The 461,373-nt window shown below is 63.7% G+C and carries 395 protein-coding genes, 4 pseudogenes and 3 riboswitches (2 of these 402 only partly in view); of the genes and pseudogenes, 229 read left to right on the top strand and 170 right to left on the bottom strand.

Going from position 1 to position 461,373, the window contains the following annotated elements:
- On the bottom strand, window positions 1-299 hold the 5' portion of the coding sequence (locus ACNJYA_RS25045) for an ABC transporter substrate-binding protein (protein ID WP_439400891.1). Its footprint begins 745 nt before the window's first position; only the first 299 of its 1,044 coding nucleotides appear in the window; it begins with the start codon at window positions 297-299; the stop codon falls past the left edge of the window.
- 288 nt (window positions 300-587) lie between these two features.
- Between ACNJYA_RS25045 and ACNJYA_RS25040 the strand changes: the two genes are divergently transcribed.
- The 3 genes from ACNJYA_RS25040 to ACNJYA_RS25030 all read left to right on the top strand — a co-directional run bounded on the left by ACNJYA_RS25040 (window position 588) and on the right by ACNJYA_RS25030 (window position 19,798).
- Window positions 588-1,325, top strand: coding sequence for a hypothetical protein (locus tag ACNJYA_RS25040; RefSeq protein WP_271511377.1), 738 nt, complete (start codon window positions 588-590; stop codon window positions 1,323-1,325).
- A gap of 69 nt (window positions 1,326-1,394) precedes the next feature.
- Window positions 1,395-18,098: a leukotoxin LktA family filamentous adhesin gene (locus ACNJYA_RS25035; protein WP_439400890.1), complete on the top strand. Its 16,704-nt coding sequence runs from the start codon at window positions 1,395-1,397 to the stop codon at window positions 18,096-18,098.
- Window positions 18,099-18,109: 11 nt separating this feature from the next.
- Window positions 18,110-19,798: a ShlB/FhaC/HecB family hemolysin secretion/activation protein gene (locus ACNJYA_RS25030; RefSeq protein ID WP_439403470.1), complete on the top strand. Its 1,689-nt coding sequence runs from the start codon at window positions 18,110-18,112 to the stop codon at window positions 19,796-19,798.
- Window positions 19,799-19,979: 181 nt separating this feature from the next.
- Here the strand turns inward: ACNJYA_RS25030 and bluB are convergent, their stop codons facing one another.
- From bluB to cobU, 3 genes are read right to left on the bottom strand one after another with little or no spacing between them, the layout of a single operon-like run.
- Window positions 19,980-20,612, bottom strand: a complete 633-nt coding sequence (gene bluB, locus ACNJYA_RS25025) for a 5,6-dimethylbenzimidazole synthase (protein ID WP_439400889.1) — start codon at window positions 20,610-20,612, stop codon at window positions 19,980-19,982.
- Between the two features lie 4 nt (window positions 20,613-20,616).
- Window positions 20,617-21,399 carry an adenosylcobinamide-GDP ribazoletransferase gene (gene cobS, locus ACNJYA_RS25020; protein WP_439400888.1) on the bottom strand — a complete coding sequence of 261 codons (783 nt, stop codon included), beginning with the start codon at window positions 21,397-21,399 and terminating at the stop codon, window positions 20,617-20,619.
- Entirely contained in the window at window positions 21,396-21,899 is a 504-nt protein-coding gene (cobU, locus tag ACNJYA_RS25015; protein WP_439363661.1) for a bifunctional adenosylcobinamide kinase/adenosylcobinamide-phosphate guanylyltransferase, read from the bottom strand. Before cobU ends, cobS begins: the two co-directional genes overlap by 4 nt.
- A gap of 121 nt (window positions 21,900-22,020) precedes the next feature.
- Between cobU and cbiB the strand changes: the two genes are divergently transcribed.
- Window positions 22,021-22,962: an adenosylcobinamide-phosphate synthase CbiB gene (gene cbiB / locus ACNJYA_RS25010; protein ID WP_349628400.1), complete on the top strand. Its 942-nt coding sequence runs from the start codon at window positions 22,021-22,023 to the stop codon at window positions 22,960-22,962.
- Window positions 22,963-22,973: 11 nt separating this feature from the next.
- Entirely contained in the window at window positions 22,974-23,939 is a 966-nt protein-coding gene (cobD, locus tag ACNJYA_RS25005; protein ID WP_439363660.1) for a threonine-phosphate decarboxylase CobD, read from the top strand.
- Here cobD and ACNJYA_RS25000 read toward each other — a convergent pair.
- Together ACNJYA_RS25000 and cobO are read right to left on the bottom strand one after the other, a co-directional pair.
- Complete coding sequence (locus tag ACNJYA_RS25000; protein WP_439363659.1) at window positions 23,928-25,376, bottom strand: cobyric acid synthase; 1,449 nt, start codon at window positions 25,374-25,376, stop codon at window positions 23,928-23,930. The genes cobD and ACNJYA_RS25000 overlap by 12 nt on opposite strands.
- 7 nt (window positions 25,377-25,383) lie before the next feature.
- Complete coding sequence (gene cobO / locus ACNJYA_RS24995) at window positions 25,384-26,019, bottom strand: cob(I)yrinic acid a,c-diamide adenosyltransferase (RefSeq protein WP_439363658.1); 636 nt, start codon at window positions 26,017-26,019, stop codon at window positions 25,384-25,386.
- A gap of 40 nt (window positions 26,020-26,059) precedes the next feature.
- A riboswitch (cobalamin riboswitch) is annotated at window positions 26,060-26,280 on the top strand.
- A gap of 94 nt (window positions 26,281-26,374) precedes the next feature.
- Here cobO and ACNJYA_RS24990 point away from each other — a divergent pair.
- Genes ACNJYA_RS24990 through cobJ form a run of 7 tightly spaced genes read left to right on the top strand, consistent with a single transcriptional unit; the run spans window position 26,375 to window position 34,297 of the window.
- On the top strand, window positions 26,375-26,749 hold the full coding sequence (locus ACNJYA_RS24990) for a DUF1636 family protein (RefSeq protein WP_025035271.1): 375 nt from the start codon (window positions 26,375-26,377) through the stop codon (window positions 26,747-26,749).
- The gene (gene cobW / locus ACNJYA_RS24985; protein ID WP_439363657.1) at window positions 26,746-27,795 is read left to right on the top strand and encodes a cobalamin biosynthesis protein CobW; all 1,050 of its coding nucleotides are present in this window, start codon (window positions 26,746-26,748) and stop codon (window positions 27,793-27,795) included. Before ACNJYA_RS24990 ends, cobW begins: the two co-directional genes overlap by 4 nt.
- The gene (cobN, locus tag ACNJYA_RS24980) at window positions 27,795-31,043 is read left to right on the top strand and encodes a cobaltochelatase subunit CobN (RefSeq protein WP_439363656.1); all 3,249 of its coding nucleotides are present in this window, start codon (window positions 27,795-27,797) and stop codon (window positions 31,041-31,043) included. Before cobW ends, cobN begins: the two co-directional genes overlap by 1 nt.
- Window positions 31,040-32,203: a precorrin-3B synthase gene (gene cobG, locus ACNJYA_RS24975; RefSeq protein ID WP_439363655.1), complete on the top strand. Its 1,164-nt coding sequence runs from the start codon at window positions 31,040-31,042 to the stop codon at window positions 32,201-32,203. Before cobN ends, cobG begins: the two co-directional genes overlap by 4 nt.
- Window positions 32,203-32,832 carry a precorrin-8X methylmutase gene (locus ACNJYA_RS24970; RefSeq protein ID WP_439363654.1) on the top strand — a complete coding sequence of 210 codons (630 nt, stop codon included), beginning with the start codon at window positions 32,203-32,205 and terminating at the stop codon, window positions 32,830-32,832. The genes cobG and ACNJYA_RS24970 overlap by 1 nt, the downstream gene beginning before the upstream one ends.
- A 2-nt stretch (window positions 32,833-32,834) precedes the next feature.
- A complete protein-coding gene (locus tag ACNJYA_RS24965; protein WP_439363653.1) occupies window positions 32,835-33,566 on the top strand; it encodes a precorrin-2 C(20)-methyltransferase in 732 nt (243 codons plus the stop codon).
- Entirely contained in the window at window positions 33,563-34,297 is a 735-nt protein-coding gene (gene cobJ / locus ACNJYA_RS24960) for a precorrin-3B C(17)-methyltransferase (RefSeq protein WP_260383030.1), read from the top strand. Before ACNJYA_RS24965 ends, cobJ begins: the two co-directional genes overlap by 4 nt.
- Here the strand turns inward: cobJ and ACNJYA_RS24955 are convergent.
- Window positions 34,273-35,019 carry a cobalt-precorrin-6A reductase gene (locus tag ACNJYA_RS24955; RefSeq protein ID WP_439400887.1) on the bottom strand — a complete coding sequence of 249 codons (747 nt, stop codon included), beginning with the start codon at window positions 35,017-35,019 and terminating at the stop codon, window positions 34,273-34,275. The genes cobJ and ACNJYA_RS24955 overlap by 25 nt on opposite strands.
- On the opposite strand from ACNJYA_RS24955, the gene cbiE reads away from it, so the two are divergent.
- The 8 genes from cbiE (at window position 35,018) to cobT (ending at window position 42,212) form a co-directional block, all read left to right on the top strand.
- Window positions 35,018-36,199: a precorrin-6y C5,15-methyltransferase (decarboxylating) subunit CbiE gene (gene cbiE / locus ACNJYA_RS24950; RefSeq protein WP_439363652.1), complete on the top strand. Its 1,182-nt coding sequence runs from the start codon at window positions 35,018-35,020 to the stop codon at window positions 36,197-36,199. The two genes, ACNJYA_RS24955 and cbiE, sit on opposite strands and share 2 nt — an antisense overlap.
- Window positions 36,196-36,564: a cobalamin biosynthesis protein gene (locus ACNJYA_RS24945; protein ID WP_439363651.1), complete on the top strand. Its 369-nt coding sequence runs from the start codon at window positions 36,196-36,198 to the stop codon at window positions 36,562-36,564. Before cbiE ends, ACNJYA_RS24945 begins: the two co-directional genes overlap by 4 nt.
- Entirely contained in the window at window positions 36,561-37,343 is a 783-nt protein-coding gene (cobM, locus tag ACNJYA_RS24940; protein ID WP_439400886.1) for a precorrin-4 C(11)-methyltransferase, read from the top strand. Before ACNJYA_RS24945 ends, cobM begins: the two co-directional genes overlap by 4 nt.
- A complete protein-coding gene (locus tag ACNJYA_RS24935) occupies window positions 37,343-38,653 on the top strand; it encodes a cobyrinate a,c-diamide synthase (protein ID WP_439363649.1) in 1,311 nt (436 codons plus the stop codon). The genes cobM and ACNJYA_RS24935 overlap by 1 nt, the downstream gene beginning before the upstream one ends.
- A complete protein-coding gene (gene cobA / locus ACNJYA_RS24930; protein ID WP_172784384.1) occupies window positions 38,650-39,381 on the top strand; it encodes a uroporphyrinogen-III C-methyltransferase in 732 nt (243 codons plus the stop codon). The genes ACNJYA_RS24935 and cobA overlap by 4 nt, the downstream gene beginning before the upstream one ends.
- Window positions 39,382-39,426: 45 nt before the next feature.
- A riboswitch (cobalamin riboswitch) is annotated at window positions 39,427-39,645 on the top strand.
- Window positions 39,646-39,682: 37 nt separating this feature from the next.
- Window positions 39,683-40,360, top strand: a complete 678-nt coding sequence (locus ACNJYA_RS24925) for an energy-coupling factor ABC transporter permease (RefSeq protein ID WP_439363648.1) — start codon at window positions 39,683-39,685, stop codon at window positions 40,358-40,360.
- 39 nt (window positions 40,361-40,399) lie between these two features.
- Window positions 40,400-41,149, top strand: coding sequence for a precorrin-6A synthase (deacetylating) (cobF, locus tag ACNJYA_RS24920; protein ID WP_439363647.1), 750 nt, complete (start codon window positions 40,400-40,402; stop codon window positions 41,147-41,149).
- Window positions 41,150-41,159: 10 nt separating this feature from the next.
- A complete protein-coding gene (gene cobT / locus ACNJYA_RS24915; protein ID WP_439363646.1) occupies window positions 41,160-42,212 on the top strand; it encodes a nicotinate-nucleotide--dimethylbenzimidazole phosphoribosyltransferase in 1,053 nt (350 codons plus the stop codon).
- Here cobT and ACNJYA_RS24910 read toward each other — a convergent pair.
- A complete protein-coding gene (locus ACNJYA_RS24910; RefSeq protein WP_439400885.1) occupies window positions 42,205-42,777 on the bottom strand; it encodes a histidine phosphatase family protein in 573 nt (190 codons plus the stop codon). The genes cobT and ACNJYA_RS24910 overlap by 8 nt on opposite strands.
- 71 nt (window positions 42,778-42,848) lie before the next feature.
- Window positions 42,849-43,051: riboswitch (cobalamin riboswitch) on the top strand.
- 115 nt (window positions 43,052-43,166) lie between these two features.
- Here ACNJYA_RS24910 and ACNJYA_RS24905 point away from each other — a divergent pair.
- The 8 genes from ACNJYA_RS24905 (at window position 43,167) to ACNJYA_RS24870 (ending at window position 55,702) form a co-directional block, all read left to right on the top strand.
- Entirely contained in the window at window positions 43,167-45,524 is a 2,358-nt protein-coding gene (locus tag ACNJYA_RS24905; protein ID WP_439363644.1) for a TonB-dependent receptor, read from the top strand.
- A 12-nt stretch (window positions 45,525-45,536) separates the two neighbouring features.
- Complete coding sequence (locus ACNJYA_RS24900; protein ID WP_439400884.1) at window positions 45,537-46,970, top strand: PepSY domain-containing protein; 1,434 nt, start codon at window positions 45,537-45,539, stop codon at window positions 46,968-46,970.
- Window positions 46,971-47,435: 465 nt separating this feature from the next.
- Window positions 47,436-49,445 (top strand): hydantoinase/oxoprolinase family protein, encoded by a 2,010-nt coding sequence (locus ACNJYA_RS24895; RefSeq protein WP_439363642.1) that lies wholly within the window; start codon window positions 47,436-47,438, stop codon window positions 49,443-49,445.
- Window positions 49,442-51,022 carry a hydantoinase B/oxoprolinase family protein gene (locus tag ACNJYA_RS24890; protein ID WP_212256777.1) on the top strand — a complete coding sequence of 527 codons (1,581 nt, stop codon included), beginning with the start codon at window positions 49,442-49,444 and terminating at the stop codon, window positions 51,020-51,022. The genes ACNJYA_RS24895 and ACNJYA_RS24890 overlap by 4 nt, the downstream gene beginning before the upstream one ends.
- A gap of 10 nt (window positions 51,023-51,032) precedes the next feature.
- Window positions 51,033-52,328 (top strand): aminotransferase class III-fold pyridoxal phosphate-dependent enzyme, encoded by a 1,296-nt coding sequence (locus tag ACNJYA_RS24885; RefSeq protein ID WP_212256776.1) that lies wholly within the window; start codon window positions 51,033-51,035, stop codon window positions 52,326-52,328.
- Window positions 52,325-54,001: a long-chain-fatty-acid--CoA ligase gene (locus ACNJYA_RS24880; protein WP_439363641.1), complete on the top strand. Its 1,677-nt coding sequence runs from the start codon at window positions 52,325-52,327 to the stop codon at window positions 53,999-54,001. Before ACNJYA_RS24885 ends, ACNJYA_RS24880 begins: the two co-directional genes overlap by 4 nt.
- A 103-nt stretch (window positions 54,002-54,104) precedes the next feature.
- A complete protein-coding gene (locus ACNJYA_RS24875; protein ID WP_439363640.1) occupies window positions 54,105-55,037 on the top strand; it encodes an N-carbamoyl-D-amino-acid hydrolase in 933 nt (310 codons plus the stop codon).
- Window positions 55,038-55,042: 5 nt separating this feature from the next.
- Window positions 55,043-55,702: a flavin reductase family protein gene (locus ACNJYA_RS24870; RefSeq protein ID WP_439363639.1), complete on the top strand. Its 660-nt coding sequence runs from the start codon at window positions 55,043-55,045 to the stop codon at window positions 55,700-55,702.
- On the opposite strand, the gene ACNJYA_RS24865 is transcribed toward ACNJYA_RS24870, so the two are convergent.
- Window positions 55,699-56,361 (bottom strand): aspartate/glutamate racemase family protein, encoded by a 663-nt coding sequence (locus ACNJYA_RS24865; RefSeq protein WP_439363638.1) that lies wholly within the window; start codon window positions 56,359-56,361, stop codon window positions 55,699-55,701. The genes ACNJYA_RS24870 and ACNJYA_RS24865 overlap by 4 nt on opposite strands.
- 56 nt (window positions 56,362-56,417) lie before the next feature.
- On the opposite strand from ACNJYA_RS24865, the gene hydA (ACNJYA_RS24860) reads away from it, so the two are divergent.
- The 13 genes from hydA (ACNJYA_RS24860) (at window position 56,418) to ACNJYA_RS24800 (ending at window position 71,996) form a co-directional block, all read left to right on the top strand.
- Entirely contained in the window at window positions 56,418-57,887 is a 1,470-nt protein-coding gene (hydA, locus tag ACNJYA_RS24860) for a dihydropyrimidinase (protein ID WP_439400883.1), read from the top strand.
- A 16-nt stretch (window positions 57,888-57,903) separates the two neighbouring features.
- Window positions 57,904-58,878, top strand: coding sequence for an NAD-dependent epimerase/dehydratase family protein (locus ACNJYA_RS24855; protein WP_439400882.1), 975 nt, complete (start codon window positions 57,904-57,906; stop codon window positions 58,876-58,878).
- Between the two features lies 1 nt (window position 58,879).
- On the top strand, window positions 58,880-59,629 hold the full coding sequence (locus tag ACNJYA_RS24850) for an SDR family oxidoreductase (protein WP_439363635.1): 750 nt from the start codon (window positions 58,880-58,882) through the stop codon (window positions 59,627-59,629).
- Complete coding sequence (locus ACNJYA_RS24845; RefSeq protein WP_439363634.1) at window positions 59,626-61,062, top strand: NAD(P)-binding domain-containing protein; 1,437 nt, start codon at window positions 59,626-59,628, stop codon at window positions 61,060-61,062. Before ACNJYA_RS24850 ends, ACNJYA_RS24845 begins: the two co-directional genes overlap by 4 nt.
- Before the next feature lie 119 nt (window positions 61,063-61,181).
- The gene (locus ACNJYA_RS24840; RefSeq protein WP_260383053.1) at window positions 61,182-62,801 is read left to right on the top strand and encodes an ABC transporter substrate-binding protein; all 1,620 of its coding nucleotides are present in this window, start codon (window positions 61,182-61,184) and stop codon (window positions 62,799-62,801) included.
- Between the two features lie 28 nt (window positions 62,802-62,829).
- On the top strand, window positions 62,830-63,864 hold the full coding sequence (locus tag ACNJYA_RS24835) for an ABC transporter permease (protein WP_212256988.1): 1,035 nt from the start codon (window positions 62,830-62,832) through the stop codon (window positions 63,862-63,864).
- Window positions 63,861-64,709, top strand: a complete 849-nt coding sequence (locus tag ACNJYA_RS24830) for an ABC transporter permease (RefSeq protein WP_439400881.1) — start codon at window positions 63,861-63,863, stop codon at window positions 64,707-64,709. Before ACNJYA_RS24835 ends, ACNJYA_RS24830 begins: the two co-directional genes overlap by 4 nt.
- Window positions 64,706-66,376 carry a nickel ABC transporter ATP-binding protein NikE gene (nikE, locus tag ACNJYA_RS24825; RefSeq protein WP_439400880.1) on the top strand — a complete coding sequence of 557 codons (1,671 nt, stop codon included), beginning with the start codon at window positions 64,706-64,708 and terminating at the stop codon, window positions 66,374-66,376. The genes ACNJYA_RS24830 and nikE overlap by 4 nt, the downstream gene beginning before the upstream one ends.
- Before the next feature lie 141 nt (window positions 66,377-66,517).
- A complete protein-coding gene (locus ACNJYA_RS24820) occupies window positions 66,518-68,122 on the top strand; it encodes an ABC transporter substrate-binding protein (RefSeq protein WP_439400879.1) in 1,605 nt (534 codons plus the stop codon).
- 17 nt (window positions 68,123-68,139) lie between these two features.
- The gene (locus ACNJYA_RS24815) at window positions 68,140-69,081 is read left to right on the top strand and encodes an ABC transporter permease (protein ID WP_172784406.1); all 942 of its coding nucleotides are present in this window, start codon (window positions 68,140-68,142) and stop codon (window positions 69,079-69,081) included.
- Window positions 69,078-70,001: an ABC transporter permease gene (locus ACNJYA_RS24810; RefSeq protein WP_172784407.1), complete on the top strand. Its 924-nt coding sequence runs from the start codon at window positions 69,078-69,080 to the stop codon at window positions 69,999-70,001. Before ACNJYA_RS24815 ends, ACNJYA_RS24810 begins: the two co-directional genes overlap by 4 nt.
- Before the next feature lie 31 nt (window positions 70,002-70,032).
- Window positions 70,033-71,022, top strand: a complete 990-nt coding sequence (locus tag ACNJYA_RS24805; protein ID WP_439400878.1) for an ABC transporter ATP-binding protein — start codon at window positions 70,033-70,035, stop codon at window positions 71,020-71,022.
- Complete coding sequence (locus ACNJYA_RS24800) at window positions 71,019-71,996, top strand: ABC transporter ATP-binding protein (protein WP_439363631.1); 978 nt, start codon at window positions 71,019-71,021, stop codon at window positions 71,994-71,996. Before ACNJYA_RS24805 ends, ACNJYA_RS24800 begins: the two co-directional genes overlap by 4 nt.
- Before the next feature lie 4 nt (window positions 71,997-72,000).
- Here the strand turns inward: ACNJYA_RS24800 and ACNJYA_RS24795 are convergent, their stop codons facing one another.
- The 11 genes and pseudogenes from ACNJYA_RS24795 to ACNJYA_RS24745 all read right to left on the bottom strand — a co-directional run bounded on the left by ACNJYA_RS24795 (window position 72,001) and on the right by ACNJYA_RS24745 (window position 82,854).
- Entirely contained in the window at window positions 72,001-72,288 is a 288-nt protein-coding gene (locus ACNJYA_RS24795; RefSeq protein ID WP_439400877.1) for a YciI family protein, read from the bottom strand.
- A gap of 76 nt (window positions 72,289-72,364) precedes the next feature.
- Window positions 72,365-73,339 (bottom strand): sugar ABC transporter substrate-binding protein, encoded by a 975-nt coding sequence (locus tag ACNJYA_RS24790; protein WP_172784411.1) that lies wholly within the window; start codon window positions 73,337-73,339, stop codon window positions 72,365-72,367.
- A 41-nt stretch (window positions 73,340-73,380) separates the two neighbouring features.
- A complete protein-coding gene (locus ACNJYA_RS24785; protein ID WP_172784412.1) occupies window positions 73,381-74,358 on the bottom strand; it encodes an ABC transporter permease in 978 nt (325 codons plus the stop codon).
- Window positions 74,355-75,305 carry an ABC transporter permease gene (locus tag ACNJYA_RS24780; protein WP_172784413.1) on the bottom strand — a complete coding sequence of 317 codons (951 nt, stop codon included), beginning with the start codon at window positions 75,303-75,305 and terminating at the stop codon, window positions 74,355-74,357. Before ACNJYA_RS24780 ends, ACNJYA_RS24785 begins: the two co-directional genes overlap by 4 nt.
- The gene (locus tag ACNJYA_RS24775; RefSeq protein ID WP_439400876.1) at window positions 75,298-76,821 is read right to left on the bottom strand and encodes a sugar ABC transporter ATP-binding protein; all 1,524 of its coding nucleotides are present in this window, start codon (window positions 76,819-76,821) and stop codon (window positions 75,298-75,300) included. The genes ACNJYA_RS24780 and ACNJYA_RS24775 overlap by 8 nt, the downstream gene beginning before the upstream one ends.
- Window positions 76,818-78,211: pseudogene (locus ACNJYA_RS24770) on the bottom strand (FAD-linked oxidase C-terminal domain-containing protein). The gene ACNJYA_RS24775 and the pseudogene ACNJYA_RS24770 overlap by 4 nt, the downstream one beginning before the upstream one ends.
- A gap of 50 nt (window positions 78,212-78,261) precedes the next feature.
- Complete coding sequence (locus ACNJYA_RS24765) at window positions 78,262-79,146, bottom strand: intradiol ring-cleavage dioxygenase (RefSeq protein ID WP_439400875.1); 885 nt, start codon at window positions 79,144-79,146, stop codon at window positions 78,262-78,264.
- Window positions 79,147-79,161: 15 nt separating this feature from the next.
- Window positions 79,162-80,064 (bottom strand): NAD(P)-dependent oxidoreductase, encoded by a 903-nt coding sequence (locus tag ACNJYA_RS24760; protein WP_439400874.1) that lies wholly within the window; start codon window positions 80,062-80,064, stop codon window positions 79,162-79,164.
- A gap of 21 nt (window positions 80,065-80,085) precedes the next feature.
- Window positions 80,086-81,450 carry an amidohydrolase family protein gene (locus tag ACNJYA_RS24755; protein ID WP_439400873.1) on the bottom strand — a complete coding sequence of 455 codons (1,365 nt, stop codon included), beginning with the start codon at window positions 81,448-81,450 and terminating at the stop codon, window positions 80,086-80,088.
- A 4-nt stretch (window positions 81,451-81,454) separates the two neighbouring features.
- Window positions 81,455-82,534: a maleylacetate reductase gene (locus ACNJYA_RS24750; protein WP_439400872.1), complete on the bottom strand. Its 1,080-nt coding sequence runs from the start codon at window positions 82,532-82,534 to the stop codon at window positions 81,455-81,457.
- On the bottom strand, window positions 82,531-82,854 hold the full coding sequence (locus ACNJYA_RS24745; protein WP_036005173.1) for a Dabb family protein: 324 nt from the start codon (window positions 82,852-82,854) through the stop codon (window positions 82,531-82,533). The genes ACNJYA_RS24750 and ACNJYA_RS24745 overlap by 4 nt, the downstream gene beginning before the upstream one ends.
- Window positions 82,855-82,961: 107 nt before the next feature.
- Between ACNJYA_RS24745 and ACNJYA_RS24740 the strand changes: the two genes are divergently transcribed.
- From ACNJYA_RS24740 to ACNJYA_RS24710, 7 genes are all read left to right on the top strand, one after another.
- A complete protein-coding gene (locus ACNJYA_RS24740) occupies window positions 82,962-83,885 on the top strand; it encodes a LysR family transcriptional regulator (RefSeq protein WP_439400871.1) in 924 nt (307 codons plus the stop codon).
- A 13-nt stretch (window positions 83,886-83,898) separates the two neighbouring features.
- On the top strand, window positions 83,899-85,344 hold the full coding sequence (gene xylB / locus ACNJYA_RS24735) for a xylulokinase (RefSeq protein WP_439400870.1): 1,446 nt from the start codon (window positions 83,899-83,901) through the stop codon (window positions 85,342-85,344).
- A gap of 137 nt (window positions 85,345-85,481) precedes the next feature.
- Window positions 85,482-87,005, top strand: coding sequence for a sugar ABC transporter ATP-binding protein (locus ACNJYA_RS24730; RefSeq protein WP_439400869.1), 1,524 nt, complete (start codon window positions 85,482-85,484; stop codon window positions 87,003-87,005).
- A complete protein-coding gene (locus ACNJYA_RS24725) occupies window positions 86,998-88,038 on the top strand; it encodes an ABC transporter permease subunit (protein WP_172784423.1) in 1,041 nt (346 codons plus the stop codon). The genes ACNJYA_RS24730 and ACNJYA_RS24725 overlap by 8 nt, the downstream gene beginning before the upstream one ends.
- Window positions 88,039-88,139: 101 nt before the next feature.
- Window positions 88,140-89,087 carry an ABC transporter substrate-binding protein gene (locus tag ACNJYA_RS24720; RefSeq protein WP_260383066.1) on the top strand — a complete coding sequence of 316 codons (948 nt, stop codon included), beginning with the start codon at window positions 88,140-88,142 and terminating at the stop codon, window positions 89,085-89,087.
- A 161-nt stretch (window positions 89,088-89,248) separates the two neighbouring features.
- Window positions 89,249-89,716: a MarR family winged helix-turn-helix transcriptional regulator gene (locus tag ACNJYA_RS24715; RefSeq protein WP_439400868.1), complete on the top strand. Its 468-nt coding sequence runs from the start codon at window positions 89,249-89,251 to the stop codon at window positions 89,714-89,716.
- A 46-nt stretch (window positions 89,717-89,762) separates the two neighbouring features.
- Window positions 89,763-91,478, top strand: a complete 1,716-nt coding sequence (locus tag ACNJYA_RS24710; RefSeq protein ID WP_439403469.1) for an FAD-dependent oxidoreductase — start codon at window positions 89,763-89,765, stop codon at window positions 91,476-91,478.
- Here the strand turns inward: ACNJYA_RS24710 and ACNJYA_RS24705 are convergent.
- The 3 genes from ACNJYA_RS24705 to ACNJYA_RS24695 form a co-directional block, all read right to left on the bottom strand.
- Window positions 91,475-93,010, bottom strand: coding sequence for a glucosamine inositolphosphorylceramide transferase family protein (locus tag ACNJYA_RS24705; RefSeq protein ID WP_439400867.1), 1,536 nt, complete (start codon window positions 93,008-93,010; stop codon window positions 91,475-91,477). The two genes, ACNJYA_RS24710 and ACNJYA_RS24705, sit on opposite strands and share 4 nt — an antisense overlap.
- Before the next feature lie 29 nt (window positions 93,011-93,039).
- Window positions 93,040-94,215 carry a glycosyltransferase family 4 protein gene (locus ACNJYA_RS24700; RefSeq protein WP_439400866.1) on the bottom strand — a complete coding sequence of 392 codons (1,176 nt, stop codon included), beginning with the start codon at window positions 94,213-94,215 and terminating at the stop codon, window positions 93,040-93,042.
- Between the two features lie 215 nt (window positions 94,216-94,430).
- A complete protein-coding gene (locus ACNJYA_RS24695; protein WP_439363617.1) occupies window positions 94,431-95,777 on the bottom strand; it encodes a lipopolysaccharide biosynthesis protein in 1,347 nt (448 codons plus the stop codon).
- A gap of 419 nt (window positions 95,778-96,196) precedes the next feature.
- Here ACNJYA_RS24695 and ACNJYA_RS24690 point away from each other — a divergent pair, with 419 nt between their 5' ends.
- Entirely contained in the window at window positions 96,197-97,414 is a 1,218-nt protein-coding gene (locus ACNJYA_RS24690) for an FAD-dependent oxidoreductase (protein WP_439363616.1), read from the top strand.
- A gap of 19 nt (window positions 97,415-97,433) precedes the next feature.
- Here the strand turns inward: ACNJYA_RS24690 and ACNJYA_RS24685 are convergent, their stop codons facing one another.
- Window positions 97,434-98,570 (bottom strand): GNAT family N-acetyltransferase, encoded by a 1,137-nt coding sequence (locus tag ACNJYA_RS24685; protein WP_439363615.1) that lies wholly within the window; start codon window positions 98,568-98,570, stop codon window positions 97,434-97,436.
- Between the two features lie 293 nt (window positions 98,571-98,863).
- Window positions 98,864-98,986, bottom strand: a complete 123-nt coding sequence (locus ACNJYA_RS24680) for a hypothetical protein (protein ID WP_283813617.1) — start codon at window positions 98,984-98,986, stop codon at window positions 98,864-98,866.
- Between the two features lie 182 nt (window positions 98,987-99,168).
- Here ACNJYA_RS24680 and ACNJYA_RS24675 point away from each other — a divergent pair, with 182 nt between their 5' ends.
- On the top strand, window positions 99,169-99,429 hold the full coding sequence (locus ACNJYA_RS24675; protein WP_212256734.1) for a hypothetical protein: 261 nt from the start codon (window positions 99,169-99,171) through the stop codon (window positions 99,427-99,429).
- A gap of 74 nt (window positions 99,430-99,503) precedes the next feature.
- Entirely contained in the window at window positions 99,504-100,793 is a 1,290-nt protein-coding gene (locus ACNJYA_RS24670) for a c-type cytochrome (RefSeq protein ID WP_212256986.1), read from the top strand.
- Between the two features lie 7 nt (window positions 100,794-100,800).
- Here ACNJYA_RS24670 and ACNJYA_RS24665 read toward each other — a convergent pair whose 3' ends face one another.
- Together ACNJYA_RS24665 and ACNJYA_RS24660 are read right to left on the bottom strand one after the other, a co-directional pair.
- The gene (locus tag ACNJYA_RS24665; RefSeq protein ID WP_246571057.1) at window positions 100,801-101,100 is read right to left on the bottom strand and encodes a hypothetical protein; all 300 of its coding nucleotides are present in this window, start codon (window positions 101,098-101,100) and stop codon (window positions 100,801-100,803) included.
- Window positions 101,101-101,149: 49 nt separating this feature from the next.
- Window positions 101,150-103,120 (bottom strand): 4Fe-4S binding protein, encoded by a 1,971-nt coding sequence (locus tag ACNJYA_RS24660; RefSeq protein WP_439400865.1) that lies wholly within the window; start codon window positions 103,118-103,120, stop codon window positions 101,150-101,152.
- 158 nt (window positions 103,121-103,278) lie between these two features.
- Between ACNJYA_RS24660 and ACNJYA_RS24655 the strand changes: the two genes are divergently transcribed.
- The 10 genes from ACNJYA_RS24655 (at window position 103,279) to ACNJYA_RS24610 (ending at window position 112,443) form a co-directional block, all read left to right on the top strand.
- Window positions 103,279-104,025, top strand: coding sequence for a biotin/lipoate--protein ligase family protein (locus ACNJYA_RS24655; RefSeq protein WP_439403468.1), 747 nt, complete (start codon window positions 103,279-103,281; stop codon window positions 104,023-104,025).
- A complete protein-coding gene (locus ACNJYA_RS24650; RefSeq protein WP_212256730.1) occupies window positions 104,022-104,561 on the top strand; it encodes a DUF6505 family protein in 540 nt (179 codons plus the stop codon). Before ACNJYA_RS24655 ends, ACNJYA_RS24650 begins: the two co-directional genes overlap by 4 nt.
- Window positions 104,558-105,565, top strand: a complete 1,008-nt coding sequence (locus ACNJYA_RS24645; protein ID WP_439400864.1) for a DUF6352 family protein — start codon at window positions 104,558-104,560, stop codon at window positions 105,563-105,565. Before ACNJYA_RS24650 ends, ACNJYA_RS24645 begins: the two co-directional genes overlap by 4 nt.
- Window positions 105,562-106,077 (top strand): DUF3305 domain-containing protein, encoded by a 516-nt coding sequence (locus ACNJYA_RS24640; protein ID WP_260383076.1) that lies wholly within the window; start codon window positions 105,562-105,564, stop codon window positions 106,075-106,077. The genes ACNJYA_RS24645 and ACNJYA_RS24640 overlap by 4 nt, the downstream gene beginning before the upstream one ends.
- On the top strand, window positions 106,074-106,685 hold the full coding sequence (locus tag ACNJYA_RS24635; protein WP_439400863.1) for a DUF3306 domain-containing protein: 612 nt from the start codon (window positions 106,074-106,076) through the stop codon (window positions 106,683-106,685). Before ACNJYA_RS24640 ends, ACNJYA_RS24635 begins: the two co-directional genes overlap by 4 nt.
- A gap of 129 nt (window positions 106,686-106,814) precedes the next feature.
- Window positions 106,815-107,594 (top strand): molecular chaperone TorD family protein, encoded by a 780-nt coding sequence (locus ACNJYA_RS24630; protein WP_439400862.1) that lies wholly within the window; start codon window positions 106,815-106,817, stop codon window positions 107,592-107,594.
- Between the two features lie 29 nt (window positions 107,595-107,623).
- Window positions 107,624-107,833 carry a twin-arginine translocation signal domain-containing protein gene (locus ACNJYA_RS24625; protein WP_260383078.1) on the top strand — a complete coding sequence of 70 codons (210 nt, stop codon included), beginning with the start codon at window positions 107,624-107,626 and terminating at the stop codon, window positions 107,831-107,833.
- A 15-nt stretch (window positions 107,834-107,848) separates the two neighbouring features.
- Entirely contained in the window at window positions 107,849-110,791 is a 2,943-nt protein-coding gene (locus tag ACNJYA_RS24620; protein WP_439400861.1) for a formate dehydrogenase subunit alpha, read from the top strand.
- Between the two features lie 13 nt (window positions 110,792-110,804).
- Window positions 110,805-111,401 (top strand): formate dehydrogenase FDH3 subunit beta, encoded by a 597-nt coding sequence (gene fdh3B, locus ACNJYA_RS24615; protein ID WP_027571966.1) that lies wholly within the window; start codon window positions 110,805-110,807, stop codon window positions 111,399-111,401.
- Between the two features lie 40 nt (window positions 111,402-111,441).
- Window positions 111,442-112,443 carry a formate dehydrogenase subunit gamma gene (locus tag ACNJYA_RS24610; protein WP_212256719.1) on the top strand — a complete coding sequence of 334 codons (1,002 nt, stop codon included), beginning with the start codon at window positions 111,442-111,444 and terminating at the stop codon, window positions 112,441-112,443.
- Between the two features lie 27 nt (window positions 112,444-112,470).
- Here the strand turns inward: ACNJYA_RS24610 and ACNJYA_RS24605 are convergent, their stop codons facing one another.
- Window positions 112,471-112,674: a hypothetical protein gene (locus tag ACNJYA_RS24605; RefSeq protein WP_439400860.1), complete on the bottom strand. Its 204-nt coding sequence runs from the start codon at window positions 112,672-112,674 to the stop codon at window positions 112,471-112,473.
- A gap of 299 nt (window positions 112,675-112,973) precedes the next feature.
- Between ACNJYA_RS24605 and ACNJYA_RS24600 the strand changes: the two genes are divergently transcribed.
- Window positions 112,974-114,008: a HoxN/HupN/NixA family nickel/cobalt transporter gene (locus tag ACNJYA_RS24600; protein ID WP_439403467.1), complete on the top strand. Its 1,035-nt coding sequence runs from the start codon at window positions 112,974-112,976 to the stop codon at window positions 114,006-114,008.
- 34 nt (window positions 114,009-114,042) lie between these two features.
- Here the strand turns inward: ACNJYA_RS24600 and ACNJYA_RS24595 are convergent, their stop codons facing one another.
- The 15 genes from ACNJYA_RS24595 to ACNJYA_RS24525 form a co-directional block, all read right to left on the bottom strand.
- Window positions 114,043-115,107, bottom strand: a complete 1,065-nt coding sequence (locus ACNJYA_RS24595) for a UDP-glucuronic acid decarboxylase family protein (RefSeq protein WP_439400859.1) — start codon at window positions 115,105-115,107, stop codon at window positions 114,043-114,045.
- Between the two features lie 11 nt (window positions 115,108-115,118).
- Window positions 115,119-116,243 carry a CgeB family protein gene (locus ACNJYA_RS24590; RefSeq protein ID WP_439400858.1) on the bottom strand — a complete coding sequence of 375 codons (1,125 nt, stop codon included), beginning with the start codon at window positions 116,241-116,243 and terminating at the stop codon, window positions 115,119-115,121.
- The gene (locus tag ACNJYA_RS24585; protein ID WP_439400857.1) at window positions 116,240-117,328 is read right to left on the bottom strand and encodes a CgeB family protein; all 1,089 of its coding nucleotides are present in this window, start codon (window positions 117,326-117,328) and stop codon (window positions 116,240-116,242) included. Before ACNJYA_RS24585 ends, ACNJYA_RS24590 begins: the two co-directional genes overlap by 4 nt.
- Window positions 117,325-118,455, bottom strand: a complete 1,131-nt coding sequence (locus ACNJYA_RS24580) for a CgeB family protein (protein WP_439400856.1) — start codon at window positions 118,453-118,455, stop codon at window positions 117,325-117,327. Before ACNJYA_RS24580 ends, ACNJYA_RS24585 begins: the two co-directional genes overlap by 4 nt.
- Entirely contained in the window at window positions 118,452-119,564 is a 1,113-nt protein-coding gene (locus tag ACNJYA_RS24575) for a glycosyltransferase family 4 protein (RefSeq protein ID WP_439363602.1), read from the bottom strand. The genes ACNJYA_RS24580 and ACNJYA_RS24575 overlap by 4 nt, the downstream gene beginning before the upstream one ends.
- Window positions 119,561-120,847, bottom strand: a complete 1,287-nt coding sequence (locus tag ACNJYA_RS24570) for a TIGR04295 family B12-binding domain-containing radical SAM protein (protein WP_439363601.1) — start codon at window positions 120,845-120,847, stop codon at window positions 119,561-119,563. Before ACNJYA_RS24570 ends, ACNJYA_RS24575 begins: the two co-directional genes overlap by 4 nt.
- Window positions 120,844-121,905 carry an NAD-dependent epimerase/dehydratase family protein gene (locus ACNJYA_RS24565; RefSeq protein ID WP_439363600.1) on the bottom strand — a complete coding sequence of 354 codons (1,062 nt, stop codon included), beginning with the start codon at window positions 121,903-121,905 and terminating at the stop codon, window positions 120,844-120,846. The genes ACNJYA_RS24570 and ACNJYA_RS24565 overlap by 4 nt, the downstream gene beginning before the upstream one ends.
- The gene (locus ACNJYA_RS24560) at window positions 121,905-123,017 is read right to left on the bottom strand and encodes an NAD-dependent epimerase/dehydratase family protein (RefSeq protein ID WP_439363599.1); all 1,113 of its coding nucleotides are present in this window, start codon (window positions 123,015-123,017) and stop codon (window positions 121,905-121,907) included. Before ACNJYA_RS24560 ends, ACNJYA_RS24565 begins: the two co-directional genes overlap by 1 nt.
- A 195-nt stretch (window positions 123,018-123,212) precedes the next feature.
- Window positions 123,213-124,418: a phosphopentomutase gene (locus ACNJYA_RS24555; protein WP_439363598.1), complete on the bottom strand. Its 1,206-nt coding sequence runs from the start codon at window positions 124,416-124,418 to the stop codon at window positions 123,213-123,215.
- Window positions 124,406-125,356 carry a beta-xylosidase gene (locus ACNJYA_RS24550; protein WP_439400855.1) on the bottom strand — a complete coding sequence of 317 codons (951 nt, stop codon included), beginning with the start codon at window positions 125,354-125,356 and terminating at the stop codon, window positions 124,406-124,408. Before ACNJYA_RS24550 ends, ACNJYA_RS24555 begins: the two co-directional genes overlap by 13 nt.
- Window positions 125,353-126,120 (bottom strand): TIGR04290 family methyltransferase, encoded by a 768-nt coding sequence (locus ACNJYA_RS24545; protein ID WP_439363597.1) that lies wholly within the window; start codon window positions 126,118-126,120, stop codon window positions 125,353-125,355. Before ACNJYA_RS24545 ends, ACNJYA_RS24550 begins: the two co-directional genes overlap by 4 nt.
- Window positions 126,117-126,917 carry a nucleotidyltransferase family protein gene (locus tag ACNJYA_RS24540; RefSeq protein ID WP_439363596.1) on the bottom strand — a complete coding sequence of 267 codons (801 nt, stop codon included), beginning with the start codon at window positions 126,915-126,917 and terminating at the stop codon, window positions 126,117-126,119. The genes ACNJYA_RS24545 and ACNJYA_RS24540 overlap by 4 nt, the downstream gene beginning before the upstream one ends.
- Before the next feature lie 2 nt (window positions 126,918-126,919).
- Entirely contained in the window at window positions 126,920-128,023 is a 1,104-nt protein-coding gene (locus ACNJYA_RS24535) for a CgeB family protein (RefSeq protein WP_439400854.1), read from the bottom strand.
- Entirely contained in the window at window positions 128,020-128,616 is a 597-nt protein-coding gene (locus ACNJYA_RS24530; protein WP_439400853.1) for a histidine phosphatase family protein, read from the bottom strand. The genes ACNJYA_RS24535 and ACNJYA_RS24530 overlap by 4 nt, the downstream gene beginning before the upstream one ends.
- Window positions 128,616-129,716, bottom strand: a complete 1,101-nt coding sequence (locus ACNJYA_RS24525; RefSeq protein WP_439400852.1) for an inositol-3-phosphate synthase — start codon at window positions 129,714-129,716, stop codon at window positions 128,616-128,618. Before ACNJYA_RS24525 ends, ACNJYA_RS24530 begins: the two co-directional genes overlap by 1 nt.
- Window positions 129,717-129,922: 206 nt before the next feature.
- Between ACNJYA_RS24525 and ACNJYA_RS24520 the strand changes: the two genes are divergently transcribed.
- The 5 genes from ACNJYA_RS24520 to ACNJYA_RS24500 all read left to right on the top strand — a co-directional run bounded on the left by ACNJYA_RS24520 (window position 129,923) and on the right by ACNJYA_RS24500 (window position 133,726).
- Window positions 129,923-130,069, top strand: a complete 147-nt coding sequence (locus tag ACNJYA_RS24520) for a hypothetical protein (protein ID WP_439400851.1) — start codon at window positions 129,923-129,925, stop codon at window positions 130,067-130,069.
- Window positions 130,066-130,998, top strand: a complete 933-nt coding sequence (locus tag ACNJYA_RS24515) for a hypothetical protein (protein WP_172784460.1) — start codon at window positions 130,066-130,068, stop codon at window positions 130,996-130,998. The genes ACNJYA_RS24520 and ACNJYA_RS24515 overlap by 4 nt, the downstream gene beginning before the upstream one ends.
- A gap of 88 nt (window positions 130,999-131,086) precedes the next feature.
- Complete coding sequence (locus ACNJYA_RS24510; RefSeq protein WP_439400850.1) at window positions 131,087-132,832, top strand: SDR family oxidoreductase; 1,746 nt, start codon at window positions 131,087-131,089, stop codon at window positions 132,830-132,832.
- 190 nt (window positions 132,833-133,022) lie between these two features.
- A complete protein-coding gene (locus tag ACNJYA_RS24505; protein WP_172784462.1) occupies window positions 133,023-133,241 on the top strand; it encodes a DUF6894 family protein in 219 nt (72 codons plus the stop codon).
- 14 nt (window positions 133,242-133,255) lie between these two features.
- Window positions 133,256-133,726 (top strand): metallophosphoesterase family protein, encoded by a 471-nt coding sequence (locus ACNJYA_RS24500; protein ID WP_439400849.1) that lies wholly within the window; start codon window positions 133,256-133,258, stop codon window positions 133,724-133,726.
- Window positions 133,727-133,753: 27 nt separating this feature from the next.
- Here ACNJYA_RS24500 and ACNJYA_RS24495 read toward each other — a convergent pair whose 3' ends face one another.
- Window positions 133,754-133,936, bottom strand: a complete 183-nt coding sequence (locus ACNJYA_RS24495) for a hypothetical protein (RefSeq protein WP_212256679.1) — start codon at window positions 133,934-133,936, stop codon at window positions 133,754-133,756.
- Between the two features lie 149 nt (window positions 133,937-134,085).
- Here ACNJYA_RS24495 and ACNJYA_RS24490 point away from each other — a divergent pair, with 149 nt between their 5' ends.
- Window positions 134,086-134,523 (top strand): NUDIX hydrolase, encoded by a 438-nt coding sequence (locus tag ACNJYA_RS24490; RefSeq protein ID WP_439400848.1) that lies wholly within the window; start codon window positions 134,086-134,088, stop codon window positions 134,521-134,523.
- A 416-nt stretch (window positions 134,524-134,939) separates the two neighbouring features.
- Here ACNJYA_RS24490 and ACNJYA_RS24485 read toward each other — a convergent pair whose 3' ends face one another.
- The 3 genes from ACNJYA_RS24485 to ACNJYA_RS24475 form a co-directional block, all read right to left on the bottom strand.
- Window positions 134,940-135,950 (bottom strand): patatin-like phospholipase family protein, encoded by a 1,011-nt coding sequence (locus ACNJYA_RS24485; protein ID WP_439400847.1) that lies wholly within the window; start codon window positions 135,948-135,950, stop codon window positions 134,940-134,942.
- A gap of 290 nt (window positions 135,951-136,240) precedes the next feature.
- Window positions 136,241-138,478: a glycogen debranching protein GlgX gene (glgX, locus tag ACNJYA_RS24480; protein ID WP_439400846.1), complete on the bottom strand. Its 2,238-nt coding sequence runs from the start codon at window positions 138,476-138,478 to the stop codon at window positions 136,241-136,243.
- 34 nt (window positions 138,479-138,512) lie between these two features.
- On the bottom strand, window positions 138,513-138,746 hold the full coding sequence (locus tag ACNJYA_RS24475; RefSeq protein ID WP_439400845.1) for a hypothetical protein: 234 nt from the start codon (window positions 138,744-138,746) through the stop codon (window positions 138,513-138,515).
- A 256-nt stretch (window positions 138,747-139,002) separates the two neighbouring features.
- On the opposite strand from ACNJYA_RS24475, the gene treZ reads away from it, so the two are divergent.
- On the top strand, window positions 139,003-140,727 hold the full coding sequence (treZ, locus tag ACNJYA_RS24470) for a malto-oligosyltrehalose trehalohydrolase (protein ID WP_439400844.1): 1,725 nt from the start codon (window positions 139,003-139,005) through the stop codon (window positions 140,725-140,727).
- Window positions 140,728-140,773: 46 nt separating this feature from the next.
- Here treZ and ACNJYA_RS24465 read toward each other — a convergent pair whose 3' ends face one another.
- Together ACNJYA_RS24465 and ACNJYA_RS24460 are read right to left on the bottom strand one after the other, a co-directional pair.
- Complete coding sequence (locus tag ACNJYA_RS24465) at window positions 140,774-142,192, bottom strand: cytosine permease (protein ID WP_439363586.1); 1,419 nt, start codon at window positions 142,190-142,192, stop codon at window positions 140,774-140,776.
- A gap of 266 nt (window positions 142,193-142,458) precedes the next feature.
- Window positions 142,459-142,902: a MarR family winged helix-turn-helix transcriptional regulator gene (locus ACNJYA_RS24460; RefSeq protein WP_172784470.1), complete on the bottom strand. Its 444-nt coding sequence runs from the start codon at window positions 142,900-142,902 to the stop codon at window positions 142,459-142,461.
- 210 nt (window positions 142,903-143,112) lie between these two features.
- On the opposite strand from ACNJYA_RS24460, the gene ACNJYA_RS24455 reads away from it, so the two are divergent.
- The 10 genes from ACNJYA_RS24455 to ACNJYA_RS24410 all read left to right on the top strand — a co-directional run bounded on the left by ACNJYA_RS24455 (window position 143,113) and on the right by ACNJYA_RS24410 (window position 153,885).
- Window positions 143,113-144,390 carry an amidohydrolase/deacetylase family metallohydrolase gene (locus tag ACNJYA_RS24455; protein WP_212256665.1) on the top strand — a complete coding sequence of 426 codons (1,278 nt, stop codon included), beginning with the start codon at window positions 143,113-143,115 and terminating at the stop codon, window positions 144,388-144,390.
- A 9-nt stretch (window positions 144,391-144,399) separates the two neighbouring features.
- Entirely contained in the window at window positions 144,400-146,793 is a 2,394-nt protein-coding gene (locus ACNJYA_RS24450; protein WP_439363584.1) for a xanthine dehydrogenase family protein molybdopterin-binding subunit, read from the top strand.
- Complete coding sequence (locus ACNJYA_RS24445; protein ID WP_439363583.1) at window positions 146,790-147,626, top strand: FAD binding domain-containing protein; 837 nt, start codon at window positions 146,790-146,792, stop codon at window positions 147,624-147,626. The genes ACNJYA_RS24450 and ACNJYA_RS24445 overlap by 4 nt, the downstream gene beginning before the upstream one ends.
- Entirely contained in the window at window positions 147,623-148,822 is a 1,200-nt protein-coding gene (locus tag ACNJYA_RS24440) for a xanthine dehydrogenase family Fe-S subunit (protein WP_439363582.1), read from the top strand. The genes ACNJYA_RS24445 and ACNJYA_RS24440 overlap by 4 nt, the downstream gene beginning before the upstream one ends.
- Before the next feature lie 72 nt (window positions 148,823-148,894).
- Complete coding sequence (locus ACNJYA_RS24435) at window positions 148,895-150,049, top strand: ABC transporter substrate-binding protein (protein ID WP_260383108.1); 1,155 nt, start codon at window positions 148,895-148,897, stop codon at window positions 150,047-150,049.
- Between the two features lie 116 nt (window positions 150,050-150,165).
- Window positions 150,166-151,038 carry a branched-chain amino acid ABC transporter permease gene (locus tag ACNJYA_RS24430; protein ID WP_439363581.1) on the top strand — a complete coding sequence of 291 codons (873 nt, stop codon included), beginning with the start codon at window positions 150,166-150,168 and terminating at the stop codon, window positions 151,036-151,038.
- Window positions 151,035-152,081, top strand: a complete 1,047-nt coding sequence (locus tag ACNJYA_RS24425; RefSeq protein WP_439363580.1) for a branched-chain amino acid ABC transporter permease — start codon at window positions 151,035-151,037, stop codon at window positions 152,079-152,081. The genes ACNJYA_RS24430 and ACNJYA_RS24425 overlap by 4 nt, the downstream gene beginning before the upstream one ends.
- Window positions 152,081-152,863 carry an ABC transporter ATP-binding protein gene (locus ACNJYA_RS24420; RefSeq protein WP_439363579.1) on the top strand — a complete coding sequence of 261 codons (783 nt, stop codon included), beginning with the start codon at window positions 152,081-152,083 and terminating at the stop codon, window positions 152,861-152,863. Before ACNJYA_RS24425 ends, ACNJYA_RS24420 begins: the two co-directional genes overlap by 1 nt.
- Entirely contained in the window at window positions 152,856-153,560 is a 705-nt protein-coding gene (locus ACNJYA_RS24415; protein WP_439363578.1) for an ABC transporter ATP-binding protein, read from the top strand. The genes ACNJYA_RS24420 and ACNJYA_RS24415 overlap by 8 nt, the downstream gene beginning before the upstream one ends.
- Window positions 153,553-153,885 (top strand): Rieske (2Fe-2S) protein, encoded by a 333-nt coding sequence (locus ACNJYA_RS24410; RefSeq protein WP_439363577.1) that lies wholly within the window; start codon window positions 153,553-153,555, stop codon window positions 153,883-153,885. Before ACNJYA_RS24415 ends, ACNJYA_RS24410 begins: the two co-directional genes overlap by 8 nt.
- Before the next feature lie 124 nt (window positions 153,886-154,009).
- Here the strand turns inward: ACNJYA_RS24410 and ACNJYA_RS24405 are convergent, their stop codons facing one another.
- From ACNJYA_RS24405 to ACNJYA_RS24395, 3 genes are read right to left on the bottom strand one after another with little or no spacing between them, the layout of a single operon-like run.
- Complete coding sequence (locus ACNJYA_RS24405; protein ID WP_439363576.1) at window positions 154,010-154,870, bottom strand: alpha/beta fold hydrolase; 861 nt, start codon at window positions 154,868-154,870, stop codon at window positions 154,010-154,012.
- A 24-nt stretch (window positions 154,871-154,894) separates the two neighbouring features.
- Window positions 154,895-156,262 (bottom strand): amidase, encoded by a 1,368-nt coding sequence (locus ACNJYA_RS24400; RefSeq protein ID WP_439363575.1) that lies wholly within the window; start codon window positions 156,260-156,262, stop codon window positions 154,895-154,897.
- Window positions 156,243-157,451, bottom strand: a complete 1,209-nt coding sequence (locus tag ACNJYA_RS24395; protein WP_439400843.1) for an MFS transporter — start codon at window positions 157,449-157,451, stop codon at window positions 156,243-156,245. The genes ACNJYA_RS24400 and ACNJYA_RS24395 overlap by 20 nt, the downstream gene beginning before the upstream one ends.
- A gap of 26 nt (window positions 157,452-157,477) precedes the next feature.
- On the opposite strand from ACNJYA_RS24395, the gene ACNJYA_RS24390 reads away from it, so the two are divergent.
- Window positions 157,478-157,813 carry a hydroxyisourate hydrolase gene (locus tag ACNJYA_RS24390; protein ID WP_439363573.1) on the top strand — a complete coding sequence of 112 codons (336 nt, stop codon included), beginning with the start codon at window positions 157,478-157,480 and terminating at the stop codon, window positions 157,811-157,813.
- On the opposite strand, the gene ACNJYA_RS24385 is transcribed toward ACNJYA_RS24390, so the two are convergent.
- Genes ACNJYA_RS24385 through ACNJYA_RS24370 form a run of 4 tightly spaced genes read right to left on the bottom strand, consistent with a single transcriptional unit; the run spans window position 157,814 to window position 161,682 of the window.
- Window positions 157,814-158,629: an ABC transporter permease gene (locus ACNJYA_RS24385; protein WP_439400842.1), complete on the bottom strand. Its 816-nt coding sequence runs from the start codon at window positions 158,627-158,629 to the stop codon at window positions 157,814-157,816.
- Complete coding sequence (locus ACNJYA_RS24380; protein WP_439400841.1) at window positions 158,629-159,492, bottom strand: ABC transporter permease; 864 nt, start codon at window positions 159,490-159,492, stop codon at window positions 158,629-158,631. Before ACNJYA_RS24380 ends, ACNJYA_RS24385 begins: the two co-directional genes overlap by 1 nt.
- A gap of 3 nt (window positions 159,493-159,495) precedes the next feature.
- Window positions 159,496-160,542, bottom strand: coding sequence for an ABC transporter substrate-binding protein (locus ACNJYA_RS24375; protein ID WP_260383117.1), 1,047 nt, complete (start codon window positions 160,540-160,542; stop codon window positions 159,496-159,498).
- A gap of 45 nt (window positions 160,543-160,587) precedes the next feature.
- Window positions 160,588-161,682 carry an ABC transporter ATP-binding protein gene (locus ACNJYA_RS24370; RefSeq protein ID WP_439400840.1) on the bottom strand — a complete coding sequence of 365 codons (1,095 nt, stop codon included), beginning with the start codon at window positions 161,680-161,682 and terminating at the stop codon, window positions 160,588-160,590.
- Between the two features lie 88 nt (window positions 161,683-161,770).
- Here ACNJYA_RS24370 and ACNJYA_RS24365 point away from each other — a divergent pair, with 88 nt between their 5' ends.
- Window positions 161,771-163,159 (top strand): amidase, encoded by a 1,389-nt coding sequence (locus ACNJYA_RS24365; RefSeq protein WP_439400839.1) that lies wholly within the window; start codon window positions 161,771-161,773, stop codon window positions 163,157-163,159.
- Here ACNJYA_RS24365 and ACNJYA_RS24360 read toward each other — a convergent pair whose 3' ends face one another.
- Window positions 163,160-163,909, bottom strand: coding sequence for an aspartate/glutamate racemase family protein (locus ACNJYA_RS24360; RefSeq protein ID WP_439400838.1), 750 nt, complete (start codon window positions 163,907-163,909; stop codon window positions 163,160-163,162).
- The gene (locus ACNJYA_RS24355) at window positions 163,906-164,622 is read right to left on the bottom strand and encodes a GntR family transcriptional regulator (protein WP_439400837.1); all 717 of its coding nucleotides are present in this window, start codon (window positions 164,620-164,622) and stop codon (window positions 163,906-163,908) included. The genes ACNJYA_RS24360 and ACNJYA_RS24355 overlap by 4 nt, the downstream gene beginning before the upstream one ends.
- A gap of 231 nt (window positions 164,623-164,853) precedes the next feature.
- Between ACNJYA_RS24355 and ACNJYA_RS24350 the strand changes: the two genes are divergently transcribed.
- Window positions 164,854-165,567, top strand: a complete 714-nt coding sequence (locus tag ACNJYA_RS24350; RefSeq protein WP_439403466.1) for a maleate cis-trans isomerase family protein — start codon at window positions 164,854-164,856, stop codon at window positions 165,565-165,567.
- The gene (hydA, locus tag ACNJYA_RS24345; protein WP_439400836.1) at window positions 165,528-166,985 is read left to right on the top strand and encodes a dihydropyrimidinase; all 1,458 of its coding nucleotides are present in this window, start codon (window positions 165,528-165,530) and stop codon (window positions 166,983-166,985) included. Before ACNJYA_RS24350 ends, hydA (ACNJYA_RS24345) begins: the two co-directional genes overlap by 40 nt.
- A 239-nt stretch (window positions 166,986-167,224) precedes the next feature.
- Here hydA (ACNJYA_RS24345) and ACNJYA_RS24340 read toward each other — a convergent pair whose 3' ends face one another.
- The 22 genes from ACNJYA_RS24340 to ACNJYA_RS24235 all read right to left on the bottom strand — a co-directional run bounded on the left by ACNJYA_RS24340 (window position 167,225) and on the right by ACNJYA_RS24235 (window position 191,721).
- Window positions 167,225-167,851, bottom strand: coding sequence for an FMN-dependent NADH-azoreductase (locus ACNJYA_RS24340; RefSeq protein WP_439400835.1), 627 nt, complete (start codon window positions 167,849-167,851; stop codon window positions 167,225-167,227).
- A gap of 3 nt (window positions 167,852-167,854) precedes the next feature.
- Window positions 167,855-169,429: an isochorismatase family protein gene (locus tag ACNJYA_RS24335; RefSeq protein ID WP_439400834.1), complete on the bottom strand. Its 1,575-nt coding sequence runs from the start codon at window positions 169,427-169,429 to the stop codon at window positions 167,855-167,857.
- A gap of 18 nt (window positions 169,430-169,447) precedes the next feature.
- Complete coding sequence (locus ACNJYA_RS24330) at window positions 169,448-170,296, bottom strand: MBL fold metallo-hydrolase (RefSeq protein WP_260383124.1); 849 nt, start codon at window positions 170,294-170,296, stop codon at window positions 169,448-169,450.
- Between the two features lie 30 nt (window positions 170,297-170,326).
- On the bottom strand, window positions 170,327-171,211 hold the full coding sequence (locus ACNJYA_RS24325) for an amidohydrolase family protein (RefSeq protein WP_439400833.1): 885 nt from the start codon (window positions 171,209-171,211) through the stop codon (window positions 170,327-170,329).
- Window positions 171,208-172,326, bottom strand: coding sequence for a vWA domain-containing protein (locus ACNJYA_RS24320; protein ID WP_439400832.1), 1,119 nt, complete (start codon window positions 172,324-172,326; stop codon window positions 171,208-171,210). Before ACNJYA_RS24320 ends, ACNJYA_RS24325 begins: the two co-directional genes overlap by 4 nt.
- On the bottom strand, window positions 172,323-173,204 hold the full coding sequence (locus tag ACNJYA_RS24315) for an AAA family ATPase (RefSeq protein WP_439400831.1): 882 nt from the start codon (window positions 173,202-173,204) through the stop codon (window positions 172,323-172,325). Before ACNJYA_RS24315 ends, ACNJYA_RS24320 begins: the two co-directional genes overlap by 4 nt.
- A 10-nt stretch (window positions 173,205-173,214) precedes the next feature.
- On the bottom strand, window positions 173,215-174,237 hold the full coding sequence (locus ACNJYA_RS24310) for a xanthine dehydrogenase family protein molybdopterin-binding subunit (RefSeq protein WP_172784498.1): 1,023 nt from the start codon (window positions 174,235-174,237) through the stop codon (window positions 173,215-173,217).
- Entirely contained in the window at window positions 174,238-175,830 is a 1,593-nt protein-coding gene (locus ACNJYA_RS24305; RefSeq protein WP_439400830.1) for a xanthine dehydrogenase family protein molybdopterin-binding subunit, read from the bottom strand.
- Window positions 175,831-175,839: 9 nt separating this feature from the next.
- A complete protein-coding gene (locus ACNJYA_RS24300; protein WP_439400829.1) occupies window positions 175,840-176,316 on the bottom strand; it encodes a (2Fe-2S)-binding protein in 477 nt (158 codons plus the stop codon).
- A gap of 6 nt (window positions 176,317-176,322) precedes the next feature.
- Window positions 176,323-177,141: an FAD binding domain-containing protein gene (locus tag ACNJYA_RS24295; RefSeq protein ID WP_439400828.1), complete on the bottom strand. Its 819-nt coding sequence runs from the start codon at window positions 177,139-177,141 to the stop codon at window positions 176,323-176,325.
- A gap of 3 nt (window positions 177,142-177,144) precedes the next feature.
- Window positions 177,145-177,588, bottom strand: coding sequence for an SRPBCC family protein (locus ACNJYA_RS24290; RefSeq protein WP_057029889.1), 444 nt, complete (start codon window positions 177,586-177,588; stop codon window positions 177,145-177,147).
- 2 nt (window positions 177,589-177,590) lie between these two features.
- Window positions 177,591-178,028: an SRPBCC family protein gene (locus ACNJYA_RS24285; protein ID WP_018318067.1), complete on the bottom strand. Its 438-nt coding sequence runs from the start codon at window positions 178,026-178,028 to the stop codon at window positions 177,591-177,593.
- An 11-nt stretch (window positions 178,029-178,039) separates the two neighbouring features.
- The gene (locus ACNJYA_RS24280) at window positions 178,040-180,958 is read right to left on the bottom strand and encodes a flotillin domain-containing protein (protein ID WP_439400827.1); all 2,919 of its coding nucleotides are present in this window, start codon (window positions 180,956-180,958) and stop codon (window positions 178,040-178,042) included.
- Between the two features lie 25 nt (window positions 180,959-180,983).
- Window positions 180,984-181,817 carry a phosphoenolpyruvate hydrolase family protein gene (locus ACNJYA_RS24275; protein ID WP_439400826.1) on the bottom strand — a complete coding sequence of 278 codons (834 nt, stop codon included), beginning with the start codon at window positions 181,815-181,817 and terminating at the stop codon, window positions 180,984-180,986.
- Window positions 181,818-181,820: 3 nt separating this feature from the next.
- Window positions 181,821-184,031 carry an ABC transporter permease gene (locus ACNJYA_RS24270; RefSeq protein WP_439400825.1) on the bottom strand — a complete coding sequence of 737 codons (2,211 nt, stop codon included), beginning with the start codon at window positions 184,029-184,031 and terminating at the stop codon, window positions 181,821-181,823.
- On the bottom strand, window positions 184,024-184,806 hold the full coding sequence (locus ACNJYA_RS24265) for an ABC transporter ATP-binding protein (RefSeq protein WP_172784505.1): 783 nt from the start codon (window positions 184,804-184,806) through the stop codon (window positions 184,024-184,026). The genes ACNJYA_RS24270 and ACNJYA_RS24265 overlap by 8 nt, the downstream gene beginning before the upstream one ends.
- Window positions 184,799-185,881 (bottom strand): branched-chain amino acid ABC transporter permease, encoded by a 1,083-nt coding sequence (locus tag ACNJYA_RS24260; protein ID WP_439400824.1) that lies wholly within the window; start codon window positions 185,879-185,881, stop codon window positions 184,799-184,801. The genes ACNJYA_RS24265 and ACNJYA_RS24260 overlap by 8 nt, the downstream gene beginning before the upstream one ends.
- Window position 185,882: 1 nt before the next feature.
- Window positions 185,883-186,893, bottom strand: a complete 1,011-nt coding sequence (locus ACNJYA_RS24255; RefSeq protein WP_172784507.1) for a branched-chain amino acid ABC transporter permease — start codon at window positions 186,891-186,893, stop codon at window positions 185,883-185,885.
- Window positions 186,894-187,348: 455 nt separating this feature from the next.
- Window positions 187,349-188,173, bottom strand: coding sequence for a helix-turn-helix domain-containing protein (locus ACNJYA_RS24250; RefSeq protein WP_172784508.1), 825 nt, complete (start codon window positions 188,171-188,173; stop codon window positions 187,349-187,351).
- A 122-nt stretch (window positions 188,174-188,295) separates the two neighbouring features.
- On the bottom strand, window positions 188,296-189,546 hold the full coding sequence (locus ACNJYA_RS24245; protein ID WP_212256612.1) for an ABC transporter substrate-binding protein: 1,251 nt from the start codon (window positions 189,544-189,546) through the stop codon (window positions 188,296-188,298).
- A 230-nt stretch (window positions 189,547-189,776) separates the two neighbouring features.
- The gene (locus tag ACNJYA_RS24240; protein ID WP_439400823.1) at window positions 189,777-190,772 is read right to left on the bottom strand and encodes an alpha/beta hydrolase; all 996 of its coding nucleotides are present in this window, start codon (window positions 190,770-190,772) and stop codon (window positions 189,777-189,779) included.
- Window positions 190,773-190,785: 13 nt separating this feature from the next.
- Window positions 190,786-191,721, bottom strand: coding sequence for an MBL fold metallo-hydrolase (locus ACNJYA_RS24235; protein ID WP_439400822.1), 936 nt, complete (start codon window positions 191,719-191,721; stop codon window positions 190,786-190,788).
- Window positions 191,722-191,952: 231 nt separating this feature from the next.
- Here ACNJYA_RS24235 and ACNJYA_RS24230 point away from each other — a divergent pair, with 231 nt between their 5' ends.
- From ACNJYA_RS24230 to ACNJYA_RS24190, 9 genes are all read left to right on the top strand, one after another.
- Window positions 191,953-192,897, top strand: a complete 945-nt coding sequence (locus ACNJYA_RS24230) for a LysR family transcriptional regulator (RefSeq protein WP_439400821.1) — start codon at window positions 191,953-191,955, stop codon at window positions 192,895-192,897.
- 955 nt (window positions 192,898-193,852) lie between these two features.
- Window positions 193,853-195,202: an ABC transporter substrate-binding protein gene (locus ACNJYA_RS24225; RefSeq protein WP_439400820.1), complete on the top strand. Its 1,350-nt coding sequence runs from the start codon at window positions 193,853-193,855 to the stop codon at window positions 195,200-195,202.
- Window positions 195,203-195,279: 77 nt separating this feature from the next.
- Window positions 195,280-196,179 carry an ABC transporter permease gene (locus tag ACNJYA_RS24220; protein ID WP_439400819.1) on the top strand — a complete coding sequence of 300 codons (900 nt, stop codon included), beginning with the start codon at window positions 195,280-195,282 and terminating at the stop codon, window positions 196,177-196,179.
- The gene (locus ACNJYA_RS24215; RefSeq protein WP_439400818.1) at window positions 196,179-197,069 is read left to right on the top strand and encodes an ABC transporter permease; all 891 of its coding nucleotides are present in this window, start codon (window positions 196,179-196,181) and stop codon (window positions 197,067-197,069) included. Before ACNJYA_RS24220 ends, ACNJYA_RS24215 begins: the two co-directional genes overlap by 1 nt.
- 7 nt (window positions 197,070-197,076) lie before the next feature.
- Window positions 197,077-198,183 (top strand): ABC transporter ATP-binding protein, encoded by a 1,107-nt coding sequence (locus ACNJYA_RS24210; protein WP_439400817.1) that lies wholly within the window; start codon window positions 197,077-197,079, stop codon window positions 198,181-198,183.
- 21 nt (window positions 198,184-198,204) lie between these two features.
- Window positions 198,205-198,696, top strand: coding sequence for a (2Fe-2S)-binding protein (locus tag ACNJYA_RS24205; protein WP_172784516.1), 492 nt, complete (start codon window positions 198,205-198,207; stop codon window positions 198,694-198,696).
- Between the two features lie 2 nt (window positions 198,697-198,698).
- On the top strand, window positions 198,699-201,086 hold the full coding sequence (locus tag ACNJYA_RS24200; protein WP_439400816.1) for a xanthine dehydrogenase family protein molybdopterin-binding subunit: 2,388 nt from the start codon (window positions 198,699-198,701) through the stop codon (window positions 201,084-201,086).
- 11 nt (window positions 201,087-201,097) lie between these two features.
- Complete coding sequence (locus ACNJYA_RS24195; protein ID WP_439400815.1) at window positions 201,098-201,895, top strand: FAD binding domain-containing protein; 798 nt, start codon at window positions 201,098-201,100, stop codon at window positions 201,893-201,895.
- A gap of 17 nt (window positions 201,896-201,912) precedes the next feature.
- The gene (locus ACNJYA_RS24190) at window positions 201,913-203,379 is read left to right on the top strand and encodes an amidase (RefSeq protein ID WP_439400814.1); all 1,467 of its coding nucleotides are present in this window, start codon (window positions 201,913-201,915) and stop codon (window positions 203,377-203,379) included.
- Here the strand turns inward: ACNJYA_RS24190 and ACNJYA_RS24185 are convergent.
- From ACNJYA_RS24185 to ACNJYA_RS24155, 7 genes are all read right to left on the bottom strand, one after another.
- Complete coding sequence (locus tag ACNJYA_RS24185; protein ID WP_025035437.1) at window positions 203,376-204,275, bottom strand: LysR substrate-binding domain-containing protein; 900 nt, start codon at window positions 204,273-204,275, stop codon at window positions 203,376-203,378. The two genes, ACNJYA_RS24190 and ACNJYA_RS24185, sit on opposite strands and share 4 nt — an antisense overlap.
- A gap of 233 nt (window positions 204,276-204,508) precedes the next feature.
- Window positions 204,509-205,345, bottom strand: a complete 837-nt coding sequence (locus ACNJYA_RS24180) for an ABC transporter substrate-binding protein (RefSeq protein WP_439363553.1) — start codon at window positions 205,343-205,345, stop codon at window positions 204,509-204,511.
- A 71-nt stretch (window positions 205,346-205,416) separates the two neighbouring features.
- On the bottom strand, window positions 205,417-205,899 hold the full coding sequence (locus ACNJYA_RS24175; protein WP_271511798.1) for a MaoC family dehydratase: 483 nt from the start codon (window positions 205,897-205,899) through the stop codon (window positions 205,417-205,419).
- 9 nt (window positions 205,900-205,908) lie between these two features.
- Entirely contained in the window at window positions 205,909-207,492 is a 1,584-nt protein-coding gene (locus ACNJYA_RS24170) for an acyl CoA:acetate/3-ketoacid CoA transferase (protein ID WP_439363552.1), read from the bottom strand.
- A 4-nt stretch (window positions 207,493-207,496) separates the two neighbouring features.
- Window positions 207,497-208,639, bottom strand: coding sequence for an acyl-CoA dehydrogenase family protein (locus tag ACNJYA_RS24165; protein WP_439363551.1), 1,143 nt, complete (start codon window positions 208,637-208,639; stop codon window positions 207,497-207,499).
- A 13-nt stretch (window positions 208,640-208,652) separates the two neighbouring features.
- Entirely contained in the window at window positions 208,653-209,021 is a 369-nt protein-coding gene (locus ACNJYA_RS24160; protein WP_172784524.1) for a tautomerase family protein, read from the bottom strand.
- Window positions 209,022-209,024: 3 nt separating this feature from the next.
- Window positions 209,025-210,122, bottom strand: coding sequence for a LacI family DNA-binding transcriptional regulator (locus ACNJYA_RS24155; RefSeq protein ID WP_212256584.1), 1,098 nt, complete (start codon window positions 210,120-210,122; stop codon window positions 209,025-209,027).
- Between the two features lie 187 nt (window positions 210,123-210,309).
- Here ACNJYA_RS24155 and dapA point away from each other — a divergent pair, with 187 nt between their 5' ends.
- The 23 genes from dapA (at window position 210,310) to dhaK (ending at window position 229,735) form a co-directional block, all read left to right on the top strand.
- Window positions 210,310-211,215, top strand: coding sequence for a 4-hydroxy-tetrahydrodipicolinate synthase (gene dapA, locus ACNJYA_RS24150; protein WP_260383143.1), 906 nt, complete (start codon window positions 210,310-210,312; stop codon window positions 211,213-211,215).
- Between the two features lie 11 nt (window positions 211,216-211,226).
- A complete protein-coding gene (locus ACNJYA_RS24145; protein ID WP_212256580.1) occupies window positions 211,227-212,417 on the top strand; it encodes a CaiB/BaiF CoA transferase family protein in 1,191 nt (396 codons plus the stop codon).
- Window positions 212,414-213,577, top strand: coding sequence for an acyl-CoA dehydrogenase family protein (locus ACNJYA_RS24140; RefSeq protein ID WP_439400813.1), 1,164 nt, complete (start codon window positions 212,414-212,416; stop codon window positions 213,575-213,577). Before ACNJYA_RS24145 ends, ACNJYA_RS24140 begins: the two co-directional genes overlap by 4 nt.
- Before the next feature lie 11 nt (window positions 213,578-213,588).
- Window positions 213,589-213,996 carry a MaoC/PaaZ C-terminal domain-containing protein gene (locus ACNJYA_RS24135; RefSeq protein ID WP_439400812.1) on the top strand — a complete coding sequence of 136 codons (408 nt, stop codon included), beginning with the start codon at window positions 213,589-213,591 and terminating at the stop codon, window positions 213,994-213,996.
- Between the two features lie 3 nt (window positions 213,997-213,999).
- Complete coding sequence (locus ACNJYA_RS24130; protein WP_172784530.1) at window positions 214,000-214,431, top strand: MaoC family dehydratase; 432 nt, start codon at window positions 214,000-214,002, stop codon at window positions 214,429-214,431.
- A complete protein-coding gene (locus ACNJYA_RS24125) occupies window positions 214,428-215,378 on the top strand; it encodes a dihydrodipicolinate synthase family protein (RefSeq protein ID WP_439400811.1) in 951 nt (316 codons plus the stop codon). The genes ACNJYA_RS24130 and ACNJYA_RS24125 overlap by 4 nt, the downstream gene beginning before the upstream one ends.
- A 16-nt stretch (window positions 215,379-215,394) precedes the next feature.
- Window positions 215,395-215,697 carry a hypothetical protein gene (locus tag ACNJYA_RS24120; protein WP_439400810.1) on the top strand — a complete coding sequence of 101 codons (303 nt, stop codon included), beginning with the start codon at window positions 215,395-215,397 and terminating at the stop codon, window positions 215,695-215,697.
- Window positions 215,698-215,818: 121 nt separating this feature from the next.
- Entirely contained in the window at window positions 215,819-216,655 is an 837-nt protein-coding gene (locus tag ACNJYA_RS24115) for an ABC transporter substrate-binding protein (RefSeq protein WP_260383149.1), read from the top strand.
- A gap of 19 nt (window positions 216,656-216,674) precedes the next feature.
- Window positions 216,675-217,406: an amino acid ABC transporter permease gene (locus tag ACNJYA_RS24110; protein WP_172784534.1), complete on the top strand. Its 732-nt coding sequence runs from the start codon at window positions 216,675-216,677 to the stop codon at window positions 217,404-217,406.
- The gene (locus ACNJYA_RS24105; protein WP_439400809.1) at window positions 217,403-218,194 is read left to right on the top strand and encodes an amino acid ABC transporter ATP-binding protein; all 792 of its coding nucleotides are present in this window, start codon (window positions 217,403-217,405) and stop codon (window positions 218,192-218,194) included. The genes ACNJYA_RS24110 and ACNJYA_RS24105 overlap by 4 nt, the downstream gene beginning before the upstream one ends.
- 9 nt (window positions 218,195-218,203) lie before the next feature.
- Window positions 218,204-219,133, top strand: a complete 930-nt coding sequence (locus ACNJYA_RS24100) for a dihydrodipicolinate synthase family protein (protein WP_439400808.1) — start codon at window positions 218,204-218,206, stop codon at window positions 219,131-219,133.
- A 497-nt stretch (window positions 219,134-219,630) separates the two neighbouring features.
- Window positions 219,631-220,989 carry an ABC transporter substrate-binding protein gene (locus ACNJYA_RS24095; protein ID WP_172784536.1) on the top strand — a complete coding sequence of 453 codons (1,359 nt, stop codon included), beginning with the start codon at window positions 219,631-219,633 and terminating at the stop codon, window positions 220,987-220,989.
- Between the two features lie 73 nt (window positions 220,990-221,062).
- Window positions 221,063-222,037 (top strand): carbohydrate ABC transporter permease, encoded by a 975-nt coding sequence (locus tag ACNJYA_RS24090; RefSeq protein ID WP_172784537.1) that lies wholly within the window; start codon window positions 221,063-221,065, stop codon window positions 222,035-222,037.
- Window positions 222,034-222,996: a carbohydrate ABC transporter permease gene (locus tag ACNJYA_RS24085; RefSeq protein ID WP_172784538.1), complete on the top strand. Its 963-nt coding sequence runs from the start codon at window positions 222,034-222,036 to the stop codon at window positions 222,994-222,996. Before ACNJYA_RS24090 ends, ACNJYA_RS24085 begins: the two co-directional genes overlap by 4 nt.
- Entirely contained in the window at window positions 222,993-223,196 is a 204-nt protein-coding gene (locus ACNJYA_RS24080; protein WP_172784539.1) for a hypothetical protein, read from the top strand. The genes ACNJYA_RS24085 and ACNJYA_RS24080 overlap by 4 nt, the downstream gene beginning before the upstream one ends.
- Window positions 223,197-223,206: 10 nt before the next feature.
- Entirely contained in the window at window positions 223,207-224,304 is a 1,098-nt protein-coding gene (locus tag ACNJYA_RS24075; RefSeq protein ID WP_212256557.1) for an ABC transporter ATP-binding protein, read from the top strand.
- Window positions 224,297-225,319 carry an ABC transporter ATP-binding protein gene (locus ACNJYA_RS24070; RefSeq protein WP_439400807.1) on the top strand — a complete coding sequence of 341 codons (1,023 nt, stop codon included), beginning with the start codon at window positions 224,297-224,299 and terminating at the stop codon, window positions 225,317-225,319. The genes ACNJYA_RS24075 and ACNJYA_RS24070 overlap by 8 nt, the downstream gene beginning before the upstream one ends.
- Window positions 225,320-225,332: 13 nt before the next feature.
- Complete coding sequence (gene dhaL, locus ACNJYA_RS24065) at window positions 225,333-225,956, top strand: dihydroxyacetone kinase subunit DhaL (protein ID WP_439400806.1); 624 nt, start codon at window positions 225,333-225,335, stop codon at window positions 225,954-225,956.
- Window positions 225,953-226,345, top strand: coding sequence for a dihydroxyacetone kinase phosphoryl donor subunit DhaM (gene dhaM, locus ACNJYA_RS24060; RefSeq protein WP_036041954.1), 393 nt, complete (start codon window positions 225,953-225,955; stop codon window positions 226,343-226,345). Before dhaL ends, dhaM begins: the two co-directional genes overlap by 4 nt.
- A 31-nt stretch (window positions 226,346-226,376) precedes the next feature.
- Window positions 226,377-226,679, top strand: a complete 303-nt coding sequence (locus ACNJYA_RS24055) for an HPr family phosphocarrier protein (RefSeq protein WP_172784543.1) — start codon at window positions 226,377-226,379, stop codon at window positions 226,677-226,679.
- Between the two features lies 1 nt (window position 226,680).
- Complete coding sequence (gene ptsP / locus ACNJYA_RS24050) at window positions 226,681-228,300, top strand: phosphoenolpyruvate--protein phosphotransferase (RefSeq protein ID WP_439400805.1); 1,620 nt, start codon at window positions 226,681-226,683, stop codon at window positions 228,298-228,300.
- 1 nt (window position 228,301) lies between these two features.
- On the top strand, window positions 228,302-228,715 hold the full coding sequence (locus tag ACNJYA_RS24045; protein WP_439403465.1) for a hypothetical protein: 414 nt from the start codon (window positions 228,302-228,304) through the stop codon (window positions 228,713-228,715).
- A 36-nt stretch (window positions 228,716-228,751) separates the two neighbouring features.
- The gene (gene dhaK / locus ACNJYA_RS24040) at window positions 228,752-229,735 is read left to right on the top strand and encodes a dihydroxyacetone kinase subunit DhaK (protein WP_439400804.1); all 984 of its coding nucleotides are present in this window, start codon (window positions 228,752-228,754) and stop codon (window positions 229,733-229,735) included.
- A gap of 289 nt (window positions 229,736-230,024) precedes the next feature.
- On the opposite strand, the gene ACNJYA_RS24035 is transcribed toward dhaK, so the two are convergent.
- Both ACNJYA_RS24035 and ACNJYA_RS24030 read right to left on the bottom strand, forming a co-directional pair.
- The gene (locus ACNJYA_RS24035) at window positions 230,025-230,435 is read right to left on the bottom strand and encodes a hypothetical protein (RefSeq protein WP_439400803.1); all 411 of its coding nucleotides are present in this window, start codon (window positions 230,433-230,435) and stop codon (window positions 230,025-230,027) included.
- A gap of 210 nt (window positions 230,436-230,645) precedes the next feature.
- On the bottom strand, window positions 230,646-231,284 hold the full coding sequence (locus ACNJYA_RS24030) for a TetR/AcrR family transcriptional regulator (protein ID WP_439400802.1): 639 nt from the start codon (window positions 231,282-231,284) through the stop codon (window positions 230,646-230,648).
- A 219-nt stretch (window positions 231,285-231,503) separates the two neighbouring features.
- On the opposite strand from ACNJYA_RS24030, the gene ACNJYA_RS24025 reads away from it, so the two are divergent.
- Both ACNJYA_RS24025 and ACNJYA_RS24020 read left to right on the top strand, forming a co-directional pair.
- Window positions 231,504-232,241, top strand: a complete 738-nt coding sequence (locus ACNJYA_RS24025) for a molybdopterin-dependent oxidoreductase (RefSeq protein ID WP_439400801.1) — start codon at window positions 231,504-231,506, stop codon at window positions 232,239-232,241.
- 52 nt (window positions 232,242-232,293) lie between these two features.
- Window positions 232,294-233,538 (top strand): glycosyltransferase, encoded by a 1,245-nt coding sequence (locus ACNJYA_RS24020; RefSeq protein WP_439400800.1) that lies wholly within the window; start codon window positions 232,294-232,296, stop codon window positions 233,536-233,538.
- Window positions 233,539-233,692: 154 nt separating this feature from the next.
- Here the strand turns inward: ACNJYA_RS24020 and ACNJYA_RS24015 are convergent, their stop codons facing one another.
- A complete protein-coding gene (locus ACNJYA_RS24015) occupies window positions 233,693-234,190 on the bottom strand; it encodes a DinB family protein (protein ID WP_439400799.1) in 498 nt (165 codons plus the stop codon).
- Window positions 234,191-234,275: 85 nt separating this feature from the next.
- Here ACNJYA_RS24015 and ACNJYA_RS24010 point away from each other — a divergent pair, with 85 nt between their 5' ends.
- The 3 genes from ACNJYA_RS24010 to ACNJYA_RS24000 all read left to right on the top strand — a co-directional run bounded on the left by ACNJYA_RS24010 (window position 234,276) and on the right by ACNJYA_RS24000 (window position 236,909).
- Window positions 234,276-235,184: a LysR family transcriptional regulator gene (locus tag ACNJYA_RS24010; protein ID WP_439363540.1), complete on the top strand. Its 909-nt coding sequence runs from the start codon at window positions 234,276-234,278 to the stop codon at window positions 235,182-235,184.
- A gap of 121 nt (window positions 235,185-235,305) precedes the next feature.
- The gene (locus tag ACNJYA_RS24005; protein ID WP_439400798.1) at window positions 235,306-236,430 is read left to right on the top strand and encodes an AI-2E family transporter; all 1,125 of its coding nucleotides are present in this window, start codon (window positions 235,306-235,308) and stop codon (window positions 236,428-236,430) included.
- A 23-nt stretch (window positions 236,431-236,453) separates the two neighbouring features.
- Window positions 236,454-236,909: a potassium channel family protein gene (locus ACNJYA_RS24000; protein ID WP_172784553.1), complete on the top strand. Its 456-nt coding sequence runs from the start codon at window positions 236,454-236,456 to the stop codon at window positions 236,907-236,909.
- Window positions 236,910-236,964: 55 nt separating this feature from the next.
- Here ACNJYA_RS24000 and ACNJYA_RS23995 read toward each other — a convergent pair whose 3' ends face one another.
- The gene (locus ACNJYA_RS23995; RefSeq protein WP_172784554.1) at window positions 236,965-237,648 is read right to left on the bottom strand and encodes a helix-turn-helix domain-containing protein; all 684 of its coding nucleotides are present in this window, start codon (window positions 237,646-237,648) and stop codon (window positions 236,965-236,967) included.
- A 302-nt stretch (window positions 237,649-237,950) separates the two neighbouring features.
- Here ACNJYA_RS23995 and ACNJYA_RS23990 point away from each other — a divergent pair, with 302 nt between their 5' ends.
- Entirely contained in the window at window positions 237,951-238,574 is a 624-nt protein-coding gene (locus ACNJYA_RS23990; protein ID WP_439400797.1) for a response regulator transcription factor, read from the top strand.
- A gap of 226 nt (window positions 238,575-238,800) precedes the next feature.
- Window positions 238,801-239,112: a response regulator gene (locus ACNJYA_RS23985; protein ID WP_439400796.1), complete on the top strand. Its 312-nt coding sequence runs from the start codon at window positions 238,801-238,803 to the stop codon at window positions 239,110-239,112.
- Window positions 239,113-239,126: 14 nt separating this feature from the next.
- Here ACNJYA_RS23985 and ACNJYA_RS23980 read toward each other — a convergent pair whose 3' ends face one another.
- The 3 genes from ACNJYA_RS23980 to ACNJYA_RS23970 all read right to left on the bottom strand — a co-directional run bounded on the left by ACNJYA_RS23980 (window position 239,127) and on the right by ACNJYA_RS23970 (window position 242,319).
- Entirely contained in the window at window positions 239,127-239,711 is a 585-nt protein-coding gene (locus ACNJYA_RS23980) for an invasion associated locus B family protein (RefSeq protein ID WP_439400795.1), read from the bottom strand.
- A gap of 23 nt (window positions 239,712-239,734) precedes the next feature.
- Window positions 239,735-240,562: an alpha/beta hydrolase family protein gene (locus ACNJYA_RS23975; RefSeq protein ID WP_439403464.1), complete on the bottom strand. Its 828-nt coding sequence runs from the start codon at window positions 240,560-240,562 to the stop codon at window positions 239,735-239,737.
- A gap of 68 nt (window positions 240,563-240,630) precedes the next feature.
- Window positions 240,631-242,319, bottom strand: a complete 1,689-nt coding sequence (locus ACNJYA_RS23970) for an aspartate:alanine exchanger family transporter (RefSeq protein ID WP_439400794.1) — start codon at window positions 242,317-242,319, stop codon at window positions 240,631-240,633.
- A 132-nt stretch (window positions 242,320-242,451) separates the two neighbouring features.
- On the opposite strand from ACNJYA_RS23970, the gene ACNJYA_RS23965 reads away from it, so the two are divergent.
- The 6 genes and pseudogenes from ACNJYA_RS23965 to ACNJYA_RS23940 all read left to right on the top strand — a co-directional run bounded on the left by ACNJYA_RS23965 (window position 242,452) and on the right by ACNJYA_RS23940 (window position 249,025).
- The gene (locus ACNJYA_RS23965) at window positions 242,452-243,132 is read left to right on the top strand and encodes a YoaK family protein (RefSeq protein WP_172784561.1); all 681 of its coding nucleotides are present in this window, start codon (window positions 242,452-242,454) and stop codon (window positions 243,130-243,132) included.
- 4 nt (window positions 243,133-243,136) lie between these two features.
- A pseudogene (locus tag ACNJYA_RS23960) lies at window positions 243,137-243,251 on the top strand (SulP family inorganic anion transporter); the annotation flags it as partial.
- A 206-nt stretch (window positions 243,252-243,457) separates the two neighbouring features.
- Entirely contained in the window at window positions 243,458-246,211 is a 2,754-nt protein-coding gene (locus ACNJYA_RS23955; protein ID WP_439400793.1) for a decarboxylase, read from the top strand.
- A 17-nt stretch (window positions 246,212-246,228) separates the two neighbouring features.
- Entirely contained in the window at window positions 246,229-247,929 is a 1,701-nt protein-coding gene (locus ACNJYA_RS23950; RefSeq protein ID WP_439400792.1) for an aspartate:alanine exchanger family transporter, read from the top strand.
- A gap of 14 nt (window positions 247,930-247,943) precedes the next feature.
- A complete protein-coding gene (locus tag ACNJYA_RS23945) occupies window positions 247,944-248,384 on the top strand; it encodes a hypothetical protein (protein ID WP_172784564.1) in 441 nt (146 codons plus the stop codon).
- A 188-nt stretch (window positions 248,385-248,572) separates the two neighbouring features.
- The gene (locus ACNJYA_RS23940) at window positions 248,573-249,025 is read left to right on the top strand and encodes a hypothetical protein (RefSeq protein WP_271511850.1); all 453 of its coding nucleotides are present in this window, start codon (window positions 248,573-248,575) and stop codon (window positions 249,023-249,025) included.
- Between the two features lie 67 nt (window positions 249,026-249,092).
- Here ACNJYA_RS23940 and ppk2 read toward each other — a convergent pair whose 3' ends face one another.
- Window positions 249,093-249,893 carry a polyphosphate kinase 2 gene (gene ppk2 / locus ACNJYA_RS23935; protein ID WP_439400791.1) on the bottom strand — a complete coding sequence of 267 codons (801 nt, stop codon included), beginning with the start codon at window positions 249,891-249,893 and terminating at the stop codon, window positions 249,093-249,095.
- 11 nt (window positions 249,894-249,904) lie between these two features.
- Complete coding sequence (locus tag ACNJYA_RS23930; protein ID WP_439363528.1) at window positions 249,905-250,357, bottom strand: hypothetical protein; 453 nt, start codon at window positions 250,355-250,357, stop codon at window positions 249,905-249,907.
- 164 nt (window positions 250,358-250,521) lie between these two features.
- On the opposite strand from ACNJYA_RS23930, the gene ACNJYA_RS23925 reads away from it, so the two are divergent.
- From ACNJYA_RS23925 to ACNJYA_RS23900, 6 genes are all read left to right on the top strand, one after another.
- On the top strand, window positions 250,522-250,947 hold the full coding sequence (locus ACNJYA_RS23925) for a hypothetical protein (protein WP_439367506.1): 426 nt from the start codon (window positions 250,522-250,524) through the stop codon (window positions 250,945-250,947).
- Window positions 250,940-252,175, top strand: coding sequence for an HlyD family secretion protein (locus ACNJYA_RS23920; RefSeq protein WP_260383165.1), 1,236 nt, complete (start codon window positions 250,940-250,942; stop codon window positions 252,173-252,175). Before ACNJYA_RS23925 ends, ACNJYA_RS23920 begins: the two co-directional genes overlap by 8 nt.
- A 147-nt stretch (window positions 252,176-252,322) precedes the next feature.
- Entirely contained in the window at window positions 252,323-254,203 is a 1,881-nt protein-coding gene (locus ACNJYA_RS23915) for a sensor histidine kinase (protein ID WP_439363527.1), read from the top strand.
- Between the two features lie 171 nt (window positions 254,204-254,374).
- Window positions 254,375-256,012 (top strand): DUF3300 domain-containing protein, encoded by a 1,638-nt coding sequence (locus tag ACNJYA_RS23910; RefSeq protein WP_439400790.1) that lies wholly within the window; start codon window positions 254,375-254,377, stop codon window positions 256,010-256,012.
- Window positions 256,009-256,926 (top strand): DUF2950 domain-containing protein, encoded by a 918-nt coding sequence (locus ACNJYA_RS23905; protein WP_439400789.1) that lies wholly within the window; start codon window positions 256,009-256,011, stop codon window positions 256,924-256,926. Before ACNJYA_RS23910 ends, ACNJYA_RS23905 begins: the two co-directional genes overlap by 4 nt.
- Window positions 256,910-257,374, top strand: a complete 465-nt coding sequence (locus tag ACNJYA_RS23900; RefSeq protein WP_439400788.1) for a hypothetical protein — start codon at window positions 256,910-256,912, stop codon at window positions 257,372-257,374. The genes ACNJYA_RS23905 and ACNJYA_RS23900 overlap by 17 nt, the downstream gene beginning before the upstream one ends.
- Before the next feature lie 4 nt (window positions 257,375-257,378).
- On the opposite strand, the gene ACNJYA_RS23895 is transcribed toward ACNJYA_RS23900, so the two are convergent.
- Entirely contained in the window at window positions 257,379-257,915 is a 537-nt protein-coding gene (locus ACNJYA_RS23895; RefSeq protein WP_172784573.1) for a GNAT family N-acetyltransferase, read from the bottom strand.
- A 152-nt stretch (window positions 257,916-258,067) separates the two neighbouring features.
- Between ACNJYA_RS23895 and ACNJYA_RS23890 the strand changes: the two genes are divergently transcribed.
- The 4 genes from ACNJYA_RS23890 to fabI are packed head-to-tail and all read left to right on the top strand — an operon-like array spanning window position 258,068 to window position 263,293.
- Window positions 258,068-260,296 carry a DUF3141 domain-containing protein gene (locus ACNJYA_RS23890; protein WP_439400787.1) on the top strand — a complete coding sequence of 743 codons (2,229 nt, stop codon included), beginning with the start codon at window positions 258,068-258,070 and terminating at the stop codon, window positions 260,294-260,296.
- Window positions 260,297-260,325: 29 nt separating this feature from the next.
- Window positions 260,326-261,288, top strand: a complete 963-nt coding sequence (locus ACNJYA_RS23885; RefSeq protein WP_172784575.1) for a phosphate acetyltransferase — start codon at window positions 260,326-260,328, stop codon at window positions 261,286-261,288.
- A 5-nt stretch (window positions 261,289-261,293) separates the two neighbouring features.
- On the top strand, window positions 261,294-262,508 hold the full coding sequence (locus ACNJYA_RS23880) for an acetate/propionate family kinase (protein ID WP_439400786.1): 1,215 nt from the start codon (window positions 261,294-261,296) through the stop codon (window positions 262,506-262,508).
- Entirely contained in the window at window positions 262,505-263,293 is a 789-nt protein-coding gene (fabI, locus tag ACNJYA_RS23875; RefSeq protein WP_025035483.1) for an enoyl-ACP reductase FabI, read from the top strand. The genes ACNJYA_RS23880 and fabI overlap by 4 nt, the downstream gene beginning before the upstream one ends.
- A 177-nt stretch (window positions 263,294-263,470) precedes the next feature.
- Here the strand turns inward: fabI and ACNJYA_RS23870 are convergent, their stop codons facing one another.
- The 4 genes from ACNJYA_RS23870 to ACNJYA_RS23855 form a co-directional block, all read right to left on the bottom strand.
- Window positions 263,471-263,929: a MaoC family dehydratase gene (locus ACNJYA_RS23870; RefSeq protein WP_172784577.1), complete on the bottom strand. Its 459-nt coding sequence runs from the start codon at window positions 263,927-263,929 to the stop codon at window positions 263,471-263,473.
- Window positions 263,930-263,941: 12 nt separating this feature from the next.
- A complete protein-coding gene (locus ACNJYA_RS23865; protein WP_439400785.1) occupies window positions 263,942-264,592 on the bottom strand; it encodes a 3-oxoacid CoA-transferase subunit B in 651 nt (216 codons plus the stop codon).
- A 4-nt stretch (window positions 264,593-264,596) separates the two neighbouring features.
- Entirely contained in the window at window positions 264,597-265,244 is a 648-nt protein-coding gene (locus ACNJYA_RS23860; RefSeq protein ID WP_439400784.1) for a CoA transferase subunit A, read from the bottom strand.
- Between the two features lie 817 nt (window positions 265,245-266,061).
- On the bottom strand, window positions 266,062-266,277 hold the full coding sequence (locus ACNJYA_RS23855; RefSeq protein ID WP_172784579.1) for a hypothetical protein: 216 nt from the start codon (window positions 266,275-266,277) through the stop codon (window positions 266,062-266,064).
- Window positions 266,278-266,967: 690 nt separating this feature from the next.
- Here ACNJYA_RS23855 and ACNJYA_RS23850 point away from each other — a divergent pair.
- The 3 genes from ACNJYA_RS23850 (at window position 266,968) to ACNJYA_RS23840 (ending at window position 269,607) form a co-directional block, all read left to right on the top strand.
- Complete coding sequence (locus ACNJYA_RS23850; RefSeq protein WP_172784580.1) at window positions 266,968-267,213, top strand: hypothetical protein; 246 nt, start codon at window positions 266,968-266,970, stop codon at window positions 267,211-267,213.
- A 290-nt stretch (window positions 267,214-267,503) separates the two neighbouring features.
- Complete coding sequence (locus ACNJYA_RS23845) at window positions 267,504-268,544, top strand: serine/threonine protein kinase (RefSeq protein WP_439400783.1); 1,041 nt, start codon at window positions 267,504-267,506, stop codon at window positions 268,542-268,544.
- Window positions 268,531-269,607, top strand: a complete 1,077-nt coding sequence (locus ACNJYA_RS23840; protein WP_439400782.1) for a nucleotidyltransferase family protein — start codon at window positions 268,531-268,533, stop codon at window positions 269,605-269,607. Before ACNJYA_RS23845 ends, ACNJYA_RS23840 begins: the two co-directional genes overlap by 14 nt.
- 33 nt (window positions 269,608-269,640) lie before the next feature.
- On the opposite strand, the gene ACNJYA_RS23835 is transcribed toward ACNJYA_RS23840, so the two are convergent.
- Window positions 269,641-270,024 carry an H-NS histone family protein gene (locus ACNJYA_RS23835; RefSeq protein WP_172784582.1) on the bottom strand — a complete coding sequence of 128 codons (384 nt, stop codon included), beginning with the start codon at window positions 270,022-270,024 and terminating at the stop codon, window positions 269,641-269,643.
- A gap of 611 nt (window positions 270,025-270,635) precedes the next feature.
- On the opposite strand from ACNJYA_RS23835, the gene ACNJYA_RS23830 reads away from it, so the two are divergent.
- Complete coding sequence (locus ACNJYA_RS23830; RefSeq protein WP_172784583.1) at window positions 270,636-271,004, top strand: H-NS histone family protein; 369 nt, start codon at window positions 270,636-270,638, stop codon at window positions 271,002-271,004.
- Window positions 271,005-271,058: 54 nt separating this feature from the next.
- Here the strand turns inward: ACNJYA_RS23830 and ACNJYA_RS23825 are convergent, their stop codons facing one another.
- The 3 genes from ACNJYA_RS23825 to ACNJYA_RS23815 all read right to left on the bottom strand — a co-directional run bounded on the left by ACNJYA_RS23825 (window position 271,059) and on the right by ACNJYA_RS23815 (window position 277,100).
- Window positions 271,059-272,528 carry an exopolysaccharide biosynthesis polyprenyl glycosylphosphotransferase gene (locus ACNJYA_RS23825; RefSeq protein ID WP_172784584.1) on the bottom strand — a complete coding sequence of 490 codons (1,470 nt, stop codon included), beginning with the start codon at window positions 272,526-272,528 and terminating at the stop codon, window positions 271,059-271,061.
- A 146-nt stretch (window positions 272,529-272,674) separates the two neighbouring features.
- Entirely contained in the window at window positions 272,675-274,687 is a 2,013-nt protein-coding gene (locus ACNJYA_RS23820; RefSeq protein WP_439400781.1) for a hypothetical protein, read from the bottom strand.
- Between the two features lie 76 nt (window positions 274,688-274,763).
- Complete coding sequence (locus ACNJYA_RS23815) at window positions 274,764-277,100, bottom strand: AAA family ATPase (RefSeq protein ID WP_439363516.1); 2,337 nt, start codon at window positions 277,098-277,100, stop codon at window positions 274,764-274,766.
- A 351-nt stretch (window positions 277,101-277,451) separates the two neighbouring features.
- Between ACNJYA_RS23815 and rfbC the strand changes: the two genes are divergently transcribed.
- The 9 genes from rfbC to ACNJYA_RS23770 all read left to right on the top strand — a co-directional run bounded on the left by rfbC (window position 277,452) and on the right by ACNJYA_RS23770 (window position 293,026).
- Entirely contained in the window at window positions 277,452-278,009 is a 558-nt protein-coding gene (gene rfbC / locus ACNJYA_RS23810; RefSeq protein ID WP_172784586.1) for a dTDP-4-dehydrorhamnose 3,5-epimerase, read from the top strand.
- A gap of 13 nt (window positions 278,010-278,022) precedes the next feature.
- Complete coding sequence (gene rfbB / locus ACNJYA_RS23805; RefSeq protein WP_172784587.1) at window positions 278,023-279,081, top strand: dTDP-glucose 4,6-dehydratase; 1,059 nt, start codon at window positions 278,023-278,025, stop codon at window positions 279,079-279,081.
- A 7-nt stretch (window positions 279,082-279,088) separates the two neighbouring features.
- Window positions 279,089-280,078 (top strand): dTDP-4-dehydrorhamnose reductase, encoded by a 990-nt coding sequence (rfbD, locus tag ACNJYA_RS23800; RefSeq protein ID WP_172784588.1) that lies wholly within the window; start codon window positions 279,089-279,091, stop codon window positions 280,076-280,078.
- Entirely contained in the window at window positions 279,987-280,874 is an 888-nt protein-coding gene (rfbA, locus tag ACNJYA_RS23795; RefSeq protein ID WP_212256479.1) for a glucose-1-phosphate thymidylyltransferase RfbA, read from the top strand. Before rfbD ends, rfbA begins: the two co-directional genes overlap by 92 nt.
- Window positions 280,875-281,747: 873 nt before the next feature.
- The gene (locus ACNJYA_RS23790) at window positions 281,748-287,879 is read left to right on the top strand and encodes a DUF4082 domain-containing protein (protein ID WP_439367505.1); all 6,132 of its coding nucleotides are present in this window, start codon (window positions 281,748-281,750) and stop codon (window positions 287,877-287,879) included.
- An 11-nt stretch (window positions 287,880-287,890) separates the two neighbouring features.
- The gene (locus tag ACNJYA_RS23785) at window positions 287,891-288,211 is read left to right on the top strand and encodes a hypothetical protein (RefSeq protein ID WP_172784590.1); all 321 of its coding nucleotides are present in this window, start codon (window positions 287,891-287,893) and stop codon (window positions 288,209-288,211) included.
- On the top strand, window positions 288,189-290,408 hold the full coding sequence (locus tag ACNJYA_RS23780; RefSeq protein WP_439363515.1) for a peptidase domain-containing ABC transporter: 2,220 nt from the start codon (window positions 288,189-288,191) through the stop codon (window positions 290,406-290,408). Before ACNJYA_RS23785 ends, ACNJYA_RS23780 begins: the two co-directional genes overlap by 23 nt.
- A 23-nt stretch (window positions 290,409-290,431) precedes the next feature.
- On the top strand, window positions 290,432-291,829 hold the full coding sequence (locus tag ACNJYA_RS23775; protein ID WP_439363514.1) for an HlyD family type I secretion periplasmic adaptor subunit: 1,398 nt from the start codon (window positions 290,432-290,434) through the stop codon (window positions 291,827-291,829).
- Between the two features lie 24 nt (window positions 291,830-291,853).
- Window positions 291,854-293,026 (top strand): hypothetical protein, encoded by a 1,173-nt coding sequence (locus ACNJYA_RS23770; protein ID WP_439363513.1) that lies wholly within the window; start codon window positions 291,854-291,856, stop codon window positions 293,024-293,026.
- Between the two features lie 16 nt (window positions 293,027-293,042).
- Here the strand turns inward: ACNJYA_RS23770 and ACNJYA_RS23765 are convergent, their stop codons facing one another.
- Window positions 293,043-293,930 (bottom strand): glycosyltransferase, encoded by an 888-nt coding sequence (locus tag ACNJYA_RS23765; protein ID WP_172784591.1) that lies wholly within the window; start codon window positions 293,928-293,930, stop codon window positions 293,043-293,045.
- A gap of 191 nt (window positions 293,931-294,121) precedes the next feature.
- Here ACNJYA_RS23765 and ACNJYA_RS23760 point away from each other — a divergent pair, with 191 nt between their 5' ends.
- The 11 genes from ACNJYA_RS23760 to ACNJYA_RS23710 all read left to right on the top strand — a co-directional run bounded on the left by ACNJYA_RS23760 (window position 294,122) and on the right by ACNJYA_RS23710 (window position 306,131).
- Entirely contained in the window at window positions 294,122-294,916 is a 795-nt protein-coding gene (locus ACNJYA_RS23760) for a WecB/TagA/CpsF family glycosyltransferase (protein WP_172784592.1), read from the top strand.
- A 3-nt stretch (window positions 294,917-294,919) separates the two neighbouring features.
- Window positions 294,920-296,044 carry a non-hydrolyzing UDP-N-acetylglucosamine 2-epimerase gene (gene wecB, locus ACNJYA_RS23755; RefSeq protein ID WP_172784593.1) on the top strand — a complete coding sequence of 375 codons (1,125 nt, stop codon included), beginning with the start codon at window positions 294,920-294,922 and terminating at the stop codon, window positions 296,042-296,044.
- A complete protein-coding gene (gene wecC / locus ACNJYA_RS23750; RefSeq protein ID WP_212256476.1) occupies window positions 296,037-297,299 on the top strand; it encodes a UDP-N-acetyl-D-mannosamine dehydrogenase in 1,263 nt (420 codons plus the stop codon). The genes wecB and wecC overlap by 8 nt, the downstream gene beginning before the upstream one ends.
- Window positions 297,300-297,338: 39 nt before the next feature.
- On the top strand, window positions 297,339-298,403 hold the full coding sequence (locus tag ACNJYA_RS23745) for a Gfo/Idh/MocA family protein (RefSeq protein ID WP_172784595.1): 1,065 nt from the start codon (window positions 297,339-297,341) through the stop codon (window positions 298,401-298,403).
- 52 nt (window positions 298,404-298,455) lie between these two features.
- Window positions 298,456-299,931, top strand: a complete 1,476-nt coding sequence (locus ACNJYA_RS23740; RefSeq protein WP_439363512.1) for an oligosaccharide flippase family protein — start codon at window positions 298,456-298,458, stop codon at window positions 299,929-299,931.
- A gap of 35 nt (window positions 299,932-299,966) precedes the next feature.
- The gene (locus tag ACNJYA_RS23735) at window positions 299,967-300,488 is read left to right on the top strand and encodes an acyltransferase (protein WP_439363511.1); all 522 of its coding nucleotides are present in this window, start codon (window positions 299,967-299,969) and stop codon (window positions 300,486-300,488) included.
- Window positions 300,489-300,579: 91 nt separating this feature from the next.
- Window positions 300,580-301,758 carry a DegT/DnrJ/EryC1/StrS family aminotransferase gene (locus ACNJYA_RS23730; RefSeq protein ID WP_439363510.1) on the top strand — a complete coding sequence of 393 codons (1,179 nt, stop codon included), beginning with the start codon at window positions 300,580-300,582 and terminating at the stop codon, window positions 301,756-301,758.
- Window positions 301,755-302,756 carry an NAD-dependent epimerase/dehydratase family protein gene (locus ACNJYA_RS23725; protein ID WP_439363509.1) on the top strand — a complete coding sequence of 334 codons (1,002 nt, stop codon included), beginning with the start codon at window positions 301,755-301,757 and terminating at the stop codon, window positions 302,754-302,756. The genes ACNJYA_RS23730 and ACNJYA_RS23725 overlap by 4 nt, the downstream gene beginning before the upstream one ends.
- Entirely contained in the window at window positions 302,696-303,892 is a 1,197-nt protein-coding gene (locus ACNJYA_RS23720; RefSeq protein ID WP_210268173.1) for a DegT/DnrJ/EryC1/StrS family aminotransferase, read from the top strand. The genes ACNJYA_RS23725 and ACNJYA_RS23720 overlap by 61 nt, the downstream gene beginning before the upstream one ends.
- Window positions 303,889-305,379, top strand: a complete 1,491-nt coding sequence (locus tag ACNJYA_RS23715) for a class I SAM-dependent methyltransferase (protein WP_439363508.1) — start codon at window positions 303,889-303,891, stop codon at window positions 305,377-305,379. The genes ACNJYA_RS23720 and ACNJYA_RS23715 overlap by 4 nt, the downstream gene beginning before the upstream one ends.
- On the top strand, window positions 305,376-306,131 hold the full coding sequence (locus tag ACNJYA_RS23710; protein ID WP_246708754.1) for a class I SAM-dependent methyltransferase: 756 nt from the start codon (window positions 305,376-305,378) through the stop codon (window positions 306,129-306,131). Before ACNJYA_RS23715 ends, ACNJYA_RS23710 begins: the two co-directional genes overlap by 4 nt.
- A 67-nt stretch (window positions 306,132-306,198) precedes the next feature.
- Here ACNJYA_RS23710 and ACNJYA_RS23705 read toward each other — a convergent pair whose 3' ends face one another.
- Window positions 306,199-307,578 (bottom strand): glycosyltransferase family 4 protein, encoded by a 1,380-nt coding sequence (locus ACNJYA_RS23705; RefSeq protein WP_439400780.1) that lies wholly within the window; start codon window positions 307,576-307,578, stop codon window positions 306,199-306,201.
- A 326-nt stretch (window positions 307,579-307,904) separates the two neighbouring features.
- Here ACNJYA_RS23705 and ACNJYA_RS23700 point away from each other — a divergent pair, with 326 nt between their 5' ends.
- On the top strand, window positions 307,905-308,882 hold the full coding sequence (locus tag ACNJYA_RS23700; RefSeq protein ID WP_212256465.1) for a glycosyltransferase family 2 protein: 978 nt from the start codon (window positions 307,905-307,907) through the stop codon (window positions 308,880-308,882).
- Window positions 308,883-308,984: 102 nt separating this feature from the next.
- Here the strand turns inward: ACNJYA_RS23700 and ACNJYA_RS23695 are convergent, their stop codons facing one another.
- Window positions 308,985-310,256: a hypothetical protein gene (locus ACNJYA_RS23695; RefSeq protein WP_260383187.1), complete on the bottom strand. Its 1,272-nt coding sequence runs from the start codon at window positions 310,254-310,256 to the stop codon at window positions 308,985-308,987.
- Window positions 310,253-311,044: an FkbM family methyltransferase gene (locus ACNJYA_RS23690; protein WP_260383188.1), complete on the bottom strand. Its 792-nt coding sequence runs from the start codon at window positions 311,042-311,044 to the stop codon at window positions 310,253-310,255. The genes ACNJYA_RS23695 and ACNJYA_RS23690 overlap by 4 nt, the downstream gene beginning before the upstream one ends.
- 131 nt (window positions 311,045-311,175) lie before the next feature.
- Between ACNJYA_RS23690 and ACNJYA_RS23685 the strand changes: the two genes are divergently transcribed.
- The gene (locus ACNJYA_RS23685; protein WP_439363507.1) at window positions 311,176-312,261 is read left to right on the top strand and encodes a glycosyltransferase family 2 protein; all 1,086 of its coding nucleotides are present in this window, start codon (window positions 311,176-311,178) and stop codon (window positions 312,259-312,261) included.
- A 21-nt stretch (window positions 312,262-312,282) separates the two neighbouring features.
- Window positions 312,283-313,119 (top strand): right-handed parallel beta-helix repeat-containing protein, encoded by an 837-nt coding sequence (locus tag ACNJYA_RS23680; RefSeq protein WP_172784607.1) that lies wholly within the window; start codon window positions 312,283-312,285, stop codon window positions 313,117-313,119.
- A gap of 22 nt (window positions 313,120-313,141) precedes the next feature.
- Here the strand turns inward: ACNJYA_RS23680 and ACNJYA_RS23675 are convergent, their stop codons facing one another.
- Complete coding sequence (locus tag ACNJYA_RS23675) at window positions 313,142-314,107, bottom strand: class I SAM-dependent methyltransferase (protein ID WP_439363506.1); 966 nt, start codon at window positions 314,105-314,107, stop codon at window positions 313,142-313,144.
- Window positions 314,108-314,844: 737 nt separating this feature from the next.
- Between ACNJYA_RS23675 and ACNJYA_RS23670 the strand changes: the two genes are divergently transcribed.
- From ACNJYA_RS23670 to ACNJYA_RS23655, 4 genes are all read left to right on the top strand, one after another.
- Window positions 314,845-317,472, top strand: coding sequence for an Ig-like domain-containing protein (locus ACNJYA_RS23670; protein ID WP_439363505.1), 2,628 nt, complete (start codon window positions 314,845-314,847; stop codon window positions 317,470-317,472).
- Between the two features lie 92 nt (window positions 317,473-317,564).
- A complete protein-coding gene (locus tag ACNJYA_RS23665; protein ID WP_271500833.1) occupies window positions 317,565-319,499 on the top strand; it encodes a type I secretion system permease/ATPase in 1,935 nt (644 codons plus the stop codon).
- The gene (locus tag ACNJYA_RS23660) at window positions 319,496-320,809 is read left to right on the top strand and encodes an HlyD family type I secretion periplasmic adaptor subunit (RefSeq protein ID WP_172784609.1); all 1,314 of its coding nucleotides are present in this window, start codon (window positions 319,496-319,498) and stop codon (window positions 320,807-320,809) included. Before ACNJYA_RS23665 ends, ACNJYA_RS23660 begins: the two co-directional genes overlap by 4 nt.
- An 824-nt stretch (window positions 320,810-321,633) precedes the next feature.
- Window positions 321,634-322,248: a transglutaminase-like cysteine peptidase gene (locus ACNJYA_RS23655; protein ID WP_439363504.1), complete on the top strand. Its 615-nt coding sequence runs from the start codon at window positions 321,634-321,636 to the stop codon at window positions 322,246-322,248.
- Between the two features lie 153 nt (window positions 322,249-322,401).
- Here the strand turns inward: ACNJYA_RS23655 and ACNJYA_RS23650 are convergent, their stop codons facing one another.
- From ACNJYA_RS23650 to ACNJYA_RS23640, 3 genes are all read right to left on the bottom strand, one after another.
- Window positions 322,402-327,039: a DUF4082 domain-containing protein gene (locus ACNJYA_RS23650; protein ID WP_439363503.1), complete on the bottom strand. Its 4,638-nt coding sequence runs from the start codon at window positions 327,037-327,039 to the stop codon at window positions 322,402-322,404.
- 338 nt (window positions 327,040-327,377) lie between these two features.
- Window positions 327,378-327,620, bottom strand: a complete 243-nt coding sequence (locus ACNJYA_RS23645) for an acyl carrier protein (RefSeq protein WP_172789646.1) — start codon at window positions 327,618-327,620, stop codon at window positions 327,378-327,380.
- The gene (locus tag ACNJYA_RS23640; protein WP_439363502.1) at window positions 327,607-329,481 is read right to left on the bottom strand and encodes an HAD-IIIC family phosphatase; all 1,875 of its coding nucleotides are present in this window, start codon (window positions 329,479-329,481) and stop codon (window positions 327,607-327,609) included. The genes ACNJYA_RS23645 and ACNJYA_RS23640 overlap by 14 nt, the downstream gene beginning before the upstream one ends.
- A 132-nt stretch (window positions 329,482-329,613) precedes the next feature.
- Between ACNJYA_RS23640 and ACNJYA_RS23635 the strand changes: the two genes are divergently transcribed.
- Complete coding sequence (locus ACNJYA_RS23635) at window positions 329,614-330,237, top strand: GNAT family N-acetyltransferase (RefSeq protein WP_439363501.1); 624 nt, start codon at window positions 329,614-329,616, stop codon at window positions 330,235-330,237.
- Window positions 330,238-330,312: 75 nt separating this feature from the next.
- Entirely contained in the window at window positions 330,313-330,711 is a 399-nt protein-coding gene (locus ACNJYA_RS23630; RefSeq protein WP_172789649.1) for a VOC family protein, read from the top strand.
- Here ACNJYA_RS23630 and ACNJYA_RS23625 read toward each other — a convergent pair.
- Window positions 330,708-331,790, bottom strand: coding sequence for a hypothetical protein (locus ACNJYA_RS23625; protein ID WP_439363500.1), 1,083 nt, complete (start codon window positions 331,788-331,790; stop codon window positions 330,708-330,710). The genes ACNJYA_RS23630 and ACNJYA_RS23625 overlap by 4 nt on opposite strands.
- Window positions 331,791-332,152: 362 nt before the next feature.
- Here ACNJYA_RS23625 and ACNJYA_RS23620 point away from each other — a divergent pair, with 362 nt between their 5' ends.
- Complete coding sequence (locus ACNJYA_RS23620; protein ID WP_172789650.1) at window positions 332,153-332,374, top strand: hypothetical protein; 222 nt, start codon at window positions 332,153-332,155, stop codon at window positions 332,372-332,374.
- A gap of 55 nt (window positions 332,375-332,429) precedes the next feature.
- Here the strand turns inward: ACNJYA_RS23620 and ACNJYA_RS23615 are convergent, their stop codons facing one another.
- Window positions 332,430-332,774, bottom strand: a complete 345-nt coding sequence (locus tag ACNJYA_RS23615; RefSeq protein ID WP_172789651.1) for an H-NS histone family protein — start codon at window positions 332,772-332,774, stop codon at window positions 332,430-332,432.
- A gap of 923 nt (window positions 332,775-333,697) precedes the next feature.
- On the opposite strand from ACNJYA_RS23615, the gene ACNJYA_RS23610 reads away from it, so the two are divergent.
- Window positions 333,698-334,387, top strand: coding sequence for a LuxR C-terminal-related transcriptional regulator (locus ACNJYA_RS23610; RefSeq protein ID WP_439363499.1), 690 nt, complete (start codon window positions 333,698-333,700; stop codon window positions 334,385-334,387).
- Here the strand turns inward: ACNJYA_RS23610 and ACNJYA_RS23605 are convergent.
- On the bottom strand, window positions 334,363-334,800 hold the full coding sequence (locus ACNJYA_RS23605) for a hypothetical protein (protein WP_439363498.1): 438 nt from the start codon (window positions 334,798-334,800) through the stop codon (window positions 334,363-334,365). The genes ACNJYA_RS23610 and ACNJYA_RS23605 overlap by 25 nt on opposite strands.
- A 1,313-nt stretch (window positions 334,801-336,113) precedes the next feature.
- Entirely contained in the window at window positions 336,114-336,905 is a 792-nt protein-coding gene (locus tag ACNJYA_RS23600; protein WP_439363497.1) for a Crp/Fnr family transcriptional regulator, read from the bottom strand.
- A gap of 635 nt (window positions 336,906-337,540) precedes the next feature.
- On the opposite strand from ACNJYA_RS23600, the gene ACNJYA_RS23595 reads away from it, so the two are divergent.
- The gene (locus ACNJYA_RS23595) at window positions 337,541-341,770 is read left to right on the top strand and encodes a LuxR C-terminal-related transcriptional regulator (RefSeq protein ID WP_439400779.1); all 4,230 of its coding nucleotides are present in this window, start codon (window positions 337,541-337,543) and stop codon (window positions 341,768-341,770) included.
- Window positions 341,771-341,923: 153 nt separating this feature from the next.
- On the opposite strand, the gene ACNJYA_RS23590 is transcribed toward ACNJYA_RS23595, so the two are convergent.
- From ACNJYA_RS23590 to ACNJYA_RS23580, 3 genes are read right to left on the bottom strand one after another with little or no spacing between them, the layout of a single operon-like run.
- The gene (locus ACNJYA_RS23590) at window positions 341,924-342,064 is read right to left on the bottom strand and encodes a hypothetical protein (protein WP_439363495.1); all 141 of its coding nucleotides are present in this window, start codon (window positions 342,062-342,064) and stop codon (window positions 341,924-341,926) included.
- Between the two features lie 10 nt (window positions 342,065-342,074).
- Window positions 342,075-342,677, bottom strand: a complete 603-nt coding sequence (locus ACNJYA_RS23585) for a hypothetical protein (protein WP_439363494.1) — start codon at window positions 342,675-342,677, stop codon at window positions 342,075-342,077.
- The gene (locus tag ACNJYA_RS23580; RefSeq protein ID WP_439363493.1) at window positions 342,674-343,600 is read right to left on the bottom strand and encodes an alpha/beta fold hydrolase; all 927 of its coding nucleotides are present in this window, start codon (window positions 343,598-343,600) and stop codon (window positions 342,674-342,676) included. The genes ACNJYA_RS23585 and ACNJYA_RS23580 overlap by 4 nt, the downstream gene beginning before the upstream one ends.
- A 132-nt stretch (window positions 343,601-343,732) precedes the next feature.
- On the opposite strand from ACNJYA_RS23580, the gene ACNJYA_RS23575 reads away from it, so the two are divergent.
- Together ACNJYA_RS23575 and ACNJYA_RS23570 are read left to right on the top strand one after the other, a co-directional pair.
- A complete protein-coding gene (locus ACNJYA_RS23575) occupies window positions 343,733-346,240 on the top strand; it encodes an alpha/beta hydrolase (RefSeq protein WP_439363491.1) in 2,508 nt (835 codons plus the stop codon).
- 9 nt (window positions 346,241-346,249) lie between these two features.
- A complete protein-coding gene (locus ACNJYA_RS23570) occupies window positions 346,250-347,113 on the top strand; it encodes an alpha/beta fold hydrolase (RefSeq protein ID WP_212256436.1) in 864 nt (287 codons plus the stop codon).
- 1,471 nt (window positions 347,114-348,584) lie between these two features.
- Here ACNJYA_RS23570 and ACNJYA_RS23565 read toward each other — a convergent pair.
- From ACNJYA_RS23565 to ACNJYA_RS23525, 9 genes are all read right to left on the bottom strand, one after another.
- Window positions 348,585-349,100, bottom strand: coding sequence for an MgtC/SapB family protein (locus tag ACNJYA_RS23565; protein ID WP_439367504.1), 516 nt, complete (start codon window positions 349,098-349,100; stop codon window positions 348,585-348,587).
- A 920-nt stretch (window positions 349,101-350,020) separates the two neighbouring features.
- Complete coding sequence (locus ACNJYA_RS23560; RefSeq protein ID WP_212256434.1) at window positions 350,021-350,470, bottom strand: GNAT family N-acetyltransferase; 450 nt, start codon at window positions 350,468-350,470, stop codon at window positions 350,021-350,023.
- Window positions 350,471-350,515: 45 nt separating this feature from the next.
- Window positions 350,516-351,316, bottom strand: coding sequence for a histidinol-phosphatase (gene hisN, locus ACNJYA_RS23555; protein WP_172789452.1), 801 nt, complete (start codon window positions 351,314-351,316; stop codon window positions 350,516-350,518).
- Window positions 351,317-351,514: 198 nt separating this feature from the next.
- Window positions 351,515-352,621: a HupE/UreJ family protein gene (locus tag ACNJYA_RS23550; RefSeq protein WP_439363488.1), complete on the bottom strand. Its 1,107-nt coding sequence runs from the start codon at window positions 352,619-352,621 to the stop codon at window positions 351,515-351,517.
- Complete coding sequence (locus ACNJYA_RS23545) at window positions 352,618-353,160, bottom strand: hypothetical protein (RefSeq protein WP_172789454.1); 543 nt, start codon at window positions 353,158-353,160, stop codon at window positions 352,618-352,620. Before ACNJYA_RS23545 ends, ACNJYA_RS23550 begins: the two co-directional genes overlap by 4 nt.
- The gene (locus ACNJYA_RS23540; protein WP_439363486.1) at window positions 353,157-354,692 is read right to left on the bottom strand and encodes a GldG family protein; all 1,536 of its coding nucleotides are present in this window, start codon (window positions 354,690-354,692) and stop codon (window positions 353,157-353,159) included. The genes ACNJYA_RS23545 and ACNJYA_RS23540 overlap by 4 nt, the downstream gene beginning before the upstream one ends.
- A gap of 4 nt (window positions 354,693-354,696) precedes the next feature.
- Complete coding sequence (locus tag ACNJYA_RS23535; protein ID WP_439363484.1) at window positions 354,697-355,398, bottom strand: ABC transporter permease; 702 nt, start codon at window positions 355,396-355,398, stop codon at window positions 354,697-354,699.
- The gene (locus tag ACNJYA_RS23530) at window positions 355,395-356,432 is read right to left on the bottom strand and encodes an ABC transporter ATP-binding protein (protein WP_439400778.1); all 1,038 of its coding nucleotides are present in this window, start codon (window positions 356,430-356,432) and stop codon (window positions 355,395-355,397) included. The genes ACNJYA_RS23535 and ACNJYA_RS23530 overlap by 4 nt, the downstream gene beginning before the upstream one ends.
- Entirely contained in the window at window positions 356,429-357,307 is an 879-nt protein-coding gene (locus tag ACNJYA_RS23525) for an N-acyl homoserine lactonase family protein (RefSeq protein ID WP_172789458.1), read from the bottom strand. The genes ACNJYA_RS23530 and ACNJYA_RS23525 overlap by 4 nt, the downstream gene beginning before the upstream one ends.
- Window positions 357,308-358,063: 756 nt before the next feature.
- Here ACNJYA_RS23525 and ACNJYA_RS23520 point away from each other — a divergent pair.
- From ACNJYA_RS23520 to ACNJYA_RS23425, 20 genes are all read left to right on the top strand, one after another.
- Complete coding sequence (locus ACNJYA_RS23520) at window positions 358,064-359,368, top strand: ABC transporter substrate-binding protein (RefSeq protein WP_212256427.1); 1,305 nt, start codon at window positions 358,064-358,066, stop codon at window positions 359,366-359,368.
- Between the two features lie 70 nt (window positions 359,369-359,438).
- The gene (locus ACNJYA_RS23515; RefSeq protein ID WP_172789460.1) at window positions 359,439-360,338 is read left to right on the top strand and encodes a branched-chain amino acid ABC transporter permease; all 900 of its coding nucleotides are present in this window, start codon (window positions 359,439-359,441) and stop codon (window positions 360,336-360,338) included.
- Window positions 360,338-361,294, top strand: a complete 957-nt coding sequence (locus ACNJYA_RS23510; protein WP_246571009.1) for a branched-chain amino acid ABC transporter permease — start codon at window positions 360,338-360,340, stop codon at window positions 361,292-361,294. Before ACNJYA_RS23515 ends, ACNJYA_RS23510 begins: the two co-directional genes overlap by 1 nt.
- Window positions 361,294-362,037 (top strand): ABC transporter ATP-binding protein, encoded by a 744-nt coding sequence (locus ACNJYA_RS23505; RefSeq protein ID WP_212256425.1) that lies wholly within the window; start codon window positions 361,294-361,296, stop codon window positions 362,035-362,037. The genes ACNJYA_RS23510 and ACNJYA_RS23505 overlap by 1 nt, the downstream gene beginning before the upstream one ends.
- Window positions 362,034-362,705, top strand: coding sequence for an ABC transporter ATP-binding protein (locus tag ACNJYA_RS23500; RefSeq protein ID WP_210268574.1), 672 nt, complete (start codon window positions 362,034-362,036; stop codon window positions 362,703-362,705). The genes ACNJYA_RS23505 and ACNJYA_RS23500 overlap by 4 nt, the downstream gene beginning before the upstream one ends.
- Window positions 362,706-363,483: 778 nt before the next feature.
- A complete protein-coding gene (locus ACNJYA_RS23495) occupies window positions 363,484-364,368 on the top strand; it encodes a helix-turn-helix domain-containing protein (protein WP_172789463.1) in 885 nt (294 codons plus the stop codon).
- A gap of 214 nt (window positions 364,369-364,582) precedes the next feature.
- On the top strand, window positions 364,583-365,653 hold the full coding sequence (locus ACNJYA_RS23490; RefSeq protein WP_212256424.1) for an ABC transporter substrate-binding protein: 1,071 nt from the start codon (window positions 364,583-364,585) through the stop codon (window positions 365,651-365,653).
- 60 nt (window positions 365,654-365,713) lie between these two features.
- Window positions 365,714-366,538, top strand: coding sequence for an ATP-binding cassette domain-containing protein (locus ACNJYA_RS23485; RefSeq protein WP_172789465.1), 825 nt, complete (start codon window positions 365,714-365,716; stop codon window positions 366,536-366,538).
- Entirely contained in the window at window positions 366,535-367,791 is a 1,257-nt protein-coding gene (locus ACNJYA_RS23480; protein WP_212256423.1) for a sugar ABC transporter permease, read from the top strand. Before ACNJYA_RS23485 ends, ACNJYA_RS23480 begins: the two co-directional genes overlap by 4 nt.
- 25 nt (window positions 367,792-367,816) lie before the next feature.
- Complete coding sequence (locus tag ACNJYA_RS23475; RefSeq protein WP_212256421.1) at window positions 367,817-368,545, top strand: SDR family oxidoreductase; 729 nt, start codon at window positions 367,817-367,819, stop codon at window positions 368,543-368,545.
- Window positions 368,546-368,566: 21 nt separating this feature from the next.
- Window positions 368,567-370,192: an FGGY-family carbohydrate kinase gene (locus ACNJYA_RS23470; protein ID WP_212256418.1), complete on the top strand. Its 1,626-nt coding sequence runs from the start codon at window positions 368,567-368,569 to the stop codon at window positions 370,190-370,192.
- Window positions 370,193-370,399: 207 nt separating this feature from the next.
- On the top strand, window positions 370,400-371,731 hold the full coding sequence (locus tag ACNJYA_RS23465; RefSeq protein WP_439363475.1) for an extracellular solute-binding protein: 1,332 nt from the start codon (window positions 370,400-370,402) through the stop codon (window positions 371,729-371,731).
- Window positions 371,732-371,841: 110 nt separating this feature from the next.
- Window positions 371,842-372,765, top strand: a complete 924-nt coding sequence (locus tag ACNJYA_RS23460) for an ABC transporter permease subunit (protein ID WP_257187345.1) — start codon at window positions 371,842-371,844, stop codon at window positions 372,763-372,765.
- A gap of 4 nt (window positions 372,766-372,769) precedes the next feature.
- The gene (locus ACNJYA_RS23455; protein WP_439363473.1) at window positions 372,770-373,690 is read left to right on the top strand and encodes an ABC transporter permease subunit; all 921 of its coding nucleotides are present in this window, start codon (window positions 372,770-372,772) and stop codon (window positions 373,688-373,690) included.
- Between the two features lie 9 nt (window positions 373,691-373,699).
- Window positions 373,700-374,461: a glycerophosphodiester phosphodiesterase family protein gene (locus ACNJYA_RS23450; protein WP_439363471.1), complete on the top strand. Its 762-nt coding sequence runs from the start codon at window positions 373,700-373,702 to the stop codon at window positions 374,459-374,461.
- Complete coding sequence (locus ACNJYA_RS23445) at window positions 374,458-375,987, top strand: alkaline phosphatase D family protein (protein ID WP_439363469.1); 1,530 nt, start codon at window positions 374,458-374,460, stop codon at window positions 375,985-375,987. Before ACNJYA_RS23450 ends, ACNJYA_RS23445 begins: the two co-directional genes overlap by 4 nt.
- A 97-nt stretch (window positions 375,988-376,084) precedes the next feature.
- Window positions 376,085-377,032, top strand: coding sequence for a sugar-binding transcriptional regulator (locus tag ACNJYA_RS23440; protein WP_439363467.1), 948 nt, complete (start codon window positions 376,085-376,087; stop codon window positions 377,030-377,032).
- Between the two features lie 152 nt (window positions 377,033-377,184).
- On the top strand, window positions 377,185-378,204 hold the full coding sequence (locus ACNJYA_RS23435) for a zinc-dependent alcohol dehydrogenase (protein WP_172788019.1): 1,020 nt from the start codon (window positions 377,185-377,187) through the stop codon (window positions 378,202-378,204).
- A gap of 65 nt (window positions 378,205-378,269) precedes the next feature.
- Window positions 378,270-378,659, top strand: coding sequence for an NUDIX hydrolase (locus tag ACNJYA_RS23430; RefSeq protein ID WP_172788020.1), 390 nt, complete (start codon window positions 378,270-378,272; stop codon window positions 378,657-378,659).
- Window positions 378,660-378,727: 68 nt separating this feature from the next.
- A complete protein-coding gene (locus tag ACNJYA_RS23425) occupies window positions 378,728-379,039 on the top strand; it encodes a hypothetical protein (RefSeq protein ID WP_246571007.1) in 312 nt (103 codons plus the stop codon).
- 108 nt (window positions 379,040-379,147) lie between these two features.
- Here ACNJYA_RS23425 and ACNJYA_RS23420 read toward each other — a convergent pair whose 3' ends face one another.
- The 10 genes from ACNJYA_RS23420 to ACNJYA_RS23375 form a co-directional block, all read right to left on the bottom strand.
- A complete protein-coding gene (locus ACNJYA_RS23420; RefSeq protein WP_212256408.1) occupies window positions 379,148-379,894 on the bottom strand; it encodes a poly-gamma-glutamate hydrolase family protein in 747 nt (248 codons plus the stop codon).
- A gap of 151 nt (window positions 379,895-380,045) precedes the next feature.
- Window positions 380,046-384,842, bottom strand: a complete 4,797-nt coding sequence (locus ACNJYA_RS23415; RefSeq protein ID WP_439363464.1) for a peptidoglycan-binding protein — start codon at window positions 384,840-384,842, stop codon at window positions 380,046-380,048.
- A 21-nt stretch (window positions 384,843-384,863) separates the two neighbouring features.
- Window positions 384,864-386,030 (bottom strand): hypothetical protein, encoded by a 1,167-nt coding sequence (locus tag ACNJYA_RS23410; protein WP_212256404.1) that lies wholly within the window; start codon window positions 386,028-386,030, stop codon window positions 384,864-384,866.
- A gap of 2 nt (window positions 386,031-386,032) precedes the next feature.
- Complete coding sequence (locus ACNJYA_RS23405; RefSeq protein WP_439363462.1) at window positions 386,033-386,473, bottom strand: hypothetical protein; 441 nt, start codon at window positions 386,471-386,473, stop codon at window positions 386,033-386,035.
- A gap of 19 nt (window positions 386,474-386,492) precedes the next feature.
- Window positions 386,493-387,752: a hypothetical protein gene (locus ACNJYA_RS23400; RefSeq protein ID WP_212256401.1), complete on the bottom strand. Its 1,260-nt coding sequence runs from the start codon at window positions 387,750-387,752 to the stop codon at window positions 386,493-386,495.
- Window positions 387,749-390,139 carry a hypothetical protein gene (locus tag ACNJYA_RS23395; RefSeq protein ID WP_439400777.1) on the bottom strand — a complete coding sequence of 797 codons (2,391 nt, stop codon included), beginning with the start codon at window positions 390,137-390,139 and terminating at the stop codon, window positions 387,749-387,751. The genes ACNJYA_RS23400 and ACNJYA_RS23395 overlap by 4 nt, the downstream gene beginning before the upstream one ends.
- Window positions 390,140-390,369: 230 nt before the next feature.
- Window positions 390,370-391,077, bottom strand: coding sequence for an AfsR/SARP family transcriptional regulator (locus tag ACNJYA_RS23390; RefSeq protein WP_210268450.1), 708 nt, complete (start codon window positions 391,075-391,077; stop codon window positions 390,370-390,372).
- 1,185 nt (window positions 391,078-392,262) lie between these two features.
- Window positions 392,263-393,132, bottom strand: a complete 870-nt coding sequence (locus ACNJYA_RS23385; RefSeq protein WP_212256397.1) for an ABC transporter permease — start codon at window positions 393,130-393,132, stop codon at window positions 392,263-392,265.
- On the bottom strand, window positions 393,129-394,070 hold the full coding sequence (locus ACNJYA_RS23380) for an ABC transporter permease (protein WP_212256395.1): 942 nt from the start codon (window positions 394,068-394,070) through the stop codon (window positions 393,129-393,131). The genes ACNJYA_RS23385 and ACNJYA_RS23380 overlap by 4 nt, the downstream gene beginning before the upstream one ends.
- A 48-nt stretch (window positions 394,071-394,118) precedes the next feature.
- Window positions 394,119-395,630 (bottom strand): ABC transporter substrate-binding protein, encoded by a 1,512-nt coding sequence (locus ACNJYA_RS23375; protein ID WP_212256393.1) that lies wholly within the window; start codon window positions 395,628-395,630, stop codon window positions 394,119-394,121.
- Window positions 395,631-395,840: 210 nt separating this feature from the next.
- On the opposite strand from ACNJYA_RS23375, the gene ACNJYA_RS23370 reads away from it, so the two are divergent.
- From ACNJYA_RS23370 to ACNJYA_RS23350, 5 genes are read left to right on the top strand one after another with little or no spacing between them, the layout of a single operon-like run.
- Window positions 395,841-397,049 carry an ROK family transcriptional regulator gene (locus tag ACNJYA_RS23370; RefSeq protein ID WP_210268451.1) on the top strand — a complete coding sequence of 403 codons (1,209 nt, stop codon included), beginning with the start codon at window positions 395,841-395,843 and terminating at the stop codon, window positions 397,047-397,049.
- Window positions 397,046-397,828 (top strand): glucosamine-6-phosphate deaminase, encoded by a 783-nt coding sequence (gene nagB / locus ACNJYA_RS23365; protein WP_212256391.1) that lies wholly within the window; start codon window positions 397,046-397,048, stop codon window positions 397,826-397,828. The genes ACNJYA_RS23370 and nagB overlap by 4 nt, the downstream gene beginning before the upstream one ends.
- 20 nt (window positions 397,829-397,848) lie before the next feature.
- Complete coding sequence (gene ggt / locus ACNJYA_RS23360; protein WP_212256970.1) at window positions 397,849-399,420, top strand: gamma-glutamyltransferase; 1,572 nt, start codon at window positions 397,849-397,851, stop codon at window positions 399,418-399,420.
- 44 nt (window positions 399,421-399,464) lie between these two features.
- Window positions 399,465-401,075, top strand: coding sequence for an ABC transporter ATP-binding protein (locus ACNJYA_RS23355; RefSeq protein ID WP_212256969.1), 1,611 nt, complete (start codon window positions 399,465-399,467; stop codon window positions 401,073-401,075).
- A 37-nt stretch (window positions 401,076-401,112) separates the two neighbouring features.
- Window positions 401,113-402,342: a Gfo/Idh/MocA family protein gene (locus tag ACNJYA_RS23350; RefSeq protein ID WP_212256389.1), complete on the top strand. Its 1,230-nt coding sequence runs from the start codon at window positions 401,113-401,115 to the stop codon at window positions 402,340-402,342.
- A 543-nt stretch (window positions 402,343-402,885) separates the two neighbouring features.
- Here ACNJYA_RS23350 and ACNJYA_RS23345 read toward each other — a convergent pair.
- Both ACNJYA_RS23345 and ACNJYA_RS23340 read right to left on the bottom strand, forming a co-directional pair.
- The gene (locus ACNJYA_RS23345) at window positions 402,886-403,020 is read right to left on the bottom strand and encodes an ANTAR domain-containing protein (RefSeq protein ID WP_246571084.1); all 135 of its coding nucleotides are present in this window, start codon (window positions 403,018-403,020) and stop codon (window positions 402,886-402,888) included.
- Window positions 403,020-403,199 carry a hypothetical protein gene (locus ACNJYA_RS23340; RefSeq protein ID WP_337993356.1) on the bottom strand — a complete coding sequence of 60 codons (180 nt, stop codon included), beginning with the start codon at window positions 403,197-403,199 and terminating at the stop codon, window positions 403,020-403,022. Before ACNJYA_RS23340 ends, ACNJYA_RS23345 begins: the two co-directional genes overlap by 1 nt.
- A gap of 604 nt (window positions 403,200-403,803) precedes the next feature.
- Between ACNJYA_RS23340 and clpB the strand changes: the two genes are divergently transcribed.
- The 7 genes from clpB (at window position 403,804) to ACNJYA_RS23305 (ending at window position 411,864) form a co-directional block, all read left to right on the top strand.
- Window positions 403,804-406,443 carry an ATP-dependent chaperone ClpB gene (clpB, locus tag ACNJYA_RS23335; RefSeq protein ID WP_439363458.1) on the top strand — a complete coding sequence of 880 codons (2,640 nt, stop codon included), beginning with the start codon at window positions 403,804-403,806 and terminating at the stop codon, window positions 406,441-406,443.
- Between the two features lie 133 nt (window positions 406,444-406,576).
- Window positions 406,577-406,885, top strand: coding sequence for a UBP-type zinc finger domain-containing protein (locus tag ACNJYA_RS23330; RefSeq protein WP_439363456.1), 309 nt, complete (start codon window positions 406,577-406,579; stop codon window positions 406,883-406,885).
- A gap of 165 nt (window positions 406,886-407,050) precedes the next feature.
- Window positions 407,051-408,625 (top strand): aldehyde dehydrogenase family protein, encoded by a 1,575-nt coding sequence (locus tag ACNJYA_RS23325; RefSeq protein ID WP_212257304.1) that lies wholly within the window; start codon window positions 407,051-407,053, stop codon window positions 408,623-408,625.
- A 12-nt stretch (window positions 408,626-408,637) separates the two neighbouring features.
- On the top strand, window positions 408,638-410,386 hold the full coding sequence (locus ACNJYA_RS23320; RefSeq protein ID WP_246571299.1) for an FAD-dependent oxidoreductase: 1,749 nt from the start codon (window positions 408,638-408,640) through the stop codon (window positions 410,384-410,386).
- A gap of 39 nt (window positions 410,387-410,425) precedes the next feature.
- Entirely contained in the window at window positions 410,426-410,959 is a 534-nt protein-coding gene (locus ACNJYA_RS23315) for a DUF1931 family protein (protein WP_246571300.1), read from the top strand.
- Window positions 410,960-411,069: 110 nt separating this feature from the next.
- Window positions 411,070-411,531 (top strand): thioredoxin TrxC, encoded by a 462-nt coding sequence (gene trxC, locus ACNJYA_RS23310; protein WP_212257305.1) that lies wholly within the window; start codon window positions 411,070-411,072, stop codon window positions 411,529-411,531.
- A 114-nt stretch (window positions 411,532-411,645) separates the two neighbouring features.
- Complete coding sequence (locus ACNJYA_RS23305) at window positions 411,646-411,864, top strand: hypothetical protein (RefSeq protein WP_212257306.1); 219 nt, start codon at window positions 411,646-411,648, stop codon at window positions 411,862-411,864.
- Window position 411,865: 1 nt separating this feature from the next.
- On the opposite strand, the gene ACNJYA_RS23300 is transcribed toward ACNJYA_RS23305, so the two are convergent.
- Complete coding sequence (locus tag ACNJYA_RS23300) at window positions 411,866-412,324, bottom strand: hypothetical protein (RefSeq protein ID WP_212257307.1); 459 nt, start codon at window positions 412,322-412,324, stop codon at window positions 411,866-411,868.
- 324 nt (window positions 412,325-412,648) lie between these two features.
- Window positions 412,649-413,896, bottom strand: coding sequence for an MEDS domain-containing protein (locus tag ACNJYA_RS23295; protein WP_212257308.1), 1,248 nt, complete (start codon window positions 413,894-413,896; stop codon window positions 412,649-412,651).
- Window positions 413,897-414,251: 355 nt separating this feature from the next.
- Between ACNJYA_RS23295 and ACNJYA_RS23290 the strand changes: the two genes are divergently transcribed.
- Together ACNJYA_RS23290 and ACNJYA_RS23285 are read left to right on the top strand one after the other, a co-directional pair.
- Window positions 414,252-415,817: an ATP-binding protein gene (locus ACNJYA_RS23290; RefSeq protein WP_439400776.1), complete on the top strand. Its 1,566-nt coding sequence runs from the start codon at window positions 414,252-414,254 to the stop codon at window positions 415,815-415,817.
- Window positions 415,818-415,821: 4 nt separating this feature from the next.
- Window positions 415,822-416,454 carry a response regulator transcription factor gene (locus tag ACNJYA_RS23285; protein ID WP_212257310.1) on the top strand — a complete coding sequence of 211 codons (633 nt, stop codon included), beginning with the start codon at window positions 415,822-415,824 and terminating at the stop codon, window positions 416,452-416,454.
- A 65-nt stretch (window positions 416,455-416,519) separates the two neighbouring features.
- Here the strand turns inward: ACNJYA_RS23285 and ACNJYA_RS23280 are convergent, their stop codons facing one another.
- The 11 genes and pseudogenes from ACNJYA_RS23280 to ACNJYA_RS23230 form a co-directional block, all read right to left on the bottom strand.
- Window positions 416,520-417,617 carry an alkene reductase gene (locus tag ACNJYA_RS23280; RefSeq protein WP_246571302.1) on the bottom strand — a complete coding sequence of 366 codons (1,098 nt, stop codon included), beginning with the start codon at window positions 417,615-417,617 and terminating at the stop codon, window positions 416,520-416,522.
- A 310-nt stretch (window positions 417,618-417,927) separates the two neighbouring features.
- Entirely contained in the window at window positions 417,928-418,689 is a 762-nt protein-coding gene (locus ACNJYA_RS23275; RefSeq protein WP_212257312.1) for a TMEM175 family protein, read from the bottom strand.
- A 99-nt stretch (window positions 418,690-418,788) separates the two neighbouring features.
- On the bottom strand, window positions 418,789-418,971 hold the full coding sequence (locus ACNJYA_RS23270) for a DUF6894 family protein (protein ID WP_439403463.1): 183 nt from the start codon (window positions 418,969-418,971) through the stop codon (window positions 418,789-418,791).
- A 621-nt stretch (window positions 418,972-419,592) separates the two neighbouring features.
- Window positions 419,593-419,871 carry a chaperone modulator CbpM gene (locus ACNJYA_RS23265; protein WP_439363443.1) on the bottom strand — a complete coding sequence of 93 codons (279 nt, stop codon included), beginning with the start codon at window positions 419,869-419,871 and terminating at the stop codon, window positions 419,593-419,595.
- Window positions 419,872-419,873: 2 nt separating this feature from the next.
- Window positions 419,874-420,784, bottom strand: a pseudogene (locus ACNJYA_RS23260) (DnaJ C-terminal domain-containing protein).
- Window positions 420,785-420,829: 45 nt separating this feature from the next.
- Window positions 420,830-421,372, bottom strand: a complete 543-nt coding sequence (locus tag ACNJYA_RS23255; RefSeq protein WP_212257316.1) for a nucleotide exchange factor GrpE — start codon at window positions 421,370-421,372, stop codon at window positions 420,830-420,832.
- A 40-nt stretch (window positions 421,373-421,412) separates the two neighbouring features.
- A complete protein-coding gene (dnaK, locus tag ACNJYA_RS23250) occupies window positions 421,413-423,326 on the bottom strand; it encodes a molecular chaperone DnaK (protein WP_212257317.1) in 1,914 nt (637 codons plus the stop codon).
- Between the two features lie 131 nt (window positions 423,327-423,457).
- A complete protein-coding gene (locus ACNJYA_RS23245) occupies window positions 423,458-423,904 on the bottom strand; it encodes an Hsp20/alpha crystallin family protein (RefSeq protein WP_212257318.1) in 447 nt (148 codons plus the stop codon).
- Between the two features lie 75 nt (window positions 423,905-423,979).
- Window positions 423,980-424,633 (bottom strand): BON domain-containing protein, encoded by a 654-nt coding sequence (locus ACNJYA_RS23240; protein ID WP_439400775.1) that lies wholly within the window; start codon window positions 424,631-424,633, stop codon window positions 423,980-423,982.
- Window positions 424,634-424,865: 232 nt separating this feature from the next.
- On the bottom strand, window positions 424,866-425,471 hold the full coding sequence (locus tag ACNJYA_RS23235; protein ID WP_439400774.1) for a hypothetical protein: 606 nt from the start codon (window positions 425,469-425,471) through the stop codon (window positions 424,866-424,868).
- 66 nt (window positions 425,472-425,537) lie between these two features.
- Window positions 425,538-425,990, bottom strand: coding sequence for a PRC-barrel domain-containing protein (locus ACNJYA_RS23230; protein ID WP_212257321.1), 453 nt, complete (start codon window positions 425,988-425,990; stop codon window positions 425,538-425,540).
- Window positions 425,991-426,425: 435 nt separating this feature from the next.
- Here ACNJYA_RS23230 and ACNJYA_RS23225 point away from each other — a divergent pair, with 435 nt between their 5' ends.
- From ACNJYA_RS23225 to ACNJYA_RS23215, 3 genes are all read left to right on the top strand, one after another.
- Complete coding sequence (locus ACNJYA_RS23225; RefSeq protein WP_212257322.1) at window positions 426,426-427,133, top strand: helix-turn-helix domain-containing protein; 708 nt, start codon at window positions 426,426-426,428, stop codon at window positions 427,131-427,133.
- A gap of 97 nt (window positions 427,134-427,230) precedes the next feature.
- Window positions 427,231-428,850: an alpha-amylase family protein gene (locus tag ACNJYA_RS23220; RefSeq protein ID WP_212257323.1), complete on the top strand. Its 1,620-nt coding sequence runs from the start codon at window positions 427,231-427,233 to the stop codon at window positions 428,848-428,850.
- 92 nt (window positions 428,851-428,942) lie between these two features.
- Window positions 428,943-429,968, top strand: coding sequence for a glycosyltransferase family 4 protein (locus tag ACNJYA_RS23215; RefSeq protein ID WP_212257324.1), 1,026 nt, complete (start codon window positions 428,943-428,945; stop codon window positions 429,966-429,968).
- Between the two features lie 490 nt (window positions 429,969-430,458).
- Here the strand turns inward: ACNJYA_RS23215 and ACNJYA_RS23210 are convergent, their stop codons facing one another.
- Complete coding sequence (locus ACNJYA_RS23210; RefSeq protein ID WP_439363435.1) at window positions 430,459-431,523, bottom strand: YihY/virulence factor BrkB family protein; 1,065 nt, start codon at window positions 431,521-431,523, stop codon at window positions 430,459-430,461.
- Between the two features lie 303 nt (window positions 431,524-431,826).
- On the opposite strand from ACNJYA_RS23210, the gene ACNJYA_RS23205 reads away from it, so the two are divergent.
- Window positions 431,827-432,018, top strand: coding sequence for a hypothetical protein (locus ACNJYA_RS23205; protein WP_212257326.1), 192 nt, complete (start codon window positions 431,827-431,829; stop codon window positions 432,016-432,018).
- 245 nt (window positions 432,019-432,263) lie between these two features.
- On the opposite strand, the gene ACNJYA_RS23200 is transcribed toward ACNJYA_RS23205, so the two are convergent.
- Together ACNJYA_RS23200 and ACNJYA_RS23195 are read right to left on the bottom strand one after the other, a co-directional pair.
- On the bottom strand, window positions 432,264-432,581 hold the full coding sequence (locus ACNJYA_RS23200; RefSeq protein WP_212257327.1) for a putative quinol monooxygenase: 318 nt from the start codon (window positions 432,579-432,581) through the stop codon (window positions 432,264-432,266).
- A 136-nt stretch (window positions 432,582-432,717) separates the two neighbouring features.
- Entirely contained in the window at window positions 432,718-433,329 is a 612-nt protein-coding gene (locus ACNJYA_RS23195) for an HdeD family acid-resistance protein (RefSeq protein ID WP_212257328.1), read from the bottom strand.
- 232 nt (window positions 433,330-433,561) lie between these two features.
- Here ACNJYA_RS23195 and ACNJYA_RS23190 point away from each other — a divergent pair, with 232 nt between their 5' ends.
- The 5 genes from ACNJYA_RS23190 (at window position 433,562) to dusA (ending at window position 438,283) form a co-directional block, all read left to right on the top strand.
- On the top strand, window positions 433,562-433,717 hold the full coding sequence (locus ACNJYA_RS23190) for a hypothetical protein (RefSeq protein ID WP_439363433.1): 156 nt from the start codon (window positions 433,562-433,564) through the stop codon (window positions 433,715-433,717).
- Between the two features lie 395 nt (window positions 433,718-434,112).
- The gene (locus tag ACNJYA_RS23185) at window positions 434,113-434,586 is read left to right on the top strand and encodes a phosphate-starvation-inducible PsiE family protein (protein WP_212257329.1); all 474 of its coding nucleotides are present in this window, start codon (window positions 434,113-434,115) and stop codon (window positions 434,584-434,586) included.
- Window positions 434,587-434,732: 146 nt separating this feature from the next.
- Entirely contained in the window at window positions 434,733-435,989 is a 1,257-nt protein-coding gene (locus tag ACNJYA_RS23180) for a glutathione-independent formaldehyde dehydrogenase (protein WP_439363431.1), read from the top strand.
- Window positions 435,990-436,014: 25 nt separating this feature from the next.
- Window positions 436,015-436,575, top strand: coding sequence for a type 1 glutamine amidotransferase domain-containing protein (locus ACNJYA_RS23175; protein WP_212257330.1), 561 nt, complete (start codon window positions 436,015-436,017; stop codon window positions 436,573-436,575).
- Window positions 436,576-437,326: 751 nt separating this feature from the next.
- On the top strand, window positions 437,327-438,283 hold the full coding sequence (gene dusA / locus ACNJYA_RS23170; protein WP_246708948.1) for a tRNA dihydrouridine(20/20a) synthase DusA: 957 nt from the start codon (window positions 437,327-437,329) through the stop codon (window positions 438,281-438,283).
- Window positions 438,284-438,288: 5 nt separating this feature from the next.
- Here the strand turns inward: dusA and ACNJYA_RS23165 are convergent, their stop codons facing one another.
- The 5 genes from ACNJYA_RS23165 to ACNJYA_RS23145 form a co-directional block, all read right to left on the bottom strand.
- Entirely contained in the window at window positions 438,289-438,843 is a 555-nt protein-coding gene (locus ACNJYA_RS23165) for a TIGR02281 family clan AA aspartic protease (protein WP_439363429.1), read from the bottom strand.
- Between the two features lie 28 nt (window positions 438,844-438,871).
- Window positions 438,872-439,075 (bottom strand): DUF1289 domain-containing protein, encoded by a 204-nt coding sequence (locus tag ACNJYA_RS23160; RefSeq protein WP_172788048.1) that lies wholly within the window; start codon window positions 439,073-439,075, stop codon window positions 438,872-438,874.
- A 44-nt stretch (window positions 439,076-439,119) separates the two neighbouring features.
- The gene (locus tag ACNJYA_RS23155; protein ID WP_260383241.1) at window positions 439,120-440,715 is read right to left on the bottom strand and encodes a sensor histidine kinase; all 1,596 of its coding nucleotides are present in this window, start codon (window positions 440,713-440,715) and stop codon (window positions 439,120-439,122) included.
- A 138-nt stretch (window positions 440,716-440,853) separates the two neighbouring features.
- Window positions 440,854-442,131: a sodium:proton antiporter NhaD gene (gene nhaD, locus ACNJYA_RS23150; protein ID WP_439363426.1), complete on the bottom strand. Its 1,278-nt coding sequence runs from the start codon at window positions 442,129-442,131 to the stop codon at window positions 440,854-440,856.
- A gap of 22 nt (window positions 442,132-442,153) precedes the next feature.
- Window positions 442,154-443,026: an NAD(P)-dependent oxidoreductase gene (locus ACNJYA_RS23145; protein WP_172788051.1), complete on the bottom strand. Its 873-nt coding sequence runs from the start codon at window positions 443,024-443,026 to the stop codon at window positions 442,154-442,156.
- 182 nt (window positions 443,027-443,208) lie between these two features.
- On the opposite strand from ACNJYA_RS23145, the gene ACNJYA_RS23140 reads away from it, so the two are divergent.
- The 4 genes from ACNJYA_RS23140 (at window position 443,209) to ACNJYA_RS23125 (ending at window position 447,384) form a co-directional block, all read left to right on the top strand.
- On the top strand, window positions 443,209-443,646 hold the full coding sequence (locus tag ACNJYA_RS23140; RefSeq protein WP_439363424.1) for a VOC family protein: 438 nt from the start codon (window positions 443,209-443,211) through the stop codon (window positions 443,644-443,646).
- 53 nt (window positions 443,647-443,699) lie between these two features.
- Entirely contained in the window at window positions 443,700-444,836 is a 1,137-nt protein-coding gene (locus tag ACNJYA_RS23135; protein WP_172788053.1) for an Mrp/NBP35 family ATP-binding protein, read from the top strand.
- Between the two features lie 204 nt (window positions 444,837-445,040).
- Window positions 445,041-446,129 carry a TRAP transporter substrate-binding protein gene (locus ACNJYA_RS23130; protein WP_172788054.1) on the top strand — a complete coding sequence of 363 codons (1,089 nt, stop codon included), beginning with the start codon at window positions 445,041-445,043 and terminating at the stop codon, window positions 446,127-446,129.
- A 166-nt stretch (window positions 446,130-446,295) separates the two neighbouring features.
- Entirely contained in the window at window positions 446,296-447,384 is a 1,089-nt protein-coding gene (locus ACNJYA_RS23125) for a TRAP transporter substrate-binding protein (protein WP_172788055.1), read from the top strand.
- A gap of 436 nt (window positions 447,385-447,820) precedes the next feature.
- Here the strand turns inward: ACNJYA_RS23125 and ACNJYA_RS23120 are convergent, their stop codons facing one another.
- The gene (locus ACNJYA_RS23120) at window positions 447,821-448,057 is read right to left on the bottom strand and encodes a hypothetical protein (protein ID WP_172788056.1); all 237 of its coding nucleotides are present in this window, start codon (window positions 448,055-448,057) and stop codon (window positions 447,821-447,823) included.
- A gap of 438 nt (window positions 448,058-448,495) precedes the next feature.
- Here ACNJYA_RS23120 and ACNJYA_RS23115 point away from each other — a divergent pair, with 438 nt between their 5' ends.
- From ACNJYA_RS23115 to ACNJYA_RS23105, 3 genes are all read left to right on the top strand, one after another.
- Window positions 448,496-449,059 carry a MarR family winged helix-turn-helix transcriptional regulator gene (locus ACNJYA_RS23115; RefSeq protein ID WP_212257339.1) on the top strand — a complete coding sequence of 188 codons (564 nt, stop codon included), beginning with the start codon at window positions 448,496-448,498 and terminating at the stop codon, window positions 449,057-449,059.
- 178 nt (window positions 449,060-449,237) lie between these two features.
- Window positions 449,238-449,912: a response regulator gene (locus tag ACNJYA_RS23110; protein ID WP_439400773.1), complete on the top strand. Its 675-nt coding sequence runs from the start codon at window positions 449,238-449,240 to the stop codon at window positions 449,910-449,912.
- A 1-nt stretch (window position 449,913) separates the two neighbouring features.
- The gene (locus ACNJYA_RS23105; protein WP_172788059.1) at window positions 449,914-451,335 is read left to right on the top strand and encodes a sensor histidine kinase; all 1,422 of its coding nucleotides are present in this window, start codon (window positions 449,914-449,916) and stop codon (window positions 451,333-451,335) included.
- Window positions 451,336-451,469: 134 nt separating this feature from the next.
- Here the strand turns inward: ACNJYA_RS23105 and ACNJYA_RS23100 are convergent, their stop codons facing one another.
- The 6 genes and pseudogenes from ACNJYA_RS23100 to ACNJYA_RS23075 all read right to left on the bottom strand — a co-directional run bounded on the left by ACNJYA_RS23100 (window position 451,470) and on the right by ACNJYA_RS23075 (window position 457,452).
- Window positions 451,470-452,759, bottom strand: a complete 1,290-nt coding sequence (locus ACNJYA_RS23100; RefSeq protein ID WP_439400772.1) for a M20/M25/M40 family metallo-hydrolase — start codon at window positions 452,757-452,759, stop codon at window positions 451,470-451,472.
- A gap of 118 nt (window positions 452,760-452,877) precedes the next feature.
- A complete protein-coding gene (locus ACNJYA_RS23095; RefSeq protein WP_172788061.1) occupies window positions 452,878-454,479 on the bottom strand; it encodes a TRAP transporter large permease in 1,602 nt (533 codons plus the stop codon).
- Window positions 454,476-455,015, bottom strand: coding sequence for a TRAP transporter small permease subunit (locus ACNJYA_RS23090; RefSeq protein ID WP_172788062.1), 540 nt, complete (start codon window positions 455,013-455,015; stop codon window positions 454,476-454,478). Before ACNJYA_RS23090 ends, ACNJYA_RS23095 begins: the two co-directional genes overlap by 4 nt.
- Before the next feature lie 296 nt (window positions 455,016-455,311).
- On the bottom strand, window positions 455,312-456,346 hold the full coding sequence (gene moaA / locus ACNJYA_RS23085) for a GTP 3',8-cyclase MoaA (RefSeq protein WP_172788063.1): 1,035 nt from the start codon (window positions 456,344-456,346) through the stop codon (window positions 455,312-455,314).
- 108 nt (window positions 456,347-456,454) lie between these two features.
- Window positions 456,455-456,720 (bottom strand): annotated as a pseudogene (locus ACNJYA_RS23080) (hypothetical protein); the annotation flags it as partial.
- 42 nt (window positions 456,721-456,762) lie between these two features.
- Window positions 456,763-457,452, bottom strand: a complete 690-nt coding sequence (locus ACNJYA_RS23075; RefSeq protein WP_212257343.1) for an HAD family hydrolase — start codon at window positions 457,450-457,452, stop codon at window positions 456,763-456,765.
- 171 nt (window positions 457,453-457,623) lie between these two features.
- Here ACNJYA_RS23075 and rpiA point away from each other — a divergent pair, with 171 nt between their 5' ends.
- Genes rpiA through gor form a run of 3 tightly spaced genes read left to right on the top strand, consistent with a single transcriptional unit; the run spans window position 457,624 to window position 460,317 of the window.
- Window positions 457,624-458,343, top strand: a complete 720-nt coding sequence (rpiA, locus tag ACNJYA_RS23070) for a ribose-5-phosphate isomerase RpiA (protein ID WP_439400771.1) — start codon at window positions 457,624-457,626, stop codon at window positions 458,341-458,343.
- Window positions 458,340-458,882: a DUF2059 domain-containing protein gene (locus ACNJYA_RS23065; protein ID WP_172788067.1), complete on the top strand. Its 543-nt coding sequence runs from the start codon at window positions 458,340-458,342 to the stop codon at window positions 458,880-458,882. The genes rpiA and ACNJYA_RS23065 overlap by 4 nt, the downstream gene beginning before the upstream one ends.
- A gap of 46 nt (window positions 458,883-458,928) precedes the next feature.
- Window positions 458,929-460,317, top strand: a complete 1,389-nt coding sequence (gor, locus tag ACNJYA_RS23060) for a glutathione-disulfide reductase (RefSeq protein ID WP_212257345.1) — start codon at window positions 458,929-458,931, stop codon at window positions 460,315-460,317.
- 2 nt (window positions 460,318-460,319) lie between these two features.
- On the opposite strand, the gene ACNJYA_RS23055 is transcribed toward gor, so the two are convergent.
- On the bottom strand, window positions 460,320-461,373 hold the 3' portion of the coding sequence (locus tag ACNJYA_RS23055) for a hypothetical protein (RefSeq protein ID WP_439400770.1). It continues 86 nt past the right edge of the window; only the last 1,054 of its 1,140 coding nucleotides appear in the window; the start codon falls outside the window, past its right edge — the gene reads right to left on this strand; the stop codon is at window positions 460,320-460,322.

Here is a 461,373-nt window from a genome sequence, read left to right as displayed (position 1 = left end):
AGCCTGTCCGGTGCGCCGAAGGTCGAACGAAGCTTGAGGCGGAAGTTGACGCCTTCAACCCAGCCGCGCTGGCGCAAGCCGGCGACGAGGTTGCCCAGGCGAGAGCTCGCGCTGTCGATCATGCCGCGTCTGGTCAGCTCGTCGTCGAGCGGCAATGCGGTGAGCGAGGCGACGATCCGCATGCGATCGGTCGTTGCGCCGAGCGCGATCCAGCCCGCGACCGATGCACCTGCAAGGCGAAGGACATCGCGGCGGGCAACCGCCGGCACAGTGTGGGCAGGAGCGCGCCGCTCGATCATGAAATGCTTCGCAAGATTTTCCCCAGGCGGTTGCATAACGCGAAAGGCTGGTGACCACAATTGATCAAAAAATGCGCTTGTGAATGTTCATTCGCAGCGTTTGGCAGCCCGATACCGTATGCCTTTGCTGCCAAGGAGTCGCTGTTTCGAATCTCGTCTTCTCCGTGACGCTTGTAACGCCTTGCGGCGCTGCAACAATTTCCGTCCGGCTGCGACGACGGCTCGGGGAAGCCGGTTTCGCTGCTGCTGATTTTTGAAGCGTTGTTTCAGGTTTTTCGAAGGTTTTCGATGCGCAGAATCTATCTCATTCCGGCCCTCGTCGGCCTGCTCACCTCCGTTGCAGTCGGGCCGGTCGCGGCCCAGGGCGCCGTGCCGAAGCAGAAGGCGGCGCCGGCGCCCAAGGCCAGTGCTGCCGGAACGCCGGTTGCTGCCGGTGCGACATCTGCGGTTGCAGCCGAGACGCCAGTCGCCGACGACAAGATCAAGGCGATCGATGGCTTCCGCTCGGCCAAGTTCGGCATGAACGAGGCCGACGTGCGCGCGGCGATGACCAAGGATTTCAACGCCAAGCCCGACGCCATCAGGTCACAGGACAACGCGTCCGAGCTGACGCACAGCATTCTGCTGTCCGTTCCGGAGCTGCTGCCGAACGGCGGCACCGCCGAGCTCTCCTACGTGCTCGGCTACAAGTCGAAGTCGCTGATCCAGGTCGGCGCGGTCTGGTCGAAGGGGACCGACACCGCGATGACGCCGGAGAAGCTGTTCTCCAACGCCAACATCCTGCGCGCCCATTTCATGGGCGAGGGCTTCAAGCCCGACTCCATCGCGGTCAACATGCCCGTCGCCGGCGGCATCGTCATGTTCCGCGGCAGCGACGCCAAGGATCGCTCGGTGATCCTGCTGCTCCAGGGCACGTTCGAGACCAAGGAGAACAACCGCGTGCTGACGCCGACCAGCCTGCTGCTGTTCTACGTCGCCGACGCCAAGAGCCCCGACATCTTCAAGCTTCCGCCCGGCCAGTTCTGATGGCGGACCATCGCGACATTCTCCCACCCGGTCGTGGATCGGCGCCAATGCCGATGAAGAGGATCTGAAATGCGCGGGCTATCTGCGAGGCGAGACACTGACGAACGGGGCCTGCGCGGACTTGCGCAGTTCCGCTCGATGTCGCTGCTCTGCGCGATGCAGATGGTCTTCCTGCCGGTGTACAGCGTCCGCGTTCAGGCGCAGACCGCGAACGTCATCGTTCCCGACGGACGGACTGGAACCAGCCTTCAGACCTCCGGCAGCGTCACCAATGTCACGACGTCGACGGTCTCGGGCAACAATGCCTTCAACTCGTTCTCGCAGTTCAGCGTCGGGCAGGGCAACACCGTCAATCTGCAACTGCCGACCGGCACGCAAAACCTCGTCAACATCGTTCGCGACGCGCCAGTCTACATCAACGGCACGCTGAATTCCTACATGAACGGCGCGATCGGCGGTAACGTCTACTTCGCCGATCCCAAGGGGTTCGTGGTCGGCCGCAGCGGCGTGGTCAATGTCGGCAGCCTCAACGTCTCGACGCCGACGCGCGAGTTCACCGACAGCCTGATCGGTCCCGGAGGCGCGATCAACGGCACGGCCGTCGGTAATCTGATGGCTGGCTCGTTCCCGGTCTCGCCGGATGGCAACATCCGCATCTACGGCCGGATCAACGCTCAGGACGGCGTGCGCCTGACCGGGCAGAACGTCTATGTTGGCGGCGCCAGCCAGCGCGACATCGCCAATCTCGACCATGCCGCCAAGTTCGCGGCCTCGGTCAACTCCAAGGGCCTGCGCAGCGCCAGCGCCATCACGGTGAGCAACGGCTCGATCCATATCGGTGCCGTCAACAACGCCAGGGTCAACGGCCGGCTGACCGCGCGCAGCAAGACCACGATGCCGAGCAACATCACGGTGCAGGCCGGCAACAACATCGATATCGGCAGGAACGCCAGGCTGAATATCGCGAGCAAGTCCGGCGATGCCGGCGAGATCCGCCTGAAGGCGGCGCAGAACCTGACCGTGGCGGGCGGGGCCAGGTTCAACGCCAGCGCGAAGACGGGCAATGCGGGCCTGGTCGATTTCAGCGCGAACGGCATCATCGATGTCGGCCGCGGCGTTTCCGTCAACCTTACCGCGCCGAACGGCAAGGCCGGCACGCTGCTGTTCGACCCGATCGACCTGGTGGTCGGCGACGCCAGCCAGGGCGACACCGGCGTGACCCTGTCGAACAGCTCGATCGCGAACGCGCTGGCCGGGCTCAGTGCCGGCGCCGACTACCTCATCCAGGCGGACAATTCGATCACGCTTGCCGCGCATGCGGTGATCGACGCCCGCCGGCTCGATAGCTCCGGCCATTCGACCGGGAACGCCAACAACGTCATCATCGACGCGCCGAACATAGAGATCAGGAATGGCGCGCAGATCCTGGCCCAGTCGGTCAATTTCGGCGGGACCACCTATACCGACGGCAATGTGACGCTGAGAGCAACGGCGAGCGATATCAAGCTGTCCGGCCAGGCCACCGCGGCGACCGCGATCATTGTCGACGGCAAGATCACCGGGGGCACCGTCTCGATCACCGCGACCTCGACCGCCGTATCGAGTTTCCTCGACGGTTCGCCAGTCGGGGCCCTGGCGCTCGTCGGCTCGACGCTTGCCGGCTCGCTGCTGGGCCTCAATGGCGGCTATGTCGCCGCAAGCGCCACCGCGACCATCAACATCAACAGCCATGCCGACATCAACGGCCGTGGCGATGTCACCATTTCAGCGCATGCATCGGAAACCGCCTCGGACCCGGCGATCGCGTCCACCTTGCTCGGCAGCCTCACGCCGGTTGCGGCCGGCGTGGTCGTCGGCAAGATCGACGGCATCGCCACGACCAACGTCGCCTCGGGTGCGACGATCAATGCCGGCGGCAACCTCGAGATCAAGGCGCTGAACGACGCCACCATCGCCGTCTCTGCCCTCGCGGCATCGACGAGCGCGCAGATCGTCCCGACGGTGGCCTATTCCAAGGGATCGGTGACGACGGTCGCGAACGTCGAGAGCGGCGCGCATATCGCAGCCGGCACGGTGAACACGAGCGGCAGCACGCTGAAGGTGCGCGCGATCAACAACAATTCCTTCTCGACCAGCGCAACGTCGGTTGCGGCACCCGGATTAGGGGCGAGCGGCGCCGTCGGCGGTGCGTTCGCCATCAGCGACATCACGACGTCAGTGACCGCGACGCTCGGCGCATCGCTCGGAACCGATACCGCCAACCGGATGAACGGTTCCGTTCTGGTCGAGGCGACGTCCGACACGACCAGCAATTCCACGATGGCGTCGTCCATCGCCGGCCTGCCGGCGCTGATCGCGGCGATCGAGAGAGGATTGCGCGCCGTCACCGCGCCGACGTCGATCATCCAGGACCACATGTCCTCGCTGGTGCCGCTGAACTTCAATTTCAAGGCCGCAGGTGCGCTCTCGCTGGCCAACAGCACCCAGAGCGCGACCGCTGCGATCGCGCAGAATCCGAGCGGCGGCGCGCCGAGCATCTATGCCAGCGGCAACGTCGCCGTCGCCAGCAACGTCATCGATCGCGGCGTTCGCAGCAATGCGACGGCCAGCGCGATCACCAAGGACGTGGTGTCCGGCGAGAGCACGGCCATCAGCGCGGCGGTCGCCTGGGGCAATTTCACCCACAATTCGAACGCCTATGTCGGCAGCGGTACGCTGATCAACGCGGCGAACATCGCCGTCGATGCCACCACTGAACAGCCCATCACCAACACCTGGCTGAAATGGGATGGGTTAGGTGCGACTCTGAGCCACCTCAACGGCAGTCTAGGCGTCGGCGGCAACATTCTGACCAGCTACGCCAATGCGACGGCGGACGCCGGCGACACGATCGGCATCGCCGGTTCGCTGAACCATTTCGTCGTGAACAACAACACGACGGCGTGGGTCGCAGGTAGCGCCAGTTTGACGGCGACCTGCACGAGCGCGACCTGCGGCAGCAGCTGGGCGGCCGGGATGGACAATGGTGACGTCCACACCTACAACGCCAGCATCCAGGTGGCGGCAACCACGACCACGGCGTCGATCGACGCTGCCGGCAATGTCGGCACGCTCGGCTTCCTGACCGGCAACACCTCGGGCGGCTCCTCTGTCGGCGGTGCGCTCAATCTCGTCCAGTTCAACACCAACACCATTGCCGGCGTTTCGGACCGCGCGACGCTCCGGGCGGCGGACGATATCGCCGTCAACGCGATCACCTCTGACCAGTTCGTCGCCGTTGCGCCGTCGTCCGGCAAGGCCGCGGGCGCGCTGGCGCTGAACGGCATTACCTCGCTCGGCTTCCTGAACAACACGACGCATGCGTCGATCTCGAGCCAGGCCACCGTCTATGCTCCGACCGTGGGCATCCTGGCGCAGCAGGATCTGTCGGTGGTGACACTGTCCGGGGCGATGAGCCGGAATGGAGGCGGCGGCTCCGCAGTCGGATTGTCGGTGGCTTATCTCGGAGCCAATACCGACACCGCCGCCTATATCGGCGACAACCATTCCGACATCCGCCCAGGCGTGTTCAGCTTCAACGATCCGTTCGCCGGCACGAGCGGCGGGAGCGGCGCGGTCAATGTCGACAATCTCACGATCAGCGCCACCACCTCGGGGCGCATCACCGCGGCTGCCGTCGCGGCATCGATCTCCGAGCCGGCCGCATCCAGCTTCTCCGACAAGGCGGGCGCCGCCGGAGCCGGGGCGACCGGAGGGGCCGCCGGCGTTACGACGGCCGCGAGCAAGATCGGCTCGACGTCGGGATCGAGCACCGACGGCTTCAGCATCGATCTCGCCGGAAGCTCCTCGGTGAGCGACGTCTCGCTCGGCACCAGCGCCTATATTAGGAACACGACGGTCAACAAGTACACCACGGCCACCGCTGTCACGACCAATACGATCGTCCAGGCGCTCAACGACACCATTCTCAGCAACGGTTCGGGCTCTGCGGCGCTCAACCTGGCCGGAGCGTCCGCTCAGGGCGCTGCGATCGGCGGCGCCATCGCGGCGGCGATGTCCAACAATACGACGCTCGCCTATATCTACGGCACCACCGTGAACAACCAGAGTTCGGTGACGGTGCAGGCGCTCAACGGCGGCTCGGAAACCGTCGTCGCCATCGGCGTTGCGGGATCGAAATCCAACGCGGCCTCGCTGTCGGCTTCCGTCGGCATCATCACCGACAGTGCCAACGCCTATATCGAGAGCTCGACGATCACGGGGCAGTCCTCCGGCGTCAACCGCGCGCTCGAGGTCGATGCTTACCAGACCACGAACGTCGCGATCGGTGGCGGCTCGCTCTATATATCGGGCGGCCAGGCCGGCGTGGGCATCGGGCTGACCTATGCTTCGATCGGCGATCCCACCGGCGGAAACGCGTCCGACGCGCATATCCGCAGCAGCTCGATCTCGAACTACGACACCCTGCTGGTGATGGCCGACAGCGCCAGCGTGATTGCGGCCGGTGCGGCGTCGGGCGGGGCGGGATCCAACGGGCTTGCCGGCGCGGTCGTGGTCAGCGAGATCACGCCGACCACGACGGCCTATATCAGTAGCGGCGCGACGGTGAACATCAACGTCGGCCGCGTGACGGTGCTGGCGGACAGCGGCGCCGTGTCGGCGCTGGATACGGCGCTCGGCAACCTCGTCAAGAAGTCGAACAACAATCTTCTCGCCTCGGATACCTGCACGGTCGCCGGCGGCACGGGCGGGCAGAATTGCATCGACTTCAGCGCGGCTGCGCTCAACGACGGCACGGGCAACGGTCCGGGCGCCAGCATCGTTTCCGTTGCGGGCCTGATCCAGGCCGGCAAGAACAATGTCGGCGCCTCGATCGTCTACAACACGATCGCAACGACGCATTCGGCCTCCATCGCCAACGTCCTGATGACGGCCGGCAGCAACGGCACTGTCAGCGTGAGCGCGGTCGATTCCTCGAAGATCCAGGCGGTCACGATCGGCTTTGGTCTTGCGACCGGTCAGTTCGCGGGCGTCGGCGGCACCACGATCAGCAGCATCTCCAACACTGTTTCGGCGGCCATCGGCAACAGCCAGTCGAGCACGACGCAATCGAGCGTCACGGCCAGGAACGTGTCCGTCACCGCGACGGATAACTCCAGCATCACCGGAACCGCCGCGGTCGCGGGCGCCTCGACGCAAGGCAGCGCCGCGGGCCTGGCGCTCGTCAACAGCAGCATCGCCAACACTGTCAGCGCCGGCGTCACCGGCTCCAAGCTGACCGCCTCGGGCAACGTCGCGATCGGTGCGAACTCGAACGCCAGCATCTCGACGGTTGCCGTCGGCGTCGCGATGTCCTCGCAGGTGGGGTTGGCAGGCTCGGTCGCCACCAATCTGATGGGCACCAACGTCACCGCCAGCATCACCGCGGCCGGCACCAACGGCATCAACGGCGCCGACGTCACCGCTACCAACAATGTCGGCGTGATCGCCGGCAACAACGACAAGGCGGCCGTGTTCGCCGGCGCCTTGTCGATCAGCAAGGGTGCGGCTGGCATTGCCGGCTCGCTGGTGACCAACCAGATCACCGGGACCACGGCGGCCTATATCAGCGGGGTGAACACCAAGGTCGATGCGCTCGGAACCAGCTCGACCGACACGCTGGCGGTCAACAACGGCACGCTGGTCCATGCTTTCGATCTCGGCGCCGCCCATGCCCCGACGGACACGACACCTGATCTCTCGGAGAACCAGGACACCGCGCGCGGCCTTGCCGTCGTCGCGAGCTCGCACCAAGCCGTGGTGACCAACGTCGCCTCGCTTGCCGCGAGCAGCGGCATCGCCATCATGATCAACCCGATCACAAACGTGATGAGCGGGGCGACGAGAGCGTATATCGACAGCGCCGCCATCGACACGCGCCTGACCTCGTCGACATTGGCGCCGAAGATCGTGGTCGCCGCGTCGAGCTTCTCCTACTCCGGCGCGTTCGGCGCCGGCATCGTGCCGCCCACCGGCAATGGCGGTGGCGGCGCCACCGTCATCAGCACGACGATGTCGCGCAGCACCTTCGCCACCATCACCAATGCCACGGTCGGAGGAGTGCAGTCGTCGAGCCCGACCGTCGGTGCGGTCACGGTGAAAGCCAATGCCGAGCAGGATGCGTCCTCGATCGCGGTCGGGTTCAACACCGGCTCGGTTGGGTTGAACGTGTTCCAGGCAACGACGGAAGCCTATGTCGACGGCGGCGCGCTGACGGCGGCATCGCTGACGGTGAACGCCAACAACAACACCGGCATCTTCTCCGCGAACGGCTCGGGCGCCTATGGCAGCCAGGCCGCGATCGGCGCGGCCTTCCTGGTGCAGGTCTCCTCGAACCGGACCGAGGCCTATGTCGGCGACGAATTCGCCTATCATGGCGGCACGACACCGCACACGACCGCGCTCAACCTGAGCGGCGCGCTCGACGTCCAGGCCAAGACCAAGAACCGCTTCGAGGCCTATGCGATCGGCGGCGCGCTCTCGACGGGAACGGCCGCGATCGCTGGCATGGCGAATATCGAGATCGCCAACAACACCACCATCGCCGGCGTCTACGACACCACGCTGCAATCGGTGACCGGCGGTGCGGCCGGTGCGGTCACCATCAACGCCAACGAGGACGTGGCGATCAAGGAGATCGCCGGCGCGCTCGCGGTCGGCGCCAGCGGGGCAGGGGTCGGCGTCGGAGCCGCGGCCAACGTCATCGTCTTCAAGAGCCAGACCATCGCGGAAAGCCGCAACAGCAATCTGAATTCGTCCGGCGCGATCAACGTCAATGCGCTCAGCACCAAGGAAGTGCTGTCCTACGCCGTGACGGCCGGCATCGGCGGCAGCGTCGGCATCGGTGCGACCGTCGGTGTCATCATCATCGGCACCAATACCGCCGACCCCGATACGCAGGGGCAGCAGACCGGCCAGCTCAACCAGAATGGCAACGGCACGATCGCCGCGGTGAACGCGAGGACGAACACCGCGCAGGGCAGCAACGCCGTCGCGAGCGGGACGGCCGGCAATCCCAACAGCGCCAACGTGACGTCGACCTACAACGTCAGCAGCGTGCTCACCGGCGGCAATGACGGCGTCACCGCGCAGATCGCCGGCGGCAACGTCACGGGCACGCAGATCAATGTGGGCGCCACCAGCGCCAATGCGGCCAAGATGTACCTGCTCGGCGCCGGCTTTGCGAAAAACGTCGGCATCGGTGCCGGCATCGGCTACACCAGCGTCAACAGCAGCGTGCTCGCCAATCTGAGCGCGATCGTGTCCGCGCCGTCCGTGACGGTTGCAGCGGTCGTCAGGGATGCCAACACCGGACCTTATGCCGGCAAGACCATCGACACCGAGGCGATCGCGGGCGGCGCGGCGCTTTACTTCGGCGCCCAGGCGGCGGTGGCGTTCGGCAACGTCGCCAACACCGTGACGGCCCAGCTCGGCGGCCAGGTCACCGGCACGGGCGGCACCGGCGTCGCCGTCATGGCGCAGGACTCCACGACCCAGGTCGTCTTCACGGGCGGCGTCACTGCCGGAGCCGCGGCGGTCGGCGCCTCGGTGGCGACGGCCGGACGGTCGAGCTCGGTCGCGGCGAAGGTCCTGGACAACGCCACGGTCAATGCCTCGACGCTGGCGGTGGGCGCGGCTGGAGCCGGCACGTTGTCGACGACCGCAACGGCGCTCGGCGGCGGCATCCTCGCCGGCGTCGGCGCGGACGCTGAGGCGCACGAAAATTCGAGCGTGACCGCCGAGATCGGCACTGGTTCCTCGATCACCACGTCCGCGACGGGTGTCGGCACCCTGGTGACGGCATCGATCACGCCCAATCTGTCGAGCGAGGCAATCGGCGTCTCGGTGGGTGGCGGTGCGGTCGGCGTCGCGATCGCCCAGTCGACGGTCGGAGCCACCGTAACGGCCGATGTCGGCGACAACACCGTCTTCTCGGGCGGCGCGCTGGGCGTGACCGCGATGGCGCTCGTCCCAATCATCGGTACGCAGACCAACACCGACGGAACCACGACGACGATCTATGGCACGACGACCTACGCCAAGGCGCTCGCCGGTGGCGGCGGCTCGCTGATTGGCGCGCAGGGCAGCTTGGCGAGGGCGTCGGAAAACGCGACGGTCAGCGCCTATGGCGGAGTCGGGATCCGGCTTCCCAATGCCGACGTGGTCATCGCCGCCGAGAACGACAGCGCCCAATATGCGGAAGCGACCGGCCTTTCGACCGGGTTCCTGGCGCTGGGTGCGACCGTCGCGCAGACGTCCTCGAACGCGCACACCTACGCCTATCTCGGCGCGCCCGCGGACATGGATACCCTGAACCATGCCAACTACACCGGCATCCTTCAGATCACCGCCACGGGCAAGGATACCAACGTCTCCAACGCGACGGTCGGTGCGGGCGGCACCTACGCCGGCGCCGCGGCGGTCGCCACGACCAGCTCGACCGCGGTCACCAATGCGCGGTTCGACGGCGGTACGACCGACGACACGCTCTATTTCGGCGGCCTCAGCGTCAAGGCCACGCACACCACCAACTATGCGGCCAACGGCGACGCCTACCAGGCGTCCACGGCCGGCGTCTCCGCCGGCAAGGCGCAGAATGACGTCACCTCGACCACCACCGCCGAGATCGGAACGCATCTGATCATCAACACGGATGGCGGCGATATCGTCGTCATCTCCAACGACATCGTGAACCAGGCCGGCGGCGGCGCGCGTTCGGGCTCCGGCGGCTCGTTCTCGGGGGCGGCTGCGCTGAGCGATTCCCATGTCACCCAGACCGTCACCACCAATATCGGCGCCGGGACGATCCTGAGCCTCAACGGTGACCCGCGCACGTCGACGGGCGTGATCGACATCGAGGCCTACAACACGCTGAACACCAGGGACACGGCGAGCCTCGCCACGGCCAGCTTCTTCGCCGGCGGCGGCGCCGTGTCCAACATGACGGCGAACGCCACGCTCGCCGTCAACATCCATGCCCGGGAGCTGTTCAGCGTCGGCAAGATCTTCATCGGCACGGCTGCGAAGATGGCCGCGTCCAACAACGCCAACGCCAGTCTCTACGGCGCGATCGCCGGCGTCGGTGCCAGCACCAACACCTGGGTCCACGCCGACCAGGACGTCACCGTCGACGGCGGTACGACGATCCAGGCCTGGCGCGACATCAACATCTTCGCCGGCATGTCGGGCGACACCATCACCTTCAGCAGCATCCAGGCGACGGCGACGACGGTCGTCTACAACAACACCGCCATTCCGATCTCGACCCTCTACCGCGGCACGGCCAATGCGGGCGGCGACAGCAGCCTGACGCTGGCCGACGGCTCGCGCGTGCTCGGCGTGCGCGACATCTATCTGGGCGCGACGCAGGGGCAGGTCACCGCGTCCGGCAACGGCAGCAACTACAATCCGTACCTCGACATCTTCAGCGCCAAGAACAGCGACAACCACAGCCACACCAGCGGAACCGGCGACGTCGCGCTCAACGGCCTTGTGGTGGCGGGCATCAACAGCGACGTGCTCATCACGATCGATCTCGGTGCAAGCGCGCCGACCCTGAGCACGACGAGCCCGTACTCGTCGCTGTCATCCACGCTTGAATACGTCGCCGACGTCGATCATTTCAGCCCGGTAAAGAGCTGGAACCACCAGACGGTCCAGTACACGATCGTCGGCGGCTTCAATCCCTACCAGAACATCGTCAACCAGCTCGGCACGCTGACCGGCCTGACCGATACGCAAATCCGGACCGCGCTGGCGGCGTCGACGTCCACACATCCCGCCACAATGACGCCGTCCGGGGCCGATCCGACCGGCGACATCCAGCGTCAGATCAACGCGTTGATCCAGCAGGCGCCATATACCTCCGATGCCGGCGGCAACGCCTTTGCCTTCGGCGACATGCTGGCGTCAGCAGGCAATGTCTCGATCCTGGCGCAGAAGCTGACCGGAAACAGCCTCGCCGGTCATTCGGCGCCAGCGGTCATCGCGCGAGGCTCGCCCATGATCAAGGTCGAGAACCGCGGCCTCGATTTCATGGACTTTGCGAACCTCACGGTTACCACTGTGACCGGCGGCAACATCACCTACCGACAGATCGACCATGTCGACCCGGATTCGCACTCCAACGTGACCTTCACCGCCACGCCGAGCGCAACGCCGATCATCGACATCTCAGCGACCTACAACCGGGTCGATCCCAGCACCGGGCTTGGCGTCGACGACAACGGCAACCAGTTGACCCGCAAGCCCGACATCTACTTCGATGGCATCGTCAGCAACGAGAACGGTCTGCTCAAGATTACCAGCCAACTCGGCAGCGTCGTGGCGTCGCAGTCGCTCAATGCCGCGACCATCCAGATGGTGGCGCCAAACGGCTCGTTCATCTTCCTCGGCGGCATCGGCAGCTTCTACAATTCCAACCACGACGTCACCGCGCAATGGGCCGGCGTCCAGTACAAGCCGGCGAGCAACGACACGCTGACGGCCGTGATGGCAGCGGCGACCTTCCTCGGGGCCTATGGCGATTACGCCTACAGCCCGCATATCGGCGCGGGCGGCAATCACCCGTATTTCTACTACTGCTGCGTCGACGGCAACACGGGCGTTCAGCAAACGGCCGCCAACAGCACGGTCTTCACCGCGCGCATGCTGATGACCTATTACGACGGCCTGTCGCTCTATTCGGCGATTTTCCTGCCGACGGGTAACGGCACGCCCAACGGAGGCGGCGGCAGCGTGGGCAGCACCGCCACGCTCGCGGCGATGGAAGGGCCGACGGTCCAACCGATCGTCACCGCGCCGTGGGAGCGCAACACCTATGCCGGCCAGGGCGTCTTCAGCAACACAACCCGCGACGTGACTATTACTAACCCCGACGGTTCGACCTCGACCCGCACCTACACGTATTACTCACCGTTCAATTGTGATGGTTGCGGAACCTATTTCCAGGTCGTCAATATCCAGAATGATGTGATCACGCCGAGGACCGCGAACACCAACGCCATCACGAACTGGGCCTCAACCACGCCCTCGGGATACCAGAATCCCGCGAACGCGCCCTTCATCCTCGGACAGGCGATCATCATCTCGGCGGGTGTCATCAACGTCAACGGCCTGATCCAGAGCGGCACGAGCAGCAATTACTCGATCGACATCGGCAGCGGCGCGTTGTCCGCCATCAACGACCTCAAGGGCAACAGCGCGGCCTTCGCCCAGGCGCAGGCCAACGCGCGGAACGGCAGCTATTACGACATCACGGCCGCCGCCGCGCCGCTGGTGAGCAGCGATATCAAAATCGGAGTGCGGTACAACGCGCTGACCGACCAGATCCTCGTCAATGGCGTGGTGCAGGGCTCGGGCGGCTACGTTTATCTGAACGGCAAGATCATCTCGACCTCGACCGACGGCACGCCTCAGGGCACGATCGCAGTCAAGGGCGGTGCCGGCTCGATCACGGTCAACAATACGACCGGGCTCCAGCTCGTCACCAACACCATCAACACGGGCGTCAGCGCGCCCAGCGTGATCCAGATCGTCGATCAGCTCCAGCAGCAGACGACCTGGTACGTCTACAATCCCTCCGCTGCGGGCAGTCAGCAGGTGTCGATGTACCGGACGGCCGGCGTCAACGCGAGCGCGTACACCGGCTCGATGCTGGCCGGCATGAGCGGCACAGCGGGCATCCAGTACACCGTGAAGCCCAACATGTACTACCAGTGGGTCGACACGGCGACGCTCGATCGTCCGGTGACCAGCACGCAGTTCGACTATGGCTGGCACTACACGCCGAATCCGGCGACCGGAGAGAATTGGACGCGCACCATCAACCTGGTCGAGAACGTGATGCAGGCCACGGGCGGGGGCGGCAACACCGGCCAATTGCAGACTGCGAACTTCCAGGAAGTGGTCACGGCGACCGGCAGCTATCATAACGCTGGCTACAACACCGGGGCTGGCAAGTGCTGTGGCGCGGACGCTCATTTCGACTGGTTTCAGCAGATCTACGATCACCTGACGTTGACGCTGACCAACACGGTCAAGGCGTCGAACCCGATCAACATCCAGTTCAGCGGCGGCGGTGCGAGCACGGTCAATGTCAGCTCGAACTCCGGCATCGTCATCAACGGGCCGATCAACAATCTTTCGGGGTCGACGACGGTGATCGCCACCGGCGCCAATTCGGCCATCACGTCCGGGGCGAATGCGAACAACCCGATGATCTCGGGCAAGAACGTGACGCTGCGGGCCGATGGCGGCATTGGTTCGATCGGCGCAAACGGTGTTCCCGTCCAGGTGCAGGTCTACGGCGGCAACCTGACCGCCACCTCGATCGATCGCGACATCGCGATCGCGGCGGTCGGCTCGCTCTCGATCAACCAAGTCGCCGTCAATTCGGGCGTCTCCGGCCGCGCGCCGCAGGGCAGCGTCTTCATCTCCGCGACCGGCGACATCAACTCGGCGGCCGCTTACAACGTCGCCACCCCGGTCGTGATCGGCAAGAATGTCGAGATCAACTCCAGTGCCGGCGCGATCGGCGCGACCAGCGCCGTCGTCAACGGCGCGTCCACGCTGACCAACATCAACCCCCTGGTGATCCAGGCGACGGGCACCACGCAGACCGACGGCACCGTCGATGGCGGTGTTCTCGACAGCGCTTCGGCCACCGGCACCTACATCGTCCAGTCCAAGGGCGATCTGCGCCTCGGCACGGTGCAGTCGACCGGCGGCCCGGTCTTCCTCGAAGCCGCCGGCTCGGACGGCAACCAGGCCAGCATCCTCAACGGCCGGGCGGCGGTCGGTCTCACCCCGGCGCAGAGCCAGCATCTGCAGGGCGTCTGGGCCAGCCTTGACCTGCTCAGCGGCAACGCCGCCACCAACGCCGTCAACAGCTACCAGTCCATGGTGACCTCGGCCTACAACGACTACTTCCAGCTCAAGAACATCGCATTCCCGAACGGCAGCACCTACGCTCCGACCTCGGTGGGGCAGACGGTGCTGCGGGCGCAGGTGGCGGCCAAGCTCGGCATCGATCCCGCCAGCGTCACGGCGACGCAGATGAAGACCGAGGCCACGACGCGGTTCCTGCGGGATCAGTTCCTGCTCGGCCAGATCACGACCGACCAGCTCAGGAGCTCGCTGACGACCTTGCTCGGCAGCGCGCCCACGGATCCGCTGGGGACGCTGTTCGGCAGCTCGCTGTCGTCGACCCTGTTCACCAAGCTGTTCGAGGGCGTCTCGACGGCCGATCAGCGCATGCCGAGCAATACGGCGCTGCAGACGGCGCTGAACGCCTACAATGCGAGCTACACCTATACGCTCGCGTCGACCGAACGGGTCTACGGCATCATCACCGCCGGCTCGCAGTGGACCCAGAGCCAGCTCGCTTACACCGTGTCGTCGTCGGCCGTCGGTGCCGCGCCGCCGCCGATCGACGACAACGTCATCGCCAATGTCAGCGCCAACCAGATCATGCTCTACGCGCCGCGCGGCTCGGTCGGCAATTCGGCCGCGCCCCAGACCTTCACCTTCACCAGCGTCGATTCCTCGTCGCTGACGCCGGAGCAGAGGGGCTTGCTCGCGACGGCCGGTCCCGGCCAGCTCACCGTCGGCGCGGTCACGAATCCGACGACCCACGTCACGACCTATACGGTCAGCCTGTCGCAGCAGAACCTCGTCGTGGTCGACAATCCGATCGCGATCTCGGCCAAGGCGCTGACCAACATCTATCTCGGCAGCAAGAACAGCCTCGCGCTCGGCGGCGTCACCGCGAGCTACGGCCCGATCACGGCCGCGCAGGCCAACGGCATCGAGGTGACCGGCCGCGGCGACGTCAAGCTCGACGCCGTGAACAGCATTTCCGCCAATGCGGGCGGGGCCGTGATCTCGGGCGATATCGCCAACCTGACCCTGATCGCCGAGCGCGGCAATGTCGGCGCCCCCGGGGCCGCCGGAAGCAATCCCGCGGCCAACGCCAACGCGCTCCAGATCGCGTTTGCCGACCCTGGCAACGATCAGCTCGATCAGGTCTCGTCGGCACAGGGCATCTATGTGAGGCAGACCACCGGCGATCTCATCCTCGGCAACATCGCTGCCGGCAATGCGATCCAGCTCGCCGCGACCGGCAGCATCTACGCCGAGGCGGGCTTCACGGACCGCTCTGCGATCCACATCCTTGGCACCGACCTCGATCTGCGCGCCGGCGGCAGCATTGGCTTCAACGGGTCAACCTTCCAGCCGCTGCAGGTGAACGTCTCCGGCGCGGTGACCGGCTCGTCGGTCGGCGATCTCAGCATCCTCGCCGTGACCGGCGATCTCGCGGTCGGCACGAGCGGCCCCTATGGGGCGCTGACGGCCGGCGGTGCGCTGACGCTGAACGTGGCGCGCGGTGCGCTCACCATCAACACCAGCATCACCAGCGGCGGTCTGATGCAGCTGCTCGCCAACCGCGGCATGACCTTTGCGGCCGGCACCAGCGCGGCGCCGGTGGTTGCGACCAGCAGCTCCGATGGTGTTACGCTCGTCGCGGCGACGCTGTCGATGGGCGCCTATTCGGCCATCTACGCGGCCGGACTGATCTCGGTGACCACCACGGGCGATGCGACGATCGGCCAGCTGAACTCGTCGCTGTCCTACGCGGCAGCATCGAACGCGCCCTCGATCATCGTCACCGCCGGCGGCGTCGCCTCGCTCGGCGCGATCGTCGACAATGGCGACGGCCGGACCAAGTTCGTCGCCTCCGGCGCGGGCGCCGAGGTGTCGCTGAGCGCATCGAACGGCATCGGCAACGCGACCAGCCGGTTCATTCTCAGTGCCGCGCGGCTGTCGGCGCGTACGAGCGCCGGCGACATCTACGTCAAGGTTCTCACCGACACCGAGGCGAGCCTGTTGTCGGCAGTGAAGGGCAGCGTGGACATCATCGGCACCGGTGGCCTGACGCTCGATCAGGTGCTGGCGGGCACGGCAACCGGTGCGAGCGGCAGGTTCAGCGCGGTCGCGAACAACGGTAGCATCGTCATCGGCACCGCCTATAGCAGCGGCTCGCAGACGATCCACGCGACCCAGAATGTGACGTTCAAATCGCTCGCGGCAACCGGCAACAGCGGCGACGTCGGCAACATCAACGTCACCGCCGACAGCGGCTTCATCCTGGCGCAGACGGTGATCTCGGGCGGCGCGACCACGCTGGGCTCGGTTTCGGCCCATGGCTCGGCGACGCTGCTGGCCGCCACGACCATCACCGGCAACACGCTCGCGGCCTCGACCGGCTCGGGGCTGCTGACGGCCAACGGCGGCCCGATCGATTGGAACGCGCTCAGTGTCGGAACGACGCTGGCTGCGACGGCGAGCCAGGGCAGCATCATCTTCCAGACCGCGCAGAGCGGCGGCACGCAGACCACTCATGCCCGCGACAATGTCACCTTCAACGCACTGACGGCGACCGGCATCGCCGGCGACGTCGGCAACATCAACGTCACCGCCGACAACGGCTTCATCCTCGCGCAGACGGTGATCTCGGGCGGCGTGCCGACACAGGGTTCGGTTTCGGCCCATGGCTCGGCGCGGCTGATCGCGGCGGGCACCAATACCGGCCATAACCTCACGGCCTCGACCGGCAATGCAGTCCTCAGCGGCACGGTCGTTCACTGGGACAATCTCAATGTCGGCGGCACGCTCGACGTCACCGCGACGGCCGGAGCGATCACCGTCGGCACCGCTGTCAGCGGCCGCACGCAGACCCTGCACGCCGTGAACGACATCGTCTTCAGCCAGCTTACCACGACCGGTATCCCGGGCGATTTCGGCGACATCGACCTGCGCTCCGATACGGGTGCGATCCGCGGCGGATCGATCTCCGCCAACGGCGACACGCATTTCGTCTCGGCGGGCCCGGTCTCGCTCGACAGGATCAGCGGCAAGACCATCAAGATGACCTCGCCGGGTGACCTGACCATCGGCTGGGTCAGCGTCGTGAAGGAGCTCGACCTCGCGGCGGATACGATCAACGTCAAGGGCGAGCAGATCCGCTCGACGCCGGCAATCCCGCTGGTCATGAACATCACCGGCTATAACGGCGGCGTCGCGAAGTCCGCCGACGTCTCGATCGACCCAGACCACATCATCATCAACCAGTTCAGGGTGGTGGATGCGACCTTCTGGACCGATGCGCCGGCTGTCTCGATCCTGAACGGCTACGTGCCGGGCCAGCTCATGCTCACCACGGCCACCCAGCAGATACTCCTGAACAACCGCACGCCGGCGCCGTCCAATTGGCCGACGCTCCAGCTCTACCAGCCGGGCGGCGTGTTCACGATGAGCCAGGTCGGCAATGCCAATGTCAGCAATGCCTATGTGGTGTTCTATACCGGCGACGTCTCGGCGACGGTGACCAATTACGGGCCGAGTCACGCCTGCTGCAACGTCTTCACCGGCGCCAGCATGGTGCGCAACATCTCGGTCGACGGCGAGGGCAACCAGAACATTGAGACCTGGCTCGCCAAGAAGGACGGGGGCACATTCTACCTGCTCGGCCTCTCCGGCCAGGCGCGGCTCGACGCGCTGATGACGCCCCGGCCGGTCGAGGCGGTCGGGTCCGGCCCCGCCGTCAACATCGAAGGGCTCAGCGACATGCGCAAGCTGCGCCAGAAGGGACAGCGCGCGGGACGTCCGGGCTGGAAGGATGCGGCGATCGAAACAGTGAAGCCGGCAATCGGTCGCCTGGCGGAGGCATGGTGACGGGCTTGGGCATGCGGATTCTGCGGGCAGCATTGGCGGTCGTGCTGATAGCATCGTGCATCGCCTCCGCGCGTGCCCAGTCGATCAATCCCGGCGCGATCCAGCAGGACATTGACCGGCAGCGCCGGCAGCTCGAGCAGCAGAGCGCGCCGCCCAAGCTCACCGGGCCCGCAGTGATCGGCGGCGAGCGGGAGAAGTCCCAGCTCCTGAAGTCGGGTGGGCCGAAGTTCCGGCTGCGCAAGGTCACGTTCGACGAGTCCAAGTTCATCACGCCGGCGGAGCTCGACGAGATCGCGAAGAAATATGTCGGCAAGGACGTCGACATCGCCGCGCTGCTGCAGCTCGTCGCCGACATCAATGCCATCTATGTCGCGCGCGGCATCGTCACGGGCATCGCGACGCTGCCGGAGCAGGACGCCAAGGGCGGCATCGTCCGCGTCAAGCTGACCGAGGGCCGGCTCCAGAAGACGACCGTCGAGGGTAACAAGCAGACCCGCACCGATTACATCCTCGATCGCGTGAAGGAGCCCGAAGGGGAGGTGCTCGACGTTCCCAAGCTCAACCGCGACGTGATCTGGTTCAACCGGACCAACGACGTGCAGATCAAGGCGCTGCTGCAGCCCGGCTCGAGCTTCGGCTTGACCGACCTCCAGTTCGCGGTGATCGAGCCGCCGGTCGACACCTGGCAGCTCTTCGTCGACAATCAGGGCGTGGAGAACACCGGGCGCTGGGAAGGCGGCACCTTTTACAAGCGCCACGGCCTGTTCGGTGTCGACGACCGCCTGACCTTCTACGGCGTCCGCTCCGACGGCAATCTCAACGGCAATGTCGCCTACAGCATTCCCTTCAATCCCTGGGGCGGGCGTGTCGGCGTCAGCTACACCGAAGGCAAGATCAAGATCATCCAGGGGCCGTTCGTCGCGCTCGACGTCACCGGACGCTCGAGCCAGGCGTCGGTCAATCTCAGCCAGCCGGTCTGGGTGACCCAGGACTGGCTGGTGCTGCTCAACGCCGCCTTGACCGAGGGCAAGACCGTCAGCCGCTTTGCCACCGTCGCCGTCACCGACGATCATTACGACAAGACCACGGCGGGCGTCTCGGTGACCAAGTCCGGCAACACCTATTCGATCACGGTCTCGCCGGCGGTGAACTACATCGCGTGGCATGACTATGTGCTCGGCAACAACCGCGCGTTCAACACCTATACCGGCTCGCTGATCGCGACCAGCGCCGCGGGGCCCGCGAACTTCAGCGCCAACGTGCTGGCGAGCTGGCAGTACACGCAGGAGAAGCTGCTGCCGGGCGATCAGATTTTTTCGATCGGCGGTCCGACCACCGTGCGTGGCTATCCCTCCAGCGCGGCGTCCGGCGACAGCGGCTATTATTTCAACGCCGAGCTGCACTACAACTGGTCGCAATGGTTGAGGGGTTTCGACACCTACGTCTTCACCGACTGGGGGGCGGTGTATTCGACCTTCCCCGGCGTCACCGAAATGGCCTCGGTCGGCGTTGGCTTCTCCTGGACCTACGCGCCGTTCATGACCTTCGAGGCCAATTACGCGACGCCGCTGAAGATGGCGGTCTCGACCCAGAACCATTACGAGGCCTATGGCCGCGTCATCTTCCGGCCGCTGCTGATGTTCCAGAAGCCGGAAAGCCCCGCGCCGGTGGCGGCGGTGGCCGGCAGGAGCAAGTCGTAGCGGCGGCCTGACGCTTTTTCCCCGTCATTGCGAGCCCCACTCTCTCACCACCGTCATTGCGAGGAGCCCTTGCGACGAAGCAATCCAGCCCCTTTCTGCGGAGAGATTCTGGATTGCTTCGCTTCGCTCGCAATGACGGAGGATGGATCGACTGCTGGTCTCTGCCCGGGGCGCGATCCGCTTAGCGCAGCAGCGTAAACTCCTCCGCGCCGCGCCGGTGCTCCCATTTCGCCTGCTCCAGCTCGGGCTGGTCACATTCGGCTTCCGGATAGCCGACACAGAGATAGGCGATGAATTTCCAGGTTTGAGGCACATCGAGGATGGCGTGAATGCGATTCGGATTGAGGATCGAGACCCAGCCGATGCCGATGCTCTCGGCGCGGGCGGCGAGCCACATCGCGGTGATGGCGGCGACCACGGAATATTCGGTCGTCTCCGGCATGGTCGCGCGCCCGAGGCCGTGGCCGATGTCGCTGGCCTTGTCGGCAAACACGGCGAGGTGGCCGGGGGCGTGTTCGAGGCCCGACAGTTTCAGCGTGGCGTAGCGGGCCGCGCGTTCGCCGGAATAGCAATTCAGCGCGTCGGTGTTGCACGCCTTGAAATCGTCGGCGACCGCCCGGCGCCGCGTGGCATCGTTGACGACGACGAAGCGCCAGGGCTGGCTGAGGCCGACCGACGGTGAGAGGCAGGCTGTCTCGATCAGGCGATCGATCGCCCCCTCCGGCAATGGATCGCTGCGGAAGCGGCGCACGTCGCGGCGCCACACGAACAGCTCGCGCAAGTGCTGGCGGAAGGTATCGTCGAACTCGACCATGAGGTCATCGCCCCATCTGGAAGGACGCGGCCACCAGCAGGATCAGGATCTCGCCCGTCTGCTCGAACGCGCCGAGAATGTCGCCGGTCTGCCCGCCGATCTGGCGGATGGCAAGCCGCGCCAGCATCAGGCCGGCCAGCGACAGCAGGATCAGGCCGACCAGCGCCTTGCCCGGCCCCAACGCCAGGGCAAGCGCGAGCGTTCCAAGCGCGAAGGCGATCGCCACGCTGCGGCCGGGCGGTGCTCCGGCGCTGGCCGATAAACCGTCAGGCCGCGCCGGCGGTACCAGCGACATGAAGGCGGGCACGCCGGCGCGGGCAGCCACGTGCGCCGCGCACAACGCGAGCATGACGGCCCATGGATTTGCGATCGTGGCAAGCGCGCTCCAGCGCAGACCGAACGACAGGATCAGTGCGCAGACACCATAGGTCCCGATCCGGCTGTCGCGCATGATCTCGAGCTTGCGCTCGCGCGTGCGGCCGCCGCCAAGTCCGTCCGCGGTGTCGGCAAGTCCGTCCTCGTGCAGCGCGCCGGTGATGAGGGCTGTCGTGGCCAGCACAAGCAAAGCGGCAAGGCTCGGCGTCAGTCCGAGGCGAATGGCGATCTTGTAAGTGAGGGCGCCGGCGAGGCCGACCAGCAGTCCCGCGACCGGCAGCGCCCAGGTCGCGCGCGCGATCGCGCCGTCACCGGCGGGCTTCGAAGATGCCACCGGGAGGATCGTCACGAACGATGTCGCCATCCTGAGATCGGCAAAGATGTCTTTGAGCAGCTCGGCGCGCGGGATCATTTCAGCTTCATCGGCAGGCCGGCGACGACGAACTCGACCTCGTCGGCGACACCGGCAATGATCTGGTTCATGATCCCGGCGGCATCGCGGAAGCTGCGCGCCAGCGCATTGTCGGGCACGATGCCGAGGCCGACCTCGTTGGTGACGAGGACGACCGGGCTCTTGAGATTGAAGAGGGTCGCGGCAAGCGCGTTCACCTCGTGCTCCCAGTTGCGCCCGGCATGCATCAGGTTGGAAAGCCAGAGTGTCAGGCAATCCACCAGCCTTGCGCCGCCGCCATCGGTTGCGAGCAGCGCGGGCACGAGATCGAGCGGCACCTCGCGCTCGATCCAATCGGTTCCGCGGCGCGCGCGGTGTCTTGCAATGCGTTCCTGCATTTCGCCGTCGAGCGCCTCGGCCGTCGCGATGTAGACGGGCTGGCCGGCAAAGCTGCGCGCGCGCGCTTCCGCCCGGGTGCTCTTGCCCGATCGCGCCCCGCCGGTGATCAGAATGACGGCCATGAAGGTCTCCTGCGATGAGCACTAATCATCAAACGCGGCCAAAGACAAAGCCGAAATCAGGGGGCGAGGGGCTTGCGCTCGGCCGCCGTCTTGCGCAACAGGGGCGGGACAGGAGACCGATGTGGACTTTGCGGGCGCGATGGTGGTGGCGATGGCGGTGGATGCCCTTCTGGGCTGGCCGGCATGGCTGTTCGCGCGGATCGGCCATCCCGTCACCTGGCTCGGCCGGCTGATTGCTGCCATCGACACCGCCTGGAATCGCGCGTCCGATCCGCCGGCATTGCGTCGAGCCGCCGGCGTCGCCGGCGCGCTTGCGGTGATCGCGCTCTCCGCTGCGCTCGGTTGGGCGCTTCAATCGCTGTTGCCTTCGGGCTGGATCCAGATCGTGCTGATTGGCATCCTCGCCTGGCCATTGGTCGCGCTGCGCTCGCTGCATGATCATGTGGCTGCCGTCGCCACGCCTTTGCTGGCCGGCGATGTCGCCGCCGCGCGCGATGCCGTCTCACGCATCGTCGGCCGTGATCCCGCAGCGCTCGATGAAGCCGGCATCGCGCGCGCGGCGATCGAGAGCCTTGCCGAAAACGCCTCCGACGGCATCGTCGCGCCGGTTTTCTGGGGCGCGCTATTCGGCTTGCCCGGGATCCTCGGCTACAAGGCCATCAACACGCTGGACTCCATGATCGGTCACCGCAGTGAACGGCATGAAGCCTTCGGCTGGGCGGCGGCGTGCATCGACGATGTCGCCAATTTCATTCCAGCGCGGCTGACCGGATTCCTGTTCGTGCTGCTGGCGCCGCAGCGGTCGGAGGCGCTGGCGTGCATGACGCGCGATGCGCGCCGTCATCGCTCGCCGAATGCCGGCTGGCCGGAAGCGGCGATGGCGGGCGGACTCGGTGTGCGGCTCAGCGGTCCCCGCATCTATCACGGCAGTCCGACCGACGAGCCCTGGCTGAACGAAGGTGCGCGCGATCCGCGCGCCGCCGACATCGCGGAGGCGCTGACCGTCTACCGTCGTGCCATGTCGCTGGTCGCAGGCCTGCTTGCGATCCTGGCCTTCGCGTGAAAGAACGGGGCATGCGTGAGCACGGCGGAAATCTGGACCTGGCCCAGCAGCGTTTTGGCGGACGCGCGGAGGATTGGATCGACCTGTCGACGGGCATCAACCGCTTGCCGTATCCCGTCGGCGAGGTGAGCGCGCGCGCGTGGAGCGCGCTGCCGTCGCGTGCCGAGATCGAGGCTCTGCATCGCGCCGCGCAGCAGGCCTATCGCACGAGCGCCCCGGTCGTTGCGATGGGCGGTGCGCAGGCCGCCATCCAATTGCTGCCGCAGCTTGCGGTGCCAGGGCGCGCGCGCATCCTCGCACCGACCTACAACGAATATGCCGGGGTGCTATCGGCCGCGGGCTGGGATGTCCAGGAGGCTGCGGAGCTCGATGCGCTCGCGGGTGCGGACCTCGGCATCGTGGTCAATCCCAACAATCCCGACGGTCGACGTCATGCGCCGAAGGACTTGCTGGCATTGCTCCGGCGCGTCGGCCGTCTCGTCATCGACGAGAGCTTTGCCGATGCCGATCCGCAATTGTCGCTTGCGCCCGACGCGGATCGGCCGGGACTATTGGTGCTGCGGTCCTTTGGAAAGTTTTATGGGTTGGCCGGCCTGCGGCTCGGCTTCGCAATCGGTGATGCCGCCGATATCGACAGGCTTGCCGCGATGTCGGGCCCATGGCCTGTTTCAGGCGCGGCGATCGAAATCGGCTGCCGAGCCTTGCGCGATAAGGCCTGGGCCGAGGCGACGTCGGCGCGGCTCGCGCGCGACTGTCGTCGTCTCGACGCGATGGCGCATTCGCAAGGCTGGCGGCTGATCGGCGGCACACCGCTGTTCCGCTTGTACGAAACGCCTGACGCGCAGACCGCGCAAGAGAGGCTCGCGCGCGCCCACATTTGGTCCCGTGTCTTCGCGCAACAGCCCACATGGCTGCGCCTCGGGCTTCCCGGCAGGGAAGCCGAATGGACGCGCCTGGCCGAGGCCCTAGCGCGCTAGTGCGAGCAGGCCTTCGACGTCGAGATGGACTTCGATGTGATCGGCCAGTGCCTCGAGCGCGCTTTCGACCCGGTCGTGATAGGGCTCGTCGCCCGCGGGAATGTCGAGCTTAGCGAGGTATGCCTTGCGGAAATCATCCGACGTGAACAGGCCGTGCAGATAGCTGCCCTGCACGCGTCCGTCGTGCGAGATGGCGCCTTCGGGCTCGCCGCCCAGCTTCGCGAAGGGGCGGGCGCGATCCGGGCCGTCGGTGTGGCCGATGTGAATCTCGTAGGCCTGGATCGGCTGATCCGTCGCGGCGTGCACGGCCGCAACGCGCGTGAGGGTTTTTTGCGGGCTCATCACCGTCTCGACATCGAGAAGCCCGAGGCCCGGCGTGTCGCCCGCAGGTCCCTCGATGCCCTCGGGATCGGCGACGCTGCGGCCCAGCATCTGATAGCCACCGCAGAGGCCGAGCACATGGCCGCCCCTGCGGTGGTGCGCGAGGAGATCGATGTCCCAGCCTTGCGCGCGCAGGAAGGCGAGGTCGCCGCGGGTGGATTTGGAACCGGGGACGATAACGAGGCGCACGTCGCCCGGGATTGCTTCGCCTGGGCGCACCAATACGAGATCGACGCCCGGTTCGAGCTTGAGAGGATCGAGATCGTCAAAATTGGCGATCCGCGACAGTGCGAGACAGGCGATCTTGCATTGACCGGGCTTGCGTGCGTCGCGCAGGCCGAGCGCATCCTCGGCCGGCAGCTCGCCGGCACGCGCGAACCAGGGCAGCACGCCAAGGCCGCGCCATGCGGTCTTTTGCTCGATCAGCCTGTAACCGTCGTCGAACAGCGTGGGGTCGCCGCGGAACTTGTTGATGACGAAGCCGGAGATCATCGCGGCGTCGTCGGGATCGATCACCGACTTGATGCCCACCAGTTGGGCAATGACCCCGCCGCGATCGATGTCGCCCACCAGCACGACCTGCACATCCGCCTTGCGGGCAAAGCCCATATTGGCGATGTCGGACTTGCGCAAATTCACCTCGGCCGGACTGCCGGCGCCCTCGACCAGCACCAGATCGGCCCGCGCCTTCAAGCGTTCGAAACTCTCGAGCACCGCGCCCATCAGCGACGGCTTCATCGCCGCGTATTCGCGCGCGCGTGCGGTCGCGATGCGCTTGCCATGGACCACGACTTGCGCGCCGACATCGGTCTCGGGCTTGAGCAGCACCGGGTTCATGTCGGTGTGCGGCTCGACACCTGCGGCGAGCGCCTGCAATGCCTGGGCGCGGCCAATCTCGCCGCCATCGACGGTGACGGCGGCGTTGTTCGACATGTTCTGCGGCTTGAACGGCAGCACCCGCAGACCACGGCGCGTGAAGGCGCGCGCGAGGCCGGCGACGATGAGCGACTTGCCCACGTCCGAGCCGGCCCCCTGGATCATCAAAGCGCGTGCCATCGTGCCTTCAGAACTCGACGCCGGCCTGGGCCTTGATGCCGGAGCGGAACGGATGCTTGACCAGCGTCATCTCGGTGACGAGGTCGGCGATCTCGATCAGCTCGTCCTTGGCGTTGCGCCCGGTGAGCACGACATGCGTCATCGCAGGCTTCTGCGTCGTCAGGAACTCCACCACCTCGGCGATGTCGAGATAGTCGTAGCGGAGCGCGATGTTGATTTCGTCGAGCACGACCATGCGCAAGTTCGCGTCAAGGATCAGCTCCTTGGCTTTCTCCCAGCCGGCGCGTGCGGCGGCGATGTCGCGGGCACGGTCCTGCGTCTCCCAGGTGAAGCCTTCGCCCATCGCGTGGAACTGGCAGAGATCGCCGAAATGGCCGGTGAGCAGGCGCCGTTCGCCGGTATCCCAGGCGCCCTTGATGAATTGCACCACCGCGCAAGGGAAGCCATGCGCGACGCAGCGGACGATCATGCCGAAGGCCGAGGAGGATTTTCCTTTGCCCGCGCCGGTATGGACGATGATCAGGCCCTTTTCGCCGCTCTTGGTCGCCATGATCTTGTCGCGGGCGGCCTTCTTCTTCGCCATTTTCTGGGCGTGCCTGATGTCGGTATCCTCGGCTAATTGGGTATCCGGTTCAGATGTCATGGGACCCGGTCCTTCGGCTTGACAAGTGGCGGCCACCGGCAAATGGTGGCCCGGCGTTGGTTCCTGTCCTATGACAGGCGAAGAGGGAATGCGATAGGGTCCGAATCGGCAAGATTTGGATCCAAACTGCAGCCGCCCCCGCGACCGTGACCGGAGAGATGCCCGAAGCCACTGATTCCTTTTGGAATCGGGAAGGCGGGGATCGAAGGGCCAAAACCCTGCTCCGCAAGCCGGGAGACCTGCCAGCGCGGACGAGTTTTGGACCGGCGGACGGGGTGTTCCGCGACGGGGAAGCGGGCCTTCAGGAGAATGGTCCGTGCGCCTCATCGCCTCCCGCTGTTATCTGGAAGAGGCGATGACCGTCACACTTCATGTCTGCATCACCTGCCGCGCCGGCCAGACGCTGGGCGAGGGCGAGACGACGCCCGGCAAGCGCCTGCACGGCGCGATCCTCGAGGCCGGCGTGCCGGAGGGCGTCAGCGTGGTTCCCGTCGAATGCCTGTCGGCCTGCAGCCAGGGCTGCTCGGTCGCGCTCAGCGCGCCCGGCCGCTGGTCCTATGTCTATGGTCGCCTGTCCGATGCGAACGCACAGGACGTGGTCGCAGGCGCCGCTGCCTACGCTGCCGCGCCCGATGGCATCGTGCCCTGGCGCAGCCGTCCCGAAATCTTCCGCAAGCAGTCGCTTGCCCGCATTCCCCCCATTGCCGTCGTGCCGGAGGCCGCTGAATGAACTCGCTCGCAAAAGTCCCGGTTACGGTGGTCACCGGTTTCCTCGGTTCCGGCAAGACGACGCTGATCCAGCATCTGCTCAGCAATGCCGGCGGCAAGAAGCTCGCGGTGCTCGTCAACGAGTTCGGCAGCGAGGGCGTCGATGGCGAGATCCTGAAGTCTTGCGCCGATGCGAACTGCCCGGAGGAGAACATCGTCGAGCTCGCCAATGGCTGCATCTGCTGCACGGTGGCCGATGATTTCATTCCGACGATGGAGCAATTGCTGGCGCGGCCGGTGCGGCCCGATCACATCCTGATCGAGACCTCCGGCCTGGCATTGCCGAAGCCGCTCTTGAAGGCGTTCGACTGGCCGGAGATCCGCTCGCGCATCACGGTCGACGGCGTGATTGCGCTGGCCGACGCCGAGGCTGTCGCGGCCGGCCGCTTCGCGCCGGATCCGGCTGCGGTCGAAGCGCAGCGCGCGGCGGACGAAAATCTCGATCACGAGACGCCGCTGTCGGAGGTGTTCGAAGACCAGATCGCCTGCGCCGACATCGTGCTGCTGACCAAGGCCGACCTTGCGGGCGCGGCGGGAATCGAAGCCGCAAAGGCGGCGATCACCGCCGAGATGCCGCGCCGCGTGCCGATGCTGCCGGTGACCGACGGTGCGATCGATGCGCGCGTCATCCTCGGTCTCGGCGCTGCCGCCGAGAATGATCTCGCCGCGCGCCCCTCGCATCATGACGGCGAGGAAGAGCACGAGCATGATGATTTCGCCTCCGTCGTGATCGACCTTCCGGAGGTGGCGGATATCGAGGCGCTGGTCGCATCGGTGCAGAAGCTGGCGCGCGAGCAGAACGTGCTGCGGGCCAAGGGCTACATCGCGGTCGCTGGCAAGCCGATGCGGCTGTTGCTGCAGGCGGTCGGTGAGCGCGTGCGCCACCAGTTCGACAAGCCATGGGGCGCGGGTCACAGGCAGTCCAAGCTCGTCGTGATCGGCGAGCACGGCGATATCGACGAGGCCGCCATCAAGGCAGGACTTGGTCTTTCAGGATCTGGCATCTGATGCACGTCGTCTTCCGCGAGAGCCGCGGTCTCGAGGAGATCGCGACGCCAAGAGACATCGGCCAGGACCCGGCCGATCTCGTGGTGCTCTCGTATTCGGATTCCGACCTTGCCGCGTTTGCGGCGGGCTGGCGGCGTGGCCGGGGCAGCCTGCCGTCGCTGCGGCTCGCCAATCTCGCGGAGCTGCGTCATCCGCTGTCGGTTGACACCTATATCGAGCGCACGCTGTCCCAGGCGCGCGGCATATTGGTGCGCCTGATCGGCGGGGAGTCCTATTGGGCGTACGGGCTTGCGGCGCTCCAGCAACTCGCGAAGGAGCATAACATCGTGCTCGCCGTGCTGCCGGCGGACAGCCGCGACGACACGCGGTTGGATGCGTACTCGACCCTGCCGGTCTCGACGCTGCGTCGGCTCAAGGTGCTCTGCGACACTGGCGGCCCAGTCGCAGCGCAAGCCGCGATCGCGCAGCTCGCGCTCGCCTCCGGCCTTTATGCCGGCCCGGTCATCGGAGAGATGACCGTGCCCGAGATGGGATTCTATGATCCCGTACGCGGTGTCATCGCTGCGCCTGCGGGCGGCGAGGGGAAGCCGCGCGCATTCGTGACGTTCTATCGCTCCTATCTCACGGCCGCCGATACCGGGCCGGTTGACGCGTTGATTGCCGCGCTGCGCGAGAAGGGATTTGACGCCTACGGCGTGTTCGTCACCTCGCTGAAGGCGCCAGGCGTTGCCGACTGGCTGCGCGCGCATCTGGCGCAACATCCTGCGGCGGCGATCGTCAATGCGACGGCGTTTTCGGCCCTTGGCGATGACGGCACGACGCCATTCGATGCCGCGTCCTGTCCGGTATTCCAGGTCGCGCTCTCGACGGCGCGGCGCGAGGATTGGGCGGAATCGCTGCGCGGCCTGTCGCCCGGCGATCTGGCAATGCATGTGGTCCTGCCCGAAGTCGACGGCCGCCTGTTCGCGGGCGTGGTGAGCTTCAAATCGGCGGCAGAGCACGATCCCGATCTGCAGTTCGCGCACCTGGCGCACAGGCCCGACGAGGAGCGCGTCAACGCCGTTGCCGCGCGCGTCGCGGCCTGGCGGCGCCTCGCGGAGAAGCCGATCAGTGAGAAGCGGCTGGCGATCGTGCTCTCGAACTATCCGGGCCGTCCGCACCAGATCGCGCACGCCGTTGGTCTCGATGCGCTGGCGTCGGTCGAGGCGTTGATCTCCGATATCGCGGAGCTCGGCTTCGACGTTGCGTCGGTCGATGCGCTCGGCGAGAAACTGTTGAAGCAGAGTTTGACCTGGAGCGTCGCCGATTATCGCGCAGAACTCTCGCGTCTTCCGCAATCTCTTCAGGACGATCTCGGGCAAGCCTGGGGCGCGGTGGAGGATGATCCGAGCTGCTGCGACGGCGCGTTCCACTTCGCCGCGATTCAGTGTGGCAAGTCAATCATCGCGGTCCAGCCCGAGCGCGGCGATGCGGCCTCGCGCGATGCCGACTATCACGATCTCGCCCGCACGCCGCGCCACGCCTATGTCGCGTTCTATCTCTGGCTCAGGCAGCAGGGCTGCGATGCCGTCGTGCATGTGGGCGCACATGGCACGCTGGAATGGCTGCCCGGGAAATCCGTGGCGCTGTCGCGAGCGTGCTGGCCGGAAGCGCTGATCGGCGATCTCCCCGTCGTCTGTCCCTTCATCGTCAACGATCCCGGCGAGGCCGCGCAGGCCAAGCGGCGCATCGGCGCGGTCACGATCGGCCATCTGCCGCCGCCACTTGAGACATCCGCGGTGCCGGGAGCTTTGCGCCGGCTCGAACGGCTGCTCGATGAATATTCGACCGCTGACGGTCTCGATCCCGCCCGTCGTCAGCGCCTGATCGCGGCGATCCGCGACGAGGCGCGGGCAGCCGGCCTCGAAGAGGATCTCGGTCTCGAAGCATCGGCCGCGCCGGCCGAAGCGATCCCGCGGATCGATCGCTTCGTTTGCGACCTCAAGGAGAGCCAGTTCGGCGACGGCCTGCACGTGTTCGGCCGCGGCGCCTGCGGCGAAGCGGAGCGGGATGCGTTGCGTGCCGCGCTCGCCGGACAGCGCGTTGCACCGGGACCATCGGGCTCGCCCTATCGGGGTCGACAGGACGTGCTGCCGACGGGGCGCAATCTCTTCGCCGTCGACCCGCGCGCGGTGCCGACGCCGTCGGCGCATGCGCAAGGCATCAAGCTTGCTGAAGAGCTGCTGCGTCGTCACTTGCAGGATCACGGCGACTGGCCGAAAGGGCTCGTGGTCGACCTCTGGGGCTCGGCGACGATGCGTACCGCCGGTGAGGAGTTTGCGATGGCGCTGCATCTGGCCGGCCTTGCGCCGCGCTGGGATCATGCGTCCGGCCGCGTCACCGGCTACGACATCATCGCGCCGGCCGAGCTCGGCCGTCCGCGCATCGACGTCACGCTGCGCGTATCCGGCCTGTTCCGCGATGTCTTCGCGGGTCTGGCGCAATTGTTCGAAGCCGCCTCCGAAGCGCTTGCGTCGCGAGAAGAAGAGGGTGAGGAGAATCCGTATCGCCACCGCGCGTCCCGCGTGTTCGCGCCGCGGCCCGGACAATACGGCGTCGGGCTCTCGGCTATCCCGGATGCGTTCACGCCGGAGACGCGCGAGGCCGCCGGCGAAGCCTGGCTGTCGGCGTCGTCCTGGGCGTTCTCTGCCGATGGCGCGATGCAGCCGGATCGCGCAGGTATTGAACAGCGTCTCACGTCCGCCGACGCTTTTGTCCATGTCCAGGACGTGCCCGAAACCGATCTGCTGCTCGCCGCCGATTATGCCGCGCATGAGGCAGGTGTCGCTGCGGCAGCCGCGCATCTCGGCGCGGGCGCGCCGTCGCTCTATCACCTCGATGCGACACGGCCCGGCGAGCCGCATGCGCGCACGCTGACGGAGGAGATCTCACGGGTCGTCCGGGCACGCGCGGCCAATCCGGCCTGGATCGCCGGCATGGTGCGCCATGGCTTTCGTGGCGCCGCCGAGATCACCGCGACGCTGGAGCACATGGCGGCGTTCGCGCATCTCGCTGGCGCCGTGCCGCCGCATCTGTTCGACCTCTATTACTACGCGACACTCGGCAACGACGACGTCCGCGCCTTCATGGCGCACGAAAATCCGGCGGCGCTCGCCGCAATGGAAAACTGCTTCACGCACCTGCACGAAGCCTCGCTCTGGCGAACCCGCCGCAATTCGATTGCAGCGGCGCTAAAGGAGGCGTCATGAGCGCGGCCACAGTCAAGGGCTGGTGTCCCGGCGCGCTGCGCCCGATGCAATCGGGCGACGGGCTCGTGGTGCGCGTGCGTCCGTTCGGCGGGCGCCTTGAAGCGCCGCAAATCTCCGGGCTTGCGGAACTCGCCGAGCGCTTCGGCAATGGTCTGGTCGACGTCACGAGCCGGGCCAATCTGCAGATCAGGGGTGTCAAAGAGGACGGCCATCGGCCGTTGCTCGACGGTCTTGCGCGACTGGCACTGCTAGATCCCGACGCCGACATCGAAGCCAGGCGCAACATCCTGGTGACGCCGTTCTGGAGCAGCGGTGACGAAACACAGTCGCTTGCGGCGGAGCTCGAGGAGGCGCTTGTCCATTCCGGCCTTGCGCTTCCCACCAAGTTCGGCTTCGCCATCGATGACGGACGGTCGCGCGTTCTCGCCGCCGATTCCGCCGACATCCGCATCGAGCGCGACCGCTCGGGCGGTCTCCTCGTGCGGGCCGACGGCGCCAAGCTCGGCCGCTCCGTCGATCGCGGCCAGGCTGTGAGCGCGGCGCTGGCGCTCGCAAGCTGGTTCATCATCTCCGGCGGTGCGAAGGACGGGCGCGGGCGCATGGCAGCCCACGTCGCATCCGGTGCCGTGTTGCCTCAATCGTTGCGCGGCGAGACCGAGCCGGCCCCCGTGATGGCCGCGGTGCGGCCCGGGCCCTATCCGCAAGGCGCGATGGTCGGTGTCGCGTTCGGGCAGATGCTGCACGCGACACTTCATCAATTCTCTGCCTGCGGCCATGCGCTGCGCATGACCCCCTGGCGGATGGTGCTCAGTGAGGGCAAGCGCGAGATGCCGAGCGGGGCGGGGCTCATCACCGAGCCCTATGACCCGGCGCTGCGCGTCATTGCCTGCAGCGGCGCGCCGCGCTGCCGCGAAGCCCATGCCGATACGCGCGCGCTGGCAGCAGCGCTGGCGCCGCGCATCGCCGCCGATGCGCGGCTGCACGTCTCCGGCTGCGGCAAGGGCTGCGCCCATTCCGGCGCGGCTGCGGTCACGCTGATTGCGACGCGTGCCGGGTTCGATCTCGTCCGCGACGGCTCGGCCCGCGACGCGCCGATCCTGCGCGGGCTGAACGGCGCCGACATCGTCAGGGATCCCTCCATCCTGGTCGGAGGGAACTGATGCCGCACACCTACGAGACCGATGGCGCGGCGATCTACCGGCAATCTTTTGCGACCATCCGGGCCGAGGCCGATCTTGCGCGCTTCACGCCGGACGAGGAGCAGGTGGTGGTGCGGATGATCCATGCCGCCGGCATGGTCGGTCTGGAAGCGTATATCCGCTTCACGCCCGGTATGGCGACTGCCGCGCGCGCGGCCTTGCAGAAGGGTGCGCCGATCCTGTGCGACGCGCGCATGGTGTCCGAAGGCATTACGCGCGCGAGATTGCCCGCGGACAATGCCGTGATCTGCACGCTCGGCGATCCCGCCGTGCCCGGGCTCGCGCAGTCCATGCGCAACACGCGCTCGGCCGCGGCGCTGGAACTATGGCGACCGTATCTTAACGGCGCGATCGTCGCGATCGGCAATGCGCCGACCGCGCTGTTTCATCTGCTCAACATGCTGGAGGATCGCGACTGTCCGCGGCCGGCAGCGATCATCGGCTGTCCTGTCGGCTTCGTCGGCGCGGCCGAGTCCAAGGCCGCGCTGATGGCCGATCCGCCGGCGCCGGCGCTGACCGTCGACGGCCGCCTCGGCGGCTCCGCCATCACGGTTGCTGCCGTGAACGCGCTGGCGAGCCGGAGCGAATAGAGATGGGACGCATCATCTGCTGCGGTCTCGGCCCCGGTGATCCCGACTTGATGAGCGTGCGTGCCGATCGCACGGTGCGCGGCGCCAGCCACGTCGCCTATTTCCGCAAGAAGGGCAGGCCGGGACAGGCGCGCCGCATCGTCGAGGGCATGCTGGCAGGCGGCGTCACCGAATATCCCATGGAATATCCTGTGACGACGGAGATCGCTTTCGACAGCCCCGAATACGTGCAGCTGCTCGCAGGCTTCTACGACGAATGGGCGGAGCGCCTTGCGCGGCTGTCGCGCGCGGTCGACGTCGTCGTGCTCTGCGAGGGCGATCCCTATTTCTATGGATCGTTCATGCATCTGCACACGCGCCTGCAGGGCCGCGTCGAGATCGAGGTGATCGCCGGCATTCCCGGCATGGTCGGTTGCTGGAACGGGGTCGGCCAGCCGATCGCGCTCGGTGACGACGTCACGACGGTGCTGATGGGGACGCTACCCCAAGACGAGCTCGAACGGCGCATGCGCGATTCCGATGCGCTGGTCATCATGAAGACCGGCCGCAATCTCGCAAAGGTGCGCCGTGCGCTCGCAGCTGCCGGGCGGCTGGACGATGCCTGGCTGGTCGAGCGCGGCACCATGCCGGACGAGCGGGTGGAGCGGCTCGCCGAGATCGATGCGGCCGATTGTCCCTATTTCGCGATCGTGCTCGTGCACGGCAAGGGCCGGCATCTGGGCGCCGCCGAATGACAGGCACGCTCACCATCGCGGGCCTCGGGCCGGGCAGCGACGCGTTGGTGACGCCCGAGGTCACGGCCGCGCTCGCGACGGCGACCGATATTCTGGGTTATGCGCCCTATGTTTCGCGCGTGCCGCCGCGGCCTGGGCTCACCCTGCATCCCTCCGACAATCGCGAAGAGCTGCAACGTGCGAGCGAAGCCCTGCGGCTTGCCGCTGAAGGCGGGCAGGTCGTGGTCGTCTCCTCCGGCGATCCCGGCGTGTTCGCGATGGCCTCGGCCGTGTTCGAGGCGCTCGAACGGGCGCCGCAATGGCGGGATCTGCCGATCCGCGTGCTGCCGGGCGTCACCGCGATGCTGGCGGCGGCGGCACGCGCCGGCGCGCCGCTCGGCCATGATTTCTGCGCGATCAACCTTTCCGACAACCTCAAGCCCTGGGCGGTGATCGAGAAACGGCTGCGCCTTGCGGCGGAAGCCGATTTTGCCATCGCGATGTACAATCCGCGCTCGGCAAGCCGGCCGGAAGGATTCGGCCGGGCGCTGGCAGTGCTTCGCGAGGCGGGCTGCGGCGAGCGTCTCGTGATCTTCGCGCGCGCGATCAGTGCGGCTGACGAGAAGATCGTGACCGTTACGCTGAAAGAGGCGCGGCCCGAGATGGCCGACATGCGCACGCTGGTGATCGTCGGCAATTCGCAGACACGCCGTGTCGGCCGCTGGGTCTATGCGCCGAGGCGGGCAGAATGACCGAGCCATTGCATCACGTCACTGACGCGCTCGGCCCGTCGGCGCTCGGGCAGCTCTGGTCGCGAGATCATGATTACGGGAAGGCCGAGCCCGCGGGCCGCATCGATCTTGGCGCGCGCGCCGTCGCCGCCGGAATTGCGGGCGACGATCCAGCCGATGCCGCGTGTGCGCAGCATGTTCAGCTCGCCGTGGAAGGTGAACGGGCCGCGCGACACGATCACATCGGCCGCGAAGGGCAGGGGCGCGTCGGGCGGATCGACGAAGCGCAGCGTGTAGGCGTGCTGCGGCTTCGTCGCGAATGGCGCAATGTGCTGGCGGCCGATGGCGAGGAACACGTTTGCAGCGGCGTCAGGCAGCGCGGCGACGGCAGCGTTGACATCCGCCACCTCGATCCAGGTGTCGGCGGGTGCCTTGATCCAGGGCGCGCGCTCCAGCGCAAGCAACGGCGTGCCGGTTTCCGCGCACGCCTCGACGGCGTTGCGACTCATTTCTGCGGCGAAGGGATGCGTCGCATCGATCACATGGGTGATGCCTTCGCGGCGGATGTAGTCGGCCAGCCCGCTCACGCCACCAAAACCGCCGATGCGGGTCGGCAGCGGTTGATCGGCCGGCGCGCGGGTGCGGCCGCCATAGGAATAGACGGCGTCGATGCCGGCGCGCGCGATCTCCGCGGCGAGCAGGCTCGCATCGGCCGTTCCGCCCAGAACGAGGGCGCGAATCATGAGTGAACCCTGGCTGACCATCATCGGTATCGGCGAAGATGGCCTTGCCGGGCTGTCGGAGGCAAGCCGAAAGGCGCTTGCCAAGGCCGAAACCGTGTTCGGCGGCGAGCGCCATCTCGCGCTTGCCGAGGTTGGCAGCCGCGGCCGGCCGTGGCCGGTGCCGTTCGATGCGAATGTCGTGCTGAGCTGCCGCGGCCGACCGACGGTGGTGCTCGCCTCCGGCGATCCGTTCTGGCACGGCGCCGGCGCTACTCTCGCCGAGAAGCTCAATGCCAATGAGTGGATCGCGCACCCCGCGCCATCGACCTTCTCCCTCGCCGCGGCGCGGTTGGGCTGGCGGCTCGAATCCGCCGTTTGCCTCGGCCTTCATGCCGCGCCGTTCGAACGGCTTGTACCCCATCTGGCGGATGGCGCGCGGATCATCTGTCTCGTGCGAGACGGCAAGGCCGCCGTTGATCTCGCGAGGTGGCTGACGGAGCGCGGATGGGGTGTTTCGCTATTCTGGACCCTCGCCGCGCTTGGCGGACCCCATGAAAAGGTGCGCAAGTTTCACGCGGAGACCTATACGCGCGTTTCCGCCGGAAGCCTCGTTGCTGTCGCGCTGGAGGCAAGAGGGGCGAACGGTCTCTCTCGCAGTTCGGGACTACCGGATGTTCTCTTTGCTCACGACGGTCAGATCACCAAGCGGCCGATGCGCGCCTTGGCGCTCTCGGCACTCGGTCCATGCCCTGGCAGGAGGTTGTGGGACATCGGTGCGGGCTCGGGGTCGATCTCGGTAGAATGGGCATTGGGGGGCGGGTCAGCGATTGCCGTCGAAGCGCGCGAGGATCGCGCCGCCAACATCCGCAGCAATGCGGAGGCGTTCGGGGTGGAACACAAGATCACGGTTGTTGCGGGCACCGCGCCCGACGCGCTCGCTGCGCTGGACCGGCCGGATGCTGTGTTCGTCGGGGGCGGCTTCGATATCGCGATGTTCGAAGCTGTCTGGTCGCGGATTACGCCCGGCACGCGGTTCGTGGCCCATGCCGTGACGTTGGAGACGGAAGCGCTGCTCGGCCAGCTGCATCAACAGCATGGCGGCGAGTTGATGCGGGTCGAGATCGCGCATTCCGCTCCGCTCGGTCGTTACCGCGCGTGGGAGGCGACGCGGCCGGTGGTGCAATGGAGTACGGTCCGATGAAGGTCGCCGGGCTCGGATTCAAGAAAAATGTGACGCTGGCCTCGTTACGGGAGGCGCTTGTGGCGGCCGGCGGTCCCGACGGTCTTGCGGCCGTGGCAACCGTCGGCGACAAGGCCGATGCAGAGGCGCTGCAGCAGCTCGCGCGGGAGTGTGGCGTTCCGATCAAGGCTGTCCCGGCCGACGCGTTGGCCGGTATTGATACGCCGACGCAGTCGCAGCGGATCACCGAAGGGTTCGGCACGGGATCGGTCGCCGAGGCCGCAGCACTCGCTGCGGCTGGCCCTCGGGCGCGGCTCATTGTGACACGCGTTGTCTCGCAGGATCGCACCGCGACCGCCGCGATTGCCGAAGGAGACGGCCCATGACGGTGCATTTCATCGGCGCCGGCCCGGGCGCGCCTGACTTGCTGACCTTGCGCGGCCGCGATCTGATCGCGGCCTGTCCGGTCTGCCTCTATGCCGGCTCGCTGGTGCCGGAGGGCGTGCTGGCGCATTGCCCGCCGGGAGCGCGGATCGTCAACACCGCCCCAATGTCGCTCGACGAGATCATCGCCGAGATCGCAGCCGCACATGCGGCAGGCCAGGACGTCGCGCGGCTGCATTCCGGCGATCTCTCGATCTGGTCCGCGATGGGCGAGCAGCTCCGCCGTTTGCGCGCGCTTGGGATTCCCTACACGGTGACACCCGGCGTTCCCTCATTCTCGGCTGCCGCAGCGGCACTGGAAACCGAGCTGACGCTGCCCGGTCTTGCTCAGACGGTCGTGCTGACGCGCACGCCGGGCCGCGCCAGCGCGATGCCCGAGGGCGAGAAGCTCGCCGCGTTCGCCGCGACCGGCGCGGTGCTCGCGATTCACCTGTCGATCCACCTGCTCGACCAGGTCGTCGCCGAGCTGACGCCGCATTACGCCGCGGATTGCCCGGTCGCGATCGTCTGGCGCGCGAGCTGGCCGGAGCAGCGCATTGTGCGCGCGACGCTGGCAACGCTCGATGCGGCCGTGGGTGCCGAAATGGAGCGCACGGCGTTGATCCTGGTCGGCAAGACGCTTGGCGCGGCCGATTTCGACGAGAGCCGCCTCTACGCCGCCGATTACGACCGCCGCTACCGGCCCGTCGGTGCCGAGCCGCGCTTTCCGGAGGCGTCGTGATGCCTGCGAGCCTCGTCATCTCCGCGCCGGCCTCCGGCGTCGGCAAGACCACGCTGACGCTGGCGCTCGCCCGCGCCTGGCGCCATCGCGGCTTGAACGTGCAGTGCTTCAAGAGCGGGCCCGACTACATCGATCCCGCCTTCCACGCCGCGGCCACGGGGCGTGCCTCGGTCAACGTCGACAGCTGGGCGATGGATCGCGGCACCATCGCGCATCTCGTCAGCCGTGCCGCCGATGCCGATGTCGTGCTCGCCGAGGGATCGATGGGCCTGTTCGACGGTGTCGCTGCGCGCGGTGTTTCCGGCACGGGAGCGACTGCTGATGTCGCGGAGATGCTGGGCTGGCCGGTGGTTCTGGTGATCGACCCTTCCGGCCAGGCGCAGACTGCGGCAGCGATCGCCGCGGGCCTTCGCGATTACCGCGCCGGTGTGCGCCTCGCCGGCGTCGTACTCAATCGCGTCGCCAGCCCGCGCCATGAGGATCTGGTGCGGCGCGCGCTGAACGAGGCCGGCATCAAAGTGTTCGGGGCGCTGCCGCGTCACGCCGAGATCAGCCTGCCGAAGCGGCATCTCGGCCTCGTGCAGGCCGAGGAGCAGGCCGAGATCGGCAAGCTGATCGACGAGGCTGCGCGCTTCGTAGCGGAGCACGTCGACCTCGATGCGGTGTTGCAATCGGCAGGCAAATGGTCGCCGCAAGCTGCGGCGAACGACATGAACGTAACGCCGCCCGGGCAGCGCATCGCGCTGGCCCGCGATGCGGCATTCTCCTTCGTCTATCCGCATATGCTGGAAGCCTGGCGCGCGGCGGGCGCGGAGATCGTGCCGTTCTCGCCGCTGGCCGACGAAGCGCCCGATGCGAGCGCCGACGTGTGCTGGCTGCCGGGCGGCTATCCCGAGCTGCATGCCGGAACGATCGCGGCCAATGCGCGCTTTCGCAGCTCCTTGCGCGCTTTCGCCGAGACACGGCCCGTGCATGGCGAATGCGGAGGCTATATGGTGCTGGGCGCAGGCCTCACCGACGCTGACGGTATCAGCCATGAGATGGCGGGACTGCTCGGCCTGGAGACCAGCTTTGCCAAGCGCCGCATGCATCTCGGCTATCGTCTTGCCGAACTCGCCGCGCCGATGCCGGGGCATCGGCCGGGCGCGCGCTTGCGCGGCCACGAATTCCACTATTCGACCATCCTCGCCCAACCCGATACGCCACTGGCCGTCGTGCACGACGCCACCGGCGCGGTCATCGCCGAGACCGGCTCGCGCCGTGGCCATGCCACGGGCACGTTCTTCCATCTGATCGCGGAGGACCGGTGAGCGGTTTTGTCTCTTTCGTCTCCGCCGGCCCCGGCGACCCCGAGCTCCTCACGGTGAAGGGCGCCGCGCGGCTGCGCGAGGCCGATGTCGTGCTCTATGACGACCTTGCCTCCGGCGCGATCCTCGATCTCGCCCGGCCCGGTGCCAATCTCGTCGCGGTGGGGAAGCGGGCCGGGCGTCCTTCGACCAAGCAGCACCACGTCAACCGTCTCCTGGTCGACTACGCCGCAACCGGCGCGCGCGTGGTGCGCCTCAAGTCCGGCGATGCCGGCATTTTCGGTCGGCTCGAGGAGGAGCTGGAAACACTGCGCGAAGCCGGCATCGGCTACGAGATCGTTCCCGGCGTCACATCCGCCTGTGTCGCCGCCGCCGAGGCCGGCATTCCCTTGACCCGGCGGCATACCTCCCGCCGGGTGCAGTTCATCACCGGTGCTGATGTCACCGGCGAGTTGCCGCCCAATTTGAATTGGGCCGCGCTGGCCGATCCCGAGGCCACGACCGTGGTCTATATGGGCCGGCGCACTTTTCCGGCGCTTGCCGCAAAATTGATCGCGCACGGTCTCGCCCCCAGCACCCCGGCGCTGTTCGCCGAATCTCTCGGGCGTCCCGACGAACGGCTGGTCCGTACCACGATTGCCGAGCTTGCCGAGCAGCTTGGCCGCGGCGGCGCCGCTTCCACCGCCGCCGTGATCCTGTTCGGCGCGCTGGCGGGAGAATATCCGGCATGACGGCTCCGGCAGCGGTTCGCCCCTTGACGCCCGCAATGCGAAAGGGGCACACAAGAGCGGCATGGTGCTCGACGCGGCGCAAAGCGCCGGAGCATAATCGGGAATGGGGATGGGCGGACCAAGTTGCGGCGCCCAAAACCCCAGCCGCCCCCGCGACTGTAAGCGGTGAGGGGCTCCGAACCGCCACTGGACTGCAAGGTCCGGGAAGGCCGGAGAACCCAGTGAACCGCGAGCCAGGAGACCGGCCGTGCACGTGTTGAGGCCAAGGCCGTCGGGTGTGACGGCAGGAAGGAATTGAGCCATGCATATCGAACCCGGCGTCGTGACGGGCGCCAAGCTCGTGTTGAGTTACGCAACCGGAATCGCCGCAGGCGGCGTTGCCTTGAAGCTTGCGGTCGAGACCGTGCGCGAGCAGGGCGTCGTGTCGTTCGCGGCGCGGACGCTCGCCACCACCGCTCTCGTCTTCACCTTCTTCGAGATCCTGCCGCACTTCCCGGTCGGCGTCTCCGAGGTGCACTTCATTCTCGGCTCGACACTGTTCCTGCTGTTCGGCGCGGCTCCCGCGGCCTTCGGCCTTGCGCTCGGCCTGCTGCTCCAGGGCGTTTTCTTCGAGCCCGCTGACATCCCGCAATATGGCATGAACGTCACCACGCTGCTGGTGCCGCTGTTCGCGATCCAGGCAATCGCTGCCCGGATCATTTCGCGCAACAGCGCCTATGTTGATTTGAAGTATCGGCAGGCGCTGGCGCTTTCGACGACCTACCAGGCCGGCGTGATCGCCTGGGTGGCGTTCTGGGCGCTCTATGGTTCCGGTTTCGCCATGAGCAACCTCGCCAGCATCGCGACGTTCGCGGCGTCCTACGCACTGGTCATCGTGATCGAGCCGCTGGCCGATCTTGCCGTGCTGGCGCTGGCGAAGTCTCTGCGTGGTGTCACCGCGCCTGGCCTCGTCACGCCTCGCCTGCACAACGCGGCTTAAGAGACAAGGGGCGGCCGTCATGGTCGCCCCGTACGCCCGATGCTCACGCTCTCTCTGATAGGCATCGGTTGCGGCGATCCCGAGCAGCTCACGCGCGCCGCGACCCGCGCCATCAACGCGGCCGATCTCGTCCTGATCCCGCGCAAGGGGAGCGCGAAGTCTGATCTCGCCGATCTCAGGCGGACGATCTGCACTGACGTGCTCACCAACAAGGCGACGCGCATCGCCGAATTCGATCTTCCCGTGCGCGACGCGACCGAGGCCGACTATCGCAAGGGCGTCGACGATTGGCACGATGCCGTTGCCGCCACGTGGTCGCGGACCATTGCAAGCCATCTCGGCGGTGACGGCAAGGTCGCGCTGCTGATCTGGGGCGACCCGTCGCTCTACGATTCCTCGCTGCGCATTGCGCGGCGATTGAATCCGTTGCCGACAATCGAAGTCGTGCCCGGCATCACCTCGATCCAGGCGCTGTGTGCGGCGCATGCGCTGCCGCTCAACGACATCGGCGAGCCCTTTCTGGTCACGACGGGGCGGCGCTTGCGCGAAGGCGGCTGGCCGCAGGGCGTCGACACAGTCGTGGTGATGCTCGACGGCGGCACGGCGTTCCAGTCGCTCGATCCGGCTGGGCTTCACATCTGGTGGGGGGCCTATCTCGGCATGGCCGATCAGATCCTCATGTCCGGTGCGCTCACCGAAGTGGGTTCGCGCATTGCCGCCGCGAGGCAGGACGCACGTGAGCGGCACGGCTGGATCATGGACAGCTACATTCTCAAACGCAGGCGTTGAGCGAGGCAGCATGCTTCCCGAATGGGTCACCCAGAACTGCCCCGAAATCTCCGCGGTCCATCGCGAGGCGGCCATTGCGCGGCAGGCGCAACTGACGAAGCCGACGGGCGCGCTCGGCCGGCTGGAGCAGCTCGCGATCGAGCTCGCAGGCCTGCAGGCCACCGAGCAGCCGCGCGCCGCGCGCGTCCCGATCATCATCTTCGCGGGCGACCACGGCATCGTCGCACAGGGGGTGTCGGCCTATCCGCAAGCCGTCACCATCGCGATGATGGCGAATTTTGCCTCTGGAGGCGCCGCGATCTCGGTGCTGGCGCGCGAGCTGGGTTCGAGCCTCGAGGTCGTCGACGCCGGCACGCTGTCCGAGGTGCAGATGGCCGGGATCGTCACCGACAAGCCGCGCAGCGGCACGCGCGATTTCAGCGTCGAGGCCGCGCTCACCCCGGCGGAATTGGTCTTCGCCTTTGAGGCCGGCCAGCGCGCGGTGGCGCGCGCTGAGGCCGGCCGGCCTGATCTCTTGATCTTTGGCGAGATGGGGATCGGCAACACCACGACGTCAGCTGCGATTGCTGCGAGCCTGCTCGGTGTGAGCGCCGAAGAGATCGCCGGCAGCGGCACCGGCGTCGATGCGGCCGGCCGCGTACACAAGGCGCGGGTGATCGATGCGGCGATCGCACGCCATCGCGTCGCCGGAGCCTCGGTCGAGACAATCCTGTGCGCGGTCGGCGGCCTCGAAATCGCGGCGATCTCGGGCGCCATCATCGCGGCCGCGCAACGCCGCATTCCCGTATTGATCGACGGCTTTATCGTCTCGGTGGCGGCGCTGGCGGCGGCGCGGCTCAATCCCTCCTGCCAGCCGTTCCTGTTGCCCTCGCATCAATCGGCGGAGCAAGGACATCGGCTGGTGTTGCGCGCGCTGAACGTGCAGCCGCTGATCAGCCTCGATCTCAGGCTCGGCGAGGGATCGGGCGCCGCCATTGCGCTGCCGCTGGTGCGCTCGGCCTGCGCACTTCACAACGGCATGGCGACCTTTGCGCAGGCCAACGTACCGGATCGGCCTAGCTGATCCGCTGATTGACCGAGACGACGCGCCAGCCGCTGGCGAGCCGGTCGATCCGGGTCAGCGACAACGGATCGATCACGAAGCGCAACGCCGCTTCCGGTGCGAGATCGAGCGCGATGCAGAGCGCGGCGCGGATGGTGCCGGAATGGACGACCAGCGCCGCGGAGCCTGCGCCGATCCGCGACAGGCCGAGGCGGACGCGGGCGACCTGATCCGCAAAGCTTTCGCCGTTCGGCGGCCGTCCGCGCGCCAGATCGCGCCAGAACTGCGCGTAGATCTCGCCGCCGGTCGCGGCGAGCTCGTCATGCCGATGGCCGGTCCAATCGCCGAAATCCTGCTCGCGGAATTCGCTGACCAGCTCCGGTTCCAGCCCCAGCGCGCGCGCCGTCTCCACCGTGCGCCGCGACGGGCTGGCATAGCCGGCGACATCCGCGGGCAAGCGCTGCTTGAGAGCCGCCAATGCCGCGCGATCGCCGAGATCGGCCGGCGCATCGGCTGCATGGATCGTCCCGGCTACGCCCGCGACAACCGCGTGCCGTATCAACCAGAGGAAGGTCTCGCCTTCCATGCTCATCTCCAAGGAAGCTTGTGCGGTCGCCACGACGCCGCAACTGGGACATTGACTCTGTCTTGGTGGTAATCCTAGATGCTCGCGACGGTTTTCCCGAGAGGGAATGAAAAGGGAATGCGGTGCGGGGAAAATTGTCCCCAATGCCGCGGCTGCCCCCGCAACTGTGAGCGGTGAATCCTTCGTCACGAGCCACTGGGTCCTCGGTCCCGGGAAGGCGACGAAGAGGTCACGACCCGCGAGCCAGGAGACCTGCCGTCAGCCGTGGTCACACGCGAAGATGTCGGTCGGGGAGTACAGACATTCGGCTTCATCGGACGGCTGCAAGGCCAAAAGGTGAGACCTCGTTCGCTGTGACGTGCCACTGACGTCATACCGAGGTTTGTACCGTGTCTTCCATCCGTATCGCACGACCGCGCCGCGTCCTGCTGGTTTCCGCCGCGTTCACGTCCTTCGCCGTTCTCGATCCGCCTGCCGCTCTGGCGCAGCAGGTCCGAGAGCCGCTGCCACCCGTCGAGGTCTCGCCCGCCCAGGCGCGCAAGCCGGCCAGACCGGCAGCACGAGAGGTGGCGAGCGCGCGCCGCGCGGCAGCGCGCAGGCCGGCGGCGGTATCGGCAGCGCCAAAACCCGTCATGCCGGATCTGACGGCGCAAACGCCGCTCAACACCAATGCCGTTGCCGAAAGCGCTTCGCGGCTCGGCCTGACGGTGCGGCAGACGCCCGCGACCGTCGAGGTGATCTCGGCCGAAACCATGCGCGAGCAGGGCTATCGCACCGTGTCCGAGGTGGCGCAGGGCGCCGTCGGCGTCACCTCCGGCGACAACCCGGCCGAACCTTCCGCCTTCTCGATGCGCGGCTTCACCAATAGCCAGATCAACACACTCTACAACGGCATCAAGATCGGTCCGCAGAACATGACCTCGCGGATCGTCGACACCGCCAATCTGGAGGCCGTGGAATTCCTCAAAGGACCGGCCTCGCTGATCTCGGGCGAGGGTGCCGCGGGAGGCGCCATCAACTTCGTCACCAAGCAACCGCACACGGGAGCGATCCGCAACGAGGCAAATTTCTCCTGGGATTCGCTGAATTCGTTCCGGGCCCATTACGGCTCAGGCGGCAGCACCAATGTGCAAGGGCTGGACTATCGCTTCGACATCAGCCGTTCCACGCTCAACGGCTTTGCCGACGACACCAACGTCAAGACGTTCGGCACGTCCGGCCAGCTCAATTACCGGGTCTCCGACAGCCTCAAGATCTGGGGTGCGGTCGAGTATCGCGAAGACCGCTCGAAGGCCTATTGGGGCGCGCCGCTGGTGCCGGTCGCCTTCAGCGGTTCGCATGCGACGACGGGGATCGTCTCCGGCAATTACGTCTCGAATTACAACGGTACCAATCTCGGTGCCGTCACCATCGACGACCGCACCTTCAACACCAATTACAACGTTCTCGATAACCGCAACGTGGCGCAGGAAGTGTGGCTGCGCGGCGGCTTCGAGCTGAAGCTCGCGCCTGACCTCACGCTGAAAAGTCAGGCCTATGGCTATGGCGCCGAACGGACCTGGTTCAACAACGAGATCGAGGCATTCAACTCCACCACGAACCTGGTCGATCGCGAACGCTTCTATGTCGCCCATAGCCAGCGGCTGGTCGGCAACATCACCGACCTGATCTGGGATACCAACATCGCAGGATTCGACAACCGGTTGGTCACGACGCTCTCGTCGAGCTATCTCGATTTCGTCAGGCCCGGCGCGGCAAACTTTCCCGGAGATTCCGTTTCGCTGGTCGATCCCAACCGCGGCTTCTACGGCCTGCTCACGACACAGCAGCAGACCGCGCGCATCGACAACGAGGCGTTGTCGTTCGAGGACCGGTTGAAGCTGACGCGCAGCTTCGCGTTGATCGGGGGCCTGCGTGTCGAGCACATCGGACTCGACCGTAACTCGACCGACAAGGCCGGGCTGGAGAAGGCAGGCTTTCCGTACACCAAAGACTGGGCGCCGGTGACGGGCCGCATTGGCTACACCTGGGAGGCCGTGCCCGGCCTGACCTTCTTCAGCCAGTACGCCACCGGGGCCGACGTCGCAGCCAACAACATCTTCCTGCTGTTGCCGACCCAGCCACTGGACCTGACGACGTCGCGAACCTACGAGACCGGCGTCAAGCATCTGTTCTGGGACAATAGGGCGGAGTGGTCGTTCTCGGCCTACGACATCCTGCGCAAGAACGTCTATGCGGCGGCCGGCGGGCAGGCGCTCAATATCGCCGGGCGGCAGGAGTCCAAGGGCGTCGAGCTTGCCGCCTCGGTGCGGCCGATCGAGCCGCTTCGGTTGTGGGGCAACATCGCCTATGTCGATGCGCGCTATGCCGACTACAATTTCGTCGGTGGCTCGTTCTCCGGCAATACGCCGCCGAACGTACCGCGTATCGTGGCCAATGCCGGCGCATCGTACCGGTTCTTCACGCCCTGGCCTGTGGAGCTCGGCATCACCGGCCGTCATGTCGGCGACCGCTACAACACCGACGCGAACGTCGTGACGATGAAGGCCTACACCGTGGCCGACGTCTACGCCTTCGTCGATATCCCCAAGGCCGTGTTCAATGCGGTCGACCAGGCCCGCATGACTTTCCGCGTCCGCAACATCACCGACAAGCGCTATGCGATCTGGGGCGATCCGTTCTATCCCGACCAGATCCTCCTGGGCGCGCCGCGCACCTACGAGGTCTCGGCCGCGTTCAAATGGTGAGGCCTTGAGCGCATGATGGGCGCGATCGTCCTCTCGCATCGCTGGCTCGGGATCGCGTTCTGCCTGCTGTTCGCGATGTGGTTCGCGAGCGGGATCGTGATGCACTTCGTCCCGTTTCCGTCGCTGACGGAAGCGGAGCGATTTGCCGGGCTCGCGCCGCTGGACCGTGGCGGGACAACGATCTCGGTCGCGGACGCCGTTGCTGCGAGCGGAATCACCGACGGGACGCGTGTTCGGCTGATCCAGCGCAGTGATGGACCGGTCTACGTCGTCTCGGGCCCCGCAGGTTCGCGAGCGGTCCGCGCCTCCGATAGAGGAGACGCATCGGTGACGTCCGCCGATGTCGCGCTCACCATCGTGCAGGGCTATTCCCGTCAGCGCGGGCTCGACGCGCCACGCGCCGCGATCGTCGCGCGGTCGGACCACGATCAATGGAGCGTGCCGAACGGTTTTGATCGCCATCGCCCCTTGTTTCGCGCCGCTCTCGGCGATGCCCCTGGAACGGAGGTCTACGTTTCGTCGCTGACCGGGGAGGTCGTCCTAGATACGACGCGCAGTGAGCGCGCGTGGAACTGGGCCGGCAGCGTGCTGCACTGGATCTATCCGACGGTTCTGCGCAGCAGCTGGGCGGTGTGGGATCGCGTGGTCTGGACGCTGTCGCTGCTGGCCCTGATTGCGGCATTGCTTGGCGCGGTGCTCGGAATCGTGCGGATCAGGTTTCGCAAGGGCCAAATCTCCTCGCCTTACCGTGGCTGGCATGCGCTGCATCACCTGATCGGCCTCGCGGCGACGCTGTTCGTACTGAGCTGGATCTTCAGCGGCTGGCTCTCGATGGATCACGGCCGCCTGTTCTCGCGCGGGCAATTGACGCCGACAGAGGCGGGCGTGGTCGATGCCGCCCCGGATTGGCGAGACGCTTCACCGCTCGATCTGCCGCCAATATCGCCGTCGGCGCGCGAGGTCGAATGGTTCGCCTTCGGCGGCAGGGTCTATCGGCGCGATCGGCTCGCCCTTGGCCATCAGACGTTGATCAGGGCCGGGGACGCGCCGCGAGATGGGCAGGCGGCATACCTGGATACGCAGGAGATCGGGGATCTGACGGCGCGCCTTGGCGCCGGCTGTGCCGCACCGTTCCTGCTCGCCGGCAACGACGACTATCCGGCGCAGTCCGCTATTCCGGGAGCTCCGGTCTACCGCACGACCTGCGGCGATCTCTGGTTCGATGTCGATGCTGCCGATGGCAAGGTGCTGCAAAGACTGGACCCGTCGCGGCGCGTCTATCGCTGGCTCTACAGTGCGCTGCACACGCTTGATTTCCCGATTCTGCTGGCTCACGCGCGGCTGCGTGACGCTCTCATTGTCAGCCTCTGTACGCTCGGACTGATGTTCTCCATCACCGGCGTCGTCATCGGATGGCGACGCTTGCGGGCGTCGCTGGCATCCTGAGGCCGGTGACGTCCTCGCTTACTGACCGTACAATAAAGAGAGGCTGAGCCGACCTGCGTGCATAGCTCCTGGTCAGCCCTCTCTCCTGCACCGCAGATTGATCGCCTGCAAATTAGACAAACGGACTTGCGCGATTCCGATTGCAGTGCAACGGGCGCTCCCATTTGTGTCGAAGAATCCAAGGGTGCGCTGCACATTTCTGGCTTCGTATGCTTCTGCTCTCTGGGCGAGCAGCGCTGCACCAAAACGTGCAGCCGATGGTGCGCCGCGCAATGCCGGCGGCTCGCTGGCTCGGTGGTTTGCGACAACTCCGACCCTATCCCGCGGCCATCGCTCTGTCGCACGCTCGCCCGTGATGGCATGACAGGGAATGACGATGAGCGTGCTCGCTTTGGCATTGGATGCGGCAATGGCCGGAAAGGACCTGGCGTCCGGTCCGGACGTCACGCGTAGCTGACTGTGCAGATGAGCTACTCCGACAATCACTGGGAGGTCGGCACCGATATCGGTGGCACCTTCACCGACATCATCGCCATCCGGCGCGATTCCGCGGAAGCGCGGATTGCAAAGGTGCCGTCGCGCCCCGACGCACCGGTTCGGGCGATGCTGGAGGCGATCGAGGCGGTGGGTCTGCGCAAGAGCGAGGTCAGGCGCTTCGTCCACGGCACCACGCGCGTGACCAACGCGATCGTCGAGAATCGGCTGCCGAAGGTGGCGCTGGTCGCGACCGAAGGCTTCGCCGACGTGCTCGAGATCGCCCGCTATCGCCGGCGCGACCTCTACCGGCTCGACATTCCGCCGAAATCGCCGCCTTTGGTGCCGCCTGAAAGATGCTTCGGGCTCGCCGAGCGCCTCGATCATGAGGGGCGAGTGTTGAAGGCGCTCGAGGAAGCCGAGATCGAGCGCCTGGTGGCGTGGCTGAAAGGGACCGGCGTTCAGAGCGTCGCGGTCGCACTCCTTCACGCCTATGCCAATCCGGTGCATGAAAAGATGCTGGGCGAGCGGCTCAAGGGCCTCGTCGCCCATGTCTCGCTCTCGCACGAGGTCAATCCCGAGGCACGCGAATATGAGCGGACCTCGGCGACCGTGTTCAACGCGGCCGCGATGCCGATCGCGGTGGAATATCTCAGCGAGCTGGAGCAGCGGCTGCCGATCGGGGCCGGCCTGCAGGTGTTTCACTCCGCCGGCGCCATGGTCCCGATTTCGGCGGTGAAGCGGCGTCCGCTGGTGATGGCGATGTCGGGGCCGGCGGCGGGCGTCTCGGCGTCGGTCAGCATCGCGCGCCAGCTCGGCTGCTCGCGCATGTTGACCTTCGACATGGGCGGCACCACGACGGACGTGTGCCTGATCGTCGACGGCCAGGCCGAAATGACCGACGGCCGCATGCTCGGTGACAAGCCGCTGCGCCAGCCGATGCTGGCGGTGCACTCGATCGGTGCGGGCGGCGGATCGATCGTGCGCAACGGTCCCGGCGGGCTGACGGTCGGGCCCGAGAGCGCCGGCTCCGAGCCGGGCCCGGCCTGCTATGGCCGTGGCGGCACGGAGCCCACCATCACCGATGCCAATGCCGTGCTCGGCTATCTCAATCCCGAGACCAAGCTTGGCGATCGCATCGGCATCGACATCGAGAGCGCCAAGCGTGTCATCGCGCCAATTGCGCACGCACTCGGACTGAGCCTGACCGAAACGGCGCTCGGCATCATCAAGGTCGCGAACGCGACCATGGCCCGCGCGCTCCGCCGCGTCACGGTCGAGCGCGGCATCGACGGGCGCGACTGCACGCTGCTGGCCTTCGGCGGCGGCGGCCCGATGCATGCCGCGGGCCTCGCCGATCTCTACGGGATTGCGGAGGTCGTCGTGCCCAGTGCCTCGAGTGCGTTCTCGGCCCTGGGCTGCCTCACCGCCGATTTCAGCTTCCTGCAGCAGCAGACCCTTCGCGCTGCCCTCGACGGCATCGATCTCGCCGGCGTCTCGGAGCGGATCGAAACCCTGATTGCCGATGCCTCGGCGCCGCTTCTCGCCAACAATGTTGCAAGAGCGGAGATCCAGGTCGAGCTGGTGGCCTTGATGCGCTATGCGGCGCAGAATGACGCCATTCCGGTATCGTTCACGCTGCCGCTCGACGTTGTCAGGCTGAAGCAGGACTTTCTGACGCGGCATCACGAGCTGTTCGGCTATGCGACCGGTGAGCCCTGCGTCATCGAATCCGTGCGGGTGCAGGCCCGGCGCCCGTCGACAACCGTTGTCAGCCGGCCGGCGACAGCGGCGAGGGCGGTGTCTACGGGCACGCGCACCTGCTCGTTCGACGGCTTCCATGACATCGCAACCGCGATCGTCGACCGCGCCTCGCTCACCGAGACCATCAATGGTCCCGCCATCATCGAAGACGCCTGGTCGACCGTGGTGGTGCCGCCGGGCTGGCAGGCGAGGCCCGATCCATCAGGCAATCTGTTCCTGAGGCGGAGGGCGGCATGAAGCTCGATCCCTTCGTCGTCGAGGTCATCAGGCACGGGCTCTCGGCCGCGGCCGAGGAGATGAGCCTCGTCATGACGCGCTCGGCGCGCTCGCCGCTGTTGCGCGAAGCCGGCGACCTGTCGTCGGCGATCACCGACGGCTACGGCGGCCTGGTCGGACAGGGCCGCGACATTCCGATCCATCTCGGCGCGATGGCCTACACCATCCCCGAACTCCTGAAGGTGATGCCGCGCGATGGCCTGAACGACGGCGACGTCGTCATCTACAATATCGGCGCGCTCGGCGGCAATCATCTCAATGACGTCAAGGTCGTGCGGCCCGTCTTCTTCGACGGCGAGATCGTGGCTTTCGCGGTCAGCCTCGCCCATTGGCCTGATATCGGCGGCACCTGGCCCGGCAGTTATTTCGCCAAGGCGGTCGACACGTTCCAGGAGGCGATGCGGATTCCGCCGGTGCTGATCGCGACTGCTGCCGGCCTCAACACGCCGATCGTGCAGCTGCTCAAAGCCAACGTTCGCGATGCCGAATCCTGCGAGGGCGACTTGCTCGCCCAGATCGCGGCGACCAAGGCTGGCGAGAAGCGCATCGTCGAGCTCTGCCGCGAGCATGGCAAGGCGGTCTTCATGGCGGCGCAGTCGCGCCTGCACGATCTCTCCGAAATCGAGATGCGGGAAGCGCTGCGCGACTTGCCGGATGGCGTCTACGAGGGTGAGGATTATCTCGACGACGGCAGCGCAAACAATGCGCCGGCGCGGATCCATGTGAAGATCACCATTCGCGGGAATGAAGCGACCTTCGATCTCTCCGGAAGCTGCGATCGGGTCTCCAATTTCTGCAACACGACGCCGTTCATGGCGCGCTCGGCGGTGGCCTATGCCGCGCGCATCATGAGCGGACGCGACATGCAGCAGAACGCCGGCGCGCTGCGGCCGCTGACCATCATCACGCGCCCGGGCTCGATCCTCGAGCCCGGCTGGACCGCTTCGGTTGCCGCCGGCAATCACGAGACCTCCATGCGCATCGTCGATGCGATTTTCCGCGCCATGCAGGACACCATTCCCGAGCGCCTGTCGGCGGGCGGGGCGACCACCGCCGGCGTGCTATTCTTCGCCGAGCCGCGGCCGAACGGGTCGTGGAAGATGCTGTACGAGGTCCATGGCGGCGGCGAAGGCGCGCGGCACGATCGAGCCGGTACCTCCGCCACCCGGGTGCATCTGTCCAACACCTCGAACACGCCGGTGGAGGTGATCGAGGCGAATTACGCGATCCGGCTGGAGCAGCAGGCCATCCGCCGGAATTCCGGCGGCGCGGGCGCGCATCGCGGTGGGGACGGCTCCGTCCGCACCTACCGCATCCTGGCGCCATCGATGCACCTGACCACCTGCATCGAACGCATGGTGATGGCGCCTTGGGGCATGCAGGGCGGCTATCCCGGCAAGGCCTGCCGCATCTCGCTGGTCCGGCAGGGCCGAAACGTCACGATCGACGGCAAGTCGAACCTCGTATTGCAGCAAGGCGATCTCGTCACGATCGAGATGTGCGGTGGCGGCGGCTACGGCGCCGCGACAGCGAAGTGAGGCAGTGGCCATGAGCAGGTTGTTGCGAACCGGGCTGAACGCGGGCGAGGCCGCACCGATGGCCGTGGTCGGCGGCGAGGGCGTCTACTTTCACCTTGCGGACGGCCGCAAGCTGATCGACGGCAGCAACACCGGCGGCGGTCTCGGCCACCGCCATCCCGCAATGGTGGAGGCGATCCGCCGCGCGGCGGATACGCCTGTCGTCAATGAAGGCTGGACCTGGATCGGTCGCGAGCAGGCTGCCGACGATCTGATGGCGACCGCCTTCAAGGGCGAAGAGGATTGGGTCGGCGCGGTGCGCTTCTGCATCAGCGGCAGCGAGGCCAACGACATGGCGCTGTCGCTGTGCCAGGCGCTGACGCAGCGCTCCGCGCTGGCAACGCGCGAGCGCGCCTATCACGGCATCACCGGCCTGTCGCGCAGCATGACGGTGCAGCCGCAATGGCACGGCGGCCTAGCGGTGCACGCCGGCGGCTCAAAATTGCCGGCACCGATGGCACCGGTGCGGATTCTCCCGGCGCCGAATGGCGCGATCTATGGCGCGCCGGCCAACAACGCGCCGCCCAGCGAATATCTGGCAGACGCGCCGCGCCTCTTGTCGGACACCGCGGCGACGATCATCGACTACACCCAGGGCGGCATCTATTACGACGGCGCCTATCAGGACGAGGTCGCGCGCTGCGCGCGAGAGGCCGGTTCGTACTGGATCGCGGACGAGGTCGTCACTGGCGCAGGCCGCGCGGGCCGCTGGTTCGCATTCCAGGGCGCGCAGAGCCGCCCCGATATCGTGACGCTCGGCAAGTCGCTCGGCGGTGGCGCGGCGGCGGTGGCTGCGGTGGTGGTGTCGAAGGACATCGTCGAGCGGCTCAAGGGCACGAGCTGGCAGAATTACGGCACGTTGCGCGGCCATCCGATCAGCATGGCAGCGGTGAGCGCCTATTTGAAGGTCGTCAGCGACGACAAGATTTTGGAGCACGTCGCGGGCCTCGAAAGGCTGTTTGCGCGGCGCCTGCTGGCGATCGCGCAAAGGCATCCGAGCGTGCAGCGCGTGGCGGGGCAGGGGGTGCACTGGACGGTCGAGCTGCATGGCCCGGATTGGCGCACCTGGCATGCCGACACCACGGAGGTGCCGATCGCCTCGCGCGTCGCGGAGCGCGCGCTGGAGGCCGGCGCGGTGATCGGCACCAGCGGCGAGCAGACCTCGCTGTTCCTGGCACCGCCTCTGATCATCTCCGAGCGCGAGGCTAACCAGCTTCTGGACGCGCTCGACCACGGTCTCGATGTCGCTGACGAGGAGCACGGGTGAGCCACACAACGTCCCTGAGGTCACCGGCCTGGCCGGCGGACGAGCCCTGGCATCTCGCGATGCCGGAGGGGACGCTCTACGACGCGCTGGCGCGTGCTGCACGTGAACGTCCCTCGCATCCGGCGACGGTGTTCTACGGCGCTAGCCTGAGCTACGCCGAGCTGCGCGACCGGGTCGATGCCATGGCCGGCTTCCTGCAAGGCGTTTGCGGCATCAAGCGCGGCGACCGCGTCATGATCGCGCTGCAGAACTCGCCGCAATATATCGTCGCCTATTACGCGACGATGCGGGCGGACGCCGTGATCGTGCCGGTCAATCCCATGAACAAGACCGCCGAGATCGCGTATCTCGCTGCGGACAGCGGCGCCAGGGTCGCGATCATCGGCAGCGAGCTGAGCGATGTGTTTGCGCCGCTGATCGGCGAGGCCATCACGCATGCAATCGTCGCGCAATATCGCGACGAGGTTCCAGCCGCCACGCCCTACACGCTGCCGCGCTGCGTGACCGACGCGCCGTCGGAAGTGCCGTCGTCGCCGGGCTGGCATTCGTGGTCGCCCGCGATCGCGCAAGGCCTGCAGCCGGGTGCGATGGAGGCGGGGCCGGACGATCTCATGATCCTGCCCTACACGTCCGGGACGACGGGCAAGCCCAAGGCGTGCATGCATACAAATCGCAGCGCGCTGTTCACCGCCGTGTTGCAGGCGCGCTGGTATGGGCTCGATGGCGGTGACGTCATGACCGGCTTCATGCCGCTGTTCCATGTCGCGGGCATGCAGGGCTCGATGAATGCCGCCATCGTCGCCGGCGCCACGCTGCTGCTGATGGCGCGTTGGGACAAGGATCTGCTCCCCGACCTGTTCGAGACCTATGGCGTCACGTTCTGGAACGCCGCGCCGACCATGATCGTGGATGTGCTCGCCAGCGCCAGTTTCCGCGAAAAATGCTTTGCCAAGCTCAAGGTGCTGACTGGCGGCGGCGCGGCGATGCCGACCGCGGTCGCCGAACGGCTCAAGGGGCGGTTCGGCCTGGATTTCGTCGAGGGTTACGGCATGACCGAGACGATGTCCCCGACGCACCTCAATCCGATGGCCGCACCCAAGCGGCAATGCCTCGGCATCGCCGTGCACGAGACCGACGCCAGGGTGATCGATCCCGAAAGCCTGATCGAGCTCGACGACCACGTGGTCGGCGAGATCATCGTGCATGGGCCGCAGGTGCTGCAGGGTTACTGGAACAGGGCGCAGGCGGATACTGAGGCCTTCATCGAACGCGACGGCAAGCGGTTCCTGCGCACCGGCGATCTCGGCTACCGCGATGCCGACGGTTATTTCTTCGCCGTCGACCGCCTGAAGCGGATGATCAATGTCAGCGGTTTCAAGGTGTGGCCGGCCGAGGTCGAGGCGGCGATGTACCAGAACCGCGCCATCCGGGAATGCTGCATCATTTCAGCGCCGGACGGCTATCGCGGTGAGACCGTAAAGGCGCTGGTGGTGCTCGATGACGCCGCGCGCGCGACGACTTCGGCCGATGATATCGTCGGCTGGGCACGCGGCGCGATGGCAAGCTACAAGGCGCCGCGCGCCGTCGTTTTCGTCGAGTCCCTGCCGCGCACCGCCAGCAACAAAATCAACTGGCGGCTGTTGCAGGATGCCGAATGGGGGCGGACGGCATGAAAGCTGCTTGGCTGGAATATCGGCACGGAGCCGCGTTATGCTCGGCGCGGCGGAAGATCCCACGAGCCGACCCTTCCCCCCAGACATCACCAGGAACTCGCTGATGCGCATCGTCAATGTCGCCGCCGCCCAGATGGGCCCGATCCAGAAAGCCGACAGCCGCGAGGCCGTGGTCAAGCGCATGGTCGCGCTGATGGACGAGGCGAAAGCGAAGGGCGCCGACCTGATCGTCTATCCCGAGCTGGCGCTGACGACGTTTTTCCCGCGCTGGTACGTCGAGGACCGCGCCGAGTTCGACATCTGGTTCGAACGCGAGATGCCGAACGCGGCAACCAGGCCGCTGTTCGAGCGCGCGGCGCAGCACGGAATGGCGATGAATTTCGGCTATGCCGAGCTGACGCCGGACGGTCATCATTTCAACACCGCGATCCTCACGGATAAATCCGGCAAGATCGTCGGCAAATACCGCAAGGTGCATCTGCCGGGCCATGTGGAATACGACACCAAGCGCTCGCATCAGCACCTGGAGAAGCGCTATTTCGAGCCGGGCGATCTCGGCTTCAAGGTCTGGCGCGAGCTCGGCGGCATCATCGGCATGGCGATCTGCAACGACCGCCGCTGGCCCGAGACCTATCGCGTCATGGGCCTGCAGGGCGTCGAGATGGTTCTGATCGGCTACAACACGCCGTCGGTAAATGCGGAGAAGAGTGAGGAGGGCGTCGAGAAGCGCCTGTTCCACAATCGCCTCTCGGTGCAGGCCGGCGCCTATCAGAACGCGACCTGGGTGGTCGCGGTCGCCAAGGCCGGCAATGAGGACGGTCACCCGCTGTTCGGCGGCAGCCTGATCGTCGATCCCAATGGCGAGATCGTGGCCGAGGCGAAGACAGACGACGACGAGGTTCTGGTTCACGCCTGCGACCTCGACGCCACCACCTTCGGCAAGACCACGATCTTCGATTTCGCCCGGCATCGCCGCATCGAGCATTACGGCCTGATCACCAGCCAGACCGGCGCGGTGCCGCCGCCGGAGAACTGACCCCGATGGCTGACAAGGGCATCTCCTTGCGTGAGCTCGATCCGCGCGATCGCTACAAGCTGCTTTGCGGCGTGGTGGTGCCGCGGCCGATCGCGCTGGTGACCACGCTGGACGAGAACGGGGCGGTGAATGCCGCGCCGTTCAGCTTCTTCAACGTGTTCTCCGAAAGCCCGGCCTTGATCGTGCTCGGGCTCCAGCACAAGCCGGACCACTCGCCGAAGGACACCACCCGCAACATCCATCGCGACGGCGAATTCGTGGTGCATATGGTGGACGAGGCGCTGTCGGTCGCGATGAACGACTGCGCGGTCGATTTCCCCTCAGGCGACAGCGAGGTCGCCGCGACGGGGCTGGCGACGCTTCCCTCCGTGGACGTGAAGGTGCCGCGCCTCGCTGCGGCGCCGTTCGCGCTGGAATGCCGGCGCCATGTCGTGCTGACCTTCTCGCCCGATCGCGAGCTCCTGGTCGGCGAGGTCTTGCGGGTTCACGCCCGCGAGGGCCTCGTCGACACCGCCAACATGTATGTCGATCTCGACGCCTACCGGCCGATCGGCCGCATGTTCGGCAACCTCTACACCACCCAGCGGGACACGTTTGCCCTGGTCCGCGAGAGCCATGCGCAATGGCTCGCGCGCCAGGAAATCAAAGAGCTGAAGGACGCCTAGTGGGCCGAGAACCGCACCGTACCCAGCGCCATGGTGACGGCCGCCTGTGTCGGATCGATCACGGGAATGCGCAGCTCGTCTTCCAGCGCACGGCGGTGGCGGGCCATGCCGGCGCAGCCCATCACGATGGCGCGGGCACCGTCCTCGTCGCGCAGCGCGCGGCCGACCTCGATCATCTTGGCGAGCGTGCCTTCGCCGGAGGCGGTTTCGGCGACGCTCATGTTCAGCGGCCGCTCGCCGGAAAAGCGGTCGGTCAGGCCCATCTGCCTGAGATAGCGCATGTGCCGCGGGATCGAGCGCTGCGCGATGGCGATGACGCCGAAGGTCTCGGCGCGGGAAAGCGCCGTCAGCACGCCGCACTCGGCTATGCCGAACACCGGCCGGTCGGTGCCTTCACGGCAGACCTGGAGCCCGGGATCGCTGTAGCAGGCGATGACGAAGGCGGCCGAGCTGTTGTCGCTTTCGACCAGCTTCCGCAAAGGTATCGCAACGCTATCGGCGTCCGCCTGGCTTTCGATGCCGAACGGACCCTCGGCCAGCGTCTGGCAGACCACTTCGGGCCCGCCCTCGAAATCGAGCGGCCTCAACGCATCCTCCAACCCCTGCGTGACCTTGTGGTTGGAGTTCGGGTTGATGACGAGAATGCGCGGCCGGGACATGATGATCTTCCTGCGAAAATTAGCGAACGTGCCTTGAGCCTATCACGGAGTGCCTCATGACTGAACCCGCTTACGACCTGATCATCCGCGGCGGCCGCGTCGCCACCACGACCGACGTCTTCGAGGCCGACGTCGCCATCTCCGGCGAGACCATCGCGGCGATCGGCCGCGGGCTTCCGCCCGCAAAGCGCGAAATCGACGCCCGTGGCAAGCTGGTGCTGCCCGGCGGTGTCGACAGCCACGCCCATATCGAGCAGCTGTCGGCCGCCGGCATCATGAACGCCGATACGTTCGAGAGCGCGACCGTCTCCGCCGCCTTCGGCGGCACCACCACGGTGATCCCGTTCGCGGCTCAGCATGTCGGCATGAAGCTGCCGCAGGTCGTCGAGGACTATCACGCCCTGGCGAAGAAGGGTGCGGTGATCGACTACGCCTTTCACATGATCATTGCGGACGCGACCAAGGAGACGGTCGAGGAGCACATTCCCGCGCTGGTGAAGCAGGGCCATGCCTCGATCAAGATCTTCATGACCTACGACCGCCTCAAGGTCGACGACGAGCCGCTGCTCGACATCCTGCTCGCTGCGCGCCAGTCCGGCGCGATGCTGTGCGCGCATGCCGAAAACCACGGCATCATCGCCTGGATGGTGAAGCGGCTGCTGTCGCGCGGCTACACGATGCCGAAATACCACGCCGTCAGCCACGCCCGCGTCTCGGAGGCGGAAGCCTTCACCCGGCTGATCGGCATGGCGGCGCTGATCGACCAGCCGATCATGATCTTCCATGTCTCGACAGCCGAGGGTGCCAAGGTGATCCGCGACTCGCGCGGGCAGGGGCTCAAGGTCTTCGCCGAGACCTGCCCGCAATATCTGTTCCTGACCGCTGCGGATCTCGACAAGCCGGGTGCTGAGGGCGCGAAGTGGATGTGCAGCCCGCCGCCGCGGACGCATGCCGACCAGGAGGCGCTGTGGCAGGCGCTCTCGCTCGGCGATCTCCAGACCATCTCGTCGGATCACGCGCCGTATCGCTATGACGAGACCGGCAAGTTGCGCGCCGGTCCCAATCCCAACTTCAAGCAGGTCGCCAACGGCCTCCCGGGCCTGGAGCTGCGGCTGCCGCTGTTGTTCGACGCGATGGTGTCGAAGGGACGGCTCGGCCTGGAAAAATTCGTCGAGCTGACCGCGACGGCGCCGGCAAAGATCTACAATCTGCATCCGCGCAAGGGCTCGATCGCCGTCGGCGCCGATGCCGATATCGCGATCTGGGATCCCACCCGCGAGGTCACCATCGCCGACGAGATGATGCACGATCTCGCCGGCTACACGCCGTTCGCGGGCCGCCAGCTGAAGGGCTGGCCGGTCTCGGTGCTCTCGCGCGGCCGCGTGATCATCGAGGGCGACAAGTGTCTTGCGCGCGCCGGCAGCGGAAAATTCCTGGCGCGCAGCGGCGGCGAGGCGGCCAGGCCGACCGGCCGGCTCGTTGCCGACATGGATCCGGAGCGGAATTTTGGAGCCAAGCTGCTGTGATGGTGGATCGCGCGCGATGAAGATCATCATCTTCGGCGGCACCGGTTTTGTCGGCCTCAATCTGGCCGAGGTGCTGCTCGCGCGTGGGCACGAGGTGACGCTGTATGATCGTGCACCGTTGCCGCCATCCGCGCAGCGATCTCTTGCCGACTACGGCGCACGGCTCAAAGCGGTGCAGGGCGATGTCACCGACGCAGACACCATCGATGCCCTTATCGCAAAGGGCTGCGATGCGATCGTGCTGGGCGCCGCGGTGACCGCCGGGGATGACCTCGAAAGGGCATCGACCGCGCGCGTTCTCGAGATCAACGTCATGGCCCAGATCCCGATCCTGCAAGCCGCGATCCGCCATGGCGTTCGCCGCGTCGTCAATCTGTCGTCGGCCTCGGCCTATGGCGCGGCGGGTGCGCGGGTCGACATTCTGGACGAGGAAACGCCCTGCGATCCCGTCTCGTTCTACGCCATCAGCAAGTTCACCTCGGAACGATCGGTGGCACGGCACGCCGAACTTTTTGGCGGTGATTTCCTGAGTGTGCGGTTGACTGCGGTCTTCGGGCCGTGGGAGCGCCCCGGTTCCGTGCGCGATACGCCGAGCCTCCAATATCAGATATTGGCCGCATTCGCTCGCGGCGAGCCGGCCATCATGCCGGAGCCGGGTCTGCGAGACTGGACTTACGCGCCGGACGCTGCCGAAGCTGTCGCGATTCTGGTCGAAGCCGAGCGCCCTCGTCACCGGCTGTACAACATTTCGAACGGCGGGGCGTGGCCCGCATTGCAATGGGGCGAGGCGTTCGCAGCGTTGCATCCCGGCCTGGAGTGCCGGCTGGCGGCGCCCGGAGAGAAGACGGCCATCAAGCTGCACGGGCCCTATCGCGCGCCGCTGTCGGTGACGCGAATGGCCGACGAATTCGGTTGGCGCGCGCGGTTCGGCTGCGCCGAGTCCGCTGCCGCGATGAGCGCCTGGCTGGAGCAGCACAAGGAGTGGATCTGAGATGCGGCTGAATGGGCGCACCGCCATCATCACCGGCGCGGGCTCGGGCATCGGCCGCGCCAGCGCAAAACTGTTCGCGGAGGAGGGCGCGCGCCTTGCCCTGGTCGATCGTGATGCCGCTGGCCTCGAGGACACGCTGAGGCTGGTGAGCGAGGCAACGATGCATGTCGGCGACGTCGGCGATGCCGCATTCGCCGAGACGGTCGTCGGCGACGTCGTGGCCCGGCACGGCCGGCTCGACATCCTGATGACGGCAGCCGGCTTCTCCTGTGGCGGCACGGTGCTGACGACGAACCTGGATGACTGGGATGCGGTGTTCCGCGCCAATGTCGGCGGCACCTGGCTGTGGGCGCGGGCCGCGGTGCCGCAGATGCAGCGGCAGAACAGCGGCTCGATCATCACGCTGGCCTCGCAGCTCGCCATTGCCGGCGGCAAGGGCAACAGCGCCTATATCGCGGCCAAGGGCGCGATCATCAGCCTGACCCGGACCATGGCGGTGGACTTCGCCACCGACGGCATCCGTGTCAACGCGATCGCGCCTGGCGCGATCGACACGCCGATGCTTCGCCGCAGCTTTGCCCGCCACGCCAATCCGGACGAAGTGCGCGAAGCCTCGCGCAACCGGCACGCCATGAAGCGGTTCGGCCAGGCCGAGGAGATCGCGCAGACCGCGCTGCATCTCGCCAGCGACGCCTCTTCGTTCACGACCGGCACCGTGATGGTGGTCGACGGAGGCTGGCTCGCGGCATGAGTGAGGCGCTCACCCAGCTCGAAGCCGATATTCGCGCCGATCTCTCCAGGATCGCGCATCCCGGCGCTGCCTGGCTCGATCCCAAAACGGGACCCGATGGCAAGCCGGCGCTGGATGTCCTCATCATCGGCGCCGGCCAGTCCGGCATCGCCATCGGCTTTGGCCTGCTGCGCTCGCGCGTCAGCAACATTCTGCTGATCGACAAGGCCGAGGAGGGGAAGGAGGGCCCGTGGCTCACCTACGCCCGGATGCCGACATTGCGCAGCCCGAAGGACTATACCGGGCCCGATCTCGATATCCCCAGCCTGACGTACCAATCCTGGCACGAGGCCCGCTTCGGCAAGGCGAGCTGGCAGGAGTTCGGCCTGATCGCGCGGGAGCATTGGGCAGAGTACCTGCTCTGGCTGCGGCGCACGGTCGGCCTGCCGGTGCGCAATGCTTGTGAGCTGCTGGAGATCGCGCCGGCGGCTGGCGGCCTTCTTGCTGCGCGCGTGAAACGGGCAGGAGGGGACGAAACGCTCTATGCCCGCAAGATCGTGCTCGCGACGGGGCAGGAGGGCATGGGCGATTGGATGATCCCGGAGCAGCTAGCGCATCTGCCGGCGAGCTCCGTTGCAACCGTTGCCGACGACATCGATTTCGAAAGCCTGCGCGGCAAGCGCGTCGCCGTCATCGGTGCCGGCGCCTCCGCTTTCGATAATGCGGCGACTGCGCTGGAAGCCGGAGCCGCCGAGGTGCACCTGCTGTGCCGCCGTGCGCAGATCCAGGTCATCCAGCCCTATCGTTGGCTGACCTTTCGCGGCTTCCTGCGTCATCTTAGCGATCTCGACGATGCCTGGCGCTGGCGCTTCATGCGCAAGATCCTCGAAATGCGCGAGGGATTTCCGCAACCGACCTATGACCGCTGCGCGCGTCACGCCAATTTCATCTTGCACGAGGGCGCGCCGGTCGAAGCCGCGCGCAAGACCGGCAAAGGCGTTGAACTCCAGACGCCACGCGGAGCCATCACGGCCGATTTCGTCATCTGCGGTACCGGCATCGACATGGACTTTGCCGGTCGCGGCGAGCTCGCCAATTTCGCCGGCAACATCGCCATCTGGACCGACCGCTACCAGCCGCCGGAAGACGAACGCAACGAACGGCTCGGCCGCTTTCCCTATCTTGCCGACGACTATTCCTTCACCGAGCGCGTGCCGGGAACGACGCCGTGGATCTCCGACGTCCATCTCTTCGCCATCGCCTCCACCATGAGCTTCGGTCCGTCGGGATCGTCGATCAACGCGATGACGACCGCTGTTCCAAAGCTGGTCCACGGCCTGACGCGCGGCCTGTTCCGCGCCGATATCGCGCGTCACTGGGCCTCGCTCAGCGCCTATGACGTGCCGCAGGCCGTGGTTGCGCGGCCGGCGCGAAAAATGGGGGAATCGCTGTGATCATCCATGCGCCGCCGCGACGATGCGTCCTCAAAAACGCCCGATGAGACTGGCGCGCAACTTGCTTCTTTTTGAACCTGCCTTGCTGGCGTTCTCGTTCGAAATTCAGGGAAAAACCAATGCGTTTTGTGTCTTTCAGGTTGGCGTCGTCCGTCCTCGCCACCACCGCGCTGTTGCTCATCGCCGCCGCGCCTTCGCAGGCGCAAACCCGGGCCGAGACCTTGCGCTACGTCACCGGCGCCTCCGTCAACACGCTCGATCCCAACATTCCCGGTTCGACGCGCGAATCCTTCGCGCTGAGCATGAGCACCTATGACCGGCTGGTGGCATTCGGCCGCAAGCAGCTCAACGGCAAATGGGTGTTCGACCTCGACACGATCACCGGCGAGCTCGCCGAATCCTATGACGTCAGTCCCGACGGCCTGAAGATCACTTTCCGCCTGCGCAAGGATGCAAAATTCCAGGACGGCTCGCCCGTGACCGCCGAGGACGTGAAGTGGTCGCTCGACCGCTGCGTCACCGCGCCGATCCTCGGCAAGGCGCAGCTGCTGACGGGCTCGCTGACGTCAGCCGATCAGTTCAAGGTGATCGATCCCCTCACCATCGAGGTGACGCTGCCAAAACCGGACAAGCTTGCGCTGCCTAATCTTGCCACCGTCTATCCGATGATCATCAACTCGAAAGTGGCAAAAGAGCACGCGACGGCTGACGATCCCTGGGCCACGGCCTGGCTGAAGGAGCACACTGCCGGTAGCGGCGCCTATGCGGTCGAGAGTTTCAAGCCCGGCGAGCAGGTGATTCTCAAGCGCGACGAGAGCTGGAATCGCGGCTCGGCCAACAAGCCCGCGTTCTTCAAGCGCATCATCGTGCAGTCGGTGCCGGAGCCGGCGACCCGCGCCAACCTCGTCGAACGCGGCGATGCCGATCTCGTGCTCGACCTGCAGGCGAGCGACGTGCAGTCGCTGGAGGCCAAGGGCAAGCTCAAGGTGATCTCGACGCCGCAATACAACGCGGTCACCTTCGTCTCGATGAACAACCAGATCCCGCCCTTCGACAACGTCAATGTTCGCCGCGCCATCGCTTCCGCGCTGCCCTATGACGACATGTTCAAGGCCGCTCTGTTCGGCCGGGGGGCGCCGCTGTTTGGCGCGACCTGGGCGGACGGCAAGCCGGCGAACGGCATTTATCCGTTCCAGCAGCCGCTGAAGCTCGATCTCGACAAGGCCAGGGAGTACCTCAAAGCCGCTGGTCTTCCCGAGGGCTTCTCGACCACCTTCAGCTTCAACGTCGGCCAGGCTTCGACCGCCGAGCCGATGGCCGCCCTCGTCAAGGAGTCGCTTGGCAAGATCGGTATCAAGGTCGACATCCAGAAGCTGCCGGACGCGCAGATGTCGACGCAGATCAACGAGAAGAAGCTGCCGTTCTTCACCGAAGGGATCGTCGCCTGGCTGCCGTCGACCGACTATTTCTACCGCAACTTCTACACCGGCAGTCAGCGCTGGAATTACAGCTCGATCAACAACCCCGACCTTGCGGCGATTGCGCAGGAGGCGCGCTTTGAGCCGGATAAGGCAAAGTACGAGGAAGCCGGCCGCAAGCTCAACGCGATGCATTTCGACCTGATGCCGCAAATCATGCTGTGGCAACCCAATCAGGACGCGGTGATGGCGCCGTCGATCGAAGGCTACACTTACGAGTTCCATCGCCAGGTGGATTATCGCGATGTCAGCCGCAAGTGACATCAGCGGCCAGCAGGGACACTGAATGGTGACGACCGGTCTTGGTGCAACGATGGTGCGGGCGGGCAGGCGGCTCTTGTCGTCGCTGCCGGCGCTGTTCGGTGTGCTGGTCTTCACCTTCCTCTTGATGCGCGTCCTGCCCGGCGACCCCGCGGTGTTCTTCGCCTCGGGGCCCAATGCCGGCAAGGAGGAGATCGAGCAGATCCGCAAGCAGATGGGGCTCGACAAATCCGTGCCGGAGCAGCTCGTGTTCTATCTCTCCGACATCGGCCACGGCAATCTCGGCCGCTCGATGATGACCGGCCAGCCGGTGCTGAAGGACCTCCGCGAGCGGCTGCCGGCCTCCCTGGAGCTCACCTTCACCGCACTCCTGATCGCGCTGATCGCGGCGGTGCCGCTCGGCGTCATCGCGGCGCTGCGGCCGGGATCGATCATCGATCACGGCGTGCGGCTGTTCTGCGCGCTCGGTGTCTGCGTGCCGACCTTCGTCTCGGGCCTGCTGTTGATCTACGTCTTCTATTATCTGCTCGGGCTGGCGCCTGATCCGACCGGGCGGATCGACGTCTTCACCTCGCTGCCGCCGCAACGCACCGGCTTCCTCTCGATCGATTTCCTGCTCGCCGGTGACGTTGAGGGCTGGTGGGCGGCCTGCAGGCAATTGATCCTGCCGGCGGTGAGCATGGCGCTGTTCGTGATCGCGCCGCTGGCGCGGATCACGCGCGCCTCGATGCTGGTCTCGCTCGGCAGCGATTTCGTGCGCACCGCGCGCTCGGTCGGATTGTCCTGGCGCAAGGTCGTCGTCACCTATGCGCTCCGCAACGCGATCCTGCCCGTCATCACCATCGCCGGCATCGTGTTCTCGACCATGCTGGGCGCCAATGTGCTGGTGGAGAAAGTGTTCTCCTGGCCGGGCGTGGCCTCCTATGCGCTCGACGCGTTGCTGTCGTCCGACTATGCGCCGGTGCAGGGCTTCGTGCTGCTGATGGCCAGCCTGTTCGTGCTGGTCAATCTCGTCGTGGACATCTGCTACGGCATCGCCGATCCCAGGGTGTCGATCGAATGACCAGCGCCACACTTCGCCATTCGGTCTGGATTTTGCGCGGCAACCCGCTGACGGCGGTGGCCGCGGCCGGGGTGACGCTGTTCGTCCTGGTTGCGATCTTTGGTCCCTGGATCGTGCCTTATGATCCCGTGGTCTCTAATGTCTCGGAAGCCCTGCAGCCGCCGAGCGCCACGCATCTCGCCGGCACTGACCAGCTCGGCCGCGACGTGTTCAGCCGTCTCATCATCGCTGCACGGCTCGACCTTGCCATCGCAATCTCCGCGGTCGGCATCTCCTTCGTGATCGGGGCCGTCGTCGGCGCGTTCTGTGGCTATGCCGGCGGACGGCTCGATCGCGCCGTCGGCCGCTTCGTCGACGTGATGATGGCGTTTCCGCTGTTCGTGCTGGCGATGGCGATGGTCGCCGCTCTCGGCAACCGGATCGAGAACATCGTGATCGCGACTGCGATCATCAATCTTCCCTTCTACATCCGCTTCGCGCGCGCCGAGGTCAACGTCCGGCGCAATGTCGGCTGGGTTGAGGCCGCGCGTGCCTGCGGCGAGAGCCATTTCTCGGTGGTGCTGCGCTTCCTGCTGCCGAACATCCTGCCGGCGATGGCGGTGCAGATCTCGCTCAATCTGGGCTGGGCCATTCTCAATGCCGCCGGCCTGTCCTTCATCGGCCTCGGCGTCAAGCCGCCCACGCCGGAATGGGGCATCATGGTCGCAGAGGGAGCACGCTTCATCTCGACCGGACGCTGGTGGCTGGTGGCGTTTCCGGGCCTTGCGCTGATGCTGGCGGTGCTGTGCTTCAACCTCCTCGGCGACGGGATGCGGGACATTCTCGATCCCCGGATGCGCACATGAGTGAGGACCTGCTCAGGATCGACGACCTCCACGTCGCGTTCTCGACGCGGCGGGGCATGGTCGAGGCCGTGCGCGGCGTGACGCTCACCGTCAAGGCCGGTGAAATGCTCGGCCTCGTCGGCGAGAGCGGCTCGGGCAAGTCGGTCACCGGCTTTGCGACGACGCGGCTGCTCGATGCCGCCGGCCGCGTCACCGGCGGCAAGATCCTGTTTCGCGGGCAGAACGTCACCAAGCTCCGCGGCGATGATCTGCGACAGTTGCAGGGCGCCGCAATGTCGATGATCTTCCAGAACCCGCGGGCGGCGCTCAATCCGATCCGTGCGATCGGCCTGCAGATCGCGGACGCGATCCTCACCCACAAGCGTATCTCGAAAGAGGCCGCGCGCGCCGAGGCGCTGGAGTTGCTGCGCGCGGTCCAGATCCGCGATCCCGAGGCGCGGATGACCGCTTATCCGCACGAGCTCTCCGGCGGCATGTGCCAGCGCGTCATGATCGCGATCGCGATCTCCTGCAATCCTGCGCTGTTGATCGCGGACGAGCCGACCACCGGCCTCGACGTCACCACGCAGAAGGTGGTGATGGATCTCCTGGCAGACATTGCCGCCGCGCGTGGCATGGCGACGATCCTGATCACGCACGACCTCGGCCTCGCGGCGCGCTATTGCCGCCGCATCGCCGTGATGGAGCGCGGCCGCATCGTCGAGGAGGCGAGCCCCAGCACGCTCTTCGGCGCGCCGCAGCACGCCTATACGCGGCGCCTGGTTGCGGCATCGCCGACGGCGACGTCACGGATCGAAGATCTCGTGACGGAGGAGGAGCGCGAGCGTTATACGGCCGTTCTCGGCAAGCCACGGCCTGCGCTGGCGCACGGCACGCCGCCGCTCTTGGAAGTACGGAAGCTCGCCAAGCGCTTCGATCAGGGCTCTGCCGCGGTGGCCGACTTCTCGATGACGATGGCCGGCGGCGAGAGCGTCGGTCTCGTCGGCGAATCCGGCTCCGGCAAGAGCACGACCTCGCGGATGATCTGCCGCCTGATCGATCCCAGCGAAGGCGACATCGTGTTCGGCGGGCAGTCGATCGGGCACGTGGCGGCGCGCGATTTCCACCGCTCGCCCCTGCGCAAAGACATCCAGATGGTCTTTCAGGACCCGAACGAGAGCCTCAACCCACGCTTCACGGCGTTCGATTGCATTGCCCATCCCTTGATGCGTCTGGACGGCATGCGCGCCGGCGAGGGGCTGCGCAAACGGGTGGAGGAATGCGCCGAGCGGGTGGGCTTGCCGCTCGATCTGTTGCCGCGGTTTCCGCATCAGCTCTCGGGCGGTCAGAAAGCCCGCGTCGGCATTGCCCGCGCCATCGCCTGCCGGCCGCGGCTTCTGGTGCTGGACGAGCCGACCGCCGCGCTCGACGTCTCGGTGCAGGCGGTTGTGCTGCAGCTGCTCGATCGCCTCAGGCGTGAAAACGACATTGCCCTGCTGTTCGTCAGCCACGATCTCAACGTCGTGCGCATGCTGTGTGACCGCACCATCGTGCTGCGCAACGGCGGCATCGTGGAGCAGGGCGAGAGCCGGGCCCTGTTCGATAATCCGAAGACCGACTACACGCGCAAGCTGGTCGAGGCGATTCCGCATTTCGAGGCCGGGCCGGCCCTGGCGGCCGCTCTTTGAGGCCGGGATCAGCCCAAATGGCGGTGAGATCCCACTGGCGATGGCGCATTTAGTGGCATACCATTTGCTTGCAAATGGGCTCGGTTTCACTTGCCCTTTGCCAATGAACAGCTGGCATCACGGCATTACTGGGAGGACTTCATGGATCGCAGGACGGTATTGAAGGGGTTGGCGGGCGCGGGCGGTCTGGCATTGACGGGCGGCCTGTCGGCCCCGGCGATCGCTCAGGGCGCCGCGGCCCGCACCCTGCGTTTCGTGCCGCAGGCCAATCTCGCCAATTTCGACCCGATCTGGGGCACGCAATATGTCGTGCGCAATGCCGCCGCGATGGTCTGGGACACGCTCTACGGCATCGATTCCTCGCTGAAGCCGCAACGCCAGATGGTCGAGTCCGAGGAGGTGACCGACGACGGCACGACCTGGACGTTCAAGCTGCGCTCCGGGCTCAAGTTCCACGATGGCGAGCCGGTGCTCAGCAAGGACGTCGTGGCAAGCCTGACGCGCTGGTCGGCGCGCGATCCGATGGGGCTGATGATCAAGGCCCTGCAGCAGGAGCTGACCGCGGTCGACGATCGCACCTTCAAATGGGTGCTCAAGCAGCCCTTCCCGAAGATGCTCTACGCGCTGGCCAAGAACAACTCGCCTTGCGGCTTCATCATGCCGGAGCGCATCGCGCAGACCGATCCGTTCAAGCAGATCACCGACTATGTCGGCTCCGGGCCGATGAAGTTCGTCAAGGGCGAATGGGTGCCGGGCGCGAAGGCGGTGTTCGAGAAATTTGCGGACTACGTGCCGCGGCAGGACAAGGCGTCCTGGCTCGCGGGCGGCAAGCAGATGCAGCTTGATCGCATCGAATGGATCGTGATGCCGGATCCGGCCACGGCCGCCGCTGCCTTGCAGAACGGCGAGGTCGATTGGTGGGAAAACCCGATTGCCGACCTCGTGCCTGTCCTAAAGAAGAACAAGAACATCAGCGTCGACATCGGCGATCCGCTGGGCAATATCGGCTCGTTCCGGATGAATCATCTGTTCGCGCCGTTCAACGACGTGCGGGCGCGGCGTGCCGTGCTGATGGCGCTCAGCCAGGAAGACTATATGCGCGCGATAGTCGGCGACGACACCGCGCTCTGGAAGCCGCTGCCCGGCTTCTTCACGCCGGAGACGCCGCTCTACAGCGAAGTCGGCGGCGAGATCCTGAAGGGCAAGCGTGATTTCGATGCGGCCAAGAAGCTGCTCGCCGAGAGCGGCTATTCCGGCCAGCCGGTGACCTGCATCGTGGCGCAGGATCAGCCGATCACCAAGGCAATGGGTGACGTCACCGCGGACCTGCTCAAGAAGCTCGGCATGAATGTCGATTTCGTCGCCACCGATTGGGGCACGGTCGGCTCCCGTCGCGCGCAGAAGACGCCGCCGGGACAGGGCGGCTGGAACATGTTCCACACCTGGCATGCCGGCGCGGACTGCATCAATCCGGCTCCCTACACCGCCATCCGCGCCAACGGCGACAAGGCCTGGTTCGGCTGGCCGAACAGCCCCGGCACCGAGAAGGAGGTCGCGTCCTGGTTCGAGGCCAAGAGCCTCGACGAGGAGAAGGCTGCCATCGGTCGCCTCAACAAGGCGGCGCTCGACGACGTGGTCTACGCGCCCACGGGCTTCTTCCTGAGCTACACCGCCTGGCGCAAGAACGTCTCCGGCGTCACCAAGGGGCCGCTGCCGTTCTTCTGGGGCGTGTCGAAATCTGCATGATCGTGCGCTGAAGCAAGATGCTCTCCTACATCCTCCGTCGCATCGTCGCGACCTTGCCGGTCATGGCAATCGTCGCGCTGTTCGTGTTCAGCCTGCTTTACATCGCGCCCGGCGATCCGGCCGTGGTGATCGCGGGCGATCAGGCAAGCCCGGAGGATGTGGAGCGCATCCGCCAGAGCCTCGGGCTGGACCGGCCCTTCCTGGTCCAGTTCGGAAGCTGGGTCTGGCGCATCCTGCACGGCGATCTCGGCACCTCGATCTTCACCAACCTGCCGGTCTCGGCGATGATCGGGCAGCGTCTCGGCCCGACGCTGTCGCTGATGATCGTCACGCTGCTGCTGACGGTCGTGGTGGCGGTGCCCCTCGGGGTAGTGGCGGCATGGAAGGCCGGCAGCTTGATCGATCGCGTCATCATGGGCTTTGCCGTGTTCGGATTCTCGCTGCCCGTCTTCGTGGTCGGCTACATGCTCGCCTACATCTTCGCGCTGGAGCTGGAATGGCTGCCGGTGCAGGGCTACACGCCGCTCAGCTCCGGCTTCTGGCCGTGGCTCGAGAACCTGATCCTGCCGGCGGTCGCGCTCGGCTGCGTCTATATCGCGCTGGTCGCCCGCATCACGCGGGCAGCCATGCTCGAAGTGCTGCAACAGGACTATATCCGCACCGCCAAGGCCAAGGGCCTCGGGCAGGGCGGCATCCTGTTCATTCACGCCCTGAAGAACGCGGCGGTGCCGATCGTCACCGTGATCGGGATCGGCATCGCGCTCCTGATCGGCGGCGCGGTCGTCACCGAGAGCGTGTTCGCGATCCCCGGCCTCGGCCGCCTCACCATCGATGCCATCCTGCGCCGCGACTATCCGGTGATCCAGGGCATCGTGCTGCTGTTCAGCTTCGTCTACGTCCTCGTCAATCTGATGATCGACGTCGTCTACACGCTCGTTGACCCGAGGATCCGCTATTGACCGACACCACCGTCAATCCGCAATCGCTTCCGGCCGGCCTCGTCCTTGCGCCGCAACTGCCCGAGATCCTGCGGCCGGTCAGGATACGGCGCGGCTTCGTCGGCCTGCTGCGCGGCCATCCGACGGTCGCGATCGGCGGCGCATTGCTGCTGACCCTGGTGCTGATCGCGGTCTTTGCGCCTTACCTCGGCACGGTCGACCCGACCGCGCTTGCGCCCGCCAAGCGCACCCGCGCGCCGTCGGCCGATTTCTGGTTCGGCACCGACGTGCTCGGCCGCGACATCTATTCGCGCGTGCTGTTCGGCGCACGCGTCTCGCTCACGGTCGGCCTGTCGGTCGCGATCTTCGCGTCGGCGATTGGCCTTGCCATCGGCATGGTCTCCGGCTTCATCCGCTGGGCCGACGGCATCCTGATGCGGTTCATGGACGGGCTAATGTCGATCCCGCCGATCCTGCTGGCGATCGCGCTGATGGCGCTGACGCGCGGCAGCGTCGGCAACGTCATCCTGGCCATCACCGTGGCCGAGATCCCGCGCGTCTCGCGCCTCGTCCGCAGCGTCGTGCTGTCCTTGCGCGAACAGCCCTATGTGGACGCGGCGGTGGCCTGCGGCACCCGCACGCCGATGATCATCCTGCGCCATATCCTGCCCAACACCGTTGCGCCGATGCTGGTGCAGGCGACCTATATCTGCGCCAGCGCCATGATCACGGAGGCGATCCTGTCCTTCATCGGCGCCGGCACGCCGCCGACCATCCCGTCCTGGGGCAACATCATGGCCGAGGGCCGCGCGCTCTGGCAGGTGAAGCCCTACATCGTGTTCTTCCCGGCGGCGTTCCTGTCCGTCACCGTGCTCGCCGTGAATCTGCTCGGCGACGGCCTTCGCGATGCGCTCGATCCGCGCATGGCCAAGAGCCTGTGATGTTGCCTCTGATGGATCGAGGCTGATCGCGATGGCTTTGCTCGAAGTCGAGAACCTCCAGACCCATTTCCGCACGCCCGGCGGCATCAACCGCGCGGTCGACGGGGTGTCCTTCCATGTCAACGAGGGCGAGACGCTCGCCATCGTCGGCGAGTCCGGCTGCGGCAAGTCGGTGACGTCGATGTCCCTGATGCGGCTGATCCCGGAGCCGCCGGGCCGGATCGCAGGCAGCATCCGCTTCGCGGGCAGGGATCTCCTGAAGCTGTCCGACCGCGAGATGCGCGCGATCCGCGGCAACGACATCTCGATGATCTTTCAGGAACCGATGACGAGCCTCAACCCGGTGCTCACCGTCGGCCGCCAGATCCGCGAGACCTTGATGATCCATCAGGGCCTCGACAAGCAGGCGGCGGAGGCGCACGCGGTCGAGATGCTGACCCTGGTCGGCATTCCCGAGCCGAAACGGCGCGTCGGCGAATATCCGCACCAGCTGTCCGGCGGCATGCGCCAGCGCGTGATGATCGCGGTGGCGCTGGCCTGCAATCCGAAGCTTCTGATTGCGGACGAGCCGACCACCGCGCTCGACGTGACGATTCAGGCGCAGATCCTCAAGCTGATGCTGGATCTGAAGCGTCGGGTCGGTGCCGCCATCATCCTGATCACCCACGATCTCGGCGTCGTCGCCGAGATCGCCGAGCGCGTCATGGTGATGTATGCCGGCCGCAAGGTCGAGGAGGCGCCGGTGGCGGAGCTGTTCCGTTCCCCGCGCCATCCTTATACGCAAGGCCTGCTTGGCGCGGTACCGAAGCTCGGCTCCTCGCTCGCGGGCACCGCGACCCGCCTCGCCGAGATTCCCGGGCAGGTGCCTGACCTCCGCAAACCGATCACGGGCTGCGTCTTCGCCGGCCGCTGCGCGCTCGCGACCGACCTCTGCCGGCAATATGCGCCGGGACTGGAAGAGAAAGGCCCGCGCCACATCGCGGCCTGTCACTACGCTGCCAAGGGAGCCGTCGCGGCATGAGTCCTCCGCTGCTCCAGGTCAACGACCTCAAGAAGCATTTTCCGATCAACAAGGGCCTCTTCGGGCGGCAAACCGAATTCGTCTATGCGGTCGACGGCGTGTCGTTCGAGATCGCGCGCGGCGAGACCTTGTCGCTGGTCGGCGAGTCCGGCTGCGGCAAGTCGACGGTCGGCCGCGCCATCCTGCGGTTGTTCGAGATCACCTCGGGGCAGGTCATCCTCGACGGCCAGCGGATCGACGACGCCGCACCGAGCACGATGCGCCAGATGCGCCGCCGCGTGCAGGTCGTGTTCCAGGATCCGTTCTCGAGCCTCAATCCGCGCATGCGCGTGCGCGACATTCTCGCCGAGCCGATCCGCAATTTCGGCCTCGCGAAGTCCGCGGAGGACCTCGAGGTCCGTGTCACGTCGCTGATGGACACGGTGCGCCTGCCGCGCGAGGCGCTGAACCGCAGGCCGCACGAATTCTCCGGCGGCCAGCGTCAGCGCATCGGCATTGCGCGGGCGCTCGCGGCCGAGCCGGAGCTGATCGTCTGCGACGAGGCGGTCTCCGCGCTCGACGTTTCAGTCAAGGCGCAGATCGTCAATCTGCTGCAGGATCTCCAGCGCGAGTTCGGCCTCGCGCTGCTGTTCATCAGCCACGATCTCGCCATCGTCGAGCACATGACCCACCGCGTGGCGGTGATGTATCTCGGCAAGATCGTCGAGGTGGCACCTCGGCGCGAGATCTTTGCCGCGCCGAGGCACCCCTATACCAAGGCGCTGCTCTCGGCCGTGCCGCTGCCGGAGCCCGGAGCCCAGCGCAATCCCATCATCCTCAAGGGCGACGTGCCGAGCCCGATCAACCCGCCGAAGGGCTGTCGCTTTCATACCCGGTGTCCCTTCGTCTTCGATCGTTGCCGGACCGAGGAGCCGGTACTTCGCGCCACAGGACCGGAGCAGTGGGTGGCCTGTCACCTCGAAGAGCCGCCGTAGGGGCTCATCCCTGCCGGCGCAGGAAGCCCGTGATCGTCACCTTTTCCCAGATGCCGGCCGCGGCAAAGGGATCTGCACGGTTGAAGGCTTCGACCTCGGCGCGGCCAGGAGCCTCGATCAGGAACAGGCTGCCGATCATGGTCTGGCCATCGTCGGAGACCAGCGGTCCCGACATCACGATCTTGACGCCCCAGCGTGAGGTGTCGCTGAGGAAGGCCTTGTGGGCATCGTAGTTGGCGAGCCGGGTCGGCAACGCGTCGGCGCGATCGACGGCGTGAATGGCGAACAGCATCGTGTCTCCGTTTCTTGCGTCAGTTCTTGGGACGGCCGCGGGCTGCGGCCGTCCGGGCTTGTTGTGATCGGGTCGTCTACTTCGCGCTGAGCTTGCCGGCGTCCTCGAAGGTCGGACAGGTCCGCTGCTCCAGCGGCACGTCGAACGGCCCAAAATTGTCCTTGGTGATCACGGTCGGCTTCAGCACGATCTCACTGATGACCGGCTGGTTCCGCAGCGACCGGATCGCCATCATGGTGCCGAGGCAGCCTTGCGCAAATCCGTTGTAGTCGCCGCTCGCCAGCAGCTTGCCGGACTTGATCGCGTCGATCGCCTCCTTGGTGCCGTTGATGCCGATCACCTGCGCCTTGCGGTTGGCGCCGTCGAGCGCCTCGATCGCGCCGACTGCCATGGCGTCGTTGGCGGCGAGCACGCCGTCGATCTGCGAATTCGACTGCATCAAATTCTCCATGACCTGGAGCGCCTGGAGCCGCTGATAGTTGCCGGGCTGCGAGGCCAAGAGCTTGGCGCCGGGCGCTTCCTTCAGCGCATCGTTGAAGCCGCGCACGCGGTCGACATTGGTCAGCGAGCCCTTGACGCCCTCGATGATGACGATGTTGCCCTTGCCGCCGAGCGTCTTGAGCAGGAAGCGCGCGGTCTCCAGTCCAAGGCTGTAATCGTCGGCGCCGACGAAGGACAGGAACTTGCCGCCGGCAGAGCGGTCGGTGATGTTGACGACTGGGATCTTCGCTTCGTTGATCTTCTCAACCCCCGGCACCATCGCCTTGTAGTCGACCGGCGTGAACACGATCGCGCTCGGCTTCTTCACGACGACGTCCTCGATCTGGCTGAGCTGCTCGGGAATCGAGTCCGGCTTGGTCGGGATGTATTGCAGCGTCTTCGCGTTCAGCGTCTTCGCCATGTTGTCGGCGCCGACCCGCACCGTCTGGAAGAACGGATTGGTCTGGTTCTTGGTGAAGACGGCGATGGTCTCGCCGTCGGCACGTGCCCCAGTCGTGAACGCGGCCGCCATCAGCAGCGGCAGTGCCAGATAGCCCAGTCCTTGTTTCATGTTGCCTCCATCCCTCATTTTGCTTGTTGGATTGCTAGAACTCATTGCGCGCGGCGGCGGGTCTTCATGTCGAGCCAGACGGCGAGAATGACGATGATGCCGGTGACGAGCGGCTGCCAATTGGCGCTGACCGACAGCAGGTTCATGCCATTCAGCACCAGGGTCAGGATCAGCGCGCCGATGAACGTGCCGAAGACGGTGCCGACGCCGCCGAACAGCGAGGTGCCGCCGATCAGCACGGCCGCGATCGCCGGCAGCGTCAGGCTCTCGCCGATGTCGGCCTCGGCCGAATTGAGCCGCGACAGGAAGATGATCGAGGCAAGTCCCGCCATGGTGCCCGATACCGCGTAGACCAGCAGCAGGCGCCGCGCGACCGGAATGCCGGAGAGCCTCGCCGCGACCGGATTGGCGCCGATCGCATAGATCTCCTGACCCCAGATCGTGCGCTGAGCGAAGAACGTCCCGATCCCGAGGAACACCAGCAGCAGGTAGACCGGGATCGGCAGGCCGAACAGATAGCCACTGCCGATCTGGCGGAAGCCGGTCGGGAAGCCGTGCAGGGTCTCGCCCGCCATGTACCAATAGGTGAGGCCATTCAGCACCCAGAGCATGCCATAGGTGGCGATGAAGGATGGGATGCGCAGCGCCGTGACCATGATGCCGTTGAGCAGGCCAACGATGCCGCCGCAGGCAAGGCCGGTGAGGATGCCGAGCGCCGGCGAGCCGGTCTTGTGGATCACGGTTCCCGCGATACAGGCCGACAGCGCGACATTGGCGCCGACGGAGAGGTCGAGGCCCGCGGTCAGCACCACCAGCGTCAGCCCGGAGGCGATGAAGAAGGTCAGGCTCGCCTGCCTCAGCACGTTGAGGATGTTGCCGAGGCTGAGGAAGGAATCGCTGAGCACGGCGAGCACCGCGCAGATCAGGAAAGCCGCGAGCAGGCGATAGAACAGCTGGACCGCGTCCTGCGACAGGAAGGAGCGGGGCGGCGCGATAGCGGCCTTGGTGATATCGGTCATGTGCGGCTCCTGAGGCCGTCGAGGAACAGGGCAACGATGACGAGCACGCCGACGCTGGCGACCTGCACCGAGGACGGCAGCGAGATCAGGTTCAGCCCGTTGCGCAACACGCCGACGGAGAGGACCCCGAGCAGGGTACCAAGCAGCCAGCCATTGCCGCGCTCGAACGAGGTGCCGCCGACAGCGACGGCCGCGATGGCATCGAACTCCAGCCCGAGACCGGCGGTGGGGTGGCCGGAATTCATGCGTGCGGTCATCAAGAGGCCGGCGATGCCGGCCATGGCGCCGCCGATCGCGTAGACCGCGATCAGCAGCTTGTTGGGCGAGAGGCCGGCATAGCGCAGCGCCTCGCGGTTGCCGCCGAGGGCGAAGATATAGGTGCCGAAGCGGGTGTGATAGAGCAGGCCGTGAAAGGCAGCGTAGGTCACCAGCGCCATCACGATCGGCACGGGAATGCCGAGCAGCGTCGCCGAATAGATGTCGCGCACGCTGTGGGGAATGCCGACCACGCTCTGGCCGTCGCTGACGATCAGCGACAGGCCTTGCGCCATGCCGAGCGTGCCGAGCGTCGCGACGAAGGGCGGAATGCCGAGGATAGCGACCAGCCACCCGTTGGCAACGCCAAAGGCCGCGCCGACCAGAAGGCCGGCGCCAAGGCCCAGCAGCATCGATTTGGTCGCCAGCGACACGATCGCGACGCAGAGCGAGGTCAGCGTCAGCACCGCGCCCATCGACAGGTCCAGCCCCTCCGTCATGATGATCAGCGTCATCGGCAGCGCGAGCATGGTCAGGATGGTCGACTGCACCAGCACGTTGGAGAGGTTGGCGACCGACAGGAAGCCGGGCGCGATCGCGCTGAACAGCGCGATCAGCAGCACCAGCACGATGGCAACGCCGGGAATGCGTTGCAGCGGATTGGGTTGGGCGACGACCGCGGCTTCACGCATGATGCATCCCCAGTCGCACGATATTCTCCTCGGTCAATTCGTTGCGTGTCAGGTGCCCGGCGATGCGCCCCTCGCGCATCACATAGGCGCGGTCGCAGACATGGCAGATCTCGACCTGCTCGGACGAGATCATCAACGCCGCCGCGCCTTCCGCGACGAGGCGGTCGATCAGCGCGAAGATTTCCGACTTGGCGCCGATGTCGATGCCGCGCGTCGGCTCATCGAAGATGAAGAGTTTCGAGCCGGCGGCGAGCCATTTTCCGATCACGACCTTCTGCTGGTTGCCGCCCGAGAGCAGGCCGACGGTCTGGCGTGCGCTCGGTGTCGCGACGCGGAGCTGTCGGATCAGGCCGTCGGCGGTACGCTGGGCCGAGCGTTGGTCGAACAGCCCGCTCGGGAACAGCTTCCTCAGCGCCGACACCACCAGATTGTCGCTGACGGATCGCAGCAGCGCGAGGCCTTCGCTCTTGCGGCTCTCCGGGATCAGCGCGATGCCGCGGCGGGCGGCGAGATCCGGCTCGCCGGAAATGTTCTTGCCGTCGAAGATGATCTCGCCCGATGTCACGGGATCGGCGCCGAAGATCGCGCGCGCGACCTCGCTGCGGCCGGAGCCGACCAGCCCGCACAGGCCGACGATCTCGCCGCGGCGCACCTCGATGTTGATGTCGGAAATGCCGGTCGGCGCGCTCAGGCCCTTGACCTGCAGCAACACCTCGCCGGGTTTATCGGCAAAATGGCGCGGGTAGGTCATGTCGACGTTGCGGCCGACCATCATGCGGACCAGCTGATCCGGCGTGACGTCGGCGGGCCGGACACCGTCGATGCGGCGGCCGTCGCGCAGCACGGTGATGCGATCGCCGAGCGCGAACACCTCGGCCATACGGTGCGAGATGTAGACGATGGAGACGCCGTCCGCCTTCAGCCGCGCGATCAGTGCGAACAAGAGCTCGGTCTCGCGGTCGGACAGCGCTGCGGTCGGCTCGTCCATGACCAGGATGCGGGCGTTCTGGCTGATCGCCTTGGCGATCTCGACCATCTGCTGCTGCGCGACGCCGAGCTTGTCGACGGTGGTGGAGGGATCGATGTCGAAGCCGATCGTGTCGAGCACGCGCTTGGCATCGGCGAGGATCTGGCGGCGGTCGATGGTGCCGGGGATGCGGCCCTTCGGCTCACGGCCGAGGAAGATGTTCTGGGCGATGTCGAGATGGGGGACCAGCGAGAATTCCTGGAAGATCACGGCAATCCCGAGCTTTTGCGCATCGGCGGTCGAGGAGATCGCGACCCGTTTGCCGTTGTAATAGAACTCGCCGGCGTCGGCGCGATAGGCGCCGCACAGCACCTTCATCAGGCTCGATTTGCCGGCGCCGTTCTCGCCCAGCAGCATGTGGACCTCGCCGGGGTAGACGGCAAAGGACACGTCGTCCAGCGCCTTGACGCCGGGAAATTCCTTGCTGATGCCGCGCAGCTCCAGCAGCGGCGTGGGTGAGGTGACCTCGATCGGGAGCGCGTCGCTCATGCTTTGGCTCCGCCAGCAAAGATCTTTCCGGGGTTCATCAATCCGGCGGGATCGAGCGCCGTCTTGATCGATCGCATCACGTCCACGGCCTCGCCGAGCTCATCGGAGAGATAATCGATCTTGCCGAGCCCGATGCCGTGCTCGCCGGTGCAGGTGCCGTCCATGGCGATGGCGCGCGCGACCATGCGGGCCTGCAGCGCCTTGGCGCCTTCGGTCTCCTCCGGCTTTGTCGGGTCGATCAGGATCAGCATGTGAAAATTGCCGTCACCGACATGGCCGACGATCGGTGCGGTGAAACCGTGCGCGTCCGCATCGCGCCGCGTCTCGGTCAGGCATTCCGCCAGCCGTGAGATCGGCACACAGACGTCGGTGATCACCGCGCGTGCGCCGGGCCGCAGGCCGAGGCCGGCATAGAGCGTGTTGTCGCGGGCGTGCCAGAGCCGGCTGCGGTCTTCCTGCGCCTTGGCCCAGGCAAAGCCATGGCCGCCGTGGTCGGCCGCGATCGCCTGCGCGGCCTCGGCCTGTTCGGCGACCGATGTCTCCGAGCCATGGAATTCGAAGAACAGGGTGGGCGCCTCGCGATAGCCGAGCTTGGCGTAGGCGTTGATACCGCGCATCATGACGTCGTCGAGCAGCTCGATGCGCGCCACGGGGATCGCGGACTGGATCACGGAGATCGCGGTGTCGACGGCGTCGTGCAGGGTGTCGAAGCTGCAGACTGCCGCCGAGATCGCCTGCGGCACCGGATGGACCTTCAGCGTGATCTCCGTGATGATGCCGAGCGTGCCTTCCGCGCCGACGAACATGCGCGTCAAATCATAGCCCGCGGCCGACTTCCGCGCGCGCTTTGCAGTGCGGATGATGCGCCCGTCGGCCAGCACGACCTCGAGCGCCATGACGTTGTCCTTCATGGTGCCATAGCGCACCGCCATCGTGCCCGAGGCGCGCGTCGAGGTCATGCCGCCGATCGAAGCGTCGGCGCCCGGATCGATCGGGAAGAACAGGCCGGTGTTGCGCAGCTCCGCATTGAGCTGCTTGCGCGTGATGCCGGGCTGCACCACGACGTCCATGTCGCTGTCGTGCAGGCTGAGCACCTTGTTCATGCGCGCGAAGTCGAAGCAGACGCCGCCGGCGACCGCGGCCGCATTGCCTTCGAGCGAGGTTCCGGCGCCGAACGGGACAATCGGCATGCCCGCGCTCGCGCAGAGCTTGACGATTTCGGCGACCTCCTGCGTGGTCTCGGGGAAGACCACGATGTCGGGCGGCAGTTCTGATAATGCGACTCGCTCTGCCCGTGCTGATCGAGCACGCCGCGCGCGACGCTCACGCGCGGGCCGATCATGCCGGTGAGGCGATCGGCCAATGTGCCCGTGCTGACCCGCGGTCCCATCCTCAGCTCCCGTCCCTGTTTTACGGACTCTTGTTGGTCCGTCGTTGAGCTTAAGCGGCTCTTGCGTTGCTTGCGACCTGCTTCAGGCCGAAATCATAGTTGAGATGAAAATAGTCGCGCTCCACCATGCGACCATCCGGCGCACGGCCCGCGGGATGCCGGACGAATTCGCGGATCAGACTGTCCTTGACGCCGAACACCACGTCGCTGTCGAGATATTGGTCGCCGGCAACGAAGACGTGCGTCACCAGTTGCTCGAAACCGGGCGCTGAGATCATGAAGTGCACGTGCGCCGGGCGCCAGGGATGGCGTCCCTGCACCTCCAGCATCTCGCCGACCGGTCCGTCATGCGGAATGGGGTAGGCGGCCGGCTTGATCGACCAAAAATGGAAGCGGCCGTTGGCGTCGGTGTGGAAGCGGGCTCGCATCGCGAGATCGCCGATCTTGTCGAGCTGCTGCACGTCGTAATAGCCGTCGTCGTCGGAATGCCAGACGTCCACGATGGCGCCGGCCAGCAGCTGTCCGTCCACGGTCGAGACCGAGCCGGTGACCAGCATCGGATCGCCTTCCATCGACCCGGAGATGTCAGCGCCGCTGTCCTTCTCCGGCGCGGCCTGGACGAAAAACGGGCCGAGCACCGTGGTCTCGGTCGCGCCTTCCGGCACCGGATGGTTGATGGCGTCGACCAGCATGGAGACGCCGAGCGTGTCCGACAGCAGGATGAATTCCTGACGCTTGTCGGTGCACATGTGCCCGGTGCGGGTTAGGAAGTCGATGCCGTATTCCCATTCCTTCTGGGTCGGCCGCACCTCGCGGACGAACGCGTGAAGGTGACGCACCAGCGCCTCGCTGACCTGCTTGATGCGTGGATCGGTCGCGCCCGCGATCCGCTCCAGCACCGCGTCCGTGATCGTGTTCTCGTTGAAGTTACGCATGTCGGTCTCCGTTGATCACAGCTTCGGCTCGCCGAGGCCGGACAGCCGCTCGAGATGCTTGACGGTCGCAATGAAGTCGGTGTCGCCGTCGCCTTGGGCGACCAGCGAGCCATAGGTCTCGCGCACTTGCGCGGCGAGCTGCAGCGGCACGCCGACGGCGTGGCCGGCGCCCAGGATCAGATCGAGATCCTTGGCCATCTGCTTGCAGGAGAAGGTGGACTCGAAGTCGCGGGTCCGCAGCGGCGCAGTCTTGTACTTGACCATGGGTGAGGCCACCGCGCTGTCGTCGAGCACCTTCAAAATGTCCTGCCAGGCGATGCCGCCCTTGCGCGCCAGCGCCAGGCTCTCCGCCATCATCGCCGCCGACACCGCGATCATCAGATTGACCGAGAGTTTTGCGTAGCGCGCTTCCTCGGCGGGGCCGAGATAGGTCTGGGCGCGGGTGAAAGCTGCGAACAGCGGCGTTGCGCGCTCGAACGCGTCCGTCGGTCCCGACACGAAACAGGTCAGCGCGCCGGTGTGAACGATGCTGGCATTGCCGGACACCGGCGAGCGCAGATAGGCAATGCCGTGCGCCTCTGCGACGGCCGCAACCTCAGCCGAGGCTGCGACGCTCACGGTGCTGGTTTCGATCAAGACGGCACCGGGGGCCATCGCGGCGATCAGGCCGGCGGGGCCGAGCAAGGCGCCGCGCAAAGCGGCGTCGTCGGGCAGGGAGGTGATCACGGCGGCCTTGCCGCTCACGGCCTCGGCCGGCGAGGCGGCGATCGCAATGCCCTGCGCGCGTGCCTCGTCGATGCGCGCCGGGCTCTGGTCGAACCCGGTGACGGTGTAGCCGGCTTTGGCGACGAGCACCGACATCGGCAGGCCCATCTTGCCGATCCCGATGAAAGCAACTGTTTTCAGAGCGTCAGTCATTGTTCTTGTCCATTGGCGCCTTCAGGCGGCGCGTCCCTGTCGTTCGATGTCTTGCACCAGCCGCCGGCCGGATTGCGCCAGCAGCTCCTTCTTCGTCTCGAGTCCCTCGACCAGCAGCCGGCCGCTCCGCTTCTTCCAGGCGCCGCCGATCATGACGGCCTCGATGTTGGCGAGGCTCGTCTGCATCACGACGGTTGCGACGGGATCGTGCACCGGATGGAGATTGAGATCGGAGGCGTTGATGATCACGAGGTCGGCGAGCTTGCCCGGCGTCAGCGAGCCGATCTGGTGCTCGAGCCCGAGCATGCGGGCGCCTTCCGTCGTGATCCAGCGCAGCGCTTCGCGCAGCGGAATCGTGGTCGTCGCCGGGATCGTGTCACTGGTCTTGCGCGACTCCGCATTGTCGAGCGCCCGCTGCATCGACAGCGCAACGCGCGCGGCGGAGAGCAGATCGCCCGCCAGCACGGATTCCAGATCAATGCCGATGGTCGGCCGCACGCCGCGCTTCAGAAGGCGTCCGGTGATCGGAAAGCCATGGCCCTGGATCATCTCGTTCTCGGGTGTGACCGAGAAGGACACACCGAGATCGACGAGACGATCGAGCAGATCATCCGGCAGATCATTGCCATGGACGATATTGACGCCGGGGCCGACGAGGCCGGCCTCGAGCAGCTTCTCCCAGCCGCCAGGCGTCTTGGCCGGACCGCCGCCCTGATGCATCGAGGCGGTCAAGTTCAGCTCCCGCGCCAGGTGGAAATCGTGCATGGCGACGTCGAGCGTCGAATAGTGGGGACCGAGAATGGCGAGCCCGAGCGTGACGAGGCCGTCGCGGTCGGCGAGGGGGCCCGCCAGCAGCCGCTCGACCTCGCGGCGCGGATGCGGCACTTCCGAGAAATGCGGCTCGCCCGGCTTCGGCTCCGGTTTCGGCGAGCCATGGAAGAACGCGGCGCGGATGCCGCTTTCGATCAGGCCGCGCACGGCGGCGTCAGTGTGATCGGGCGTCGGGTTGTTGTGGCACCAGTCGACCAGCGTGGTGACGCCGTGGTTGATCTGGTTCAGCGCGCCGACGAGGGTTGCGATGTAGATGTCGTCGGGCCGGAACACGGTCGCGAGGCCCGCATGCATGCGGCGGAAATATTCCAGCAGCGTCCAGTTGGCGGCAAAGCCGCGCAAGCCCGTCTGCCAGGTGTGCATATGCGCGTTGATCAGGCCTGGAATGACGATGCGGCCCGCGCCGTCGACGACCTCGGTGTCGGCTCCAACGTCGATCGACGGGCGCACATCGGCAATCCGATTGCCCTCGACCAGCACATCGCCGGTCAGGAGATCGCCGATCGCGTCATCCATGCTGATGACAATGGCCGATCTGATCAGCGTGCGCCGCATTGCCTTACGCCGCCGCTTTGACGGCGCTTGGCGGCTCGCCGGCGAAGGCGCGCGCAATCAAGTCGCGAATGGCGCCACGCTCGAGCGGGCGCGGGTTCCAATAGGCGTTGGTGACGGCGAGATCGGCGGCCCTGTCGATTCCGCTCTCGGGCATGCCGACATCGCGTAGCGCCAGCTTCGCACCAAGCCCCTTGGCGAGATCGTAAAGTCCCTGCGATGCATCGGCCGCACCGATCGCCCGCGAGATGCGCGCCATCGCATCGGGCACGGCCGGGGCGTTGTAGGCCAGCGCGTGCGGGAGCACGATGGTATGCGTTTCGGCGTGCGGCAGGTCGAACGTGCCGCCGAGCGTGTGGCAGAGCTTGTGATGCAGTGCCATGCCGACCGTGCCGAGACAGACACCGCACAGCCAGGCGCCATAAAGGGCTTCGGTGCGGGCCTCGCGGTCGTCGCTTTTGGCGGCGATGGCGGGCAGGGCATGCGCCAACGCGCGAATGCCTTCTTCCGCCATCAGCGACGTCACGGGATTGGCATCGCGCGCGTAGAGCGCCTCGACCGCATGCGCGATCGCATTGATGCCGGATGTTGCGGCGAGAGCCGCCGGCAGCGTCAGCGTCAAGTCGACGTCGTAGATCACGGTCTCCGGCAGCACGGCCGCATCGCGCACCGTGGTCTTCAGCCCGTTCTCGGTCTGGCCGACGATCGGCGTCATCTCCGAGCCGGCATAGGTGGTGGGGATGCAGAGCTGGTTCACACCGGTGCGCAAGGCCAGCGCCTTGCCTAGTCCGGTGGTCGAGCCGCCGCCGAGCGAGACGACGCAATCGGCCTCGCATGCCTTCATCGCCGCGAGCGCGCGTTCCGTGACCTCGACCGGCGTGTGCATGGTGGCGCCGGGAAAGATGCCGGCATAGAGCGGACCGAGCGCGGCCCCCAAGCTCTTGCCCTGCGCCTCCTGCTGCGGCGTCGTCAGCACCAGCGCACGCTCGCCGCCGAGCCGCTCGACCTCGGCCTTGGCGTTAGCCAACGTTCCGCTGCCGAACACAACGCGGCAAGGCAGGTTTTCGAAGGTGAACGAACCGATCATGCGCCGGTCTCTTTGATGGGATAATCGACCTGGAAGCGCCCGATCCGCAAGTCGCCCAGCGCCTCGCGCACCCGCAGATGTTCCGGGTGGTTGGCGTAGGCGGCCAGCGCCGCCTGGTCGGTGAATTCGGAGAACAGCACGACGTCGCAGGCGTAATCGACCGCGCTGACGTCCATGCCGACTTCGATATGGGTGAGGCCGTCGATCCGGCCCTTGAGGCCCTCGAACAGGGTCTTGACCTTGAGCCGGGCGGCGGAGCGCTCCTCGGGGCTCTCCCCGCGCAGCCGCCACATCACGATGTGCCTGATCGGGCCCGACATTTCCTGATTTCCTCGCCTGCAATGGTGCTTTGTTGGCGCCATTTTGCCTTGCAGAAAACGGAAATAAAGGTCAAAATTTGTAAGTCTCTTTTCCTATTTTCGCAAAAATGGACCGGCTCCTCCAACTCGAGGTCTTCTCCAAAACCGCTGAGCTCGGCAGCCTTTCCAAGGCCGCCGAAATCCTGCGGATGTCGAACGCGGCCGCGAGCCGCCATCTCAGTGCGCTGGAGGAGCGGCTGGCGGTCCGGCTGATCGAGCGCAACACGCGCCGGCAATGGTTGACCGAAGCCGGGCAGGAGCTCTTGCAGCGTTGCAGCACGCTCCTGAACGAGCTCGCCGAAGCCGAGGACGCCGTCTCCGACCGCGCGTTGTCGCCGAAGGGCATGCTGCGCGTGACGTCTTCGCTGTCCTTCGCGATGATCTATCTCGCGCCGATGCTGCCCGCCTTCCGCGCGCTCTATCCTGATCTCAGCGTGCAGATCATCAGCGCAAACCGCTATCTGGACTTCATCGAGGCCGGCATCGACGTTGCGATCCGGACCCGGGAGCACGAGCCGGATTCCAACATCATCGTCCGCCGCATCGGCCAGATGCACCGCGTGCTTGCGGCGGCTCCGTCCTATCTGGAGAAGCACGGCCGGCCCGAGCATCCCGCTGATCTCGCCCGTCACAACATGCTGATCTACAACCTCGCCAATGATCCCTACTCGCTGCGGCTGAGCCAGGGCAGCACGACGCAGACGATCCGGATCGCGCCGACGCTCGACAGCAATGACGGCCAGATCATCTGCGGTGCAGCGCGCGCCGGGCTCGGCATCCTGATCCAGCCGCTCTATATCGTGCAGGGCGATATTGCGGCCGGCCGGCTGGTGCCTGTCCTGAGGGATTGGCAGCTGCCGTTGCTCACCATGAACATCGCCTATCAAAATCGGGTCAGGCTGCCCGCCAAGATCAGGGTGTTCTCCGATTTCCTCGTGAGCTACATCCGGGAGCATTCGGAGCCGGGGATCTGGATCGACGCGGCGAAGTGAACGGGAAGCATCCATGTATCTCGGCATCGATCTCGGCACGTCGGCGGTCAAGACGGTTCTCGTCGACGATGCCCAGCGCGTGATCGCAAGCGAGAGCCGGCCGCTCGCGACCGTCTCGCCGCAATCGGGCTATTCCGAGCAGGATCCGGCGCAGTGGATCGATGCGACCTTTGCCACGCTGGATGCCCTCAAGGCGTCGCACGCCGATGCGTTGGCGGCGGTCGAAGGCATCGGACTGTCCGGCCAGATGCATGGCGCCACGCTGCTCGATAAGAGCTTGAGGCCGCTGCGGCCCTGCATCCTCTGGAACGACGGACGATCGGCCAGTGAGTGCCGTATCCTGGAGCAACGCTGGCCCGCCTTGCGCGCGGTGACGGGCAACAAGGCGATGCCGGGCTTCACCGCGCCAAAACTGCTCTGGATCGCCGCGCACGAGCCCGAGATCTTCGCGGCGACGAAGCTCGTTCTGCTGCCAAAGGCCTATCTGCGCCTGGTGCTATCGGGCGAGTCCGTCGAGGATGTCTCGGATGCTTCGGGATCGCTGTGGCTCGACGCGGCGCGCCGCGATTGGTCGGACGCAGCACTCGAAGCGACCGGCTTGTCACGCGCGCACATGCCGCGCCTGGTCGAGGGATGCGCGCCCGCAACCACGCTGCGCAGCGAGCTCGCGCGGCGCTGGGGCATGGTCAGGCAGCCGGTGATCGCGGGCGGTGCTGGCGACAATCCGGCGGGCGCCGTCGGTATCGGCGCAGTCCGGCCGGGAGCCGCATTCGTGTCGCTGGGAACCTCGGGGGCCCTCATGGCCCCGACCGACAGGATCGCCGCCAATCCCGATCGCGTCGTGCACACGTTCTGCCACGCCATTCCCGGCATGTGGATTCAGGCCGGCGCGATCCTCTCGGCCGCCTCCTGCCTTGCCTGGCTCGCGCGCCTGTTCGGCGCCACCGAGGCGGAACTGCTGGCGCCGCTTGGAGCGCGACCGCGGGCACCGTCGCCCGTGAGCTTCCTGCCTTATCTCGCCGGCGAGCGGACGCCGCACGACGATCCCGTCGTGCGCGGCATGCTGGATGGTCTGAGCCATGGCACCGATCGCGCGGCGATCGTGCAGGCGGTGCTCGAAGGCGTTGCCTTCGCGCTTGCCGATTGCTGCGATGCGCTCGCGGATGCCGGCCTTGAGATCGCGGAAGCAGATGTGATTGGCGGTGGTTCGCGCTCGGCCTTCTGGCTCTCGGTGCTGGCGAATGTGCTCAATGTTCCGGTCCATCGCTTTGCCGGAGGTGAGACCGGCGCCGCGTTCGGTGCGGCGAGATTGGGGCGGCTTGCTGTCACGGGTGAGGCAATCGGTGACGTATGCGTGCGGCCGCAGCGCATCGAAACATTCGAGCCCGACGCTGCACTGGTTGATGCCTACGTCGAACGGCTTCCCGCCTGGCGCGAACTGTATCGGCCGCGCAACTAGCTGGCCCAATCTGGTTTGCATACTTCGGTATACTCGCCTTCGGTATTGCCCTGCGTCACCGCTTTTGTTTAATGACCAAACCGCGTTGCCGAGAAACGAGACGCGGGTGGGAAACGCATTGTGCGCCGGGAGGCACGATGAACGATCCGATCCTCGAGATGCGCGGGGTCTCAAAGACCTTCTTCGGCATCAAGGCGCTGCGGGCGGTCGATCTCACCGTCCATCCCGGTGAAATTCACGCCCTGATGGGTGAGAACGGCGCCGGCAAGTCGACGCTGATGAAGATCCTGTCCGGCGCCTACCGGCCCGATCCGGGCGGCGAGATCCGCATCGAGGGCAGGGTGGTGCGGATCGAAGGCCCGCTCGGCGGCCGCGCGGCGGGCATCTCCATCATCTACCAGGAGCTGTCGCTCGCTCCCAATCTCAGCGTTGCCGAGAACATCTATCTGGGCCGGGAGATGTCGCGCTCGGGCTTGCTGGCGCGCGGCGCCATGCGCGAGGGCGTCGGCCCGATCCTGAAACGACTGGGCGCCGACTTCCTGCCCTCGACGCTGGTGGCGCATCTGTCCATGGGCCAGCGGCAGCTGGTCGAGATCGCGCGGGCGCTGCATGTCAGATCAAAGATTCTCATCATGGACGAGCCGACCACCTCCTTGTCGGCCGCCGAAAGCGAGCGGCTGTTCGCGCTGATCCGCCAGCTTCGCGCCGAGGGGCTTGCCATCATCTACATCTCGCATCGCATGGACGAGGTTTACGCGCTCGGCGACCGCGTCACCGTGCTGCGCGACGGCCGCTTGGTCGGCTCGCTCGACAAGCCCGAAATTCGCGCCGACACCATCGTGCGACTGATGGTCGGTCGCGACGTCTCCTCGTTCTACAAGAAGGACCATGATCCGGAGGCGGGGCGGGGGCATCCCGTGCTCGCGGCGATCGACATGGCCGATGGCCAGCGCGTCAAGGGCTGCTCGCTCACCGTGCATGCGGGTGAGGTGGTCGGCCTCGCCGGCCTGATCGGCGCCGGCCGCACAGAGCTTGCCCATCTCATCATCGGTGCGTCGCCGAAAACCTCGGGCCGGCTCGAGCTGGAGGGGCGTCCGGTCGATATCCGCACGCCGGGCGAGGCGCTCGAGGCCGGTATCGCCTATCTCACGGAAGACAGGAAGGCGCTCGGCCTGTTTCTCGACATGTCGTGTCTGGACAACATCAACCTCGCCGTGCTCGGCCGCGATGCGAAGCTCGGCTGGTTTCTTGATCGCGACAAGGCACGCGAGCGCGCCGACCGCGCCTTTGCGGGCCTCAGCATTCGCGCCACCAATGCCGGCGTTCCCGCCGGCGGCCTGTCAGGCGGCAACCAGCAGAAGGTGCTGCTGTCGCGGCTACTCGCCATCGCACCGAAGGTCCTGATTCTCGACGAGCCGACGCGCGGCGTCGATGTCGGTGCCAAGTCTGAAATCTATTCGATCATCGACAATCTCGCCAAGGCCGGCACCGCGATCCTCGTCATCTCATCCGATCTGCCCGAGATCATCGGCATCTGCGACCGCGTCGTCGTGATGCGTGCGGGGCACATCGCCGGCGAGGTCACCCGCGGCCCGAATTCGCCGCTGGCGCAGGAAGACATCATGGGGCTAGCCACGGGGATGGAGCATCTCGATGCCTGACAATGGTGGTGTGGGGGCGAAGCCGGCATCGACCACGACCAACGGCGCTGCCGCAGAAACAAGGCGCCAGCGGATGCGGATGCTGATCAGCGCGCTGGGCATGTTGCCGGTGCTGCTGATCCTCTGCATCGGCTTCAATGTGCTGTCCGAAGGCCGCTTCTTCACCGGACAAAATCTTGGCATCGTATTGCAGCAGGCCGCTGTGAACACCGTGCTCGCCGCCGGCATGACCTTTGTCATCCTCACCGGCGGCATCGACCTATCGGTCGGCTCGATCCTGGCAGCTTCCGCGATGGCGGGATTGACGCTCTCCAAGCTGCCGGAGCTCGGGATGCTGTGGCTGCCGGCCGCGCTGCTCACCGGCCTCGGCTTCGGAATCGTCAACGGCGCGCTGATTGCGCTGCTTCGCCTGCCGCCGTTCATCGTCACGCTCGGCTCGCTCACCGCGGTGCGCGGCCTGGCGCGGCTGCTCGGGGCCGACACCACCGTGTTCAATCCCTCCATTCCCTATGCCTTCATCGGCAACGGCTCGCTGACGCTCATTCCCGGCGTCGCGTCGATCCCCTGGCTCTCGGTGATCGCCTTGCTCGTCATTCTCGTCTCCTGGCTGGTGCTGCGCCGGACCGTGCTCGGAGTGCATATCTATGCAGTGGGCGGAAACGAGAGCGCGGCGCGGCTGGCCGGCATCAAGGTCTGGGCCGTCCTGATCTTCGTCTACGGCATCTCCGGACTTTTCGCCGGGCTCGGCGGTGGCATGCAGGCGGCGCGCCTCTATGCGGCCAACGGCCTCCAGCTCGGCCAGTCCTATGAGCTCGATGCGATCACCGCCGTGATCCTCGGCGGCACCTCGTTCGTCGGCGGCATCGGCTCGATCTGGGGCACGCTGGTCGGCGCGCTGATCATCGCCGTGCTGTCCAACGGCCTCATCCTCATCGGAGTCTCCGACATCTGGCAATATGTGATCAAGGGCCTGGTGATCATCGGCGCCGTGGCGCTCGACCGCTACCGGCTGCAAGGCTCCGCGAGAACGTGAGACGCCGGGCGCGCAACGATGTGCGCATGGCGTGATACGAAATTCCGTTGCGGCAACTGGTCTGCCGCGCCGGGGACGAAGACAGACCAGGGAGGAAGTCCATGTTGAAGACGATCATGCTCGCCGGCGCCGCCATCGCGCTTGCCCTGACCACCACACCATCCTTCGCCAAGGAGCTCAAGTCGATCGGCGTCTCGCTGGGATCGATGGGCAACCCGTTCTTCGTCGCGCTGTCGAAGGGCGCCGAGTTCGAGGCCAAGAAGACCAATCCCAACGTGAAGATCACGGCCGTCGGTTTCGAATACGACCTCGGCAAGCAGGTCACCCAGATCGACAATTTCATCGCCGCCGGCGTCGACCTGATCCTGCTCAATCCCGGCGATCCCAAGGCGATCGGGCCGGCCATCAAGAAGGCGCAAGCCGCGGGCATCGTCGTTGTCGCGGTCGACACCGCGGCTGAGGGTGCCGATGCCACCGTGACCACGAACAACGTGCAGGCCGGCGAGATCTCCTGCCAGTACATCGTCGACAAATTGGGCGGCAAGGGTGACGTCATCATCGAGAACGGGCCACAGGTCTCCGCCGTCATCGACCGTGTCGTCGGCTGCAAGAATGTCTTCTCGAAAAATCCCGGCATCAAGGTGTTGTCCAGCGACCAGGACGGCAAGGGCTCGCGCGAGGGCGGTCTCACCGTCGCGCAGGGCTATCTGACCCGCTTCCCCAAGATCGATGCCATCTTCGCCATCAACGATCCGCAGGCGATCGGCACCGACCTTGCGGCGCGCCAGCAGAACCGCAGCGGCATGATCATCACGGCCGTCGACGGCGCGCCCGATATCGAGGCCGCGCTGAAAGATCCGCAGTCGCCGCAGATCCAGGCTTCCGCTTCGCAGGACCCGTTCTTCATGGCGCGGCGCGCGGTGCAGGTCGGCGTCGGCATTCTCAACGGCCAGAAGCCGGCCTCGACCGTCGAGCTGCTGCCGTCAAAGCTCGTGACCAGGGACAACGTCGCCGAGTACAAGGGCTGGACCTCGGATCGCTCCCAGTAAGGCATCGTCCGCTGCTGGAGACGTTCGAAGCATGAGAGATGACGGGCGGCGGTTTAATCGCGCCGCCCGCCGCCGATACCCTGCGTGCTCACCGGTAGTACGCAGCGATGCCTGTGCTAGCTTTCCACGATCTCGATCGGTTGATTCGGAAAGCAGATGCGGTGAAATCCAGGACGTCGGGCACGGCGTGGCGGCACGCCAATATCGGGCGCCTGCTCAATAACGCGGTGCGGCGCTTCGAAGGCCGTGTGCTCGAATTGATGAGCGAGCGGGGCCACGACGAGACGCGCATCGCCCATGTCAGCCTCACGCGCAATCTCGACGTGGAGGGGACGCGGCTCACCGAGCTCGCCCGCCGCGCCTCCATGAGCAAGCAGGCGATGGGCGAGCTGGTCGATCAATGCGCCGAGCTCGGCCTCGTCGATCGCATCGCCGATCCGACCGACCGGCGCGCGCGCATCGTCATGTTCACGCCCACGGGGCGCAAATGGCTCGATGCGTTCCGCGATGCCGTCGACGTCGCCGAGCGGGAGATGCGCGCCGAGCTCGGCAAGGGCACGATGGACTCGATCCTGAAGGGGCTCGCGGCGTATGGCACGGAGTTCGATACGCTCGACGATCCCGATTAGTCAGGCAACTTGACGAAATAGTCAGGTGACCTTACCATGCTGGATGATGCTGGTAGGGAGAAGCGTCTTGGAGACTCGTCTGACGGCCGCGGTGCTCATCGTGGGCGGGGGCCCTTTTGGGCTGATGCTGGCGAACGAGCTCGGCCGCCGCGGGGTGTCCGCGATCCTGGTCGATGAAAAGCCGGGCACGGCCTTCAATCCGCAAGCCAATGCGACGCAGGCGCGCTCGATGGAGCACTATCGACGGCTGGGCTTTGCCGACGAGATCAGACGCGAAGGTCTGCCCGCGGACTACCCGACCGATGTTGCCTACTTTACGCGCTATACCGGCTACGAGCTGGCGCGGCTCGCGCTGCCGTCGGCGTCGCGGGCGGGCGAGCTGATCAAGGGCCTCTCGGGGTCCTGGAGCGCGGCGGAGCTGCCGCATCGGGTCTCGCAGAAATATGTCGAGGCGGTGCTGCGCCGCCACGCCGAACGGCTCCCCGGCATCAAGCTCAACTACGGTCACCGGCTGATCGGCTACACCGAAAGCGCGAACGGTATCGTCGGCGAGGTCGAATGTCTCGACGATGGCAGCCGCTTCCGGATCGGCGCCGACTTCCTGGTCGGGGCGGACGGGCCGCGCTCCATGGTTCGCCAATCGCTCGGGATCGTCTATGGCGGCGAGACCGGGACGCAGCGCGATTTCATGGGCGGCCGCATGCTGGCGGTCTATCTCCGCTCGCCCGACTTCTACGCACGCGTCCCCCACGCGAAAGCGTGGATGTACAATTGCTTCAACGGCGACCGCCGCGCCTTCATGGCCTCGGTGAACGGCCGCGACGAGTTTGCGTTCCACACCCAGTTGCGGCTGGGCGAGGACGAAAGTGCGATCACGATCAACGAGGCCAAAGCCGCGTTCCAGCGCGCCTGCGGTGCGCCGATCGATTGCGAAGTTCTGTCCTTCCTGACCTGGACCGCCGGTCACGCACTGGTCGCGAACGGGATGCAGCGGGGCAGAATCTTCCTCGGCGGCGACGCGGCGCATCTGTTCACGCCGACCGGCGGGCTCGGCTACAACACCGCGATCGAGGATGCGGTCAATCTCGGCTGGAAGCTCGCAAGCGTCGTCAAGGGCGTGAGCCCGGCGGCACTGCTCGGCAGCTACGAGGTCGAGCGGCGTCCGGTGGCGCTCCGCAACACCGATTATGCGCGGCGCTTCGCCGATTCGCTCGGCCTCTTCGCGCCGGCGCCGGAGATCGAGGATGCGACGGACGCCGGCCACGAAGCGCGGCGGATCGCGGGCGCCTATCTCGATCAGCACGCCCGCGCCGAGTTCAACATCCCCGGCGTCACCTTCGGCGGGCGCTACGACGGCTCGCCGATCATCGTCCCCGACGGCAGCGAGCCGCCGCCGGATGCCGCCAACGTCTACATTCCCACCGCCTGTCCCGGCGGCCGCGCACCGCATGCGTGGCTGGAGGACGGCATGTCGCTGTACGACCTGTTCGGTTTCGAATGGACGTTGCTTCAGTTTGGGGACGTGATGTCGGCCCATGCGTCATTCGCTGAGACCGTCCGCGGGATCGGGGCCGATGTAAGGCTGGTCACGCTGCCCAGATCGTTTCGCGATCTCTACGAGGCGGATCTCGCCCTGATACGTCCCGACCAGATCGTGGCTTGGCGCGGCAGCGCATCGCAGGCCGGGACGATCGCCCGCGTGCTTGGCCGCGCACTCGGGCGCGGTGCACGCGAAGACGCCGGGCTAGCAAGCGGCAGCTAGCGCGCGGTGGAGGGATTGGTTCGCGCAGGCGAGGCGGCCGACGGAATTGCGCTCGCGAAGAGACTGGTCTTGGGTTGGACGCGCGATCCGTCGATCAGCTCGAGGCGACCGCAGCGGTTCAGGGTATGCAGCTTCCTGCCGGGCCATGCCGGTCCGGGCTTCAGAGCATGGCGGACGATCTGCTTGAATGCCGTCGGCGACAGTTCGACCACTTCCGCCAGGGCAAGCGCTGCGCCGTATCCGTCGGTACAGTCCTGGACCGGTCGCCACAGCTTGTTATCGAGTGTGACGAAGTTTCCTGCCGGCCGCGTGCTTGCACGGTCGATCAGGACGGGATTGCTGGCGTGGGGCAACCAGGGCCCCAAGAGTCGATCGGCGTGGTAGATCGCCAGCGAATCCGAATAGCCAGCCGTTCCGTCGCGCCAGGCGCCAAACAGATAATACAGGCCGTTGTGGCGCGTGATCGTGACGTCGGCCAGCTCGAGGCCGGAAAGGAGCGTTGCGTATCGCTCCCATTTGTCCGGAAACCGAACACATTTGTAGAGAGCGACGTCCCCGCGGGTCGAGCTCTCCGGGATCATCCAGAGCTCGCCATCGTCCTCGATCACGAACGGATAGGAGAGGTGACAGGGCTCCTCGAGCACCGGCATCACCTCGCCGACTGGCCCCGCGTCGGCGAACTCGATCGCTGAGATGATGCCTTTTCCGACGCGGTGATCGAGATCCTCGAAGAAGACGAAGGTCCGGCCCTGCCAGGTGACGGGAAAGGGATCGGCATAGAAGTGGTTTCCAGGATCTCTCAGAACGTTCCAGCCTGGACCCGACAGGTCTCCGGTCTGCCAGACGCCCGCGCCGTCGTTGAAGCGCCATCCGATATGCCAATGCGGGGCATAGCAGCAGAGCCGATAGATCTCCTTGGCGATCGATACGGCAAGGCCGCGCGCGACGTAGCCAACCGCGCCGCGTCGCGAGCCAATTCCAGCGGGGTGCGGCAGCTGCGGCACGATGCGCGGCCTTCCCGACAGGATCGCCGCCAGCATGGTCAGAGTCCGCGCCATGATCGTTTCGAGCCCACCGCTGAGGCCTGCGGCAATCTCTCCGGACGGATGGCCGCGGTCGAGGACTGAGCCGTCGATCTCGTTGACGATCTCGATCACCGGCAGGTCGCCGGCGAGGATGGCGGCGAGCGCGGCATTTTCACCGGCGACGCCATTGAACAGCGGCCGGAGATACAGTCGGGCAGGGCTGGCCGGATCGCGCGGGGCACTTGTGAAATCGACGATCACGTCAGCCGTGCCGACGCTGGCGCGTGCTGGTTCGGAGCCGATCGTCAGCCTGTCGGCGCTGCTGTGCTTGCCCTTGTGCAACACCAGGCGCTCGAGCTTGAACAGGGCATCGAGACCCGCCGGCCGTGACTCCGCCGTTGCCGTCCATGCAACTTGCACCGGCACGTCCCGGCCGTCGACCGACAGCGTCCTGCGGTCCATCCAGCGTCGCGCGTACTCACGTTCACAGCGAAACTCGATGATCATGTCGAGCCAATCTGTTCCAGCGAATCAGGTCAAACGACCTGGTCGAGAATTCGGACGTATTCTTCGACCATGGCATCTACCGAATAGCGCAGCCGCAGGCCTTTGGCGTTTTGTCGCAGGTCGTCGCGCAATTGCGTGTCGGTCAGCAGCCTCGAGACGGACGCGGAGAGCTGCGCATGATCGGAGGCATCGACGAAGAGTGCAGTCGGTCTGCCTTCGTAGGACAACACTTCGCGCAGGACGGGAAGATCGGTCACAACGGAGGGAACGCCGGCGTTGGCGGCCTCGACGGCAGCCAGACCGAAGGTCTCGGCCTGGGTCGGAAAGACGAACACATCGAGACAGGCGAGGAAGTCCGCCATCCGGCCGGGAGGAATCTCCCCGAGCAAATGCAGACGGTCCGAGACGTTCAAGTCGTTCGCCAGTTGCCTCAGCCGGGCCTCGTCGGCTCCCTGGCCGGCGAGCGCAAGATGCCAGGACCGTTGATCCGGCAGCAGACGTATCGCCAGATCGAGCCGCTTGTGCGGATGCAGCCGTGCGGCGCAGCCAAGCAGGACGCGATCCGGCGGCAGATTGAATCGCTGCCGCGCCGCCTCCTTCGACAGGGTGAGGGCCTTGTCGTCGAAGCCGTGCGGCACATGCACCATGCGCGACCGGTAGGCCGCGGGGTAGCGCGAATATTCGCGCTCCATGTCCCGCGAATTGAGCGTGATGCAATCGAAGAAGCCGAGGCTGCCCATGGCGATGTCGGCGGTGCGGACCGGCCGGCTCATCGCCAGCGCGGATGAAACCTGATTGGCGACGACCGGTGCACGGCTGACGAGGCGCGTGACGCCGGCGCCGATGACGTTGCCGAAATGCTGGAACGTCAGGACGGCGTCGGGCCTGGTGGATCTGATGTGGCGGCCGAGCGTCCACAGCATCCGCAGCAGCGCCAGCGGATTGCCCGGCCGGCTTGGCGCGCAGTAGAGCGTATCGGGCGGCTCGTCGAAGGAGTCCGATTTGCGGAAGAAGAACAGGTTGGTGACCCGGTAACCGCGCGCGGTCAGGCCGGCGCCGAGCAGCCGGGAGATCTCCTGTGCACCGGCGTTCTCGGCCTGGGTTTGTGCGAGAAGCACGTGAAGTTTTCGCCCATCGCCGTCCGGCCGCGCAGGTGCCGTCGCGCTCGTCTCGCCCAAGTCCTTGTTCGGCTGATAGTGGAGCACGGATCCCGACCCGCTAAAGAAAGGAAATCTTCACCTTCTTAACTCCGTACCTATCATGCGGGCGTCTCGCGGACACCGACTTGCAACAAACGGAGTTAATGCGAGGCTATGGCGACGACGTCGTTCGCGCAGCATTTCAGCTGGTTCCCGGCTGGCGCACAGCGGGCGCGTTAACCAATCGGTCCTGCGCGGATGATCCGAGCGGCACGTGACACCTAATCACGTGATTCCGCGCTGCGAACTGCGTAGTTGCCGCGCCTCGATGCAGGGAAGCACAACAGCACGAGAACGGAAGGATCGACCCCGCTTCGCCGGCGACAGAGGACGTTCAGCGCAATGGTCGCGAGCGCGAGCGACACGGTCGTCGAAATCGCCGCGCCAAGCACGCCGAGGAAGGGAATGAGAACGAGAAATCCGACGAGCCGCAGCGCGACGCTGGCGGCGACAACCGGCACATAGATTCGTTCATGGCCGGTCAGCTGCAGGATCGCAGCCGACGGGCCGCCCGCTGCCTGGATGGCGGTTCCGATTGCGAGCACGATCAGGACCGAATGCTGCTCGGCGAAATGAGGTCCGAACAGGTTGAGGAGATAGGGGCCGCCGATCCAGATCGTGGCGAGACCGGCGACGACGCAGAGCGCAGTCACTTCCGCCATCAAGCGCGAGGTCCGCTCGAACTCCCTGTGGTTCTTGCTGAAATACAGCGACGGGAGCCGGCGCGCACCGAACGTGTAAAGTGCCGCGGAAACCATGGCGAAAATGTTGGCGAGGCGCGAGGCGGCAAAGTAGATTCCTGCGGTCGTCGGATCCAGCATCCAGTAGACCAGAATGACGTCGAGATATTGGTTGGCGACTTCGAGGATCGATGCGATCCAGAAGTGCAGGGCACTCGATCGCCAGCGTGACGTCTCGGAGCGCGCCGGCGTACTGCGCAGATCCGGCAGCACGCGGGCGACGGATACGATCTGCGCAACAAGGCCGGCCGACATGGCGACCGTCATCGCCGCGAACATCTCGGCCGGATCGAGTTGGCGATGGGCGAGCAGCATGACGAGCAGGAACAGGACGACGATGGCCCGCCAAAGGAACTCGCGGTTTCCTTCACCCATGAGAATGCTGACCAGCGAGCGGGCGATCTGGCTGCCGAGCATCAATCCGGCATTGACGGCCGTGTAGGCCGACACCGCGAGGATCAGCACCCACCAGTCGCCTCTCACGCTCGCGGCGATCGCGATGCCGCCGATCACGATCAGCATTGCGAGTGAGGTGATCTTCAAGCTCGATTGGAGGACGCCTTTGGTAAGGTCCGGCCGTTCGCCGACCTGATATTCGTTCAGGAATCGCACCAGCAAGGATTCCTGGCCGACCAGTCCCACGACGGCCGCGATCTGCGCCACCGAAAGCCAGGTCGCAAAGATGCCGAAGCCGTCAGGCGACATCGTCCGCGCCGCCAGCGAGAACAATGCGAACGCGAGCACGCCGCTGCCGACCTTGAGCAGGATGGTCCCGACGACACCGCGCGTGACGTCGCGCCGCATGAACTGGAGGATGGATGCGATCATGGAAGGGTTAAGGGGCTGCGCTCCCCTGACGGGACATGTTCCGATACCGGCGGCAACCTAGCATGTCGAGAAATCGCGAGTGTTAATGGACGAGCTGCGGGATTTCGGCGGTCGCGGCGATATCGCGGTGATGCCATTGCTTCGTTCTGGAACATCGCCGTCTCCATTGTCCTGGTTCTGCAAGTTCAGGCCCGCGCGACTGCCGGCATTTGTAGCGCATCGACGACCGAGAAGACGAGATCTGGCGCTCGCGCGCGGAATGGATTCGACGCAGCAAGACGCGTGCCGCGGCGAGGCAGCGAACTCGGCGCGTCCGGTCGTTAACCTCAATCTCAGGAAATGTTCGCACTCGGCCCTGCGATGCGACATCAGGCGAGAGAATTGCACTGCAGACGTCGTTAATCGTGGGAGCCGGAGCCATGACGAGACCCGTGACCGAGCCAGTCGATGGAGGCGAGAGCGCAACCATCGATTCGGACGTCGCCATCGTCGGTGGCGGCCTTGCGGGATCGCTTGCGGCGGCCGTGCTGGCGCGGGCAGGGCATCGCGTCGCGCTCGTCGACAAGCGGGCGGTCTATCCGGACGAGTTCCGGGTCGAGAAGATCGGCGGCCATCAGCTGGAATTGCTCCGCAAGCTCGGCTTCCTCGACGCACTCGGAGATGTCGCGTGCCGATATGATCAAGTGCTCAACATCCGCGAGGGCAAGGTGGTCGATGTCAGCGTCGGCCAGGCCTACGGATTTCCCTATGCCGATCTCGTCGCCATGGCGCGTCGCCAGATTCCCGATCCCGCCAGTCTGATCGTCGACGAGGTCACGGCGATCGGTCCTAGCGACGACGTCCAGCATGTCGAGCTGGCCTCCGGACGGCGCATGAGGGCGCGCCTCGTCGTTCTGGCCACGGGCATGGCGGGAGTCCTGGGCTACAAGCTCGGCATCAGGCGGCGCGTGCTGGCCGAGCGCCATTCGGTGTCGTTCGGCTTCACGATCGCTCGCAAGGATGGCACCCCGTTCGATTTCGAGGCGCTGACCTGTTACGGCGAACGCACGGCGGATGGCATCGACTATCTCAGCCTATTTCCCGTCCGCGCCGGAATGCGAGCCAATCTCTTCATGTTCCGCGATCCGACCGATCCGATCATGCGCGAGTTGCGCCGCGAGCCGGAAGCGACAGTCTTGCGTCTGCTGCCGGGGTTGCGGAGCTACCTCGGCGATTTCCGTGTGACCGATCGGGTCCAGAACTGGGTGATGGACCTGACCGTCGTCGAGGGGCATCTCCAGCCCGGAATCGTGCTCATCGGCGATGCGTTCCAGACCAATTGTCCCGCGGCCGGAACGGGTGTCGCCCGCCTGCTGGTGGACGTCGATCGTCTTTGCACCGAATATGTGCCGCAATGGCTCATGACCGCAGGCATGGGCCTGGACAAGATCTCGCAATTCTATGCCGATCGCGACAAGATCGCGGCGGATCAGCAGTCGCTGAAGATGGCACGCTTCCGCCAGGCGCTGACCTCGCGCAACGATATCGGCTGGGACGTGCGGCGACGGTTGCACTTCCTCCGGCGCAGTCTTGCACACCGCGTCGATCAGATGCACCCGGGCTGGCTTGGGCGTGTCCGCGGCGCGTTGCGCGCCTGAGCTCTAGGGCCCCCGTCCGTCAGCGCGTCGGCCTCGGAGTGTGGGCAGGCTGAACCTTCAGATCCGAGAGCCGCTTGGCCGCCAGCTTGAGCCAGGGCGCCTGCTTCAGCCCGAAGAGCGCGATGGCGCCTACGGCGCTGCCAGCCTGCGTGACCTCCCACACCGGCGAAGGCTGTGCGCCGAACGATTTCTTGTATGGCTCGTCGCCGATGGTGAAGTCGAGCATCTGATCTCCGCGCTCGATACAATCCCGCGCCACCTGTTCGAACATCAGCGCGCCGATGGACTGGCTCTTGTAACCGGCAATGTCGAAGGCGCTCATGATGACGAGGAAGCTGCCGCGGTGGCACAATCCGAGCACGGCGGCGATCACTTCGCCGTCCATCTTCATGGCATAGAGGCGGACGAAGGAGCCGAGGCCGCGAAGGGCGACGTCGGAATAGAAGCCGTAATATTCGGGACGCTGCAGCAGGTCTCCGTCGCCTTGTGCGTGAAAGCGCGGGCCGCGAAACTTCCTCATCACGTCCATCGCCTCGAGCACGGCGGCGCTGTCGCCGCAGCATGCGAAGCTCAGCGCCCCCTTCTTCTGCAGCTGACGAGACTTCTTTGCGAGCTCCTTCTGGTAGGAGCGATCCATCGCGCTGGCCCGCCATTGCTCGTACGGCGCGACCAGAACCGTGGCGTAGGCATTGGTGTTCATCGAGACGCGGCGGGACGTGGCAAGGAGGTCTTCGATCGGAAGCCGTCCGTCGGGCAGCTTGGCCATTCGGAGCAGATCGAAGGGGCGGACAAGGCGGCGAATCTGCGCGCATGCAGCCGCATCCTGGAGCAATCGTGAGAACACGTCCGGGCTGCAAACCGGTGCCAGATAGTCGGAAACGCGGAGGTCGGCGAACTCGACGGTTCGTATCGGACCGCGTCGGATCCGAAGCAGGGGCAGCACCATGGCAAGGGCGCCGGTGTCGCGGTGGCGCACCACGACGACCAGAGCTGTTGCGCCCGCTTCCGGCGCGAGCCTGGCGTAGAGGCTATGCAACCAGACCGGATGCTGGAACGCTGTGGCAGCCGAGCGATCGAATAGCTCGGCGTAGTCCGGAGACAGAAAGTCGAACGACGGCTCGATGGCGATGTCGAAGGTGTTGCTGAGCTTGTTCATGAGCAATCAAGAAAACCGGGTCGTTCGCGAGCGTTGCTCGAACCGTAGCTGCGCTTATAGCAAGGGCGTTACAGGTCAGACACCGGTATCGTGCGATTTGCGCCAATGCGTTCAACCATGCTGGTATGGTTAACAAATGCTTAAGGCGCGTGGAGGCCGCCTCGCACGACGCTATCGTCCGCATAGCGTAGGGATCTCTGATCCTCAGCTGCAGGCTATGCTTCGCTAGGTCGAACTCGTGCCCTTCGCTCCCATCCTCAACTAGATCGGGTTCAAGCGCGAGTGAGGACCTATCAGAGGCGCACCCCGGTGGTCGCAAACGCCTGCGCGGCGGGCTCCTGCATGCGATCGAGGATCATCATCCCGGCAAGCGCGATCACGACGGCCGCGACGCAGCCAAGCAAAAAAGCCTTCATCCTCAGCCTCCCTCGGTTGGACCAGGCCATCTATACGACAGGGCTTGCGGCGAGCAAGCCGGTCGCGGCGATCGCCGTTCGAGCGGAGGATTCCGCGAGCTCGCTGTTGCGCTGCACGATTCGGAACGGATGCAGGTCTTGCAAGTTCTCTGCAAGCCTGGTGAGCGCATCGGAGGCCTTGCGTGAAGTTACCGAGAACGATCCTGTGCTTCGCAGCACTTTGCTTTGTCGAGGGTGCGCTGGCCCAGCCCGCCCAACCCAACTCGTCGGCGCCGCAAACGCCTCCCGAAGACAAGGGCCAGCTCCAGCCGCAAGGTTGGACAGGCCCGATCAATACCGGCTCGGGTGGTGCGCCGCCCGAAAGTCCCCAGGGCCAGAGTCCCCCTGGAATGCAGGCCGCGCCGGAGGGCTCGTCCAAGACCACGACGGCACCGGCCAAGTAGCCCGTTTCAGGATATTCATTTCCGGTGCCTCTTCTGGCAATCTCGAAAGGGTGAATGTCAGCAGGCGGCCAGGAATGAACAGATCAGCTCTGTGCACGAAGGTGGCCGCAGTGCTGTGGGCCCTCTTTGCCGCATCGTCGGTGCAGGCCGACATGGTCGGGCACGGCGGCCCGATACGGTCTCTCGCCATTTCACCCGATGGCGACAGCCTTCTGTCCGGCAGCTTCGACACGGCCGTGATCCGCTGGTCGCTCAAGACGGATACTGCCGAGCAAGTGCTGCGGTATCATGCCGACGGCGTCAATGCCGTCGCGTTTCTCAAAGACAGCCGCATGATCACGGCCGGTGCCGATGCGCGCATTGCGGTATGGACGGCGGGGCGGCCGGAGCCGGACCGGGTGCTGGAGGGACATGTCGCACCCCTCGCGGCGCTCGCGGTATCGCCCGATGGGACGCTTCTCGCATCGGCGTCATGGGACCGGACAGTGCGGCTCTGGTCGCTGTCGGACGGCACATCCCGCGTGCTCGAAGGGCATACGCAGAACGTCAACGGCGTCGCTTTCCTGCCCGACGGCAGGCCCGTCAGCGTCGGCTACGATCTTGCGCTGCGCATCTGGCGTTTGCCGGATGGCCAGCCTGACATCGTGACGTTGCCGGCGCCACTGAACGCGGTGGCTGTCGCGCCGGATGGTGAAATCGTCACAGGCGCCGTCGATGGCAAGCTGCGCATGCTGACTGCGGACGGCAAGGTCAGCGGCGAGGTCGTGGCCGGTCCGACACCGGTGGTGGCCTTGGCCATGTCGACGGACGGCGCGCTGATCGCTGCGGCCGGCATCGGCGGCACAGTGGCGATCATCGATCGCAAGTCGCGCAAGCTGCTGCGCACGCTGGTTGGGCCCGGGCTGCCGGTGTGGGCGGTCGCCTTCCTTCCCGATCGCGAGACACTGATGACGGGTGGTGCGGACGGCAGGATCAGGCGCTGGAATGCGCGCACCGGCGATCCCATCGGTTCAAGTCTGATCGGCACACCGGCCGACCCGCTCGCAGCCTACGCCGGCGATCATGGCGCCGATGTGTTTCGGGCGTGTGTTGCCTGCCACACGCTCTCGGACAAGGAGGTCCAGCGTGCGGGTCCCACGCTTGCGGGACTCTACGGCCGCAAGATTGCTTCGCTGCCGGGATATCGCTTCTCCGATGCGCTGAAGACGATGGACATCGTCTGGACGCCGGAAACCGTGGCGAAATTGTTCGAAATCGGGCCGAATGCCTACACCCCCGGCACGAAGATGCCGGAGCAGCGCATCGGCTCGGCCGAGGACCGACGCGCGCTGACCGAGTTTCTGGGCCGCGCGACCTCGCGCTAACATCCGCTCAGATCGAGTCCCAATTGTCCATCGGGAAATCCCTCATTTCCGGATGCGCCTTGAGGATCTGAATGACGTCGATCGTGGGGTGTTCCCTGAGCGCTTCCGCCACGCAATGGTTGACGTATTTGCGGCGCGACAGCCACGCGATCTTCTTGCCCTTGGCTTCGGCCTTGCATGCGACGATTGCCTGCTTCACGGCCACTTTCTGCGCCTTGGTCAGCGGAGGCGCGGCAGCTTCGGCCGCTCCGCCGGCGATGGCGATGAAGATCATGGACGTCGACAGAGCTGTGATCAAACGAGACATGGTGATGCTTCCTGGTTTCCGACCTTGCGAAGATGTCTGTTCGTCTTGTTTAGTCCTTGCCGTTGCGTTCGCGGAGATAATCATCCGTCGTTCGCGGCGGCGTTCGTTCCGGAACGCCCTTGAACGGATCGAATTGCTGTTCGCTCATGACCACGACGCGGCAATCTGCGCACATCCTGAGCGCCTCGATCCGCTTGTCGCCGGCCGGGTACATCCAGTGCCGGCCTTCGAGCTTGGCCGCGATGCGGTCGATCGTGCTCTTGACGCCGAAGGGCGTGCCGCAGCGGACACAGAGCGCGGGCTCCTCTTCCTTGATGACAGCGGCGGCCGCGCGCGCCGCGCGGAAATCGATCTGCGGCTTGAGGCTGATGACCTTTTCCGGACAGGTGCTCTGGCACAGGCCGCACTGCACGCAGGCGTCCTCGACGAATTTCAGCACCGGCCGCTCGGGATCGTCGCGCAGTGCGCCGGTCGGGCAGGCCGAGACGCAGGAGAGGCACAGCGTGCAGCCATCGGTGTCGACGGCAATTGCGCCAACCGGCGCACCTTGCGGCAGCGCGATGACGTCGACCGGCTGCGGCGCCAGCCGATGCAGCTCGCTCAGGGCGAACCGCAAGAGATCGCGCCGCTTGCCGACGGTCTTGAAGGTTGCCGGCGTCGCGACCGCAGTGAGCGCGCCGATATCGGTCAAATGCTGGCCGAGCGCGTCGGGATCATCGGTTTCGACGGTCGCGATGCGAACGCCCGCAAATCCAAGGCCGCCGAGGATCGCATCCGCCATCGCGATCGTCTGCGTTAATCCGGTCACGTCGTGGCGCGGCTTGCCACGGAGCAGGAAGCGCACGGCGGAGACGCCATAGGCGAAGGCGCCGACGATCGCCTCCAGCCCCACCTGCGTGAGCTCGTTGACGGCAAAGGGAAGCACGTTTGCCGGCAGGCCGTCGCCATGCCGCGCGAGTGCGTCGATCAGCGGCGTGCCGTGCGGGCTGTCATGAAAGAGTAGCACCGCATCCGCGCCACCGGCCTCGCGATAGGCGAGCAGCATGGCGCGAAGTCTCTGGAGCTGCGTATCGGCGGGCGGCAGCGCGTAGGAGACCGCGCTGGTGGGGCAGGCCGCCGCGCATTGGCCGCAGCCCGCGCAGATGTTCGGATCGATGGCGACATGATCGCCGACCGGCGTGATCGCCCCGGTTGGGCAAAGATCGAGACAGCGATGGCAGCCCGTGCGCTTCGAGCGCGAATGGGCGCAAAGCGCAGGCGCAACCTCGACATATCTGGGCTTGTCGAAGCTGCCGACGAGATCGCGCGCGGTCAGCACGGCGCGCAGCACCGCGGCGGGATCTTTCGCGTCGGCGCGGAGATAGCCGTCACGCAGGTCGTGGGCGGGAAACAGTGGCGGACCGCCGGAAAGATCGAGCACGATATCGCAGCGCGAGGTGACGCCGCTTCGCGGCGGTTCGAATACGAAGCGATCGCGCGAGGAGGGGCGGGGACGCGCATAGTCGTCGATTGCAAGCTCGAACGCGCCGAAATGTCCCTTCGCGGAGCGGATCGTGCCCTTCACGATCGGGAACACCGTTGCCGCCGGCGGAACTGTGTCATCGAGCTGCTTCAGCATCACCGTGACGTCGAGGTGATCGGCAAGCAGGCGGCCGGCCTCGATCGCGGCCTCATCGCGCCCGTAGATCAGGATGACGCCCTCGCTCGACAAGGTGACAAGCGGATAGTCCGGAGCGGGGATGGCGGCGGATGCGAGCAGGGCAGCCATTTTTGGCCCGGCGCGCGCGCCGCCGCGCGACCAGCCGGCGGTTTCGCGGATATTGACGAAGCTGATCGCGTCAGGCCGCTCGCCGGCCTCCTCCGAAAACTGCGCTGCCTGCTGCGTGCAGGCGACCGTCAACACGCCTTCTGTCGCGGCCATCTTGCGGAATGATTCGAGCTCCGCTCCGCAGAGGTGGCGAAAGCTCTTGACCTCACAATTCGGGCATCCGCGCCGGATCGCAGCCACGTCGAGGGGCATCGTGTCTTCGCACGAACAGATCAGGACGGTCTTCGACGGCTGCTCCAGGTTAAACCCTCCGCCATTCGGACGCCGACGACGGACTCGCGCCGGCCCTTCGCCTCGTATAGACATTATCCATCGGGAAGAAAAGGAAAGCGGAGGACGGCCTGCCGTCGATCCCAGTGAGCCATGTTTCCGCGGCGGAACCGATCCACCTGCCGCCGCCTTTCACATTGGTGCGGTTGCGCGAGAGCGGCGACGCTTTTGCCCATGCATGCCGCATCGCACCGGAGAGCGGCGCCGGAACGCTCGTCTATGTCGGCCGCTTTGACCTCGCCGAGTTCGCCGTGGTGCTCGAGCCGGCCGAGCCGTTGCGCAGCGCGCGGCGCGCGCTCTACGCCGGCATGGTCGCGCTCACGGATGCGCTTCGCGCCTACGCGCCGCCGAGCAAGCCGATCACGATCGGCTGGCCGGATGCGGTCAGGATCGACGGGGGGCTGGTCGGCGGCGGACGGTTGGGTTGGCTTTCCGGAGCTGACGAGGACGCGCCGCCGCCCTGGCTGGTGTTCGGCGCCATGATACGAACGGTTGCCATGAACGATGATGATCCAGGCGTCCACCCGCTGGCCTCGGCGCTCGACCAGGAAGGCTTTGGCGAGGCGGGCGCAGCGCAGATCACCGAGAGCTTCGCCCGGCACCTGATGCTGGCGCTGGACGGCTGGCGGGTCGACGGCTTTGACAGTGTCGCACGCGACTACCTCACCCGGATGCCGCGTGAAAGGCAGACGGTGCAGCGCATCGATGATCGCGGCGACCTCCTGACGCGCCGCGTCGGGACGGAGAGGATCGAACGGAGCGACCTCGTCCGGGCGCTCGCGGGCCCGTCCTGGCTCGATCCGGCCCTCGGAGGACCGCGCCTGTGAAGCTCCTGCGTACCATCGCGCTCGATCCCTCCGACACCTTCGTGTTCGACGTGGCGGCAGAGCCGGGCGAATGGGCCGTCTCCGGCGCTTTCCGCTTCTGGGATTGCGATGGCGCGACGCTCGAGGGCAAGGCACGCGCGGCGTTTCGCGGCGGTTTCCTCGGGGTGCAATCCTGGGGCTGGTCGACGTTGGCGCAGATCGTTCCGGCGACGGCAGACGATTACCACGGCCTCGTCGATCTCCTGGCGAGGCAACTCGTCGATCGTTTCGGCGCGCCGGACATGGCGGCGGCGAAAACGGCCGCGGAAGAGGAGGTCGCTTTCGCGCAGTCGCTCTGCAGCCATCCCATCAGCTCGCTTATTGCAGTGCACCGCACGTCAAGCGACGGTGAGGTCCGCGAGTCGTTCCGCCGGCTGCAGCTCCGGGAGGGGCAGGGGCATAGCAAGGCGTTCTCGTTCATGGAGATGGAGGACGACGTCCAGCCGGACGGCGATCTCAAGCTTGCGGATCTGGGCCGGGAGCCGACCGACAGATGAATGATTTCTGGATCGCCTGTGGTCATCACCTGCTCGATCGAGACGAGGGCGGCGGGCTGCGTGTCACGGACGAATTTCTCAAAGCCTATTTTGCCCGTCCCGAGCTGATGCCGCCGGACGAGGCGTGCCCGGTCGAACGCCGGCTGCATCGCGAATTGCTCGCCGACCCGCGCCAGGCGGTCAGCGCCGCCGAGATCGCCGCGATCCTCGATGCGGATGCCCTGGAGAATTGGCAGTTCGTACTGGCGTTCCGCGATCTTCTGCTGCGGCATCCGACGCTCGAAGCCGCCTATCTTGCCTGGGTGCGCTCAGGGGCGAACGATCTGCCGCCGCTGTTCGTCAACCAGCTCGTCCACGTCATCCTGCGCAACGCGCTCGATGGCTGCGACGACCCGTTCGTGCTGCGCGCGGCCGAATTGTTCTTCCGGACCCAGCGCGTCCTGCCGCATGAGCACGCTTTGTTGCTGGGCGACGAGGAGGTCGTCGGCGGCCGGAGCCCGACCCCGGTGCTCTCGCTGATGTCGATGCTGGGCGCCACCACCGATGCGGTGGTGGAGGTGTTGGGCGAGGAGAATTCGGAGGAATACTGGCACCGTAGCGATCAGTTCGACATGGCTCTCGACCTGACCGCGGACGGCCGCGGACCTGTAGCGCTGGCGCAGGCGATGACGCGCTGGGTCTCCCATCTGCTCGGCATCGACGTCGTGATCGAGCCGCTACGGGCGCTGCACGAGGCAAAGCTGGCGTGGTATGTCGGGCTCGATGCCGATGCCACGAGGCTCGGCGACCGTCTGTGGCACGGCGAAGAGCTCGGCGAGCGCGAGGCCGATCGTGTGCTCGCGCTGTTCCGGCTGACGTTTGCGGATTCCGGCCGTGCCCTCGACGAGGTCGGGGATGAACCGGTCTACCTGATCCTGTCGATGACGGCGGATCAGAAGCTCCGGATGAAGCCACAGAATCTGCTGACCGGGCTGCCGGTGAAGCGCCGGGAGATGGCGACATGAGCCCTGCGGCATTGCCGTCCCTCTCGATTGCCGTCGGCGTCGTGGTCGAGCGGCGCAAGGCCGACTCGCCTTGGGTCGATTTCATCTGGCGCGGAATTGCCGTCCTGCCGGACGAGCCGTCGACGCAACCCTGGACCGTGCTTCGCGAGCAGGACGGCACGACCCTGTTCTATGCCGGAAGCGCGACGATCGATCTCTATCCGTCGGAAACGGCGCGCTATCGCGACAATCTCGCCTCCGGCCGTCCGAGCATTTGGATCGTGCTGTCACCCTCGGAGGGCGCCTGGCCCTATGCCGTCACCGCAGTGACCGCCGATCCCGCCGAGGGCGAAGGCTATACCGAAGCCGCCGACAATCTCGTCGAGGCCGCGCCGATGCCGGAGGTGCTGCGCGAAGCGATTGAAAGCTTCGTGGCCGAGCACCATGTCGAGCGGGAATTCGTCAAGCGCAAGCGGCGCCGCGCCGACCCGGAGGCGCTGGCGCGGCGCGAACATGAAGGCGGACAGGAATGAGTGAGGAGGACTTCCTTGCGCGTTGGTCCCGCCGCAAACAGCAATCGCGAGCGGAGCCGGCGAAGCCTGCCGCGGCGCAGCCCGCGTCGCCATCGGAAACCAAAGGGGACGAGACGGAACTCGATCTGTCGAGTCTGCCGTCGATCGACGAAATCAATGCCGCCACCGACATCACGGCCTTCCTCGCCAAGGGGATTCCTCGCGACTTGAGCCGTGCGGCTCTTCGCCGCGCTTGGGCGACCGATCCCGCGATTCGCGACTTCGTCGGGCTTGCGGAGAATGCATGGGACTTCAACGACCCAACGGCGATGCCGGGCTTTGGCCCGCTGGATTGCTCCTCGGAGGAGCTGGCAGCACTGGTCGATCGCATTGTCGGCGGCGTCCGGGAGGCGGCCCAGTCTCTCGCCGAGGGATCGATCGAAACGGGAAATTCTCCGGCGGAATCGCATCAGGCCGATGCGGGACTTCCTGCCAATGTCGTTGAGCCGCCGGATGAGACGGAGCAGCAGGCAATCGCTGCTGCAGTGCAACCGCCAGTGGGTGAAACATCTGCGATTTCTGCGGAACCCGTCAGGTCCCGCACGCATGGCGGTGCACTGCCGCGCTGAACCACGACCAAAGGCTATAGGTACAGGCTATGGCAGGCGATTGACCGTTGCTGGAACCGAGATTACGCTGCCTACTGCTTTGTAACAAAAGCGATAATCAAGCAGACGGGACTTGGATGGGAGGTCCACGTGCGTGATGACGGACTTGATCGCGCGATCGATGCTGCGGGCGGCATCGCTCAGCTTGCACGCAAAATAGGCATCAGTCAGCCGTCCGTGTCGAATTGGACCCGTGTGCCCGCACAACGGGTGGTTGCGGTCGAGATGGCGACCGGCGTTTCCCGAAACGATCTGCGGCCCGATCTTTACGGCGAGCAAGCCGGCTCCGCCGAGTTCGTCGATCCCATCGACGCGGCGCGCGCGCGCGAATACGCGCTGCTGGCGGTGCTGCTGTCTGCGCCTCCGTCGAAGCGTCTGCTCGATCAACTCGCCGCGTTGAGCGGTGACGCGACGCCGCTCGGGCGCGCGCATGCGGCGCTCGCCGACGTCGCCTCGAGCGCCGTCCCGGCCAAAGTCGAGCGGGAATATTTCGACCTGTTCGTCGGGCTCGGCCGTGGCGAATTGCTGCCCTATGCCTCCTATTATCTCACGGGCTTTCTCAACGAACGGCCCTTGTCGCGCTTGCGCGGCGACCTGTTGACGCTCGGCATCGAGCGTATCGCCAACAATTCCGAACCCGAAGATCACGCCGCCATCCTGTGCGAGATCATGTCGGGTCTTGCCGATGGCCGCTTCGATGCCGCGCCCGAGGCGCAGCGTGCCTTCTTCGAAAAGCATGTTTCGCCCTGGATGGGGCGGCTGTTCGCCGACATGGAGAACGCGGGAGATGCCCGTTTCTATCGCGCAGTCGGTGCGCTCGGCCGCACCTTCATCGAAATCGAGACGGAAGCATTCACATTCGCCAGCTGACCGAGGCGCTTCGGTCCGGGAGAGATGCGATGAGTGACGAGACGAAAGCAAAGGTCGGACGCCGCGATTTCCTTCGCAAGGTCGGCTTGGGCACGGCCGGTGTCGGCGCGACGCTTGCGACGCCCTTGGTCGGGCCTGCCCAGGCCGACAGCGAAACCAACGATGACAAGCGCAAGGCGCGCTACAAGGAATCCGATCACGTCAAGACGTTCTACCGCGTCAACCGTTATCCGGCTTGAGAGGGGAGGCTGCCCGTGCTTATCAAGCGAACACACCAGCGTTCCGATCGCCGAGGTTCCGTGGCCGAATCCCTTGCGGGCCAAGGCGGGGGACTTGATCGCCGCACATTCCTGCGAAAGTCGGGCCTTGCCGGCGGCGCGCTCGCCGCGCTCGGGGCCATGCCGGTCGGCAACGTGCGCAAGGCGGAGGCGGCCGCAGCCGGCCCGCTCGCGGCCGGCGCCACCGTCAAGAAGAGCATCTGTACCCATTGCGCCGTGGGCTGCACGGTGACGGCGGAAGTGCTCAACGGCGTCTGGATTGGGCAGGAGCCGAGCTGGGATTCGCCGATCAACCGCGGCTCGCATTGCGCCAAGGGCGCGTCAGTGCGCGAGCTCGTGCACAGCGATCGCCGCCTGCGCTATCCGATGAAGCTGGTGAACGGGCAGTGGACGCGCGTGTCGTGGGACACGGCGGTGAACGAGATCGGCGACAAGCTGCTGCAGGTTCGCGAGAAGTCGGGCAGCGATTCCGTCTATTGGCTGGGCTCGGCCAAGATGACCAACGAAGGGGCCTACCTGTTCCGCAAGTTCGGCGCGTTCTGGGGCACCAACAACACCGATCACCAGGCGCGGATTTGCCACTCCACCACCGTCACCGGCGTCGCCAATACCTGGGGCTATGGCGCGATGACGAACAGCATCAACGACATGCGCAACTCCAAGACGATGCTGTTCATCGGCAGCAACGCGGCGGAAGCGCATCCCGTCAGCATGCAGCACCTGCTCGAATCCAAAGAGATCAACAAGGCGAATTTCATCGTCTTCGATCCGCGTCTGACGCGCACCGCGGCACATGCCACCGAATATGTCCGGATCCGTCCCGGCACCGACATTCCCGTGCTCTACGGCATGATGTGGCACATCCTGAAGAACGGCTGGGAGGACAAGGAATTCATCGCCCAGCGCGTCTACGGTTTCGACGACCTGCGCAAGGAGGTCGAGAAATGGAATCCGCAGGAGGTCGAGCGCGTCACCGGCGTGCCCGCCGCGCAGCTCGAGCGCGTCGCCAAGACGTTCGCCACGGTCAAGCCCGCGACCATCATCTGGTGCATGGGCCAGACCCAGCACACGGTCGGCACCGCCAACGTGCGGGCGAGCTGCATCGCGCTGCTGATGACGGGCAACGTCGGCAAGGCCGGGGCCGGCGCCAACATTCTGCGCGGCCATGACAACGTGCAGGGCGCGACCGACGTCGGCCTCGATATCGTGACGTTGCCGTTCTACTACGGCCTCGCGGAAGGCGCCTGGAAGCACTGGTCCCGGGTCTGGGAGGTCGATTACGACTATCTCGTCTCCCGCTTCGACGAGAAGAAGCAGATGGAGACGCCAGGCATCCCGCTCACGCGGTGGTTCGATGCCGCGCTGTTGCCCAAGGCCGACGTCGCGCAGAAGGACAACGTCAAGGCCGTGTTCGTGCAAGGCCACGCCAGCAACAGCATCACGCGCATTCCCGAATCGCTGAAGGGCCTGAAGGCGCTGGAACTGCTGGTGATCGCGGATCCGCACCCGACCACCTGGGCGGCCCTGGTGGTCGAGGCCGGGCGCAAGGACGGCGTCTATATCCTGCCCGTGGCCACGCAGTTCGAATGCACTGGATCGCGCGTCGCCTCCAACCGCTCGATGCAATGGGGCGAGCAGATCGTCAAGCCGATCTTCGAATCCAAGGACGACCTCGAGATCATCTATTTGATGGCGAAGAAGTTCGGCTTCGCCGACAAGATGTTCAAGAACATCAAGGTCGAGAACAATCTCCCGGTCGCCGAGGACGTGCTGCGCGAGATCAACCGTGGAAGCTGGTCGACCGGTTATTGCGGCCAGTCGCCGGAGCGCATCAAGGCGCACATGAAGAACCAGCACAAGTTCGACCTGGTGACGATGCGAGCGCCCAAGGACGATCCGGAAGTCGGCGGCGATTATTACGGCCTGCCTTGGCCGTGCTGGGGCGCGCCCGAGGTGAAGCATCCCGGCTCGCCGCTGCTCTACAACAACGATCTGCACGTCATGGACGGCGGCGGCGCATTCCGCCCGCGCTTCGGCATCGAACGCGAGGAGAAGCTGCCGGACGGCACGACGCGCAAGGTGAGCCTGCTCGCCGACAAGTCCTTCTCCAAGGGCTCGGAGATCGAGGACGGCTATCCCGAGTTCACGCTGGCAAGCCTGAAGAAGCTCGGTTGGGACAAGGATCTCACCGAGGCTGAAATGGCGACGATCCAGCGGGTCAACTCGGCCAATCCGGATGCGGTGTCCTGGGCGCTCGACCTCTCCGGCGGCATCCAGCGCGTCGCGCTGAAGCATGGCTGCGTGCCGTTCGGCAACGGCAAGGCGCGCATGAATGCGTTCGGTCTGCCGGACCCGATCCCGGTGCATCGCGAGCCGATCTACACGCCGCGCGTCGACCTCGTCGAGAAATATCCGACCTTGCCCGACGCCAAGCAGTTCCGCCTGCCCAACATCGGCTTCTCGGTGCAGAAGGCGGCGGTGGAGAAGGGGATCGCCAAGCAGTTTCCGCTGATCCTGTCCTCCGGGCGTCTCGTCGAATACGAAGGCGGCGGCGAGGAAACCCGCACCAATCCGTGGCTCGCCGAATTGCAGCAGGACATGTTCATCGAGATCAGCCCGGCCGATGCCGCCGATCGCGGCATCAAGGACGGCGGCTGGGTCTGGGTGAGCGGCGCCGAGAACAATTCCCGTGCCCGGATGAAGGCGCTGGTGACCGAACGCGTCGGCAAGGGCGTCGCCTGGATGCCGTTCCATTTCGGCGGCTGGCTCGGCGGCAACGACCTGCGCAAGAACTATCCCGCCGGCACCGATCCGATCGTGCTGGGCGAGAGCGCCAACACGATCACGAGCTACGGCTACGATCCTGCAACGGGCATGCAGGAGCCGAAGGTCACGCTTTGTCAGATCGTCGCAGCCTGAGAGGAGCACGCACATGGCTCGGATGAAATTTCTCTGCGACGCTGATCGCTGCATCGAGTGCAACGCCTGCGTCACCGCCTGCAAGAACGAGCACGAGGTGCCCTGGGGCATCAACCGGCGGCGCGTCGTCACCATCAACGACGGCAAGCCGGGCGAGCGCTCGATCTCGATGGCCTGCATGCACTGCACGGACGCGCCCTGCGCGGCGGTGTGTCCGGTGAACTGCTTCTACACCACGGCAGATGCGGTGGTGCTGCACTCCAAGGACCTCTGCATCGGTTGCGGCTATTGCTTCTACGCCTGTCCGTTCGGCGCGCCGCAATATCCGAAGGTCGGAAACTTCGGCTCGCGCGGCAAGATGGACAAATGCACCTATTGCGCCGGCGGCCCGGAGGCCGACGGCAGCAAGGAGGAATACGAGAAATACGGTGCGAACCGGCTGGCCGAAGGCAAGCTGCCGCTGTGTGCCGAGATGTGCTCGACCAAGTCCTTGCTTGCCGGCGACGGCGAGATCATCGCGCAGATTTACAAGGAGCGCGTCATGAAGCGCGGCTACGGCTCGGGTGCGTGGGGCTGGAAGACCGCATATCGCGAGACAATCGAGTCCTGACGTGGGCAGCTGACGGGCGCGCAAGACCGGGGAGGACGTGATGGCGTCGTTTGGAAGGTTCGTTCGTCTGGCGCTGGGCGCCTGGGCGCTGCTTTTGTTGGTGAACATGGCGCCCGCGAGCGCTCAGCAGGTCAACCCGACCGCGAGCTCGGTCAAGGAGCAGCAGCTCCTGCAGGAGCTCAACCGGATCCAGGGCCGCGTCAGTATTCCCGATCAGCGCTCCGGCGTGCTCGAGCAGCCGCAGGGACGGGAATGGCGGGAATTCCGCAATGTGACGCTGCGCTGGATCGGCGGCATCGCCATCCTCGGCGCGATCGCGGCCGTCGTGATCTTCTATCTCACCGTCGGGATGGTGCGTCTCGAAGCCGGACGGTCCGGCCGCACCATCGTGCGCTTCAACGCCTTCGAGCGGTTCGTGCACTGGCTGACGGCGACCTGCTTCATCGTGCTGGCCATTTCCGGGCTGAACATCACGTTCGGCCGGCCGCTCTTGCTGCCGCTGATCGGTTTCGAAGCGTTCTCGGAATGGTCGCAATGGGCCAAGTACGCGCACAATTATCTGAGCTTCCCGTTCACTCTCGGCGTCGTCCTGATCTTCCTGATGTGGATCGGCGGCAATATCCCGAACAAGGTGGATATCGAATGGGCCAAGCGCGGCGGCGGGCTGATCGGACATGACCATCCGCCGGCTTACCGCTTCAACGGCGGCCAGAAGATGATCTACTGGATCGTCGTGATCGGCGGCGCACTGGTCGCAGCGTCGGGCTACGCCCTGATGTTCCCGTTCTACGGCACGGGGATCGAGGGCATGCAAATGGCCCAGATCGTTCACTCCATCGTGGCGGTCCTGTTCGTCGCGGCGATGATCGGGCACATCTATATCGGCACGATCGGCATGGAAGGCGCGTTCGAGGCCATGGGCTCGGGCGAAGTCGACGTCAACTGGGCGCGCGAGCACCATAGCCTCTGGCTCGACGAGCAGAAGGCGCGAACGGGACCGAACGACGGGCAGCCGCAACCCGCGACCGCAGCGGCCGAATAGGGCGATCCTCGACGCAGACGCGCCGGCCTACCGCGCCGGCTCTTTCGCAAACAAGACGGAGCGATCCTGCAGCTCCTGCTCGGGAAGCTGGTCGGCCTTTCCTGTCTGCATGTCTTGAATGGACTCCATGCCGTGCTGACCGAAATGAGGCACGGCATGCGGCCTGAACACGCTGTTGGCCGCACCGGCGAGAAGCATGGCTGCAATAAGCGAGAGCATGAGGAGTTTCATGCGCGTCTCCGTCTGCCATCTCCACCCGGCACGATGAATACATCCGGATCGTCAAACCCGATGTGAGCCGCTTCACAACGATCGGTTCCACTTGTGTGGAGACAGAGCCTGTTCTGGAAGCCGAATTCTTCCATCAGGCCAGCCATTTGGCTCCCATTCCGTCGGTTCGTCAGGCGTCAGCGCGCAACTGGTCCGGCTCTTGCTCTTGCCAGTATGAGAGATTTTGATAAACCTCATACCGTAAAGGCGGGCGAATGGAACGAGCAGCGATGCGGACTTTGCGGGCGGTCGAGCCCGGAATGGTGGCGCTGCTCGGCGGGCTCGTCGCCGCCAATCTCGCCGCGTGGGCCTGGGCCTTCACGCTGTTCGGCGAGCGGCCGACGGTGATGGCGACCGCGTTGCTGGCCTGGGTGTTCGGCCTGCGCCACGCCGTCGATGCCGACCACATTGCCGCGATCGACAACGTCGTGCGCAAGCTGATGCATGCCGGTGAGACGCCGCGCAGCGTCGGCCTCTATTTCGCGCTCGGCCATTCCACCGTGGTTGTGGTGGCGACCATGCTGCTGGCACTGGGCGTCGTGAGCCTTGGCGGCGACAGCCTGCTCAAGGAGGTCGGCGGCCTCATCGGCACCTCGGTCTCGGCGCTGTTCCTGCTCGCGGTTGCCGCGATCAATCTCGTCATTTTCGCCGGCCTGTGGCGGACGTTTCGCGCGGCGCGGGAGCAGGGCGTTCACGACGCTGCGCAGCTCGATGCGCTGCTTGCCGGCCGCGGCGTGCTGGCGCGGCTGCTCGGCCCGATGTTCCGCCTGGTGACGAAGCCGTGGCACATGTACCCGCTCGGCTTCCTGTTCGGCCTCGGCTTCGACACCGCCACCGAGATCAGCCTGCTCAGCATCTCCGCCAGCGAAGCCGCGCGCGGCGCCTCGCTCGCCGACGTGCTGGTTTTCCCCGCGCTGTTCGCTGCAGGCATGGCGCTGGTCGACGCTGCGGATTCCGCGCTGATGGTGAGCGCCTATCGCTGGGCCTTCGTCGATCCCCTGCGCAAGCTCTGGTACAATCTCACGATCACCGGCGCCTCCGTCGCGGTCGCGCTGTTCATCGGCGGCATCGAGGCGCTCGGCCTGATCAGCGATCGGCTCGGCCTCTCCGGCGGCGCATGGGCGCTGGTCGAGGACCTCAACGAGTCGCTTGCCAATGTCGGCTTTGTCGTGATCGCGCTGTTCGCGGCCGCATGGCTCGTCTCGGTCGTGCTCTATCGCCGCATGTTCGCGAACGGCCGTCGCCGCGCCGGCACCAAGGTTCTGGAATGCACTGATGCGACCGAGGCGGCCTAGGCTGCCCGACCTACGCGACCGTTCGAGCGACGTCTTACGACTGCTCGGACATCGTCAGCCGGGCGCGTGCGGGTTGGCGCGTCCTGCGCGCGGCAATGGCCGGCACGAGCGTGGGCGGTTCCCCGGCGAGGCGGAGCGCAAAATAGGCAATGGTCGCCTGAAGCCCGTCCTTCAGCGCCACCTTCGGACGCCATCCCAGGATCTTCTCGGCGGCATCGATCACAGGCTTGCGTCGCCTGGGATCGTCCTTCGGCAGGGGCTCGAAGCGCAGCGGGGAGGCCGATTCGGTGCATGCCAGCACTTCACGGGCGATCGCCTCGATCGTGACCTCGTGCGGATTGCCGAGATTGCACGGACCGCTGACCGAGGCGGGGCTCTCCATCAGGAGTTGTAGCCCCCGCACCAGATCGTCGACGAAGCAGAAGCTGCGGGTTTGCGTGCCCTGGCCGTAGATCGTGATCGGCTCTCCGCGCAGCGCCTGCACGATGAAGTTGGAGACGACGCGGCCGTCATTCTCGAGCATGCGCGGCCCGTAGGTGTTGAAGATGCGCGCGACCTTGATCTCCGTCCCGTGCATACGCCGGTAGTCGAACATCAGCGTCTCCGCAGCGCGCTTGCCCTCGTCGTAGCAGGCCCGCGGCCCGATCGGATTGACGTTGCCGAGATAGGATTCCGGCTGCGGATGCACCTCCGGGTCGCCGTAGACCTCGCTGGTTGAGGCCTGAAGGATCCGGGAGCCCTTCTGCCGCGCCAGTTCGAGCAGGTTGATCGAGCCGAGCACACAGGTCTTCATCGTCGCGACCGGATCGACTTGATAGTGGCGGGGCGAAGCCGGGCAGGCGAGGCTGTAGATCCGGTCGATCTCGCCCTCGATCTTGATGGGATCGCGCACGTCATGCTCGATGAAGCGGAAGTTCGGATGATTGAGCAGGGGCCGGATGTTGTCGGTGGTTCCCGTGAACAAATTGTCCAGGCAGATCACCATGCTGCCGCGTTGCAGGAGCGCGTCGCAGAGATGCGATCCGATGAAGCCGGCGCCGCCGGCGACCAGAACCGTCGGCGAGCGGAGGGACGCGTGGATGCGGGTCTGGAGCGTCATGATGTGGCCTTTCAGAGTTGGGCGACCTGCATGGGGCGAACGACGGGGAGTGGCGCCGCCTTGCGGCGGCGCCGCGCGGCTGCCTCGGCGTAATAGGTCTCCAGCTGCCGCGCGCGATGGTCGGGGGTGTGATCGGCGAGGACTCGCTGCCGCGCGTTGTGGGCGATCGTGCGCCGTTGCTCGTCCGGCATGTCGCGCAGGATCTCGACGACCTCGCGTGGGCTGGTTGCCAGCAAAATTTCCTTCGACGGCGCGAAGATCGTCTCGATCCCGGGCCAGCGGTCCGAGATCACGGGCGTGCCGCAGGCAGCGGCTTCGAACAGCCGGACGCTCGGGGAGAAGCCCAGCGCCTTCATGTCGGCGCGGGTGGCGTTCAGCGTGAAACGCTGCGCCGCGTAGAACTCCGGATGCTGCTTCGGCGAGAGGTGCTCGATCCGGGCGACGTTGGCGGGCCAGGCGATGTCTTCCGGATATTGCGCGCCGGCGACGACGAATTGATCCGACGGCAGCGTGCGCGCCGGTGCAAGCAGCAGCTCGTCGAGAACGGGCTGCCGGTCCTCGCTGTAGGTCCCGAGATAGCCGAGCGCCCATTTCGGCTGCGCCTGCTTCGGTGCGTAGGTCTCCGCATCCGCGCTGCAATAAAGCACGCGCGCGAGCGGACTGCCGTAGCTCTGCTCGATCATGCCGGGCACCGGTCCGCCGGTGAAGGAGAGATAGAGATCGAAGCGTGGGATCATTGCCGCCGAGAGATAGTCGAGTCCCTGCTCCAGCCGCGCCAGGGTAACAGGCGTGTCGATGTCGTAGAACGCCGTGACGCCCCTCGCGTGGGTCGTGGTCCATTCGGCGATCGCGATGCCGTCAGGAACGTATGAGCCGATGATCACCAGATCGGCATCGCGGATCAGCTTGCCGAACTGGCGCGGAACATCCTTTAAGGATTGGTACAACTCGACCGTCCAGGCAGAGGGCTTGGTCAGGTCGCGGTGATCCCGATACCAGTGCACGTCCCGCTCCAGGAACGTGACTCGGTGACCTCGTCGCGCCAGCGCTTCGATCAGGGCGCGGTAGGTCGTCGCATGACCGTTGCCCCAGGACGAAGTGACCGAAAGACCGATGACGACGATGGAGAGATTCATTCTGCTGCCTCGATTCGGGAGCTGTTGGCGACGAAGAGATCGTTGAACTGGCGGGCGCGCTGCCGATAGGTGTGCTGGCTGAGGATGCGTGCGCGGGCGCGGCGGGTGATCGACCGGGCTCGCTCCGGATTGAGCGTGGCGAGGTGCTCTGCCACCTCGGCCCCGTCAGCGGCGACCAGCACCTCGCGGCCGGGATCGAGGAAATGATCGATGCCGGCCCATTGGTCGGTGATCAGGCAGGCGCCGGCGCCGATCGCTTCGAACACACGCGTTGGCGGGGAGAAACCGTAGCGCGCCATGCTGTCGCGATTGACGTTGAGCGTGGCGAGCCCGGAGCCGAAGAACGCGTTGTGATCGGCGGTGCCGACATGGCCGACCTTGCGCAGATTGGCGGAGGCGTCCTTGTCGTCCCAGCCGGAGCCGCCGAGCACGAAGGACTTTTCAGGCAGGCGGCGCGCGACGTCGAGGAAGAAATGCTCGACGCGCGTCTCGCGGTCGGGCAGGCGGTTCGCCAGCAGGCTGAGATCGCAGGCGAAGCGTGGATTGGACGGCGAGGGAAAATGCGTGGCCGGATCGAGCGCGTTGTAGATCGGCACGCAGTCCCGCGCGCCCACAGATCGATACGCGGATACGACGGGCTCGCCGCCGCCATAGGTCAGGACCATGTCGTAGCACGGGATCGCGCGGCGCAGATGATGCTGCGGATCGCTTTCCATCGCCTCGAGCGTGGCGGGAGCATCGACGTCCCAATAGATCCGCGTCAGCCGCGAGGGCAGCTCGGCGACGGCGTTCTCCAGCTCGAGATCAAAGACGCCGACGCCGCTGGCCTTGACCAGCATGTCGGCCGATTGTGCGGCGGTGTCGAGCGAGCGGCGCCAGCCGTCCGCGGTCGCGGGATAGACGACCACCCTAGCCCAATCCGGCTCGTCGATGTCGCGATGCGACTGGCGCTCGAAGGCGTCCGGTTCGTAGAAGGTGACCTCGTGGCCGAGCGCTGCGATCTCCTTCAGCATGCCGCGATAGTAGGTGGCGGCGCCATTCCAATAGGACGAGACGAGGCTGGATCCGAAGAAGCAGATCTTCATGCAACGGCTCCGATGTCGTGCTGAGGCCGTGCCGAGCGGCCCGAATCCCTGAGGTCGGTGACGATGTCGATGAGCTGCTCGGCGCGGTGGCGGCAGGTATGACGATCCCTGATGACCTTCAGGCCGGTCGCCACCATCGCGGCAGAGAATTGGGGATCGTCGATGACGGTCCGAAGCGCATGCTTCATCTGCGCGCCATCGGCAACGCTGAGATAGGCGCCCTCGGGGAACAGGCCTTCCGCATCCGACCAGGGTGCTGAAACCAGGGGAATGCCGCAGGCCAGCGCCTCGAACACGCGGATGGTCGGGATGCCCGGAAGCAGGGCGACGTAAGGCCCGCGCGGCACATGGATGGTCGCGCGCGCACCGGCGAAGGCGACGGGGGCCCAGTGCGCCGGCAGCCAGCCGCCATAACGAATGCCTGCGCTCCGGATGGTGTGGAGCGCGTCATCGGAGTAACGGACGCCATGAACGCTGGCGCGGAGCTTCAGCTCCGCCACGGGCTTGACCAGGAACTCGTTCAGCTCGGCGCTGCGCTCGCCGTCGCCCCAATTGCCGATCCAGACCAGATCGTCGGTCCGCTCGACCTGCGGCAGCGGATGATACAGCGCGACATCGGCGGCCTCGTGCCAGGTGAAGACCCGGTCGGCCCAGCCGAGCTTCAGATAGATCTGCCGAAGCACCTCGCCGAAAGCGAGCACGCCATCGAATCCGTCGAGATCGAATTGCGCAAGCTCCTCGGGTGCGCTGACCGCGCGGTGATGGGTGTCGTGAAACAGCAGGGTGAAGGACGCGCCTTGCGCCCGCCTGCGCCCGATCTGCGCGATGAGGTCGGGCGAATTCCATTCGTGCACGATGACGAGATCGGCGCCGTCAAGCGCCCGCGCGAGATCGAGGCCGGTATCGTAGCGGCGGATGTCGATGCCGGAAAAGAGCACGGGAATGTCGTCCATGGCATGACTGCCGCCTTCGCGGATCGCGTTCAGCCGGCTCCAGCCGTCGATGGGTTCGAACACGACGACCTCGTGTCCGAGCGCATGGAGCTCGCGCGCATAGCCACGGAGGAAATGCGCGTTGCCGTTGTTCCAGCAGGAGGTGAAGGCATGGTAGAACAGGACGCATTTCATGCGCGCACCTCGATCTGGCTAGCCGCCGCGCTCGTCCGGCTGGATGCGATCAGGTCCTGGTAGAGCCCGAGATAAGCGCTCGTCATGCGCGTCAAGGAATAGGTCAGGGATTGCTCGTAGGCAGCGCGCTGCAGCTTTGCTCGACCCCTATCGTCAGCGCAAAGCTCTGCCAGTGTCCGATGCAGCGCGACGCTGTCGGCGGGATCGACGAACAAGGCGGCGCCGCGCCACAATTCCCGGAACGTCGGGATGTCGGAGAGGACCAGCGCGCAGCCCGCGGCAGCGGCTTCCAGCACCGAAAGGCCGAACGGTTCATAGAGTGCGGGGCTGACGAAGATCGCTGCATGCTGCAAGCGCGCCTCCAGCGCACCGTGCGGCAGCTCTCCGAGCCAGGTGACGTCAGCTGGCAGACGTGCGTCGATAGGACCGGCCACCTCGACCGGCCAATCCAGCCCGGGCGCGGCGGTGGCGAGCGCTTCGATGTTCTTGGCACGATCCCACAGCCGTCCCGCCGCGAAAATCACGCCCTGCTTTCGTCCAGAAGGGGCGCGTGGCGCAATTCCGTTCCAGATCACCGCGCCGCGCGATCGCGGCTGGTAGATCGCGGTGATGTCGTCGTGGAAGGCCCGGCTCGGACAGACCCAGGCCTGCGTGATGTCGAGCGCCGCGGCGACCCGCTCGCTGTAGCGGCGCCATCTGGGTTCGCCGAGCCAGGCCGTATCGTGGCAGGCGAGCGCCCAGGAGTTCACGCAGGAATGCGCCACCAGTACGGTCGGGGCGTGCCAGGCAAAGGTCGCCTCGCGAAAGCTGTTCAGATGCACGACATCAGGCACCAATCTGGCTTCGAGGTTCGCAAGCACGCGCCTTGCGTCGGAGACGTTCCGCCCCTCCGGGTCCTGCCATTCGAGTGCGAGGTCCGTCTCGATCAGGTGCACACTGGTCTCACGCAGCATCTGACGCTGATCGACACGCGCCCGCGGGCCCAGCGTCACGAGCGTGACGTCGGCCCCGGACGCAGCGAGACTGGCGGCGAGGGCGCAGGAATAGGTCCAGACGCCGCCGACCGTGTCGGTCGTGATCATGACCCTGATGTCGGCGCCACGGCTCATGAGGCCACCTGGAGTTCGAGGGTGTCGAGCGGGACCGGGCGATCGTTCTGCACGTCGCTGAACTGGTCGAACATCGCGAGATAGTGCCGGTGCGCGCGCTCCCAGGCGACATCGTCGGGCTCGCCCCAGAGCTTCCGGTAGTCGGGCGAGCCGGGATAGGGATAGAGCGGCACCGGATCGTTGGCCCAGACGCCGGCATCCTGCATGGTGCGGCGCCAGCGCTGCACGACGGGATCGTCGTCCTCGGGCACCTCGATCAGATTGGCCTGCACGAAGGGGACGTGGCGGCGGGCTTCGACCAGCCGGCCCGCGAGCTGATCCGTCGTCATCTTGCAGTTCTTGGCCAGGGCCGCGCGCCCTTCCACGGTGAGGCTCTCGATGCCGGCTTCGATCGAGACGCAGCCGGCGCGCCCGAGTAGGGCGAGCATGTCGGGCTTCCACAAATCGATCCGCGTCTGCACGCCGAACTTCAGCCCGCGCGTCGTCAGGCCCTCCAGGAGCTCGCGATTGGGAAGAAAGATCTCGTCGATGAAGTAGACGTACTCGATGCCGTGACGGCGCAGACGATCGATCTCGTCGAGAATGATCGCGGGCGGCCGCTTCCGATAGGCGTTGCGGAAATTCTCCTTGGCGCAGAATGTGCAATTGTAGGGGCAGCCGCGCGAGGCCTCCACCTCGGCGCCCGGCGCCATCGGCTCGGCCTCGAAGCGGTGATGATGGTGATGGTGACGCCGGATCATCTCGCCCGGCCATTCGAGCACGGGCTGATCGTTGAACGCGACCACCTGTGGGCCGTCATTGACCCGGAGCGAAGCACCGTCGGCGAAGCACAGGCCGGGAAAGTCCCGTTCGCCATTGGCGAGCCGCAGCAGCGACGACTCGCACTCGCCCATCACCACGATGTCGACGCCGAGCTTCTTCAGGGCGGTCTTCGGCGTGGTCGAGCCATGCGGGCCGACCGCGATCAGGGTCGGCGCGAGGTCCCGCACCGCGATTGCGAGCTGCTGGGGCACGCGCAGCTCGGGTGGCGCGCAGCGCCAGAACAGATAGGTCGGTGCGGTGGTGAAGACGATCTGGTCGGGACCAAAGGCGCGCAGCTCGGCCTCGATCTCAGGGAGGGAGAGATCGAACATATGCGCATCGAGCAGCAGCGTGTTGTGGCCCGCCACCTTCAGATAATGCTCGGAGATGCCGAGCTCGAGTGGCAGGTGAGGCGAGCGGCAGCCAAAATAGATGCTGCCCGAAAAATCCCAGTTGGGATTGATGAGGGCGACCCGCGTCATGCCAGGGCCTCGCTTCTGTCCTGTGATCCGAAGCGGCTGTCGAGCCAGGTGTGGAGTGAGCGCAGGCCGTCGGCGAGGGGCATTTGCGGCGCCCAGCCGAGCGCGGCGGCGAGCGCGCGCGTGTCGGTCACGTACCAGGGCTGATCGCCCGGTCGCCAGTCCGCAAAGCGATAGCTGATCTTGCGGCCCGTCAGCTCGGTGATGTGGTCGATCAACTCCAGCAGGCTGACCGCATTCGCCGGACCGCCGCCGAGATTGAAGACGCGCCCGCGGGCCAGCGCGATGTGGTCGAGCGCCTTAAGCCAGGCGCTCACCGCGTCCGACACGTGCAGCGCGTCGCGGACCTGCTTGCCGTCGCCGTAGATCGTCAGCGGATTGCCGCTGATGGCGCTGAGCAGGAAGTGCGCGATCCAGCCCTGATCCTCGGTGCCGAATTGCCGCGGCCCGTAGATGCAGCTCATGCGCATCACCACGGTCTGCAGCCCGAACACCCGGGCATAGTCGTGCACGTATTGATCGGCGGTCCCCTTGGAGCAGCCATAGGGGCTGTAGAAATCCAGCGGCGCGTTCTCCGAAATGCCCCCCGCGAGCAGATCATTGACCGGCGTGTAGCGTCGGTCGGTGAGTGCGATCTCGCTGTCCTCGATCAGGCGCCCATAGACCTTGTTGGTCGAGGCAAAGATCACCGGGGCCGAAGCGTTGTGCAGGCGAACGGCTTCCAGCACGTTCAGCGTGCCGCGCGCATTGACCTCGAAGTCGGCCGAGGGATCGCTGACGCTGTCGGTCACCGCGACCTGGGCTGCGAGGTGCAGCACGGCCCGCGCTTCGCGCACGGCGTCGATCACCGGAATGGGGTCGCGGATATCGGCCAAAGTGATCGTGACGCGGTCGCCATGCCGGGATTTCAGCCATTGCGCGTTCTCGCGCACGCCGGCGCGGGCGAGATTGTCCAGCACCAGCACGCGATCGCCCCGCTCGGCGAGACGGTCGGCGAGATTGCAGCCGATGAAGCCGCAGCCGCCGGTGACCAGGACGGGCCTGTTGTCTTGCTCACTCATCACGCGACCAACCCTCGTTGCAGCAGCTCACGGGTCGCCCGTTCTGCCTGATCGTCGGCGATCTGGTCGGCGAGGTACCCGGCGAGCTCTTCAAGGCCGTCCTTGAACGCGACATGCGGCTCGAAGCCGAGCAGGTCGCGTGATTTGCCGATATCGGCGAAGCAGTGTCGGATGTCGCCGGCACGGTATTTTCGCGTGATCTCGGGATCGATCTCGCGCCGTCCCATCACCTGCGCCAGATCCTCGGCCACCGACAGAATGGTGCGGCTCTGACCCGAGCCGACGTTGAAGACGTCCTGGGCATGGTCGGATTCGAGCGCCATGCGGCAGGCGCGCGCGACGTCATGCACGTGGACGAAATCGCGCCGCTGCAGGCCGTCTTCGAAGACGAGCGGCGGCCGGCCGTTGAGCAGCCGCGCGGCGAAGATGGCCAGCACGCCGGTATACGGATTCGACAGCGCTTGCCGCGGACCGAACACGTTGAAGAAGCGCATGCCGACGGTCGGAATGCCGTAGGCCTTGCCTGTGATCAGGCACATGCGCTCCTGCGCATATTTGTTCAGGGCGTAGATCGAGCTCAGCGACGGCTGCTTGGTCTCAGGGGTGGGCACGGGATCGAGCGCATGGCCTGCATGATCCCGCAATTCCCACTCGCCCTTGCGAAGCTGCTCGATCGGTCGTTCGTCGCCGGCGACGACGCTTCCAACGGCATCACGATACAGGCCTTCGCCGTAGATGCTCATCGAGGATGCCACCACCAGCCGTGCGACCGGTCGCCTGGCGAGCGCCTGCAGCAGCACGGCGGTGCCAAGCTCGTTCGTCCTGACATAGGGCTCGATGTCGTACATGCTCTGGCCGACGCCGACGGCGGAGGCGAGATGCAGGACCATGTCGGCGCCGCGCAAGGCCTGTTCGACCGTGGCGGCATCGGTGACGTCGCCGACCACGAGCTCGGCGTCGTCGGCGAGATAGGCGGGACGCTGACGGTTGCCGCCATGCACCTGTGGAGAGAGATTGTCGAGAAGGCGGACCTCGTAGCCGGCCGCAAGCAGCACGTCCGCCGTATGCGAACCGATGAATCCCGCGCCCCCAGTGATCAATACTCGCGTCATTCACCGCTCCGTGCCGCATGGGACCGATCCGTTCGGACCGGCCGATGATGAGAGTTGAAGCGCGCTTTGCTCGGTCGGGCGACCTGCGCGCCAGTCACGTCTGGGAATTAGAAGCGGTGCTAGGAATGTTCGTTCCTGCGAAACCTACAAACGAAAAGTTCTCTAACCTGGATCAATAACCCAGGTGAATCCCGGCTAGAAATGCGCGCCATGAAGCGGCGCCGGCAGGTCGAGATGTCTTGCAACGGTCGCGCCGATGTCGGCAAAGCCGGCGCGCCGACCGATCGGAGACGTCGATTGTGCGGCCCACGTCAGGATCGGGACCTGCTCACGCGTGTGATCGGTGCCGTTCCAGGTCGGATCGCAGCCATGATCGGCGGTGATGATCAGGAGATCGTCGCTTCGCAGCCGGCTCAGCAGCTCGGGTAGGCGGGCGTCGAAGGCTTCAAGCGCCGCGGCGTAGCCCGCGACGTCGCGACGGTGGCCGTAGAGCGTGTCGAAATCGATGAAGTTCGCGAACAACAGCCCGCCTTCTGCAAGGCCTGCCAGCCCATCGAGCGTGGCATCGAAAAGCGCCGCATTGCCGTCGCCGCGCAGGTTTCGCCCGGTGCCGCGATGAGCGAAGATGTCGTCGATCTTGCCGATCGTCACGATATCGCGGCCGGCAGTTTCTGCAAGGTCGAGGATGGTCCGCTCGGGCGGCGGGACCGAGAAATCGCGCCGGTGCGAGCTGCGCTTGAAGTTGTCAGCGCTCGTTCCGACGAACGGACGCGCGATGACGCGGCCGATGTTGAGGGGATCGACCAGCCGCCTCGCGACCGCGCAGACGTCGTAGAGCCGCTCGAGCCCGAACGTCTCCTCGTGCGCCGCGATCTGGAACACGCTGTCGGCCGAGGTGTAGCAGATCGGCTCGCCACTGCGCATGTGGCGTTCGCCGAATTCGGCGATGATGTCGGTGCCGGAAGCATGGCAGTTGCCGAGGATGCCGGGCAGTCCGCCTTGTTCGCAAAGCTTCGATACGAGATCGCGCGGAAAGCAGGGTTGGATCTTAGGAAAATAGCCCCAATCGAACGCGACAGGCACGCCGGCGATCTCCCAATGGCCTGATGGCGTGTCCTTGCCCCTCGAGATCTCGCTGGCGCAGCCATAGCGCGCATGTTGTGTCCGGCCGTCGAGCCCGGGCGGGATCCGGCCCGTGGAGAGGCGGCAGGCCTCGCCGAGGCCCAGCGCCACGAGATTGGGCAGGCGCAGCGGGCCCTCCCGTTGCGGACCATTGGCACGGCCGGCCATGCACGCATCCGCGATGTGGCCGACGGTGTCGGCACCCTCGTCGCCGTAATTGACAGCGTCGGGGGCCGCGCCGATTCCGACGGAATCCATCACCAGGATCAGGGCACGCATGTCGGCTCCCTCATCGGTGGAGAGGCGCCAATGGAGGCGGCGAGACCGGTCTTGGTGCAATAGCGCTCGATCATCTGCGCGCAGAAGTCGGCGAACTCGTTGACGTCGAGCGGCGGGCTGGTGTGATGCGGTTCGAGACCGCGGTGTTCCGGCGTGAAGCAGAACGTCACGGTGACCTCGAACTCGGCCAGCGCATCCATCTGGCGGTCGAACCAGTCCAGCGCGTTGGGACGGAAGCTGTCGGCCCATGACAGCCCGGTCCGCAAGTGCCTCACGCCGAAGCGGCGCATCCAGCGCACGGCGTCATCGAGGCGATGGTCCTCGAAATGAAACCACTGGCACAGGCCCATGTCGGCGGCATATTGCCCGAACAGCTCCGCTGCGGCTTTCGGCGTTCCATCCTCGCGCAGCAGGCCCATGTGGAAATGCCGGTAGTAGGAGGACCCCTCCGCCTCCTTGTGCCGGGTGGTCGCCTCCCAGGCCGAAGGCAGGTCATAGAGGCTGTACCAATGGATGCGCGGCGCGCGGCCGATCAGAAGCTCGGCGGTGCGCGACAGGCCCCACGCCTGCACCTCCTCGGCGCCGAACGAGGAGACGCCGACCTCGGTCACCCAGACCGGGAGCGAGGTGACGGCCCTGATCTCCTCGATCTTGGCCGGCCATTCTCCGATCTGCCATAAATTCCAGTCGAGCGGAAAGCCGTGCACGGCGACGGCGTCGACGTGATCGAGCACGCCGCGCGCCTGCATGTTGCGCATGAAGGACGGGTCGATCGGCGAGATGCCACCGAGCACGCGCGGCAAGGTCGGATGTGCACTGCGGATGGCCTTTCCGGCCGCGAGCGCCAGGTTGGCGAACATCGCCCAGTCCGGGTCGATCAGGATGTCCCAATGCGACTTGTTGTTGGGCTCGTTCCAGATCTTGGCCGCCTCGATCATCGGCCCGCCTCCCGTGACGGATAGACCGGCCCGTCAGCCTGCGGCCGCGCCGTGCGCTTGCACAGATAGACTTCCTCCTCGGGATGGGCCGCGATGGCAAAGCCGGCGCTGCGCAGCATGGCCTCGACGCAGGCGCGATTGGGCACCCACCAATTGGTGGGGTCGTCGGCATAGCTGTGCTCGATGAAGTGCAGCTTCGGGTAGCCGGAGGAACCGAACTGGTCGGTGGTCCAGAAGTCGTAGTTCTTCTCGATCGCATCGACGTGGCTGTCGCCGCGCTGCATCGACTGGAACAGCAGGAGATCGCCGGCGACGTGCTCATGGATCAGGTCCAGCGCCAGCAGCGGGTGTCGCAGATGATAGAGCACGCCCATGAAGATCACGAGGTCGAATTGTTCACGGAGCTGCCCGACATCATAGGCCGACATCTTGCGAAATTCGATCCTGAGCCCGTTGACCTCGGCCGCGAAGCGGGCCTGGGCCAGATATTCCTCGTCGGTGTCGAGGCCGAGCACGCGCTCGGCGCCGCGCCGTTTCATCTCCATGGCGTAGAAGCCGGCATTGCAGCCGATATCGAGCACGGTCTTGCCTTCGAGCCGGTCCGGGATGATGCCGGAGAAGCGCTGCCACTTCACGTTCGGATAGTCGCCGAGAAAGTGCGACGGCGCGGTCGGCACGCCCTTGAGGTCGAGATTGTGAAACCATGGCCCCAGCGCATCGACACGCTGGCGGATTTCCTCACGGGAGAGGGCGCCTATGGTCATGCAATCGCTCCGTTGTTGACTATGACAGGTCGGGCCCCGTCCGATGAGGCGTGGGCCCGCGACTTGGAGCGGCCCTCGGCGCTCTCGGCAAGCAGGGCCATCGCCGTGCGATAGCCGTCGATGGTGCCGACATCGACGTAGGATTCGCCGGCCTTGACGCCGATGCCGTTGCCGCCGGCCGCAAGATAGGCGTTGACCAGCGTCCCGAAATATTCGTCGCCGCGTTCGCGTGCGTGCCACAGCGACTGCAGCTGGCGGAAGCCGTGTGCCGACATCTTGAAAGCACCCCAGATCCAGCGCGAGGCTGCATTCGGCTGCTTGACCTGGATCTCCGTCACCTGCTCGCCGTCCAGCACGACCGCATCGAAGAATTCGGGATGCTCGACCGGGAACAGCAGGAACGAGAGGTCTGCGTCGGGCAGGGACTGCAGGGCCGCCTTGGGAAACCAGACCGTGTCGGGCAGGCCGACCATGACATCCTCGTGCCGCCCGACGACGGTGCTTGCCCTGAACACGGCGTCGCACAGGCCGGAGGCTTCGGGCTGCACCACATAGGCGAGCTCGGCGCTGCCGTAATGGTCGCCGAAATATTCCAGGATGTCGGACTTGCCGGGCGAGATCACGAAGCAGATCTTGTCGGCGCCGCCGAGGATGAGGCGCTCCAGCAGATATTCGGAGACCGCGCAGGGGCGGTCCGTACCCTCGTCGCGCCGGCTGCCGACCGGCAGCAATTCCTTCGAGAAGGCAAGCGGCTGAATACGGCTGCCGCGGCCCGCGGCCGGAACGATGCCCCACATGATCAGGCCTCCTCGATTTGTTGCCGGCTGACGCGGCCCGACGTTGTCTGCTCGAGCATCGCGATCAGTTCACGCGCGCGCTTGTCGGATGTGTGCTGGTCCATGGTGCGGTCATAGGCGCGCCGGGCCATCCGCCTGAGCTCGGCATCCGGCGTCGCCAGCGCGGCGAGCGCGTCGTGCTCGTCGCGTGCGATCAGGATCTCCTCTCCGGGCGCGAAGAAGTCCGCTATTCCGGGCCAGTGGTCGCTCAGCAGCGGGGCGCCGCAAGCCGCGGCCTCGAACAGCCGGCCGGATGGGCACCAGCCCATTTCCGCCATGGCCCGGCGGGTGACGTTGAGCGTTAGCCGCGACGAGGCAAAGAACGGTGCGTGCTCGGACGGCGGCAGGTGCCGCACGAAATAGATGTTGGGCGACCACGGGAAATCGTCCGGATATTGCGCGCCGCCGATCAGGAAGCGGAGGTCCTGGCGCGCCCGCGCGGGCGCGACGAAAAGCGCCTCGAGCGTGCGCTGGCGGTCTTCGGAGTAGGTGCCGAGATAGGACAAATCGGCGCGATAATGCGGCTGCGGCATGACCGGATGGTGGATGTCTGTGTCGACATGCCCATAAAGCGCCCGGGTATCCCGCGCCCCGAGCCGATTGCGGAATTCGTCCGCAACGTGAGGTCCGCCGGTGAAGCTGAGCACCAGCTCAAAATCCTGCAGGCCGCGCGGACCGATATAGGGGACAGATTCGCCGGCGTCGAGCTTTGCCAGCGTGATCGGCGTATCGAGGTCGTAGAACACGGGAACAGCACGACCTTCGAAGAGGATCAGCTCGGTCGCGGCAATCGCATCGGGACAATAGGAGGTCACGATCGCAACGTCGGCATCACGGATTTCGGCGCTTGCCGCCTGCCGCACATCGTCCCAGTTCGCGAACAGCCGGAGCGCGCCGCCCGGCAGTTCATGGAGATCCCGGGCACCGGCATAATAGGGAACGTCGCGCTCGAAGAAGACGATACTGTGCCCCGACCGCGCGAGATGCTTGCAGAGGCCGCGCCACAAGGTGGCGTGACCGTTGCCCCAGGACGAGGAGATTGTCAGGCCGAAGATGACGATCTTCACGCCGCCACCCGCTGGTTGATCCCGGTGATCTTCATGCCGCGGCTGTCGGCGCGGAGCGTGCTGATGCTGGCAGGATCGATCTCGATCGAAAGAAACTGGTCGAGCGGCGTGCGCGAATAGTGCAGGAGCGCGGCGCGGATCGGCTCGGCGTGGCTGACGAGGACGGCGGCACCGAGATTGCGATCGCCACGCAGCTGCTCCAGATGAGCGACCACGCGGTTCTGAAGCGACCGCATGGTCTCGCCGCCGGGCGGGCGGCTCGTGCCGCGTCGCCCGTTCCAGCGCGACCATCGACGATCCGGCGCCAGGTCGTCGAACGATCGTCCGGTCCATTCGCCATAATCGAGCTCGTCGAGGGCGGGGACGATCTCCACCGGCAGCCTGAAATGCGCGGCGAGGATGCAGGCCGATTGCACGCAGCGCCGTTGCGGGCTGGACTGAATGAGCGATGGCCGCGGCGCGATGGTGCCGGCGCAGCGTGCCATCTCCTCACAGCCGAGATCGCTGAGCTCGACGCCTTTCATCCGGCCGCACAGGATGCGGCCGAGCAGGGCATGGTGACCGTGCCGGACGAGATGGATGATCCCAGCCATCACGCAAGCGCCTTGTCGTCGATGAAGGCGCGTGTCCGCCGTCCGGCCTCTTCGTCGGTGAACTGCTGCGGCGGCGATTTCATGAAATAGCTGGAAGGGCCGGTCAGCGCTCCGGCCTGGCCGCGGTCCATGGCGAGCTTGGCACAACGCACCGCGTCGATCACGACGCCGGCCGAGTTCGGGGAGTCCCAGACCTCGAGCTTGACCTCGGCGCTCAGGGGAACGCCGCCGAACGTCGTTCCCTCCAGGCGGATGAAGGCGAGCTTGCGATCGGTGAGCCACGGTACGTGATCGCTCGGTCCGACATGGATGTTGTCGGGGTCCATGGGGACGTCGAACTGGCTGGTCACGGCCTGGGTCTTGGAGATCTTCTTCGAGGCCAGCCGCTCCCGCTCGAGCATGTTCTTGAAATCGGTGTTGCCGCCGACATTGAGCTGGTAGGTGCGGTCGAGCCGCACGCCGCGGTCACGGAACAGATTGGCGAGCACGCGATGCAGGATGGTGGCACCGACCTGGCTCTTGATGTCGTCGCCGACGATCGGCAGGCCGGCCTCCTCGAAGCGGCGCCGCCACTCCGAATTGGAGGCGATGAAAACCGGAATGCAATTGACGTAGCCGCAGCCGGCCTCGATGGCGCGCGCCGCATACCATTCGCTGGCGCGCTGCGAGCCGACCGGAAGATAGGATACCAGAACGTCGGTGCGGGACATCGCCAGCACTTCGGACACGTCGGCCTCCGGCACGTCCGCAACCGGAACGTCGCCTGTAAGATATTGGCCGATGCCGTCCAGGACCGGACCGCGCTGCACGATCACGCCTGTCGGCGCGACGTCGGAGAAGCGGTGCGTGTTGTTGGGCGCCGCGAAGATCGCATCGGCGACGTCGCGGCCGACCTTGTTGGCGTTGACGTCGAACGCCGACGCAATCTGGATGTCGCTGATATGGTAACCGCCGAGGTCCGCATTCATCAGTCCCGGGACCGGCTCGTTCGACTTGGCGTTCCGGTAGTAGGTGAGGCCCTGGACGAAGGAGCTCGCGCAATTGCCGACGCCGACGAGTCCGACGCGCACGCGGCGCCTGTCTTGAAGACGAGAATGCATGGAATGAAGCCCTCCGGAAACACGCGGCGTCGGTGCAAGAGTCGGTGCAAGAGTCGGTGTAAGTACGTCGGCGAACGTGCGGAAGGTATGTTCGTTCCTGGAAAGGCGGTGCGAGCGGCAAGCCTTGGGCGATTCATCGCGACAAAATGCGACGCGCTTAACCTGGGATAAAATGCCGAGCCGCCAGCCGGGAACGAACAGCTTTCATGATGAAGATGAAGAAGATGATGCTCGCCTCGCACGACCGCTTCGAATTTGCCGCGAAGAACCAATCATTCCGGCCCGCGTTTGTCGGCCAATGGTTCGGTGCGGTACGGGCTCATCGCCCGGTTTGTCAAAGAGAGGTGACATGACGTCGACGGCGCCCGGTTGCTGGGCGGAAGCGATCAGGGCGGGCGATTTCGCGCGCGCCTGGATGATCAACGATCGTGATCTGCTGGAGATCGCACATCCGCCCAAGCACACCGGTCCGCGCCATCTGCAGCGCATCTGGCGCGGCGAGGACCTCAAGGACAAGCACGTGCTGGTGCGCTGCTATCACGGGCTCGGCGACACCATCCAGTTCCTGCGCTTCATGAGCCCGCTTCGTGCGATTGCGCGCAGCGTGACCCTGTGGTGTCAACCCGAGCTGCTGCCGCTGCTCGAGGGCGCGGCCGGCGTCGATCGTGCGATCCCGCTGCATGATGGTGCGCCCGAGATCGCTTTCGAGGTCGACATCGAGATCATGGAGGTGCCGCACGCCATCCGAGCGCGCCGCGATCAGGTCGAGATGCGCGGGCCTTACCTGGCGCTGCCTCCACTTGCCGTTCCGCCGCCCCGAAGAGGACAAGGTCTGGCCGTCGGCCTGGTCTGGAAGGTCGGTGAGTGGGACAAGCGGCGGGAGGTGCCGGCCGCCTTGTTGCGCAACCTCGCAGGGTTCGGCGTCACGCTCCATTCGCTCCAGCGCGGCGCCAGCACCGAAGAGCTTGCGGCGGTCGGGGCGCGGGACGTCAGCACGCCCGACATCACAGCTCTCGGCCATCGCCTGCGGCAGCTCGATCTCGTCGTATGTGTCGATACCATGGTCGCACACCTTGCGGGCGCGCTTGGATGCGAGGCCTGGGTCTTGCTTCATGCCGATTGCGACTGGCGCTGGCCTCCATCCGGCGCGCGCTCGTTCTGGTATCCGAGCCTGCGCCTGTTTCACCAAAGACGGCCGGGCGATTGGGGCCATGTCGTCGCCGAAGTCCGCGACGCGCTGCGGGCGCGCCTCGAAGCAGGTCGAGCCACTGCGGCGACGTGATTTCCAGACCATTATTTCCAAGACATTGCTGAGGAACGAGCGTCGCCCACGCGCTTTGGAGCAACGTCTTCGCGAGGGAAAGACGCTCATGCAAAGTTCCGACGCCGCTGTGTCGACCGCCAGCCTGTCGCGGGTGACGGACGATATCTGGATCCTGGACGACAAGCCAATCAGCGCCGCCGGCCTGCAACTGCCCGTGCGGATGACCGTCATCCGCTTGTCGAATGGCGACCTCGTGCTGCATTCGCCGGTGCGTTATTCGCCCGCTCTGCGCCAGGAGCTGGAGCGGCTGGGCTCGATCAGGTACCTGCTGGCGCCGAATATCGCGCATTGGATGTTTCTGCCTGAATGGCAAAGGCAGCTGCCGCAGGCCGCGATCTTTGCCGCGCGCGGCCTTGCGGCGCGCGGGCAGGTGCGGGCGGCCGGCATCCGTATCGATCGCGAAATTGGAGACACGACGCCGGAGGAGTGGGCCGCCGACCTCCAAACATCGTCGGTGAATGCTCCGATGTTCTCCGAGGTCGAGCTGTTCGACCGGCGGAGCGGAACACTGGTTCTGACCGATCTCGTGCAGAACCTCGATCCCCGCCACCTCAGCGCGTCGAATGCGGCGGCGGCGAACCTGCTCGGCATTGCCAAGCCGGACGGCAAGGCCCCGGTCTATCTGCGGCTGCTGCTGCGGCTCGGTGGCCGTTCGGCGCAGGCTGCGGCCCAGCGGCTCGTCAAGCTGGCTCCGGAGCGGGTGATCTTTGCGCATGGCGACTGGTTCGAAACATCCCTGCGCTGGCTGCTTCCGGCGGAGGTCTCGGGACGCGTGCAGGGGCACACGGCCGGCACGCGCGTCGTCATCACCGGCGCCTCCAGTGGAATCGGGCGTGCCGCGGCGCTGGCCTTTGCCCGCGAGGGCGCAAGCGTGGTCCTCGCGGCGCGCCGCGGCGAGGTCTTGATGCGCCTTGCTGCGGAATGTGAGGCGCTCGGAGGCCGTGCTCTGGCCGTGCCGACCGACGTCACTGACGCGCAGGCGATGCAGCGTCTAGCCGGTGCGGCGGACGAGGCCTTCGGCGGCATCGACGTCTGGATCAACAACGCCGGCACCGGCGTGTTCGGGGCCTATCAGGACGCAGATATCGCTCTCCATCGCCGCACCATCGAGGTCAATCTGCTCGGCACCATGCATGGCGCGTTCGCGGTGCTTCCGATCTTCCTCCGCCAGAACCGTGGTGTCCTGATCAACAACATCTCGCTCGGCGGATGGGCGCCGACACCCTTTGCCGCAGCCTATACCGCCAGCAAGTTCGGCCTGCGCGGCTTCACCGCAAGCTTGCGTCAGGAGCTCCGGGCTCATCCCGACATTCATGTCTGCGGCGTCTTCCCGTCCATCGTCGATACGCCGGGTTTCGTCCACGGGGCCAACAGGTCCGGACGACGGCTCGATCCCGGCCCGCTGCTTTATCAATCCGAGGACGTGGCCGAGACTTTCCTGCGCCTCGCCCACGCGCCTCGTGACGAGGTGGCGGTGGGGTGGCCGGCGCGCGCCGGGCAATTGGCCTATGCGATGGCCCCTGAGATCACCGAGAATATCCTGGGAGCAGCATTCCGCTGGCTGCTGTCGCGCGCGCGTCCCTCCGCAAGGAACGAAGGCACCTTGTTCGAAGCGGGTCCGCAGGGTACGTCCGTGGACGGCGGCTGGCTGGCGCGGAAGCAAGTTCCGCCCGCCGCTGTGCTCAGCAAGGGGCTCGTGCTGCTCGGGATCGCTGCCGGCCTGGCGTTCGCGGCATCGAGGGCTGGCCGTCCGTACCGCCCCCGCGGGCGGACACGGCGGCGCCGCGCGTGAGGCCGCCGCTCGTCTGTTGCCGTCGCTCCGGCAAGGCATAGGCCCTGACGCAATCGCCGATCTTGGTGCCGAACGAGCCGTGGCCTCCGTCCACCGTCACGACGTATTGTCTGCTGGACCGCAGATGGCTCCCACGCCGGAACGAAGCTTCGAGACCGGGCGTTCCTGCGGGAAAAGCTGAGGGCCAGACGTGCCGCGCTATCATTTCGATTTGGTGGATTCTAAAACCGTGGCAGACGAAGGAGGTGCCGAGTTGCCGGATGACATGCAGGCCCTGGACGTCGCCGAAGAAATTGCGCGGCGTCTGCTCGCGCAGCGTCCCGAGCTCAAGGGCCGTCACTTCGCGATCCTCGTCACGAACGAGGATGGTGAGGAAATCGGCCGGGTGCCGTTGGACGTAATGCACTGAAGCGATGATCTGACATGACGTTCAGGATTGGGGTGATCGCCGACACGCATGGGCTGCTGAGGCCCGAGGCGGAGCGCTGTCTCGCCGACGTCTCGCACATCATCCACGCCGGCGACATCGGCGCCCAGGCTGTGATGGACGGGCTTGGCCGCATCGCGCCCGTCACCGCGATCAGAGGAAATGTGGACCGGGGCGCGTGGGCCGAACGCTTTCCTGAAACGCAAACGCTGCGCCTCGGCGGTCGCGCCTTCTACGTTCTGCACGACCTCAACGAGCTGGCGATCGATCCTGCCGAGCGCGGCATCGACGTCGTGGTCTCAGGGCATTCCCACCGCGTGCGGATCGAGACCAGGGAAGGCGTGCTTTATCTGAATCCGGGCAGTGCAGGGAAGCGACGCTTCAAGCTGCCGATTACGCTGGCAACGCTCGACCTCGAGCCGGGCGGGCCGCTGCGGCCCGTCATTCATGATCTCGACAGAATCTGACTGCCGCAGACTGCCAGCGGCCGCTGCCTAGTGCGTCTTCGATTTCTGCCAACGCTCAAGGTCCACCGGCGGCCGTTTCGGATCGATCTGGTCCTTCTCGGGATTGCCTTGCCACGGCTTGTTCGTTTGCCGGTGCGTCGGCATGTCCGTCTGCTGGCGCGGATCGTCAAGCGGTGTCTCTCGCGGGTCGTTTTCAGTTGCCTTTGGCATATGCGTCCCTGTCGACAAGCGTTGTGCCACCGCCCTTTAAATAACCCAGGCGGCGGCAGGGTGTTCCTTGCGTGGATGAGGCGCCGCTGCGCAAAACAGGAACCATGGGCTGCGGCGCTCGCTTATCGAACGCGACTTGGAGGCGCTTGATGGGAAAGAAGCAATTTGCCGCTCTGCCGTTTCGTCTGGACAAGTCCGAGCTGCGGGTGATGCTGATCACGACCAGGCGCAAGCGCCGGTGGAGCGTCCCGAAGGGATCGCCGATGCGCAACAAGGAGCCGCATCTGACGGCAGCGCTCGAGGCCTATGAGGAGGCGGGCCTGGTCGGTGTCGTGGCAACGCGCGCCTTGGGCAGCTTCAAGCACCGCAAGCGAAAGGGCGATCGCAAGCGGACCATGAACGTTGCCGTCTTCCCCATGAAGGTGCACGGGCGCGAGCGCTGGTGGCCCGAGAAGGGAGAGCGGGAAGCCATCTGGGTCTCGCCCAGGACGGCGGCCCGCCTGGTGCACAAGGCGCAGCTCCGGCGCCTGATCGCCCGCTTCGCAGCGCAGACGGTGCGCGGGGTATCCTCGCCGACGAGCCGGTGAGGGGTAGTCCGCCTTAGGAACGCCTCGCGCGCCCGGTCATTCAAAGCTTGATGGACCAACAAACGACGGGGCTCATATCCGAGGAGCGTCGCCCCGCCCGACGGCATGGCTGCCGATGACGGTCTCAGGCAGCTGCTGCGCGACATTCGCGAGCGGCTGGGCGGCAAGACAGCGGGCAGCTCGGGTCCCGACACCGACAGACATCACTAAAAGCGTGATGAGATCAGGTTTGATTGCGACAAGGTAAGTGCGCTCCCTCTCCCGCTTGCGGGAGAGGGCTGGGGGAGGGGTTTCCGCAATGGGATAACCCCCTAGAGGAGAAAACCCTCACCCGCGCCTTCGGCGCGACCTCTCCCGCAAGCGGGAGAGGTTGCACCGAGCCCGTGGCAAACGATTCAACCTAAAGCCATTCCGCTTTAGGGCCGCCGCACGCTGCAGATCTCGTTCGGGACTGGCGTGAGGCTTGCGGCATATTGCATGTCCAGAAAGCCGGCGCGCCAGCGCTGCGCCATGGCTGTCTCAGACAGATCGAAGGATTTTTCCGGCCCGGCTTCCTCGCGGCCCGGGCGGTAGCTGAGAAGATAGACTTCGTCGTCGTAGTGGAGGTCCTGAAGCTCGGCGCGGAGCTGACGGGCTTCGAGAGCGTAGCCGAGGCGCTGGAAGGTCTGATTGCCGAAGGTCAGGTCACTCTTGCGTTCCGACGCGGCCTCGAGCCCGTCAGGGACCTTGCCGTCGCGCGGAAACAGATCGACCACATAGAGGCGGAGCGGGCCTGCAGTTTCGAGGATCGGGTCGAACGGCGCGTTCAGCGAGAACCCGCCGTCGACGAGCCAGCGGCCGGCGATCTGCACCGGAGCGAATTCAGGGAGAAACCCGCAGCTGGCCAGGATATGGTCCATTTCGATCCGCTCCGATGCGGTGTCGAACAACACGGCATCGCCGCTCTCGACGTCGGTGGCGCAGATCGTGACGCGCGGATCGCCGCCGTTCAGACGTCCGAAATCGATCAAGCGCTGCAGGCGTTCGCGGGTCGGGCCGAGATCGTAGAGGCTGCCGTAGTGAGAAGCCGGAATCGGGAGGCGGGGATGGAAGAATCCCGAATGGCCCAGCACGCGCGTACTGATCGAGCTCAGCCACGCGAACGTATGGCGGCTCGCGTTCGGCACGTCGGTTGGACTGCTTGGCGCATGCCAATAGCTGCGTAAATTCCGCAGCCGGTCGTCGCGCGCGCTCCCCGCGATCAGCGCGGCCGTGATGGCCCCTGCCGACGAACCGGTCACCCAGTCGATCGGCAGCCGAAGCGAAGTGAGTGCTTCAAACACACCGCCGTGATAGGCGCCGAGGCCGAGACCGCCCGAGAACGCGACGGCGGAGAGAGGGCGCTCGGCTCCGCTCGCACCGCCCGGTCCAGCTGCACGGTCGGTCAAGACGAGCGCCAGTTGCCGGTCGGTTGGTCGGGCCGATCACCGGTAACTCCTGTAACGGCGCGCGCGGGCGTAGCGGGGATTGATCGCGAGAGCGGCGGCGAGCAATCGACATTCATCTCAAGTCTCCAATTTCGACATTGAACGCGGCTCTTGATGCGGTGTTCCAAAGGCTCAAGCGATGGATTTTCCGCTGTAAGGGGCATTGCTGGCGGACGTCCCGGCCATTCTTGGCTCGCTGGCTCATCGTTTTCGGCGAAGTCGATCGCTGACCGCGAGCGAACGGCTCGCGGCTACTCGGGCAGGGGCGTGTCGGCGATGTCCATCAGCGCGCCGAGGCCTTGGCGGAGACGCCGCGTCGCGATGCTGTCGTTCGCAAGGCCAAACACCACCAGCGAGCGCGCGGTCACCGCGTAAGCATGCCCGAACTCGAACTCGGCCATCGGCGCGTCGGGACGATTGGTGTCGATCAGGCCGAGCCAGCTGCGTCCGTCGGTGACTTCCGGCAGGGTGAAATTCACGACGTCGTGGTGCGCGTTGTAGACCAGCAGCATGGTCGCATCCGAGCCGCGGCGCTTGATGCCGGTCTCCTGCGCGCGGCCGTCGAGCAGCATGCCGAAGCATTTGGCATTGCCGTCCTGCCATTGCTCCGTCGTCATCTCCTCGCCCGATGGCGACAGCCAGGTCACGTCCTTGACGTCGAGCTCCTCGTTGTGTGAGCCGACCAGGAAGCGGCTGCGGTAGAGGATCGGAAACGCCTTGCGGGTGGCGATCAGCTTGCGCACGAACTCGCGCAGGCTGCGGCCGTTCGCGGTGATGCCCATCCAGTTGAGCCAGGTGGTCTCGTTGTCCTGGGCGTATGCGTTGTTGTTGCCGTTCTGGGTGTGCCCGAACTCGTCGCCCGCGAGCAGCATCGGCGTGCCGTGGGACAGCAGCATCGTTGCCAGCAGATTCCGCTTCTGGCGCTCGCGCAAGGCGATGATCTCCGGGTCGGTGGTCGGCCCTTCGACGCCACAATTCCAGGAATGGTTGTTGCTGTGACCGTCGCGATTGTCCTCGCCATTCGCCTCGTTGTGCTTGTCGTTGTACGAGACGAGGTCGTTGAGGTTGAAGCCGTCATGGGCCGTGACGAAGTTGACGCTGGCCCAAGGCCGGCGTCCGCGCTTGTTGAAGAGGTCGCCGGAGCCGGAGACGCGCTTGGCAAAGTCGGCCAGCGTGCCCGGATCGCCCTTCCAGAAGGCGCGCGCGGTATCCCTGAACTTGTCGTTCCACTCGGCCCAGCCCGGCGGAAACTGACCGACCTGGTAGCCACCGGGCCCGACGTCCCAGGGCTCCGCGATCAGCTTGACGCTGGAGAGCACGGGATCCTGGCGGCAGGCGTCGAGGAAGCCGCCGCCTTCATCGAAGCCATAGGGTTCGCGCGCCAGAATGGTGGCGAGATCGAAACGGAAGCCGTCGACCCGCATCTCGGTCGCCCAGTAACGCAAGGAATCGGCGACGAGTTGCAGCACACGCTGATGCGAGAGATTGACCGTGTTTCCGGTGCCGGTGTCGTTGATGTAGTAGCGCTTCTTGTCCGGCAGCAGACGGTAATAGCTGGCGTTGTCGATGCCCTTGAACGACAGGGTCGGGCCGAGCTCGTTGCCTTCCGCGGTGTGATTGTACACGACGTCGAGAATGATCTCGATGCCATGGGCATGAAACTGGTTGACCGTGGCCTTGAACTCGTTCGCAGACGTCGCCTTCAGGTAGCGCGGATCAGGAGCGAAGAAGGCGATGGAATTGTAGCCCCAGTAATTGCGCAGGCCTTTCTCGACCAGATAGCTGTCGTCGACGAAGGCATGGATCGGCAGCAGCTCGGCGCTGGTGATGCCGAGCGAGCGCAAGTAAGCCGGGATTTCCGAATGTGCGAGCCCCGAGAACGTGCCGCGGTCGGCTTCCGGCACCAGCGGATGCAGCTGGGTGAAGCCCTTGACGTGCATCTCGTAGAAGATCGTGCGTTCCCACGGCACTTCCGGCTTGCGCGCCATGCCCCAGGTAAAGGCGGGATCGATGACGCGGCATTTCTGCATCAAGGGCGCGCTGTCGCGTTCGTCGTAGGAGAGGTCCTTGTCGGCGCGATCCAGCCGGTAGCCGAACAGCTCCGGTCCCCAGCGGAGCTGGCCGACCAGCTGCCTGGCGTAGGGATCGAGCACGAGCTTGTTGGGATTGAAGCGGTGGCCGGCGTCGGGCTCGTAAGGGCCGTGGACGCGATAGCCGTAGACGGTGCCGGGGCGGGCGGAGGGCAGATAGCCGTGCCAGACCTCATCCGTATATTCGGGAAGCTCGATGCGCTCGAGCTCGGCTTCGCCGGTATCGTCGAACAGGCAGAGCTCGACCTTGGTGGCATGGGCTGAGAACAGCGCGAAATTGACGCCGAGGCCATCCCAGGTGGCGCCGAGCGGGAAGGGTCTGCCTTCGGTGATCCGGGTGCGGCGCAGGCGCGAGGCCGTCCGCGTCAGGGCCTCGTCTGAATGTGCTGGCTGGTCCATCTCTGCCCCCGAATTTCTGCCCCCGAATTGCCCGTCAGGATATCGGCGCCGTCCCGGCAATGGACTCGACGTCGGCCGGCTTGGACAGCGCGTTGGCTTTCTGCAGAGCCGCCTCCTTGCTGATGGCCGGAATGGAGTTGCCGATGCGCCCTACGATCGCGATCAGCTCGGCGTCCGACAGTCCGAGCCGTTTCTTGACGAGGCGTACCTGGGTGCGGTCGGTCAGGTCGAGCTTGTTACGGATCGGTTGCGGCTTCGGGCGGCGCACGGCGACAGCTCCTGTTGGAACGGTAACCGTCGCGCTGCTGATTCCGTTCCCGTCGCGTTGCAAATGTCCGGCGTCGGCGCCGTGGAGGAACGAACGCGTGCGGCTCCGCTTTGTCGCCCCGAGGCGCGCAAGCGATCTTGGAGCGTGCCGAGGGGGCATGCGGCGAAAGGCGACGGGCTTGAATCAAAGACTGGGAAAGGCCGAGCAAAGTCGGCGCCATGGTCCTCAGATCGTCGATCAAGGGGTCTCGTTCAACTTGTGGGCGCCGACGGCGCGATCCGTCGAGCTGCTCGAAATCGGCCAGCCGCCACGGAAGATGCCGCGCGATGCGGACGGCTGGTGTCAGCTGCTCAGCCGGACCGCGCGCGCCGGCACGCGCTATCAGTTCAGGATCGACGAAGATCTCCTCGTCCCTGATCCAGCCTCGTGCTTCCAGCCGGACGACGTCGGCGCGCCGAGCGAGGTGATCGATACGGCCGCGTTGAGGGACTCGGTGCTCTATCCGGGCCGTCCCTGGGCGGAAGCCGTGATCTACGAGCTGCATGTCGGCACGTTCAGCGACGAGGGGACCTATGCCGGCGTCGAGAAGAAGTTGCCCTATCTTCGCGATCTCGGCATCACCGCCATCGAGCTGATGCCGCTCAACGACGTCCCCGGACGGCACAATTGGGGCTATGACGGCGTGCTCCTGAACGCGCCGAATGCCCGCTACGGCCGGCCGGAGGATCTCAAGCGGCTGCTGCGGGCCGCGCATGCGCTCGACATCATGGTCTATCTCGACGTCGTCTATAACCATTTCGGGCCGCAGCTGAACTATCTGCATCTCTATGCGGAGAATTTCTTCAATCCGCGCCACACCACTGGATGGGGCCCCGCCGTCAACCTCGAAGGAGCCGACGGTGCGTTCGTGCGCGGATTTCTGATCGAGAATGCCCTGATGTGGCTGCGCGACTATGGGTTCGACGGACTGCGGTTCGATGCCGTTCATGCGCTGAAGGACGATTCGAAGCGTCATTTCCTGGTCGAGCTCGCCGAGACCCTGCGCAGTCAGCTGGCGGGCCGGCGCGTTCATCTGATGCTGGAGAACGAGGCCAATCAGGCGCACCTGCTCGCGCGGTCACAGGGACGCGCGACGTACTACGACGCGCAATGGGGTGACGATTTCCACAACGCGCTCCACGTCCTGCTCACCGGCGAGGACGAAGGCTATTACCGGGCTTTTGCAGACACGCCGCTCCAACATCTCGCGCGATCCCTGACCGAGGGCTTTGCCTATCAGGGCGAGGTCTTTCCCCTGCACCGGGCGCCGCGCGGCGAGCCGAGCGCGCACCTGCCGCCCGAAGCGACCATCTTCTTCGCCCAGAACCACGACCAGGTCGGCAACCGCGCCTTCGGCGAGCGGCTGTCCCGGTTGGTCGGTCCGGACAGACTGGAGCTGGCCCTCGCCCTGGTTCTGCTCAGTCCGCATATTCCGATGCTGTTCATGGGCGAGGAAGCGGCAGTCGAAACGCCCTTCCTGTTCTTCGCCGACTGGACGGGCGAAGCTGCCGAATTGACACGGGAGGGCCGCCGCAAGGAGTTTTCGCACTTCGAGGCGTTCGCGGCGCCCGAAACGCGCGCCGGGATCCCCGACCCGTGCGACGAAAAAACCTTCCTCGCCTCCAGGCTGGACTGGACCGGCATCGACCAGTCGCCGTCCGGCACAAGGTTCCGGGCGCTGACGGCGCAGCTATTGACGATGCGGCGCGAGAAGATCGTGCCGCTGATCAAACGCGGGTTCGTTTCGGCGCAGCGACAGCTGCTGGGCACCGATCCCCGCATGGGCGGCGTGGATGTACGCTGGCAGACCAAGCAGGGCGACGTGCTGCAGATCGTCGCCAATTTCGCCGACCACGAACTCCAGATGCCCTCGCTGGTCGATGGCGAGAGCTGTGGCGATTGCGACCTCATGTCGCCGGAGGGCTTGGGCCCGGCGACATGATGGTGAGGCTTGGACGGAAGCGCTGACGAGAGACGAGGTCAGCGGGCTATCCGCCGGCCCGGCTCGCGACGGCCGGTGTGGGCGAGGTCGCGAACTTGCCGAGCCCGAGGTAGACGAGGCCGGCCACACCGATCCCGAACAGCCAGCTGAGATCGGCACCGCCGAGCAGATTGATCGAGATCGGTCCCTGCAGCGCGCCGACGAGGCCGTCCTGCACCAGCCATCCGGCAACGAGGCCGGCGAAGAACGCGATCATGCCGGCCCAGTTGATATCGCCATAGGCGCTGGTCTCCGGCGAGCGATAGAGCTCGGCCACCTCGATCTTGCCCTTGCGCTTGATGAAGAAGTCGGCGAGCACCACGCCGGCCCACGGGCTCATCCACAACAGCAGGCTGATCATCCAATTGTCGAACGCCTTCGCAAAGGACGGCGCGAAGATGAAGTAGAGGGTGCCCAGATAGCCGGCGATGCCGACGATGACGGTAAGCCAGAAGCGCGAGAGTTTCAGCCCCGCGCTCAGCGCCGCCAAGGTCGCCGAATAGACGTTGAGGATGTTGGTGGCGATCGGGCCGTGCAGCACCATCAAGAGCACGAGGATGCTGACCGGGCCGCCGAACACCGCGCTCACCATCTTGGCAGGATCGGTGTCCAGCGTCGTCGAGGCGATGGTGGCGCCGAGGATGCCGAGCCACACCGTCGGCACGAACATGCCGACATAGCTGTACCAGAACACGGCTTTCGACGGCGTCGAGCGCGGCACGAAGCGCGAATAGTCGGAGGCCCAGGTCACCCAGGAAATTCCCCAGCCGACGCCGATTGCGGTCATCAGCAGCGTCAGCATCGCCAGATGCGCGCCGGGTGGCAGCGAGGTGGTCAGGCTCCAGTTGACGACGCCGGGCCGCGTCCACGCCAGCACGCTCATCAGCACCATGATGGCGATGGTCGGCGGCACCGTGTATTTCTCGAAGGTGCGGATCGCGTAGAAGCCGTAGACGCCGATCAGCACCTGCACCGCCATCACCAGCGTGATGACGATCATCTCGACCAGCCAGGTGTCGGGCACGCCGAACTGGCCGAGGATGCCCATCGAGACCTTGACCGGGAAGTAGGTGTTGACGCCGATCCAGCCCAGCGTCATCAGGAACATCAGGATGCTCGGCAGGTAGGCGCCGCGGACGCCGAAGGCGGACCGGCTCAGCACCATCTGGTTGACGCCGGTCTTGTGCCCCATCACCGTGAAGGTGGCGAAGATTGCGCAGCCCACGATGTTGCCGACCACGATGACCGCGATCGTCTCCATCAGGCCGAGCTTGAGGATGATGCCGAGCGCACCGAGCGCCCAGTTCACCGGCGCGATGTTGGCGCCGGCCCAGATCCACATCTGCTGCGGCCCGGTCGAGTCCCGGTCCGCGTCGGGAATTGGCTCGATGCTGTGAATATCAGCGCGAAGTTCGGAATCCGTCATGACATCCCCCAATACGAAGCACGCTTCGCATCATCGCAGCATAAATCGTGCCATGGGTTGCGGAGCGGCCGGCCAAGGCACGTTTGGATGCCGGATGCAACGAGGCTCGCCTCGGATGCGACTGCGTTTTCAAGCGCGGGCGATGCTGACGCGCCGACGTGCTGCGTCACACCCGACCTGACGCCTGATGGTCGCGATCGATGCACGGCCGGGCAGCGGTACGATGATAAATTGAGCAGCCCAACTCAAAAGCGCAGCAACCGCCTCTAGTCGAATAGGGCAGCGGCGCTGTCGCGACTGGGATTGCCGGCCACGATGCGCTGCATCATCTCGATGAAGAGCGCCTGTTCCCGCTGGCTCAAATCGCCGAGCGTGGCGCGATGCGCCCGCCGTGCTGCGCCCTCGATTCTGATCAGCAGCGCGGCGCCGGCGGGCGTCAGGCGGCACAATCGCGCGCGCCGATCGTCCTTGTTCACCGCGCGCTCGACCAGGTTCCGTGCGGCGAGCCGCTTCAATGCGCCTGTCGTCGTGGTGCGATCGAGCGCGATATCGGCCGCCAAAGTGGTCTGATCGGCGGTTTCGCGCACCGCCAGCGCCGAGAGCAGGCTGTATTGCAGCGGCGTGACCTCGAATTCGCCGCAGGCTTCCTGAAACAGCGCAACGTGAATCTGATGCAAGCGCCGGATCAGATAGCCGGGCCGTTCCGACAATGGCCAGGGGCGGTGCTTGCCCCCGCTGCGACTTTTCCTGGCTTGCCGCAATGCACGCTCTCCCAACCCCAAACCCTTCGCGCTTAGCTCGATTCGAACGCGCTCGCCACAACAGGATCATGGCACGAAGCTTGCTTTTATCCAAATGCGAAGCATGCTTCGTAATTCGAGAGCGGGGCAACCGCCTGCGCAAGAGCCAAGGAGAGCGCCATGTCCGTCACTGCCAGCTTCGATCTTCTGCTGCGAGGTGGCCGCGTGATCTGTCCGGCCTCCGGCGTCGATGGCCTCAAGGACGTCGCCATCCGCAATGGCAAGGTCGCGGCGGTCGCATCCGACATTCTGCCGACCAGCGCGAAGGAGATCGTCGATGTCAGCGGCAAGCTCGTGCTGCCTGGGCTGATCGACACCCACGCCCACGTCTATCAATATGTCTCCGGCCGCTTCGGCATGAACCCCGACATGGTCGGCGTGCAGTCCGGCGTGACGACGCTGGTCGATCAGGGCGGTCCGTCCTGCATGACGCTGCCGGGCTTCCGCCATTTCATCGCGGAAGCCTCGGCCTCGCGCGTCTATGCGTTTATCTCCGCCTATCTCGTCGGCGGCCTCGAGGGACATTTCTATCCGCAGCTCTACAGCCCCGACGGCGTCGACATCGATGCCACCGTCAAGGCGGCGACCGCCAATCTCGATCTCGTGCGCGGCATCAAGGCCCATGCCGAGATCGGCGGCTTCGCGCGCTGGGGCATTCGCGTCATCGAGATGGCAGCCGAGATCGGCAAGCGCGCCGACCTGCCGGTCTATGTGCATTTCGGCCAGCTCTGGGGCCTGCCCGAGAGCGGCGCCAATGGCGAGGATGCCGACACCATCCTCACCCGCGTGATCCCGCTCTTGCGCGAGGGCGACATCCTTGCTCATCCCTTCACGCGCCATCCCGGCGGCTTCGTCAACCGGGAGGGCGAGGTGCACCCGGTGATCCAGGCCGCGCTGGACCGCGGCCTCAAGGTCGATGTCGGCCATGGCAGCCACTTCTCCTATCGGCTTGCGAAGAAGGCGATCGCCGCCGGCATCATTCCGACCACGCTCGGCGCCGACATCCACGGCTACAACACCCATGTGCCCGCGCCGGCGGGAACGCCGGACCAGCACGAGGACGACGAGAACCATCCCTTCGCCGGCCAGGCCAAGTTCAGCCTGGTCCAGGCGATGAGCTCGATGATGGCGCTCGGCCTGTCGCTGGAGCAGGTGGTGCCGATGGTCACCTCCAATCCGGCCAAAATGCTCGGCCGCAGCGGGGAGATCGGCGCGCTCAAGGTCGGCATGGACGCCGACGTCTCCGTGCTCACCGAGCAGAATGGCCGCTTCGTCCTCAAGGACAACGAGAAGAATGAGGTGATCGCCGAGCGCCTGCTGCAGCCGGCCTTCTGCCTGCGCGCCGGCACGCGCTTCGACGCGGTCGCGCCGATCCTGCCGCAGGCCGTCGCGGCATAAGGCCGGGCCGTGAAGGAGGGCGCGCGGGTGCGCAACGAGCGAGAGTTTCCGCACGGAAAGACCGGGCAGGGCGTGGGCGCGCGGCTGCCGCGCAAGGAAGACGACCGCCTGATGCGCGGTCGCGGCCAGTATGTCGGCGACGTCAGGCTCGCCGGCCTTCAGGACGTCGCCTTCGTGCGCAGCCCGCTGGCGCATGCGCGCATCCGCGGCATCCATGTGCCCGAACGCCATCGCGGCAGTGTGTTCACGGCAGCCGATCTCGTCGGCATCAAGCCGATCCGCGCGGTGTCGGGACTTCCGGGCTTCAAGATCTCCGAGCAGCCGGTGCTGGCGACCGGCAAGGTGCGCCAGGTCGGCGAGCTCGTCGCGATGTGCCTCGCGCCGACGCGCGCCGAGGCCGAGGACATCGCGGCTTCCGTGACGCTCGATCTGGAGGAGCTGCCGGCCATCCATGACATGCTGAAGGCGCGCGAGCCCGGCTCGGCGCTGGTGCACGAGCATTGGGGCGACAACGTCTTCCTGGAGACCAACTACGAAGTCGACATCTCCGCCGCGCTCGACGCGCCGATCAAGGTGACGCGCGAGATCTCGACCGCGCGGCAATGCATGTCGCCGCTGGAAGGCCGCGGCGTGGTCGCGACCTTCGACAAGAGGCTCGACCAGCTCACGCTGCACTCGGCGGCACAGATGCCGCACATTACGCGCAGCGGCCTTGCCGAATGCCTCGGCATGGAGGAGGGCCAGATCCGCGTGATCTCGCCCGATGTGGGCGGCGGTTTCGGTCACAAGGGCATTCTGCTGCCCGAAGAGGTCTGCCTGTCCTGGCTGACAATGCGCTGCGGCCATCCGGTGCGCTGGCTGGAAGACCGCCGCGAGCACCTCGTCGCCAGCTCCAATTGCCGCGAGCATCATTACAAGATCACGGTCTATGCTGACAGCGACGGCACGCTGCGCGGTATCGATTGCGAGGCGACCGTGGATTCCGGCGCCTATTCGTCCTATCCGTTCTCGGCCTGTCTCGAAGCCGCGCAGGTCGCGAGCATTTTGCCCGGTCCCTACAAGATGCCGGCTTATCGCTGCCGCACCTTCTCGGTCGCCACCAACAAATGCCCGATTTTGCCGTATCGCGGCGTCGCGCGCACCGGCGTCTGCTTTGCGCTGGAATTGATGCTGGACCTCGTAGCGGCGGAAGCCGGTCTCGAGCCCGGCGAGGTGCGGCTGCGCAATCTGGTGCGCCCCGAGCAGATGCCGTTCGACAATATCACCAGGAAGCATTTCGACAGCGGCGATTATCCGGAAGCGATGCGCCGCGCGCTCGCGGCCATCGAGATCGACGCCATCCGCGCCAGGCAAAAGCAGGGCGAGGCCGACGGCCGCCGCATCGGCGTCGGCGTCTCCATCTATTGCGAGCAGGCCGCGCACGGCACCTCGGTCTATTCCGGCTGGGGCATCCCGATGGTGCCGGGCCACGAGCAGGCCTCGGCCCGGATGACGCCGGACGGCGGCCTCGAACTGCGCGTCGGCGTGCACTCGCACGGGCAGGGCATGGAGACCACGCTCGCCCAGGTCGCGCATGAAATCCTCGGCGTGGATGTCGCGAACATCCGCATCATCCTCGGCGACACCGCGATGACGCCCTATTCGACCGGCACCTGGGGCTCGCGCTCGATGGTGATGGCGGGTGGTGCGGTCGCGACCGCCTGCCGCGAGCTCGGCGAACGTGCGCGCCGCATCGGCGCTAAACTATTGCAGCACGATCCGGCCGCCGTGGTGTTGCAGAACGGCGAGGTGCGCGGCGTCAACGGCAGCGTCAGCCTGAAGGCGATCGCCCACACCTGGTACCGCCGCCCACAGGATTTGCCGGCAGACGTCGATCCCGGCGGGCTGGAGGTGACGCAAGGCTACAAGCCCGTGCGCGACAGCGGCACCTTCAGCTATGCCGCGCATGCCGCCGTCGTCGCGGTTGATCCCGATCTCGGCGAGGTCGAGATCCTCGACTACGTGATCGTCGAGGACGGCGGCGTGCTGGTCAATCCGCTCGTCGTCGACGGCCAGATCTATGGCGGCCTGGCACAGGGCATCGGCACCGCGCTCTACGAGGAAATGCCGTTCGATGCCTCCGGCCAGCCCTTGGCGACGACGCTCGCCGACTACCTGCTGCCCGGCCCGACCGAGGTCCCGGCCGCGCGCCTCGACCACATGGAGACGCCGTCGCCTTACACGCAGTTCGGCGTCAAGGGCATCGGCGAGGGCGGTGCGATTGCGCCGCCGGCCGCGATCGCCAATGCCGTCAACGACGCGCTGCGCCCGCTCGGCGTCGAGCTGATGCAGTCGCCGATCACACCGCATCGGATCGTCGCGGCCGTGCTGGCTGCGCGTGCGGCTGAGAGGAGCGCGGCATGAAACCGGCGCCCTTCGCCTACGAGCGCCCGCGCGACCTTAATGCGGCACTGTCGATGCTCGCCGCAAATAGCGGATCGGCAAAGATTATCGCCGGCGGCCAGTCGCTCGGGCCGATGCTCAATCTGCGGCTGGTGCAGCCGGAGCTCATCATCGACATCTCCGGCCTGGCCGAGCTCAAGCGTGCAGAAGTCTCCGGCGGCGAGTTGGTGCTCGGCGCGCTCGTCACCCATGCCGATATCGAGGACGGCCGCACGGCCGATGTGACCCGCGGCGCGATGCGGGCAGTCGCCGCCAACATCGCCTATCGCGCGGTGCGCAACCGCGGCACGATCGGCGGCTCGCTCAGCCACGCCGATCCTGCCGCGGACTGGATTTCAGCGCTGGCGGCCTTAGGCGCGCGGGTGATGCTGCGCAGCCTTGCCGGTGCGCGATCGATGGCGGTCGAAGCGTTTGTGGTCGGTGCGCTGGAATCCGCGCTGCACGCCGGCGAGATCGTCGAGGCGGTCCATGTGCCGGCGCGCACGGCTTCGTCCCATTGGGGTTATGCCAAAAGCTGCCGCAAGACCGGCGAGTTCGCCCATGCGATCGGCGCGGTGCTGGTCGATCCCGCCGGCGCGACCGCTCGTGTCGTGATCGGTGCGATCGACACGGCGCCGATCGTCATGACCGATGTGGCCGCGCTGTTCGGCGGCCGGATCGCCGCCGACTACAAGCAACGTTTCGATGTCCGTGCCGCCGATGCTCTGCTCGCAAGCGCCGGCATCGACGATGCCGCGCAGCGCCACATCCACGTCAGTGTGCTGAAGCGTGCCGTCCAGGAGGCCGCGGCATGACCACGATCGCGCTTCAGGTCAACCGGCGTGCGGTAGAGGTCTCGGCCGAGCCGCGCACCAGCCTTGCCGATTTCGTCCGCGACAAGCTCGATCTCACCGGCACCCATCTCGGCTGCGAGCATGGGGTCTGCGGCGCCTGCACCGTGCTGCTCGACGGCGTGCCGGCGCGCTCCTGCATCACCTATGCGGCAGCCTGCGACGGCGCTGACGTCACCACCATCGAAGGCCTCGACGAGGACGAGATCACCACCGAACTGCGCGCCGCCTTCACCCGCGAGCATGCGCTGCAATGCGGCTATTGCACGCCGGGCATGCTGGTCTCGGCGCGCGACCTGGTGCTGCGCCTGCCCGATGCCGACGAGCGCCGCATTCGCGTCGGCCTCAGCGGCAATCTCTGCCGCTGCACCGGCTATGTCGGAATCGTGCGCGCGGTGCAGTCCGTGATCGAGGCGAGGCGCGCGCGCAACGTCGCGCCGGTGGAGGATGGCGGCCGAACCGTGCTTGGTCCTGCCGGCTCTGGTCGCGCGGCGACCGCCCGGAACGAGCTGCAGCCTGCGCGCCAGGCTCCGGTTGCGGCATCGGAGAGCGCCGCGACGGTCAGCATCCCCGACTTCACCCCGGCAACCGTGCTCGACCAGCGCTTCACACTGCCGCATCCGCCGGCAAAGGTGTTTGCGATGTTCGACGACATCGCAGCCATCGCCGCCTGCCTGCCCGGCGTGTCGCTGACATCGCCGCCGAGGCCGGAGCGCGTGGAGGGATCGATCCGCGTCAGGCTCGGGCCGATCGCAGCAAGCTTCGAGGGGGCCGCGCGCGTCGAGCGCGATCCCGCAATGCTGTCGGGGCGCATCGTCGGCATCGGCTCCGACCAGCGCAGCCATTCGGCGACGCAAGGTGAGATCCGCTATCGCCTGCTTGCGCGCGAAGACGGCGCGGCGACGGCCGTCGAGCTGTCGATCGGCTACACGCTCACGGGAATGCTGGCGCAGGTCGGCCGCCCCGGCTTGGTGCGCGATCTCGCCCGCCGCCTGGTCGCGGACTTCGCCGCCAATCTCGACCGCCACATGTCCGGCATGCCTTCCGGGCAGGCGGCCGCGGCAGAGCTTAGTGGCTGGTCGATTGTCTCGGATGTTTTGCGAGCCCGGCTCGCACGCATGTTTGGCCGCGCCTTCAACCGAAAAGGTGGCGCGGAATGATCGGCGCGCCGGCGCCGCGGACTGAGCCTGGACTGCCATAACAATCAACAGCGTGGGATTTGGAGAGACAGCATGACACGAACACTCGGACTGGTTCCGGCTATCGCGCTGGCGACGGCCTTGTTCGGCGGCGCCGCGGGGGCGCAGACCATCAAGATCGGCGTCAACGAGCCGCTCACCGGCGCTTTCGCCGCGTCCGGCACTTACGTCGTCAACGGTGCCAGGATCGCCGCCGACGAGATCAACGCCAAGGGCGGCATCCTCGGCAAGAAGATCGAGCTCGTCATCGAGGACAACAAGAGCAACCCGACGGAGGCCGCCGCCGTTGCCGAAAAACTCATCACCAGCGACAAGGTGCCGGTGCTGATGGGTGCCTGGGGCTCGAGCCTGACGCTCGCGGTGATGCCGAAGCTGATGGAATACGAGACGCCGATGGTGGTGGAGACCTCGTCCTCCGGCAAGATCACGACGACGGGCAATCCCTTCATCTTCCGCATCTCGCCGCCGTCGGCGGTGGAGGCGGCCGCGTTCAAGGGCATCGTCGACAAGCTCGCGCTCAAGAAGGTCGACTTCCTCGTCATCAACAACGATTGGGGGCGCGGCACCGCCGAGGACTTCAGCAAGATGATGAAGGACAAGGGCATCACCATTGGCCTTGTCGAGACCATGGATCAGGGCGCGCAGGACATGAGCGCGCAGCTCTCCAAGATCAAGAGCTCGGACTCAGAGACCGTGATCGTCACCACCGCCGTCGACCAGCTGACCCTGATCTTCAAGCAGGCCGCTGCGCTCGGCCTGAAGAAGCGTATCATCACCACCGGCGGCTCGCAGAACCCGGACCAGATCATCGCGCAAGCCGGCGCTGCCGCCAACGGCACCATGCATCTGACGACGTTCCTGCCCTGGTTCCCGGACAAGACGCCGAACCCGGAAGCCACCAACTATTTCATCGCGGAATGGAAGAAGCGCGGCTTCGAGTTCGCCGGCTGCACCGAGAGTTTTCGCGGCTATGACGGCATCCGCACCGTGGCGGCCGCGATCGAGAAGGCCGGCAAGGCCGAGCCCGCCGCGATCAAGGCCGCGCTCTGGAACATCAACATCAAGGGGCTGAACGGCGACATCGTGTTCCGCAAGTCGGGCCCCGAGGGCAAGGAAAGCGGTCAGAGCCAGCCGAACGTCTATCTCATCGAGATCAGCGACGGCAAAGTCGAGATGAAGACGCTCTAGAGCGCGATGAGATTAGGTTCGATGCAGCAACGAGGAGGTGCGCTCCCTCTCCCGCTTGCGGGAGAGGGTAGGGGAGAGGGTGTCTCCGCGGCGGGATTCCCCAAGAGGAAACAGCCTTGAGCGAATTCCTCCAGCATCTGATCAACATGCTCGTGCTCGGCGGCACCTATGCGCTGCTGGGCATCGGGCTGACCTTGATCTTCGGCATCATGAACGTCGTGAACTTCACGCACGGCGTGCTCTACACGTTCGGCGCCTACATCATGTTCATCGTGGTGCAGCAGCTCGGGCTCAACTTCTTTCTGGCGCTCCCCATCGCCGTGCTGGCCGGATGGCTACTGGGTGCGGCGATCGAATTGACCTTGCTGCGTCCGCTGCGCGGCTCCGACATCGACACCACCATGCTGGTGATGATCGGCGCCTGGATCGCGATGCAGTCGGGCACGCTGTGGATCTGGGGCGGGGTCGCCAAATCGGTGACGACACCATTCCCGGAGGCGCCGCTGGTGCTCGGGCCGGTCTCCGTCTCCTGGCTGCGCCTGTTCGTGCTCGCCGCCGCGGCCATGTTGATCCTGGTGACGTATCTGCTCATCAACAAGACCAGCCTCGGCCGCGCGATGCGGGCGACGTTCCAGGATCACGACACAGCCTCGCTGATGGGCGTCAACGTCGACATGATCTACACCTCGACCTTCGCGATCGGCTCGAGCCTCGCCGCCGCCGCGGGCGCACTGCTGGGGCCGGTCTACGTGATCTTTCCGCAGATGGGGGACCTTGCCGCAGTGAAGGCCTTCGCTATCGTCATCCTCGGCGGCCTCGGCAACATCACCGGTGCGGTGATCGGCGGCTTCATCCTGGCGCTGGCCGAAGAGCTCGGCGCCGGCTACGTCTCGTCAGGCTATCGCGATGCCATGGGCTTTCTGATCATCATCGCGGTGCTGATCTTCCGGCCGACCGGCCTGTTCGCACGCGCGGAGCGCGTCGGATGAGGGCGATCGTCACCATTCTCGCCGTCGCGGCGCTGGCCTCGGTGCCGCTCTGGCTGCGCGATCCCTATCTGCTCAACGCGCTGATCACGACCGGCATCTTCGTCATTGGCGCGATGAGCCTCAATCTGCTGCTCGGCTTCACCGGCCAGCTCAGCCTCGGCCACATCGCCTTTTTCGGTATCGGCGCCTATGTCAGCGCGCTGACCTCGCTCGGTTTCGACATCGGCTTGCCCGGAGGCTTTCGGCTGGTTCACACGCCCTGGCCGCCGATCATAGGCTTCGTGCTGGCGATCATCATTGCCGGATTGTGCGGCTATTTCGTCGGCCTGTTGTCGTTCCGCGTCCGCGGCGCCTATTTCGTCATTGTGACGATCTCCTTTGCCGAGGTGGTCCGGCTGGTTGCGCTGAACTGGGTCGAGCTGACGCAGGGCCCGCTGGCGCTGACCAACATTCCCTCCCTTGCATTGCCGCTGCCCGGCTTCGGCGAGCTGACGCTGCGCACGAAATTCCACAACTACTATCTCGTCTTGGTCGTCGCGCTCATCGCCTATCTGCTGATCGCGCGCCTGGTTCATTCCCATTTCGGCCGCTCCATGCGCGGATTGATGGAAAATGAAACGCTCGCCGTCTCCGTCGGCATCGACGTGACCAGGACGCTGACGATTGCGGCGGTGATCTCGGCCGCGATCGCCGGTGCGGCCGGCAGCCTCTATGCGCACTACATCCGGATCATCGATCCCGAAGTGTTTGCCTTCATCAACACCGTCACCATGGTGATCATGGTCATCAGCGGCGGCAAGGGCTCGCTGGCGGGGCCCGTCGTCGGCGGCCTGATCTTCGGTCTTTTGCCGGTTGCGCTGCGGCCTGTGATGGCGCCGGAAGCGCAATGGATCGCCTATGGCGGCGTGCTGATCGCGATCCTGTTCGTGCTGCCGCGCGGCATCGTGCCGTCGCTGGCGCAGCGGTTGACCCGGCGGCGGAGCGGGACGACGGCGCTGGCACCGGTCGCGCTCAGTGAAACCAGCGCCAAGGAGTCGGCCTGATGACGGCGCGCAGCATCGCCATGACCATCGATCAAGTCGCGGTGCGCTTCGGCGGACTGGTCGCGATCTCCGACATGAGCTTTGACGTCGGCGAGGGCGAGATCGTCAGCCTGATCGGGCCGAACGGCGCCGGCAAGACCACCGCCTTCAACGTCATGACCGGCTTCCTGACGCCGAGCGCGGGCCGCGTCACCTATCGCAACACTGCGCTCGCCGGATTGAAGCCGCATGAGATCGCCGATCTAGGCCTGATCCGCACCTTCCAGCGCACCAGCGTATTCCCGAACGACACCGTCTACGACAACCTCCTGATCGGCCTGCACCGGCAGGGTCGGGTTCGGCTGCTCGACGCCATCCTCGGCCTGCCAGGCGCGCGCGCCTCGGAGCGTAAGCTGCGGCAGCGGGCAGGCGAGCTGCTCGAATGGGTCGGGCTCGAACGCCGCGCCCACGATGCAGCTGGCTCGCTGTCCTACGGCGAGCAGCGTCTCGTTGGCGTCGCGCTGGCGCTTGCAGCCGAGCCGTCGATGTTGCTGCTCGACGAACCCGTCTCCGGCATGAACGCCTCGGAAACCCATCGCTTCGTCGAATTGATCCGCAGCATTCGCGACCGCGGCATCACCATCCTGCTGGTCGAGCACGACATGCCGATGGTGATGACGGTCTCGGACCGCATCGTGGTGCTCAACTACGGCCGCATCATCGCCGAAGGGACACCGGAAGTGATCCGCAACGATCCCGCCGTGATCGAAGCCTATCTCGGACATGGAGCGGGGCGTGCTTGAGATCCGCGACATGGTCTCAACCTACGGCGGCGTCACCGCGCTGCGCGGCATCTCGCTCGACGTGAAGGCCGGCCAGCTGGTCGCCCTGATCGGCGCCAACGGCGCCGGCAAGAGCACGACGCTGCGCGCGATTTCCGGCCTGGTGCCGCCGCGCTCGGGCCAGATGAAATTCGAGGGCATCGACATCACCGGCGCGAGGCCGCCGCGCGTGCTGGCGAGCGGCATCGCGCATTGCCCGGAAGGGCGGCGGGTGTTTCCGCATATGAGCGTCGAGGAAAATCTCGACATGGGGGCCTACCTTCGTCGTGGTTCGGGTGAAATCGCGGCCGACCGCGACCGCATCTACACGGAATTCCCGCGGCTCGCCGAGCGGCGCCGGCAGGCGGCGGGCACGCTGTCGGGCGGCGAGCAGCAGATGCTCGCGATCGGGCGCGCGCTGATGTCGCGGCCGCGGCTGATCATGTTCGACGAGCCCTCGCTCGGGCTTGCGCCCAACATCGTCGAGCGAACCTTTGCGATCATCCGCGGCATTCGCGATGCCGGCACCACGGTGCTGCTGGTGGAGCAGAATGCCTTCGCCGCGCTCGAGATGTGCGACCATGCCTATCTGCTCGAGAACGGCCGCATCGTGCTGTCGGGCGCCGGCACCGAGCTGATCGCGAACGAGCATGTTCGCAAGGCCTATCTCGGTGGCTGACGACGCCGGGTGGATTGCCGTCTGCGATCTCGACCGGCTGAAGGCGGAGACGATCGTCCGCGTCCCCGGATGCGACCTGCTCGTGATCTGGAACGAGGGCAACGTCGTCGCCTGCGAACGTGCGTGCCCGCACGAACAGGCCGATCTGGCCTTGGGACAGGTGAGCACGGGGAGGCTGTATTGCCCGCGTCACGCGGCATCGTTCGATTTGCGCGATGGCGCGATCACCGCGGGATGGCCGAGTCCGCCGTTGCGGCTTTATCCGGCGCGGATCATGGGCGAGAAAATCTGGATTGAGCTGCAGGAGTGGCAGCCGGGGCGATGATGACATCATGCCCCTGTTTTGCCCGACGAGTCAAAGCGGTCACGACGGTGTCGATGGGCCTTCGAAAAATGTCCCTTTGCAAACAACGGCATCGCTACTGTGCATGGGGTTGTTTTCGCGAGTTTTAGTCCAGCAGCCGCCGCGCGGCCTCCACCAGGACACCGTCCGGCCGGCGCAGCGCCTCGAGAATGGTGAAATGGTCGGCGCCTTCGACCGCGATCAGCTTGCCCGGCGCTCCCTCCGCCACGCGCTTGTCGAAGAGATTGATTGAATCGCAAACGAGCGCCGGCAGCTCGCTGCTGCCATAGGCGATGTCGAGGCGCTTCCGGGTGACGGGCAGGCGCAGCGGCGACAGCGTGGCGATCTCCTCGTCGGTCAGCTTCAGCGCCTCGTTCAATCCGGTATCGCGGATCGGCGCGAGATCGTAGACGCCCGAGAGCGCCAGCCCCGCATGGACCCGCGGATGGTCCAGCGCCATCGCAGCAAGATGGGCGCCGGCGGACCAGCCCGACAGCACGACCGGTCCGGCAACGCCGTAGGACGCGCCGTGCGCCGCGAGCCAGTCGAGTGCGCGCGGGATCTCGGCGACGATGTCGGTGAGGGACACCTCGGGCGCCAGCGAATAGCCGGGGATCGCAACCGACCAGCCATGCGCGGCGACGCCTTCGACCAGCATGGCGAACAGCTCGCGCGAATTGCGCTGCCAGTAGCCGCCATGCAGGAACACCAGGCAGGGCGCATCAGGCTTGGCGGCCGGGTAGATGTCGATCTTGTTGTTGGCCCGCTCGCCATAGGGCAGGTCGAGATGGGATTTCAGCGTGCTCCGCATCCGGCTTGAGGCCTCGTTGCGCTCGGCGATCAGGGCCGGGCTGTTCTTGACGGCGGCGTTGTTGTCATAGGCCGCGCCGCGCTCCGCCCGGGACAGCTCGGACCAGTGGTCGCGAGGGTCGAGCGGCCGAATTGTCGAATGAGCGTTCTCAACCATGGGAGTCTCCGTTTGCGTCAGGCACTACGCTCGCAAGATCGCTTCGATCTCTTGCGCGGCTGCGAGCAGCGAGCGGTCTTGTCCGCGCGCCGCGATGATCTGAAGGCCGAAGGGAAGCCCGCGCTGATCCGTTCCGCACGGAATCGAGATCGCCGGCAGGCGGGCATGATTGACGAAGGGCGTGAACACCGCGTGGGCCCGCGGGCTTGCGGCTTTTCCACCGATCATGTCCGGGCCGAGCTGCGTCAGCGGCCAGGCGACGCACGGGACGGTCGGTGTCAGCAGCAGGTCGGCCTCAGCGAAGAACGCCGCAAAGGCATTGGCGATCGCGGAGCTCGCGAGCAGCGCTGCAGCGACCTCCGCACCCGACCAGGAGAGACCTCGCTCGATCTGCTTGGCGATGTCAGGGTCGAAGACAGTCGGATCCTTGCGGAAGGTGTCGCCATGGAGCGCCGCGAGGCCGGCATGCTGAAGCGGCATGATGGCGTCCTCCGCGGCGCCTGCCGGCCAGACGGGATCGCGTCGTGTGATGCGCAGACCTGCGGCGGAAAGCCGGTCGACGGCGGCGGCGAGGCCATTCGCGACGACGTCGTCGATCGCGACGTCGAGACCAAGGCGCGGCGAGAATGCGATGCGCTGACCGCCGATGTCTTTGGCCTGCTGCGCCACGACGGCAGAATCCGGATCGCGCGGATCGGTGCCGACCATGGCTTCAAAGGCCAGCGCGATGTCGGTCGCATCGGATGCGATCGGCGCGATGACGGAGAGGCCAAAGAACGGCTCGGCGAAACCTGGCCCATAGGGGATCGCGCCATAGGACGGCTTGAAGCCGGCGACCCCGACATGGGCCGGTGGCCTGCGGCTGGAGCCGCCCGCATCGGTGCCGATCGCGAGCGGCACCAGGCCGGCCGCAACGGCCGCGGCCGGGCCGCCCGACGAGCCGCCCGGCGTCAGTGCGGGATCGAGCGGATGTCGCGTCGGCCCGTATAGCTGTGAGGTGGTGACGCCCTTGCAGGCGAACTCGGATGTCGCGCCGATGCCGACGACGACGGCACCAGCCTTGCGCAGCCGCTCGACCGCGATGGCATCGCGCGGCGCGATGAAGTCGGCGAACAGGCGCGAGCCCTGCGTCACGCGCCAGCCGCCGACCCAGATGTTGTCCTTGACGATGATGGGCACGCCGGCGAGCGGCATGATCTCGCCGGCGCGCAGGCGAGCATCGACCGCTGCGGCATCGACGAGCGTGCGTTCGGGATCGATCGTGACGACCGCGTTCAAGGCCTTGGCCGCCTCGATCCGCGCCAGCGCGTCCTTTGCGGTCTCGACGGCGCTCGTCCGTCCGGCCGCAACATCAGGCGCGATCTCGCGGGCGCTATGTGCTGGCATTGTCATGGCCTCCCCAGATCAACGCCAATGTGCCGCCGAGCGCAAGGCACGCCAGGGCGAAGAACGCCATGCCGAGGCTGGCCACGCCATCCAGGATCGACACCAGGGCCGGCGCCGCAAGGAGGCCCACATAGGATGCGGTCAGCACCGCGCCGGTGGTCTCGCCGATCCGCTCCTGCGGCGCGAGGCGGGCGATCTCGCCGACGAAGACGCCGTTCCAGCCCGACGCCGTCAGGCCGAACAATGCGGCAACGACGAATTGCCCGTTGCGGCCGAGCGAAGCGCCATTGAGGCCCAGCAGCGCGGCGCAGAAGGCCATGCCGAGGCCGATGACGACGAGAACGGCGCGCGAGGCATCGAGGCGCATGGCGACATAGCCCCAGCCGAGCCGGCCGACGAGGCCGCCGGCCTGCGCGCAGGCGAGCGCCATGCCGGCCTCGATATGGCTGAGGCCGAGCTCGCGCGTGCCGAGCGTGACGAAGACCGTGTTGAGCGACACCTGCATCGCACTGAACGGCATCGAGGCCAACGCCAGCATCGCGATCCGCCGGTCCGCAATCACCAGCGCCAGCCGCGCGCGGAGATCGAGCTTCGGCGGCGGGGCGACCTTGCCGGCATAGGCCGGCCGGAACCATTCGAACAGCAAGATCGCCAGCAGCGCCACGGCAGCTACGGCCGCATAGCACCATGCCGGTCCGAACGCGATGGCGATCGCGGGCAGGGCCAGCGAGCCGCAGACCGCGCCGATCTGGTTGCCGGTCTGGCGCACCGAGAACACGAAGGCGCGCCGCTCGGCGGTCACGAGCCGCGCCAGCAGCGCTGCGCTCGCCGGCGTCTCGGGGCCCATGGCAAGGCCGATGCAGAGGCCTGCGGCCAGCAGGGCGGCGCTCGTTCCGAGCGAAGCCAGTGCCATGCCGACGACGATGGCCGCCGCGCACAGGCTCGCGATCCGCAGCGAGCCAACGCGCGCGATGAAGCCGCCGCCCCAGAACGAGGCGGGGATGCCGACCGCGAACACCGCGCAGGAGAACATCGAGAGCTGCCAGACCTCGATATGGGCGCGCGGGGCGACCACGCCGGGTGCGAACAAGGCCAGCGCCACGAGGGCCTGAAGCCCGGTCATCGCCCCCAAAGCAGGCAACAGAGCCGGCAGCAGCGCGGGCGCTGGCCGAGCGGCCGTGTTTCCGTCTACCATGGCGGCGTGCTCATGGGAGGAACATTGTGGCAGGCGGTATTTCCATTCACGCGGTCGATGTGGCGAGCGGACGGCCCGCGCAGGGCCTGCGCGTCGAGATCTGGCGGATCGATCCGGAGTCCCAGCGCATTGCCGACGGGCGGCTCGGCGCGAACGGCGTGCTCGATCATGCCGTCGCGCAAGGCGTAGGCGTCGCGGCTGGCGAGTACGAGGTGCTGTTTCATCTCGGCGAGTTCTTTGGCGGGCACGACGGCTTCCTCACCGTGACGCCGTTCCGCTTTCGCATCAAGAACGTTGACGAGCATTTTCATCTGCCGCTGAAATTCACGCGCTGGGGCTATTCGCTGTTCCGCGGCGCCTGATCAGTTGGTCAGGCGACGCGACAGGCCGGTCACGCGCTCCATGAGTGCGACCAGCGCGACGGTGGCGATGATCAGCACGCCCGACAGCGCGGCGATGGTGACATCCAGCTTGCCTTCGAGATCCTGCCACATCCGGATCGGCAGCATGTCGGTGGCGGCATCGCGCAGGAACAGCGACACCGGCACGTTGTCGAAGGACGACATGAAGGCGATGAAGGCGCCGGCGATGATGCCCGGCCGGATCAGCGGCAGCACGATCCTGCGAAAGGTGTAGAGGCGGCTCGCGCCGAGCACGGCCGAGCTTTCAAGCAGGGTCGGCTCGAGCTGGGCGAGCGCTGCGACCGTGTTGCGCACGACGTAGGGCACGCAGACCACGGTGTGGCCGATCACCAGCGTCAGCGGCGACACCGGCAGTCCGACCAGCGAGAACAGCATCAGCGCGGCGAGGCCGAAGGCGAGGGCGGGGAGCACCAGCGGCGACATGAACAGCGAATCGAGCAGCCGTGCCGACAGCGTCCGTGACCGGGAGATCGCGAGCGCCGCGGCGACGCCGAGGGTGACAGACAGGCCGGTCGCCCACAGCGCCACGATCAGGCTGTTCTTGGCGGCGAAATGCAGCTGCCAGGCATTCCACAGCTCGACGTACCAGCGCAGCGAATAGCCGGGCGGCGGGAAGCGCAGCGAGAAGCCGCTGGTGAAGGAGACGATCAGCACTACCAGCGACGGTGCGATGATGATGAGAAGCGCGATCACCGCGATCACGATCATGACGAGCTCGAAGCTGATCGCCTCGAGCGTGCGCTTGCGGCCGCTCATCATGCGCCTCCATAGCCGCGCGACATGCGGCCGAGCGTGGTGAAGACCGAGACGACCGCGAGCACGGCGAGCAGGAAGATGATCGAGATCGCGGCCGCGAACGGCCAGTTCTGCAACGTCGAGGCCTGCTGGTAGAGATACATCGGCATGAACAGCATCTGGCCGCCGCCGACCAGCGACTGGGTGATGAAGGCGGTGATCGCGGCGGCATAGGTCAGCGTGCAGCCGGCGATGACGCCCGGCAGCGACAGCGGCAGCACGATCCGGAAGAAGGTGCGCCAGCTTCCGGCGCCGAGCGAGCAGGAGGCATCGTCGAGATTGGGATCGATGCGGCCGAGCGCGGTGATCAGCGGCAGCGTCATCAAGGGCATCTGCACCTGCGCCAGCGCGATCACCACGCCGAACTGGGTGTAGAGCAGTTTTAGCGGGGTATCGATCAGGCCGAGCGATTGCAGCGTTGCATTGATGATGCCTTGGCGCCCCAGGATGACGATCCAGGCGAAGGTGCGGACCACGACGCTGGTCAGAAGCGGCAGCAGCACGATCAGGATGATGATGGTCTGAAGCTTTGGCCCGACCCGCTGATAGAGCCAGGCGATGGGAAAGCCGAGCACGAGGCAGACGGCCGTCACCTCGGCGCCCAGCAGCAGGGTCGAGCCGAGCACGCCGAGGCTGAAGGGATCGCTGAGGAAGTGCAGGTACTGGCCGAGCCCCCAATGGAGCCCGGCCGTGTCGTTGTGCAGCGAGAGCCAGAACAATTGCAGCAGCGGCGCGACGAAGAAGATGAGGAAGAACAACGCCAGCGGCGCTGCCAATCCCATTCCGTAGGACGTCACGTCCCGTGATGCCGGCGCTGCGCCCATAGCTCAGATCTTGATCTCGCGGTTGAAGCGTTCGATCCAGGCCGAGCGCTGCTCGTTGATCTTCTTCCAGTCCTGGAACACGAACTTCTTCTTCAGCTCGGCCGTGTCCTTGGCCAGCACACGCGCGATCTCGCCGCCCATCGTCACCTTGGAATTGGTCGGCACGATCAGATAGGGCGGGTTCATCAGCGTGGTCTGCACCTCCGGCGTCAGCGCCGCCTCGATCAGCTTGAAGGCGAGCTCGCGGTTCGGCGAATTCTTGACGATGTGGATCGTGGTCTTGAAGGCGATCGCGCCTTCCTTCGGCGCCACGAACTCGACCGGCACGCCGCGCGCCTTCAGGATCTGGATGGCGTTGAAATTGCCGGGCGAGATGTCGATCTGGCCCTGCTGGAACAAGGTGGCGAGCGCGCCGGGATTGGCGGCGACCGCGGCGAGGTTGGGCTTGAGCTCCTCCAGCGCCTTGAAGCCGGGATCGACATTGGCCTCCGAGCCGCCGCGCATCTTGGCGATCTCGACCAGCCAGCCGGTGCCGAGCGTCGAGTTGAGGTTGGTGATGCCGACGCGGCCCTTGAACTCCGGCTTCCAGAGATCGGCCCAGGAGGTTGGCGGCGTCTTGACCGCTTCCGGATTGTAGGTGAGGCCGACGACCTGGAAGAACGGTGCAGGGCCCATCGGCTCCTGCGCCTCGGCGATCAGATCTTTGTAGTACGCGCTCTTCTCGACCGGATAGGGCTCGACCAGATCCTGGCCGACGGCGACGAGGGCGGGGCCGGGATCGTGCAGCATGACGTCGATCGGCGGATTTGCTTTCGCCGCGTTGACCTTGGCGATCTGGTCGACCGAGAGCATGGGATCGAGCACCATCGCGGCATCCGCATTGGCTTTGCGGAACGCGGGCACCAGCACGGCCTTGTGCGCTTCCTCCCAGCTTCCGGTGAAGGTCGCAAACACCAGCGGCCGCGCCTGGGCGAAGCTCAGGCCTGGAAACGCCTTCATGGCCCCGAGTGTGAGTGCCGTGGTCAGCAGGCTTCTGCGGTTCATGATCATGTCAAACTCCCCTCTGGACTGAATCTAAAGCGTTCTGGACTGGATCTAAATCGTTGCGGGAAAGGCATTGGCGAGCGATGGGGCAAGCGGTGCGAGGCGCACCGCCGCGCCGTTCTCCAAAGCTCGCGTCTCGCCGATGCGCGCCTGAGAAACCTTGACGCCGGACCCGTCGGCCGTGGTGACCTCGTGCACGACGGTGGCGCCGTGCGGCAGCGACATGCCGACGACGCCGGCAAAGCCGGTCTCGTCGCCGACGAATTGCAGATGCTCGGGGCGGATGCAGACGGTGACGCGGCCGCCTTCGCTGAGTGCACCGCCCACGGGCCGTGCGATGATCTCCGCGCCGGCATCGAGACGCACCTTGGCAGCAGTGCGGTCCGCCGAGACCACGACACCGGGCATGCGGTTAGTGGAGCCGACGAAGGTGTTGACGAATAGCGTCTGCGGACGGTCATAGATGTCCGATGGCGAGCCGAACTGCTCGAGCTTGCCATGGCTCAGCACGGCGACACGATCGGCCATCGACAGCGCTTCCTCCTGGTCGTGGGTCACGATCAGCGTGGTGATGCCGGAGACGCGCTGCAGCCGCTTGACCTCGATCTGCATGTCCAGCCGCAAATTCTTGTCGAGCGCGGCGAAGGGTTCGTCGAGCAGCAGGATCGACGGCTTGATCGCGAGCGCGCGGGCGAGCGCCACGCGCTGCTGCTGGCCACCGGAGAGCTGCCGCGGCAGCCGCTCGGCCATCGCGGGCAATTGCACCAGCTCCAGCAGGCGCTGCGCCTCGCGCTGGCGCGTCGCCTTGTCGATGCCGCGGGCGGCGAGGCCATAGGCGACGTTCTCGCTGATCGACAGATGAGGAAACAGCGCGTAGTTCTGGAACACGATGCCGACCGCGCGCTTGTTCGGCGGCAGCGCATCGACGATGTCGTCGCCGATGATGATCCTCCCTTGCGTCTGCGCGATGAAGCCCGCGATGATACGCAGGAGCGTTGTCTTGCCGCAGCCGGACGGGCCCAGCAGCGCGATGATCTCGCCGCCCTTGATGTCGAGATTGATGTTCTCGACCGCAAGCGCGCCACTCGGATACCGGTGGGTGACCGCGTCGACGACGAGCGATCGGCCGCTTGGCGCATCAGCCATGGTGTTGCCTCCCGTTGCCCCCAAGGAGAAAGCAAGTCTCGTGCCCGCACCTGTCGCTTTTCGGCGAGCGCTTTGGCATGGTGGTCCGATGACATCGGACCGATCGATTTGCGACCTCACGGCCACCGAGCTTGCCCGCACCATTGCGAGGGGCGAAGTATCCTCGCGTGAGGCCGTCGAAGCGCATCTGGCGCGGATTGCGAGCCTCGATCCGCAATTGGCGGCATTCGTGACGGTTGATGCGGACGGCGCCCGCCGCGCTGCGCGGATGTGCGATGCGGCCTCCGCGCCGGTCGGCCCGCTGCACGGCGTGCCCATAGGAATCAAGGACCTCACCGACACTGCGGGACTTGCGACGACTTACGGATCGGTGCTGTTCCGCGATCACGTCCCGGCCGAGGATGATCTCGTTGTGGCGCGGCTGCGGCGCGCCGGCGCGATCATTCTGGGCAAGACCAACACGCCGGAGTTCGGCTTCGGCGCGGTCTGCACCAACAGATTGCGCGGACCGACGCGCAACCCGTTCGATCCCGCGCTGACCTCCGGCGGATCGTCCGGCGGCTCTGCCGTCGCTGTCGCAGCCGGCATGGTGCCGCTGGCGCATGGCACCGATTTCGGCGGCTCGGTGCGCACGCCCGCCAGTTTCTGCGGCGTCGCCTCGATCCGGCCGACGCCCGGCCGTATTGCATCGCCGCGCCGGCCGCTGGGCTGGGACATGCTGGCAACCCACGGCTTCCTTGCCCGCGGTGTCGACGATCTCGAACTCGCGTTGTCGGTCTGCGCTGGAGGCGATGCGGATGATCCGGTTTCGCGCGGCAGCGCCGGTGATGATCCACCCATCGCTGGCCGTCCCCGGATTGCCGTCACGCCCGATTTCGGTGTCGCGCCGGTTGCGCGCGAGGTCCGCGCGCGCTTCGCTGCGGCTTGCGAGGCGCTCGCGCGCGCCGCCGATGTCGTGCCGTCCTCGCCCGATTGCAGCGGCGCGATCGAAACCTTCCGCACCCTGCGCGCCGCGCACATCGCCAACGCTTACGGCGAGTTGCTGAGGACGCGGCGTGCCGAGCTCACGCCGACGGTGATCTGGAACATCGAGGCCGGCGCAAACCTCTCCGCGCAGGACTACCTCACCGCCGAGCGGCGTCGCACCGCGATCTATCGCAGCTTTCGCGAGCTGTTCACTGTTACCGATTTCCTGGTCGCGCCGGCTGCGTCGGTCTTTCCCTGGCCAAATGAGATCAGCGACGTCACTGCCATCGATGAGGCCGCGCTCGAGACGCCGATCGATTATCTCGCCGTCACCTTCATCGTGTCGCTGGTCGGTTTCCCGGTCCTGACTTTGCCGGCGCCGCGCGGGGTGAATGAGCTGCCCTTCGGCATCCAGATCATCGCGCCGCCGCGATGCGAATCCCGCTTGTTTGCCTTCGGCCGCATGCTCGAGAACGAACTGGAGTTTTCGCATCGCCGGCCGCCTCTCTGATCAGCTGTCGCGATGCTCGAGCTGGGCGGCGAGCGCATCGGCAAGGCCCATGGTCGGCTTGGCGGCGGGCCGGCGGAACGTACCCGCAATGGCCTTGCGCAAACGTAGCGCATGCAGCGCCTCGGCTTGCTTCACTGACGCCATGACCTGATCGACCACGGGGACGGGGATCCGGTCGGCGACGCGCTCGGCAAGGCCCGAGAGGGGGGCGCCGGCAAAGATCAGCACATCGGCCTCGTTCTCGACGATGGCGCGCCGGGCGAGCTCGACCAGCACGTCTTCCTTCTCGGTGCCGACCTCGGAGATCGCCTGAAACGGCGTATCCAGCATGCGGATGCCGGCGCAGCGCTCCCACAGGCCGTGGGCGCGGACGCATTCCTCGTACCAGGGCCCTAGCGCCTGAGCGAAGGTGACGATGGCAAAGCGGCGTCCAGCCATGCACGCGGTCAGCATCGCCGCCTCCGCCATGCCGACCACGGGAATGTCGAAGCTCTCGCGCGCGGCGAACAGGCCGGGATCTCCGAACGCCGCGATGATCGCGGCGTCGACCTTCCTGTGCTGCTCGGCCAGCATTTCCAGCGCGATGGCGCCGCCGATCTGCGCCTCGGTGCGGGTCGCGATATAGGGCACGCCGCGGGTCGCGGTGCAGGGGATCAGCTCGGTGCCCGGTGAGGCCGCGCGCTGCCCGACCCCCAGCATCAGCTGCGTCACCTCGGTGCTGGTGTTGGGGTTGAGCAGCAGCAGCTTCATGAATATGCCACCGTCCGCTTGGCCTGAGAGGCGGCGAGCACTTCCAGCAGCGCCGTGCCGGTGCGCGCGACATGCGCGCCGAGCAGGCGGCCGGCCGCTTCGCCGTCGCGCGCTTCGAGGGCGGCGAGGATGTCGGCGTGCTCGTCGACCGAATTGCTCCAGCGCCTGTCGGCGCCGAGCGCGAGATAGCGCGCGCGCTCGGCGCGGGAGATCAGCGTCTCGTGCGCCTCGCGCAGCGGCGTGTTGCGCGCCATGCGGACGATGGTGTTGTGGATCTCGCCGTTGAGTGCGAAATAATCGTCGAGCTTGCCGTTGCGGTGATGACCTTCCATCCGGGTCTGCAGCGTGCGCAGGCGGGCGAGATCGCGCTCGGTGGCGCGCTCCGCGGCAAGCTCGGCGGCGAGCCGCTCGATGCCGGCGAGGGCCTCGAACAATTCCGAGATGCCGTCGACCGCGATATCGGCAATGCGCGGGCTGCGGTTGGGACGCAGCTCGATCAACCCTTCCGCCGCCAGCACCTTCATCGCCTCGCGCAAGGGGGTGCGCGATACGCCGAGCTCCTTCGACAGCTTCGTCTCCTGGGTCTGCGAGCCCGGCGGCAGCTCGCCGCGAATGATCATCGTCCGCATCCGCGCGGCGGCGCGCTCATGCAGTCCCATTCGCTTGAGCTTGGGCGACTTTCGCCCCGGGTTCGGTTCGGATTTCTGCTGCACGAGAGATTTCCTGCTTGCAACTCATCCTAGCCATCCCGAGCCGAAGGCGATGCCCAAATAGGCGACGTATGTGGCTTAAAACAAATGCATATCGAACAAATTGCATGCAGTATGCAAATTGCCGGTTGCGCGCACCACGGGGGATGCCGATGATCGTTTCGAGGGAGCGTTCATGCGCTCCACGGCAACGGAGCGATCGTGACCGATGTAGTCTTGCGCAAACGCCTTGGCATGATCACGCCGTCCTCCAACTCGGTGCTCGAGCCCGTCACCAGCGCCATGCTGGCCGGTGTCTCCGGCATCACCGCACATTTCTCGCGCTTCCGCGTCACCGAGATCGCGCTCGATGCCGCCGCGCTGAGCCAGTTCGATGCCTCGGTGATGTTGCCGGCGGCCGATCTGCTGGCGGATGCCAAGGTCGACGCGATCGCCTGGAATGGCACGTCCGCAAGCTGGCTCGGCATCGGGCGCGACCGTAGCCTGTGCGAGGCGATCATGGCGCGCACGAATGTTCCGGCAACGACATCGACGCTGGCCTGCATCGATGCGGCGCGCGCGCTCGGCGCCAGGCGCGTCGGCCTGGTTTCGCCCTATACCGACGACGTGCAGCGGCGCATTGCCGACGTCTGGGCCGAGGAGGGGATCACCCCGCATGCCGAGCGGCATCTCGGCTTGCGCAACAACTTTTCCTTTGGCGAGGTCGCGCCGGCGACGATCGCAGGCATGATCCGGGCGGTGGCGGCGGAGGGGTCTGACGCTATCGTCATTCTCTGCACCAATCTCGATGGTGCGACGCTTGCGGCCACGCTGGAGCGGGAGCTGGACATCGCCCTGCTCGATTCGGTCGCGGTGACGCTGTGGCGGACCCTCGGCCTCGCGGGCGGAGATGTGACGGCCCTTGCGCAATGGGGTCGGATCTTCCACACAATGCCAAAGATCAAGTGACGGAGACATCAGTGACGCAACTCGACCTCGCCATCCGCGGCGGCACCATCGTGACGGCCAGCGACGAGTTTCGCGCCGATATCGGCATTCGCGACGGCCGCATCGTCAGCATCGCCGATCGTATCGAGGGCGCGGCCCGCGAGATCGATGCGACGGGTCTATTGGCGCTGCCGGGCGGCATCGACAGCCACGTGCATATCTCGCAGCCTTCAGGCCCCGACGTGGTGATGGCCGACGACTTCGCCTCGGCGACGCGCGCGGCGGCGGCCGGCGGCAACACCATGGTGCTGCCCTTCGCGCTGCAGGAGAAGGGCACCTCGCTGCGCACCTGTGTCGAGAACTATCGCAAGCTCGCTGAAGGTGAGTGCTACATCGATACCGCCTTCCATCTCATCATCTCCGATCCGACTGCCGTGGTGCTCGGGCAGGAGCTGCCGGCCCTGGTCAAGGACGGCTACACCTCGTTCAAGGTGTTCATGACCTATGACGACCTCGTGCTCAGCGACAAGCAGCTGCTCGAGGTGTTCGACGTTGCGCGCCGCGAGGAGGCGCTGGTCATGGTCCATTGCGAGGGCTACGACGCCATCCGCTTCCTCACCAGCAAGCTGGAGCGCGAAGGTCATATCGCGCCGTACTATCACGGCACCTCGCGGCCGCAGGCGGTCGAGCGCGAGGCGACGCACCGTGCCATCAGTCATGCCGAGGTGATCGGCGTTCCCATCATGATCGTGCACGTCTCCGGACGCGAGGCGATGGAGCAGGTGCGCTGGGCCCAGCAGCGCGGCCTGCCCGTTCACGCCGAGACCTGCCCGCAATACATCACGTTGACGGCCGATGACATGAAGGGCCTCAACATGGACATCACGGGCGCGAAATATGTCTGCTCGCCGCCGCCGCGCGATGTCGAGAGCCAGGAGGCGATCTGGGAAGGCATCGCTTCGGGTGTGTTCCAGACTTTCTCGTCCGATCACTGCCCGTTTCGCTACGACGATAAGGGCAAGCTGACGCCGAACGCCCGCACCTCGTTCCGCTGGGTGCCGAACGGCATTCCCGGCGTCGAGACGCGGCTGCCGATCCTGTTCTCTGAAGGCGTCTCGAAGGGCCGCATCACCCTGCAGAAGTTCGTCGAACTGACGGCAACCAACCACGCCCGCATCTACGGCCTCTATCCGCGCAAGGGCTCGATCGGCGTCGGCTTCGATGCCGACATCGTGCTCTGGGATCCCAAGTTGAAGAAGCCGATCCGGCAGGCCGAGCTGCATCACGGCGCGGACTACACGCCCTGGGAAGGTTTCGAGGTCACGGGATGGCCGGTGACGACGATCGCCAGAGGACAGGTGGTCTGCAGCCAGGGCCGGATCGTCGGCAGCAAAGGCGCAGGCCAGGTGCTGAGCCGGGGCAAATCGAGCCTGATCTGATCGAGCTCGACGCGGTGCCACCGCGTTCTGGAGCACGATGAAATTAGGATTGATTTGCTGCGACGACGGAGGTGCGCTCCCTCTCCCGCTTGCGGGAGAGGGTTGGGGAGAGGGTGCTTCCGCAATGGGACAATCTCCAAGAGGAGAAAGCCCTCACCCGGCGCTTCGCGCCGACCTCTCCCGCAAGCGAGAGAGGTGACCGACCCGCGGCAATCGATTCAACCTAAATCGATCGCGCTTCAAAAGGTCGCGGCGATTGCAGCGAGGCGTTGATGGGCCCGTTCGCGGGCGGCATCGATCGGCTGCTGCGGTCCCGTGGTTGGACCGATCAACACGAAACGGACATTGCTGATCCCGATGAAGCGCAGGATTTCCCGCAAGTAGGGCGTTGCCATATCGATGCGACCGCGGTTCATGCCGGTGGCGAAATCGCTGCCGCTGGCGATAATCACCAACGTCGGCCGGTCCTGCAGCAGCGGGAGATATCCCTGCGCCGGATCGAATCGAAAGGTGAGACCGGGCTGGACGATGATGTCAAACCACTGCTTGAGCTTGTAGGGAAGGCCGAAGTTCCACATCGGGGTCGAGATCAGCACGCGATCGGCGAGCGAGAAGCGCAGCGCCATTCGCTCGGCCTCGGCAAAGCTCTCGCGTTGCGCGTCGGTGAAGCCTTGAGCCTTCATGCGCGCATATTTGGCTTCGACGATAGGGCCCGTGAATTCCGGCATCCGCTCACGCCAGATGTCCACGACGTCAACGTCCCAATCCGGCCGGGTCTGACGGAAGCCATCGAGAAAGACGCGCGCGCCGGCCGTCGAGACGGACTCGGCGCGCGGCGAGCAGGACAGGTGCAGGAGCTTTGCCACAGCTCATCCCAGCGCTCTGATGACGGTGTCGGCCCTGGTCACGATCGCGACGTTCTGCATGGCAAAATTGATCGAGGCGTTGTGCCAGTCGGCATTCATGGTCGAGCAGCAATCCTCGGGGACGATCATGAAATAGCCCTTGTCGGCGCCGGTCCGCGCGGTGTGCTCGATCGACATGTTGGTCCAGGCCCCGGTGTTGATGATCATGTCGCGGCCGGTCGCTTTCAGGATCGTCTCGAGGCGCGTGCCTTCCCATGCGCTCATCCGCATCTTCTCGACGACGAAATCGCCGGGTCGTGGCTCGAGGCCTGAAACCGGGGCCGCCCCCCAGCTTCCGCGCACCATCGCCTTGCTGTCGACGAGACCTTCGAACAGCGGAGCGTTCAGCGTGACGCCGGGCGCGCCGGGCTCGACCACGAACCAGACATGGATGATGGCGACGCCGCGGGCGCGTGCGGCTTCCGCGAGGCGCCGCACATTCTCCACGACGTGCTGCTGCTTGGCGTGACCGGGCGCGCCGGACTCGGCGAAAGCCCCGCCGTCCATGATGACGTCGTTCTGGAGATCCTGGATGATCATGGCGCAGCGTTGCGGATCGAGCCGCATCTCGCCCTCGGTCAGAATAGGTGCGGCTGGCGATGAGCTCGGGCTTGTTCCGCCACCAGCGCGCCGGCCGCTCATATAGGGCTCATGCCGCGGGCCGACCTTGGTCGGAATCGCATACACCGAATGCGTCGAGGTGAGGTAAAGCGTGCGGAAATCCGGCCCGCCCCAGGCGAGGTTGGCGACGAGTTCGGGCACGCGGACCTTGCCGAGCAGTTCGCCGCGCGGCGAATAGACCCAGACGCCGCCGGGCGCGGTGACCCAGACATTGCCGTGCTGATCGGACTTCATGCCGTCGGGCAGGCCGGGCTCGAGCTCGGACTTGATGCCGCTCGCAAACACGCGCGCATTCGACAGCGAGCCGTCGCTGTCGACGTCGAACACGCGGATCAGGGCTTGCACGGTGTCGTTGACAAAAAGCAGCTTCTCGTCCGGCGAGAAGCACAGCCCGTTCGGCTGGTCGAACAAATTGCGCTCGACCACGAGCTTCGGCTCGCCGCCGGGCACGAGGCGGTAGACGCCCTGGAAGCCGAGCTGGCGCGGCCGCTCGACACCATAGACCGGCATGCGGCCATACCAGGGATCGGAGAAATAGATCGCGCCGGATGAATGCACGCAGACGTCGTTCGGGCTGTTGAGCTCCTGGCCGCCGAAATGCGAGGCCAGCACCTCGCGCCGTCCGTCCGGGCGTTCGCGAACCAGCGACGAGGTCGCGTGCTCGCAGACGATCAAATTGAGCTCGGCATCATAGGTCATGCCGTTGCATTTGTTCGACGGGCGTTTGACCTCGACCACGCCGCGCCGCGCATCCCAGCGCCGCCGCACGTCGCCCGGCATGTCCGAGAACAGCAGATAATGATCGACCGGGTGCCAGATCGGCCCTTCCGTGAAGTCGAAGCCGGTGCCGATCTGGGCGACCGGCGCATAGGGATCGATCAGGGTCTCGAACTCGCTTCGCAGGGTGACATGCGTCATCGGTCGATCCTCGACATTTCAAGCCGGGAACCAGTTGCGCTGGGGCAGCGATTGAACAATGGGGCCGGGGACCTGATCATGCAGCCGCCCCACGACATTGCCGCCTTCGATCTTGGCCGGCCGGTCGTGGACCGGGAGCAGGTAGCGCGAATTGCTGAGCAGCTTCTTGATCGCCGCCTTCTCCGCGCGCTTGGTGGTGCCATGGTTGCCGGTGGTGCGCGGCTCCCAATCGTGGATTTCATGAAAGGGCGTGACGATCTGATCGTTGAAATCGTAGATCACGTCGCCGCAGATGGTCGCAATGCCGTCGGCGGTGTGGACGATGATGTTCATCGAGCCCTCGGTGTGGGCGTTGGCGGCGTCGCAATAGACGCCGGGCATCAGCTCGATCGGTCCGGTGATTTCGAGATCCAGGAAGCGCAGCGCGCTCTTGGTGTGCAGGCGGTCGATCAGGTGCTTGATGTCGGGCGCAGGATATTGCGGATGCATCAGGCCGGAGACGGAATATTCCAGCTCCTTGCGGTTGAGCACGACGGTCGTGTTCATCGGGAACAGATCGTCCTTGCCGGCGTGGTCGATGTGCAGATGGGTGTGACAGACGAAGCGGACGTCGCCCATGCGCACGCCGTAGCGCGCGAGCTGGTTCTCGATCATGTTCTCATGATACTGGAGCCCTCGCATGCCCAGCGTTTCCATGATCTGGTTGGAGCGATAGCCGGTGTCGACGACGACCGGATAGGGGCCGCCGAGGATCAGGAAGCCGAGGGTGAGGACGCGGCGGGTGCGGCCGCAGTCGCGGCCGAGCACCAGGAAGCTCGATTCCAGCTCGATATCGCCGTAGTCCAGGATCTTGATCTCCAGCGCCATTCGTTTCCCTCCTGTCTCGTTTCTTGTCTGTCAAAGCCGATAGACGCGCGTTGCCGTCGTCCTGAAGATCGCATCCTGTTGCTCCGCACTGAACGGGGCGGCGGCGGCGCGAAAGGCTCCGACGAGCTCGCGATAACTGGTCCACAATTTCTCGATCGGAAAATTGGAGCCGAACAGGCAGCGCTCGGCGCCGAAGATCGCGACGGTGTCGGTGAGCACGGCGGCGATATGCGCGGGATCGTTGCGGTGGATGAAGGTGCCGAGCCCGGACAGTTTCGAGACCACGTTCGGACAAGTCGCGATCCGGGCCATCCCGGCGCGCCAGGCGGCCCGTCCAGCCGGCGAGAGATCCTCGAGCATGCCGGCATGCTGGAGGATGAAGGTCACGCCGGGACAGGATTCGGCGAGCTGCGCAGCATCCGGCATCTGCGGCGTGAAGACCTGGAGGTCAAAACTCCAGCCGTAATCGGCCAGACGCGCGACGTTGCGAAGAATCACGGGATCGGCGCAGAGATCCGGACGCGCCGCGAAGCGATAGAGCGGGTTCTCATGCCAATGCAGCTGCATGCGTACCCCGCGCAGCAGTGGGTAGCGCTTGAGGCGGTCGAGCTGCGGGCGGACGTCGTCGGCCGCGAAATCGGCGTAGGCGACGATGGCGTGCGGCCAGCCGTGTTCGTCGGAGGTGCGCTGCACCCAGGCTGCCTCCTCCTCGAAATGCTCGGGCGCCCAGTTGGTCTGCACGTAGACGGAGCGGGTGACGCCGCTGTGCTCGAGATCGTGGAGATATTCCTTGATCGGATAATCGCGCCGGATCGGCTCGTACGGTCCGAAGATTCGAGGCTGCATCGGGCCGATCAGCCAGGGTAGGTCGGCCTGCCGCCAGATGTGATGATGGCCGTCGACAATACCGTTCACGCAGCTCTCCTTCCCAGTGCCAGGACGTGGGCGACGATGGATGCGCTCGATCCGCCGTCCACGAGATCGTCGACGAAGCGTTCGATCGCGACCAGCGCTTCGGTCTGCGGACGGAAGCCGGGGCCGGTCGCGAGCGGCGTCAGCCAGCTCAGGCGCCAGGCCCGCCGCGATAATTTCGCGACGGCGTCGCGAAGGGCGTCCGGCTCGCCGCGCTCGAGCCCGTCGGACACGATGATCACGGCGGCGCCGCGGGCGTAGCCGCCGAACCGTGGGACCGCCAGGAAGGCTTGCAGCGCGTCGCCGATCCGGGTGCCGCCGTCCCAGTCGCTGACCAGATGGGCCGCGGCGCTCAGCGCCTGCTCGCGGCGTTTCAGCCGCAGCACGCGGGTGACACGGGTCAGCCGCGTGCCGAAGGTGAAGACCTCGACGTTAGGCGCAGCCTGCACCAGCGCATGCGCAAGCTTCATGTTCTCCTCGGTGCGGCTTTTCATCGAGCCGGAGACGTCGATCAGCAGCAAGACTTTGCGCGGCCGTTGCCGCCGCCTCATGTGGCCGAGGCGCAGGATCTCGCCGTCGCTGCGGACGCTGTCGCGCAAGGTGCGGCGGAGGTCGGCAAAGGGGCCGCGGCGCGCCCGCACGCGGCGGTGCCCGCGCCGCCGCGGCAGGCGCCGCGGGGCCTCGCGAGCCAGGCGCCGGAGGGCATCGGTCGTGGAGAGCTGCGCGAAGCGGCGCTCGACCAGCGCCTCGGCGCGCGTCGCGGTCAGACCGGACTCGTTGGCGTCGTCGGCGAGCAGGGGCTCTTCGTCGCCGCGACCTTCCTCCTGCAGGCGGACGGTCTCGTCGTCCTCGCCGTCTTCGGCGCGCTCGATCGCTTCGCTGCCGCGGAAATGCAGGTCGAACAGCCGGTCGAAAGTGGCGCGGCGCTCGGGCGGCGGGGCGAGGGTGGCGAGCGCAGACTGCCTGATGTCCTCGAGCTTGCGTGGTCCGAGCAGCGCGATCGCGGCGAGGAACGCAGTGGTCTGCTCCGGCGCGACGGCGAAGCCGTTGGCGCGCAGCAACGCGACGAATGAAACAAAGGTGCGGGCGGCGCGTGGGAGCTGCAGATCGGTGCTCATGCGGTCGCCTCCGCGAGCATGGCATCGAGCCGCGGCGCGATGAAGTGCAGATCCTCTTCGTCCTTCAGCGCGACGCCGATCGAGCGTTTGAAGGCATCAGGCCAGCGGGCGCCGCCCTTGTTGAGGAGGGTCGCGGCCTCGGCCCAGTCGACGGCTTCTGCGATGCCGGGCGCCTTGCTCAGCGGTTCGCGCCGCAATTTCTCGACGGCCGCGACGACGGCGCGGGCCGTGGCTTCGGCGACGCTGGATGCGCGCATCATGATGATCCGCGCCTCCCGCTCGGCGCTGGGATAGTCGATCCAGTGATAGACGCAGCGGCGGCGCAACGCTTCGTGCAGATCGCGTGTCCGGTTCGAGGTCAGCACGACGACCGGCCGCTCGGCGGCGCGGACCGTGCCGCGCTCGGGAATGGAGATCTGGAAGTCGGAGAGGAATTCGAGCAGGAAGGCCTCGAACTCCTGGTCGGCGCGGTCGATTTCGTCGATCAGCAGCACGGTGGAATCGGGCGCGCGCAGCGCGGCCAGCATCGGTCGTTCGATCAGGAACGTCTCGCCATAGATGTCGATGCTCTCATCGCCGGCCTGGCGGATCGCCAGCATTTGCCGCGGATAGTTCCACTCATAGAGCGCGGCAGACGCGTCGATGCCCTCGTAGCATTGCAGGCGGATCAGGCGGCGGCCGAGCACGGCGGCAATGGCTTTTGCGGCTTCCGTCTTGCCGACGCCGGGCGCACCTTCCAGCAGCAGCGGCTTGCCGAGGGCAAGTCCGAGATAGGCGGCGGTCGCGAGCCCTTCGTCGGCGAGGTAATACGCTGCCCGCAGCGCCTTCTCCAGCGCCGCGGGGCTGTCGATGCCGACGATGTTGCTGCGAACCACCACGGCCGAGCCTCTAGCGCCGCGCCTGCGGCCGCGCGCCGCCCTGGGCCTTGATCGCGCGCAGCACCTTCTCCGGCGTGATCGGCAGATCGTCGATGCGGACGCCGACCGCGTTGAAGATCGCATTCGCCACCGCCGGCAGCACCGGATTGGCGCACATCTCGCCAGGGCCTTTTCCCCCGAACGGCCCATCGGGGGCGGGACGCTCCAGCACGGCAATGTCATGCGGGCAGATATCACCGGGACCGGGCATCAGATATTCGACGAAGTCGCGGGGCCCGTGGACGGGATCGGGATAGTAGGGCTCAGGCGTCTCGTAGAGCGCGTGGCTGACGCCCATCCAGGCGCCGCCGACGAGCTGCTGCTCGACCAGGCGCGGATTGAGCGCGCGGCCGAGCTCGTAGGCGGAATCCATCCGGACCATCGCAACTTCGCCAGTCTCGTCGTCGACCTCGACCTCGGCGACGAGGCAGGCATGGGCATAGCAGGTCGCCGGCGACATCTCGCCGGTCTCGGGATCGACGTCCGACAGCGGGACGAGGAAGATGCCGCGGCCCGAGATGGTCTTGCCCTGCTTGAACTGCGCGGCGATGGCGACGTCCTTGGTCGAGATCGAACGGTGCGGCGCGCCCTTGACGTGGATGTTGCCGCGCCCGTCGGTCTCGAGATCGGCGGCGTTGACCTCGAGCTCCTCGGCCGCGGCCTCCATCATCACGCCGCGCGCCTCGCGGGCGGCAGCCATCACGGCGTTGCCGACGCGATGAGTGCCGCGCGAAGCGAACGAGCCCATGCAATGCGGGCCGGTGTCGGAGTCCGCCGTGTCGACGTAGACGTCCTCGACCGGCACGCCCAGGGTCTCGGCGCAGATCTGCCGCGTCACCGATTTCATGCCCTGGCCGAGGTCGATCGACGACAGCGCCACGGTGAACTTGCCGCTGGGATTGGAATGCACCAGCGCCTGGCTCGGATCGCCGCCGAGATTCATGCCGATGGGATAGTTGATCGACGCCATGCCGCGTCCGCGATGCCTGGCCATCTAGCGCCTCCTGGTGCCGAACACGGATGAGAACCGGGTCGCGCCGTGCGATGGTGCGGCCGGGCGCGGCGGGGGAGGAGGCGGCGCCGGCGGCGGTGGCTCGCGCGGCGGCTCCCGCGTCGTCGCCATCGGCGCGCGGTCATAGCTCGTGCGCTGCTGCGCAGGCGCGGCCGGCCGCGCCCGCGAATCCGTCGGTGTCGGCGGGATGACGGCGCGGCTGCCGCCGCCGTCCTTGCGCGAGGAGGCGCGCCTGAACTCGTCGCGGATCGGCCATTTGGCCTTCTCCGCCGCAACCTGGACGCATTCGATCAGCGCGGTGTTCTTGGCCTCGCGCCGGTGCGCCTTCATATCGCCGTCGCGATAGGCGTTCAGAATCCGGAACTCCATCGGGTCCATGCCGACGAGGCCTGCGAGCTTGTCCATCTGGCATTCGATGGCAAAGTCCATCGCGGTGACGCCGAAGCCGCGCATGGCAGTCGCCGGCGTGCGGTTGGTGAAGACGCAATAGACGTCGCCATAGACGTTCGGGATGGTGTAAGGGCCCGGCAGGTGCGCGGCGCATTTGACCGCGGCATAGCTCGACAGCCGCGTATAGGCGCCGCTGTCGAAAAAGGCGCGGATCTTGCGCGCCACGATGCGGCCGTCGCGCATGACGCCGTCCTTGATGTAGATGCGCTCGGCGCCGCGCGGCGGGCCGTATTGCATCTCCTCCTCGCGGCCGAACACGTAACGCACGGGACGCCCCGTCAGCATGGCGCCGAGGATTGCGAGCGGTTCGGTCAGGGTATCCACCTTGCCGCCAAAGCCGCCGCCGACGGTGCCGCCGATGAAGTGGAAGGTGTTGGAGGGCACGTCCAGGATCTTGGCGCAGGTGTCGACCGAGAAGAACAGCGCCTGGGTCGAGGTGTAGACGACGTAGCGGCCGTTGGTGTCGGGCGCCGCGATGGCGCCGTTGGTCTCGGTCGGTGCGTGCTCGATCGGCGACATCTGGTAGCGCTGCTCGAGCACGTGGTCGGCGGTTGCGAGCGCGGCGTCGGCATCGCCAAAGCGCAGGCGCTGGTGATCATAGACGTCGTGATAGATGAAGGCGTTCTTCGGATAGGTCTCGTTGACCACGGGCGCGCCGGGCTTGAGCGCATCCTCGACGTCGAACACGGTCGGCAGCGGCTCGTAGTCGATCTTAACCTTCCCGATCGCCTCGAACGCCTCGCGCTCGCTGTCGGCGACGATGGCGAGGATCGGTTCGCCCTTGTAGCGGACCTTGTCGACGGCGAGCGACGGCTCGTCATCCTTGCCGAAGTTGATCAGGCTGAGCAGCGTGTTGAGGTTGCGTGGTACGTCCGCGCCGCGGATGATCCGGCGCACGCCGGCCGAGCGCTCGGCCTCGGTGGTATCGATGCGGCGCAGCCTTGCATGGGCCTGGGTCGAACGAACGACCTTCAGGTGCAGCATGCCCTGCAACTGGTGATCATTGAAATAGCTGGACGTGCCGGTGATGTGGCCGAGCATGTCCTGCCGCTGCGTGCCCTTGCCGATTTCCTTGAGGTTATCGTCACGCTCGTCGGCGAAGATGTCCTTGCGCAGTTCCAGCATGGTCTGACCTCAGGCGCTGGCCCGGCCGCCCGCGGCGGCGAGGATGGCATTGATGATCGGCTCGTAGCCGGTGCAACGGCAGATGTTGCCGGAGATCGCCTCGATCACATCGGTCCGGCTCGGAGCGGGATTGCGGTCGAGCAGCGCCTTTGCGGCCATCAGCATGCCCGGCGTGCAATAGCCGCATTGGGCGGCAAAATTGTCGGCGAAGGCGCGTTGCAGCGGATGCAGGTTCGGGCCTTGCTTCATGCCGTCCAGCGTTTCGACGGAACGGCCGGCGACGGTCTCGGCGAGCGTCAGGCAGGAGAGGTGAAGCTCACCATCGATCAGGACGCTGCAGGTGCCGCAGCCACCCTGACCGCAGCCGAATTTCGGCGTCATGTCGCCGATCAGCTCGCGCAGCGCGACGAGCAGATTGGTGCCGCCGTCGACGAAGATCGCGACGTCGCGGCCGTTGTGGCGAAATTGCAGGGGGATCTTTGTCATGGCGAGCTATTCCTGTCCCGATAGCAGGCGTCGCAAATGCACGCCGACGATCTCGCGGCGATACCAGGCGCTGCCGAGCGCGTTGTCGGATGGCGATGTTCCTTCCATGGCCGCAGAGGCCGCGGCTGCGATGGTCGCGGCATCCAGCGAGCGGCCCTCCAGCGCGCGCTCGGCGGCGCGGGCGCGGATCTGGGTCGGGGCCATCGAGCCCAACGCAATCCGCGCACCCGCGATCCGTCCGCCGCTGACCGGCAGATGCGCTGCGAGCGTGATCACCGAGCCGCCCTTCGGCTTGATGCGCGCGATCTTGCGATAACGGAACGCCTCGCTGCTGGCCGGCCGCGTGCAGGACACCGACAGCACCAACGTCCCGGCCTGGCGCTCGCGCCCCTGCAGAAACTCCTCGATCGGAATATCGCGCGAGCCGAAGCCGCCTTGCACCGCAATGGTGGCGTCGAGCGCCAGCAGCGCCACGGTGAAATCGCCGTAAGGGTTCGGCGCGAACAGATTGCCGCCGACGGTGCCCATGTTGCGCACGGCGGGACCGCCGATCGAGCGGGCAGGGGCATGCAGGAAGGCGAGATCGCGCTCGGCGAGCACGCGCGCGAAGGTGACGCCGGCGCCGAGCGTGATGCGCGGACCGGACGCGTCGATCCGGGTCAGCGCCTGGTCCTGCGCCCGGACGATCGTCGAGATCGACACGTCGCCTTCGTTCAGCGCGCGCATCACCAGCGTCCCGCCGCCGAGATAGCGCGCGCTACGGTCCGACGACAGCGCGCCGGCCGCCTCGCTCGCATTCGTAAAGGTCTTTACCGTCACGGCCATGGCTCAAGCGGCCTCCTTCAGATGGCGGCGGATCGCTTCGAATCCGGCCTGATAGATGTCTTCGGCGACCATGTGGGTGATGCGGTCCTTGTCCTCCGGCTTCGTCGTGAATCGCGACTCCCAGTGCCAGAAGGTGCGGTCGCCGTCGGTCACCGGCAGCAGCCGGACATGGGCGACGTAGTTGAACATCGGGACCGGCGTATCGAGCAGGCAGTAGCTGAAGGTCTGCTCGAGGTCGGACAGCGCCAGCAGCTGCTCGCGCAGCTCCGAGCCGTCCTTGAGCTTGAATCGCCTGACGCAGCCGATCTTGTCCGCGGATTGCGCGCGTTCGATCGAGGAGGTCGCAACCGCCGGATGCCAGCGGTCGTGCCCGTTGAAATCGCGCAGCACGTCCCACACCGCGTCGGTCGGTGCGTTCAGGATCGTGCTCTTGACGATATGCGGCACGGCTAGCCTCCGAACACGCGCTTCAGGGCGTCGAAGCCACCCTGGAATACGCCGCCGCCGATGTTGCTGACGAGTTCGGTCTCCCGTTCCGGCGCGCAGTCGAATTCGGCGGTCCATTCCATGAAGGTCTGGTCGCCGTCGGTGACAGGCGTGAGCCGCAGGGTGGCGACGTAGTTCTCGACGCCCATCGGCGATTCCAGGATCGAATAGGTGCAGAACATGTCGTAGTCGGAGAGGCCGAGCAGCTTTTCGCGGATGCGGTCACCGTTGCGCAGCCGGAAATCCCTGACACAGCCGATCTTGTCGGCGGGCTCGCCGCCCTCGATCCGGCTTTCGGCGATGGCCGGATGCCAGTTCGGCAGGCCGTTGAAATCGCGTACCCGCGCCCAGACGCGGTCGTTGCGGGCATTGACGACGGTGGAGACATAGACGCGGGCCATCGCTTAAGACCTCAGCTCTTCTTCCGCGGCCCGCGCTCGGCCGGCGGCTCGCCACCCTCGGCCGCGGGCGAGGAGGCCGCCGGCTTGTCGCCACCGCCACCACCTCCGCCGCTACCCTTGCGCGCGGCCTCCTTGATGCCCTGCATGTCGCGGGCCTCGCGGATCAGGCCCGGCATCTTGGCGAGACTGCCGCCCTCGACACCGATGTCGGACAGGATGGAGTCGATCAGCGGCGCCTGGACCCGATAGCGCAGGGCCGAGTCGATCACCTCGTCGGTGGCGCTGCGGCCGCCATTGCCGTTGCCATGGCCGTTGCCATTGAGGCCGTCGACCTGGAGGATGCGGATGCCCTCGATCTTCTCCATCGGCTTGACACTCTCGCGCACGATGCCCTCGATGCGGTCGAGCAGTTTTCTGCGGAACAGCGAGTAGCGCGCCTGATCGGTCAGCACGTTCTCGGCCTCATTCAGCATGCGCTGCGCCTCCGCCTCGACCGCGGCGCGCACACGCTCGGCCTCGGCCGCGATGCGGGTCTCCTCCGCCTGTTTCTCCGCCAGCAGGACCTCGACGGTCTTGCGCCGCTTGGCGATCTCGCTCTCGCGGGCGGTGACGACGCGCTCGGCGGCTTCAGTCGCCCGGATCCGTGCCTCCTCGGCGGCGGCGCGCGCGGCGGACTCCTCCAAGGACTTCTGATGGATGGCGATGGCTTTCTCCATCAGCACCGTCTCGACGTCCTTCTCGCGATTGACCTCGAGCTTGCGCAGCTCGCGCTCGCGGCCGATGCGCGCCTCGTCGAGGCCGCGGTCGGAGGCGATGCGGGCACGCTCGACCTCCTCGCGCGCCGCGATCTCGGCTTCCTGCAGCGACTGCACGCGGGCGACCTCGAGTTGCTCGATCGCACGTCGCCGCTCGATGCGGGCGGCTTCCAGCGCCTGCTCGCGCGAGACGTCGGTGGTCTCGACCTCCTTGCGCGCGACGATCTCGGCTTGCCGGACCTGGCGGTCGGCGTCGATCCGCTCGGACTTCTTGGTCGACAGCGCGATGACGCGGTCCTCGTCCGCGATCTCGATCGCCTTCTTATGCTCGATGTTGAGCACTTCGCGCTTCTTTGAGGAATTGATGCGCTCGGCCTCGAGCGCCAGATCGACCGTGACGCGCTGCCGCTCGATGGCGTCGCGCCGCTTCAGCTCGGCGGCCTCGAGGAGGCCGGTGCGCTCGATCTCCAGCGCGCGCGTCTCGCGTTCGGCCTGGATGCGCTCGGCCGCAACCGCCTTCTCTTGGGCGATGCGGGCCGCCTCGATCGCCTCGCGCGAGGCGATATCGGCTTCTTCGACGGCGCGGTTGCGGGCGATCTCGAGCGAGCGCACGCGCTCCTCCTGCGCGATACGCGAGGCTTCCGTGGTCTCGCGCGCGGCAATGCCGGCGACGTCCAGTGCCTGATTGCGCTCGATCTCCAGCTGCCGCGTGTTCTGCTCGGCGGCGATGCGCTCGGCCGCCAGCGTCCGCTCCCGGGCGATGCGGGCGGCCTCGACCGCGCGCTGGGCCTCGATCTCGGCCTCCTGGATCGTCCGCACCTGCTGGATCTCCAGCGCGCGGGTGCGCTCGTCGGAGGAGATGCGCTCGACATTGACGATCAGCGTCTGGGCGATGCGGGCCTTTTCCGTGGCCTCGCGGGCGGCAATCTCGGCCTCGTCGACCGCGCGCGTGCGCTCGATCTCGCGGCGGCGCGTCTCTTCCTCGTTGGCGATGCGGGCGTCGGTGACGACGCGATCCTGCTGGATTCGTGCCTTCTCGATGGCCTCGCGCGCGGCTATCTCGGCTTCCTCGACCGTGCGCATCCGCTCGATTTCGCGCTGGCGGACTTCGCGTTCGGAGGCGATGCGGGTGGTGTCGATCGAGCGCTGGTTGGCGATCCGGGTCTTCTCGATCTCTTCGCGCGCCAGCAGCTCCTTCTCCTCGATGGTCCGGGTCCGCTCGATCTCCTTCTGGCGGGTCTCGCGCTCCGAGGCGATGCGGGCCTCGGCGATCGCCTGCTCATTGGCGATGCGGGCGCGCTCGATGGCCTCGCGCGCGGAAATCTGCGCCTGTTCCGCCTCGGTCTCGCGCAGGGCCCGCTCGCGGGCGACTTCGGTGCGCTGAAGCGCGCGGCGCATCTCGATGTCGCGTTCCTGCTCCAGCCGCGCGGTCTCGCTCTCGCGCTCGATCTCCAGCGCCTGCCGTTCGGCTTCCAGGTTGCGGGAGCGGATCTTGATCATCGAATCCTGCTCGATGTCGTTGCGCAGCTTGCGTCTGGCCTCGATGTCCTCCATCAACCGGGTCAGGCCTTCGGCGTCGAACCGGTTCGAAGGGTTGAAGAACTCAAGGTCAGTCTGGTCGAGATCGGTGATCGCGACCGATTCCAGCTCGAGGCCGTTCTGGGCGAGAGCTTCCGCCGCTTCGGTCTTGACCCGCGCGACATAGTCGCCGCGCCGCTCGTGCATCTCCTCCATGGTCATTTCGGAGGCGACCGAGCGGATCGCGGAGATGAACTTGCCGGCCAGCAGTGCATGCAGCTGCCCGGGTTCCAGGGTGCGACGGCCGAGCGTCGCCGCGGCGATCGAGACGGCTTCCCGGGTCGGCTGGACGCGGACGTAGAAGTCGGCCTCGATGTCGACGCGCATGCGGTCGCGGGTGATCACCGCATCCTGCTTCGACCGCACGATGCCCATCGGCAGCACGTTCATGTTGACGGGGGTGTAGTCGTGAATGAACGGCAGCACGAAGGCGCCGCCATTGATCACCACGCGTTCGCCGAGGAAGCCGGTGCGGACGAACGAGGTCTCCTTGGAGGAGCGGTGGTAGAGCCAGTTCACGATGTAAACGCCGACCACGATCACGACGATCGCGACGATCAGCCAGAGGATCAATTCACCGACCAGCATCCCTGACATCTTTCCCTCCCTCGAACCTTCGGCGTTATCGCGCGCCGATCGCCTTGAATTGACGCACCTGTTCCGTCAGCGCCCGCTCCACGGGCAGCCGCTCCATCGAGGACGCCCCGTAGAAGCCGTGGCAATGACGGGTGTTCTTCATGATGAAATCGGCGTCGGCGGGATCGGCGATCGGGCCGCCATGCGCCAGCACCAGGATGTCCGGATTGACGCTGAGCGCGGCACTGGCCCAGGTGTCGATCCGCGCCGGGCAGTCCTTGAGCTTTGGCGCGGTCTGCGCACCGATCGTGCCGCCGGTCGTCAGGCCCATGTGGCAGACGATGATGTCGGCGCCGGCGATCGCCATCGCGGCGGCTTCCTTCTCGCTGAACACGTAGGGCGTTGTCAGCATGTCCTTGTCGTGCGCCTTGGCGATCATGTCGATCTCGAGCGCATAAGACATGCCGGTCTCTTCGAGATTGGCGCGGAAGGTACCGTCGATCAGGCCGACGGTCGGAAAGTTCTGGACGCCGGCAAACCCGAGTGCCTTGAGCTGGTCGAGAAAGACGTCCATGTCGCGGAAGGGATCGGTGCCGTTGACGCCCGCAAGCACCGGGGTCTGGTCGACCACGGGGAGCACTTCGTTCGCCATTTCCAGCACGATGGCGTTGGCATCGCCGTACGCCATCAGGCCCGCGAGCGAGCCGCGCCCGGCCATGCGATAGCGCCCGGAATTGTAGATGACGATGAGGTCGACGCCGCCGGCTTCCTCGCATTTGGCTGAGAGCCCGGTGCCGGCGCCGCCGCCGACGATCGGCTCGCCGCGCCTTGCCATGTCGCGAAACCTCTTCAGCAGCGCCGTGCGTTCAAACCTGGCCATCGGTCACCTCGCGAGTCTCCGCCGCCCACCGGTGCGTCCGAACAGGGTTCGAAACGTACTGACGATGGCGGCGGCGAAATCGGGATCGTTGATGTTCTTAGGCGTGCGAATGAGCTGGCGGTTGCCGGTCTGGCGCACGGTGCGCTCCAGCGTGCGGAACAGCGCGGCGTCGGCATCCGGATCCCAGAACGGCTGGCCTCGGGCATCGAGCGCGGAGACGCCGCCCTCGGGCAGGAAGAATCGCACCGGGCCATCCATCTGGTTCAGCCGCTCGCCGATCCAGCGGCCCATGCGCTCGTTCTCCTCCACCGTCGTCCGCATCAGCGTCACCTGCGGATTGTGGACGTGGAATTTGCGGCCGCGATAGCGTTCGGGAATGGTGTCGGGCGCGCCGAAATTCACCATGTCGAGCGCGCCGACCGAGCCGACATAGGGCAGGCGGCTGCGGATGATCGCGCCAAAGCGGTCTTCGGTGGCGGGGAACACGCCGCCCATCAAGAGGTCGCAGACTTCGGTCGTGGTGAGGTCGATCACGCCGGCGAGCTGGCCGGACTCGACGAGCTTCTCCATCGAGCGTCCGCCGACGCCGGTGGCATGGAACACCAGGCACTCGAAATCCTCGCGCAGGTCGCTAGCGATCTTCTGCACGGCCGGCGTGGTGACGCCGAACATGGTGATGCCGATTGCGGGCAGCCCGCCGGCCTCGCGCGCCGTTGCGGCACGCGCGTCAAGCCGCGCCTTGACCATGCCGGCGAGTGCATTGGCACCGTTGGCGAGAACCGCGCGCGAGATCGAGTTCAGCCCCTGCACGTCGGTGACCGAGTACATCATGGTGATGTCGGCCGGGCCGACATAGGGCCCGACATCGCCTGATGCGACCGAGGAGATGATCAGCTTGGGCACGCCGACCGGCAGCGCGCGCATGCCCGGGGCGACCAGCGAGGCCGCGCCCGAGCCGCCGGCCGAGATCACGCCGGCGGCATTGCCCTGGCGCCGCAGCCAGTTCGCAAACGCATCTGCCATTGCGGTCACCGCGGCACCACGGTCGGTGCCGAACACGGCGGAGCCACCGCGGCCGTGGTTCAGGGCGATCTCCTGCGCGGAGACATCGCAGGAAGAATGCTTGCCACTGGTCGAGACGTCGACTAGCCGCGTGCGCAGGCCGCTTTCGGCGATGATGTCGCGGATGTAGCGCAGCTCCTGGCCCTTGGTATCGAGCGTGCCGACGACCAGCACCACCGGCGGGCCCGAGGCCTGCGCCGTCACCGGCTCGCGCTTGCGCCGCGCCGTCTCGTCGAGCCGCGCGACTTGCGTCGAGAGCGTCCGCGCCGCGGCCTCGATGCGCGCGATCGGTACCGGTTGCGACCATCGAGTCGGCAGCGTCGGGTTGGAGATGTAGATGCGCACCGGCCCGTCGCGGCGGGGCACCGGCGTCGGCTTCGTTTCGGCGGCGGATGCCGCGACGTCGATCTCCGGTTCGAGCTCCGCATGAAGCCCGACGCCGAGCAGGCGCTGCTGCAGTTCGCGGTCCGCCGCAAGGCGCGCGGAGTCGATGATGCGATTGATGCGGCCGTTGACCATGATCGCGACGTTGCGCGAAATCGCGGTGGCGACGCCGATGTTCTGCTCGATGACGAGCACGGACATGTCACCGTCTTCGCCCAGCCGCAGCAGCATCTCCTCGACCTGCGCGACGATGACGGGCGCGAGGCCTTCGGTCGGCTCGTCCATGATGAGCAGATGCGGGTTGGTGAGCAGCGCGCGCGAGATCGCCAGCATCTGCTGTTCGCCGCCGGACAGCTGGCCGCCGCCGTGATCCCGACGCTCGGCGAGCCGGGGAAAGGTGTCGTAGATGCGCTCGACGGTCCAGGCGCCCGAACGCAGGCCGCCGGCGAGCCGCAGGTGCTCGTCGACGCTGAGCGAGCGCCACAGACGGCGGCCCTGCGGCACATAGCCGACGCCGAGCCGCGCGATCTGGGCCGGCGGCCGCCGCGTGACGTCCTCGCCGCGCACGCGGATCGATCCGCCGCTCACGCCGACCAGCCCCATGATCGCCTTGCACAGCGTGGTCTTGCCCATGCCGTTGCGGCCGACGACGGAGAACACGCCGCTCTCCAGCGTGAGATCGACGCCTTGCAGCGCATGCGAGTGGCCGTAATAGACGTCGAGGCCGCGGACCTCGAGTGCGGCACCGCTGCGGCGGACCTCATTCATGGCCGCCTCCGAGATAAAGCTCCTGCACTTCAGGGTCGGATTGAATTTCTTCCGGCAGGCCCTCCTTGAAGATGCGGCCGTTGTGCATCATCGTGACGCTCTCGACGACGCGCAGCGCGACGTCCATGTCGTGCTCGATGATGATGTAGCCGATATGGGCGGGCAGGGAGGTCAGGATCTCGATCAGCTCGGCCCGCTCCGTCGGCGACAGGCCGGCGGCCGGCTCGTCGAACAGCACGAAGCGCGGCGCGCCGGCGAGCGCGAGCGCGATCTCGAGCTGGCGCTGCTGGCCGTGCGCGAGCTCGGCGACACGCTGGTCCTTCACGGCGGACAGATGCACGGCCTGCACCAAATTGTCCGCGGCATGCATCAGCGCGTCGTTCTGTCCCGGGCGCAGGAACGAGAAACGTCCGCGCGAGACGCCGCGGCAGGCGAGATAGACGTTGTCCTGCACGGTGAGGCCAGGGAACAGCGCCGAAATCTGGTAGGTGCGACGCAGCCCGCGGCGGATGCGCTCATAGGGGGGGAAATGCGTGACGTCCTCGCCGAAGAAGCGGATGGTGCCGGAGGAGGGCGGGAAGTCGCCCGTGATGCAGTTGAACAGCGTGGTCTTGCCGGCACCGTTCGAGCCGAGCACGGCGCGCCGCTCGCCCGGTCGCACGGTAATGGTGACGTCGGTCAGCGCCGCGAGCGCGCCGAACAGCCGCGTCACGCCGCGCAGCTCCAGTGCAGCGCCAGCACCGACGACGGAGAGGCGTTGGGCGACGCTATCCATGGCGGCGCCCTCCACTGGAGCGGCTCGCGTCCCGACGTTGATACTGACGCCAGCGCTGCCAGAGGCCGATGACCCCGTCCGAGGACCAGAACACGATGGCGAGGAAGCCGAGCCCGATCAGCAGGCGGAAGCGGTTGCCGTCGAGCCCGAGCCGGACCAGGAAGTCGAGCGCGAAGGTGCGTAGCAGCACGAAGATCAGCGCGCCGATGTAGGGACCGATCGGGCGCGTGATGCCGCCGACGACGGCGATGATCAGCACGTCGATGCAGGCCCCGACGCTGACCGAGCCCGGCGAGATCTGGCGATAGTTCCAGACCTGCAGCACGCCGGCCAGCGCCGCGACGAAAGACGCGAAGGCATAGGCTGCGACGCGGTGCGCATTGACGTTGAAGCCGAGCGCCGCCATGCGCCGCGGATTGTCGCGCACACCCTGGAGCGCGAGGCCGAACGGGGCGCGCGAGAGATATTCCACCGCGAAGTAGCAGAGCGCGGCGACCGCGAGCACGACATAGTAGAAGGGAATGTCGGCGCGCCAGTTCACGCCCCAGAAGTGCGGCGTGGCCACGTTGTTGATGCCGGTATGGCCGTTGAAGATCGCCCAGTTCTGATTGGTGAAATAGTAGAAGGCGGCGCCAATGGCGAGCGTGATCATGATGGTGTAGATGCCTTCGGTGCGCACCGCGAGCGCGCCGCCGAGCGTGCCGAAGGCGGTCGCCAGCGCCAGCGCCATCGGCACTGCGAGCCACCACGGCCAGCCGAGGCTGATATTGGCGTTGCCGCTGACGCCGAACACGGCGACCATGTAGGCCGAGAAGCCTGCAATGGTGAGCTGCATCAGGCTGACCATGCCGCCATAGCCGGCGAGGAACATCAGGCTCAGCGCCATGGTGCCGAGGATCAGCGTCGTCGCGAAGATCTCGATCAGGAAGAAGCCGCTCGCGATCAGCGGCATGACCAGGAGGATGGCCGCGACGGCCCAGGCGGCGGGGTTGTTGATCTCCGGCCATGTCCGGGTCGGCCGCTGCGCCTTGGTGGCGCGGCCTACGGCGACGGGGGCTTCGTGGGCGAGCGACATCTCAGCGCCTCGCCAATAGGCCTTGCGGCCGGATCGCCAGCACCACCACCATGATCAGGAAGGTCACGACGATGGCGTAGGTCGGGATGTAGACCGAGCCGAGCTGCTCGGCGAGGCCGATGATCACCGCACCGAGCGCCGCGCCCGGGATCGAGCCCATGCCGCCCACGATCACGACGACGAGGGACGCCAGCAGGAAGCGGATGTCTTCGCCGGGCGATAAGGACTGGAATGTGCCGCCGACGACGCCGGCGATGCCCGCAAGCCCCGCGCCGAAGGCGAACACGGCGACGAAGACGAGTTGGATGCGTACGCCGGTCGCGGCGAGAATATCGCGATCGTCGACGCCGGCGCGGACGATCATGCCGATCCGGGTGCGGTTGAGCGCGAGCCACATCGCGACGCCAATGACCACGGAGGCCGCGAAGATCACGAGCCTGACGAGCGGATATCTGAGATAGACCGGCTCGCCCGAGGATTTAATCGCCGTGACCAGCGGCAGCTCGATCGGACCGATCAGCCAGTTCGGGGTCTGGATCTGGTAGAAGTCACCGCCGCAGGCCCACAGCATGAGATCGGCAAACACGATCGACAGTCCGATCGTCACCATGGTCTGCCTGAGATCCTGGCCCTCCATCCGGCGGAACACGATCACCTGCAGCAGCACGCCGACGAAGGCGGTCAGGATAAAGGCGACGATGAAGCCGAGGATCCACGAGCCGGTCGATGTGCTGATGGCGTAGCCGACATAGCCGCCGAACAGATAGAGCGAGCCGTGCGCGAGGTTGACGTTGCGCATCAGGCCGAAGATCAGGGTGAAGCCGCTGGCGACGAGGAAGTAGAGGCCGCCAAGCGTGATGCCGTTGAACACCGCGTTGAGGAAGACGCGCTTGCGGCCGATCGCCTCTTCCAGCCCCGGCGGCCAGACCGCGAAGATCAGCCAGAGCACGACCGCAATCGCGATGATCGTGATCAGCGCCCAGGCCGGATGGCGTTCGACGAAGCGGCTCATGGCTTCACCTCGCCCCGCTCGCGGCGGGGCAATCGCATATCGGAGGCGGAGGCTCCGCAGCCCATCCTTCGAGACGCCCGCTTTGGCGGGCTCCTCAGGATGCGGGCAGAGTATTCGGCAGCAGTTTCAGCGGGCCCAATGCTGATTAGTCTCATCCTGAGGAGACCGCGGAGCGGTCGTCTCGAAGGACGAGGCGCTTGCGCAGACCCTTCCAAGCGGTCGTGTGTGATAGCTTTTGCGCGTGCGTAGAGAGGTCGCGCCGAAGGCGCGGGTTCACCGCAACCCTCTCCCCGCAAGCGGGGCGAGGGGGCATGCAAGCCGTTGCCGGCTGCTGGCCCTGCCATGGACGAACGTCCTCCCTGGACTCGCGATCCTCTTTCGGGATCGCGTTGCCGGCATCCTAGCCAGGCGGCGAGGGCGACGTTTGATCGTGAGTATCTTTTCGTGGCCTGCGCTCAGGCGCGCAAAACCTTGGCGGCGCGACGATAATCGGTCGGGGCCATCCCGACATTGGCGGCAAAGAAACGCGTGAAACCGCTCTGCGAGGAGAAGCCGAGGTCGAAGCCGATGTCGGCGATGGGCGTCTCGCTCGCCACCAGCGCTTCGAGCGCCTGTTCCATGATCAGCGTGTTGAGATAGAGGTTCGGCGTGACGCCGGTCTGCACGCGGAACAGCCGGTAGAAATGCGGCCGCGACAGGCCGGATTCGCGCGCAATGGTGTCGAGCTCGATTTCGGCGCCGGGGCTTTCCGACATCATCTTGATGCACTTGCGCACGCGAAAGTCGGTGACGCCGCCTGCGCGCGGATCGCGCGCGATCTCGGCCTGCTGCCAGCTTTCGTCGTAGCAGATGTCGATCAGCCGCCTCAGCTCGGAATCCAGGCTGGAGAGCGATGGTGCGCCGCACACGAGCGCGGCGGTCCGCCTGATGTGCTTGTCGAGCGCGGGCGTGCGCCTGAACTGGGTGCGGCCGAAGCGCAACCGGTCGGAGCCGGAGGCATCCGGCGCAAACCATTCGGCGTTGACGTAGAGCACGAAGAAGATGGCGCCGCCGTCGAGATCGGTTGGCAGGAAGTTGTGCGGTTCCCAGGGATTGACGGCGACGACCGACGTCTCGGTGAGATCGTAATGCCCGTCGGAGACATCGATGCATGCGGGCATGCCGCCGACATGGAAGATCAGATGACCTTCGCGATGGGCGTGGATATTGAAAGGGCGGTTCAATTGATAAACCGTCGCCCGGCCGAAGCGGCCATGGAAGACGGCGAGCGCACGGCTCATGCCTTCCCCTCCCGAACGTTCTTGTGTTTTCGGCCAGCCTTCAACAACACCGCCAAGATTGCAAGAGCGGAGAGCGACCGCGTCAGCGAGTCGCTCCCCGGTTGCGTGCCTGATGTGATGCGTCAGTACTTCTTACATTCCGGCACAGTGCGGCTCGGCAGGCCAATCTTGGAGAACACGGCCGGATCGTAGCCGAGCGTCTGGTTCACGTTCGGGATCACCTTCACGACCTTGCTGAACAGTGCGCCCTTGCCGTCGTCGACGACCTCGGTGACGAAGTTGGTACCGATCGCCTGGCGGTTGGAGTCGAGCTTGATCTTGCCGTTCGGCGCGTCGAGCTCGATCTTCGCGAGTGCTTCCTTGTACTTGGCCTGGTTGTTGGAGAGGTCGCCATTGACCTGACGCAGTGCGAGGATCAGCGCCATGGTTGAATTATAGTAGTTGGTGGCGAGCAGCGACGGGCTCGGGAAGCGCTTGTTGGGCGGGAAGGCGTCCTGATAGGCCTTCACGAACTTCTGCCAGCCCGGATCCTCCCAGGTGTCGGCCTGGCCGCTCGCCGCGATGGTGCCGATAAGGGCATTCTTGGCGTTGCCCTTCGACGACAGGATGGTCTGGTCGATCATGATGGAACCACCCATCAGATGCGCCTTGCCGCCGGCCTGCTGATACTGGTTGAGGAAGTTGACGGCATCCGCGCCGCCGAGCCCGAGATAGATGGCATCGACGTCGTCGGGCAGGGCGGCGATGACCGAGGCGAAGTCCTTGGTGCCGAGTGGCACCCATTGCCGGTTGGTGACCTGCCCGCCGGCGCCGCAGAACTCGAGCACCAGCCCGAACACCTGGGTGTAGATGAAGGAATAGTCCTCGCCGACGGTCGCGATCTTGCGATACTTCTTTTCCTCATAGGCGTATTTGCCGAGGCCGATCTGCCACTGCGCGCCGTCCATGTTGTAGCGGAAGAAGTTTGGGGCAGGGTCGACATAGGTCGTTTCCTGCGCACCGGATGCGGCATTGATGAACGTCAGCTCGGGATGGGTTTTGGCAAAATTCTTCACCGCGATGCCTTCGTCGCCGGAGAGCGGCGACAGCAGGATCTGCACCTTGTCCTGCTCGATCAGCTTGCGGACCGCGCGCACGGCCGAGTCCGGCGTTGCGTCGGTAGAGGCGACGATGAATTCGAGTTCCTTGTCGCCGATCTTCTTGCCGAGCACGTTGAGCGCGGTCTGATGGCCGCGCATGCCGTCCTCGCCGAGCACCGTGTAGGTGCCTTCGAGCGTCGCGGTCACGCCCACCTTGATCTTTTCCTGGGCGATCGCCGCGCCCGAAAGAAACAGGCTGCTCAACGCGAGCAGTCCGATGCTGCATTTCGACATGTGCTCCTCCCCTGTGTCATCGCTTGTTGCCGCGACGAACCGTGCATGCCCGTGGCTCTTCAAGCCCGCGGCTTTGGAGGAAAGCTAACCGAAGTCGGATGCGCTGCACGCATTGCGGCCTCCCTCGGCTTGACTGGCAGTCTCATTTTTGAATGTTGCGGCGCGAGTGATTTCGCGGTGCAGCAGGGGCCCGCGCCGCAAAAGTGTCCCAGGCGGAAGCGAGGAGCGCGTTAACAATAATCTTCGGCGAGAAACTGGTTGATGGCGTCGAACGCCTGCAGACGGTTTTTCTCCAGCAGAACCATGTGCGTGCCTTCGCCGATCTCGATCCAGCGCCGGTATGGCGCATGTTTCAGTGAGAGGAAGAAGTCCTGCGCCGAGGCGATGGGCACGTCCTGATCCCATTCGGCGTGGACCAGGAGCACGGGGACGCGAATGTCGCCGGCATCATAGAGCCTCTTGCCGGCGGCCCAGTATTCGCGAATGTCCAGGATCGGGCCATTGACCGCACGCATGATGGGAGGCGTTTGGGCGCTGCCTAACGGGTCGGTCGCGAGCGAGATGTTGGCCCAGAGCTCGAAGCCGCCCGCCGGGATCAAGCGCGATCGTGCCGCTTCCGGCGCAGCCGAAAGCCAGCGCGTTCTGAAGTCCAGCACTGGAACCCTGCGATAGCCGCCGAGGCGCCCGCCTGCATCGATCGGAGCCGGACCCTGCAGCAACCAGAGCGGCGCGACCAGCGCGAGCTTGACCACCTTGTCGTTGTTGCCTGCGGTGTAAGCACCGGCCACCGAGCCGCCCCAGGACATGGCCACCAGATTGAGGCGCGCGATCTTGCGTTGCTTGAGGATGTACGCGACGGCGCTGGCGAGGTCACGCACGCCGGCCTCGGTGCGCACGAGCGGTTCGGACTGCTCCGGCGGCGCGTCCATCTCGGGCGGGCGGGTCGATTGGCCATAGCCGCGCACGTCGAGCGCGAAGACGTCGTACCCTTGGGCGGCGAGATAATCCATGAAGGAGCGGCCGCCGAGCGGCGTATCGAAAAGGCTTCCCGACGAATAGGTCGCGCCGTGCATCATCAGGATGGTTCGCTCGGCAGAGAAGGTCTCGAGCGTCGCCGGGCGCTTGTTGCGCAGGTGAAGCGAAATTCCGGCGGTGTCGCTCGGGATCATGAGATCCTCGACCACGATCTCGGGCCTGTCGGCGCGCGCGCTGGCGTGCTGGTTCATGGTCGTTCTCCGTTCAGACGAATTGCCAGGTGAAGCGTCCTCCGGTCCGGCTGACGCGGCCGACCGATGACTGTGCGAAATGGGTGGTGAAGACGGTTGCGCCCCGCTCGGCAGCGTCCTCCAGCACGAAGGCGCGCGAGCGCGTTGCGGCTTCCGGGAATTCGCAGAAGCAGGAATTGAGCGAAGGCTCATAGACCTGGAGCGGATGGTGCATCACGTCGCCGGCGAACAGCGCCTCCTCGCCGCGCGAGACGAGGCGGATGGAGGCGTGATCGACGCTGTGGCCGGGCGTCGGGACGAACGAGATGCCCTCGATGGCCTCGCTCCCGTCCACCGCGATGAGCCTGGCGAGCCCGGCCTCGATCACCGGCCGGACGCTGTCGTCATAGACACGGTCGGCCGGCTTGCGCAGCGGGGGACCGAGGGACGGGGCCGGGCGGGCCGGTCCGGTCGGCTCTGTACCGGTCGCGAGACTCTCGCCATAGGCCTGCTCGATCGCGGAGAAGACGTAGGTCGCATTCGTGAAGGTCGGGACCCAGCGTTCGTCGACGAGGCGGGTGTTCCAGCCGACGTGATCGGCATGCACGTGGGTGAGCAGCACGTAATCGACCTGCTCCGGCGTGACACCTGCTGCGGCCAGCCGTGCCAGGAACGGCTCGTTGAGCCGGTGAAGCGGCGGAATCTCCGGCCGGTTCTTGTCGTTGCCGGTGGCCGTGTCGATCAGGATCGTGTGGTGCGGCGTCCTGACCAGCCAGCTATGAATGCTTTGGATGAAGGTGCCGGTCGCGGCATCGAACGAACCCGCCTCCAGCCGGTCGCGATGGCGCTCCAGTGCCTGCGGCTCGCCTTCCGGATAGAGCGCGCCGAACTTGAATGCGGCAAGCCGCAACTCGTCGATCCGCGTGACGGATGCTTCGCCGATCTGATAGGTCTTGGCCGCTTGAATCATCGAGAGGTCCTCCGCTGGGCCGCGCTGAGGGGGCCTGATTGCCCGTGCTGCGGTCACCGTGAGGTACGAAGCGCGCCGCGCCCTGAGGAGAGCTGCGGGCTCGATAGGTCCCATCGACGTTGTCGATATCGGAAGGCACGCTGGCCCGGCTTTTCACGTCGCCGTTTTGGCCGTAACCCTCGTGTCGCGGCTCGTCGGAGTCGCGATGTGCCCTGGACGGAGGTGGCACCTATGCGGGATGCGGAACATGGCCGGGGTCGGCCGGCCGACGACAACGATCTCGCCGAGATCGACCTCGGCCTGTTGCTGGCTCTGGAGGCTCTCTTGCGCGAGCGGAACGTCACGCGCGCGGCCTCCCGGCTCAATATCGGGCAGCCTGCGCTCTCGGCGCGGCTGAACCGGCTGCGACAGATCTTTGCCGATCCGCTGTTCGTGCCCGCGGCGAGCGGGCGCGGCGTGGTGCCGACGACGAGGGCTGTGGAGCTCCAGACCGAGCTTGCCGATGTGCTCGGCAAGCTCCGTCGCATGGTGGAGGGGCCGGCTGTGTTCGACCCCGCCAGGAGCCAGCGCACCTTCGTCGTTGCGATCCACGAAAATCCGGCCGTGACGCTGGCACCTGGCTTGGTGGCAAGCTTGACCGCGATGGCGGAGCGGGCGCGGCTCGCCCTCGTTCACCCCGCCCGCGATGTCGTGGATCAACTCGAAAGGGGAGAGATCGATATCCTGGTGACGGGCGCCGACCGCGCACAGGGCGAGCTGATGCAGCGGCCGCTGTTCGAGGACGGCTTCCTGTCCGCACAGCGCAAAGGTCACCCCCGCGGCAACGGCCCGCTCGATCTCGACAGCTTTTGCGCGCTCGACCATCTCTTGATCTCCGCCGATGGCGGCGGCTTCTCGGGCCTCGTCGACGACGCGCTGGCCGAGCTCGGCCGCTCGCGGCGTGTCGCCGTCTCGATCCAGACCTATGCGCTGGCGCCCGTCATCCTTGCGCACAGTGACTGCATCTGCACTCTGCCGCGGCGCTTCCTGATCCGCTTCGCCCACGAGCTCGATCTCACGCCCCCGCCGCTCGATCTGCCGCCTGCTCGCATCGTCGCGCTGTGGCATCCGCGCAATCAGGAGGACAAAGGCCACGCCTGGCTTCGCGAGTGCTTGTACCAGGCGGCTGCGGCTTGATCTGGATGTGTGTCCTCACATCGAGCTGATGGCGCCCTGCTGTTTCGTTCGCCTGTCAAGGCCTCTCGGCAAAAACATTCTTCTTTACCGAAATTCGGAAATATCGTATGTGTCGCTCATCCCGGCTCATCCAAGAGGGGCGATCGCGTCGTCGTCTTGTTCGCGAGCCGGGCTTGCGGTGGACGCGGCAGCGTCGGGCGCGAGAGGTGCGGGCAGGGAGGGTAGTCCCCGGTGAGCCCGCGGCCGCGCGCGGACGAACGGCGCTGCTAGGCTTCGTCTCGTCTGTAAGTTTCCGGCTCTGTCGACGGAGCTCGGGAAAACTGCGGCGAAATGGCGGGCCGCGCGTACGGCAAAACCGTGTGGTCCTGGCCGTCGTTGCTACGGTCAAGCCTTGGCGAACGTGACATTGGCGTCAACCGGCGTGGTGTCAGCGACTTTCGCGAAGGTGAGGGAGGCCAGAAGGAATTCGGCTCCCGGGAGAGCGCGGCATAAGCCGTCCGGCCATCGCGCAGGGAAGGCCGAGTGTTTGGCTACACCTGTATGCTGCTGTGCGGTTCTTCCTGCGTGTGCATCTTCGCGCAGCGGACCGCGGGTGCCGGTCGGCACCCGGTCTTCCCTGCGCCCTCTTGGATATCAGGGCGGCGAGATCAAGCAAAGCTCGGGCGAAATGCGCCGCGAGAACGCGAAGGCGTGTCGGATGACGAACAATTTTCCGAACTGATGAGATCACCAAGTTTGCATTCCTCGCGCCCGGTATACCCGCCTGCCGCCTTCCTGAGCTGCCGTGCCGAGATGCAATGCAGAGAGTTGATTCATTAGTCGCGCTTATGTCGCGAATTTTTACTTCCAATTTTACTTCGCAAAATCCCGCCCATAGCCTCAAGCGCAACTGATCACATCCGCAGGGATCGCTGAAGGTCGTTGCGGCCGCTCATTGTAACCAACGAGGGTTGCCATGCTTGACAGGGATAAGGGGAATGCTGCTGCCGGCCATGCCGGAACGAAGCCGGGGGAAGCAAAAAAGCTGAGCCGCCGCACGCTGTTGAAGGGTGCCGCAGCGGTTGCAGGCGCGGCCGCGGGAGCGGATGCGATCCGCGGATTCCCGACCATCTGGGCGCAGGAGATCAAGGACATCGAGCTGCGCCATGTCGGCGTCTCCTATTCGGTGGTGAAGGCGATCGGCGACCAGGCCGCCAAGGACCTCGGCTTCAAGGTGACGATGCAGAATCTCGACACCTCCGCCTCCATCAACCGCTTCATAAGCCAGCCTAATACGGTCGACATCGCCGATCTCGAGGGCTGGCAAGCCAAGCTGGCGGCGAAGCGCGGCGTGATCCAGGGCATCGAGGTCAAGAAGATCAAGGAGTTCGACAACATCCTGCCGATCTTCACCAAGGGCGAAATCGACGGCCACAAGATCCCGCGCCAGGGCATCTCGCCCTATGAGGCCATGTACATCGCCAAGCCCGACGCGACTGATCTCAATGACGGTGTCACCGAATGGGCGACCTTCCTGCCGCAGGTCTACAATGCCGATTCCATCGGCTATCGCCCCGATCTCGTCGGCCATGAAGTGACCGAGTGGAAGGACCTGATCGATCCCAAGTTCAAGGGCAAGGCTGCGATCCTCGACGTGCCCGCCATCGGCATCATGGATGCCGCGCTCTGCTTCGAGAGCGCCGGGCTGATCAAGTACGGCAACAAGGGCAACATGACCAAGGAGGAGATCGACTTCACCTGCAACAAGCTGATCGAGCTGAAGAAGCAGGGCCAGTTCCGCGCGACCTGGACCACCTTCGACCAGTCGGTGCAGCTGATGGCGGCGGGCGAGGTCATCATCCAGTCGATGTGGTCGCCGGCGGTGGCGGCCGTCCGCGTCAAGGAAATTCCCTGCGTCTACGCGCCCGTCAACGTCAAGAACGGCAAGGAAGGCTACCGCGGCTGGTGCAACGGCATGGGCCTGATGAAGCACCTCTCGGGCAAGAAGCTCGATGCGGCCTATGAATATCTCAACTGGTACCTCTCGGGCTGGCAGGGCGGCTTCGTCGCACGCTACGGCTATTACAGCCTGGTGCCCTCGACTGCGAAGAAATTCCTCACCCCGGCGGAATGGGCGTTCTGGTACGAGGGCCAGCCCGCGCCGGAGGTGGTCAACGATCCCTATGGCGTTGCGATGGAGAAGGCCGGCACCAAGCGTGACGGCGGCTCGTTCCTCGACCGCGTCAAGAACATCTCCTGCTGGAACACGCTGATGGACGAGGCCGCCTACATGAACAAGCGCTGGAACGACTTCAAGGTGGCCTGAAACCTGCTTTCCCTGACGAAAGGCGCCGGCGCGGCGACGCGCCGGCGGATCAGATCGACGTCGAGGCATTCGCCGACATGCAGCCAAGTCAAACTCATAGTCCAGCTCAAAGTCCAACTCCATCGCGATCCAATCTGGCCGGCTGGCTCTACGTCTCGCCGCTGGTCCTGGTGCTCGTGCCGTTCTTCGCGGCGCCGATCCTGGTGGTGCTGGCGGCGAGCTTCTTCGCCACCGACGGCTTTGGCGGCCTGACCCCGGGCTTCACACTGGCGAGCTACGTCGAGGTGCTGCACTCGGCGCTGACGCTGAAGCTGTATCTGGCGACGATCAAGTTCACGGTGCTGACCTGGATCTTGACCCTGATCATCGGCTTCTTCGTTGCCTATTTCCTGGTCTTCCACGTCCGCAACCAGCTGCTGGCGATCGGCCTGTTCCTGCTCTGCACGGTGCCGTTCTGGACCTCGAACATCATCCGGATGATTTCGTGGATCCCGCTGCTCGGCAAGGAAGGCCTGATCAATCAGGCGCTGCTGGCGATGGGCGTGATCCGCCAGCCGCTGGAAGTGCTGCTGTTCTCCGACCTTGCGGTGGTCATCGCCTATGTCCATCAGCTCACGATCTTCATGATCGTGCCGATCTTCAATTCCATGGCGCGGATCGACAAGAAGCTGATCGAGGCCGCAATCGACGCCGGCGCCAGCCGTTTCGACATCATGCGCCTGATCGTGGTGCCGATGTCCAAGAGCGGCATCGCGCTCGGCACCATCTTCGTGGTCTCGATCGTCATGGGCGATTTCTTCGTGGTCAAGGTGATGTCCGGCGGCGGCTCCGCCTCTGTGGTCAGCGCCTTCTACGAGGACGTCGGCGTGCTGCAATATCCGACCGCCGCGGCGAGCGCCGTGTTGCTGACGCTGGTGCTGGTCGCGATCGTCTCGCTGATCCTGCGCACCGTCGACGTCAGGCAGGAGATCACGTGATGAGCGCGGTTCTCGCCGACATGCCGGAGACGGTTGCGCCTGCAACCAGCAAGGCGATCGCGCCGAGCAAGGGTGGGCGGCCCTGGACGTTCTATGTGTTGGCCGTGCTGTTCACGTTCTACGTGCTCGCGCTCTATGGTCCGATGTTCTGCATCTACATCCTGTCGTTCCAGGATATTCGCGGCGGCCTCGTCTTCCCGATGAAGGGCCAGTCGATGCACTGGTTCGTCGATCTCTTCACCCAGGTGCGCACCGGCGACGTCAAGGGCTCGTTCGACCGCTCCATCAAGCTCGCCGTGATCGTCACCATCATCACGGTGGTGGTGTCGTTCCTCGCCGGGCTCGGCTTCCGCAAGCGCTTTCGCGGCGACACGTTCGTCTTCTACATGATGATCGGCAGCCTGGTCGCGCCGGGCCTCGTGCTCGGCCTCGGTACGGGCCTGTTGTTCCAGGCGCTCGGTCTGAATGCCAGCTGGTACACCTCGGCGCTCGGCGCGCAGCTATCCTGGACGCTGCCGTTCGGCGTGCTCGTGATGTTCGCGGTGATGTCGCGCTTCAACCATGCGTGGGAGGAGGCGGCTTACGATCTCGGCGCCAGCCGCTGGCAATCGATCTGGCTGGTGATGATCCCGGTACTGGCGCCTGGCCTCGTCGCGGTCGCGCTGTTCGGCTTCACGCTGTCCTATGACGAGTTTGCCCGCAGCCTCCAGACGGCGGGCTCGCTGAACACCCTGCCGCTGGAAATCTGGAGCATGACGCTGAACGTCACATCGCCCTCGCTTTACGCGCTGGGCACGGTCACCACCATCGTCTCCTTCATCGTGATCGGTGCCAGCCTCGGCACCATCGTGCTGATCCAGAAGAAGCGCGGCAGCAGGTCCAAAGGTTGAGCTTGGAATGAAGAACGATCGCGGCGATATCGAACTGGCAGGCGTCTGCAAGAGCTTTGACGGCGCGACCTACGTCGTTGACGGCGTCAATCTCAAGATCGCGGATGGCGCCTATTGCTGCTTCATCGGCCCCTCCGGCTGCGGCAAGACCACCATCCTGCGCATGATCGCCGGCCATGAGGACCCGACGGCGGGCGAGATCGTGATCGGCGGGCAGAACGTCGTCGGCCTCGCGCCGGTGCAGCGCCGCACCGCGATGATGTTCCAGTCCTACGCGCTGTTTCCGCACCTGACGGTCCGAGAGAATATCGCCTTTGCGCTGCGCGTGCGTGGCCAGTCCAAGGCGGATCGTCTGCGCGCGGCGGATGCCATGATCGAAAAGGTCCGGCTGACGAGCTTCGCCGATCGCCTGCCGGCCCAGCTGTCCGGCGGCCAGCAGCAGCGCGTGGCGCTGGCGCGCGCGGCGATCACCGAGCCGCGCGTGCTCTTGCTCGACGAGCCGCTGTCGGCGCTCGACGAGCAGCTCCGCGTCCAGATGCGCCAGGAGCTCAGGCGGATGCAGCGGGAGCTCGGCATCACCTTCATTCACGTCACCCACACCCAGCTCGAGGCGATCGCCCTTGCGGATCTCGTCGTGGTGATGGAGCAGGGCAGGATCAAGCAGGCCGGGGCGGCGCGCGAGGTCTATGCCCATCCGCACGATCGCTATGTCGCCGAGTTCATGGGGGGCCAGAACGTGCTGTCGGGCAGGGTGGAGAAGGTGAACGGTGCGAGCTTCACGCTCGCGCAGGCCGCGCCTGATGGCATCGAGGTGCCGCTCCAGGCCCGCCCGACCGTCAGCGTCGGGGACAAGGTCGATATCGCCGTGCGACGCGACGACGTCGCGCTGGTGAGGCCCGGCAAGGCGCTGCCGCCGGGCTGTACCACGTCGCTGCCGAGCCGCGTGCTCGCGATCGAATACCAGGGCTATTTCGTCAAGGTCATGCTCGACACCGTGCCGGACGACGAGTTCGTCGCCTATGTGCCGGAAAAGACCTTCTTTGCAGATCCCTTCACCGTCGGCGATGTCGTGATGGCCACATGGGCTACCGGCAGCGCACTTCCACTCGCCTAAAGACCCGTCGCGCACAGGAGCATGACCGTGCAGATATCCTTCACCCTCAACGGACGGCCAACAAGCGTGGATGTCGAGCCGGCAACACTCGTCGCCGAGCTCCTGCGCGAGCAGCTCCATCTCACCGGCACCCATATCGGCTGCGACACCAGCCAATGCGGCGCCTGCGTCGTGCATCTGAACGGCCTGCCGGTGAAGAGCTGCACGCTGCTCGCGCCCGCGCTCGACGGTGCGACATTGCTCACGATCGAGGGCCTGACGGGCGCCCCCGGCTCGAACCAGATGCATCCGATGCAGGAGGCCTTCCGCGAGCACCACGGGCTGCAGTGCGGCTTCTGCACACCGGGCATGCTGATGACGGCCGTCGCGCTTGCCACCGAAAAGCCGGACCTGACGGAGGCCGATGTCCGCCACGGCCTTGAAGGCAATATCTGCCGCTGCACCGGCTACCAGAACATCGTCATCTCGGTCATGGCCGGCGCTGCCGCCATGCACGCTGCCAAGGGAGAGTGACCATGGGCAATGTGATCGGCATCGGTGCAGCGCCAAAGCGGAAAGAGGACCAACGGTTCCTCACCGGCCGCGGCAACTACGTCTCCGACATCAAGCGCCCCGGCATGGCCGCTGGCGTGTTCGTGCGCTCGCCGCACGGCCATGCGGTGCTGCGCGGGATCGACAAAAGTGCCGCTCTGGCGTCGCCCGGCGTCATCGCGGTCCTGACCGGCGACGATGTCGCCGATGATGGGCTGGGCTCGTTGCCCTGCGGCTGGGGTATCACCGACGCCAAGGGCGTGCCGATGAAGGAGCCGCCGTTCCCGATGCTGGCGCAGGACAAGGTGCGCTTCGTCGGTGATATGGTGGCTTTCGTCGTCGCAGAAACCCCGGAGCAGGCCAACGCGGCGGCCGACCTGCTGAAGGTCGACTACGAGGTGCTGCCCTCCGTGGTCGGCGTGCTCGAAGCCATCAGGCCCGACGCGCCGCAATTGTTCGATGACGTGCCGAACAACATTTGCTGCGACTGGGAGCTCGGCGACAAGGCCGCGGTCGAATCCGCGTTCAAGAAGGCGGCGCATGTCGCAAGACTGAGCCTCGTCAACAATCGTCTGATCGGCAACCCCATGGAGCCGCGCGCGGCCATCGCCGAATACGAGCCGGGCACGGATCGCTACACGCTGTGGACCACCAGCCAGTTCCCGCACGTCGTGCGCTTCCTGATGGGCGCGCTGGTGCTGAGCATCCCCCAGCACAAGCTGCGCGTGGTCGCGCCCGATGTCGGCGGTGGCTTCGGCGTCAAGCAGTTCCATTACGGCGAGGAGGCCGTGATCACCTGGGCGGCCAAGCGCGTGAGGCGACCGGTGAAATGGGTGGCGAGTCGCTCGGAAGGCTATGTCTCCGATCGCCATGGCCGCGATCATGTCACCGAGGCCGAGCTCGCGCTCGACGAGACTGGAAAATTCCTCGCCTTCCGCGTCAAAACGCTGGCCAATATGGGCGGCTATCTCTCGACCTTCGGACCGAACATCCCGACCAATCTCTATGGGCCGCTGCTCAGCGGCGTCTACACCACGCCGGCGATCTATTGCAACGTGAAGGTGGTCTTCACCAACACCGTCCCGGTCGACGCCTATCGCGGCGCCGGCCGACCCGAGGCGACCTTCGTGCTGGAGCGCATCGTCGATGTCGCCGCCAGCGAGATGGGAATCGACCGTGTCGAGATCCGCCGCCGCAACATGATCCCGAAGGAGGCCTATCCTTATCAGACGCCGGTGCTGGTGCAGTACGATTCCGGCGATCCCATGGGCTGTCTCGACGGCGCGCTGGTCGCCGCCGACGTCAAGAATTTTGGCGTGCGCAAGGCGGCGTCCGCCAGCAAGGGCAAGTTCCGCGGGCTCGGCTACTCCACCTATGTCGAGGCCTGCGGCCTGGCACCGTCGCGCTTCGCAGGACGGTTGGGGGCGCGCGGCGGCCTCTACGAAAGCGCCACGGTGCGGGTGCATCCGACCGGCCAGGTGACGGTCATGATCGGCACCCACAATCACGGCCAGGGCCACGAGACCACCTTCGCGCAGATCGTCTCGGACAAGTTAGGGGTCGCGTTCGAGAACGTCGACATCGTGTTCGGCGATACCGACCGCGTCCAGTTCGGCATGGGCACCTATGGCTCGCGCTCGCTGGTCGTCGGCGGCGCCGCGCTGTCGAAGGCGACCGACAAGGTGATCGTCAAGGGCAAGAAGATCGCCGCGCATCTGCTCGAAGTGTCCGAGGCCGATATCCAGTTCGAGGCCGGCAAGTTTTCCGTTGCCGGCACGGACCGCATCAAGACGTTCGAGGAGATCGCCGGCGCAGCTTACGTGCCGCACAATTATCCGCTCGAGGTGCTGGAGCCCGGGCTTGAAGAGCAGGCTTATTACGACCCCGTCAACTTCACCTATCCCGGCGGCTGCCACATCGCCGAGGTCGAGGTCGATCCCGAGACGGGCACGGTGACCTTGGTGAACTATACGGCGGTAGACGACGTCGGCACGGTCATTAACCCGATGATCGTCGAGGGCCAGCTGCACGGCGGCATCGTGCAGGGCGTCGGCCAGGCGCTGTTCGAGAACGCAGTCTATGACGAAGGCTCCGGCCAGCTGCTGTCGGGCTCGCTGATGGATTACTGCATGCCGCGCGCCGATCATCTGCCGATGATGAAGGTTGCGACCCACTCGACGCTCTGCACGCACACGCCGATGGGCGTGAAAGGTTGCGGCGAGGTCGGCACCATCGGCTCGCCCGCCGCCGTCATCAATGCGGTGGTGGATGCGCTATCGCATCTCGGCGTCACCCATGTCGACATGCCGGCGACGCCGAACCGGATCTGGCGCCTGCTGCAGAACGCGTCGCTGCCGGTCGCCGCGGAATAGGGAGGATAACAATGAAGCCATTTGCCTATCACCAGCCGGACCAGATTCCAGATGCGGCCAAGCTCCTGACCTCGATCGAGGACAGCAAGCTCGTCGCCGGCGGCATGACGCTGATCCCGACACTGAAGCAGCGGCTGGCCAGTCCGGCCGCGCTGGTCGATCTGTCGAAGCTCGGAAGCCTCAAGGGCATCACCGACGACGGCGCCACCATCACCATCGGCGCCATGACGCCGCATGCGGTGGTGGCAGCCTCGAAGCTGGTGCAGGCCAAGATCCCCGGGCTCGCCGCGCTAGCCTCGATGATCGGCGATCCCGCCGTGCGTAGTCGCGGTACCATCGGCGGTTCAGTTGCTAACAACGATCCGGCCGCGGATTATCCCGCGGGCGTGCTCGGCCTCTGCGCCACCATCGTCACGAGCAAGCGCGAAATCGCGGCAGACAGGTTCTTCCTCGGCCTGTTCGAGACCGCGCTCGAGCTTGGAGAGATCATCACCGCGATCCGCTTTCCCCTGCCGGTCAAGGCGGGGTACGCGAAGTTCAAGGCGCCTGCGTCGCGTTACGCGCTGGTCGGTGTGTTCGTCGCGAAATTTGCCGATGGCGTTCGTGTGGCGGTCACTGGCGCCGGGCCCGGCGTGTTCCGCGTGCCGCCGATGGAGGCGGCGCTGTCGAGCCATTTCGATCCGTCCGCGATCGCGGCGATCAAGATCGACACCGACGGCCTCACCTCCGACATCCATGCCGAAGCCGATTACCGTGCGCATCTCGTCACGGTCATGGCCAAACGCGCCGTCGAAGCGGCGCTCAGCTAGCTCTCTTAGGGTTCATGATGACTGATGGTTCCGGCCGAACGGCCTTCCCGCCGGCGCCGACTGGCCTTGGCGCGCTCTCTGCAACCGAGATCGTGGCCGGTTATCGGCGCAAGGCATTCACGCCGCGCGATGTCGTCGACGACACCATCGCCGCGCTGGAGGTGACGAACGAAGCCTGCAACGCAGTCGTGACTCCGATGTACGAGCAGGCGCGGGCGGAGGCTGATCGTCTCACCAAGGAGATGCGCGCGGGCGAAGTCATGGGGCCGCTGGCCGGCGTGCCCGTCACGATCAAGGATCTCGTCTTCGTCGCGGGCGTGCCGGCCTATGCCGGCTCGCCGATGAACAAGGCGTTCGTGCCCGAGGTCGATGCCGCCGTGGTTTCCGCGTTGAAAGCGTCCGGCGCCATCATCACCTGCAAGACCACGACGTGCGAATCCGGCTACAAGCTCACGGCGGACAGCCCGGTCACCGGCACCACGCGAAACCCCTGGAATCCCGGCCGCACCAGCGGCGGATCGAGCGGCGGCGCGGCGGCCGGCGTTGCCGCAGGCTGTGGTCCGATCGCGATCGGCACCGACGGCGTCGGCTCGATCCGCGTGCCGTCGTCGTTCTGCGGCGTGTTCGGCCTGAAGCCGACCTTCGGGCTCGTCCCGCGCTCGCCCGGCTTCTCGCCGCCGTCCTGGGCCTCGCTCGCGCATACCGGGCCGATCACACGTACGGTGGCAGACGCTGCGCTGACGCTGGAGATCATCGCTGCTTACGATATGCGCGATGCCGCAAGCCTTCCCGTGCCGTCCCGCCGGTTCGATACCGACGCCGCAGCGCTGACCGGCATTCGCATCGCCGCCAGCGTCGATTTCGGTTATGCCGCCGTCAGTCCTGACGTGACGGCTGCATTCGGCAAGGCGCTCGCCGTTCTCGATTCCTGCGGCGCGCAGGTCACCATGGATGGCCCCACGCTCGATCCCGGCATTCTGGAGCATACGCTCAGGCCGATCGCCTTCACCGAGCAGGCGGCGGCCGTTGCGAGCAAGACCACGGCCGATCTCGCCGGCTCCGAAGCCGCCTATCGCGATGTCGTCGGCGTCGGCCGGCGCTACAGCGGGACGGACTACGTCGAAGCGGGCTATCGCCGCGGGCAGGCGCGCAACGCCTTCGTCAAACTGTTCGAGCGCGTCGATGCGTTGGTGACGCCGACCGTCGCGGTGACCGCGTTCGAGGCCGGCCAGATCGGCGTCGGCAAGATCGACGGCCGCGAGGTCGACCCGCATCTCGGCTGGTCGCCCTTCACCTGGCCGATCAATCTCGCCGGGCTTCCGGCGGCGACGCTGCCGTGCGGCTTCGACCGCGACGGAATGCCGATCGGGCTTCAGATCGTCGCGCCCTGGCTCGACGAGCCCACCATCTTCCGCATCGCCGCCGCGTTCGAAGCGGCACAACCCTGGGCAAAGTTCTGGCCGCAGCTGGCGCTGCGGCGCTAGGACAGCTCGATTGGCGCGCCGCGGCCGCTCAGCTCTTCATCGAGCCGCAGATAGTGCGCGAGATAATCGTGCAGCGCGGTCGCTGCTTTCGAGGTCGCGCCGCTCGACTTGTAGAGCAAGAGCTCGATCTTCGGCAGCGGAGGCAGGCCTTCGTTCGGCCCGATCTCGCGCATCGCCGGCACCAGCGCGCTGCGGCCGAGCACGGTGACGGCCATGCCGGCGAAGGCTGCGGCCTGGAGGCCGCCGACGCTTTCGCTGACGCAGGCGATGCGCCAGCGCAAATTCGCCCGCTCCAGCGTGTCGATGGCGTAGTCGCGATAGATGTTGCCGGGCGGCAGGAGCGCCAGCGGAATCGGACGCTCCTGATGCGCGGCGGACTGCTCGCCGGTCATCCACACCAATTGCTCGCGCCGCACCACCTGGCCGCCGGTGAAATCATTCATGCGGGTGACGAGCGCGATGTCGACATCGCCGCGCTTGACGAGGCCGACCAGCGGCGTCGACAGCGCGCAGTTGAGCTCGACCTGCACGCGCGGAAAGGATTTTCGGAACACGCTGAGGATCGACGGCAGCATGAACGCCGCATAGAGGTCGGGCGTGCCGAGCACGACCTGGCCCTCGATCTCCTGCGACGCCAATTGGGAGATGAGCTCGTCATGCAACCGCAGGATGGACTTGGCGTAGGTGAGAACGGTGGTGCCGTCGTCGGTCAGCGTCAGCCTGCGGCCGCCATGCTCGAACAATTGCTTGCCGGTCAGCTCCTCCAGTCGCTGCAATTGCAGCGTGATCGCCGGCTGGGTGCGGCCCAGCCGGCGCGCGGTCTCGGTGATGCTGCCGGTCTCGACCACCGAGATCAGCGACCGGAGCATGCGGATGTCGAGGCTGATGAGGTTCATGCGGCGTCCATGTCGCCCAGAATTTATGCAAGTTCCGTGCTACTGGCCGCCGAGCGGCGGTGCCCGGCGCTGCGATCTGAACGCGCATCCCGGTTGGATGATAACTCCTTGTAGTATCAGCGCTATCACTTCTCCATGGCGCCCATCACGGAGCGCGAGTCCGCCTCATCAGTTGATCAGACGGTTACGTGTGCGCGGTGCGTGCGCGGGGACATCAAGGCGGCGCTTGCTTGTCAATTCGTCGGCCCATCCCCACGGATCGCAAACGTCGTCGCCTTCAGCTTGGTCATGCCGAACTTGTCGAACAGCTTGTCATAGGTGCCATCAGTGCGGATCGCCGTTAGTGCCTCGGCAACGGCCTGGGCCAGCAGCTTGTCGCGGAAGGCGAAGGTGATGTCGGTGCCCGCGATGTCGCGGACCCAGATCTTGGCGATGCCCTTCTGCTCGAGCGAGTTGGCGGTCTCGTTGATGTTGAGCGCGGCCTCGAGCTGTCCGGCGCGCAGCGCCGCGGAGGTGGCGGTGACGGTGGTGAAAGTGCGCAGCTCGATCGGCTTGAAGCCCTTGGCTTCCATCGCCGTGCTGAACTCACGCGCCTTGCGCTCGGTGTAGGTCGCCGATTCCACACCGACCACGCGGCCGGCGAGGTCCTCGAATTTCTCCAGCTTCAGGCTGGAGGAGGGGTCGGTGTAGATGCTGATCGCCTGCTGGGCATAAGGAACGAGGTAAAGCATCTTGGAGCGCTCCTCGGTCCAGAACAGGCCGGTGTTGATGGCATCGAAGCGGCCAGAGCGCAGCGCCGGGATCATCGGCGGGAAGTCCATACGCAGGAACACCGGTTCGACGCAGATGCGCTTGGCGATCTCGCGGGCGAGCTCGACGTTGAGGCCCTGCAGCTCGCCCTTGTCGTCGACGAATTGCTGCGGCGGCAGCGTCGGGTTGATCGACATCTGCCATTTCGGCGCCTCGATCAGGCTCGAGGCCGGCACTTTCGGCGTGCAGGTCTGGGCTCCGGCGGCCTGCGTCAAGCCGGCCAGCAGGACGAGGGCGGAGAAGGTTCTTACAAATCGCATCCGAATACTCCGATCAAATCGTGGGTGGAAGAGGAGCCGTTCTCCGGCCCAAAGTCTTCTTCATTGTCTCGTCATGTGGCCGCCGCAGCACCGGCTTGCCGGGTCAGGATCAGCGAGATGTGGCGCGCCGCGGTCACCACCTCGTCGCGCTGGTTGAGGAGGTCGAGCGTCTCGACGACGATGCCGCGCGCGGGGTTTTTGGTCGGCCGTTTCTCGACGAAGCGGAAGCGCACCCGCAAGCGATCGCCGGCGACGATGGGTCCCCTAAATTTGACCCCGTCCCAGCCGAGCGAGGCGACCGAAGTCTCCTCATAGAGCTTCAGCTCCGACTTCAACCCTTCCATCAGCGACAGGCCGTACAGGCCATGGCCGATCACCGCGGGAAAGCCGCGGGAGCGCGCATAGGCGCCATCGACATGGAGCGGATGATGATCGCGCGTGACGTCGGCGAAAACCGCGATATCGGCCTCCGTCACGGTGTGCACGGCGGTCTCGAACTCCGCGCCGAGCGCGATATCTTCGTAGCGGAGATTGGTCGGGGCGCTCGTGTCCATGCTGGTCCCTCAGGCGACCTTCCGTGGCCGCGCCGGGAGCGCCTTGAAGCTCTGCGCAATCCCCATCGGCCCGGAGCGGAAGATGCGCGGGTCCATGTCTTTCAGTTGCGGGCTGATGCGTGGGCGAAAGCCGATATGGGCCAAAATGTCCTCCTCCAGCCGCACGCCAGGCGCGATCTCGGCGAGGGTGACGTGTCCGTTCTCCAGCTCGAACACGGCGCGCTCAGTGACGTAGCTGACGTGCTGGCCGCGCTGCGCGGCGAGTGAGGCGCTGAAGCTGATCTGGCCGACTTGCGGCACGAATTTGCGGAAAGCGCCGTCGCGCCGGATCGCGAGGCGGCCGTTCTCGACGCCGATGTCGAACTTGCCGCCGGTCATGGTGCCGCTGAAGATCAGCCGCTTGGCGTTCTGCGTGATGTCGATGAAGCCACCGGAGCCGTCGCGGCGCTCGCCGAAGCGGGTGACGTTGACGTTGCCTGATACGTCCACCTCCGCGAAGGAGAGGAAGGCGCAGGAGAGGCCGCCGCCGTCGTAGAAGTCGAACTGATAGGCCTGGTCGAGAATGATTCGCGGGTTGATGGCGGTGCCGAATTCGCGCGCGTGACCGGGCACGCCGCCGACCACGCCGGATTCCACCGTCAGCGTGATCAGGTCGGAGATGCCTTCCTCGGCGGCGACATTGGGGATCATCGCGGAGATGCCGACGCCGAGATTGACGACGTCGCGCGGGCGCAATTCGAAAGCGGCGCGGCGGGCGATCACCCGCCGCTCGGTGAGCGGATCGGGCGTGATCATCGCCTCCGGAACCCGCGTCTCGCCGCAGCGCGCCGGGTCATAGGCGGTGCCGTAGGTCTGCATCTGCTCGGGCTCGAGCACGACATGGTCGATCAGGAAGCCCGGGATCTTCACCATCTGCGGATGGATCGAGCCGCGCTTCACGATGCGCTTGACCTGGCAGATCACGGTGCCGCCGGCGTTGTGCACGGCCTGCGCAATCGACAGATCCTCGCGCGTCGTGCCCTCGTGCTCCATGCTGATATAGCCGTCCTCATCGGCCGAGGTCCCGCGGATGATGGCGACGTCGGGGGGAGCGGGGACGCGGTAGAGCAGCCAGGACTGGCCGTGCAGCTCGAGCAGGTCGACCAGCGGCGCGGTGGTGCGTTTGTTCATGCGCCCGCCATCCTGGCGCGGGTCCATGTAGGTGTTGAGGCCGACATGGGTGAGCACGCCGGGATGCTTGGCGGCCATGGCGCGGCAGAGCTGGCTCATCACGCCTTGCGGGAAATTGTAGGCGTCGATCAGCTCGTCGCGGACGAGGCGCATGAACGGCACCTGGAGCCCGAAATTGCCGCCGATGACGCGCGCGATCAGGCCTTCATGGGCGAGATGACAGAGGCCCTTCTCGGTCACGGCGCCGACGCCGGTGATGTTGATGAGCGTCAGATTGTGCGGGCCCTGGCCGCCGAGGAAACGCCGTTCCAGCGCATCCAGAATGGCTTCGGCGGCGCCGGTGCCGCCATTGCCACCGACGATCAGCGTGTCGGCGTCGCGGATGAGGCCGGCGGCCTCCGCCGCTGTGATGATGCTCAGCATGCCCTCACGCGACCTCCTTCTCGACCTGGCGGGCGATGATCAGCCGCTGGATCTGGTTGGTGCCTTCGTAGATCTGGGCGAGGCGAACGTCGCGGAAGATCCGCTCGATGCGGTACTCGCGCGAATAGCCGTTGCCACCGTGGATCTGCAGCGCGTTGGAGACGTGCTTCATCGCCATGTCGGTGGTGAACAGCTTGGCCTGTGCCGCTTCCTTGGCGATTGGCTCGCCAGCATCATGCAGGCGCGCGGCGTGATGGATCAGCAGGCGCGCAGCCGCGATGTCGGTCGACATGTCCGCGAGCATGAACTGCACCGCCTGATAGCCGATGATGGCCTGGCCGAACTGCTTGCGGTCCTTGGCGTAAGTCGTGGCGTCCTCGAACGCGGCCTGCGCCATGCCCAGCGCCATCGAGGCCATCATCAGCCGGCTGAAGTTGAAATTGCTCATGGCCATCTTGAAGGCCTGGTTCTCCGGCCCCATCACGCTGTCCGACGGCAGGCGCACGTCGGAGAAGGTGATCTGGCAGTCGTCGAGGCCGTGCATGCCGAGCAGCTCCTCGTTCTTGCCGCGCGCGATGCCGGGCAGGGCGCCGTCGACGAGAAGACAGGAGATGGCGCGGTGGCCCGCGTCTGCGCCGGTGCGCGCGAACACCATGATGCGGTCGGCGACGCCGCCGAGCGTCACCCAGGCCTTGGTGCCGTTGAGCCGCCAGCCACTGCCCTCGCGTACCGCGTTGGTGCGGATACCAGCGACGTCGGAGCCGTGATCGGGCTCGGAGACGGCGGTCGCGGGAATGATGTCGCCGCTCAGAATTTTTGGGATCAGCGCCTTGTGTGCCTCGGTGCCGTGATGATCGAAGAACAGCACGGCCTCGACCGGAATCGCGAAGGCGTTGGCGACCGCGCCGGAGCAGCGCGCCAGCTCCTCCATCGCGATGCAGGCCGCCACCGCATCGAGACCGGCGCCGCCGGCGCCCTCGCGCAGGCAGATACCGAACAGGCCGAGATCGGCCATGCCCTTGTAGAGCACGCGGTCGAAGCGGTCTTCGCGATCGATCGCCGCAGCGCGCGGCAGGATCTCCGCTTCTGCGAAGCGACGGGCGGTCTCGCGCAGGGCTTTCTGGTCTTGGCTGTAGAAGCGGTCCATGGCGTGCTCCCCGTCAGTCGCTGGCGAGCTTGGAATCGTGGGAGACTTCGCTGCGGTCGCGATCGCAGAAGTAGACCGCGACGTCGTCGCCCGGCACGCCATAAGCGCTGCATACGGCGCGGGTCAGCGCGATGGCGGCAGCGCGCCGCTCGGCCTCGCTGCGGCGGAAGGCGTGGACCTTGAGCAGGATGCGCTGACCGGTGGCCTCCGCGCCGAACCTGCCGGCGTGGGCGTAGTCGTCGGGCGCAATGTTCAGGAAATAGAGCGTGACCGTATCAGCGGTGACGCCGAACGCCGACATCAGGCCGTCGGTCACCGACCGCGCCAGCGCGGCCTTGCGCTCGGATGGGACTGGCGGGGCGAGCACTTCGACATAGGGCATCGATCAGACCTTCGCGGACTTGGCTGCAGACGATTTGGATGAAGACGATTTGGACTTGCCGGATTTCGCAGGAGCTGGTGCGTCGATCTGGCGGCAGGAGTCGCGCTGGACCAGCCGCGCGCCGACGCGATATTCGCGCACGCCATCACTGCCATTGCCCTTGCTATTTCCCTTGGCGTCCATGCGATGCAGCAGCCGGTCGACGGCGAGATTGGCAAGATCGCGCGCGCCGTTGTCGACGATGCTGATCGCCGGGCGATGCCATTCGAACCACGGCATGTCCTCATAGCAGAGCAGCGAGAGATCATCGGGAACGGCGATGTTCCGTTCCGCGGTGACGCGAAGCACGCCGAGCGTTGCCTCGTGATTGGCGACGAAGATCGCGCTGGGCGGGCGGGGGAGGTCGAGCAGCTTGCGCGCGCAGGTCGCGCCGGTTTCGGGCACGTAGTGGCCGGCATGAATCAATGTGTCGTCCCTGGCGATGCCGGCCTCGCGCAGGGCGCGGACATAGCCGGACAAGCGTTCGCGGCCGGACGTGGTGTCCTGACGACCGACGATCAGCCCGATGCGCTTGTGCCCGAGCTCGATCAAATGACGCGTGCCCAGATAAGCGCCTTGCGGATCGTCGGCGAGCACGGTCTCGAGATCGGTCGCATCGTCGCGCCGCACCAGGCAGACGATCGGCACGTCCTTGGAGAGCGTCTCGAGCTGCGCGCCGTTCTTGCCTGTAGGCACCACGATCAAGCCGTCGATGCGATGATCGACCAGCGTGGTGAGGGTGTCGCTCTCGGCTTGCGGATCGTCGCCGCCGATGCACAGAAGCATCTGATAGCCCAGCGCCTTCAGGCGCGCCTGCACCACTTCGGCCATCACCTGGAACGAGGCGTTGGTGAGATTGTGGACGAGAAGAGCAACGAGCCGCGACTGCCCGGTCTTCAATCCGCGCGCGATCGGGTTCGGCCGATAGCCGAGCTCGCGCGCGATGCGCAACAGGCGCTGCTGCGTACGTTCGCTGGTCAGGCCGGTTCCCGTCAGCGCCCGGGAAGCCGTGCTGACTGAAACGCGGGCCGCCTGTGCCACATCTTTGAGCGTGACGCTCATCCAACCTGCCGATAGACTGCAAACGATTGCAGAAACGCTATGAGCTTATTCTACACGGATCAAGCTCAAAAAATGGATGGTGTTGCCCAATGCAGAGCCATTTATGCAAACGTTTGCATAAGAACTGCGGATATTCCGCAGTCTGCCCGCGGCGTCTGGATTCACCCGAGCGCCCGGCATTACCGCGATGAAGACGTTCCGCGGCACCTACACCGTCATGATCACCCCGTTCACGGCAGCTGGCGAGGTCGATGTCGCGGCATTGCGCGCCTTCGTCGACTGGCAGATCGCGCAGGGCATCCACGGGCTGATCCCGCTCGGCTCGACCGGCGAGTTCCTGTCCATGGACGATGACGAGAAGGCGCTCGTTGCGGAAGTCGTCATTCGCCAGGCTGCGGGGCGCGTGCCGGTGCTGATCGGAACCGGCGCGGAGGACACGCGCGAGGTGGTGCGCCTCAGCCGTCGTGCCGAGAAACTGGGCGCCGACGGCGTCATGATCATTCCGCCGTTTTATTCGACGCCGACCGACGACGAACTGGTGCATCACTACAAGACGGTTGCCGATGCGATCTCGCTGCCGATCATGGTCTACAACAATCCGGCGACCGCGAATGTCGATCTCAAGCCACATCTCGTGGCGCGCATCGCCAAGATCGACAATTGTCTCTACATCAAGGAGTCGACGCTGGAGGTGACGCGGGTGCGCGACATCATCCGTCTCTGCGGCGACCGGATGACCGTGTTCGGCGGCATCCTCGGCTTCGAGTCCTTCGTCGAGGGCGCGCAGGGCTGGGTAGCCGTGGCCTCCAACGTCGTCCCGGCGGAGATGGCCCGCATCTTCAGCCTCGTGGCCGACCACGGCGCGATCAAGGAAGCGCGCGAACTCTATCTGAAATACCTGCCGGTGATCGAATTCGTCGGCGGCCAGGCCTATGTCGCCGGCAGCAAGGCGCTGCTCAATCATATGGGTTTTGCGGCCGGCCTTCCGCGTCCGCCGCGCCTGCCGCTGCCGGCTGCGCAGGATGCGGCCGCGCGTGCCCTGGTCAAGACATTCGATCTGGTGTGGCGCGGCGCGCCGGTTGCGGCTGCTTGAGGTGTGAACGGATGAATCTGCTCGACGGCGTCAAGATCCTCAGCTTCAATCATTACCTCGCGGGCCCGCTGGCCGCACAGACGCTGGCCGATCTAGGCGCCGATGTCATCGCGGTCGAACCGATCGAGGGCGCGTTTCAGCGCAACTGGGCGGTCGCCAATCATTTCGTCGCAGGCGACAGCGTCAATCATCTGGCCACGGGGCGCAACAAGCGCAGCCTCGCGGTCGATCTCAAGCATCCCGACGGCATTGCCGCGGTAAAGAAGCTGGTCGCGACGTCAGATGTCGTGATGGAGAATTTTCGTCCGGGCACCATGGCCAAGCTCGGTCTCGGCTACGACACGCTCAAGGAAATCAACCCCGGCCTGATCTATGCGGTCGCCACCGGCTTCGGTTCGGAAGGACCGTACAAGGATCGTCCCGGCCAGGATCTCCTGCTCCAGGCGATGTCGGGTCTTGCGATGCGGACGGGGCGCGCCGATGGCCAGCCGACGGCGGTCGGGGCCGTCATCGTCGATCAGCATGCCGCCTCGCTCTATGCCATGAGCATCCTCGCGGCGCTGTTCGCGCGAACGAAGACCGGCAAGGGCCAGCTCGTCGAGGTCAACCTCTATCAGGCCGCGCTCGATCTCCAGGTCGAGCCGTTGACGGCATGGCTGAATGGCGCGCCATCGCCGACGTCGCGCGGTCCGGCCGGCATCGCGGCCTGGTTCAGCCCCGGTCCCTATGGCATTCACGCGACGGCAGATGGTCACATGGCGATCTCCATGGCCACGCCCAAGGCGCTCGGCGTCGCGCTCGACAGCGAGGAGCTGAAGCAGTTCGGCGAGGGCGATAGCTTTTCGAAGCGTGAGGAGATCACGCGGATCGTTGCGGCGCGCCTGAAACAGAAGTCGACGGCAGATTGGCTGCCCGCGCTGGAAGCCGCACGGATCTGGCACGCGCCGGTGCAGGATTATCGCGACCTCGAGTCCGATCCCCAGCTCAACCATCTCGGCGTGTTCAAGAGCGCGGAGAGTGCCGGCGGCGCGCCGATCCGGATGGTCGCGCATCCCGCGCGCTATGACGGGCAGACGCCCGAGGTGCGGCTGGTGCCGCAGCGGCTGGGCGCGCAGACGCGCGAGGTGCTAGGCGAGATCGGCTACGACGCCGCGGAGATCGACGCGATGGTTGCCGGCAAGGCCGTCGGAGTGGCGCGATGATCGATTTTTCAATCCCCGAAGAGACGCGCCTTCTGGTCGATACCGTCCGCCGCTTCGTCGAGACCGAGGTGCAGCCGCTCGAAGACGTCGTGGAGCAGACGGCCACGGTGCCGGCTGAAGCGCTTGCGGTCACCAAGGCCAAGGCACAGAAGCTCGGCCTCTATGCCATGAACATGCCGGCGGATGTCGGCGGCGGCGGGCTAACTTGCATCGAGCATTGCCTGGTCGAGGAAGAATTCGGCAAGACGTCAGATGCGCTGATCCGCCGCGTGTTCGGCCAGGTCTATCCGATGCTGATGGCCTGCAAAGGCGATCAGGTCGAGCGCTATCTGCTGCCGACGGTGAAGGGCGACAAGATCTGCGCCATGGCGATCACCGAGCCGGGCGCGGGCTCCGACGCCGCGTCGATCAGCACCACGGCGCATCTCGATGGCGACGAATGGGTGCTCAACGGCACCAAGCATTTCATCAGCGACGGCGACATCGCCGACTACATCATCTTGATGGCGCTGACCGACAAGGACAAGCGCGCCCGCGGCGGCATCACCCTGTTCCTGGTCGACCGAGCTACGGCCGGCTTCAAGGTCGCACGCACCCAGCCGATGATGGGCCATCGCGGCTATGGCCATGCCGAGCTGAGCTTCGAGGATTGCCGCATCCCGAAGGCGGCCGTGCTCGGCGAGGTCGGCGGCGGCTTCAAGCTGATCATGCAGAGCGTGCTCCAGATCCGGCTTGCTCATATCGGCGCACGCGCGGTCGGCATGGCGCAGCGCGCGCTGGAGATGATGCGCAGGCACGCCGGCGAGCGGCGCCAGTTCGGCCAGTTGATCGGCGATTTCCAGATGGTGCAGAAGCTGATCGCCGATTCCGCCACCGAGATTTTCGGCGTGAAGATGATGGTGATGAACGCCGCCTGGGACATCGATCAGGGGAGGGATGCGCGCGACAAGGTCTCGATGATCAAGGTCGCAGCGTCGGAGATGCAGGGCCGCGTCGTCGACCGCGCCATCCAGGTGTTCGGCGGCATGGGCTTCAGCAAGGACCTGCCGCTGGAGCGGATGTATCGCGACGCCCGCGTCACCCGCATCTATGACGGCACCTCCGAAATCCATCGCATGCTGGTTGCGCGCAGCACCATCAAGAATGGCCTGCAGCTTTAGGGAAGCGATCGATGTCTCACGCACCTCTCAAGCTCGGCGCCGCCTTTGCCTTTCGCAAGACCATGACGGTGGCCGAGCAGGCGATGTTCACCGGCATCAGCGGCAATCTCGGCGGTCTCTATGTCGATGTCGTCCGCGCCAAGAAAGCCGGCGCGTCGAACATGGTCGCCTTCGAGCTCGCGGTCGGCGGTCTCGCCACCACCTGTCTCAGCCAGCTCGGTGGGCCCACGCGGCGGATCGGCAGCATCGCGCTGACTTTTGCGGCGCCCGTGATCGTCGGCGACTCAGTGGAGGCCAAAGCCGAGATCGTCTCGGTCGACGGCGATGACGCGGTCTGCCGCGTCACCTGCACGCTGTCGCCCTCCGGCGCGACCGTGGTGGACGGCACCGCAACGCTGGTTCCCTTCGCGAAGGGCTGAGCCATGTACGAGCCAAAATCCTTCGACGATCTCAAGGTCAACGAGAGGGTCAGCCTGAGCAAGACCATCACCGAGGCCGATGGCGCGCTCTACATCGCCGCGACCGGCGATTTCGGCCCTGTCCATGTCGACGAGGTCTATGCCGGCGCGACGCGCTTTGGCCGCAGGCTTGCACCGGGCATCATGGTTGCGGGCCTCTGCACCAGCATTCTCACCTCTGAGCTGGTCGGCACCATCGGCGTGTCGGTGGAGGACCGGTTCTGGTTCACAGGTCCCGTGTTCTACGGCGACACGCTCACCTTCGATGTCTGGATCGCCGAGCAGCACGACGAGACCCGCACCATCATTTGGGAAGCGAGCGCCCGTAACGAGGGCGGCCTCGAAGTGCTGAAGGCGCGCGCTAGCCTGAAATTTCCGCGACGGAAACCGTCATGAGCAAGGCGAGGAAGAAACCGGATCTGCGCGGCGTCACGGTCGCGACCGTGCTGCCCTTCAGAGACGACAGCTCGATCGACTGGGACGGCTATTCCCGCGTGCTGGATTATTGCGCCTGTCCGGATGGAGTCGCGGCGGTGTTTGTCAATGGCCATGCCGGCGAGGGCGGATCGCTGTCGGACGACGAACGCCAGGCTGTGATCGAGCGGACGTGCAAGCAGATCGGCGGCAAGCCTTTGCTGGCGGGCATCATCGCGCATTCGACCGCGGAAGCGATTCACCAGGCCCAACTCGCGGAAGCGGCCGGCGCCGATTGCGCCGTGCTGTTCCCGCCCGCGCCGCTCGGCGGCGGCGCCTCGGCGACCTCACGCGCGCCGCTGGCTTTCGTGCAGGCAGTCAGCTCCGCGATCGGAATTCCGGTTTCGATCTTCCAGTACCCACTGGCATCCGGCTTCGGCTATTCGCCGGAAACTCTCGCGAAGATCGCCGCACTCGACACCGTCATCGCCGTCAAGGAAGGCAGCGACACCATGCTCGCCTATGACGAGAACCGGCGGGCGGTGAAGCAGGCCGATCCCTCCGTCGCGATCCTACCGTCGAACTTCAACTGGTTCCTGCCGCAGCTCGCCGTCGGCGGCGACGGCATTCTCTCCGGCCTCGTCAGCCTCGCGCCGGATTTATTCGTAGCGCTGTGGCAGGCCTCGCTCGCAGACGACCTCAAGGCCATGCGCGCCGTCAACGATCGGCTTTATCCGATCGTCCGCGCCATCTACGGGCCTGCGCCGATCATGGACATGCACACCCGCATGAAGGTCGGGCTGAAGGCCCTTGGCCTGATCCGCAACGCCGATCCGCGGCCGCCGCTGCTGCCGGTTCTGCCCGCGCTCTGCGATGCCATCGCAGCGACGGTCGGCGCGGCGCGCGCGGCCGGCGACATCCGCACTTAGCGTGAGGGGCGAGCTGATGCCGGACGAAGCCTTCATCCATATCGTGCGGGTCGACATCGATCCCGAGCACGAGGCTGCGTTCAACGCCTGGTACGAGCAGAAGCATTTTCCCGATCTGCTCGCTTGTCCCGGCTGGCTCTCGGCCAAGCGCTTCGTCTCGGTGGGCGACGGGCCGAAATATGCCGCGATGTACGAGGTCGCGGGCAGGTGGGCGTTCGAGACGCCGGAATTCCTGAAGGTGAAGGGCTTTGGTCCGTTCGAAGCCCTGGTGAGGAACTTCATGCGCATCCAGCTCAGGCCGATGTCGGGACCGGCTTGAGCAGGTCGAAGCCGATGCTGCCTGCCGTGTCGCGAGATCCGGCCGGCCGCATCCAATAAGCGTCGAGGGGAATCCCGGGCGAGGAACTGTATCGGTCATTGGCGTCTTACTGGAGGTATCCATGGTCTCGACATTGCTTCGCTTGGGTGCGGCTGCCGCACTCGTTCTCGCATCCACGGCGGTGCATGCCGCCTGCACGCCCGCGATCACCGACGACAATCTGATCGCGCCGGGCAAATTGCAGCTCTCCATCAACCCGACCAACCCGCCGCAGCAATTCGTCGACAAGGACGGTCAGCTGCAAGGTCTCAACGTCGAGCTCGCCGCCGAGCTCGGCAAGCGGTTGTGTCTTCCCGTCGAACTCGTCCGGATGGATTTTCCGGCGATGATTCCCGCCTTGGGCGCAGCGCGCATCGACGGCGTCAATACCGGCATGTTCTGGACCGAGGAACGCTCGAAGCTGATGTACATGGTGCCGTATGCCATTCAGGCGATCTCGGTCGTGGTCGCACCCGACAGCGGCACAAAAATTGCTACCGAAAACGATCTGATCGGAAAATCATCCGCCGTCGAGGTCAGCAGCTACCAGATGAACTGGCTCAAGAAGCTCAGCGATGCCAGCGTGGCGAAAGGCGGAGCAGCCGTCGAGATGCGGACGTTCCCGACCGCGACCAACGTCATTAGCGCGCTGCTCGCGGGCCAGGTCGACAATGCGCTACTGGTCGACAGCGTGGCACGCGATCTCGTCGGCCGTGGTCGCGTGAAGGAAGTCCTGAGTGGGCTCGGCACGGCCAGGACCACGCTTGGTTTCCGCAACAAGACGGTCGCCGATACCGTCGTCAAGGCGCTCAACACGATGCGCGCCGACGGCTTTTATCAGGCGCTGTTCGACAAGTTCGGTCTGACCGCCATGCCGGCTGACCAGCCGCTTGCGATCGCCGGCCCCGGTCCGGCCTGAAACCTACGGAGACGAGCCGATGAGCCTTTTCAGTCCGACGGCCGCCGTCAGCTACTTCTTCAACTACTTCCTGATGAAGGGAGTGCTCGTCACCATCGGCTTGACGGTGGCGGCGGTCGTCGGCGGATTGATCCTCGGCATGGGCATCGCGCTATTGCGCATGTCGTCCAATCCGGTGCTCGCGGGTGCCGCGCGCTTCTACATCTGGTTCTTCCGCGGCACGCCGCTCCTGATCCAGCTCGTCGTGATCTACAGCGGCTTGCCGCAGCTCGGCATCAAGTTCAGCGTGATCACCTGCGCGCTCGTTGGCCTGATCCTCAATGAGGCGGCCTATCTCGCCGAGATCGTGCGCAGCGGTTTCATGGCGGTGTCGGCGGGGCAGCGCGAGGCGGCCTGGGCGCTCAGCCTGTCGCCCTGGGTCACGTTCCGCCGCGTGACCCTGCCGCAGGCGTTCCGGCTGATGATCCCGCCGCTCGGCAACTCCATCAACTCGCTGTTGAAGGCGACCTCGCTTGCTTCCGTGATCTCGGTCGAGGAGCTGATGCGCCGCAGCGACATGCTGATGCAGGAGCATTTCCAGATCCTCGAAGTCTATGCCGCTGCAACCGCGTATTACCTGATCCTCACCTCGGTCTGGGACGCGGTTCAGCGCCGGCTCGAAAAGCATTTCGGTCGATCGAGTGCCGCAAAAACCAGGCGGGTCGCAGCGAGCGCGCCGGTTGCACAGGCGAGTGTGGAGGCTCGGGCATGAGCGAGACATCGATGGCGAGGGCCGAAAGTGCAACAATGCAGCCGCAGCTCCGTGAGTTGCCTGCGGTCCGCATGGAGGCGGTCTACAAGCACTATGGCGACTTCACCGCGTTGAACGAGGTCGATCTCAAGGTCGCCAAGGGCGAGAAGATCGTGGTCTGCGGTCCTTCAGGCTCGGGCAAATCGACGCTTATCCGCTGCATCAACCACATCGAGAAGCACGACGAGGGCCTGATCTACGTCAACGGCGTCGAGCTCGATCATCAGCGTAAGAACATCGATGCGGTCAGGCGGGACACCGGCATGGTGTTCCAGAGCTTCAATCTGTTCCCGCACATGACGGTGCTGGAGAACTGCACTCTGGCACCGACGACCGCGAACGGGATGAGTGCGGTCGAGGCCAAGGATCTCGCCATGCATTTCCTGACCAAGGTGCGGATTCCGGACCAGGCGGAGAAATTTCCCGGGCAACTCTCCGGCGGTCAGCAGCAGCGCGTCGCCATCGCACGCGCATTGTGCATGCGTCCCAAGATCATGCTGTTCGATGAGCCGACCTCCGCGCTCGACCCCGAGATGGTCAAGGAGGTGCTGGAGACTATGAAGAAGCTTGCGGAGGAGGGCATGACCATGCTGTGCGTCACGCACGAGATGGGCTTTGCCCGCGAGGTCGCCGACCGCATCGTGTTCATGAACGAGGGCAAGGTGGTCGAGCAGGCTGCGCCGGAGCAGTTCTTCAAGCATCCGAAGTCGGAACGGGCACGGACGTTCCTCGATCAGATCATCCATTAATCGGCCAAGATGCGGACATTCAGCGACCGCCTGCGCGGCATTCACGCCGCCACCATCGTGCCGATGACGCCCGGTTTCGAGGTCGACGAGGCGCAGCTCGCAAGCCATCTCACCTCGGTAGCATCTACGCCTGGAATCAATGGGCTCCTCGTCAACGGCCACGCCGGCGAGAACTTCGTGCTGTCGCTGTCCGAGAAGCGGCGCGTGGTGGAGCTGGCGCGTCAGCACGCGCCGAAGGACTGCCTGATCGTCTCCGGGGTCAACCATGAATCGAGCCTGGAGGCCGCGCGCGAGGCGGCTGCGCTGGAGCAGGCCGGCGCCGACGGGCTGCTGGTGTTTCCTCCCAACAGCTGGGCGCTTGGTCATGCCGATGATTGCGTGATCGAGCATCACCGCCGCATCCGCGATGCCACGACAGGGCCCTTGATGCTCTACGCCGCGCCGGTCGGCGCGGGAGCCATGGCCTACGCGCCGCCGCTGCTGACGCGGCTGGTCGCCGATGCCCGCTTCGTCGCGGTGAAAGAGGGCAGCTGGGAGGTTGCGGCCTACGAACAGAACCTCAGGCTGATACGCAAGCTGCGACCGGACTTCGTCGTGCTCGGCTCGGGCGACGAGCATTTGCTGACAAGCTACATCGTCGGCTCGGCCGGCAGCCAGGTCAGCCTTGCCTGCGTCGTCCCGGAACTCGTGGTGGGCCTTTGGAGTGCTGCGGAAGCCGGCGATTGGGAGCGGGCGCGCGCCGCGCACGATAAGCTGTATCCGCTTGCCGTTGCGATCTACCGCGACCCGCCCGGAGGACGCGCGACCGTGCGCCTCAAGGCCTGCCTGAAGCTGCTCGGACGATTGTCGTGCGACGCGGCGCGGCCGCCGCAGCCGGTGGCGACACGCGGTGAGTTGCAGGCGCTCGAGCAGGCACTGCGCGTCGCCGGCGTGCTCTAAGCCGCGAAGCGGCCATCGTCGGATTTCGGACGACGAGGGAGCTATTCGCGCCGCCGAAGTTGCTTCATTGAACATTCAGTAAAGTAGTTTGCTAAACACGCGGCTAGGGCCGACCTTCCGACTCTCCTGCTGTTCGGATGGGCTGGATTGCTCCTGGCAGGCGACAGCGGCGGTCGCATTCGGCAAATTTTCCGACGTTTTCGCTGCGACTGCGAACATCTCGCTTACACGCGAACGCCGTAAGCCTTTCGCCAGACTCGCGACCAACGGGGCTTGACGATCTCCGAAATTTAGTAATACGTTTAGTGTTACAAAAAACTAAACATCACGCATCGGGCCGATGTGTGGGAGGAGCCCAAGCCATTCCGGAGCCGTCTCCGGAAGCGGTCCGTCTCGTCCTTCATTCATCGCTCCTCAAACTCGGTTTCAGGGTCTTGGCGTCGTTCCGGCAGGACGCGCCGAGCGGGTTAGATGCTTCAACGAGAGAGGAAACGGATATGCGGACATTCAATTGGTTGAGAGGCTCGGCGGCCACCACGGTTCTTGGGGTGGCGCTGCTGGGGGGATTTGGCGGAGGCGAAGCTGCGGCCCAAGGTAAGCAGCTCACGCTGTGCTGGGCGGCATGGGATCCGGCCAACGCGCTGGTCGAGCTCGGCAAGGACTTCACGAAGCAGTCCGGCATCGAGATGAAATACGAGTTCGTCCCGTGGACAAGCTATGCCGATCGCTTCCTCAATGAGCTCAACTCCCATGGCAAGCTCTGCGACCTGATTATCGGCGACAGTCAGTGGATCGGCGGCGCCGCCGAGAACAAGTGGTACGTGAAGCTCAACGATTTCTTCGACAAGGAGAAGATTTCGATGGACGACTTCGTCCCGGCGACCGTCGTCGGCTATTCGCAGTGGCCGAAGAACTCGCCGAACTATTGGGCGCTGCCGGCCATGGCGGATGCGGTCGGCTGGACTTATCGCAAGGACTGGTTCTCGCGGCCCGAAATTCAATCCGCGTTCAAGGCCAAGTACGGCCGCGACCTGGCGCCGCCGAAGACCTATGACGAGCTGAAGCAGGTCGCCGAGTTCTTCCAGGGCCGCGAGATCGACGGCAAGAAGGTCTATGGCGCCTACATCTTCACCGAGCGCGGCTCCGAAGGCATCACCATGGGCGTGACCAACGTGCTCTACAATTTCGGCTTCGCTTACGACAATCCCAAGAAGCCGTACCAGATGCAGGGCATCGTCAATTCGCCCGAGGCGACCAAGGGGCTCGAGTTCTACAAGGAGCTCTACAAGTGCTGCACGGCGCCGGGCATGACCAACGCCTACATGCAGGAGGGGCTCGACGCCTTCAAGTCCGGTCAGGTGGCGATGCAGATGAACTGGTTCGCGTTCTTCCCTGGCCTCTACAAGGATCCTAATGTCGGCGGCGACAAGATCGGCTTCTTCGTCAATCCGGCCGGCCCGAACGGACACTTCACCCAGCTCGGCGGACAGGGCATCTCGGTCGTAGCGACCTCCGATCGCAAGAACGACGCGCTGGCTTACATCAAGTGGTTTGCGCAGCCCGCCGTGCAGCAGAAGTGGTGGCAGCTCGGTGGCTACTCGGCGCTGAAGGCGGTGGTCGACGCGCCCGACTTCCCGAAGAGCGCGGCATTCGCGCCGCAATTCCTGGAATCGATGGGCATTGTCAAGGACTTCTGGGCCGAGCCGTCCTACGCGCAACTGCTGCTCGACATGCAGAAGCGGGTGCATGACTACGTCGTCGCCGACAAGGGCACGGCGCAGCAGGCGCTTGATCTCCTGGTCAAGGACTGGACCAAGGTCTTCAAGGAGCAGGGCAAGCAGGTCGCCTCGCAATAGGTCTTAGGCCTCGCCTCGACCGAAACGGTACCCCGGGGCGTATGCGCCTCGGGGAACCCGAGCCAGCCAGTCGATGGACAAGATGACCACGATCCTTCAACCCGACGATGCTACATTTCCGGGCATGAGCGAGCCCGTCAAACCTCGCACTGCGCGACCTGTCCGCGGACTGTCGGACCGGACCATCGCCTGGCTGTTCGTCGCGCCGACCATCGCGCTGTTGCTGGCGATCAACATCTTTCCGCTGGTGTGGATGATCCGGCTGTCCTTCACCAGCCTCAATCTCAGCATGTCCTATCTTCCGCTGCGCTTCGTCGGTCTCGACAATTTCACCGACATCCTCACCGACGAGGACGTCTGGTTCCGGCTGCAGACCACGGCGCAGTTCGTGATCTGGTCCGTCGCGTTTCAGGTCGTCATTGGCTTCGGCCTAGCGCTCCTGATCAACCGCCAGTTTCGCGGCCACAGCTTCTGGACCACGATCATCCTGCTGCCGATGATGCTGTCGCCGGCCGTGGTCGGCAATTTCTGGACGCTGCTGCTGCAGCCGCAGATCGGGCCATTCAACTATCTGATCAGTCTGTTCACCGGCGTGCCGCCGAGCTCGTTCAGCATGACCGGGCAGGTTTCGCTCGCACCCTGGACCATCGTGCTGGTCGACACCTGGATGTGGGCGCCCTACGTCATGCTGATCTGCCTCGCCGGGCTTCGCTCCATTCCCGACTACATCTATGAGGCGGCCGAAGTCGATCGCGCCTCGGCCTGGCGGCAGTTCTGGTCGATCACGCTGCCGATGACGGTTCCATTCCTGATGCTCGCCGTGCTGTTCCGCGCGATCGAGAATTTCAAAATGTTCGACATGGTCAATCTGTTGACGTCCGGAGGCCCGGGCTCGACCACCGAGCTCGTGTCGATCACGCTGAAGCGCGCGGCGTTCGAGAAGTGGCGCACCGGCTATTCCAGTGCGCTCGCCATCATCTTGTTCGTCACCGTGTTCGGTGCCGCCAACATCTACGTCAAAGCGCTCAATAAGGTGAAGCAACGATGACCGCCGTCCTCACCAAGTCCTCCGCGCACTCCATCGTCGAAGCGTCGCCGCGCGCAAAGATGGTGGCGGGTAGCCTCGTCATCCTCTACGCCGTGATCACGATCCTGCCGCTGGTCTGGATCGTCGCCACCGCCTTCAAATCGCAGAGCGATGCGATCGCATATCCGCCCAAGGTTTTCTTCGAGCCGACTCTCGAAGGCTATGTGAACCTGTTCACCGTGCGCACCCGGCAAACGCCGGACTTCATCGCCAAGCTGCCGCCGCCGGAGACGTGGTACGACAAGCTCGTGCGCCAGCGCGACATGGTCATTGCCGGACCGTCGAAGGTCGTGCCGCGCTTCGTCAACTCGCTGATCATTGGGTTCGGCTCGACCTTCCTGGCCGTCTTTCTCGGCACGCTCGCGGCCTACGCTTTCTCGCGCTTTCGCATTCCCCTGGCTGACGACCTTCTGTTCTTCATTCTCTCGACGCGCATGATGCCGCCCGTTGCTGTCGCAATCCCCATCTATCTGATGTACCGGCAGCTCAATCTGACCGACACCAGGCTCGGAATGATCCTGCTCTACACTGCCGTGAACGTCTCGCTCGCGGTCTGGCTGCTCAAGGGCTTCATCGACGAGATCCCGCGCGAATACGAGGAGGCCGCTCTTGTCGACGGCTACACGCGGCTGCAGGCGCTGCGCAAGGTGGTGTTGCCGCAAGCCGTCACGGGCATCGCAGCCACGGCGATCTTCTGCCTGATCTTCTCCTGGAACGAATATGCCTTCGCGGTTCTCCTGACCAGCGGCGAGGCGCAGACCATGCCGCCCTTCATCCCCTTCATCATCGGGGAGGGCGGGCAGGATTGGCCGGCCGTTGCCGCGGCCACCACCCTGTTCGTCGTGCCGATCGTCCTGTTCACCGTGTTGTTGCGCAAGCACCTGCTGCGCGGCATCACCTTCGGAGCTGTGCGCAAATGAGCGGTTCTGCTGCAGTCGCCAAAGGCGTGGTCTCTCGCTGGTTCCGGCGCGGCCCCTGGGAGACGGCTGCGATGACCCTGATCAGCGGAGGCATCGTCATGCTGGTGCAACCCTGGTCGATCGATCTCTACGGCTATTCCTTCGTGACGATCCTGGCCGGCACGCTCGGCTACGTCGTCGTGAGCCATTTTCCGGAATAAGGCGGCAGACATGGCACAAATCCGCGTCGAAAACCTGCGCAAGTCGTTCGATCAGTTTACCGCCGTACAAGGCTCCAACTTTACGATCGAGGATGGCACCTTCTTTGCGATGCTCGGCCCCTCCGGTTGCGGCAAGACCACCACCTTGCGCATGATTGCGGGCCTGGAGCTGCCGACTGAAGGCAAGATCCTGCTCGACAATGAGGACGTCACCTTCCAGCGCGCATCCGCGCGCGATATCGCCTTCGTATTTCAGCTTTTCGCACTGTATCCGCACATGAACGTGGCCGAGAATATCGGCTTTCCCCTCAAGTGCCAGGGCATGGCCCGGCGCGATATTTACCAGCGTGTGCAGGAGACAGCCAAACTGCTGCGGATCGAGCATCTGCTGTCGAGCAAGACGTCGAAGCTGTCTGGCGGCGATCGGCAGCGGGTTGCGCTGGGCCGCGCCATGGTGCGGCGGCCAAAGGCCTTTCTGATGGACGAGCCGCTGGGCGCGCTCGATGCCGAGTTCCGTCATCTGATGTGCAGCGAGCTCCGCGACCTGCACGATCGCATCGGGGCGACCACGGTCTACGTGACGCATGACCAGCTCGAGGCGATGTCGATGGCGGATCGGATCGCGGTCATGAACCAGGGACGCGTCGAGCAGATCGGCCTGCCGCAGGAGATCTATGATCGGCCCGCGAGCATGTTCGTGGCCGATTTCATCGGCTCACCGCCGATGAATTTTCTGCGCTTCGATGCAGGTCTGCGCTCTGGCGATCGAACGATCAGCTTCCATGACACGAGCATCGCGGTGCCGGAGATCCGGGAGGATCGTGCCAGCGCCCGTATGGCGCTCGGCGTTCGTCCGGAGCATATCCGCTTCGCCGACGCGGCACCCGTCCGCGGCGAGGTGTTTGGCGCCGAGTATCTTGGGACCACCCAGATCGTCACCGTCGACACCGCGCATGGGCGCATTGCGGCGCGGTTGCCTTCCAGCGCGCCCGTGCGCATCGGCGAGCGAGTCGGCCTTGAATTCCGTTCGGAACGACTCGCCTTGTTCGACGTCGCCAGCGGCCTTGCGATACGAACGGCCAACGAGGGGAGCGCAAACCATGGCTGACGTCGCCCTACGCAACATCAGCAAGCGGTTCGGCACGGTGGCGGCGGTGCGCGAGCTCTCGCTCTCGGTGAACGACGGAGAATTCATGGTGCTGCTCGGACCGAGCGGTGCCGGCAAGACCACGACCTTGCGGCTGATCACCGGGCTCGAGACTCCCGATTCCGGCTCGGTCATGATCGACGGACGCGACGTGACGCTGGCTCCTCCGGGAGCGCGCGATATTGCCTTCGTCTTCCAGCAATATTCGCTCTATCCGCATCTCACCGTCTATGACAACCTTGCGTTCCCGTTGCGCTCGCCCGCGCGACGGATATCGGAGCCGATCATCAAGAAGCGGGTCGAGCAGACGGCGGAGTTGCTGCATATCGCAAGCAAGCTGAACAATCGCGCAGCCCGACTTTCAGGCGGCGAGATGCAGCGGGTGGCAATCGGTCGTGCGCTGGTCCGCGATCCCTCGATCTATCTGATGGACGAGCCGCTGTCGTCGCTGGACGCCAAGCTCCGTGCCGAGCTTCGGCTGGAGCTGAAGCGGATCCAGCTCGAGCTTGGTGCGACCATCCTCTACGTCACCCACGATCAGGTCGAGGCCATGACGATGGCATCCCGGATCGGGGTGATCAAGGACGGCGAGCTGCTCCAGCTCGGCAAGCCCCGGGAGATCTACGAGAGTCCGTCGTCGAGCTATGTCGCCTCGCGCCTCGGCACTCCCCAGATCAATTTCCTCCCCGCGCGGCTGTTGTCGGACGTGCCGCTGCCGCCGGGAACGGAGACCGTCGGCATCCGCACCGAGCACCTCCGCCTCGCGGCGCGCAATGGCGGGCCGATGGTCGGCCGGGTGCACCGGGTCGAGCACCTCGGCGAGCAGAATCACGTTCACCTGGACTATAAGGGAGAGATGCTGGTCACGCTTGCGGATCCGCATCAACTGCTGCATGCCGGTCAGGAGGTCGAGCTGGATCTGGTGCAACCGCTCTGCTTCGACGGCGCCGGGCAGCGCCTCCCGGCGGTTCATTAGAGGATCAAACGCGATGTCGTTGCAACCCGAGACGTTCAAATCGCTGGTCAGGGTGGCCGCAGAGCGGGTCATTGCCAGCGCGCCCGAGCTCACGAGCCTGGACCAGGCGATCGGTGACGGCGACCACGGATACAATATGAAGCGCGGGTTCGAAGCCGTGCTCGGCAAGCTCGATGCGATCTCCGAACAGCCATTCGACGAGGCTTTGAAGACGATCGGCAAGACGCTCGTGATGACGGTCGGCGGCGCTTCCGGCCCGCTTTACGGCAGCTTCTTCCTCGCCGCAGGCGAGGCCCTCTCGCACGACAAGCACCTGCCTGAGGACATCGCCGATGTCTTCGGCAGCGGCGTGAACGCCGTCAGCTCCCGCGGCCGTTCGCACGCCGGCGAAAAGACCATGCTCGACGTGCTCGTTCCCGTGCTGGAGACGTTGAAGAATGGAGCCGGCCAACCGGACCTGATCGCGCGAGTCAGCACAACGGCCGCAGAGGCGGTCGAGCGGACCGCGCCGATGCAGGCCACCAAGGGGCGGGCGTCGTTTCTCGGGCCGCGCAGCGTCGGTCACATCGACCCCGGCGCGCGCTCGAGCTGTGTTCTCGTGCAGGCGGTATGCGCGAGCCTGGAGGGAAAGCAATGACTGATGCCGTGGGAATCGTGATCGTCTCGCATTCGAAGGACATCGCCAAAGGCACCGCCGACATGGTGCGGCAGATGGTCGGTAGCGAGGTCAAGGTGGCCTTCTGCGGCGGCAATCCCGATGGCGGGCTCGGCACCAGCGTGTCGCTGATCGTCGATGCCATCAACGATGCCTGGTCGGCGAAAGGCGTCGCGATCCTCGTCGATCTCGGCGGCGCCGAAACAAACAGCGAGATGGCGGTCGAAATGCTGGAGCCGGCACGCCGCGATCTCGTTGTCGTATGCAACGCGCCGATCGTCGAGGGCGCCGTGATGGCGGCGACCGAGGCGGCGGGCGGCAGCTCGCTGGCCCAGGTCAAGGCCGTGGCCGAGGAACTCTCTGCCGACTGACGCGTCGGCGAAACGATGATGGAATGAGGCGATGTTGGATAAAGCGGACGGCCAGATTATCACCGAGAATGTGCGGCTGGTGCACGCGGTTGGCATGCATGCACGCCCGGCGGTCAAGCTGACCAAGCTGGCCAAGAAGTTCCAGGCCCAGATTTCCGTCCGGGTCGCGGGCGCGGCCGAGTGGATCAATGCCAAGAGCGTAGCCAAGATCATGGCCATGCGCGCGGCTTACGGCAGCACGATCGAGATCAAGGCGTCGGGCAGCGACGCGGAGACTGCCGTCGCCGCCCTGGTCAACCTGATCGCAACAGACTTTCCGGACGAGGCGTCGTAGCATGCAGGGAAGCGCTGCCGGACTGGCTTATCGCGGCAGGACCGCCTCGATCGGCTTTGCCCACGGCCCGCTCGTCCGTGTCGATGCGGGCACGAATGGCGAGCGGATCGCAGGCTCGCTGGTCGAGGAGGCGCTCGATCTTCGCAAGGCGATCGACGCGGCGAGCGGGCAGATCGCCGAGCTCGCCGCGATCGCGGGAGGTGAGGCCGCGCAGATTCTCGAGTTCCAGGTCGCGCTGCTGGAGGATGAGGATTTCATCGAAGCGATCTTCACGGCAATAAGCGAAGGGGATGCCGCCGACGTCGCGTGGCGTTCCGCGCTCGACGAGCAGATTGCGGACTATAATTCGGCCGAGGACGAGTATCTGAAGGCGCGTTGCTCCGATCTTGCGGATCTGCGCGACCGCATCATCAGCATCTTGCGCGGAGGCGGGGGCGAGGCCCCCAAGATACCGAGCGGTGCCGTCGTTTGCGCCGACGATCTGCCGCCCTCGCGTTTCCTGGAGATCGACTGGTCGGCCGGCGGTGGTCTTGCGCTCCTGCGCGGTAGCCCTACGAGTCATGTCGCGATGCTGGCGCGCGCGCGAGGCATCCCCATGGTCGTGCAGCTCGGCGCCGTTCCGGAGATCGGCGCGACGGCGCTGCTCGATGGCGAGGGCGCTACTCTCGAGCTCGATCCCAGCGTCGAGCAGCTCCGGCTATTCGAGAAGCGGCGCGAAATTCATCGCAAGAGCCGGGCGTCCGCGCGGGCGATCCTGCGACGGCCGACCGCATCATGGCGCGGGGAGCGGATCAAGCTGCTCATCAACATCCAGCGCGTCGAGGATCTCGATCATGCCGACGCACAATATGCTGACGGCATTGGATTGATGCGCACCGAGTTTCTGCTCGCCGAGCGCGGCGGCCTGCCGGACGAGGAGACGCAGTATCGCGCCTACGATGCCGTTCTGCGCTGGGCCGATCGACGCCCGGTTACCATTCGCACCTTCGATGCCGGCGGCGACAAGCCGGTACCTGGATTCACCATCGACGGTGAGGCCAATCCCTTTCTGGGCGTGCGTGGCCTGCGGCTTTGCCTCGCCCGCCCCGAGATCTTCAGCGTGCAGCTCCGCGCGCTGGCGCGTGCGGCCGTGCATGGAAATCTCAGGGTCATGTTTCCGATGGTCACGGCGCCGGACGAGTTCGAGTCCGGACGGAAGCTGTTCGCCGAAATCGTGCAGCGCTTGCAGGCCGAGGGCATTGCCGCGATGCTTCCGGAGCTGGGAATCATGGTCGAGGTCCCGGCGGCGGCCCTGGCGATCGCGACCTTCAAGGCCTCCTTCTTCTCGATCGGTTCGAACGATCTCGCGCAATATGTCCTTGCGTGCGACCGTTCCAATGGAGCTCTCGCCCCCTTGATAGACCCCTTGCATCCGGCCCTGCTCGAACTGATCGCGCGAACCGCGGAGCACGGACGCCGCACTGGCACCAGCGTCAGCCTGTGCGGCGACATGGCGGGCGATCCGCGCTGCCTGCCCGCGCTCCTGAATTGCGGCCTGCGCGAGTTGTCGGTGAATGCATCGGCGCTGGCGCAGATCAAGCAGACCATCGACCGCTTGAGCAGCGGAGGCGGGCTTGGCTGACATGGCGATCGATGAACCGGCGGAGGCCGGCGCCGTTGCGGTTTACAAGCGCATCTTCAAGGAGGTGCTCGAGAGCCGCCCGTCAGGCATGCGGCTGCGCCTGGCCCATGCCATGGGCAAGAACCGCAGCTTTGTCAGCCAGATCAGCAACCCGGCCTATCCGGTGCCGATTCCCGTGCAGCACCTGAACACGATCTTCGACGTCTGCCATTTCCCGCCGCAGGCGAAGGCGGCGTTCCTTCGCGCCTACACCCGTGCGCACCCGCGCCGGATCGGCCGCCTGACGGAGGGGGCGCATGAACGGACGCTGACGCTGCACCTGCCGGACCTCGGCAGCTCGAAGCGCAATGCGCAGCTCGATGCGCTGCTGCAGGAATTCGCGCGGCGCTTGAGTGCGATCATACGGGAAAAATGAGCGCCAAGCTCAGGGAGACGAAGCGGGGAGGAGACCATGAAAAAGTTCATCAATTCGGTTGATGGCGTGCTCGCGGAGAGCCTCGACGGGTTGGCTGCGGCGCATGCCGATCTCGTGACGCTCGGGCCCGAGCGGAAGTTCGTGCGGCGCCGCGAGCTCAATTCGCGGAAGGTCGCGCTCGTATCGGGCGGCGGGAGCGGGCACGAGCCGCTGCATGCGGGCTTCGTCGGCTATGGCATGCTCGATGCGGCCTGTCCGGGACAGGTCTTTACCTCGCCGACACCGGACCAGATCGTCGAGGCGGCGCAGGCCGTTTCGGGCGAGGCCGGCGTGCTCTTCATCGTGAAGAACTACGCGGGTGACCGCATGAATTTCGAGATGGCGGCCGAGATTTCTGAGGGACGCACGGCCACCATCGTCACCGACGATGACGTCGCGGTCGAGAATTCCACCCACAGCATCGGCCGCCGGGGTGTGGCCGGGACTCTGATCGTCGAGAAGATCGTCGGCGCGGCGGCCGAGAAGGGGGCCGACCTCCAGGCTTGCGTTGCACTCGGCGAGCGCGTCAACGCCCGGACGCGCTCGATGGGGGTGGCACTAACGAGTTGCACGGTTCCGGCTGCAGGCACGCCGACCTTTGTGCTCGCCGACGATGAGATGGAGGTGGGTGTCGGCATCCATGGCGAACCGGGACGCCGCCGCGTCAAGCTGGAGCGTGCCGATGCGATCGCTCTTGAGATGACCACTGCCATTGCCGGGGATCTCGACGCCCGCGAGGGCAACGAAGCCCTGCTTCTCGTCAATGGATTTGGCGGAACGCCCGCGATCGAACTCTATCTGATGTACAATGCGGCGCGGCGGATGCTCGAAAGGCGCGGCCTGCGCATCGCCCGCTCGCTGGTCGGCAGCTATGTCACCTCGCTGGACATGGCGGGGTGCTCGCTCACCGTGAGTCTGCTCGATACCGAGACCCGTGCGCTTTGGGACCATCCCGTGCGCACGGCCGCGTTGAAATGGTGACGGCGGCTGCTAACGACTGCTGATGATTTCGATCGTGCTCCGGCGGATGATTGGCTGGGGCCACGTCTCACGCATGCATCGGGAATTTTCCCGGTCTACCCTCCCTGAAACTTGCCGTGTCCTTCGGACACGGCTTCTTTTTGGGGGCGGTAGACAGCTATTTCCCCTGGCCGTCCCAGGCGCGGGGTGCATAGCGGCTGAAGGGACTCCGTGTCGGCCGAGCATCCAAATCGATCCATCTCGGTCAGCGCCGATTCCTGCTCGTGCTTGGTTCCGAGGGTCTTCATGGTCAAGTGGGCCGCGCCTGCCGGGTAGCGACAAGGAACAAGATGCCGGCTGTCACGCCCAAGATCCCCGGAGATGGGACCAGCAGCAACGTCAACAATGCGAACCAGATGGTCACCGTCCAGCCGAGCCACGCCCCAGGCGTGATGCCCCTTCCGGCAAGCGTCCACTGGAGAACGCCCAGCAACATCGAGGGTATCGCAAAGCTGCCTATGCTTGCCCAGAAGACGACTGCGTTCTGCAACGATTCGATACTGGGCTGCGTGCCCTTGAGCGGCACCGCCGCCCAAAGGCCCTGGGCGACCCAATCAAGCATTTTTGGCCCTCGGAAGATGATCATGAGGATGAGGTGACCAACGCCCAGTGTGATGAGGAGTGCCGAGCCAATTCGTTGCAAAACCTTCGTTGCCATCATGGAATTCTCTGTGTGTGGGTCGCTCGCATTGTCCAGTCGGAATTTACGCGCGTGTTGGATAGTTTTGTGATGCATGAATAAAAGCACTGGCTCGCCCACATCCGGTGGACACGAAGGCGCAGCGATTGGCCTGGAATGTTGCCTCCGCGAAATGGAAGCCGAGGCGACCATGCGCCCATGCGCATTCGTAGGAGATTGACTGGGCATCGATCACGGGGCGGTGGGGCGACGTGCTCCGGTTAGTTCAGCGCAGGTTTCGCGCGTTGCGCGAATGCTCGCTGTTGCTGCCGCGCGCACGAGATTGTCGATCTCGGGCGGCGGCGCTTCACCGCGCGAGATGTGCGGGCGCACCCCGGCATAGGGGATGTCAATGATCGCGAATCTAGTCGCGCGTCTCAACGTGGGCGAAACCTCGCCAAATAGCCGTCGGGCTATGTCGTCCAGGACAACGTCAAACTCCTTTCCCAGGCGCCGTGCTTCGCGCTCCATATCTGGCGGCCAGCCACCTCCTACAAACTCCTCCCTCCGATGCATGATCGCGATCCGAGCACCTGTTCGATCCGACCTGACCCACTGAGGAACAAACAGACTGGCGGCGATGGCGGCCTCGTTAGGATCGTCGTGTTGGAGCGCCGCTGAAAACCCCCGGTGAAATGCCGCAATCTTACCGAGCCACAGGCGGCCCAGCAGTTCATCGCGTGATTGAAACCGGTGATAGATCGATCCGGACGGCGCCCCAAGCGCATGGGCGATCGCGGACATCGTGGCGGCGGCTATGCCAGAGTTCGCGATGATACGCGCTGCGCTATCCAGAATCTGATGTTCGGTGAACTTCGATGGCCTGGGCATCCGAATTAGATACTAGATTCTATAATTAAAAACAAGTAGAGTCGCGAACGCCGTGCAAACCAGGAGGTTACCGATGACCGTCGCCGTCACGTGCTCATTGGCAGATCAGGTCAGACACGACAGAGTTCGCTGGTCGATCGGCCCTAACGCTAACTCGCGCAGTCAGCCGAATGCGTCGGAGCACAGGGCGTCTCACGCAAGCCTTCGAGGTCACGGGCGATGACCTTGCCACCTGGCCAGCGCCCGATCGCTTCCTTTCCGCGTTTCGGTTTACCGCGCTTCGCGAAGCGCTTTCCCAGGAAACCAGACACGGTGCGAATTGAATTGAGCAGTGATGGTCGTGTCGTCGGCGAAGTAGGGCCGGATCGTTGGGGAGCGTTGCCGCGAACGATCCAGCTCAGCGACTTCCATTGCGTCACAACCTGGAGCAGTCTCGGCCACCGCTGGGAAGGCGTTGGCTTTCGGGACTTCTGCACCGCGTTCGCTTTAATTCAAGGGTGCGAAGACCAACTGGTTGTGTTCCGCGGAAGCGATGGCTACCACGCCGCTTTGCCGCTGGTCGACCTGTTGCAGCCGGAGGTGCTGCTGGCCGATCGTTTGGACGGCGCGCCGCTCCCGGTGGCCCATGGAGCGCCGCTGCGGTTGGTGGCACCGGCCCACTACGGCTACAAGAACGTCAAACATATCGAGCGAATAGAGTTCGGCGTCCATCCGCGTCGCTATCGCCCGGCAGGGCCTGGTTTCATATTCCATCCGCGGGCTCGTGTCGCGATGGAGGAGCGCGGTGTCGGGTTTCCGGGGTGGCTCCTGCGGCGTGCATATCGGCCTTTGATCGCCCCCACCATAATGCGTTGCGCGGAAGCGCTCGAAATGTATCAGGCGAAGAATCATTCGCCAACGACGTCGGAGCATACGCCGAGACAACCTGCGTCGAAGTTGAGGTCAGGCGGTCAATGACTGATAACGGCCCGACATGAACGCGTATAAAACCTAATATCCGGAAGGCCACGTGAAGTTCGTCGCCGTCACCTATGGCACCGAGGGCGATACGCGCCCCATGGCGCTGCTTTGCCGGGCACTGATGGATGCCGGCCACCGTGTCCACCTGCTGGCCGACGTCGCCACGCTCGGCTACGCCGCGGCCCTCGGTGTACCGGCAACCGGCCTCGCCGGCGACATTCGCTCCGCGCTCCGGCAGGACACGCTTGCTAAAAGCGGCGGCGGTTTCGCTGACACGGCGAGCGCATTTGCCCGCATCGCCACCGCCAAATCCGAAGCGTGGCTCCGCACCGCGGCCGCCGCCGCAGAAGATTGCGACGCCGTGGTTCTCGGCGGTCTGGCCGCCTTCGTGGGCCTTTCTGCCGCGGAGGCCTTCGGAATTCCGGCCATCGGCACCGGGCTCATCCCGATTACGCCGACGCGTGAATTCGCCTCACCATTCGTGCGCCCGGGTACTGTGCCGCGCTGGCTGAACCGGACGAGCCACAGGCTGGTCAATGCATTGCTCTGGCGCATCTTCAAAACATCGGTCAACGCGGCCCGCGCTGCCGTGTGCGGGCTGCCGCCACGCCGCAGTGTCTGGACCGACCATCCGATGCTCTACGGCATATCCCCAAGCCTCGTGCCGCAGCCAGCCGACTGGCCGCCAACCGCGCGGATCTGCGGCCAGTGGCTGGCGCCCGTGACGGACTGGTCGCCACCAGCAGCGTTGGGCGAGTTCCTCGCCGCAGGCGAGCCGCCAATTTATTTCGGTTTTGGGAGCATGGGGGGCCTGGGCGGCGCGCAGTTGATGCGCGAGGCGCTGGCGGCGCTACGCGGTCGGCGCGCGCTGTTCTACCCCGGCTGGGGCGGCGCAGTGGCCGCCGACTTGCCCGCTAATGTCCATCTGTTGGCGGACGCGCCACATGGCTGGCTATTTCCCCGCGTGGCGTTGGCGCTCCATCATGGCGGTGCCGGCACTACCCACGCCGCGGCCCGTGCCGGCGTGCCCTCGGTGGTAGTCCCATTCGCGAGCGACCAGCCTTTCTGGGCCGATCGCCTGCACAAAGCTGGCGCTGCCCCGTCGCCTGTGCCCGCCAAAAGCCTGAGTGCGGATCGGCTTGCGCGCGCCATCGACGAGGCGAACAGGGACGCTCCACGCGCCAGTGCCACGGCGCTCGCCGAGTCCATCGCGCGGGAGGATGGGTTGAAGGCGGCCGCCACGGCGATCGTAACTCTGGCGCGGCGCGACGTCTCGGGATGCGGCCTTCAGTGAAAATCGATTTGTATCGCTAGTGGCTATGCCCCTCGGTGACGCATAGGTTTGTGCGCGCCAGGTTGTGTCCTGAGGTGAGGGGCGCCGGTCCGAGTTGAAAAGTCCGTTGGACCGCGGCTTACCAGACGCGATCCATTCAGCCCAGCAACGCTGACTATCCCGCTGCCCCCGGGAAGTAGGTAAGGTCGAGCGCTGGCGGCGTCACGGCCGTCTGCGAAAGCAGGGCGTGGACCTGTCCGCGATGGTGGGCGTGATGCAGGAAGAGCTGCGACAACACGAGATGGATCGGCATCTGCCTTGGCGTGCCGTTCATGCTGTTGAATGACAGGTCCCCAGCGCAGCCGTCCTTATCCAAGATGACGTCGGTAGTTTCGACGATCCGCACGTCTTCCACGAAGCGGGCATCGCGGAGGCTGGAGAAATCGACGCAGACCTCATAATCGAGCGATGGAATGTTGTGCGGCTCGCCGGTCAATCGAGCGAGCCAAATTCTGTCTGTGGCCAACAGATGGTTCAGCGTGCGATGGATCGATCCAAATGCACAAGCGCGGGGGCGAAAATATTCGGTCGGATCCAATTCGGAGCACGCGGAGTAAATCCGCTGATTGGCCCAGCCTGTCCAGCGTGCTAACGTTCGGAAGCTGTCGAACATCACTTACCCCCAAGTTGCTGAAAGCTAGCCAGATCAGACGGGGTGTGTCGAATCGATTTCCCTAATCGAGAGAGAAGCCTCGCTAATGCCCGTGCGCCGCGACCTTTCGCCGACCCATTTGCTGCGCGCTTTCTCCGTATTGGCCCGCACTCGGAATTTTGGACGGACGGCCGCGGAACTCGGACTTACCCAGAGCGCCGTAAGCCAACGAATTGCGGCCCTGGAAGCTCGTCTCGACGTCCGTCTGTTCGACCGTCAGTCGAGCGCCCTTACCAAGGCGGGCGAGGCCTACCTTGAGGCGGTCGTGCCTCTGCTTGAGCAACTGGCAGCCGCGGAGGAACGCCTCGCGTCCGATTGGTCGCGAAGTCGGAAGAACGTCGTTCGGCTAAGCATCGCGCCATCCTACGCGCGCTGCTGGTTGATGCCTCGTTTGTCAGCCCTGACCATGGAGTTGCGCGAGATCTCCCTCTACGTCCATGCCACGGACGCCCGAGTCTCCCTTGATGACGGAGAATTCGATCTCGCGATCCGTGTGCAGCCTACCAATGCGGCTGTGGGCGACCGGATGACCCGAGAGGAAGACGTATTGGTTGCGGTCGCCCCGCCGACAATGGTCAAGTCTGCTCAAGCAGATCCGTTTCAAGACACGGTTTTGTTTGATGATGACTGCGGCCTTTTGGGCGTAGCGCCCGGTCATTCCTGGCAGGAATGGTACAGTGCGACAGGATACGAACGTCGACAGACTGGTCGCATGGTTCAGTGCAGCGACGCTGGATTGATCGTGGAGGCGGTACGCAACGGTGCGGGCGCAGCGCTGGTCCGTCGTTCACTTGTCCAGGGAGACCTTGAGTCCGGCCACCTCGTTCAGGTCGGTCCTTGCGTCGCCAGCGCGGGCCAAACTGTTTTGCTGCAAAGGCCAAAGCAAAAACGAAGCAGAGCTGCTACGTCGGTTGCGCGTTGGCTCTCCGAAGAGGCCCTCAGCACCTCAACATAGCGGGGCACCTGTCGCCGATCGCGCTAGCGACCGAACGCCTCGCTTGATCTGGATCAAGCCTCCGCGGTGGCCGCCCCGCTAGCTGCTCAGCAGCCGTCTGCCGGCCCGGAGGCAATGAGCCTTGAAGACGCTTCGCCAGCTTCTGTCCGCGGAGGACGTTGTCCAGCTCGTGATCCGGCTGGGCCTGCTCGGGCTGCTGATCTTCTGGACCTTCCTCGTGATCCGGCCGTTCGTGCCGATCCTGAGCTGGAGCGCCGTGCTGGCCGTGGCGTTTCATCCCGTCTTCGCCTGGCTCGCCCAACGCCTCGGTGGCCGGCCCCGGACAGCCTCAGCCGTTCTCACCCTGGTCACGCTGGGCACCGTCATCGGTCCCGCCGCCTGGCTCGGCCTCAGTGCGGTCGAAGGGATCCGGGACCTCGCGGGCCAGATCGGCAGTGGCGATCTCGCGCTCCAGGCCGCCCCGGAGCAGATCAAGAGCTGGCCGTTGATCGGTCCTCAGCTCTACGCGATCTGGAACGAGGCCTACACGAACATCCGTGCGGCGTTGCGCGAGGTGACGCCGTACTTGAAACCGCTCGCCGGAATGATGCTGTCGTTTGCCGGTGACACCGGAATTGGAATGCTCCAATTCCTGCTGTCGGTGATCGTCGCGGGTTTTCTGCTTCCGCACGGCGCGCAGTTCGTCGCCGCGCTCCGCGGCTTCCTGTTGCGCATCGTGCCCGGCCAGAGCGAGCACTTCCTCGAGCTCGCCGGCGCCACCATACGCGCCGTCGCGCAGGGCATCATCGGCGTCGCCATCCTTCAGGCCCTGCTGGCGGGCATCGGCTTCAAGCTCGCAGAGATTCCGAGCGCGGGACTGCTCGCGCTCGTCGTGCTCCTGCTGTCGATCGTCCAGATCGGCGCCGCCCCCGTTCTTCTCCCCGTGCTGGTCTGGATCTGGATGGACAAGGACGTGACCGTCGCCGTGCTGTTGACGGTCTATCTCGTCGTGGTCGGCCTGCTCGACAACGTGCTGAAGCCGCTCCTCATGGGGCGGGGCCTGACGACGCCGACGCTCGTCATCCTGATCGGGGTCATTGGCGGTACGCTCGCGCATGGGATCATCGGCCTGTTCATTGGGCCGATCATCCTGTCGGTGGCCTGGGAGCTTTCGACCGCGTGGATGGGGATCGGCCGCGCTGCGTCAGCACGCGTCGATCAGGCGACCGTTGTCGCGAAGGATGCCGTCGAGGCGCGATTGACCTAGATTGAAAGGTTGGCTTCAACCCGATGATGCTCCAATTCCTTGTCGGCACGCTCGTCAGCGTGATCAATATCGGAATCCACGCGCTCGTGACGGTGGTCGCCGTCACCATCGCCCGCAGTGCCGTCCCGCGCCATACCAGGCGGCCGCGATTGCACCTGATGAGCGCCATGATCGCGGTCGCCGTCGTGTTGAAGGCCGCCCACATGCTCGAAATTCTGACATGGGCGGTGACCTATCATGTCGTCCAGGCCGCCGCCGCCGACGCGGATATGCTCTACTTTGCGTTCGTCAACTACACCACGCTCGGCTATGGCGACATCACGCCGGTACGCGAATGGCGGCTGATCGGCCCGCTGACTGCCATGAACGGTGTTCTTCTGTTCGGCTGGTCCGCCGCCATTCTGTTCGAAGTCTTGCTCAAGACGCTCGACCGTCTCGGGCTCACGGAAAAACCCGGTGCGGACCTGCCGCGCACCTGATACTGTCGCCTCGGTCAATCGCGACCTTGCGGATCGTGAACGGCCTTTCGCCGGCTCAGGACTGCAGATCGAGGCTTGCGAGCTGGTGCCGGTCGAGCAGAACGATCTGGCGTTGGGTGTTGCCGATGAAGCCGAGAACGCCGAGCTCATGCAGTCGCGACAAAGCCCGCGAGACGGTCTCCAGCGTCAGGCCGAGATAGTCGGCGATATCGCGTCGCGACATCGGAAGCGCCATGACGCCGGCGGCCGTCAGGCGCTTGTCCATTTCGAGCAGGAACGCGGCGACGCGCTCCAGGGAGGTCTTGCGGCCGAGAAGCAGCATGTGGTCTTCCGCGTGCTGGAGGTTGCTCGTGGTCATGCTGAGCAGGTTTCTGGCCACCATGGCATCGCCCTCGGCCACGGTTTCCAGGCTTTGGCGTTTGATCAGCCGCACCGTGGTGTCGACGATGGCTTCCGTCGTGAACCGATGCTCGCTGCCGTTCTCGAGCCCGAAAATATCGCCGACGAGGTGAAATGCGCCGATTTGTCTGCGGCCGTCCGACAGCAGTTTGTAGCTTCGCACCGCACCGGACTTGACCTGGTAGACATACTCGGCCGGCTCCTTCTCGCCGTAGATCTCGGAGCCTTTTCGGTAGGAAAATTCGCTTAAATTGACCAGCGCATTTGAATGACTTGCCATGCCGAGGTCGCGGAGAGTATTGGGACGCAGCGTCGAATCCGTCGTGATGCGAACGAACATAGGCCAACTCCTCAGCTTTTCCGCCGAATTGGTCTGTCAAACGAAATACTTTGCCGAGAATGCGCCGCGCAATCCCACTCCCGCCGAAGTTGATTTTCGGCCAAGGAAGTATTCTTATCCATTGTCCCGAGGTTCATTGTACCAAAGGACAGCACTGGCGATTGCTGCGCTGGATGATAAGCCCGGCCACAGGGCGATGCGACATATTGCGAAGCAGATATTTCGACCTTCAAACGTGAAGATCGATTTGAAAAATGAGAAGGACGTCGGGCGTCCCAATTGATTTTTGGCGAGAGGTAGAGTTGCCAGGCCTTGTTCACGTTGTTGACGACGACGCGTCCTTTCGGACCGCGATCGAGCGCCGGCTGAAGCTCGCGGGATACGAGGTAGCGACCTATGCTTCCGCACTGGAGCTGCTGGATTCGCTATCGGATGAGGAGCAGGTCGGGTGTATCCTGCTCGACGTCCGGATCCCTGGCCTGAGCGGTCCGGACCTGCAGGCCCGGCTGGTCGCGTCCGGTTCGATGTTGCCCATCATCTTCCTGACCGGTCATGCCGACACGCCAACGACGGTACGTGCGATCAAGGCCGGTGCGGAAGACTTCCTGACCAAACCGGTGTCGTCCGAGCAACTGCTCGATGCCATCGAGCGGGCGCTGGCCAGTCAGCGGACGGCGCGCGCCCAAGCCAGCAGGCTCGATTTGCTTCGTCGTCATCTGGCCGCGCTGACGCAGCGCGAGCGGCAGGTGTTTGATCTGATCGTGCGCGGCCGGATCAACAAGCAGATCGCGCATGAGCTGGGGACCACAGAGCGCACGGTGAAGGCGCACCGCCATCAAGTGATGGAGAAGATGCAGGTTCGCTCGCTGGCGGAGCTCGTTTCGATCGCAGAGCGTCTCGGAATGCTCGATCCGGACGAACGCTGACGGCTTCGGGACGGCGCGAGTTCCCTTGATGTGCATGTCCCAAAGGACAATGCCGCGGCGTGTTGACAGTGCGCGACGAGCTGTGTGCAATAATGCGCATATAGCCGCGTCAAAATGCGGAGCAATCGTATCCAATATCCCACCGTGGTCTTCCGGAAAGGCAATCGCCTTGCCCCTGCGCGAGTCCGTCTTTGTCGTTGATGACGATCTGTCCATGCGAACCAGCATGGACAGGCTTCTGCGAGGACACGGCTTCGCCACGACGCTTTTCGACACCGGGAGCGCCTTGCTCGATCACGGCAGGTTCCACACCGCGATCTGCATCATCCTCGACATCAATCTGGGTGCAAAGTCCGGCATCGAGGTGCGACGAGACCTGGCCGAGAAGGGCATCGCGGCGCCGGTGATCTACGTCACCGGCAATGACAGCCCGGCAAACCGCGCCGCGGCGATGGCCTCAGGCTGCATTGCCTATCTGATCAAGCCCTTTGCAGCGCAGTCCTTGATCGAGTCCGTCGAGCGCGCCCTCGTCTTGTAGCTCCGCGCCGGACGTCATTCGTCGACATGTTGCTCGAACGTCCTGGACGGCGCCCCCGTGTGAGCGGAGGCAAATTGCGCCAAGGGAATGGAGGTCGTCAGGGCAAGAAGATTGGAATCGACGAGTTCGAGCAGAAGCGTCTGACCCTTTTCCATCTCCGCGATGATTGTTGGCGCCACGACGTCGGCCGCGATGCATAGATTGGTGAGACACCAGGTATAGGGAATGCGGAACGCGGCGCCGTGGTCGATGGCTAGTTTAGGCGATTGTTGCAGGTACATCCCGACCGGTACGAAAAGTTGCAGGCGGGCCGTGGGCGCGTCCTCCCGCTCGATCAGATCGATGCGCACGGCCGTCTGCCCGGTCGCGAACCGGCCGGTGATCGAGGTTCGGCAGAGGGTGGGCGCGCCGCCGGCCTTGAAGCACAATTTTTGCCAGCTGCCATAGCTGATGTCGTTGGCATCGCGCTGGCCGCGCGTTGCGAACTCGGAGGGCTTTTCGGATTGCGCCGCCTTGGGCGAAGCGACACTCGAGATCGTGGCGGCCCCGATTGCTGCAACCATCAGGAGGCCAGAGAGACAATCAAGAGCACGGGCCATCGCTGCAACTCCGAGATCGAGACTCAGTTCTGCGCATCGAGAAATTTGGCGACCAATGGCGACCAGAGCGGAACCGCGTCCGGCGAACCGATGAAGAAATGTCCCTCGTTGCCGAACGGCGGCATCAGGTGATATTCGGCCCGGCCGCCGGCGGCGATGAAGGCATCGTGCATGCGCTTTGACAGCTCGGGACCGAAAAACGTGTCGTTCCCGATGTAGATCCACAGCATCGGCACGCGCGATGTGCGGCCGAAATCGGCGGTGGCCTCGACCAGGCGGTCGGGAGCGCAATTGTTGTTCGGCTTGCCGTCGACGCGTCCACCGCGGCCCCCGGCAAAGACAATGATGGCCTTCACCTGCGGCGGGTTCATGCTCGACAGGGCGATCGCAGCCCAGCCGCCGGCGGACTGCCCGACTACGATCACGTCCTTCGGGACGATCCGCTTCTCGGCGGCCATATAGTCGATGATCCAGAGATCGACCTGGGCGATCGCAAGGCCGGCATCATGGAAGTTCGGATTGGTGCATTTGCCGACCTTCGAGAAGAACGGCCCATAGAGCGCCCGCTCGGGGATATCGATCGCTGCTGCGCCATACCCGCTGCCGACCGGCGCCACCACCAGATAGCCTCGCCTTGCGAACCATTTGGCGGCGTCGCGAAATTCCACTAGCGGAAAAAAGCTGCGATTGGTCGGGTTGAGCGAGACACCATGGTTCATGATCACCAGCGGAAACGGTCCGTCGCCGACCGGGCGCACCAGATAGGCGAACATCGGCAGCGGCAGGGGCAGCGCCCAGATTTCCTCCTGGATGCGGACCTCGTCCCCGGCGCGCGTGGGCGATACGGCCATGAAGAGGGCGAGGAAGGTGATCGCGAGACAATGGAGCAAGGCAGGTCCGCGTCGCATCCCCGTCTCCCTCAACCTGCGTAGGTTGCGGCCACGACGATCGGGCCGAGTACCGTGAGCACGACATTGCCGACCGCGTAGGGGACGGCGACGCCGAGCACCGGGGTCTGGCTCTCGGCAACGTCGCACGCGCCGGTGACGGCGGCATCGACCGTCATCGCGCCGGCGAGCGCACCGCAGGTCACGACGGGATTCATGCGCAGCAAATAATAGGCAACGAGCGTTCCGACCACCATCGGAACCAGCGTGACGACGATGCCCATGCCGACCAGCAACAGGCCGTGGGCCTGGATCGCCGACCATGCGGCGAGGCCGTTGCCGAGTCCGATCGCCGCGATGAAGCCGCCGAGGCCGATGTCGCTCAGGGTCTGCTGCGCCGCCGGCGGCATTGCGCCGATGCCGGGCCGGCGCGTCCGCAGCCAGCCGCAGACGAGCCCTGCGATCAGCGCGCCGCCGCCGCCACCCAGCGTCAATGCGACAGTGCCGACTTTGAAGCTGGCAAGGCCGGCCAGAAGACCCACTGCGATGCCTGCGGCGAGAAAGGCGATGTCCGTGCGGTCGCTCGTATTCAGGGCGTGTCCCACTTGCGCCGTTGCCCGCGCGATATTGCTGGTGCTGCCGACCAGCGTCATGACGTCGCCGAGGTAGACCCGCGTGTCGGGACCGAGAGGCACTTCGCGGCCCATGCGCGTCAGCGCACGCAGGAATACGCCGCGTGTATTGTCACCGAGCCGGTCAACGATCTCGCGCAGCGAGCGGCCGTGCAGCTGGCGGTTTTCGACGAGCACCTCGATCACGTTGCCGGGCAGGTTGCGCAGCAGTTCCCCCGCGTCGATCTCGGCCCCGAGAATCGGCTTGGCTGCGACGATCGCCGCGGTCGGACCGGCAATGACGATGTCGTCGCCGGCCTCGAGCACGGTGTCCTGCTGCGGCTTGATGTCGGCCCCGCTGCGAACGATCCGCTCCACGACCGTGCGGCCGCCGATCTCCGCCTCGATGGCACCGATGGTGCGACCAGCGCCGGCCGACACGCGATAGGCGCGGGCCTGGAATTTGCGATAGGACAGGTTTTCCGTCTTTGGCGGCGCACCGCCGGCGAGCTCCGCCTCGAGTTTTTTCGCCTCTGCCTTCAGATCGATCCGCATCAGCCGTGGCGCGATGAATGGCACGTAAAGGAGCGTCAGGATGTAGCCGAGCACGTAGGTCACTGCGTAGCCCGCCGCGATGTTGGCTTCCTGCTGCTTCAGCACGTCGCTAGGCAGGCCGAGCTGCGCCAGGGCGCCAGATGCGGTGCCGATCACTGAGGATTGCGTCAGCGCCCCGGCCGTCAGTCCCGCCGCTGTCCCTGTATCCAACGTGAAGACACGAGCGAAGATGAGCACCAGGACGAGCCCGGTGGCGCCGATCACCAGCGCCAGCACGACCTGCGCCAGGGTCCGCAGGCTCAGCGAAGCGAAAAATTCCGGTCCAGAACGGTAGCCGATGGTGAACACGAACAGGCTGAACAGGATCGCCCTGAGGATCGGCGGGAACGTGAAACTCCCGAGTTGTCCGATCAGCACGGCGACAATCAGGATGCAGGCGGTGGTTCCGATCGAGAAGCCGCGGATCCTGATGCGGCCGAGGATGGTGCCGATCGCAATCGCGAGCAGCAGGAAAATTTCCGGTGCGGTGGCAATGATCCACCTGACGGTTTCCATGGCATTCCCCGGCGCTTTGGCGTGATTTGATTGATGGCGGCGGGGGTGTTGCTTGATCCAGATCAAGCCTTCGCGGCAACGTGGCGGCGCCTATGACGCAATGGAATGTGCGCGACAGCCCGTATTGCCGACATGAGTACCTTTGACGTCGCAGCCGGCGCGATCCGCCGCGATGAGACAGTCGAGATCGTCCTGCTGCTCGCCTTTGCCGGCGGCTATATCGACGCTTATACCTGGATCATCCACGGTGTGATGGCGAACGCCCAGACCGCAAATCTGGTCTTCCTCTGGGTCTATGCGACGGCCGGCAACTGGGCGAAGGCCTTGCACTTCGTTCCGCCAATCCTGGCTTTCGCGATCGGAATCGTGCTTGCAGCCTGGCTGCGCCGCGTCGCGGGCGAGCGGGCCAGCGCGATCAGCACATTGATCGAGATCCTGCTCTTGATAGCGATCGGTATCCTGCATAATCGGCTGCCCGATCTGGCCGGAACGCTCGGTATTTCCGCCGTGGCGGCGATGCAGGCCGCGATGTTCCTCAAGGTCGAAGGCACAGCGTGCAGCACGGTGATGATCACCGGCAATATGCGTCAGGCTATCGAGAACGTCTTCGCAGTCGCAGCAGGGGGCGCGCCACTGGGAACGCTGCGGCGTTCGGGCATCTTCTTCGCACTATGTGCCGTGTTCGGCTTCGGTGCCGCGGCCGGCGCTCTTGCCACCAAGAACATTCCCGATCTCGCGTTGGGCCTGCCCGTGGTCGCGCTGTTGATTGTGTTGCTGCGCTGCGAAGCGTCCCGTTCGGAGGACGGGCGATGAACCGCTCGATGTCCGTCAGGAGTTTCTGGGACTGGGCGCCGAACCTCGCGGCCGCCTTCGGCCATGGCTATCCCGTTGCGGGCGGCCTGTCGCGATCGGCGCTGAACGACAATGCCGGCTGACGGACGCCGCTGGCACTGGTGACCTGCCCGGCGATGATCAGGCGAGTGTCGCACAACGAATGGCCTGATGTTGTCGTGTTGCGCTGCGAACGCATGGCATCGGGTCGCATAATGCATGCGACCGTTGACTTGGATCAACGGAGCGAGCAGCGCCGCACCCACCATCCCGCATTACCTTCGGTAAAAAGGATCGGGAGAGAGAGATGTCCAAAGACGCCAAGCCCGCACAGAAGCGTATCGACCAGTTCTTTTCCGGCCCTGGTGCACGGGCAGACGACTGGCGCGACCTAGTGGAAACAGCAAAGACCTGGGCGCGCGTCGGCAATCGCACAGCCTATGACGCGGCACTGGCCGATCTTTCGATCACCGAAGAGTTTCACGGCTATCCCGGTCCGCACCTCATGGCGGCGCTGCGGGAAGCTGCGGCCGCCGGCGACGGCGCGTCATCGTTCGCCCTTGCGACGAGAATTGCCCAGGCGCTGGCGACCCGGTCCTTCCGCCAGCATGCCGGCGACTGGAACGCCAAGGACGACGGCAATGGTGACGCACCCGAACTGGTGCCGCCGGCCTTTGGCGCGCACGGCGCGCGCAGGCCGTATTTCGAGACCCTGATCGTCACCGGCGTATCATCCAGCCAATGGCCGGCGCTGGCCGCCGAATGGCGCAAGCTGCGGCGCCCGGTCGACGCATTCATCTATGAACCCGTCATCGTCGGCAGCCTGGAGGACGCCTTCTGCGCGACGATGCTCAATCCGAACATCGGAGCAGTCATCATCAACGAGGGTTTCGGCCTGCGTTCGCGCCACGATGCGCCGGTGTTGCGCTCGATCATGGCCACGGCCGGTCTCAACGACGAAACCGATGCCTCGGCGCTGCGGCTCGCCCAGATCATCAAGCGCGTCAGGCCCGAGCTCGACCTTTATATGATCTCGAACCGGGACGTGGAGGAGCTCGCCGGCAATCCCGAGGCGGATGTGGTCCGCCGCATCTTCTATTCCGTTGAAGAACTGCTGGAACTGCATCTGTCGATCCTGGAAGGCATCCAGGATCGCTACGACACCCCGTTCTTCGACAATCTCAAGAAATACGCCCAGCGTCCGATCGGCACCTTCCATGCGCTGCCGATCGCGCGCGGCAAGTCGATCTTCAAGTCCGACTGGATACGGGACATGGGTGAGTTCTACGGCCCGAACCTGTTCCTGGCCGAGAGCAGCGCCACCACCGGCGGTCTCGACAGCATGCTGGAGCCGACCGGCAACATCAAGAAGGCGCAGGAGAAGGCGGCGAGGGCGCTCGGTGCCGATCGCGTCTTCTTCGTCACCAACGGCACCTCGACGTCGAACAAGATGGCGGTGCAGGCGCTGCTCGCGCCCGGCGACATCGCGATCGTCGACCGCAATTGCCACAAATCGCATCACTACGGCATGGTGCTGGCCGGCGCGCAGCCGCTCTACGTCGAAGCCTTCCCGATGACGGAATATTCGATGTACGGCGCGGTGCCGCTGAAGACCATCAAGCAGGCGCTGCTGGGAGCCAAGGCCGACGGCCGGCTCGACCGGGTCAAGATGGTCGACCTGACCAACTGCACCTTCGACGGCCATATCTACAACACAAGGCGGGTGATGGAGGAATGCCTCGCCATCAAGCCAGATCTGATCTTCCTCTGGGATGAAGCCTGGTTCGGCTTCGCGCGGTTCTCGCCGTTCCTGCGCCGCCGTACCGGACTTGGCGCCGCCAACGAGATCGAGGCATGGATGCGCCATCCCAAGTCGGTCGAGGCCTATGAGAAGCAGCAGGCCGAGCTCGGCAAGAACCCGTCCGAGGAGGCGCTGCTCAAGACCCGCCTGATCCCGGATCCCAGACAGATCCGGCTGCGCGTCTACCAGACCAACTCGACCCACAAGTCGATGTCGGCGATCCGCCAGGGCTCGATGCTCTCGGTCAAGGACGTCGAATTCCACACCGTCGAGCAGCAGTTCAAGGAGGCGGTGTTCACCCACGCCTCGACAAGTCCGAACCAGCAGCTGATCGCGAGCCTCGACATCTCGCGGCGGCAGATGGAGCTGGAGGGCTATGGCCTCGTCGCCAATGCAATCGAGATTGCGTTCGCGATCCGCCAGGCAGTCAACAACAATCCGCTGATCTCGAAATACTTCCGCATCCTCGGTGCCGACGCCATGGTGCCGGCGCAGTATCGCCAAAGCGGCTTCACCGACTTCCTCGCCCCCGGCGTCAACTGGGCGAATACGCTGAAGAGCCTGAACGAGGACGAGTTCTGTCTCGACCCGACCCGCATGACGCTGGTGTGCGGCATGGCCGGCTATGACGGCACGCAGTTCAAGGGCATTCTCGCCAACGAGTACAACATCCAGGTCAACAAGACCTCGCGCAACTCGGTGCTGGTCCAGTCCAACATCAACAACACCCGCAGCGATGTCGCGCATCTGGTCCGTGTGCTCGCCGAGATCGCGGGCGAGATCGACCGCGGCCTTGCCCAGGGTGGTGCCAATGCGCGGAAGGTCTTCGAGGCACGGGTGACGAGCCTCATGAAGGACGTGCCCGACCTGCCGAACTTCTCGCATTTCCACCCGAGCTTCCGCGGCGATGCCGGCACCAAGACCAATGAAGGCGACATCCGCAGCGGCTTCTACGCGGCCTATGACGTCGCCGGCTGCGAGCACATTCGCCTCAACGACCCCGAGATCGACCGGCGTCTGAAGGCCGGTCCCGAGCTCGTCTCGGCCAATTTCGTCATTCCCTATCCGCCGGGCTTCCCGATCATGGTGCCCGGCCAGGTCATCACCCAAGAGACCATCGACTTCATGCGCAAGCTCGATGTGAAGGAGATCCATGGTTACGACGCCAAGGAAGGGCTGAAACTCGTACGGACGGAAGCCTTGGCCAAGCTCGGCAGGCCAAAGCCGAGCGCGCAGCCGAAGCTCAAGGCCGCGTCATAGGCCGGGAGGGGACGAACATGCAGGCATTTTTCGAATTCTTGCAGCAATACCCCTATTTGCTGCTGTTCTTCGTGGTCGGTCTCGCCGTCTATATCGGCCGGGCCAGCATCAAGGGCTATGGCCTCGGCATGGTCGCCGGTGCCATCGTGGTCGGCGCGGGCCTCTCGGTCTGGGCATCCAGCTATGGCGTGAAGCTGGAGCTGAATAACTTTGCCAAGAGCTTGTTCTACTATCTCTTCATGTACGGCGTCGGCCTGCGCGTCGGTCCCTCCTTCGTCAACAGCCTGAGGGGCGACGGCATCAAGTTCCTGTTCCTCGCCGTGGTGTCGAGCGTGATCGGCCTGGCGCTCGTTGTGATCGGTGCAAAGCTGTTCGCGCTTCCGCCCGGTGCGGCCGGCGGCATGCTGGCGGGTTCGCAGACCATGTCGGCGGCGATTGGTTCGGCCGAGCAGGCCGTCACGTCGGGCGTCGTGAAACTGCCTGCCGGGATGAAGCCAGAGGATGCCTCCGGCATGATCGCCTTGTCCTACGGTATCACCTACATTTGGGGCACCGTCGGCATCATCCTGATCTGCAAATATCTCCCGCGCTGGTGGGGCGTCGATGCCAAGGCTGCCGCGAAGCAGTATGAGCAGGAGTTCGGCGTCAAGGATCTCGAAGGCGGCGCTCTGACCGGCTATCGTCAGTTCGGTCTGCGGGCCTACCGGCTCGAAAATCCCGCGACGGTGGGGATGAGCATCGCCAAATTCCGCGCGGTCAATCCGGAATATCGGATCGTCAACGTGGGGCGTAATGGCGAGCCGCAGGGTGCTGATCCCGAGCTCGTGCTGCAGAAGGGCGATATCGTCGCGCTGGGCGGCTCGACCGAGCATCTGACCGAGAAGATGGGCCTGATCGGTCCGGAGGTCGCCGACGCCAAGACGCTCGGTATACCCATGGACCAGGCTGAAATCGTCGTCTTCAACAAGGACGTCGTCGGGCGTACTTTCGAATCCTTCCGCGACACGGCCATCGCCGGCCAGCTGCAGGTGACCAAGGTCGAACGGGGCGGCGTGCAGATCCCGGCCGGTCTCAAGACCAAGCTGGAACGCATGGACATCGTCTCGGTGGTCGGCCTGAAGTCGGCGGTCAACGAGCTCGGCGAGATGTGGGGCCGCATCGCGCGCGCCAACACCTCGACCGACCTGCTGACCCTGTCGGTCGGCATGATCATCGGCTTCCTGATCGGCATGATCGAATTCCCGGCCTTCGGCGCCAAGGTCGGCCTCGGCAATGCCGGCGGCCTGTTGCTGTCGGGCGTGATCGTGTCCTCGGTCGTGTCGCGTCTGCGCTTCTTCGGCAATACGCCGAATGCGGCGCGAAACGTGCTCGAGGATCTCGGCCTCGTCGTGTTCGTCGCGATCGTCGGCGTCAATGCCGGCGCCGGCCTGTTGGCTCAGCTCACCGGCGCGCTCGCGCTCAAGATCTTCATCGTCGGCTTCATCGCGTGCACGATCCCGCCGTTCATCGTCTGGGCGATCGGATTCCACGTCTTCAAGATCAATCCGGCGGTGCTGATGGGCGGCGTTGCCGGCGCGCGCTCGCATTCCGGCCCGTGCCGCGAGGCCGCGGTCGAGATCCAGAGCTCCGTGCCCTGGATCGGATTCCCGGTCGGCTATGCCGTCTCGGGCATCCTTCTCACCATCTTCGGCTACTTCGCCATGATCCTGGCTCAATAAGGGGAAGACACGTCATGAGAAAACTGATCTTCGGCGCCGTCCTGGTCGCCTCGCTCGCAACCGTTGCCGGCTTCAGCACGCCAACGCATGCCGATACCGGCCAGGTTGCGGTCGTCTTCACCAAGGGAGGCTTCATCGTCGGCGCCGGTGGCGGAGAGGGCGTTTTGGTCTACCGGGGCAAGAAGTATCCGTTCACGGTGTCTGGCATGAGCGTGGGCCTCACCATCGGGGCGTCGACGACGAAGTTCGTCGGCCGGGCGCTCAATCTGAAGGGGCCGGCATCCATCGAAGGCTCCTATGCCGTGGGAGGAGCGGGTGGGGCAATCGCCGCAGGTGCTGGCGCCGTTCAGTTGCAGAACAGCAATGGCGTCATCCTCCAGCTCAGCGGCCCCAAGGTCGGCGCGGAAGTATCGGCTGCCGTCGGCGGCGTCACAATCCGCCTGAAATCGAGCTGAACGAGCCGCGCAGCGCGCCCGTTCACGTGCGCGCTGCAGGAGCCCGCCTCACAAAGCCTTCGTCTTGTTGATTCAAATCAAGCTCGAATCGGATCGGTACCCGACCTTATCGTCGGGTGCCTATCGCGGTCGTGCGGCGGCATCATCCAACAGCGAGTGATGGCACCCCAATCATAGGAGAAGATGCCATGCTTCGTTATCTTCTGGCTGCTCTTGCGGCCTTTGTCCTGCTCACCGTCAGCCTCATTCCCGACGATGCTTTCGCTCGTCGCGGTGGTGGCGGCTTTCATGGCGGCGGCGCCCGTGCAGGTGGCTTTCATGGCGGAGGTGTCCGCGGTGGCGCTGTTCACGCGGGCCGCATCCATGGCGGGCATCGCGTCGCCGGAGGTCCGCGCCCTGCTCATCCGATAGCCGGTCGTCCCGGCCGCTATCCTGTCGCAGGTCGCCCGGGTCGTCCCGTCGCCGGTTATCCGGGATATCGTCCTGGCTACGGCTACGGCTGGGGCCGCGCGGCCGGCGCTGCCGCGGTTGGGGCTGCAGCAGCGGGCGCTTACGGCGCTTACGGCTACTACAACAACAGCTGTTATCAGGACACCTACGGCAATTGGGTCTGCCCGCAGCAAAACCGGTATGGCTATTGAGCGATTGACGGCAAAGCGCGACGACGATTCATCCTAATCGCATCGCGCTTTAGCGGCCTGATGCTGCTCAAAAGCGTTGCGCGACGAAATTCATCCCCTTGAGGCTGGTCTGGTCGTTGTAGCGTCCCTTGTCGGAGCGCTTCGGCAGCTTGATCGTGTCCTTCTTGATGCGCTTGTAGGGAATGGCGCCGAGAAGGTGGGCGATGCAGTTCAGCCGCGCCCTTCGCTTGTCGTCGGAGCGGACGATGTGCCAGGGTGCTTCCTTCGTGCTGGTCTTCTTCAGCATCAGGTCGCGCGCCCGCGAATAGTCGTACCACCGCCTGAAGGATTCCAGGTCCATCGGACTGAGCTTCCACTGCCGGACCGGGTCGTCGATACGGGCCCTGAAGCGGCGCTCCTGCTCGTCCATGCCGACCTCGAGCCAGATCTTGATCAGGATGATGCCGCCGTCGATGACGTATTTCTCCATCTGCGGGCACAGGTTGAGGAAGCGCTCGTGTTCGGCGGGGGTGCAGAAGCCCATGACGTATTCGACGCCGGCGCGGTTGTACCAGCTCCGGTCGAAGATCACGATCTCGCCGCCGGCCGGAAACCGCTCCATATAGCGCTGGAAGAACAATTGCGTCTTCTCGCGGTCGGACGGCGCGGGGAGGGCGACGACCCTGAATACGCGCGGGCTGACCTTCTCGGTGATCGCCTTGATCGTGCCGCCCTTGCCGGCGGCGTCCCGACCCTCGAACAGGATGATGACCCGGAGCTTGTTCTCCCGCACATAGTCCTGGAGGTGGCACAGCTCGACCTGCAGCTTCTCGAGCGCTTTCTCGTAATCCTTCCGCTTCATCCGCTCTGCAGCTGCGTCCTTGGCCATGCCTACCCGTCCTAATCGTCCCAGGATATGGTCACGCCGATGTCGCCCGGCACGCCGCCGGGAAAATCGATGACCTGATAGGCAATGCGATAGCCGCGCGGTTTCAGGTAATCGGTCCAGAGCTGGAAGATCTCCTTGGGGATCCCGGTCAGAGTGTTCTCCCAGCCCTTCTCCATCTGATTGATGGCGCGGCCCTTGTCCGTGCACAGTGAGTTGGGGAAGCGATAGACCAGCACTTCCGTCAGGCCGTTTCGCACCGCGCGCTGGATGATGGTCGAGGCGAGCTTGATCTTCTCTTCCTCGGTCTTGCCCGACGGCTTGCTCAGGCGCTCGATCAGCGCACGCTTCTCGGCCTCGGCGGCGGCGGCGAGGCGGACATATTCTTCCGCCTTTTCAGCCTCCTTGAGAGCGGCTTCCTTTCGGATCTGGGCGGCGTTGGGGATGAGATCGTCTAGGCCGGTCATGGCGGGCGGCTCCTGATGGTTATCCAATCAGCACGCAGAAAACGCTAGGTCCGGCGCAAAAGCGTTCCCTTGATTCAAATCAAGCAAACGCGGACCTATCCGCACACAGTGCTGCACATGCATGTCTTGACCGGGAGAGACGCTTGAGCGACCAGCTTCATCCGATGGCACCGCATCATCTGCCGTTCTATCTGGCGCCCGGGAGCGGGACCGACACGCTGATGGTGGTGATGGGCGTATTCCTGATCGGGACCGTGCTCTGGGTCGGCACGCTTTATTGGAAACTGCACAGCCTGCCCGAGCGGATGGCGCACAAATCGCAGAAATTGCAGTTCGAGCTTGTTGCGGTGCTCGGCCTGATCTCTCTGTTCACGCACATGCACATCTTCTGGATCGCCGGCCTGCTCCTCGCGTTGATCGACATCCCGGATTTCGGCACGCCGCTGCGCAGCATTGCCGGATCCGTCGAAAAGATCGCTGACGCAACGCCGGTTGCCGATGGCGGGGATGTCTTGCCCGAGGCCGCTGCGACGCCGCTTCTGCAGGATAAGCCGGGACCCGCCAAGGAGAAGGAGCACAGCCATGTTTGAGCTGATGTTCTGTTCGCTGCTGACGATCCTGCCCGATTACCTCTACCGCCGTTATGTTCAGGGCAAGCGGTTCGGCAAGGAGATCACCTTCTTCTCGATCTGGTACGAGTTGCGCTGGGGCATCACCGCCTGCCTGATGCTGACGATCTCGTTGATTACGATGATCTTCTACTTCCATCCCGCAACCTCATCCGCGACGTTGTACTTCCGCACCGTGCCGATTCTGCCCGAAGGCTCGGGCCGTGTCGCCGAGGTGAAAGTCGGGTTCAGCGCGCCGGTCAAGAAGGGCGATGTTCTGTTCACGCTCGACAGCTCGAAGCAGCAGGCTGCATTCGAGACCGCCAAGCGGAAGGTTGCAGAGGTCGATGCCGCCATGCAGACCGCACAGGCGGATGTGGTCAAGGCCGAGGCGCAGATCGGGGAGGCGAAGGCCAACTACCAGCAGGCCAAGGACGAACTCGAGGTCAAGTCCGAGCTCCAGCGCCGCAATCCGGGCATCGTTCCGCAGCGGGATATCGAAAAGCTCCAGGTCCTGGTCGACCAGCGCCAGGCGGGCGTCGACGCCGCAACGGCCGTGAAACAATCCGCATCTCTGCAGGTCTCCGTCCTGCTGCCGGCCCAAAAGGCCAGCGCCGAAGCCGCGCTCGACCAGGCTCAGGTCGATCTCGACAAGACCCTCGTACGCGCCGGCGTCGACGGGCGCGTCGAGCAGTTCCTGGTTCGCCCCGGCGACGTCGTCAACCAGCTGATGCGTCCGGCCGGCGTTCTCGTTCCGGAGGGTGCGGGCCGCAAGGCGCTCCAGGCCGGTTTCGGCCAGATCGAGGCGCAGGTGATGAAGACCGGCATGGTCGCGGAAGCGGCCTGCATCTCGAGGCCATGGGTGATCATCCCCATGGTGATCACGACAGTGCAGGACTACATCGCGGCCGGACAGTTCCGCTCCGGCGAGCAGCTCATCGATCCGCAGAATGCCGTCCGCCCCGGCACGATCCTCGTGTTTCTGGAGCCGCTCTATAAGGGCGGCCTCGACGGTGTCACGCCGGGCTCGAGCTGCATCGTCAATGCCTACACCAGCAACCACGAGGAGATCTCGGCCAAGGACACCCCGACCAGCCGGAAGATCGCGCTGCACGTCGTGGATGGCGTCGGCCTCGTGCATGCGCTGCTGCTGCGCATTCAGGCGCTGTTGCTGCCGATCCAGACACTCGTGCTGAGCGGCGGCCATTGAACGAGAGAAGCGGACGAACGAGACTATGGGCGGGTCGTCACGCGCCGCTGAGGCCCGCCTCGGGGCTGTCCGTGCGCTGCAATCCGCGCTAAAATTGCCGGAGATCGCAGTCAGCGAAAGCTGCGGGGAGTGGAGCTGAGCGGGCGCATGTCCAGGGATGCGGTCAGGCCGGTTGCGGCTGCGTGGCTTTGTCTCGGCCTCTTGCTCGCCGGGTGCACGCTATGCAGTCCTGTGCGCGCGCAATCGGCCCCGGCACCGCGCAGCGAGCCCAAGCGTGTGCTGATGCTGCATTCCTTCGGGCGCGATTTCTTGCCCTGGAGCGAGTACGCACGCAGCATCAAGACCAATCTCGAGGAGCGCTCTCCCTGGCCGCTCGATATCCAGGAACATACGCTTCTTACGGCCCGGTTCATCGCGCCGGGTCCTGAGGGGCCCTTCGTCGAATATCTTGGTTCGCTGTACGAAGGGCGGCCACCTGACATCGTGATGAGCATTGGCGGGCCAGCGGCCGGATTCGTGCAAAGGCATCGCGAGAAGCTGTTTCCGAAGGCGCCAATGGTCCTCACGACAGTCGAGGAACGATTGATCGACCGCTCACGCCTGACCCGGAACGACGCGGTAGTGTCAGTCCGTAACGAATTTGTCACGGCCTTCCGCAACGTTCTGCAGGTGCTGCCGGACACGCAGACGATAGCCCTCGTCATTGGCGCGTCTGCGTTGGAGAAATTCTGGCTCGAAGAGGTCAAGAGGGACGTCAAGCCGCTCGAAGGCCGGGTTTCGTTCGTTTGGTACGGCGATCTGTCGTTCGAGGACATCCTGAAACGGGCATCGACGCTTCCCCCGCACACGGTTCTGTTCTGGGGGTTGATGTCGGTCGACGCGGCGGGTGTCGTTCATGATGGAAATCTGGCGCTGCATCGCCTTCAGGCCGTCGCGAACGCCCCAATTTTCTGCTTTGAGGAGTCGTTCTTCGGACGCGACATTGTCGGCGGTCCGATGCATTCAATTCCTGAACTCGGCCAAAAGACCGCCGATGCGGCACTGCGAATTCTGGGCGGGGAAGAGCCTGCAAACGTCAGAATTGAACCGATCGCATATGCCGCTCCTAAATACGATTGGCGGGAGTTGCAGCGCTGGGGCATCAGCGAGAGTAGCCTGCCCAAGGGAAGCACCATCCTGTTTCGCGAGCCGAGTATCTGGCAGCGCTATCGCTGGCAGATGCTGATGATCTCGGCCGTGTTCCTGGTCCAGGCCGGACTCATCAGCGGGCTCCTGCACGAGCGTCGTCGCCGGCGGGTTGCCGAAGTCGAATCGCGTCAGCGCCTGACGGAACTCGCCCACGTGAACCGCTACTCGGCGGTTGGCGAGCTGACGACCTCGATCGCGCATGAACTGAACCAGCCGCTCGGATCGATTCTGACCAATGCCGAAACGGCAGAGCTCATGCTGAAGGCTGCCCAGCCCGATCTGGTCGAGATCCAGCAGATCCTCGCCGACATCAGAAGGGACGACCAACGGGCGAGCGAGGTGATCCGCAGGCTCCGTAGCGTTTTGAAAAAGACCCCGTTCGAGGTCAAGGACATCGAGCTCAACGATACGGTGCGCGAAGCAATTGGTCTCGTGAAGGCGCTCGCCCAGGGGCGCCGGATCACGTTGAGCTATCTGCCGGTCATGGCCGGCCTTCACGTCAAGGGCGATCCGGTCCAGCTTCAGCAGGTCCTCCTCAACCTGATCATCAACGCGATGGATGCGATCTCCGACGCCGACACCGGAAAGCGGGAGGTCAGCGTCGCGACCCTGCGCACCGGCCATCAGGCCGAAATCAGGATCACCGATACCGGGCCTGGAATGGCCGCCTCCGACGTCGCAAACGTCTTCGATCCGTTCTTTACGACGAAGCCGCATGGCATGGGCATGGGACTTGCGATCGCCAGGACCATCGTCGAGGCTCATCACGGCACGATCGCTGCTGCGAACCAGCCTGCGGGCGGTGCGCTGTTCACCATCCGGCTTCCGATCGCTGGCTGAGAAATGATCCGCGTGGCTCAGGGGCGGGCTGTCTCGACCGAAAATCCTTGTCGAATGCTCGTGCGTCCTTGCGCTGCGGCAGCCGCGACGGCCTGGTTTCGTTGATCTCGATCAACAAATGCCTGCGGCCCGGCTTGATCCTCCCGCACTGGGAGTCAGACGGAGGATGTAATGTTTCGTTGCGGCACGACCCTGATGGCGCTGGCGCTCTTGATGGCGACTTCGGTCGCCGCAGCGGCGCAGACCCCAACAACACCTGCAGCGCCGGCGCCGCAGGCGCAGCCTGCCAGTCCACCTGCGCCGACGGCCGAGCTCTTGAAGCCCGAGCAGCTCGAGGCCCTCGTCGCGCCGATCGCGCTTTATCCCGACGAGTTGCTCGCCAATGTACTGGCTGCCTCGACCTATCCGCTGGAAGTGGTGCAGGCCGACCGCTGGCTGAAGGAGCGCAAGAGCCTGAAGGGCGATGCGCTGAAGACGGAAGTTGAGAAGCAGGGCTGGGACGACAGCGTCAAGGCGCTGGCCAGCACCGCCGACGTCCTCGCGATGATGAGCGACCAGCTCGACTGGACCAAGAAGCTGGGCGATGCCTTCCTCGCGCAGCAGCCCGACGTGATGGACGCGATCCAGCGTCTGCGCAACAAGGCCTATGACAACAAGAAGCTCGTCACCACCAAGCAGCAGAAGGTCAGCGTCCAGTCTCAGGAAGGCAAGCAGGTCGTCTTGATCCAGCAGGCCGATCCCGCGGCGATGTACGTGCCGTATTACGACCCGGCGACGGTCTACGGCAGCTGGCCCTATGCGGAATATCCGCCGTATTATTGGGGCTATCCGTCTTACATCGGCGCCGGCATGGTCGCCGCCGGTCTCGCCTTCGGCACGGCCTGGGCGATCGGACGCTGGGGCAATTACTGGGGCGGTGGCTTCAACTGGGGCAACCGCAACGTCTATGTCAACCATCGCACCACGAACATCGGCAATGGCTGGCAGCACAATCCGGCGCATCGCGGTGGTGTCCGCTACAACAACAGCAATGTTCAGCAGCGCTTCGGCAACAACAATCTGAAGGCCGGCGTGTCGGACCGGATGGATTTCCGCGGCCGCGACGGCAACCAGGTGCTGCGGCCCAACCAGGGTGCCGGGGACCGGGCGGGAGATCGTGCGGGCGATCGCGGCGGTCCAGGTGATCGTGCCGGCAATCGCGGCGACCGGCCCGGCGGCGGCGATCGTGCCGGTGCGGGTGATCGTGCCAAAGGTGCGAACAAGGGCGCGAGCAAGGGCGGCGGCGATCGCGCCAAGGCCGCGAACCGCGCCGGCGGCGGTGCGGCCAATCGTGGCGGCGGCGGCAACCGCGGCGGTGCCATGAACGTTTCCTCCGGCCGCTCGGCTGCCGCCGCATCCGCGCGCGGCCGCAGCAGCATGGCGAGCATGCCGCGCGGTGGCGGCGGCGGACCAAGCTTTGCCGGCCGCGGTGGCGGTGGCGGCATGGCGATGCGTGGCGGCGGTGGAGGAGGCGGCTTCCGCGGTGGTGGTGGCGGTGGCCGGCGTTCCGACATCGCGCTGAAGCATGATGTCGTCCTGCTCGGTCATCTCTCGAACGGTCTTGGCTATTATCGGTTCAGCTACCTCGGCAGCGACAAGGCCTATGTCGGCGTGATGGCGCAGGAGGTCGAGCAGGTGATGCCCGATGCTGTGACCCGCGGCAGCGACGGCTATCTGCGCGTCCATTACGAGAAACTCGGGCTGACGTTCCGCACCTATCGCGACTGGCTCGCCGGCGGCGCGAAGCTTCCTGCGGAGGTGATGCCATGACTGCTCTGAAATCGTTTAACCGTGCGCTGCTCCCCGGCGTGTTCGCGCTCGCGCTGCTCGGATCGGCCTCTCTCGCGCAGGAATCCTACAAGACACCGGAAGAGGCCGCGTCTGCCCTTGCCGCCGCGGTCAAGAGCGGCCCGAAAGACATTTTGAAAGTGCTCGGCAAGAACGCGGAGGACATCGTCTCATCCGGTGACGAGGTCGCCGACAACGATATACGTCAGCGTTTCACCTCGATGTATGACACCAAGCATAGCATCAAGGCGGAGGGCAACAAGTCTGCCACCTTGATACTCGGGCCGGACGACTTCCCGTTCCCGATTCCGCTGGTCAACACCAGGACGGGCTGGGCGTTCGACACCGACGAGGGACGGATCGAGGTGCTGCGCCGTCGCATCGGCCGCAACGAACTCGACGCGATCCAGACCGCGCTCGCCTTCGTCGACGCGCAAAACGAATATGCCGAGAAGGACCGCGGCGAGGGCGTCGGCGTCTACGCGCAGCGCATCGTCTCCTCGCCCGGCAAGAAGGACGGCCTGTTCTGGCGCGACGACAGCGATCCGAGCCCGCTCGGTGCGCTCGCGGCCGAAGCCTCGAAGGAGGGCTATCGCGGTAACGATGTCGGACCTGAACCTTATCACGGTTATTACTTCCGGATTCTCAAAGGGCAGGGGCGGGATGCGCCCGGCGGCGCGCTCAACTACGTCGTCAAGGGCAAGATGATCGGCGGCTTCGCCCTGATCGCCTGGCCCGCGGAATACGGCAATTCGGGCGTCATGACCTTCCTCGTCAATCATGACGGCGTCGTCTATCAGAAGGATCTCGGCCAGCGCACCGAGTTCATCGCGCAGCGCATCACGCTGTTCGATCCCGACCAGACCTGGAAGAAGGTCGATGCCGCAAAACCCTGAGCCGCGCCTGCGCGGGCGCGCATTTCGCCTGATCGTGTTGCTTCTGCTCGCAGTCGGGCTGACCGCGCCGGCGACGCCGTCCTTCGCGCAGGCAGCCGGTCAGGTCAGAGTGAAGATCGTCAAGGCAGGCCTCCTGGTCGGCGGTGGCGCCGGCAGCGGCGTGTTGACGTACCGGGGCAAGACCTATCCCTTCAAGATCAGCGGCCTGAGTTTCGGCATCACGGTCGGTGCAACTTTCGGCCGTCTCGACGGCTGGGCATCCGGCATCCGGGAGGTCGGTGATTTCGCCGGCACCTACAGTTCCGTCGGCGGCGGCTTTGCGCTGGTCGGCGGTGCCAACGGTGTGCACCTCCGCAACGAAAAGGGCGTCACGATGGTGTTGCAAGGCCCGAAGGCGGGACTCGAGCTGGCGGCCAATATCAGTCAGATCACGATCGCTTTGAGGTGAAGGCTCAGGCCGGGCGCGCGGATGCAAGTGAGAGCGACAGGCGCACCGTTCTCGGATCTTCACTCCGTCCAGGCCTGAATCCCGCCTTCGCGAACACGCTGCGCATGGGCGTGTTGTCGGACAGAACCTCGGCCGTGAGCTCTCTTATGCCTTGTTCGCGCGCGATGTCTGTCAGGTGTCTCAGCAGCAGCGAGCCTACGCCGCGACCTTGCCAGGCATCCACCACGACGAAGGCCATCTCGGCCTGACCGGGCTCGACGACAACGTACCGGCCCCCGCCGATAATGGCGTATCGACCCTGTTCTTCTGCGAGAGCGGCCAGCGCAACGTGATTGCTGAAATCCACGTCCATAAAGTAGGCGCGCTCCTTCTCCGAGAAGTGCCGTTTCAAAACGAAGAACCGGCTCTGCAGCGACTGCGGGCCGGTACGCGCGATGGCAGCAAGCATATCCGCCTCGTCGCTGGCGCGAAGCGCGCGGATCTGGATCGGAGTGCCGTCCTTCAGGACGGTTTGGACGCTGTAAGTTGCAGCTTGTGACATGACGATGTTGCTCGTCCAAACCGTCCAGCCGGGTCTCATGCCTTGTGATGCAGGATAAAGGCCTCCCAAGCGTGCAGATCATCTTGACCTAGATCAACGTTCGTCCTCCCCCAGCGCCGTCAATTGGCGAGGGCGACGGAGAGGTCGAGAACATGTCCATGGACAACGTACAAATTCCGGGCGGTCCCATGTCGGGGCTGGTCGCCTCGGCAGTCGAATACCTGGTCGACGCGGGACAGCGCAGTGTTCTGTTCCTAGATATCATGCGCCGGCGCGGGGATCAGTACAGGGAGCATGTCGCGCAAACCGCCCCGCATGTTCTGCAATATGCGGCCGAATTGATCATGGACGGGCGCCAGCTCGCCGAACCCGTCAATTACGCGCTGGTACGCATCGTTCCGCCTGCCAACGTCGAGATCGACATGAACCGGCGGCCGTTCGTCGTGGTCGATCCACGTGCGGGCCACGGCCCCGGCATCGGCGGCTTCAAGGCCGACAGCGAGATCGGGGTGGCGATGAAGGCAGGCCATCCCTGCTACTTCATCGGATTCCTGCCGGACCCGATGCCCGGTCAGACCATCGAGCGCATCGCGCGTGCCGAAGCCATCTTCATCGAAAAGGTCATGAGCCTTCACCCGGATGCCGACGGCAAGCCCTGCGTGATCGGCAATTGCCAGGCCGGATGGGCCGTCATGATCCTGGCCTCGCTGCGTCCCGAGCTGTTCGGCCCGCTGATCATCGCCGGCGCGCCACTGGCCTATTGGGCCGGCGTGCACGGAAAGTATCCGATGCGCTACTCGGGCGGGCTACTTGGCGGAAGCTGGTTGACGGCCCTGACGTCTGATCTCGGCGCCGGCAAGTTCGATGGTGCATGGCTGGTGCAGAACTTTGAGAACCAGAACCCTTCGAATACGCTCTGGACCAAGCAGTACAACGTCTATTCCAAAGTCGACAGCGAGGCAGATCGCTACCTCGAATTCGAGCGTTGGTGGGGCGGCCACGTCAATTTGAACGCCGAGGAGATTCAGTTCATCGTCGATGAGCTGTTCGTCGGCAATAACCTCGCCGCCGGCAACATCGAAATGTCCGATGGCCGGAAGGTTGATCTTCGCAACATCAGATCCCCGATCGTGGTGTTCTGCTCGGAGGGCGACAACATCACACCGCCGCAGCAGGCGCTGCATTGGATCCTCGATTGCTATGCCGATGTCGATGAGATCAGGGCCTACGGCCAGACCATCGTCTACACCGTGCACCAGAGCATCGGCCATCTCGGCATCTTCGTCTCCGGCGGCGTTGCCAAGAAGGAGCACGCGGAATTTTCCAGCAACATCGACCTCATCGACGTTCTGCCGCCCGGGCTCTATGAAGCAACATTCGAGGCTAAGGACGAGGAAACCGCAAGTTCGGATCTGGTCGTCGGCCAGTGGGTGATGCGATGCGAGGCACGGACGCTCGACGACATCCGCGCCATGGGCGGCAATTCGCCCGAGGACGAGCGACGCTTTGCCACCGCCAAGCGGATTTCGGAAATCAACCTGGCGGCCTATCAGAAATTCGTCCAGCCGTGGGTCAAGCGCATGGTGACGCCAAGGATGGCGGAATGGGCTCACAACATGCATCCGCTGCGGCTGCAATACGAGCTGTTCAGCAGCCAGAATCCCTATATGGCGGCGGTGAAATCATTGGCCGAGAAGGCCGCCGAGGAGCGCAAGCCGGTCGCTGCGGACAATCCGTTCCTGGCGTTCCAGGAGCAGATCTCGAAGCAGGTCGTTCACGCCCTCGACAGCTGGCGCGATTCACAGGAGGCACTCAGCGAAGCGATGTTCCTCAGCGTCTACGGGTCCCCGGCGCTCCAGGCGGCGGTCGGGATCGACCCGACGTCCACGCCGTCGCGTCGGCGTGAGATGTCCGCCGAGCATCGCGCCATGCTCGAGAAGCGCATCGCCGATCTGAAGTCGCGGATCGGTGAAGGCGGCCTCCGTGAAGCGGCGCTGCGCGCTTTGCTCTATGTCGGCTCGGCACGGGGGATGGTGGACGAACGCAGCATCGAGGCTCTGCGCCAGGTTCGCAGGGATCATGGCGGCGCACGCATGTCGCTTGCCGAGTTCAAGATGCTGGTACGCGAGCAGTTCTTCATGCTGTTGCTCGATCGAGAATGGGCGCTCGCCGCAATACCGAAATTGCTGCCTGACGACATGAACGTTCGTCGCGCAGCATTTGAAGCGATTGAGCAGGTGCTGTCAGCCAGTGCGGATGTCACGGGCGAGCGCGCAAACCGGCTGCGGCAGATCGCTGGCCTGTTTGGCCTCGAGACCGCGGAAGGTTCCGAAAGGGCGTCGAACGTTGCCCCTTTCGACCCTAAGGCGAAGGCTTCGTAACGCGGGTTGTGAGGATCGGGAGCGACATCATGTCAGCAGATGCGACGGCCACGCAGTCTCCCAGCAAGTATGACCGCCTGATCGCCGCGGCCAAGGCGATCCCGCCGACGCCGACCGTCGTCGTGCATCCCTGCGATGAGACATCCTTGCGGGGCGCCGTCGACAGCGCGTCTGCCGGCATCATCCGGCCGCTCCTGGTCGGGTCGGAGCGCAAGATCAGGGATACGGCTGCCAGGTTCGGCCTGGACATCGCGGGTTGTGAGATCGTGGATGCCGCACACAGCGACGATGCCGCCGCGAAGGGTGTCGAATTGATCCATGCCGCGCGCGGCGAATTGCTCATGAAGGGCAGCCTTCACACCGACGAGCTGATGCGAGCCGTCACGGCCAAGGTCGGGGGATTGCGGACTGATCGGCGCATCAGCCACGTTTTCGTCATGGATGTGCCGGCCTACGCCGAGACGATCTTCGTCACTGACGCCGCGATCAACATCTTCCCCGATCTGGACGCCAAGCGGGACATCATTCAGAACGCGATCGACCTCTACAATCAGGCGGGCTTCGGCAAGTCGCCGCGGGTGGCCATTCTTTCCGCAGTCGAAACGGTCACGTCGAAAATTCCGTCCACGATCGAGGCCGCGGCCCTCTGCAAGATGGCGGATCGTGGCCAGATCACGGGCGGCGTGCTCGACGGGCCGCTGGCCTTCGACAACGCGATCGACCTCGACTCGGCGCGGATCAAGGGCATCAAGTCCGAGGTGGCCGGCCGCGCTCAGATCCTGGTCGTGCCCGACCTCGAAGCGGGCAACATGCTGGCCAAGAACCTCGCCTATTTCGCCAAGGCCGACGGCGCCGGCATTGTGCTCGGCGCGCGTGTACCCGTGGTTCTGACCTCGCGTGCGGACAGCCCAAGAGCGCGGATGGCATCGTGCGCGGTTGCTGCACTTTATGCTCACGCGCGGCGCCAGAAGGCGCCGACTATCGCGGCGTGACCGCCATGGACAGCATCCTCGTCGTCAACGCCGGCTCCTCGAGCGTCAAGTTCCAGGTCTTTGCGATCGAGGGAGAGGGCATTCTGCGCCGCCTGATCAAGGGGCAGGTGGACGGCATCGGCAGCCGGCCGCGCTTGCGGGCAAGTAGGCCAGGCAACGATCCCATGGCGGATCGGGCCTATCCCATCGAGGCCATTCCGGACGTGCCGGCGGCGATGGACATCGCGGGGACATGGCTCCGGAACGAAGCGCGTATCCATCCGTTGGCGGTCGGGCATCGCGTCGTCCATGGCGGGCCTGATTATGAGCGGCCGGTTCTGATCGACCACGGCGTGGTGGCGCGGCTGGAGCGTTTCGCCACGCTGGCGCCGCTGCATCAGCCGCACAATCTGGCGCCGATCCGCTCGATTCTGGCCAATTTCCCGGCGATCCCGCAGGTCGCTTGCTTCGACACCGCGTTTCACCGCACCCACGGTCCGCTGGCCGATCATTACGCCATCCCCCACCAGCTCCACGCCGAAGGTGTGCGGCGCTACGGCTTTCACGGGCTCTCCTATGAGTACATCTCCAGGACCCTGCCGCAGATCGCGCCAGACATCGCAAAGCGCCGGGTGATCGTCGCCCATCTCGGCAGTGGCGCGTCGATGTGCGCGATGAAGAATGGGCTGAGCGTCGAGAGCACGATGGGATTCACCGCGCTCGACGGGCTTCCGATGGGCACGCGCCCGGGCCAGCTCGATCCGGGCGTCGTGCTGTATCTGCTGTCCGAGAAGGGGATGACGGCATCGAAGGTGCAGGATTTTCTCTATCGCGATTGCGGATTGAAGGGGCTTTCCGGAATCAGCAACGACATGCGCGAGCTGGAGGCGAACCTTGACCCGCAAGCGAAGCTGGCGGTGGACTATTTCGTCTATCGCATCGGCCTCAATGCCGGCATGCTGGCGGCGGCGCTGCAGGGGATCGATGCCTTCGTCTTCACCGCCGGCATCGGCGAGAACTCGAGTGGCATCCGCGCACGTGTGGCGGAGCAGCTCGGCTGGCTTGGCGTGGCACTCGACCCTGCCGAAAACACGCGCCATTCGCGGCTGATATCGACAAGGACGAGTCTCGTTCCGGTCTACGTCGTCCCGACGGACGAGGAGCTCATGATCGCGCAGCACACGCTGACGCTGTTGATGAACAGGCAATCGCCCAACCCCAGACAAGAGAGGGTGTCATGATTCCAGTATTTCCGGACAGCAAGGTCGCTCTGAAGGGAAAGAAGGGCCTGGTCGTCGGCATCGCCAACGACCAGTCGATCGCCTGGGGCTGCGCCAGGGCGTTTCGCGCCCTCGGCGCCGATCTCGCCGTCACCTATCTGAACGATCGTGCCAAGAAGCACGTCGAGCCGCTGGCGCAGGCCCTCGAAGCGCCGATCTTCCTGCCGCTCGACGTCATGGTCGAAGGCCAGACCGAGGCGGTATTCGAGCGGATCAAGTCGGAGTGGGGGCAACTCGATTTCCTGCTTCATTCGATCGCCTTCTCGCCGAAGGAAGCACTGCATGGTCGCGTGGTCGATGTCGGCCGCGACGGCTTTCTGAAGACCATGGACGTCTCCTGCTGGTCGTTCCTGCGGATGGCACATCTTGCCGAACCCCTGATGAAGAACGGCGGCACGATGTTCACCATGACCTATTACGGCAGCCAGATGGTGGTGGAGAACTACAACATCATGGGCGTCGCCAAGGCGGCGCTCGAGGCCGCGGTTCGCTATGCCGCGGCCGAGCTCGGCCCCAAGGGCATCCGCGTGCACGCGATCTCGCCAGGACCGCTAGCGACCCGCGCGGCCTCGGGCATTCCGGAGTTCGACGAGCTGATGGACAAGGCACAATCCAAGGCGCCGTCGCGCAGCCTCGTCAGCATCGATGATGTTGGTAATGCCACCGCGTTTCTGGCGCTCGACGGCGCCAAGCTGATCACCGGCGGCGTGCTGTACATCGACGGTGGCTATCACATCATCGATTGATCCGCGCGTTGCCGCCGCGCTGAGCGGTCCGGCGACCCATGGGCTGATGGTGGCATATTGCAGGTGTTTTGCCCGACGACGCAACCCGGCTCTGGGTGAACAGCGGGGCGAACAGGAAACCTCAGTCAAATCAGCCACATGTCTACTGTGCATGGGGTTGTTTTTCGACTTTTTGATTCACCGATAGTGCAGTGCGATTAATTCGGCCACGCAGGCCGGCTTCTTGCCGCCCTCGATCTCGATCACGAGGTGGTAGTTGACGCGCAGCCCGTCCGGCGGCACGTCCTCTGCTTCCGCAATCGTGACCCGGCCGCGCAGCTTCGAGCCCGCCGGCACCGGCGCGAGATATCGGATGCGGTCGGCACCGTAGTTCAGCGTGTTGCGCAGGCCTTTCAGGCCGATGACCGAGCGGATGAACAGCGGGGCAAGGGCAAGCGAGAGCAGGCCATGGGCGATGGTCTTGCCGCCCGGCATCTCCTGCTTGGCGCGCTCCTGGTCGACATGGATCCATTGCTCGTCGCAGGTCGCCTCGGCGAACTGGTTGATGCGGTCCTGTGTGATCTCGATCCAGTCGCTGGCACCGATCTCGGTGCCGACCGCGGATTTGATCTCGTCGAAGTCGCTGAATATCCGCATGGGCTGACCCGTTTAGATCCTCATTTCCGGAACATTGTCGGGAATGGCGAGCTCGGCCTCCGTCAGCGCCAGGACCTCGCCGACGCTCAGGCCGGGCGCTGTTTCCAGCAACGTCGCCTTGCCATCGGGAAAACCGATCACGGCCATGTCCGTCACGACGAGGTCGACCGGGCGTGCCGAGGTCAGCGGCAGCGAGCATTTCGCCACGATCTTCGACTTGCCCTTGGCGGCGTGCTGCATGGCGACGATCACGCGCTTGGCGCCGGTGACGAGGTCCATTGCGCCGCCCATGCCGGGAACCATCTTGCCCGGGATCATCCAGTTGGCGAGATGGCCATGCGCATCGACCTGGAGGCCGCCGAGCACGGTGATATCGACGTGGCCGCCGCGGATCAGTCCGAACGACATCGCGCTGTCGAACGTGGAGGCGCCCGGCAGCGCGCTGATCGGGCGCCCACCGGCATCGGTGAGTGTCGGATGCGCCATGCCCTGCTCGGGGATCGGCCCGGTGCCGATCAGTCCGTTCTCCGACTGGAAGAAGATCTTCAGGTCCGACGGCACGTAATTGGCGACCAGCGTTGGAATGCCGATACCAAGATTGACGAGATTGCCGTTCCTCAGCTCCTTGGCGACGCGCCGGGCGATGATGATCTGGGGATCCATGGTGTCACCCATTGGTGATGAGATAGTCGACGAGCGGCGCGGGGGTGACGACGTGATCGGGTGCAATCACGCCGACCGGGACGATATGCTCCGCTGTCACGATGACGGTGTCGGCCGCCATCGCCATGACTGGGTTGAAATTGCGGGACGTGAGCGCGTAGGCGAGGTTGCCAAGGTAATCGGCGAGGAAGGCGTGCACCAATGCGAATTGCGCCCGCAGCGCCGTCTCCAGCAGGAACGGCTTGCCGTCGACTTCGATCTGACGCTTGCTTTCGGCCACCAGCGTTCCGACGCCGGTCGGCGTCAGCACGCCGCCGAGACCGCATCCGCCGGCGCGGATGCGCTCGACGAACGTACCTTGCGGCACGAGATCGACGGCGATCTGGTTCGCCAGCATCTGCTGCTGCGCCTTGGGATTGAGGCCGATATGCGTTGCCGTCAGCTTCGACACCAGGGCCTGATCGAACAGCTTGCCGACGCCCTTGCCGGGCGTGGCCGCGTCATTCGAGATCAAGGTCAGACCTGTCTTCCTCTGGCGCACGACTTCGTCGAGCAGCCGCTCCGGCGTTCCGACTCCCATGAAGCCGCCAACCATGACGCTGGCGCCCGCCGGGATCATCGCAACGGCTTCTTCGACGGATACGGCCTTCATGATCGAAACTCCCGGTCGGCCGACGATGGCTGAAGGGCGGTAAAGTGCGGATGTTGGCGGGTGGGGGGCGGGCTCCCTTGATCTGGGTCAAGGCTTCCGGATCATTCCGCTCCGGCTGCGTCGATGCCGAAGCTTTCTCGAGTGCCGCGCTTACCGCAGCTCGGCATGGAGCGAGATCGGGGCTACGCAGCCGCGCTGCACAGAGTTGCTGCATGGCGATACGAATTGCAGCAATCTGCGCTACAATAACGCGCTTCGCGGCGCTCGCGATTGGCGCGAGACCGCGGCCTTGAGACGCCGGGAGCGCCGAACTCCCCTACATCAACGAAGATCCAGAAAGAACGCTTGCAATTCCATGCTGGTCTTCAATTCCAGGGAGCACGGTCGTCAGAAATGCCTTGAGCTGCGGATACCTTGCGTGTGATGTCTCATGCTCGGGCCCTTCGGGCGCGCGATGCCGACGCTGATCGTCGTCTTTGTCCGGAGCGCCGTGCTTCCGCCCTTCGTACTCTCTCGCGGAGCCGCCTCAATTGAGCCAGCAGGCTCACGAGCTTGATCTTTGTGTCACGCAGAACGGCCAGGCTGCAAACCCCACTACTCACTACAACACCCCCAAACAGGCCCTTGCCGAATTCCTGACGGAAGCTCGGATTGGTGGCGACATGCCAACAACGTCTAAGCGATGGCCGCCGGAGGCGTCGGTTCGCTTTGCGACAATGCGCGAAAATATTCTCAGTGGTTGCAATGCGTTGCAGCAGCAACGCGCTATCGGAAGGAGCATTTGGATACGCTCTCCGAAGCGCGCGCGTCATTTGCATCAGCACGTTGGCGCCGTACCAGCGGCCGCTACCGTTCTGACGATCGCCTCCTCGACCCAGGCCTCGCGGGCAAACCAGTTGTGATTGGCCCGACAGTCCGGACAAAGAGTATTGCCGAAAAACACGATGCTTCGCAGGAAAGTCTCACGATCGGATTTGATGCCGGTAGGAATCGCGCGGCCGGATTGCGGACACTTGACCATGATCATGCCCATACGAGCCTCCCTGAAACAGGCATTTGTCGAGCAAAAGGGCCGGCCGGCTGGAGTGCGCTCTCGTCGGTGCGGGTGACTTGGGGGGCATCGCACCTGGGGTCGTTGTTCGAGCAAAGGGCAGCTTGCTCGTGACGACGCTTCTCCAACCGACCGGATTCCTGCTTGGCGAATTCTTGGGATACTGCCGGCTTTCGCCGCAATACTGAATGATGTCCGACCTCAACCGAAAGCTTCTGGGAGGCGCCAAATAATCGTCGTGTCGAAATACCCGCGACTTCGTGCGGAACGTTCCCCCTGCAACGAAACCATCAATTTCCCCTCGACGGACAGGTCAGCCAACCGGATCACTGGTGTCACTCCCCTCGGTGCAGTTCGTTAACTATTCTCTTTTTCATTTAATGTGCAAATTAAAATTGGCGTTGTCGGTCTGATTTGCGACTCTCGGCTGATTTATTTTATGCGCAGCGCGATGCATTGCCGAAGAACGTCAGTCCTTTTCTCCAGGCTTCAGTAGCCCTCATTCTCAAGTCAGTTCGGCGCGTGCTGCGCTTTACCGGTTGTGCTGAATGGTCGCACCAGGTTCAAATATGAAACAAATTTTGATTATAAGAAAAATCAGTAAATCTCGTTGTTAATTGCTGCCGATCACGTAAGCTAAAGTCGTCCAGGTTTCTTCGGCTGGAGGAGACGATGTGGGAATTAATTCTTAACGAGTACAACCTCACCTCGGAGCCGCTGCAGTTGGCTCAGATGCGCGCAGAATTGGTCAACATTGGCGAGAAGGAGCGTATTCTGAGAGAACGAAGTGCCGATCGCGAAGCTTATCGGTACCTCTTGGATGCTCATCGGTTGACCGCCAGAGCGAGCCTCCCTGGAGAGCAGGGGTTGAACATTTCTCCTCAAGACGGGGGCAAGGACGGTCAGCTCGCGGCATGACCGGCCGGATTGACGTGTCGAAGCGAGCCGGACCGGGTGGCGTGTGTTCGGGTGAATGGAAATCGCAGCGTCGCAGGCCGGGCTAGATTGAATGTCGCAGGCGGCGGCCGTTCGCTTGTCGGGTGCCGCGACAACATCGCATCCCGGAGGCTGTCGCCGCCTCGCCGGCACAGGCGCGGCAGAATGGGTTCACATTGGTGGAAGGCGTGCTGGAAAGATCGTCGGCAGAGATAGAGATAGTGTTGAGACCGGCTCCGGATGCAGTATTCGCGCTGTTGGATGGCCGAGCAATGATCTTCAGCGAAGCCGGGCAGAAGATCTTTGAACTCGACCGAGTAGGGGCATTCATCTGGTGTAAATTGGGGGAAGGCGCCTCGCTGGGAGACGTTTATCGGGCGCTTGCAGCGCAAGGCATTGACGAGCACGCGGCACGCCAGTTCACGCGACAGGCCGTAGATGTCTGGATCGATCGAGCGTTGCTCGAAGTCGATTGGCGAATGCCGACCGATTTCGTCTTCTCAGCTCATCTGGGTCGGCACAAAATAAGCGTCCGGGCTGCAAATCGGCACCTCTTGAGACGGCTGCTGTCGCCATTTTGTGTTTCGGACCAGAGTGCCGGCGGCGACGGCGACATCGCGATCGAGGCAATGATGCTGGATGAGCAAGTGTTCCTGCGCGCGGAGGATTCCACCATTTCCAGATGCGAAGTCGAAGCATTGGCCCCTATGATCAAAGCTCACGTCACCGAGCGGCTTATTCGAAGCGATCGCTGGGTGTTCTCCCTACATGCCGCTTCTCTCGTGAAAGACGGCATGGGCCTGCTGTTATGCGGCCATCCGGGAGCTGGAAAATCGACCCTCACGCTGCAGCTGGTGGACGCCGGATTCCGGTACGCAGGCGATGACGTCGCGCTGGTTGGCGCCGACGGAACGATCTGCGGAGTCCCGTTTGCGATCACCCTCAAGGAGGGATCGTGGGACTTGCTCTCGCGACTACATGGCGATCGCTACGACGCGACGCATTGCCGCTCCGACGGCGTTCGGGTGCGGTACGTACCCATTCCGGATGCACAGAACGAAAGCTTCTCCACAGGCTGGATCATCTTCTTGAACCGGGTCGCGAGCGGGCCGGCCGAACTGACCGCAATAGATCGTTTGGATGCGATGAAGCGGCTCATCGAGAACGCATTTTCCAGCGATGGTAGACTGTCGCAGACTGGCTTTTTGGCTCTAAAGCGGATGGTCGCGGGCGCGCAATCGCTTCAACTAACCTACTGCGAGGCTGGAGAGGCTCGGCATCTGCTTAGGGAATTGTGCAATGGCAAGGCATAGCAGCGCGCTCACGAGCCTCTGCAATTGCTTGCGGGGCATGCCGCCGGTCGAAGTAGAGTGGACGTCCGTCATCGGACTTGCAAATCAGACCCTGACGACGCCGGCGCTCATCGACTTTGTCGACAAATTCGCATCGATGCTGCCGGAGGACGTCTGCGCCTATATTCGCCATATCCACCGCCGAAATGGGTTGCGCAATGACCGCCTCGTCGTTCAACTCGAAGAGGCCGTCGTTGCTCTGAATGGTCACGGCATTACGCCGGTTCTACTCAAGGGGGCATCGACACTGGCGACCGCGCCCGAGGCGCGAAGAGGCGTTCGGATTATGTCCGATCTGGACATCATGGTCATGCCGGACGATGCCAGAACGGCAGTCGCCGCGCTAAGTGGAATTGGTTACGATATTCATGAGCAGACCCCTCCCGAAAGCCGGAGATGGCATGTCGATCTGAATCGCCCGCAGGACGTCGGGTCCATCGACCTGCAAGAGGCAGCTCCAGGGCCAGCGTACCTCTACCAGAACTTCGGGCATGTGCTGAACCATTGTGTTCCTGCGCCGCTCGGACGGGCAAGCGTATATATCCCCAAGCCTATCTTCCAAGCGGTCACGTTGATCGTCCACGATCAGTTTCAGGACTATGGTTATTGGCTCGGCGACCTCGACCTGCGGCACCTTGTTGAATTGCGCGATCTAAACGCTTCCGCCGAACCTCTCGATTGGGAGAAGCTGACCTCTCTCGCCTCGAGCGACTTGATGAGGAACGCGGTCGAAACTCAGCTGATCGCTCTTGCCGAGCTGCTTGGCGTCGACATTCCGCATGCGTTGCGCTCCCGACTGATTCCTCGCCTCCAGTTCATGCGACAGGTGATGCAGGCACGTTTTCCGGCTACACGCGTTCCCTTCCTCGCAATGATGGTACTGGATCTCGGAAATCATCGGAAAGCGGCACGCGGCGCCGGGCAAGCCGCTGTGTATCCGCGTGGACTGTGGTCCCTACCAAGGGTGGACACCGTGCAGTTCCTGTTGAAGGCGGCCTTCGCGGAGCGCGCAGGGAAGGTCTAGATCACAAATGCGTTCGGTCGGGCGGCAGGGCCATCAATGCTCGTGACCACCAGCATTCCGGCTCGGCGCTTCGCCGTTCTCGCGAATCCTGAACTCCTCCAGCGTGTGCCCTGATTGGAGCGCTGCGACCAACCAGCGCGGCTGTTTGCCACGCCCAGACCAAGTCTCTGTGGGCTTGAGGGGATTGAAGTATTTCGGAACGACCTTCGGGTATTTGCGACGAGGGGGCTGACTTGAGCCAGTCGTTGTCGCCCCGCCCTCCGCCCCGGCGAATTGATCCGGCTGATTGAGTTGCGCAAGGCGCTTTTCCAATTCCCGCTTTTCGGCTGTGATCTTTTCAGCAAGAATCTTCGTCAGCTCCTCGTGGAGGAGCCAAAGTTCTTCAAAATCCATGGCTTCGAGATCCTGCCTGCGCATAAGCATTCTCGTCACCGTTCGACCGGCACCTTGCGTACCTGTCTGTCACCTACGTCGAAGATCGCGGCGAACAATGGGCAGGGGAGCAAGGCTTGGTCTTCAAAATTGCCACGACAATAAATAAATAATATATTATTTAATATATATTGCGAGGATTATTTTCATGTATTTATTGCGGGCGAGAAAACCTTGCCGGAGCCTCGAAGAGAAGCATTGGAGATTCGCGACTGTCCACTGATCCGTCCTCAAGCGGCGATCAATCGGTTTATCGCGCCCTCGGCCGCAGCGGCCGATATCGAGGCGTCGAAGCTACAAATGCTGACGTTGCCGACGGGGCGGCGGAGCAGAGTGAGCTCGCGCTCCGCTTTCCGTTTAATGAGACGCCCCTCGCTTGAACCGCGTCTCGATACTCGCGCAGCGCGTGTTGTTACTGCAACCGCTATTAAATTCAGCGGATAATCACATTTTTAGTCTTGATTGGAACCGGCGACGCAGCTATGTGGAGCACCGAACTTGCCATTCGGTTCCACGTTTTTTTACACCGACCCAACCTAGCTTCTTGATTACTAGGCCGGGATTGTATTAAATGGGCGCAACCACAGGATGCCAGTATGTCGACCAAGAAGCTCGAACTAGAAGCGATGTCCCTTGATGATCTCTGGTCGCTTCATGAGGAGATTAGCGGCATTTTGTCGGATCGGATAAAGGCGGAAAAGCAGGAACTTGAGAAGCGTCTGGCGGTTCTCGGCGGCGGAATGGCTGCGTTAGCCGAAACGAGCGGGTTGGGCGTCTCTCCCAACGGCAAGCAGAGACGAAAATATCCGCGTGTACTGCCGAAATATCGTAACCCGCAAACTTCCGAAACTTGGTCGGGACGCGGCAAGCGACCGCGTTGGCTGGTTGCTGCCATGAAATCGGGCCGGCGGATCGAGGAGTTTCGCATCGGAGAGGCGGCTCCGAAGCTTCGGCAGCGGGCGTGAGAACTTGCTGCGCCACGAACTGGTGCAGCTCGGCGCCTTACGTCGAGATCGAGCCTAGTAGGCATTGCGCCCTCGCAATACTTCCATGGGAGTTCGCAACAGGATTGCGAGATCCAGTCGAATACTCCAATTGTCGATGTACCAGAGGTCGTACTGGACACGTGTTTCGACCATGACTGCTGTAGGGGTGGGGCCCCGGCACCCATGGACTTGGGCCCAGCCGGTCAATCCTGGCCTGACCCGGTGGCGGAGCGCGTAGTTTCGCACGAGCTTGTCAAATTCACTGTCGTGAGCCACGGCATGAGGACGCGGGCCCACCAGCGACATGCTGCCGTCGAGAACATTTAGGAGCTGTGGCAGTTCATCGAAGCTCGTCCGGCGCAGCCATTTGCCGACGCGGGTAACGCGTCGATCGGCGCGGTTGGCCTGGAGGATTACAGGCCCGTCCTCGAGCACATGCATGGTCCGGAATTTGCGGATCAAGAATATTCGGCCGTTGAAGCCACAGCGTTGCTGCCGAAAGAATATAGGGCCGGGAGAATCCAGCTTGATCGCGACTGCAGCCAGCGCAAGCAGCGGGGCGAGCATCGCCAGGCAGAGGCCAGCCCCCATAATGTCAATCGTCCGCTTAATCGCGCGCTCCAGCGGCGTCAGGGGGCCACGCTGGAGTTCTACACAAACGGCACTTCCAAGACTTCGCTTTGGGTGTCGAAGCAATTCGGACGTTGTGCCGACGGGCACGAAAATGATCGGGAACGGCAAAACGCGCAAATCGGCAACAAAGGCTCGCAATTCGGGCCATCGCTCCGGGTCAGCTTCCACCACCACCTGATCGAGCCGGTAGGTGCGGATGTGGTCGATGACACGGGCCGTGAGCCGCCTTCGGCAGGCAGGACCGAATCCGAACGGAGGCAAGCTGAACCTTTCTTTGACGAGATACCCGTGCATCGACAAGGTTTCGGACAATCCCACGTTCTTCGACAAGGGTTGATCGCTGATCAGGACAATATTCGTATTGGCGAACTTCCTGCCGCTCAGGGCCCTCCCGAGAAGCACCTTAACTCCCCACCGCTCACCCAAAAGTAAGCCCAGGGCCAAGACGGCGAAGAGCAGGCCTCGGTGCAGAGAGCTCTCCGGGCGGATTGCGAAGCCGAACACCGCCAAAATGAAAAGCACCGAAGACATCCAAGCCAAACAGACCGCGCGGATCTGATTTCGGAGCGCGAGGAGCTCAACCGGCTGATAAAGCCCGTAGGCCTTCAGCAGGCAAACGAGACAAACCGCGCTAACCAGCGCCAAGCCAAGCGCGTTGCCCAAGTTGGCCGCGGCTTGGCCATTCTGCGCTTGGTACAGCAACGTGGAGACGATGCTCGCAAATAGGATGGTCGCAATATCAGCACCGAGCACTACGTGCTCGACCGCGTCATAACGGAGGGGCCATTTGGGCTCGGGGGATACTGTCGCTTCGGGACTGATACGATCCGTAACCTCCCGATCGGGGAAATGTCGGTTCACGAAATTCATGGCCGGGGCTCTGCGATTTAATATTAATTATTTATTAATTAAAGGGGTTTATCAAGTAAAATCCGCAGCTCCGCCTATTTAATAACGTGTGCCCCTTTGTCGCCGATCTGCGATCGTGGCTTGGGCTGAGCTCGCGGCTCTTGAGATTATCGAGAACCCATGCGGGAACTCCGCGCGTGCACCTGGTCGAGGAACGCCGGATCGAGTTCCGAAATCAGGCCCTCGAGATAGATCTTCCCATCAGCCGAGGCTGACCGGTAAGCGGTCACAAGGGCTGGCTTGAGGGCAGGCCGATGTCTAACGACGAGGCTGACGTCCCGTTTGATCAATTCACGCAGGTCAGTGTCCCGCACCATGGCATCTGCGGCGAGCGCGACCGATACGCGCAACGGAAGCAGGTCCAAATCATTCGGCGCGGTATAGTATGACATTCTGAGCATCGCTGCCGTGCTGGGCTGGGGCGAACTGTGCTTCGACGTCGCCGCGAGCAGGAGCCAAATGTCACCGCGGAGCGGCGAAGAGCGCAATGCACGAGCAAACTCGTCCGAAGTCATGGGAGGAGCCGTCCTTTGCTCGTCGGCAGCCAGAGCCGAATCCCGGGTAAAGCTTGGTCCCCCGCGGATCCATAAGTTTTCACGCGCTGCCGCAAGGGAAACCGTCTTCGACATCGCGTTCGGCCCTGCTGCTGCAGTCGAAAGAACTGACGGCAAAGACGATCTTGCACCGAAGTACCGGTCGGGGAGCGCCATCCATGCTGCCTGCACGATCAACACAATACCAAGCATCATCAGGCTAACGCGGGGCCAAATGGTGACTGACGCTGAGGTCAACCTTCGGCGAGGCGCAGGTGCTTGATTTGCAATTTGGTCGGACGTCGCTTTCGTCTCAGACGATATGGCGTCACGTTCTGCGCCGGAGAGGCTTTGACCGAAAGCCAGGCCAAAAAGCGCAGCGACCAGAAGCGATGCTCCTAAACCCAGAATTCCATGATCGGAAAACGCGAGTATCGTCACTGCAATCAAAGCGCCGGCGCCCAGCACTGGGAAGACGTAATCGTAAGCACGTGACAGAGCACGTCTGATCAGAATAGAAGCGCAGAGCAACGCAGCAACCACCAGCGCGCAGAGAAAAGCCCACCCCATGTCTATAGCGATCGTGGCGGCGGCGGTTGGCCTTTCTGGCGAGTCGCCAACTCCAGCGTCCTGGTAAATCGGCAAAAGTACCGTCGAAGCACCCGCACCGGATCCTGCCGGCGCGACGTCCTGCAGCATCCGTTCTGTTGCGGCCTGACTGCTCGTTGACAAGGCGATCGTCAGATCGGTGTTCGTTCTGAAGGGAATGACCGTAGCCGTGGCAATGAAGATAATCGTGGCAGTTGCAAGGACGCCAGCAGTACCCCACAATCCCGGGAACCACCTGCGAACCGCGAACACCGAGAGCAAGATTTCTGAGCCGAGGAGGGCCGCGACGACTGCAGTTGAGTTGGCTCGAATGATCAGCGCGGCCATGCAGATAATCATTGCGATGATCGCGGCGGACAGCGCAGGGAGCGGGCTTAGCGCAATTGTTCCTGGCCGACTGCGTCGGAGTACCTGATCGACCGCACGAATTGCCGTTGCGCAGGAGAGCAACACACCGAGCACCGCGATGGTTGAGCCGTCGGGCCCAGCCACACCGGCTGTTTCCCTGCCGAACCACATGGCGGTAACGATTGTGGCTATCGACAGCAGAATATGTAGCAGTTGCGCTGCGCGATATCGGTCAAGCGCAATGGCTGCAGCAATGAGAGCTGCAGCGAGCACAGCGCAATACTGCACGAGCGAGAACATGGTCGCCGTGGTGTCGACTGTGATTTTTTCAGCGAGGGGCTCGTTTAAGGTCGCCGATGCAGTTGCCCAAATGGGATTGCCGAGTTTGTCAATCGGCATCGGCACCGCCTGCAAGGCCATCCAGAGCGCCGGAGCCGCGAGTACAGCGACGAGACTAGGACGGAGCAGTCTGGCAAGCCCGAGGGAGGAGGGCGGTAGAAAGATCGCGACCATTAGCGCCGCCGTTGCGAGTACCAACGACATCAACAACCAGCCTTGCAGGCTTTCCGGCATTGCGAACGCCGCGGCAATCGCCACCAACTCGGCCAATATGACAAGCCGGACCATCATGTAAACACCGTGGTGTGGTGCGGCCACTCCGCTGGTCCCTCGGGCCAGCTAACGGGTAGGCCGCTATGAACCAGCCTCAAGAGCCAGAAAGACCATAACGGATGTAATGGCTATCATGGTAATAGTAGCTCCGATGTCCGTCGTATCGAGCCATCGCCTTGGTATCGGTCTTGCTGAGAACTGCCCCAATCAGAGATTCGTGAATGTTTGGTGCCGTGTGCAGTGCGTGTTGCACTACATCAATTTTGGTCCGGCCCCATTCGACAACGAGAATGTAGCAGTCAATCAGAGATGAAGTGGCTCGAACATCCACCAACGGTGTCAAGGGCGGAAGGTCGACGATGACGTAGTCATACTCGGACCGTAAACGGTCGAAGAGTTTGCTTATCGAGTCCGCGCAAAGAATTTCGCTGGTGTGGAGCAAAGGTCCCCGACGCACGGCGGGCAGAAATGCAAGATTGGTCGTCGGGTCCCTCCAAACAGCGTCGGCGAGCGACCGGCTACCGTTTGCAACTTCGATGATGCCGCAGGCCGCCTTGGGCGCAAAGATGCCGGTCAGCGAGGGATTCCTGAGGTCGCAATCGACGATAATGGCTCTCTTTCCGGTGTGTCCGATCAATTGCGCGAGCGAAGCTGCAATCGTGGTCTTTCCCTCATTCGGTAACGCAGAGGTGATGCCGATGACCTGGGAAGAGATTTTCGCCGGATTGTGGTCGATGGCTAGCTTGATGGAACGAATGGCCTCCGTATATCGAGATAGCGGCATCCCGACCACCGTCTGATGAATTGCGGCTGGAGACGAAGAGATCCGTCGCTGAACATCATCGTCGGTTTTCTGGAGGCGGATTGGTGGCTTGGGAGATTTGCGGGCCGGCAACAACGGGACCAAAGACAGACAAGGCAACTCCAGTACGGTTTCCACCTGTGAAGAGGTCCGAAAGACGCGGTCCATGAGGTCTCTGAGGAGCGCCAGGCCGATGCCCAGCGCGAGACCACCGAGAATGCCAAACGCCAGGATCAACCTTGTTTTCGGCTTGCTCTTGCTCGCCGGTGGCGAAGCCGGAAAAAGTACCCGCGTATCCGAGGTGGGAAACGTCTCCTGCTGTGTGGAGCCCATGTAGCGCTGAAGGAAAGTCTCGTACAAGCTATGCAGGCCCTTTGCCCTGCTTTCCAAGTCCTTGATGGTCAGCTCAGCAGAATTGACCGAACGGGACTGCGAAACGGCTTTGGATAATTGCTTTTCGATTTCTTCCTGGCGCTGTTTGGCCAGTTCGAATTCGCTTCGGCTGACCTCGGCAAGTCGCCTGACCTCGTCAAAAATGGAGACGCGGAACTCTCGCGCGCGGTTCCGGATATTGACGACTGCCAAGTGGTCACGACCGACCCTCGCGGCCAACTCGGCCTCACGTCTGGTGAGCTCCAGATATTGCTGGCGCAGCCCCGTGATGATCTGGCTGTTCAGCGCATCGGTCCCGATAGCATCCAGATTGTCTATCGAGGACGGCTTTTTCGGGTCGATGGCAAGGAGAGTTTCATAACGAGCCAACTTGGCCGTGGCTTCAGATGTCTGAGCACGTGCGGCGGCCAATCGATTGTTGATCTCCGTGATCTGCTGCTCGTCGATGGGTTTCCCACCCAGAGAAACAATGTTGTTTTGAGCCTTGTAGACGTCGACGGCACGTTGCGCGGCGAGGGCTTGGTCGCCCAGATCACGCAGCCTCTCCTGCAGCCAGCTGGTTGCCTTGCGATTGGCCTCGAATTTTGCATTGAGCTGGTCTGCAACATAAGTGTTGGCGATCGCATTCACGATCTCCGCGGCTCGAGCTGCGTTGCTCGAGCTGAAGCTGATCTCAATGACGTGGCTGTACCCGACGCGTCCAGCGGAAAGCCGACTGAGGAATGCGTCTACGAGAGTGTCCGATGGTTCGCCATTCGTCTCGAGTGGCGCATCCTTCTTCGATTTAGTCGAGGCCCATGGCCAAACTCGTTGCCAGAGCGCCTGCAAAGAGAGGCCAGATGCACTAAAGTCCGGATCGTCGGCCAGTTTCAACTGCTCGATTACCGCAACCGCATTGGCCTTTGATCTCAGGAGCTGAAGCTGGGTGTCGATTTGACTGAGATCGAAGGCCGGCTCGGCGACGAGTGACTGCTGCTGGACAAACTGAGGCCTGGGATTGGCCAACAGGATCTGAACCTGTGCCGTATAGGTTGGAGAAACCAAACGGAGATAGAGCAGGCTGGCCGCAGTGGCGAGTACGGCAGTAACAAGGATCACGAGATACTGGCGCCGTAGAAGCCCGATGCCGAAATTGATGACGTCGGTGATTCCTCCGCCGTCTGCCTGGGCGGGTTGAGCCGGTCCGTTCACCGGCAGCCGCATCCTATCCGCATGTTGAAGATTGTTCTGAAGCATCACGTACCTGTCCGACGATTGGTCACGTTGCGGCCGCCCGCCCGCAGGCGGCATTTAAAGCGATCTGCGAGATAGTACGAATTATATACCTTATAAAAACTCACTTGCCAAATTAAATAAACAATATATTAATCGAGGCGGAGATGGAAAATGCAGGTCCTGGCGGTTTTGCTTAGGCGTGCGTTCGCGAATTCCCAAATTATTCCGTGACTTACGTCCGGTCTAATGGCTTCCGCCGAAATCGTGCGACCGTTTTCGTGGTGGACTGTGAGGGTGGAAAATTAATCTCGACGGAGATTATGTCCACCTTATCGAAGCCCGATCTGAATTGAGAGGGCAGAAGGGTACCCAATGTTGGAACTGCGATCCTTGGCGATCCCTGATGTCAAAGTCATTCGCACAGATCGGTTTTCCGACGCCCGCGGCTACTTCTCTGAGACCTTCCAGCGATCAGCGTTTGCAGAGAAGGGAATTCTCCATGACTTTGTTCAAGACAATCAGTCCAGCTCGGATCGGATCGGCACGGTGCGCGGCTTGCACTTCCAGCGGCCGCCCTTCGCCCAGGCGAAGTTGATACGGGTGTTGAGCGGGGCGATTCTGGATATTGCAGTAGACCTTCGGCGTTCATCGCCCAGCTTCGGCAAGCACATCGCGATCCAGTTGGATAGCGAAAGCGGCGAGCAGGTGTTCATTCCGAAGGGATTCGCGCACGGCTTCTGTACGCTGCAGCCCAAGACCCTCGTCTTATACAAAGTCGACCAGGTCTATGCCCCAAGTCACGACGGTGGAGTCTATTGGGCCGATTCAACGTTAGCGATCGAGTGGCCCGTGAGACCCTCAGAAGCCCAGGTGTCGCCAAAGGACCAGGCCCTTCCTACGCTCAGCCAGCTCGGTTGCGTTTTCGACTAGTGGAGGCGGTAGTATGCGTATCTTGGTGACCGGCGGAGCGGGATTTATTGGTTCTGCGGTCTGTCGCCGTTTGGCGCTCCAGGTGGGTGCCGCAGTGATCAACATCGACAAGTTGACATACGCAGCCAACCTGACGTCGCTCGCGAGCATCGAGAGGCTGGAGACCTATGTGTTCCTGCAATCCGACATTTGCGATCGCGAGACTATGGATTGTGCGTTCGCCGACTACGAGCCGGATGCGATCATACATTTGGCCGCCGAAAGCCACGTCGACCGCTCGATTAACGGACCTCAAGCCTTCGTCAATACCAATGTGGTTGGCACCTACACGCTATTGGAGGCGGCCAGAGCCTACTACGAACGTCAACCAGCTTCGAGGCGGAAGCATTTCCGCTTCATCCACGTGTCGACGGACGAAGTCTACGGCTCATTGGGACCGGACGACTTGTTTCGAGAGGATACGCCCTACAGGCCGAGCTCGCCCTACTCGGCGAGCAAGGCCGCCTCGGACCACCTCGCGCTCGCGTGGTTTCGAACCTACGGCCTGCCCGTGATCGTGTCGAATTGCTCGAACAACTATGGGCCGTATCAGTTTCCGGAAAAGCTCATCCCGCTGACGATCCTCAATGCGATCGATCGGAAGCCTCTGCCGGTCTATGGCGACGGAAGGAATATCCGCGACTGGCTTCACGTCGATGATCATGCCGCGGGCTTGATACGACTTTTGCACCAAGGAAGGCCCGGCGAGAAGTACAATTTCGGCGGAGATGCCCAGCGATCCAACCTGGAGGTCGTCACCCGGATCTGTGACGTTGTGGATCGATTGTCTCCGGGCGCGGGGTGCAGACGTTCTCTGATTACGTTCGTGCCGGATCGTCCGGGCCATGATGCGCGCTATGCAATCGACGCATCGAAAGCACATCGCGAGCTCGGCTGGAAACCGACCAGAACCTTCGAACAGGGCCTGTTCGAAACCGTCGGATGGTATCTCAAGAACCGAGCGTGGTGGGAGCGTGCTCGCAGCGGTGTCTATGACGGCTCGCGTCTGGGTCTCCTGGCGGCCCAAGGCTGAGGTGAAGATGACAGATCGACCAATCCTCTTTGCTGGACGGAATGGTCAGCTGGCAATGTGCCTTCGTGATCTTGCCACAGTGCGCGGCTTGCCTGCGGTGGCTCTCGGGCGCCCAGAACTCGATCTAGAGAACCGGGAAGGGATCGACAAGCTCATTGCGTCGATCGGGCCGTCTGCAATCATCAACACGGCCGCCTATACGGCGGTAGATCAGGCCGAATCTGAAGCAGCGAGGGCCTTCAGCATCAATCGTGATGGCGCGGCCGCGCTGGCGGATGTCGCGTGGCAACTGAACATTCCGCTCATCCATCTGTCGACCGACTATGTCTTCGACGGTGCGAAACCGGATGCGTACGACGAGAGCGACATTCCAGCGCCGTTGAACGTCTACGGCGCTTCCAAGCTTGCCGGGGAGGCTGCTGTATTGGCAGCGCACCCGCTCGCGACCGTGATCAGATGCTCCTGGCTTTACAGTCCCTATGGCAGCAACTTCGTCCGAACGATGCTGCGGCTATGCGAGACGCAGCAGGTCGTAAGGGTTGTCAGTGACCAGCATGGTAACCCGACTTACGCGTTCGACCTTGCAGACGCCGTCCTCCGGATCGCTCAACGGTCAGTAACGGACGATCGCAGGGCCACGGCCGGCATCTTTCATCTCGGTGGCCAAGGCGAGGCAAGCTGGCACGATTTTGCGCAGGCAATCTTCCACGAGTGTTCCCGTCGCGGTGCCCGGATTCGGGCGCTCGAGGCGATCACGACCGAGCAATTTCCGACCGCTGCGCGTCGACCTCGGAACTCGCGCCTTGACTCATCCAAGGCCGAACGCGTGTTCGGGATTCGCTTGGCGCCTTGGCGCCATTCACTTCAAGCTTGTCTGGACCAGCTGGTCGGAGAAGGAGAAACCGATGCTGAAGGGAATCGTGCTGGCTGGCGGCAGCGGAACGCGCCTCTATCCGATCACGCGCGTGGTCAGCAAGCAGTTGCTCCCGATCTATGACAAGCCGATGATCTACTATCCGCTGTCGACGTTGATGTTGGCAGGGATCCGCGAAATTCTGATCATCACCACGCCTTCAGACCGGTGTCAGTTCGAGCGATTGCTGGGCGACGGCAGCCAATGGGGTATCCGGCTCAGCTACGCGGAACAAACCCGACCCGCCGGTCTCGCGGACGCGTTCATTGTCGGTGCCGACTTCATCGGAAACGATCGCGTAGCGATGGTGCTTGGAGACAATATTTTCTTCGGCGACGGCCTGAGCGAATTGCTTGCCAGGGCAGCAGGTCGCGAAGAAGGCGCAACGGTTTTTGCCTATCACGTGCGAGACCCAGAACGATACGGCGTGGTCGCGTTTGACGAAGCGGACCGCCCGGTGTCGATCGAGGAGAAGCCAAAACGGCCGGCTTCGAACTGGGCGATCACGGGGCTGTATTTTTTCGACAACCGCGTCGTTCGCTACGCTCGCCGCGTCGAGCCATCGGCGCGCGGCGAGCTCGAGATTACCGATCTTCAGATGCGTTACCTTTCGGCCAATGCGCTCCACGTTGAACGCATGGGGCGGGGATTTGCGTGGCTGGATACCGGCACGGTCGAATCTCTCATCGATGCAGGGACGTTCGTGCAGACCTTGGAAAAGCGGCAGGGAATGAAGATTGCCTGCCTCGAGGAGGTCGCGTTCAGGCTCGGCTTCATCAATCGCGATCAACTTCTTGCGCTGGCGCAACCGCTGGAGAAGAGCGGCTACGGCAAATATCTCAGCGAAATCATGCGACTGCCGCAATTCGTCTCGCGCTAGCGCCACTCAGTCGATATTCGAAACCGAGTTAAATTATGTGTATTGAATTGACCGCAGTTTAAAAGGCAATTAAAATATAGAGAGGCGATTATTTATTTAATCGGTATGGTCATGCTGGTTCAAAAGGCGAACGCCTTCGGCCGGGGAACTCGGTACGTTTGGGGGGAGGACATTCCAGCCCTTTGGCAGGAATCGCCGTTCGTGAGCGCTTTCGCGGGTTTCGACGCACTTGGCCTCTGGGCTCCGCGGCTCGTTGATCGGCCAGTAAGCGGATCATTCACTCCCGGGGGGGGCGCCTCGTTCTTCGAACAGACGTTTCGGACCGACTCGGGTGATCCGTCGGGCTTGCGCGGCGTTATGCCCGCTCTCTTCGCCGCACCTTCCCGGTCGCGGTTGTCTGCGCTTCTGTCTTCGACGTCTTTGACGAGCGGTCATAATGGCTTGACGCCAACGTTCTCATCTGTGGCGAACGAAGCGGCGCAGAAATCTCAATCGGTTTCCACCCCTGGCGCCACTCACTGGGTCCATCCGACTGACGGAGCCTGGAATGTCGCAACGAATTGGAGCGCCGGGCTTCCGGGGATCATCGATGCCGCGTTCCTCGATGCAGCAGGAACGTATGTCGTCACGAGCTCGGCCGATGTCGACATTGGGAGCCTGGTCCTCGATGCAGGTGCGACGCTTTCGTTGGGGGCCGGCTCGCCGTTTGTCGTCGAAGGCGATGTGCTGAACAATGGGACAGTCGAGGTTGGAGCGTTCCTTGGCAATCGCATTACGACCGGGGAGTTTAGGGGTGACGTCAGCGGTACTGGATCTTTCGAGATTGCAGACAAGGCGATCCTGGAGATCGGAGGGTCGGTTTCCGGCCAGTTCCTGAATGGATCGTTCTCCGGCATAACCGTGTCGTTCGAAACGGGAACTGGTACGCTTGTCCTCGATCAGTCGGCCAACTTCGCCGGGCTGATCACAGCTTCATCGCCGGGAGCAGCGCTTTCGCCGGGGAATCTAGTCGACCTGAGGGATCTGCCCTTCACATCGTCGATGTCGGCGACCGTCTCCTACGATAGTAGCTCGAATATCAGCACGGTGGATTTCAGCAACGGTGCGGCCAATGTCACCTTGCTGTTCTCAGGGATGGACTTGAACTGGAATTTCAAGAGCGATGGGCTGGGCGGCACCATCGTCTCCGATCCTCCGACGAATCCCACCGTATTGGAAAACCAGAAGCCAGGCACGCCGAGAAGTGTTTGGGAGATCCAGCCGGGCGACAATTCGACTCTGACCCAGGGGTTTGCGACAGCAATCAGCACCAATGTCGGGGGGACGGTCCAATTCAAGATCAACAACCTGACCGGAAATCCGAATTATCGCGTCGATGTTTACCGGCTGGGCTATTACGGTGGCAATGGTGCCAGACTGGTTACGAGCCTGCAGCATCAGGCTGCAGCCGCGGTCGTCCAACCCGCTCCCTTAAGGGACGCGTCGACCGGTCTCGTAGATGCAGGCAACTGGAGTGTAACCGATTCCTGGAGCGTGCCAACCGATGCCGCCTCGGGCGTCTACATCGCCAACGTCATCAACGGTACCGAGATTTTCCAGATTCCATTCATCATAAGGAACGATGCTTCGCACAGCGACATCGTCCTGCAGACAAGTGATCAGGATTGGCAAGCCTACAACGGCTGGGGAGGGGCCAACCTGTATTTCGGGAACGGCCCCGGCATCAATGGATCGGCCTACGCGGTCAGTTACAATCGCCCCCTCGTGACGCGCGACGGCACCGGAACCTTCTCCGAGGGGGGAGATTCCCCCTTCACGGCTGAGATCGCGGCCATCTATTGGCTCGAGCAGAACGGGTACGATGTCTCTTACATTTCTGGGATAGATGCTGCGACAAACGGCTCGTTATTGCTCAATCACAAAGTCTTCATGGACGCGGGGCATGACGAGTATTGGACCGAAGCTCAGCGCGCCAACGTAGAGGCCGCAGCGCACGCCGGCGTGAACCTTGCGTTTCTCACAGCCAACGAGATCTTTTGGAAAACGAGGTTAGCGCCCAGCATCGATGGCAGCGCGACACCCAATCGCACGCTCATTAGCTACAAGGATACGCACGCAAATGCGCTGATTGATCCGTCAGGACAGGCGACCGGAAACTTTTCCGACCCGCGGTTCGGGGCTCCTCTTCCCTCGAATCAGCTGACCGGCACATTGTTCGCGGTCAACGCGTTTCGGTACGATACGATCACGATACCGTACCCGATGACCCAATTGCGCTTCTGGCGCAATACGGCCGTCGCGCAAACCCCAGCCGGGCAGACTGCCTCGCTCGTACCTGGCTTATTGGGCGTTGAGTGGGACATCGCGCCGGACAATGGATTCCGCCCAGCCGGGTTGGTCAGTGTCTCGTCTTCCACAATCAATGTGGACGGGAAGTATCTGCTTGACTACGGCAACACCTTCGGAGCGGGCACGGCGACCCACAATCTCGTGCTGCATCGTGATCCTGTCAGTGGTGCACTGATCTTCTCGGCCGGTTCTATCAACTGGCCGTGGGCGCTTGCTAGCGACCACGACGGACCGGCGACGCCTGTTGATCCGAACGTTCAGCAGGCGATGGTTAATCTTTTCGCCGACATGGGGGTTCAGCCGGCGACGCTGCAGGCGAGCTTGACTGCCGCAATCCGGTCGACAGACGCTACGGCGCCGAACTCCAGCATCACCAATCTTTCTGCCGCCACTGTTGTCGAGGGGCAATCGATCACGGTAACGGGGACGGCCAGCGACGCGGGTGGAAAGATTGCCGGCGTCGAAATTTCCACGGATGGTGGAACAACCTGGCACCCAACCAACAGCAATGTTGGCGCGACGAACGTGACGTGGTCATATACGTTCGTCACAGGCGCGCAGGGGACATATGGTCTCAAGACCAGGGCGGTCGACGACAGCTTGAACCTGGAAACACCTGGTGCGGGCACGACCTACACGGTCACGCCATCTTCCAACCTGACACTCTTCAGTCCGACTGATACGCCTGCGGTGATCTCAAACAGCGATTCCGGAGCAGTCGAGGTCGGCGTCAAATTCATCCCCGCTGTGTCGGGCAAGATCACCGGCATACGTTTCTACAAGGCGTCTGATAATACCGGAACTCACATCGGTGACCTCTGGACCACCAACGGGACGCTGCTTGCGAGCGCCACGTTTAGCAACGAAACAGCGAGCGGCTGGCAGCAGGTTGATTTCGCGACTCCTGTCAATGTGCAGGCGGGCGTCACGTATGTCGCTTCCTATCACACGAACACTGGCCACTATTCGTCGACCGACTACTACTTCATCGACTACGACGGCCTGACGAAAGGTGCGCTCACCGTGCCTGGTAGCAGCCTCAACGGCGTCTACGCCTATGGGAGTAGCCCCGTCTTCCCCAGCAACGTTTCCTATGTCAAGGCCGCGAATTACTGGGTCGACGTCGTTTTCAGCGATTCAGGCCTGACGTCGCCGCAAGCTCACGAAGACAGCGGCTTTACTGTCAGCCAAAATGGCGTGCTGAACATTCCGGCATCGACGCTGCTTGCGAACGACACCAACCCGTCCGGGCTCGCTTTCTCGATTACCAGTGTCGGTAACCCGGCCAACGGAAGCGTAAGCTACAATTCACAGAACCAGACGGTGACTTTTACTCCCAGCGCCGGTTATGCCGGGGCGGCCAGCTTTACCTACACGATCACGGACACGAGTGGCCAAAGCGGGTCCGGCCAGGTCTCGCTCAAGGTCAACTATCCGGCCTCTGCACAGAGCCTGTTCGGCACCAATGATGCACCGAGCGCGCCTAATTCCGGCGACACCAGTCCTATCGAGGTTGGCGTCAAGTTCACCGCATCCGTGAGCGGAACGATAACCGGCCTTCGATTTTACAAGGGATCGTTGAATACTGGTCCCCATATTGCGAATCTATGGAGCTCGACCGGAGCCCTGCTTGCGACTGCCACGTTCACCAACGAGACAGCCAGCGGCTGGCAACAGGTCAGTTTTTCCAATCCCGTCGCCATCACGGCAGGGGCAACCTACGTCGCCTCCTATCACACCAACGGCAACTATTCCGGCACTCAGAACTATTTCGTGACATCGCTTGCCAATGGCCAGTTGACGGCTCCGGCTGGCGCCAACGGAGTCTACAGCTACGGATCCGGAAGCGCGTTCCCGACCAACACGTACAAATCCTCCAATTACTGGGTCGATGTCGTCTTCAACGGCTCCTCCTCGACCAGCGTGCCGCAAGCCAACGCCGACGGCGGCTTCACGGTTAGCCAAAATGGTGTGCTGAACATCCAGGCATCAGCGCTGCTGGCGAACGATACCAACCCGTCCGGGCTGGCTTTCTCGCTTACCAGTGTCGGCAATCCAGCCAATGGAAGCGTAAGCTACAATTCGCAGAACCAGACTGTGACCTTTACCCCCACCGCTGGCTATGCCGGGGCGGCGAGCTTCACCTACACGATCACGGACACGAGCGGCCAGAGCGGGTCCGGCCAGGTCTCGCTCAAGGTCAACTATCCGGTCTCCGCACAGAGCCTGTTCGGTACCACTGATGCGCCAAGCGTCCCCAACTCCGGCGATACCAGCCCGGTCGAAGTCGGGGTCAAGTTCACCGCATCGGTGAATGGGACAATAACCGGCCTGCGGTTCTACAAGGGATCGTTGAATACGGGTCCCCATATTGCCGATCTCTGGAGCTCGACCGGAACCCTGCTTGCAACTGCCACTTTCACGAACGAGACAGCCAGCGGCTGGCAGCAGGTCAACTTCTCCAATCCCGTCGCCACCACGGCAGGCGCCACCTATGTCGCGTCCTACCACACCAATGGCAATTATTCCGGTACCCAGAACTATTTTGCGACGTCGCTTACCAATGGTCAGTTGACGGCTCCGGCTGGCAGCAACGGAGTCTATGCCTACGGATCCGGAAGCACGTTCCCGACGAATACATTCAAATCCTCCAACTACTGGGTCGATGTCGTCTTCAACGGCTCCGCCGCCAGCAACAATACCCCGCCAACCGCGGTTGCTGACAGCGCGGACGCCATCGAAAAGGGTGGCATGAACAACAGCACTGGCGGTTCGCCCGCGACCGGCAACGTGCTGGCCAACGACACCGATCCCGATTCTGGGGACACCAAGACCGTCACTGCATTCAGCTTTGGCACGACCAGTGGGACGTTCCAGACGCCTCTCGCGGGCGCGCACGGCACGCTCTTGCTCACTGCCTCGGGTGCCTTCACCTACACGGTGAACGAGAACGATCAGGCCGTGCAGGCCTTGCGGCAGTCGACCAATACGCTGACCGATGTCTTCAGCTATACGATGCGGGACGCCGTGGGCGCCGCCTCATCGACCACGCTTACTGTCACCATTCATGGTGCCAACGACGCGCCGGTACTGGCGATCCAGACTAGCAACCAGGCCGTGACCGTTGGCTCGGCGTTTTCGCTAACGTTGCCCGCCGGCACCTTTACCGATGTCGATGCCGGGGACTCGCTCACCTACAGCGCAACCGCTGGCAGTTCAGGGCTTCCGGGCTGGCTCACGTTCACTCCATCGACCCGAACCTTTACCGGCACGCCGACGTCCGCGGACGTTGGCACGTTCAGCGTCACGGTGTCCGCTGCCGATCTCGGCAACCTCACGAGCAGCGAGACATTCAATATCGCAGTTTCGGCGGTTCCTTCGACCGTGAGTCTATTCTCGAGCACCGATACTCCGGCGATCCGATCGGGGTCGGACACTTCCCAAGTCAACCTCGGGATGCAATTCACGTCGTCCGTCGCAGGCACGATTACCGGCATCAAATACTACAAGAGCGCGAATGACCCCGGAACCCATACGGGTTCGTTGTGGAGCAGTACCGGCGCGCTACTGGCGACCGCGACTTTCACCAACGAGAGCAGCAGTGGTTGGCAGACAGTCACGTTCAGCAATCCGGTGTCCATCACAGCCGGCACCACCTACGTCGCAAGCTATCACAGCAACGGCCACTACGCCTCCACCACCAGCTACTTCACTGCCGCTCGCACCAATGGGCCGCTCACGGCTCCCGCGAACGTCAACGGCCTTTATACCTATGGAACGAGCAATCTGTTCCCAACCAGTACCTATAACGCGACCAATTACTGGGTTGACGTCGTGTTCAACAGCTCCAGCGGCGGCCCCAACCGGTCACCCGTCGCCGCGAACGACAGCGGCTTCGACGCCACGCAGAACGTGCCCTTCGGGATCCCGGCCTCGGCACTGCTCGCCAACGATACCGATCCGGACGGCAATACGCTTACGATCACGGGCGCGAGCGGCGGTGTGAACGGCGTCGCCAGCTACAACGCCCAAAGTAACAGTGTGGTCTTCACACCGACGACCGGCTACACGGGGCCGGCGTCGTTCAACTACAGCATCTCCGACGGCCAAGGTAGCTCCGCCAGCGCATCCGTCGCCCTCGATGTGAATGCTGCGTCTTCAACGGCTGTGCGCCTGTTTAGCGCAAGTCAGGAGCCTAGCATTGTGGCGGCCAATGATCCCAAGTCTGTGGAGCTGGGCGTCAAATTCCAGACGTCGACCCCGGGCGATATCATCGGCGTTCGCTTCTACAAGGGGCCAACCAACACGGGCACTCACGTTGCAGATCTCTGGAGCAGCACCGGGACTTTGCTGGCAACTGCGGTCTTTACCAACGAGACGGCCGACGGCTGGCAGCAGGTCAATTTCGCCACGCCCGTGACGATCATGCCGGGAACCACCTATGTCGCCTCCTATCACACCGCCGGGAACTACGCGGCCGATCCAGGCCTGCTCGCCAACGCAATTACCAACGGACCTCTGACGGCCCCATCCTCGGGCTCGATCGGCGGCAACGGTGTGTTTGCGTACGGGACAGATAGCCTATTCCCGACCAACACCTACAACTCAACGAGCTATGGCGTTGATGTTGTTTTCAGGCCTCAGCTAGCAGCATAGGAGACGTAAAGATGCACGCCGAACTTTATACCGATGGAATCGAAGAAATTACCGTCAGCGGAACCATCGTCCGCATCGATCTGGTCAGTCTTTCACCGACAGAGCGTGACGCCAACAACGCCCCGAAGCGCGTATTTTCTCAGCGGCTGATCTTTTCGGTCGAAGCTTTCGCCAATTCGGTCGACGTGATGCAGAAGGCGCTTCAGGGCCTGGTTGATGCGGGCGTGGTCCGGCGGAACCAGCCAGCTGGATCGCAAAACGGTGCGTCGGGAGTACGTGATGCGCTGGCGCCCAACACACGGTCTCTGAATGTCTCTTCGAATTTCCGCTGAAATCGATGCCGCTGGCGGCGCGAAGGACCGGGTTGCGGACGCGCCCGCACCCGGATTGTCAACCCAGACGGCATTGGAATGCCTGTCCAAGGTATCCAGTCACCATGGCATAGATCTGCCGGTCGAGCGCTTGAAGCACGCCTATGCGGTAGCCGGCCCGCTCTCGTTGAATCTCCTGTTGCGCATGGCGAAGGATGCAGGCCTGCGCGCGAGAAGCACGAAGCTCGATTGGAGCGCACTGATTCGTCTCGGAGAGGCCTATCCGGCGCTGGCGAGGCTCGCCAATGGCAACTGGATCGCCGTCCTTGGTGCGGGGCGGCGAACTGATGGCACCGAGGTCGTCAGCATCTTCGACCCGCTCGCCGACCGCAAGCACGAGGTCTTGGTTGTCGACCGCGATCGCTTCTGTGCGCAGTGGGCCGGTGACACGATCCTGATCAAGCGCGAGCAGTTGACACAGGATGGTCGAAGGAGTTTCGGCCTCCGGTGGTTCGTGCCGGAACTGCTTCTTCAATGGCGGCTGTTCAGGGACGTCGCCATTGCCGCCATCCTGCTCTATGCGTTGGGCCTCGTCGTCCCGATCTTTTTCCAGCTCGTCATCGACAAGGTTTTGGTTCACGAGAGCTTCACCACTCTGTACGTACTCGCGGCAGGCGCGGCCGTGGCGCTCGTCTTTGACGCGATATTCGGCTTTCTGCGGCGCTACTTGCTGCTATATGCGACCAACAGAGTCGACATTCGCGTTGCGACGAAGACGTTCGGTCATCTCCTCGCGCTGCCGGTCACGTTTTTCGAACATATGGCCGCGGGGGTTCTGGTCAAGCACATGCAACAAGCGGCGCGGATCCGTGAGTTTCTGACTGGCCGCCTGTTTTTGACGACCCTCGATGCGCTCTCGTTGTTCGTCTTCCTGCCGGTCCTTGCGCTGTACAGCGTCAAATTGACTTTGATGGTCCTGGCCTTCACCGCCGCGAGCGGCGCTGTTGTCGGACTGCTCATGGGTCCATTTCGGCGACGACTGTACGATCTATACCAAGCGGAAGGTGCGCGGCAGGCTCTCCTCGTCGAAACAGTTCACGGCATGCGCACCGTGAAATCGCTGGGGATGGAGCCAGCGCAGAGCAGGGTTTGGGATAGCCGCTGCGCGCAGTCCGTGACCATGCGATTTGGTGTCGAGAAGATTTCCGCAGGCGCCCAGGCGCTCACCGGATTTCTCGAAAAGATCATGACGCTTGGAATCATTTCTGTCGGAGCACTGGATGTCTTCGCTGGAGAAATGACCATCGGCGCTCTGGTTGCTTTCAACATGTTGGCCGGCAGGGTCTCCGGACCGCTGGTTCAGCTCGTGACCATGGTGCACGAGTACCAGGAAGTGGCTCTTGCCGTGAAAATGCTCGGCGAGGTGATGAATCAGAAGCCTGAGCGCGACGGTCGGAAAGATGGGCTGCGGCCCGACCTTGCCGGCAAAATCGAGTTCGAAAGTGTCTCTTTTCGCTACGGATCCGACGGATCGCCGGCGCTTGATGATGTCTCCTTCACCGTCGAGCCAGGATCGATCTTCGGGATCGTGGGACGGAGCGGCTCAGGCAAGACGACTCTCACCAGGCTGATTTCGGGCATGTATCCGGTGCAGCAGGGGCTCCTGCGCATCGACGGATATGACTCGAGGGAGCTCGACCTCGCGCATCTGCGCCGAAACCTTGGAATCGTCCTGCAAGATAATTTCCTGTTTCGCGGGACGGTTCGCGACAATATCGCCTGCGTGAAACGTGATGCCACCTTTGCCGAGGTCGTCGCTGCAGCGCAGCTCGCAGGCGCCGACGAGTTCATCGAACGGTTGCCGCGTGGCTTCGACACCATGCTTGAGGAAGATGCCTCGAACCTCTCCGGCGGGCAGAAGCAGCGGCTCGCGATTGCGAGAGCTCTGATCGTCGATCCAAGGATCTTGATTTTGGATGAAGCGACGAGTGCCCTCGATTCCGAAAGCGAAATGATCATCAGGCGCAATCTCCGCCGCTTGGCGGCAGGGCGTACTGTCATCATCGTCTCGCATCGGTTGTCGATGCTCACTGAAGCAAGCCAGATACTGGTGATGGACCGCGGCCGAATCGTCGATGTGGATCGCCACGACCACCTCCTGTCGAAATGCACAATTTACAGGCACTTGTGGAATCAACAGATGAAGCAGATTGCATGAGGGAGACAGGGACATCAGCGGATGTGAAGCCGACCGCTCTTGTTCCGGCCAGGCCGGTCGAGCGCCGCCGCAAGCTATTCAGGCCGGGGCCGAGGCGAGCGCCAGTCATCGCCGAATTCCAGTCCGATGCCACCGAACTCGAGCAGCAAGCGCCACCGCGGCTCGCGCGTTTCACCCTTTACGGCGTACTTGCACTGATTGCTTTCGCGGTCATCTGGGCTTCCGTTTCGCAGGTGGAGATGATCGTCACGGCGCAGGGAAAACTCACCACGACGCGTCCCAACCTGGTTGTGCAGCCGTTGGAAACGTCGGTAATACGCGAGATCCACGTCAAGGCCGGTGATCGCGTCAACCGCGGCGACGTTCTGGCGACCCTCGATCCGACGTTTTCGCAGGCGGATTTCGACCAACTGCGCGGCAGAGTGGCTGGATTCGATGCGTCGATCGATCGTCTGAGCGCTGAATTGAATGGAATCGAGTACGCCGTCAAGGAGCTGACGAATTCGGATCAGATCCTGCAAGGCAAGTTGTTCTTGCAGAGGAGAGCCGCCTACGAGGCGCAGATCCAGAACTACGACGCACAGATCGCTTCCGCGCAAGCCAATCTCAAGACAGCACAGAATGAAGAGGCGGTTCTCCTTCAGCGGCTCGACACGATGCGTTCGATTGAAGCGATGCGAACCACGCTGATGGACAAAGAGGTCGGTTCGAGGCTGAACTTCCTACTGTCTCGCGATGCACGGCTCGAGGTCGAAAGCAATCTGGCGCGTGTTCGCGGCAGTATCGCCGATAGTACCCATCGGCTGGAGAAGGCACGCGCTGATCGGAAAGTATTCGCCGAGGAGTTTCGTCGCACCACCTATCAGGAACTGGTGGAGACGCTGCCGAAGCGCAATAGCGCAGCAGAGGAATTGAAGAAGGCCGAGCTTCGTCGACAGTTGATCGTCCTGCAGGCGTCGGCAGATGCCGTGGTGCTGGATATCGCGAACCGGACCGTCGGCTCGGTGGTTCGCGAAGCCGAAACGCTGTTCGTCCTGGTTCCGCGCGACGTTCCGCTTCAGGCGGAGGTCAACGTCGAGGGCCGGGATATCGGTCAGGTGACGCTCGGACAGTCGGTTCGGATCAAGTTCGAAGCGTTTCCCTTCCAGAAGTATGGAACTGCAACGGGAGAAGTCCGCGTCATCAGTCAGGATACGTTCTCGCCGGATACGAAGGCCGAAGGTGCGCGCCGCGCGCCAGCTCCCTATTACCGCGTACTGGTCGATTTGTCGGACACGCACCTTCGGCTTCCGGCTGAGCGCATCCAACTGATTCCGGGTATGGCGGTGACGGCCGAACTGAAAGTCGGCAGGCGCACCGTGATTTCGTACTTCCTTTATCCGCTGCTGCGCGGATTGGATGAAAGCATTCGAGAATACTAACCCGGCTTGGAATGGCGATCGACCATGATGATTAGTCCGAATTTTGGAGTGAAGCTCGTGGTGCCTACCGTGGAGAGTAAGCTCTCGCGAAATGCACCATTGGTAGACTACGCGCTCAAGGGGCTGGAACGTTGTTGGTTGCCTGAATACCGCCGGTGGTCGCACATCTACCATCTCGATCGACGTTCTTCACCAAACGAATCGGTACCGAGCAGCGACGTATTTTATACTCTCAATGTGCTTCTTGGAATGTCGCGCGTTGCCGAAATCCCAAGTGGCATTGATATACCCGAGATATTTCATCGCAACGTTCTGCAACTCACGAAGCTTCCTGTACGCAAGTATGCCTTCGGTATGGCGCTATGGAGCGCGGCCGAGCTCGGGCTCGAAATTCCGGACCCGGTTAAATGCGAGTTGAGAGCCATTCTTTCCGATGAATCCCGGTGGAGGAGCTTCCGTGCGCAGGATCTTGGCATGTTGCTCACGGGAGTCGTGACTCAGGCGAGGGCAGGCGATAACGAGTGGTGGCGCTATGCCAAGCCGCTTTATCGACTCCTGAAGGAACGCTTTCACAGCGAATCGGGAATGTTCTTCGATGCACCGTTTGGGCTTCGTCGCCGTTTCTCGTCCTTTGCGACGCAGACCTACCTCTCGATCGCCTGCTATCAGTATGGCGAATTTTCCGGTGATGCGTCCGCACTTGTCATGGCCGATACTTGTGTGCGCAATCTGATCGCGCTTCAAGGCTCGCAAGGCGAATGGCCTTGGTTTTTCGACGCGCTGAGCGGCCGCGTCATTGACTATTACGAAGTCTATTCGGTCCATCAGTATGGAATGGCCCCGGCGCTGCTGGAATGGGCCGAGCGCTTTGGGCAGAGGCAATCGCGGGACGCCTTGGTCAAGGGATTCAACTGGGTCCTTGGGTGCAATCAACTGCGCCGGCCCATGCTCGTCCCTGAACTGAACCTGACTATCCGCTCGCAAGTTCGCAAGGGTGAATTGACAACAAGGACGCCGAGGGTGTTCCGCGCCCTCAAGAACGCCTGGCTCGGACACGGGGAGCGGCTGATCGACGCTGCGGATGTGGAAGTTCGGCTTGAGTGCCGCAGCTACGAGCTGGGCTGGATTCTGTGGTCATTCGGCCGGCGCACCGACTTGCCGGAACTGACTCACAATGTCGCTTTTGGCGGCCCCTGACAGAATTGCCGTTGCACTAACGATTCCAGGCTACTGCTCGCCTGCTCCGTAGGTGCGAGAGCATCGTCATGGCGCGGTGCGCCCGGACGGCACACAATACGGCAATGGCTTTGAGGCGGACGCCGCTGCCATGCAGACGGTCGCTGGTCAGCACGGTCACAGCGTTTGGCGCGAGAGATGCGAAGACGAGCAAGGCTTGCGCGAGCCAGCGCAATTGCCAAACAGGTTTGCCTTCCGCCATGTTGCGATAGTGTGCGATGTGTCGATCCCATTTGGCGTAGAGCTCCTGCAGAGAGCTCCGGGCCGGGTGGAAGACGATCATCTCGGGGGTGTATCGAAACCGAAGCCCCGCGCGCAACGCACGCTCTCCCCACTCCATATCTTCGGCGACCTCGATGCCAGCAAAAGGGCCGACGCGATCGAAATCGCGGCGAAACACCGCCATGTTGCCAGTGCCGGAATAACCGTGGCGCTCAATATAGAGTTTGAAGCGATAAGCGAAGACGCTCTCGTAAGCCGCAATGGCATCGAGCTCCGCATTTTCCGCGCGCCAAATGCGAACGTCGCCCCCGAGAACTGTGCCAGCCGGCGACAAGTTGGACCATTTCACCACGCTGCTCAGCCAATCCGGATGCGCCCTGCAGTCGGCATCGATGAAGGCGAGGATCTCGCCGTTGGCCGCAGCGACGCCTGCGTTTCGCGCCGGTCCCGGACCCGGCTGCGATTCGTGCTGCAGCCGTACACCAGGATGGCCGGCAACGATGTCCGTTGGGGGCGTTGACGAGCCGTTGTCCACCACGATGACCTCGAACGCCTGACGAGACAGGCTCTGCGCGTCCAGGGTGCGCAAACAGACTTCCAGCGCATCAGACTGGTTCAGATGCGGAATAATGACTGAAATCACTAGTTAAATCCTCTATTTAATTTGCGTTGGGTTGTGCCGTCCGTCCTCTAGCGCTGGAGCCCCGATATCCCGCTTCCAATGATGCAGTCAGTCCCATTTAAATCTTGCAATTAAATATCTCGCGCGTATTATCTAGATAATAATCTTAAATGCAAACTTAAACAGGTCGTATTTTCCGAGAGGTAACTCCAATGCGCGCCTCGTTCCTGGGATGTCCCGTCGACCTGCTGACAATGGCAGAAACCGTGGATCTTGCGCGCGGGGCGATGCACAGCCGGATAAGGCTGCAACATGTGGCGCTGAACGTCGCCAAATTCGTCAATATGAGGGCTGATCCGGTGCTCGCGGCCGACGTCGCCAACAGCGATATCGTCGGCCTGGACGGCATGGGAATCGTTTGGGGCGCTCGAGCGCTGGGGCTTCCGGCCACGTCGCGCGTCGCGGGCGTGGATCTCCTCGCCGAGTTGCTCGCAGTATGCGCGCGCGAAGGCTTCAAACCTTATTTCCTGGGAGCGACTCCCGACGTACTGCACCAGGCGATGCAGAACGCGCGCGAGAGCCATCCCTCACTTGTCTTTGCGGGCTGGCACGACGGCTATTTCAAGCGCGAGCAGGAGAATGACGTCGTGCGGGACATCCAGTCCAGCGGCGCCGATTGCCTTTTCATCGGCATGCCGACGCCCCGGAAGGAGCGCTTTCTGGCCGCTCACCGCGACAATCTCGGCGTACCTTTCATCATGGGCGTGGGTGGTGCATTCGACGTTCTGGCAGGCACCGTTCGGCGCGCGCCGGTCCAGGTTCAGAAGCTCGGCCTCGAATGGCTGTACCGGATCTATCAAGAGCCTGGGCGGATGTGGTGGCGATACGCCAAAACGAACACGCTGTTTGCGGGCGTCCTGGCGCACGCGCTCATCAGGCAGGGGCTTCGGCACCCGCTCGGTGCGCCCGGCGCCGTTCCCCCTGGTCCGAGCCGGATCGGGGGGTGAAGCGTGCGCAAGCATTTTTTCATCCTTCTGGGAACCCGTCCGGAAGCAATCAAGCTCTTTCCGGTCATCAACCGGCTCAAGGCCGAGAAGCGTAAGGACATCTCCGTAACGATATGTGCGACCGCACAGCATCGGCAGCTGCTTGATCAAGTCCTCAAGTTGGCCAATGTGGTTCCGGATTTTGATCTCAACGTCATGACGACAAATCAGACGCTGGATCATCTGACCGCCCGGCTGCTCGGACAAGTCGGCGAACTCCTCGAAAAAGTGAAGCCCACCAGGGTCATTGTCCAGGGCGACACCGCGACTGCTATGACGGGTGCACTGGCATCCTACTATCACCGTATACCGGTCTCGCATATCGAGGCCGGACTGCGCAGCGGCGACATCTTCGCTCCATGGCCGGAGGAGGTGAACCGCAAGATCGTCGGCTCGATCGCCGATCAACATTTTGCCCCGACAGAGCGCGCCGCCCGAGCGTTGCGTTCTGAGAACGTCGCCGACGATCGCATTCACGTCACCGGAAACACGGTGGTGGACGCTCTCATCCTCGCGAAAGCGATGGTCGAATCCGATCCGGGACTGGCGTGCCGCTGGGACGGCATCAAGCAGCGTCACGGCAATCGGCGCATCATCCTGGTGACCTGCCACCGCAGGGAAAATTTCGGTGGCGGCGTGACCAACATCGTGAACGCGTTGGAGACCATCCTGCAGCGGGAGGACGTCGCCGTGGTGCTGCCCGTGCACCCGAATCCGAATGTCCGAGACCTGTTTGCGTCTCGGTTGTCGGATCACCCGCGGGTTGTCCTCATTTCTCCTCAGGAATACACGGATTTCGTGAGCCTGCTCTCGATGTCATATCTGGTTCTGACAGATTCAGGCGGCGTCCAGGAGGAGGCCCCCACCTTCGGGAAGCCGGTCCTGGTGATGCGCGAAACAACCGAGCGTCCCGAGGGCGTGGAAGCGGGAACGGCGCGCCTGGTCGGCGCCAATTACGACAGGATCGTTGCAGAGACATTTCGCCTCCTTGACGATGACGAGACCTATGCTGCCATGGCGCGTTCGCACAATCCGTTTGGTGACGGGCACGCGAGCGAGCGGATCGTGAAGGTGCTTCTCGATGCCTGAATTCCAGAAGATAAATGTCGTTGGGCTTGGTTATATCGGGCTGCCGACCGCGGCTTTGATCGCGAGCCGTGGACTGCAGGTGGTTGGCATCGATACAAACGAACGCATCGTCGACACCGTTGCGTCTGGCAAAATTCACATCGCCGAGCCCGATCTGGACGGTCTCGTCTCCAAGGTCGTGTCAAGCGGTGCGCTCACGACGTCCAGAAAGCCGCAGCCGGCCGACGTGTTCATCATCGCGGTGCCGACCCCGATCGACCACGAGCACCGTCCAGACTTGGCGAGCGTCAACGCCGCAGTCGAAAACATCATAGATCTTCTCGAGCCAGGTAATCTTGTCATTCTTGAATCGACGTCGCCGATCGGGACAACCGAAGCCATCGCAAAGCGGATCGTTGAACGCAGGCCAGAGCTGCACATAGGCGTCAACGGCAGGGACGACGGGGCGATCTACGTCGCATACTGTCCAGAACGCGTGTTGCCGGGAAGGATCCTTACCGAGCTCATCAACAATGACAGGTGCATTGGCGGGATCACGCCAACCTGCACGCGGCGTGCTCAACGTTTCTACAAGATGTTCGTTCGCGGCGCTTGCGTCGGCACCACGGCGCGCGCGGCCGAGTTGGTCAAGCTGACCGAAAACGCCTTCCGCGACACCAACATAGCATTTGCCAACGAACTCTCGTTGATTTGCGACCGGTTCGACATCAACGTCTGGGAGGTGATTGATATCGCCAACCGTCATCCTCGCGTAAACGTACTGCGGCCGGGCCCTGGTGTGGGCGGGCACTGCATTGCGGTCGATCCCTGGTTCATCATTGACTCTGCGCCCGACCTCGCGCGTGTGATGCGGACAAGCCGCGATGTGAACAACGCCAAGACACGGAAGATCATCGAGCACGCAGAGGCGCTGATCGACGATCATCCCTACGCGAACGTTGCCTGTTGCGGATTGACGTTCAAGGCGAATGTCGACGACGTGCGTGAAAGCCCGGCTTTGGAGATTGCTATGCATCTCGCGGCCAAATACGGCGAACGGATCAAGGTTGTCGAACCGAATCTGCGCCGTCTGCCGTCTCAGTTGGCCGATTATCGCGTCGCATTCGTGACCATCGACGAAGCCCTGCGCAGCTGCGAAATTGCGGTCCTGCTCGTTGATCACGATGAATTCAAAATGGTGCCATTGGCCGAGCGCCGGCACCTCGACGTCATCGATACGCGAGGCATATGGCAGGATATGCCCGCGCGCACCTAACCAACAAAATCGAAGTTTCCCGAATGGATCGAGGTCAGTATGCGAGATAGTCAGCTGGGAATCGGGGTCGTCGGCTACGGCTATTGGGGCCCCAATCTCGTTCGCAATTTCTCGATCAATCCCGCCGCCCGCGTCGTCGGCGTCAGCGACCTTGATCCAGGTAGGCTGGCCGCCATCAGGCAGCTGTACCCAGGGGTAGCGACCACCGCTCGATATGACGATCTGCTGAAGGACTCCTTGATCGACGCAATCGCCATCGCTACGCCGGTGCACACGCATTACGAGCTGGCAATGGCGGCGTTGAGAGCTGGCAAGCACGTGTTGGTCGAGAAACCACTTGCGCCGAGCGCGGAGCTGGTGTCCCGCTTAATCGACGAGGCGGACCGACGCGGATTGACGCTGATGGTCGATCATACCTTTCTCTATACTCCGGCGGTCCAGAAGATTCGTGAGCTCCTGCTGAAGAGAGAGCTCGGGGACATCTACTACTACGATAGCATACGCTCGAGCCTCGGACTGTTTCAAAGAGATGTAAACGTGATCTGGGATCTGGCGGTACACGACATCTCGATCATCCATCATATCCTCGATCAAGAGCCGGTTGCGGTCTCGGCGACGGGCTCGTGCCATGTTGTCGGTTCGCCGGAGAACATGGCCCATATCACTTTGTTCTTTGCCAACGCATGCGTGGCTCACGTCAGCGTCAACTGGCTCTCGCCTGTCAAGGTGCGGCAGACGTTCATTGGAGGCAGCAAGAAGATGATCGTCTACGACGATCTCGAGCCGACCGAGAAGGTTAAGGTCTACGACAAGGGAATTACGCTCGATAGGCCTCCCGAGAGTGCACATCAGTTCCGGATCGGATATCGCGCTGGTGACATGTGGGCTCCGCATATCTCGCCCAAGGAGGCGCTGCAAACGGAGGTCGAGCATTTTGTCGACTGCGTCCGCACGGGGACGAAGCCGATTTCCAGTGGCATGTCGGGGCTGCGGGTGATCGAGGTGCTCGAAGCAGCTTCTCGTTCGATCGCCAAACAGGGCAGGCCAATCCCGATCAGGCAGTTGCCGCGTATACTACCGGAGGAGACCCGGGCCACGGCTTGATTGGCGCCTTGGCCGTGGCTGTTGGCCAGCCGAGCCCCGCAACGGAGTCTCGATGAATTCAGTGCATCGTTCGGTTCTATTTTCTGGGGTGGACCGCTATGCCGCCCTTGTGCTGTTCGTTGTCTCGACCGCGGTGCTCTCGCGTCTGCTGACGCCGAGCGAGTTCGGGGTCTTTGCGGTTGTCAACGCGCTTACCGCTATTGTCGCAGCCGCATTTCAGGAATTTGGAGGGGCGAACTACCTGATTCAGAAGCATGAGTTGTCGCGCGGAACCATTCGCACGGCGTTCACTGTGATCTTGGGGGTCTCGCTGGCAGTTGCCCTGATCCTGTTAGCCTCGGCCGACGTCGTATCGCAACTCTTTGGGCAGGACAGCCTGAGGCGAGGTATCCAGGTTTCTACGCTTAACCTTCTCCTTCTGCCGGTCTCCGGAACTTTGATCGCCTTGTTTCGCCGTGACATGCAGTTTGGGACGCTCGCGATCTGCAATCTTGCAAGCAACATGACGGTTGCGCTGGTTTCGATCGGACTGGCGGTATTGAACTTCAGCTATATGGCTCCGATCTGGGGTGGTGTGGCGGGGAGCATCGTTCTCACGGCTACGCTGCTGGGCTCCTATCAGGATTTCGGCGTGTTGCGCCCTTCGCTATCGGAATACCGCGACGTCCTCAGATTCGGTCTCTATTCCAGCGGCGTCAGTGCCATCAATATCTTCTACAACCTCGCCCCCCAGCTCTTTCTCGCAAAGATTCTCGATTTTTCGGCTGTAGGTCTCTATAGCCGGGCCACCAGTCTTACCCAGGTTTTTGACAGGCTCGTCACGCAGGTGCTGAACCCGGTCATCATGCCGGCGATCGTGACGAGGCGTGCAACCGGGGCAGATCTAAAGGGCGTATATCTGGACGCGGTCCAGCTGCTTTCCGCAGTGCAGTGGCCGTTCCTCACATTCGTAGCGATTATGGCAAAACCGATCGTTTTGATCTGGCTTGGTCAGGCTTGGCTGGAGGTCGTGCCGTTAGTGCGCATTCTCTGCCTCGCAAATCTGGCATTGTTCGCTGCGTGCCTGACTTATCCTGTGTTCCTGGCGGTTGGTGGCGTGCGTGACGCGCTTGTCTCGTCCTTCATCTCGCTGCCACCGTCGCTCCTAGCGCTCCTGGGCGCGTCCTTCTTTGGCGTGGAGGCAGTCGCGGCGTGCGCGTTGCTAACCTTGCCGTTCCAAGCGGCAGTAGCGATATACTATCTCAGTCGGCATCTTGCGCTGCGGCCGCGCGAGTTTGGCCGTGCCGTTCTGAAGAGCGGTGTCGTCACGATGGCGACCGCCTCGGGCGTAGCCGTCTGTGCGGTGTTGATCGAGACAGGAATTCTCAATTTCTTCGTCGGCCTTCTGTCAGCGTTCGTGGTCGCCGCCTTCTGCTGGGGGTGGGGACTGATCGTCACAAGGCACCCTCTGCTGCAGCACCTTCGTCAAGCGGCCGCGGGTCTCGTCGAGATGGCGCCCAGGCTGCGCCCGTCACGCTCAGTACTGTAAGGGTTTTGCCGGACTGTAGAGACAGGGAAACTGACATGCCAATAAAGGATACCCAGCTTGGTCGCGATGTCCGCATCCTGCATCCGGACCTGGTCAATCTGTATGGTTGCACCGTTGGTGACGAAAGCAGGATCGGAACTTTCGTCGAGATCCAGGCGGGGGCGGAGATCGGTGCGCGTTGCAAGATATCGTCGCACAGCTTCGTCTGCGAGGGCGTCACGATCGAGGACGAAGTGTTCATCGGTCATGGCGTGATGTTCACAAACGACAAATACCCGAAGGCAACAACCGCGGACGGTCGTCTTCAGCAGGCGTCGGACTGGACGCTTCAGCGCACTCACGTCGGCAAGGGGGCGTCCATCGGTTCGAACGCCACCATCCTCTGCGGTGTGACGATCGGAAAGAGAGCCTGCATAGGCGCGGGTGCAGTCGTGACGAAAGACGTTCCGGACGGCGCCATCGTCGCGGGAGTGCCCGCTCGGGTTCTGTCCGCAGCTGAAGAGACGGTCCTGGGTGCCCTCGGCTCATTCGAGGCGCAGCGAAAAGAGCGTCGTTAATATTCATCCCGTTCGAATTTAATGCTTGATTTAATATGATGATTATATTTAAATGCGGATATAATTTCAATCCAATCCAAGGTCTTGAATCTTGATACCCTTCCTGGATCTGAAAGCCCAATATAGCCAGATCAAGCCCGAAATCGACGCGGCTGTGGCGAGGGTCATCGGGAGCGGGCACTTTGTGCTCGGGCCTGAGGTGACGGCCTTCGAAGGACGCTTTGCGGAATATTGCCGGACTGCCCATTGCCGCGCGGTGAACAGCGGAACTTCGGCGCTTCACCTTGCCTTGCTGGCGGCGGGCGTAAGGCCCGGTGACGAAGTCATCACGGTCTCGATGACCTTCGTCGCGACTACCGCGGCCATTCTCTACAGCGGCGCCAGGCCGGTGTTCGTCGACGTCGACCCTGTGACGTGGACAATGGATCCCGGCTTGGTCGAAGCTGCGATAACGCCGCGAACCAAGGCTATCTTGCCGGTTCATCTCCACGGGTTGATGGCCGACATGGATCCCATCATGGAGATCGCGCGTCGTCACGGCCTGGTCGTCATCGAGGACGCCGCGCAGGCGCACGGCGCGGAGTATCGCGGACGTCGCGCAGGCTCGATCGGCGATCTGGGATGCTTCAGCTTTTATCCCGGCAAGAACCTTGGAGCGTTTGGCGAGGGTGGGGCGGTCGTCACCGACCGGCCTGAATTCGCACGCCGCGTGTCCCTGTTGCGGGATTGGGGGCAGGAGGCGAAGTACGACCACGTCATTGCCGGATACAACTATCGCATGGACGAAATCCAGAGCGCGGTACTGAATGTCAAGCTGGACTATATTGAGCATTGGACCGATGCACGTCGGTCGCTGGCTGAGCGATACAATGCACTGCTTTCTGGTCTTCCATTCGCGCGTCCCCAGCCGCCCCAGTACGCCCGCCACGTGTATCACGTCTATGCGGTCAGATTGGAGTGCCGCGACGACGCGCTGAAGCTATTGCGTGATGCCGGAATTGGCGCCGGGATTCACTATCCCGTCCCGGTGCATCTGCAGAGGGCGTATGCAGAACTCGGCTATCGCGCCGGTGATCTCCCCGTCACTGAGATGCTCGCGAACGACTTCCTTTCTCTTCCCATCTATCCCGAGTTGCTGCCGGAACAGGCGGCCGAGGTTGTCGGAATATTGAGGAGTGCGGCGGCGCTGCAGCCTAGCGTAGCCATCAGCACCCGGTCGGAGCATCCACAAAGCTTCATGACATGGTCCCACAACAGGAGAGCGTCTTGATTGATCTCAAGGGTAAACGCGTTCTGGTCACCGGCGGGGCCGGATTCATCGGCTCCCACGTCGTTGATCTGCTCTGCGACGAGGGCTGCATCGAGATTGTTGCCCTCGACAACATGATCAGAGGCCGGCCGGAAAATCTCCGGCGCGCGCTCGGGCGTGGGCCGGTGAGACTGGTTCATGGCGACATTCGCGATCGCAAGCTGATGGAAGCGTTGGTCAAGGCGGCCGATATCGTCTTCCACCAGGCCGCGCTCCGCATTACTCATTGTGCGGCCGAACCGCGTCTGGCCAAGGAGGTCATGGTGGATGCCACCTACGACCTGCTGGAACTGTGCATCAAGCACGATATTGAGAAGATCATCGCGGCCTCTTCGGCATCGGTATATGGCATGGCCGAGGAGTTTCCGACGACAGAGCGGCAGAATGCCTACAATAACCGAACTCTCTATGGGGCCGCCAAGGCGTTTAACGAAGGGCTACTGCGGGCTTTCAACGATGCATGCGGCCTCGACTATGTGGCATTCCGGTATTTCAACGTCTATGGCAGCCGGATGGATATCCACGGACGGTACACCGAGGTCTTGATCCGCTGGATGGAGCGGCTGGAAGCTGGATTGCCTCCCGTTATCTTTGGCGACGGCCGTCAGACCATGGATTTCGTTCACGTCCGCGACGTCGCGCGTGCCAACATTCTTGCCGCCAGGGCAAAGATTACCGATGAGGTCTTTAACGTCGGTAGCGGCACTGAAACAAGCCTGACCGAGCTGGCTACGGTGCTTGCGTCGGTGATGGGACACCGCGGCCTCACGCCCGAATTCGCGCCGGAGCGCTCGGTCAATCCAGTACCGCGACGTCTGGCCTCGACGGGCAAGGCAGAGCGCTTGCTGGGCTTCCGCACCACGGTTTCGCTGGAGCAGGGGCTCGCCGATCTCGTGAAATGGTGGCGATCCGAGCGCGAGCTCGCTTCGGATCATCATCGGCAGGCGGCGGCATCGTGATTCCGATCGCTGCGCCGCTACTTGCGGAGGAAGAGGCTGACGCTGCGCGCGCGGCCGTGCTGTCGGGCTGGGTGTCGCAAGGTCCGCAGGTGGCCGCGTTCGAGCGCGAGTTCGCTGCGCTTGTCGGCGCTCCGCACGCCTGTGCCGTCGCGAACTGCACGACGGCCCTGCAACTCGCCTTGGCGGCATTGGACATCGGCGCCGGCGACGAGGTGATCACGGTAAGCCACTCCTTCATCGCGACCGCAAACGTCATCCGACACCAGGGCGCCACCCCGGTTTTCGTCGATATTGATCCCGAAACGTACAATTTGGATTGCACTCGGCTGGTCGAAGCCATCACCGAGCACACGCGAGCGATCATTGCAGTTCATCAAATGGGCATGCCCTGTGACATGGCCGCGCTTCTGCCGATAGCGCGCCGCCACGGCATCGCCGTGATCGAAGACGCGGCCTGCGCCGCCGGATCGCAGATCCGGATGAACGGGGAATGGGAGCCGATCGGAAAGCCGCATGGAGACATTGCTTGTTTCTCCTTTCACCCGCGAAAAGTGATCACCACGGGTGAGGGGGGGATGCTCACCACCGCGAATGCCGAGCTTGACCGCAAGTTCAGGCTGCTGCGCCAGCACGGCATGAGCGTTCCGGACACGGTGCGGCACAATTCGTCGTCCGTGATCTTCGAGGAGTACGTCGTTCTGGGTTACAACTACCGAATGACGGATATGCAGGCCGCAATTGGCCGCAAACAGCTCGAGCGGCTTCCGGAGCTGGTAGCACGCCGGCGGGCCGTTGCCGCCAAATATGCCGAACAGCTCGGCAATCTGGAAGGACTGCGGTTGCCAACCGAGCCGACGTGGGCCAGATCCAACTGGCAGAGCTATTGCGTGCGTCTTCCAGATCGGCTCGACCAGCGCATCGTTATGCAACACCTCCTCGATGATGGCATCGCGACCCGGCGAGGCATCATGTGCGCCCACCGTGAGGCGCCATATTCGGATGTCACGCAGGGTCAGGATCTGCGCCAATCCGAGCTCGCCCAGGATCGGGCCATTTTGCTGCCCATCTACGCGCAGATGAACGCAGAAGATACCTCGAGGGTGAGTGCTGCGTTGCGGGCAGAGTTGGAGCGATGACTTCGGGGATCGCCGAGCGAAAGTCATTGCGACTTCTGGTCGTGATCGCGAGCTATGGGACTGCAAACAATGCCTACCTGGATCGGGTGATCCAGGAGTACCGGTCCATGTCGTTCGATGTGGACATCGTCATCATATCAAACATTGATAAAAGGCCCGCTGCAGACGTCGAATGCATCGTTGGCCTCCCCAACAAGAATCCGTGGTCGCTCCCCTTCGCGCACAAGGAGCAATTTGTAGCGCGAGCTGATCAATACGACATCTTCATATATTCCGAAGACGACATCTTGATAACTGAAAAGAACATCAGAGCGTTCCTTGACGTGACTTCAGTGCTGCATGAAGACGAGGTTGCCGGGTTGATGCTCGTCGAGCAAGCTTCAAGCGGCGAACTGAATTATCCGCAGGCCCATGGCTCCTTTCATTGGGATTGCACGTCGGTAAAGATCAGGGGGGATTACTGCCTCGCCCAATTTACCAACGAGCATGCCGCTAGCTATATACTCACCCAGCAGCAGCTTGCGAGAGCGATCGCGTCCGGCGGATTCCTGGTCGGACCGCACGAAGGCAAGTACGACCTGCCTTGCACCGCTGCAACTGATCCATACACCCAGTGTGGTTTCAAGAAGCTGATACCGATTTCCAACATCGATGATTTCTCGGCCCACCATTTGCCGAACAAATATATTAACCGGCTCGGAGTCGATCGCCAGCAATTGGACGCTCAACTCTCGGTCCTGATGCAGATTGCGCGTGAGGGCAGCAATGCGGTCCCGCTATTCAGCGCCGAGACCCGGCTTTGGCATGGCATGTATTCAAAGGACTATTACGAGCCGGCCAGGGACGAAGTGTTGTCCGGTGTTCCGGAAGGCGCGGTGGTATTATCGATCGGATCATGCTCGGCTGCAAACGAGCGTCGACTCCTGGAACGAGGACACCGTGTGGTAGCTGTACCCCTCGACCCCGTGGTGGGCAGTGGCTTGGCCCAGTTCGGGGCTGAGGTCGTGTTGGGCGACGTCACGACGGCACCCGCGAAAATCGCAGCGGAACATTTCGACCGGTTGCTCTACGTTGATGTTCTGCAATTCGTCCGTGATCCGGCCTATCTGCTCAGGCTATTTTCCGGTCTCTTGGCTCCGGACGGCAAAGTGATCATCTGCGCGCCCAATCGCCCCAGCCTTCGTTACGCCTGGGAATGCGCGAAATCCGGCAAAGTCCTTCGGCCGTGGGGGACGTTCGAGGCTGTAGGGATTCACGATACGACAATCGGTAGAATTCAAAGGTGGTGCGCGGAGGCCGGTCTGGTGATCGAAAAGATCGAAAGATGCGGTCCAAAAAGAACTGGTCCGATGTTGCAGCTCCTGTCGCCTATACTTGCGACAGACCTGATTGTAACCGCCAAGAGACACGAAGCGTGGAAGCCTTTCTTTCGTGGCGGGCACGAGATGGAAAGAATGGAGGTTTCCAGAAGGAGCGTCGCTCAATGAGTTTGGAGACCGCCAAAAGAATCGAAATGGGTGACATGCAGGGACACAGGGGTCCTGCGCAAGTCTCGGCTGCGAAGGACTACTATAGCCGCTCTCGCCGCGAGATACGGTCGTTGCTACCCAGCCGCGCCTCCCGCATACTCGAAGTGGGACCTGGCGCAGGCTTCACGCTTCTGTGGCTTAAGTCGATCTACCCTGATGCCACGACGTTCGGGGTCGAACTCAATCAAGCGCTCGAGGCCGACCTGCGAGAGCATGCCGATGTCGCGATCATCGGAGACATCGACGAGTTGATATCCCGAGTAGGCAGCAAGTTTGACCTAATTCTGTTGCTTGATGTGCTTGAGCATGTCCCGGACCCAACTCGCACGCTTCAGGCGATCACCAGAAAGCTCCTCATGGACGGTGGTCGCGTGATTGTTTCTGTTCCGAATATCGCGCATCTGAGCGTGACCGTTCCGCTGCTTTTCCAACGTCGATTTGCCTACACGGATTCTGGAATTCTTGACCGCACCCATCTGAGGTTCTTTGTCGAAGACACCGCCGTTAAGCTTTTCAACGACTCAAATCTGGTGGTCAAGGATGGTCTGATCACGGGCCTTGAAGGTCCAAAGTCCATGATGTTGGACCGATTGACCCTCGGACTCCTGACCCACCACTTGGCAAAGCAATACATCATGGCGGGTGAGCTGACTGGTGGGCCTGTCGCACAGCCAAGAATAGATTGGAAGAAGAGCCGGCTGATCAGCTAGAAACACGATAGGTAAGAGGTGGACTGCCTTGCTTCCCGAAGGTGCGCAGTACGCTCGGGACCATCGGCTATGGGCGACCATAATCGGCGAACTGACTTTCGGTCGCAGATCGTGAAATCGCCGAAAGAAGGACTTCCGCGTGGCGTCTGGAACATATGACGGGATCGAAGATGCTTTGTGAATCCGCGGATAGTTGTTCGCGTACTGCGGACCAATGATCTCGACGTGCGAGCACTGACTTCATGGCAGAGACGAGTTCTTCCTTATTCTTCTGTGGCCGAAATCGCATAAGACAGGAGCGATGCCAATTCGCCCTTTCGGGATCGCCGACGGGGTTCGCCACAACGAATCCGCGGCTGCCGTCCATACCGATTTGCTCACGCGCGCCTCCGACATCACTCACGATTGCGGGCAGCCCCGCGCTCAAGGCTTCCATAGAGGCCAGAGACCATCCCTCGAAAAATGAGTTTAGAACAAAGCAGTCGGCGGCGGCTAGCAGGATCGAAGGAGTCGGAAACGACTGCCGGAGGTGAATGCGGTCCTTGCAAGGCATCGTGTTGCGAAGAGTGCGCACTTGACGCGTGTACACTGCATCATCCAGGCGGCCGGCGATCAGCAGATGTGCCTTGCGATCATTCTCGGCGACCTCGGCAAAGGCCCGGACCAGGCCGTAGGCATTCTTCTGAACCGTATGACGACCGAGCGAGAGAAAGAGAAACTCGTCGTTAAGGCCTAGCCAAGCTCGGGCTTTCGAGCGGTTCACCGCCGGGCGGTGTGTCTGGTTGAACGCGTTCGGGATGGTGATGACCGCGGAATCGGGATAGGACGGATTGCCTGAAAGGTACTGGCGCCTCACGAGCTCGCTTACCGCAACAAAGCGGACAATGAACTTCGATCTCCGGCGTTCTTCCCTCCAATTCGTGCTTATGGGCGTTGGAATGCCATGGAGCGTTTCCACGACCGGAATGCGGGCAGCGCTGGCTGCCCGCAAGAGCCAACCGGGCGGATCGTGCGCGCTGATGACGTCAGGGCGGTTCGTCTCGAACCATAGACAGGCGTCGTTTGGCGAGGCGGCAACCGCTTCGGTTCCCTCTCTCTGCAAAGTTGTGAACAGTTCTCCGGCAGGCGCCGCCGATTGATGTGCGCACATAACCGTCACGCGAAATCCGAAGTGAGGGAGGCGTCTTGCAAGAAAAGCGACAAATTCATCAAGCCCGCCGGCGTCGAGCACGGGAGTGACGATCAGGCAGTGCACACTCCCTGGCGGTACAAGCAAGTCGTCCCGCTTCCACACGCCGCCGGTCGGAATCGAGGCGGGCGCAACCGGTGGATTCGGTGCGACGCTCGTATCGTGTGGCACGAGGGGTCTGGACCAGTCGTCAACAATACCGTCACTTGCGGAAGCCAGCTGGGTGCTGATCAAAAGCTTTTTTGCGATACGTCTCACGCCTCGCGGCACCCGCCAGGAGTTTCGTTGGGCCCAAAGTGTCACGCGTCCGCGCAAAGAGATGTCGTTTTGACTGAGGCCCATGGGTTCGAATGCCGTTGTCTTGTGCCGTCGGGGAATGGCAGTACGTCAATTAAAAAGAATAATATATTGCCTAAATACAAATATCCAATTAAATGAGGGTGTTTTTATTTTGGCTGCCACTTTGGGTGTGCGCGATCGTATGTCGGTTCGTCACCTGATGAACAGCCGACCTAACATCGTGCGCAACCGAGTTTCTCTTGCAGGGCTCTGAGACCAACCAAGCCGCTTCCCCGGAGACCTTCATGAGTTCCGTCGATGCGATCATTCCTTGTTATCAGTATGGGCATTTTCTCAGGGAGTGCGCTGAAAGCATATTGAAGCAGTGCGGACCCGAGTTGCGCTTGCTGATCATTGATGATGCGTCCACGGATAGTACAGCTCAAATAGCGCAAGAACTGGCCTGTTCAGATCCTCGGGTCGAGTTTCGCAGGCATGCCACTAATCGCGGCCATATTGCTACCTTCAATGAGGGGATCGACTGGGCCGCTGCCGACTATATGATTTTGCTCTCCGCGGACGATTACTTAATGCCCGGCGCGATTGAGCGGTCAGTGAGGCTGATGGATGACAATCCGTCGGTCGGCCTCACGTTTGGCGGGGCGGTCGCACTCCAAGAGGGGCGGGAGGAGATGCTGGCACCGCCGGCGGAACTTGGGCCCGGAACAAGGATACTGTCTGGCCACGATTTCATCAGAATTAGCGGCGCCAGGAATATAGTGTTGGCGCCGAGCGTGGTGGTGCGAACGAGCCTGCAGAAGAAAGTGGGGGGATACTTACCCGATTTGACGCACAGCGGTGATATGGAGATGTGGCTCCGGTTCGCAGCGCATGGTCCCGTCGGGTATATCGATGCCATCCAGGCTGTGTATCGGCGACATTCAACTAACATGTCGGGCGGATATTCCGCCGAGCAAGACTTCCATCAACGCAAATTGGCGTTTGAGCGGTTTCTGGATCGCTGTGCCGCCGTGCTTCCCGACGCCGATGAGCTCAGGTTCTGGCTGATGCGCCATTTAGCGCTCGACGCGATCAGTTGTGCGAGCCGTGCCTTCAATGAGGGAGACGTTGGGTTATCGGAACGGCTCTCGGCGCTTGCGTCGAAGCTGGACCCGGAGGTTACGCGATCGCGTCGTTGGTGGCTTCTCGCCTGCAAACGGCGATTGGGATCGCGGGGATGGCAGTTGCTGCGGCCGGCTATCGAGCGGTTAAGGACGCCGTGATCGGCTCCGAGCTTCTGGGATGCGTCAAGATCGGCATTCAACGCGCCGATCGCAAACGGCTCACGGTGCTGCCGCGAGAACATTCTGGCGCGTTTGCCGGGTTCAAGCCTGGTACATCGAGAACTCGCGCAGCGACGCCCTGATGCCGATGCAAACTCCCCAGAATATCCAGAGGTAGTTCCAGTAATGAACCGTTAGCCCGGTGAACATGAGCATCACCACCGCGATGGTGAAGGCGATGCGCAGAGTTGGCGCGCTGGGATCCTCCATGACGCCGTTGAAGCGGCGTTTTACCGGCAGGACGCTCGCCATATTTGTCAGGGCAAGAAGGAAAATCATCGGAAGTCCGAACCGGAGCGCGAATACCAGCCACACAGAATCGATGGTGGTATCGAGAATGTCGTGATTGAGTCGGTCGAACGCGTATCCGGTGAGAGGAGACTCCATGATCTTTTGGGTGGCCGCGTCCCAGATCAACATTCGAAAGTACCCCGACACTGGATCGAAGGTCAGGTGCGAGATGATCCAGCCAAGCGGGTGATTGGCGACGGCCATTATCACGACAACGATGGTAGCGAGACACATCTGGAGCGCGGACCAACGCCCGGAATATTCCTTCAGTGCCGCATTATAGAGGTAGAGCATCAGGACAATGAGACACGACAAAAGGGGCGCGGAGGACAACGACAAGAGGCAGCCGAAAACACAAAGTCCCGCCCAGAGCAGTTTTGACAACGGGCGTTGCTCCGAAAACAGAAAGATGCCGCAAGCAACGGTGCAGTAGGTGCCCAGCAGAATTGGGTGGTCAAACGTCGAGGCAGCTCTTACCCAGTACAGCCTGAAGTCGGGCGAGAGTGGCGCTTGGCCGCCGAAAGCGGCAGAAAACGCTTCTTGAACAATGAGCCGGCCCGAAAGGTTATCGAAGAGCGCCAGCAGGACGACGTAAGCAGTCACGATCCTGAATGGTTGGATGAAGCTATAGATCGCCGCCGGGCCAAAGAAGAAGCCGCGCGCCACAAGGTAGCCCCCAAGAAACTCGAGGCTCTCGGCGCCCGTCGACGAGAGCGCACTCGGGCCGCTCGTGTAGTAGGCTGCCGCGAACATCCATGTTGCCACGCCGAATGCAAGATAGTCCGAGGCGAGCATGTGACGACCGGCCCTGACTAGCCTTGCCACCGCAGGTACTATGAGGAGCAGGATTCCGATCCGCCCAATCGTCAATTTCGCATCGGCGAGGTATAGCTGGACTTGCGCCGCCGGCAGAACGAGTCCGATCAGCAGCAGCCAAGCCGGCAGCGTACTGCATCGCTCGGGAACTCTCGGAGAGGCTGTTCTCGTCAGCCCGAACTCGCCGCCTGTAACCGTGACGCTCATGAGAGGGTCGCCTTGCCCGGCGATGCGGTTTCGATCTGAGCGCGGCGTCTGTGATCGTCAGTCAAATACCACGTGAAGGTGACTGAACGCGGCGCCAGCCCCTTCACGAAGCGTCGATCCTGAAAGACGTAAGGCCGATAGCCGATGTCGGAAACGAAGTGAGAAATCTCGTCCGATGCAAATGCGCACATCAGTGCTGGTTTGTATCGGCCTAGCGTGTGTACTGATCCTCGCAGGATGTCCAGTTCGGCCCCCTGAGCGTGCACCTTGATCAGGGAGGGTGCCATCGCAAAGGAATCGAGGGTGCGACATTCGATTCTGTGTTCGCCCACGGTCAACTTGGACTGATCGAAGCGGTACATGCGGCCGGAATCGCTCAGCCATTCGGTCGCGGCCTCGCGGGAGGTGGCCGCCATACCATCGCACGCCCACCAACCGTATGATGGAACGAAGAATGTAATGGTGCCCGGCCTGGCCCCCAGCGCGTAAGGCAATACCGAGATGGACCGATCTTCGGAGAATCGAGTCTTGAGCCGCTTGGCCGAGAGGGGTTCCGGCTCGAAAGCGACGATGCTCGATTGTGGTCTAAACCTCTTGAAGGCCTGAATGCTTTGTCCGCGGTTCGCCCCGATATCGATAATCAGACCATCTGCTCTGGCGGTCCACGTGACACCCCTATACTCGGGTTTCGGGAGGTATGAGGCCGCCGCGTCCTTGAAGGCAAATCGCGCCGCCGCCACGCCGGGGATGTTTGCATATGCAAAACGGGCAAAAGGCTTCAGATTCATCAGGATAGGACCTCGGCCCCATTGCGCGGCAATCACTGCGTCAGATTAAACAAAATAAATCCAATTGCAATAAGTGGCATTTAAAGATATCGAATATATATAATAATTTAAATGTCAACGTGGAAGTTCCCATGGCGATCGGATTGAAAACAACCGAGATGGATGCCTCGTATGGGTTGGCGGAAAGTCTCGTTTCCGAGGTCGCGGTGCTTATCGTTGGCTATCGCAACCCGCATGACATCGTCGAATGTCTACTGGCATTGTCCCGTGCGACCACTTCGCCGGCCTTCGACGTCTTCATTTGCGAGAATGGTGGCGAGGATGCCTATTACCACTTGGTCTCAGCTCTGGTCGGCGAGGGAGGCCCTTGCCTGCGGGGCGAGGCTCGCGGAACCGGAATAGGTGATAACATCAGCCGATTTACCGGCGTGGAGCGCCTGGTTCTGCGAGCGAGATCGTCAAATGTCTGGGTTGCGTGCGCCTCCGACAATCTTGGCTATGCCGGTGGGATAAATGCGTGGTTGCGCCCACTCTCTGCAATTCCCACTTGGCGGGCGATCTGGATCTTGAATCCAGATACCCAGCCGACCGAGTCCGCCCTGGCCGCGCTACACAAACGGGCGGAGTCCGGTCGAAAGGCAATGGTGGGCAGCACTATTCTCGACAGCCTCGATGCGGATCACGTGAGATTCCGCGGTGGGCTCTCCTGGCAGAAGCTGGCCGCGAGAGACGTTGCCATCGGCCTGGGAGACCTTCTCAATGCATCCTGCAACACCGCGGCCGTCGAAGACGCGATGGATAGCCCTTCGGGGGCATCGATGTATGTGACCCGCTGGTGCATCGAACGGATTGGTCTCATGGATGAGAGCTATTTCCTGTTTTACGAGGATATGGATTGGGGACTGCGCGCAAGACATTTGGGACTCGGTTATGCCGCCGACTCGATCGTCGTTCACAAGCGCGGCACCACGACGGGATCCGCCAAAGGTTCATCGGCCATACCAGTGCTCTCCGTTTACCTCCAGCACCGCAACTGCGTTCGCTTTGTACGCCGACATTTCCCATGGTCGCTGCCTCTTAGAGTTGCGGTCTCCGTCCTTTATGCACTCAGGTTCTTACTGCAGGGAGCCCCAAGCAACAGCCGTGCAGCGATCGAAGGGCTCGTCGCTGGATTGAGAGGCGAGATGGGCCGGCCGAAGGAGCGGATGGCACAATAACGGACGCAAGGGCACCTGCGGATGCGACGGTCGATCTTCATTCAATCGCTCTTGTTGCTTTTAGTCGTGAGCGCCGGGGAAGACGACATTGTTGCGCGCGCGGCGGAGCGCGACCCGATACCCACGGCCGAATGGCCCAACCCTACGAATACGGGGGTGCGTCCGCATGTCAAGCTAACGCGTTCCGGCGACGTTGTAGCGGACCAGGCCGGCGTCACGATTTCGGGCCTCGATATTGAAGGCCGCGTCTATATCAAGGCACCGAACGTAACGCTGATCGATTCCAAGGTGACTTCCGCCTCCTTCTACATCGTGAGAATCGAGCCCGGTGTCACTGGCACAGTGATCAAGAACTGTGAGATCAACGGCGGTGGCTCCGGCAATGATGGCTCCTATGGCATAGTAGGTCAGGGTACGTTCATCGCAAACAACATCTACAATGTGGAGAACGGAATCGGTGTGTCTGGGTCTGATACGCTCATTCAGGACAACTACATTCATGATCTCCTTGCGTCCGGCTCTCCGCACTATGACGGCATTTCGATCGATGGCGGCAACGCCAACATCGTTGTCAGGCACAACACGGTCATCAACAGGCACACGCAGACATCCGCGGTCATGATCGACAATTATTTCGGACCGATCTCCAACATCGAAGTCGACGGCAACCTGCTGATGGGCGGTGGATACACGGTTTACAGCTCGGCGCAGTTCAATGGCGGATCGGTCGAGGGGGTTTCGTTCACCAAGAATCGCATGGGCAGAGGGAGGTGGGGCTATAGTTCGATTGTGAAAAACCTCCCGGTGTGGCGGGAAAACGTAGATAGCGCGACCGGGCGCACCATTGGTCCTCGGTAGATCATCTGCGGCCTCAGGTCGCCTATTTATCCACACGCCGGAACCAGAATGATCCTGGCTCCCGCCACGGTTCGCGCATCAGAACCGGACATGCGTTGTTCAGCCTAGCCTTGTGATTGCGTGCAAGCCAGTTAACTGCGCCAATGATCTCGAAATGTGCGTTGAAACTCAGGAAGGCCTCCAGGAGATATTGCTCATTCCATAGCCAGCGATCGCGAAGGAGCCATTGAGCAGGGTAATCGTGCGGCGTGAAGACGTCGTGGACATGCACGATCACGTTGGGACGGAGGAGGCCGAGTACGTGCAGGTATTCGTGCAGGACGTCGCCCTGCGGGCGAATGATGTGTGAGGAGTCGATGAAGAGAATGTCGTTCTCTCCCAGCGCCTCAAAAAGGCTGTCTGGGCAGCACTCGACCTTTCTTCTCAGGACCGTGACACCCGCTGATTCGAGCCAAGGTTGCTCAAACGGTTCAATACAGATCTGCTCGCATCGATAGCCCGGGCTGTCCCTCCCGTTCGCCTCTATCGCGAGGCGGGCCATGAGGGTCGAATTGCCACTCCCGACCTCGACGATCCGTTTGGGTTTGAAGTGACGTATCATGTTGTAGAGAAATTCGGCGTCTCCAGGCTCGAACGAGCCGTTGTGGTATCCGAATTCGTCGGGTTTCTTTTGAACGGTTGGAATTTTGAGCAGTTCGTCGCGGTACCTAAATTGCTCGACCAGCTCAAGCTGTGCTGCTTCGTTTAGATCCAGTCCGGCGATTTCTCGCGGAAGATCTAGGTCGCGCTTCAGGTCTTTCGCGAGAACGATCGGCTCATAGTAGTGATGCCGCACGATGGCGAACTGAAATCTGTCACAGATTGACCTCGACAAGGGAGCTCGATCACGGAGGCGACCAAGGAGGACTGCAAGTGGAGCAAAAAGTAGAACGACGGGCGTCAAAATCAGATCGAGTACTCGGTAAACGGACTCGCGGAAATAGTGCATGGATCATCACTTCCGATCTGTAGAAATGGGACAATCTTCGGCCTAGCAAGGCTCCACTTCGATGCACGAGAATATTGTGGCCCATTGCCATTCCGCCGTCCAGACCAGATCGCTCGCATGTGAGGTCGTCCAGGGCAGTGGAAAACCGGCGTCTTCACCGGGAGGGAATGGCTGTATTCTCATTTGTTGCCGTGTCGCGACTACGCGGCGAGCCTCGCCTCAGCGGCGATCGATTTCCGGGCATGAGGACTCGCGCGCTTCAAGGGCTACGGATACGCAACCGAAATTGATCTCCCTCCAAATAGCTCCTCGACAGCCTTCGACTGCCACACCTCAGAAGAGCGCCTGTGTTCCGCTGTCCCCGGCAGAACTCTGCTGACGAGTTCGCGCGAGATCCGTCGAACGGAGAGAATCGATTCCCACCCAATCGTGGTCTGGCGGTCTTTTTGAAGCGAGCCTTTGGTGAAGTTGTTAAAAATATATATCCGCAATTAAATTGCGAAAATGCCAGGAGGCGATGAGAAGCTGCGCGCTCGTTGCCGTCTGCGAAGATAAAGGTGAATAAGTCGGCAGTGTGCTCTTGCGGCAACGCGCGAACACTCGCAGTCTGTCGCGGCTTATATGGCGGTGTTACTTCGGGTTTTTTTAATCGCGTTGAATTTGGTCGCGCGTTGCACCCAAAAAATGACCCAAGTGGCGCCCCCATCTTGTCCCAAAAAAGCCCCCGCCGATGGAGCATGACACCGGCCGTGGCGCGCCTTTGGGGATGGCGCACCTGCGTGCGCTGCACGTTCGATTTAACTGCGAAGGAGAAAAATATCTTGGCAACGACGACTGCGTGGCCTGATGCTACGAACACTGGAGTGTCGGCGGGCGTGACCCTCACTCCTTACTACGGGGACCTCGTCATCAATACCGCGGGAGCCGTGATCAGCGGCCTCGACATCCATGGATCGGTCTACATCAACGCTCCGAATGTCACCTTGGAGAACTGCAAGGTCACGACGGATGCGTTCTACGCCGTGAGGGTTGCGACGGGGGTAACGGGTGCGGTGATCCAGCACAATGAGATCAATGGCGTCGGCTCGGGCAACGACGGCGACTATGGAATCATGGGTCAGGGAACGTTCATCGCCAACAACATCTACAACGTTGAGAATGGGATCGGCGTGGATGGAGGGAATACCCTCATTCAGGACAATTACATCCACGACATGATCGCATCGGGATCGCCTCACTACGACGGTATCTCGATTGACGGGAAAAACTACGACATCACGATCCGCCATAACACGGTCATTAACGACCACACTCAAACGGCAGCGATCATGATCGACAATTACTTCGGACCTGTCTCGAACGTCGTTGTCGACAACAATCTATTGTATGGTGGTGGCTACAACATCTACAGCTCGGCCCAGTTCAACGGCGGTTCGGTCACGGGAGTCTCGATCACGAACAATCACATGGGCGGAGGTTATTGGGGCCCGACCGCATTCACCGGCAACACCCCAGTTTACACCGGCAATGTGGATGACAGCGGGAGCCTTATCGCGACCCTCAACACATCGGCGAACAGCGGCTCGGGCTCGACGGCGCCAACTGTGCCGGATGCTCCCATCATCGCGTCGTTCTCGACCGACAGCGGCACCGCCGGCGACAAGATCACCAACGACAATACGATCGAGCTCAAGGGATCCGCTGCTGCCGGCAGCACCGTCAAGTTCTACGACGGTGCGACCCAGATCGGTTCGACCACTGCGGACTCGAGCGGCGCCTGGGACTACATCACAAAGGTCCTGACCGACGCCAAGCATACGCTGACCGCAACGGCAACCAGTTCGTCGGGTCAGACCAGCGTGGCGTCGTCTGCGTTGGCAATCACCGTCGATACCAAGGCTCCGACTGCACCGACCATTGCCGGCCATACGGTGAACACCGCCAATCAGGTGGTGATGTCGGGCAGTGCCGAAGCGAGCAGCGTCGTGAAGGTGTTCGACGGCACGACCCAGATCGGGACCGCGACGGCAAGCAGCACTGGCGGGTGGAGCTATACAAGCAGCGCCCTTGCGGCCGGTTCGCATAGCCTTACCGCGACGGCAACGGACGCAGCAGGCAATACCGGCGCGGCGTCCACCGCCTTCACGGCCAGCATCACCGGCACCTCCGCGCCAGCCACACCGACCTCGCCGACGTCACCCTCGTCGCCGACTGCCGGCACGGTCGTGGAGTCAGCTGGCGCCACAACTCTCGTTGAGAGCGGCGGCAAATATTACCTCAAGGGCAGCACCGGATCGGGCCCCACGCTGAAGGATAACGGTGTGGAGTTTGTGAACGGGTCGGATGGCACCTGGGCACCGATTGGTGCTGAGAAGACCGCGACGGGCTATGAGGTTGTCTGGAAGGAGGCGAGCACCGGTCAGTACACGGCGTGGAATACTGACAACAATGGCAACTACGTGTCCCATGTCGACAGCCTGACCGGCTCCACGTCGGGTGGTTCGGTGTCGGGTACGGACTCCGGCCTTAAGTCGCTCGAGACGAGCTTCCATCAGGATCTTAACGGTGATGGGCAGATCGGTACTTCTACTGCAACCACCCCGACATCGCCAACGCCGACGACTGGCAAGGTCATCGAATCGGCTGGTGTGACAAGTCTCGTTGAGAGTGGCGGCAAATACTATCTCAACGGCAGCACCGGATCGGGCCCCACGCTGAAGGACAACGGTGTGGAGTTTGTGAACGGGTCGGATGGCACCTGGACTCCCATTGGTGCGGAGAAGACGGCGACGGGCTATCAAGTTGCCTGGAAGGAGACGAGCACTGGTCAGTACACGGCGTGGAACACCGACAATAACGGCAACTACGTCTCCCATGTCAGCTCCCTGACCGGCTCCACGGAGGGGGGCTCGGTCTCGGGTACGGACTCTGGCCTCAAGACGCTGGAGACCAGCTTCCATCAGGATCTGAACAGTGACGGGCAGATCGGTACTTCCAGCGTAGCTACGTCGTCCACTGCAACCAATAGCACCGCTCCCATTGCGGGCAGTACGTTCATTGCTTCGCCGGGCAACACGACTCTGACGAGCACGTCCGGCGATGACACCTTCGTTGGCAGCAGCCAGGCCGACACTTTCGTGTTTGGCGCGAACTTCGGCAACGACGTGATCAAGGGCTTCGTTGCCCGCGGACCTGCTCACGACACGATCGAGTTCAGCAAGAGTGTGTTCGACAGTTTTGCCAGCGTTCTCTCCCACGCGACCCAGTCAGGTACCGATGTCGTGATCGCGACGGGGAGCGATACGCTTACGCTGAAGAACACCAAGGTCGGCGCGTTGACCAGCAACGACTTCCACTTCGCGTAAGGGACGGCATCCACACAGAGTAGTCTTCAACAACTGCCTTGGTGATCTCTTGGGGGATCTTCCAACAATGGCGTAGTTCAAGGGCAGCAGCCATGATTGACTTTGGACGGCGGGGGGTATTCCCCCCGCCCGCGAATCTCTATCGAATTCCACTTCTTCACATATCAGCACTCTGGACAGCCGGACGGCAGCGGGCAGAAAACGCTCAACTGCAGACGCCACAGCTGATCGGCTGGGCAAAGGACCTGCTCGAAGCGGTGCGGCAACGGATATTCGCTGGTCGACCCCGGCCAGAGGATCACTATGACGAGTCGCAGTCAGAGTTGTCCGCTTTCCTGCGGTCTTGCCGCCGGATTTTCTGGGCACTCGCGGCCTTCAGCGGCATGAGCAATCTACTCATGCTCACCGGCTCGTTCTTCATGCTGCAAGTCTATGATCGGGTGCTGCCCGGACGCAGCATACCGACTCTGGTCGCCTTGATGGCTCTGGCGACGGTGCTTTACCTGTTTCAAGGCGGGCTCGATCTCGTGCGGAGCAGGATTAGCTCCCGGGTCGGTCGGTATTTCGATGAAAGTCTCGGCATTCGCATCTTCGATGCGCTTGTTCGCTTGCCTTTGAAGACCAGAGCGGATGGCGACGGCCTGCAGCCGGTGCGGGACCTCGATCAGGTCCGCAGCTTCCTGTCGAGCGGAGGGCCGACGGCGCTCTTCGATCTGCCCTGGATGCCGATCTATCTCGGCGTCTGCTTCTTCTTTCACTTCTGGATTGGCGTCACCGCGCTGGTTGGCGCGCTGGTGCTGGTCGGCATTACGATGCTCACGGAAACGCGTACCCGAGGCCCAGCGAAGGCGAGCTCGCGTCTCGCCGTTTCGCGAACTGCCCTCGCGCTCGAGGGACGGCGCAATGCCGAAGTTCTGCAGGCCATGGGCATGCGGCAACAAGCGGCCTTGCGTTGGCGGGATGTCAACGCGAAGTACCTCGCAGCCCATGAACGGGCCAGCGATGTCGCAAACGGACTCGGTGGTGCCTCGAAGATTTTCCGGGCGATCTTGCAATCGCTGGTTCTTGCCGTTGGCGCCGTCCTCGTCATCAACCAGGAATCGACGGCCGGCATCATCATTGCCGGATCGATCCTCACCGCGCGGGCCCTTGCGCCTGTCGAAATGGCCATTGCGAACTGGAAGGGATTCGTCGCCGCGCGACAATCGGGGCAACGGCTCGATCACTTGCTGAAGCTTCTGCCTCACGAGGAGGAGCGGTTGGCATTGCCTGCGCCTGTTGCAACCCTTACCGCCGAGAACCTCTATATCGGTGCTCCGAACTCCGAGAGACCCACTCTCAGCGAAGTGTCATTCCAGCTGCGGAGTGGGCAGGCAGTCGGAATCATCGGTCCGAGCGGATCCGGCAAGTCGACGCTGGCGCGTGCGCTGGTTGGGGTGTGGCCGTGCATTCGCGGCAGGATCCGGCTCGACAACGCCGCCCTCGAGCACTGGTCTTCGGACGCCCTCGGCAAGCACATCGGTTATCTGCCCCAGGACGTAGAATTGTTCGACGGCAGCATTGCGATGAACATTGCGCGCTTCGACCCGAACGCAACCGCCGCCGCTGTTCTGGAAGCCTCTCATGCCGCGGGCGCACACGAGCTCGTCCTCTCCCTGCCGGACGGGTACAGCACGAAGATCGGCGAGGGAGGGCTGGCGCTGTCGGCGGGGCAGCGGCAGCGTATCGGGCTTGCGCGCGCATTTTACGGCAAACCCTTCCTGGTCGTGCTTGATGAGCCCTCTTCCAATCTCGATGCGGAGGGCGAGGAGGCCCTGACCGAGGCGATCCTGAACGTGCGGCGCCGCGGAGGGATCGTGGCCGTTGTCGCGCATCGGCCGAAGGCGCTGGAAGGTGTGGACCATGTCTTGTGCCTCGGCGAAGGCAGAGTTCAGTCCTTCGGCAAGCGAGAGGAGGTTCTCAAGAGAGTGTTGCGGAATCCGGTACCGCTCAAGGTCGTCGCGGAAGCTCAAGGAGGCGGCCGATGAACGGTCAGGTAGCGCCGGCGTTGCAGTCGATCCAACGTTACATGATCGTCGGAATGATCATGCTCGCTCTGGTGACCTTTGGGGTCGGCGGCTGGGCGACGACGACCCAGTTGTCTGGCGCGGTCATCGCTCAGGGCGTGGTCGTGGTGGATTCGAGCGTCAAGAAGGTCCAGCACGCCACTGGCGGAATTGTGGGAGAACTGCGTGTGCGCCAGGGCGATCGGGTGAATGCAGGCGACGTTTTGATCCGCCTCGACCAGACGCAGACGCTCGCGAATGCGACGATTGTCACCAACAGCATCGATGAGCTGCTGGCGCGGCAGGCTCGTCTCGAAACCGAGCGCGATGGTGCTGAGCAGGTCGTGTTTCCCAAGGTGCTGCTCGACCGGGCCAAGGAGAGCAACTCCGAGGCGAGCCGTGCGATCACTGCGGAGCGGAAGCTGTTCGACCTCCGCCGCCAGGCAAGGAGCGGCCAGAAAGCGCAGTTGCAGGAGAAGAGCGCGCAGCTGGAAAACGAGATTAAGGGCTATACGGGGCAGTCCGAGGCCAAGCAGAAGGAAGTGGAATTCATCCGCCAGGAGCTGGAGGGCGTACGCAGCCTCTGGCAAAAGAATCTGGTGCCGATCACGCGGCTCAATTCCCTCGAGCGCGACTCCGCCCGCATCGAGGGCGAGCGCAGCCAGCTTGCAGGGATGATCGCGCAGTCGAAGGGCAAGATCTCCGAAATTGGACTCCAGATCATTCAAATCGACCAGGACCTCCGGACGGAGGTCGGCAAGGACTTGATTGAAACGCGCTCGAAACTCTCCGAGCTGGGCGAGCGCAAGACTGCGGCGGTGGATCAGTTGAATCGCGTCGATATCAGAGCGCCACAATCCGGTCGCGTCCACGAGCTCAGCGTGCATACGGTTGGGGGGGTGATCTCTCCCGGCGAGCAAATCATGCTGATCGTCCCTGATGCGGACTCGCTTGCGGTCGAGGTCAAGATCGCGCCGAAGGATATCGACCAGGTCTATGTGGGGCAGACCGCGACAATGCGCTTTGCAGCATTCAACCAGAAAACCACGCCCGAAATCGATGGCGAGGTCAGCATGGTCTCGGCAGACATCACGCAGGATCAGCGTGCCGGCACCAGCTACTACACAGGCCGCGTCCTGCTGAAGCCGGAAGAGCTGGCGAAGCTCGGCTCGGCCAAGTTGCTGCCCGGCATGCCCGTCGAGGTCTTCATCAAGACGGCAGGGCGGACCGCGCTTTCATACTTGCTCAAGCCGCTGCAGGACCAGGCGGGGCGGGCGTTCAAGGAGCGCTGAGCTCGTGCAAGATGGCAGCAGCGCTCGACTGCATGTTTTCGGGACCGGCGCCCTTTCCCTGGGCGTCGGTGTTGCGACCAGTTCCTGAAAGCAAGGCCGGACGGTCGCAAGCACGAGGGGCGGGCGTGTCGGCCCGACGCGCGCGCGTCCCAAACCGGACCCGCGTCTGCACTCCGATTTGAAGGATCCGCCGTAGCATTTGGGCGATCGGCGCGCCGTGACAAATCCGGTGGAACGAACGTGACGAGATCGCCCACCTCGCGGTCAACCCCACTAAATTGCGTACCTTTCGATCGGGCGAGCGCGGTGGTTGCCCGTTCCCTCCATGCGGGACGATGGGGCGCTCGAACGATCGTCCGCTCAGAACGTCCATTCGCTTGGCATGCAGGGTCATGGCGACGACGAAGCCGAGTATGGAAGCTTCAGCTCCCAGAATGACGAGTAGCTCGACCGGCATGCGAATGAGGTCCTGTTCGAGAAGGCCCGTTTGGCGCGCATAATGATTTAAAGCAATGATTAAAAATATTTGGTGGCAAATAATTGTCCACCGGTGCACAGAGCGCGACTTGGGGCGCGCCGCACGTCAACGACTCTCGCCGAGAACAACTGGGCGTCGATTGAGGCCGTCTCGCTCCATCCCCTTCATTCATTCTGCTCGTCTTCCCCCAGTGTCACTGCTGTGTACTCGCGGTCGGTGGCTTATTCAATATTTATTGTCATTTAAATATATTTGAATTATAAACGATGCATTAAATCGTTTTGTGTGACTCGGCGCGCGCCGGGGTGGACCCGACACGGTTTGGCGTACGGAGGGGGATCCGCAGATGCAGCGAACCTCGGGCCCGGTCATCGCGGCAGCCATAGCAATTGTGATCGGTGGCGTTCAGTGGGCGCGTGCGGCATTGCTGGTCATGCCAAGGGCCTCCCAAGCGGACCTTGCGCATATCGAGCTGGGGCGCCCCGCTCTTCCGCCCCTCACTTACACGGTGTTTTGCCTGCGCTATCACGCCGAATGTCGCCCGCGCCGCTTCTTCCGCGGCGGGCCGGTCCGGTTGACGAGGGAACGATGGGCAGAGCTGAAAGCAGTCAATCGCGCCGTGAACCGCGCCATTGTTCCGCAGCCCAATCAACTCGGCCTTGCGGGTGAGGAGTGGATCGTCAACCCCGATCGCGGTGATTGCAACGACTATGCAGTAAGCAAGCGTCACGAACTGCTGCAACGCGGCTGGCCGGCGCGGGTCCTGTTATTGAGCGAGGTGGTCACCAATTCTGGAGATCATCACCTTGTGCTGGTGGTGCGCGCCAGGAGCGGCGATCTGGTCCTCGATAATCTGACGCCCGAGATCAAGTCCTGGTCGCAAGTGCCATACGGCTGGGTCCGCATGCAGATGCCGAGCGATAGCCGGATGTGGGCGACGATTGGCCGCCTGGGAGCTTGAGCATGCCTCCTGCCATACCGCCCGAATCACGCTGGGCTGCGCCGGCGGGACGCCTGAGCCAAGCGTGCAAGTGCGGTGTTGGCAACGGCTCTGTCGTGCCCCGTTGACCTACACAAGTCTTTCAAGCTGCACCTTCTCCAGGCGCGCCCGCCATCATGACGCCGCGAGGCCCAGCGCGTTGGGGGCGGCCGAGGGGTCCACCCAACGTCGGATCGTGCCGTCGTATATGTCGGCGCCGTAGAGCCAGCCGTCGGGCCCCTTCTGCAGATCTACAATGCCCGGCACGGTGTCCACCAACTGGACGGTTGCGACCTGGCGGCTCGCATTCAATGTCGCGGCGAAGATCGTTCCATTGTAGACGTCATCGAAGAACATCGTGTTCTGATTGTAGAAGTCTCCCGCGGTGATCACATGGGCATTGTCTGGTGCCCCGTGGCTGAGAGGCAGGATCGGGAACACGGCAGGCGGATCGGACAAATTGTTGCGGTTGCCATTGTTGTAGAAGGTGATCGCCTGAGCGAGATTCTGATAGCTGGCTGTTCTGTCCGGACCTTCAAAGTAGGGCCATCCGAAATTGGAGCCGGCGGGACCGGTATCGATCTCTTCCCAATTGTTCCAGCCGACGTCTCCAAGCACAGGCAGATTCGTGACGGGATCGAAGCTGAAGCGGTAGGCGTTGCGGACACCGTAGTAGAACACTTTCGATTGATTGCTGTTTGGATCGCTGGCCTGATAATACGGATTGCCCGGCGCTCCCTCACCCGTGACGGGATCGATCCGCAAGAGCTTGCCCGAGAGATTGTGGATGTCCTGGACCCGCACTGCGCGGGGATCGACGAAGTTGTACGACGTGCCATCCCCGACCGTGAGGTAGAGGTAACCGTCGGGCCCGAAATGAACGGCACCGATCGAATGCGAGTCGCTGTCGGTCGCAAGATAATCACGGATGTTCTGGTTCTGGATGCCGGACCTGTCGGGATCGTTGTCCTGCGCTCCTGTCTCGATCTGGCTCACGGGAGCCGTGATTGTGGTGCCGTTGACGATCCCGGAAGGAGCGATGCTGGGATCACCTCCGCTGTTTGCGTCGGGACGGCTGGTATAGGCCCATACGCTGTTCTTGCCGACCAGCACCACTTTACTGGCTGGATCGGCAATCATTGTGGTGGGGTCGACGGTGACTCTCACCAGACGACTGGGTCGGTTGCCGCCCCCATCGGCCGCCGCGAGACCGCTCTGGGTCGCCGTCTCGGGCGGATCATAGGTGTAGAGCAGGTAGACGTAGTGGTTACTTGCGAAATTCGGATTCACCGCGATTCCCAGCAGCCCGCGATCGCCGAAATCGTTCACCTCACTCGCGAGGTTGATGAGCGGAGTCGATCGCAATGTGCCGTTGTCCACCACGCGCACCACCCCGTCCTTCTGCGCGATCAGCATGTAGCGGCCGTCGGGCGTCCAGTCCATCGCCGCAGGCTGGTTCAGACCCGTCACCGCTGTCTCGCCCACCAGGTTGCCGAGAGCGGGGTTGTCATTATCCAGGATCTTCACTGTCGTCGTCGCCTGGGATCCGAGAGTGGCGCCCGTCGGGTTGCTCAAGGTGACGGTGAAGGTTTCGTCGTTCTCCGGAGTCGTATCATTGACGATCGGCACAGAGATGGTCTGGCTCGCCTGTCCGGCGGCAAAGGTCACCGTGCCTGATGTGGTCGTGTAATCGGATCCCGCGAGTGCGCTGCCGCTGCTCGTCGTGAAGCCGACCGTTGCTGCTTGATTGACGGGCCCGCTGCGCAGCAGCGTGATCGTCGCGGTCGGACTAGTCTCTGCAACACTCAGCACAACGTCAGCCATTGCGATTGTAGCGGGTGAGTCGTCGTCGATGATGGTCACGAGCACAGTGCGTGGAGCTCCGAGGGATCCGGAGCCGGGATTTTGAAGTCCGACAGCGAACGTTTCGTTGCCCTCGGTCAGTTGATCGTTGACGATGGGGATGGTGAAGCTCTTGGTGCTCTCTCCCGGTTGGAACACGATCTGGCCGGTGTTCGCCCGACCATTGAAGGTGGGCTGGATAAAGTCCGATCCAGCCGTCGCACTTCCGCCTGCACCGACTTCGTTCGTCGTGTACTCAACGGTGTTTTGAGACTGGAGGTCGCCGGAGCGGGTGACGGTGACAGTGACGGTGCCGGCCGCTTCACTGACGTAGATCGTGGAAGTGTTGAGCAGAGCGATGACGTTGGACGGGGCGAACACGACGTCGCGGAAATAGTTTGCATTCTGATAGACGTTGGTGGGGAAGACGCCCGCGCTGTAGTCGAAGACGCCGGCGCCGACGGGCGCGTTCAGGCCGCCGTTGCTGATGCCGGACGCGAAGCCCTGGGTGGTGGAGACGTAGTAGCTGTTGATGTTGACCGAGACCACGTAGGTCGTGCCGGCCGCGATGGTGAGCGGCGTGGCCAGCGCCTGCTGCTGCCAGCCCGATGTGCTTTCGTTGGTGAACGTGACGGTCGCCAGCTGCTGGCCCGTGGCCGACCAGATGTGGCCGACATGGGTGCCGGTCTCGTTCGAGGCCTTGTAGTACCGGATCGCCTGGATCACGCCGGACGTGTCGGCGGTGAAGCGCATCCCCAGCTCATAATCCGCCCCAATTCCGTCGGTGGCATTGGTGTTGGCCGGCGTCTGGGTGGTGAACAGGGTGGTGGTGGCACTGGCGGCTGCAACGATCGCCGTGGCCGCGCTGGTTGCGTTCTCGTTGGTGCTGAGCAGATCTGTATAGGTGGCATTCACCCGGATCCGCTTGCCGACCAGGCTGCTGTCGAGGGTGAGGCTCGCGGTCGTGGCGGACAGATTGGTCCAGGTGGTGCCGTCGGGGCTGCTCTGCCAGCGATAGGTGATGTTTGCCGGGACGCCGTCGGGATCCGTGACGCTGGCCGTCAGCGTCTGGTTCTGGGTCGCCGTGCCATTGATCGTGACGACACCGACGTCGTTGACATTGGCCACTTTGGTGGCGGTCGCAGCGCTCACCGGGGTCTCGCTGCTGCCCAGCTGGTCCGTGTAGATGGCGGCGACACGTACGAAGCTGCCGACCTGGGCCTGCCCGAGGGTCAGTGTGCTCGCCGTGGCGCCCGTGATGTTGCTCCACGTGGTGCCGTTCGTGCTTTGCTGCCATTGATAGGTGACGGTGGCCGGCACGCCATCGGCATCGCTCACGGTCGCAGTCAAAGTCTGGTTCTGCGTCGGGGTCCCGCCGACGCTCACCGTACCTGGGTGATTGTTGGGCGTCGAGGAGCTCGCAGCGAACACGACGTCGCGGAAGTAATTTGCATTCTGATAGACGTTGGTGGGGAAGACACCCGCGCTGTAGTCGAACACGCCAGCGCCGACGGGCGCGTTCAGGCCGCCGTTGCTGATGCCGGACGCGAAGCCCTGGGTGGTGGAGACGTAGTAGCTGTTGATGTTGACCGAGACCACGTAGGTCGTGCCGGCCGCGATGGTGAGCGGCGTGGCCAGCGCCTGCTGCTGCCAGCCTGATGTGCTTTCGTTGGTGAACGTGACGGTCGCCAGCTCCTGGCCCGTGGCCGACCAGATGTGGCCGATATGGGTACCGGTCTCGTTCGCAGCCTTGTAGTACCGGATCGCCTGGATCACGCCGGACGTGTCGGCGGTGAAGCGCATCCCCAGCTCATAATCCGCCCCAATTCCGTCGGTGGCATTGGTGTTGGCCGGCGTCTGGGTGGTGAACAGGGTGGTGGTGGCACTGGCGGCTGCAACGATCGCCGTGGCCGCGCTGGTTGCGTTCTCGTTGGTGCTGAGCAGATCTGTATAGGTGGCATTCACCCGGATCCGCTTGCCGACCAGGCTGCTGTCGAGGGTGAGGCTCGCGGTCGTGGCGGACAGATTGGTCCAGGTGGTGCCGTCGGGGCTGCTCTGCCAGCGATAGGTGATGTTTGCCGGGACGCCGTCGGGATCCGTGACGCTGGCCGTCAGCGTCTGGTTCTGGGTCGCCGTGCCGTTGATCGTGACGACACCGACGTCGTTGACATTGGCCACTTTGGTGGCGGTCGCAGCGCTCACCGGGGTCTCGCTGCTGCCCAGCTGGTCCGTGTAGATGGCGGTGACACGTACGAAGCTGCCGACCTGGGCTTGCCCGAGGGTCAGTGTGCTCGCCGTGGCGCCCGTGATGTTGCTCCACGTGGTGCCGTTCGTGCTTTGCTGCCATTGATAGGTGACGGAGGCCGGCACGCCATCGGCATCGCTCACGGTCGCGGTCAAAGTCTGGTTCTGCGTCGGGGTCCCGCTGACGCTCACCGTACCCGGGTGATTGTTCGGCTTCTTCGAACCGGCAGTGTACACGACGTCGCGGAAATAGTTTGCATTCTGATAGACGTTGGTGGGGAAGACACCCGCGCTGTAGTCGAACACGCCGGCGCCAACGGGCGAATTCAGGCCGCCATTGCTGATGCCCGACGCGAAGCCCTGGGTGGTGGAGACGTAGTAGCTGTTGATGTTGACCGAGACCACGTAGGTCGTGCCGGCCGCGATGGTGAGCGGCGTGGCCAGCGCCTGCTGCTGCCAGCCTGATGTGCTTTCGTTGGTGAACGTGACGGTCGCCAGCTGCTGGCCCGTGGCCGACCAGATGTGGCCGATATGGGTGCCGGTCTCGTTCGCAGCCTTGTAGTACCGGATCGCCTCGATCACGCCGGAGGCATCAGCTGTGAAGCGCATCCCCAGCTCATAATCGGCCCCAGTCCCGTCGGTGGCATTGGTGTTAGCCGGCGTCTGGGTGGTGAACAAACTCGCCATTTTGTTCTCCCGCGCAGTCGAATTCCCGAACTTGGTGATTTACAAACCAAACGGCAGACAGTGCATTTAAACCAAATTAAGATTAAATGTGTCTCATTCTTTATTGCACTTGGGAAGCAGCCAGCGTGAGCACGGATGTCAATTTCTCTTGAAGGATGTAGTCGCTGTCGGCCTCTACTCAAGAAAAGCTGGTTGGCGGGCGTCCGCTCGCTCTCAGACGAGCGGTCGCCGGGGCGGCTTTGCGAAGCGGTGCGGAGTACGCCGACAGATTGGGGTGCGAGACACCAAAAGCGGCGCTACGCCACGTATTCCCGCGTTTTACCCTCGAGGTCCACCTTTTATGGTTCCATCCGCTTCGCGATCAGGTCGGCGAGCTCACCCAGGTTCCGCGCCGCCTCGACCTCGCCAATGCGAAAGCGGACGCGAAACTTCTGCTCGACGGCGATCACGAGCGAGATCTGCATGAGCGAGTCCCATTCGTCGACATCCGCCGCCGAGAGCTCGGGCGTGGCCGCGACCTTCTCGAGGAAGATGCCGTCGAATACCTCCTGCAACTTCGCTAATACTTCAGCCTGCATCATAAGCTCTCCGGGCCACATCTATCTTTGTCGAACGCAACTGATACTTCCTCACCTCCAGCTCGAACACTTTTCGGGCTGTGGAGTCTTCCGTACGCGCGAAACCAAACTCCTCGTAAATTTCCGCGACGATACCGTTCTTGGTTGTCGGAAGATAAATGCCGCGTACTGTCGTGCAACCAGCCACCTCTGCGAGCCGAAAAATCTCGTTCATGATCTCGTCCTCGACCTGGCGCTTCAGCACGCGGCAGCTCATGAGCCAGGTATCGAGAACGAAGACGCCGTCCTCGATCTTTGCAATGACTACGGAGATGAGCCCGGAATCACCGAACCTATCCTCGAGCCGCATCGTGAAGCACCGGTAGTCCAGCCTTCCTAGGAGTGCCTGGATCTCAGTCTCGGACCGACGGATCGTCGTCAGGTTGAACTGGTTGCTGCGCGCGATCAGCTGGGCGATGCGGGGAACGTCGAGCGAGTCGAACTCTTTGATCGTGCCTCGCATCTCGAGCGAGGCGAGGTAGGCAGGCATGTCGGTTACGCTCGCTGCGAGCTCCGTACGTCGCCGTTCTTGCCTGTACTGCGCCGTCCGTTCGAGATCCTCCTCGGTGACGGTCCGTGGCTCGAAATGACGTCCGGCCTGGATGCGAACGATGAATTCGGCGGGGTCCGGCCCGAGGAGTACACCTGTAACCAAGGGCTGAAACTGGCGCACGATCTCGATTTCCGCCGGGTTGTCGTCGGCAAACACGAAGCTGTCCAGGCCAAGGCGGAGTTCCTCCGCGATCCTCTGCAGGTTGTCGGACTTCGGGTCCCAATTGGCTTTGAAGGCCGCGAAGTGCTCCAGCCGGAGAACCATCTCAGGATGCTTCTCGAATACCTGGATTGCGCGTGCATGGTCGTTCTTGCTGCATACGGCAAGCAGGACGCCGCGTTGGGAAAGTCCAAGCAGGTATCTCTGGAAAGCCTTGAAAGCTTCACCGCGGGGGGACGAGTCGCCAAGCTCGATTCCCTCGATACCGTCTTCCGCGATCACGCCGCCCCATAGCGTGTGATCGAGGTCGATTGCCAGGACCTTCTTGGGGCCCTGCTTCCGGGAGGCGATCAGATGGCTTAGCTCTTGCGCAATGTCGACGAGAAAGTCAGGTGAGCCGAGCTGCTTCGATTCATACCACGCGCGCGCATCCGCCGCGGCTGAGATCCCCCGGCGCGCCGAGAGGAACTCGACGTCGCAGATCTGCACTTCAGCTGGGGCCCGAAGCCCGAGCTCGAGATTGACCGCCTTTCGGAAACTCCAGTCGGTGCCAAGCGTGCGTGAACGAAACGAGCCGAGATCGAGGTCGCCGGGCAGCGCAAGGTTGGCGAGGATCGCCGCCGCACCGGAGCGCGCGGTGAAAGTCTGCGCGAGGTTGAGGAGGTGCTCGGCGGCGCGGACTGCGGCTTCGCGCTGATGTTCGACGGCATCGAGGAGCGAGCCGGAAAACCGGGAGTGGCTCGCGTTCGGCAGTATGAAGGCGAGATCCGGCCTGAAGGCGTACAGTGAGCTCGAGCCGTCAAGGATCTCCGAGACGAAATTATCGTACTCGCCGAGGAAACGTTCGCACTCGATCCCACGAATGGCCAGGAGATGTTCAACCAGTTCGTGCAACGGATAAAGGTTGTAGCCGCCTATCAGGGCGAGGCGGAGTCTTGGCTGGACGCTTTCGGGTGCATAAAGCTTCGCCTTTTTTCGAAGCGTCGACAGAAAGAACAGCTCGGAGAAGCTCGTCGCTTGCCGCGAGCGGGCGACAAGATGCCCCCAGAACGTGGCGTCGCCCGACAACGCCCGGGACTTGAGTTCGGCATCATTGATGGGCCGGTCCGGCACGGGTACTGCAGCGAGAATGGCGAGCCTCCGTCAGAACAGCGGCATCATTTGATTGTCCTTCACATTAAATGATGATAAGGTTCTGGTCAATTAAATGTATTTAAATTACACATTATTAGGTGTAATAAATAGATGGTGGCGAATATCAGACCGAAGCCGGTGAGCCCAAGCACGCTTTCCACCAAGGCTGAGCATCTCAAGCAGCTTCCCGGAGGAAATAACCTGCTTCTCCGAGAGGTCCGGCTGGAGGACTCCGCGCAAATCATCGCTTGGCGGAATGATCCCGTTCTCGGTAAGTTCCTGACCCGCGAGAAGCTGACCTTGGCTCAGCAGGAAGAGTTTTTCCGGAAATATCAGGCGAGAGTGGACGATTACTATTTCATTGCCGAATTCAAGCGCTCGAAGAAGCCGGCTGGCAGCATCGCGCTTGCGAACCTGGATTTCGCGGCGGGACAGGGCGAAGTTGCGCGGTTGATCGTCGATCCTGGCGCGCGCCTCTTTTTGGCAGAGATGTTCGACCTTTTACTCGAATTCGCGTTCGAGCAGCTGGGGCTTTCGGCCGTCGTGGCCAACGTTCAAAGCAGGAATAAGGCCGCGAAGAACTTTCATATCCGCCTCGGCTTCCAGATTGAAAAGGTTGCGCCGAAAGCTTGGTGGAACGGCGACGACGTGATTACGTTTCGGATGTCGCGCGCAGACTATCCACGGCTAAAACAGGTCTGGTCGGCGCTGCTCCTCGATGCACGAGAAAGTTAACTGTCGGAGCAACCGGCCAGATTCCGTTCGACGCCGCCCGTCTCCTTAGGCCGGCAGGGAAGGGAGGAGCAGCGCATGGATTTGCGCTTTCATCACGTGGGAATGGCGTGTCGAAAGATCGCGGCGGAGCTGCCCGAGCTCGCAGTCGTTGGTTACAGTGCTGAAGGCCCCATGTTCGAGGACCCGATCCAGCAGGTTCGGATTCAGTTTGTATCAGGCGGCGGTCCGCGCCTGGAGCTCATTGAGCCGGCCGGCGCACAATCGCCGGTGGCGGGCATCTTGAAGCGCGGCAGCAAATTCTATCATCTTGCTTACGAAGCGGCTCGCTTCGACGACGCGATCGCCAGCTTCAGGGCGCAGCAGTATCTTCCTGTATCGTCACCCGCGCCGGCGGTCGCGTTCGACATGCGCCGCATAGTGTTTCTTGCCTCCGCGACGCTCACGCTCGTTGAGCTCATCGAGGCGAGGACCTAGCGCGAATTAGCGATTGATCCGGATGCTGGGGTAACGATTTGCGCGAATCCGTCAGACGAGACAGATCCGCTGCGCCGAACCCATTCAGCAGCGCGCAGGCCGCCGGCCTGCAGTCTCACGACCGGCTCGGGGCCAAGCTCCGACAGTAGGATGCCCATGTGCCCCAATCCCGGAGGCGTTGTTGGCCAAACGCCCAACCCGTTTGCTGACAATAAGGTTCGATCCATGTCGCCCCAAAACTGCACGACAATGGCGCCAGCGGGCGCGCACGCAGCGAGGTGAGCTGCTTCCGGCGAACCGATGCGAGGCTCAGCCGTCGGTCTCAGCGCGACGATGATTGCGTCCCATTGGTCGCGATAGAGGGTCTGGACGTCCTCGAAGACGTCCACGCTCGCTCCGGAACTCGCCAGACCGGAGCGAAGCGAGCCAATGAAGTCGTTATCGCACAGCAGAGCAATGCGATTCTTGTAAACGGATAAACCGCTATCGTGCAGTTGCTTCACGCACAGCGGACCGAGAAACGAGAAGACATCGACTGACGGGTGACGTTCGTTCACGCCGACGATTGGAATTCCGCGCCGCAAGCATGCGTCCATGTCGAGGTCCTCGGAGCGAAATTCCCAGGCCTCGAACATCAAGGCGATGACGGCCTCCCTTGGCAGCTCATCAATAAGCGCGGCGGTAAGAGGCCGAAGATGGCCGCTGTTGGTTATGATGTCCGTTTGATGGAGGATACCCGGGGTGATCTGCTCCAGGATGTCGATGCGATTGGCCACACCCACCGAATCTGCGAGCTTGAGGGTCTGTTCCCTGGCCTCAGCTGAGGTGCCGTGCCGCGTAGTTTTCGTAAAGGCATAGACCTGCCTGGCTCCGGCCATCGCCGCAAGAACGGCCGTCACGGCATACGCGCCGGTCGCAGCCTCGGTGAGAACCGTTAGTTCCGAAAGGTCTAAGAGAGTTTCGGTGAGGGCGCGGCCCATCAGGGCGCCCAGACGTGGCAATGAGAAGCCTGGTCGGAAGGTGGTGTCGAAGCGAGACCGCAATTGCCCGAATGCTACACCGGCCTCGGCTCCGATCATGAACTGCCCCTCGTTCTCGCCAGTTGGGAAGTGGTCGTTTGGGCGCATGTGCCGGGACTGCTCTAGCCTCGTTTTGCGCCGAAGCGGCGGCTAAAGAGGTGCCGTATCATTTAATGTATTTAAAATTATAATAGCTCCAAGCGCGCCCTGTGCATATAAGGCGTTTGGTATAAGCTGCTTCCGGATCTCGCTTCGCGCAGGAGCTCACCTCAACGCTCTGCGCGCGAGGGGGGCGTCGGCACGCGATAGCTCTCAAGATGTCGTTTGCGGGCAGACAATTTAAAAGGCGATTAACATATTTAACTTGCGACGCATCCAAATCAGCTTATTTTCTATCCTCGACCATCGCAGGGATAGCGCCGATGAACCCGCTCGACTCCAACAGTGAAGACCGCCGTGAGTTCTTGAGAAGCTGCGGAAAATTTGCCGCCGTCACTCCTCCCGTGATGACGCTGCTGCTTTCGACGTCTCTGACCTCGACCGCCATCGCTAGTTCTGGCGGAAAACTTGTGCAGGGCAACAATGGCAAGGGTAACCTTGGTAGCGACGGCAGTCCTAACGGGAAAGAGGACGTTACTCGCTAAAGTGGCGCCTGCGGCCCCGGTCCCGCCACCGCCGTCCCGGTGACGGGTTGGAGGTTCAGCCGGCCCGGCGGCGCCTTTGTCCGGACGGGCGGTCGATCAGAAGGTCATTCAGCTTCTTGCCGGCTCGAAGCTGGGCTTTCAGCCATCGGGGTTGCTTACCGCGACCGGACCAAGTTTCGGACGGATTCTTGGGGTTCTGGTATTTCGGCAACACTGGAGGGTAGGGGCGCCGAGGACGTTCCCCGTTCTGGGCCGAAGCGGCCGTCCCCTCAATCTTGCGAAGCCGCTCTTCGAGCTTGGCTTTTTCCGCGGTCATCCTGCGACTAAGAACAGCAGTGACCTCATCGTAAAGTCGCCACAGCTCAGCTGTGGTCATGGATGCCCAGTCATCGTTCTCCATGGAAGCCGTCCCCACTACCTCCGAACCGAAACAGGAGGGGGGATTATCAGGTCAAACCGGGGTCCGGCAAGCACGATCCACCCGTGCCGCTGCGCCAGCGTGCAACGTGGTGGTCGGAGTTACCGGCTGGGCCCCTGCCTCCGAACCAGCGGCCGCTTTGCCCTCCGCCCCCGGACTCGTCGCCTTGGCGCAAGCAATCGCTGCTCGGCCTTCAACACGCGGCTACGTAAGTTCTGCAATTCAGTGAATTGAACGATGAGAGCCTGATGAGTTTGACGCAAAACTGCTGAAGAATACATGTGACCACCTTACTCATTGCCAACGATGCTCTCCATGACCGCTCGTTGAAGTTGCCGACGAATATGCAGCTCCAATTTGGGTGACCGGTTTTCATCGTTGCTACACACTTGGCTGCGCAACGCAGCCATTTTCCTGCTTCATTGCCCGGCTTCGCCTTGATGAATAGTATTACTTTTCCTCCTTTCAGAAGCGCGGCTTTTGAACGGTCTCGCGTTCGTCGAAATTTCGTCGAATGTTAGATTTGAATCGTGAATAGCCCAATATATCGTTGGTAATAACGGTGCCAACGAAGTTAATTGAATGTTGACCAACATAACACCTTAGCTGATCGGTGCGCCGACGACATTCTCTGGGGGAATTTGCTGATTTAATCTATCAGGCGTTGTCGAAAGTGCGTCGCTTTCGTCGAGGAGCTTGCAGCCTTGAATTTTAAGCACCGCATTCTTACGGTGCTGCGCGCAATTGCCAGTCAAGTTACCGTGGCGCAGTCGTCGAATGTTGGACTGTCCAGGATTTGAGGCGGTGTGACGCTTTGGCCGAGCGGACTGGTCATCTTCGCGTTTCGAAGAAATTGTTGGATTAAACGGCCGCACGGGGGGTTGTTAGCGATAGGCAGGGGAAGCATGCACCGCACCAGAATTGTCATCGCGGATCGACATCCGATCGTCTTGCAAGGGATCAGGAGCGTTCTTGCGACGCAGCGTGATTTTACGATCGTTGCGTCTTGCAGCGATGGTGCAAGCTGCAATGAGGCAATCCGATTCCTTGTGCCGGACGTCGCGCTTGTCGACGCTGCACTGCCCGATGTCAGCCGGCAGCTGATCCTCGCTCGTGCGAACGATTCAGGCCCAGGACCCGCGGTAGTCTTCTTCGCCGGTGTCGCGGCCGATTGTGAGTTGCAAAGGCTGGCCTTGGAGGGCGGCTGTATCGTCCTCTCGAAGGATTCGGATGCCGAAATGCTGGTCTCAACCCTGCGGAAGGCCGCCCAGGGCCAAGCAGCGGTCTCGCCGAGCGCCTGGCCAGCCAAAGATGAGGCCCGCCCCGATGAGAAGCTCCTGACACAACTGACGGACCGGGAGCGGCAAATCATGCGGCTCGTGTCGGAGGGTCTATCGAATAAGGAGATTGGACGTCGGTTGAACCTTGCCGACGGTACGATCAAGGTCCACCTTCATCATATCTTCCAAAAGCTGGACATCAGCAATCGCACGGTTCTCGCGGCATTGGCGATTTCGCGAAACGAGCTGCATGCCGCGTCACGTGAGATGGATCTCCCTGATCTGTTGCGTCAGGATCCGGCGAGCGTGAAATGATGAGGGTGTCTGGCTTCTTCCGGAGCGTGCGCGGGGGGGTGTCGTGGCGCCAGATGCCCAGCCATGTCGCTGCAGGCGTCTTCGGCCTCGGCTAACGTTCGAAAGGGCGAGCCGCCAATCTTGATTGCGGCCTGGTTTTTGTGGAGCGGACGCCAACTCGCCAAATAGCCGGCGCGTCCATGAAAGCCGGGGCCTCTCGGGCTTTCGAAGCTGATCACGAACGAGAAGCCCTCGCTGGTCGCGCTCCAGATCTCCATGTCCCGGACGGACCGATGGAATTGCAGTGGCATCGTCATGATCCGTTGCAATCGAGCCCCGCGCTCGACTTCCGTTAAAAACAAATTAATCGCATTAAATGGCGAGCGCAACTCCGAAACGGCGCCCGACAGGCAGGAGTGAGCCAGGAAATGCAAGAACGAGCACGGAAATTGCCGACGATCAGTTGATGGCGCACGTTAAATAACGTCAGCGGCATAAAGAAAATTATCGGTTGAAAGTGCATTTAATATATAATACCGTAAATAGAATTTTAAACCAAGGAGAGCGTGTTGTGACCCGGGACGGTAACGAAGATGACGACCGGCGGGCGTTTTTGAAAACCTGCGGAAGGTTTGCGGCCGTGACACCCCCAGTGATGACCCTGCTTCTGTCCACTTCCCTGACCTCAAGAGCCATTGCAAGCTCGGGGGGGCTGCATGGAGTGACGCGGAAGGACGGGAGGCAGTCGTCGTTCTTTGACAACGACCGGTCGTCCGTATCAGGGCCGGGGAGCTCCAGCGGCGGGTCATCAGGGGGCGGGGGAGCCCCTGCTGGATCATCTCGCGCCGGAGGGGTAGCCGGCGGTGGCGGATCCACCGGTAGCGGTGGGTCTGGCGGTAGCGGAGGCAGTGCGAAAGGGCCTTTCGCAACCGGCGGCTCTGGAATTCCAAACGCAACTGGAGGGCTCGATTGCGCAGACGAAGAAAACGAGGAAAAGCGCAAGGCCGATTGCCCGGGAGCTAACACGAGGATTTCGAGTGCGACCGAGTCCGGCCGATAGCAGTCTTCTCAGCCCATGCGTGGGCCTGCGGGCCACCGCAGCATGGTTGGCAGGGCTGGACCCTTTCTCCCTGCCTAAATGCCCGGCCGAGTGATCCCTTGTTGCGCCGCAGCAACGCGTTGGCGGATGCAGCATGCCAAATGTTTAGTGCTGTTAGTGCGATTGTGCCGCAATTGCATAGTTTTCCCGACTCGTCAGTGGGGGACTTCTCCTCAAGACGTCGATCAGGAGGCGTGTCATGAATAGCCGCGTTCGAGCGGAGGGGCCTGCCGCTATGCTGCGCGAGCGTCTCGAGGCGCTGGTCGCACAGCTCGCGGAACTTGAGAGGCTCAGAGAGCGGGTAGGTCGAGAGGAAAATCTTCAGCGCGAGCTGCGTAGGGCGGGCGGCGCCTATAACCGAGCTCGGACCGCGAATGGGCGTTCCAGCTTCGCATAGGCAAAGCTCATGCCTGTGCTGCTTAGTCGCGAGAAGTCGGGCTGTTGTGACGAGCAACCCAAGGCGAATGGGTGACGGACTTTTCCGTCCATTGTTCGCTTCGGCCGGGGAGCCCGGCCGCAAAGCCCGCAAAAATCTTGAACTCGCTTCTACGCAGGATTGGGTGTTTGCAGCGGCCGAGCCTCACGCGGTTTTGCCGATTGGCGAGGGCACATGCGGGTGGTTCGCGAAAACGAACCGGTTCACCGGTTCTAAGAGCCTGTCCCGGCTATTCGGCTGCCAGGCGAGCGGGAGGCGCTCCGCGCTGTAGGCCTATGAACGAGCCCGACCGTGCTCTGCGAGACTATTCGATCGATTCTGCGGCTCATGACCTTGTAGCATTCGCATGCCATGGCTTCGAGCCGCGGCCGATCGATTTCGAGTTGGCCACGTCGATTGGATCTTAGTGCTCTTGATGCCCGCATTGTGCTCACGACATGTGTGACGGTGGTGCGGCGGACGCCCAGCAATTCCGACAACGTTTCCTGGGTCAGCGGGAGGAGATCGCTGCCATTTGCCCGATCGTGAATGTGAAGCAGCCAGCGCGCCAGGCGGGATTCGACGGAATGTAATGCGTTGCAAGCCGCCACGTGCTGGAGTTGCGTCAGCAACGATCTCGTGAAGACCTGCACCATGGCTCCGACGGGGGCGCTGCAATGTTGCGCCGTGAGGAATTGCGCAGGCGATATTTGCAGCGCGGCCCCCGAGATGCGAACAACGGCCGTCACGGGCGAGTGGGATGCGCCAAGCGCTGTGGTCAGACCCACAGCCCCTTCATGGCCGACTATCGTCGTGGCGACCGTCTGCCCGTTCGGCAGCTCCATGATAGTGGCTATCGCGCCGCTCAGGGGGAAGAGAAGATGCTCGATCCGATCGCCTGATCGGACGAGCACGGAATCGCGCTCGATCACGATCTTCCGCAGATGAGGCGCAAGCAAAGCAAAATCCGCTGGCGGCAACGCTGCTAACAACCGATTACCAACCCTGGTCGCGTGGTCCATCATGGGATCAATCCCCCGACGGATGCCCGGCGCGAGAACTCATGCCGGCTTGTTGAGCTGCTCGCCTGCGTGCAGCTCAACAGCAGTTAACTGGCAACCACAGATATGGTTCCCTCGTTGAGGCGGATGCCAATCGCACGGACGGCCTGCGCCCGCGACTCCAGCTTGCGTCAATGCAGACCTGTCGCGGACGCGCAATCAATGCTGTCGACTCGCCGACGGCAGCCTGCGCGGCGGCTGAACAGCGTCCCAGCCAACGATCATTCTCCGAACAGCTGATAGGCCGCGAGTTGTGAAGCGCGCCAGGTGCGGATCGCGAGCGCGCTCTGGAAGTCTCGTCTCAGGTCGAACAATTTCTAAGGTGGTGTTCTGGCCCCGGGACTAACAGTGTTGGAATGACGGCCGTGACGCGTTCGAGGTGCCCATTCGAAACCAACCAACGGCGTGGCGTCGCTATACTGTTCGGCAAAATGAACACATTCGGCAAAATGTGCACATTTCCCGCTCGAAACTAACGATTTTAGGTATGGTTAAACCAATTAAATCTCTTTCTTTATTCGATTAGTTGTATTTTAATGCCCTCACTCGGCCTCGGCTATATGCCGAAGGACATAGACGGCCGGGTCGAGGCAGGGTCCATGTTAGACACGTCTGCGAAAGAGCGGATATTCAAGCGCATCCGGCTTGTGATCGTAGACCGACAGCCGATCGTTCTGCAGGGGCTTAAGTCGGTTCTCGGGGCACAGCCGGACTTCGACGTTGTCGCGTCGTGCAGCGACGGGACAAGTTGTATCCAAGCGATCCGGAATTTGACACCCGACGTTGCACTTCTTGCCGACACCCTGCCAGATCTGACGGCATCCGAGATCCTCGCCATTGCGAAAGCTGAGCGCCTGCCCACGCGCCTTGTGTTCTTTACGGATTCCGACACGGACCACGATCTAACCTCGGCCATCGCTGCTGGCGCGTGTCATGCAATCGCGAAGTATGTCGCACCGGACGCTATGCTGCGATCACTGCGACTGATGACGAAGCGTAGCTTTTTGGAGCAGTCCGACCTCTCGCCAACCGCAGAGGAAACTGACAGCGGCAAAAACGAGAACCTGCTGGAGCTATTGACGCCGCGCGAACGTCAAATTGTACGACTTGTGTCAGAAGGAATGTCGAACAAGGAGATCGCGCACCAGCTAAACGTTTCCGATGGAACCGTTAAAGTACACCTGCACAACATATTTCAGAAGCTTGAAATAACCAACAGGACGGTGCTCGCCACCCTCGCATTGCTACAACGCCCGTCTGGGTTCGGCATGCTCTCGCTGGCTCTCCTGGCGGTCGCCATTGCGGACGAACTTAAGGCGTCGGAGGCGAACGACCTGCTTCCGCACGACGACAGTACCGGCTCCGCAGCGGAGCATGCCGAATATGAGCTCTGGAAGCGAGCTATTCTCCGTCACGTCATCGTCGCGGACTCTGACGAAAAGCCGTCGCTCACTCAGAGAGGTGTCCTGGTCGGGGCGAGCCAAATCTCGACCGCGGCATCGGCAATAGAAGCGCTTCGCACCGCCGAGCAATCCGCAGGCGTGAAATCGTGGAAGGACTACAGTTCTGTTGGATCAAGCACGCCCGGTTCGGCCACACCTTCCCTGCGAGGAATGAACGACGCGCAGATTGGCGGTGAGTCCACCGCGGAACATCTATTCTCGCCGCTTACATCCAATCCGACGTTGGTTCACGGAGGGTATGGTACTTTCGCCACTCTCACCGGTGCGTTGATCTACGCACTCAGCGATCCCCATTTGGCATTGCTGTCGCATGACCCGGCCAAAGCGCCGCTCGACAGCTTCGTGGACGTTACCGGATACAAGGCGGCCACCAAACTGGCTGCGATCAGCAATGCCGACGATAATCATGTAGACGATTCAGTCCCGGGTTTCCGTGCGCACGATTCTCGCCTGTCTTCCGCGTTTGTGGCCGCTGAAAACGAAAGCGCCGCCGGAGAAGGGGAGACCCTCCAAAAACTTGCTGGTCTCGTGCACTTCGGTCACGATGCCGGGAGTGGCGGATATAGTGGCGATAAGCTGATGGGCGGCAACGTCGCTGAAAACGTCGTTCATCGCGACCCGACCGATTCCAATTCTACCTCTTCCGGCTTCCACTTCGCGTCTGGGCCGAGCAGGATCAATCTTGCGGCCTTCGGAGCCCTTGCCAGGCTTCATATGACAGCAGCAAGCAAGTCCATACCGCCACACACCATCGCTTGGATCTTCGACTCCGCAAGCAATGAAACGATCGTCTATGTGAATGCGACCGATCATGTTCTGAAGATCGGAGATCGCGACCTGTTGGAAATCCATCTGCAGGGGGGTGTATCCATCGCAGAATCGGATTTCGTCGGCCAGCCGACGGCCGCGGCCGCCGCTCTCACCTTGGAGCAGCTCGAAGAAGCGCTGACATCGGTGACTGCAACCGAAACTGTTCTGAGTACGGACAGTGTCCATACAGTTATCGGTACGAGGGAGAGCGCATTCGGGACCGCTGGAGTCTGGGACATTCTGGCTGATGTCGACTGGAGGACCGAATTCGCGCCGGCCCGCACAACGGAAGAGAGAGTCGATCGGGCCGACGGGTCGGCTCGAACATCACCGATCGTGCTTGCTCATGCTGCGGCGGTCACGGCAGTTGAAAGTCTTACATTTAAGAGCCAGCGGATCGATGCAGATACCGGTCCTAGCATAGCCGGTAGCGCCGGCGGCAGTAACTCACAGCATGTTCTGGAGCCATGGCCTGCAAAGGAAACGGGGGCGGAGCAGATAGAAGCTGGCTTCATACCTGGGAGTGATGTCGGTGATGAGAACGCGCATCAATCCCCGGCGTCGGACCCTTCGGGAAGGTCAGCGAAGACGGCAGAAACAGACCGCGTGGAACATGGCAATCCGGTGCATTCAACCTCTACAAACGCACCAGAAGCAGCCGAGTTTGGTGAATCGAGCCCCGCGACAGCGCACAGGGACGACCGCGAAGGGGCGCGGCACGCTCCCGAGCAAATGTCTGAAAGGGCGGGCGCCAGAGATGTGGCTGAACTGAAGTCCATGCCGGGCAATCGCGCCGGCAATGACAACGCGCATGATTCACCGGCTTCGGACGATTCGTCAGGGCCAGCGAAAACGGCCGAACCAGGCGGCCTGGGCCACAGCAACTCGCACGCGCCGGAGCGAGGGGAGGCAAAGGCAGTCACGGAGACGGCCAAAGTGAAGTCCATGCCGGGCAATCGCGCCGGCAATGACAACGCGCATGATTCAGTGGCTTCGGACGATTCGTCAGGGCCAGCGAAAACGGCCGAACCAGGCGGCCTGGACCACAGCAACCCGCACGCATCGGAGCGAGAGTCTGCAAAGGCAGCCCCGGAGACGGCCAAAGTGAAGTCCATGCCGGGCAATCGCGCCGGCAATGACAACGCGCATGATTCACCGGCTTCGGACGATTCGTCAGGGCCAGCGAAAACGGCCGAACCAGGCGGCCTGGGCCACAGCAACTCGCACGCGCCGGAGCGAGGGGCAGCAACGGCGGCTACGGAGACGGCCGAAGTGAAGTCCATGCCGGGCAATCGCGCCGGCAATGACAACGCGCACGATTCACTGGCTTCGGACGGTTCGTCAGGGCCAGCGAAAACGGCCGAACCAGGCGGCCTGGGCCACAGCAACCCGCACGCGCCGGAGCGAGGGGAGGCAAAGGCAGTCACGGAGACGGCCGAAGTGAAGTCCATGCCGGGCAATCGCGCCGGCAATGACAACGCGCATGATTCAGTGGCTTCGGACGATTCGTCAGGGCCAGCGAAAACGGCCGAACCAGGCGGCCTGGGCCACAGCAACCCGCACGCGCCGGAGCGAGGGGAGGCAAAGACAGTCACGGAGACGGCCGAAGTGAAGTCCATGCCGGGCAATCGCGCCGGCAATGACAACGCGCATGATTCACCGGCTTCGGACGATTCGTCAGGGCCAGCGAAAACGGCCGAACCGGGCGGCCTGGACCACAGCAACCCGCACGCATCGGAGCGAGAGTCTGCAAAGGCAGCCACGGAGACGGCCGAAGCCATGGCCATACCGGACAAGGGCGTTGGCAATGACAATGAGCATCATTCCTGGACTCCGGCGGATACGCCTGGGTCAGCGAAAATGGCAGAGCCCGGCGGCGTGGAGCACAGCAACGAATGGGGGCACTCGGCCTCTGCCCACGGGCCGAAAGATGACGAAAGTGCTGCAGCGGCCGGTAGCGCGGACCGAGTTGGCACGCAAAATGTCGCGGAGCCGGAGCCTGCAAAGGCGGCGGCAACCGCCGAGTTACCTGAGACTCTCTTCATATCCGAGAAGGGTGTCGGCGATGGCGACAATCATCGTGCATCGAACGCAAGCATGTCGGCAACAGCGGCCACGGCTGACCTGCAGCACAGCAATTCGGGATACAATTTACCCTCGACCTCTCCAAACGCATCAGCAGCAACCGAGATTGCCGAATCGAGCGCCACAAGAGGCGATGGCGCAGGGAACGGAAACTCGCAGCCCGCTACGCAACCTGCTGCAATCGCATTAGCGGCCGCACAGCCGGCTAACGCTGCGTTCGAGACCGGCGGCGCCGATCAAGAACGGGTGTTCCGATTCGATAGCGACGCAACTCCTTTCACTCTCATCGTCAGAGCTGAACCTAGCGAGGTCCACATTCCGCTCGATCCACACGTCCAGCCCGGTCAGGTGGCCACCCCCGATATCCTCGTCAAAATCCTCCCCAATGCACTGGACGAACATGTGGCCAACCACGGCAATAACGGTCCGCATCACGCCACTGTACCTGCGCATCATGACCTGCTGATTTGAAGTGTTGCATTGTCGTCGACTCAAACCGAGCAGGACGCAGGGCCGATGTTGAACAGCCTGTTCCGTATATTGGTCTGTTGATATGCGGCCTGGATCCTTATCCGAACTATTCGCACTGGGGCTTCGATGATGAGCAGAAGGAAGCCTCTCGCATCATGTTGCGACCGCATGGCGACCAAATTCGATGAGCCGCTCCACGGCTTCCTCGACGGAAACGGCCGTCATGATCGAAACTCCCGTCGGCCGAGATGGGCTGAAGCGCGGTAACGTGCGGATGTTGGCGATCTGGGTCAAGGCTTCCGGATCATTCCGCTCCGGCTGCGTCGATGCCGATGCTTTCGAGTGTCTCGCGCCAGAGCTTGCGAACACCGACGTGGCGCTGCTCGAGGGCCGCGCTCACCGCATCCCGGTATGGAGCAAGGTTAGGGCCTCTCAGGAACAGGATCTGCGCTTGCAGCAGCCGGCCGCTCTCGAACTCGATGCGGCGCAACGCCATGACGAAGGGATCCTGCGGATTGGCTTCGACCGGGACCAGCGCCGCCGGCCGGATAGCGGCGTGCACGGCATGGGCGAGCGTTGCGAGGTGAACCGCCTGGGCGAGGGGAGGGTCCGTGATCTCTGCGATCGGCGCAGGAAGCCAAGCGGTCTCCCAGGTCATCAGCATGTATCCCAGGGCAACGTCCGGGACCCAGGAGGTGGCGCGCATCAACAGGGAGACGATCTCGGTCTCGCGATAGAACTGCGCGTTCAATTCGGTCTGCCAAGCCGCTTCGAGCCTCGCCGGCAACGCGAGAGCAAATTGCCGCGCGAGGGCACCATGCGCCGAGATCAGGAACGCCGCGACCCGCGTCTGCTGGCGCGGCGGGATGCGGCCGTCAGGATCGAGCGGGCCGAGGAAGCCGCTCATGGCATCGCTCTTCTGACCGGGATGGCACGCAGATGGTCGTAACCCTTGGGAAACGGTGTAAGCTCGCCGCCGGGCTCGTCCGACGCCACCCAGACGGTCTTGTTGCCTTGCCATCGCCCAGCCAGCACGTCATCGGCGAAGCGCGCCAGCAGGTCCGCCGTCAGCGCGCCCTTCTCCAGCGTGAACGCGTGATAGGCCTTGGGAATGATCACCAAAGAGCTGTTGGGAATCTCGACACGCAAGGTTTCGTGGAGACCCCGCGGCGTGAGAAAGTCGAACTCGCCGTTGAGAATCATGGTCGGAACGGCGATCGCCGACAGCCGCGGCGTGAGCGGCTGGAAGTCGAGGAAGGATTCCATCAGGTTCTGCAGCGAGTAGACGTCGTTGACCAGCCAACCTTGCCGCTTCACGCTATCGAGCTTGTCCAGCAGCGGCTCCAGCCATTGGTCCGAGAGGTTCATGGGCAACAGGAGGTCCTGAAGGTAACTTGTGCCGCCGAGGATCAGCGCGGTCCGCAGCGCATTGCCGAGCAGCAAGAGTTGTGGCGACAGCTCCGCAAAGCAGCTCATCGGCACGAGCCCGGCCAGTCGCTTGCCCTGCTCGATCGCATATCGCAGTGCAATCAGGCCGCCAAAGCTGATCCCGCTCAGAAAAACCGGACCGTCCCCCAGCTCGTCGATCAGGAGGCGCAAGGCGGCGACCTGGTCGTCCTGGCTGATGAAGAGCCTCGGCTTGTCGGAGGCGCCCTGGCCCAGCAGATCGAAAGTCGCAACGCGAAAGCCTCGCGCCGCCAAGGCCTCGCGATAGGCGCCCCACAATTCGGAATATTGCGTCAGCCCGTTCACGAGGACATAGGCCGGCGCGCCCACCGGCCCGTCGAGCTCATAGCGGATCCGATATGAGCCGAGGCTGAGGAAGGGCATCGCGAGGGTACTGCCGGTGTTTTGATGCCCGCGATCCTCGATCCCTCCGAACGGATTCCATTGAGTTAGATCAAACCTCCCCCGGCCGCCCTGCCTAGCGTTTCAGAAAAATCTTCCAGGGAGGATTGCGTCATGGCCGGACAAGACGCGATGAAGCGCTGCTTCATGAGCCTGATCGTGCTGGTGCTTGGAACGGCGATTGCAACCGCACAGCCTTTCACGCGCCGCTCGTCGCAGGTGCAGCATGATGGGCTGAAGAAGACCTACGAAATCGCCAACTTCCGTCTCGGCGGCAAGTACGACCTGTCCGATCCCTCCAAATGGGAGAACGGCGGCGAGGGCGGCGTCACGCTGGAATCGCTCGGCGCCGGCAAGTTGCGCACCGCTTACATCGCCGTCGGCAACGCAAGACGTAACGCCGCCGGCGAGATCACCAATGCCATCGTGATCAACTCCTATTATTCCGGCGATTCCACCGACATGTATGAACAATGGGTCAAGGGTGCGGCGTTGTCGGGTGGCGTGCCCATCATCGGTCCGGGCCGGCCGATCGACACGGATCGTTATTATGTCATCATGGTCGATCCGCTCGGCACTTGGGGCGCGAGCAAGCCGTCCGACGGACTCGGCATCAAGTTTCCGCAATACAGCTACTACGACATGGTGCAGGCGAACTACCGCCTGCTGCGCGACGAGCTGAAGGTCGCGCGCGTCGCACTGGTGACCGGCGTCTCGATGGGCGGCACGCAGACTTACGTCTGGGGCGTGATGCATCCGGAATATGTCAGCGCCCTGATGCCGATCGGCGGCACGACGCAATCGGATGGCGACGATCCCGTCGGCAACTGGACCTTCCAGATGATGACAGCCGCGATCCAGGGCGATCCGGTCTGGCAGGCAACCAAAGGCGACTATTACAAGCTCCCAAAGGAAAAGCATCCGGTGCCTGGCGTGGCCTTCGGCTGGTCGATCCTCGGCATGACGGGTTATGACTTCGCCTTCCGTACGACCCAGAATTGGGCGGCGGTACAGCCTGAAATCTTCTATTGGGATCCGCCGAACGAGAAGGCCGGTCTCAACGTGACCAACCGTGCCAAGCTCTACGATGCCGTCGACCTCGTCTGGCGCAACAGGGTCGGCGAGACCCATAACGTCAATCCGTATCTCGGCCGCATTCAGGCCCGCACGCTGGTGATGCACATCACCAACGACCTCTGGCTGAACTTCAAACTGGCGCAGAAGGCTGTCGATCGCGTGCCCGGCGCTGATCTCATCGCGCAGGAGAGCCCGGTCGCGCATTATGGCGTGTTCCCGATCATCAACCAGCGCAAGAACGATCCGAAGTTCGTCGCTTTCATGGATGACGTGGCGGCCCTCGATCGCGCCCAGAAGTTTGTCGACAAGAACTACCGCGTGCCCGACGTCGCCCAGACCATCGATCCCAAGAAGTCGTTCTGGAAGGCCTATGTGACCTATCCCTATCCGGTCAAATTCGGCAGTGCCAAGGACAAGAGCGGCAATTCCTGGGAAATCGGCTACATGGACGAGTATGCCGGCACCGACAAGGATCCGAAGGTGCTCGTCGTCATCCACGGCAAGGGCGCGTTCGGCGGCCATTACGGCAACATCATGCAGTACGCGCTGCGCAGCGGCCTGCGCGTGATCGTGCCCGACCTGCCGCATTACGGCATGTCGGGCCCCGGCAATCTCGACAAGAACCCCGCTCGTACCATGCAGGACATGCGCGAGGTGATCTACGACCTCGTGGTCAACCAACTCGGCGTCAAGAAGGCGTACTATCTCGGCCACTCGCTCGGCGGCCAGTTCGTCGTGGGCTACGCCCTGACCTGGCCGGATGCGGTGCAGGGCCTTGCCTTGGAAGCGCCGTCCGGCCTCGAGGAATATCCGCGCGAGATCACCATCGCCAAGGACAAGAAGGCGCCTCTCTTCGCCGACGGCCTCGGCCGCGACTTCGACAAGTGGAAGCAGGTCTGGGACCAGACCGGTATTCTCGCCGCGGAAAAAGCGCGGAGCGAGCAGAACATCCGCGACTTCTTCTATTTCAAGAAGCGTGATCCCGACACCGGCGTGGTGTCGGCTGCGAAGAGCGGTTACTTCTTCAGCGACAGCGAATATGCCCGCTTCCATACCGAGCAGCGTGTCGGGCTGACCAAGGGCAACCCGAAGGAGCTCGATCAATGGTGCAACGTCTTCATCTTCGACATCTACACGATCGGTGCCGAGCTCCAGCAGGATGACCCGAAGAACCTCTATGAGCGGGTCACCCAGATCAAAGCGCCGATCTTCCTGGCGTTCGGCGACAAGGAGCCGTTCATTCCGACGCCCGCGTTCAACGGGCTGACGGACCTCGGCCGCGACGTCATCACGCCGTTCATGACTCGTATGACCAATTCCGGCAACCGGCCGATGCTCAAGGTCTATCCGGAGACCGGCCACTTCATTCACACCGACAATCCGGTGGAATACGCTGCCGATGTCGTGGATTTCGTGACCAAGGGGGCGATCGACACATCATCGCCGCTCGGTACCGATCGCATGATCAAGGGCGCCGTCGTCTCTGCCCTGCCAGTGGCGCCGACTCCGCCCGGAGCGGCGCCGACGGCTGGCCTCAACAAGTAGGGCCCGGCGATGCCGAGGGTGCAGGCGGGCGAAGTCCAGCTCGGCTGGCGGGAGTGGGGAGGAGGCGACGTCACCGTCGTCTTCATCCACGGAAATCTCGCCAGCAAGGACTGGATCGAGCTCGCCGCGCCGTTGTTCCCGACCGGTCTGCGTGTGGTTGCAATCGATTGGCGCGGCTGCGGCGATAGCGACCGGCCGAAGCCGGCGGCCGACTATTCCAACTACTCCATGGCGCAGCACGCCGAGGACATGCTGGCGGCGCTCGATGCGCTCGAGATCGGCTATTGCCATCTCGCGACACATTCCACCGGCGGCATCATCGCGGCCAGGATGCTGCTCAAGCAGCCGCAGCGCTTCGGCCGTGTGTTCGCGCTCGATCCGGTGACGCCGCTCGGCATGGCCTTCAATGCCGACCAGATCGGATTGTTCAGGGCCATGATGGCAAGCAAGGAGCTGACGCGGTCCGTAATGGCGACAGCCGCTTCTTCGCTGTTTGTCCCGGAGAGCATGGGGCCGAACATGACCCCCCGCTTTCGCGAGGGGCTAGGGGAGATCCAGGCGCTGTTCGACCGGATCATCGAACAGACCTTCGGCGTATCGGACGGGATCTGGATAGGCACGCCGGTGAACCTGACGCGGGAGAAGGAGAGCCGTGAGTTGGAGCGCCGTATGCCCGAGATCCGGCACCCGCATCTCGTGCTGTGGGGCGAGTGCGATGGCTGGATTGCACCTGCTGACCTCCGCACCATGGCCGAAGCGATGCCGGTTTGCCGGCTGGTGATCGTGCCCGGCATCGGGCATTCGATGAATCTCGAACGCCCGGCGCTTTATGCCGGCTATTTCGGGGCGTGGTTCGGCGGACTTGCCGCGTAGCAGCCGCGCCAGAGAGGCAGTGGGATCGAGCGATGCTTGAGGATGATGTTAGAAAGCGCTAGGAGGTGCAGGTAACATGCTCAAGTCGCACCTTCTTCGTTGCAGGTAAATCGTTGAGATTTCGATATAATCGCTTCTCCGTCGCCCCCATGATGGATTGGAGCGAGAGTTCAAGTTTTTCAATCAGTTAGAAGAACGCGTGTGCACGACGTGTGCACCGGGAGATCAAGAAAAATCTTGTGAGAGCCAATGTGAGCGGGGCTCCGAAGCTGGCGGGGCGCGTCTGATCAGCAGTGGGCATGGGCGCTCGAGCCACTGAGGGCGCCCGTTCCGTTAAATTAGATAGTTTAGGGGCGCAAAGCGGACGTTCGCGACGGCGCGAAATGGCGCCGTCTAGCTGAAGCTATTGGGACAGACCCGATCTGTAGCGGCAGTGTGTATTAGCCCGCCTCAGAGATCTGCCTCAATTTGAAGATCGTGCCGCGGCAATGCGTGGTGGCCAATCGACGGATCACCGCTCCTCCAAACGGGAATGACCAAGGCGTTGCGGACTCTAAATTTTCGGCGGGGTGAGGCGCGGCTGACGTTAGTAACTACGGTTACAAGCTACAGATTTGCTCGCCGCTACGAGCGGACCCGAAGGGCAGGGCACTACGTATTGCTCAAATCGCAGAATTCGGCCGAACGCTTTCGATAGCGTTTCGATATCAACCAAGCAGACGATGGCTGCTTGCAGCGCATTGCCGAAGTCATCGGGAGTGACTGCCCGTCTTCCGTCACCCCCGGCAAGACCCGCCGCAAACTCCTCTCCGCCATAGCGCGACGCCAGCCGTCCCGTGTTGGCAGTAGCATGGTCGCCGACGCAATACGTCTGCTGGCGCAGCTCCGCTAGCCCATTTCAATGACTGAGTTGCAGAGGGCGAGTGGATGAAGTCCGGAAAGATCGAGACAAGGCTCGTTACCTTCGAGCGGCCATAGGGCGACGCCAAACAGCTGTCAGATAAAACCCTCGATGTATGCTCTGACCGCCCAAGTGTCCCCAACCGCGGCGGCACAGATGCCGAATGCATGGATCTCACGAGGCATTGAGCAGCTCGGGCTTTTGAGGATATCCATCATCATCGAAGAAACAGCCTCGCGTATCCGGCCGGCGCTCAGAAGCGCGAGAGCGTTTTCCTTGCTCTGTTCAAGATATTCTTCTCGCGTTAACATCGAAGCCTAGACCCAAGGCGAATGACGTAAAACAGATTGTTCTTTAGTGGTTTGGCGGTCAATCCCTTTAGAATGCCAGCGGCCGAGCCCCCGACGGATGCTGCCGCGCGATGTCTGCTTTAGGGTTGAAGAATTCAGGTCGCGCAAATTTGGTCCGCTCTGCCGTCATGAGCGGACCTCCGTCAGGCGAGGCGCGACTTCGCAGATGGGCCCAATAGGAGACATCCGCACCGCAGAGGAAGTCAACGAACTTGCCTTCTTAGTCGCCCGTTGGGGTGATGCGAAACTCAACTACTTCTGGTCGGTCGCGCAAATGTTTTGCGAGTCGTTCGGCGTTGAGCCTGTCGCGGCTCTTGATCGTCATCCGGTACTCGAACTGCTGCCCGCCTTCGCTTAATCGCGATGACAAGTTGGCAATCGTAAAACCGTGATCGCCGATCATCTTATGAACCTCGTCTTCCCCCATCACCCGATCCCGCGCAAAACGCAGCATGTGGTGAGCATAGAACTCGCTCGGCAATCGCGCCTCGATGAGCCTGAATAGCGCGAGCACCATGAGAGTCGCCAAAGCGCCTACGAAGGCAGCAAACCAGAACCCAATTCCAACCAAAATGCCGATAGCGGCCGTGACCCAAATGGACGCGGCCGTCGTTAGTCCCCTGACAGTCAATCCCTCTTTGAAGATGACGCCCGCGCCCAAAAAGCCGATGCCAGTCATGATGCCTTGGGCCATGCGGGTGGGGTCGGTGCGGATCGCGTCATGCTCGAGGCGCATCAACTTTGAGGCCCCAAACCCTCACCACCTGCTTTGAACAGCCGGAAAGCTCCGCGATCTCTTTGTAACTCGCGAGGCCGTTCCTGAGCATGTAAAGCGCAGCGGACTTCGTAGCGTCCCAATCTGGCTTGTGCGTTTTCACCAACAGCCCATGGACAATATCCGATTTGGACAAGAAGCCCGCCTCGCGGCGGGAATTCAGCAGGCGGGAAGCACTCAGAGCCACAGAGGCACGGCTCCTGCCGCCCAAATTAACGCTAACACACTGATCGTGCACGCCAAAGCGTATTGGCGGCCGATACCATGAGCCAATCCACAGGGAAGGTCGCTTCGCACCACAAAACGAAGTGGTCATTTCGGCCCAGCGCCTGCTCCCGGTCAGAGGCTATCTTTGCCAGCCCTGCATGATCCTGTTCGGGCCACCTTAAGCAGACCTTATGGCGCTCTGATTTAGGGTTCATCGGGGCCAACAACAGGCATCCCCGCGGCACCTTGGGAGATTTAGCCACGTTCGCCAGAACGCGAAAGGTATCACCGGCGACCTCGGCCGCTTGGCCATAGAATGATGACGCCGATGACGATCGGAGCCAGCCCAAAAGCCAAGGCCACCCAGAACATGGGTTCTTGGACGATGTAGAAGATCTCGAGCATGCGTAAGCATAGCTGCGCCTGAACACGTGGTCACGACGTGTCGGTTGGCGCGATCTGCATGCGGAAAAACCCCGCCTCCAAGAGGAAGCGGGGTTTAAGTTAGAGGGAGGTACTTGCTTGGCCAGCGCGTACCCCCGCGGCAAAGCTACCACAAGACGGGTATGCATCAACAACCAGGTTGACTGCGAGAAACCTGTCGGCGCCCACCGCTCGGGCTGCGTATACAAGGGCCGCGCCCCTCATTCGTCGTGTCCAATTGCCAGGGCCCGTCAGGGGCGTCGCACTTCGAAGTATGTTTTGCCTCCGCGCTCGAAGCCCGCGCCTTCATAGAAGCGCAGGGTCGTTTCACGCTTCGAACCTGTCGCCAAATGAACCTTATAGCAATCAGCCCGCGCGGCGAGATCAAGAGCGTGCGCAAGAACCCGTCGACCCAGCCCAAGCTTTCGGTATTCTGCGTGGGTGACCACATTTTCAATCACCCCATACGATCTACCGCCGCGAGACAGATTCGGCACGATCGCGAGAGTGCACGAAGAGGCGAGCAGATCTGCTGTTTGCGCGACAATCACGGTCATGAAGCTGGAAGCAAGCAGGGTCGTCCAAACGCGCTCGGCTGCTGCCGTCTCCAGTTGAGCCTCATGCGGATGAAGGTGCTGATAAAGTTTCAACACCGCAGGTAGATCGCATTGCGTGGCGGCACGGATAATGATTTCGTTCATTCAATGACCACACAGGCAGGAGTTTGCCGCCGCAGAACGAGGCGCTCACTGAGTCCGCGCGTTAACCCCGCTATTGAGGAGGTGAAGGGCCTCTTCATGAAGACCGGCAGTTGCTGAAGCTAAGACTGGGCCACCCTCCTCGGCCCTTTCCCCGTCAATCCGCGTCACCACTCCGCCCGCCTTTTCGATGATCGGGATCAACGCGACGATATCGTAAGATTGGAGCGAAGGTTCGACTGCGAGGTCAATACGGCCAGCAGCGACCATCGCAAAGGCATAGCATTCGCCACCGTAGCGAGTCATCCGAACCGAGGCGGCAAGGCGCTCGAAGCCCTGCTTGAGCTCACCTTGATAACGCTCAGGCGAATTCGTATGCAGGATGGCCCGCGAAAGCGTGCCGACGTCTCGGGTGGACAGTCGCTGGCGCTTACCTGCATATTCGCACCAGGCGCCATCGGACGAGGCCCAGAAACGCTCACGCGTGAAGGGCTGGCTCATCATTCCCAGTTCGGCTCGGCCATGTACGGTGAGCCCGATCAGCGTGCCCCAGACAGGAAGGCCGCAGATGAAGGGACGCGTCCCATCCACGGGGTCCAAGACCCAGCGGCAAGAACCGCTTCCGGTTAGACCGAGTTCTTCGCCCAGAATAGCATGGTCAGGATATTCGGCTTCGATCGCTGCTCGAATCGCAATCTCGGCTTGTCGGTCAGCGTCGGTCACCGGGTCGAAGTAACCCGCCCCCGTTTTGGAATCGACGGCAAGGTCGGTTCGAAAGCGTGGCAAGGTTTCGCGATCGGCGATATCTGCTAACCGATGAAGAAAATCGGCGCCCGGCAGTTTCGGCATAAAGTATCTCCAATCGTGCACACTCGCTGCCGTTGTATACGGGCAACTGTCGAATTACATCCTAAACTTGCATAATGATCCCGCTGTGATCATGAAGGTCGCCGCCGACACGCCGCTAGAGCGAGACCAAAGAATGGACCGCGTCAGGGCTGGTTGCGAGGTCAACATAACGAGGCGGTCGCCCGACTTGGCGGAATCTCACCAGTTCGCGGCGACCAGGACGCGATCGAGGAGGAAGGCGAGCCCAGCGACCAGCACGAGCGCGGAGAGCGCCGTCACCGCCCGCCGCTCCCACGCGGCGCGCCGAAACCAGAGTAGGACCGGCAGGAAAGCGGCGATCACCGCTACTTGGCCGGCTTCAACGCCGAGGTTGAACGACACGAGCGCGCCGGCCAGGGCGCCCGGGGGCAGATCGAGATCGAGCAACGCGCCGGCAAAGCCGAAGCCATGCACGAGGCCAAACGCGAAGCCCACGGCCCAGCGCCACGACGCCGTGCGTGTGAGGAAAATGTTTTCGGCCGCGACGTAAACGATCGACAGCGCGATCACCGGCTCGACGATCCAACTAGGCGGCGACGCCGCGCCGAGTACCGCCACGGCCAAGGTGATGCTGTGCGCCGCCGTGAAGGCGGTGATGACGGCGAACAAGGATCCGATTCCTCCGCCGCCCAGGACGAGGGCCAGCACGAACAGGAGGTGATCAACTCCCGTCAGGATGTGCTCGATGCCGAGCCGAAAGAAGGCGAAGACGCCGCTCCCGGCAGTAACCTCGGGCGCCGGGCTCCCGCTCGATGCTGCGACAGCGAGGCGAGCCTCGCGCCGGTCGCGTTCGAGGGTGTATTGCTGCACGCTCCCCAAGGCTTCGACACGGACAAGCGTGTGGTAGTCGTTGCCGAGCGCGTCGGACAGGTCGTCGCGCAGCAAAAGTTCGTGCGGCGGACCGGGGCAGGCGTAATCGACGATTACCACGGCGTTGGCGCGGTCTGGCGTGGGCGGCGTGACCGTCCCGGGCACCGGCTCGCACTTCACCCCGTTTGCGGAAATCGAGACTTTGCGCGCGACCAAATCGGCCAGCGTGGCGTAGCTTTCACGGCGCTGCGGCCATACGCCGGTGGCCGTCTCGGCGACGGCCGCCGCGAGCGCGTCGGGACCGAGCGTGAGGCTGTATCGGACAGTTCCGCCGGACAGGCTCACCGTGGCATAGCCCATCGATCCGGCGACGTGTCCGTGCGCTGTTCCGAGCAACAGCAGCAGGGCAAGAGCGGCCCACGGCGTCGCCCGATGGGGAGAGGCGGGCGGCGTCATCGCGCTTCCGCTCCAGTCATGACCTCGGCCCATTCGCCGCCGACGAAGCGGGACATCAGGTAGAGCCGCGGATTGCCATCGATGCGCATGTACTGGAGGTACCCCTCGGGGTTGAACTCACCGAAGCTGGCGGCAAGCACCAGATCGCCGTCCCTTCCGTAGAGCTTCACGGAGAGCCGCGGCGGGTCGAGGCCGAATGGCGCCGGATCGCTCCCCACGAGCCCTGCCGCCTCGATCTCGCGGACCGGCCCGGAATTGTGCATGATTTGAACGGCCTTGCTGACCTGAAGCCCTGCGGCGCCGATGTTGACGCCATCAGGCGTCACCCACTCAGTCTCGCCCGCACGGAGCAGGGTAACGCGCCGTGTGCCGCGGCTCAACTCCACCCGCTTGACCTCTTCGGGCACGCGCTTGAGCAAGCCCTTAGCCTCGAACCGAACGAGCTGGCGCTGCACCGGCATAGCGCCGCTCACCACCATCGCCGCGAGGTAGAGCAGCGCGAGCGCCGCGAGGACGGGATGCAGGACGTGCCGCCTCATCGCCGCCGCCACCAAACAACGAAGCCGAGCGCGATCACCAGCAGCGGCATTGCAACCACGACCATGAAGAACACCGCGTTCGACTGCCGCCCGGTCAACACGATCAGCGGAGGCACGGGGACGCGCGCGGCGACGGCAGTCGTGCGCTCCTCACGTGCCAGCCACCGGGCTACCGAGAGCAGAAGGTCGCTATTCGCCATATAGGGAAAGAACGAGTTGCTGGCGAAATCGCTGTCGCCGACGACGATGGCGCGCATGGGTTCGGCGCCGCGGTCTAGGCGCCCTTCTACGGCGACGCCCAACACGCGCGCGCCGGAGACCGGAGGGGAGGCCGCGTCCTTCTCACCGGTCGCGTCAGGCTCCACTTTGTGCGACGCCACCGGCTTCACCGGGCGCGTGTAGCTGTCGCGGCTGCTGAGCAGCAGCGGGGTGACGCGGAGGTCGCTCGCCGGTGGCAACAGCGTGATCGAACGGACGCCGGGATAGAAGGTGAGCGAGACCGAGCGCGTAACCGGATGGGGGTCGTAGCCCGTGACCGCCACGATCTCGGGGTTGGTCGAGTAGTGGCTCAACGGATCGACGACGACATCCTGCTCCGGGCGGACGCCGAGCTCGGCCACAAGCCGGGCGAGCCCGGGTTCGAGCACGAAACCCAGGTCCAGCAGGAGAAGGGCCGACCCACCGCGCCGCAGATAGGCGCGCAAGGCCGCGCTCTCAGCCGGCAGGAACGTGGTCCGCGGATTGGCTGCGATGAGGAGCGTGCAGGCGGCGGGCACGTCGCCCTCGGTGGCGAGGATGAGCTTCCGCGCTTCATAACCCTGCGCTTCGAGCGCGCGGCGCAGGCGCCCCGCGCCGTGGCCCGGCATCTCCACCACCTGCGAGCTGGCGTCGTCGTGGCTGTGGCCAGCGCCACTTTCCAGGTGCGTGTGATACTCGAAATTGTCCATCGGCAGCTCGCCGTGGCCCTCGAGGAAGCAGGCCGTAATTGCGCGCCCGCGCAATGCGCGCTGGATACCGATGGCGATCTCCGTCTCGTCCGTGCCTTGCACCAGCACCCGACGTCCCTCCGCCTCCACGACCGCGGCATTGTAGATCTGGATTGCCTTCTCGCGCGCCAGTCTCGGGTCCCGGTCTGGATCGACCGCGACGACTTTGAGCAGCGGGTTGCGCCGGGCCATGATCGCAAGGAGGTCGCGCGCGCGCCGCCCGGCGGGATCCTGCGAGCGATAAAAGTAGGTGACGGTTACCTCGCGGGAGACCTCGTCAATGGCCCGCATGGCCGCCCCTGAGGGCGTATAGACCTTCTCGCGAGTCAGGTCGAAGTGCACGTCATGCAGATGCAGCGCGACATTGGCCAGCACCGCGGCGCCGAACGCGATGAGGATGACTCCGGCCGAATAGGTCCGCCCCCGCCAGCCCGCGAGCCCGGTCTGCAGCGGCAGCCTCAGCCCGGTCGCGAACAGCACCAGGACGGCGGCGAGCCAGCCACCAGCCCAGAGCAACGCGTTCCAGTCGAGCTCCGGGTGCTCCATGGCGTCAGCGCCGGGCCAGCCCGCGCACGGCGAGGAACAGCCCGAGCAGGGTCACCCCGAGGAAGAAGCCGAAATCCGAAGCGTACATGGCGCCGAGGGCAAAGGGCTGGAAGCGCGCCAGCAGCGACAGCCCGAGCACCCAATTGTCGATCGGCGACGGCAGCAACGCGGCCCAGGCGTCAATCGCCCACAGCATCCCGAACACGCCGAGCGAAACGACCGCGGCCACGACCTGGTTGGCGGTGAGCGCGGAAACGGCAAGACCGATCGAGACTAGGGCGCCGGCGAGCAAGGTGAGGCCGAGGTAGCCGCTGTAGATCGGGCCCCAATCGGGAGTGCTGAACCGCGCCAATATCAATGAATACACCAAAGTGAGCGCGACCATCGCGAGCAGCATGCCCATCGAGGCTGCGAACTTGGCCAGCACGATGTCGCCCTCGCGCACCGGCGACGTCAGCAGCAGCTCGAGGGTGCCGCCCCGGCGTTCCTCGGCGAACTGCCGCATGGTAACGAGCGGCACGAACAGGACGAGCTGCACGGCCGCCTGAAAGAAGACGTTCACCAGCGTCGCCTGCTTGGTGGCGATGAGCGTGACGGCGAAGCCGTAGCCGTTGAGCACAAGGAAGACGGCGATGACGGCGTAAGCGATCGGCGAGACGAACAGCGCGCGCAACTCCTTGGCAACCAGGGCGAGGAACGCCGTCACTGGAGCGCTCGGCTCGCCGTTAGCCGGAGGAACAGCTCCTCCAGGTCTGAAGCCGTCTCAACGGTCTCGACGCTGGCGATGCCGGCGAGGCAGAGGACGGCGGCGACATGGGGCGCTGCGCCGGCCTCCGACACCTCCACCCGCCAGCCGGCGAGGCCGCCCTCCGGCTCCTCCCGGGTCACGCCGCCGATCCCCGCCAGGCCGGACAACGCCGCCGCGACCTCGTCCGCCCGATCGGCTCGGGCGCGGACGCGAAGCGAAGTGCCGCGCCCCGCGCCGGCCATGGGGTGGACGGTGAGCAGCCGCCCGTCGAGCAGGATCGCGACCCGATCGGCGACGCGTTCCATCTCGGCAAGGACGTGCGAGGTGACAAGGACCGCGCTGTCGCGGGCCAGAGTCCGCAGCAACCCGCGCAGCTCGATGACTTGACGCGGGTCAAGGCCGTTGGTCGGCTCGTCGAGCACCAACAACTTGGGTTCGTTCAGCACGGCCTGAGCGATTGAGACGCGCTGCCGATAGCCGCGCGACAGCCGGCCAATCACGACGTCGCCGACCGGCTCGAGCGCGAGTCGCGCGCGGGCGGACTCGATGCCTCGGTGCAACGCATTTCCCCGCAAGCCCCGCAACCGTCCCATGAAGTGGAGAAATTCGTCCACCCTCATATGGCTGTAGAGCGGTGCGTTCTCCGGCACGTAGCCGATCCGCGCACGCGCCTGGTGTCCGTCGCGGACCACGTCGAAGCCGTCGACGCGGACAGTACCTTCGCTCGGCCGCAGATAGCCGGTTATGACGCGCAAGATGGTGGTCTTACCCGAGCCGTTGGGGCCAAGCAGGCCCACCACTTCCCGCTCGTTCACCTCGAACGAGACGCCGTCCACTGCCTGACGGCGGCCATAACGTTTGCCCAGCCGTTCGACGGAGGCGACGGCGACGCCGTGCCGCGAGCTTTCAGCCGGCGCAATGCCAAGCCCCGCCGGGGCTCGGCACGGTCGATCGGTCAGGTGCAGGTCCAATGTCGGCGTCGATCCGGTCAATCGTAGAATTCCGGCGCCTTCTTCATCGCCTTGAACGCGTCCGGATCGTGGGCGGTGAAGAAATTTGCCTTTTGAGTCGCCATCTCCCGCCTGATCCACTCGAAGGCCGAGTAGAATCCCGCTGTCGAATAGACCAACGGGGTGCTCGGCGGTATGTTCTGCTCGACGTTCTCCCGGAAATAGACGTTGTCCCCGGTGAGGATGGTGAGGCCGGTGTTCTTCAGCCGCACCGTCATCATTTGGCTGCCGGGCGTGTGGGCAACCCACCGCTTCACGACGAGCGTGCCATCTCCAAACAGGTCCTGATCGCCTTCGAGCTGCAACATCTTCACCGCGTTTGCGCTAGGTGTCATGTTCCCGCGCAGCGGCAGGACGTCGCCGAGAACGTAATTGGAGCCGGTGCCGGGCTCCGGCCAAAAGAAGTTCTGAAGCTCGCTCTTTTGCACGACGAGCGTCGACTTCGGGAACTTGGCCACGTTGCCGCCGTGGTCGAGGTGGAGGTGGCTCACCACGACGTAGGTGATATCGTCGGGCGTAAGATCGATTTTCTTCAGCTGCGTATCGATCGCGACATCTGGCGTGTTGACCGGCTTCAACCCGGTGAACGCGGCACCCCAGTAGCCTGGGTCGGTGATAATCTTATCGTTGTTGCCCGTATCGAAGAGAACATTCCCTTTCGGATGTTTGATCACGTAAAAACCGACCGGAACCTGGATCGCCGGCTCCATGGGTGCGCCGTTCACCAAAAATCCTTTGCCGAGAGTCAACGCGCCGGAGCTGAACGCGTAGAGCTTAAGGTCTTGCGCGCTTAGTGCCGTACTCGACAATACGCTCCCGAGAAGAGCGACCATTGCCGTCAAATATTTGCGGGTCATTCTTTGCCTCCCTCGTCGCGAATTTTGTTATGTTTCGCTTCTGTGCAAAGCCGCAGAGGCGCCGGCAGGATGCACTTAAGTTCATCACGCCGCAGTAGACCTGTCAATAATTCTGGACGGAGGCTCGGTTCACCCGACGTACTTCGGGGCCGGTGGTCAGGACTGGCCGAGCTCGTTGCGTGAGTGGATGGCTGGGGGGTAGGGGCATTCCTGCTGAATCCAGTAACCGCAGCTCTATCCTCGCCTTCAACGAAGCGTCCCATCCCTAGGTCAATCCACAGGGAACGTCACTTCGCACGCGCAAAACCAGTGCTCATTTCGACCAGCGCCCAAGTTGCGGACCCAGCGCACCGCCCTCGCCGAAACCAAGGCCAGGAGGCGCGTCTTGCGCTCGCGGACGACCTCGGCGAGCGCGACCGCCAGCTTGCGGACCTGCAGCAGATGCTCGCCTCAACAATGCGAAGCTTGCCGAAGCGCAGAAGGGTCCAGGTGGAGATTATGCGCAGGGAACGCGAGCTGGAGGACTTAGTGGGGGCTGCTATACCTCCGGAAAAGATCGCTACGGGCGCGACCTCGCGAAATGCTCCATCGACAAGCAAAGCGTGAACGCTGGCCGGTACGCGAAGGACAGGCCATGGCCTTTCGAATGGCGGCCAAGAGGGCTGGCAACACGCGACAATTATAGTAGCGTTGTTGCAAGAAGAAGCGAACGGCGGCTGAAGCCGGCCGCAACGAATAGAACAGGGAGGACTTTCGATGCAATTTCTCAAGGCTGCGGTTGCGGCCGGACTTGTAGTTGTGACCTGTACGGGCACCTCGCTTGCGCAGAACAAGCCGTCGGGGCTCAAAATTGGCATCACGACGTTCCTGTCGGGCCCTGCGTCAGTCTTCGGTGTGCCGGCGAAAGCCGCGGCGGAGATGATCGCGGAGGATCTCAACAAGAAGGGTGGCATTGGCGGCGTGCCGGTCAAGCTCTCCTTCATCGACGAAGGCGCGGGAGGCGAAGCGCTCGTCTCGAACTACCGACGCGTGGTGCAGGACGAAAAGGTTGATGCCACGTTTGCTTCGATCTCGTCGGGCAGCTGCACCCAGTTGGTTCCGGTCGCCGAAGACCTCAAAGTCATGAATTTCATGTGGGACTGCGGTGCGGCCTCCATCCTCGAAACCAAGAAGTACCGCTACAATTTCCGGACTCAGGCGAACGGCACGCCGGAGATGCTGGCCGTGCTCCTTTACCTGCTGAAGACCAAACCCGACTTTAAGACGATCGCGGTGGTCAATCAGGATTATGCGTGGGGTCGGGAGAGCTGGGAGATCTTTTCGACAGCGCTCAAGTCGATGAAGCCGGACGTGCAAGTCGTGGCGGAGCTCTTCCCGAAGTTCGGCGCACCGGACTACTCCACTGAGGTTTCCCGTCTGTTGGCGCTGCGGCCGGATGTGGTTCTGACCACGTCTTGGGGCGGAGATCTCGACACGCTGGTCCGCCAGGCCGGTCAGCGCGGCCTGTTGCAGCAGTCGACCTTCGTGCTCGGGATCGGCGAATCATCGATCCAGCGGTTGGGCAAGGACTTGCCTGAAGGCCTGATCGTCGGCGCGCGCGGAGACCACTGGTTCCTGCATCCCGAGAAGAAGAACGACGCGGCCTTCAAGGCGTTCAATGAAGCCTTCAAGGCGAAGACCGGTGCATGGCCGATCTACCCGGTCTATCACATGGCGCAGGCGTTCAAGGCCCTGCAGACGGCCTACGACAAGGCGATCAAGTCCAACGGCGGCAACTGGCCCACGCGCGAACAGGTCGTCGACGCGACGGCGGGCACCGAGTTCGCCACCGGCTTCGGCCGTCCGATTACGCTGCGGCCCGAGGACAACCAGGGTCTCGAAGCTCAGCTGGTCGGCGTCACCAAGTCCGTTCCGGGGTACGACTTCAAGCTGCTCGACAACATTATGATCTTCGATCCGAAGACGATCACCAATCCGGCTGGCGTACGGTCGGTTGAGTGGCTCAAGACGCTCAAGCCGGACTTCGTCAAGATGGATGTGCCGACCTTCAAAGCTCAGTAACGGCACGCTCGACTTTTGATCCCGTCCTCCGAGCCTCGTCCCGGAGGACGGACCTTTTCCGAAGGCGATCATGAACTCGACACTCGCTATCTTGGCTATCCTCGATGGGATCAGCTACGCCGCACTGGTGTTCTTGGTCTCGGTCGGGCTCAGCCTGATTTTCGGCGTGCTGCGCGTGGTCAACGTCGCGCACGGTTCGCTGTACGCGTTCGGCGCCTACCTGGCAGCGACGTTCAGCCTTGCAATCGCGCCGATCTCGCCTTGGCTCACCTATCCCGCGCTGTTGGCCGCTTCCATCGTGATCGGCATCGTATGCGGCGGTTTCATCGAACGGTTTCTGCTGCGACCGCTCTCCGGACAGGAGGACGTCCTCCAGCTTCTGATCACTTTCGCCGCCTTCATGATCATGGACAACCTGCAGCGTCTGATCTGGGGCGTGCAGCCCATCTTCGCCGCGGAACCGTTGAGACTACTTCCCAACGTCGCCGTGTTCGGCGTCAGCTACACGTCGTACCAGGTTATTCTGCTGCCCGGCGTCGCATTGGCGACGCTGTTCGGGCTCCGCTACTTCCTGCGCAGGACGCTGTCGGGAGCGGTGATCCTTGCAGTCACGGAGGACCGCGAAGCCTCGACCGCCATCGGAATTGACGCAAAACGCGTATATTTCGTGACCTTCGTCATCGGCGCGAGCCTGGCCGCGTTAGGAGGAGCGCTGGCCTCGCCGACCACCTCGCTGGTCCCTGGTATGGGCGCCGATATGATCGTACTTTCCTTTGCCGTAGCTGCGACCGCGGGTCTCGGCCAGATCGAGGGCACCGCGCTCACGGCGCTGATGATCGGCCTGACCCGTGCCTTCGTGATCTATCTCCAGCCGGAATTCGAAGTTCTCGTTCCCTATCTGCTGATGGTGCTGGTGCTTCTCGTGCGTCCGTTCGGCCTGTTCGGCGCCGTGCAGGTAAGGAAAATATGATGAGCGGTCGCATCAAGCCGGTCACCACGGTCGCGATCATCTTCTTTCTGGTCAGCGCCGTCGCGCCCCTTTTGGTATCGAGCTGGGCGACCTTGTTCGCGTTGATCCTCGCGAAGGGCATCGTCGTTCTCGGTATCATTCTTCTGCTGCAGGCGGGGCAGGTGTCGTTCGGACATGCAATGTTCTTCGCTACCGGGGCGTATACCGCGGCATTCTGGGGCAAGTACGTCGGTGGCGGCGACATCGTTCTCTTCATCGCGCTGGGCGGCATAACCTCCGCCGTCTTCGGCCTCATCGTCGGCCTCTTCGTCGTGCGCTACCGGGAAATCTTTTTCGGAATGCTGAATCTGGCGTTTTCGATGGTGCTGTGGTCGCTGCTGGAGAAGATGTTTCATTACACCAACGGCGCCGACGGCATCCGGGTCCCTCGTCCGGCCCTGTTGGGGCTGTCCTTTACACCCGAAATCTTCCAGTACGTCATTCTTTACGTGAGCCTTTTGATCGCGGTCGTCGCCTTCTACGGCGTGCAACGCTATCTCGATAGCCCGCTCGGACACATGCTGCGTGCCATCAAAGCGAACGAGACCCGGCTCGAGTACCTCGGGACGTCCGCACGGCGCGTGCTTCTGATAGGCTACGTGATCTCGGCTTTTCTCGGCGGCATCGGCGGCACGCTGGTGGCGATCGTCCAGCAGATCGCTACGCCCGAGTTCGGGTTCTGGACGAAGTCGGGCGAGTTCGTCTTTATCGCGATCCTCGGCGGCAGCACCCACGCCTTCGGAGCGTTCGCCGGCGCGGCGATGTTCGAGTGCGTGCGCTTCTATGCGGCGGCCCACCTGGCCGACACCTGGCAGCTGATCCTCGGCGTGGTCTTGATCGTCATCATTCTCTATGCGCCTAACGGACTGATAGGTCTCAGGCAGCGCTACGGCCGGGCGAAGCAGGGAGGACATTGATGGCCAACGTCCTCCTTTCCGCGAAGGGCATCAAGATCCGGTTCGGCGGCGTCGTGGCCGCCGACGGTATCGATTTGGACGTGCTCCAAGGCGAGAACCTCGCGATCATCGGACCGAACGGCGCCGGAAAGACCACCTTCCTCAACATCTCGACGGGTTATCTGCGGCCGCAGGCCGGAAGCATCACCTTCCTAGGTCAGGAAATCACGGCGCAGCTCCCGCGCACGATCACCAAGCTCGGCATCGCGCGGGCCTTTCAGATACCGCAGCTTTTTCTCGATCAGACTGTGATGGAGAACATGCTGATCGCCGCGGCCTCGCGGCTGGGAAGCCCTTCCGGCTTCACGGCTCTTTCCGCCCTGCCTGAGCTGCCTGAAATGGAGCGCCTTCTGGATCTCGTCGGCGTCAAGTTGTACGCGTCTCGCAAGGCGAGGGAGCTACCCGAGGGACAACGCAAGCTGGTCGACATCGCTCTGGCGCTCGCGCTGAAGCCCAGACTGCTGCTGATGGACGAGCCGACCTCGGGCGTCGCCTCCGCCGAGAAGCTGGAGATCATGGACATCCTGACGTCCGCGCTCGCCAAGGAGAATGTGACTTCGGTCTTCGTCGAGCACGACATGGACATGGTAGAGCGCTATGCCCACCGAGTCGCGGTGTGGAACGTCGGGAAGATCCAAAAGGTCGGCACGCCGGCGGAGGTTCTGGCCGATCCCAAGGTCCGCGAACAGGTGATCGGCATATGACGGCGATGCTGGACTTCGAGGACGTCAACGTCGCGATCGCCGATGCGCCGGTGCTGCGCAGCGTCAGCTTCTCGCTGCCGCCGGGTGCGACCGCCGCGCTCATCGGACGAAATGGCGCCGGCAAGACCACGACGGTACGGACCATCATGGGCTTCACGAAGGCGAGCGGCACCGTGCGCCTGGCCGGTCAGGACCTGGGACATGTTCCTCCGCACCGCCGGCCCTTCTTAGGCATCGGCTACGCCCCCGAGGACCGTCGTCTCTTCTCGGCCTTTACGGTGGAAGAAAACATTCTTTTGCCTGGTCGCGTCGCGAAACTTCGCTCGGACGAGGCGCGCCGGCGGCTCGAGCGAGCCTACTCCGTCCTGCCGGAGCTCAAGGAACTGGCGAGTCGCCCGGCGGGCTCCGTGTCGGGTGGCCAAGGCAAGATGGTCGCCCTCGGGCGCGCCCTGATGCTAGGCACCCGCCTCATCATTCTGGACGAGCCGTTCCAGGGCCTCGCCCCTGTGCTGGCGCAGAGGTACGCCGAGGCGCTGCGTCGGCTTCGTTCGCAGGACCGGGACATTACCCTTCTGATCACGGAGTCGAACCCGAAGCTGCTCGAGACCTTCGCCGACGTGACGCTGACAATCGAGCGCGGCGAAATCGAAAGCCGGGTCCGGGTGTAGCGCTCGCCCGGTTCGGCGCGCAAAACAGACGGACAAGCCAAGCTCCATCGAGGCTTGCCGAACAGACGAATCTACTGGCGCTCAATGCAACACGAGACGGCCCGCGCCGGCGAAGCGGCAGGGGATTTGCGGTAGTCGCACAACGGCCGCCTGACGGCCCAGCGGCGAAGCATGCTCGGCGAGACCCGAGACCACCGCGGCACGTCCTTCGGTCATTCTCAAGGGCGCACCATGCTCTTAAAGCGCACTGTGGCGGAAAGAGCGGGACTGTAGGTCCGCATCATCGGCCCGGAGGGCGGCTCCAGCACTGACAGGCGGAGGCCAACTCCCCTCTCCGGTGGCGCAATGAAGGCATCGAACGGCAGGGCCGGCTGCAGCCGGCTGGCGGCCTCTATCCGGCCAGACATGTCCCTTTGGTATGGTAGGGCTGGGGTGTTTTCGGACCGCTCACACGGTTGGGAGCCTCGGGACGATTTTGGTAAGGGATGGTAGGCTGAGAGAGCGTATAGAAAGATGTGGCCTCTCGAGTCCAAGAAGATGGGTTCGATCTCCCTGCGGAGCGCCACGATGCTCGCGCGCCGTCAGTTCGTGGTGACACGACTCTGCGGCGTGCACGCGGGCGACGCGTCACGCACGTCAAAAAAGTATCAATTGCACACTGAAATCGTGGTGGCATGCCCCGACACTGCTCGCTACGATCCTGGAAGAGGAAACGCTGAGCAAATTTAGCCGGAACAGGGGCGGTCATTGCAAGCCGCGCCGGCCGGGAGGAGCGGACATGGAACCGGACCTGGAAGTTGTCCAGATACGGCGCGGCGAGTCGTTCAAGGCGTGGTCGCATGGCTACCCATTTCACACTGTTCGCTGGCATTTCCATCCTGAGTACGAACTCCACCAGGTTGTGGCGACCAGCGGTCGCTATTTCGTCGGCGACTTTATCGGCGAGTTCGAGCCCGGCAATCTAGTCCTCACCGGCCCTAACCTGCCGCACAATTGGGTGAGCGATCTTCCGGCAGGGGAAACTATCCCGCTCCGCGGCCGCATCCTTCAGTTCAGTGAAGAATTTATTGGCGACTTGACGAAGGTCGTGCCCGAGCTTTCGGGTCTTTCCTCGCTGCTGGAATTTTCCCGGCGCGGCGCGCTCTTCACCCGCAGTACAAGCGACCAAGTCGCGCCACTGATGGAGGAGATCGTGGGCGCGAATGGAGTGCGTCGGATCGAGCTGTTCCTGATGATTTTGGGGATGCTGTGCCGCGCCCGAAAAGCGCGCCCGCTCTCCAGCCCCAACTATCTCCCCGACCCGTCCGGTTACATGTCGGCGGGCATGAACAAGGCGCTCGCCTTCATCCGTACCAACCTAACGCAGTCATTCAGCGAAGCTGAGCTGGCAGCAATCGCGGGCCAGTCGCAAAGCGCGTTTTCGCGCTCCTTCCGCCAGCACACTGGCATGTCATTGGTCCAATACGTCAAACGTCTCCGCATCAATCTCGCCTGCCAGATTTTGATGAGCGACGAGCAAGCTTCGATCACCGACATCTGCTTCGAGGTCGGTTTCAACAACGTCTCGAATTTCAACCGTCAGTTCCTGGCCGAGAAGGGCATGCCGCCTTCGCGATTTAGACGATTGTTGGCGCAAAACATCAACGCGGCACGTGCTGCATAGTCGGTAAAGGAGAAAAAGGGGACGAGGTCACTACGGCAAGGAAAGGAAGGACGCGGGCCCGCTGATAGCGGCCTGCGACTGGAAATGTTTGTCCAGATTTTTGGTGGCTTCACTGCATCGGCGTCCATCGCTGGTCATGGAAGCAGCGAAGGCGTGTGTCTTTGATGAATGAACGAGAGCACTCTAACATTCAGTTCCGGAAAGGAAAGTCCGAATGAAAAAGTTGTCGCCTAAATATTGCACGATCGCCTTGGCCGTGTCGCTTCTGGGCACGACAGCCACCTTCTCTCAGGCCGCGGAGGTGAAGGACGCGACGGTGGCCTTCCTTATGCCCGATCAGGCCTCCACCCGCTACGAGCAGCACGATTATCCGGGCTTTGCGGCCGAGATGAAGAAACTCTGCGCCAGTTGCAAGGTGATCTACCAGAACGCCGGCGCGGATGCGGCGCGGCAGCAGCAGCAGTTCAACTCGGCAATCTCGCAGGGCGCCAAGGTGATCGTCCTGGATCCCGTTGACTCGACAGCCGCAGCCTCCCTGGTCAAGATGGCACAATCGCAAGGCATCAAGGTCATCGCGTATGACCGGCCGGTCCCCGATGCGAAAGTCGATTTCTACGTGTCCTTCGACAATGAAGCCATTGGCAAGGCTATCTCCGAATCCCTCGTCAAGCATCTCAAGGCTGCCAACGTCACAGCCAAGGAAGGCGAAGGCGTGCTTGAAATCAATGGGTCGCCGACGGATGCCGCTGCGGGACTTATCAAGAAGGGCATCCATGAGGGCCTCGATAAGAGCGGCTATCCCATTCTCGCGGAATACGACACGCCGGACTGGGCGCCGCCCAAGGCGCAGCAATGGGCGAGCGGCCAGATCACCCGCTTTGGCAAGAAGATCCTCGGCGTAGTGGCCGCCAATGACGGGACGGGCGGTGGTGCAATTGCCGCTTTCAAGGCCGCCGGCATCGATCCGGTGCCGCCGGTGACAGGCAACGACGCGACTATCGCCGCGCTTCAGCTCATCATCGCCGGCGATCAGTACAACACGATTTCTAAACCCAGCGAGATCGTGGCCGCTGCTGCGGCCCAATCGGCGGTGAAATTCCTCTCCGGCGAGACGCCCAACGCGGAAACCACGCTCTTTAATGCGCCGTCGAAGCTCTTCGTGCCGGCGGTCGTTACGCAGGAAAACCTGAAGGCGGAGATCATCGACAAGAAAATCCAGACGGCCGATCAGCTCTGCACGGGCCGATATGCCGCCGGCTGCAAGAAGCTAGGCATTACGCCGTAACTACGTTCATCCCGGCCGCTTGACGGCGGCCGGGACGAACGACGAGCAGGGACCTTGGAAATGACCGCGATCTCGGATGTGGATCACCCGCAGGGCGAACCGCGCAAGCCAGTTCTGAGCCTTCGCGGAATTTCCAAGCATTTCGGCGCCGTGTCCGCCCTCACCAATGTCGACCTCGACGTGCATGCCGGCGAGGTCGTCGCGCTCGTGGGCGATAACGGCGCCGGAAAGTCCACGCTCGTGAAGATCCTCGCCGGCGTGCACCAGCCTAGCGCCGGAACGATCGCCTTCGATGGCGAACCTGTCGTCCTGGCCGACCCGGCCGCGGCGCTCAGCCTCGGCATAGCTACCGTCTTCCAGGACTTGGCGCTCTGCGAGAACCTCGATGTGGTCGCAAACATCTTCCTCGGCCGCGAGCTAAATCCATTTCGACTCGACGAGGTCTCCATGGAGCTGCGCGCCTGGACCTTACTTAGCGAATTGTCGGCGCGGATCCCGAGCGTGCGCGAGCCCGTGGCTTCGCTTTCCGGCGGGCAGCGCCAGACCGTCGCTATCGCACGTTCGCTGCTGACCGAGCCGAAGCTCATCCTGCTCGACGAGCCAACCGCAGCACTTGGCGTCGCCCAGACCGCCGAGGTGCTCGACCTCGTCGAGCGCGTCCGCGCCCGCGGCCTCGGCGTCATCATGATCAGTCATAACATGGAGGACGTACGCGCGGTGGCCGACCGGATCGTGGTGTTGCGTCTCGGCCGCAACAACGGCGAATTCGGACCGGACGCCTCCAATCAGGATCTCGTCACTGCCATTACCGGTGCGGATGAGAACTCGGTCTCGCGGCGCGCCGGCCGGCGTCGCGCCCATCAGGCGGCGGAGCAGCAGCGATGACCAGCGACACGCAACGGGTTTCGGCGGCGCGCCCGCTCGACCGGAGCGACGAGCGGCTCAAGCACGCGGACACGCTCGGGAGCGTCGTTAGCGCTTTCGTGGACCGGGTGCGATCGGGCGACCTAGGTTCGCTACCCGTGGTCGTCGGGCTCATCGTCATCTGCACGGTCTTCGAGAGCCTCAACCCGGTTTTTCTGGCGCCGAACAATCTGGTCAATTTGCTGTTCGATTGCTCGACGGTGGGCGTCATCTCGCTCGGCATCGTCTGCATCCTGATGGTCGGCGAGATCGACCTTTCGGTCGGCTCGGTCAGCGGGTTCGCTTCGGCGCTGATTGGCGTGCTTTGGGTGGGTCAGGATTGGCCGGTCGCCCTCGCCATCGGCACGGCGCTGGTCCTGGGCGCAGCCATCGGTGTGCTCTACGCATTTCTGTTCAATCGCCTGGGGATGCCGAGCTTCGTCTCGACGCTGGCCGGCTTGCTGGCCTGGCTCGGGCTGCAGCTGTATCTGCTCGGTTCTTCGGGCTCGATCAATCTTCCTTACGGATCGCCGCTGGTCGACTTCGGGCAGATGCTCGTCATGCCGCCGATCGTGTCCTACGCGCTGGCGGCGGTCGCGAGTCTGATCATGTTCGTGACCGGCTATCGCACGGCCGTGCGCCGCCGCCGGGCGGGACTGTCAGCCACTTCGCCCGGCCGCATGATGCTGAAGGCGCTGCTGGTTACCGTCGTGCTCGAATTCGTCGTCTACTATCTCAATCTCGGGCGGGGCGTACCGTGGATGTTCGGTCTGTTCGTCGGCTTGTGCGTGGTCATGAACTATGCGTTGACGCGGACTAAATGGGGTCGATCGATGTCTGCGGTCGGCGGCAATCGCGAGGCAGCCCGACGGGCCGGCATCAACGTTCGCCGGGTCTATTTGAGCGCCTTCATGCTGTGCTCGACGTTGGCAGCCGCTGGCGGCATTCTTGCCGCGGCGCGACTGGCATCTTCCAGCCAACAGGCTGGCACCGGAGACGTCAACCTCAACGCGATCGCCGCCGCAGTCATCGGCGGTACGAGCCTTTTTGGCGGCCGGGGCAGTGCCTATTCTGCGCTCCTCGGCATCATCGTCATCCAGTCCATCGCGAGTGGCCTGACGCTGCTCGATCTCTCCTCGTCGCTCCGGTACATGATCACGGGCGGGGTCCTTGCCGTTGCGGTCATTGTCGATTCGCTGGCACGTCGCTCGCGCCTGTCCCATGGCCGGGCTTGAATAACTCTCACAAGAAGGACAAGCCGTGGCCCAGGAACTCGCAGGAAAAGTCGCCGCGATCACCGGTGCCGCATCGGGCATCGGTCTCGAATGCGCCAGAACATTCGTCGCGGCGGGTGCACGGGTGGTGCTGATCGATCGTGCGGAAGAGGCGCTGAGCAGCGCCTGCGCCGAGCTGGGCGGCCAGGCGATCCCGTTGCGTGTCGACCTGACCGATCCGCAGAGCATGAAGGCCATGATGCCGCAGGTGCTGGAGCAGGTGGGCCAGCTGGACATCTTCCATGCCAACGCAGGCGCCTATGTCGGCGGCGAGGTGCTGAACGGCGACCCCGACGCCTGGGACCGCATGCTCAATCTGAACGTCAATGCGCTGTTCCGGTCTGTCCATGCGGTACTGCCGCATATGGTCGAGTGCAAGAGCGGCGACATCATCGTCACCAGTTCGATCGCAGGTCTCGTCCCCGTGGTCTGGGAGCCGATCTATACCGCCTCTAAGCACGCCGTGCAGGCTTTCGTGCATACGCTGCGCCGCCAAGTCGCCAAACACGGCTTGCGCGTCGGCGCCGTTGCGCCCGGTCCGGTCGTGACCGCGCTGATTAAGGACTGGCCTAAGGCGAAGATCGAGGAGGAGATGGCGGCCGGCGGCTTGATGCAGCCGGTGGAAGTCGCGCAAGCGGTGCTTTTCATGTTGACCCGTCCGAGAAACGTCACCATCCGCGACCTCGTCATTCTCCCGCAGAGCAGCGATCTGTAGCCTTCTCTGATCGACGTCCAAATGAGCAAGCCATCTGCTAACCGCCATTTTCTCGGCATCGATGTCGGCACCGGCAGCGCACGGGCCGGCGTGTTCGATCGCTTCGGCGTGCTCCTCGCGAGTGACAGCGCCCCCATCGCACTTTGGCGGGAGGCCGGCGACGTCGTCGAGCACTCGAGCGAGGACGTCTGGCGTGCCGTGTGCCGCAGCGTGCGCAGCACGGTGGCGCAGTCCGGCATCGCGCCGAACAGCATTGCCGGCATCGGCTTCGATGCTACCTGCTCGCTGGTGGTGCTGGGCGAGGGAGGCGCGCCGCTGCCCGTCGGGCCGTCCGGCGATCCCTCCCGCAACGTCATCGTATGGATGGATCACCGCGCCGCCGATCAGGCGCGCCGGATCAACCAGACCGGCGAGAAGGTTCTCGACTATGTCGGCGGGACGATCTCACCCGAGATGGAGACGCCGAAACTGTTGTGGCTCGCCGAAAACATGCCTGACACGTTTTCCCGGGCGTGGCAGTTCATGGACTTGACCGACTTTCTCACCTGGCGTGCGACAGGCAGCCTGTCCCGCTCCATCTGTACCGTGACGTGCAAATGGACCTATCTGGGCCACGAGAACCGTTGGGACGATCAATTCTTCCGCAAGGTCGGCCTCGGCGTGCTCGCGGACGAGCAATTCCGCAGGATCGGCACCGAGATCGTGCCCGGCGGAACGAGGCTGGCGGCGGGTCTGACGGGGGAGGCCGCGGCCGATCTCGGCCTCACCCCGGGTACGGCGGTCGCTGCCGGCCTCATCGACGCGCATGCCGGCGGCGTCGGTACCGTGGGCGCGCGCGGCACCGCGGGCACGGTGCTGACGCGCATGGCCTATGTGTTCGGAACGTCTGCATGTACCATGACGACCACACCGAATCCATCCTTCGTCCCCGGCGTGTGGGGACCCTATTTCTCCGCTATGGTACCCGGCCTTTGGCTCAATGAAGGCGGGCAGTCGGCTGCCGGCGCTGCCGTCGAGCATCTGTTGCAGATGCATCCGCACTCCACGCAAGCGACAGAGGCTGCACGCCAGAAGCAGCAGACGCTCGCCGATTGGCTTGCCTCGGAAACCGAATCTCGCGGCGGTGCCGGAGTGATCCCGCAATTGGTCGGCGAGGTTCATGTCGTCCCCGAATTCCTCGGCAATCGCGCGCCCTTCGCCGATCCTGACGCGCGTGCGCTGATTGCCGGGCTCGATATGCGCTCGGATGTGGAGAGCCTGCTGGCGCTCTATCTTGCCGGGCTGTGTGGTCTCGGCTGCGGGGCGAGGCAGATCGTTCGCGCCCAGCAGGACAGGGGCATTGCTGTCGACACGATCGTGGTCAGCGGTGGTGCCGCTAAGAGTCCCCTCGTGCGGCAAGTCCTCGCCGATATGACGGGCCTGACGGTCGCTGCGTCGGCATCCCCCGAGGCCGTCCTGCTCGGATCCGCGATGCTTGGATCGGTCGCCTCCGGCGACCATGCTAATCTCGGCGAAGCGATGCAGGCAATGTCGGTCTTGGGAGACATCTCTCGGCCCCTAGCCCCTCTTGCAGGCTGGGCCGAGCGGCGCTTTGGAGCCTTCGAAGCCCTGCAGAAGGTGGGCCGGGCAATTCGAAGCGCTTCGTAGCCCCTTTGTCGACGGATCCGGGCGCCCCTAGGCGCGGCCTGCCTCCGACGCCGGCACGACCCGAGAGAGAGAGCGAGAGAGCGAGAGAGAGAGAGAGAGAGAGAGAGAGAGAGACGTTCGACCCTCTTTCATCATCTCGACACATATGTCATGATATAAATACAAATGTATAGGCCGAGCATTTTGTCCGGCTAGGGAGGGCTGCCTATGGGTAGAAAAGTCGCATTCATTGCGGCCTTGTTCGGCGCGTTGGCATTGGTTGGTCCGGCGCAGGCGCGGGTCGAGGTCCAGTGGTGGCACGCCATGAGCGGCGTCCTTGGCGACCGGCTCAATGAGCTGGTCGAGAAGTTCAACACGTCGCAAGACAAGTACACGGTTGTTGCGGTCGCAAAGGGGAATTATGACGAGGTGACCAACGGGGTGATTGCCGCCTATCGCGCCAAGCGGCCGCCGGAGATGGTGCAGATCGCAGAGCGCGGTTACATGACGATGTTGCTTTCAGGAGCCATTGTCCCCGTGCAAGACCTGGTGGAGCAGAAGGGTTACAAGATCGACTTCTCGGACTTCATCAAACCCGTGGCAAGCTTCTGGAGCTACAAGGGCCGGATGTCGGCGATGCCCTTCAACTCGTCGACGCCGATTTTCTGGTACAACAAGGATCACTTCCAGAAGGCCGGCTTCGACAATCCGGCCGACACCTGGCAGGAGTTGGAGAAGCAGCTCTACGCCATCAAATCCAAGGGGATCAGCGAGTGCGGCACGGTGCTGCCCGGCGATTTCTACTGGAGTCTCCTCGAGAACTACAGCGCCATCAACAATCAGCCCTACGGCACGCTCGCGAACGGCTTCGACGGGCTCGGCACCGAGTTCGTCTACAACAAGACGAAGGTGGTGTCGCAAGTCGCGCGGCTCAAGAAATGGCTCGACGACGGCGTGATGCAGATCGCAGGCCAGGGCTTCAGTCCCGAGCAATTGTTCACGTCGGGCCGGTGTTCGACCTTCGTCAACTCGACCGCATCGCACGGCAACATCGAGCGCAATGCAACCATCAACTGGAGCGCCACCTTCCTGCCGCACGAGAGCGACATCGATCCGCCTCTCAACAGCACCATCGGGGGTGGGGCGATCTGGGTCATGAAGGGACACACGCCGGAACGATACGACGCCGTCGCAGCCTTTCTGGACTTCGTCGCGCAGCCGGAAACCCAGATGTGGTGGCATGGCGCGACCGGCTATGTTCCCGCCACCAACCGTGCCTATGCGCTCGCGCGGGAGAGAGGTTACTACAAGAATCATCCGACGAGGGAAATCGCGGTGCTGCAGCTCTCTCGCGGCACGCCGAACGAGAACTCGCGTGGATTCCGCTTCGGCAACTTCGTGCAGACGATGCTGGCCCAGCGCCAGGAGGTAGAGGCCGTATTCGCCGGCCAGAAGCAGCCGCAGCAGGCCATGGATGATGCAGTCAAGCGGGGTAACGAGATCCTGCGGCAGTTCGAAAAGCTCAATGCCGGAAAGACTCCGGAAACCGAGCGTCCATGACGTTGCGCCTGTCGATCCCGTGGCGTGATGCGCGCACACCCGTGCTTTTGCGAAGGCACGGGGGCGGCGGGTCCAAGGCAGTGCCAGCGGCAGCCGCCGGTGGCTCGCGCGTGTCGGCAAAGACGCGGCGGCGTGAGGAGGCCGGACTGAAGCGAGCCAATTTCGGCGACGGTCCCGGCTTGCCGACGCTGCTGTTGCTGCCGCAATTGCTGATCCTGCTGTTCTTCTTCTTCATTCCGTCGCTGCGGGCGCTGATGCAATCCGTCCTGCTCAGCGATCCCTTCGGGACCAATGTCCAGTTCGTCTGGTTCGACAATTTCAAGACGCTGCTCGCGAGCAGCGACTACCGTCAGTCGATCGCGGTGACGTTCTGGTTCACGGCGGCGCAGAACGTGCTCACATTGGGCAGCGCGCTCGTGCTGGCATTTGCGACCGACAGGATCGTGCGCGGCCGTTCGGCCTATCGCACGATCATCCTGCTGCCTTATGCCATCGCGCCCGCGATCGCGGGCATCCTGTGGGCCTTCCTGTTCAATCCTGCGGTCGGCCCGCTGGCGCAGGTGCTGCACAGTTTCGGCATTGCATGGGACCCCAACCTCAATCCAACCGATGCGCTGCTCCTGGTGACGCTGGCCGCGTCATGGAAGCACATCTGCTACGACTATATCTTCCTGGTCGTGGGCTTGCTCGCAGTGCCGGTGTCGCTGATGGAGGCTGCCGCCGTGGATGGCGCGGGACCGATCCGTCGCTTCGTCTCGATCGCGCTGCCGATGCTCGGGCCCACCATCTTCTTCCTCACGGTGATGAACTTCATCTATGGCTTCTTCGAAACTTTTGCCATCATCGATGCCGTGACAAAAGGCGGCCCCGCCGGTGCGACCAACATTCTGGTCTACAAAGTCTTCGTCGACGGCTTCGTCAATCTCGACCTCGGCTCTTCCGCGGCGCAGTCGGTTCTCTTGATGAGCTTTGCCCTGATCTGCACGCTGCTACAGTTCCGCTACTTCGACCGCAAGGTCAATTACGGAGTCTAGCCGCATGGTGGAACGCTCACCGGTCCTCAACTTGATCTGCCATGCGATCCTGATCGCCGGCGCGCTGATAGTTTGCGTGCCGCTGTATTTCGCATTCGTGGCCGGCTCGCTCACGGTGGCCGAGGTGCAGAAGGTGCCGCTGCCATGGCTGCCGGGGGGGCGGTTCTTCGACAATCTGCAGCTGGCCTGGAACAAGGGCAATTTTAGCCGCACCTTCGCCAATTCGATTATCGTGGCGCTCGGCATCACGGCCGGCAAGATTGCAGTATCGCTGCTCTCCGCCTTTGCCATCACCTACTTCCGGTTTCGCTACAGGATGCTCGCATTCTGGCTCATCTTCATGTCGCTGATGCTGCCGATCGAGGTCCGGATCGTGCCGACCTTCGAAGCTGTGGCAAATGCTGCGCTGCCGCTGCAATGGATCTTGGACACGCTGCATGTCACCGATCTCTGGCTCTGGATCAGCGGGCACGAGGTCCTGATCGCGCTGGAGTGGAACATGGTCAACACCTATCCGGGGCTGATCCTGCCGCTGATCGCCTCGGCCACTGCCACGTTCCTTTTCCGCCAGTTCTTCCTGACGATCCCGGAGGAGCTGTGCGAGGCGGCGAGGCTGGACGGCGCCTCGCCGTTGCACTTTTTCTGGAGCATCCTGCTGCCGCTGTCCGTTCCGAACATGGTGGCGCTCGCCATTATCCTGTTCCTGTTCGGCTGGAATCAGTATCTTTGGCCATTGCTGTTCACGACCGACAAGGACATGGCAACGGCGGTCATTGCGTTGAAGGGTCTGATCCCCCGCTCCGACAGCGAGCCCGCCTGGAACGTCGCCATGAGCGGTGCGCTGCTCACGATGCTGCCGCCGGTGTTGGTCGTCCTGCTGTTGCAGCGCTGGTTCATCAAGGGTCTTGTCGACAGCAGCAAATAGGGGCTGATCATGGTTTTCATCGCCGGGCATCGGGGCGGACGCAATCTTTGGCGGGAGAACAGCCTGACGGGCTTCCGCAACCTGTGCAAGGAGAGCGTCGATGCGGTCGAGTTCGATGTCCATCAGAGCACGGACGGCGGTGTCGTTGTGATCCATGATCCGCTGCTCGACCGCACCACATTCGAGAGGGGGCCGGTGGGCGAGCGCAGTCTGCGACAACTGACGGCAATGCGTCTTCGCGATGCGGGCGATGAGTGCATTCCGACTCTGGATGAGGTGCTCGATGTATTCAGCGAAACCACACTCGAGCTCCACATCGAGATCAAAACGGATGCGCTTGGCAAGGCCTATTCGGGCCTCGAGGCGCGGCTGATCGAGCAGATCAAGCGGCGGGGCCTAGAGCAGCGTGCGGTCATCACCTGCTTCGTGCCCAGCTTGATCGAGACCGTGCGGCGGCTGTGGCCGGAGGCGCGGGTGCTCGTTTCGCTCGATCGTCGTTCGGCAGAGATGATGGGCGGAATCGAGCCCGCGTTGGCTCAGTTGGCCGTCATTCCGCGCTGCATCGTCGCGGTCGAAAAATCGCTTCTGGGGCTCGCGTTGCCGCTTGCCCTCAAACTGCTCGGCTCCGAGCGTCTTGGTGCATGGGTGACCAACGAGCCGGAGGATATCGCTTACTGGCTTGCCCAACCTGTGCGGCAGATCACGACCGATCGGCCGGACCTCGCCGTGAGCATTCGCCGCCAGCTCGAAACGATGCCGGAGCGCCCATGATTCCCCGCCGTCGGTTTCTCGTGGGATCGCTGGCGAGCGCTGCGCTCGCCGCGCCCTCCGGGTTCGTGCGAGGAGCGCCGGTGTCGTTCAGCGCAGATCCTTTCACGCTCGGCATTGCCTCAGGATGCCCGCGCGAGGATCGCGTCATCCTGTGGACCCGCCTTGCGCCGCAACCACTCGACGGCGGTGGCATGAAGGATGCACCGGTCGAGGTTGAATGGCAGGCTGCGGAGGATGAGGCCTTCTCACGAATCGCCTCCCACGGCGTCGTGCGGACGACCACGGAGCTTGCGCATTCCGTGCATGCCGAGGCGACTGGGTTGCTGCCGGACCGCGTCTATTGGTACCGCTTCCGCGCCGGTCCGGCGCTCAGCCCCGTCGGACGCACGCGCACCGCACCGGCCGGGTCGGCACGGCCTTTCCGTTTTGCTTTCGCATCCTGCCAGCAATACGAGCAGGGCTATTTCACCGCCTACCGCGACATGGCCGCGCGTGATCTCGACCTCGTCGTGCATCTCGGTGACTACATCTATGAGAAATCCTGGGGATCGCGCCACGTCCGCCAGCACGGCGTCGGAATTCCGACGACGCTCGAGGAATTCCGCAACCGCTACGCGCTCTACAAGACCGATCCCGATCTGCAGGCGGCGCACGCCGCTTTTCCCTGGCTTTCGGTCTGGGACGACCATGAGGTGATGGATGATTATGCCAATGATCGCTCCTACACCATTCGCGATTCCGCCCAGTTCTTGAAGATCCGCGCGGCAGCCTATCAGGCCTATTACGAGCACATGCCGCTGCCGCCCTCGGCGCGCCCACGCGGCGCGGATGCCACGATCTACGCGCACTACCGCTTCGGCGACATGCTCGACGTCCTGCTGCTCGACGACCGGCAATATCGCTCGGCATCGGCCTGCGTCGGAAGCGGGCGTCCGACCTGGGTCGCTGGATGTGCAGGCCGGTCGGACGAAGTCCGGACCATGCTTGGCGAACAACAGGAGCAATGGCTCGATGCGCGTCTGCGCGACTGTCGCGGGCTCTGGACGATCATCGCGCAGCAGACGTTGATGGCGCAAAACAAGCGGGAAGGGGATGACGGCGCGCATTTCTGGATGGACGGCTGGGACGGCTATCCCAACGCCCGCCGCCGGCTCCTTGATTCGCTTGTGGCACACCGCCGGCGCAATCCGATCGTGATCGGCGGCGACCGTCACGCCTTCTTTACCGCCGATCTGAAACATGACTTCGCCCGCCCGGATCGCCCGACCATTGCGACCGAGTTCGTCGGCACGTCGATCACCTCGGACGGACCGAGCGAAGCCAACGTGCGCAAGGCATTGGCGGAGAATCCGCATCTGCTCTATGCGCGCGGCGACAAGCGCGGCTATGCGACCATCGAACTCGACGTTCGGCATTGCACCGTGGGATTCGAGGCGCTCAACGACGTCAAGGATGCCGGAAGCGCGGTGCGCCGGCTGACGAGCTTCGTGGTCGAGGAAGGCGTGCCGGGCGCGAAAGCCGCATGACGAGATCCGCACGGCACAGATTTGACGACCAACGAAAGATCGCCTCAAATGCTCCGACGTCTGACTGTGCCTTGAGACCGCTGCGGGGGGCTGCGCCGTGACTGACCAGACCATTCTGCGGGTCGCCTGGCTCTACTACATGGAGAACCTGACTCAGGCCGAGATCGGCGAGCGGCTGGGGCTGACCCGCGCCCGCGTCAACCGCATGCTGTCGGATGCCCGCCAGACCGGCATCGTCAACATCCGCCTCAACTCCACCTTTGCGAGCTGCACAGAGCTGGAGCATCGATTGCGCCGGGAATGCGGGCTTGAGGACGCCGTCGTCATTCCGAGCCCGGAAAATCCCGAGCAGGTCGGCAGCCTGATCGGGATGGCGGCGGGAGCCTATTTGTCGAAATTCCTCGAACAGAAGCGGCCGCGCATCATCGGAATCGGCTGGGGCGCGACCTTGCGCGAGACCATCCGTTACGTCACACCGGCGGACTATCCGGAATTGTCCATCGTCTCCATGATGGGCGGCCTGTCGCGCGGCCTTGAGCTCAACACCTTCGAGATTGCCGGTGAGCTCGCGCACCGGCTGCACGCCCAGTGCAGCTATCTGGCCGCGCCGATCTTTGTCAGCAGCCGGCGCTCGCGCGACACGTTTCTGACTCAGGAGGTCTATCAGGAGGTGCTGGACAGCGTCGAGAAGATCGATCTAGCGCTGTTGAGCATGGGAGATCTGACCCCGCGCTCGCTGCTGATGCGGCATGGGTTGCCGCCGGACGTCCGCGCCGAGCACCTACGGGCGGCAGGCGCCGTTGGCGACGTCCTGGCGCAGTTTCTCGACAAAGCCGGCCGGCCCATCGATCATAGCATCAACAGCCGAGCCATTGCGCTGCCGCTCGAGAAGCTGGCGCGCGTACCGACGTCCATGCTGATCGCCGGGGGACTCAACAAGGCGCCGATCATCGCCGCGGTGCTGCGCGGCCGGATCGGCAAGGTGCTGATGACGGACGAGAACACCGCCGTCGCCGCCCTGAAACTGATCGACAAGCAGAAATAGCCCGATTTCCTCTGCAGAGAAGGGGATCCGCGCCTTCGAAACCGAGCGCGCGATAGCCGGCGTGTGCGCTGAAAGGCGTGCAAAAGCATTTGTCACCTCGTCATTACATATGTAACATACCGGAGACAATTGCTCAGAAGGATGGCGTCGACATGCGCGCTGCGGTGCTCCAGGACATTCGTGATATCCGCGTCCTCGATATCCCAGAGCCGAGGCCGCTTGCGGAGGACGAGCTCATCCTCCGCGTCAAGGCTGTCGGCGTCTGCGGCAGCGACTTGCATTCCTATCTTGAAGGCGGAACAACCGGCCCGACGCAAGTCAGGCCATTCGTGCTAGGCCATGAGTTCTCGGGTGTTCTCACGCCGGACTCGGCGCGCAAAGCGGGGCTTTCGGCTGACGCGCTGGTGGCGGTCGATCCGTCCATTCCCTGCGGCCATTGCGAATGGTGTCATCGCGGTCACACCAATCTCTGCCCCAATGTGAAATTCCTCGGCTATGCGCCTCACAACGGCGCGATGGCCGAATTCGTCTGCGTGCCCCGATCCGCCGTGCATCTGGTGCCTGACAGCATCGACCCGGCCGGCGCTGCGATCCTGGAAACGCTTGGCGTAGCGATCCATGCGATGGATCTGGCGCGCCCGCGGCTTCTGGAAAGCGTGGCGGTGCTGGGCTGCGGGCCGGTGGGATTGCTGCTCGTGCAGCTGGCGCGACTCGCGGGTACCGGGAAGGTCATCGCGATCGACCCCGTCGAGCAGCGCACGGCGCTGGCCTGCGACCTCGGGGCGGACGTGGCATGCCGCAGCTACGCCGAGGTCGGGGACGCCACCGAAGGCCGCGGCGTCGACCTGGTGATCGAGGCAACCGACTCCTCGCACGGCTTCGAGCATGCTGCGCGCTGCGCCCGTATCGGCGGCCGGATCGTTCTCGTTGGCATCCCGGAGAACAACCAGTACATCCTCAGCGGCGCGGAGTCGCGTCGTAAGGGCCTGTCCATCAAGTTTTCACGTCGTATGCCGGAAGTCTATCCGCGGGCCATCGCGCTTGTGCAAGGCGGCCAGGTCAAGCTGGCGCCGCTCGCCACGCATCGCTTCTCGCTCGACCAGACGCCCGCCGCGTTCGAGCAGCAGGTCGCGCGGCGCGATGGGATTATCAAGGCGATCATTTGCCCCTAATCGAGCGGCATCTCGCCAAAGAGCCTGGGGTAACGGAAGCAGGGATAGATGCGGGGCCGGTCGTGATGGCGAAATCCTCGAAGCTGGTCGTCGCCCGGAAGGGGCGCGTGCTGATGGTGAGACGCAGGCGCGACGGCCTTTGGATGTTTCCAGGCGGCCGGAGGCGGGCAGGCGAGAGCGACAGGAGCTGCCTGCGTCGCGAGATCAAGGAGGAGCTTCCCAAGCTCAAGCTCGGGTCGTTGAAACTGTGGACGGAAGTGAGAGCGAAGAAGAGCCGAACCGGCCGGCGGATGAGTGATGCCATTTTCCTGGCCAAGAAGGTAACGGGACGGCTGAAGGTCGGGGACAAGAAGGAGATCGATCGTGCGGTCTGGCGCAAGCCGCGTGGCGCCAGATTGACGCCGACTTCGCGCTACATCCGCGACAAGCTGTTTCCCAGGCGAGGCCGCCGCTAGGTCGCCGGCGGCAGGCGATTCCTTCGGATTAAGGCCTGCCGGTCATGCGCGGCTAAAAATGCTCGTCATTGCAGCGCCTGCAGGCATTCGGCCGGTCTTCAGTTCGTCCGCGTGAGAACCCGCTGGGCTTCGTTGTGCTCTCCTCCGACGTCAGTCATTTCTACGAGAACATGGCCAGCGAGCGCCCGTTCACGACCGCCTTTCATGTCGGCGACATGCTGGCGGGTTTCGACAAGCTCCGCGCTGTCGCACCCGACGCGGACCACATCGTGCCCGGTCACGATCCGCTCGTCATGAAGCTCTATCCGGCGCCGAGCCCGGACCTCAGCGGTGTCGCGGTCCGCCTCGACGTCGCGCCGTCTGTGGGTGCTCATTCCTGAGACGGCCGGCGGGCGCCGGCGTAACCTGGGCTTGGAAAATCGATTTTCTAAGCCGTCGTGCCCGGTTCGAACAAGCCTGCTGGCTATTCCGTCCGGGTAGGGAACGGCTCATACGCGGCTCATGGATTTACGCAAAGCGTCGACCAGTAGCCAAAATTGAGCGTTCGTCGTGTTTTTCCGCTGCCGCCTTGTGTTGATCCCGAACAAGCTTCTACGATAGCTCGTTCCCATCTCGAGTTGGGCGCAGCCGCCAATTCTTGTCTTGTTTGCGATGTTGTCTGGGAGACTGCCGTCAAGCATAGGGTTGCTGGTAACCTCGGCCGGGATTCCTGCAGCATCCAATTCTTCCAGAACGATATCGCGCAACTCGTCGTCCAGTCCGCCGAGCTGAATTCTTCCATTCGCCTGGGTGTCCGTACAGCCGTGCAAGCTGATACAACGTTGAGCGTTTTCGACCAACTTCGTGGCTATTGGCTCATCGTAGTGGGAAGCCGTCACATGCAGGTCGCCGTTGCTGGAGGGCAACAACCCTTCAAACAGCCAGAGGTCAAGCAATCCAAGACCATCAACTGCGGTCGCCAGCGTAGCCGGATGATAGCCGGCCGTAGCTAGAGCGATCTCGCTTGTGCCGGTCTCAATGCCACCTCCGTGGAGGGCCATGATGATCTTTTGTGTTTCCGTGTTGTCCGTAACCTGTTCTTCCACCAGTTGGCGCCACTCATGACGTAGCCATCTTTTTCCATATGCCATCCCTTCGACATTGTTCGGATCATCGTACAGAGCAGTCATGGAATCATACTTGTCGGGTCCTCGCGGCATATCACCGATCTCCGTGCAGTCGGCTTGAATGATCAAGAGCCAGTCGCGACGTGCGGCTCTTGCTGGCGAATGGTGGACCTCCGGACACGATAAGGCTGCGGCCCTGACTTCTTCGAGAACGCGTCGCCCGGACCCGACTGGCGATCCGGATCGGACCATTTAGGTTGCAGGTTTCAGTTCGACATTCTTACCCGCCACCCGCCTTCTCGATCATGCGCATGACGGCATGGAGCTCCCTCTCGTAAGTCGGTCCGGTGGCGTAGCCCGCGCGAGCGACTTCGGTTGCGAAGGCGTATGGGTCGTGGGTGACCGCGAACGCCTTGGCGTACCGCTTGTTGCGCGCCAGAAATGAGCCGTGCTCGCTGAACGCGGTGGCAGCGTCGGGATAGACGCGGAACCAGTCGCGCACGACATAGTCGTACTTGCCGTCGGGCCGCGGCGTCACCGAGATCACTTCGGGGAATTTGGCGTCGGGCCGCGACATGACCTCCTTGGTCTTCAGCAACTGCCGCATGTTTTCGGGCATGCTGGCTTTTGCCTTGATACCGAAAAAATTGAAGCCTGGCGCATGCGCACCCCAGCCGGATTCCAGCGCTGCCTGGCCGAGCGTTACCAGGGCGGGTACGCGGCTCGCCGCCTGCGAAGCCCTGGCTGACTTGCCGAACGTGGCGACGAACGCTTTCGGCGCGAGCTTCTTGCCCGGCGCGTAGGGCAAGGGCGTCGGCGCAGGAGGCGTAGGAGCGGGGGAGGGCGGCAGCGACCGGCCAGCCAGCGCGGCGCCAATCGCGGCCTTGGTCGCCGCGCCGACGACGCCGTCGGCCTCCAGCCCGCCGCGCGACTGAAACCCACGCACCGCGCGTTCGGTGTTCGAACCAAAATCACCGTCCACTGCCAAATCGTAGCCGAGCCCGACAAGGGCGCGCTGCAGGCTGCTCACGCCGTCGCCTTTGCTGCCCCGGCGCAGCGTCGGTCCGAGCATGAATTCGGCAACGCCTTTGAGGCGGTCCACCAGCCCCGGATCGCCTCCCGCTTCGCTCGCGAGCAGGGCTTCCAGGGTGAGGGTCTCGTCGGCTGGAGATTCGCCCTCGCAGGCGGCGCGCACGTCCTCACCGTCGCTGAAATTCTCCTGCCAGTTCTCTTGCCAAGTCTCTTGCCAAGTCTCCTGCCATCCCTCGTCCTCGGCTTCGCTTTGCGCGCCCGGCAGCGGCGCGAGGTCGAGGTGGAAGTGGATGATAAGGGGATGCGGTCCATGCCAGTTGAGCCCCGTCACGCGCTTGTTCTTGTCTTTGCGCGTCGTGCCGACGAAGATCACGTTGCGCTTGCCGGTCTCCCGGTTGATCTCGTCGGCGACCGCGAAATCGTTGTAGATGATCCGCCATTTGGCCGGCATCGCCTTCGCAGTCTCGTTCACCGCGCGCAGCAACCTCAAGGCATCGTCGCGGAGATAGAAGCCGCGAGCGTCGCGCCTGTTCAGGAACAGATCGAGCGAATAGCCGCGGTCGTTGAAGCTCCCGCCGCCATGTCCGCGATAGGTACCCGCTCCGAGGCCTGCGCCGTAGCGGCGGCGCAGCTCGGCAAAGAAGCGGACCATGATCGGCGCGACAGGCGCCTTGTCGCTTCCGTCAATCGACGCGTGACTGACCAGCTCCACCCGCTGCGCCGGCGGCCCGAAATCGCCGAGCGAGCCGGCCGATGGCTCGGTGCGGAAGCGCATCTCTTCCTCGCGGCTGATCATCCAGGCGCGGCGGAGAACGTCGTCGGCGTACTTCGTCCCGAAGCGCATGCGGGCGCCCTTCAGCGTATCCTCGTAGTCGCCGCGCAGCGCCGCGCTTCGTTCGTCGGCCGAAGGCTTTCCGCCCGTCCGCCGCGACCACTCCGCAGCCAATCTGGCAATGAAGGCATCGAGATCCTCGTCGACAGGAAGCGGCGCAGGCGGGGTCGGTGCCGGCGGGATGGGAGCAGGTGGAGTAGGTAGCGGCGCGATCTTGCCGCCGAGCGCTGCGGCGATAGCCGCCTTGGTGCGCGGGCCGACCACGCCGTCGGCGGAGAGGCCTGCGCGGGACTGAAAGGCGCGGACCGCTTTTTCGGTTGCATCGCCAAATCGTCCGTCGATTTCGCCCGGCGAATGGCCGAGTTGCGCCAGCGCGCGCTGCAGCGCTTCGACACCGGCGCCGCCGTTGCCGCGGCGAAGCGTCGGTCCGACCACAAGAGCCGAGGCGCCCTGCAAGAGGTCGGCGGCTCCACCGGCCTCGGTGTCGAATGCGCGCACGCCGACGCCTGCAGGCCATCCTGCGTCATCCGATTCCGGTTCGAACCACTCGGCCTCGAATTTTCGGGGCGCCGAGTGGGCGCCGCACCCGCATCCGCACCTTTCGTGCTCGATTTCGTCCTCGGACGATTCAGGCCAGCGCGTGTCGGAGAAGTCTTCGTCGAGCTTGTCGCCAGGAAGGCCTGCGTCCACGTCCAGCCAAGCTAACGATTCCCCGTCGGCTCTCTCGAAATGTGTTTCCGCGCTCGACATCGCATCGAAATTCTCAAAGGCCTCGCCATCCGAGGCTGTGCCGAGCTCGCTCAACAAGGTCGGGAGCAGTTTACCGGGCAGCGCGCAATGGGTGATCGAATTTGGCACGGGGCGCAGCGCCACCGCGCCCGCATTGGCGCGGCCGTCGAATTTGTCGGTCGGAGATTTGGCGCGGTAAACGATGTCCACGCCCAAACCCGGCCGGGCTGCGGAGAGCGCCTTGAACGCCGCGATGGGCGGGCTTCCGTAGGTGGCGTCAAGAACCCACACCTTGACGAGCTTCGCAAGCGCGCCGGTGCCGAGCGCCGTGGATTTGTTCGCGTTGGCGAGCGGATAGAGCACGCCGTAGGCGCGCGAGTGCCCGGAAATGACGAGCCGGCCGATTTGCGTGCCGCTCCGCTCGAGGCGGCGGTCCGCCTCGCCCAGCACTTCGGCAAACAGCGCATTGAGCTGCGCAGGCCGGTCGAGGCCGTGTGCACTCCAGCCTGCGTCGCTCCCAATCTGGAGCTGCGGCACGATCAGCAGCATCGGCCGGCCGCTGTCGGTCACGATCTTGCCGAGCCGGAAGGTCGCCTCCGTCACGATGCCCGCAGGCATGGCTCGCGGCACGCCGCAAGGACTGAGCAGCCCGTGGATGTAGAGCAACATGTCGACCGGCCCGCTGCCTCGAACGGCCGCAGCCGACGCGAATACGGCGATCTTTGTGCCGGTGACGCGGGAGCGGTAGATCCATAACGCGCCGTCAAGATACGGCTTCGTGGACGGAACGACGGCTTCGCTTTCGAACTCGCTCGTGATCGTCGGCTTGCGGCGAAACTCCCAGTGCCATTCCTCGGTCGGCAACTGCTCGAAACCGTAGGCCGCCGCGTTCTGCTTCAGCCATCCATAGAACCAGCTCCTGCGCCAGGCCGCTCGCGCTGCGTCACTGCTACTGTTGGCAACCTCGAATCCCGCTTTTCTGTTCTGATAGAAGTCGACGGCAATTCCGTTCTGGTGATTGCTGTAGCCTGGCGCCGCAATCCGGCCACCCAGGCCAAAGCCGCCGAAGGCCTTCGACTTCAGCATGTAGGCGGCTGCTGCCTTCGAATGTGGACCTTCGGCAAGAGCTTCGCGGTGCGCGCGTGTCCGGTTGTAGTAGCCCTTGAAATACCCGAGCCACAGCGAGCGCTGGTGCTCACTGCCGCGATAGCCGCTTGCTGCCGTCAATCGTTTCGTTCGCAGCGCATCTGCATCACCCGCAATCTGAGCCTTCTGCAGATCTGCATTTGCAGCGGCGAGCAGGCGGCCTGCGGCCCGCGCAGTCTCCGGCCGCGTCTTGACGCTGGTGCCCGGGATCGTCTCGACCTGAGTGCTGCTCAGGTCGGGCAGGGCAGCACCCCTGGCCTTGCGGCTGCGGGCGATATGCTCGGCGAGCACATTGTTGCGAAAGGCGATCTGCTCCGCTGTTGCGGTCCACGCCTCGGACTCGAGATATTCGTCCTCACCTTCGTGTTCGTCTTCGGCGCAGCGGCTGGCTCCGGACTCCAGCTCGCGAGCCTCCTCGAGCTCGCGCGCCCAAGGCTCCGAGCTTTCGTCTCGCGCGGCATCGTTGTCCGCGGAAAAGCCATCCGAATTCCACGGCTGGGCTTCAAGCCCTGTGAACGAGGTTTCATCGTAATCTTCCGACAGCGAGCCTTCCAGCTCCGGCTCGAAGCTCTCGCTCAGCAGGGTCATGCCCTCGACGGCGAAGAAGGCGTAGCTATCCGCGTTGTTCAGAGCCTGCTTCGGGGACAGGGTCGCGTATTTCGGTTCGTGCTCGTAGGCCTGGTCCTTGATGCCGACATAGCGATGCGCGACCTCGTGGATGAGGGTCACCTCCTGCGTGTCGGGCGCCAGCGCGCTGAAGTTGCAGTGCCTCGGCCGCGTGTCGAAGCAGATGTGGACTTTGCCGAAACCGCCGAACAACTGCGTCGTCAGGGCATAACCGCAGACGGCTCCCTTGCCGTCCGTGGCGCAGTCGGTCTCGCCGCGGAACTTGATTCCATCCTTCAGCGCCTTTTCGATCCGCATCAGCCGTGTGACGATGTGACGGAGATCGTCGTGCTTCGTGGTGTGAAAATGCCGCAGCAGCAGCTGCCGCGTGGCTGCGCCCATCCGATCCGGCCGTCCGTACGCGCTGCCGACGAACGAGGCCGCATGCTGCACTGCGCGCAGACACCGTTCGGTGACGTCAAGCAGCAGCTGCTTTTGCGTCGACGTACAGTTCGCGAAGGAGTGGGGTGAGCCCAGTTCTCCCTCCTCGAGGGACTGGGATTCGCCCGCACCAGTCCACTCCGCTTCGCCCGAAAAGGCCACGAACGGGTTGTCCTCGAGCGTGGCGAACGCTTCAATTCCGCTGTGGTTCTCCGGCTCGGACGTCTCCGCGAACGGAGCGTCGAGGCCGAGCGGGTCGAGCGATTGGAAATCCTGCGTGGACCCGTGCATCGTCTGCCTCCTGCGTTGACCTCAACGTGCGCCGACGAGCAGTGGCGGTCGGGTCGGCGGCCGCATCTCGATCGGCTTTGCGCGTGTCTTCAGATCCTTGCCAGTTGCGGATGCCCACTCAGTGATGACCCGCCTGCTCGAAGCTCCGATCGGCGAAGCTGCGCCCGGCGGCGAACCGACCGGCGGCTGCTCGAGGTAGAGAACCCACGCCAGTTCAGGTCCGGACACGACGCCGGACTCGACGATGCGCAGGAACCGGGAAAGATCGCCAGCCATCGAGAACAGAGCCGACGACCTGCTGTGCGGTGCGAGCCCAACGCGCTCGCCGATCATCCGCAGGCGCTCGTAGGGGCTCGTGGCGTTGGCAACCAGATCCTCGACCACCGGCGTGTTGGCGCTTAGCGTCAATTCGGCCCAGCCGAGGGCCGTTGCCGCGACCAGCTCCTCCCGACTGAGCAACTGATTTTGCCGCCGGGCGCGCAGTGCAAATCGCAGTGCTTCGGCGATCCTGAAAATCCGATCGTCGTCTGAGGCGTTCACGCCGGATGTGTTGCGAACGTTGGTGATCGCCTGCCACAATTCAAAAAGGAGTTCCTCGAACACCTGGATGAATGACGCGTTCGCGTGCGTGGCCTTGTCGTAGGCGGGCGGCCGGTTGTCGTCGGTGCCGAATGCCAGGTCGAGGCCGAAGAGCCGCCAGTATGCGTTGCGCCGTACCGCCTCGGGATCGGGACGGATGACACTGGTGGATAGCCACGGGGCAAGCGGATTGGCGGCACCAAACAGCAGCACCTCGGTGATCTCGAGCCAACGCTGGGTCGCGATTGACGGGATGCCCAATCCCTCGCCGGAGCGATACTCCCGGAGGACGCGGCGCAGGATCTGGATGGCGCGTGTGTTCTCCAGAACGTAGCTGTAGCCGAGGTGGTCCCATTGCGGGACACCGGCCAACGACGGATCCGGGATGAATGGCGCGAATGCGCCGATGTCGTAGCGGAGGAAGGCCAGCCGGGCCGGGCTGGCCGGCTGCGGATTCGGCGGCGGTCCCCATACGCGAAAGGCGTTCCAGACCTGTTCCATGTGGAGCAACAGATCGAACGGATCGCACATGAGCACTATTGCGGCCGCCGCGTCGCGCGACATGTTGGAGGGCGGCGCCATCATGCGGTCAATCAGCTGCTGGATCATGACTAGTACCTTTCGTTGTCGCGTGGGCGCGGAACGACCTCGCCGATGAATGGAACGGGACGCGTTGGTATCGGCACGGTCGATGCTCCCGACCAGCGCGGCCGCGCCGTGGCTTCGATCATGCTTGCAAGACGCGCGTTCACAGCGCCATCCGTGATCGGAACGCGATGAGGTCCGATCTCCGCCAGCGGTGCGAGCTTGGTCGACAGTTCCTCGAATCCGTTGGTCAGGATGCATTCGATCGCGCTCATCTGCGACAAGCGGCTCAGCGCCTGATTCAAGTGGCACAGCTCCTGCTCGCGCTTCGCATCGCGCTCGTGCAGTTCGTTGATGGTCTGCTTGAGGAGGTCGATCTCCTCGTTGCGCGGGTGCCCGTCCGATTGGCGTTTGGCAAGCTCCAGCACGGACTCGGATCCCGCCGAAGATGAAGGCTTCTTGGCCATGTCGTATTCCTTTCTCAATTCACGCCGCTTCGGCCTGGTTGACGAACCAGCTGCGTGCGCGTTCAATCCACATCGGTGCAGTCTCGGGACATTCGGCCTCGCGCAGGCCGGCGAGTGCGACGATCCGTATCCCCTCGCGCTGTCGCCACGCCGGCGACGTCCAGAGCGCTGCGCCAGCGGTGTGTTCGAGCTCGGCAAGCGCCTGGGGCGAGACGCGTTTTGGATCGAGCACGTCGGTCATCGGCCGGCCGCCGAGCCCCGGTACGGGCGCTGAGAGACACGCTTCTGCGATCCTTGGCATCGCGGCCTTCGAGCGGGCGAGCAGGGGCTGCAGCGTCTCTTCGGCGAGGGCGATCGGATAATGCGCTTCCATGGCCCGTTGCAGGGCATTCCATGGGCCCTTATCGCCGAAGCAGAGGCGTGACATTGCGCAACCGAGGACCGTGCGAAGCCACCCGATCGGGTGCGGGTCGCCCACGGGCCATTGCAGGATGGTGTCGGCATTGCCGACGACGTCGTAGAGCGCCGCCGTCGAGGCATAGCCGGTGTGAAGAAAGGCAAAGACGTCGGCACCGATCTCGGAGGCCCAGGGTGTCCACATCACCTGAAGCTTTTCATCGTCCTTCAGCGCGCGCGCTATGGCCGCTCGCACGGAGGGCGTCCAGCCGGTGAGGTGAGCGACCTGATGGCCAGTCTCGTGAAAGAGCGAGGTGGGGCGATAGAGATTGTGGCGCACGATCTTGATGGCGGCGACCGGCATGATGACCCCGGGCGCCCAGAGGCGGACGCCCGCGCGCAGGATCGATGCGCCGGTTCCCTTGTCCTGGTACACCAGCACTCTTGGCACCGGCTTCCTCGCCCGCTCGAGCACGCCCTGCATGCTCGTGACCGCAAGCCGGTCGAGCGTCGTGAGCGCCTCGCGCAGAGGCGCACTTGTTCGCGAGTTCACGGCATCTCCGAGGAAATCGAGCGTGGTGTCGACCTGGACGTAGCGGCGACGGAAGCGCTGGACACCGGTCGAGGCGGCTGGAATGCGGGCCGGATTCTTCCGCGCCTCGGCAACGACCCGCTGCGTCGCCTCACCGAGCTCGATGAGTTCCTCGACGACCGCGTTGATCTGCTGGCGCAGCGGCGCACCGGTGTCGCGTTCCACCGACTTCCAGGCCTCGATCGAAGCAAACTCCTCGGCATCGCGAAACGTGCGAGCGGCCGCCAGCCAGTGGGCGACCTGCCGCTGGAGGTCCGAGGTGACGAGATGCTGGTCGATGTCACGCGTCACTTGCCGCCTCGCCCAGGTGTGACGGAGATGGCGATGCTCGGTGTGCCGCGCAGCGCGGCGCCGGACGGCGCGGACGCACCGCCGCGCAGCATCCTGCGGATCGCGTCGAGCCCGGGGACCGCGGTGAGGCGGATGCGAACCGTTACACCGGGATCGGGATGTCCGGCTGCGCGCACGAACGCTTCCGCATTGGCTCGCGCCCATTTCGTCAACGCCGGCATCACCCAGGCGCGCAGGCGCTGGCGCAGCTGAGCGGTCAGGCCGGGCGGCAGCAGCTTGCCCCTGTGGGCAGCGAAGTCCTCGAAAGTCTCGCCGTCCTCGCCATCCTCGCGTAACATCCGGAGAGGAGCCTGGCCGCCGGCGGAGAGTCGCTCCATGTCCTGGTAGGTCCTGGTGAGCGCCTGCAGCAGCGGGAGGCTTCCCTGGCCCTTGCGGATCGCCGCGACGATCTTCTGCGTCTCCGCCTCCGACAAGTAGATTCCGACGGTGATGCGCGCCTGGCGCATATTCACCGAAGCCCAGGCACGGCTTGCGCGCAGACGCCTGGCCGCGGCCTGTCCCGCCGGGCCCGCGGGCAAAGTTGGCGGCGCGCCGGCGCCGACCGGCTCCAGAATGTAGAAGCGCTGGCCCGCGGCGATCCGCTGTCGCGAGCGAAGATATGCGGCGGGCACCGCGACACCGAGCTTCGGTTCACGCAGTAGAACGCCGGCCGCCGCCGGCGTCAGCGGATGGACGTTGGCGATGTTGATGTAGCCGCGGCCTGCGCCTGCGCCCGACCGGTCGGTGCGCACCATGCGCTGGAGCGTGGTGCCGGGCGCAGACTGATAGATGTGCATGCGCGCGCGGATCGGAAACTGCGCGCCCGCCGCCCGCATCGCCGCGCCGACCGTCGATCCGCCGAAGGTGGGCAGCGTGTCCGCAATCTGCGACGTCACCTGGATATCGGGCGTGCGGTTGTACTTGCGATAGGGCCGGAGGCTACGCGGGCGGCGGCTCACGAAGGTTCCGCCGAGCGACGGGGCCTGCTGCAGCGACGCACGAACGAAGCGAGGCGGGAAATGCGTTGCAACGGCTTGGCTAAACGCTTCTGCGGTCGCGAGCTGGGTCAGCTCTTCGTCCTCGAACACGTAGTCCTCGTTCTCGGCGAACTGGCGGACCGTATCCTCGACGACGCTGGCGAGCGCGACCGGCGCCACCTCGTCGCTGCGCTCGAGCTGCGCCCGGTCCTCGGCCTCGAGCGAGATGAGCCTCAGACCGGTATCTACGATGGCGTTCGACAGAGGCCCTTTGAGCTGCGGTCCTACCCATTTGCCGATCAACTGGCCGAGATAATTGGCGAGGAAGCCCACCACCTTCGGTCGACCGACGAGGTTGATTCCGAGCCGCAGCGCGCCGAGCAGGGCGGGAACGAATTGCTCGATCGCCGGCGCGAGATCTTCGTCCTCGTCGGCGTCGCGCAGCCGTTCGATCAGTGCGCCGCGGGCTTCGGCGAGCACCTCGAGTTCCCGCGTCTCGATCTCGCTCTCGTCCGTCGCACCGAACGCCTCGCCTTCGAACTCGGCTGCCGCATCGCCCGCCAGTGCCTCCGCGATGGCCGCGTCGAAGGATTCGGCGAGCGACTCCATGTCGGTCAGGTTCGCCGGTGACACCTGAGCTTCGTCGATGCTCTCCTCCGCAGCCTCGGACGTGAATCGGGCGGCGAGCGCGCGTGCGTGCGGCTGCAGAGGTGCCGGCAGCCGGCCGATGGCGAAGGACAGGACGCGCCGGAGCAGGGGATTGATCAGGCCGCGCAGCTTGTTCAGAACCGGCCCGAGCAGCGACCCCGCGACCTTGCCGACGCTCTTTGCCACATTGGCGACGGTCTTGACGACGCCCTTGGCTTTCTTGATGAGCTTGCCGATGAACTCCTCGCCGGCCGGCGTCAGCTCTCCGATCGATGGGTCGAATCTCTCCAGCACCTCATCGAGCTGTTGCTCTGAAAGGGAGCCGACGTCCAGGCCGGCCATCCCTGCTTCCAGCGTCTGCAGATACTGTTGCGCCTCGAAGCGCACCGGGGCGAGGTGCGCGTCGGCATAGCGTTCGCGCTCCTGTGCGGACGCCGGCGTCTCGCCGACGAACCGCTCGTCGAGTGCCTGCTCGGTCTCCTCTGCCAGAAACGCAAGCGCTTCATCGAATGCTTCGTCGCGAAGCTCGGCATAGACTTCGGCCACCAGGCGGTCGGTCTCGGACTGGCTTGCGCCGCCATCGAGCGTCGCTGTGAATGGTGTGAGATTCTCGCTCCACGGAGCGAAGCCGATCGCCGCGCCGTTGCCGGTTTCGGCGAAGGCTTCAGCGAACGGGTTTTCCTGCGCGGCGAAGAGATGGGATGACTCTTGTTGATTCAGCATCGCGCGACTCCGGCCTCCTGAACATCTGCGGTGCAGTTGAGCATGACCGCCGTCCGCCGCTGTGTGTGCCGCCGTCGCCTTGCCGTCTTGTTCGCGCGCTCAGTGCGTATTGCTGCCGTGGCCGCGGCGCTTTCCGAGGCGTCCACGCAGCGTCGCAGGATCGTCCACGGGCAGACGACGGCCGTCCCTGCAGACTCCGGAAAAGGAAGAAACAAAAAGGGAAGGGGAAGCTAGTGCGCGGTGCGTGAGGCGGGACAAATGCCGGCCACGCGCTTCGCCAGCGCCTCATCCGGGGCCACGCCCAGCTCGCAGGCAAGGCGCTTTGCCAGCGAACGGTAGCACTGGACCGCCTGGTAGCGATTGCGCTGGGCGAGATATGCATCGATCAGCGCTTCGGCCGCCGATTCGCGCAGCGGCTCGGCGGCGAGCGCGGCGACCCCCGCCTGTGCTGCCAGCGCGAGATCGCCACACGTCGTCATGATCCGGCAGGCCGCCTCGAGCGCCTCCACCCGCAGCAGGCGAAACGCCTCCTGCCCGGCGATCAGCCACTCCTCATGCCAGCCGGGCAGAACGTCGTTCGATAGCAATACGATGTCCTCGAAGGTAAGCGCTTCGCCCTTGAGGGCACGGGCCGCGGTGGCCTGTGCGCGCGAGAAATCAACGTCCGCCGACAGCACCAGCTCGTCGCCCATGGTCTCGATCCAGCCGGGCGGAACGTGCCACAGCGCGCGGCGGAGGTTGGCTCGGCCCGCGTCTTCGGCGAGATCCAGCCAGAGATTGCTAGCGGCTGCGGTGCGCGAGACCGGCCGGCCTTGAAGCGCGAGAAAGGCGAGAAGCCGGCGCGCCGGGAGCGAGAGGCGAACCATCGGGTGGACGCCAAGCCGCCCGAGAATGGCGACCTTGCGCTCCACTATCCTCTCACTGATGCCCCCCGTCATGAAGAGCCTTCCTGGTCGCGAGATTATGAAAAGTTCGACCGAGCTCTGGCCGGCCGAGTAAAATCTTCTGTTGGGCCGTTCGTATTCCGGCCGGTCCTTAAATTCTCGACACTAGGCTGACAACCGGCGTGGAATGGTACGCCCGCCGCCCGTCGTGGGCAACAAATCGGGTTGGAGCCCGAGGCCGGGACTTAGCGATAGATTTAGTCGCGTTTTACTGTTCAATGGCGCGGGTGCGTGCGTATGCCGACAACCGTGTCCGAACACTATGGCTAACACGAGGCTTGGTGGCAGTTCGCCGCGCGCGCAGAATTTGCCGCAGATATTGCACATGGGCGTGCCCAGTCCTGTGCACATGTGAACCTCACCACAACTCCGACACGCGTTGACCGAAATCAGGCTCGACGGATTTGCCGCCAGAGCAACCTGTGCTCGCGTGGGATGCGCGAGGCGGAACCCAGAGAAAATTCCGACCCGGACCTCGCCCGATGCAGATCAGTTCGTAACGTAGCGGTGTTTTCTATCCCGATAGTATGAACTAGTTCATTCTTGAGCCGCAACCAGAAGCTTCACGTCGAGCATGGCCGGTTCGATGCAAGGATCGGTTGCAGAATGAAGCGGCGCACGCATCTGACAAGAGTACTGCCTTGACCGTTTGAGGAGGACGCGGCTGTTCACGCCAGCTAGCCGCAGTATCCAATTTAGTTAAGTAGTGCCGACGTTTGACGCGAAGGCGGCGGTCGACTACCGCTTCGCGGCAAAGAATGAGCCCGGTAAGACCCGAATGCGATCGTCGACGGGATCACGTAAGCGACACGCGCGCGATGGCGGACCAAGCTCTGCAGGCAGCCTATCGTTCGCAAGGCCTGGAGCCGGACAGTGACTCGAGTGCAGACAATTTAGCGTTTTGTTGAAGCGACGCCCGCGAGCCTGGGTCCGGTGATAAAGTCGATTGGGCTCAAGTCGGGGCAAGTGACTGGCTCGGTCATAGATTGGTGCGCGTTGCGTCCATGAGAGAGCAACCGCGGCACGTCTGAGAAGAATTTCCACGCAAACGCACTTCTTGCGTCAATTTTGTGTTGCTGCTTGAGAACTATGGATCCTGGTAGCAAGTCCCTTCCCCTTACCAGCAAAGCTTATGCTGCCGAGTTCTCGCATTGCAGCGGTGCACTTGGACGCCGCGCGCTAGTGTCTGGGATTTAGAGCACTGTTCAGGCCGTCGCCGATGAGGTTGAAGCCGATCACGAGCGTGATGATCGCAAGGCCGGGCCAAAGCGCCATCCATGGTGCCTCGCCGAGAAACTGGCGCGCGACATCGAGCATGGCGCCCCAAGAGGGCGCGGGCGGCAACTGACCTAGCCCGAGAAATGCAAGGCTTGCTTCTGCCAGAACTGCGATCGCCATGGTGAGCGTCGCCTGTACGATGGTGGGCGCCAGAACATTTGGCAGCACTTGCCCGGCCAAAATGGCGAAATGACCGAGCCCTTGGGAACGGGCAGCCAAGATATAGTCCTCTGTGCGCACAACCAGGGTCTCGGCGCGTGCAACGCGGACGAAGACCGGAACGGCAGAAATGCCGATTGCGATCATCGCATTCTCCAGGCTGGGGCCAAGAAATGCGGCCAGCGCAATCGCGAGCACGAGAAAGGGGCAGGCGAGCAGGGCGTCCGCAAGGCGCGAGATCACCATGTCGGCGAGGCCGCCGAAATAGCCGGCGATGAGCCCCAAGGGAAGTCCGACAAAGACCGCGACGGTTACCGAGATCATGCCGGCAGCCAGCGAGGCTTGCGTGCCGAAGACGACACGCGAGAGTACATCTCGACCGAGATCGTCCGTCCCAAACCAATGTGCCGCACTGGGCGCAGCACGCACGGCCATCCAATCGGGTGTGTTTGGATCGTAGGGCGCGAGCCACGATGCAAACACGGCCAGCACGATGAAGAACAGGATGATCGCGCCGCCGATCAATGCGGAAGGCTCGTGGAGCAGCCGGCGAGGTTCGGAGCCGCGCCCATGCGCCTGGGCTGCAATCGGCTGCGTCTCGATCGTGCTCATGATCGAAGCCTTGGATTGAGCGCGGCGTAGGCGAGATCGGCAATGAGGCTCATCAACAGAAAGATGGCTGCGGTACAGAGCACGACTGCTTGCACGACAGCGTAATCGCGGCTGAACACGCCATCGACGACCATCTTGCCAAAACCCGGGATTGAAAACACCTGCTCGGTCAGGACCGCTCCCGCCAGCAATTCGCCGAATTGAAGCGTGCCGAGGGTGACGACCGGGATCATGGCGTTCGGCAGGGCGTGGCGCAGCACGATCGTGCCTTCGCGGACGCCCTTGGCGCGGGCCGTGCGCACATAATCCTGCTTCATGGCCTGGATCATCGCGCTGCGGACATGGCGCATCATGATCGCAGCGGTGCCTGTGCCCAGCACGAGCGCCGGCATCAGCATCGTCAGCAGGTTTTGCCCGATGCTTTCGGAAGGCGGAACGAAGCCGCCTGCAGGCAGCCAGCCGAGATTCACGGAGAACAGCAGGATGAGCATGATGCCCAGCCAGAAGTGCGGAATGGAAAGTCCGGCCAGTCCAAACATGCTGGCGCCGTAGTCGAGTGGCGTCCCGCGCCACAACGCGGCAAAGATGCCGATCGGTAGGCCGATGGCCAGGGCAACCAGCATCGAGAGGGTCGCGAGTTCGATCGTCACGGGGAGCTTCTCGACCAGCATCTTGCCGATCGGCAAGCGGGTTCGCACCGACGTTCCGAAATCACCCTGGATCACGGCTTTGAGCCAGATGGCATACTGCACCGGAACCGGATCGTTGAAGCGATACTTCTGCCGCAGAAATTCCACGACTTCCGGATTGTGCTCTTCACCGGCCAGCGCCAGTGCCGGGTCGCCGGGCAGCAGCTTCTGCAGCCCGAAGACCATCATCGACACCAGCAACAGGGTCGGCAACGAGACGGCGAGCCGCCGAAGAAGCAGGGTCTTCATCGACGCAAACTGTTGCTCACGCGGCCGGGGTGCTGCATACGGTGCGCCTCAGTTCGTCGGCTTGACACCGACCAGGCGGAGAAGGCCGTCCGGAACCATCACGATGCCGCCGACCGACTTGCGGGCTGCGAAGAACCAGTTCGGGTGATAGAGCGGGATCGATGACAGGTTACCGAGATATACATCGGTGACCTTGGCGTAGAGTGCCTTGCGCTTGGTCTCGTCTGCCTCGGCCCGGGCCTGATACAGAATCACGTCGAGATCCTTGTTGCAGTACTTGTTGACGTTCTGTGAGCCCGCGCAGCTGAAGAAGGCAACCAAGGTCGGATCCGGATCCGCGCGGCCGCTCCAGTTGCCGATATAGGCTTCGAAATTGCCGTTCATGTAGCGCTCGATCGCCGTGGCCGTTTCCATCGGCAACAGCTTGACGTCGAAGCCGGCCTCACCCGCCATCGACTGGATGATCTGCGCGACGCGGGAATCTCCGGCCGTGTTCTCGAACTGCAGCTCTATCGGCACGCGGGTCATTCCGGCGGCGGCAATCATCGCCTTCGCCTTGGCGACGTCCCGCGCAGGCGCCTTGTGTGCGGCGTCGTAGTAGGGCGAGGAGGGCGGAATCATCTGGTTGTCGGCCAAGAACTCGCCGTTGAAGGCGACCTTGTTGATGACGTTGCGGTCGATCGAGAGCTCAAAGGCCTGGCGCAGCGCCGCGTTCTTGCCCAGCGGCGTGTCGGCCTTTGCGCCGGCTCCGACGTTGAACATCAGATGCGAAACGGCAAGCCCCTTGCCGGAATGCAGCGCAAGATTGGAATCGTCGCGGATGGTCTTGAGGTCGGTCGGCGCGACGCGCTCGGCGAGGTCGAGATCGCCGGCCCTCACCCGTGACAGCCGAACCGTCGAGTCGGGGACATAGAAGTAGACGACCTCGTCATAGCCGATCTGTCCGACGTTCCAGTAGCCCGGATATTTCTTGACGCGAATGAGGTCGCGCGACTTGCGCTCGACGAATTGATACGGACCGGCACAAACCGGCGCGGCGGCAAATTCACCGGCTTTTTCCATGGCGGCCTTCGGCGACACCATCATGCCAGCACGGTCGCTGAGGTTGGCAAGCAGCGGGACGAACGGCTCCGACAGATTGAACTTCACCTTGTCGGCGGCGAGCGCCTCGACGCTCTGGACCGGCGCAAGCTCTGACTTTCGCTTGGAGTCCGGCAGCGTCTTCATACGCTCGATGTTGAATTTGACCGCGGCCGCATCGAACGCGGTGCCGTCATGAAAGGTGACGTTCTTGCGCAGCGCGAACGTGATCGACTTGCCGTCTGCAGCCCATTCCCATGATTCCGCGAGCTGCGGCACGATTTTCAGGTCGGGCGAGATATCAACGAGCTTGTCGCAGAGCGCCGCGAAGACAAAACGTCCCGTGTAGGTGCCGCCAAGTGCCGGATCGAGCGCATCGGGATCGTCCTGAATGCCGACCCGCAGCGTCGCTGCATTGGCTGAGGCCAGGCTCGATGCAATCGTGAAAAATGCCGCCAGCGCGATTCCGATCCGTTTCATCCGGAGGTCCTTTCGTCCCTAGGCTCTGCTTCCGCGGTGGAAGACAAGCACGGCCGGGTCAATTTGTAAATATGACGAACAAATGGGCGTCCTGATACGTAATGAGGTGCCAACCCGCTGGGGTATATGACGGAAAATCGAAAAAAAACACCCTTGACGGAGGGCTGATCGAGCGATTTAGTTCTGAGAGTGGACTAATTGGACAGACTCATGCAGGACGCCCCGTCTTCGCCCGTTGCCCGACAGCAATCCGTGCGTCTTGTGGTCGAGCGTTTGCTGCGCGATCGATCAGTCTCGCGCGCCGAAATCGCGCGCAGCACCGGCCTGTCCAAGCAAACCATCTCCGAAGTGATGCGCGAGCTCGAGCGCGACGGCTGGGTGCGCGAGGACGGGCAGATCCAAGGCAACGTCGGAAGAAGTGCGGTGACGTACGCGCTTCGGCCGGACGCCGCCTTCGTCTTGGGCATCGACCTCGGCGGTACGAAACTGCATGTCGCGCTCGCTGATCTGCACGGCGAGATCGTTGCCGAGAGCATCGAACCCACCTCCAACGACGGTGGCCGTGCCGTCGTCGCCCAGATAGGGCGTATGAAGGATGCGTTGCTGGTGCGGGCCAATGTCCCTGCGCAGCGCCTGCGGGGTGGCGTCATGGGAAGTCCCGGCATGGTTGATCCGGGATCCGGCAGCATCGTCATTGCGCCCAACATTCCCGGACTTGATAGCCTGGATGTAAAGGCTGCCTTGCGCGAGCAACTCGGCATCGAGGTCCTCATCGAGAATGACGTCAATCTCGCTGCGATCGGGGAGCATTGGCGCGGCAGCAGCCGCGCAATCCGCAGTTTCGCCTTTATCGCGCTCGGCACCGGCATCGGCATGGGCATCTTTTCGGATGGCAGCCTTGTGCGCGGCGCACGGGGGAGCGCCGGCGAGATCGCCTATCTGCCACTTGGCGGCGATCCCTATGACGCACGTGGTCTGAAATACGGCACGCTGGAGACCGCCGTCGGCAGCGCCGGCATCGTCGAGCGCTATGTCGGTCTTGGCGGCGCGCCCGCCAGCACGGTGCGCGACGTCTTCGACCGGCTGCAAGGCGAGGAGGCAGCTCGGATCACCATCGATGAGATCGGCCGGATCCTCTCGACCGCCATTCTGGCCGTGCACAGCGTGCTGGATCCGGAAATCATCATTCTGGGCGGGAGCATCGGAGCGCGGCCCGAGTTGAAGCATCGTATCGACGACTATCTGGAGCGCTGCATGCTTCAACCGGTTCGCATTGAGCTCAGCACGCTCGGCAATCGCGCCACGCTGATCGGCGCGATCGGTAGCGCGATCGACCTCATGCATCGGTCGCTGTTCGGCATCGGCCGCGGGTCGGGCCCCCTCGCGCTGCCATTTGCGGCAGCAGAAGTCGCGGCATGAAAGAGTACGCACCGAGGATCGAGATCGTACGGAGCGCCGCTGCCGCAGCTGCCGCGGAACGGGGGGCTGAACGCATCGTTGCCTGCATGCGCAATCGGACGCAGCTGACCCTCGGCCTTGCGACGGGCGCGACGATGACGCCGCTGTATGCCCGTCTCGTCGCGGCAAGCCGTGCGGGCCTGATCTCGTTTCGCGAGGTGACGTGCTTCAACCTCGATGAATATGTCGGTCTTGCGCCGAGCTCGGCGGGAAGCTTTCATCGCTACATGCATGAACATTTGTTCGGGCACGTGGATATCGAGGCCGGGCGCGCAAGGCTCCCCAACGGCATGGCCGAAGATGTCGCGGCGGAGGCAGCCGCCTATGAAGCGCAGATCGCCGCAAGCGGAGGCATCGATCTGATGCTCCTCGGCATCGGCGCCAACGGCCATATCGGCTTCAATGAGCCGGGCTCCGATTTCGCCTCGCGGACCCGCGAGGTCGAGCTCGATGAAGCGACGCGTGTTGCGAACGCAGGCGGCTTTCCGGACCTCGCTCATGTTCCGCGGCGCGCGATCACGATGGGGATCGCGACAATACTGCAGGCCAGGAGCATTCTTCTGGTCGCAACAGGGTCGGAGAAGGCGGCCGCAGTCGCAGCCGCAATCGAAGGTCCGATTGGACCCGCGTGCCCGGCCTCGGCGCTTCGACTGCACCGCAACGTCGAGATCATCTGCGACGAGAAGGCTACCGCTGCACTGGCCAAACGGCCCCGGAACGAGACTCGGAGAACCGCTTGAATTGGCGACAGCGCGATTTCATGGTGCCGGGACGGTCGCTCGCGGTCGGTGATCGCGGCATGGCCGCGGCCTCGCATCCTGCCGTTGCGCTCGCGGCGGTGGCGATGTTGCGCAGCGGCGGCAATGCCGTCGATGCCGCGATCGCTGCGATTGCACTCCAGGGCGTCATCGATCCGCACATGACCGGCGTGGGCGGCGATTGTTTTGCAATCTATGCGCCCGCGTCCGGAAAGCCCGTTGCGGTCAACGGCTCCGGCAGGGCGCCGCAAAAGGCCGAGCTCGGTTGGTTTCAGCAGCAGGGACTGACATCGATTCCTGATGACTCACCCCATGCCGTCACGGTGCCGGGGGCCGTCGATGCGTGGTGCCGGCTCTCTGCCGACCATGGATCCAAAAGCTTGGATGAGGTCTTGGCGCCGGCGATCCGCGCGGCCGAGACCGGCTTCGTTGTCACCCCGCGCGCCGCGCTGGATTGGGCGCGCTACGCCAATCGTCTCGAACGACATCAGGCCGGCATTCCCGTCTACCTGCCCGGTGGCGCTGCGCCTGCCGTCGGCGCCAGGCTCAGCCATCCCGCACTCGGCGCGACGTTGCGGCGGATTGCGCGCGAAGGGCGCAGCGCGTTCTACGAAGGCGCGGTCGCAGAGGAAATCGTCGCAACGCTGAAGGCGATGGGCGGGTTGATGCAACTCGAAGACCTCGCGGGCGCGCGACCCGACTACGTCACGCCGATTTCCACCGACTATCGCGGCCACGAGATCTGGCAATGTCCGCCCAACGGGCAGGGCGTCGCCGCGCTATTCATCGCCCGCTTTCTTGCCGGCTTCGACATGGCCGACCCGTCGCTGAGCGAAGCGGATCGCATCCATCTCCTTGCCGAAGCGACCAAGGCGGCTTATCGGCAGCGCGACGCGCTGGTCGCCGACCCCGCATTCCATCCGCTCGACGTCGATGCGCTGCTCTCGGAGCGAACAGTCGCGGCCTTGCGCGGCCGCATCAGCAGGGAGCGCGCGAGCGAGCCGACGGTGTTCGACATGCCGGTCCATCGCGATACGGCCTACGTCGCCGTCGCCGATCGCGACGGCAATATGGTCTCCCTGATCAACTCCCTGTTCTTCGCCTTCGGGAGCGGTATCTACGCCCCGCGATCGGGCGTGCTCCTCCAGAATCGCGGCGCGGGATTTTCCCTTGTCGAGGGACATCCCAATGCGATCGCGCCGCGCAAGCGCCCCTTCCACACCATCATCCCGGGCCTGCTCTCGAAAGATGGCAAGCCGACCATGGTTTTTGGCGTCATGGGCGGACAATATCAGGCCACCGGACATATCCAGATCCTGAGCGGAGTGCTCGATCGCGGCCTTGATGTGCAGCAGTCCTCTGATGTGCCACGAAGCTTTGCCTTCGATGGTGTGTTGACGCTCGAGCCAACGATTCCCGCGGCTGTCGCCGACGATTTGACCGGGCGCGGTCATCGCGTGGTCTGGGCGGACGAGCCGCTCGGAGGTTGCCAGGTCGTGCACCTCGACAGATCCAGGGGCGTCATGTTCGGCGCGTCGGATCATCGCAAGGACGGCATCGCGCTGGCAGTTTGAGCGAAGGGGCGGGCGACGATGGTGGATCGGATGACATGAACGGGATGGTAGAGGCGATCCTATCCATCGAGCACCTGACCCTGGCGTTGCCGCCGGGCGCGGATCGCGCTTTTGCCGTCGAGGACATTTCGCTCGCCCTCCACCCGCGACAGATCCTTTGCGTCGTCGGTGAATCCGGCTCGGGCAAATCGGTCTGCGCTTCCGCGGTGATGGGGCTATTGTCGAAAGACATTCGCTGGACCGCGGGCAGTATCCGGTTCGAGGGACTGGACTTACGTGCTCTCTCTCCGGCAAAGTGGCGGAACCTGCGCGGCCGGAAGATCGCGATGATCTTCCAGGAGCCGATGACCGCGCTCAATCCGGTGATCCGGATCGGTGCCCAGATCATCGAGGCGTTCGAAGCGCATCACCAGCTCACGCCGGCCGAACGCGAGGTGCGCGTGCGCGCGCTGCTCGAGGAAGTCGGCCTCCGCGATCCCGAGCGCATCATCCGTAGCTATCCGCATCAACTGTCCGGCGGGCAGCGTCAGCGCGCCATGATTGCGATGGCTCTGGCGCTCGAACCCTCGATTCTGGTGGCGGACGAGCCGACCACGGCGCTCGACGTCACCACGCAGGCGCAGATCCTCAAGCTCATCCGAGACATCCAGCAGCGGCGTGGCATGGCGGTGTTGTTCATCACCCACGATTTCGGGGTTGTGGCCGACATCGCCGACCGTGTCGCTGTTATGGAGAAGGGGCGCGTCGTCGAAGAAGGTACGGTCGACGAGGTGCTTGAGCGCGCACAGCATCCCTATACGCAGAGATTGCTGGCAGCCGTGCCGCGCGGCATTCCGCGGGCAAAAGTCGAGGACGCAGACGCGCCCACCGCCTGCGCGGCATCAGGACTCGTGAAGACTTATAAGAGCAGCGACTGGTTCAGCCCGCCCGCGGAAGTTCCCGCCGTGAAGAGCGTCAGCTTCGAGATTCGTCGCGGCGAGACGCTCGGCCTGGTCGGGGAGTCCGGTTCGGGCAAGAGCACGATCGGCCGGCTTGTCATGCGGCTGACGGACGCGGATGCAGGGGTCGTCCACATCGGAGAATTGAATTTCTCGGACGCCCGCGGATCGGAGCTGCGCGCCGCGCGCAAACACATCCAAATGGTGTTCCAGGATCCTTTCGCCTCGCTCAATCCGCGTCGTCGAGTCGGGCAGATCATCGCCGATGGACCGATTGCGCATGGGGTGCCCGCCGCGCAAGCGTTTGCGCGCGCCAGGGAATTGCTGACGTTGGTCGGGCTCGATTCCGGCGCGGTGCAACGTTACCCGCATGAGTTCTCCGGCGGACAACGCCAGCGGATCGGCATTGCGCGCGCGCTTGCGCTGGATCCCGAGGTGCTCGTGGCCGACGAGCCCGTGTCGGCGCTCGATGTCTCGGTCCAGGCGCAGGTGCTCGCGCTGCTCGAGAGGTTGAAGAAGGAGTTGCGGCTCGCCGTTCTCTTTATCACGCACGATCTCAACGTTGCCGCCCAGGTCTGCGACCGGATCGCGGTGATGCGGTATGGCGAGATCGTCGAAGTCAAGCCGGCCGCGGACCTGTTGAGCCGGCCCGAACATCCCTATACCCAGACATTGCTGGCGGCTATTCCGGGTCGGCAGCGGAGAAAGTCGCATTGAAAAAAGACGGCGATTGTCGCTGAAGGAGGCGTCTTGAATGCAGAAGTTCGCGGAACTTCCGGTGCTGCGCGTCGGTCTCGTCGGAAGCGGCTTCATTGCCGCATTTCATCTGCAGTCCATGCTTGGCGTGCGCAATGTCAGCATCGGCGGTGTCTACAGTCGGTCCGCCGAGCGACGAAAGCGCATCGCGGAGAAGGCCCGGAATCTTGGCCTCGGACCGGCGCATGTGTTCGATAGCATCGAGGCCATGGCGACTTCCGGTGAGGTCGATGCGCTTTGGATCCTGACGCCGAACGATACGCGCCTCGATATCATGCGCGAGATCCATGGGGTGACGAAGTCGGGAGCTCCCTTGCGCGCCGTGGCCTGCGAAAAGCCGCTGGCGCGCACGCTCGCCGAGGCGCGCGAGATGCGCAGCCTCGTCGAGGATGCTGGCCTGCTCCACGGCTATTTGGAAAACCAGTTGTTCTCGACCGCGGTGACGCGTGGCAAGGACATCATCTGGCGGCGTGCCGTACCTGGAAGCGGGCGTCCCTATCTCGCCCGTGCCGCGGAGGAACATTCCGGACCGCATGAGCCCTGGTTCTGGCAGGGCGACAAGCAGGGCGGTGGCGTGCTCTCCGACATGATGTGCCATTCGGTCGAAGTCGCGCGCTTCATGCTGACGGCGCCCGGCGCGAGCCGCGACAGCCTGCGGCTGGTCAGTGCCAGCGCCACGACGGCCAATCTCAAATGGACGCGCCGGCGCTATGCGGCCGATCTGAAGACGCGGATGGGGATCGATTTTGCGAAACGCCCGGTCGAGGATTTCGCGCGTGGCATCCTGACGCTGGAAGACATGGATGGGCATCAGGTCCTGATCGAGGCAACGACCTCCTGGGCCTATGTCGGGGCCGGCCTGCGCATCCAGCTCGAATTGCTCGGGCCCGAATATTCGATGGAGTTCTCCTCACTCTCAACGGGCCTCAAGGTGTTCCTGGCCCGGACGCTCAGCGGTTCCGAAGGCGAGGACCTCATCGAGAAGCAGAATGCCGAGCAGGGTTTGATGCCGGTCGTCGAAGACGAAACAGGCATCTACGGCTATACTGATGAAAATCGGCACATGGTCGAAGCGTTTAGGCGCGGGCTCAGTCCTGCCGAAACGTTCGATGATGGCGTCGGCGTCATGGAAATGTTGATGGCGCTCTATCGGTCCGCCGAGCTCGGACGCACCGTGCATTTCCCGGACCAGGAGCTAGAGCACTACGTTCCCCAGGTCGCGCGCTAACAGCGCGCGCAGTGTGCGGGACTTGAAACATGATCGGTGATCCGGTCCAAGGAGGCCATCGCGGCTTGCCAAATGCGCTCGGGCGCCTCGGCGTTGTCTGAATGAGTCTCAGCGTGGAGTTCTACGGCTGCCGGTCTGCGACGACATAGAGTGGGAGTAGTGCTGCTAGCTCTTATTTCTTACCTTGCGTAGCTTTAGAAATGTCGCTCGCATTAAAAATCCCTGACCAAGTACCTTGAAATTGGCTTAGCTTGGTTGGACTCGGCTATCAACGCCGCCCTGAACAAAGAGCGCGGCAGCGCAGTGGCGCGTGCAGAAGCGAAGGGTGTCGCTACGGTGCTCAACACGTGTTTGGTGCGGCGGCAAACGATAGACCGGGATCGAGAAAGTGGAGTGCGCCGCGCAGTTGGTGTGTCCGACACCAACATATGCCCTCAGTGCCTTGGTTCTGCGCGACTGTCTGAAAATAGAGACTCGGATTCAAAACATAAAAAGGGGGCATAGGAAATTGCGGCCCGTTCCTCGTTCCCAACAGGAAGCAATCTAACCCGTCGCGCGTGGCAGCATACCCCTTGCCGTTATCTCCGCCGAGAGTTCTTCGATCGTCTGGCGCTGCTCCATCGCGGTTCTGCGGATCAACGCAAAGGCGGCAGGCTCGGCGAGCGTATGCGAATGCATTACCTGAAGAACGGCGGCAAACACGAGGCGACGTGCCCGCAGACGCTGCTCGAGTTGACAATTTGTTGTTTCAATTCGCTTGTGCGTTCGTTCCGCTCGAAAGCCATGACGAGCGCTGCGTAGATGCCGGCCGGTCGCAAGGGCTTGATGAGGAACGAAGCTGGATCGAGTTCGAACACCAGCTTGAGTCGGCTTGGTGTCTCGGTGCCGAGCAGGGCGATGACAGGCGATCGCGCCGGGAATGCGCGTTGCGCCGGACTAGCTCCAATCGGAGCTCGATTGCTGGAGCTAGCTCAAATTGGCCCGTGATGGGTTGGAGCGAGAGTTCAGAATTCTCAACGGGTTAGAGGGCAGCCTGTGCGCGGCGTGTGAACCGGGAGATCAAGAGCAATCTTGCGACATTCGGAGGTCGAGATCGACCAGTTGGGAAATGGGTTGTCCGTGCAGAAGGCGAAGTACCTCCGCTGAGGCGCGCGGCCCGAGTGGTTACTGGCGCGGACGACCGGGCCACCGCTCAAGCGCGGCGATATGAGCGCCCACTGTCGCAGTACACTTGGCGTCGGCAACGAAAACCGCCTTGCGAGTTGACGAATGTCAGTGCGGGCTTGCGGAAACCCAAAGAGCATGCCGGGTGCGTGCCTTGCGCATAATTCAGTAACGGCGGGCGGTTGGGCGACCAGATCGTGGAGCTTCAATGCCTTGATCGCGATCGAACGCAAAACCGGTACACCCTGTTGCTGATCGCACTCCGGGGCGGAGCGGCATCGCCGAGGGAAGACGATGATGAATGTTGAACGATACACCGAGCGCTCGCGCGGTTTCATCCAATCTGCGCAATCGCTCGCGATGCGCGAAGGTCATCAGCAGTTTTCCACCCTGCATCTGCTGAAGGTCCTGCTTGATGACAGCGAGGGCCTTGCTGGCGGTCTGATCGACCGCGCTGGCGGCAATTCCCGTGCAATCCTGAAGGCGACCGAGGACGCCCTCGACAAGCTCCCGAAAGTGTCTGGTGGCGGCGCCGGGCAGGTTTATCTCGCACCCGAACTCGCGCGAGCCTTCGACGCCGCTGAAAGGGCAGCAGATAAGGCCGGCGACAGTTTTGTCACGGTTGAGCGGCTCCTGCTCGGCCTCGCCATGGACAAGAACAGCGAGGCGGGCCAGCTCTTGGCGAAGGGCGGCGTTACCGCGCAGAACCTAAATGCGGCGATCGAATCCCTGCGCAAGGGCCGCACGGCCGACAGCGCCACAGCCGAGAATGCCTATGACGCGCTAAAAAAATATGCCCGCGACCTGACCCAGGCCGCGCGCGACGGCAAGCTCGATCCGGTCATCGGCCGCGACGAGGAGATCCGTCGTACGATCCAGGTGCTGTCGCGCCGGACCAAGAACAATCCCGTTCTGATCGGCGAGCCCGGCGTCGGCAAGACCGCCATCGCCGAAGGACTTGCGCTGCGCATTGTCAACGGTGACGTGCCGGAGAGCCTGCATGACAAGAAGCTGCTCGCGCTCGACCTCGGTGCGCTGATCGCCGGCGCGAAATATCGCGGTGAGTTCGAGGAGCGGCTGAAGTCCGTGCTCCAGGAGGTGACCGCGAGCGAAGGCACCTTCATCCTGTTTATCGACGAGATGCACACGCTGATCGGGGCCGGCAAGGCCGACGGCGCGATGGACGCGTCGAACCTTTTGAAGCCCGCGCTTGCCCGCGGCGAGCTGCACTGCATCGGCGCGACTACGCTCGACGAGTACCAGAAGCACGTTGAGAAGGACGCCGCGCTGGCGCGGCGGTTCCAGCCGATCTTCGTCAGCGAACCCTCAGTCGAGGACACGATTTCGATCTTGCGTGGTCTGAAAGACAAGTACGAGCAGCACCATGGCGTGCGGATCACTGATTCCGCGCTGGTTTCAGCTGCGACGCTGTCGCACCGCTATATCACAAACCGTTTCCTACCGGACAAGGCCATCGACCTTGTGGACGAGGCGGCGGCGCGGCTGAAGATGCAGGTCGATTCCAAGCCGGAGGAACTGGATTCACTGGATCGGGAAATTGTCCGGCTGAAGATCGAGCAGGAAGCCCTGAAGAGGGAAAGCGATCCAGGCTCCAAGTCCCGGCTCCAGACCCTGGAGAAGGACCTCGCCGAGCTCGAGGAGAAGTCGGCGGCGCTGACGGCGCGCTGGAGCGCCGAGAAGAGCAAGCTTGTGAACGCCCAGAAGCTGAAGGCGGAGCTCGATGGCTTGCGCGTTGAGCTCGCCAACGCCCAGCGGCGCGGCGAATTCCAGAAAGCTGGCGAGCTGGCGTATGGCCGGATCCCGCAACTTGAGAAGCAGCTCGCGGACATCGAGGCCAAGGAGAATTCTGGCGAGATGATGGAGGAGGCTGTCACCGCCAACCACATCGCGCAGGTGGTCTCGCGCTGGACCGGCGTGCCCGTCGACAAGATGCTGGAAGGCGAGAAGGAGAAGCTCCTGAAGATGGAGGAGCAGCTCGGCAAGCGCGTCGTCGGCCAGGCCGAAGCCGTGCGTGCGGTCGCAACCGCCGTGCGCCGCTCGCGCGCCGGCCTGCAGGACCCGAACCGCCCCACCGGCTCGTTCATGTTCTTGGGCCCGACCGGCGTCGGCAAGACCGAGCTGACCAAAGCCTTGGCGGAGTACCTGTTCAACGACGAGACCGCGATGGTCCGCCTCGACATGTCCGAATACATGGAGAAGCACTCGGTCTCGCGGCTGATCGGCGCGCCTCCCGGCTATGTCGGCTATGACGAGGGCGGTGCGCTCACCGAAGCGGTGCGGCGCCGGCCCTACCAGGTCGTGCTGTTCGACGAGATCGAGAAGGCGCATCCCGACGTCTTCAACGTCCTGTTGCAGGTGCTCGACGACGGCCGCCTGACCGACGGCCAGGGCCGCACCGTCGACTTCCGCAACACGCTGATCATCATGACCTCCAACCTCGGTTCGGAATATCTGGTGAACCAGCCGGAGGGCGAGGACACCGCGGCCGTGCGCGAGCAGGTGATGGGAATGGTGCGGGCGCACTTCCGCCCCGAATTCCTGAACCGCGTCGACGAGATCATCCTGTTCCACCGGCTGCAGCGCAGCGAGATGGGCCGGATCGTCGAGATCCAGTTCGCACGTCTGCAGAAGCTCCTGACCGATCGCAAGATCGTGCTCAGCCTCGATGCCGCCGCCCGCGACTGGTTAGCTGCCAAGGGCTGGGATCCCGCCTACGGCGCAAGGCCGCTGAAGCGGGTGATCCAGCGCTACCTCCAGGACCCGCTCGCCGAGATGATCCTCGCCGGCGACATCAGGGACGGCGACAACGTCGCGATTTCGTCCGAAGGCAACGTGCTGACCTTCAACGGCAAGGCGCCGCAGACCGCGGAGATTGCGCAGTTCGAGGCGCCGGCGCCGAAGCGGAAGTTGAACTGAATGGCGTGGACGCCGGCGCAGCGCGCTGCACCAGGGAATATCAGACATAACCGGCAGCACCAGGGCAACGCTCGGCAGCGGGCAGGAATTGAGATCAGGCAGAACGCATTAGGCAACAACTGAGCAGGATGACATGGCACAGGGTTGCAGGCACTTGGCAGGAATTCATGACGTCGTTCCCACTTCCCTTGGGTGTGAAGAATGCCTGCAACTCGGCGATCCATGGCTGCACCTGCGCGTGTGCCGAACTTGCGGTCATGTCGGTTGCTGTGATCAGTCGCCCAATCGGCACGCGACGAAGCATTTTCATGCAACAGGTCACCCAATCATCGAAGCCTATGATCCGCCCGAAGGCTGGGGCTGGTGTTATGTCGATGAATTGATGTTCGATTTGTCGGATCGGCCCACGCCGCAACTTGGTCCGATCCCAAGGTTTTATTGACGCGCAGCACCGCGCCGCTCGACCAGAGCCTCTGAACGCTTGTGTGGACTCCGCACAGGCAGTCGATGCGATGCTTTCCCGCGTTTGGGTTGACGGCTGTCAAGGTGGAGCGTTGCTCGACGCGTCATCGTCAGCTTCGAAACCCAACCTGCTAAGGAGATGGATATGGTCGCGCGCAGTGCCAGCCGTAGTTCCGACCGACACGAAGCCAGAGTACCGGATGGCACCAAAGTTCAAACGAGAGATCTGCAGCCTTATGATCAGTTGGAGCTATTGCCGATCGCCGGGAACTGGCGCCATGGGCAGGCAGAGCACAGGTTGATCGACAGGAATCCCTTTAACGGCGATGTCCTCCTCGAGATCAAACAGGCCGATCGTCGCGATCTTGATGCTGCGTTTGCAGGAGCTGCGAAGGCCCAAGTGGAGTGGGCTGTCTCAGCACCGGCGGCGCGGGCGCAGGTATTTCGCCGCGCAGCAGAGGTGATGGAAGCACGTCGTGGCGAAATCGTCGACTGGCTGATCAAGGAGTCCGGCAGCACGCGACTGAAAGCGAACCTCGAGTGGGAAGTGACGCACACCGTCATGCTGTGGGCGACCTCGGTGCCCCATGCGGTCGAAAGCCGCTCCATTCCGTCCGACATTCCGGGCAAGGAAAATCAGGTGCGGCGCAAACCGGTCGGCGTGGTCGGGGCGATCAGTCCTTGGAACTGGCCGCTCCATCTGAGCAATCGCACCATCGCGCCGGCACTCGCAGTCGGAAACGCCGTTGTGGTGAAACCGGCAAGTGATACGCCGGTCACGGGCGGATTGTTGTTGGCCAAAATCTTTGAGGAGGCCGGCCTGCCGGCAGGGCTCCTGAGCGTCGTTATCGGCGCCGGCAGCGAAATCGGCGACGCCTTCGTCAGTCATCCCGCGCCACGAGTCATTTCGTTCACCGGCTCGACGCCGGTCGGCCGCGGGATCGCAGAGCTTGCCGCGAAGGCGTCCATCATCAAGCGCGTTGATCTGGAACTCGGTGGCAATGCTCCCTTTGTTGTGCTCGCCGACGCTGATCTGGATCAGGCCGTAGAGGCCGCAGTGTTCGGCAAGTTTCTGCACCAGGGCCAGATCTGCATCGCCGTAAACCGCATCCTTGTCGAAGAGCCCGTCTATCAGACGTTCCTTGACCGCTTTACGGAGCGGGTGGCGAGGTTGAAAACAGGCGACCCCCGCGACGGCGATACGATGATCGGTCCGATCATCAACAACTCGCAGCTTCAGAAGCTGATGGCACGTGTTCGCCGCGCCAGCGACGACGGCTGCAAACAGGTGCTCGGAGGCGAGCCGGACGGGCTCGTGTTGCCGCCGCATGTGTTCGTAAACGTCACGAACCGGATGGAAATTGCGGCAGAAGAGATATTCGGACCTGTGGCGCCGGTCCTCCGGGTCGGCAACGCCGAAGAAGCCTTGGCGGTGGCCAATGAAACGAGTTTTGGACTAAGCGGCGCCGTATTCACGCGCGACGTGCACCGGGGCGTGCACTTTGCCCAGCGAATGCAGGTCGGTATGGCCCATGTCAATGATCAATCGGTCATCGACTTGCCGACCTGTCCGTTTGGTGGCGAGAAGAATTCCGGCATTGGCCGATTCAACGGCTCTTGGGCGATCGAGGCGTTCACGACGGACCAGTGGTTGACCGTGCAGCACGCGCCGCGAGGCTATCCCTGGAGTGCTTCCGCCGTGCAGGGGCCGTGGTCCTGAAAGGTGCACAGGATGGACGAGCTATCCAACACGGTTGTCGCGGGTCTCCAGACGAGCAGCAACGGCATGCTTGAGTCCCGCCACGAGCACATTTTTCCCAAGTTCGCACCGGACGAGATCGAGCGCATGCGCCGGTTCGGCGAGATCAAACACTATGCCATCGATCAGTATCTATTCCGGACGGGTGAGAGTCCGCCCGGCATGTTCGTCATCATTGCCGGTCGGGTATCCATCGAAGCTCGGGATCGACCTGGCCGGGCGGAGAAAATCGTGGAATTGGGTGCAGGCGAAATTATCGCCGAAGTCGCCCAACTCTCCGGTGGACCCGCCCTGGTCGACGCGCGCGCAACCGAGCCTGTTGAAGCGCTGCTTGTTCTGCCGGCGAGACTTCGCGCTTTGCTGATCGCCGATGTTCAACTCGGCGAGCGCATCATGCGCGCTCTTATTTTGCGACGGGTGTTCCTGATCGAGGCCGGCGCCGGCGGCCCTTGTCTCGTCGGGCACGACGGCCATCCCGGAATGGTGCGATTGCTGGAATTTTTGGCGCGCAACGCCTATCCGCACCGGGTGCTCGACCCCACAAAGGATCCGGATGCGCAGGTGCTTTTGAAGCACTATCCTTGCAAGTCGGACGAATTGCCGCTGGTCGTCTGTCCGAACGGGGCAATCCTGAAAAATCCGAGTGAAGCTGACCTGGGGCGCGCTCTGGGGATGGTGCCTCCGGATCTCCAGAGGCGCCGGTACGACGTAGCAATTGTCGGTGCCGGGCCAGGAGGACTTGCGGCTGCCGTGTATGCGGCATCCGAGGGTTTGTCAGTTGGCGTCTTCGATGCACGGGCGTTCGGGGGGCAGGCCGGTGCCAGCAGCTGCATCGAGAACTATCTGGGATTTCCGACCGGAATTTCAGGCCAGGCGTTGGCAGGGCGTGCCTATGTGCAGGCACAGAAATTCGGCGTGGAGATGATCATCCCCGAGAAGATCACCAACCTTCGTTGTGAACACCATCCATTCGCCATCGAACTCTCCGACGGTCGGAGCGTGACCGCGCAGACCGTCGTGATCGCGAGTGGCGCGCGATATCGCAGGCCGAACATACCGAACTTGGAGCATTTCGAGGGGCGGGGAGTCTGGTATTGGGCCTCCCCGATCGAGGCTCGTCTATGCCGCAACGAGGAGGTGGCGCTTGTCGGCGGCGGCAACTCCGCAGGTCAAGCGGCGGTATTTCTAAGCCGCTATGCCAAAAAGGTATGGATTCTTGTGCGGGGACCCAGCCTGGCTGCGAGCATGTCGCAATATTTGATCGACAGGATAGCGGCAACCGAGAACATCGAGTTGCTCACCTGCACGGAGATCGTAGGGTTGTCGGGTAACCAGCAGGGCCAACTCGAACGGGTCCGCTGGCGCAACAAGACCGGCGCGGAAGTGGAGAAAACGATCCGCAACGTCTTCATGTTCATCGGTGCAGACCCCGCAACGGAGTGGCTGAGCGGCTGCAACGTCAGCCGCGACAGCAAGGGGTTTGTGCGAACGGGCACGAACATACCTCCTGACGACCTTCTATCGGCCGACGGCGCGAGCGTGCCATCGCTCCAGTCGAACGTGGCGGGTGTGTTTGCAGTGGGTGATGTTCGTTTCGGATCCGTCAAGCGCGTTGGCGCGGCGATCGGCGAGGGAGCGACCGTTGTGCAGCAGATTCACGCGTTTCTCGAGACCGCTCGGACCAGCCGAAGCGAAGAGCCGGTGCAGGCCGCCGCGGCATGACAAAAGCTGCAAGCGGTTCGTGAAGAAGATCCCTCGCGGATGACGTCTGTCAATGCGACTGGCGGCGAAAAATGGCAAACTTATCCGATGATCGCGCAACGTCCTCCTGACAAGATGCCACCGCCGCACCCAGAGGGCGTGCGACAGCTCCAGCGACTATTTCGCGAGGCCGCGGGTCTCGACTTCGACAAGGCTGACCTCAAGCGCTACGAAGAATTCATCGATCACAGGATTTATCGGCTGTTGCTGCGCGCCGAGGCCGACGTCAAAGCTGGCGGCGACGTCCTGATCGAGCCCTGGAACCTCCCGATCACCGCCGGGCTCCAGGAATGCATCGAGCAATTCAGAAAGCTGGATGAAGCGGTAGAGCTGGAGCCGATTCTCGAGCGTCTGGCTCATCGGTCGCCGCTGCAAGTCAGCTATAGCGATGAGACCGAAGCCATGCTGCCGGACCTTGCAGGGGGACTTGGCGTCGCGGTCGCACGAGCATTGAAGATTATAGAGCCGGATCTGAAAAATCCGCAGACGAAGCATTGGGAACTTGCCGCGCGGATCTTCGAGCTGCTGCTGTAGCAATCGCACGTAAGCTTGCTGGATTGCGCATAGGCAAACTCGATGAAACCGTTTCGCCGCCGGATCGTAAGCAACTTCTGGCGCCGCACTGATTCGGGAGTTAATCAGCCATGAGCACAGAGGCCCGCCACATTGTGTGCCCGCATTGCACGAGCACCAATCGCATTCCGGTCGGGAAGGATGCGCGCCAAGCGAAATGCGGGCGCTGTCGACAGCACCTCTTTACGGGACATCCGACGCCGGCTTCCATCGGCAGCTTCGTCACCCACATCCAGCGCAACGATATTCCGGTCGTGGTCGATTTCTGGGCGGCATGGTGCGGGCCTTGCAAAGCGATGGCGCCGGTTTTCGAGCGCGCCGCAGGTGAGTTCGAACCCGAGCTTCGCTTCCTGAAGGTTGACACCGAGGCGGAAGCGGAGCTGGCGGCTCGCTACAACATTCAAAGCATTCCGACCGTGATGCTATTCCACAAAGGCAACGTCATCGCTCAACGCGCCGGCGCCGTCGGCCTCGAGCCTTTGCGCCAATGGTTGCGGCAGCATGCGCCTTCAGCCGCGCATGCAGCGTCATGAACTGCCGAACGTGGTGCTTTACACTATCTGACGGGCTCCCGGGGATTGAGCATGGTGCCGCCGAGCAGCAGGCATCCGATAAGGTGTAACCCAAGGACAACTGGTCTGGCCGCCATGCAGGCTAATGACACAATCACCCTGATTGAGGCTTACGATGCGATGCGGATCTTCGTGGAGACCGTCTGGCGTCGGATGGACAAACCTCAGGAGGAAATCGCGCTTCTGCTTGCCGGTTTGAAATGGGTCGATGGGTCACCGGTCGATCCTGCGATGTGGCAGGACTGGCTGGCGGCGGCGGAGGGCGCGAAGGAAGGAGTTGCCAGCCAACCTTAGCCTATCTGCCCGCGGTCTGCGGCGTGCTGATTGTGTGCTCCTTGCAGAATTGAAACGCACGCCTGAAACCGATCATCTGAGGCGTTCTCTGCTCCGGAAAGGCGATGTCGAACCTCGTGATCGCCACATGGATCGCAACCGCGACCTCCGCCGTTCTCATAACGATACTCTCCTCCCGCCTACTTTTGCCGGTAGTCGGATCGAGGGTCGTGCCATGCGTGAGCCAGTGACGAACGGTCTCGATGCGCGCCGAACTGGCTTCAGATGCCGGCAGGGCGGCATTGTCGATTGCCGGCAGCATTCCGCAGGCAGCAGTGGCCAGGGTCGCTGCGCACTCAAAATCGCCGCGATGGAAATGGTCCACGGCTGCGTGTATTTGGCGCATCGAGGCGTATCTGACAGAGGTTTGGATGAATGGCAGGCTGACTATTTTGATCTCCCCATCTCGGTCGATATCCAAGGGAGCTCACGTGGCGGCCGCAATTCGCTGTTGAGGAGGTTCCAAATATCCCGTCGCTGCATCGGATCGCTGCAAGCGGCGCCTATTCGCCTGGCACGGGTCTCTCGCTTGCGAACCAGGCGCAGCATCTTTGCGCATTCTGGACAAGGATATGACCCAAAGCTGCTGTCCATCGGTACTCGCGCCCTGTTTGAACAGTGATGTTTTTCTACGATGCCGAGCTTGCGACCATGATGCTCGTCAATGGATTAAAATTGCCCAGGCATTGCTGGCGGCACAGGCCCGATAGCGAAGGGGAGCTTCGCCGCGACGGAATTGGATGCTTTATCCCCGATACGGCTGGGACGCCGACGTGCGCTCCGTCACCTCGCGAAGGAAATCCTCGGGCTTGCTGAAGAACGTGTTTTCAACGAGAACGCCGCCTATCACGACGACCGGATGCGTGCGCAGAATGTCGATCGCCAGGGCGGTGGTCAGGAGATTGACGTCGAAGGTGCAAATGACCGCATCATCGAAGTTCGATAGCACGCTATTGAGCCGCATTTCATATTCCGCCCAATCATTCCTGCTCTTCCAATTGTCCAAGGCGGTTTCGGGGTGTGCGATCATGCGCGTAAGCGGGAATCCAAGCGCGGCCCCGTTCTGCAGCACGTGCTGGATGAGATTGAGCATGTCTTCCTTGTTGAACCGACCTGTACGCAAATACGTATCTTGCGGCAGCGCGATCTCGAGCTGACCGGATCGTTGCGCAGCCTCAACGTCTATGCCGCCGCTCCGAAGTCGTGTCACGTGATCGTCGACATGCCGTTCAGGTAGCACGTGGAAACCGCGCTGACCGCAATCCAGGCCATCGCAGATAAACGGCAGAAGCGCATTGTATTCGTCATCCGCCGAGCAAAAAAAGGCGCAAACATGCCGGTGTTCGCGAAGCATGGAGCCAGCGAGGGGTATCGGCGCTGCGGAAGAGCGCATTATCGACCCCGTCTTCGTCGAAACGGGTGAGTGTGCGATCGTTAGAGCGTCACGGTCTGAAAAAGTCTGCTCTGAGGTTCTATCCTTGAGACGCTTGGCAAAGCGGACGGCTACCCGCTCCATTGGCGTGGGATCGTACTCAGCATCTTCCCAGGGCTGACGAAAATGTACCGTGAGCACGCCCCAGAGCCGGCCTTTATCAACGATGATGGGCGCCGAATGCGCCGCTGCGACGCCTACTTCTTGTAGCGCTTCGAGCTCGCTCGTGCCAACAAACAGGTAACTCGCGGCAATATTTCCAACAACTGTGCGCATGCGTTTCTTCAGCGTTGCCGCACAAGTAGAGTTGGTGTCGCGGCGAACAATTCGAAACAAATTCAGAGCTTCATCGGGAAATCCGCAATTGGCAACGATCCTGAGGCAGTCCTCCGCGCTGTCGTACCGCTGCACGGTGCCGAAATCCGCTTGGGCTGCCTTGATAGCCCTGATCAGAACCTCTTGCATCGATTCGTCGCCGCGTCCTGCGCGGGTCAGTGGGTTGATGCCATCTTGGAAGGTCTTGCCGGACCTTGCCTCTGAGCCGGGCTGGCGGTCTTGCATCGGAATCCTCGCAGCAGGACGCCATAAGCACCATGAACTTTGTAGGGCCGCCGTCCATTACGTAGTTTTGCTAACTTGAATTCAGCATCTCATAGGCGACCGGTTGTTGCTTAGCAGTCTTGAGACGCTGTTCTTGGTGTCGATAAGGCGTCGGGAACCGAACGATCGGTCCTATCGCCTGTTGGGAGTAGGAGATAGCAAGCCCGCAACACGGATCGGAATCGGCGCGCTAATGCCTTGGGTGGAAGAGCTTTCAGATCCCGGCGAACTCCGGCGCTGCATCAGGGACCTAGTGGCACTATCGACCTTGCCTGCCCTTTGGGAGAGGTACTCTGCGAAGGAAATAGCCGACAGTGTGGCTCTCGCTCTCCAGTCGATCCTGTCGGTCGACTTCGTACATGTCACTCTTTCTGTCGGACAGGACGAAGGGCCAATCACGGTAACCCATGGGCCGGGCGGACAAATGCCGCGGGAAGTCACTGAGGCGATCCGGCTCGAGATCTCGCCTGAATGGTTTGAAAGCGCAGGGCGGCCTCAAGTGATGTCCAATCCGCTTGGCCCCGGCAATGCCCACATTGCAACGGCCGCGATCGGATTGGGGCGATCCATACTTGTGGCTGGGTCGTTCGGTCCAGGGTTTCCGAGAGAGACCGATCGACTTATGCTCAGCATCGCTGCAAGTAATGTCGCAATAGCTTTGCAGCGTCGGGAGGCAGAGGCGGACGAACGGCGTTTTGTAGCGCTCGTCGAGCGATCTTCCGACTTTGTTGCCTTTTCGGACCTGAATGGCGGGGTCCAATTCGTCAATTTGGCAGGCCGCGAGCTGGTGGGAATCGAGCCGACAGACGATATTTCAGATATGCACGTCGTCGACTTCGTTAGCTCGAGCGATCAGGAGCTTCTGCTGAATCAATGTTGGCCCGCCGCTTTGACAGACAGGCGCTGGATGGGGGAACTTAACCTATGTAATTTCAAAACGGGGGAGAAAATCCCATTCTTAGTCGATATTTTCAGGATCGACGACCCTCGAGGCCACGGGCCTATGAACGTTGCCACGGTCAGCCGCGATCTGAGAAGGCAAAAACAAGCCGAGCGCGAACTGCGGCGTTTGAACGAGTCGCTCGAACGAAGCGTGGAGCTGCGTACCGCCGAGCTGATGGCGGAGATCACAGAGCGCAAGCGGGCGGATGAACGGTCGCGGGAATTGCAGTCAGCTCTCTCGCATGCGGGCCGGCTAAGTGTAGCCGGCGAAATGGCTGCCGCTCTGGCGCATGAGTTGAACCAGCCGCTCACGGCGGTCGCGAATTCCGCCAACGCTGCTTTACGTCTCCTTGCGCGATCCGGGTCGATGCGGACAGAATCGGTGCGTGAGATAATGGATGATGTTGCCGGGCAGGCATTACGCGCCGGCCAAATACTTCGGCGTCTTCGCGACTTTGTCACTCGCGGGAAGAGCGAAAAGAAGAGCGAGGACATCGAGACGCTAATCCGTGAAGCGAACGCATTTGCGCGCACCGGATTAGAGAGCTTGGAGGTTTCTGTAGGTCTTTTTTTTGATCCCCGCGCATCGCATATTTACGCAAATCGAATTCAGATCCAGCAGGTCTTGGTAAATTTGATCCGTAATTCTCTCGAGGAAGTCGCGAGCACACCGCAAGCCAAAATTGATGTTGTGACGCGGCAAATCAACAGCAAGGAGATCGAGATATCCGTGGCCGACAACGGAAGGGGCGTGGTGCCGCTCGTGGTCGATAAGCTGTTTCAACCGTTTGTCTCGACGCGGCACGATGGTATGGGATTGGGTCTCGCCATCTGCCGTTCAATTGTGGAATCGCACAATGGGAAGCTTTGGTACGAGCCAAATCCCGGTGGCGGAGCCTTGTTTCGATTCACTCTCTCATCTGTAGAGCCAACGGAATAGGACCATGCCGAGTGACGTAGTGTACATCGTCGATGACGATGCAGCCGTTCGCCGATCACTTAGACGCCTGCTTGAGTCAGCTGGCTTTGTTACACGTTCGTTTGGGGCACCGATTGAGTTTCTGGATGCGGCTCCCAATCTTGCAAGGGGCTGTGTCCTGTTGGATGTGCAGATGGCCGTCATGAGCGGTCTCGAAGTGCAGGCGGCACTCGACAGAATGGGCTCCACGATACCTGTTGTCGTTATGACGGGCCAAGGTGACGTGCCGACGGCGGTTCGGGCGATGAAGGCCGGTGCGGTGGATTTCCTTGAGAAGCCGTTCGATGATGACGTGCTGCTCCAAGCGATTGAACGCGCGCTGGCGCGGTCCGGTCGTCCACACCAGGCTCGTGAGGCGTTAGAGGCGTGGAACCGGATTGCTGTCCTCAGCCAACGAGAGCGCCAGGTTCTCGATGCAATTGCGGGCGGACAACCAAACAAGATAATTGCCTTTAGGCTTGGTATCAGTATCAGGACGGTTGAGGTCCATCGGTCGCGAATGATGCACAGATTGGGAGTGCGTCAGGTTGCAGAAGCTGTGCGGCTATTGGTATTGGCTGGCTTGACTCCGCAAGGCGTGCTTCGACAATCCCCTTGAGGATACTTTTTCAGAAAGCCGTGAGGACGATCAATGTTCTCGCGCGGAGTGGCCCCTCTGCTGCATCATCGCCAACGCTGGTCAATACAGGCCTTCGCCTTCTCGCCACGGTCCTGTTCCAGTGAAGGATAATCCGTGTAACCTTTCTCGCCGCCACCATAGTATGTCGTCGGGTCGTCTACGTTCAGTGGTGCATCGGCGCGGAGCCGTTCGGGCAGGTCGGGATTGGCGATAAACTTGCGGCCGAAGGCGATCAAGTCGGCATGGCCATCGCGTAACCATTGTGTGGCGGTATCGACGTTGAACCCTCCAGCAACGATGAGCGTTCCCTGATATTTGTTCCGGATCAGTCTGGCCATGTTGAGGGCGTAGGGGTCCGGCTTCCTGCCATTCTGCATCTGCTCGAGCGCGGGATTAACGATGTGCAGATAGGCCAATCCATAGCCGGAGAGTTGTTCGGCGACGTAAGCGAAAGTCGATTCCGGAGCGTCGTCGCTGATGTCGTTCATCTTGCCAAGAGGTGAGAGCCGGACGCCGATCCTGTCCGCTCCGAGAATGGGGATCAGGGCTTCCGTGATTTCAAGCAGAACCCGCACCCGATTTTGAACTGTGCCGCCATAGGCGTCGCTGCGGCGGTTGGTGCCGCTCTCGATGAACTGATCGATCAGGTAGCCGTTGGCCGCATGAATCTCGATGCCGTCGAATTCGGCGGACACCGCATTCCTCGCCGCGCGCTGATACTGTCCGATCAGGTATGGCATTTCCTCAAAGGCCAGCGCGCGTGGACGCACAAAGGGAACCAGTTCTCCCTCGCCGCGCTCGTTCTCGATGAAGGCCTTGCCCGCGGGCGTGATCGCCGAGGGCGCTACGGGCAGCATGTTGTCCGGTTGCAGGGCCGGATGCGAAATGCGACCTACGTGCCAAAGCTGGTTGAAGATCAGTCCATCAGCCTCGTGCACAGCCTTCGTGACCTGCCGCCAGGCTTCGACTTGTTCGCGGCTATGGATACCCGGCGTCCAGGCATAACCCTGACCTTGCATCGAGATCTGGGTGGCCTCGCTTATGATCAGGCCGGCAGAGGCGCGCTGCGCATAATAGCAGGCAGCAAGTGGAGACGGTACATTGCCCGGCTGTCGTGCTCTTGAACGGGTCAATGGCGCCATGACCACTCGATTGGGCAGGCTGAACGGCCCAAGCCGGCATGGTTGGAAGAGGGGGTTCGCATCCCCATTGTGGACCGCGTGGAGCACGCGGCTGGGCGTGGTAGCGGTGACCATATGGCCTCAAGTCGAAGGAGTTAACTGCTTCAAGCCCTCGGTAAGGAAGCTTCCGAAAACCGGTCGATCTCTACTCCGCAATATAAGGAGGATCGGTATATCGCCCTGACAATCGTCAATGCCCGTACTTATTGATGAGCGGACGGCCCGAACTGCTATAGACGCGAGAAGTGACCTTACAGCGCCGCCAGTTCGGTCAGCTGGGCGATTTGCTAGGTTCGATCGCCCGCCCCGCCGCCCGCTCCGCACGACGCGCTCGTCCAAGTTGAAGCCGGATCTGTGTCTCCATCAAACCTTCGCTGGTGATTCCATAAAACACCGGAAGCGCCAAGAAAATCAACAGAGCAAGCTTCGGCGTCATGAGCCAACCGGCCGCGCCCGCGATCGCATAGAGGGCGACGCCGAGCACGGCACGAAACCGTTCATTGGGGAAGAAGCGCGGGTCTACGCCGGGCTCGACAAGATAGCGGTGTACGCTCAGGACGTGAAACAAGAGGAGCCATGCCAAGCACATGGCGCCGGCTAATGCGGCATAGACGGTAACCGCAATCTGGGCGTCGCGTTCGCTTCCGCTCTGAATGGCGGCGGAGAGAATGGCTGTCGGAAAGGGGATCAGACCGGACGTCAGCAACAGAAAGAGATTGGCCAAATGCAGGCTTCGATCGCAATAGCGAACACGAGCAAAGACGGCGCGATGATTGAGCCAGATAACGCCAGCGTAGCCGAACGAGGCGAGAAAGGCGATATAGCTGGGCCATTGTGCCGCCAGCTTGTCCAGAAGCTGGCCGGGCGTATATTCCGGCCTGACGATCTCGGCGACGAGCAAAGTGATCGTGATGGAAAACACATTATCGCTGAAGTTCTCGAGGCGATCGGTGCCCGACAGGCGCACGTGAGGCCATGGGAAGTCGTCCTGGAGTTCGGTCGGAGACTGGGTATCCTGTCTTATGGAGCTCATTTCCAATACACGCCAGCCCCGTCAGATGCGCGACATGACGGCTGTCAGCTTTTCGTAAGTGTTTTCCGTTTTGCTTCGAATGCGCTGCTCGGCTTACGGTCAAGATTCGATTGGTATGCGCGTGATCGTTCGTCCCCGTTCATCGGTGACAACGACAGAATAGCCAGACCAACCGCCATCCCGCGCCAGCTCACGAGCAATGGTCAGTCCACGTTCCGCCGCGTGTCGAGGCGAGAGGAAAACGCCACCGGATTGGTCGGGATAGTTCGTTCCGTTCTCAATATGAAAAGAAGAAGCGGCCTCCTTCTGCGGGCTTCCTCGTTTGCAGATCGCTAAGTGGCTGTCCCGCGTTCAGGCGATCGAGATAGCAGCGCGCTGCATACCTCAGGGGTTCCGTGATCGTGGCGACCAGTGGTTCAACATCTTGAGAAAAAGGACGTCCTATCCGCTGGTGAACGCCCAGAATGATGGCATGACTCGCAGTGTCCGTGAGTCGCGTTCCCAGGATGTCCCTAACGCCGCAGCTCAGTACAAACTCGTTGTACCACTCGCTTCTCCGCAAAATTGCCTCTGGAAGAGACTTGGAGAGCATGCTCCAGCGTGCATCCAGCAATGGCGAATATGGATCGAGCGCGGCGTATTGGTCGACGTAGCGGGATTTGAACTCGGCACTGAGACCGCCTTTCGTCGACCGTACCCATCGTCTTGTTCGTGACAATCAGCGCCGCACCCGCCACGCCCGCCTCATCCATCAGCCTGTGAAGCGCTTTTGGCCAGGCATCCCGTGACATCGCTGCCTCGTGAAGTGTTGAGAGAAGTGATGACTGCATGATCCGTGACCTTCAAAGAGATTGGCGAAGTCCGCACGCGCAAGCTTATGGTAGCCGTTCAGTCGCAAACGCATCAATTCGTGCGTTCGGAATCTGTGATCCGCATGGCCTGGATGTCTCGCAGGAGGCAGCGCAGCCCGTATATCTGATCCAGCAGATACAAGACCAGCGCGATACCTTCGTCGTTGACACCGAGGTCACCCTTGAGATCCTGAATGAGGCGCACGCGTGCGAGATCCTGCTCCGAAAACGGATGCTCTGGTCGTTGCGCAACCAGCCATTCTGCATCCACCCAGGCTTCAATCGTGGAGGAATCGAGGTGAGATCGATCGGCGAATTCCTGGAGCTGCATTATCACACTCCCATCGACTGTCTTGGGCTATCGGAAGGCTGCCACTCACTCACAAACCGTTCGAGGTCCGGGTCTGGCTTCTTTGGCAGAACCAGTTTCAGCGTGACGTACTGGTCCCCTCTGCTGCCATCGGCGCGCGGCACGCCGCGTCCCTTGATCCGAAGAACCCGGCCGAGCTCGACCATTTTGGCACAGAGACCGCGACAGCGCCGCTCACGGTTGGGACCTTGAGTTTCGCGCCCAGCACGCCTTCTTTCAGTGAGATCGGCAGCTCCAGGTGGATGTCGTCGCCTTTGCGGACGAAGTAGGGGTGCGGCAGGACACTGATCTCGATCAGGGCGTCGCCTGGCGGACTGTCTCCGGCTCCCCGACGACCCTTACCTTTCAGGCGGAGAATCTGGCCGTCGCTGGTGCCGGGAGGAATGTTGACCTCGAGCGTACTCCCGTCGGGCAGAACAATGGATTGCTTGCCGCCGTTGACCGCATCGAGAAAGTTGAGCTCAAGGTGATATCGGAGGTCAGCCCCGCGTCCGCGCCGGGTGGTGCGGCCGGCGCGTCCAAAGATCTCGGAGAGAATATCATCGCTGCCGGCGAAGTCACTGAAATCGGCAAAGCCGGCCCCATTGGTGTAGCCCGTCGAACCTTCCCGATCGGCGAAATCCCGGTAGTATCGCCGGGGCTGCTGCTCGGTACCTGATGCATCGATCTCACCGCGATCGAACCGGGCGCGCTTGTCCGGATCGCTCAGAAGCGTGTAGGCGGCGGAAAGGTCCTTGAATTTGTCCTCCGCCGACTTGTTGCCGGGATTGAGATCAGGATGCAGCTTCTTCGCGAGCCGCCGGTAGGCCTTTTGAATGTCGGCCTCTGTCGCGTCCTTCTTGACGCCCAGCGTTGCATATGGATCTGCGGCCAACACCAGCTCCTGTTTACACGTCGGCCCGACCGGGCGGACCGCCGTTCATTGTTGCGGCGGTGACGGCGATTCTGTTCTAGGCGGTTTGGCGACAACGACCCTGGCCGGCCGCAACAGACGGTCGTGAAGCATGTAGCCATTCTCCAAAACGTCCGCGACGCTCCCGGGAGGTTGATCGGACCGATCGGTTTCCATCACTGCCTCGTGCTTCATCGGGTCGAATGGCCGATTCAGAGCCTCGATTTCTTCCACGCCGAAGCGTTTCAGGATCTGTGACAGGATACGATCGGTGGCGACCACGCCGCCCAGCAGGCCGTCGTCGTCCTTGGCGCGCTGGTCCGGCGAGCCGGCGCCGATGGCTCGCCGCAGATTATCCGCCACCTGTAGCAGTTCGCGGGCAAAGTCGGCGATCGCATATTGCCGGGCGTCTTGGACCCGACGCTCGGCGATGCGCCTTGTGTTCTCAGCGTCCGCAAGTGCACGCATCAGGCGGTCACGCTCGGCGGTGGTCTCCTGCGGCTGGTCGCCATCCTTGCGCTCACCCGCGGGAAGCTCGCCGAGCTCATCATCCATGGTGTTGGTAGCCATGTCGTGCTCCATCTGTCGCGTTCGCCCTGATTGAAGGGCTTCAAGAAGCCTTCCGGTCGCCGGGGTCGACTTCTTCGAATTCCGCGTCGACGACGTCCTCGCCGCTACCAGACGATCCCGCCTGTCCGCTGCCGGGAGCGCTGCCTTGGGACGCTGCGCGGTTCAAGGCTTCGCCGATCTTGGATGCCGATTGCTGCAACCGTTGGGTTGCCTGCTGGATCGCTGTCACGTCCTCCGCGCTCATCCGTTGCTTTGCCTCGGCGATCGCCTGCTCGATCTCCCTCTTGATGTCGGCTGGAATCTTCCCCTCGGAGTCCTTCAGGGCCTTCTCGGTGCTGTAGATCACCGCGTCGGCCTGGTTGCGAGCCTCGATGAGTTCCTTGCGCCGCTTGTCCTCGTCGGCGTGGGCTTCTGCCTCCCTGACCATCCTCTGGATGTCTGCCTCCGTTAGGCCGCCGGACGCCTGGATCCGGATACTCTGCTCTTTGCCACTTGCCTTGTCCTTGGCCGAAACGTTGACGATGCCGTTGGCATCAATATCGAAGGTCACCTCGATCTGCGGCACGCCGCGCGGTGCCGGCGGGATCCCGACCAGATCGAACTGTCCAAGCAGCTTGTTATCCGCTGCCATCTCGCGCTCACCCTGGAAGACCCGGATCGTGACCGCGGTTTGGTTGTCCTCCGCTGTCGAGAACACCTGGCTCTTCTTGGTCGGGATCGTGGTATTGCGCTCGATCAGCTTCGTCATGACGCCGCCGAGGGTCTCGAGGCCCAATGACAAGGGTGTCACGTCGAGGAGCAGGACGTCCTTGACGTCACCTTGGAGAACGCCGGCCTGGATCGCGGCGCCGACTGCGACGACTTCATCGGGATTGACGCCCTTGTGAGGCTCGCGTCCGAACAGCTTCTGCACGGTCTCCTGAACCTTTGGCATGCGGGTCTGGCCGCCAACCAGCACGACTTCGTTGATGTCCGATGGCTGCAGGCCCGCATCCTTCAACGCCGCCTTGCAGGGATCGATGGTGCGCTGGATCAGATCGTCGACGAGCGCTTCGAGCTTGGCGCGCGACAGCTTGATATTGAGATGTTTCGGTCCGGCCTGATCTGCGGTGATGAAGGGCAGATTGACGTCGGTCTGGGTGGCGCTGGAGAGTTCAATCTTGGCCTTCTCGGCCGCATCCTTGAGCCGCTGCAAAGCGAGGCGATCTTTGCGGAGATCGATTCCGTTTTCCTTGCGAAACTCGTCTGCCAGATAGTCGATGATCCGCTTGTCGAAATCCTCGCCACCGAGAAAGGTGTCGCCATTGGTTGATTTGACCTCGAACACGCCGTCGCCGACCTCCAGGATCGAGACATCGAACGTGCCGCCACCGAGGTCATAGACCACGATCTTGCCGCTGCCTTTCTTGTCGAGGCCGTAGGCCAGGGCGGCCGCAGTCGGCTCATTGATGATGCGCAGGACTTCCAGCCCGGCGATCCGGCCAGCGTCTTTTGTTGCCTGGCGTTGCGCGTCGTTGAAATAGGCGGGCACGGTGATGACGGCCTGGGTGACGGTGCCGCCAAGTGTGGCTTCCGCGGTTTCCTTCATCTTGGTGAGGATGAAAGCGCTAATCTGGCTCGGACTGTGCTTCTTACCCCGGACGTCGACCCAGGCGTCGCCATTGTCGCCCGGCACAATGTGGTAGGGCACCATGGCCTTGTCCTTCGCCGTGATCGGGTCGTCGTAACGGCGGCCGATCAGGCGCTTGATGGCGTAGATCGTGTTCTCGGGGTTGGTGATACTTTGCCGCTTGGCCGGCTGCCCGACCAGGACTTCGCCATCGTCCGTGAAGGCGACCATGGACGGCGTGGTGCGCCCACCTTCGGCGTTCTCAATGACCCTGGCTTTGCTGCCTTCCATTACGGCCACGCATGAGTTGGTGGTTCCGAGATCGATGCCGATTGCTTTTGCCATGATCAGATTCCTTCCAATTCGAATGCGGCGGACGGCTGCGCCGTCGTGGATGTTCGGGGATGGGAGGCGAGACGCTTCGAGCCTTCGCTGTGAGGAGAGAACCGGGCTCTGGCGTCTCGCCGCGCCAACGGTCAAGCAGCTTCCTTGACCTCGATCTTCTTCGGTTCGGGCTTTGCGGGCTTTGGAATCGTGATCTTCAGGACGCCGTTGGCCATCGTCGCCTGGACGGAGGACGGGTCGATGCCCGGCGGCAGCTGCAGTACCCGAAGGAACACGCCGTAGCTGCGTTCGCTATGCTGGACATTCTTGTCGCTCTTGTCCTTGCCGCCGTCCGTGCTCTGCTCCACCTTCTTCTCGCCGCGAATGGTGAGCGTATCGTCCTCGATGGAAATGTCGACGTCCTTGCGCTCGAGCCCCGGCATTTCGGCGGTGACTTCGATCGCCTTGTCTGTTTCCGCGATTTCGATGTTCGGCACGAGCTGCTGTCCGTTGGGGCCCAAACCCTGCGAAAACTCGCTGAACAGGCGGTCGATTTCCCGATGCAGGCCGAACAGGCCGAAGTCGGGCCGCGTCAGCATTCCTGCATCACGAGATGGGACGAGTGAACGTAACCTCATTTGACTTCTCCTTCTGAGTTTGAGATGCGACCAAATCTAGGGACTTACGACGATGCGATCGTCGACCCTGCTCACACCAGGCGCCGACCAGGCGACGCGCTCGGCTTCCTCGCGTTCGATCCAGGGGCGGACCGTGCCCTTGAGAATCACTTCGCTTCCGTTCGCCTCGACCTCGATCCGATTGGCGTCGACTTCGGCATTTCGCTTGAACGCGTCCTGAATCTTCTGCTTGAGCTCGGAGGGCTCGACGCTCGGCTTGACCATGATTACGTTGAGGACGCCCTTGATGCCTTTGACCTTGCGAACCGCGTTCTCAGCCACGGTTTTTTGATCTTGCCGTTCGGCGGAGCCTTCGAGCGTGATCCAGCCGTCTCTGACGATCGCCGTGATCTTCTCGTGAGAGATCGGAAGCTCTGACTTGAGCGCAGCGACCGCGTCGCGTGCGATATCAGGATCAGGACGCTGATCGATTGATGGCAGCCGAACCTCGATGTCTTTAGCTATGGCGCGAACGCCCGCCACCCGCTTCGCCGCGGATTCGGCCTCAAGCCGATCGGGGTAGCTGTGGGTGAAGCCTGCGAGCTCCACAACACCGTCCTTGACCGAGACGGCAATGTCGTCGGCATCGAGGTCTGGATCCCATTTCAGCTCTTCGCGGACATCGCGTTCGATCTCAGTGTCTGACCTCAAGACTGGCTCCTGGCATATGCGAATGGCATTATCGGCGCGGCTCGGTCGTCGCTGGTCGGAGCAATTTACGCGTGAGGAGCAAGCGAGCCATGACGACCGTCAACTTCTGTCCCGAGTTTCTCGCTTGAGCTTGTGCAGTCGAACGGGGTGAAAATAGCGAAAAATGATCTTTGTGGACGGTATGAGGGCGGCTGGGAGAAATGACGCGGGCGCAGCATTTGTCGCGGCCTCGTTACGGTTGCCCGAGGCGTTCGTCACCCAGCCAGGGGTCCGGCCGAAGCGAGTGCAGCGGCAGATCTCCCGGCAGCTTTTCCAGATCGATTTCATGAACGTGCACGGCCTGCGCGCCATGCCGCATCAGAATCTCCTGGGCCTGAGCTTCCTTCTCAGGTGCGCGAACCCGAACCCATATCAAGAGGCCATCCCATTCTGCGACCGGCTCCAAGCCTCGGACTTGCTGGCGGCGCAGCAGTCGGTATATGGGCACGATGGTGACGGCGCCCGTGACGATCCCGATAAGAATTGACCACATCGCAACCGCCAGAGGGTCATACCCCTTGAGCATTAGGAACAGAGCGGATCCAGCCGCTGCGATGCAACCGAGAACGCTGCTGGCGACGGCTTCAGCACCAAGCAAGTCGTCGCCACCAAAGAAGGGCTGTCTCGGCGTGGCCGGCAGGTCGGCGAGATCGGCCGGAGGAATCACGGCGTAATTCAGCCGTCGTTGCACCTCGTCGGGAGATGCGCTGACGTCGATGTCGGAGCGATCGAATCCCGTCAGAAGAAGATCCTGGGCCGCATCATCGAGCGCACGTCGCGAGTGAAAGACACCGGTCACTTCGCGGGTACGCCTACGGTCCAGGATCGTGTCGGTTGGTCCTGACATCGACATAGGATGCGACCGTCAAGAGGATCGGTAGTGGAATTCTGATAGCTTCTTGAGCTCTTCCTTGGATGCGCCTGGAAGAGTGACCTTGCTGCCGGTGTCATCGATGACGAGGCTGTTAAACGGGACTGCGACCAGATGGCCGCCTACGCCGAGAAAGCCGCCGACCTGCAGAATCGCGAAGTCGAGTTGCTTCTTGTCTTTTGCGGCAATCACGTCGTCCAGGCTTCCGATCTTCTCATTCTTGTCGTTCATAACGGTGCTGCCGATCACCTTGCTCATGCGATAGCCCTGAGCGACGACGCTCAAGTCAACCTTGACGAGAGCTACACCAGCCTGCGGCAGAGCCGGATTGATGCTGAGGACAGCCAATATTCCGGCAGCTGCCGCCAAGCCAGAATATTTCCTCCACTTCGGCGGGTTCGGCGTGATGATGAAGTTCGAAAGGGTACGGGTGATGGTTGCTTCCATGTCTTGCTCCTGTGATTGGTAGTGGCTTAGCGAGTACCCCCTTTGGACCGGGGCGGCCCTGACCATTGTCAATTCGCAGATCGCTTAATCGACGCCGTGGCTGAATGCCTTGATTGCCCAACCGTCATGGCTACCCATTTGCGGCAGCCTGCGCCTGGATCAAAAGCTCCGTGCAGTGAGAAATCGAGGGCAATTATCCCTACAGAGACGTGTTGTGTGCCCCACGCCCGAGCGATGAAATGTCGTTGGCATTGGTGCAACCCGTCTCATGGTCGATCGCGCCTCACGTCTCCATGTGATGTGTTTCAAGCGCCGTTACGTGTTTTTACGTAAGAAAATTTCCCAAGTTTACGCGGTTGTATAGCTGGTAGTTGATTGCCCGCGAGCGGATCGTTGCTCCCCGCGAGAGTGCGCTGAAGAGGGAAGGACAGGGAAATGAAGCCAGTAATCCACCCAGCGGACTATTATCGAAGGATGCTTGCCGCTCAGTCGCACGCGCTGAAGCGGCTCGACGGGTCGGCGGCAATTGTCAAATTGAACCGCGACCAGCAGGTTCCGGAAGACGACGGCACCGCGGGACATTGGTACTACGTGATTGCCGGTTCAGTCCGATGGTCGACGGTCCGGTCCGATGGACGGCGGCAGATCCTGGACCTGATGCTGGTGGGCGACTTCTTTTTTGTCGGAAGCAGCCAGAGAGAAGACGCAATTGAAGCGGTTTCGGAAGAGACCGTGCTCGCGAGCTATTCCGGAGCGCGGCTTGAGAATCTCGGTGAGCGCGATCGCCAGTTCGCAAGGGAACTGAGAGAGATTACCTTTCAATCGTTGGAACGTACCCGACACCAGCTCGTAGTCCTCGGTGGAGTCACGACGGCAGACAAGGTGAGTGCGTTCCTGCTGCTGCTTGAGGAGCGCTACGGGGACCAGGAGGGAGACATACGGCTTCCTATCACGCGGTATGATCTCGCCGAGTACCTTGCCGTGTCCGTGGAGACCGTGTGTCGTGCGTTTTCAGATCTGCAGCAGCGCGGTGTCATTGCTCTGATTGGGATTCGAACAGTCCGCATTGTGGATCGCGATGCACTGCAGCACCAAAACGGTAGAAAGTATCCGAACGCTGGTTCTGACAATATCGCTGCCTAATTGCGCTCTAGCAGTCACGTAGCAGCCGTGCGACGGAATTCGCTTCGGCCGCGTCTGGTCGCCTGCGAAGTTCAAGGTAGACAAGGTAGCGCTGCGGATGCTCGATCTCTGGTACAAGAACGCCGCGATCTACAGCTTGAATGTGGCCACCTACAAAGATGGTGACGGAGATGGTGTCGGCGATTTCAAGGGATTGGTGTCGCAGCTCGATCATATAGCCCAGCTGGGAGTGGATTGCCTGTGGCTGCTTCCATTCTATCCAAGCCCAGGGCTGGATCATGGTTACGATGTGACGGACTACTACAATGTCGCGCCCGCACTCGGAACGCTCGGCGACTTCGTCGAATTCAGCCATCAAGCGCGCCTGCGCGGCATGAGATTGATCATCGATCTCCCAATCAACCATACCTCTGAGCAGCACCCGTGGTTCCAGCAGGCGCGCGCTGACCCTCATTCGCCATTTCGCGAGTACTATGTCTGGTCAGACACGGAACCGGAAGACAGCACGGAGGGCGTGGTATTTCCGGGGGTGCAACTGAGTGTATGGACTTACGACCTTTGCGCCCGAGCCTGGTATTATCATCGCTTCTACCAGCACCAGCCCGACCTGAACATTGCATCTTCCGCCGTTCGCGAGGAGATCTTCAAAATCGTTGGCTTTTGGCTTGAACTTGGCGTGTCGGGATTTCGTATCGACGCCGCCCCCTTCGTTGTGGAGGAGATACGCGCGGACCGTCCGCCAACGCGCCGATACGAGTTTTTTGGAGAACTTCGTGACTTCTTGTCATGGCGCAAAGGTGATGCTGTCTTGCTGGCAGAAGCAAATGTTGCTCCTTCGGAACTCGATCATTACTTCGGCAGTGGATCGCGCATACACCTTCTATTCGCGTTCCTTTTGAATCAGCACCTGTTTCTTGCGCTTGCGCGCGAAACTGCCGAACCGCTGCAGTGGTGTCTGGCCGCACTTCCTCGGTTGCCACCGTTCGCTCAGTGGGCCCAGTTCTTGCGCAATCACGACGAGCTTGACCTGGGGCGCTTGAAACCTGAAGAGCGTGAGGAAGTCTATGCGGCCTTTGCGCCATCCCGCAGAATGCAACTTTACGGACGCGGAATTCGTCGCCGTCTGGCGTGCATCCTTGGCAATGACCGCCGGCGGATCGAACTCGCCTACAGCCTGCTCTTCAGTCTCCCTGGCACACCGGTCATCTACTACGGAGATGAGCTGGGAATGGGCGACGATCTCGCGCTTCCGGAGCGATGGCCGGTACGGACTTGCATGCAATGGGCCGATGACGAAACGGGTGGTTTCTCTCAGCCTGCGGCTCGATTGCGTTACGACATGATCCAAGAGGCCGAGTACGCCCCGTCCAAGGTCAACGCTGCCGCTCAGCAGCGCGACCCGGATTCTCTCTTTAACTGGCTGCGGCGTCTGGTCGAACTACGAAAGGCTTGCTCGGAAATCGGGTGGGGCGATCTAAGTTTGCTGCAAGCAAATGTCCCCTCCATTCTGGTTCAGAGATTCGCGTGGGAAGGTCAATCGGTGCTGATATTGCACAATTTGTCGCAAGCTGAGTGCCGAGCGCAAGTCGATGGCTTCTCGGTCGGGCAGAAACTGACCGATCTTTTCGGCAATCGCGTGTACGCGTCGGAGCCCGGCGAGGACTCGATGATCGAGCTCGACGGCTACGGATATCGTTGGTTTCGGATCGTCCAATGAGCATACCCGGCTGATAGCAGCGACCTTCAGCCGGATTGTCACCGAAGCTCGCCGGCCTGCCGCGGGCCCGCAAGCGCCGTTGGGAGTTATTGATGAAGATAGCTCAGATTGCTCCGCTGGCCGAAAGCGTCCCGCCAAAGCTCTATGGTGGAACAGAAAGAGTGGTCGCATGGCTCGTCGATGCACTCGTCGAACACGGGCAGGACGTCACCCTCTTTGCGAGCGGAGATTCCAGGACCCGCGCCACACTTTTTCCGGTCTGGCCCAAAGCCCTTCGCCTTGGGCGACCACGCTCAGACCCGAATGCGGCTTTGGCTGCCCAACTGGAAGCAGTGTCCGATTGCGCTAACCAGTTCGACGTGATTCACGCTCACATTGACTGGCTACATCTCCCCATCCTCAAGCGAGCAGGAGTGCCATTCATCACGACGATGCACGGTCGGCTGGATCTCCCGGGATTGCCGGCCGTGACCAGCAAGTTTCCAGAAGCTTGGCTTGTATCCATCTCTGATAATCAGCGCATCCCGCTCGCCAGCGCAAACTGGTGTGGAACGGTTTATCACGGTCTGCCCATCGACCAGTTCCGCGCCTCATTTGCTACCGGATCGTACCTGGCGTTTCTCGGGCGCTTGACCGCCGAAAAAGGCCCTGAAGATGCTATCCGCATCGCGCTCGCCGCTAAGATGCCGCTTCGGGTCGCCGCCAAGATCCCACGCGCCGAAAGTGGGTACTTCAGAGAGAAGATAGAGCCTCGGATTGACGGCAAACAAATCCAGCTCGTCGGCGAGGTGGATGACGATTCGAAACAGCCGTTCCTTGCAGGAGCTGCTGCTTTGCTGTTCCCAATCAGGTGGCCCGAGCCGTTCGGATTGGTGATGATTGAGGCGATGGCCTGCGGAACGCCGGTCATTGCCTACCAATCCGGTTCGGTGCCCGAGATTATCGAGGACGGCGTGACAGGCTTCATCGTCCAAAACGAGGACGAAGCAATTGAGGCTGTGACGCGGCTTGGACAAATCGATCGAGGGCGCGTCCGCGCGCGCTTCGAAGAGCGCTTCACGGCGGAGCGGATGGCACGGGATTACTTGCGCCACTACCGCGCCCTCGTGGCCCGGTAACGCTGGACACCCTATGTATCGCTTTTGGGTCAACGTCTCTGTGATCTAGACCAAGATCGATCGAGTCGGCGCTCTCGAACACTGCGCCAGAGATCTGATGAACCAAGATCTTTCTTCGTTGGGTGTCGGCCCTGCCTTGCATGTCCGATCAGCCGAAGAAAGTGGATTCAATGGAGGCACCAATGCCCCTCAGCGAAACGGCATGCGAGATCCTCGCATTTTTTCGTGACACACACCGGAAGCCCGGCGCCCGCATGACAATGGCAACTCTCGATGCACATTTCGGGACGGATCCCAGCGTTGCGGTGGCGGTTTCCGAGTTGAGGCAGCATGGATACGTCAGCGTTCCCGATGCTCGCACAGTGGAACTGACGGATGTAGGGTTCGACGCAATCCAACGTGGCGCTTCTTAAACTGATCGTCCGACCTTGCTTGGCAGCATCGTCGTGAATGCAGCTCCCGGCATGGCGCAGCCGAGCAACACCACCCTTCAATGACCTCGTGACGCGCCAACGGTGTCGGCGACCCGTGCCCCGCGCGCGCCGATCTTGGTTGGCGGCCCCGTGGTTGTGTCGCGGGCGGTCTGATGCTCCATCTCCGCATCGATCTCGGCGCCAAGGAGGATGACGATGGCCGAGATCCACAGCCAAGTCATAAAGCCGATGACGGCCCCAAGCGAACCGTACGTCTCGTTGAACTTACCGAAGCTCGCTGCATACCAGGAGAATAAGCCGGACACTGCGAGCCAAAGCAGTGCCGCGATAGCGCTGCCCCACGTCACCCAGCGCCATTGGTCCGCCTCTCGGCTGGGGCCATAGCGGTAGATCAGGGCGAGGGCGAGCGAGAGCAACAGGAACATCGTCGGCCAGCGCCCGATGCGCAGCAGAAGGTCGCCGGTGTTGGACAAACCGACGTATTTGAGCATCACTGGGACAGCGACGATGCAGCCTAAGGCCGCCATCATGAACACGATCCCGGCGACCGTAAAACCCAGGGAAACGGCATTCAGCTTGAAGAACCCGCGCTTCTCGTCTTCACCGTAAATGATGTTCAACGTGTCGAAAAGCGACTTCATGGCGGCATTGGCGCTCCAAAGAGATGTTGCCAGCCCGATCAGGAAGGTGATGCCGAGCGTGTTGGAGCCCTTCGACGCCACACGGGTCAGTTGCTCTTTCACGATATCCAGTGCCCCGCCAGGGAGGAAGCCGCCAAGCTGATCGAGGTGTTTGCCGATGCTCATGGGATCGGAGAAGAGTCCGTAGATTGCAACCAACGCGGCAATCGCCGGAAAAACGGCAAGTATGCTGTAGTAGGTCATACCTGCTGCGAGGGTGAGGACACGGTGTTTAGTGATGTTGGAAAGGACACGGAACAGGATGTCCTTCCATCCCTTCGCGGGGATTTTCGACGGCGAGGTCGCCTGCCGGCCACGATCTTCTTCTGATTCGACGTCCCCGTCTGCTCTCTGAGGCGCCTCGTGAGGCGTTCTTGAATTGGAAATCTGCTTTTGGCTTGGGGCTTCTTGCCCGCCCGGAATCGTGTCAACATTCGTCATGACGCTCTCCGAACGTCCAATCGTGTACGGCGGGAGGTGTTCCCTTTTTTTGTTCCCTGGGGTCGGCTCTCTGTAATCGGACAGTTCGCTGGATTTGTATGGCGAGCGCCCGGCACCGGCAGTCCTAGCGACGCGCGCGGCAGCTCTCGGCGCTTGGCCGACCACTTCACTGCGCCGAGCTCAGCGCCCGTCGAACAGCGATCTCGTGGGTTCGCTCTTCATCAGGAGCGTCATTGAGCCCTTTGAACGCTAGTTCAGAGGAACGGGCTTCGCCTTCCCGCATTTGAAGCTAAAGGAGCGAACATGACTGAGAACGACAATCGATCCAGAAACAAAGGCGAAAGCGCCAGCCCCAACACCAAGGGTAATGCACCGCAGAAACAGGGCGGTGATCAAAGCCGGAAGGCTCAAGAGTGGGGTGGTGGCAACAAGGCTAGCAAGGGCCCCGTCACGAAAAGTGACAAGCAAAACGAGAATTCCAGCGCCAAGAGCTGACAAATGGTCAAAGCACGCGCCACTGCGCAGCCCGGAAAGAAAACCGGGAAACATGGCGGCAACCGCGGAGGTCATCGGACGCATGGTGCCGAAAAGGTAAGCCGGGCCGGGCGTCAGGGCGCGGGCAAGAACCCCACGCGAACTCGCAAGAGTGGGCGTTCGCCGCCTCCGTGACATTGGCAGAATGCACCCATCGCGAAGAGCTGGAAAAATCAGCAACGTCGGCGTGGACCGTTGGACCGGTATCATCCACCTCCGTTACTGGGAAGCTTGGCGGCGAGTACGTCGATCCTTTCGAGCGTCGCTGGCCCCGTCAGCAGCGCGGCGGTCTCATCTGACATGAACGCAGCTGCCACATTGCCGGCAAGGTGGGCGTTGCGTCCGGCGTCGTTCGGAAAGGCATCGAAGATACCGAAGGTTGACGGTCCGAGCCGTAGCCCGAACCAAGAAATGGTTGCCGGCTCGCCTTCAACAATCGGCAGCGCGCTCTTCAGGAACTTCTCGACGGCGGCTTCACTGCCGGGCTGTGCCTCGATACGAACAAACAATGCTGCGGTGACCATAGCTTTTTTACTTTCAGTGCGATGCCGCCTTTTCAGTGCAATGCCGCCTTTGCGGCGGCACGCTATGCCTGGTTACGTCCACGCATGGCCCAATCTGCGGCGATACGATCCCGTATGACGGACGTCGGCCCGTCGCTCACGCCGGTACGGCGGAGGAGCGAGTCTGGTCGTTCTGTCGGGCGCGCAACTTGAAGGACAGAACGACCAGCGCGATACCAAAGACCATCGCATAAGCTCCCATCCACCACGTAAGCACCACCGCCCCAATCAGCGGCATGGCGACCAGCAGCGCGCCATAAACGAGCGACAACAGCCCGCCCAGAACCATCCACCAGCGGCCATGATCAAGCTTGAGGCGAAAGCCGGCAGCCATCATCAGCGCGCCTGAGATAATCGCCCAGGCGGCGACCATAAAGACAAAGGCAAGTACCGTCAGGCCAGGCCAGATAAAGGCAGCAACGCCGACCGCGATATTCAGGAGGCCTTCAAATATCAACAGTCCCCATTCATCCTTCCGTCGCATCGCACGAACGGCGGAAATGATTCCCGCTACGCCGTCGACCAACATGTAGGCCGAGAACAACAACACCAGCGATAGCATGGTGGGCCCTGGGAAGAGAAAAGCGAGCAGCCCGAAGATGATTCCGAAGATGCCCCGCAGGAGGAACAGCCACCAATTCTTGGCAAGCATCGTGGAGGCAGAGTCGATGTTAAAGTCAGCGTTGCTGTTGACGGTCGTGCTGGTCATGTCTAGCTCCAAGAATAGCCATCGGTTCCAGGGTCCGGACATAGTAGCGACCTGACGCCGCGACATGCCTTGACAGCTATCAAGCTTGCTCGCTGCGAAATAATCGAAAGGCGGAGGCCTTAGGTAGTCCCCCTAAATCGCAGAATCGGCGCTTCGCGAGCAGCATGATGAACCGGGAGCGCCGAGCACTTTGTGCCGAGGCAAGGAGAAGAGCGTGCCAAAAGAGCGTCCCATGAACGGGGTTGAACCCGAGAAGTCCGAAGATGACATGCAACGCGACCTGTTGGGGCCGCGCGGCGTTCCCGGAGCGCCAGATCCCGCCAAGATGACGCCGCAACGCGCCAAGAAGACGCCGCTCTACAATTTGGACCCGGGGCACCCTTCATAGAGGCGAGCGAGTTCTTGCAACACGTGCCGTGGACTATTGGAAGGGTTTCTATCTTTGACCACAAGCATTCGCGGGTCCTCGCCGGCGAAGCCTGATCTCTCATTCGCGTGGAAAAAGAAAGGACCGCGCAGTTGTGTGCTGACGGTCCAAGTCAAGGGAGGACGCCCGGGAAGGGCAGCGATGGTGGGACACATCGCTCTTTGGATCATCGCAAACGCCAAGGGGCGGTGCATTGATAGTTCTCAATTGGATCGCAGTAAAATTGAAGAGCGCGGCGCCGCGTGCGACGGACATTGCTGACAGCAGTCAAGGCAGAAGAATATCCTCGCCTATATGGTCCCGTGAGATTTCGGCTGACCGCTGACAACGCGCGTCAGGCCAAAGAAGAGGGCGTCATGTCGATTATGGATGAATTCCAGGAGACGAAGAGCGAGGTCAGGTTGGCTTCGCTTTATCAGTGGTTTGAGCGCGCTGTGGTGCTCTTCCTGACGTTCCTGATCGCGATCGTGGTGGTCGCGGCGGTCTGGACACTGAGCCTGAAGATATTGTTCGGGCTGGTGCTGGCAGGCAGTCTGGATCCGTCTGATTTCGAGGTGTTCCAGGCGGTTTTCGGCATGATCTTTACCGTGATCATTGCGTTGGAGTTCAAGAAGTCCCTGTTGGTGGTGGCCGAACGTCGAGAGGCAGTGGTGCAGATCCGCTCCGTGGTGTTGATCGCGCTGCTTGCCGTCTGCCGAAAGATCATCATTCTGGATCTGAACGAAACGGATGCCGTTCACACGCTGGCACTTGCGACCGTTATCCTCGCGCTGGGTGTGGTGTATTGGCTGATACGCGCAAGCGATTGCCGACAGGAAGAAGCAGCCTAGAGGAAAGAGCCACGTTGGCACTATGGGGCCAAACGAACAGCGCGCAGGATTGACGTTTGCCAAGGCGCCGTTCCTCTGGGGCGCTCATCTTCGTGAACGAAAGAGTAGCGCCACTGCTCTTAAGGGGATCATCTGAGGAGCGAGCCATGGCCGCAACCAACCGTGCAGTCACCTTTATGGGGCCTTACAAACTAGAGGTCCAGGACAGAGGATATCCGAAGCTCGCGGATCCCAAAGGGAAGAAGATCGAACATGCTGTCATTCTAAAACTGATCACAACGAATATCTGCGGCAGCGACTTGCACATCTATCATGGCCGCTTCGCTGCACCCTCAGGAATGCAATTAGGTCATGAGAATACGGGCGAAGTGGTCGAGGTAGGCTCGCATGTGGAGCGCATCAAGGTTGGCGATATCGTCTCTGTGCCTTTCAACGTTGCCTGTGGCACATGCCGGAACTGCAAGGAACGCCATACCGATGTTTGTCTCAACGCCAACGAGGAACTCGGATTTTGCGGAGCGTACGGCTTCAATCTGGGCGGATGGCAGGGCGGCCAAGCCGAATACATGATGGTGCCTTGGGCGGACTTCCAGCTCTTGAAATTTCCTGACAAGGAGCAGGCGATCGAGAAGATCAGGGATCTCACTCTGCTATCGGACATCCTGCCCACAGGATATCACGGCTGTGTCGAGGCACGCGTCGGGACCGGTTCAACCGTCTACATTGCCGGCGCCGGCCCGGTCGGGCGTTGCGCAGCGGCGAGCGCACACTTGCTCGGAGCCTCCTGTATTATCGTCGGCGACCACAACAAAGCGCGGCGCGATCTCGTCAAGAATGCCGGTTACGAGGTCGTTGATCCCTCAAGCGCCACGCCCATTCCGGATCAGATCGAGAAACTCCTCGGCAACGGCTCGCGCTGGGTGGACGCGGCCGTAGATTGTGTCGGACTGGAGTGCCACGGTTATGGGCCCGACGGCAGCGGAAAGAACGAGGAGGAGGCTGTCCTCAACACTTTGATGGAGGTGATCAAGCCCGCGGGCGCCATGGGCATTCCCGGCGTCTATACCAATCTCGATCCAGGTGCACCGAACGAACTCAACAAGAAGGGCTTCATGGCTTTGGGTTTTCCCGCGGCTTGGGTCAAATCGCCATCCTTCACCGCAGGTCAGTGCCCGGTCATGCATTACAATCGCGAGTTGATGATGGCCATTCTTTGGGATCGGCTGCCCTATCTCACGAGACTTCTGAACACCGAAGTCATACCGCTCGAGAGAGTGGTGGAAGCTTATCAGAGCTTCCATGACGGATCGGCCAAGAAGTATGTGATCGATCCACACAACACCACAAAGCTCGCGTCGTCGGTCGGGACTGGTGAACGCGTACATGCGCGAGCTTCCGCTTGACGTCGCTTAGACAAGGAGACGAACCATGGCCGGACCACTTCAAAGCCACAAGATCGCTATTCTTGCCACCGACGGGTTTGAGTATGTCGAACTGGTCAGGCCGCGGAAGGCGCTTGACGACGCTGGCGCCAAGACCAGCCTCGTTTCGCCGAAGACAGGTCGCGTTCGCGGCTGGAACTTCACCGATTGGGGCGATGAGCTGTCCGTCGACGTGCACCTCGACCATGCAAGTGCGGATTTCGACGCATTGCTACTGCCCGGCGGCGTCATCAATCCTGATTCCTTGCGGATGCAGCCCAAGGCGGTCGCGTTCGTGAAAAGCTTCTTCGATGCGGGCAAACCCGTGGCGTCGATCTGTCACGGTCCATGGACCATCATCAATGCCGATGCAGCGCGCGGCCGGCGCATGACGTCCTGGCCATCACTCGAGATCGACCTTCGAAACGCCGGCGCGCAGTGGGTGGATGAGGATGCGGTGACCGATCAAGGTCTGGTGACCAGCCGAAAGCCTGACGACATCCCGGCTTTCAACCGCGCAATGATTGATCTGTTCAGTCGAGCGCGGCAGCCTGCCGCGGCAGATTGAAGCGAGAGTCCAATCTCGCCAATCCGATCCACGAGCGGGTCGCTGCCGAATTCGAACCCGAGCCGCGATTCTTGAAGGTCGATACTGATGCTGAGGTGGATCATGCATGCAGAATCCGCGGCATTCCCACTGGGATGCTATTCCAGAACGGACATGTAGCGTGAACAAGCCGGCGCAACGAGCGCGGACGGCTCGCGCCAGTTTGTGGACGTCTCGCCCGTTTCGCGCCTAACGGCCGCGGCGTCTCGATCGTCACCTTGGCCCCGATAAAAATCGGTCACATGGCTCCAGATGTGGCCCTGGAAGCTGGAAATCGAACTGTTGTTCGGAATCCATGAGCTGCCAAGCGAGTTGATGAGGAGCAATGTCGCCGCCATTCTGCGGAGCGTTGGCACTCCGTGCTGGAGACAGGCTGTCACTACGGAAGTCGCGGCCGACAGGCGACGCCGGGAGAGCAAGAGCGCGGTCATGGAGATGGCTTGGCCCGATCGGCGTTTCTTCGTAGGAGAAGCGAACCGACCGGACCTGGCCATTCCGAACCTGTGCGTACCTTGGTCCGTGACGTGTGCACTGAAAATCCGAATATGTGATTTCCGCTTCCAATTCAGGCATATATGACCCTAGAAGAGCCCGGTGGCAGAAGCCTCGTCAAATTGGATTTCTCAATCGGTCCAATTGCAGATAGGGCCGACTTGAGGCGAAATATATCAGTAAAATGAACCGCTTAGATCGCAGATTTTCTACGGCCCCCATGATGGATTGGACTGACCGGCACTGCCGGGTGTTCCACCGTCACCTGACGCGGCGGGGATTGCTCTATACGGAGATGCTGACGACCGGCGCGATCATTCATGGCGACCGGGAGCGGCTGCTTGGGTTCGACGCGGTCGAGCACCCCGTGGCGCTTCAGCTCGGCGGATCGGATCCGCGCGAGCTCGCGCTGGCGGCACGTATCGGCGAGGACTTCGGTTATGACGAGATCAATCTCAATGTCGGCTGCCCGTCGGATCGTGTGAAGGATGGCCGTTTCGGCGCCTGCCTCATGGCTGAGCCGGAGCTGGTGGCGAGGTGCGTTGACGCCATGAAGCGCGTGGTCGCCGTTCCCGTCACGGTGAAGTGTCGCATCGGCATCGACGATCAGGATCCGGAGGTCGCGCTCGATGCGCTGGCGCGTGCGGTGGTCGCCGCAGGCTGCGATGCGTTGATCGTGCACGCCCGCAAGGCCTGGCTCAACGGCCTGTCGCCGAAGGAGAACCGCGATATCCCGCCGCTCGACTATGATCGCGTCTACCGGCTCAAGCGCGCGATGCCCGATGTGCCCGTCATCATCAACGGCGGCGTCCGGAGCATCGACGAGGCAAAGGCGCATCTCGCCCATGTCGACGGCGTGATGCTCGGCCGCGCCGCCTATCAGGAGCCGTGGCGGCTGCTCGCGGTCGATGCGGAGATCTTCGGCAGGCCGGCGCCGCACGCGACCATGCAGGACGCGCTCGAGGCGATGATGCCCTACATCGAGGAGCAACTCGCGCACGGCACCCGGCTGCACGCCATCACGCGACATTTCGTCGGCGCCTTCCACGCGGTGCCCGGGGCGCGCGCCTTCCGCCGCCATCTGGCCGAGCAGGGTGTGAAGCCGGGTGCAGGTCTCGACGTGCTGCGCGAAGCGATCATGCGTGTTGGTGTCCGCGCGCCGGCGGAGGCGGCGTAACTCAGCTAGTCGACCGCCGCACGCGCGCGACGGTGGTTGCCCTGCAGCTCCGGATAGCCGGTCAGCATCAACGTGTCGGCGCGCACGCCCCAGCTTTCCAGGCGGTCGAGGAAGCTCATACCGAGCAGATTGGTCTTCATCTGGCCGCGCTGCACGACGAGGGCCGGCACCGACTTCTCGACCAGCTTGCCGACGGAGAGACGGTCGAGCGTGAGCCGGGCCGCCTTGGTGTGGCCGCCCGCTGTCTCGAGGTCGACGTCATATTCAAGCATCTCGAGCGGCAGCCCGATCGCCTTTGCGGTTTCCCACGTCAGCACCACCGAAGTCGCTCCGGTATCGATCACCATCGGTGCAGTGACGCCGTTGATCTTCGCACGCAGTGTGAATTCGCCGCCCTGGCCGCGCGGGATCTGCACGGCTGGGGCCGGGGAGGCGGCTTGTGCGCGAAAAATGTGCGAGACCTTGTGGCTGGCGCGCGCGATCTGGTCGGGATCACCATAGGCGACGACGGCACCCGCCGTGCCGGCGAGCATGATCAGGACGAGCAGGAAGCGGATCATCGCGCGCCTCCAAGGGCACGCAGGCGGATCAGATGTGTTTTGGAGATCCCGCGACCGGCACCAGTCCAGCTTCCGTCATGCGCTCCGGCAAGAGGGCCATGATCGCGAGCCGGTCTGCGCTTTCCATGGCGTGCCAGCGCGCGATCTCGGGCAAGGTGCGGCCGCAGCCGAAGCACAGCTTGGTCTTGGGATCCATCATGCAGACGGCGACGCACGGCGTTTCTTTGCTCATACGGACATAGTGAGGGATGGTCGGGCATGTCTGCAAGCATCTCGTTAAGAGCCTGTGCCAGCACTCATGATCGGCTTGTGGCGCGGCCGGCGCTTCTCGTCCGGCACAACGGAGCTCTCCGGCTGGAGCGGCGGAGAATCGTCCGAGAGCGGCGCCAGCGCACTCATCACGCGCTCCGGCGGGAACGTGACGATCACCTCGGTGCCGATGCGCAGCTTCGATTTCAGCGTGAACGTGCCGCCGTGCAGGTCAATCAGGTTCTTGGCGATCGGCAGGCCGAGGCCGGCGCCCTGTTCGGCCGACTTGATCGAATTGGAACCCTGGCCGAACGAGGCGAGCACGACCGGGATCTCGTCCTCAGGGATGCCGGAACCGGAATCCCTCACCGAGAGATATTGTCCGCCGGAGGCGGTCCAGCCGGCCTTGAGCCAGATCTCGCCGCCTTGCGGGGTGAACTTGATCGAGTTGGAGAGCAGGTTGAGCACGACCTGGCGGATCGCGCGCTCGTCGGCCCAGAGCCTCGGCATGGCCTGCTCGAACACTTCGTGGATGGTGATGCCGCGGCTCGAGGCGCGCAGCTTCATCAGATGATGGCAGTCGGCGACGATGCCGACCAGGGACACCGCTTCCTCGTTGAGCTCGTAGCGGCCGGCTTCGATCCGCGACAGATCGAGGATCTCGTTGATGAGGTTGAGCAGGTGCACCCCGGAATTATGGATGTCGGCGGAATATTCCTTGTAGACCGCCACGCCATGCGCGCCGAAAATCTCGCTCTTCATCACCTCGGAGAAGCCGAGAATGGCATTCAGGGGTGTACGCAGCTCGTGGCTCATCTGCGCAAGGAAGCGCGACTTGGCGACGTTGGCGGCTTCGGCGCGATGGCGCGCTTCGTCCGAGATTGCCTTGGCCTGCTCCAGCTCGCCGATCAGCGCGTCCTTTTCCGCGCGCGCTTCCAGCGTGGCGAAGGTGGAGGAGTGCAGGCGATGCGCCAGCAGGACGAAATAGCCTTCGGCGGCGAGGGCCAGCGCTGCCAGGATGTAATTGTCCAGCGAGCCGGTCGTGACGAAGCTCAGCGCCATCGCCACCGCGACCGGCGCCGTGGCGGCAAGGGCTGCGATCGGCAGATTGGCCGCGAGCATGCTCGATACTGCGATCACCAGCAGCATCAGGAACATCATCAGCGTTTCCGTGACCATGTCGAGCACGGGATGGATCAGGATCGCCATCCAGCACAGACCATAGAGCAGGTCGAGCACGACGAAGCGCGTCCGCCATGCGCGCGTCGCGGCCGGAGAGGCCGGCTCGGTCAGGAAGCGCCGGCAACTGCGGATCATGGCGCTATGGATGCAGAGCATGCCGGCGGTCCAGGCCGCGGCCGGGATCGGTTGCATCCACAGCCCGAACAGTACGCCGGTCGCCACCACCAGCAGCATCACGACATAGGAGGCAGACAGCCGGGTCTGGGCGTATTGCCGCAGCATCTCGGCGTCGAACGCCGGCCGGGTTCCACTGGTCGACGTTAACTTGTCGCGCGCCTCGCGCACCCGCTGCGCCGCAGCCCTTCGGCTGCTCGCCGATGGCACGCTCACCGGCTCGGCCGGAAGCTGCACGACCTCAGGCTTTTCAGCGGGGTTACTCATCAAGCAACACGGATTCCTGCCCGCGGCGGACGCGGGCTTTCTGCATTGTCTATCTCTGGCAAGAAATCCTTAAGAGCTGACTTAAGGAGCTAAAGAATTACGTTAACCCGGCGTTAATTTGGATCCCGCCGGTGCCGCTCAATGCAGCGCCGCGTACTGCGCGATGTAGACCATCGCTCCCGTCAGATAGCCCACGAGTGCGGGGCCTGCGATGCGGCGGGCGTACCAGAAGAACTCGATCTTCTCGAGTCCCATGGCGGCAACGCCTGCGGCGGAGCCGATGATCAGGATCGAGCCGCCGGTGCCGGCGCAATAGGCGATGAACTCCCAGATGAAGCTGTCGGGGGGATAATGCGCGAGGTCGTACATGCCCATGGTCGCGGCGACCAGCGGCACGTTGTCGATGACGGCGCTGAGCAGGCCGAGCAAGACGACGATCACGTCCTCGCGGCCGATCGCGGTGTCCAGCCAGCGCGCAAGCATCGACAGCAGGCCGGCATGCTCGAGGCAGGCGACCGCGAGCAGGATGCCGACGAAGAACACGACCGAGCTCATATCGATCCGAGTCAGCGCGTGCACCAGCGTAAGAGGCGTGCGCACGTGTTCCTCCTTGTGGCGATGCACGATTTCGCCGACCAGCCAGAGCACGCCGAGTCCAAACAGGATGCCCATGAAGGGCGCCAGATGCGTGACCGCCTTGAACGCCGGCACCGCGATCAGTGTGCCGAGGCCGAGATAGAACATCAGGTTGCGCTCGAACCGGCCGACGGCGAGCAGTCCGTTATCTTTCGGCGGCGATGCGATGCTCTTGCCCCTGAGCGAGAAGCTGATGAAGACGAGCGGCACCAGCAGATTGAGCAGCGAGGGCAGGAACACCGCGCTCATGATCTTGACCGGCGAGATCTGCCCGCCGATCCACAACATGGTCGTGGTGACGTCGCCGATCACGGTCCAGGCGCCGCCGGCATTGGCGGCAATGACGATGAGGGAGGCGAACAGCAGACGGTCGTCGCGGCGGGCGATCAGCTTCTGGATCAGCGAGATCATGACGATCGTGGTCGTCAGATTATCCAGAATCGCGCTGAGGAAGAACGTCACGAAGCCGATCAGCCAGATCAGCGTGACCTGGCTCGTGGTGCGGATCAGAGAGGTGATGACCTCGAAGCCGTCATGAGCGTCGATCACCTCGACGATAGTCATGGCGCAGATCAAGAAGAAGACGATCTGCGCGGTGGAGCCGACGGACTCGTCGAGCTGGCGGCCGACCAGCGCGTGGTCGCCGGTTGCGACCGCGTAGATGGTCCACAGCAGCCCCGCGCCGAGCAGCGCCGTAGCGCTCTTGTTGACGCGAAGCGGGTGCTCGAGCGCGATCGCCGCATAGGCGAGGACGAAGATGGCGGCGATCGCGATCAGCAAGGTCGTTTCAGGTCGTCAGCTATCAGCGATTAAGGCGTGCGAGCAGGCTCGACGTATCCCAGCGCTTGCCGCCCATCTTCTCGACCTCGGCATAGAACTGATCGACCAGCGCCGTGACGGGCAGGCTGGCGCCATTGCGGCGGGCTTCTGCCAGCGAGATCGAGAGGTCCTTGCGCATCCATTCGACAGCGAAGCCGAAATCGTACTTGTCCTCGTTCATCGTCTTGTAGCGATTTTCCATCTGCCAGGACTGGGCAGCCCCTTTCGAGATGGTCTCGATCACGGCGGCGACGTCGAGGCCGCTCTTCTTGGCGAAATGGATGCCCTCGGAGAGACCCTGCACCAGACCGGCGATGCAGATCTGGTTGACCATCTTGGTCAGCTGACCGCTTCCGGCGGGGCCGAGCAGCTTGCACATCCGGGCATAGGCGCCCGTGATGATCGGCTCGGCGCCGGAATAGGCATCTTCCGCGCCGCCGCACATCACCGTCAGAACACCGTTCTCGGCGCCGGCCTGGCCGCCGGAGACGGGGGCGTCGACGAATTTGAAGCCGGCCTTGGTGGCAGCCGCATCCAGCTCACGTGCGACCTCGGCAGAGGCCGTGGTGTGGTCGACGAAGGTCGCACCCTTCCTCATGCCGGCGAACGCGCCGTCGGGGCCGATCGTGACCGCGCGCAGATCGTTGTCGTTGCCGACGCAGCACATCACGAAATCTTGCCCCTCGGCGGCGGCCTTCGGCGTCGGTGCGGTCTTGCCGCCGAACTTGTCCGCCCATTCCTTCGCCTTGGCCGCGGTCCGGTTATAGACGGTGACCTCATGGCCCCCTTTTTTCACGAGGTGTCCGGCCATGGGGAAGCCCATCACGCCAAGACCGAGGAAAGCGACTTTAGCCATTGTGGTACCTTGTCCGTAGTTTGGGTTTACGGTTCTTGCCAGGCGAGGGATGCCTGGGTTCCGCGGCGGGGCGGATCGGAGGCGCACCATAAACCCTTGAGGCCAGAGGGCAACGGCTTCGTTTGGCGGCCTGCTGTGCTAGGCTGGCGGCCCCAAGGACTTCAAAACAAGGGAGCGAGAGCATGGGCGGCGTGAGCGTGGGCGTCCTCGATCATTTCAACATCCGGACCCGGAATCTGGCCGAGACCGTCCGCTTCTTCGAAGACGTGCTGGGCCTCGAAAAAGGCGCACGGCCGAATTTCGCCTTCCCGGGCGCCTGGATGTACAGCGAGGGCAGGCCGGTGGTGCACCTCGTCGACATTTCTCCGACCGCCGAGCCACAAAAGCCGGATTCCGGCGTTGTCCACCATGTCGCCTTCGCCAGCCGCGGCTTTGACGGCATGAAACAGCGGCTGGCGTCAAAGGGGATGAAGTTCGAGTCCCGCCAGGTGCCCGGCGGCGATCTCTGGCAGATCTTCGTCCACGACCCCAACGGGGTCATGATCGAGCTGAACTACGAGGCCGCCCGGGAGCAGGGGGCGGCGCCTGCCGAAAGGGCTGACGATATCGGCAGGCAGTAGCCTTTTGAGCGTTTCCGCTCTAATGGGGCATCCTCAACTCCAGGAGATGCGCTTTGAGCGTGACGCAGCAACAGGTTCTCGACAGCCTCGCCAGGGTCCAGTCGCCCCGCGGGGTCGCGCTTCCCCATGCCAATGTGCTGAGCGCGATCAGCGCCTCCGACGGCAAGGTGTTCTTCTCGATCAATGTCGACGCCGCCGAGGCAAGGGCCTGGGAATCCGTCCGGGCCGAAGCGGAAGCTGCCGTGCGCAGCATTCCCGGCGTCACCACCGTCATGGTGGCACTGACCGCGGAGCGCAAGCCGGGCTCCGCGCCGCCGCCACCCCCGCAGCCGAGCCGCGGCACGCCCGGCGTGCAGCCGGCCCATGCCCACAAGCCGCCGCAGGGCGGTGGGTCGCCGATGGCGCGGCAATCGGAAATTCCCGGCGTTGCCGCCGTGATCGCGGTCGCCTCCGGCAAGGGCGGGGTGGGCAAGTCGACCACCGCGCTCAATCTGGCGCTCGGCCTGCGCGACCTCGGCCTCAAGGTCGGGCTGCTCGATGCCGACATCTACGGCCCCTCGGTGCCGCGCCTGACGGGCCTGCGCGACAAGCCGGAGCTGAACGAGGCGCGCAAGATGATTCCGCTTCGGCGTTTCGGCCTTGCCATCATGTCGATCGGCTTCCTGGTCGAGGAGGAAACCGCGATGATCTGGCGCGGCCCGATGGTGATGTCGGCGGTGACGCAGATGCTGCGCGACGTCGAATGGGGCAAGCTCGACGTGCTGGTCGTCGACATGCCGCCGGGCACCGGCGATGCCCAGCTCACGCTGGCGCAGAACGTGCCGCTCAAGGGCGCCGTGATCGTCTCGACCCCGCAGGATCTGTCCCTGATCGACGCGCGGCGGGGACTGGCCATGTTCAAGAAGGTCAACGTGCCCGTGCTCGGGATTGTGGAGAACATGAGCTACTTCCAATGTCCGCATTGCGGCACGCGATCAGACATTTTCGGTCATGGCGGCGCCCGACATGAGGCCGAGAAGCTCGCCGTGCCATTCCTGGGCGAGATCCCCCTGCACATGGCGATTCGCGCCACTTCGGACGCCGGCAATCCCGTCGTCGACAGCGAGCCGGACGGCCCTCATGCGGCGATCTACCGCGCCATCGCGGGCCAAGTCCGGGACCAGCTCAAGGGCGTCATTGCCGCGGCCTGACCGGTCGCCGCGGCACGCTCCGGGGGCATGCGACTTTTGTAGAGGCCCGTCATGCCATTGTCGCGTTCCGAAACCGGGCTGGCCGTGTTAAAGGCCCACGGCAGTCAAGCCCCTTCGGTTCGACGCGACCTCAACGCGTCGCCAGAATGCGCGGCGGCATAAGAGAAGCCAAGGGGAAACGCCCCAGCAAGGAGAGACCTGAAGATGAAGCGTCGTGATTTTCTCAAAGTATCGGCAGCAGGCGCGGCGGCGACCGCGGTGGCCTCGCCGGCGATCGCACAGTCCTCACCCGAGGTGAAGTGGCGCCTGACGTCGAGCTTCCCGAAGTCGCTCGACACCATCTATGGCGGCGCCGAGCAGGTGGCGAAGTACGTCGCCGAGATGACCGACAACAAATTCCAGATCCAGGTGTTCGCGGCCGGCGAAATCGTCCCGGGCCTCCAGGCGCTCGATGCGACCTCGAACGGCACGGTCGAGATGTGCCACACCGTCTCGTACTATTACGTCGGCAAGGACCCGACCTTCGCGATCTTCGCCTCGGTGCCGTTCGGCCTCAATGCGCGCCAGCAGAATTCGTGGCTCTACCAGGGCGGTGGCAACGAGCTCGCCAACGAGTTCTTCAAGAAGTCGAACGTGATCGGCTTCCCCTGCGGCAACACCGGCACCCAGATGGGCGGTTGGTTCCGCAAGGAGATCAAGACCGTTGCCGACCTCTCCGGCCTCAAGATGCGCATCGGCGGCATCGCCGGCCAGGTGCTGCAGAAGGTCGGCGTCGTGCCGCAGCAGCTCGCGGGCGGCGACATTTATCCCGCGCTGGAAAAGGGCACCATCGACGCGGCCGAGTGGGTCGGCCCCTACGATGACGAGAAGCTCGGCTTCGCCAAGGTCGCCAAGTACTATTACTATCCGGGCTTCTGGGAAGGCGGTCCGACCGTCCACGCCTTCGCCAACCTGGAAAAGTTCAATGCGCTGCCGAAGAACTACCAGGCGATCCTCACCAACGCGACGGCCAACGCAAACAGCTGGATGGCCGCGCGCTACGACATGCAGAACCCGGCGGCGCTGAAGCGCCTCGTCGCCGGCGGCACCCAACTCCGTCCGTTCACCAACGAGGTGCTGGAAGCCTGCCTCAAGGCGACCAACGAATTGTGGGCCGAGGTCTCCGGCAAGAACGCCGACTTCAAGAAGTCGATCGACGCCATGCAGGCCTACCGCTCCGACGAATATCTGTGGTGGCAGGTTGCCGAATACACCTACGACAGCTTCATGATCCGCTCGCGCACCCGCGGCTGATCTACCGGCTTAGGTCCCAAGACCGGATGGCCCGGCCTCGCTCGCGAGGCCGGGCTTTTTCTTTGCCGCAGTGCGATCGGGATGGCATTCGGTCCCGTGATGTTCCATTCTGTCGGCAAGCCTCGGAAAGAAGGCTCCACAATCAGATCCATCAGGGCAGGAAATCATGAAGAGAAGAGACTTCATCAAGGTCACAGGACTTGGTGCGGCCGGCGCCGCCACGCTCGCGGCTCCCGCGATCGCGCAGTCGATGCCGGAAATCAAATGGCGCATGCCGACGAGCTGGCCGAAATCGCTCGATACCTTGTTTGGCGGCGCCGACATGATGTGCAAGATGGTCGCGGAGGCGACCGACAACAAATTCCAGATCCAGATCTTCGCGGCCGGCGAAATCGTGCCCGGCCTCCAGGTGCTCGATGCCGTGCAGAACGGCACATGCGAGATCGGCCACACCGCGTCGTACTATTACTTCGGCAAGGACCCGACCTTCACCTTCGGCTCGGCCGTGCCGTTCGGTCCCAACATGCGCATCAACCAGGCCTGGTACATGCAGGGCGGCGGCCGCGATGTGCTCAACGAGTTCTACAAGAGCTACAACGTCATCTCGCTGCTCGCGGGCAATACCGGCTGCCAGATGGGCGGGTGGTTCAGGAAGGAGGTCAACACGCCCGAGGATCTCAAGGGCATGAAATTCCGCATCGGCGGCTTCACCGGCCGTGTGCTCCAGAAGCTCGGCGTGGTGCCGCAGCAGCTCGCCGGCGGCGATATCTATCCGGCGCTGGAGAAGGGCACGATCGACGCCGCCGAATGGGTCGGCCCCTATGACGACGAGAAGCTCGGCTTCTACAAGATCGCGCCGCACTATTATTATCCCGGCTGGTGGGAAGGCGGACCGATGCTGATGGCCTTCGTCAACCTCGAAAAATGGAACGCGCTGCCGAAATATTATCAGAGCGTGCTGGAGCAGGCCGGCCACTACGCGAACAACTACATGATGGCGCGCTACGACAACGCCAATCCGCTGGCGCTGAGAAAGCTGCTGGCGGGCGGCACCAAGCTGCACGCCTTCTCGCCGGCGATCATGGATGCCTGCTACAAGGCCGCCAAGGAGCTGCACGCCGAAGTCGGCGCGACCAACGCCAACTTCAAGAAGGTGCACGACTCGCTCGCCAAGTTCACGAGCGACGGCTACGCCTGGTTCCAGGTCGCCGAGGTCGGCTACGACATCTTCATGGCGCGGCGGTCGCAGAGCTGATCACGCTGTCCGTCGCATGCAGCGCCTCGGAGCGATGGCTCCGGGGCGCCGCCGTTGCAAGCCTCCGAAGGGCGTCCAAACAAAAACCTGCAAAACAACCCCATGCACAGTAGACGGGGACAGGTTTATCAATGGCTTGGCGGCTCAGCGCGAGATTTTGCTGAATTGCCGAAAGGGCTTGATACGTCGGGCAAAACAATGGTAGAAACTTATGATCGAAAAATCCGAATTGCGGCGGTGCGGGCCCACGGGATCAAATGAGATTCGATCCCGATGAGCTGCCGACCCACACATCTTAGGCCGCTCCAGGAATCCTTTCATGTTCGGCGCAATCCTCGTCATCCTCTCCATCGGGTGCGTTCGCAGCCGGTCCGACGATGGTGCTTGAACGCACGTTGTGAAGCCGACACGCGCATGCGCGAAGCGTGACGGCGATCTAACCCTTGACGTCGTACTGCTTGCTGAGATGATCGCCGATCTGAACCAGCATGGCCACACATTCCGGATAACCCGGCCGATCCGCCGTGGCCTGATCTGCGCTGGCTCGAAACTCCCAGGAGCTGCCGTCGCGAATGATGGAAATCGTCATTGCGTCCGGACAGTCGGCGTGAACTTTCAACTCGGCTTTGGCCATTGCAATCAGCTCGCTCTCCGTTTTCAACGGTTTGCTCATGAAGCTCATCCTTTCGCCCTGAGGCTGAATTCTGCTGGTTTCGCCCAAATCACCAGAACACATCTGATCGACTTACACGAAGCTGACAAGAGGCGGGCGCGTCACAATTGCCCATGAAATCGTCGCGGAAAGCCTCTTCAGCCTCGGGTCTTCAGCCCCGACGCGGCTACTCATGTTCTCGAACGCTGGAGACTTTGCGCCCAGCATCTCTAGGTAAGCGTGGTAGGTAGTTTTTCGGTGTTCCTTTTACGGAACGATCAGGCTATCGGAATCTGGCAATCGGGCTGAAGTCGCTTGCGGTGTGCTTCGAACCTCCGGCTTCACGGTACGGTATACCGGATTCAACCAGTCCCGACGGGAATGCATCTTTCACCGAACACGGCGGCGTTCGATCGTTGATCGAGGTGCCAGGGCGGCCGTTTCCCGTGGGATCTCTCAATGAGACTGGCAATTGAAATCGTACAACTGCTGATACAATCGGCCGACACCTGGCTCTTTGAAGAGACTTTATCGGGTCTGAGCGATCGGGAATGGATGGCGTTGCGGTTTCTCGCCCGCGCAAACAGGTTTTCGCGGACGCCGACTGCTCTTGCGAGCTTCCTTGGCACGACCCGCAGCGTCGCATCGCAGATCGCCGCCGTGCTGCAGAGCAAGGGATTGATGGTCCGCAAACCATCAGCAGAGGACAAGCGCTCGATTGCGCTGTGCATCACAGGTGAAGGGGAGAGGTTCCTGGAGCGTGACCCCATCAACGCCCTGCGGGATCAACTCGTGTCCCTCGAACTGCCCGATCGATCGCGGTTGCGCGATACGCTTCGCCACGTTCTGGATGGGCTCGATGCTGGCAAGCGCCGTCACCGTGCCGACGTTTGCAGCCAATGCGTGTTCCTGATCGAGAGCGGAGCGGGGAAGGAGCGTAGCTTCAAGTGCCGGCTCTTTCGAAAACCCATCAGGGAGAAGGAGACGACCTTGCTGTGCACCTATTTCGAGGGGCGGAGCTAGAAAGCTCAGGTGCTCACGGTGCCTGTCAGGCAGGATGGATTGCCCCGGGGTTGATTGTCTTACACGAACCTGACAGGCGGCCAGCCTGGTCGGGCACTTTTCGCTGGCCGAGGTGGCCGGAATGGTGGAAGAGAGCGAAGATGCTGTGCGGTGACCTTGGGTATTCGTCGGGACTAGGATGCGCCTTCTGATCGTCGAGGACAATGCCGAGCTGTCGCGGCTCGTTGCCGGCGGGCTGGCGACGGCCGGCTATGAGAGCGACATCGTGGGCAGCGCAGCCGAGGCGCGCGAGGCGCTGAGCAGCGTGAGCTATGCTGCGATGATCCTCGACCTCGGCCTGCCCGACGGTGACGGCCTGTCGGTGCTGCGCGAGCTGCGCCTCAAGATGGAGCCGCTGCCGGTGCTGGTGCTGACCGCGCGCGGGGGGGTGCAGGACCGCGTCAGCGGCCTGCGTAGCGGTGCCGACGACTATCTCGTAAAGCCGTTCGCGATGGAGGAGCTGGTGGCGCGGCTCGAGGCCATCCTGCGCCGTCCCGGCCAGTTGCTCGGCCGTTCGCTCAGTCTCGCCAACCTCGTCTACGACACCGAGAGCCGTCAGATCTTCGTCGACGACCAGCCGCGGATCATCTCCGCGCGCGAGACCTCAGTGCTCGAGATCCTGCTACGCCGGCAGGGGCGGGTGGTACCGAAGAAGAACGTCGAGGACCACATCTTCGGTCTCGAAGGCGAGGTCGCCTCCAACGCGATCGAGGTCTATGTGTCGCGGCTGCGCAAGCAGCTGGCCGAGCACGGCGCCAAGGTCGTGATCCACACCATCCGTGGCGTCGGCTATCTCATGACCGAGGAGAAATAGCGTGCCCGCCGCGGGCCGTGCCGGATCGCTGACGTTCAAATCGCTGATCTCGCGCATCGTGTTCCTGCACATTGTCGCGGTCGCGGTGGTCGCGATCTTCCTGCCGCTGGTGTTGTTCTGGCTACTCAACTCCGAGATCGACCAGCTGCATCGCGATGCCATGCGCGCGCAAGCCGAGGTGCTGGCGGAGCGCATCGTCGCGCAGCCGGATGGCACGTTGACCTTCAACCTGCCCGACAGCCTCAAGGGGCTCTATTCGGACGCTTACGGCCGCTATCAGTTCGACATTCGCGATTCCGACGGCCGGTTGCTGTTCTCCTCGCACCGGCGCACCGCCGCGGCGGCGGCGCCACGTTTTTCCGAGACCATCTCGGGCGCGGGCGTCAGCCGGGATATTGCCGGCAAGACGGTGCGCATCCAGGTTGCCGAGGACCTCGCGCACCGCGACGTCATCATCGACGACATCGTCTCGAACTTCTTCCGGCGGGTCGGGTGGATCACCATTCCCATCCTCCTGGTCCTGCTTGCCACCGACATCATCATCTTCCGCCGCGCCATCGCGCCGCTGTGGAAGGCATCGCAGGAGGCCAGCAATATCGGCCCCGCGCGCACCGACATCCGGCTGCCGACGGCGCGGATTCCGCGCGAGATCGTGCCGCTCGTCACCGCCGTGAACCAGGCGCTCGACCGCCTCGAGGGCGGCTTTCGCGTGCAGCGGCAGTTCACGGCGGATGCCGCGCATCAATTGCGCACGCCGCTCGCGATCCTGCGGACGCGGATCGAGACGCTTGGCGACGGCGCCGAACGGCAGGCGCTGCATGCCGACATCGAGGCCATGAGCCGGATCGTCGCCCAGCTGCTGGAGATCGCCGAGCTCGACACCCTTGTGCTCGATCCCGGGGAGACCGCGGATTTGCGCGCCGTCTGTGCCGAGGTGGTCGGCTCGATCGCCCCGTTCGCGATCGCGCAACGCAAGGACATCGCGCTGAAGGGCACTCATGCGCCGGTGCTGATCCACGGCAATTCGGAGATGCTGCAGCGCGCGGTTTTCAACCTCGCCGAAAACGCCATCAAGTTCACCGCAACGGACACCGCGGTCGACGTCGAGGTGGGCGAGGACGGCTCGGTGCACGTGCGCGATTGCGGTCCCGGGGTCGCGGAGGCTGAGCGCGATCTGATCTTCCAGCGCTTCTGGCGCGCCGATCGCCGGCGCAGCGACGGCGCGGGACTGGGCCTCTCGATCGTGCGCGCCGTGGCCGATGATCACGCCGCCACGGTCGCGGTGGAGAACCTCCCCGGCGGCGGTGCAGAGTTCACGCTGCGGTTTCGGCTGGCGGATGCGCCAAAGCCTGTTGAGAAGAACTGGCGCGGCAGTGACGCTGCACCCTCTCCCCTTGTGGGAGAGGGTGGCGCGCCGCGTTAGCGGCGAGACGGGTGAGGGGTTCTCTCCGCGAGTCTCACTCTCGATTGAATGCGCGGAGAGAGACCCCTCATCCGGCGCGAACTGCGTTCGCGCCATCTTCTCCCACAAGGGGGAGAAGGAAAGAAGCGCAGCCGCTATTTCAGCTTGCCCGTGGACAGGTCCATGATCATCCGCGTCGCCAGATAGAGCCGCGGCACGATGCTGTTGACCTGCACATATTCGGCATCGTTGGAGTGCGCGCCGAAGCCCGACAGGCCCATGCCTTCCACCACGGCGCCTTTGGACTGCAGCGCGGCAAAAGCCGCGTCGGTGCCGCCGCCGGTCGCCTTCTCATCGACCTTGAGGGATAGTCCAATCTCCCCATAGATCGTCTTGCCATGGGCCGCCACGCGGCGCGAGGCCTCGCTGGCTTCGAGCGGCGGGCGGCGCACCTCGAATTTCAGGTCGACCCTGGAATCGGGCAGCAGGCGATTCTTGATCTTGTCCTGCAGCGCCTTTTGCAGCTCGTCGAAGTCGGACACCTTGAGCGCGCGTGCGTCGGCCTGGGCGGTGGCCTCGGCAGGGATCACGTTGCGGTTGGTGCCGGACTTGGACACCGTCCAGTTCAGCTTCAGGCCCTGCTCGGGCTTGGACAAGTCCTTCATCTGCAGCACCTGGTGCGAGAGCTCGTACAGCGCATTCACGCCGCCCTCCGGCCGTGCCCCAGCATGTGACGACTTGCCTTGCACGCTGAGATAGGCCGAGCCGATGCCGCTGGTGGCGAGGCGCAGCGTGCCGTCGGTGCCGCCGCCCTCGAACGAGAACACCACGTCCTGGTCCGATGCGAGCTTGGTGATGGTGCTGCGCCAGCCGGGCGAGGAGATCTCCTCGTCGCCGTTCGTGAGCACCGTGAGCGTGCCGTAATCCCTGAAGTTCAGCTTCTGCAGCAATGCCACGGTATGGAGAATGAGCGCGACGCCCTGCTTGTCGTCGGCGATGCCGAGGCCGTAAGCCTTGTCGCCGTCGAGGCGGAACGGCTGGTCCTTCAGCATGCCCTTCAGGTACACCGTGTCCATGTGGGCAATCAGCATGATCTTCCTGGTCCCCGTGCCCTTGAACACGGCGTGGACGGCCGGTCCGATCTTCTCAGGGGTGTCGTCGAGGCGATAGATGTCGGTGGGTTGGAGGATCTCCACCGTGCCGCCGAGCTGCTTGAGCTGACCGGCAATGCGCTCGGCGATCTGGTTCAGGCCTTCGAGGTCCTTGCTGCCGGATTCGATATTGACGAGATCGCGCAGCGTGTCGAGCAGCGGCTGCTGCTCCTTTTGCGCCAGCATCTGGACTTCGGCGACCGGCTCGGCGTGCACCATCGTTGCGGCACCTGCCAGCCAGAGCGAGGCGAGCAACGGAGCGACGAGCGAGGGAACAGGGTGCGATCGGGGCATGCGCGGCCATCCATGGAGGTTGGGGACGGCCCGGTATGCCTCCGATTCCGGTGCTTGTCACGCGCCGAGGCGCGTCATGCGCCGCTTCAGCGGAGCATGACGGCGAGCCTCGTTCCCGCTACTTCTGCGGCGGGCCGAGATCCAGCGGCGGCAGCTCGATCTGCGGCACCTCGATCTTGACCTTGTCGAGATCGACGTTGAGCGGCTTGTCGAGCAGGCCCGTCACCACGGACGGGAAGATGATCACCAGCAGCACCATGATCATCTGCAAGCCGATCCAGGGCACGGCGCCCCAGTAGATGTCGGAGCTCTTCACTTCCTTCGGCGCGACCCCGCGCAGGTAGAAAAGCGCGAAGCCGAACGGCGGATGCAGGAACGAAGTCTGCATGTTGACGCAGATCATCACGCCGAACCAGATCAGCGCGGCGTCCGGTCCCACCACCGGCGCGAGGATCTTCTGCGCGATCGGCGCGATCATCGGCAGGATGATGAAGGCGATCTCGAAGAAGTCGAGGAAGAACGCCAGGAAGAAGATGAAGAGATTGATGAAGATCAGGAAGCCCCAGACGCCGCCGGGCAGCGAGGTCAGGAGATGCTCGAGCCAGACGCCGCCGGAGACGCCGAGAAATACCACCGAGAAGCAGGTCGACCCGATCAGGATGAAGGTGACCATGCAGGTGAGGCGCATGGTGGACTGGTAGCCCTGCGTGATCAGGTCGCGCAGGTCGGGAATGCGCGCGGCCCGAATGCAGATCCACACGATTGCCAGATAGGTCAGCGCGAAGGCGATCTTGAAGATCAGATTCTCGCTGAACAGGATCGCGACGATGGTGCCGATGCCGGCCGCGATCACGCCGATGATCAAGATCTTGTTGTCGGTCGAGGAGAAGTCCTTGTGGTGGATCGCGGCGAGCACGATGGCGCCGACGGCGCCCATCGCGCCGGCTTCCGTCGGCGTCGCCAGACCCATCATCATGGTGCCGAGCACGACGAAGATCAGCACGGCCGAGGGGATGATGCCCATCAGGCACTTCTTCCACAGCGCCCAGCCGGTCAGCGTGCGCGCCTCCAGCGGCACCGCCGGCACATGGCTTGGCTTGATCAGGCCGAGGACGAAGGTGTAGCCGGCGAACAGAACGATCTGAAACACCGAGGGGCCCCAGGCGCCGAGATACATGTCGCCGACCGACTTGCCGAGCTGGTCGGCGAGCACGATCAGCACCAGCGAGGGCGGCACCAGCTGCGTGATGGTGCCGGACGCCGCCAACACGCCGGTGATGTAGCGCATGTTATAGCCGTAGCGGATCATCACCGGCATCGAGATCAGCGCCATGGCGATCACCTGCGCCGCCACCGTGCCGGTGATGGCGCCGAGGATGAAGCCGACGATGATCACGGAATAGCCGAGGCCGCCGCGGACCGGGCCGAACAACTGGCCCATCGAATCCAGCATATCCTCGGCGAGGCCGCATCTCTCCAATATGGCGCCCATGAACGTGAAGAACGGGATCGCGAGCAGGAGCTCGTTGGAGAGCACGCTGCCGAACACGCGGCCGGGAATGGCCTGGAGGAAGTTGAGGTCGAAGAAGCCCAGATGGATGGCGAGGAAGCCGAAGGAGAGACCGACCGCGGCGAGCGTGAATGCCACGGGGAAGCCGATCAGCATCGCCAGAACCAGGCCGCCGAACATCAGCGGCGGCATCATCTCCAGCGTAATCATTGGGTCGGCCTCTCGTACTTGGCGTCGATCGTCACATAGCCCTGGAGAGCCGCGATACGCTTGATGACCTCGGAAACACCCTGGATCGCCAGCATCACGAAGCCGGCGGGGATCACGAACTTGATCGGCCAGCGGATGAGGCCGCCGGCATTGGCCGACATCTCGCCGACGCTATAGGCCTGCATGAAGAACGGCCAGGACAGATAGGCAAGCAGCAGACAGGAGGGAATGAGAAAGAACAGGGTGCCGATCATGTCGAGCCAGAGCTGGCCGCGCTCGGACAGGGTCAGATAGAAGATCTCGACCCGCACATGCTCATTGCGCTTGAAGGTGTAGGCCGAGCCGAACATCACGAGAATGGCGAACATGTACCATTGCAGCTCCAGCCAGCCGTTCGAGGAGTCGTTGAAGGCGTAGCGGATCATGGCGTTGGCCGCGCTGACCAGGCATGCCAGGAGCACGAGCAGGTTACAGACGTACCCAATTTTTTCGTTGAGGGTGTCGATGGCGTTACTCAGCGCCAGCAATGGACGCATCTTACTCTCTCTCCGTCGCGGCCTAATACTTCACGGCAGGCTTCAACATGCATCGCTCGGCTCGCATGCAGAAAAAGCACACGACCGCACGGATCATATTCCGAAGCGATTGCAGCGTCAGTCCTCCCCTCGCGCCTTGCCGTCTTGACCGCGACCGCCGACGGGCGGGCCGGCTTATGTTGCCGGGCAAGCAAAGGCGGTCGCACCAAACCAGCGGCTTGGCGTGCCGTCAATCGGAAAATGGACAAATTGACGCGCCGTCAAAAGCTTAGGTTAGCGAGGCGCGGGGCACGCTTTCAGCCGCCCGTCACGCTCATGTGCCTGGAGACGCTGGGGCGGTCGTGGCGGCGGTCGATGATGAAATCATGACCCTTGGGCTTCAGCCCGATGGCGCGGTCGATCGCATCCGCAAGCAACAGGTCGTCGCCGGATGCACGCAGAGGTTTGCGCAAGTCCGAGGCATCCTCGTGGCCGAGGCAGGTGTGCAGCGTTCCCGTGCAGGTGATGCGCACCCGGTTGCAGGATTCGCAAAAATTATGGGTCATCGGCGTGATGAAGCCGAGCTTGCCGCCGGTCTCGGCGACGCTGACATAGCGCGCCGGTCCGCCGGTGCTCTCGGCCAGATCCGTCAGCGTGAATTGCTGGGCGAGGCGGGCGCGTACCAGCGACAGCGGCAGGTATTGGTCGATCCGGCCCGAGCCGATCTCGCCCATGGGCATCACCTCGATCAGCGTCAGGCCCATGCCCTTGCCGTGGGCCCAGCGCATCAGTTCGGGCAGTTCGTCCTCGTTGAGGTTCTTCAGCGCGACGGCGTTGATCTTGACGGCAAGCCCCGCGGCGCGCGCGGCCTCGATGCCTTCCAGCACCTTGTCGATCTCGCCCCAGCGGGTGATCTCGCGAAACTTCTGCGGATCGAGCGTGTCGAGCGAGACGTTGATCCGGCGGACGCCGCAATCGGCGAGTTCCTGCGCGTGCTTCGCAAGCTGGGTGCCGTTGGTGGTCAGCGTCAGCTCGTTCAACGCGCCGCTCGACAGGTGCCGCGACAGCGAGCGGACCAGCGTCATGACGTTGCGGCGGACCAAGGGCTCGCCGCCGGTGAGGCGCAGCTTCTTCACGCCCTTGGCGATGAAGGCCGTGCAAAGCCGATCGAGTTCCTCGAGCGTCAGGAGATCGGCCTTGGGCAGGAACGTCATGTCTTCCGACATGCAGTAAAAGCAGCGCAGGTCGCAGCGGTCGGTGACGGAGACGCGCAAGTAAGTGATGGTCCGCCCGAACGGATCGGTCATCGCGCTCGACAGCGCGGCGCGGGGGCTCGCAGGAAGTCCGTTCATAGCAAATGCCTTGTCCCTTACGGCGACGGGCGCACCTTTGCTTCAAAGGTGCGGTCGAAGCAATCTAAGCATCGGACGCGGCTAGGACAATCGATTGGTATACGTAACTCAGCGCTTGCCTCCATTCAGATCGGGGAAGGGGAGCTCGGTGCGGGTGCAGCATTGGCCGGCGCCGCGGCGGGCGCGGCCGGCTGCGGTTTCTTTGGCCGGTGCGGCTTGCGGACCGGCTTCGGCGGCACGGCCGGCTGGAGTTCCGCAAACACCGGGTTCGGAACGGTGGTGATCGAGGCGGGCGTGGTGAAATCGCCGGGATTCTTGATCACGTTCACTGGCACGCTGGTCGGCTGGTACTTGGGAAGCGCGAAAGCGACGGTGATCCTGTGAATATATCAAACAAATCAGCGGCTTGCGGTGGGTTAAGCGCTCATCAGGCTGATTGCGGCCGCCGGCAGGTCGCGCATGTGATGGATCAGCCGGTCGGGCTTCAGCTCGGCGATCGGCACGTCGGTGTAGCCGAAGCTGACCCCGATCACGGGCACGCCGGCGCGCCGGGCGACGCCGACATCGGTTCCGGCATCGCCGACCATGATGCTGGCCTTCACGTCCCCTCCGGCCCGGGCCACGGTCTCGCGAAAAATGGTCGGATCGGGCTTCTGGACGCCAAACGTATCTGCGCCGCAGATCGCCGCGAAGCGGCGGCTGAGGTCGAGCTGGTCGAGCAGGCGCTTGGACAGCCATTCCAGCTTGTTGGTGCAGACCGCGAGGCGATGGCCTTCTGCCGAAAACTGGTCGAGCGCGGCCTCGAGCCCCTCGAAGGGGCGGGATTCCACCGCGATATGGTCGGCGTAATAGGCGATGAAATCGGCGGTCATCCGGTCCATGTCCGCGGGCGTGACGGTGCGGCCCTCCGCTTCCAGCCCTCGCTCGATCAGCTTGCGGGCGCCGGCGCCGATCATGTTGCGGGCCGAGGCCATCGGCACCGGCGGCAGGCCTTCGCGGTCGAGCACGTAGTTCAGGGCGGTGATCAGGTCGGGCGCCGTATCCACCAGCGTGCCGTCGAGATCGAAGACGATGGTGTGCGGGGAAGTCGTCTTGAAGGAGGTCATGATTCCCAAGCGCTACCGGCCCGGTCATATCCGCGCAAGGGGCGGGCCCATAAGATCACCTTATAGTCCTGTTCCCAGACCCTGTTCTCCGGGAAAAAACGAGGCTACATAGGCCGCCGAAAGCGGCCGGAATCGGCCGCACCTTCGAGACTTCACAAGGCAGGCGCACACGTGAACATGGACCAGTTGAAGCGGCAGGCTGCGGCGCGTGCGCTGGAGGAGGTGCGCGACGGCATGCAGCTCGGGCTCGGCACCGGCTCGACCGCCAAGCATTTCGTCGAGCTGCTCGGCGAGCGCGTCGCCGCCGGGCTCGAGGTGATCGGCGTGCCGACCTCCGAGGCGACGCGCGCTGATGCGGAACGCTGCGGCGTGAAGCTGACGACGCTGGATGAGATCGACCATCTCGACCTCACGATCGACGGCGCCGACGAGATCGATGCCGAGCTCAATCTGATCAAGGGCGGCGGCGGTGCGCTCTTGCGCGAGAAGATCGTGGCGGCCGCCTCGGATCGCATGATCGTGATTGCCGACGACAGCAAATGGGTGCCGACGCTCGGCAAGTTTCCGCTGCCGGTCGAGGTCATCCCCTTCGGGCTCGGTGCGACGCGCCGCGCGATCGAAAAGGCATTTGCCGAATGCGGCGTTTCCGGGGAAATGGCGGTCCGCAAGGCCAAGGACGGCCACGTTTTCGTCACCGATGGCGGCCACTGGATCGTCGATGCCCAGCTCGGACGTATTGCGGATCCCCCCGGTCTCGCCAAGGCGTTGAGCGCCATTCCCGGCGTGGTCGAGCACGGGCTGTTCATCGGTTTGGCCAGCTCGGCCGTCCTGGCGGGCGGCGACGGAATTCGCGTGATTGAACGGCGCAAGCCGAAAGGAGACCAGGAATGAAGAGCGTGTTGAAATTCTTGCCGGCTGCGGCTCTCGCTGCGGGATTGGCCGTTTCGGCCGCCCCGGCCGTGGCCCAGCAGGCGGGCCAGAAGGCTCCCGCGGCGCCGGCCCAGCCAAAGGCCTCGCCCGCGGCAATTGCGGCGGCCAAGGAGATCTTGCAGATCAAGAACGCCGCCGGAATGTATGCGGGCGCCGTGCCGGGCATGGTCGAGAAGACCAAGGGTGCGCTGATCCAGCAGAACCTGAATTACCAGAAGGACCTCAACGAGGTGGCCCCGATCGTGGCCCAGCAGCTCAACGGCCGCCAGAACGAGATCGGCGAAGGCATGGCGCAGATCTATGCCAGCGAGTTCACCGAGCAGGAGCTGAAGGACCTCGTCACTTTCTACAAGTCGCCGTTGGGCAAGAAGCTGATCGATGCCGAGCCGCGCGCGATCGGGCAGAGCATGGCGTTCATGAACAGCTGGGCCCAGAGCTTCTCGGAAACCGTGATGGGTGCCTTCCGTGCCGAGATGCGCAAGCGTGGCAAGGAGATCTGAGCGCACCTATCTGAAAGGCGTTTCTTGAAAGGGGTCGGAGTGGACAATGGCTGAATTCGACGTCGACCTCTTCGTCATCGGTGGCGGCTCGGGCGGCGTCCGTGCCGCCCGCATCGCGGCCGGCTACGGCGCCCGCGTCACGATCGCGGAAGAGTACCGCATGGGCGGCACCTGCGTGATCCGCGGCTGCGTGCCGAAGAAGCTGTTCGTGATCGGCTCGCATGTCCGTCAGGAGCTCGAGGACGCCGCCGGTTTCGGCTGGACCGTTCCGCCCGCGAGCTTCGACTGGCCGACGCTGATCGCCAACAAGGACAAGGAGATCGCGCGACTGGAGGCGGCCTACACCGCCAATGTCGAGAAATCAGGCGCGCAGATCGTCAAGAGCCGCGCGGTGATCGAGGACAAGCACACCGTCCGCCTGCTCGAAAACGACAAGAAGGTCACGGCGAAGTACATCCTGATCGCGACCGGCGGCGCGCCCAACCATGGCGCGGCGATCCCCGGCATCGAGCACGTGATCTCCTCCAACGAGGCGTTTCATCTTAAGAAGCTGCCGAAGCGGATCGTGATCCAGGGCGGCGGCTATATCGCGCTGGAATTCGCCGGCATCTTCGCCGGCTTCGGCTCCGACGTCACGGTGATCTATCGCGGCGACAACATTCTGCGCGGCTTCGACGAGGATGTCCGGACCCATGTCCGAGCCGAGATGGAGAAGCAGGGCATCACCATCCTCACCGGCTGCACCGTGACCAAGGTCGACCGTCACGGCGAGGACTTCACCACGCACCTGTCGAACGGCTCGAGCCTCGCCTCCGATCAGGTGATGTTCGCGATCGGCCGCCATCCGAACCTCGCCAATCTCGGCCTGGAGAATGCCGGCGTCGCCATCAATCCGGCGAACGGCGGCATCGCGGTCGACCATTTTTCCAAGAGCTCGGTCAACAGCATCTATGCCATCGGCGACGTCACCCACCGCTTCAACCTGACGCCGGTCGCGATCCGCGAGGGCCATGCTTTCGCCGACACCGTATTCGGCAAGCGCGAGGTGCAGGTCGATCACGCCAACATTCCGACGGCCGTGTTCTCGCAGCCGGAGGTCGGCACGGTCGGCCTGACGGAAACCGAGGCGCGCGCGCAATTCAGCCACGTCGACATCTACAAGACGACGTTCCGGCCCATCAAGGCGACGATGTCGGGCCGCGACACCCGCGTGCTGATGAAGCTCGTGGTCGACGGCGCGACCGACCGCGTGCTCGGCTGTCACATCGTCGGCGATGCCGCCGCCGAGATCACGCAAGCCGTCGCGATCGCGGTGAAGATGAAGGCGACCAAGGCCGATTTCGATGCGACCATCGCGCTGCATCCGACCGCCGCCGAAGAACTCGTCACCATGCGCACCCCGACCGCACGGCACGTGCGGCAGGCGGCGGAGTAGCCTCAGCTATACAAATACCCGACCGGCTTGCCTTCGGTGCGCAGGGGACGCACGTCCTTTTGCGTGATGATCTGGCCGGCGAGGCCGTCGATCTCGTCGCGCTGCGTCGCCGTCCAGCTGCGAAGCTCGTTCATGCCCTTGAGCAGGCCGAGGCGGAGGACCTGGGTGTTTTCGCCGACGCCGATGAGGGTGATGGAATCCTTGCCCGCCGTCACCACGTCGCCGGCGGAGAGTTCAAAGCTCTCGCCGGACTTTTTCTTGAAATGGGCCGTGCCGCGAATGACGCGATAGATCACGACCTCGCCCTTCGCAAAACAGGTCGCGTCCGCTGCGGCCGACGTGCTCTTCGGCAAGAGTGCGTGGCCACGCGGGTCGGTCGCGATGATGTGGCCCGTGACGAGATGCCCGCTCGGACTCTCGATGCCGATATCGCGCACGTAGACCGGCATCGCCGACCTGACAGAACCATCGGTGAGCGGCTTGAACAGCGCGTCGAGCGCCAGGGGATCCTGAAGCCAGAAGCCGGCATCGGCCGGGCGGTCATGCAGCGGATGGCTCCAGGCCACGCGCGGCGTTTCGTCCTCGTTGATCTGATCCGGACCGACAATGGTCGGATTCGGAAAGGTGGTGGGATCGGTGATGAAGGCTTCGAGGAATTTGCCGGAATAGCCCATCGAGATCGGATCGGGCACCACGGTCTGCGGCGTCTTCAAATTCTCTTCGGTCGACAGGCCCGACCAGGTGTAGAACAGCTGGCGATGCACGATCGCGCTTTGCAGCATCACCGCGCCCGGGCCGACATTGTACCAGCGGCCGTCATAGTCGAAGGTGAACGCGCCCGAGGTGACCAGCACGAGCTGAAAGCCGCCCGGCGGCAGATGCAGATGGAAATCGGTGGGGCCGGTGTCGGGCCGATAGATCGGCAGATTGGTCGCGACTTCGTGCAGGAGGAAGGTTTCGTTGTTGGCGTGGAAGCCTTCGTTGGCGCGGTTATAGAGGGCCTGCGGCCGGTAGGTCGCCTCGAATTTTGCATTCTTGTCGCGATCGATCGCCACG

Source organism: Bradyrhizobium sp. BLXBL-01 (assembly GCF_051853025.1).
In the GTDB taxonomy this organism is placed as follows: Bacteria; Pseudomonadota; Alphaproteobacteria; order Rhizobiales; family Xanthobacteraceae; genus Bradyrhizobium.
Note: the sequence above shows the minus strand (reverse complement) of the source record. Positions and strands in the feature narration are given on the sequence as shown.

Excerpts from the sequence above, each read along its gene's own strand:
- ACNJYA_RS24670 (WP_212256986.1), top strand. The coding sequence starts at position 99,504 with ATGAACAGATCAGCTCTGTGCACGAAGGTGGCCGCAGTGCTGTGGGCC.
- ACNJYA_RS23995 (WP_172784554.1), bottom strand. The coding sequence starts at position 237,648 with ATGTTCGTTCGCATCACGACGGATTCGACGCTGCGTCCCAATACTCTC.
- ACNJYA_RS23610 (WP_439363499.1), top strand. The coding sequence starts at position 333,698 with ATGCACCGCACCAGAATTGTCATCGCGGATCGACATCCGATCGTCTTG.
- ACNJYA_RS23830 (WP_172784583.1), top strand. The coding sequence starts at position 270,636 with ATGTCGACCAAGAAGCTCGAACTAGAAGCGATGTCCCTTGATGATCTC.
- ACNJYA_RS23130 (WP_172788054.1), top strand. The coding sequence starts at position 445,041 with ATGAAGCGTCGTGATTTTCTCAAAGTATCGGCAGCAGGCGCGGCGGCG.
- ACNJYA_RS24910 (WP_439400885.1), bottom strand. The coding sequence starts at position 42,777 with ATGGAAGGCGAGACCTTCCTCTGGTTGATACGGCACGCGGTTGTCGCG.
- ACNJYA_RS23480 (WP_212256423.1), top strand. The coding sequence starts at position 366,535 with ATGACCAGCGACACGCAACGGGTTTCGGCGGCGCGCCCGCTCGACCGG.
- ACNJYA_RS24640 (WP_260383076.1), top strand. The coding sequence starts at position 105,562 with ATGAGCCCTGCGGCATTGCCGTCCCTCTCGATTGCCGTCGGCGTCGTG.
- ACNJYA_RS23545 (WP_172789454.1), bottom strand. The coding sequence starts at position 353,160 with ATGAGGCGGCACGTCCTGCATCCCGTCCTCGCGGCGCTCGCGCTGCTC.
- ACNJYA_RS23470 (WP_212256418.1), top strand. The coding sequence starts at position 368,567 with ATGAGCAAGCCATCTGCTAACCGCCATTTTCTCGGCATCGATGTCGGC.
- ptsP (WP_439400805.1), top strand. The coding sequence starts at position 226,681 with ATGCAGGGAAGCGCTGCCGGACTGGCTTATCGCGGCAGGACCGCCTCG.
- ggt (WP_212256970.1), top strand. The coding sequence starts at position 397,849 with ATGGTGCCGGGACGGTCGCTCGCGGTCGGTGATCGCGGCATGGCCGCG.
- ACNJYA_RS24440 (WP_439363582.1), top strand. The coding sequence starts at position 147,623 with ATGACCACGATCGCGCTTCAGGTCAACCGGCGTGCGGTAGAGGTCTCG.
- ACNJYA_RS23985 (WP_439400796.1), top strand. The coding sequence starts at position 238,801 with ATGGACAGGCTTCTGCGAGGACACGGCTTCGCCACGACGCTTTTCGAC.
- hydA (WP_439400883.1), top strand. The coding sequence starts at position 56,418 with ATGACTGAACCCGCTTACGACCTGATCATCCGCGGCGGCCGCGTCGCC.
- ACNJYA_RS23065 (WP_172788067.1), top strand. The coding sequence starts at position 458,340 with ATGAAGAGCGTGTTGAAATTCTTGCCGGCTGCGGCTCTCGCTGCGGGA.
- ACNJYA_RS24935 (WP_439363649.1), top strand. The coding sequence starts at position 37,343 with ATGCCTGCGAGCCTCGTCATCTCCGCGCCGGCCTCCGGCGTCGGCAAG.
- ACNJYA_RS24190 (WP_439400814.1), top strand. The coding sequence starts at position 201,913 with ATGACTGATGGTTCCGGCCGAACGGCCTTCCCGCCGGCGCCGACTGGC.
- ACNJYA_RS24815 (WP_172784406.1), top strand. The coding sequence starts at position 68,140 with ATGCTCTCCTACATCCTCCGTCGCATCGTCGCGACCTTGCCGGTCATG.
- ACNJYA_RS23305 (WP_212257306.1), top strand. The coding sequence starts at position 411,646 with ATGCAGGCTAATGACACAATCACCCTGATTGAGGCTTACGATGCGATG.
- ACNJYA_RS24490 (WP_439400848.1), top strand. The coding sequence starts at position 134,086 with ATGGGAAAGAAGCAATTTGCCGCTCTGCCGTTTCGTCTGGACAAGTCC.
- ACNJYA_RS24375 (WP_260383117.1), bottom strand. The coding sequence starts at position 160,542 with ATGATCATGAACCGCAGAAGCCTGCTGACCACGGCACTCACACTCGGG.
- ACNJYA_RS24830 (WP_439400881.1), top strand. The coding sequence starts at position 63,861 with ATGACCAGCGCCACACTTCGCCATTCGGTCTGGATTTTGCGCGGCAAC.
- ACNJYA_RS24010 (WP_439363540.1), top strand. The coding sequence starts at position 234,276 with ATGCCCGTGCGCCGCGACCTTTCGCCGACCCATTTGCTGCGCGCTTTC.
- ACNJYA_RS24560 (WP_439363599.1), bottom strand. The coding sequence starts at position 123,017 with ATGACGCGAGTATTGATCACTGGGGGCGCGGGATTCATCGGTTCGCAT.
- ACNJYA_RS24165 (WP_439363551.1), bottom strand. The coding sequence starts at position 208,639 with ATGGACCGCTTCTACAGCCAAGACCAGAAAGCCCTGCGCGAGACCGCC.
- ACNJYA_RS23895 (WP_172784573.1), bottom strand. The coding sequence starts at position 257,915 with ATGTCACAAGCTGCAACTTACAGCGTCCAAACCGTCCTGAAGGACGGC.
- ACNJYA_RS25030 (WP_439403470.1), top strand. The coding sequence starts at position 18,110 with ATGCGGATTCTGCGGGCAGCATTGGCGGTCGTGCTGATAGCATCGTGC.
- ACNJYA_RS24280 (WP_439400827.1), bottom strand. The coding sequence starts at position 180,958 with ATGTCAGGGATGCTGGTCGGTGAATTGATCCTCTGGCTGATCGTCGCG.
- ACNJYA_RS23580 (WP_439363493.1), bottom strand. The coding sequence starts at position 343,600 with ATGCCCTTCCTCAGCCTCGGCTCATATCGGATCCGCTATGAGCTCGAC.
- ACNJYA_RS24360 (WP_439400838.1), bottom strand. The coding sequence starts at position 163,909 with ATGAAGCTGCTGCTGCTCAACCCCAACACCAGCACCGAGGTGACGCAG.
- ACNJYA_RS24855 (WP_439400882.1), top strand. The coding sequence starts at position 57,904 with ATGAAGATCATCATCTTCGGCGGCACCGGTTTTGTCGGCCTCAATCTG.
- ACNJYA_RS23850 (WP_172784580.1), top strand. The coding sequence starts at position 266,968 with ATGTGGGAATTAATTCTTAACGAGTACAACCTCACCTCGGAGCCGCTG.
- ACNJYA_RS24105 (WP_439400809.1), top strand. The coding sequence starts at position 217,403 with ATGAGCGAGACATCGATGGCGAGGGCCGAAAGTGCAACAATGCAGCCG.
- ACNJYA_RS24035 (WP_439400803.1), bottom strand. The coding sequence starts at position 230,435 with ATGATGGCAACGAAGGTTTTGCAACGAATTGGCTCGGCACTCCTCATC.
- ACNJYA_RS24300 (WP_439400829.1), bottom strand. The coding sequence starts at position 176,316 with ATGACAAAGATCCCCCTGCAATTTCGCCACAACGGCCGCGACGTCGCG.
- ACNJYA_RS24115 (WP_260383149.1), top strand. The coding sequence starts at position 215,819 with ATGGTCTCGACATTGCTTCGCTTGGGTGCGGCTGCCGCACTCGTTCTC.
- ACNJYA_RS24740 (WP_439400871.1), top strand. The coding sequence starts at position 82,962 with ATGGACCGGCTCCTCCAACTCGAGGTCTTCTCCAAAACCGCTGAGCTC.
- ACNJYA_RS24425 (WP_439363580.1), top strand. The coding sequence starts at position 151,035 with ATGAGGGCGATCGTCACCATTCTCGCCGTCGCGGCGCTGGCCTCGGTG.
- ACNJYA_RS23675 (WP_439363506.1), bottom strand. The coding sequence starts at position 314,107 with ATGCACTATTTCCGCGAGTCCGTTTACCGAGTACTCGATCTGATTTTG.
- ACNJYA_RS24685 (WP_439363615.1), bottom strand. The coding sequence starts at position 98,570 with ATGAACAAGCTCAGCAACACCTTCGACATCGCCATCGAGCCGTCGTTC.
- ACNJYA_RS23415 (WP_439363464.1), bottom strand. The coding sequence starts at position 384,842 with ATGCACGGGTCCACGCAGGATTTCCAATCGCTCGACCCGCTCGGCCTC.
- moaA (WP_172788063.1), bottom strand. The coding sequence starts at position 456,346 with ATGAACGGACTTCCTGCGAGCCCCCGCGCCGCGCTGTCGAGCGCGATG.
- ACNJYA_RS23710 (WP_246708754.1), top strand. The coding sequence starts at position 305,376 with ATGAGTTTGGAGACCGCCAAAAGAATCGAAATGGGTGACATGCAGGGA.
- ACNJYA_RS24335 (WP_439400834.1), bottom strand. The coding sequence starts at position 169,429 with ATGACGCATGTCACCCTGCGAAGCGAGTTCGAGACCCTGATCGATCCC.
- ACNJYA_RS24045 (WP_439403465.1), top strand. The coding sequence starts at position 228,302 with ATGGCGATCGATGAACCGGCGGAGGCCGGCGCCGTTGCGGTTTACAAG.
- ACNJYA_RS24195 (WP_439400815.1), top strand. The coding sequence starts at position 201,098 with ATGAAGCCATTTGCCTATCACCAGCCGGACCAGATTCCAGATGCGGCC.
- ACNJYA_RS24405 (WP_439363576.1), bottom strand. The coding sequence starts at position 154,870 with ATGGTTGAGAACGCTCATTCGACAATTCGGCCGCTCGACCCTCGCGAC.
- ACNJYA_RS23855 (WP_172784579.1), bottom strand. The coding sequence starts at position 266,277 with ATGGGCATGATCATGGTCAAGTGTCCGCAATCCGGCCGCGCGATTCCT.
- ACNJYA_RS23175 (WP_212257330.1), top strand. The coding sequence starts at position 436,015 with ATGGCCGGACCACTTCAAAGCCACAAGATCGCTATTCTTGCCACCGAC.
- ACNJYA_RS24110 (WP_172784534.1), top strand. The coding sequence starts at position 216,675 with ATGAGCCTTTTCAGTCCGACGGCCGCCGTCAGCTACTTCTTCAACTAC.
- ACNJYA_RS24090 (WP_172784537.1), top strand. The coding sequence starts at position 221,063 with ATGGACAAGATGACCACGATCCTTCAACCCGACGATGCTACATTTCCG.
- ACNJYA_RS24230 (WP_439400821.1), top strand. The coding sequence starts at position 191,953 with ATGCGGGATGCGGAACATGGCCGGGGTCGGCCGGCCGACGACAACGAT.
- ACNJYA_RS24660 (WP_439400865.1), bottom strand. The coding sequence starts at position 103,120 with ATGCCCCTCGACGTGGCTGCGATCCGGCGCGGATGCCCGAATTGTGAG.
- ACNJYA_RS23245 (WP_212257318.1), bottom strand. The coding sequence starts at position 423,904 with ATGCTGACGCGGCCCGACTTCGGCCTGTTCGGCCTGCATCGGGAAATC.
- dapA (WP_260383143.1), top strand. The coding sequence starts at position 210,310 with ATGAAGACGTTCCGCGGCACCTACACCGTCATGATCACCCCGTTCACG.
- ACNJYA_RS25040 (WP_271511377.1), top strand. The coding sequence starts at position 588 with ATGCGCAGAATCTATCTCATTCCGGCCCTCGTCGGCCTGCTCACCTCC.
- ACNJYA_RS24530 (WP_439400853.1), bottom strand. The coding sequence starts at position 128,616 with ATGGCTGGGATCATCCATCTCGTCCGGCACGGTCACCATGCCCTGCTC.
- ACNJYA_RS24605 (WP_439400860.1), bottom strand. The coding sequence starts at position 112,674 with ATGAAACTCCTCATGCTCTCGCTTATTGCAGCCATGCTTCTCGCCGGT.
- ACNJYA_RS23785 (WP_172784590.1), top strand. The coding sequence starts at position 287,891 with ATGCACGCCGAACTTTATACCGATGGAATCGAAGAAATTACCGTCAGC.
- ACNJYA_RS23500 (WP_210268574.1), top strand. The coding sequence starts at position 362,034 with ATGACGGCGATGCTGGACTTCGAGGACGTCAACGTCGCGATCGCCGAT.
- ACNJYA_RS24590 (WP_439400858.1), bottom strand. The coding sequence starts at position 116,243 with ATGAATCTCTCCATCGTCGTCATCGGTCTTTCGGTCACTTCGTCCTGG.
- ACNJYA_RS24840 (WP_260383053.1), top strand. The coding sequence starts at position 61,182 with ATGCGTTTTGTGTCTTTCAGGTTGGCGTCGTCCGTCCTCGCCACCACC.
- ACNJYA_RS23210 (WP_439363435.1), bottom strand. The coding sequence starts at position 431,523 with ATGACGAATGTTGACACGATTCCGGGCGGGCAAGAAGCCCCAAGCCAA.
- ACNJYA_RS23465 (WP_439363475.1), top strand. The coding sequence starts at position 370,400 with ATGGGTAGAAAAGTCGCATTCATTGCGGCCTTGTTCGGCGCGTTGGCA.
- ACNJYA_RS23860 (WP_439400784.1), bottom strand. The coding sequence starts at position 265,244 with ATGAAGGCCGTATCCGTCGAAGAAGCCGTTGCGATGATCCCGGCGGGC.
- ACNJYA_RS23265 (WP_439363443.1), bottom strand. The coding sequence starts at position 419,871 with ATGCAGCTCCAGGAATTCGCCGATCGATCTCACCTCGATTCCTCCACG.
- ACNJYA_RS23490 (WP_212256424.1), top strand. The coding sequence starts at position 364,583 with ATGAAAAAGTTGTCGCCTAAATATTGCACGATCGCCTTGGCCGTGTCG.
- ACNJYA_RS23560 (WP_212256434.1), bottom strand. The coding sequence starts at position 350,470 with ATGAACGAAATCATTATCCGTGCCGCCACGCAATGCGATCTACCTGCG.
- ACNJYA_RS24140 (WP_439400813.1), top strand. The coding sequence starts at position 212,414 with ATGATCGATTTTTCAATCCCCGAAGAGACGCGCCTTCTGGTCGATACC.
- ACNJYA_RS23115 (WP_212257339.1), top strand. The coding sequence starts at position 448,496 with ATGAGACTGGCAATTGAAATCGTACAACTGCTGATACAATCGGCCGAC.
- ACNJYA_RS24095 (WP_172784536.1), top strand. The coding sequence starts at position 219,631 with ATGCGGACATTCAATTGGTTGAGAGGCTCGGCGGCCACCACGGTTCTT.
- ACNJYA_RS24525 (WP_439400852.1), bottom strand. The coding sequence starts at position 129,716 with ATGCATTCTCGTCTTCAAGACAGGCGCCGCGTGCGCGTCGGACTCGTC.
- ACNJYA_RS24555 (WP_439363598.1), bottom strand. The coding sequence starts at position 124,418 with ATGCGTGCCCTGATCCTGGTGATGGATTCCGTCGGAATCGGCGCGGCC.
- ACNJYA_RS24775 (WP_439400876.1), bottom strand. The coding sequence starts at position 76,821 with ATGAGCGACGCGCTCCCGATCGAGGTCACCTCACCCACGCCGCTGCTG.
- ACNJYA_RS23645 (WP_172789646.1), bottom strand. The coding sequence starts at position 327,620 with ATGATGCAGGCTGAAGTATTAGCGAAGTTGCAGGAGGTATTCGACGGC.
- ACNJYA_RS24295 (WP_439400828.1), bottom strand. The coding sequence starts at position 177,141 with ATGGCCGTGACGGTAAAGACCTTTACGAATGCGAGCGAGGCGGCCGGC.
- ACNJYA_RS24420 (WP_439363579.1), top strand. The coding sequence starts at position 152,081 with ATGACGGCGCGCAGCATCGCCATGACCATCGATCAAGTCGCGGTGCGC.
- ACNJYA_RS24085 (WP_172784538.1), top strand. The coding sequence starts at position 222,034 with ATGACCGCCGTCCTCACCAAGTCCTCCGCGCACTCCATCGTCGAAGCG.
- ACNJYA_RS24510 (WP_439400850.1), top strand. The coding sequence starts at position 131,087 with ATGCAAAGTTCCGACGCCGCTGTGTCGACCGCCAGCCTGTCGCGGGTG.
- ACNJYA_RS23390 (WP_210268450.1), bottom strand. The coding sequence starts at position 391,077 with ATGACGGGGGGCATCAGTGAGAGGATAGTGGAGCGCAAGGTCGCCATT.
- ACNJYA_RS23820 (WP_439400781.1), bottom strand. The coding sequence starts at position 274,687 with ATGATGGTCCGGCTTGTCATATTGGCCGAGTTGGTGGCGATTGCCGCG.
- ACNJYA_RS24990 (WP_025035271.1), top strand. The coding sequence starts at position 26,375 with ATGACCGTCACACTTCATGTCTGCATCACCTGCCGCGCCGGCCAGACG.
- ACNJYA_RS24730 (WP_439400869.1), top strand. The coding sequence starts at position 85,482 with ATGAACGATCCGATCCTCGAGATGCGCGGGGTCTCAAAGACCTTCTTC.
- ACNJYA_RS24610 (WP_212256719.1), top strand. The coding sequence starts at position 111,442 with ATGGCGTCGTTTGGAAGGTTCGTTCGTCTGGCGCTGGGCGCCTGGGCG.
- ACNJYA_RS24965 (WP_439363653.1), top strand. The coding sequence starts at position 32,835 with ATGGGACGCATCATCTGCTGCGGTCTCGGCCCCGGTGATCCCGACTTG.
- dhaM (WP_036041954.1), top strand. The coding sequence starts at position 225,953 with ATGACTGATGCCGTGGGAATCGTGATCGTCTCGCATTCGAAGGACATC.
- ACNJYA_RS23325 (WP_212257304.1), top strand. The coding sequence starts at position 407,051 with ATGGTCGCGCGCAGTGCCAGCCGTAGTTCCGACCGACACGAAGCCAGA.
- ACNJYA_RS23180 (WP_439363431.1), top strand. The coding sequence starts at position 434,733 with ATGGCCGCAACCAACCGTGCAGTCACCTTTATGGGGCCTTACAAACTA.
- ACNJYA_RS23515 (WP_172789460.1), top strand. The coding sequence starts at position 359,439 with ATGAACTCGACACTCGCTATCTTGGCTATCCTCGATGGGATCAGCTAC.
- ACNJYA_RS23625 (WP_439363500.1), bottom strand. The coding sequence starts at position 331,790 with ATGATCGGAGCCGAGGCCGGTGTAGCATTCGGGCAATTGCGGTCTCGC.
- ACNJYA_RS23495 (WP_172789463.1), top strand. The coding sequence starts at position 363,484 with ATGGAACCGGACCTGGAAGTTGTCCAGATACGGCGCGGCGAGTCGTTC.
- ACNJYA_RS24695 (WP_439363617.1), bottom strand. The coding sequence starts at position 95,777 with ATGATCGCATCCATCCTCCAGTTCATGCGGCGCGACGTCACGCGCGGT.
- ACNJYA_RS23215 (WP_212257324.1), top strand. The coding sequence starts at position 428,943 with ATGAAGATAGCTCAGATTGCTCCGCTGGCCGAAAGCGTCCCGCCAAAG.
- ACNJYA_RS23870 (WP_172784577.1), bottom strand. The coding sequence starts at position 263,929 with ATGCGGATATTCAGCGACTTCGACGAGATCAAATCCGCGGTCGGCACC.
- ACNJYA_RS23435 (WP_172788019.1), top strand. The coding sequence starts at position 377,185 with ATGCGCGCTGCGGTGCTCCAGGACATTCGTGATATCCGCGTCCTCGAT.
- ACNJYA_RS23815 (WP_439363516.1), bottom strand. The coding sequence starts at position 277,100 with ATGCTTCAGAACAATCTTCAACATGCGGATAGGATGCGGCTGCCGGTG.
- ACNJYA_RS23160 (WP_172788048.1), bottom strand. The coding sequence starts at position 439,075 with ATGAGCAAAGAAACGCCGTGCGTCGCCGTCTGCATGATGGATCCCAAG.
- ACNJYA_RS23455 (WP_439363473.1), top strand. The coding sequence starts at position 372,770 with ATGGTGGAACGCTCACCGGTCCTCAACTTGATCTGCCATGCGATCCTG.
- ACNJYA_RS24205 (WP_172784516.1), top strand. The coding sequence starts at position 198,205 with ATGACCGTGCAGATATCCTTCACCCTCAACGGACGGCCAACAAGCGTG.
- ACNJYA_RS23635 (WP_439363501.1), top strand. The coding sequence starts at position 329,614 with ATGGTGGCGAATATCAGACCGAAGCCGGTGAGCCCAAGCACGCTTTCC.
- ACNJYA_RS23670 (WP_439363505.1), top strand. The coding sequence starts at position 314,845 with ATGACACCGGCCGTGGCGCGCCTTTGGGGATGGCGCACCTGCGTGCGC.
- ACNJYA_RS24520 (WP_439400851.1), top strand. The coding sequence starts at position 129,923 with ATGATGAAGATGAAGAAGATGATGCTCGCCTCGCACGACCGCTTCGAA.
- ACNJYA_RS24170 (WP_439363552.1), bottom strand. The coding sequence starts at position 207,492 with ATGCTGAGCATCATCACAGCGGCGGAGGCCGCCGGCCTCATCCGCGAC.
- ACNJYA_RS24665 (WP_246571057.1), bottom strand. The coding sequence starts at position 101,100 with ATGTCTCGTTTGATCACAGCTCTGTCGACGTCCATGATCTTCATCGCC.
- ACNJYA_RS23385 (WP_212256397.1), bottom strand. The coding sequence starts at position 393,132 with ATGAGCACGATCGAGACGCAGCCGATTGCAGCCCAGGCGCATGGGCGC.
- ACNJYA_RS23520 (WP_212256427.1), top strand. The coding sequence starts at position 358,064 with ATGCAATTTCTCAAGGCTGCGGTTGCGGCCGGACTTGTAGTTGTGACC.
- ACNJYA_RS24365 (WP_439400839.1), top strand. The coding sequence starts at position 161,771 with ATGACATCGGACCGATCGATTTGCGACCTCACGGCCACCGAGCTTGCC.
- ACNJYA_RS24250 (WP_172784508.1), bottom strand. The coding sequence starts at position 188,173 with ATGAGCCGTGCGCTCGCCGTCTTCCATGGCCGCTTCGGCCGGGCGACG.
- ACNJYA_RS23980 (WP_439400795.1), bottom strand. The coding sequence starts at position 239,711 with ATGGCCCGTGCTCTTGATTGTCTCTCTGGCCTCCTGATGGTTGCAGCA.
- ACNJYA_RS23255 (WP_212257316.1), bottom strand. The coding sequence starts at position 421,372 with ATGGCTACCAACACCATGGATGATGAGCTCGGCGAGCTTCCCGCGGGT.
- ACNJYA_RS24380 (WP_439400841.1), bottom strand. The coding sequence starts at position 159,492 with ATGGGCGCAGCGCCGGCATCACGGGACGTGACGTCCTACGGAATGGGA.
- ACNJYA_RS24580 (WP_439400856.1), bottom strand. The coding sequence starts at position 118,455 with ATGAAATGCGTCCTGTTCTACCATGCCTTCACCTCCTGCTGGAACAAC.
- ACNJYA_RS24515 (WP_172784460.1), top strand. The coding sequence starts at position 130,066 with ATGACGTCGACGGCGCCCGGTTGCTGGGCGGAAGCGATCAGGGCGGGC.
- ACNJYA_RS24130 (WP_172784530.1), top strand. The coding sequence starts at position 214,000 with ATGTACGAGCCAAAATCCTTCGACGATCTCAAGGTCAACGAGAGGGTC.
- ACNJYA_RS24465 (WP_439363586.1), bottom strand. The coding sequence starts at position 142,192 with ATGACGGATTCCGAACTTCGCGCTGATATTCACAGCATCGAGCCAATT.
- ACNJYA_RS23835 (WP_172784582.1), bottom strand. The coding sequence starts at position 270,024 with ATGCGCAGGCAGGATCTCGAAGCCATGGATTTTGAAGAACTTTGGCTC.
- ACNJYA_RS24175 (WP_271511798.1), bottom strand. The coding sequence starts at position 205,899 with ATGGACACGAGCGCCCCGACCAATCTCCGCTACGAAGATATCGCGCTC.
- ACNJYA_RS24625 (WP_260383078.1), top strand. The coding sequence starts at position 107,624 with ATGAGTGACGAGACGAAAGCAAAGGTCGGACGCCGCGATTTCCTTCGC.
- ACNJYA_RS23595 (WP_439400779.1), top strand. The coding sequence starts at position 337,541 with ATGTTAGACACGTCTGCGAAAGAGCGGATATTCAAGCGCATCCGGCTT.
- cobW (WP_439363657.1), top strand. The coding sequence starts at position 26,746 with ATGAACTCGCTCGCAAAAGTCCCGGTTACGGTGGTCACCGGTTTCCTC.
- rfbD (WP_172784588.1), top strand. The coding sequence starts at position 279,089 with ATGACAGATCGACCAATCCTCTTTGCTGGACGGAATGGTCAGCTGGCA.
- ACNJYA_RS24330 (WP_260383124.1), bottom strand. The coding sequence starts at position 170,296 with ATGGCGCTGGAGATCAAGATCCTGGACTACGGCGATATCGAGCTGGAA.
- ACNJYA_RS23230 (WP_212257321.1), bottom strand. The coding sequence starts at position 425,990 with ATGGAAGCAACCATCACCCGTACCCTTTCGAACTTCATCATCACGCCG.
- ACNJYA_RS24015 (WP_439400799.1), bottom strand. The coding sequence starts at position 234,190 with ATGTTCGACAGCTTCCGAACGTTAGCACGCTGGACAGGCTGGGCCAAT.
- ACNJYA_RS24870 (WP_439363639.1), top strand. The coding sequence starts at position 55,043 with ATGGCTGACAAGGGCATCTCCTTGCGTGAGCTCGATCCGCGCGATCGC.
- ACNJYA_RS24690 (WP_439363616.1), top strand. The coding sequence starts at position 96,197 with ATGACGAGACCCGTGACCGAGCCAGTCGATGGAGGCGAGAGCGCAACC.
- ACNJYA_RS24155 (WP_212256584.1), bottom strand. The coding sequence starts at position 210,122 with ATGAGCGTCACGCTCAAAGATGTGGCACAGGCGGCCCGCGTTTCAGTC.
- ACNJYA_RS23285 (WP_212257310.1), top strand. The coding sequence starts at position 415,822 with ATGCCGAGTGACGTAGTGTACATCGTCGATGACGATGCAGCCGTTCGC.
- ACNJYA_RS23375 (WP_212256393.1), bottom strand. The coding sequence starts at position 395,630 with ATGAAACGGATCGGAATCGCGCTGGCGGCATTTTTCACGATTGCATCG.
- ACNJYA_RS24705 (WP_439400867.1), bottom strand. The coding sequence starts at position 93,010 with ATGATCATCGAGTTTCGCTGTGAACGTGAGTACGCGCGACGCTGGATG.
- wecC (WP_212256476.1), top strand. The coding sequence starts at position 296,037 with ATGCCTGAATTCCAGAAGATAAATGTCGTTGGGCTTGGTTATATCGGG.
- ACNJYA_RS24025 (WP_439400801.1), top strand. The coding sequence starts at position 231,504 with ATGACCTTGCCACCTGGCCAGCGCCCGATCGCTTCCTTTCCGCGTTTC.
- ACNJYA_RS23140 (WP_439363424.1), top strand. The coding sequence starts at position 443,209 with ATGGGCGGCGTGAGCGTGGGCGTCCTCGATCATTTCAACATCCGGACC.
- ACNJYA_RS24080 (WP_172784539.1), top strand. The coding sequence starts at position 222,993 with ATGAGCGGTTCTGCTGCAGTCGCCAAAGGCGTGGTCTCTCGCTGGTTC.
- ACNJYA_RS24795 (WP_439400877.1), bottom strand. The coding sequence starts at position 72,288 with ATGCTGTTCGCCATTCACGCCGTCGATCGCGCCGACGCGTTGCCGACC.
- ACNJYA_RS23190 (WP_439363433.1), top strand. The coding sequence starts at position 433,562 with ATGAACGGGGTTGAACCCGAGAAGTCCGAAGATGACATGCAACGCGAC.
- glgX (WP_439400846.1), bottom strand. The coding sequence starts at position 138,478 with ATGGACCAGCCAGCACATTCAGACGAGGCCCTGACGCGGACGGCCTCG.
- ACNJYA_RS23920 (WP_260383165.1), top strand. The coding sequence starts at position 250,940 with ATGTTTGAGCTGATGTTCTGTTCGCTGCTGACGATCCTGCCCGATTAC.
- ACNJYA_RS23905 (WP_439400789.1), top strand. The coding sequence starts at position 256,009 with ATGACTGCTCTGAAATCGTTTAACCGTGCGCTGCTCCCCGGCGTGTTC.
- ACNJYA_RS23350 (WP_212256389.1), top strand. The coding sequence starts at position 401,113 with ATGCAGAAGTTCGCGGAACTTCCGGTGCTGCGCGTCGGTCTCGTCGGA.
- ACNJYA_RS24145 (WP_212256580.1), top strand. The coding sequence starts at position 211,227 with ATGAATCTGCTCGACGGCGTCAAGATCCTCAGCTTCAATCATTACCTC.
- ACNJYA_RS23195 (WP_212257328.1), bottom strand. The coding sequence starts at position 433,329 with ATGACCAGCACGACCGTCAACAGCAACGCTGACTTTAACATCGACTCT.
- ACNJYA_RS24320 (WP_439400832.1), bottom strand. The coding sequence starts at position 172,326 with ATGAGCACCGATCTGCAGCTCCCACGCGCCGCCCGCACCTTTGTTTCA.
- ACNJYA_RS24750 (WP_439400872.1), bottom strand. The coding sequence starts at position 82,534 with ATGATCGGTTCGTTCACCTTCGAAAACCTGCCTTGCCGCGTTGTGTTC.
- ACNJYA_RS24955 (WP_439400887.1), bottom strand. The coding sequence starts at position 35,019 with ATGATTCGCGCCCTCGTTCTGGGCGGAACGGCCGATGCGAGCCTGCTC.
- ACNJYA_RS24800 (WP_439363631.1), top strand. The coding sequence starts at position 71,019 with ATGAGTCCTCCGCTGCTCCAGGTCAACGACCTCAAGAAGCATTTTCCG.
- ACNJYA_RS23510 (WP_246571009.1), top strand. The coding sequence starts at position 360,338 with ATGAGCGGTCGCATCAAGCCGGTCACCACGGTCGCGATCATCTTCTTT.
- ACNJYA_RS23550 (WP_439363488.1), bottom strand. The coding sequence starts at position 352,621 with ATGACGCCGCCCGCCTCTCCCCATCGGGCGACGCCGTGGGCCGCTCTT.
- trxC (WP_212257305.1), top strand. The coding sequence starts at position 411,070 with ATGAGCACAGAGGCCCGCCACATTGTGTGCCCGCATTGCACGAGCACC.
- ACNJYA_RS23825 (WP_172784584.1), bottom strand. The coding sequence starts at position 272,528 with ATGAATTTCGTGAACCGACATTTCCCCGATCGGGAGGTTACGGATCGT.
- ACNJYA_RS24180 (WP_439363553.1), bottom strand. The coding sequence starts at position 205,345 with ATGCGATTTGTAAGAACCTTCTCCGCCCTCGTCCTGCTGGCCGGCTTG.
- bluB (WP_439400889.1), bottom strand. The coding sequence starts at position 20,612 with ATGGTCGAGTTCGACGATACCTTCCGCCAGCACTTGCGCGAGCTGTTC.
- ACNJYA_RS23185 (WP_212257329.1), top strand. The coding sequence starts at position 434,113 with ATGTCGATTATGGATGAATTCCAGGAGACGAAGAGCGAGGTCAGGTTG.
- ACNJYA_RS24245 (WP_212256612.1), bottom strand. The coding sequence starts at position 189,546 with ATGTCGAAATGCAGCATCGGACTGCTCGCGTTGAGCAGCCTGTTTCTT.
- ACNJYA_RS24100 (WP_439400808.1), top strand. The coding sequence starts at position 218,204 with ATGCGGACATTCAGCGACCGCCTGCGCGGCATTCACGCCGCCACCATC.
- ACNJYA_RS24215 (WP_439400818.1), top strand. The coding sequence starts at position 196,179 with ATGAGCGCGGTTCTCGCCGACATGCCGGAGACGGTTGCGCCTGCAACC.
- ACNJYA_RS23700 (WP_212256465.1), top strand. The coding sequence starts at position 307,905 with ATGAGTTCCGTCGATGCGATCATTCCTTGTTATCAGTATGGGCATTTT.
- ACNJYA_RS23865 (WP_439400785.1), bottom strand. The coding sequence starts at position 264,592 with ATGGATCCCCAGATCATCATCGCCCGGCGCGTCGCCAAGGAGCTGAGG.
- cobT (WP_439363646.1), top strand. The coding sequence starts at position 41,160 with ATGCTTCCCGAATGGGTCACCCAGAACTGCCCCGAAATCTCCGCGGTC.
- ACNJYA_RS23915 (WP_439363527.1), top strand. The coding sequence starts at position 252,323 with ATGTCCAGGGATGCGGTCAGGCCGGTTGCGGCTGCGTGGCTTTGTCTC.
- ACNJYA_RS24585 (WP_439400857.1), bottom strand. The coding sequence starts at position 117,328 with ATGAAGATCTGCTTCTTCGGATCCAGCCTCGTCTCGTCCTATTGGAAT.
- ACNJYA_RS23125 (WP_172788055.1), top strand. The coding sequence starts at position 446,296 with ATGAAGAGAAGAGACTTCATCAAGGTCACAGGACTTGGTGCGGCCGGC.
- ACNJYA_RS24270 (WP_439400825.1), bottom strand. The coding sequence starts at position 184,031 with ATGAATGAGGTCCGCCGCAGCGGTGCCGCACTCGAGGTCCGCGGCCTC.
- nikE (WP_439400880.1), top strand. The coding sequence starts at position 64,706 with ATGAGTGAGGACCTGCTCAGGATCGACGACCTCCACGTCGCGTTCTCG.
- ACNJYA_RS24160 (WP_172784524.1), bottom strand. The coding sequence starts at position 209,021 with ATGCCCTATGTCGAAGTGCTCGCCCCGCCAGTCCCATCCGAGCGCAAG.
- ACNJYA_RS23735 (WP_439363511.1), top strand. The coding sequence starts at position 299,967 with ATGCCAATAAAGGATACCCAGCTTGGTCGCGATGTCCGCATCCTGCAT.
- ACNJYA_RS23685 (WP_439363507.1), top strand. The coding sequence starts at position 311,176 with ATGGCGATCGGATTGAAAACAACCGAGATGGATGCCTCGTATGGGTTG.
- ACNJYA_RS24890 (WP_212256777.1), top strand. The coding sequence starts at position 49,442 with ATGAAGCTCGATCCCTTCGTCGTCGAGGTCATCAGGCACGGGCTCTCG.
- ppk2 (WP_439400791.1), bottom strand. The coding sequence starts at position 249,893 with ATGGCCAAGGACGCAGCTGCAGAGCGGATGAAGCGGAAGGATTACGAG.
- ACNJYA_RS23950 (WP_439400792.1), top strand. The coding sequence starts at position 246,229 with ATGCAGGCATTTTTCGAATTCTTGCAGCAATACCCCTATTTGCTGCTG.
- ACNJYA_RS24885 (WP_212256776.1), top strand. The coding sequence starts at position 51,033 with ATGAGCAGGTTGTTGCGAACCGGGCTGAACGCGGGCGAGGCCGCACCG.
- ACNJYA_RS24120 (WP_439400810.1), top strand. The coding sequence starts at position 215,395 with ATGCCGGACGAAGCCTTCATCCATATCGTGCGGGTCGACATCGATCCC.
- ACNJYA_RS23395 (WP_439400777.1), bottom strand. The coding sequence starts at position 390,139 with ATGCTGAATCAACAAGAGTCATCCCATCTCTTCGCCGCGCAGGAAAAC.
- clpB (WP_439363458.1), top strand. The coding sequence starts at position 403,804 with ATGAATGTTGAACGATACACCGAGCGCTCGCGCGGTTTCATCCAATCT.
- ACNJYA_RS24255 (WP_172784507.1), bottom strand. The coding sequence starts at position 186,893 with ATGAGCCGCTTCGTCGAACGCCATCCGGCCTGGGCGCTGATCACGATC.
- xylB (WP_439400870.1), top strand. The coding sequence starts at position 83,899 with ATGTATCTCGGCATCGATCTCGGCACGTCGGCGGTCAAGACGGTTCTC.
- ACNJYA_RS24865 (WP_439363638.1), bottom strand. The coding sequence starts at position 56,361 with ATGTCCCGGCCGCGCATTCTCGTCATCAACCCGAACTCCAACCACAAG.
- ACNJYA_RS23430 (WP_172788020.1), top strand. The coding sequence starts at position 378,270 with ATGGCGAAATCCTCGAAGCTGGTCGTCGCCCGGAAGGGGCGCGTGCTG.
- ACNJYA_RS23975 (WP_439403464.1), bottom strand. The coding sequence starts at position 240,562 with ATGGCCGTATCGCCCACGCGCGCCGGGGACGAGGTCCGCATCCAGGAG.
- ACNJYA_RS23155 (WP_260383241.1), bottom strand. The coding sequence starts at position 440,715 with ATGAGTAACCCCGCTGAAAAGCCTGAGGTCGTGCAGCTTCCGGCCGAG.
- cobN (WP_439363656.1), top strand. The coding sequence starts at position 27,795 with ATGCACGTCGTCTTCCGCGAGAGCCGCGGTCTCGAGGAGATCGCGACG.
- dhaL (WP_439400806.1), top strand. The coding sequence starts at position 225,333 with ATGTCGTTGCAACCCGAGACGTTCAAATCGCTGGTCAGGGTGGCCGCA.
- ACNJYA_RS23715 (WP_439363508.1), top strand. The coding sequence starts at position 303,889 with ATGACTTCGGGGATCGCCGAGCGAAAGTCATTGCGACTTCTGGTCGTG.
- ACNJYA_RS23600 (WP_439363497.1), bottom strand. The coding sequence starts at position 336,905 with ATGATGGACCACGCGACCAGGGTTGGTAATCGGTTGTTAGCAGCGTTG.
- ACNJYA_RS24850 (WP_439363635.1), top strand. The coding sequence starts at position 58,880 with ATGCGGCTGAATGGGCGCACCGCCATCATCACCGGCGCGGGCTCGGGC.
- dusA (WP_246708948.1), top strand. The coding sequence starts at position 437,327 with ATGATGGATTGGACTGACCGGCACTGCCGGGTGTTCCACCGTCACCTG.
- cobM (WP_439400886.1), top strand. The coding sequence starts at position 36,561 with ATGACGGTGCATTTCATCGGCGCCGGCCCGGGCGCGCCTGACTTGCTG.
- ACNJYA_RS24570 (WP_439363601.1), bottom strand. The coding sequence starts at position 120,847 with ATGACGCGGGTCGCCCTCATCAATCCCAACTGGGATTTTTCGGGCAGC.
- ACNJYA_RS24225 (WP_439400820.1), top strand. The coding sequence starts at position 193,853 with ATGCTTGACAGGGATAAGGGGAATGCTGCTGCCGGCCATGCCGGAACG.
- ACNJYA_RS24725 (WP_172784423.1), top strand. The coding sequence starts at position 86,998 with ATGCCTGACAATGGTGGTGTGGGGGCGAAGCCGGCATCGACCACGACC.
- ACNJYA_RS23925 (WP_439367506.1), top strand. The coding sequence starts at position 250,522 with ATGGCACCGCATCATCTGCCGTTCTATCTGGCGCCCGGGAGCGGGACC.
- ACNJYA_RS23680 (WP_172784607.1), top strand. The coding sequence starts at position 312,283 with ATGCGACGGTCGATCTTCATTCAATCGCTCTTGTTGCTTTTAGTCGTG.
- ACNJYA_RS24350 (WP_439403466.1), top strand. The coding sequence starts at position 164,854 with ATGATCACGCCGTCCTCCAACTCGGTGCTCGAGCCCGTCACCAGCGCC.
- dhaK (WP_439400804.1), top strand. The coding sequence starts at position 228,752 with ATGAAAAAGTTCATCAATTCGGTTGATGGCGTGCTCGCGGAGAGCCTC.
- ACNJYA_RS23355 (WP_212256969.1), top strand. The coding sequence starts at position 399,465 with ATGGTAGAGGCGATCCTATCCATCGAGCACCTGACCCTGGCGTTGCCG.
- ACNJYA_RS24745 (WP_036005173.1), bottom strand. The coding sequence starts at position 82,854 with ATGTCGGGCCCGATCAGGCACATCGTGATGTGGCGGCTGCGCGGGGAG.
- ACNJYA_RS23320 (WP_246571299.1), top strand. The coding sequence starts at position 408,638 with ATGGACGAGCTATCCAACACGGTTGTCGCGGGTCTCCAGACGAGCAGC.
- ACNJYA_RS24760 (WP_439400874.1), bottom strand. The coding sequence starts at position 80,064 with ATGACTGACGCTCTGAAAACAGTTGCTTTCATCGGGATCGGCAAGATG.
- ACNJYA_RS23120 (WP_172788056.1), bottom strand. The coding sequence starts at position 448,057 with ATGAGCAAACCGTTGAAAACGGAGAGCGAGCTGATTGCAATGGCCAAA.
- ACNJYA_RS23220 (WP_212257323.1), top strand. The coding sequence starts at position 427,231 with ATGCTCGATCTCTGGTACAAGAACGCCGCGATCTACAGCTTGAATGTG.
- ACNJYA_RS24545 (WP_439363597.1), bottom strand. The coding sequence starts at position 126,120 with ATGACCATAGGCGCCCTCTCCCGTGAGGAAATCCGCCAGCGTGTCGAT.
- ACNJYA_RS23665 (WP_271500833.1), top strand. The coding sequence starts at position 317,565 with ATGATTGACTTTGGACGGCGGGGGGTATTCCCCCCGCCCGCGAATCTC.
- ACNJYA_RS24030 (WP_439400802.1), bottom strand. The coding sequence starts at position 231,284 with ATGCCCAGGCCATCGAAGTTCACCGAACATCAGATTCTGGATAGCGCA.
- ACNJYA_RS24550 (WP_439400855.1), bottom strand. The coding sequence starts at position 125,356 with ATGATCGAGGCGGCCAAGATCTGGAACGAGCCCAACAACAAGTCGCAT.
- ACNJYA_RS23840 (WP_439400782.1), top strand. The coding sequence starts at position 268,531 with ATGGCAAGGCATAGCAGCGCGCTCACGAGCCTCTGCAATTGCTTGCGG.
- ACNJYA_RS23745 (WP_172784595.1), top strand. The coding sequence starts at position 297,339 with ATGCGAGATAGTCAGCTGGGAATCGGGGTCGTCGGCTACGGCTATTGG.
- ACNJYA_RS24565 (WP_439363600.1), bottom strand. The coding sequence starts at position 121,905 with ATGAGTGAGCAAGACAACAGGCCCGTCCTGGTCACCGGCGGCTGCGGC.
- ACNJYA_RS23295 (WP_212257308.1), bottom strand. The coding sequence starts at position 413,896 with ATGCAAGACCGCCAGCCCGGCTCAGAGGCAAGGTCCGGCAAGACCTTC.
- ACNJYA_RS24500 (WP_439400849.1), top strand. The coding sequence starts at position 133,256 with ATGACGTTCAGGATTGGGGTGATCGCCGACACGCATGGGCTGCTGAGG.
- cobG (WP_439363655.1), top strand. The coding sequence starts at position 31,040 with ATGAGCGCGGCCACAGTCAAGGGCTGGTGTCCCGGCGCGCTGCGCCCG.
- ACNJYA_RS24210 (WP_439400817.1), top strand. The coding sequence starts at position 197,077 with ATGAAGAACGATCGCGGCGATATCGAACTGGCAGGCGTCTGCAAGAGC.
- cobF (WP_439363647.1), top strand. The coding sequence starts at position 40,400 with ATGCTCACGCTCTCTCTGATAGGCATCGGTTGCGGCGATCCCGAGCAG.
- dnaK (WP_212257317.1), bottom strand. The coding sequence starts at position 423,326 with ATGGCAAAAGCAATCGGCATCGATCTCGGAACCACCAACTCATGCGTG.
- ACNJYA_RS23780 (WP_439363515.1), top strand. The coding sequence starts at position 288,189 with ATGTCTCTTCGAATTTCCGCTGAAATCGATGCCGCTGGCGGCGCGAAG.
- ACNJYA_RS23655 (WP_439363504.1), top strand. The coding sequence starts at position 321,634 with ATGCAGCGAACCTCGGGCCCGGTCATCGCGGCAGCCATAGCAATTGTG.
- ACNJYA_RS24785 (WP_172784412.1), bottom strand. The coding sequence starts at position 74,358 with ATGACCGATATCACCAAGGCCGCTATCGCGCCGCCCCGCTCCTTCCTG.
- ACNJYA_RS23225 (WP_212257322.1), top strand. The coding sequence starts at position 426,426 with ATGAAGCCAGTAATCCACCCAGCGGACTATTATCGAAGGATGCTTGCC.
- ACNJYA_RS24455 (WP_212256665.1), top strand. The coding sequence starts at position 143,113 with ATGTCCGTCACTGCCAGCTTCGATCTTCTGCTGCGAGGTGGCCGCGTG.
- cobO (WP_439363658.1), bottom strand. The coding sequence starts at position 26,019 with ATGACATCTGAACCGGATACCCAATTAGCCGAGGATACCGACATCAGG.
- ACNJYA_RS24895 (WP_439363642.1), top strand. The coding sequence starts at position 47,436 with ATGAGCTACTCCGACAATCACTGGGAGGTCGGCACCGATATCGGTGGC.
- ACNJYA_RS24370 (WP_439400840.1), bottom strand. The coding sequence starts at position 161,682 with ATGGCTGATGCGCCAAGCGGCCGATCGCTCGTCGTCGACGCGGTCACC.
- ACNJYA_RS24305 (WP_439400830.1), bottom strand. The coding sequence starts at position 175,830 with ATGCTGGAACTGCGCAAGGACATCTTCGCCGACGAGCGTGACGATAAC.
- ACNJYA_RS24070 (WP_439400807.1), top strand. The coding sequence starts at position 224,297 with ATGGCTGACGTCGCCCTACGCAACATCAGCAAGCGGTTCGGCACGGTG.
- cobJ (WP_260383030.1), top strand. The coding sequence starts at position 33,563 with ATGACAGGCACGCTCACCATCGCGGGCCTCGGGCCGGGCAGCGACGCG.
- ACNJYA_RS23970 (WP_439400794.1), bottom strand. The coding sequence starts at position 242,319 with ATGGAAACCGTCAGGTGGATCATTGCCACCGCACCGGAAATTTTCCTG.
- ACNJYA_RS24945 (WP_439363651.1), top strand. The coding sequence starts at position 36,196 with ATGAAGGTCGCCGGGCTCGGATTCAAGAAAAATGTGACGCTGGCCTCG.
- nagB (WP_212256391.1), top strand. The coding sequence starts at position 397,046 with ATGAAAGAGTACGCACCGAGGATCGAGATCGTACGGAGCGCCGCTGCC.
- ACNJYA_RS24445 (WP_439363583.1), top strand. The coding sequence starts at position 146,790 with ATGAAACCGGCGCCCTTCGCCTACGAGCGCCCGCGCGACCTTAATGCG.
- ACNJYA_RS24265 (WP_172784505.1), bottom strand. The coding sequence starts at position 184,806 with ATGGATAGCGTCGCCCAACGCCTCTCCGTCGTCGGTGCTGGCGCTGCA.
- ACNJYA_RS23885 (WP_172784575.1), top strand. The coding sequence starts at position 260,326 with ATGTCAGCAGATGCGACGGCCACGCAGTCTCCCAGCAAGTATGACCGC.
- fabI (WP_025035483.1), top strand. The coding sequence starts at position 262,505 with ATGATTCCAGTATTTCCGGACAGCAAGGTCGCTCTGAAGGGAAAGAAG.
- ACNJYA_RS24575 (WP_439363602.1), bottom strand. The coding sequence starts at position 119,564 with ATGAGCCGTGGCGCCGACATCAGGGTCATGATCACGACCGACACGGTC.
- ACNJYA_RS23540 (WP_439363486.1), bottom strand. The coding sequence starts at position 354,692 with ATGGAGCACCCGGAGCTCGACTGGAACGCGTTGCTCTGGGCTGGTGGC.
- ACNJYA_RS24240 (WP_439400823.1), bottom strand. The coding sequence starts at position 190,772 with ATGAACCAGCACGCCAGCGCGCGCGCCGACAGGCCCGAGATCGTGGTC.
- ACNJYA_RS23630 (WP_172789649.1), top strand. The coding sequence starts at position 330,313 with ATGGATTTGCGCTTTCATCACGTGGGAATGGCGTGTCGAAAGATCGCG.
- ACNJYA_RS24645 (WP_439400864.1), top strand. The coding sequence starts at position 104,558 with ATGAATGATTTCTGGATCGCCTGTGGTCATCACCTGCTCGATCGAGAC.
- ACNJYA_RS24395 (WP_439400843.1), bottom strand. The coding sequence starts at position 157,451 with ATGGTAGACGGAAACACGGCCGCTCGGCCAGCGCCCGCGCTGCTGCCG.
- ACNJYA_RS24805 (WP_439400878.1), top strand. The coding sequence starts at position 70,033 with ATGGCTTTGCTCGAAGTCGAGAACCTCCAGACCCATTTCCGCACGCCC.
- ACNJYA_RS24220 (WP_439400819.1), top strand. The coding sequence starts at position 195,280 with ATGCAGCCAAGTCAAACTCATAGTCCAGCTCAAAGTCCAACTCCATCG.
- rfbB (WP_172784587.1), top strand. The coding sequence starts at position 278,023 with ATGCGTATCTTGGTGACCGGCGGAGCGGGATTTATTGGTTCTGCGGTC.
- ACNJYA_RS23575 (WP_439363491.1), top strand. The coding sequence starts at position 343,733 with ATGGCCGGACAAGACGCGATGAAGCGCTGCTTCATGAGCCTGATCGTG.
- gor (WP_212257345.1), top strand. The coding sequence starts at position 458,929 with ATGGCTGAATTCGACGTCGACCTCTTCGTCATCGGTGGCGGCTCGGGC.
- ACNJYA_RS24900 (WP_439400884.1), top strand. The coding sequence starts at position 45,537 with ATGATGGGCGCGATCGTCCTCTCGCATCGCTGGCTCGGGATCGCGTTC.
- ACNJYA_RS23565 (WP_439367504.1), bottom strand. The coding sequence starts at position 349,100 with ATGCGCCTCGAGCATGACGCGATCCGCACCGACCCCACCCGCATGGCC.
- ACNJYA_RS24595 (WP_439400859.1), bottom strand. The coding sequence starts at position 115,107 with ATGACGCTCCAGACCCGCATCCACGCGTCCCTCCGCTCGCCGACGGTT.
- ACNJYA_RS23405 (WP_439363462.1), bottom strand. The coding sequence starts at position 386,473 with ATGGCCAAGAAGCCTTCATCTTCGGCGGGATCCGAGTCCGTGCTGGAG.
- ACNJYA_RS23330 (WP_439363456.1), top strand. The coding sequence starts at position 406,577 with ATGGCACAGGGTTGCAGGCACTTGGCAGGAATTCATGACGTCGTTCCC.
- ACNJYA_RS23910 (WP_439400790.1), top strand. The coding sequence starts at position 254,375 with ATGTTTCGTTGCGGCACGACCCTGATGGCGCTGGCGCTCTTGATGGCG.
- ACNJYA_RS23740 (WP_439363512.1), top strand. The coding sequence starts at position 298,456 with ATGAATTCAGTGCATCGTTCGGTTCTATTTTCTGGGGTGGACCGCTAT.
- ACNJYA_RS23100 (WP_439400772.1), bottom strand. The coding sequence starts at position 452,759 with ATGCCCCGATCGCACCCTGTTCCCTCGCTCGTCGCTCCGTTGCTCGCC.
- hydA (WP_439400836.1), top strand. The coding sequence starts at position 165,528 with ATGGGGTCGGATCTTCCACACAATGCCAAAGATCAAGTGACGGAGACA.
- ACNJYA_RS23570 (WP_212256436.1), top strand. The coding sequence starts at position 346,250 with ATGCCGAGGGTGCAGGCGGGCGAAGTCCAGCTCGGCTGGCGGGAGTGG.
- ACNJYA_RS24635 (WP_439400863.1), top strand. The coding sequence starts at position 106,074 with ATGAGTGAGGAGGACTTCCTTGCGCGTTGGTCCCGCCGCAAACAGCAA.
- rfbC (WP_172784586.1), top strand. The coding sequence starts at position 277,452 with ATGTTGGAACTGCGATCCTTGGCGATCCCTGATGTCAAAGTCATTCGC.
- ACNJYA_RS23410 (WP_212256404.1), bottom strand. The coding sequence starts at position 386,030 with ATGATCCAGCAGCTGATTGACCGCATGATGGCGCCGCCCTCCAACATG.
- ACNJYA_RS23880 (WP_439400786.1), top strand. The coding sequence starts at position 261,294 with ATGGACAGCATCCTCGTCGTCAACGCCGGCTCCTCGAGCGTCAAGTTC.
- ACNJYA_RS24710 (WP_439403469.1), top strand. The coding sequence starts at position 89,763 with ATGCTGGTAGGGAGAAGCGTCTTGGAGACTCGTCTGACGGCCGCGGTG.
- ACNJYA_RS23525 (WP_172789458.1), bottom strand. The coding sequence starts at position 357,307 with ATGACCCGCAAATATTTGACGGCAATGGTCGCTCTTCTCGGGAGCGTA.
- ACNJYA_RS23145 (WP_172788051.1), bottom strand. The coding sequence starts at position 443,026 with ATGGCTAAAGTCGCTTTCCTCGGTCTTGGCGTGATGGGCTTCCCCATG.
- ACNJYA_RS24495 (WP_212256679.1), bottom strand. The coding sequence starts at position 133,936 with ATGCCAAAGGCAACTGAAAACGACCCGCGAGAGACACCGCTTGACGAT.
- ACNJYA_RS24275 (WP_439400826.1), bottom strand. The coding sequence starts at position 181,817 with ATGGCCAGGTTTGAACGCACGGCGCTGCTGAAGAGGTTTCGCGACATG.
- ACNJYA_RS23380 (WP_212256395.1), bottom strand. The coding sequence starts at position 394,070 with ATGAAGACCCTGCTTCTTCGGCGGCTCGCCGTCTCGTTGCCGACCCTG.
- ACNJYA_RS24680 (WP_283813617.1), bottom strand. The coding sequence starts at position 98,986 with ATGAAGGCTTTTTTGCTTGGCTGCGTCGCGGCCGTCGTGATCGCGCTT.
- ACNJYA_RS23650 (WP_439363503.1), bottom strand. The coding sequence starts at position 327,039 with ATGGCGAGTTTGTTCACCACCCAGACGCCGGCTAACACCAATGCCACC.
- ACNJYA_RS24135 (WP_439400812.1), top strand. The coding sequence starts at position 213,589 with ATGTCTCACGCACCTCTCAAGCTCGGCGCCGCCTTTGCCTTTCGCAAG.
- ACNJYA_RS24755 (WP_439400873.1), bottom strand. The coding sequence starts at position 81,450 with ATGCGGCGCACGCTGATCAGATCGGCCATTGTCATCAGCATGGATGAC.
- ACNJYA_RS23205 (WP_212257326.1), top strand. The coding sequence starts at position 431,827 with ATGACTGAGAACGACAATCGATCCAGAAACAAAGGCGAAAGCGCCAGC.
- ACNJYA_RS23620 (WP_172789650.1), top strand. The coding sequence starts at position 332,153 with ATGAACCCGCTCGACTCCAACAGTGAAGACCGCCGTGAGTTCTTGAGA.
- ACNJYA_RS23200 (WP_212257327.1), bottom strand. The coding sequence starts at position 432,581 with ATGGTCACCGCAGCATTGTTTGTTCGTATCGAGGCACAGCCCGGCAGT.
- ACNJYA_RS23900 (WP_439400788.1), top strand. The coding sequence starts at position 256,910 with ATGCCGCAAAACCCTGAGCCGCGCCTGCGCGGGCGCGCATTTCGCCTG.
- ACNJYA_RS23690 (WP_260383188.1), bottom strand. The coding sequence starts at position 311,044 with ATGAATCTGAAGCCTTTTGCCCGTTTTGCATATGCAAACATCCCCGGC.
- ACNJYA_RS23445 (WP_439363469.1), top strand. The coding sequence starts at position 374,458 with ATGATTCCCCGCCGTCGGTTTCTCGTGGGATCGCTGGCGAGCGCTGCG.
- ACNJYA_RS23585 (WP_439363494.1), bottom strand. The coding sequence starts at position 342,677 with ATGAGCGGCTTCCTCGGCCCGCTCGATCCTGACGGCCGCATCCCGCCG.
- ACNJYA_RS24765 (WP_439400875.1), bottom strand. The coding sequence starts at position 79,146 with ATGCGTAACTTCAACGAGAACACGATCACGGACGCGGTGCTGGAGCGG.
- ACNJYA_RS24310 (WP_172784498.1), bottom strand. The coding sequence starts at position 174,237 with ATGGCCAGGCATCGCGGACGCGGCATGGCGTCGATCAACTATCCCATC.
- ACNJYA_RS24790 (WP_172784411.1), bottom strand. The coding sequence starts at position 73,339 with ATGAAACAAGGACTGGGCTATCTGGCACTGCCGCTGCTGATGGCGGCC.
- ACNJYA_RS24970 (WP_439363654.1), top strand. The coding sequence starts at position 32,203 with ATGCCGCACACCTACGAGACCGATGGCGCGGCGATCTACCGGCAATCT.
- hisN (WP_172789452.1), bottom strand. The coding sequence starts at position 351,316 with ATGCCGAAACTGCCGGGCGCCGATTTTCTTCATCGGTTAGCAGATATC.
- ACNJYA_RS23770 (WP_439363513.1), top strand. The coding sequence starts at position 291,854 with ATGATGATTAGTCCGAATTTTGGAGTGAAGCTCGTGGTGCCTACCGTG.
- ACNJYA_RS24235 (WP_439400822.1), bottom strand. The coding sequence starts at position 191,721 with ATGATTCAAGCGGCCAAGACCTATCAGATCGGCGAAGCATCCGTCACG.
- ACNJYA_RS24720 (WP_260383066.1), top strand. The coding sequence starts at position 88,140 with ATGTTGAAGACGATCATGCTCGCCGGCGCCGCCATCGCGCTTGCCCTG.
- cobD (WP_439363660.1), top strand. The coding sequence starts at position 22,974 with ATGCGTGAGCACGGCGGAAATCTGGACCTGGCCCAGCAGCGTTTTGGC.
- ACNJYA_RS23965 (WP_172784561.1), top strand. The coding sequence starts at position 242,452 with ATGAGTACCTTTGACGTCGCAGCCGGCGCGATCCGCCGCGATGAGACA.
- ACNJYA_RS23505 (WP_212256425.1), top strand. The coding sequence starts at position 361,294 with ATGGCCAACGTCCTCCTTTCCGCGAAGGGCATCAAGATCCGGTTCGGC.
- ACNJYA_RS23370 (WP_210268451.1), top strand. The coding sequence starts at position 395,841 with ATGCAGGACGCCCCGTCTTCGCCCGTTGCCCGACAGCAATCCGTGCGT.
- ACNJYA_RS24600 (WP_439403467.1), top strand. The coding sequence starts at position 112,974 with ATGGTGGCGCTGCTCGGCGGGCTCGTCGCCGCCAATCTCGCCGCGTGG.
- ACNJYA_RS23845 (WP_439400783.1), top strand. The coding sequence starts at position 267,504 with ATGATCTTCAGCGAAGCCGGGCAGAAGATCTTTGAACTCGACCGAGTA.
- ACNJYA_RS23760 (WP_172784592.1), top strand. The coding sequence starts at position 294,122 with ATGCGCGCCTCGTTCCTGGGATGTCCCGTCGACCTGCTGACAATGGCA.
- ACNJYA_RS23890 (WP_439400787.1), top strand. The coding sequence starts at position 258,068 with ATGTCCATGGACAACGTACAAATTCCGGGCGGTCCCATGTCGGGGCTG.
- ACNJYA_RS23095 (WP_172788061.1), bottom strand. The coding sequence starts at position 454,479 with ATGATTACGCTGGAGATGATGCCGCCGCTGATGTTCGGCGGCCTGGTT.
- ACNJYA_RS24845 (WP_439363634.1), top strand. The coding sequence starts at position 59,626 with ATGAGTGAGGCGCTCACCCAGCTCGAAGCCGATATTCGCGCCGATCTC.
- ACNJYA_RS23165 (WP_439363429.1), bottom strand. The coding sequence starts at position 438,843 with ATGATCCGCTTCCTGCTCGTCCTGATCATGCTCGCCGGCACGGCGGGT.
- ACNJYA_RS24540 (WP_439363596.1), bottom strand. The coding sequence starts at position 126,917 with ATGTGGGGCATCGTTCCGGCCGCGGGCCGCGGCAGCCGTATTCAGCCG.
- ACNJYA_RS23275 (WP_212257312.1), bottom strand. The coding sequence starts at position 418,689 with ATGAGCTCCATAAGACAGGATACCCAGTCTCCGACCGAACTCCAGGAC.
- ACNJYA_RS23945 (WP_172784564.1), top strand. The coding sequence starts at position 247,944 with ATGAGAAAACTGATCTTCGGCGCCGTCCTGGTCGCCTCGCTCGCAACC.
- cbiE (WP_439363652.1), top strand. The coding sequence starts at position 35,018 with ATGAGTGAACCCTGGCTGACCATCATCGGTATCGGCGAAGATGGCCTT.
- ACNJYA_RS23110 (WP_439400773.1), top strand. The coding sequence starts at position 449,238 with ATGCGCCTTCTGATCGTCGAGGACAATGCCGAGCTGTCGCGGCTCGTT.
- ACNJYA_RS23485 (WP_172789465.1), top strand. The coding sequence starts at position 365,714 with ATGACCGCGATCTCGGATGTGGATCACCCGCAGGGCGAACCGCGCAAG.
- rfbA (WP_212256479.1), top strand. The coding sequence starts at position 279,987 with ATGCTGAAGGGAATCGTGCTGGCTGGCGGCAGCGGAACGCGCCTCTAT.
- ACNJYA_RS24875 (WP_439363640.1), top strand. The coding sequence starts at position 54,105 with ATGCGCATCGTCAATGTCGCCGCCGCCCAGATGGGCCCGATCCAGAAA.
- ACNJYA_RS24055 (WP_172784543.1), top strand. The coding sequence starts at position 226,377 with ATGTTGGATAAAGCGGACGGCCAGATTATCACCGAGAATGTGCGGCTG.
- ACNJYA_RS23940 (WP_271511850.1), top strand. The coding sequence starts at position 248,573 with ATGCTTCGTTATCTTCTGGCTGCTCTTGCGGCCTTTGTCCTGCTCACC.
- ACNJYA_RS23695 (WP_260383187.1), bottom strand. The coding sequence starts at position 310,256 with ATGAGCGTCACGGTTACAGGCGGCGAGTTCGGGCTGACGAGAACAGCC.
- ACNJYA_RS24400 (WP_439363575.1), bottom strand. The coding sequence starts at position 156,262 with ATGACAATGCCAGCACATAGCGCCCGCGAGATCGCGCCTGATGTTGCG.
- fdh3B (WP_027571966.1), top strand. The coding sequence starts at position 110,805 with ATGGCTCGGATGAAATTTCTCTGCGACGCTGATCGCTGCATCGAGTGC.
- ACNJYA_RS24285 (WP_018318067.1), bottom strand. The coding sequence starts at position 178,028 with ATGGCCCGCGTCTATGTCTCCACCGTCGTCAATGCCCGCAACGACCGC.
- ACNJYA_RS23615 (WP_172789651.1), bottom strand. The coding sequence starts at position 332,774 with ATGGAGAACGATGACTGGGCATCCATGACCACAGCTGAGCTGTGGCGA.
- ACNJYA_RS24925 (WP_439363648.1), top strand. The coding sequence starts at position 39,683 with ATGCATATCGAACCCGGCGTCGTGACGGGCGCCAAGCTCGTGTTGAGT.
- cobU (WP_439363661.1), bottom strand. The coding sequence starts at position 21,899 with ATGGCCGTCATTCTGATCACCGGCGGGGCGCGATCGGGCAAGAGCACC.
- ACNJYA_RS24000 (WP_172784553.1), top strand. The coding sequence starts at position 236,454 with ATGATGCTCCAATTCCTTGTCGGCACGCTCGTCAGCGTGATCAATATC.
- ACNJYA_RS25035 (WP_439400890.1), top strand. The coding sequence starts at position 1,395 with ATGCGCGGGCTATCTGCGAGGCGAGACACTGACGAACGGGGCCTGCGC.
- ACNJYA_RS24780 (WP_172784413.1), bottom strand. The coding sequence starts at position 75,305 with ATGCGTGAAGCCGCGGTCGTCGCCCAACCCAATCCGCTGCAACGCATT.
- ACNJYA_RS24260 (WP_439400824.1), bottom strand. The coding sequence starts at position 185,881 with ATGTCGCTCGCCCACGAAGCCCCCGTCGCCGTAGGCCGCGCCACCAAG.
- ACNJYA_RS24200 (WP_439400816.1), top strand. The coding sequence starts at position 198,699 with ATGGGCAATGTGATCGGCATCGGTGCAGCGCCAAAGCGGAAAGAGGAC.
- ACNJYA_RS23280 (WP_246571302.1), bottom strand. The coding sequence starts at position 417,617 with ATGGCGCCATTGACCCGTTCAAGAGCACGACAGCCGGGCAATGTACCG.
- ACNJYA_RS23345 (WP_246571084.1), bottom strand. The coding sequence starts at position 403,020 with ATGCATTCGCATACGCTCGCCGAGCCTGCCGCCTTTGCGTTGATCCGC.
- ACNJYA_RS24385 (WP_439400842.1), bottom strand. The coding sequence starts at position 158,629 with ATGAGCGGCCGCAAGCGCACGCTCGAGGCGATCAGCTTCGAGCTCGTC.
- ACNJYA_RS23090 (WP_172788062.1), bottom strand. The coding sequence starts at position 455,015 with ATGCGTCCATTGCTGGCGCTGAGTAACGCCATCGACACCCTCAACGAA.
- ACNJYA_RS23450 (WP_439363471.1), top strand. The coding sequence starts at position 373,700 with ATGGTTTTCATCGCCGGGCATCGGGGCGGACGCAATCTTTGGCGGGAG.
- ACNJYA_RS24435 (WP_260383108.1), top strand. The coding sequence starts at position 148,895 with ATGACACGAACACTCGGACTGGTTCCGGCTATCGCGCTGGCGACGGCC.
- ACNJYA_RS24820 (WP_439400879.1), top strand. The coding sequence starts at position 66,518 with ATGGATCGCAGGACGGTATTGAAGGGGTTGGCGGGCGCGGGCGGTCTG.
- ACNJYA_RS23955 (WP_439400793.1), top strand. The coding sequence starts at position 243,458 with ATGTCCAAAGACGCCAAGCCCGCACAGAAGCGTATCGACCAGTTCTTT.
- ACNJYA_RS23930 (WP_439363528.1), bottom strand. The coding sequence starts at position 250,357 with ATGACCGGCCTAGACGATCTCATCCCCAACGCCGCCCAGATCCGAAAG.
- ACNJYA_RS24125 (WP_439400811.1), top strand. The coding sequence starts at position 214,428 with ATGAGCAAGGCGAGGAAGAAACCGGATCTGCGCGGCGTCACGGTCGCG.
- ACNJYA_RS23075 (WP_212257343.1), bottom strand. The coding sequence starts at position 457,452 with ATGACCTCCTTCAAGACGACTTCCCCGCACACCATCGTCTTCGATCTC.
- ACNJYA_RS23315 (WP_246571300.1), top strand. The coding sequence starts at position 410,426 with ATGACGTCTGTCAATGCGACTGGCGGCGAAAAATGGCAAACTTATCCG.
- ACNJYA_RS23660 (WP_172784609.1), top strand. The coding sequence starts at position 319,496 with ATGAACGGTCAGGTAGCGCCGGCGTTGCAGTCGATCCAACGTTACATG.
- cobS (WP_439400888.1), bottom strand. The coding sequence starts at position 21,399 with ATGATCCCGCGCGCCGAGCTGCTCAAAGACATCTTTGCCGATCTCAGG.
- ACNJYA_RS24185 (WP_025035437.1), bottom strand. The coding sequence starts at position 204,275 with ATGAACCTCATCAGCCTCGACATCCGCATGCTCCGGTCGCTGATCTCG.
- ACNJYA_RS24075 (WP_212256557.1), top strand. The coding sequence starts at position 223,207 with ATGGCACAAATCCGCGTCGAAAACCTGCGCAAGTCGTTCGATCAGTTT.
- ACNJYA_RS23720 (WP_210268173.1), top strand. The coding sequence starts at position 302,696 with ATGGTGGCGATCCGAGCGCGAGCTCGCTTCGGATCATCATCGGCAGGC.
- ACNJYA_RS25000 (WP_439363659.1), bottom strand. The coding sequence starts at position 25,376 with ATGGCACGCGCTTTGATGATCCAGGGGGCCGGCTCGGACGTGGGCAAG.